The organism is Micromonospora sp. MGP-C2 (genome assembly GCF_057766525.1).
Map to the genome: position 1 here is coordinate 2,107,316 of NZ_JBYMEN010000002.1, position 461,373 is coordinate 2,568,688.

General features: G+C 71.9%; 396 protein-coding genes, 1 tRNA gene and 16 pseudogenes (2 of these 413 only partly in view). 166 read left to right on the top strand and 247 right to left on the bottom strand.

Going from position 1 to position 461,373, the window contains the following annotated elements:
* The 4 genes in view from AC3CF1_RS09190 to AC3CF1_RS09205 are tightly spaced (at most 26 nt apart) and all read right to left on the bottom strand, a layout consistent with a single transcriptional unit that may run on beyond the window.
* A protein-coding gene (locus tag AC3CF1_RS09190) for a carbohydrate ABC transporter permease (protein WP_099855633.1) crosses the window boundary here: on the bottom strand, positions 1-477 show its 5' portion. The gene continues 432 nt to the left of window position 1, outside the view; the window shows 477 of its 909 coding nt (coding positions 1-477); the start codon lies at positions 475-477; the stop codon falls past the left edge of the window.
* A gap of 18 nt (positions 478-495) precedes the next feature.
* On the bottom strand, positions 496-1,932 hold the full coding sequence (ngcE, locus tag AC3CF1_RS09195) for an N-acetylglucosamine/diacetylchitobiose ABC transporter substrate-binding protein (protein WP_354983783.1): 1,437 nt from the start codon (positions 1,930-1,932) through the stop codon (positions 496-498).
* Between the two features lie 26 nt (positions 1,933-1,958).
* Positions 1,959-2,708, bottom strand: a complete 750-nt coding sequence (locus AC3CF1_RS09200; protein ID WP_099855637.1) for a sugar isomerase domain-containing protein — start codon at positions 2,706-2,708, stop codon at positions 1,959-1,961.
* Positions 2,705-3,667 (bottom strand): MurR/RpiR family transcriptional regulator, encoded by a 963-nt coding sequence (locus AC3CF1_RS09205; protein WP_088949152.1) that lies wholly within the window; start codon positions 3,665-3,667, stop codon positions 2,705-2,707. Before AC3CF1_RS09205 ends, AC3CF1_RS09200 begins: the two co-directional genes overlap by 4 nt.
* 198 nt (positions 3,668-3,865) lie before the next feature.
* On the opposite strand from AC3CF1_RS09205, the gene AC3CF1_RS09210 reads away from it, so the two are divergent.
* A complete protein-coding gene (locus AC3CF1_RS09210) occupies positions 3,866-4,858 on the top strand; it encodes an N-acetylglucosamine kinase (RefSeq protein ID WP_488450101.1) in 993 nt (330 codons plus the stop codon).
* Between the two features lie 242 nt (positions 4,859-5,100).
* Here the strand turns inward: AC3CF1_RS09210 and AC3CF1_RS09215 are convergent, their stop codons facing one another.
* From AC3CF1_RS09215 to ngcE (AC3CF1_RS09225), 3 genes are all read right to left on the bottom strand, one after another.
* Complete coding sequence (locus AC3CF1_RS09215; RefSeq protein ID WP_210925151.1) at positions 5,101-6,000, bottom strand: carbohydrate ABC transporter permease; 900 nt, start codon at positions 5,998-6,000, stop codon at positions 5,101-5,103.
* Positions 5,997-6,905, bottom strand: coding sequence for a carbohydrate ABC transporter permease (locus tag AC3CF1_RS09220; protein WP_088949155.1), 909 nt, complete (start codon positions 6,903-6,905; stop codon positions 5,997-5,999). The genes AC3CF1_RS09215 and AC3CF1_RS09220 overlap by 4 nt, the downstream gene beginning before the upstream one ends.
* A 64-nt stretch (positions 6,906-6,969) precedes the next feature.
* Positions 6,970-8,385 (bottom strand): N-acetylglucosamine/diacetylchitobiose ABC transporter substrate-binding protein, encoded by a 1,416-nt coding sequence (gene ngcE, locus AC3CF1_RS09225; RefSeq protein WP_488450102.1) that lies wholly within the window; start codon positions 8,383-8,385, stop codon positions 6,970-6,972.
* Positions 8,386-8,578: 193 nt separating this feature from the next.
* On the opposite strand from ngcE (AC3CF1_RS09225), the gene AC3CF1_RS09230 reads away from it, so the two are divergent.
* Together AC3CF1_RS09230 and AC3CF1_RS09235 are read left to right on the top strand one after the other, a co-directional pair.
* Positions 8,579-9,985 carry an acyltransferase family protein gene (locus AC3CF1_RS09230; RefSeq protein WP_488450103.1) on the top strand — a complete coding sequence of 469 codons (1,407 nt, stop codon included), beginning with the start codon at positions 8,579-8,581 and terminating at the stop codon, positions 9,983-9,985.
* A 77-nt stretch (positions 9,986-10,062) separates the two neighbouring features.
* The gene (locus AC3CF1_RS09235; protein ID WP_354983787.1) at positions 10,063-10,959 is read left to right on the top strand and encodes a glutamate cyclase domain-containing protein; all 897 of its coding nucleotides are present in this window, start codon (positions 10,063-10,065) and stop codon (positions 10,957-10,959) included.
* 84 nt (positions 10,960-11,043) lie between these two features.
* Here AC3CF1_RS09235 and AC3CF1_RS09240 read toward each other — a convergent pair whose 3' ends face one another.
* Positions 11,044-12,018 (bottom strand): hypothetical protein, encoded by a 975-nt coding sequence (locus AC3CF1_RS09240; protein WP_488450104.1) that lies wholly within the window; start codon positions 12,016-12,018, stop codon positions 11,044-11,046.
* A 30-nt stretch (positions 12,019-12,048) separates the two neighbouring features.
* Positions 12,049-12,924 carry a hypothetical protein gene (locus AC3CF1_RS09245; RefSeq protein WP_488450105.1) on the bottom strand — a complete coding sequence of 292 codons (876 nt, stop codon included), beginning with the start codon at positions 12,922-12,924 and terminating at the stop codon, positions 12,049-12,051.
* Positions 12,925-13,011: 87 nt separating this feature from the next.
* Here AC3CF1_RS09245 and AC3CF1_RS09250 point away from each other — a divergent pair, with 87 nt between their 5' ends.
* Positions 13,012-13,980, top strand: a complete 969-nt coding sequence (locus AC3CF1_RS09250) for a hypothetical protein (RefSeq protein ID WP_488450106.1) — start codon at positions 13,012-13,014, stop codon at positions 13,978-13,980.
* Positions 13,981-14,037: 57 nt separating this feature from the next.
* On the opposite strand, the gene AC3CF1_RS09255 is transcribed toward AC3CF1_RS09250, so the two are convergent.
* Positions 14,038-14,721: a Tat pathway signal sequence domain protein gene (locus AC3CF1_RS09255; RefSeq protein ID WP_210794315.1), complete on the bottom strand. Its 684-nt coding sequence runs from the start codon at positions 14,719-14,721 to the stop codon at positions 14,038-14,040.
* A gap of 434 nt (positions 14,722-15,155) precedes the next feature.
* On the opposite strand from AC3CF1_RS09255, the gene AC3CF1_RS09260 reads away from it, so the two are divergent.
* From AC3CF1_RS09260 to AC3CF1_RS09270, 3 genes are all read left to right on the top strand, one after another.
* On the top strand, positions 15,156-15,920 hold the full coding sequence (locus AC3CF1_RS09260) for a TetR/AcrR family transcriptional regulator (protein ID WP_488450107.1): 765 nt from the start codon (positions 15,156-15,158) through the stop codon (positions 15,918-15,920).
* Positions 15,921-16,108: 188 nt separating this feature from the next.
* Complete coding sequence (locus AC3CF1_RS09265; RefSeq protein ID WP_141910373.1) at positions 16,109-16,738, top strand: DUF6230 family protein; 630 nt, start codon at positions 16,109-16,111, stop codon at positions 16,736-16,738.
* Between the two features lies 1 nt (position 16,739).
* Entirely contained in the window at positions 16,740-17,246 is a 507-nt protein-coding gene (locus AC3CF1_RS09270) for a DUF6114 domain-containing protein (protein WP_488450108.1), read from the top strand.
* Between the two features lies 1 nt (position 17,247).
* On the opposite strand, the gene murD is transcribed toward AC3CF1_RS09270, so the two are convergent.
* Positions 17,248-18,594 carry a UDP-N-acetylmuramoyl-L-alanine--D-glutamate ligase gene (murD, locus tag AC3CF1_RS09275; protein ID WP_488450109.1) on the bottom strand — a complete coding sequence of 449 codons (1,347 nt, stop codon included), beginning with the start codon at positions 18,592-18,594 and terminating at the stop codon, positions 17,248-17,250.
* An 82-nt stretch (positions 18,595-18,676) separates the two neighbouring features.
* Here murD and AC3CF1_RS09280 point away from each other — a divergent pair, with 82 nt between their 5' ends.
* Complete coding sequence (locus AC3CF1_RS09280; RefSeq protein ID WP_354983793.1) at positions 18,677-20,026, top strand: MurL-like N-terminal domain-containing; 1,350 nt, start codon at positions 18,677-18,679, stop codon at positions 20,024-20,026.
* Positions 20,027-20,164: 138 nt separating this feature from the next.
* Here the strand turns inward: AC3CF1_RS09280 and AC3CF1_RS09285 are convergent, their stop codons facing one another.
* The 3 genes from AC3CF1_RS09285 to AC3CF1_RS09295 form a co-directional block, all read right to left on the bottom strand.
* Positions 20,165-21,934 carry a PucR family transcriptional regulator gene (locus AC3CF1_RS09285; RefSeq protein ID WP_488450110.1) on the bottom strand — a complete coding sequence of 590 codons (1,770 nt, stop codon included), beginning with the start codon at positions 21,932-21,934 and terminating at the stop codon, positions 20,165-20,167.
* Positions 21,935-22,023: 89 nt separating this feature from the next.
* Positions 22,024-23,475, bottom strand: a complete 1,452-nt coding sequence (argG, locus tag AC3CF1_RS09290; RefSeq protein ID WP_088949165.1) for an argininosuccinate synthase — start codon at positions 23,473-23,475, stop codon at positions 22,024-22,026.
* 47 nt (positions 23,476-23,522) lie between these two features.
* On the bottom strand, positions 23,523-24,368 hold the full coding sequence (locus tag AC3CF1_RS09295) for a TrmH family RNA methyltransferase (protein ID WP_488452057.1): 846 nt from the start codon (positions 24,366-24,368) through the stop codon (positions 23,523-23,525).
* Between the two features lie 95 nt (positions 24,369-24,463).
* On the opposite strand from AC3CF1_RS09295, the gene AC3CF1_RS09300 reads away from it, so the two are divergent.
* A complete protein-coding gene (locus AC3CF1_RS09300) occupies positions 24,464-26,311 on the top strand; it encodes a thiamine pyrophosphate-requiring protein (RefSeq protein WP_354983797.1) in 1,848 nt (615 codons plus the stop codon).
* A gap of 5 nt (positions 26,312-26,316) precedes the next feature.
* Here the strand turns inward: AC3CF1_RS09300 and AC3CF1_RS09305 are convergent, their stop codons facing one another.
* From AC3CF1_RS09305 to AC3CF1_RS09320, 4 genes are all read right to left on the bottom strand, one after another.
* On the bottom strand, positions 26,317-28,515 hold the full coding sequence (locus AC3CF1_RS09305; protein ID WP_354983798.1) for a transglycosylase domain-containing protein: 2,199 nt from the start codon (positions 28,513-28,515) through the stop codon (positions 26,317-26,319).
* Between the two features lie 196 nt (positions 28,516-28,711).
* The gene (locus AC3CF1_RS09310; RefSeq protein WP_488450111.1) at positions 28,712-29,479 is read right to left on the bottom strand and encodes a hypothetical protein; all 768 of its coding nucleotides are present in this window, start codon (positions 29,477-29,479) and stop codon (positions 28,712-28,714) included.
* 132 nt (positions 29,480-29,611) lie between these two features.
* A complete protein-coding gene (locus AC3CF1_RS09315) occupies positions 29,612-30,718 on the bottom strand; it encodes an SPFH domain-containing protein (RefSeq protein ID WP_488450112.1) in 1,107 nt (368 codons plus the stop codon).
* A 5-nt stretch (positions 30,719-30,723) separates the two neighbouring features.
* Positions 30,724-31,197: an NfeD family protein gene (locus AC3CF1_RS09320; protein ID WP_088949171.1), complete on the bottom strand. Its 474-nt coding sequence runs from the start codon at positions 31,195-31,197 to the stop codon at positions 30,724-30,726.
* A gap of 129 nt (positions 31,198-31,326) precedes the next feature.
* Between AC3CF1_RS09320 and AC3CF1_RS09325 the strand changes: the two genes are divergently transcribed.
* A complete protein-coding gene (locus tag AC3CF1_RS09325) occupies positions 31,327-32,628 on the top strand; it encodes a serine hydrolase domain-containing protein (protein ID WP_488450113.1) in 1,302 nt (433 codons plus the stop codon).
* Positions 32,629-32,650: 22 nt separating this feature from the next.
* Here the strand turns inward: AC3CF1_RS09325 and AC3CF1_RS09330 are convergent, their stop codons facing one another.
* A complete protein-coding gene (locus AC3CF1_RS09330; RefSeq protein ID WP_355160605.1) occupies positions 32,651-33,463 on the bottom strand; it encodes a DUF3097 domain-containing protein in 813 nt (270 codons plus the stop codon).
* Positions 33,464-33,538: 75 nt separating this feature from the next.
* Positions 33,539-34,441 carry an alpha/beta hydrolase family protein gene (locus AC3CF1_RS09335; RefSeq protein ID WP_354983800.1) on the bottom strand — a complete coding sequence of 301 codons (903 nt, stop codon included), beginning with the start codon at positions 34,439-34,441 and terminating at the stop codon, positions 33,539-33,541.
* A 122-nt stretch (positions 34,442-34,563) separates the two neighbouring features.
* Here AC3CF1_RS09335 and AC3CF1_RS09340 point away from each other — a divergent pair, with 122 nt between their 5' ends.
* Entirely contained in the window at positions 34,564-35,139 is a 576-nt protein-coding gene (locus AC3CF1_RS09340; RefSeq protein ID WP_231927094.1) for a TetR/AcrR family transcriptional regulator, read from the top strand.
* 128 nt (positions 35,140-35,267) lie between these two features.
* Positions 35,268-36,062 (top strand): hypothetical protein, encoded by a 795-nt coding sequence (locus tag AC3CF1_RS09345; RefSeq protein WP_088949176.1) that lies wholly within the window; start codon positions 35,268-35,270, stop codon positions 36,060-36,062.
* A gap of 30 nt (positions 36,063-36,092) precedes the next feature.
* Here the strand turns inward: AC3CF1_RS09345 and AC3CF1_RS09350 are convergent, their stop codons facing one another.
* The 4 genes from AC3CF1_RS09350 to fabG all read right to left on the bottom strand — a co-directional run bounded on the left by AC3CF1_RS09350 (position 36,093) and on the right by fabG (position 39,537).
* Positions 36,093-36,872, bottom strand: a complete 780-nt coding sequence (locus AC3CF1_RS09350; RefSeq protein ID WP_088949177.1) for an HAD-IIA family hydrolase — start codon at positions 36,870-36,872, stop codon at positions 36,093-36,095.
* A 15-nt stretch (positions 36,873-36,887) separates the two neighbouring features.
* A complete protein-coding gene (locus AC3CF1_RS09355) occupies positions 36,888-37,916 on the bottom strand; it encodes a ferrochelatase (RefSeq protein WP_210794325.1) in 1,029 nt (342 codons plus the stop codon).
* Between the two features lie 112 nt (positions 37,917-38,028).
* Positions 38,029-38,796: an enoyl-ACP reductase FabI gene (gene fabI / locus AC3CF1_RS09360; protein WP_088949179.1), complete on the bottom strand. Its 768-nt coding sequence runs from the start codon at positions 38,794-38,796 to the stop codon at positions 38,029-38,031.
* 36 nt (positions 38,797-38,832) lie between these two features.
* Complete coding sequence (gene fabG / locus AC3CF1_RS09365) at positions 38,833-39,537, bottom strand: 3-oxoacyl-ACP reductase FabG (RefSeq protein WP_355163401.1); 705 nt, start codon at positions 39,535-39,537, stop codon at positions 38,833-38,835.
* A gap of 154 nt (positions 39,538-39,691) precedes the next feature.
* Between fabG and AC3CF1_RS09370 the strand changes: the two genes are divergently transcribed.
* The 4 genes from AC3CF1_RS09370 to AC3CF1_RS09385 all read left to right on the top strand — a co-directional run bounded on the left by AC3CF1_RS09370 (position 39,692) and on the right by AC3CF1_RS09385 (position 43,805).
* On the top strand, positions 39,692-40,921 hold the full coding sequence (locus AC3CF1_RS09370) for a sensor histidine kinase (RefSeq protein WP_488450114.1): 1,230 nt from the start codon (positions 39,692-39,694) through the stop codon (positions 40,919-40,921).
* Positions 40,918-41,580 (top strand): response regulator, encoded by a 663-nt coding sequence (locus AC3CF1_RS09375; protein ID WP_088949182.1) that lies wholly within the window; start codon positions 40,918-40,920, stop codon positions 41,578-41,580. Before AC3CF1_RS09370 ends, AC3CF1_RS09375 begins: the two co-directional genes overlap by 4 nt.
* 99 nt (positions 41,581-41,679) lie before the next feature.
* Positions 41,680-42,576 (top strand): alpha/beta hydrolase, encoded by an 897-nt coding sequence (locus AC3CF1_RS09380; protein ID WP_488450115.1) that lies wholly within the window; start codon positions 41,680-41,682, stop codon positions 42,574-42,576.
* On the top strand, positions 42,573-43,805 hold the full coding sequence (locus tag AC3CF1_RS09385) for an acyltransferase family protein (RefSeq protein ID WP_357966009.1): 1,233 nt from the start codon (positions 42,573-42,575) through the stop codon (positions 43,803-43,805). The genes AC3CF1_RS09380 and AC3CF1_RS09385 overlap by 4 nt, the downstream gene beginning before the upstream one ends.
* A gap of 358 nt (positions 43,806-44,163) precedes the next feature.
* Here AC3CF1_RS09385 and AC3CF1_RS09390 read toward each other — a convergent pair whose 3' ends face one another.
* From AC3CF1_RS09390 to AC3CF1_RS09400, 3 genes are read right to left on the bottom strand one after another with little or no spacing between them, the layout of a single operon-like run.
* Positions 44,164-45,114, bottom strand: coding sequence for a VWA domain-containing protein (locus AC3CF1_RS09390; RefSeq protein WP_088949185.1), 951 nt, complete (start codon positions 45,112-45,114; stop codon positions 44,164-44,166).
* The gene (locus AC3CF1_RS09395) at positions 45,111-46,112 is read right to left on the bottom strand and encodes a DUF58 domain-containing protein (protein WP_354983818.1); all 1,002 of its coding nucleotides are present in this window, start codon (positions 46,110-46,112) and stop codon (positions 45,111-45,113) included. Before AC3CF1_RS09395 ends, AC3CF1_RS09390 begins: the two co-directional genes overlap by 4 nt.
* Positions 46,091-47,197 (bottom strand): AAA family ATPase, encoded by a 1,107-nt coding sequence (locus AC3CF1_RS09400; RefSeq protein WP_141910392.1) that lies wholly within the window; start codon positions 47,195-47,197, stop codon positions 46,091-46,093. Before AC3CF1_RS09400 ends, AC3CF1_RS09395 begins: the two co-directional genes overlap by 22 nt.
* A 240-nt stretch (positions 47,198-47,437) precedes the next feature.
* Between AC3CF1_RS09400 and AC3CF1_RS09405 the strand changes: the two genes are divergently transcribed.
* The 3 genes from AC3CF1_RS09405 to AC3CF1_RS09415 all read left to right on the top strand — a co-directional run bounded on the left by AC3CF1_RS09405 (position 47,438) and on the right by AC3CF1_RS09415 (position 50,032).
* Positions 47,438-47,668 carry a hypothetical protein gene (locus AC3CF1_RS09405; protein ID WP_354983804.1) on the top strand — a complete coding sequence of 77 codons (231 nt, stop codon included), beginning with the start codon at positions 47,438-47,440 and terminating at the stop codon, positions 47,666-47,668.
* Between the two features lie 224 nt (positions 47,669-47,892).
* The gene (locus tag AC3CF1_RS09410; RefSeq protein WP_488452058.1) at positions 47,893-48,447 is read left to right on the top strand and encodes a PH domain-containing protein; all 555 of its coding nucleotides are present in this window, start codon (positions 47,893-47,895) and stop codon (positions 48,445-48,447) included.
* 103 nt (positions 48,448-48,550) lie between these two features.
* Positions 48,551-50,032 (top strand): PH domain-containing protein, encoded by a 1,482-nt coding sequence (locus tag AC3CF1_RS09415; protein WP_435794884.1) that lies wholly within the window; start codon positions 48,551-48,553, stop codon positions 50,030-50,032.
* A gap of 140 nt (positions 50,033-50,172) precedes the next feature.
* Here AC3CF1_RS09415 and AC3CF1_RS09420 read toward each other — a convergent pair whose 3' ends face one another.
* On the bottom strand, positions 50,173-51,252 hold the full coding sequence (locus AC3CF1_RS09420; protein ID WP_231927095.1) for a phosphatase PAP2 family protein: 1,080 nt from the start codon (positions 51,250-51,252) through the stop codon (positions 50,173-50,175).
* Positions 51,253-51,413: 161 nt separating this feature from the next.
* Between AC3CF1_RS09420 and AC3CF1_RS09425 the strand changes: the two genes are divergently transcribed.
* Together AC3CF1_RS09425 and AC3CF1_RS09430 are read left to right on the top strand one after the other, a co-directional pair.
* Complete coding sequence (locus AC3CF1_RS09425) at positions 51,414-51,818, top strand: thioesterase family protein (RefSeq protein WP_088949190.1); 405 nt, start codon at positions 51,414-51,416, stop codon at positions 51,816-51,818.
* Positions 51,815-52,645, top strand: coding sequence for an MBL fold metallo-hydrolase (locus AC3CF1_RS09430; protein WP_088949191.1), 831 nt, complete (start codon positions 51,815-51,817; stop codon positions 52,643-52,645). The genes AC3CF1_RS09425 and AC3CF1_RS09430 overlap by 4 nt, the downstream gene beginning before the upstream one ends.
* A 1-nt stretch (position 52,646) precedes the next feature.
* On the opposite strand, the pseudogene AC3CF1_RS09435 reads toward AC3CF1_RS09430, so the two are convergent.
* Positions 52,647-53,602 (bottom strand): annotated as a pseudogene (locus tag AC3CF1_RS09435) (PfkB family carbohydrate kinase).
* 113 nt (positions 53,603-53,715) lie between these two features.
* Positions 53,716-54,954, bottom strand: coding sequence for an XdhC family protein (locus AC3CF1_RS09440; protein WP_488450116.1), 1,239 nt, complete (start codon positions 54,952-54,954; stop codon positions 53,716-53,718).
* Positions 54,955-55,287: 333 nt separating this feature from the next.
* Here AC3CF1_RS09440 and AC3CF1_RS09445 point away from each other — a divergent pair, with 333 nt between their 5' ends.
* Entirely contained in the window at positions 55,288-56,382 is a 1,095-nt protein-coding gene (locus tag AC3CF1_RS09445) for a lytic polysaccharide monooxygenase (RefSeq protein ID WP_488450118.1), read from the top strand.
* Positions 56,383-56,480: 98 nt separating this feature from the next.
* Here the strand turns inward: AC3CF1_RS09445 and asnB are convergent, their stop codons facing one another.
* Positions 56,481-58,442, bottom strand: a complete 1,962-nt coding sequence (asnB, locus tag AC3CF1_RS09450) for an asparagine synthase (glutamine-hydrolyzing) (protein WP_088951893.1) — start codon at positions 58,440-58,442, stop codon at positions 56,481-56,483.
* A gap of 128 nt (positions 58,443-58,570) precedes the next feature.
* On the opposite strand from asnB, the pseudogene AC3CF1_RS09455 reads away from it, so the two are divergent.
* A pseudogene (locus AC3CF1_RS09455) lies at positions 58,571-60,052 on the top strand (aminopeptidase P family protein).
* 30 nt (positions 60,053-60,082) lie between these two features.
* Here the strand turns inward: AC3CF1_RS09455 and AC3CF1_RS09460 are convergent.
* On the bottom strand, positions 60,083-60,322 hold the full coding sequence (locus AC3CF1_RS09460) for a hypothetical protein (RefSeq protein WP_488450120.1): 240 nt from the start codon (positions 60,320-60,322) through the stop codon (positions 60,083-60,085).
* A gap of 339 nt (positions 60,323-60,661) precedes the next feature.
* Here AC3CF1_RS09460 and AC3CF1_RS09465 point away from each other — a divergent pair, with 339 nt between their 5' ends.
* Both AC3CF1_RS09465 and AC3CF1_RS09470 read left to right on the top strand, forming a co-directional pair.
* Complete coding sequence (locus AC3CF1_RS09465; protein ID WP_488450121.1) at positions 60,662-62,449, top strand: right-handed parallel beta-helix repeat-containing protein; 1,788 nt, start codon at positions 60,662-60,664, stop codon at positions 62,447-62,449.
* 302 nt (positions 62,450-62,751) lie between these two features.
* Positions 62,752-64,386: a hypothetical protein gene (locus tag AC3CF1_RS09470; protein ID WP_488450123.1), complete on the top strand. Its 1,635-nt coding sequence runs from the start codon at positions 62,752-62,754 to the stop codon at positions 64,384-64,386.
* 99 nt (positions 64,387-64,485) lie between these two features.
* On the opposite strand, the gene pulA is transcribed toward AC3CF1_RS09470, so the two are convergent.
* The 5 genes from pulA to AC3CF1_RS09495 all read right to left on the bottom strand — a co-directional run bounded on the left by pulA (position 64,486) and on the right by AC3CF1_RS09495 (position 72,846).
* The gene (gene pulA / locus AC3CF1_RS09475) at positions 64,486-69,981 is read right to left on the bottom strand and encodes a pullulanase-type alpha-1,6-glucosidase (protein WP_488450125.1); all 5,496 of its coding nucleotides are present in this window, start codon (positions 69,979-69,981) and stop codon (positions 64,486-64,488) included.
* Positions 69,982-70,091: 110 nt separating this feature from the next.
* Entirely contained in the window at positions 70,092-70,781 is a 690-nt protein-coding gene (locus tag AC3CF1_RS09480; RefSeq protein ID WP_488450127.1) for a cellulose binding domain-containing protein, read from the bottom strand.
* 89 nt (positions 70,782-70,870) lie between these two features.
* Positions 70,871-71,551, bottom strand: coding sequence for a hypothetical protein (locus tag AC3CF1_RS09485; RefSeq protein ID WP_488450129.1), 681 nt, complete (start codon positions 71,549-71,551; stop codon positions 70,871-70,873).
* A 136-nt stretch (positions 71,552-71,687) separates the two neighbouring features.
* Positions 71,688-72,077 carry a DUF6841 family protein gene (locus tag AC3CF1_RS09490; RefSeq protein ID WP_328372352.1) on the bottom strand — a complete coding sequence of 130 codons (390 nt, stop codon included), beginning with the start codon at positions 72,075-72,077 and terminating at the stop codon, positions 71,688-71,690.
* Positions 72,078-72,114: 37 nt separating this feature from the next.
* Positions 72,115-72,846, bottom strand: coding sequence for a hypothetical protein (locus AC3CF1_RS09495; protein WP_355160609.1), 732 nt, complete (start codon positions 72,844-72,846; stop codon positions 72,115-72,117).
* A 19-nt stretch (positions 72,847-72,865) separates the two neighbouring features.
* On the opposite strand from AC3CF1_RS09495, the gene AC3CF1_RS09500 reads away from it, so the two are divergent.
* The 3 genes from AC3CF1_RS09500 to AC3CF1_RS09510 all read left to right on the top strand — a co-directional run bounded on the left by AC3CF1_RS09500 (position 72,866) and on the right by AC3CF1_RS09510 (position 75,320).
* Positions 72,866-73,054, top strand: a complete 189-nt coding sequence (locus AC3CF1_RS09500; protein ID WP_088949202.1) for a hypothetical protein — start codon at positions 72,866-72,868, stop codon at positions 73,052-73,054.
* Between the two features lie 64 nt (positions 73,055-73,118).
* Positions 73,119-73,841 carry a dienelactone hydrolase family protein gene (locus AC3CF1_RS09505; protein WP_088949203.1) on the top strand — a complete coding sequence of 241 codons (723 nt, stop codon included), beginning with the start codon at positions 73,119-73,121 and terminating at the stop codon, positions 73,839-73,841.
* Positions 73,842-74,663: 822 nt separating this feature from the next.
* Positions 74,664-75,320: a C39 family peptidase gene (locus tag AC3CF1_RS09510; protein ID WP_488450132.1), complete on the top strand. Its 657-nt coding sequence runs from the start codon at positions 74,664-74,666 to the stop codon at positions 75,318-75,320.
* Positions 75,321-75,385: 65 nt separating this feature from the next.
* Here AC3CF1_RS09510 and AC3CF1_RS09515 read toward each other — a convergent pair whose 3' ends face one another.
* Entirely contained in the window at positions 75,386-76,066 is a 681-nt protein-coding gene (locus tag AC3CF1_RS09515) for a DedA family protein (RefSeq protein ID WP_488450134.1), read from the bottom strand.
* A 279-nt stretch (positions 76,067-76,345) separates the two neighbouring features.
* Between AC3CF1_RS09515 and AC3CF1_RS09520 the strand changes: the two genes are divergently transcribed.
* Positions 76,346-79,198, top strand: a complete 2,853-nt coding sequence (locus AC3CF1_RS09520; RefSeq protein ID WP_210794342.1) for an aconitate hydratase — start codon at positions 76,346-76,348, stop codon at positions 79,196-79,198.
* Between the two features lie 115 nt (positions 79,199-79,313).
* Here AC3CF1_RS09520 and AC3CF1_RS09525 read toward each other — a convergent pair whose 3' ends face one another.
* Positions 79,314-79,508, bottom strand: coding sequence for a hypothetical protein (locus AC3CF1_RS09525; RefSeq protein WP_231927096.1), 195 nt, complete (start codon positions 79,506-79,508; stop codon positions 79,314-79,316).
* 349 nt (positions 79,509-79,857) lie between these two features.
* Between AC3CF1_RS09525 and AC3CF1_RS09530 the strand changes: the two genes are divergently transcribed.
* Positions 79,858-80,625 (top strand): DUF5753 domain-containing protein, encoded by a 768-nt coding sequence (locus tag AC3CF1_RS09530; RefSeq protein ID WP_088949208.1) that lies wholly within the window; start codon positions 79,858-79,860, stop codon positions 80,623-80,625.
* Complete coding sequence (locus AC3CF1_RS09535; protein WP_099855741.1) at positions 80,616-80,804, top strand: DUF397 domain-containing protein; 189 nt, start codon at positions 80,616-80,618, stop codon at positions 80,802-80,804. The genes AC3CF1_RS09530 and AC3CF1_RS09535 overlap by 10 nt, the downstream gene beginning before the upstream one ends.
* Positions 80,805-80,814: 10 nt before the next feature.
* Here AC3CF1_RS09535 and AC3CF1_RS09540 read toward each other — a convergent pair whose 3' ends face one another.
* From AC3CF1_RS09540 to AC3CF1_RS09580, 9 genes and pseudogenes are all read right to left on the bottom strand, one after another.
* The gene (locus tag AC3CF1_RS09540) at positions 80,815-81,975 is read right to left on the bottom strand and encodes an RNA polymerase sigma factor (RefSeq protein ID WP_488452059.1); all 1,161 of its coding nucleotides are present in this window, start codon (positions 81,973-81,975) and stop codon (positions 80,815-80,817) included.
* 184 nt (positions 81,976-82,159) lie between these two features.
* Positions 82,160-82,417 carry a YciI family protein gene (locus AC3CF1_RS09545; RefSeq protein ID WP_488450136.1) on the bottom strand — a complete coding sequence of 86 codons (258 nt, stop codon included), beginning with the start codon at positions 82,415-82,417 and terminating at the stop codon, positions 82,160-82,162.
* A 162-nt stretch (positions 82,418-82,579) separates the two neighbouring features.
* Positions 82,580-83,190 (bottom strand): annotated as a pseudogene (locus AC3CF1_RS09550) (GTP-binding protein).
* Entirely contained in the window at positions 83,171-83,557 is a 387-nt protein-coding gene (locus AC3CF1_RS09555; RefSeq protein WP_179780069.1) for a DUF742 domain-containing protein, read from the bottom strand. The pseudogene AC3CF1_RS09550 and the gene AC3CF1_RS09555 overlap by 20 nt, the downstream one beginning before the upstream one ends.
* A gap of 4 nt (positions 83,558-83,561) precedes the next feature.
* The gene (locus tag AC3CF1_RS09560; RefSeq protein WP_328372323.1) at positions 83,562-83,984 is read right to left on the bottom strand and encodes a roadblock/LC7 domain-containing protein; all 423 of its coding nucleotides are present in this window, start codon (positions 83,982-83,984) and stop codon (positions 83,562-83,564) included.
* A gap of 89 nt (positions 83,985-84,073) precedes the next feature.
* Positions 84,074-86,626, bottom strand: a complete 2,553-nt coding sequence (locus tag AC3CF1_RS09565) for a sensor histidine kinase (RefSeq protein WP_488450139.1) — start codon at positions 86,624-86,626, stop codon at positions 84,074-84,076.
* Between the two features lie 99 nt (positions 86,627-86,725).
* Entirely contained in the window at positions 86,726-88,339 is a 1,614-nt protein-coding gene (locus AC3CF1_RS09570) for a prenyltransferase/squalene oxidase repeat-containing protein (RefSeq protein WP_488450141.1), read from the bottom strand.
* Positions 88,336-89,238, bottom strand: coding sequence for a terpene synthase family protein (locus tag AC3CF1_RS09575; protein ID WP_488450143.1), 903 nt, complete (start codon positions 89,236-89,238; stop codon positions 88,336-88,338). The genes AC3CF1_RS09570 and AC3CF1_RS09575 overlap by 4 nt, the downstream gene beginning before the upstream one ends.
* Before the next feature lie 3 nt (positions 89,239-89,241).
* Positions 89,242-90,624, bottom strand: coding sequence for a cytochrome P450 (locus AC3CF1_RS09580; RefSeq protein WP_354983109.1), 1,383 nt, complete (start codon positions 90,622-90,624; stop codon positions 89,242-89,244).
* 370 nt (positions 90,625-90,994) lie between these two features.
* Here AC3CF1_RS09580 and AC3CF1_RS09585 point away from each other — a divergent pair, with 370 nt between their 5' ends.
* On the top strand, positions 90,995-91,243 hold the full coding sequence (locus AC3CF1_RS09585; protein WP_088949218.1) for a DUF2630 family protein: 249 nt from the start codon (positions 90,995-90,997) through the stop codon (positions 91,241-91,243).
* 44 nt (positions 91,244-91,287) lie between these two features.
* Here the strand turns inward: AC3CF1_RS09585 and AC3CF1_RS09590 are convergent, their stop codons facing one another.
* From AC3CF1_RS09590 to AC3CF1_RS09600, 3 genes are all read right to left on the bottom strand, one after another.
* On the bottom strand, positions 91,288-92,220 hold the full coding sequence (locus tag AC3CF1_RS09590; RefSeq protein WP_488450146.1) for a serine protein kinase RIO: 933 nt from the start codon (positions 92,218-92,220) through the stop codon (positions 91,288-91,290).
* Positions 92,221-92,533: 313 nt separating this feature from the next.
* Positions 92,534-93,178: an HAD family hydrolase gene (locus AC3CF1_RS09595; RefSeq protein ID WP_088949220.1), complete on the bottom strand. Its 645-nt coding sequence runs from the start codon at positions 93,176-93,178 to the stop codon at positions 92,534-92,536.
* A gap of 65 nt (positions 93,179-93,243) precedes the next feature.
* The gene (locus tag AC3CF1_RS09600; protein WP_488450148.1) at positions 93,244-94,104 is read right to left on the bottom strand and encodes a carbon-nitrogen hydrolase family protein; all 861 of its coding nucleotides are present in this window, start codon (positions 94,102-94,104) and stop codon (positions 93,244-93,246) included.
* 77 nt (positions 94,105-94,181) lie between these two features.
* On the opposite strand from AC3CF1_RS09600, the gene AC3CF1_RS09605 reads away from it, so the two are divergent.
* The 5 genes from AC3CF1_RS09605 to AC3CF1_RS09625 all read left to right on the top strand — a co-directional run bounded on the left by AC3CF1_RS09605 (position 94,182) and on the right by AC3CF1_RS09625 (position 97,871).
* A complete protein-coding gene (locus AC3CF1_RS09605; RefSeq protein WP_088949222.1) occupies positions 94,182-94,754 on the top strand; it encodes a TetR/AcrR family transcriptional regulator in 573 nt (190 codons plus the stop codon).
* An 81-nt stretch (positions 94,755-94,835) separates the two neighbouring features.
* On the top strand, positions 94,836-95,762 hold the full coding sequence (locus AC3CF1_RS09610) for a TIGR04222 domain-containing membrane protein (protein WP_488450150.1): 927 nt from the start codon (positions 94,836-94,838) through the stop codon (positions 95,760-95,762).
* Positions 95,759-96,577 carry an MbnB/TglH/ChrH family RiPP precursor modification enzyme gene (locus AC3CF1_RS09615; protein WP_488450152.1) on the top strand — a complete coding sequence of 273 codons (819 nt, stop codon included), beginning with the start codon at positions 95,759-95,761 and terminating at the stop codon, positions 96,575-96,577. Before AC3CF1_RS09610 ends, AC3CF1_RS09615 begins: the two co-directional genes overlap by 4 nt.
* Complete coding sequence (locus AC3CF1_RS09620; RefSeq protein WP_488450154.1) at positions 96,574-97,119, top strand: SCO6045 C-terminal-like domain-containing protein; 546 nt, start codon at positions 96,574-96,576, stop codon at positions 97,117-97,119. Before AC3CF1_RS09615 ends, AC3CF1_RS09620 begins: the two co-directional genes overlap by 4 nt.
* Positions 97,110-97,871, top strand: coding sequence for an SDR family oxidoreductase (locus AC3CF1_RS09625; protein ID WP_141910422.1), 762 nt, complete (start codon positions 97,110-97,112; stop codon positions 97,869-97,871). Before AC3CF1_RS09620 ends, AC3CF1_RS09625 begins: the two co-directional genes overlap by 10 nt.
* Before the next feature lie 196 nt (positions 97,872-98,067).
* Here the strand turns inward: AC3CF1_RS09625 and AC3CF1_RS09630 are convergent, their stop codons facing one another.
* Positions 98,068-98,217, bottom strand: coding sequence for a hypothetical protein (locus AC3CF1_RS09630; protein ID WP_488452159.1), 150 nt, complete (start codon positions 98,215-98,217; stop codon positions 98,068-98,070).
* 28 nt (positions 98,218-98,245) lie between these two features.
* Between AC3CF1_RS09630 and AC3CF1_RS09635 the strand changes: the two genes are divergently transcribed.
* Complete coding sequence (locus AC3CF1_RS09635) at positions 98,246-98,452, top strand: uracil-DNA glycosylase family protein (RefSeq protein ID WP_488452060.1); 207 nt, start codon at positions 98,246-98,248, stop codon at positions 98,450-98,452.
* Positions 98,416-98,724, top strand: a complete 309-nt coding sequence (locus tag AC3CF1_RS09640) for a uracil-DNA glycosylase family protein (protein ID WP_488450156.1) — start codon at positions 98,416-98,418, stop codon at positions 98,722-98,724. The genes AC3CF1_RS09635 and AC3CF1_RS09640 overlap by 37 nt, the downstream gene beginning before the upstream one ends.
* 34 nt (positions 98,725-98,758) lie before the next feature.
* On the opposite strand, the gene AC3CF1_RS09645 is transcribed toward AC3CF1_RS09640, so the two are convergent.
* The 3 genes from AC3CF1_RS09645 to AC3CF1_RS09655 all read right to left on the bottom strand — a co-directional run bounded on the left by AC3CF1_RS09645 (position 98,759) and on the right by AC3CF1_RS09655 (position 101,891).
* Entirely contained in the window at positions 98,759-100,735 is a 1,977-nt protein-coding gene (locus AC3CF1_RS09645) for an ABC transporter ATP-binding protein (RefSeq protein WP_172862217.1), read from the bottom strand.
* A 114-nt stretch (positions 100,736-100,849) separates the two neighbouring features.
* Positions 100,850-101,617, bottom strand: a complete 768-nt coding sequence (locus AC3CF1_RS09650) for an enoyl-CoA hydratase/isomerase family protein (protein ID WP_488450158.1) — start codon at positions 101,615-101,617, stop codon at positions 100,850-100,852.
* Between the two features lie 46 nt (positions 101,618-101,663).
* On the bottom strand, positions 101,664-101,891 hold the full coding sequence (locus AC3CF1_RS09655; RefSeq protein WP_007462679.1) for a helix-turn-helix domain-containing protein: 228 nt from the start codon (positions 101,889-101,891) through the stop codon (positions 101,664-101,666).
* 216 nt (positions 101,892-102,107) lie between these two features.
* Between AC3CF1_RS09655 and AC3CF1_RS09660 the strand changes: the two genes are divergently transcribed.
* Positions 102,108-102,707: a cadmium resistance transporter gene (locus AC3CF1_RS09660; protein WP_210794355.1), complete on the top strand. Its 600-nt coding sequence runs from the start codon at positions 102,108-102,110 to the stop codon at positions 102,705-102,707.
* Positions 102,708-102,767: 60 nt separating this feature from the next.
* On the opposite strand, the gene AC3CF1_RS09665 is transcribed toward AC3CF1_RS09660, so the two are convergent.
* Positions 102,768-104,372 carry an ABC-F family ATP-binding cassette domain-containing protein gene (locus tag AC3CF1_RS09665; protein ID WP_088949228.1) on the bottom strand — a complete coding sequence of 535 codons (1,605 nt, stop codon included), beginning with the start codon at positions 104,370-104,372 and terminating at the stop codon, positions 102,768-102,770.
* Positions 104,373-104,635: 263 nt separating this feature from the next.
* Here AC3CF1_RS09665 and ypfJ point away from each other — a divergent pair, with 263 nt between their 5' ends.
* Positions 104,636-105,556, top strand: a complete 921-nt coding sequence (gene ypfJ, locus AC3CF1_RS09670) for a KPN_02809 family neutral zinc metallopeptidase (RefSeq protein ID WP_141910425.1) — start codon at positions 104,636-104,638, stop codon at positions 105,554-105,556.
* Between the two features lie 125 nt (positions 105,557-105,681).
* Here ypfJ and AC3CF1_RS09675 read toward each other — a convergent pair whose 3' ends face one another.
* From AC3CF1_RS09675 to AC3CF1_RS09725, 11 genes are all read right to left on the bottom strand, one after another.
* A complete protein-coding gene (locus AC3CF1_RS09675; RefSeq protein WP_354983101.1) occupies positions 105,682-106,041 on the bottom strand; it encodes a YybH family protein in 360 nt (119 codons plus the stop codon).
* A gap of 114 nt (positions 106,042-106,155) precedes the next feature.
* A complete protein-coding gene (locus tag AC3CF1_RS09680; protein ID WP_210925092.1) occupies positions 106,156-106,809 on the bottom strand; it encodes an acVLRF1 family peptidyl-tRNA hydrolase in 654 nt (217 codons plus the stop codon).
* Between the two features lie 50 nt (positions 106,810-106,859).
* Positions 106,860-107,492: a LysE family transporter gene (locus AC3CF1_RS09685; protein WP_354983100.1), complete on the bottom strand. Its 633-nt coding sequence runs from the start codon at positions 107,490-107,492 to the stop codon at positions 106,860-106,862.
* Between the two features lie 543 nt (positions 107,493-108,035).
* Positions 108,036-108,491: a metal-sulfur cluster assembly factor gene (locus AC3CF1_RS09690; RefSeq protein WP_088949232.1), complete on the bottom strand. Its 456-nt coding sequence runs from the start codon at positions 108,489-108,491 to the stop codon at positions 108,036-108,038.
* Between the two features lie 76 nt (positions 108,492-108,567).
* Positions 108,568-109,041 (bottom strand): Fe-S cluster assembly sulfur transfer protein SufU, encoded by a 474-nt coding sequence (sufU, locus tag AC3CF1_RS09695; protein ID WP_088949233.1) that lies wholly within the window; start codon positions 109,039-109,041, stop codon positions 108,568-108,570.
* Entirely contained in the window at positions 109,041-110,345 is a 1,305-nt protein-coding gene (locus AC3CF1_RS09700) for a cysteine desulfurase (RefSeq protein ID WP_210794360.1), read from the bottom strand. Before AC3CF1_RS09700 ends, sufU begins: the two co-directional genes overlap by 1 nt.
* A gap of 20 nt (positions 110,346-110,365) precedes the next feature.
* Entirely contained in the window at positions 110,366-111,139 is a 774-nt protein-coding gene (gene sufC / locus AC3CF1_RS09705) for a Fe-S cluster assembly ATPase SufC (RefSeq protein ID WP_210794361.1), read from the bottom strand.
* A complete protein-coding gene (locus tag AC3CF1_RS09710) occupies positions 111,139-111,465 on the bottom strand; it encodes a non-heme iron oxygenase ferredoxin subunit (protein ID WP_099855780.1) in 327 nt (108 codons plus the stop codon). Before AC3CF1_RS09710 ends, sufC begins: the two co-directional genes overlap by 1 nt.
* On the bottom strand, positions 111,465-112,613 hold the full coding sequence (gene sufD / locus AC3CF1_RS09715; RefSeq protein WP_354983099.1) for a Fe-S cluster assembly protein SufD: 1,149 nt from the start codon (positions 112,611-112,613) through the stop codon (positions 111,465-111,467). Before sufD ends, AC3CF1_RS09710 begins: the two co-directional genes overlap by 1 nt.
* 91 nt (positions 112,614-112,704) lie before the next feature.
* Positions 112,705-114,135, bottom strand: coding sequence for a Fe-S cluster assembly protein SufB (gene sufB, locus AC3CF1_RS09720; RefSeq protein ID WP_088949238.1), 1,431 nt, complete (start codon positions 114,133-114,135; stop codon positions 112,705-112,707).
* Positions 114,132-114,812 carry a helix-turn-helix transcriptional regulator gene (locus tag AC3CF1_RS09725; RefSeq protein WP_435794528.1) on the bottom strand — a complete coding sequence of 227 codons (681 nt, stop codon included), beginning with the start codon at positions 114,810-114,812 and terminating at the stop codon, positions 114,132-114,134. The genes sufB and AC3CF1_RS09725 overlap by 4 nt, the downstream gene beginning before the upstream one ends.
* 218 nt (positions 114,813-115,030) lie before the next feature.
* Here AC3CF1_RS09725 and AC3CF1_RS09730 point away from each other — a divergent pair, with 218 nt between their 5' ends.
* Complete coding sequence (locus AC3CF1_RS09730; RefSeq protein ID WP_374223679.1) at positions 115,031-115,996, top strand: COX15/CtaA family protein; 966 nt, start codon at positions 115,031-115,033, stop codon at positions 115,994-115,996.
* Between the two features lie 265 nt (positions 115,997-116,261).
* Here AC3CF1_RS09730 and AC3CF1_RS09735 read toward each other — a convergent pair whose 3' ends face one another.
* From AC3CF1_RS09735 to AC3CF1_RS09745, 3 genes are all read right to left on the bottom strand, one after another.
* The gene (locus tag AC3CF1_RS09735; RefSeq protein ID WP_488450169.1) at positions 116,262-117,182 is read right to left on the bottom strand and encodes an ATP-grasp domain-containing protein; all 921 of its coding nucleotides are present in this window, start codon (positions 117,180-117,182) and stop codon (positions 116,262-116,264) included.
* 13 nt (positions 117,183-117,195) lie between these two features.
* Complete coding sequence (locus AC3CF1_RS09740; RefSeq protein WP_355161298.1) at positions 117,196-117,531, bottom strand: hypothetical protein; 336 nt, start codon at positions 117,529-117,531, stop codon at positions 117,196-117,198.
* 328 nt (positions 117,532-117,859) lie between these two features.
* Entirely contained in the window at positions 117,860-118,813 is a 954-nt protein-coding gene (locus AC3CF1_RS09745) for a heme o synthase (protein WP_088949243.1), read from the bottom strand.
* A gap of 266 nt (positions 118,814-119,079) precedes the next feature.
* On the opposite strand from AC3CF1_RS09745, the pseudogene tkt reads away from it, so the two are divergent.
* The 6 genes and pseudogenes from tkt to pgl all read left to right on the top strand — a co-directional run bounded on the left by tkt (position 119,080) and on the right by pgl (position 127,674).
* Positions 119,080-121,217, top strand: a pseudogene (tkt, locus tag AC3CF1_RS09750) (transketolase).
* 15 nt (positions 121,218-121,232) lie between these two features.
* Positions 121,233-122,408, top strand: a complete 1,176-nt coding sequence (gene tal / locus AC3CF1_RS09755) for a transaldolase (RefSeq protein WP_488450172.1) — start codon at positions 121,233-121,235, stop codon at positions 122,406-122,408.
* Between the two features lie 123 nt (positions 122,409-122,531).
* Positions 122,532-124,180, top strand: a pseudogene (locus tag AC3CF1_RS09760) (glucose-6-phosphate isomerase).
* Between the two features lie 2 nt (positions 124,181-124,182).
* Positions 124,183-125,736 carry a glucose-6-phosphate dehydrogenase gene (gene zwf / locus AC3CF1_RS09765; RefSeq protein WP_354983094.1) on the top strand — a complete coding sequence of 518 codons (1,554 nt, stop codon included), beginning with the start codon at positions 124,183-124,185 and terminating at the stop codon, positions 125,734-125,736.
* On the top strand, positions 125,733-126,749 hold the full coding sequence (locus AC3CF1_RS09770; protein WP_088949248.1) for a glucose-6-phosphate dehydrogenase assembly protein OpcA: 1,017 nt from the start codon (positions 125,733-125,735) through the stop codon (positions 126,747-126,749). The genes zwf and AC3CF1_RS09770 overlap by 4 nt, the downstream gene beginning before the upstream one ends.
* A 154-nt stretch (positions 126,750-126,903) precedes the next feature.
* A complete protein-coding gene (pgl, locus tag AC3CF1_RS09775; protein WP_354983093.1) occupies positions 126,904-127,674 on the top strand; it encodes a 6-phosphogluconolactonase in 771 nt (256 codons plus the stop codon).
* Positions 127,675-127,711: 37 nt separating this feature from the next.
* On the opposite strand, the gene AC3CF1_RS09780 is transcribed toward pgl, so the two are convergent.
* From AC3CF1_RS09780 to rapZ, 8 genes are all read right to left on the bottom strand, one after another.
* The gene (locus AC3CF1_RS09780) at positions 127,712-128,053 is read right to left on the bottom strand and encodes an RNA polymerase-binding protein RbpA (RefSeq protein ID WP_088949250.1); all 342 of its coding nucleotides are present in this window, start codon (positions 128,051-128,053) and stop codon (positions 127,712-127,714) included.
* Positions 128,054-128,196: 143 nt separating this feature from the next.
* On the bottom strand, positions 128,197-128,457 hold the full coding sequence (gene secG, locus AC3CF1_RS09785; RefSeq protein WP_121653040.1) for a preprotein translocase subunit SecG: 261 nt from the start codon (positions 128,455-128,457) through the stop codon (positions 128,197-128,199).
* Between the two features lie 96 nt (positions 128,458-128,553).
* Positions 128,554-129,345 carry a triose-phosphate isomerase gene (gene tpiA, locus AC3CF1_RS09790; RefSeq protein ID WP_141910436.1) on the bottom strand — a complete coding sequence of 264 codons (792 nt, stop codon included), beginning with the start codon at positions 129,343-129,345 and terminating at the stop codon, positions 128,554-128,556.
* Complete coding sequence (locus AC3CF1_RS09795; protein ID WP_488450176.1) at positions 129,346-130,602, bottom strand: phosphoglycerate kinase; 1,257 nt, start codon at positions 130,600-130,602, stop codon at positions 129,346-129,348.
* The gene (gene gap, locus AC3CF1_RS09800) at positions 130,599-131,603 is read right to left on the bottom strand and encodes a type I glyceraldehyde-3-phosphate dehydrogenase (RefSeq protein ID WP_088949253.1); all 1,005 of its coding nucleotides are present in this window, start codon (positions 131,601-131,603) and stop codon (positions 130,599-130,601) included. The genes AC3CF1_RS09795 and gap overlap by 4 nt, the downstream gene beginning before the upstream one ends.
* Positions 131,604-131,865: 262 nt before the next feature.
* Positions 131,866-132,846 (bottom strand): DNA-binding protein WhiA, encoded by a 981-nt coding sequence (gene whiA / locus AC3CF1_RS09805; protein ID WP_030337350.1) that lies wholly within the window; start codon positions 132,844-132,846, stop codon positions 131,866-131,868.
* 54 nt (positions 132,847-132,900) lie between these two features.
* Positions 132,901-133,986: a gluconeogenesis factor YvcK family protein gene (locus AC3CF1_RS09810; RefSeq protein WP_354983091.1), complete on the bottom strand. Its 1,086-nt coding sequence runs from the start codon at positions 133,984-133,986 to the stop codon at positions 132,901-132,903.
* The gene (gene rapZ / locus AC3CF1_RS09815) at positions 133,983-134,915 is read right to left on the bottom strand and encodes an RNase adapter RapZ (RefSeq protein WP_435794546.1); all 933 of its coding nucleotides are present in this window, start codon (positions 134,913-134,915) and stop codon (positions 133,983-133,985) included. Before rapZ ends, AC3CF1_RS09810 begins: the two co-directional genes overlap by 4 nt.
* A gap of 171 nt (positions 134,916-135,086) precedes the next feature.
* Here rapZ and recQ point away from each other — a divergent pair, with 171 nt between their 5' ends.
* The gene (gene recQ / locus AC3CF1_RS09820; protein ID WP_488450180.1) at positions 135,087-136,928 is read left to right on the top strand and encodes a DNA helicase RecQ; all 1,842 of its coding nucleotides are present in this window, start codon (positions 135,087-135,089) and stop codon (positions 136,926-136,928) included.
* Between the two features lie 62 nt (positions 136,929-136,990).
* Here recQ and AC3CF1_RS09825 read toward each other — a convergent pair whose 3' ends face one another.
* From AC3CF1_RS09825 to rsgA, 5 genes are all read right to left on the bottom strand, one after another.
* On the bottom strand, positions 136,991-137,650 hold the full coding sequence (locus AC3CF1_RS09825) for a C39 family peptidase (RefSeq protein WP_488450182.1): 660 nt from the start codon (positions 137,648-137,650) through the stop codon (positions 136,991-136,993).
* Positions 137,651-138,411: 761 nt separating this feature from the next.
* Positions 138,412-140,400 (bottom strand): excinuclease ABC subunit UvrC, encoded by a 1,989-nt coding sequence (gene uvrC, locus AC3CF1_RS09830; RefSeq protein ID WP_354983088.1) that lies wholly within the window; start codon positions 140,398-140,400, stop codon positions 138,412-138,414.
* 169 nt (positions 140,401-140,569) lie between these two features.
* Entirely contained in the window at positions 140,570-141,061 is a 492-nt protein-coding gene (locus AC3CF1_RS09835; RefSeq protein ID WP_354983087.1) for a Rieske (2Fe-2S) protein, read from the bottom strand.
* Positions 141,062-141,289: 228 nt separating this feature from the next.
* Entirely contained in the window at positions 141,290-144,235 is a 2,946-nt protein-coding gene (uvrA, locus tag AC3CF1_RS09840; RefSeq protein ID WP_088949259.1) for an excinuclease ABC subunit UvrA, read from the bottom strand.
* Positions 144,236-144,505: 270 nt separating this feature from the next.
* Complete coding sequence (gene rsgA, locus AC3CF1_RS09845) at positions 144,506-145,576, bottom strand: ribosome small subunit-dependent GTPase A (RefSeq protein ID WP_210794377.1); 1,071 nt, start codon at positions 145,574-145,576, stop codon at positions 144,506-144,508.
* 179 nt (positions 145,577-145,755) lie between these two features.
* Here rsgA and AC3CF1_RS09850 point away from each other — a divergent pair, with 179 nt between their 5' ends.
* Together AC3CF1_RS09850 and AC3CF1_RS09855 are read left to right on the top strand one after the other, a co-directional pair.
* Complete coding sequence (locus AC3CF1_RS09850; RefSeq protein WP_099855816.1) at positions 145,756-146,472, top strand: maleylpyruvate isomerase family mycothiol-dependent enzyme; 717 nt, start codon at positions 145,756-145,758, stop codon at positions 146,470-146,472.
* A gap of 7 nt (positions 146,473-146,479) precedes the next feature.
* Positions 146,480-147,133: an MBL fold metallo-hydrolase gene (locus tag AC3CF1_RS09855; protein WP_488450186.1), complete on the top strand. Its 654-nt coding sequence runs from the start codon at positions 146,480-146,482 to the stop codon at positions 147,131-147,133.
* A 205-nt stretch (positions 147,134-147,338) separates the two neighbouring features.
* Here AC3CF1_RS09855 and AC3CF1_RS09860 read toward each other — a convergent pair whose 3' ends face one another.
* On the bottom strand, positions 147,339-147,947 hold the full coding sequence (locus AC3CF1_RS09860) for a DedA family protein (protein WP_099855820.1): 609 nt from the start codon (positions 147,945-147,947) through the stop codon (positions 147,339-147,341).
* Positions 147,948-148,049: 102 nt separating this feature from the next.
* Positions 148,050-148,733, bottom strand: coding sequence for a class I SAM-dependent methyltransferase (locus tag AC3CF1_RS09865; RefSeq protein WP_435794574.1), 684 nt, complete (start codon positions 148,731-148,733; stop codon positions 148,050-148,052).
* Between the two features lie 193 nt (positions 148,734-148,926).
* On the opposite strand from AC3CF1_RS09865, the gene AC3CF1_RS09870 reads away from it, so the two are divergent.
* Complete coding sequence (locus tag AC3CF1_RS09870; protein ID WP_007462771.1) at positions 148,927-149,130, top strand: cold-shock protein; 204 nt, start codon at positions 148,927-148,929, stop codon at positions 149,128-149,130.
* 48 nt (positions 149,131-149,178) lie between these two features.
* Here the strand turns inward: AC3CF1_RS09870 and AC3CF1_RS09875 are convergent, their stop codons facing one another.
* The 5 genes from AC3CF1_RS09875 to AC3CF1_RS09895 form a co-directional block, all read right to left on the bottom strand.
* Entirely contained in the window at positions 149,179-150,459 is a 1,281-nt protein-coding gene (locus AC3CF1_RS09875; RefSeq protein ID WP_088949265.1) for an MFS transporter, read from the bottom strand.
* The gene (locus tag AC3CF1_RS09880) at positions 150,456-151,031 is read right to left on the bottom strand and encodes an ArsR/SmtB family transcription factor (protein WP_141910446.1); all 576 of its coding nucleotides are present in this window, start codon (positions 151,029-151,031) and stop codon (positions 150,456-150,458) included. Before AC3CF1_RS09880 ends, AC3CF1_RS09875 begins: the two co-directional genes overlap by 4 nt.
* 111 nt (positions 151,032-151,142) lie before the next feature.
* Complete coding sequence (locus AC3CF1_RS09885) at positions 151,143-152,015, bottom strand: hypothetical protein (protein WP_435794573.1); 873 nt, start codon at positions 152,013-152,015, stop codon at positions 151,143-151,145.
* A gap of 159 nt (positions 152,016-152,174) precedes the next feature.
* The gene (locus tag AC3CF1_RS09890; protein ID WP_488450190.1) at positions 152,175-153,851 is read right to left on the bottom strand and encodes a CocE/NonD family hydrolase; all 1,677 of its coding nucleotides are present in this window, start codon (positions 153,849-153,851) and stop codon (positions 152,175-152,177) included.
* Between the two features lie 2 nt (positions 153,852-153,853).
* Complete coding sequence (locus AC3CF1_RS09895; protein ID WP_355163592.1) at positions 153,854-154,369, bottom strand: MarR family winged helix-turn-helix transcriptional regulator; 516 nt, start codon at positions 154,367-154,369, stop codon at positions 153,854-153,856.
* 122 nt (positions 154,370-154,491) lie between these two features.
* Here AC3CF1_RS09895 and AC3CF1_RS09900 point away from each other — a divergent pair, with 122 nt between their 5' ends.
* Positions 154,492-156,615 carry an MMPL family transporter gene (locus AC3CF1_RS09900; RefSeq protein WP_488450192.1) on the top strand — a complete coding sequence of 708 codons (2,124 nt, stop codon included), beginning with the start codon at positions 154,492-154,494 and terminating at the stop codon, positions 156,613-156,615.
* 52 nt (positions 156,616-156,667) lie between these two features.
* Here the strand turns inward: AC3CF1_RS09900 and AC3CF1_RS09905 are convergent, their stop codons facing one another.
* Entirely contained in the window at positions 156,668-157,549 is an 882-nt protein-coding gene (locus AC3CF1_RS09905) for a transglycosylase SLT domain-containing protein (protein ID WP_354983082.1), read from the bottom strand.
* Between the two features lie 35 nt (positions 157,550-157,584).
* Positions 157,585-159,003, bottom strand: a complete 1,419-nt coding sequence (locus AC3CF1_RS09910; protein ID WP_141910452.1) for a DedA family protein — start codon at positions 159,001-159,003, stop codon at positions 157,585-157,587.
* Between the two features lie 133 nt (positions 159,004-159,136).
* Here AC3CF1_RS09910 and typA point away from each other — a divergent pair, with 133 nt between their 5' ends.
* The 3 genes from typA (at position 159,137) to AC3CF1_RS09925 (ending at position 162,730) form a co-directional block, all read left to right on the top strand.
* On the top strand, positions 159,137-161,005 hold the full coding sequence (gene typA / locus AC3CF1_RS09915; protein WP_088949273.1) for a translational GTPase TypA: 1,869 nt from the start codon (positions 159,137-159,139) through the stop codon (positions 161,003-161,005).
* A 118-nt stretch (positions 161,006-161,123) separates the two neighbouring features.
* Positions 161,124-161,975, top strand: coding sequence for a serine hydrolase (locus tag AC3CF1_RS09920; protein ID WP_355162381.1), 852 nt, complete (start codon positions 161,124-161,126; stop codon positions 161,973-161,975).
* Between the two features lie 53 nt (positions 161,976-162,028).
* Positions 162,029-162,730: a lysoplasmalogenase gene (locus tag AC3CF1_RS09925; RefSeq protein ID WP_488450195.1), complete on the top strand. Its 702-nt coding sequence runs from the start codon at positions 162,029-162,031 to the stop codon at positions 162,728-162,730.
* Here the strand turns inward: AC3CF1_RS09925 and AC3CF1_RS09930 are convergent.
* The gene (locus AC3CF1_RS09930; protein WP_099855847.1) at positions 162,699-163,496 is read right to left on the bottom strand and encodes a tyrosine-protein phosphatase; all 798 of its coding nucleotides are present in this window, start codon (positions 163,494-163,496) and stop codon (positions 162,699-162,701) included. The genes AC3CF1_RS09925 and AC3CF1_RS09930 overlap by 32 nt on opposite strands.
* A 44-nt stretch (positions 163,497-163,540) precedes the next feature.
* Here AC3CF1_RS09930 and AC3CF1_RS09935 point away from each other — a divergent pair, with 44 nt between their 5' ends.
* Both AC3CF1_RS09935 and AC3CF1_RS09940 read left to right on the top strand, forming a co-directional pair.
* Positions 163,541-164,638, top strand: a complete 1,098-nt coding sequence (locus AC3CF1_RS09935; protein WP_099855849.1) for a mandelate racemase/muconate lactonizing enzyme family protein — start codon at positions 163,541-163,543, stop codon at positions 164,636-164,638.
* A gap of 58 nt (positions 164,639-164,696) precedes the next feature.
* Entirely contained in the window at positions 164,697-165,623 is a 927-nt protein-coding gene (locus tag AC3CF1_RS09940) for a C40 family peptidase (RefSeq protein WP_488450198.1), read from the top strand.
* A 38-nt stretch (positions 165,624-165,661) separates the two neighbouring features.
* Here AC3CF1_RS09940 and AC3CF1_RS09945 read toward each other — a convergent pair whose 3' ends face one another.
* A complete protein-coding gene (locus tag AC3CF1_RS09945) occupies positions 165,662-166,660 on the bottom strand; it encodes a TerC family protein (RefSeq protein WP_210793940.1) in 999 nt (332 codons plus the stop codon).
* A gap of 488 nt (positions 166,661-167,148) precedes the next feature.
* On the opposite strand from AC3CF1_RS09945, the gene AC3CF1_RS09950 reads away from it, so the two are divergent.
* Entirely contained in the window at positions 167,149-167,442 is a 294-nt protein-coding gene (locus AC3CF1_RS09950) for an antibiotic biosynthesis monooxygenase family protein (protein ID WP_088949279.1), read from the top strand.
* Between the two features lie 101 nt (positions 167,443-167,543).
* Here the strand turns inward: AC3CF1_RS09950 and AC3CF1_RS09955 are convergent, their stop codons facing one another.
* The 4 genes from AC3CF1_RS09955 to uvrB form a co-directional block, all read right to left on the bottom strand.
* Complete coding sequence (locus tag AC3CF1_RS09955; RefSeq protein WP_354983074.1) at positions 167,544-168,401, bottom strand: helix-turn-helix domain-containing protein; 858 nt, start codon at positions 168,399-168,401, stop codon at positions 167,544-167,546.
* A gap of 284 nt (positions 168,402-168,685) precedes the next feature.
* Positions 168,686-169,054, bottom strand: a complete 369-nt coding sequence (locus AC3CF1_RS09960) for a VOC family protein (protein ID WP_327644899.1) — start codon at positions 169,052-169,054, stop codon at positions 168,686-168,688.
* A 79-nt stretch (positions 169,055-169,133) separates the two neighbouring features.
* Positions 169,134-169,988, bottom strand: a complete 855-nt coding sequence (locus AC3CF1_RS09965) for a helix-turn-helix domain-containing protein (protein ID WP_354983073.1) — start codon at positions 169,986-169,988, stop codon at positions 169,134-169,136.
* 84 nt (positions 169,989-170,072) lie between these two features.
* Positions 170,073-172,181, bottom strand: coding sequence for an excinuclease ABC subunit UvrB (gene uvrB, locus AC3CF1_RS09970; RefSeq protein WP_488450202.1), 2,109 nt, complete (start codon positions 172,179-172,181; stop codon positions 170,073-170,075).
* A gap of 208 nt (positions 172,182-172,389) precedes the next feature.
* Between uvrB and AC3CF1_RS09975 the strand changes: the two genes are divergently transcribed.
* Positions 172,390-174,501: a hypothetical protein gene (locus AC3CF1_RS09975; protein WP_488450204.1), complete on the top strand. Its 2,112-nt coding sequence runs from the start codon at positions 172,390-172,392 to the stop codon at positions 174,499-174,501.
* Between the two features lie 10 nt (positions 174,502-174,511).
* Here AC3CF1_RS09975 and coaE read toward each other — a convergent pair whose 3' ends face one another.
* Positions 174,512-175,693, bottom strand: coding sequence for a dephospho-CoA kinase (coaE, locus tag AC3CF1_RS09980; protein WP_488450206.1), 1,182 nt, complete (start codon positions 175,691-175,693; stop codon positions 174,512-174,514).
* A gap of 245 nt (positions 175,694-175,938) precedes the next feature.
* Positions 175,939-177,447 carry a 30S ribosomal protein S1 gene (gene rpsA / locus AC3CF1_RS09985; RefSeq protein ID WP_030337999.1) on the bottom strand — a complete coding sequence of 503 codons (1,509 nt, stop codon included), beginning with the start codon at positions 177,445-177,447 and terminating at the stop codon, positions 175,939-175,941.
* A gap of 490 nt (positions 177,448-177,937) precedes the next feature.
* On the opposite strand from rpsA, the gene AC3CF1_RS09990 reads away from it, so the two are divergent.
* The 4 genes and pseudogenes from AC3CF1_RS09990 to AC3CF1_RS10005 all read left to right on the top strand — a co-directional run.
* A complete protein-coding gene (locus AC3CF1_RS09990; RefSeq protein WP_488450208.1) occupies positions 177,938-178,744 on the top strand; it encodes a class I SAM-dependent methyltransferase in 807 nt (268 codons plus the stop codon).
* A gap of 56 nt (positions 178,745-178,800) precedes the next feature.
* Complete coding sequence (locus AC3CF1_RS09995; protein ID WP_488450210.1) at positions 178,801-179,403, top strand: Uma2 family endonuclease; 603 nt, start codon at positions 178,801-178,803, stop codon at positions 179,401-179,403.
* Positions 179,404-179,455: 52 nt separating this feature from the next.
* Positions 179,456-179,674, top strand: a complete 219-nt coding sequence (locus AC3CF1_RS10000) for a hypervirulence associated TUDOR domain-containing protein (protein ID WP_396679641.1) — start codon at positions 179,456-179,458, stop codon at positions 179,672-179,674.
* Positions 179,661-180,008: pseudogene (locus AC3CF1_RS10005) on the top strand (DUF3140 domain-containing protein); the annotation flags it as partial. The gene AC3CF1_RS10000 and the pseudogene AC3CF1_RS10005, both read left to right, overlap by 14 nt.
* Positions 180,009-180,377: 369 nt before the next feature.
* On the opposite strand, the gene polA reads toward AC3CF1_RS10005, so the two are convergent.
* The 8 genes from polA to AC3CF1_RS10045 all read right to left on the bottom strand — a co-directional run bounded on the left by polA (position 180,378) and on the right by AC3CF1_RS10045 (position 190,464).
* Entirely contained in the window at positions 180,378-183,077 is a 2,700-nt protein-coding gene (gene polA, locus AC3CF1_RS10010) for a DNA polymerase I (RefSeq protein WP_488450212.1), read from the bottom strand.
* 134 nt (positions 183,078-183,211) lie between these two features.
* Positions 183,212-183,925, bottom strand: a complete 714-nt coding sequence (locus AC3CF1_RS10015) for an ABC transporter ATP-binding protein (protein ID WP_141910468.1) — start codon at positions 183,923-183,925, stop codon at positions 183,212-183,214.
* Positions 183,912-184,853, bottom strand: coding sequence for an ABC transporter ATP-binding protein (locus AC3CF1_RS10020; protein ID WP_088949292.1), 942 nt, complete (start codon positions 184,851-184,853; stop codon positions 183,912-183,914). The genes AC3CF1_RS10015 and AC3CF1_RS10020 overlap by 14 nt, the downstream gene beginning before the upstream one ends.
* Complete coding sequence (locus AC3CF1_RS10025; RefSeq protein WP_088949293.1) at positions 184,846-186,024, bottom strand: branched-chain amino acid ABC transporter permease; 1,179 nt, start codon at positions 186,022-186,024, stop codon at positions 184,846-184,848. Before AC3CF1_RS10025 ends, AC3CF1_RS10020 begins: the two co-directional genes overlap by 8 nt.
* Positions 186,021-187,004: a branched-chain amino acid ABC transporter permease gene (locus AC3CF1_RS10030; RefSeq protein WP_354983068.1), complete on the bottom strand. Its 984-nt coding sequence runs from the start codon at positions 187,002-187,004 to the stop codon at positions 186,021-186,023. The genes AC3CF1_RS10025 and AC3CF1_RS10030 overlap by 4 nt, the downstream gene beginning before the upstream one ends.
* Positions 187,005-187,071: 67 nt before the next feature.
* Entirely contained in the window at positions 187,072-188,223 is a 1,152-nt protein-coding gene (locus AC3CF1_RS10035; RefSeq protein WP_354983067.1) for a branched-chain amino acid ABC transporter substrate-binding protein, read from the bottom strand.
* A 364-nt stretch (positions 188,224-188,587) separates the two neighbouring features.
* A complete protein-coding gene (locus tag AC3CF1_RS10040) occupies positions 188,588-189,775 on the bottom strand; it encodes a hypothetical protein (RefSeq protein ID WP_354983066.1) in 1,188 nt (395 codons plus the stop codon).
* Between the two features lie 65 nt (positions 189,776-189,840).
* Positions 189,841-190,464: an ANTAR domain-containing response regulator gene (locus tag AC3CF1_RS10045; RefSeq protein ID WP_088951901.1), complete on the bottom strand. Its 624-nt coding sequence runs from the start codon at positions 190,462-190,464 to the stop codon at positions 189,841-189,843.
* 81 nt (positions 190,465-190,545) lie between these two features.
* On the opposite strand from AC3CF1_RS10045, the gene AC3CF1_RS10050 reads away from it, so the two are divergent.
* The 3 genes from AC3CF1_RS10050 to AC3CF1_RS10060 all read left to right on the top strand — a co-directional run bounded on the left by AC3CF1_RS10050 (position 190,546) and on the right by AC3CF1_RS10060 (position 192,140).
* A tRNA-Leu gene (locus AC3CF1_RS10050) sits at positions 190,546-190,628 on the top strand.
* 299 nt (positions 190,629-190,927) lie between these two features.
* The gene (locus tag AC3CF1_RS10055; protein WP_488450217.1) at positions 190,928-191,410 is read left to right on the top strand and encodes a hypothetical protein; all 483 of its coding nucleotides are present in this window, start codon (positions 190,928-190,930) and stop codon (positions 191,408-191,410) included.
* A 79-nt stretch (positions 191,411-191,489) separates the two neighbouring features.
* Positions 191,490-192,140 carry an NAD-dependent epimerase/dehydratase family protein gene (locus tag AC3CF1_RS10060; protein WP_354983063.1) on the top strand — a complete coding sequence of 217 codons (651 nt, stop codon included), beginning with the start codon at positions 191,490-191,492 and terminating at the stop codon, positions 192,138-192,140.
* Between the two features lie 9 nt (positions 192,141-192,149).
* Here the strand turns inward: AC3CF1_RS10060 and AC3CF1_RS10065 are convergent, their stop codons facing one another.
* On the bottom strand, positions 192,150-193,328 hold the full coding sequence (locus tag AC3CF1_RS10065) for a trans-sulfuration enzyme family protein (protein WP_488450219.1): 1,179 nt from the start codon (positions 193,326-193,328) through the stop codon (positions 192,150-192,152).
* Between the two features lie 83 nt (positions 193,329-193,411).
* Between AC3CF1_RS10065 and AC3CF1_RS10070 the strand changes: the two genes are divergently transcribed.
* On the top strand, positions 193,412-193,891 hold the full coding sequence (locus AC3CF1_RS10070; RefSeq protein ID WP_088949299.1) for an Lrp/AsnC family transcriptional regulator: 480 nt from the start codon (positions 193,412-193,414) through the stop codon (positions 193,889-193,891).
* Positions 193,892-193,963: 72 nt separating this feature from the next.
* Positions 193,964-194,974 (top strand): LLM class flavin-dependent oxidoreductase, encoded by a 1,011-nt coding sequence (locus tag AC3CF1_RS10075; protein WP_172862072.1) that lies wholly within the window; start codon positions 193,964-193,966, stop codon positions 194,972-194,974.
* 200 nt (positions 194,975-195,174) lie between these two features.
* On the opposite strand, the gene AC3CF1_RS10080 is transcribed toward AC3CF1_RS10075, so the two are convergent.
* Positions 195,175-197,421, bottom strand: a complete 2,247-nt coding sequence (locus tag AC3CF1_RS10080; protein ID WP_488450222.1) for a rhamnogalacturonan lyase family protein — start codon at positions 197,419-197,421, stop codon at positions 195,175-195,177.
* 242 nt (positions 197,422-197,663) lie between these two features.
* On the opposite strand from AC3CF1_RS10080, the gene AC3CF1_RS10085 reads away from it, so the two are divergent.
* Positions 197,664-199,103 (top strand): pyridoxal-dependent decarboxylase, encoded by a 1,440-nt coding sequence (locus tag AC3CF1_RS10085; RefSeq protein ID WP_488450224.1) that lies wholly within the window; start codon positions 197,664-197,666, stop codon positions 199,101-199,103.
* A gap of 230 nt (positions 199,104-199,333) precedes the next feature.
* Here AC3CF1_RS10085 and AC3CF1_RS10090 read toward each other — a convergent pair whose 3' ends face one another.
* Entirely contained in the window at positions 199,334-200,311 is a 978-nt protein-coding gene (locus AC3CF1_RS10090) for a sulfite exporter TauE/SafE family protein (RefSeq protein ID WP_488450226.1), read from the bottom strand.
* A gap of 285 nt (positions 200,312-200,596) precedes the next feature.
* The gene (locus tag AC3CF1_RS10095) at positions 200,597-201,061 is read right to left on the bottom strand and encodes an RrF2 family transcriptional regulator (RefSeq protein WP_088949303.1); all 465 of its coding nucleotides are present in this window, start codon (positions 201,059-201,061) and stop codon (positions 200,597-200,599) included.
* 267 nt (positions 201,062-201,328) lie between these two features.
* Here AC3CF1_RS10095 and AC3CF1_RS10100 point away from each other — a divergent pair, with 267 nt between their 5' ends.
* Positions 201,329-201,997, top strand: coding sequence for a YceI family protein (locus AC3CF1_RS10100; RefSeq protein WP_210793923.1), 669 nt, complete (start codon positions 201,329-201,331; stop codon positions 201,995-201,997).
* 65 nt (positions 201,998-202,062) lie between these two features.
* Here the strand turns inward: AC3CF1_RS10100 and AC3CF1_RS10105 are convergent, their stop codons facing one another.
* The 4 genes from AC3CF1_RS10105 to AC3CF1_RS10120 all read right to left on the bottom strand — a co-directional run bounded on the left by AC3CF1_RS10105 (position 202,063) and on the right by AC3CF1_RS10120 (position 206,474).
* On the bottom strand, positions 202,063-202,947 hold the full coding sequence (locus tag AC3CF1_RS10105; RefSeq protein WP_488450228.1) for an acyl-CoA thioesterase: 885 nt from the start codon (positions 202,945-202,947) through the stop codon (positions 202,063-202,065).
* The gene (gene pyk, locus AC3CF1_RS10110; protein WP_088949305.1) at positions 202,944-204,392 is read right to left on the bottom strand and encodes a pyruvate kinase; all 1,449 of its coding nucleotides are present in this window, start codon (positions 204,390-204,392) and stop codon (positions 202,944-202,946) included. The genes AC3CF1_RS10105 and pyk overlap by 4 nt, the downstream gene beginning before the upstream one ends.
* A 205-nt stretch (positions 204,393-204,597) precedes the next feature.
* A complete protein-coding gene (locus AC3CF1_RS10115) occupies positions 204,598-205,974 on the bottom strand; it encodes an FAD-binding oxidoreductase (protein ID WP_488450231.1) in 1,377 nt (458 codons plus the stop codon).
* Between the two features lie 134 nt (positions 205,975-206,108).
* Positions 206,109-206,474 carry a YciI family protein gene (locus tag AC3CF1_RS10120; RefSeq protein ID WP_088949307.1) on the bottom strand — a complete coding sequence of 122 codons (366 nt, stop codon included), beginning with the start codon at positions 206,472-206,474 and terminating at the stop codon, positions 206,109-206,111.
* A 276-nt stretch (positions 206,475-206,750) separates the two neighbouring features.
* Here AC3CF1_RS10120 and AC3CF1_RS10125 point away from each other — a divergent pair, with 276 nt between their 5' ends.
* The gene (locus tag AC3CF1_RS10125) at positions 206,751-207,623 is read left to right on the top strand and encodes an aldo/keto reductase (RefSeq protein ID WP_088949308.1); all 873 of its coding nucleotides are present in this window, start codon (positions 206,751-206,753) and stop codon (positions 207,621-207,623) included.
* Between the two features lie 135 nt (positions 207,624-207,758).
* Here the strand turns inward: AC3CF1_RS10125 and AC3CF1_RS10130 are convergent, their stop codons facing one another.
* The gene (locus AC3CF1_RS10130; protein ID WP_355162542.1) at positions 207,759-208,553 is read right to left on the bottom strand and encodes an esterase/lipase family protein; all 795 of its coding nucleotides are present in this window, start codon (positions 208,551-208,553) and stop codon (positions 207,759-207,761) included.
* Positions 208,554-208,784: 231 nt separating this feature from the next.
* Here AC3CF1_RS10130 and AC3CF1_RS10135 point away from each other — a divergent pair, with 231 nt between their 5' ends.
* Positions 208,785-210,143: a pentapeptide repeat-containing protein gene (locus AC3CF1_RS10135; RefSeq protein ID WP_355162540.1), complete on the top strand. Its 1,359-nt coding sequence runs from the start codon at positions 208,785-208,787 to the stop codon at positions 210,141-210,143.
* Positions 210,144-210,161: 18 nt separating this feature from the next.
* On the opposite strand, the gene AC3CF1_RS10140 is transcribed toward AC3CF1_RS10135, so the two are convergent.
* Positions 210,162-210,737: a TetR/AcrR family transcriptional regulator gene (locus AC3CF1_RS10140; protein ID WP_354983053.1), complete on the bottom strand. Its 576-nt coding sequence runs from the start codon at positions 210,735-210,737 to the stop codon at positions 210,162-210,164.
* Between the two features lie 215 nt (positions 210,738-210,952).
* Here AC3CF1_RS10140 and AC3CF1_RS10145 point away from each other — a divergent pair, with 215 nt between their 5' ends.
* The 4 genes from AC3CF1_RS10145 to AC3CF1_RS10160 all read left to right on the top strand — a co-directional run bounded on the left by AC3CF1_RS10145 (position 210,953) and on the right by AC3CF1_RS10160 (position 214,584).
* Entirely contained in the window at positions 210,953-212,419 is a 1,467-nt protein-coding gene (locus tag AC3CF1_RS10145; RefSeq protein ID WP_488450235.1) for an MFS transporter, read from the top strand.
* A gap of 105 nt (positions 212,420-212,524) precedes the next feature.
* On the top strand, positions 212,525-213,511 hold the full coding sequence (locus tag AC3CF1_RS10150; protein WP_488450237.1) for an SEC-C domain-containing protein: 987 nt from the start codon (positions 212,525-212,527) through the stop codon (positions 213,509-213,511).
* Positions 213,512-213,640: 129 nt separating this feature from the next.
* Positions 213,641-214,108, top strand: a complete 468-nt coding sequence (locus AC3CF1_RS10155; RefSeq protein WP_488450239.1) for a nitroreductase family deazaflavin-dependent oxidoreductase — start codon at positions 213,641-213,643, stop codon at positions 214,106-214,108.
* A gap of 68 nt (positions 214,109-214,176) precedes the next feature.
* Entirely contained in the window at positions 214,177-214,584 is a 408-nt protein-coding gene (locus tag AC3CF1_RS10160; protein WP_488450240.1) for a hypothetical protein, read from the top strand.
* 26 nt (positions 214,585-214,610) lie between these two features.
* Here AC3CF1_RS10160 and AC3CF1_RS10165 read toward each other — a convergent pair whose 3' ends face one another.
* The gene (locus AC3CF1_RS10165) at positions 214,611-214,874 is read right to left on the bottom strand and encodes a DUF6244 family protein (RefSeq protein WP_088949318.1); all 264 of its coding nucleotides are present in this window, start codon (positions 214,872-214,874) and stop codon (positions 214,611-214,613) included.
* Between the two features lie 210 nt (positions 214,875-215,084).
* Here AC3CF1_RS10165 and AC3CF1_RS10170 point away from each other — a divergent pair, with 210 nt between their 5' ends.
* On the top strand, positions 215,085-215,642 hold the full coding sequence (locus tag AC3CF1_RS10170) for a hypothetical protein (protein WP_488450242.1): 558 nt from the start codon (positions 215,085-215,087) through the stop codon (positions 215,640-215,642).
* 43 nt (positions 215,643-215,685) lie between these two features.
* On the opposite strand, the gene AC3CF1_RS10175 is transcribed toward AC3CF1_RS10170, so the two are convergent.
* The 3 genes from AC3CF1_RS10175 to AC3CF1_RS10185 form a co-directional block, all read right to left on the bottom strand.
* Positions 215,686-216,594, bottom strand: a complete 909-nt coding sequence (locus tag AC3CF1_RS10175) for a hypothetical protein (RefSeq protein WP_488450243.1) — start codon at positions 216,592-216,594, stop codon at positions 215,686-215,688.
* 2 nt (positions 216,595-216,596) lie between these two features.
* Entirely contained in the window at positions 216,597-219,128 is a 2,532-nt protein-coding gene (locus AC3CF1_RS10180) for an FtsK/SpoIIIE domain-containing protein (RefSeq protein WP_488450245.1), read from the bottom strand.
* 98 nt (positions 219,129-219,226) lie between these two features.
* The gene (locus AC3CF1_RS10185; RefSeq protein ID WP_488450247.1) at positions 219,227-221,923 is read right to left on the bottom strand and encodes a type 1 periplasmic-binding domain-containing protein; all 2,697 of its coding nucleotides are present in this window, start codon (positions 221,921-221,923) and stop codon (positions 219,227-219,229) included.
* A gap of 142 nt (positions 221,924-222,065) precedes the next feature.
* On the opposite strand from AC3CF1_RS10185, the gene AC3CF1_RS10190 reads away from it, so the two are divergent.
* On the top strand, positions 222,066-223,616 hold the full coding sequence (locus AC3CF1_RS10190; protein ID WP_488450249.1) for a M1 family metallopeptidase: 1,551 nt from the start codon (positions 222,066-222,068) through the stop codon (positions 223,614-223,616).
* A gap of 277 nt (positions 223,617-223,893) precedes the next feature.
* Here the strand turns inward: AC3CF1_RS10190 and AC3CF1_RS10195 are convergent, their stop codons facing one another.
* The 3 genes from AC3CF1_RS10195 to gltB form a co-directional block, all read right to left on the bottom strand.
* Positions 223,894-224,409, bottom strand: a complete 516-nt coding sequence (locus AC3CF1_RS10195; protein ID WP_330466025.1) for a hypothetical protein — start codon at positions 224,407-224,409, stop codon at positions 223,894-223,896.
* A gap of 179 nt (positions 224,410-224,588) precedes the next feature.
* On the bottom strand, positions 224,589-226,124 hold the full coding sequence (locus AC3CF1_RS10200; protein WP_488450251.1) for a glutamate synthase subunit beta: 1,536 nt from the start codon (positions 226,122-226,124) through the stop codon (positions 224,589-224,591).
* Positions 226,117-230,763, bottom strand: a complete 4,647-nt coding sequence (gene gltB, locus AC3CF1_RS10205; RefSeq protein ID WP_488452061.1) for a glutamate synthase large subunit — start codon at positions 230,761-230,763, stop codon at positions 226,117-226,119. The genes AC3CF1_RS10200 and gltB overlap by 8 nt, the downstream gene beginning before the upstream one ends.
* A 203-nt stretch (positions 230,764-230,966) precedes the next feature.
* Between gltB and AC3CF1_RS10210 the strand changes: the two genes are divergently transcribed.
* Positions 230,967-231,812, top strand: coding sequence for a GNAT family N-acetyltransferase (locus tag AC3CF1_RS10210; RefSeq protein WP_328372089.1), 846 nt, complete (start codon positions 230,967-230,969; stop codon positions 231,810-231,812).
* A 19-nt stretch (positions 231,813-231,831) separates the two neighbouring features.
* Here the strand turns inward: AC3CF1_RS10210 and AC3CF1_RS10215 are convergent.
* Positions 231,832-233,010: pseudogene (locus AC3CF1_RS10215) on the bottom strand (FAD-dependent monooxygenase); the annotation flags it as partial.
* A 15-nt stretch (positions 233,011-233,025) separates the two neighbouring features.
* Positions 233,026-234,228 carry a prolipoprotein diacylglyceryl transferase gene (gene lgt, locus AC3CF1_RS10220; protein ID WP_354983041.1) on the bottom strand — a complete coding sequence of 401 codons (1,203 nt, stop codon included), beginning with the start codon at positions 234,226-234,228 and terminating at the stop codon, positions 233,026-233,028.
* Between the two features lie 102 nt (positions 234,229-234,330).
* On the opposite strand from lgt, the gene AC3CF1_RS10225 reads away from it, so the two are divergent.
* Complete coding sequence (locus tag AC3CF1_RS10225; RefSeq protein ID WP_488450254.1) at positions 234,331-234,909, top strand: NUDIX hydrolase; 579 nt, start codon at positions 234,331-234,333, stop codon at positions 234,907-234,909.
* A 110-nt stretch (positions 234,910-235,019) separates the two neighbouring features.
* Here AC3CF1_RS10225 and trpA read toward each other — a convergent pair whose 3' ends face one another.
* From trpA to trpC, 3 genes are read right to left on the bottom strand one after another with little or no spacing between them, the layout of a single operon-like run.
* Complete coding sequence (trpA, locus tag AC3CF1_RS10230; RefSeq protein ID WP_488450256.1) at positions 235,020-235,823, bottom strand: tryptophan synthase subunit alpha; 804 nt, start codon at positions 235,821-235,823, stop codon at positions 235,020-235,022.
* A 1-nt stretch (position 235,824) separates the two neighbouring features.
* Entirely contained in the window at positions 235,825-237,063 is a 1,239-nt protein-coding gene (trpB, locus tag AC3CF1_RS10235) for a tryptophan synthase subunit beta (RefSeq protein ID WP_357970104.1), read from the bottom strand.
* Between the two features lie 35 nt (positions 237,064-237,098).
* On the bottom strand, positions 237,099-237,902 hold the full coding sequence (gene trpC, locus AC3CF1_RS10240) for an indole-3-glycerol phosphate synthase TrpC (RefSeq protein WP_172862221.1): 804 nt from the start codon (positions 237,900-237,902) through the stop codon (positions 237,099-237,101).
* Positions 237,903-238,387: 485 nt separating this feature from the next.
* On the opposite strand from trpC, the gene AC3CF1_RS10245 reads away from it, so the two are divergent.
* Positions 238,388-238,657 (top strand): hypothetical protein, encoded by a 270-nt coding sequence (locus AC3CF1_RS10245; protein WP_088951908.1) that lies wholly within the window; start codon positions 238,388-238,390, stop codon positions 238,655-238,657.
* 27 nt (positions 238,658-238,684) lie between these two features.
* Here AC3CF1_RS10245 and AC3CF1_RS10250 read toward each other — a convergent pair whose 3' ends face one another.
* From AC3CF1_RS10250 to AC3CF1_RS10265, 4 genes and pseudogenes are all read right to left on the bottom strand, one after another.
* Positions 238,685-239,275 carry a Trp biosynthesis-associated membrane protein gene (locus AC3CF1_RS10250; protein ID WP_308159659.1) on the bottom strand — a complete coding sequence of 197 codons (591 nt, stop codon included), beginning with the start codon at positions 239,273-239,275 and terminating at the stop codon, positions 238,685-238,687.
* Positions 239,272-240,825, bottom strand: a complete 1,554-nt coding sequence (locus tag AC3CF1_RS10255) for an anthranilate synthase component I (RefSeq protein ID WP_488450259.1) — start codon at positions 240,823-240,825, stop codon at positions 239,272-239,274. Before AC3CF1_RS10255 ends, AC3CF1_RS10250 begins: the two co-directional genes overlap by 4 nt.
* Before the next feature lie 49 nt (positions 240,826-240,874).
* Positions 240,875-241,306: a phosphoribosyl-AMP cyclohydrolase gene (gene hisI / locus AC3CF1_RS10260; RefSeq protein WP_328383975.1), complete on the bottom strand. Its 432-nt coding sequence runs from the start codon at positions 241,304-241,306 to the stop codon at positions 240,875-240,877.
* A gap of 186 nt (positions 241,307-241,492) precedes the next feature.
* A pseudogene (locus AC3CF1_RS10265) lies at positions 241,493-242,173 on the bottom strand (phosphoribosyl-AMP cyclohydrolase); the annotation flags it as partial.
* 195 nt (positions 242,174-242,368) lie between these two features.
* Between AC3CF1_RS10265 and AC3CF1_RS10270 the strand changes: the two are divergent.
* The 4 genes from AC3CF1_RS10270 (at position 242,369) to AC3CF1_RS10285 (ending at position 245,045) form a co-directional block, all read left to right on the top strand.
* Complete coding sequence (locus AC3CF1_RS10270; RefSeq protein WP_354983040.1) at positions 242,369-243,124, top strand: ABC transporter ATP-binding protein; 756 nt, start codon at positions 242,369-242,371, stop codon at positions 243,122-243,124.
* Positions 243,121-243,876 carry an ABC transporter permease gene (locus tag AC3CF1_RS10275; RefSeq protein ID WP_354983039.1) on the top strand — a complete coding sequence of 252 codons (756 nt, stop codon included), beginning with the start codon at positions 243,121-243,123 and terminating at the stop codon, positions 243,874-243,876. The genes AC3CF1_RS10270 and AC3CF1_RS10275 overlap by 4 nt, the downstream gene beginning before the upstream one ends.
* Positions 243,877-243,937: 61 nt before the next feature.
* A complete protein-coding gene (locus AC3CF1_RS10280) occupies positions 243,938-244,534 on the top strand; it encodes a TetR/AcrR family transcriptional regulator (protein ID WP_210793896.1) in 597 nt (198 codons plus the stop codon).
* Between the two features lie 103 nt (positions 244,535-244,637).
* Positions 244,638-245,045 (top strand): DoxX family protein, encoded by a 408-nt coding sequence (locus tag AC3CF1_RS10285; protein ID WP_088949342.1) that lies wholly within the window; start codon positions 244,638-244,640, stop codon positions 245,043-245,045.
* 45 nt (positions 245,046-245,090) lie between these two features.
* Here the strand turns inward: AC3CF1_RS10285 and AC3CF1_RS10290 are convergent, their stop codons facing one another.
* From AC3CF1_RS10290 to AC3CF1_RS10300, 3 genes are all read right to left on the bottom strand, one after another.
* Positions 245,091-245,840, bottom strand: a complete 750-nt coding sequence (locus tag AC3CF1_RS10290; RefSeq protein WP_354983038.1) for a DUF2470 domain-containing protein — start codon at positions 245,838-245,840, stop codon at positions 245,091-245,093.
* Between the two features lie 87 nt (positions 245,841-245,927).
* Positions 245,928-247,697: an ABC transporter ATP-binding protein gene (locus AC3CF1_RS10295; RefSeq protein ID WP_488452062.1), complete on the bottom strand. Its 1,770-nt coding sequence runs from the start codon at positions 247,695-247,697 to the stop codon at positions 245,928-245,930.
* Between the two features lie 126 nt (positions 247,698-247,823).
* Positions 247,824-249,707 (bottom strand): ABC transporter ATP-binding protein, encoded by a 1,884-nt coding sequence (locus AC3CF1_RS10300; RefSeq protein WP_099855980.1) that lies wholly within the window; start codon positions 249,705-249,707, stop codon positions 247,824-247,826.
* 173 nt (positions 249,708-249,880) lie between these two features.
* On the opposite strand from AC3CF1_RS10300, the gene AC3CF1_RS10305 reads away from it, so the two are divergent.
* The 3 genes from AC3CF1_RS10305 to AC3CF1_RS10315 all read left to right on the top strand — a co-directional run bounded on the left by AC3CF1_RS10305 (position 249,881) and on the right by AC3CF1_RS10315 (position 253,553).
* Positions 249,881-250,510, top strand: coding sequence for a TIGR03085 family metal-binding protein (locus AC3CF1_RS10305; RefSeq protein WP_354983037.1), 630 nt, complete (start codon positions 249,881-249,883; stop codon positions 250,508-250,510).
* A gap of 127 nt (positions 250,511-250,637) precedes the next feature.
* Positions 250,638-251,588 (top strand): terpene synthase family protein, encoded by a 951-nt coding sequence (locus AC3CF1_RS10310; protein ID WP_488450263.1) that lies wholly within the window; start codon positions 250,638-250,640, stop codon positions 251,586-251,588.
* Between the two features lie 138 nt (positions 251,589-251,726).
* A complete protein-coding gene (locus AC3CF1_RS10315; RefSeq protein WP_488450265.1) occupies positions 251,727-253,553 on the top strand; it encodes an AMP-dependent synthetase/ligase in 1,827 nt (608 codons plus the stop codon).
* 45 nt (positions 253,554-253,598) lie between these two features.
* Here AC3CF1_RS10315 and AC3CF1_RS10320 read toward each other — a convergent pair whose 3' ends face one another.
* Together AC3CF1_RS10320 and yczR are read right to left on the bottom strand one after the other, a co-directional pair.
* The gene (locus AC3CF1_RS10320; protein ID WP_488450267.1) at positions 253,599-254,903 is read right to left on the bottom strand and encodes a low temperature requirement protein A; all 1,305 of its coding nucleotides are present in this window, start codon (positions 254,901-254,903) and stop codon (positions 253,599-253,601) included.
* 122 nt (positions 254,904-255,025) lie between these two features.
* The gene (gene yczR / locus AC3CF1_RS10325) at positions 255,026-256,477 is read right to left on the bottom strand and encodes a MocR-like transcription factor YczR (protein ID WP_099855988.1); all 1,452 of its coding nucleotides are present in this window, start codon (positions 256,475-256,477) and stop codon (positions 255,026-255,028) included.
* Positions 256,478-256,536: 59 nt separating this feature from the next.
* Between yczR and yczE the strand changes: the two are divergent.
* Both yczE and AC3CF1_RS10335 read left to right on the top strand, forming a co-directional pair.
* Positions 256,537-257,185 (top strand): annotated as a pseudogene (gene yczE, locus AC3CF1_RS10330) (membrane protein YczE); the annotation flags it as partial.
* A gap of 193 nt (positions 257,186-257,378) precedes the next feature.
* On the top strand, positions 257,379-257,840 hold the full coding sequence (locus tag AC3CF1_RS10335; RefSeq protein WP_488450270.1) for a hypothetical protein: 462 nt from the start codon (positions 257,379-257,381) through the stop codon (positions 257,838-257,840).
* Positions 257,841-257,845: 5 nt separating this feature from the next.
* Here the strand turns inward: AC3CF1_RS10335 and hisF are convergent, their stop codons facing one another.
* The 12 genes from hisF to hisD all read right to left on the bottom strand — a co-directional run bounded on the left by hisF (position 257,846) and on the right by hisD (position 266,136).
* A complete protein-coding gene (hisF, locus tag AC3CF1_RS10340; RefSeq protein WP_088949351.1) occupies positions 257,846-258,613 on the bottom strand; it encodes an imidazole glycerol phosphate synthase subunit HisF in 768 nt (255 codons plus the stop codon).
* A 73-nt stretch (positions 258,614-258,686) separates the two neighbouring features.
* Positions 258,687-259,685 carry an NADP-dependent oxidoreductase gene (locus AC3CF1_RS10345; protein ID WP_488450272.1) on the bottom strand — a complete coding sequence of 333 codons (999 nt, stop codon included), beginning with the start codon at positions 259,683-259,685 and terminating at the stop codon, positions 258,687-258,689.
* Between the two features lie 46 nt (positions 259,686-259,731).
* On the bottom strand, positions 259,732-260,163 hold the full coding sequence (locus AC3CF1_RS10350) for an organic hydroperoxide resistance protein (RefSeq protein WP_088949353.1): 432 nt from the start codon (positions 260,161-260,163) through the stop codon (positions 259,732-259,734).
* 5 nt (positions 260,164-260,168) lie between these two features.
* Positions 260,169-260,615, bottom strand: a complete 447-nt coding sequence (locus tag AC3CF1_RS10355) for a MarR family winged helix-turn-helix transcriptional regulator (protein ID WP_088951911.1) — start codon at positions 260,613-260,615, stop codon at positions 260,169-260,171.
* A gap of 79 nt (positions 260,616-260,694) precedes the next feature.
* A complete protein-coding gene (locus AC3CF1_RS10360) occupies positions 260,695-261,084 on the bottom strand; it encodes a RidA family protein (RefSeq protein WP_088949354.1) in 390 nt (129 codons plus the stop codon).
* Entirely contained in the window at positions 261,081-261,806 is a 726-nt protein-coding gene (gene priA / locus AC3CF1_RS10365; protein ID WP_088949355.1) for a bifunctional 1-(5-phosphoribosyl)-5-((5-phosphoribosylamino)methylideneamino)imidazole-4-carboxamide isomerase/phosphoribosylanthranilate isomerase PriA, read from the bottom strand. Before priA ends, AC3CF1_RS10360 begins: the two co-directional genes overlap by 4 nt.
* A 14-nt stretch (positions 261,807-261,820) precedes the next feature.
* Complete coding sequence (locus tag AC3CF1_RS10370) at positions 261,821-262,144, bottom strand: hypothetical protein (protein ID WP_088949356.1); 324 nt, start codon at positions 262,142-262,144, stop codon at positions 261,821-261,823.
* A 36-nt stretch (positions 262,145-262,180) separates the two neighbouring features.
* On the bottom strand, positions 262,181-262,813 hold the full coding sequence (gene hisH, locus AC3CF1_RS10375; RefSeq protein ID WP_088949357.1) for an imidazole glycerol phosphate synthase subunit HisH: 633 nt from the start codon (positions 262,811-262,813) through the stop codon (positions 262,181-262,183).
* Positions 262,814-262,826: 13 nt separating this feature from the next.
* Complete coding sequence (locus AC3CF1_RS10380; RefSeq protein WP_165435803.1) at positions 262,827-262,997, bottom strand: hypothetical protein; 171 nt, start codon at positions 262,995-262,997, stop codon at positions 262,827-262,829.
* Between the two features lie 58 nt (positions 262,998-263,055).
* Positions 263,056-263,667: an imidazoleglycerol-phosphate dehydratase HisB gene (gene hisB / locus AC3CF1_RS10385; protein ID WP_088949358.1), complete on the bottom strand. Its 612-nt coding sequence runs from the start codon at positions 263,665-263,667 to the stop codon at positions 263,056-263,058.
* Entirely contained in the window at positions 263,667-264,737 is a 1,071-nt protein-coding gene (locus tag AC3CF1_RS10390; RefSeq protein ID WP_488450276.1) for a histidinol-phosphate transaminase, read from the bottom strand. The genes hisB and AC3CF1_RS10390 overlap by 1 nt, the downstream gene beginning before the upstream one ends.
* Before the next feature lie 76 nt (positions 264,738-264,813).
* On the bottom strand, positions 264,814-266,136 hold the full coding sequence (hisD, locus tag AC3CF1_RS10395) for a histidinol dehydrogenase (protein ID WP_088949360.1): 1,323 nt from the start codon (positions 266,134-266,136) through the stop codon (positions 264,814-264,816).
* Positions 266,137-266,242: 106 nt separating this feature from the next.
* On the opposite strand from hisD, the gene AC3CF1_RS10400 reads away from it, so the two are divergent.
* Positions 266,243-266,950 (top strand): LON peptidase substrate-binding domain-containing protein, encoded by a 708-nt coding sequence (locus AC3CF1_RS10400; protein WP_088949361.1) that lies wholly within the window; start codon positions 266,243-266,245, stop codon positions 266,948-266,950.
* Here AC3CF1_RS10400 and AC3CF1_RS10405 read toward each other — a convergent pair.
* The 25 genes and pseudogenes from AC3CF1_RS10405 to mraZ form a co-directional block, all read right to left on the bottom strand.
* A complete protein-coding gene (locus AC3CF1_RS10405; RefSeq protein ID WP_488450279.1) occupies positions 266,862-267,689 on the bottom strand; it encodes a DUF2567 domain-containing protein in 828 nt (275 codons plus the stop codon). The genes AC3CF1_RS10400 and AC3CF1_RS10405 overlap by 89 nt on opposite strands.
* A gap of 56 nt (positions 267,690-267,745) precedes the next feature.
* Positions 267,746-269,453: pseudogene (locus AC3CF1_RS10410) on the bottom strand (MinD/ParA family ATP-binding protein).
* Positions 269,454-269,548: 95 nt separating this feature from the next.
* Complete coding sequence (locus AC3CF1_RS10415) at positions 269,549-270,577, bottom strand: hypothetical protein (RefSeq protein ID WP_488450281.1); 1,029 nt, start codon at positions 270,575-270,577, stop codon at positions 269,549-269,551.
* A gap of 42 nt (positions 270,578-270,619) precedes the next feature.
* Positions 270,620-271,564, bottom strand: coding sequence for an RluA family pseudouridine synthase (locus AC3CF1_RS10420; protein WP_088949365.1), 945 nt, complete (start codon positions 271,562-271,564; stop codon positions 270,620-270,622).
* On the bottom strand, positions 271,561-272,175 hold the full coding sequence (gene lspA, locus AC3CF1_RS10425; protein WP_088949366.1) for a signal peptidase II: 615 nt from the start codon (positions 272,173-272,175) through the stop codon (positions 271,561-271,563). Before lspA ends, AC3CF1_RS10420 begins: the two co-directional genes overlap by 4 nt.
* Before the next feature lie 64 nt (positions 272,176-272,239).
* A complete protein-coding gene (locus AC3CF1_RS10430) occupies positions 272,240-272,659 on the bottom strand; it encodes a TraR/DksA family transcriptional regulator (RefSeq protein WP_355162655.1) in 420 nt (139 codons plus the stop codon).
* Positions 272,660-272,886: 227 nt separating this feature from the next.
* The gene (locus AC3CF1_RS10435) at positions 272,887-274,386 is read right to left on the bottom strand and encodes a potassium/proton antiporter (RefSeq protein ID WP_488450284.1); all 1,500 of its coding nucleotides are present in this window, start codon (positions 274,384-274,386) and stop codon (positions 272,887-272,889) included.
* 22 nt (positions 274,387-274,408) lie between these two features.
* A complete protein-coding gene (locus AC3CF1_RS10440; protein WP_210793882.1) occupies positions 274,409-274,714 on the bottom strand; it encodes a DUF167 domain-containing protein in 306 nt (101 codons plus the stop codon).
* A 10-nt stretch (positions 274,715-274,724) separates the two neighbouring features.
* Entirely contained in the window at positions 274,725-275,516 is a 792-nt protein-coding gene (locus tag AC3CF1_RS10445; protein ID WP_488450286.1) for a hypothetical protein, read from the bottom strand.
* An 80-nt stretch (positions 275,517-275,596) separates the two neighbouring features.
* Positions 275,597-276,409: a DivIVA domain-containing protein gene (locus AC3CF1_RS10450; RefSeq protein WP_088949371.1), complete on the bottom strand. Its 813-nt coding sequence runs from the start codon at positions 276,407-276,409 to the stop codon at positions 275,597-275,599.
* 44 nt (positions 276,410-276,453) lie between these two features.
* The gene (locus AC3CF1_RS10455; protein WP_088949372.1) at positions 276,454-276,759 is read right to left on the bottom strand and encodes a YggT family protein; all 306 of its coding nucleotides are present in this window, start codon (positions 276,757-276,759) and stop codon (positions 276,454-276,456) included.
* A 30-nt stretch (positions 276,760-276,789) separates the two neighbouring features.
* Complete coding sequence (locus tag AC3CF1_RS10460; protein ID WP_141910526.1) at positions 276,790-277,482, bottom strand: cell division protein SepF; 693 nt, start codon at positions 277,480-277,482, stop codon at positions 276,790-276,792.
* 190 nt (positions 277,483-277,672) lie between these two features.
* The gene (locus tag AC3CF1_RS10465) at positions 277,673-278,416 is read right to left on the bottom strand and encodes a YggS family pyridoxal phosphate-dependent enzyme (RefSeq protein ID WP_488450289.1); all 744 of its coding nucleotides are present in this window, start codon (positions 278,414-278,416) and stop codon (positions 277,673-277,675) included.
* 9 nt (positions 278,417-278,425) lie between these two features.
* On the bottom strand, positions 278,426-279,541 hold the full coding sequence (ftsZ, locus tag AC3CF1_RS10470; protein ID WP_088949375.1) for a cell division protein FtsZ: 1,116 nt from the start codon (positions 279,539-279,541) through the stop codon (positions 278,426-278,428).
* Positions 279,542-279,787: 246 nt separating this feature from the next.
* The gene (locus AC3CF1_RS10475; RefSeq protein ID WP_488450291.1) at positions 279,788-280,606 is read right to left on the bottom strand and encodes a cell division protein FtsQ/DivIB; all 819 of its coding nucleotides are present in this window, start codon (positions 280,604-280,606) and stop codon (positions 279,788-279,790) included.
* A complete protein-coding gene (murC, locus tag AC3CF1_RS10480) occupies positions 280,603-282,168 on the bottom strand; it encodes a UDP-N-acetylmuramate--L-alanine ligase (protein ID WP_488450293.1) in 1,566 nt (521 codons plus the stop codon). Before murC ends, AC3CF1_RS10475 begins: the two co-directional genes overlap by 4 nt.
* Complete coding sequence (gene murG, locus AC3CF1_RS10485; protein ID WP_099856017.1) at positions 282,165-283,271, bottom strand: undecaprenyldiphospho-muramoylpentapeptide beta-N-acetylglucosaminyltransferase; 1,107 nt, start codon at positions 283,269-283,271, stop codon at positions 282,165-282,167. The genes murC and murG overlap by 4 nt, the downstream gene beginning before the upstream one ends.
* Positions 283,271-284,716 (bottom strand): FtsW/RodA/SpoVE family cell cycle protein, encoded by a 1,446-nt coding sequence (locus AC3CF1_RS10490; RefSeq protein ID WP_488452063.1) that lies wholly within the window; start codon positions 284,714-284,716, stop codon positions 283,271-283,273. Before AC3CF1_RS10490 ends, murG begins: the two co-directional genes overlap by 1 nt.
* Before the next feature lie 312 nt (positions 284,717-285,028).
* A complete protein-coding gene (gene mraY, locus AC3CF1_RS10495; protein WP_088949380.1) occupies positions 285,029-286,153 on the bottom strand; it encodes a phospho-N-acetylmuramoyl-pentapeptide-transferase in 1,125 nt (374 codons plus the stop codon).
* Positions 286,150-287,547, bottom strand: coding sequence for a UDP-N-acetylmuramoyl-tripeptide--D-alanyl-D-alanine ligase (locus AC3CF1_RS10500; RefSeq protein ID WP_488450296.1), 1,398 nt, complete (start codon positions 287,545-287,547; stop codon positions 286,150-286,152). The genes mraY and AC3CF1_RS10500 overlap by 4 nt, the downstream gene beginning before the upstream one ends.
* Positions 287,544-289,106, bottom strand: a complete 1,563-nt coding sequence (locus AC3CF1_RS10505) for a UDP-N-acetylmuramoyl-L-alanyl-D-glutamate--2,6-diaminopimelate ligase (RefSeq protein ID WP_488450297.1) — start codon at positions 289,104-289,106, stop codon at positions 287,544-287,546. Before AC3CF1_RS10505 ends, AC3CF1_RS10500 begins: the two co-directional genes overlap by 4 nt.
* A gap of 52 nt (positions 289,107-289,158) precedes the next feature.
* Positions 289,159-291,365: pseudogene (locus AC3CF1_RS10510) on the bottom strand (peptidoglycan D,D-transpeptidase FtsI family protein).
* Positions 291,366-291,368: 3 nt separating this feature from the next.
* Positions 291,369-291,974 (bottom strand): cell division protein FtsL, encoded by a 606-nt coding sequence (ftsL, locus tag AC3CF1_RS10515; RefSeq protein ID WP_141910533.1) that lies wholly within the window; start codon positions 291,972-291,974, stop codon positions 291,369-291,371.
* Positions 291,964-293,073, bottom strand: a pseudogene (rsmH, locus tag AC3CF1_RS10520) (16S rRNA (cytosine(1402)-N(4))-methyltransferase RsmH). The gene ftsL and the pseudogene rsmH overlap by 11 nt, the downstream one beginning before the upstream one ends.
* 205 nt (positions 293,074-293,278) lie before the next feature.
* Positions 293,279-293,710, bottom strand: coding sequence for a division/cell wall cluster transcriptional repressor MraZ (gene mraZ, locus AC3CF1_RS10525; RefSeq protein WP_088949385.1), 432 nt, complete (start codon positions 293,708-293,710; stop codon positions 293,279-293,281).
* 355 nt (positions 293,711-294,065) lie between these two features.
* Here mraZ and AC3CF1_RS10530 point away from each other — a divergent pair, with 355 nt between their 5' ends.
* The 4 genes from AC3CF1_RS10530 to AC3CF1_RS10545 are packed head-to-tail and all read left to right on the top strand — an operon-like array spanning position 294,066 to position 297,490.
* Positions 294,066-295,313: a MurT ligase domain-containing protein gene (locus AC3CF1_RS10530; RefSeq protein WP_488452065.1), complete on the top strand. Its 1,248-nt coding sequence runs from the start codon at positions 294,066-294,068 to the stop codon at positions 295,311-295,313.
* On the top strand, positions 295,303-296,022 hold the full coding sequence (locus tag AC3CF1_RS10535; RefSeq protein ID WP_088949387.1) for a type 1 glutamine amidotransferase: 720 nt from the start codon (positions 295,303-295,305) through the stop codon (positions 296,020-296,022). The genes AC3CF1_RS10530 and AC3CF1_RS10535 overlap by 11 nt, the downstream gene beginning before the upstream one ends.
* The gene (locus AC3CF1_RS10540) at positions 296,019-296,702 is read left to right on the top strand and encodes a TVP38/TMEM64 family protein (protein WP_488450300.1); all 684 of its coding nucleotides are present in this window, start codon (positions 296,019-296,021) and stop codon (positions 296,700-296,702) included. The genes AC3CF1_RS10535 and AC3CF1_RS10540 overlap by 4 nt, the downstream gene beginning before the upstream one ends.
* Positions 296,703-296,704: 2 nt before the next feature.
* Complete coding sequence (locus AC3CF1_RS10545; protein ID WP_488450302.1) at positions 296,705-297,490, top strand: aminoglycoside phosphotransferase family protein; 786 nt, start codon at positions 296,705-296,707, stop codon at positions 297,488-297,490.
* A gap of 109 nt (positions 297,491-297,599) precedes the next feature.
* Here AC3CF1_RS10545 and leuS read toward each other — a convergent pair whose 3' ends face one another.
* Positions 297,600-300,440 (bottom strand): leucine--tRNA ligase, encoded by a 2,841-nt coding sequence (gene leuS, locus AC3CF1_RS10550; RefSeq protein WP_354983513.1) that lies wholly within the window; start codon positions 300,438-300,440, stop codon positions 297,600-297,602.
* A 404-nt stretch (positions 300,441-300,844) separates the two neighbouring features.
* Between leuS and AC3CF1_RS10555 the strand changes: the two are divergent.
* From AC3CF1_RS10555 to AC3CF1_RS10565, 3 genes and pseudogenes are all read left to right on the top strand, one after another.
* A pseudogene (locus AC3CF1_RS10555) lies at positions 300,845-301,902 on the top strand (AAA family ATPase).
* A 1-nt stretch (position 301,903) separates the two neighbouring features.
* The gene (locus tag AC3CF1_RS10560; RefSeq protein ID WP_088949392.1) at positions 301,904-303,202 is read left to right on the top strand and encodes a DUF58 domain-containing protein; all 1,299 of its coding nucleotides are present in this window, start codon (positions 301,904-301,906) and stop codon (positions 303,200-303,202) included.
* 16 nt (positions 303,203-303,218) lie between these two features.
* On the top strand, positions 303,219-305,693 hold the full coding sequence (locus tag AC3CF1_RS10565) for a transglutaminase TgpA family protein (RefSeq protein ID WP_488450304.1): 2,475 nt from the start codon (positions 303,219-303,221) through the stop codon (positions 305,691-305,693).
* A 546-nt stretch (positions 305,694-306,239) separates the two neighbouring features.
* Here AC3CF1_RS10565 and AC3CF1_RS10570 read toward each other — a convergent pair.
* From AC3CF1_RS10570 to AC3CF1_RS10625, 12 genes are all read right to left on the bottom strand, one after another.
* Positions 306,240-306,638, bottom strand: coding sequence for a DUF3040 domain-containing protein (locus tag AC3CF1_RS10570; RefSeq protein ID WP_088949394.1), 399 nt, complete (start codon positions 306,636-306,638; stop codon positions 306,240-306,242).
* A 116-nt stretch (positions 306,639-306,754) separates the two neighbouring features.
* On the bottom strand, positions 306,755-308,017 hold the full coding sequence (locus AC3CF1_RS10575) for a DNA polymerase IV (RefSeq protein ID WP_088949395.1): 1,263 nt from the start codon (positions 308,015-308,017) through the stop codon (positions 306,755-306,757).
* A gap of 63 nt (positions 308,018-308,080) precedes the next feature.
* Complete coding sequence (locus AC3CF1_RS10580) at positions 308,081-309,247, bottom strand: alkaline phosphatase family protein (protein WP_488450306.1); 1,167 nt, start codon at positions 309,245-309,247, stop codon at positions 308,081-308,083.
* A complete protein-coding gene (locus AC3CF1_RS10585; RefSeq protein ID WP_088951912.1) occupies positions 309,244-310,011 on the bottom strand; it encodes a methyltransferase domain-containing protein in 768 nt (255 codons plus the stop codon). The genes AC3CF1_RS10580 and AC3CF1_RS10585 overlap by 4 nt, the downstream gene beginning before the upstream one ends.
* Before the next feature lie 9 nt (positions 310,012-310,020).
* A complete protein-coding gene (locus AC3CF1_RS10590) occupies positions 310,021-310,830 on the bottom strand; it encodes a carbohydrate ABC transporter permease (protein WP_488450308.1) in 810 nt (269 codons plus the stop codon).
* A 109-nt stretch (positions 310,831-310,939) separates the two neighbouring features.
* Complete coding sequence (locus tag AC3CF1_RS10595; RefSeq protein WP_158240969.1) at positions 310,940-311,113, bottom strand: hypothetical protein; 174 nt, start codon at positions 311,111-311,113, stop codon at positions 310,940-310,942.
* Positions 311,110-312,057, bottom strand: coding sequence for a carbohydrate ABC transporter permease (locus tag AC3CF1_RS10600; RefSeq protein ID WP_141910541.1), 948 nt, complete (start codon positions 312,055-312,057; stop codon positions 311,110-311,112). The genes AC3CF1_RS10595 and AC3CF1_RS10600 overlap by 4 nt, the downstream gene beginning before the upstream one ends.
* 7 nt (positions 312,058-312,064) lie before the next feature.
* Complete coding sequence (locus AC3CF1_RS10605) at positions 312,065-313,414, bottom strand: ABC transporter substrate-binding protein (RefSeq protein ID WP_488450310.1); 1,350 nt, start codon at positions 313,412-313,414, stop codon at positions 312,065-312,067.
* 97 nt (positions 313,415-313,511) lie between these two features.
* Positions 313,512-316,919, bottom strand: a complete 3,408-nt coding sequence (locus AC3CF1_RS10610) for an error-prone DNA polymerase (RefSeq protein ID WP_488450311.1) — start codon at positions 316,917-316,919, stop codon at positions 313,512-313,514.
* Positions 316,920-317,027: 108 nt separating this feature from the next.
* Positions 317,028-318,794, bottom strand: coding sequence for a DNA polymerase Y family protein (locus AC3CF1_RS10615; RefSeq protein WP_488450313.1), 1,767 nt, complete (start codon positions 318,792-318,794; stop codon positions 317,028-317,030).
* On the bottom strand, positions 318,791-319,516 hold the full coding sequence (locus AC3CF1_RS10620) for a hypothetical protein (protein ID WP_099856054.1): 726 nt from the start codon (positions 319,514-319,516) through the stop codon (positions 318,791-318,793). The genes AC3CF1_RS10615 and AC3CF1_RS10620 overlap by 4 nt, the downstream gene beginning before the upstream one ends.
* Before the next feature lie 102 nt (positions 319,517-319,618).
* A complete protein-coding gene (locus tag AC3CF1_RS10625; protein ID WP_088949400.1) occupies positions 319,619-320,068 on the bottom strand; it encodes an SAV_6107 family HEPN domain-containing protein in 450 nt (149 codons plus the stop codon).
* Positions 320,069-320,793: 725 nt separating this feature from the next.
* Here AC3CF1_RS10625 and AC3CF1_RS10630 point away from each other — a divergent pair.
* From AC3CF1_RS10630 to AC3CF1_RS10655, 6 genes are read left to right on the top strand one after another with little or no spacing between them, the layout of a single operon-like run.
* Entirely contained in the window at positions 320,794-321,282 is a 489-nt protein-coding gene (locus AC3CF1_RS10630) for a YbaK/EbsC family protein (protein WP_088949401.1), read from the top strand.
* Positions 321,279-322,016 carry a monooxygenase gene (locus tag AC3CF1_RS10635; RefSeq protein WP_354983518.1) on the top strand — a complete coding sequence of 246 codons (738 nt, stop codon included), beginning with the start codon at positions 321,279-321,281 and terminating at the stop codon, positions 322,014-322,016. The genes AC3CF1_RS10630 and AC3CF1_RS10635 overlap by 4 nt, the downstream gene beginning before the upstream one ends.
* Positions 322,013-322,564, top strand: a complete 552-nt coding sequence (locus AC3CF1_RS10640; RefSeq protein ID WP_088949403.1) for a GNAT family N-acetyltransferase — start codon at positions 322,013-322,015, stop codon at positions 322,562-322,564. Before AC3CF1_RS10635 ends, AC3CF1_RS10640 begins: the two co-directional genes overlap by 4 nt.
* Entirely contained in the window at positions 322,561-323,460 is a 900-nt protein-coding gene (locus AC3CF1_RS10645) for a carotenoid biosynthesis protein (protein WP_488450317.1), read from the top strand. The genes AC3CF1_RS10640 and AC3CF1_RS10645 overlap by 4 nt, the downstream gene beginning before the upstream one ends.
* A complete protein-coding gene (locus tag AC3CF1_RS10650; RefSeq protein ID WP_488450319.1) occupies positions 323,457-324,584 on the top strand; it encodes a glycosyltransferase family 2 protein in 1,128 nt (375 codons plus the stop codon). The genes AC3CF1_RS10645 and AC3CF1_RS10650 overlap by 4 nt, the downstream gene beginning before the upstream one ends.
* An 11-nt stretch (positions 324,585-324,595) precedes the next feature.
* Positions 324,596-326,083, top strand: a complete 1,488-nt coding sequence (locus AC3CF1_RS10655) for a phytoene desaturase family protein (RefSeq protein ID WP_488450320.1) — start codon at positions 324,596-324,598, stop codon at positions 326,081-326,083.
* Positions 326,084-326,107: 24 nt separating this feature from the next.
* On the opposite strand, the gene AC3CF1_RS10660 is transcribed toward AC3CF1_RS10655, so the two are convergent.
* Both AC3CF1_RS10660 and metF read right to left on the bottom strand, forming a co-directional pair.
* A complete protein-coding gene (locus AC3CF1_RS10660) occupies positions 326,108-326,797 on the bottom strand; it encodes a CDP-alcohol phosphatidyltransferase family protein (protein ID WP_088949407.1) in 690 nt (229 codons plus the stop codon).
* Positions 326,798-326,841: 44 nt separating this feature from the next.
* Positions 326,842-327,759: a methylenetetrahydrofolate reductase [NAD(P)H] gene (gene metF / locus AC3CF1_RS10665; RefSeq protein ID WP_088949408.1), complete on the bottom strand. Its 918-nt coding sequence runs from the start codon at positions 327,757-327,759 to the stop codon at positions 326,842-326,844.
* A gap of 248 nt (positions 327,760-328,007) precedes the next feature.
* On the opposite strand from metF, the gene AC3CF1_RS10670 reads away from it, so the two are divergent.
* Both AC3CF1_RS10670 and AC3CF1_RS10675 read left to right on the top strand, forming a co-directional pair.
* The gene (locus tag AC3CF1_RS10670) at positions 328,008-328,397 is read left to right on the top strand and encodes a helix-turn-helix domain-containing protein (protein WP_488450323.1); all 390 of its coding nucleotides are present in this window, start codon (positions 328,008-328,010) and stop codon (positions 328,395-328,397) included.
* Positions 328,398-328,406: 9 nt separating this feature from the next.
* Positions 328,407-329,489 carry a polyprenyl synthetase family protein gene (locus AC3CF1_RS10675; protein ID WP_088949410.1) on the top strand — a complete coding sequence of 361 codons (1,083 nt, stop codon included), beginning with the start codon at positions 328,407-328,409 and terminating at the stop codon, positions 329,487-329,489.
* A gap of 148 nt (positions 329,490-329,637) precedes the next feature.
* Here AC3CF1_RS10675 and AC3CF1_RS10680 read toward each other — a convergent pair whose 3' ends face one another.
* Positions 329,638-330,027: an Rv2175c family DNA-binding protein gene (locus AC3CF1_RS10680; RefSeq protein WP_355160892.1), complete on the bottom strand. Its 390-nt coding sequence runs from the start codon at positions 330,025-330,027 to the stop codon at positions 329,638-329,640.
* Positions 330,024-330,173, bottom strand: coding sequence for a hypothetical protein (locus tag AC3CF1_RS10685; RefSeq protein WP_355160893.1), 150 nt, complete (start codon positions 330,171-330,173; stop codon positions 330,024-330,026). The genes AC3CF1_RS10680 and AC3CF1_RS10685 overlap by 4 nt, the downstream gene beginning before the upstream one ends.
* Before the next feature lie 42 nt (positions 330,174-330,215).
* Between AC3CF1_RS10685 and pknB the strand changes: the two genes are divergently transcribed.
* Together pknB and AC3CF1_RS10695 are read left to right on the top strand one after the other, a co-directional pair.
* Positions 330,216-332,201 carry a Stk1 family PASTA domain-containing Ser/Thr kinase gene (gene pknB, locus AC3CF1_RS10690; RefSeq protein WP_488450326.1) on the top strand — a complete coding sequence of 662 codons (1,986 nt, stop codon included), beginning with the start codon at positions 330,216-330,218 and terminating at the stop codon, positions 332,199-332,201.
* On the top strand, positions 332,201-333,073 hold the full coding sequence (locus tag AC3CF1_RS10695) for a deoxyribonuclease IV (protein WP_354983523.1): 873 nt from the start codon (positions 332,201-332,203) through the stop codon (positions 333,071-333,073). Before pknB ends, AC3CF1_RS10695 begins: the two co-directional genes overlap by 1 nt.
* Before the next feature lie 150 nt (positions 333,074-333,223).
* On the opposite strand, the gene AC3CF1_RS10700 is transcribed toward AC3CF1_RS10695, so the two are convergent.
* The 4 genes from AC3CF1_RS10700 to AC3CF1_RS10715 all read right to left on the bottom strand — a co-directional run bounded on the left by AC3CF1_RS10700 (position 333,224) and on the right by AC3CF1_RS10715 (position 338,182).
* Positions 333,224-334,258, bottom strand: coding sequence for a threonine aldolase family protein (locus tag AC3CF1_RS10700; RefSeq protein ID WP_210928768.1), 1,035 nt, complete (start codon positions 334,256-334,258; stop codon positions 333,224-333,226).
* A gap of 108 nt (positions 334,259-334,366) precedes the next feature.
* Positions 334,367-335,773: a class II 3-deoxy-7-phosphoheptulonate synthase gene (locus AC3CF1_RS10705; protein WP_088949414.1), complete on the bottom strand. Its 1,407-nt coding sequence runs from the start codon at positions 335,771-335,773 to the stop codon at positions 334,367-334,369.
* 87 nt (positions 335,774-335,860) lie between these two features.
* The gene (locus AC3CF1_RS10710) at positions 335,861-336,376 is read right to left on the bottom strand and encodes a nuclear transport factor 2 family protein (protein ID WP_210794921.1); all 516 of its coding nucleotides are present in this window, start codon (positions 336,374-336,376) and stop codon (positions 335,861-335,863) included.
* Positions 336,377-336,562: 186 nt separating this feature from the next.
* The gene (locus AC3CF1_RS10715; RefSeq protein WP_141910558.1) at positions 336,563-338,182 is read right to left on the bottom strand and encodes a glycosyl hydrolase family 18 protein; all 1,620 of its coding nucleotides are present in this window, start codon (positions 338,180-338,182) and stop codon (positions 336,563-336,565) included.
* A 168-nt stretch (positions 338,183-338,350) separates the two neighbouring features.
* Between AC3CF1_RS10715 and AC3CF1_RS10720 the strand changes: the two genes are divergently transcribed.
* Positions 338,351-338,839 carry a glutathione peroxidase gene (locus tag AC3CF1_RS10720; RefSeq protein WP_179780240.1) on the top strand — a complete coding sequence of 163 codons (489 nt, stop codon included), beginning with the start codon at positions 338,351-338,353 and terminating at the stop codon, positions 338,837-338,839.
* 302 nt (positions 338,840-339,141) lie between these two features.
* The gene (locus tag AC3CF1_RS10725; protein WP_210794927.1) at positions 339,142-339,816 is read left to right on the top strand and encodes an NADPH-dependent F420 reductase; all 675 of its coding nucleotides are present in this window, start codon (positions 339,142-339,144) and stop codon (positions 339,814-339,816) included.
* Between the two features lie 26 nt (positions 339,817-339,842).
* Here AC3CF1_RS10725 and AC3CF1_RS10730 read toward each other — a convergent pair whose 3' ends face one another.
* On the bottom strand, positions 339,843-341,444 hold the full coding sequence (locus AC3CF1_RS10730) for a glycosyltransferase 87 family protein (RefSeq protein WP_488450330.1): 1,602 nt from the start codon (positions 341,442-341,444) through the stop codon (positions 339,843-339,845).
* Between the two features lie 116 nt (positions 341,445-341,560).
* Between AC3CF1_RS10730 and AC3CF1_RS10735 the strand changes: the two genes are divergently transcribed.
* The 3 genes from AC3CF1_RS10735 (at position 341,561) to AC3CF1_RS10745 (ending at position 344,036) form a co-directional block, all read left to right on the top strand.
* Complete coding sequence (locus AC3CF1_RS10735) at positions 341,561-342,232, top strand: class I SAM-dependent methyltransferase (protein ID WP_488450332.1); 672 nt, start codon at positions 341,561-341,563, stop codon at positions 342,230-342,232.
* A 294-nt stretch (positions 342,233-342,526) separates the two neighbouring features.
* Positions 342,527-343,396 carry a DUF4397 domain-containing protein gene (locus tag AC3CF1_RS10740; protein ID WP_210794932.1) on the top strand — a complete coding sequence of 290 codons (870 nt, stop codon included), beginning with the start codon at positions 342,527-342,529 and terminating at the stop codon, positions 343,394-343,396.
* Between the two features lie 178 nt (positions 343,397-343,574).
* Entirely contained in the window at positions 343,575-344,036 is a 462-nt protein-coding gene (locus AC3CF1_RS10745; protein WP_488450334.1) for a class F sortase, read from the top strand.
* A 110-nt stretch (positions 344,037-344,146) separates the two neighbouring features.
* Here the strand turns inward: AC3CF1_RS10745 and AC3CF1_RS10750 are convergent, their stop codons facing one another.
* The 5 genes from AC3CF1_RS10750 to AC3CF1_RS10770 form a co-directional block, all read right to left on the bottom strand.
* A complete protein-coding gene (locus AC3CF1_RS10750) occupies positions 344,147-344,497 on the bottom strand; it encodes a DUF2203 domain-containing protein (RefSeq protein ID WP_088949422.1) in 351 nt (116 codons plus the stop codon).
* A gap of 46 nt (positions 344,498-344,543) precedes the next feature.
* Positions 344,544-345,362: a pyrroline-5-carboxylate reductase gene (gene proC / locus AC3CF1_RS10755; RefSeq protein WP_088949423.1), complete on the bottom strand. Its 819-nt coding sequence runs from the start codon at positions 345,360-345,362 to the stop codon at positions 344,544-344,546.
* 113 nt (positions 345,363-345,475) lie between these two features.
* Positions 345,476-346,504, bottom strand: a complete 1,029-nt coding sequence (locus AC3CF1_RS10760) for a 6-phosphofructokinase (RefSeq protein ID WP_088949424.1) — start codon at positions 346,502-346,504, stop codon at positions 345,476-345,478.
* Positions 346,505-346,662: 158 nt separating this feature from the next.
* Positions 346,663-347,166, bottom strand: coding sequence for a pyridoxamine 5'-phosphate oxidase family protein (locus tag AC3CF1_RS10765; RefSeq protein ID WP_355160903.1), 504 nt, complete (start codon positions 347,164-347,166; stop codon positions 346,663-346,665).
* Positions 347,167-347,244: 78 nt separating this feature from the next.
* On the bottom strand, positions 347,245-347,742 hold the full coding sequence (locus AC3CF1_RS10770; RefSeq protein ID WP_088949426.1) for a polyadenylate-specific 3'-exoribonuclease AS: 498 nt from the start codon (positions 347,740-347,742) through the stop codon (positions 347,245-347,247).
* A 285-nt stretch (positions 347,743-348,027) separates the two neighbouring features.
* Between AC3CF1_RS10770 and AC3CF1_RS10775 the strand changes: the two genes are divergently transcribed.
* Positions 348,028-348,720 (top strand): Crp/Fnr family transcriptional regulator, encoded by a 693-nt coding sequence (locus AC3CF1_RS10775; protein ID WP_007463121.1) that lies wholly within the window; start codon positions 348,028-348,030, stop codon positions 348,718-348,720.
* A gap of 72 nt (positions 348,721-348,792) precedes the next feature.
* Here AC3CF1_RS10775 and AC3CF1_RS10780 read toward each other — a convergent pair whose 3' ends face one another.
* Positions 348,793-348,990: a hypothetical protein gene (locus AC3CF1_RS10780; RefSeq protein ID WP_088949427.1), complete on the bottom strand. Its 198-nt coding sequence runs from the start codon at positions 348,988-348,990 to the stop codon at positions 348,793-348,795.
* Between the two features lie 176 nt (positions 348,991-349,166).
* Here AC3CF1_RS10780 and AC3CF1_RS10785 point away from each other — a divergent pair, with 176 nt between their 5' ends.
* From AC3CF1_RS10785 to AC3CF1_RS10795, 3 genes are all read left to right on the top strand, one after another.
* On the top strand, positions 349,167-352,679 hold the full coding sequence (locus tag AC3CF1_RS10785; protein ID WP_488452066.1) for an adenylate/guanylate cyclase domain-containing protein: 3,513 nt from the start codon (positions 349,167-349,169) through the stop codon (positions 352,677-352,679).
* A 262-nt stretch (positions 352,680-352,941) separates the two neighbouring features.
* Complete coding sequence (locus AC3CF1_RS10790; protein ID WP_355163408.1) at positions 352,942-353,796, top strand: DUF308 domain-containing protein; 855 nt, start codon at positions 352,942-352,944, stop codon at positions 353,794-353,796.
* Between the two features lie 158 nt (positions 353,797-353,954).
* Entirely contained in the window at positions 353,955-355,454 is a 1,500-nt protein-coding gene (locus AC3CF1_RS10795; RefSeq protein WP_488450339.1) for an alpha,alpha-trehalose-phosphate synthase (UDP-forming), read from the top strand.
* 31 nt (positions 355,455-355,485) lie between these two features.
* Here AC3CF1_RS10795 and AC3CF1_RS10800 read toward each other — a convergent pair whose 3' ends face one another.
* From AC3CF1_RS10800 to AC3CF1_RS10825, 6 genes are all read right to left on the bottom strand, one after another.
* On the bottom strand, positions 355,486-356,283 hold the full coding sequence (locus tag AC3CF1_RS10800) for an alpha/beta hydrolase (RefSeq protein ID WP_355161549.1): 798 nt from the start codon (positions 356,281-356,283) through the stop codon (positions 355,486-355,488).
* A 48-nt stretch (positions 356,284-356,331) separates the two neighbouring features.
* Positions 356,332-357,738, bottom strand: coding sequence for a flavin-containing monooxygenase (locus AC3CF1_RS10805; RefSeq protein ID WP_328381715.1), 1,407 nt, complete (start codon positions 357,736-357,738; stop codon positions 356,332-356,334).
* Positions 357,739-357,854: 116 nt separating this feature from the next.
* On the bottom strand, positions 357,855-358,547 hold the full coding sequence (locus AC3CF1_RS10810) for an endonuclease/exonuclease/phosphatase family protein (protein ID WP_354983529.1): 693 nt from the start codon (positions 358,545-358,547) through the stop codon (positions 357,855-357,857).
* A gap of 12 nt (positions 358,548-358,559) precedes the next feature.
* Complete coding sequence (locus AC3CF1_RS10815; protein ID WP_328381712.1) at positions 358,560-359,507, bottom strand: ROK family glucokinase; 948 nt, start codon at positions 359,505-359,507, stop codon at positions 358,560-358,562.
* A gap of 78 nt (positions 359,508-359,585) precedes the next feature.
* Positions 359,586-360,290, bottom strand: coding sequence for a hypothetical protein (locus AC3CF1_RS10820; RefSeq protein ID WP_488450342.1), 705 nt, complete (start codon positions 360,288-360,290; stop codon positions 359,586-359,588).
* Between the two features lie 31 nt (positions 360,291-360,321).
* Positions 360,322-360,777: an SRPBCC family protein gene (locus AC3CF1_RS10825; protein ID WP_088949435.1), complete on the bottom strand. Its 456-nt coding sequence runs from the start codon at positions 360,775-360,777 to the stop codon at positions 360,322-360,324.
* 188 nt (positions 360,778-360,965) lie between these two features.
* Between AC3CF1_RS10825 and AC3CF1_RS10830 the strand changes: the two genes are divergently transcribed.
* From AC3CF1_RS10830 to AC3CF1_RS10860, 7 genes are all read left to right on the top strand, one after another.
* Complete coding sequence (locus tag AC3CF1_RS10830; protein WP_488450344.1) at positions 360,966-362,780, top strand: AMP-dependent synthetase/ligase; 1,815 nt, start codon at positions 360,966-360,968, stop codon at positions 362,778-362,780.
* Positions 362,781-362,794: 14 nt separating this feature from the next.
* Complete coding sequence (locus tag AC3CF1_RS10835; protein WP_488450346.1) at positions 362,795-364,489, top strand: sensor histidine kinase; 1,695 nt, start codon at positions 362,795-362,797, stop codon at positions 364,487-364,489.
* Between the two features lie 7 nt (positions 364,490-364,496).
* A complete protein-coding gene (locus tag AC3CF1_RS10840) occupies positions 364,497-365,165 on the top strand; it encodes a response regulator transcription factor (RefSeq protein ID WP_007072219.1) in 669 nt (222 codons plus the stop codon).
* 188 nt (positions 365,166-365,353) lie between these two features.
* The gene (locus tag AC3CF1_RS10845; protein WP_088949437.1) at positions 365,354-366,163 is read left to right on the top strand and encodes an SAM-dependent methyltransferase; all 810 of its coding nucleotides are present in this window, start codon (positions 365,354-365,356) and stop codon (positions 366,161-366,163) included.
* A 79-nt stretch (positions 366,164-366,242) separates the two neighbouring features.
* On the top strand, positions 366,243-367,901 hold the full coding sequence (locus AC3CF1_RS10850) for a putative bifunctional diguanylate cyclase/phosphodiesterase (RefSeq protein WP_355161551.1): 1,659 nt from the start codon (positions 366,243-366,245) through the stop codon (positions 367,899-367,901).
* A gap of 337 nt (positions 367,902-368,238) precedes the next feature.
* Positions 368,239-368,823 (top strand): TetR/AcrR family transcriptional regulator, encoded by a 585-nt coding sequence (locus tag AC3CF1_RS10855; protein ID WP_141910572.1) that lies wholly within the window; start codon positions 368,239-368,241, stop codon positions 368,821-368,823.
* Positions 368,824-368,842: 19 nt separating this feature from the next.
* Positions 368,843-369,505: a lysophospholipid acyltransferase family protein gene (locus AC3CF1_RS10860; protein WP_088949439.1), complete on the top strand. Its 663-nt coding sequence runs from the start codon at positions 368,843-368,845 to the stop codon at positions 369,503-369,505.
* Between the two features lie 14 nt (positions 369,506-369,519).
* Here AC3CF1_RS10860 and AC3CF1_RS10865 read toward each other — a convergent pair whose 3' ends face one another.
* The 3 genes from AC3CF1_RS10865 to AC3CF1_RS10875 all read right to left on the bottom strand — a co-directional run bounded on the left by AC3CF1_RS10865 (position 369,520) and on the right by AC3CF1_RS10875 (position 372,221).
* Positions 369,520-370,644, bottom strand: coding sequence for a glycosyltransferase family 4 protein (locus AC3CF1_RS10865; RefSeq protein ID WP_210926928.1), 1,125 nt, complete (start codon positions 370,642-370,644; stop codon positions 369,520-369,522).
* Positions 370,641-371,900, bottom strand: a complete 1,260-nt coding sequence (locus AC3CF1_RS10870) for a M48 family metallopeptidase (protein ID WP_488450352.1) — start codon at positions 371,898-371,900, stop codon at positions 370,641-370,643. The genes AC3CF1_RS10865 and AC3CF1_RS10870 overlap by 4 nt, the downstream gene beginning before the upstream one ends.
* A gap of 102 nt (positions 371,901-372,002) precedes the next feature.
* Entirely contained in the window at positions 372,003-372,221 is a 219-nt protein-coding gene (locus AC3CF1_RS10875; RefSeq protein WP_099856110.1) for a hypothetical protein, read from the bottom strand.
* Positions 372,222-372,476: 255 nt separating this feature from the next.
* Here AC3CF1_RS10875 and AC3CF1_RS10880 point away from each other — a divergent pair, with 255 nt between their 5' ends.
* Complete coding sequence (locus AC3CF1_RS10880) at positions 372,477-372,977, top strand: hypothetical protein (protein WP_355162626.1); 501 nt, start codon at positions 372,477-372,479, stop codon at positions 372,975-372,977.
* A 25-nt stretch (positions 372,978-373,002) separates the two neighbouring features.
* Here the strand turns inward: AC3CF1_RS10880 and AC3CF1_RS10885 are convergent, their stop codons facing one another.
* A complete protein-coding gene (locus AC3CF1_RS10885; RefSeq protein ID WP_406083348.1) occupies positions 373,003-374,514 on the bottom strand; it encodes an NYN domain-containing protein in 1,512 nt (503 codons plus the stop codon).
* A 127-nt stretch (positions 374,515-374,641) separates the two neighbouring features.
* Between AC3CF1_RS10885 and AC3CF1_RS10890 the strand changes: the two genes are divergently transcribed.
* The 5 genes from AC3CF1_RS10890 (at position 374,642) to AC3CF1_RS10910 (ending at position 380,147) form a co-directional block, all read left to right on the top strand.
* Positions 374,642-376,396 (top strand): DEDD exonuclease domain-containing protein, encoded by a 1,755-nt coding sequence (locus tag AC3CF1_RS10890; RefSeq protein ID WP_210926920.1) that lies wholly within the window; start codon positions 374,642-374,644, stop codon positions 376,394-376,396.
* A 128-nt stretch (positions 376,397-376,524) separates the two neighbouring features.
* Positions 376,525-378,318: a RelA/SpoT family protein gene (locus tag AC3CF1_RS10895; protein ID WP_330468321.1), complete on the top strand. Its 1,794-nt coding sequence runs from the start codon at positions 376,525-376,527 to the stop codon at positions 378,316-378,318.
* Positions 378,319-378,371: 53 nt separating this feature from the next.
* Positions 378,372-378,914 carry an NUDIX hydrolase gene (locus AC3CF1_RS10900; protein ID WP_088949447.1) on the top strand — a complete coding sequence of 181 codons (543 nt, stop codon included), beginning with the start codon at positions 378,372-378,374 and terminating at the stop codon, positions 378,912-378,914.
* Positions 378,911-379,780 carry a nucleotidyltransferase family protein gene (locus tag AC3CF1_RS10905; RefSeq protein ID WP_358003576.1) on the top strand — a complete coding sequence of 290 codons (870 nt, stop codon included), beginning with the start codon at positions 378,911-378,913 and terminating at the stop codon, positions 379,778-379,780. The genes AC3CF1_RS10900 and AC3CF1_RS10905 overlap by 4 nt, the downstream gene beginning before the upstream one ends.
* A 79-nt stretch (positions 379,781-379,859) precedes the next feature.
* Entirely contained in the window at positions 379,860-380,147 is a 288-nt protein-coding gene (locus AC3CF1_RS10910) for an Lrp/AsnC family transcriptional regulator (RefSeq protein ID WP_088949449.1), read from the top strand.
* A 59-nt stretch (positions 380,148-380,206) separates the two neighbouring features.
* Here the strand turns inward: AC3CF1_RS10910 and AC3CF1_RS10915 are convergent, their stop codons facing one another.
* The 5 genes from AC3CF1_RS10915 to ctaE form a co-directional block, all read right to left on the bottom strand.
* A complete protein-coding gene (locus AC3CF1_RS10915) occupies positions 380,207-380,896 on the bottom strand; it encodes a DUF4142 domain-containing protein (protein WP_088949450.1) in 690 nt (229 codons plus the stop codon).
* A 191-nt stretch (positions 380,897-381,087) separates the two neighbouring features.
* Complete coding sequence (gene qcrB / locus AC3CF1_RS10920; RefSeq protein WP_354983534.1) at positions 381,088-382,719, bottom strand: cytochrome bc1 complex cytochrome b subunit; 1,632 nt, start codon at positions 382,717-382,719, stop codon at positions 381,088-381,090.
* Positions 382,716-383,804 carry a cytochrome bc1 complex Rieske iron-sulfur subunit gene (qcrA, locus tag AC3CF1_RS10925; protein ID WP_354983535.1) on the bottom strand — a complete coding sequence of 363 codons (1,089 nt, stop codon included), beginning with the start codon at positions 383,802-383,804 and terminating at the stop codon, positions 382,716-382,718. Before qcrA ends, qcrB begins: the two co-directional genes overlap by 4 nt.
* Positions 383,805-383,868: 64 nt before the next feature.
* Entirely contained in the window at positions 383,869-384,705 is an 837-nt protein-coding gene (gene qcrC, locus AC3CF1_RS10930; RefSeq protein ID WP_088949453.1) for a cytochrome bc1 complex diheme cytochrome c subunit, read from the bottom strand.
* 70 nt (positions 384,706-384,775) lie between these two features.
* The gene (gene ctaE / locus AC3CF1_RS10935; RefSeq protein WP_088949454.1) at positions 384,776-385,375 is read right to left on the bottom strand and encodes an aa3-type cytochrome oxidase subunit III; all 600 of its coding nucleotides are present in this window, start codon (positions 385,373-385,375) and stop codon (positions 384,776-384,778) included.
* 108 nt (positions 385,376-385,483) lie between these two features.
* Here ctaE and AC3CF1_RS10940 point away from each other — a divergent pair, with 108 nt between their 5' ends.
* The 4 genes from AC3CF1_RS10940 to AC3CF1_RS10955 all read left to right on the top strand — a co-directional run bounded on the left by AC3CF1_RS10940 (position 385,484) and on the right by AC3CF1_RS10955 (position 388,681).
* On the top strand, positions 385,484-386,404 hold the full coding sequence (locus tag AC3CF1_RS10940) for a cytochrome c oxidase assembly protein (protein WP_371409485.1): 921 nt from the start codon (positions 385,484-385,486) through the stop codon (positions 386,402-386,404).
* Positions 386,405-386,666: 262 nt separating this feature from the next.
* Entirely contained in the window at positions 386,667-387,062 is a 396-nt protein-coding gene (locus AC3CF1_RS10945) for a hypothetical protein (protein ID WP_088949455.1), read from the top strand.
* Between the two features lie 89 nt (positions 387,063-387,151).
* Complete coding sequence (gene trpD / locus AC3CF1_RS10950) at positions 387,152-388,210, top strand: anthranilate phosphoribosyltransferase (protein WP_099856130.1); 1,059 nt, start codon at positions 387,152-387,154, stop codon at positions 388,208-388,210.
* A gap of 261 nt (positions 388,211-388,471) precedes the next feature.
* A complete protein-coding gene (locus AC3CF1_RS10955) occupies positions 388,472-388,681 on the top strand; it encodes a hypothetical protein (RefSeq protein WP_354983536.1) in 210 nt (69 codons plus the stop codon).
* Positions 388,682-388,796: 115 nt separating this feature from the next.
* Here AC3CF1_RS10955 and AC3CF1_RS10960 read toward each other — a convergent pair whose 3' ends face one another.
* Together AC3CF1_RS10960 and ctaC are read right to left on the bottom strand one after the other, a co-directional pair.
* A complete protein-coding gene (locus AC3CF1_RS10960; RefSeq protein WP_088949458.1) occupies positions 388,797-389,222 on the bottom strand; it encodes a cytochrome c oxidase subunit 4 in 426 nt (141 codons plus the stop codon).
* A gap of 9 nt (positions 389,223-389,231) precedes the next feature.
* A complete protein-coding gene (ctaC, locus tag AC3CF1_RS10965; RefSeq protein WP_328381682.1) occupies positions 389,232-390,203 on the bottom strand; it encodes an aa3-type cytochrome oxidase subunit II in 972 nt (323 codons plus the stop codon).
* 231 nt (positions 390,204-390,434) lie between these two features.
* On the opposite strand from ctaC, the gene AC3CF1_RS10970 reads away from it, so the two are divergent.
* Complete coding sequence (locus tag AC3CF1_RS10970; RefSeq protein ID WP_488450360.1) at positions 390,435-391,586, top strand: cysteine desulfurase family protein; 1,152 nt, start codon at positions 390,435-390,437, stop codon at positions 391,584-391,586.
* A complete protein-coding gene (locus AC3CF1_RS10975) occupies positions 391,583-391,816 on the top strand; it encodes a sulfurtransferase TusA family protein (protein ID WP_088949461.1) in 234 nt (77 codons plus the stop codon). The genes AC3CF1_RS10970 and AC3CF1_RS10975 overlap by 4 nt, the downstream gene beginning before the upstream one ends.
* Positions 391,817-391,970: 154 nt before the next feature.
* Here AC3CF1_RS10975 and AC3CF1_RS10980 read toward each other — a convergent pair whose 3' ends face one another.
* The 3 genes from AC3CF1_RS10980 to AC3CF1_RS10990 form a co-directional block, all read right to left on the bottom strand.
* Entirely contained in the window at positions 391,971-392,948 is a 978-nt protein-coding gene (locus AC3CF1_RS10980; protein ID WP_088949462.1) for a carbohydrate kinase family protein, read from the bottom strand.
* 199 nt (positions 392,949-393,147) lie between these two features.
* The gene (erpA, locus tag AC3CF1_RS10985; protein ID WP_088949463.1) at positions 393,148-393,540 is read right to left on the bottom strand and encodes an iron-sulfur cluster insertion protein ErpA; all 393 of its coding nucleotides are present in this window, start codon (positions 393,538-393,540) and stop codon (positions 393,148-393,150) included.
* Between the two features lie 170 nt (positions 393,541-393,710).
* On the bottom strand, positions 393,711-394,850 hold the full coding sequence (locus AC3CF1_RS10990) for a glycerate kinase family protein (protein WP_354983561.1): 1,140 nt from the start codon (positions 394,848-394,850) through the stop codon (positions 393,711-393,713).
* A gap of 67 nt (positions 394,851-394,917) precedes the next feature.
* Between AC3CF1_RS10990 and nadA the strand changes: the two genes are divergently transcribed.
* The 6 genes from nadA to AC3CF1_RS11020 all read left to right on the top strand — a co-directional run bounded on the left by nadA (position 394,918) and on the right by AC3CF1_RS11020 (position 405,582).
* On the top strand, positions 394,918-396,117 hold the full coding sequence (gene nadA, locus AC3CF1_RS10995) for a quinolinate synthase NadA (RefSeq protein ID WP_099857817.1): 1,200 nt from the start codon (positions 394,918-394,920) through the stop codon (positions 396,115-396,117).
* 213 nt (positions 396,118-396,330) lie between these two features.
* Entirely contained in the window at positions 396,331-397,686 is a 1,356-nt protein-coding gene (murA, locus tag AC3CF1_RS11000; RefSeq protein ID WP_088949465.1) for a UDP-N-acetylglucosamine 1-carboxyvinyltransferase, read from the top strand.
* Between the two features lie 112 nt (positions 397,687-397,798).
* A complete protein-coding gene (locus tag AC3CF1_RS11005) occupies positions 397,799-398,392 on the top strand; it encodes a DUF3043 domain-containing protein (RefSeq protein WP_488450364.1) in 594 nt (197 codons plus the stop codon).
* Between the two features lie 193 nt (positions 398,393-398,585).
* The gene (locus AC3CF1_RS11010; RefSeq protein ID WP_488450366.1) at positions 398,586-399,146 is read left to right on the top strand and encodes a helix-turn-helix domain-containing protein; all 561 of its coding nucleotides are present in this window, start codon (positions 398,586-398,588) and stop codon (positions 399,144-399,146) included.
* A gap of 386 nt (positions 399,147-399,532) precedes the next feature.
* Positions 399,533-404,539, top strand: coding sequence for a WG repeat-containing protein (locus AC3CF1_RS11015; protein WP_488450368.1), 5,007 nt, complete (start codon positions 399,533-399,535; stop codon positions 404,537-404,539).
* Between the two features lie 44 nt (positions 404,540-404,583).
* A complete protein-coding gene (locus tag AC3CF1_RS11020; RefSeq protein ID WP_210794971.1) occupies positions 404,584-405,582 on the top strand; it encodes an aldo/keto reductase family protein in 999 nt (332 codons plus the stop codon).
* Positions 405,583-405,698: 116 nt separating this feature from the next.
* On the opposite strand, the gene AC3CF1_RS11025 is transcribed toward AC3CF1_RS11020, so the two are convergent.
* Both AC3CF1_RS11025 and AC3CF1_RS11030 read right to left on the bottom strand, forming a co-directional pair.
* Entirely contained in the window at positions 405,699-406,499 is an 801-nt protein-coding gene (locus AC3CF1_RS11025) for a site-2 protease family protein (RefSeq protein WP_354983541.1), read from the bottom strand.
* Positions 406,499-406,699: a hypothetical protein gene (locus AC3CF1_RS11030; protein ID WP_088949470.1), complete on the bottom strand. Its 201-nt coding sequence runs from the start codon at positions 406,697-406,699 to the stop codon at positions 406,499-406,501. Before AC3CF1_RS11030 ends, AC3CF1_RS11025 begins: the two co-directional genes overlap by 1 nt.
* Positions 406,700-406,911: 212 nt before the next feature.
* Between AC3CF1_RS11030 and AC3CF1_RS11035 the strand changes: the two genes are divergently transcribed.
* From AC3CF1_RS11035 to AC3CF1_RS11045, 3 genes are all read left to right on the top strand, one after another.
* Positions 406,912-408,846 (top strand): bifunctional adenosylcobinamide kinase/adenosylcobinamide-phosphate guanylyltransferase, encoded by a 1,935-nt coding sequence (locus tag AC3CF1_RS11035; protein ID WP_488450371.1) that lies wholly within the window; start codon positions 406,912-406,914, stop codon positions 408,844-408,846.
* Positions 408,836-409,609, top strand: a complete 774-nt coding sequence (locus tag AC3CF1_RS11040; RefSeq protein ID WP_488450373.1) for an adenosylcobinamide-GDP ribazoletransferase — start codon at positions 408,836-408,838, stop codon at positions 409,607-409,609. The genes AC3CF1_RS11035 and AC3CF1_RS11040 overlap by 11 nt, the downstream gene beginning before the upstream one ends.
* A 67-nt stretch (positions 409,610-409,676) precedes the next feature.
* Entirely contained in the window at positions 409,677-410,972 is a 1,296-nt protein-coding gene (locus AC3CF1_RS11045) for a DUF2314 domain-containing protein (protein ID WP_088949474.1), read from the top strand.
* 97 nt (positions 410,973-411,069) lie between these two features.
* On the opposite strand, the gene gcvT is transcribed toward AC3CF1_RS11045, so the two are convergent.
* Positions 411,070-412,200, bottom strand: coding sequence for a glycine cleavage system aminomethyltransferase GcvT (gene gcvT, locus AC3CF1_RS11050; RefSeq protein ID WP_354983544.1), 1,131 nt, complete (start codon positions 412,198-412,200; stop codon positions 411,070-411,072).
* A gap of 162 nt (positions 412,201-412,362) precedes the next feature.
* Here gcvT and AC3CF1_RS11055 point away from each other — a divergent pair, with 162 nt between their 5' ends.
* Positions 412,363-413,937 (top strand): leucyl aminopeptidase, encoded by a 1,575-nt coding sequence (locus AC3CF1_RS11055; protein ID WP_099856160.1) that lies wholly within the window; start codon positions 412,363-412,365, stop codon positions 413,935-413,937.
* A gap of 49 nt (positions 413,938-413,986) precedes the next feature.
* Here AC3CF1_RS11055 and AC3CF1_RS11060 read toward each other — a convergent pair whose 3' ends face one another.
* Positions 413,987-414,316: a hypothetical protein gene (locus AC3CF1_RS11060; protein ID WP_088949477.1), complete on the bottom strand. Its 330-nt coding sequence runs from the start codon at positions 414,314-414,316 to the stop codon at positions 413,987-413,989.
* 178 nt (positions 414,317-414,494) lie between these two features.
* On the opposite strand from AC3CF1_RS11060, the gene lpdA reads away from it, so the two are divergent.
* Positions 414,495-415,886, top strand: coding sequence for a dihydrolipoyl dehydrogenase (gene lpdA, locus AC3CF1_RS11065; protein WP_210794981.1), 1,392 nt, complete (start codon positions 414,495-414,497; stop codon positions 415,884-415,886).
* A 67-nt stretch (positions 415,887-415,953) separates the two neighbouring features.
* Complete coding sequence (gene sucB, locus AC3CF1_RS11070; RefSeq protein ID WP_488450376.1) at positions 415,954-417,810, top strand: 2-oxoglutarate dehydrogenase, E2 component, dihydrolipoamide succinyltransferase; 1,857 nt, start codon at positions 415,954-415,956, stop codon at positions 417,808-417,810.
* 61 nt (positions 417,811-417,871) lie between these two features.
* Here the strand turns inward: sucB and AC3CF1_RS11075 are convergent, their stop codons facing one another.
* Positions 417,872-418,807, bottom strand: a complete 936-nt coding sequence (locus AC3CF1_RS11075; protein WP_488450378.1) for an SDR family NAD(P)-dependent oxidoreductase — start codon at positions 418,805-418,807, stop codon at positions 417,872-417,874.
* A gap of 155 nt (positions 418,808-418,962) precedes the next feature.
* On the opposite strand from AC3CF1_RS11075, the gene AC3CF1_RS11080 reads away from it, so the two are divergent.
* Positions 418,963-420,300 carry a low temperature requirement protein A gene (locus AC3CF1_RS11080; RefSeq protein ID WP_354983547.1) on the top strand — a complete coding sequence of 446 codons (1,338 nt, stop codon included), beginning with the start codon at positions 418,963-418,965 and terminating at the stop codon, positions 420,298-420,300.
* Between the two features lie 142 nt (positions 420,301-420,442).
* Complete coding sequence (locus AC3CF1_RS11085; protein ID WP_247668331.1) at positions 420,443-420,880, top strand: hemerythrin domain-containing protein; 438 nt, start codon at positions 420,443-420,445, stop codon at positions 420,878-420,880.
* On the opposite strand, the gene AC3CF1_RS11090 is transcribed toward AC3CF1_RS11085, so the two are convergent.
* Positions 420,870-421,289, bottom strand: a complete 420-nt coding sequence (locus tag AC3CF1_RS11090) for a MerR family transcriptional regulator (protein WP_354983548.1) — start codon at positions 421,287-421,289, stop codon at positions 420,870-420,872. The genes AC3CF1_RS11085 and AC3CF1_RS11090 overlap by 11 nt on opposite strands.
* Before the next feature lie 54 nt (positions 421,290-421,343).
* Here AC3CF1_RS11090 and AC3CF1_RS11095 point away from each other — a divergent pair, with 54 nt between their 5' ends.
* A complete protein-coding gene (locus tag AC3CF1_RS11095) occupies positions 421,344-422,345 on the top strand; it encodes an aldo/keto reductase (protein WP_354983549.1) in 1,002 nt (333 codons plus the stop codon).
* 27 nt (positions 422,346-422,372) lie between these two features.
* Here the strand turns inward: AC3CF1_RS11095 and AC3CF1_RS11100 are convergent, their stop codons facing one another.
* Positions 422,373-422,747: an SDR family oxidoreductase gene (locus AC3CF1_RS11100; RefSeq protein ID WP_354983550.1), complete on the bottom strand. Its 375-nt coding sequence runs from the start codon at positions 422,745-422,747 to the stop codon at positions 422,373-422,375.
* 534 nt (positions 422,748-423,281) lie between these two features.
* Here AC3CF1_RS11100 and AC3CF1_RS11105 point away from each other — a divergent pair.
* The 4 genes from AC3CF1_RS11105 to AC3CF1_RS11120 all read left to right on the top strand — a co-directional run bounded on the left by AC3CF1_RS11105 (position 423,282) and on the right by AC3CF1_RS11120 (position 429,346).
* Complete coding sequence (locus tag AC3CF1_RS11105; RefSeq protein WP_354983551.1) at positions 423,282-427,493, top strand: polymorphic toxin-type HINT domain-containing protein; 4,212 nt, start codon at positions 423,282-423,284, stop codon at positions 427,491-427,493.
* Positions 427,490-427,852, top strand: coding sequence for a DUF6086 family protein (locus AC3CF1_RS11110; protein WP_354983552.1), 363 nt, complete (start codon positions 427,490-427,492; stop codon positions 427,850-427,852). The genes AC3CF1_RS11105 and AC3CF1_RS11110 overlap by 4 nt, the downstream gene beginning before the upstream one ends.
* 197 nt (positions 427,853-428,049) lie before the next feature.
* Entirely contained in the window at positions 428,050-428,289 is a 240-nt protein-coding gene (locus tag AC3CF1_RS11115; RefSeq protein WP_354983553.1) for a hypothetical protein, read from the top strand.
* 157 nt (positions 428,290-428,446) lie between these two features.
* On the top strand, positions 428,447-429,346 hold the full coding sequence (locus AC3CF1_RS11120) for a TIGR01777 family oxidoreductase (RefSeq protein ID WP_328381663.1): 900 nt from the start codon (positions 428,447-428,449) through the stop codon (positions 429,344-429,346).
* 96 nt (positions 429,347-429,442) lie between these two features.
* Here AC3CF1_RS11120 and AC3CF1_RS11125 read toward each other — a convergent pair whose 3' ends face one another.
* A complete protein-coding gene (locus tag AC3CF1_RS11125) occupies positions 429,443-430,684 on the bottom strand; it encodes an extracellular catalytic domain type 1 short-chain-length polyhydroxyalkanoate depolymerase (protein ID WP_354983554.1) in 1,242 nt (413 codons plus the stop codon).
* Positions 430,685-430,902: 218 nt separating this feature from the next.
* Between AC3CF1_RS11125 and AC3CF1_RS11130 the strand changes: the two genes are divergently transcribed.
* From AC3CF1_RS11130 to lipB, 3 genes are all read left to right on the top strand, one after another.
* The gene (locus AC3CF1_RS11130) at positions 430,903-432,735 is read left to right on the top strand and encodes a DUF6311 domain-containing protein (protein ID WP_488450383.1); all 1,833 of its coding nucleotides are present in this window, start codon (positions 430,903-430,905) and stop codon (positions 432,733-432,735) included.
* Between the two features lie 57 nt (positions 432,736-432,792).
* Positions 432,793-434,034, top strand: a complete 1,242-nt coding sequence (locus AC3CF1_RS11135) for a hypothetical protein (protein ID WP_488450385.1) — start codon at positions 432,793-432,795, stop codon at positions 434,032-434,034.
* An 81-nt stretch (positions 434,035-434,115) separates the two neighbouring features.
* Entirely contained in the window at positions 434,116-434,757 is a 642-nt protein-coding gene (gene lipB / locus AC3CF1_RS11140; RefSeq protein WP_088949487.1) for a lipoyl(octanoyl) transferase LipB, read from the top strand.
* 21 nt (positions 434,758-434,778) lie between these two features.
* Here lipB and aspS read toward each other — a convergent pair whose 3' ends face one another.
* The gene (aspS, locus tag AC3CF1_RS11145) at positions 434,779-436,065 is read right to left on the bottom strand and encodes an aspartate--tRNA(Asn) ligase (RefSeq protein WP_488450388.1); all 1,287 of its coding nucleotides are present in this window, start codon (positions 436,063-436,065) and stop codon (positions 434,779-434,781) included.
* A 454-nt stretch (positions 436,066-436,519) separates the two neighbouring features.
* Here aspS and lipA point away from each other — a divergent pair, with 454 nt between their 5' ends.
* Together lipA and AC3CF1_RS11155 are read left to right on the top strand one after the other, a co-directional pair.
* A complete protein-coding gene (gene lipA / locus AC3CF1_RS11150) occupies positions 436,520-437,515 on the top strand; it encodes a lipoyl synthase (protein ID WP_099856184.1) in 996 nt (331 codons plus the stop codon).
* A gap of 53 nt (positions 437,516-437,568) precedes the next feature.
* Positions 437,569-439,317 carry a hypothetical protein gene (locus tag AC3CF1_RS11155; protein WP_488450390.1) on the top strand — a complete coding sequence of 583 codons (1,749 nt, stop codon included), beginning with the start codon at positions 437,569-437,571 and terminating at the stop codon, positions 439,315-439,317.
* Positions 439,318-439,356: 39 nt separating this feature from the next.
* On the opposite strand, the gene AC3CF1_RS11160 is transcribed toward AC3CF1_RS11155, so the two are convergent.
* Both AC3CF1_RS11160 and AC3CF1_RS11165 read right to left on the bottom strand, forming a co-directional pair.
* Entirely contained in the window at positions 439,357-442,266 is a 2,910-nt protein-coding gene (locus AC3CF1_RS11160) for a helix-turn-helix transcriptional regulator (protein WP_354983559.1), read from the bottom strand.
* A 113-nt stretch (positions 442,267-442,379) separates the two neighbouring features.
* The gene (locus AC3CF1_RS11165; RefSeq protein WP_172862077.1) at positions 442,380-442,550 is read right to left on the bottom strand and encodes a hypothetical protein; all 171 of its coding nucleotides are present in this window, start codon (positions 442,548-442,550) and stop codon (positions 442,380-442,382) included.
* 207 nt (positions 442,551-442,757) lie between these two features.
* Here AC3CF1_RS11165 and AC3CF1_RS11170 point away from each other — a divergent pair, with 207 nt between their 5' ends.
* A complete protein-coding gene (locus AC3CF1_RS11170; RefSeq protein WP_088949492.1) occupies positions 442,758-443,444 on the top strand; it encodes a DUF4191 domain-containing protein in 687 nt (228 codons plus the stop codon).
* A 69-nt stretch (positions 443,445-443,513) separates the two neighbouring features.
* Here the strand turns inward: AC3CF1_RS11170 and AC3CF1_RS11175 are convergent, their stop codons facing one another.
* Positions 443,514-443,912 carry an RDD family protein gene (locus AC3CF1_RS11175; RefSeq protein WP_088949493.1) on the bottom strand — a complete coding sequence of 133 codons (399 nt, stop codon included), beginning with the start codon at positions 443,910-443,912 and terminating at the stop codon, positions 443,514-443,516.
* Positions 443,913-444,175: 263 nt separating this feature from the next.
* Between AC3CF1_RS11175 and glnA (AC3CF1_RS11180) the strand changes: the two genes are divergently transcribed.
* Positions 444,176-445,600: a type I glutamate--ammonia ligase gene (gene glnA, locus AC3CF1_RS11180; protein WP_088949494.1), complete on the top strand. Its 1,425-nt coding sequence runs from the start codon at positions 444,176-444,178 to the stop codon at positions 445,598-445,600.
* A 464-nt stretch (positions 445,601-446,064) separates the two neighbouring features.
* Here the strand turns inward: glnA (AC3CF1_RS11180) and mptB (AC3CF1_RS11185) are convergent, their stop codons facing one another.
* From mptB (AC3CF1_RS11185) to AC3CF1_RS11210, 6 genes and pseudogenes are all read right to left on the bottom strand, one after another.
* Positions 446,065-447,624, bottom strand: a complete 1,560-nt coding sequence (gene mptB / locus AC3CF1_RS11185; RefSeq protein ID WP_488452067.1) for a polyprenol phosphomannose-dependent alpha 1,6 mannosyltransferase MptB — start codon at positions 447,622-447,624, stop codon at positions 446,065-446,067.
* A gap of 56 nt (positions 447,625-447,680) precedes the next feature.
* Positions 447,681-448,085, bottom strand: coding sequence for a hypothetical protein (locus AC3CF1_RS11190; RefSeq protein WP_488452068.1), 405 nt, complete (start codon positions 448,083-448,085; stop codon positions 447,681-447,683).
* Between the two features lie 112 nt (positions 448,086-448,197).
* Positions 448,198-449,088: pseudogene (gene mptB, locus AC3CF1_RS11195) on the bottom strand (polyprenol phosphomannose-dependent alpha 1,6 mannosyltransferase MptB); the annotation flags it as partial.
* Between the two features lie 38 nt (positions 449,089-449,126).
* Entirely contained in the window at positions 449,127-450,785 is a 1,659-nt protein-coding gene (locus AC3CF1_RS11200) for a hypothetical protein (RefSeq protein ID WP_488450393.1), read from the bottom strand.
* Positions 450,778-453,797: pseudogene (locus tag AC3CF1_RS11205) on the bottom strand (bifunctional [glutamine synthetase] adenylyltransferase/[glutamine synthetase]-adenylyl-L-tyrosine phosphorylase). The gene AC3CF1_RS11200 and the pseudogene AC3CF1_RS11205 overlap by 8 nt, the downstream one beginning before the upstream one ends.
* Positions 453,797-454,563, bottom strand: a pseudogene (locus AC3CF1_RS11210) (type 1 glutamine amidotransferase). The pseudogenes AC3CF1_RS11205 and AC3CF1_RS11210 overlap by 1 nt, the downstream one beginning before the upstream one ends.
* A 114-nt stretch (positions 454,564-454,677) precedes the next feature.
* Between AC3CF1_RS11210 and AC3CF1_RS11215 the strand changes: the two are divergent.
* Positions 454,678-455,613: a S66 peptidase family protein gene (locus tag AC3CF1_RS11215; RefSeq protein WP_354983126.1), complete on the top strand. Its 936-nt coding sequence runs from the start codon at positions 454,678-454,680 to the stop codon at positions 455,611-455,613.
* A gap of 142 nt (positions 455,614-455,755) precedes the next feature.
* Here the strand turns inward: AC3CF1_RS11215 and AC3CF1_RS11220 are convergent, their stop codons facing one another.
* Positions 455,756-456,637 (bottom strand): Vgb family protein, encoded by an 882-nt coding sequence (locus tag AC3CF1_RS11220; protein WP_488450395.1) that lies wholly within the window; start codon positions 456,635-456,637, stop codon positions 455,756-455,758.
* Between the two features lie 184 nt (positions 456,638-456,821).
* Between AC3CF1_RS11220 and AC3CF1_RS11225 the strand changes: the two genes are divergently transcribed.
* Positions 456,822-457,322 carry a hypothetical protein gene (locus AC3CF1_RS11225; protein WP_488450396.1) on the top strand — a complete coding sequence of 167 codons (501 nt, stop codon included), beginning with the start codon at positions 456,822-456,824 and terminating at the stop codon, positions 457,320-457,322.
* 277 nt (positions 457,323-457,599) lie between these two features.
* Here AC3CF1_RS11225 and AC3CF1_RS11230 read toward each other — a convergent pair whose 3' ends face one another.
* The 4 genes from AC3CF1_RS11230 to glnA (AC3CF1_RS11245) all read right to left on the bottom strand — a co-directional run bounded on the left by AC3CF1_RS11230 (position 457,600) and on the right by glnA (AC3CF1_RS11245) (position 460,775).
* Positions 457,600-457,977: a VOC family protein gene (locus AC3CF1_RS11230; RefSeq protein ID WP_088949501.1), complete on the bottom strand. Its 378-nt coding sequence runs from the start codon at positions 457,975-457,977 to the stop codon at positions 457,600-457,602.
* Positions 457,978-458,105: 128 nt separating this feature from the next.
* Positions 458,106-458,798: a helix-turn-helix transcriptional regulator gene (locus AC3CF1_RS11235; protein WP_088949502.1), complete on the bottom strand. Its 693-nt coding sequence runs from the start codon at positions 458,796-458,798 to the stop codon at positions 458,106-458,108.
* Positions 458,799-458,911: 113 nt separating this feature from the next.
* Positions 458,912-459,337, bottom strand: coding sequence for a DUF350 domain-containing protein (locus AC3CF1_RS11240; protein ID WP_210794768.1), 426 nt, complete (start codon positions 459,335-459,337; stop codon positions 458,912-458,914).
* A gap of 88 nt (positions 459,338-459,425) precedes the next feature.
* Positions 459,426-460,775 (bottom strand): type I glutamate--ammonia ligase, encoded by a 1,350-nt coding sequence (gene glnA, locus AC3CF1_RS11245; protein ID WP_088949504.1) that lies wholly within the window; start codon positions 460,773-460,775, stop codon positions 459,426-459,428.
* Positions 460,776-461,036: 261 nt separating this feature from the next.
* Here glnA (AC3CF1_RS11245) and AC3CF1_RS11250 point away from each other — a divergent pair, with 261 nt between their 5' ends.
* Positions 461,037-461,373: the start of an NAD+ synthase gene (locus AC3CF1_RS11250; RefSeq protein WP_488450399.1), read on the top strand. It continues 1,421 nt past the right edge of the window; 337 of the gene's 1,758 nt are visible here — the first part of the coding sequence; the start codon lies at positions 461,037-461,039; its stop codon lies off the right edge, out of view.

The window sequence follows — 461,373 nt, forward strand, 5'->3', positions numbered from 1 at the left end:
CTTGACCAGGAAGAGGATCGGCTCCAGGCCGAACTCCATCAGCACGCCGTTGATCAGGCCGGACTCGTTGGGTCGGTACACCATCTGGAACAGCACCGCGATGATGGCCACCGCGAGGACCTGGGGGAAGAAGAACACCACCCGGTAGAACTTCGCCCCCCAGACCCCCTGGCGTTGCCCGCCGCTGCTCTTGCCGCCCACGTTCAGCAGGAAGGCGAAGAACAGGGCGATGGCAACGGTGATCAGCGGCAGGGCAAGCAGCAGTACGCCGTGGTGCTGGACCGCCTTCCAGAAGGCCCCGTCGTCAAGCAGCCTCCGGTAGTTGTCGAACCCCACCCACTGCGGGGCGGACAGCCCTCGCCAGTTGGTCATCGAGATCTGGAACGCCTGCGCGTATGGCCAGATCACGAATGTCACGTACAGCGCGACCGGGGCGAACAGGAACCCGATCACGAATGGATACTTGCCGTGCCGCATGACCCTAGCTCCGATCGATCAGCGCTTGAACTTGGCTACGGAGCTGTCCTTCTTGATCGCGTCGGCGCGCTTCTGGATTCGCTCCACGAAGGCGTCCGCGTTGATCCGGCCGAACATCAGCTCGTTGGTGGCGGTCCGCGCCTCCGTGTCGAGCTCCTTGTACCAGCCGTCGAAGTACAGGTTGAACACGTCCTGGCCGGCCGCCTTGAGCGCGGCCTGCGAGCTGGCCACACCGGGCGGGAAGGCGAAGCCCTCCGAGCCGGCGGTGACCACGGTCGGGGCCTTGACCACCTCGGTGAAGCCCTTGGCGCCCGCCTTGGACAGCATCTGGCGCATGTACTCCAGGCCGCCCTTGGGGTTCTTGCTCTTCGCCGAGACGAAGTAGCCCTCGCCCGCGGTGGCGCGCAGCGCCGTGGCCGGCATCTTGTCCGACGCGGTCAGGCTCGGCACCGGCATGAGCTGGTAGTCGAAGCCGGGCGGGGTGTCCTGCTTCTGCTCGCCCTCCAGCCAGTCACCGCTGGGGTAGAGGGCCACCTTGTACTGGTTCTGCCGCAGCTGCACGTCGGTGTGCTTGAGCCCCTCGAAGCTCTTGTCGCTGAACTTCGCGCCGACCTCGGCCCACGCCGTGGCCGCCTGCTTGATCGCGTCCTGCTTCCAGGCGCCATCCTCCAGGTTGTCGATGTTCTTGAGAACGTCGACGCCACCGATCTTGGCGGCCTGGGTGAGGATCACGTTCCACTGGTAGTAGGCCGCGTTCGCCCCGGCGTAGCCGTACGGGGTGATGCCCTTGGCCTTGATGGCGGTGAGCAGGGTGATGAAGTCGTCCCACGTCTTCGCCGGCGCCCAGCCGTTGTCCTTGAACAGCTTGGCCGAGTACCAGATGCCGAAGACGGTGGAGACGTAGTACAGGACGTACGGCTTGCCGTTGAACGAGCCCGCCTCGATGGTGCCCGGCACCACGGTGTCGCGGACCTTCTTGGATGCGTCGTCGACCGACGGGGCGTCCCACAGCTCGGTGAGGTCCTGGAGCTGACCGTCGGCGACCAGCGCGCCGAAGTCCATCAGCTTCTCGCCCGAGTTGTTCACGAACTCCGGCGGGTTGCCGGAGGCGAACCGCGGCTGGAGCACTGTGGAGACGGCCTGGGTGGCCTGGTGCTTGACCTCCGCCTTGGGGAACGCCTTCTTGTACAGCGGCTCGTGCACGTCGGTGGCGTACTTCTCGCCGTAGCCGCCGTTGAAGATGATCACCTCGATCGGCGCGTCCTCCTTGACGCCCAGCGGGTTGGCGGCGCTCTTGGTGCCGCCGGCGACCTGCTCGTTGTCGTTGTCGCTGCCGCTGGTGGCGCAGGCGCCAAGCAGGCCGATGGCCGGAGTGGCGAGCATGCCCACGGCGGCGGCGCGACGCAGAACCGTGCGACGGTCGAGTGCGGCCGGGTGTTCGGGGGTAAACGACATCGTCGTGTCTCCTTGTGAAATTCGGGTCATGCCGTGCGCCGGAGGCGCCCGGCGTACCGCGACTCGAGGGCGAGGTTGTGCTCGTCCCCGCCGGGGACGTTGGCGGAGAGGTAGATAGGGGGTACCTCCCCTGCCTGGTGGAACCGTCGTACGACCTCCGCGGTCAGCAGCTGCGCCAGCAGCGCCGTGGTGACCGAGGAGACCGCACAGACCGCGCCGCCGCCCTCGAGCGGCAGCAGTGCATCGCCGTACGGCGCGCCGTTGTCCAGCACGACGTCGGCGAGGTCGGCGAGCCGATGCCCGGACGGGTGCCGTGGGGCGACCCGCGCGGTGTGCTCGACCGAGGTGACCGCGATCAACGGGTGACCGCGCTCGGTGACCAGCGCCGCCAGCTCGACCACCGAGCCGTTGATGCCGGATTGGGACGCCACCACGAACACGTCGCGCGGCTGTGGTGCCGCGAGCGCGTAGATCTGGTGGGCGATGGAGGGGTCGCGTTCCAGTTTGGGGTCGGCGAGCACGTCGCGCGGGGCGTCGCCGTGCATCACCAGGTCCCGTACCGAGAGCCGGTTGGTGGGGACCAGCCCACCGGCGCGGGCCACCAGCTCGGCGGCGAACGCCTCGGAGTGCCCTGCGCCGAACGCCTGGAGCACCCCGCCGCCGCGCAGGCTCTCGGCGATCAGATCGGCAGCCCGGGTGATTCCGTCGGCCTCCGAGTCGAGCAGCCGGTCGAGCACGGGGCGGACGGCGTCGGCGTACCCCTGGGCGCTGATCATGAGACGGATCCCTTCGCCGACTTGTGCCCGTCGACGGCCTGCGCGGTGCGCCGGAAGGCCGCGTGCGCGCGGTCGTGCGTGCGTTGGGCGACGGCGATGTAGAGCAGGTCGAGCACCACGAGCTGGGGGTGCCGCGCGGAGAGCGCATCCGGTCGGAAGGTGGTCGCCTGGCTGGCCGTGAGCAGCACGATGTCGGCCAGCTCGGCCAACGGGGAACGGGGGAAGCCGGTGAGCGCGACGGTGGTGGCACCCCGGCTGCCCGCCTCGGCGAGCATCTCGATCGTCTCGCGGGTCTGCCCGGTGTGCGAGATGCCCAGTGCCACGTCCCCGGCGCGCAGCAGCGCAGCGCTGGCCAATCCCTCGTGCACGTCGTTCCACGCCCACGCGGCCACCCCGATGCGGTGCAGGCTGAACTGCATCTCCTCACCGACCAGGGCGCTGCCGCTGGCGCCGAAGATGTTCACCCGGTTGGCGCCGGCGATCGCCACCGCGGCCCGCTCGACCTCGGCGAGATCGAGAAGGGTGGCCGTGTCGTGCATGGCCCGGGTGTCGGCGGCCATGATCTGGTCGAGCACCCGGGCCAACGGGTCGCCCGGCTGGATCTCGCGTCCGATGTCGATGGTCCAGCCGGCCGAGCGTGCCCGGCCGGTCTCGGAGGCGATGCCCAGCCGCAGGTCGGCGTATCCCTCGAAGCCCATCACCCGGCAGAAGCGGGTGATGGTCGCGGGTGAGGTGCCGCTCCGCTCGGCCAGCTCGACGATTGTCGAGCGGGCGGCGGCCTCCGGGTCGCTCAGCACGTGCTCGGCGACGCGGCGCAGGGCGCCGGTCAGTTCGGCGAGCCCGTTGCGGACCCGGGCCAGCACCCCGTCGGAGGTCGATCCGAGGGCGTTGCGCCGGTCGATCGCATCGGCGTCGACCACCGCGGTCCCCGCAGCGGTGTCCACCTCTTGATCAACCATCGACGCCTCGCATTTTCGAAGGACTGTTAACTGTTAGTGGTAAAATTTCTTACTAAACGACTGTCTATGTCAAGACCGTGGGCGAAGTTTTCAAACTGTTACCTGGCGCACAGGCCGCCGCGCCCGCCAGGATTTGCCCTCCACGACGTCGCCGACCAGCATGAACAGTCCCGATCGTCGTTCAGCGCAAGGAGACCCGTGCCGAAGCTCGACACCGCCGTGGTCGGTCTCGACATCGGCGGTACGTCCACCCGGGCGACCGTCCTGACCCTCACCGGACAACGCCTCGGCACCGGTCGCGCCGGCGGCGGCAACCCCACCAGTCACGGCGCGGAACGTGCCGCCGTCGAGCTGCTGACCGCGCTCCGCGAGGCGCTCAGCGACGTCGACCCGGCGCGGGTCGTCGCCGGCACCATCGGTCTGGCCGGCGCCGGCCGACTGCTCGCCGACCCGGCCGGACGGGCCGCCTTCGACCAGGCCTGGCAGGACGCGGGCCTGCGCTGCCCGTACGCGGTGCACGGCGACGCCCTGGTCGCGTACGCCTCCGGCACCTCCGCCCCGGACGGCACCGTGCTCATCGCCGGCACCGGTGCGATCACCGCGCAGGTCCACGACCTGCGGCTCGACCGGATCGCCGACGGCCACGGCTGGCTCCTCGGCGATGCCGGCTCGGGCTTCTGGCTCGGTCGCGAAGCGGTCCGCCGGCTGCTCGCCGACCTGGACGCCGGGCGTACACCCGGCACGCTGGCCACAGCGGTGCTCACCGAGCTGGTGGGCAGCGCCGAGATCGCCCCCCGCCCACGGGCCACCGTGGACGCCACCATCCAGGCCGTGACCCGACGAGCCCCCGTCGAGCTGGCCCGGCTCGCGCCGCTGGTCGTCGACGCCGCCACCCACGGCGAGCCGGTCGCCACCGCGCTGATCACCGAGGCAGCCGCCCACCTGGCCGAGAGCGTGGGCCGCATCCGCGCGGCCGGCGCGGTGACACCGGTCGTCCTCGGCGGCGGGCTGCTCACCGCCGACACCCCGCTCGCCACCGCCGTCCGGGTGGAGATCGCCCGCCAGTGGCCGGACGCGCCGCTACGGACCGCCGGTGACGGCGCCGCAGCCGCAGCCTGGCTCGCCGCCCGCGACCTCCCCGAGGTCACCGACCCGGCCGCCCTACACGCCCGCCTCTTCCCCGCCCCCTGACCCCCCGCCCCCGCGCCCCGCCCGCCCCCCGCGCCCGGCCCGCCCCGGCGCGTGCGCCCCACCCGCCCTCGCACGCGCAATATCCGCGCACTTTCGGTGAAGTTGCTGCCTCACGGCGCGCTGAGGCAGCAGTTTCACCGAAGTTGCGCGGATCTTGGGCTGGGCGGGTGGGGCGGGCGGGTGGGGCGGGCGGGGACGGGGCGGGCGGGGACGGGACGGGCGGCGTCGGGCGGGTGTCGGCTCTACTTGAGCTGGCCTGCGGTTAGGCCGGCCTGCACCTGTCGTTGGAACGCCACGTAGATCGCGAGGACCGGCAGCACCGCGATGCTCAGCCCGGCGAACAGCCGCGCGTAGTCGCCGGCATACCCCTGGCTGACCGAGAGTGCGAACAACCCCTGCGCCAGCATCCACTTGGAGTCGTCGCCCTGCATCAGCACCTGCGGCAACAGGAACTGATTCCAGTGGCTCAGGAAATTGAAGATCGCCACACTGATCATTCCCGGACGCGCCATCGGCAGCATCACCCGGAAGAAGAGCCGGAAGTGACCGCAGCCGTCGACCATCGCGGCCTCCGCCACAGTGGTCGGCAGGGTCCGGAAGAACGCGGTCAGGAAGAACACAGTGAACGGCAGCGAGTAGGCCGCGTACACCAGGATCAGGCCTTTCCAGGTGCCGAAGAGGCCGGCGTTGCGGACCACGAAGAAGAGCGGCACCAGGGCGAGGAACACCGGGAACATCAGGCCGCCGACGAACAGGTAGTAGACGACCTGACGGCCGCGGAACTCGTACCGCGCGAAGACGTACGCGGCGGTCGCTCCCATCAGCATGGTGAGGCTGACCGAGCCGGCCACCACCACCAGGCTGTTGAGGAAGTACCGGCCGATGTGCGCGCCCGTCCAGGCCCGCGCCCAGTTGTCCCAGTGCAGCGCGCCGGGGAGACCCCAGGGGTCGGACAGGATCTCACCGTTCGTCTTGAACGAGCTGATGAACATCCACAGCAGCGGCAGTACGGTGAGCAGGCCCCAGAAGACCAGGAAGCCGTGCGAGAGGACGTTGGCCAGGCCGAGTTCCCGCCGCACCGGGCGGTCCCGTGTGGCAACCGGGGTCGGGGCGTTCACGGTGGGCTGATCCAGAGTGGTCACGAGTACTCGATCCGTTCGCGCCGGCCGACCCGCAGCGACAGCACCGCCACCGTGAGGGTCAGGAAGAACATCACCACGCCGATCGCCGAGGCGTAGCCGAACTTGGTCTCGCTGCCGAAGGCGGTGTCGTACATCCGTACGCCGATCACGTCGGTGGAGAAGTTCGGCCCGCCGTTGGTCATCAGCTGCACGAGGATGAACCCGTCCAGGGCGAAGATGGCGAGGTAGACCCAGGCGACCTGGATGGTGTCCCAGAGCAGCGGCAGCGTGACCCGGCGCAGGGTGGTGAACCGGGACGCGCCGTCGAGCAGCACGGCCTCGTAGATCTCCTTCGGCACTGCCGACATGGCGGCCCCGAACAGCACGACGTAGAAGCCGACGTTGCTCCAGACCATCACCGCCAGCACGCACCAGAACGCGGTGGCCGGGTCGCCGAGCCAGGTCGGCGCGGGCAGGCCGACCGCGCGCACGGCGCCACTGAGCAGACCCTGGTTGGGGTGGTACACCTCTTTCCAGAGCAGCGCGATGATCACCACGGAGAGCACCTGCGGGAAGAAGTACACAGTGCGGTAGAGCGCCCCTCCGCGTACCCCGGTCACCCCGGCGCGGCCCTTGCGCCCGCCGAGGGCGAGCATGCTGGCGAAGAAGAGCCCGAGCACGATGGTCAGCACCGGCACCAGGCCCAGCAGGATCGCGTTGTTCTTCAGCGCGTTCCAGACGTAGTCGTCGTGCCAGAGGGTCCTGAAGTTCGCCAGGCCGACCTGGTTGGCGTCGGCGGAGTAGCCGAGCCAGTCGGTGGTGGAGATCTGGAACGCCTGCAGGTACGGCGAGACGACGAAGAACACGTACAGCAGCACCGGCGGCACGAGGAACGTGACGATCAGCGGCCACTTGCCATGTCTCACGAGGGGACCTTTCCGAAGGTGGTGCGGCCGGTGGGGGTGGAGAGCTCCCCCACCGGCCGGGCGGTCAGGCCGCTCGCTTGTACTTCTTGATCGAGCTGTCCTGGGCGATCGAGTCGGCGCCCTTCTGACACTGGTCGAGGAACTCCGCCGGGCCGATCCGGCCGCTGAAGAACTCGCCGCAGGCCGCGTCGACGAGGTTGCGCTCCAACTTGCGGTAGTAGTTGTTGTAGACCCAGTTGAAGCCGTTGGCGCCGGACGCGTCGAGTGCCTTGACCACGGTGGTCAGCCCGTACGGCAGCTCGACGCCCTCGGTGGCGCCGGCGATCACGGTGAGGCTGGCGACCTTCTTCGTGAAGTCCTGGGCGCCCTTCTTGGAGAGCATGGTGCGGAAGTACTCCAAGCCTCCGGCGAGGTTGCGGGCTTTGGCGGGCACCATGAACGGCTCACCGGCGGTGCCCCGGATCGCCTCGAACGGCAGTTTGTCGCCGCTGCCCAGGCTCGGCGTCGGCGCGATGGTCATGTTGAACCCGGCCGGGGTGACGTCCTTCTGCTCGCTCTCCAGCCAGGAGCCGCAGGAGATGAAGGCGGCCTTGCCCTGGCACCAGGCGGTCTGCGACTGCTTGTGATCCAGACCGGACGAGCCGTCCAGGATGTACTTGTCCTTGACGATCTGGTGCCAGGCGTCCGCGGCGGTCCGCATCGACTCGGACTTCCACGCGTTCGGTTCCAGGTTGTCGATGGCGGTCGCCACCGAGGGGCCACCAAGCTTGATCGCGGTGGCGATCACCGGCCAGCTCATGTAGCGCGGGTGCAGACCGGCGTACGTCCACGGGGCGATCCCGGCGGCCTTGATCTCCTTGCAGAGCGCGATGTGCTGGTCCCAGGTCTTCGCGTACTCCCAGGAGCGCTCGGTGAACAGCTTGCTGGAGTGCCAGATGCCGTACGCGGTGTACGTGTAGTTGAGCACCAGGAACTTGCCGTCGTACGAGCCGACCTCGACCGCACCGGGCAGCAGGGTGTCCCGGACCGTCTTGCCGGGGACGTCGAGGCTCGGCGCGGCGAGCAGCTCGCCGAGGTCGGCGATGGCGTTCTGGCTGACCAGGCCGTTGAAGTCGATCTGGCCCGCACCGGAGTTGTTGACCACGTCCGGCGGGGTGCCGTCGACGAAACGCGGCTGGAGGGTCTTGCTGATCTCCTGCGTGACGGAGTGCTTGACCTTGGCCTTCGGGTATTTCTCGGTGTACATGGCCTCGTGGGCCTTTGCGTACTCCTCGCCGAACCCGCCGCCGAAGATCACCACCTCGAGTGGGGCGTCCTCCTTCACGCCGAGCGGGTTCTGGGCGCTCTTGGTGCCCTGGTAGGTGCTGGTGTCCTTCTTGTCACCACCGCCTCCGGTGGCGCAGCCGGTCAGCAGACCGGCGGCGGGGGTGGCCAGCAGGCCGGCGGCAGCGGTGCGCCGCAGAATGTCACGCCTGTTCATCGAGTCTCCTCGGGTCGGGTCGGGCGGACCGCCGATGTCAGGGGGACGGCGGCCGCCGCGCGAGGCACGTTGATTCTCTTCAGTTCATGCTCTGTTACTGAAGAATTTCTACGACAGCCGGCCCCGGACTTCAAGTCCTGACGGTCGAACCGTTATCGCCACCGGCGGCGGTCGGGTCGCCTAGCCTGGGGCGATGCGCCGTCTGCGCGAGCTGGCCGAGCGCACCCCGGCCGGGCGGGAACGGTACGTCGACCTGCTTCGCGCGCTCGCCATCACCCTGGTCATTATCGGACACTGGGTTGTCACGGTCATCGAGCGCGACGCCGACGGACAGGCCACCGGGCACTCCGCGCTCGGCGATCTGCGGTGGGCGTACCCGTTGACCTGGCTGGCCCAGGTGATGCCCGTCTTCTTCCTGGTCGGTGGCTATGCCAACGCGGCCTCACTGACCAGACTGCGGGCCCGCGGCGGCGACGCCGCCGGCTGGCTGCTCGACCGCAGCGCCCGGCTGGTCCGCCCCACCAGCGTGCTGCTGCTGGTCCTCACCGCCGCGGCGGCCGTCGCCTGGCTGGTCGGCACCGACCCGACCCGGATCCGCGAGGTGTTCTGGTTCGCCACCATCCCGCTGTGGTTCCTGGTCGCCTACCTGGCGGTGGTCGCGCTCACCCCACCGATGTACGCGCTGCACCGCCGCTTCGGCCTGGTCATCCCGCTGGTGCTGGTCGCCCTGGTCGGCCTCGGCGACCTCGGCCGGCTGACCGGGCCGGAGGAGTCGAGCTACGGCAACTACCTCTTCGGATGGCTGGCCGTCCACCAACTCGGCTTCGCCTGGCACGACACCCGCGCCGCACCGCCGGCCGCCGGTCAGACCGGGCCGCCGTCCACCGACGCAGCCGGGCCGTCGACGCACGAGCATCCGCGGGTACGCCGAACACTGCCCATCTCCCGCCGGGCCGGCCTGATGTCCCTCGTCGGCGGGCTGGGCGCGCTGGTGCTGCTCACCGTGCTCGGCCCGTGGCCGGTGGCCATGCTCAAGGTGCCCGGCGAACGGCTCGACAACGCCTCGCCACCCAGCCTCGCGCTGCTGGCCGTCGCCGCCGGCCAGCTGGGCCTGATCCTGCTGCTCCGAAACCCGGCGGAACGACTGCTGCACCGGACCCGCCCCTGGCAGGTGGTGATCGGGGTCAACCTGGTGGTGCTGACCATCTTCCTCTGGCACCTCACCGCCGTGATCCTGCTGATCGGGGTGCTCGACGCGACCGGGACGCTGCCCACCCCGGCGGTCGACTCCGCCGGTTGGTGGGCGTGGCGGCTGCCCTGGCTGCTGCTGCTCACCGTCGTCCTGTCGGTGCTGGTCGTCATCTTCGGGCCGGTGGAGGCGCGCAGTGGCCGGCACCGCACCGCTGGGCGGGCTGGCCGGTTCCGGGCCGCGTTGACCGTCGCCGGATACGCCGCAGTGGTGGCCGGACTGCTGATCAACAGCACGACGGCGGCCCGCGCCCCGGAGCCGCTCGGCACGCCCGTCCCGGCGCTCCTGGCGTACGCGGCCGGGGCGGGCGTGCTGCGACTGCTCAGGTCGGGGTGGGGAACCCGAGGTTGACCCGTCCGCCGCTCGACCGGCGGCCTCGCCTGGCACCGCTACCCTGGGTCGGTCCACTGTCGCCGGGGAGGCACACGGTGCGCACCGAACAGACGATCGCCGAGCTGGAGCGCGTCGCCGCGCGCGAGGTGGGCCGGGGCAGCGAGGCGTTGGCCGAGCCCGCGGCAGGCGGGCTGCTGGCCGCCGCCCGGTCGCTCGCCGCGTCCGGCACGCCGGACGCGGCGGTGTTCACCGGCTTCTTCATTCCGGGTGCCGAGCCACCGGCAGCGGAGACCGACGGCCCGCTCGGCGCGGTCCAGATCGCCGCCGCGCTGCGCCTTCTCGGCGGCGGGTGCCGGCTCGTCACCGACGAGCCCTGCGCCCCGGTGGTCGAGGCGGCCGTCGCCGCGGCCGCGCCGGGTCTACCGGTGGACGTCGCGCCACTGCGGGGGTACGAGGAGTGGGAAGCCGCCCTCCTGCCCGAGTACGGCCGACTGACGCACCTCATCGCCTGCGAACGGGTCGGGCCGGGGGTGGACGGTCGGCCCCGCAACATGCGCGGAGAGGACATCGGCGCGCACACGGCGCCGCTGGACCGGCTCTACACCTCCGGGTCGGCCTTCCGCGTCGGCATCGGCGATGGCGGCAACGAACTGGGCATGGGCCGGTTGCCGGCGGAACTCATCGGACGGGTGGTCGCCTCGGGCGAGCGGATCCGGTGCGTGGTGGGCGCGGACGCGCTGCTGGTCGGCGGCACCTCCAACTGGGCCGCCGCCGCCCTCGTCGGCGCACTGTCGCTGCTGCGCCCCGACGTGCCGGCGCTTCGAACGCTGCTGGAGCCCGCGTGGTCGTACGACCTGCTGGCCGCGATCGTGCGCGCGGGCGCGGTGGACGGCGTGCGTCGCCGACCCACGCTCAGCGTCGACGGCCTCGACTGGCCCGCGTACGCCGAACCCCTCACACGCATCGCCGAGCTGGTCCGGACCGGCCGTTAGGGCGTGTTTCGGAAATGTCGGTTGAGCCGAGCCGGAGTCCAGGCGTCGTCCGGCCAGCATTCCCGAAACACGCCCTAACTGTCCTCATCGCACGGAGGGTGGCTCGGCCGCCGGCCGGAGTGGCCTCGGCGGGCGTACCTGCGCGGCTCTGCGGACCACCGCCGCGCCGCCGCGGGTCGACGTGGCGGGATCGCGGCGGCGTGCGGCATCGCCGGGGGTCGCATCGCCGGCGGGTGGCGTGGCCGGTCGCCGGTCGGGCGAGGGCTGGTCGTGCGGCGACCCGATGGTCGGGGCCGCCGTCGTCGGGTCCGGCGCTGCCGGGCGGGGGCGTAACGGCAGGTGCAGGGCAGCCGCGACAGCCGCGAAGGCGGCCCAACCGGCACCCAGCGCCAGGGCCGACGAGACGTCCTGAAGGTAGTGGTACGCGGTGAGGAAGCCGACCAGCGCGAGGCTGTTGCGGGCGAAGTGTCGACTGAACTCGCGCAACTGGTGGCGGGCCTCGACAGCGACAAGCACCCCCGAGTAGGGGAATGTCACCACCATGCCCCGCAGCACGGCACCGAGCAGCGCGGTGAGGATCGCCCCGACGAAGATCACCACCAGCTTGAGCAACGGCGGCAGCCCGTCCGGACGACCTCCGTTCGAGGTCTCCACGGCGGCGGCCGGGTCGTCAGCGACGGTGTTCAGGCGCGCGCGACGGCGCAGCAGCAGCATGGCCGCCAGCCAGAGCACGAGCGTGATGGCGAGCGCCACCTCGAACGGGATGACGACGGCCAACAGACCGGCGCTGAGCGCCACGTAGACAGCGATCCCCGCAGCGTCGGCGAGCAGGATCGGCCAGCGCAGCCGATGGTGGGTGACCGCCACCGTGACGAAGAAGAGGTTGAGCCCGAGCACGCCGAGCAACTGCGCGCCCTCCACCCGGTTGTTGTCGGTGCTGACCAGCACGAGCGTCATCGGCAACGGCAGGCTGTAGACCAGCGCTCGGAGCCGGACGGAGCGGATCACGCTGACCGCCCAGACGACGGCAGTCACCAGCAGGACCGCGCTCCACGTCATGACTCACCCGTCTCCGCCCCGGTGGGGCCGTCAGTCCTGGAAGGTCGCGGCATTCGCGCAGAGGTCGAACACGCGGGTGAGCCGGTTGACGTCCGTCCGGTTGACCGAGAACTGGTTCTCGCCGATCTCGCCGTGTGCGGTCATGTGGGCCTCCCAACAGCTCGACCCGTCCCAGAGTGCCAGATTGACGTGGAGCTGCGGACTGACCACACCGTAGGGCAGCAACCCCACCCGTGCTCCCGCCGCACGCTGCTTCTCCACCAGGGAGGACAGCTCGTCGCTCAGTCTGGCGTAGACGAAGATCCGGGTGATCTGGACGCCCCGTTGCAGGGCTTCGACGTTGGCGTCCCAGTAGCGCCGGCCGATCTCGCTGCGCCACCAGCTCAGCTCCCCGCTCGCCCGGGGCATCACGTTGGTGAGGGCGTCCAGCCGTCGTAGGCAGGTGCGGGTCGCGCCGATCAGGTCCTCGTCCTCGTCGCCGCGCCGGATGATCCGGCCCTCCGCGAGCTGCTCGGCCTCCAGCCGGAACTGCTCGTACCGCCGTTGCGCCTCCACCGCGACCCGGGTGCCCGCGTGCTGCTCGGCGGCGTCCCGCATGGCCCCGGCGAGTTCCGTGGTGGTGCGGACGAGCCAGGGCGGACCGTCCAGCAGGGTGCGCAGGTGAAACCGGCGCTCCGCGCGGGCCAGCGAGTCCACCAGAAGCGAGATGGTGATGCCCATCAGGCCGGCCAGCAACGACTCCACACCGGAGGCGGCGTTGCTGAGGTCGAGCGCGATGCTGAGGGTGATCGACAGCGTGATGCCGACCAACGCCACCGGGTCGGTGTGCGCCACCACACGGACGAAGCCGCCCTCGGAGGTGCCACCCCGCTCCCCTGACCGCCGACGGGCCACGTCACGGGCCATCGAAGTCCCCCAATCCGCTGCTGACGCCAGGGTAGCCACCAGCCACAACCGTCGGTACCGCCGCAGCGGGCCGGTAGCATCCGGCAGGTGCGGAGAGCGGACGAGGCACCGTCGACCGGCTCGGTCGTCGAGCGGATCACAGCCGAGGTTGGCGCCTGGGTCTGCTCCGCCCCGCTCCGCGGGCTGGTTGCCCGCTTCGGCGGCACCTGGCCCGAGGGTGATCTCACCGAGTTGCTCCGGTTCCTCGACGACTTCTCCGCCGAACACTGGGACTTCCGGGGTGGCCGGGAGAGGCCCGACGCCCGGGAGCCGGATCTCGATTCGGGCACCGTCGAGCTGGTGCACGCCGCCGCCGCCGCGCTCGGGCTCGTCCGACCCGTGCCACCAGCCCGGCCCGCGTACGCCCACCTGGTGGTGCTGGGCGGTCTGGCGCACGCCTGCCTGCGCCGCGTCGCGTACGCTGCGCGCCTGCTGGACGGTGGTCTGGGGGTGACCGGCGAAGTGGCGGTGCTGGGCAGCTTCCGACCGCTCTCCGACCGGGAACACCGAATGTTGGCCGAGGCGGGGGTGCCCGGCTGTGTGACCGAGGTGGACGCCCTGGACGCGGCGGTCCGGCTGGCGTTCGGGGTGAGCACCCCGGCAGTCGAGGACGGGGTCGACGCGGATCACCCGCACCATTCCTGGTCGTCGCGCACCTATCTCCCGGCGGGTCTGCCACCGGTGCGGGTGCTGGCCGCGCCCTCCAGCGAACCGCACCGACGGCGCGCCCACACCGCGGACACCCAGCGGTTCTGGGCCGGGCACGTCCAACTCGCCCCCGACGACGCGGTGCTGTTGGTGACCGCGCCGATCTACGTGCCGTTCCAGCACTGCGACGCGCTGCGCACCCTGGCCGTGCCGTACGGCTGCGGTATCGACACGGTCGGGGTGGACCCCGGTCTGGTCGACCTTGATCGGCTGCCGGAGCCGACGCTCAGCCCCGGCCGCTACCTTCAGGAGATCCGCTCGGCGATCCGCTCGATGCGCGCCCTGCACCAGGAGCTGACCGCCGGCTGACCGCCGTGGAGGGCCGGCGCACGGCGGGTCGCCGCGCACCGGCCCCGTGGACCGTGGTCAGTTCACGTAGACAGCGGCGTTGCCCTTGGTGCTGTCGCGCACCGGCGAGTAGGTCGCCGAGAAGTACGCGGTGCCGAAGCAGAGGGACGGACCGGAGAACTTGGTGAACGGCTGGTTGGTGAAGGTGATCGAGTTGGTCGTGTTGACCGCCGCGCCGGTGAGGCTGTTGGTGCTGGTCCGGTAGACGCAGGTGATCGTGCCGAGCAGCGAGTTCAGCACGACGGTGCTCTGGACCGGCGCCGCCGTGGTGCCGGTGATCTTGACGACGCCGGCGCTGGTGACGGAGGTGGCGTACGGCAGGTTGTTGAGAGCAATGCTCTGCACCCCGGTGGTGCCGAACACGTTGGTGGTGCAGCTGCCGAAGCTCTGGGCGGTGAGGCTCTCGGTGGCGGTGCCCGGGGCGGTCGGGTTGGTCAGCACCTTCGCGCTGAAGCTGGACGCGGCGCACCTGATCCCGGTGGTGCCGGAGGTGGAGTTGTAGAAGGTGGCGTTGGTGCCGGTCTTGAGGCTGGCCTGGATGACGTCGTTGACGGCGACGGCGGTGCCGCCGGCCGTGGGGTAGGTCAGCACGTTGCCGGCGAGCGCGGCCGACGGGTCGGCGGAGGCTGGCGTGGCGGCGACGAGACCGGTCAGCAGCGCGAGGGCCACGAGGCCCCCGCCGATTCTTCCGTACCTGAGCATGGTTTTTCCTTCCGCGGTGGGACGGGAATGAGCGGACCGCACGGGCGGTCACCGCCGGGCGGGGACGCCCGGGCGGGGATCGGGGCCGTCCGTAACGGACGGCGGTGGTGGAGGGTGCCGGGCGGCCGTCGGGACCGGCCGGCGGTGGTGGCGGAGGCCGGGCGGCGGTCAGGGCCGGCCGACGGTGGTGGAGGTGCCGCCGTTCAGGTGGCGGGCCAGCGTGGCGCACTGCGACGGAATCGCTTCACCTGCGCCTTTTCGGCCTTGGGAGGGCGCTCGTGTTCGGCGATAATGACAGCCATCGAGCCCTCCTTCGACGAGTCAGGGCGATCATCCGGGGAGATCACCATAGGTGACGGGACAACAACTGAGCGTGGAGAAAGTTATAAACCCCGGAGGGTCGTAAAGTCAACGCATCAAAGGCGGTCAATGAGTTGACCACGCAGAGCCACCCGCATCCGGCGCCGGTGCCCCTCCCGGGCGCGCGTCCCGGCCGCGACCCCGACCGCGCGATCAAGCGCGGCCCGCGCCGGGTCTCCGCCGAGGCAGTGGCCGCGACCCAGCGCGACCGCCTCTTCGACGGGCTCGTGCACGAGGTGGCGACGAAGGGCTACGACAACGCTCGGGTCAGCGACATCTGCCACGCCGCCGGGGTGACGCGGCCCGCCTTCTACGCTCTCTTCACCGGCAAGGAGGACGCCTTCCTCGCCGCGTACCGACACGGCATCGCCGTGGTGTCACAGCTGATGGACAGCGCCTACCACGAGGCGGGCCCGGCCTGGCCGGACGCCGCCCGCGGCGCACTGCGCACCCTGCTGGAGGTGCTGGCGAGCGTGCCCGCGTTCGCCCGGATGGCGCTCGTCGAGGTGGACGCCGCCGGCCCGGACGCCCGCCAGGAACGGGACGCGCTGCTCGGCAGCTTCCGCCGGTTCTTCGCCGACGCCGGCCCGGGACCGGCGGTCACCGGCGTGGACCGCGACGCGCTGGTGTCCACAGTGGTCGGCGGTGTCTACGCCACCATCCGCAGCCGCGTGGCTCAGGGTCGGGCGAATGAACTGCCGCAGTTGTTGCCGGTGCTCACCTACGCCTCCATCGCGCCGTTCCTTGGCACCGAAGGTGCGGCTCGGGCGACCCGGCCAATCCGCCCGGACGACGGCCCGAGCACGGCCGCGCCCTGCGTGCCGACCCTCCAGCCCTGATCACACGGTCGGAAACCGCAGCGGTTTTTCACTTTAGACGCATTTCACAGATACCGCGTAACCGGCTGCCGCTACACGCTGTTGACCCGCCCTTTACTCGGCGGTAACTTCGGCTCTGCGCCTCGATACGCAGCAACCCGGGTCGCAATTCCCATTGTCGCCAATGAATGATCTCTAAGGAGAGCCCCATGTCGGAGGAGACCGCACACATCGAACCTGGTCCGCCGCGCAGCGGTGTGCGCTGGCGCCGGTTCGCCGCCGCGTTCGGCACCGTCGCGGCGGGCGCCGCCGGCATGATCGTGCTCACCGCCCAGGGCGTGCTGGCCGCGCAGTTCGCCATCTCGGGCATGCCGTTCACCGTCACCGCCGACAAGCTCACCGGCACCGGGTTCGAGCAGTTCGCCACCCTCGACCAGATGATCCCGGACAGCCCCAACCAGGGCGACACCGGCGGGCAGGTCCTGGTGATGGTCTCGGCGATCGACAAGGCAGAGCTGACGAACCTCTGCCAGAGCATCAACCTGGGCGGCGTCTTCCTGAAGATCACTGCCGGCAACGGCGACAAGCCGGTCAGCGCCCGCACCCTGGTGGTCGACGGTGACGAGATCGCCGGCAACGCCTCCTTCAAGAACATCGACATCGGCCAGGATGCCAGCACCCTGGACAAAGTGCCCGGCGTGAAGGGCAACCCCGGCGTCTTCTCCCAGCAGGCGGACTCGATCGTCATCGAAAACCTGCGGCAGAACAACTACGCCACCACGGCCGCCGTCTTCAACCTGCCCAACCTGCGCATGGCGTTCACCCAAGACGGGTGCTGACGTGAGCGCAAAACGACACCAGGCTGCGCCGGCCGCCCGCGGATCCCGCGGGCGGTGGCGCCGCTGGCGGCGGGGCCGCCCCTTCACCGCCGCGGTGCTGATCGCCCTTGGCGGCGCGGAGATGCTGGTGACCCTGCGCGCGCCGCTCGGGGTGCTGCTGCACGTCGGGCCGCAAGGGCTCGCCGCGTACCTGGTGCCCGCCGTCCTGGTGCTCTGCGGGGTGCTGCTGATCGCCAACCCGCAGCAGAGGGTCTTCTACTCACTTGTCACGCTGGTGCTCGGGCTGGTCTCCTGGTTGACCTCGAACCTGGGCGGCTTCGTCATCGGGATGCTGCTGGCCCTGCTCGGCGGAGCGCTCGCATTCGCCTGGACCCCGGACAAGAATCGCCCGCCGGTCGTCGCGGCGGAGCCCGAGGCACCGGAGCCGAGGGAGCCCGACAACGACGCCGACACCGTGCTGCTGCCCGGCATGCAGACGCCGGACCCGACCCCGGCCGACCGGGGCTGACTCAGCGGGCGGTGTCGGCGACCGCCTGCGCGAAAACCTCGGAGCGGTGCTCGAAGTTGCGGAACCGGCCGTAGCTCGGCGCCGCCGGGGACAGCAGCACGACCCCGCCGGCCGGCGTCACCTCGCGGGACAGCCGGACCGCGTCCACCAGGTCGTCGACCAGTTCGGTACGCACCTTGGGCAGGCCGGCGAGCGCCTCGACGATGCGGGCGCCGCTGTCCGGGATGCCGATCACCGTCAGCTCCCGCTCGGCCAGGTGCTCGGCCAGCGGCGTGTAGTCCAGACCCCGGTCGGTGCCCCCGACGATCACCGTCAGTGGCCGTCCGTCGTACGCGTCGATCGCGTGCATCGCCGCGTACGGGCTGGTGGCAAGGGTGTCATCGACGAAGGTCAGCCCGGACGGGTCGGTGATCTCGGTGAGCCGGTGGGCCAGCCCCTGGAACTCGGCGACCGCGACGGCGAGGTGGTCCTTGCCGGCCACCACGTCCATGCCGAGCGCGTCGAGCACGGCGAGAGCGACGCACAGGTTGCCCTCGTTGTGCCGTCCGACCAGCGGCAGTACGGCGCGCGGGAACAGCGCCTGGTCCCCGAGATGGAACCAGGGCGTGCCGTCGAGGCCGGGGGCGACGTGGGTGGTGGCGGGGTGACCGGCCCGGACCGCCGGCAGCTCACCCAGCTCGGCGGCGAGCCGGGGATCGCCGCCGTTGACCACGATCGTCTGCGGGTTGTGGGCCAGCAGATTGAGCTTGTCGCGGTAGTACTCCCGCTCACCACCGTGCGCGTCCAGGTGCTCGGGGAAGAGCGCGGTGACCACCGCCACCCGGGGCGAGTCGGTGAGATCGCTGCACTGGTAGCTGGACAGCTCCAGCACGTACAGCTCCGCGTCCGGCAGGTCCAGCGTCGGCACCCCGATGTTGCCGCCGAAGACGTTCGGCCGGCCCATCGCGGTGAGCAGGTGGCTGATCAGGCTGGAGGTGGTGCTCTTGCCCTTGCTGCCGGTGACCCCGACGGTGCGCGCGGCGTGGTCGGCCATCCACAGCGCGGTGCCCTGGGTGACCATGACCCCGCGTCGGCGCAGCTCGACCAGCCACGGGTGGGTCTGGGGCACGCCCGGGGAGCGGACCACCACGTCCGCGGCGGCCAGCCGTTCAAAGCCCGCTTCACCGGTGACCAGCGGCGCCGCCTCGGCCAGGGGGCCGTCCCAGGGCAGCGACAGGAAGTTCGCGCTGTCGTCGACGGCGACCAGCTCGGCCGGGCCATGCGCCGCGATGGCGGTCACAGCGGCCCGGCCCTCCCGACCGGTGCCCCAGACGGCGACGGTACGTCCGCGCAGGTCAGACAGGCGCACAGGGCTCTCCTCGGGGGTCGCGGCGGCGGCAGGGCGGGCCCGGTCCGGACACGGCCGGACGAACCAGGGCCTAGTATGGCGTGTGCCCAACGAGCAGCTCCGGCGGATGGACGCCTTCACCTTTCCGTCCTACTCGATCGACTTCGCCACCGGCGAGGTGTTGTTCGACTACGCCCTGACCGGCCCGACCGGCGAGCAGCGATTCACCGAGGTGATCACTCTCCCGCTGCCGGCCGAGCCACCCTCGGACGAGACGGTGGCGACCCTCGGTCGGGTGCTGGAGGTGCTGCACCTCGTCGCCGGCGTCAGTTACTACAAGGCTGCCGCGCCGCCCCGACTCGTGCTGCCGGCGCCGCTGGGCGCGGCCACCGTCGACTACGTCACGGCCGTCTACACCAAGGGCCTCGCGGAGTACGCGTACCGCAACCAGCTGCCGCACGTGCTCCAGCTGCGCCCGGAGGTGCCGGCCGGCTCACCGGAGCCCCCGCGCGTGTACGACGACTCCGACCGTCGCCCCCTCTCGGCGGTGGGTGGCGGCAAGGACTCGATCGTCAGCCTGGAGGCGCTGCGCCGCGCCGAGCTGGACCCGGTGCCGTTCTCGGTCAACCCGAACCACGTGATCGTCGCGGTGAACGAGGCGTCCGGGTTGACCCCGCTGGCCGCCCGACGGCGGCTCGACCCGGTGCTCTTCGACCTGAACGCGGCCGGCGCGCTGAACGGACACATCCCGGTCACCGCCATCAACTCGCTGATCGCGGTCGCCACCGCGGTGCTGCACGGGCTGGGCCCGGTGGTGATGTCCAACGAGCGCTCGGCGTCCGACCCGAACCTGGTCTGGGACGGCCACGAGATCAACCACCAGTGGTCCAAGGGCGTCGAGGCGGAGGGGCTGCTGCGGGCGGCGCTGGCCGAGCACGCCGGCCTGACCGAACCGTACTTCTCGCTGCTGCGTTCACTGTCGGAGCTGCACATCGCCCGGCTGTTCGCCGAGATCACCCGGTACGACGACGTGGTGACCAGCTGCAACGCCGCGTTCAAGCTGCACGACGCGAGCGAGCGCTGGTGCCGTAACTGCCCGAAGTGCCGGTTTGTCTTCCTCGCCATGGCTCCGTTCATGTCCCGCGAGCGGGTCACCCACATCTTCGGCGGCGACCTGCTGGCCGACCCGGAGCAGATCCCCGGCTACCGCGAGTTGCTGGGCGTGGACGGGCACAAGCCGTTCGAGTGCGTGGGCGAGGTCGAGGAGTCGGTGGTGGCTCTCGGCCTGCTCGCCGAGCAGGACCAGTGGCGCGACGCCCCGGTGATCCGAGCCCTGGTCGACGCCGTCCCGGCGACCGCCTGGTCGGCGGTGGCCCACTCGGACGTCTTCACCCCCGGTGGCCCCAACCACATTCCCCCAACCTACGCAAAAACCCTGATCCCCCTCCCCTAACACCCACCCTCACCCCTCCGTGTGCCGGACCGGGCCGTCGATCATGAAGTTGTTGCCACCCCGTCCGGCGTGTCGGGGCAATAACTTCATGATCAACGCGGTGGGCGCGGGGCGCGGGGGCGATTTGGGGGGCGGGTTTTAGGGGGTTCGGACTGCTTCCAGGGCCAGTAGGGCCACGTGGAGGGACAGGCTGGCCTCCACCGAATCCAGGTCGACGTCGAGGATGCGGGCGATGCGGGCCAGGCGCTCGTAGAACGCCGGCCGGGACAGGTGGGCGGCGGCTGCCCCCGCGGTCTTGTTGCGGCCCTGCTCCAGGTACACGCGCAGGGTGTCGAGCAACTGGTCCCGCGGGTGGCGGGCGTCGTACTCCAGCAGGGCGCCCAGTTCACGTTCCACGAAGGTCTGCAACCGGGGCTCGTCGCGGAGCAGGTGCAGCAGCCCGGCCAGCCCGACGTGCGGCAGCCGGAAGATCGGCAGGTCCCGCCGGTCCTGCCGAGCCGCCTCGGCGATCTGCCGCGCCTCGACCAACGACCGTCGGGCCTCGCGCAGGCTCCCCACCCCCGACCCGGCGGCCACGATCACGGCACCCGGGCCAGCACCGCGGTGCACATCGACAGCGAACGGCGCAGCTGACGATTCGGTGCCGGCAGTCGACCGGGGCACGTCGCCACCGGAGGTCGCCCGGCTGGCGGCGGAGTCGAGGCGTACCCGACGGAGTGCGCCGGCGAACGCGGACAGCGCGCGGTCCTCGGCGGCCGGGTCGGTCAAAGCCAGCAGCACGCCCACCGAGTTGTCGTCGACCGCGCTGGTCAGCGCGGTCAGCTTCGCCTCCCGCAGTGCCTGGCCGACGGCCTCGGACAGGTCCCGCAGCCGGGCCTGACCCGCCTCCGGGCCGCTCTCCCCGACCGGGTCCTCGACCCGGTGTCGGACCATCACGCCGACCAGGTGCCGGCGGTCGAGCACCACACCGAGCGCCTTGGCCCGCAGCGCGACCTCGTCCACCGGCCGGGAGTGGTCGAGCAGCGCGGTGAGCAGGGTGCGGTGGATCTGCCGTTCCAGCCCTTCGGCGTCGCGGCGGATCAGCCGGCCCAGCGCGAGGGTGGACGCGGCCCGCTCGATCAGGATGGTGAGTCGGGTGGGTGGGCCGACGGCCGGCTCGCTGGACCGAGCACCGGGAACGTCGCCGCTGGCCGGCCAGCGCAGCAGCAGGCGACCCCAGTCCTGCCCCCGCGCGCCGACGGCCGTGACCAGCCAGCCGTTGTCCGGGTCGTACGCGGTGCGCCCGGTCGGCCGGATCCGCCGGGAATGCTGCTCCCAACTGTCCAGCAGCAGCTCGGCGCTCTCGCCCGCCGGGTCGTACCCGAGCACCTGCCGGGACAGGTTCTCCAGGACCACGGGGCAACCGGACAGCTCGGCGGCCTGCCGGATGACCTCGGCGGCGTCGGCGCCCTCGACGGACAGGTCGTTGAAGCGCTGGTGGATCTCCTCGGTGGCGCGCAACTCGGTGAGCTGCGCGTCGACGATCAGCGCGTGCACCGCCTCGGTGATCCGCACGAACGGGGTGGCCCGGCGCAGCTCCACCAGGGGCAGCCCGCGCCGCTCGGCGGCGGCGACCATCACCCGGGGAACCCCGCTGACGTAGCGGCGGCCCAGCTCGACGACGAGCCCGGAGACTCCGACGTCGGCGAGGTCGCCGATGAACGCGCGCAGCCCCGCGTCGTCCCCGGGCAGGCCGATGCCGGTGGTGAGCACCAGCTCACCACCACCGAGCAGGGTGGCGATGTCCGGCACCTCGGCGACGTGCACCCAGCGGACTGGTCGGTCCAGCCCCGCGTCTCCGGCCACCACGCGCGGCGCGAAGTGGCGGACGGGGTCCAGGGCCAGGACCTCACGGACGGTAGGGAACACGGCCGACACGCTACCGTCCGTGACGCCGGATCTCGACTCGCCGCAGCCGAGGCCGGTCCGCGGCTCAGCCGCTGAAGCCGGTCAGCGGCTCAGTCGACGCCGAACTCCATCGCGGCGCGGTCGAGCGCCTCGTCCTCGGGGGAGGCGACGCCCCGGGAGGCGATGGCTTCCGCGCCGCCCTCCGGCATGGCACCGATCAGCCCGGTGGAGGCTGCCTGCGCGGCGCCGATCATCCGCTGCGGGGCCCCACCACCGACCATACCGAGGGAGGCGTACTGCTCCAGCTTCGCCCGCGAGTCGGCGATGTCCAGGTTGCGCATGGTGAGCTGGCCGATCCGGTCCGACGGGCCGAACGCCGAGTCCTCGGTACGCTCCATCGACAGCTTGTCCGGGTGGTAGCTGAACGCGGGGCCGGTGGTGTCCAGGATCGAGTAGTCCTCGCCCCGGCGCAGCCGCAACGTCACCTCGCCGGTGACCGCCGTGCCGACCCAGCGCTGCAACGACTCGCGCAGCATCAGCGCCTGCGGGTCCAGCCAGCGGCCCTCGTACATCAGTCGGCCGAGGCGGCGGCCCTCGTTGTGGTAGTTCGCCAGGGTGTCCTCGTTGTGGATGGCGTTGACCAGCCGCTCGTACGCGGCGAAGAGCAGCGCCATGCCGGGTGCCTCGTAGATGCCCCGGCTCTTGGCCTCGATGATCCGGTTCTCGATCTGGTCGGACATGCCCAGGCCGTGCCGGCCGCCGATGGCGTTGGCCTCCAGCACCAGGTCGACGGGGCTGCCGAACTCCTTGCCGTTGATCGTCACCGGGCGGCCCTGGTCGAAGCCGATGGTGACGTCCTCGGTCGGGATCTCCACCGACGGGTCCCAGAACCGGACGCCCATGATCGGGTTGACCGTCTCGATGCCGGTGTCGAGGTGTTCGAGGGTCTTCGCCTCGTGCGTGGCGCCCCAGATGTTGGCGTCGGTGGAGTATGCCTTCTCGGTGCTGTCCCGGTACGGCAGGTCGCGTTCGAGCAGCCACTCCGACATCTCCTTACGCCCACCCAACTCGGTGACGAAGGCGGTGTCGAGCCACGGCTTGTAGATGCGCAGCTGCGGGTTGGCCAACAGGCCGTACCGGTAGAAGCGCTCGATGTCGTTGCCCTTGAACGTCGAGCCGTCGCCCCAGATCTGGACGTCGTCGGAAATCATCGCCCGCACCAGCAGGGTCCCGGTCACGGCCCGGCCGAGCGGCGTGGTGTTGAAGTACGCCCGCCCGCCCGAGCGGATGTGGAAGGCGCCGCAGGTCAGCGCGGCCAGGCCCTCCTCGACCAGGGCGGCGCGGCAGTCGACGAGTCGGGCGACCTCGGCGCCGTAGCTGAGCGCACGACCGGGCACCGAACCGATGTCGGGCTCGTCGTACTGGCCGATGTCGGCGGTGTAGGCGCAGGGGATCGCGCCCTTGTCGCGCATCCACGCGACCGCGACCGAGGTGTCGAGGCCGCCGGAGAAGGCGATGCCGACACGTTCGCCGGTGGGCAGGGAGGTGAGAACCTTGGACACAGGGAAGATTATGCGTCAAGACGCATGGCCATGCAAATAGAAGCGAGTTACGCGCCGCCGAAAGGTGGGTCGTCGCGGCCCAACTCCCAGAACGCCACCGCTGCGGCGGCTGCCACGTTGAGCGAGTCCACCCCGCGCCGCATCGGGATGACCACCCGTACGTCGCTGGCCGACTGGGCCGCCGCGGTGAGGCCGGGACCCTCCGCTCCGAGCAGCAGCGCCGCCCGCTCCCGCTGCGCCGGGGTCAACCGCTGGATGGGTACGGCGTCCGGGGCCGGCGTCATGGCGAGCACCGTGAAGCCCGCGTCCCGCACCTGATCCAGGCCCGTGGGCCAGGGATCAAGCTTCGCGTACGGCATCGCGAACACCTCGCCCATGCTGACCCGCACGCTGCGCCGGTAGAGCGGATCGGCGCAGGACGGCGACAGCAGCACCGCGTCGATGCCGAGCGCGGCGGCTCCCCGGAAGATCGCCCCGAGGTTGGTGTGGTTATTGACGTCCTCCAGGATCAGGACCCGGCGCGCGGCGACGAGCACCTCGGCCGCAGTTGGCAGCGGCCGGCGGTGGAACGACGCCAGCACCCCCCGGTGTACGTGGAACCCGGTGGCCTGTTGCAGCACGTCCTGCGTCGCGGCGTACACCGGCGCGTCGCCGGTGTCCAGGTCGGCGAGTTGGTCGACCCGCTTGGCGTCGACCAGGTACGACCGAGCCGGGTAGCCCGCGCGCAGCGCCCGGCGCAGCACCAGCTCCCCCTCGGCGATGAACAGGCCGTGCGGCGGCTCCCAGCGGGTGCGCAGTTCGACGTCGGTGAGCGCGCGGTAGTCGGCGATCCGGTCGTCGTCGGGGTCGGTGATCTGGTGGACGGGCACCCGACGATTCTGCCGGACGGCCAGCCCCGCCCTCCGACGCCCGCCCGGCGGGGTGGTTTGTCCCTGGAAGAAGAGAAATGACCGGCGGAGTATCGGACCGGACGGGAAGGATCAGCCAGGTGAGCGCAGACCACACCGCCCCGGGCGAGGCCGGTGCCCTGCCCCGGCGCCCGACAGTCGCGGACCACATCGTGTCCCGGCTGGCCAGCTGGGGTGTGCACCGCTACTTCGGCTATCCCGGTGACGGCATCAACGGCATGACCTCCGCGCTGCAACGCACCAACGAGCGGGCCCAGTTCATCCAGGTACGGCACGAGGAGACCGCCGGTTTCGCCGCCTCCGCCCACGTCAAGTACGGCGGCGGACCGCTGGGGTGCGCCCTCGTCACCAGCGGGCCGGGCGCCATCCACCTGCTCAACGGCCTGTACGACGCCAAGCTCGATCACCAACCGGTGGTCGCCCTGGTCGGGCACACCGCGACCACCGCCGAGGGCGGCGGCTACTACCAGGAGGTCGACCTGCTCGCCCTCTACAAGGACGTGGCGGCGGCGTTCCTGGCCCAGCTCGACCACCCCGCGCAGGTGCGCCACCTTGTCGACAGGGCATGTCGTACGGCGTTGGCCCGGCGTACCGTCACCGCCCTGATCCTCCCCCTGGATCTCCAGGACGAGCCGGCCGTCCCGGACCCGCCGCACGCGCACGGCTACTACCAGACCAGCAACGCGCCGAGCAGCACGCCGACCGTGCCTCCGACGGCGGACGTGCGCCGGGCGGCCGAGGTGCTGCGTGGCGGGCAGCGGGTGGCCATGCTGGTCGGACAGGGCGCTCTGGGCGCGCGCGACGAGGTCCGCGAGATCGCCAACCGACTCGGGGCCGGTGTGGCCACGGCACTGCTCGGCTTCACCGCCGTCGACCACCGCGAGTCGTGGGTGACCGGCGCGATCGGGCTGCTCGGCACCCGACCGAGCTGGCAGTTGATGACCGGCTGCGACCGGCTGCTGATCGTGGGCAGCAACATGCCGTACTCGGAGTTCTACCCGCCGCCCGGGCAGGCCCGCGCGGTGCAGATCGACCTGGACGGCACCCAGCTCGGGTTGCGGTACCCGACCGAGGTGAACCTGACCGGCGACGCCCGCCCCACAGTGCGGGCCCTGCTGGACGAGCTGGGCCCCGGCCCCGGGCCGACCGCCTGGCGGGCGGAGATTGCCGACAACACCTCGGCGTGGCGGCGGGTGCAACGCGACCTGGCCGAGCAGACCGCCGACCCGGTCAACCCGCAGTTGCTCTTCCACACCCTCAATGAACGCCTGCCCGACGACGTGATGCTCGCCGTCGACTGCGGCACCACCACCGCCTGGTACGCCCGGCACATCCAGGTCCGCCCCGGGATGCTGGCCAGCCTGTCCGGAACGCTGCTGTCCATGGGCGGCGCCATGCCGTACTCGCTGAGTGCCAAGTTCGCCCACCCGGACCGGCCGCTCGTCGCGCTGATCGGCGACGGCGCCATGCAGATGAACGGCGTCAACGAGCTGATCACCGTGGCCAAGTACTGGCGGAGCTGGGCCGACCCACGGTTCGTGGTGCTGGTGCTCAACAACCGGGACCTGGCGTTCGTCAGCTGGGAACAGCGCTCCAGCGAGGGGACGCCGATGTTCCCGGACAGTCAGCAGTTGCCGGACATCGCCTACCACCAGTGGGCGGAGGTGCTCGGGCTGCGCGGCGAGCTGATCGACTCGCCGGAGCAGATCCCCGGCGTCTGGGACCGGGCGCTGTCCGCCGACCGGCCGGTGGTCATCAACGCCCTGGTCGACCCGGCCGAGCTGATGCTCCCGCCGCACTTCACCGCCGAGCAGGCCCGCAAGACCGCGGCGGCGGTGCTGCGCGGCGACACCGACTGGGCCGGGATCGTCCGACGCGGCCTACCGGCCACCCTCGCCAGCTACCGCCCCCGCCGCCGCAAGGGCTGAGAGCATCAGCCGCGACGATCGAGCCAGCGTTGCAGGGCCGAGCGGGGGTCCTGGGTCGGCTGCTGCTGACGCTCCGGGACCACGGGGCGCTGCACGGGGCGGCGCGCGTCGCCGGCCAGCTCGCGGCTGGGTGCGGCGAACGCCTTCTCCGGCTGACCCTTCACGGCGGTGGCGATGACCCGGGCGACCGCGTCGATCACCTTGCTCTGCACCGCAGAGCCCACCGAGTCGGCCGGATCGTCCGGGTTGGCAGCGATGCCGGCCACCGCAACCTGCGGGGTGAAACCGACGAAGGTCTCGGTCGAGTTCTGCTCCGAGCTGCCCGTCTTACCGGCCACCGGCCGGCCGTCGAGGATGTCGTTCACACCGGTCGCGGTGCCGCCGTTGCACTGCCCGAACGCCGACTGCTGACCCACCGGGCAGCGAGCGGCATCGGTCGCGGCACGCGCGACGTCGACGTCGAGGACCCGCTTGCAGGACGGCTGACCGACCGGCACCTTCGCACCGTCCGCGTCGGTCACCGAGACCACCGGCACCGGTGTGCAGTAGGTGCCCTCGGCGGCCACCGTGGCGTACGCGTTGGCCAGGTCAAGCGGGGTGGTGGCGGCGACGCCGAGGGTGAACGACCCCCAGTTCGCGGCGTTGTCCTTGGCGAAGGCGGCGTCCGTGTCGGCGCGGAAGGTGATGCCGAGGCGCTGCGCCATCTCGACCACCTTGTCCTGGCCGACCTGCTCGGCCAACCACACGAAGTAGGTGTTCACCGAGCGGCCGAAGCCGTCCCACATCATCCGGTACCCGTCCATCCAGTCCGGGTTGGCGTTCGCCGGGCACCAGCGGCCCTCACAGCTGCCCGGCCCCTCGGCCGCGTACCGGGTGGGCAGCTTGGCGGGCGCATCGAAGCCGGTGGAGAGGGTACGGCCCGACTCCAGCGCGGCGAGCATGGTGAACAGCTTGAACGTCGAGCCCGCCTGGTACCCGTCGACGCTGGCCCCGCCGGAGATCAACGGGTTGACGGTGTTCGGGTGGTTCGCCTGCCCGGCCGGGTTGTCGGCCAGGCTGTAGTGCCGGTTGACCGCCATGGCCAGCACCTGCCCGGTGCCCGGCTGGACCGCCGCGATCGGCAGGGCGCGCTTGTTGTCGTATCCGTAGACCTTGGTGGCCTGCTGCTGCGCGGTGGCCTGGATCTTCGGGTCCAGCGAGGTGACCACGGTGTAGCCCCCCGACCGCAGGGCCTGCTCGCGCTCGGCGACGGTGGCGCCGAACGCCGGCTGGGTCAGCCACCACTGCCGCAGGTAGTCGCAGAAGTAGCCCCAGTCGTCGTGGCCCTGGGAGACCGCCGTGCAGCCGTTGGGCTGGGCGGTGGGGTGCAGGGTCAGCGGCTCGGCCTTGGCCTGGGTGGCCTGCGCGGCGGTGATCGCGTTAGTGGCGACCATCGAGTCCAGCACGTACGACCGGCGGGCCAGCGCCGCGTCCTTGTCGCCGCTGATCGGGCTGTACGCGTCCGGGGACTGCACCAGGCCGGCGAGCAGGGCCGACTCGGCGAGGGTCAACCGCGCCGGCGGTTTGCCGAAGTAACGCTGGCTGGCCGCCGCGATCCCGTACGCGCCGGAGCCGAAGTAGGCGATGTTCAGGTACCGGTCGAGGATCTCGTCCTTGCCGAGGCTCTTGTCCAGCGCACTCGCGTACCGGATCTCCTGGATCTTGCGCCCGAAGGTGGGGTCGGTGGCGGCGGCGCGCTCCTCGGCGGTGCGGGTGGGGTCGGTCTTGAGGACGTTACGGACGTACTGCATGGTCAGCGTCGAGCCGCCCTGCTCGGTGCCGCCGCCCTTGACGTTGGCCACCAGTGCCCGGGCGAGGCCGCGCAGGTCCGCGCCGCCGTGGTCGTAGAAGCGCCGGTCCTCGGCCGCCACGATCGCCTGCCGCATCACCGGGGCGATCTCCGACAACGGCACGTCGGTGCGGTTCACGTCGTAGAACGTGGTGATCAGCGTCTTGCCGTCGTTGGCGTACAGGTACGAGCGCTGCGGCGTGGCGGGGGTCTTCAGCGAGGCGGGCAACGCGGCGTACGACCCGAGCGCGGCGCGGGCGCCGAGCCCGAGCAGCAGGTTGCCGGGCAGCGCGGCGACTGCCAGGACAAGCCCGGCCAACACGCCAGCGAGCAGCACGGTGAACAGCCGCGACAGCGGCGAGCGGGGGGCGGCCATGCTCCCCAGGATTGCCACGAAAGCCGCTAACCGACCACCCCCACCCCGCGATTGTCACCAACTTCACGGCCCCCAACCAGCCAACCCCCAACCCTCTGCCCGGTGATCAAGAGGTTTGCGTCAGCCGAGGCACCATTTCTGACGCAAACCTCTTGATCACCGGAGCTGGGCGAGGGCCGAGGGCCCGGTGGGTGCGTTAGGGGTTTGGAGTGCTCAGGCTGGCGCTGGCGGCATCTCTCGCGGTTTCACGGGGCATCAGGCGGCCGGAGCGGTAGCCGATGCCGATGCCGGCGATCAGCACGAAGATCGCGCCGAACGTCTGCAGGGAACCGATCAGGGCGCCACCGAGGCCGAGCAGCGGCGCAGCGATGATCAACATGACGCCGTCGCCGAGGCTGAAGCTGCCCGAGCGGGCCACCGCCCATCCGGTGAGGAACCAGCCGACGCTGTAGAACGTCGCGCCGAGCAGGACCAGCGACCGCGCGGTGGTGCCGAAGACCGGCGTCTGCTCGGCGAGCCCGGCGAACGGCAGCATCAGCACGGTGCCGGCGATGCTGACCAGCAGCCCGGCGGCGGCCACCCGGCGGCTGCGGGTCGCGGCCAGCAGACCGGTGAGGGCCAGCAGCGCGAGCAGGCCGAGCCAGACCGCGGCCACCCAACCGATCAGGTACACCGCCTGGCCGTCGGCCGGATAGGGGTCGTTGCCCACCCCTCCGTCACTGGCCATCGCCACCGCGCCGTAGAGGATGGCGTACGCGGGCAGCAGCCACACCGCGGCCCGCGCGAACCGACGTATCGACCAGGCCCAGGTGGCGTTCGTGGCCGGGGCGCCCGGGCTGGGCTCGCCCACGAACGGCAGTACGCCGAACCCGCCTCCGCTGCGCCGGGAGCCCAGCGGCGCGACCGGGTCGTGCGCGCCGGGCACCGGGGCCGAGGACCACATCCGATTCGCCGGATCCTTCATGCGTCACCTCGCTCGTCCACGAGCGGTGCGAGACGCGCCGGGCGCCCCGATTGCCTGGTCACCACCCGTCCTAGGACCGATCGTGGCAGGCGTCGGAGCGCCCCATGAGACTTTCTCGTATTAAGGCCGTGATCAGCCGCGTTCCCGCTGGTCGGCCGAGTCCTCGGTCAGGCTGGCCGGGGACACCGGCTCCGGGGCGGGCAGCCCCTGCGGCTTGTTGCCGCCGGTGGCCTGCGCCTCGGCGACGCGTACCTCGTCGTGGATCTGCTGGGCGGCATCCGCAGCGGCCTGCGCCGCCTCCGCCGCCTCGCGCTGGACCTGGCTCGCGTGTTCGGCCGCCTCCGGTGCGGGCAGGTCCCCCACCATCTGGCTCAACCCGCCGAGCGCGCCACCCATGCCCTCCAGGGCCTTGGTCAGCTCGGCCGGGACGATCCAGACCTTGTTGGCGCTGCCCTGGGCGATCTGCGGCAGGGCCTGCAGGTACTGGTAGGCGAGCACCTTCTGGCTCGGGTTCGCCTGGTGGATCGCGTCGAAGACCGTCCGAATCGCCTTCGCCTGACCCTCGGCCTTCAGGATCTGGGCCTGCCGGTCACCGTCGGCCCGCAGCACCGCCGACTGCTTGTCACCCTCGGCGGTGAGGATCACCGACTGCTTGTGGCCCTCGGCGGTGAGGATCGCCGCGCGACGGTCACGCTCGGCGCGCATCTGCTTCTCCATGGAGTCGCGGATGCTGGCCGGCGGCTCGATCGCCTTGATCTCGACCCGGGTCACCTTGATGCCCCAGCGGCCGGTGGTCTCGTCCAGCACGCCGGAGAGGTGCCGGTTGATCTCGTCCCGGCTGGTCAGCGCGCGCTCCAGGTCCAGCGAGCCGATCACGTTACGCAGCGTGGTGACGGTCAGCTGCTCGATGGCCTGGAGGAAGCTGGAGATCTCATAGGTCGCCCGGACCGAGTCGACCACCTTGAAGTAGAGAACGGTGTCGATCGAGACCACCAGGTTGTCCGAGGTGATCACCGGCTGCGGCGGAAAGCTGACCACCTGCTCCCGCATGTCGACCTTGGTGCGCACCGCGTCGACGAACGGCACCAGCAGGTTGAGGCCGGGGCTGAGGGTGCGCTTGTACTTGCCGAGCCGTTCCACCACGTCCTGGCGCTGCTGCGGCACGATCCGCACCGCCTTCGCCAGCGTTATCACGGCGATCAGCGCCACCGCGATCACCAGCACCCCGATTATGGTCATTCAGTTCACCCTCTCGCTTCCGGCAGCTCGCCGGCGGAAGAAACATCGTCCTGCCAGACCAGGGCGGTCGCGCCCCGAACCTTGATCACCCGAACCCGTTGACCAGGTTCGTAAAATTGCGTCGTGTCATATGAGCGGGCGGTCCACAGCTCGCCGTCGATCTTGACGAGGCCGTGCTCAGCGTCGACCCGTTCCAGCACCAGCGCCGTGGAGCCCTCGATCGCCTCCACGCCGAACGGCTGCTCGCCGCTGTCGAGCGCGGAACGGCTGTGCCGCCGGATGACCGGCCGGACCACCACCACGCTCAACGCCGACACCACAGCGAAGACCAGCGCCTGCACCGCAACCGGCGCACCCAGGGCGGCGGCACCGGCGGCGGCGAACGCCCCGGCCCCGAACATGATGAGAAAGAGCGTCGTCGTGAAGATCTCGGCGACTGCCAGCACCACACCTAATACGATCCACACCACCGCGTCCACCCCCTGATCGTGACACGCGAATGCACGAACAGCCCACCTCTCATGATCAGCAGGCTCGCCGAAATGGACTGGCCGGCCGAAACACCCCCGGCTAGGGTCCGGTCCGAGCCACCGATCGAGGAGATTCCCTTGACCCTGCTGCCCGCGACCGCCCGGCAGATCGACACCCAGGTCACCCAGGCGCAGATCGACGGTCGCACCCCGTCACTGGTGCTGGGCGTGGTCCGTGACGGCGCGCTCGCCCACCTGGCCGCCGCAGGCGAGCAGCCCCGCCCGGACGCCAACCTGCAGTACCGGGTCGGCTCGATCAGCAAGACGATGACCGCGTCCCTGATCATGCAGCTGCGCGACGCCGGCCGGCTCAGCGTCGACGACGAGCTGGAGAAGCACCTGCCGGGCACCGTTGTCGGCTCGCTCACCCTGCGTCAGCTGCTCGGGCACGCGAGCGGCATGCAACGCGAACCCGAGGGCGAATGGTGGGAACGGGCAGCGGGCACCGACCTGGCCACGCTGCTCGCCGGCCTGACCGCCGACAAGATCGCCTATCCGCCGCACACCGCGTACCACTACTCCAACCTGGCGTACGCGCTGCTCGGCGGGGTGCTCGAACGGCTCACCGAAACGCCCTGGGCCGACCTGCTCAACGACCGGCTGCTCGGCCCGCTCGGAATGCGCCGCACCACGTACGCGGCCACCGAGCCGTACGCCCGCGGCTACGTCGTACACCCCTGGCACGGCACGCTGCGAGAAGAGCCCCGCACCGACACCGGCGCGATGGCCCCCGCCGGGCAGCTCTGGTCGACGATCGAGGACCTGGGCCGCTGGGCCGCCTTCCTCGCCGACCCCGACCCGTCGGTGCTGGCCGCCGGGACGCTCACCGAGATGTGCGCGCCCGTGGTGATCAGCGATCTCGACTCCTGGACCGGCGGGCACGGCCTGGGGCTGGAGCTCTACCGGGACGGCGAGCGCGTGTACGTCGGGCACGGCGGCTCGATGCCCGGGTACGTGGCCGCCCTCGTGGTGCACCGGCCGACCCGTACCGCCGTGGTCGGCTTCGCCAACTCGTACGGCTTCCCGATCACCGGGCTCGGCCGCCGGCTGCTGACCACAGTGCTGGACGCCGAGCCGGCGTTCCCGCAGCCGTGGCGGCCGGCCACCGCCACGCCCACGGCCGAGCTGGCAGAGCTGACCGGCCGCTGGTGGTGGATGGGCACCTCGCTGGACCTGAGCTGGGACGCGGGTGACCTGGTGGCCCACGTCCGCGGTGAGCGGGTGAGCCGGTTCACCGCCGAGGGAACGGACCGCTGGCGGGGACGCTCCGGCCCGGAGAACGGCGAGATCCTGACGGTGCGGCGCGACGACAGCGGGCGGGCGGTGGCCGTCGACATCGCCACGTTCGTCTTCACGCGCAGCCCCGACGAGATCCCCTGACCCACCGGACGGGTCAGCCGGCTCAGGGGGCTTCGGTGACGAAATCGATGAGGCGTTCCATGGCGTTGATCAGGGGAGTCTCCACGTCGGCGAAGCTGTTCACCCGGGACAGGATGTGCCGCCACATGTCCGCCGGCTCGGCCACGCCGAGGGCCGTGCAGACCCCCTCCTTCCACGGCCGCCCCGGCGGCACGACCGGCCACGCCGCGATACCCAACGCCGCTGGTTTGACCGCCTGCCAGACGTCCACGTACGGGTGGCCGGTCACCAGCACGTAGGGCGAGTTCACTCGGGCCACGATCCGGCTCTCCTTGCTGCCCGGCACGAGGTGGTCGACGAGCACGCCGAGTCGTCGGGTCGGGCCGGGGCCGAAGTCGCGTACGTCGGCGTCGAGGGCGTCGATGCCATCCAGCGGCTCCACGACGACACCCTCGATCCGCAGGTCGTCGCCCCAGATCCGCTCGACCAGCGCGGCGTCGTGGATGCCCTCCACCCAGATCCGGCTCGCCTTGGCCACCTGGGCGCGGACGTTGTCCACCGCCACCGAACCGGACGCGGTGCGTCGACGGGCCGCCGGCACCGGCGCGCGGGTGGGGCGGCGCAACGTCACCGGGCGGCCGTCGAGCAGGAACGCCGCCGGCAGCAGCGGGAAGTTGCGCCGTCGGCCATGCCGGTCCTCCAGCACGACCGCGCCGGCCTCGAAGCCCACCACCGCTCCGCAGAACCCGGAGTCGGCGTCCTCGACCACGAGATCCGGTTCGGCGTCCACCTCGGGGGTGACCTTCCGCCGCCGCCAGTCCCCCGCCAACACGTCCTCGCCGTATCGCCCCGCCATGTCGATCACGCTAACTCCCCCACCAGCACCCCGCGCCCCGACACACCGCCTCACCCCACCTCACCACTCAGTCGATCATGGAGTGGATTCGAGGCGGCCCAGGGTGCTCTCGACCGGTGCCGGCCAGACGGAGTCCTTGAGGCCGAGGGCGTCGCGGAGGTAGGCCCACGTGAGCCGCTGGATCAGAGCAACCCTCTCGGGGTTCTCGTCAGTCGTCTCCCTGGCCTCGTAGTCGGAGATGCCGCCGAGCGAGTGCTCCGCTCCGAACAGCGTGAGCAGGCTCTTGCTCCCCGGGCTCAGGTGGTACGCGTCGGTGAACCAGCCCGGCCCACGGACCGACAACGGGGAGTCGTCCCGATCGCCCGCGACGACGAGGGTCGGGGTGTTCATGTCCGCGAAGCTCGGGCTCATGAAGGGAAAGTGCTCGGCAGCGAACGGGGAAAGATCGCCTCCGCCCCGGCCGGTCACGGCCAGGAGGACGCCTGCCCCGATCCGTTGGTCGGACATGTCCTCTCCGGGGTTCCCGTCGGCGTCGAGGACTCGGGCACCCAGCAGGGTGCTCGCCGTCTGGGCGCCCCAGGAGTGGCCGGCCACGGCGATTCGGGTGCGGTCGAGACGTCCAGCGAGGCTGGGAACGGACGACTCCAGCAGGTCGAGCTGGTCGAGGGTGCGCTTCAGGTCGTCCACCCGGATTCGCCAGATCCGCGGTGTGCGGGTGTCGTCGGGCGGAGGGTTCAGGCGCCGTGAGTCGAGGTGGGTGGGCTGGATGACGACGAAACCGTGCGAGGCCCAGAAGTCAACCAGCGGACCGTAGTTGGTGGCCGCAGAGCCGAAGCCGTGCGAGAAGACGATGACGGGCAGCTCATGGCCGGTCGTGGGTGCGGAGACCCGTACGTGCAGATCGTTACCGCGATCCGGGGTCGGCAACGTGATGGGGTGGACCGTGACGACTGGCGTGGGCTCTGGCATCGCGTACATGGTCGTTCCTCCGTGACTTGGGATTGGCCTGCCGTTCTGGCATGCTGCATATGCGGAACTTGGTTCCGCTAAACCATACGGAACACGGTTCCGTTTTTTCAAGGGATGTGACGGGGGTAACGGTGGCCGGCACGGAGTCGGGTGCCCCGCGCAAGCAGCGGGCTGATTCGCGGCGCAACGAGACGGCGCTGCTGGAGGCGGCCGCTGCGGCATTCGTCGTCTCCGGAGTCAATGCGCCGGTGCGCGACATCGCCGCCAGGGCGGGCGTCGGCGTCGGGACGATCTACCGCCACTTTCCGACCCGGGCCGATCTGATCGTCGCGGTGTACCGACACCAGGTCGAGGCATGCGCCGAGGCGGGCCCGGTGCTCCTGGCCGAGAGCGCCACACCGCACGCCGCACTGGCGAGCTGGATCCACCTCTTCGTCGACTTCCTGGTCACCAAGCACGGCCTGGCCGAGGCGATGCGGTCCGACGACGCCGCCTTCCAGACGCTGCACGCCTACTTCCTCGACCGGCTCGTCCCGGTCTGCGCCGAACTGCTCGACGCCGCCAGCACGGCGGACGAGATCATTCCCGGCATGGACGCCCTCGTCCTGATGCACGGCATCGGCAACCTCTGCATCGGCGCCGACAGCCCTGCCTACGACGCGCGCCTCATGGTCGGACTGGTCATCGAGGGTCTGCGGCTGCGTTAGCGGTACGCGGGCCGGGTCGCAGCGCCGCGCCACGGCCGGGGATCGGGCGAAGGGGGCAGTTCGGGGCAGGCCGGGCGGCGGGAGCGGCAGCCGAGACAGAGCAGGTCGTGACCACGTACCCTTTCGGCATGTCCACCCCCGCAACGGGCGCGGCCACAGTCGCGCCGCGCCGGTCGAGCCGGTTCGTTGCCTGGGTGCGCGCGTGGCGCGCCGGGCTGGTGCCGTACGACGAGGTCGCCGACGCCATCGCCGGCAACGAGGAACATCTCGTTGCGGACGCCCCGGGCACCTGGACCGACGTCCCGCTGGGCGCCGCGCTTCCCACTCTGGCCAAGCTCTCACCGGACGAGATCCGCCTGGTGCTGCCCGCGCCGGGCGACCCCCGAGGGCTGCCCGGCCCCGGTGACTTCGCCGGCGCGGCCCTGGTCACGGGTGAGGCGGTGGTGGCCGGCGGGCTCGGGTTGATCCCGGAGGTCCGCTCGCACACCTCCGGCTCCGGGGACTGCTTCGAGACGGTGCTGTGGCGGGTCTACCCGCTGCCGGCCAACGCGCCCGCCGCGTCACTCTCATTGCCCGGCGCCGCCGAGGCGGAGGCCGAGCTGGCCGCCGCACTGGCCGAGACGACCGCCGCGCTGACCCGCCTCGACGTGGCCCAGTGGCGGCCCGAGCTGGCCGGTGCGCTGGCCGCGCTGCGCCGGCCCGACGGCGCCACCGACCTGCCACCGGGCTTCGACCCGCGGGCCCGTCGGCTCTTCGCCCGGGCCGCGGTGCTCGACCGGGTGCTCGCGCTGGCCGGGCATGCCGCCCCGGGCGGGGCCATCAACAACTACGAGGCGCAGCAACGGGACGCGGCTCTTCGCCCGTTGACCGCGGCCTGCCGGCAGGCGCTGGTGGCCGCCTGCAACGCCCCCCTGCGCCCCTGACCGGAGCCCCGCAACACCGGTTGGGTTTGGTCAGACCTCGTCGAGCAGGTCCGCGACCGAGTTGATGATCCGGGACGGGCGGTACGGGTAGCGCTCCGCCTCGGTGCGGCTGCTGATGCCGGTGAGCACCAGGATGGTCTCCAGTCCGGCCTCCAGGCCGCACAGGATGTCGGTGTCCATCCGGTCACCGATCATCGCGGTGCTCTCCGAGTGAGCGTTGATCGTGTTGAGCGCCGAGCGCATCATCATCGGGTTCGGCTTGCCGACGAAGTACGGCTCCACCCCCGTCGCCTTGGAGATCATGGCGGCGACCGAACCGGCGGCGGGCAGGGCGCCCTCCACGGAAGGGCCGGTCACGTCGGGGTTGGTGCAGATGAACCGGGCTCCGTCGTTGATCAGTCGGACGGCCTTGGTGATCGCCTCGAAGCTGTAGGTCCGGGTCTCGCCGAGCACCACGTAGTCGGGGGCGAAGTCGGTGAGCACGTAGCCGACCGCGTGCAGTGCCGTGGTCAGCCCGGCCTCACCGATGACGTACGCGGTGCCGCCCGGCCGCTGGTCGGCGAGGAACTGCCCGGTGGCCAGCGCCGACGACCAGATCGACTCCTCCGGCACGTCCAGTCCCATCCGGCTCAGCCGGGCAGTCAGGTCGCGCGGGGTGTAGATCGAGTTGTTGGTCAGCACCAGGAACGGCTTGCCGGAGGTGCGCAGCCGGTTGATGAACTCCGGTGCGCCGGGCACCGGCTGGCCCTCGTGCACCAGCACGCCGTCCATGTCGGTCAGCCAACTCTGCACGGGCTTGCGGTCATGCATGATGATCCTCAGAGGTCAGGGGCGGCGGGTCGGCACGCAACAGACGGTGGCGCAGGTGTCCCACATCGGCAGCTCGCCCAGGCGGCGGCGCAGCTGCGCACCGTCCGGGTCCGTCCGTTCGGTGACCAGCTCACGCACCATGGTCACGAAACGCGGGTCGGTGCCGGGGGTGTCGGCCCGGACGAAGTCCAGGCCGAGCTGCTTGGCCGTCTCCAGTGCCTCGGTGTCCAGGTCCCACACGACCTCCAGGTGATCGGAGACGAACCCGATCGGGCTGACCACCACGCTGGTGGTGCCGCTCTGGGCGAGGGTGGCCAGGTGGTCGTTGATGTCCGGTTCCAGCCACGGCACCTGCGGGGGGCCGGAGCGGCTCTGCCAGACCAGGTCGTACTCCAGCTCGGGCGCGGCGGCAGCGGCGACGAGCCGGGCGGTCTCGCGCAGCTGCGCCTCGTACCGGCCGCCGTGCGGGCCGGCGTTGGCCGCCATCGAGCTGGGGATGGAGTGGGCGGTGAAGACCAGCCGAGTGGTGTCCCGCTTCGCCGGGTCGAGCTGGCCCACGGCCGCCCGGACCGCGTCGGTGTGCGGCTCGACGAAGCCGGGGTGGTCCCAGAACTGGCGCAGCTTCTCGATCACCGGCGCGTCCGCGCCGACTGCGGCCCGGGCGGCGGCGATGTCCTCCTGGTACTGCCGGCAGGAGGAGTACCCGCCGTACGCGCTGGTGACGAAGGCCAGCGCCCGGGTGACCCCGTCGTCGCGCATCTGGGTCACCGTGTCGGCGAGCATCGGGTCCCAGTTGCGGTTGCCCCAGTAGACGGGCAGGTCGAGACCGTGCGCGGCGAAGTCGGCGCGGACGGCGGCCAGCAGGTCACGGCACTGCTGGTTGATCGGCGACACCCCACCGAAGTGCTGGTAGTGCTCGGCGACCTCGGCCAGGCGCTCGGGCGGCACGCCTCGGCCGCGGGTCACGTTCTGCAGGAACGGCATCACGTCCTCGGGCCGCTCCGGCCCACCGAAGGACACCAGCACCACCGCGTCGTAGGACATGGGGTCATTCTCGCCCCTCGACCTGGACCGCCCGGCGACGCCCCCTGGTCCGGCCGCGCAGATCACGCGAACGGCTGTCGGGAGCGTCGCCGGGGAGAAGCGCGAGGGATCGTCAGGAGCCGATGGCGTGGTAGCCGCCGTCGACGTGGACGATCTCGCCGGTGGTGGCCGGGAACCAGTCGGAGAGCAGCGCCAGGCAGGCCTTGGCGGCGGGCTCCTGGTCGGTGAGGCTCCAGCCCAGCGGGGCCCGCTCGGCCCAGGCGTCCTCGAACTGGTCGAAGCCGGGGATCGACTTGGCGGCGATGGTCCGCAGCGGTCCGGCGGCGACCAGGTTGCTGCGGATGCCCTGCTTGCCCAGGTGCATGGCCAGGTAGCGCGACGCCGACTCCAGGCCGGCCTTGGCCACGCCCATCCAGTCGTAGACCGGCCACGCCTTCGTCGCGTCGAAGGTCAGACCGACCACCGCGCCGCCGGGCGACATCAGCGGCAGCGCGGCCATGGCCAGCGACTTGTACGAGAAGGTGGAGACGTGCAGGGCGGTCGCCACGTCCTCCCACGGAGCGTCGAGGAAGCCGCCGCCGAGGCAGCTCTGCGGGGCGAAGCCGATCGAGTGCACCACACCGTCGAGGCCGTCGACGTGCTCGCGTACCCGGTCGGCGAGGCCGGCCAGGTGCTCGGTGTTGGTGACGTCCACCTCGATGACCGGGGCGGGCTCGGGCAGCCGCTTGGCGATCCGCTCGACCAGGGAAAGCCGGCCGTAGCCGGTGAGCACGACCTGCGCGCCGTTCTCCTGGGCGAGCTTCGCCACCGAGAAGGCGATCGAGGCGTCGGTGATGACACCGGTGACGAGCAGCCGCTTACCGGCGAGCAGTCCGGACATGCAGGGTTTCCTCCGTACGTTGTCGAGAAGCGCTGATCAGTGGCCCATGCCGAGGCCGCCGTCGACCGGGATGACGGCGCCGGAGACGTACCCGGCGCTGTCCGAGGCCAGCCAGGTGACCACCCCGGCGACCTCGTCCGGGCTGGCCATCCGGCCGGCCGGGATCGACTTGCGGATCTCCGCCTTGCGGTCGTCGGACAGACCCGCGGTCATGTCCGTGTCGATGAAGCCGGGCGCCACCACGTTCGCGGTGATGTTGCGGCTGCCCAGCTCCCGGGTGATCGAGCGGGCCACGCCGACCAGACCGGCCTTGCTGGCGGCGTAGTTGACCTGCCCGGCGCCGCCGGCAAGGCCGACCACCGAGGAGATGAAGATCATGCGGCCCCACTTGGCGCGGAGCATCTTGCCGGAGGCCCGCTTGGCGACCCGGAACGCGCCAGTGAGGTTGGTGTCCACCACGTCGGTGAACTGCTCCTCGGTCATCCGCAGCAGCAGCGTGTCGGCGGTCATGCCGGCGTTGGCGACCAGCACCTCAACCGGCCCCAGCTCGGCCTCGACGGCGGTGAACGCGGCGTCGATGGAGGCGGCGTCGGTGACGTCGGCGCGTACGCCGAACAGCCCGTCGGGGGCGTCGCCGCTGCGGTGGGTGACCGCCACCCGGTCGCCCTGCTTGGCGAAGGCCTGCGCGATGGCCAGGCCGATTCCCCGGTTGCCCCCGGTCACCAGCACGGTACGGGCCACTGTTCCCCCTTGCGAATGGTCAGCACGGACGCGTCGGAGCCTAGGCGTTACCGGCAGGTAAGCGCTAACGGGAGTCGCGTCACACCGGGGTACGACACCGGGATCAACCCCTGGTGGCACGCCCTGGAGGCAGCCGAACCGTAGCCTTCCGGTGGTGAACCGGCATCCGATCGCCGTGGCCCTGCGGGCCCTGCGGCAGACCCTGCTGGGCCCGGACGCCCCGGCCGAACGGCCGCTGCTGGCCCGCTGGCCGCTGGTGGCCCCGTACGCCACCCCGGTCGGGTTGCTCGCCGTGCTCGGCCTCTTCCTGATCACGCTGACGGTGGAGAGCGAGTGGGGCCTGTCGACGCCGATCGCGCTGCTGTTCGCGGCGATGACCGTGGCGCCGCTGCTGGCGTTGCCCCGGCGTCCGCTGCTGGCCTGGCGACTGACCGTGCTGGCCCTGTCGATCTGCACGTTCAACGCGCCGGCCGACCAGGCCTGGCCGTGGACCCCGCCGCTGGCGCTCGGGTCGATCGCGGTGCTGGCGGTGGTCGTCGCACGGGTCGACCGGCCGGTGCTGGTCTGGGTGGTGGCGATCAGCACGGTGCCGGTGCTCGGCCTGGTCGACCCGGACAACCGGGTGCCCGTCCTGCTCCTGCTCGGCGCCCTGGCGATCGTCGGCGACCTGATCCGACGCAACCGGTTGTCCCGGCACGCCCTGGCGGCGCAGACCGAGCAGAGCGAGCGGGAGCAGGAGCGCCGCGCGGTGCTGGAGGAACGCACCCGGATCGCCCGGGAGATGCACGACGTGGTGGCCCACCACATGTCGCTGATCGCGGTGCAGGCGGAGACCGCTCCGTACCGGCTGACGGACGTGCCCGCGCCGGCCGCCGCGGAGTTCGTCGCCATCGCCGCCTCGGCCCGCGACGCGCTGACCGACATGCGACGGTTGCTGGGTGTGTTGCGCAGCGAGTCGTCCGGGCCGCAGACCGCACCGCAGCCGGACCTGGCCGACCTGGACGCCATGGTGGACGCGGCACGCCGGGCCGGGCTGCCGGTGACACTGGACGCCGGGCAGGTGCACGACGGGCAGGTGCCCGCGCCGGTCGGGCTGGCCGCGTACCGCATCGTGCAGGAAGGCCTCGCCAACGCGGCCCGGCACGCAAGCGGCGCCGCGGTGCGGGTCACCGTCCGCGCCGGTCGCTCCGGTCTGGAGGTACGCGTCGAGAACTCCCCGGCCGACGCCCGACCGACCGCCGACGGCGGCCCCGGGCACGGGCTGACCGGCATGCGGGAACGGGCCACCTCGCTGGGCGGTACGTTCACCGCCGGGCCGCTGCCCGACGGGGGTTACGCGGTGGCGGCCGAGCTGCCGTACGACGCGGAGGGCGGGGACGCGTGATCAAGGTGCTGATCGCCGACGACCAGGCGATGGTCCGGCAGGGCTTCGGCGCGCTGCTCGCCGCCCAACCGGACCTGCTGGTGGTGGGTGACGCCGCCGACGGCGCGCAGGCCGTGGCCGCCGCCCGCCGGCTCGACCCGGACGTGGTGCTGATGGACGTGCGGATGCCGGTCATGGACGGGCTGGAGGCCACCCGCAAGCTGCTCGGTGACCGTTCGGCGCAACGGCCCCGGGTGCTCATCCTCACCACCTTCGACCTGGACGACTATGTGTACGAGGCGCTGCGCGCCGGGGCCAGCGGCTTCCTGCTCAAGGACGCGCCGGCGGCCGATCTGGTGCAGGCGGTGCGGGTCGTGGCGGCCGGGGACGCGCTGCTCGCCCCCGCGGTGACCCGCCGGCTGATCGCCGAGTTCGCCGCCCGCCCGGACCGCCACCGTCCGCGCCCCACCGACCTGGCCGGGCTCACCCCACGGGAGACCGAGGTGCTGCGGTTGATCGCGCGGGGTCGCAACAACGCGGAGATCGCCGCTGACCTGGTGGTGGCCGAGCAGACAGTGAAGACGCACATCGGGCGGATCCTGGCCAAGCTGGGGCTGCGCGACCGTGCCCAGGCCGTGGTGCTGGCGTACGAGACGGGTCTGGTAGCCGCCGGCGAGTAGCCCCGCGGAGCCAGCCCGCAGACGGCTCCCCGGGACGACGACCGAGCCCCACCCACCCGCGCACTCTCCCTCCGTACGACATTCCGGAGGGAGAACGTGATGCGACGACGACGTGCCAGTCGGGTGGCGGTGGCCGCGCTGCTCGGCGTGAACCTGGTCCTGCCGACCCGACCCGAGCCGGTTGCTACGGCGGGGTTCGTCGAGGCGTACCCGGTCATGGCGGCGGCGATGCGCGCGGCCGGGCCGCCGTACGCGGACTGGGCGGCCGACGGACGCCGGTTCCTGACGTTCGACCCACGCGGCGACGGCCGTGCGGTCGAGGTGCTCGGCGACCTGGCCGGCGCGGACCGGATCGCGGTGCTGGTGCCGGGGGTGGGGAGCACCCTGGCCGACTTCGACAGGGGGTTGGGCGGGGTAGCCCGTCGGGCGCCAGCGGTGCAGGCCGGGCAGCTCTACCAGGAGCTGCGGGCGACCGAGCCGGCGGCGCGGGTCGCGGTGCTGGCCTGGCTCGGCTACGACCCGCCCGACGGGGTGCTGACCGCAGCCGGTGGCGTCAGCGCCCGGCGCGGCGCGGACGGGCTGGCCACGCTGCTGCGGGAGCTGGCCGCACGGCGTCCGGCGGCGACGATCACGCTCGTCGGGCACAGCTACGGGGCGTTGGTGGTGTCGCTGGCAGCGGCGGACGCTCCGGCCCAGATCACCGACGTGGTCAGCCTCGGTGGCGTGGGCGCCGGGGTGCAGCGCGCCGACGACCTGCCTGGCGGGCGGCGGTTCTGGGCGGCCGAGGCGCCCAGCGACTGGGTTCGTCGGGTGCCGTCGGTGCGACTGCTCGGCCTGGGCTTCGGCCGTCGCCCCGGCGACCCGGCGTTCGGTGCCCGCCCCCTACCGGCGGGTGGGGTGGACGGGCACGACGGCTACCTGGTGCCGGGCAGCGCCGCGCTGGTCGCGGTGGCGGCGGTGGTGCTGGGCGGCGTCGGCGTCGGGGACGCCCGATGAGCCGGGACCGAGCCGTCGACGCGTTGCGGGCGTACGCCATCGGCGGGGTGGTGCTGGGGCACTGGCTGGTCACCGGGCTGGTGCTGACCGGCGACGGTGGGCTGCACCAGGCCAGCCCGCTGACCGCCCTGCCCGGTCTGGCACCGCTGACCTGGGCGTTGCAGACGCTCGGATTGTTCTTCTTCACCGCCGGGTTCGGCTCGACCCGGTCGCTCGCGCACCACCGGGGAGGCGCGGGCGGTTGGCTGGCCCGTCGGCTGCGTCGGCTGCTCCTGCCCACTGTGGCGCTGCTGGGGGTGGGCGCCGCCGTGCTGCTCGCCGCCACCGTCGCCGGCACCCCGGACGACACGCTCACCGTGGCGTTGCGGCTGGCGATCAGTCCACTGTGGTTCCTGGTGCCGTTGGTGTTCCTGGTCGCGGTGACCAGCCCACTGCGCGCCGCCGTACGCCGCTGGGGTGTGGCCCGGTGCGTCGCGCCGGCGGTGGCCGCGGTCGCGGCTGTCGACCTCGCCGTCCGCCTGCTTCCGGCCGGCACCGACGTGCCACCGGTCACCGTGCTGGCGGCCTGGGCGGTGCCGTACCTGCTGGGCGTGGCGCACGCCGACGGGCAGCTGGACGGGCGGCGGGCCGCGGGCATGGTGGCGGGCGGCGGAGCCGTCGCGCTGGGGGCGCTGCTGGCGCTGGGCTACCCGGTGAGCGCGGTCGGCGTGCCCGGGGCCGGTGTGTCCAACCTGAACCCGCCGTCGCTGCTGGCAGTGGCGCTGGCGGTCACCCAGGTCGGGCTGGGGCTGCTCGCCCGGCCGGCGCTGGAACGGCTGCTGGACCGGCCACTTCCTGGCCGGGCGGCGACCGAGGTGAACCGGCAGGCGGTCCGGATCTATCTGTGGCATCAGCCGGTGCTGGTGGCGGTGACCGCGCTCACCGCCCGCAGCGGGCTGACCCTGCCGGGTCTGCACACCCCTCCGGACGGCCCGGGCTGGGTGCTGGCGCGGCTCTGCTGGCTGCCGCTGCTGGCTGCGGTGCTGGTCACGGTGGTGCGGACCGGCCAGCCGCGGGCGCGGCGCCACCCGGGCGGTGGAGGGGTCGCCGGCCGGTCGGCCGAGTGCGTCCGGCCGACACCGCGGGTGTACGATCATCGACGTTCCGGCCCGCCCGACCTGCAGGAGGTGATCGCTGTGCGAGATAGCGATCCTCCCAGTCGTGGCCGGGCCGATGGTCAGCCCCGCTGAGCCACGACTCAGTCTGGTGAGCTGACCCAGCTCCGCTCCCCCACCGCTTCGGCCGACGCCGAGGCGCGTGTGCCGCGCCGTCCGATTCGCCGACGGTCGCCGGGAGCCGCCCGGTCACGACTTCGTGTGCGCGTCCCCACCCCCTGCGGTCCGCCCCCGCACGCGGACCGTCCAGCCGCCACCCGGAGCCGTCCATGAGCCGCTACGTCGCCCCACTGGGCTTCACCCTCGCCGCCGTCTGGGTGGCCATCGTCTTCGTGCTCGCCGGTGGCGGTCACTGACCGCTCCGGATCGGCGACGGCTGGAGCTGCCCCGTGCTGGTGCCGGCGGCGGTCGCTGACCACCGCCGGCCCGTCGTTCAGAGCATCCGGGACGACCACAGCAGGCTGAGCGCGCCCGCGCAGAGCGCCAACAGCAGCGCGAACCCCGCGTACCACTGGGTCACCTCACGCGGCTCGGTGCGGAACCCGATCGAGCTGCCCATGTCCTGATAGACCTGCTTCAGCTCGCTCACCGAGGCCGCCTCGTAGAAGTAGCCCTCGGTGGTCTCGGCAAGCTCGGCGAGCGCCATCCGGTCCACCGGCACCCGCTGCAACTGCCCGCCGATGTCGACCTGGCCCGTGTCGGTGCCGAAGGCGATGGTGGAGACCGGGACGTTGGCCGCCTGGGCGGCGGCCGCTGCCTCCTCCACCGCGCGACCGGAGGTGCGGAAACCGTCGGAGAGCAGCACGATCCGTGCCGGTGGGATGCCCGCCGCGCCGTCGGCCGGCACCGACCGGATCGCCTCCAGGCAGGTGAACACCGCCTCGCCGGTCGCGGTCGCCTCGGCCAGCACCAGCCCGTCGATGGCACTGGTCACCGCGTCCCGGTCCTTGCCCGGGGGCACCAGCACGTTGGCCGCCTTGGCGAACGACACGAGGCCCAGGTTGTAGCTCTCCGGCAGCTCACCGACGAACTGCTTGGCCGCCTCCTGGGCCGCCTCCAACCGGTTCGGCGCCACGTCGTCGGCCTGCATCGACAACGACACGTCGATGGCGAGCATCACCGTGGCCCGCTCCAGCGGCTCCTTGGTGTCCACCGCCGGCCGGGCCAGCGCGGTGGCCAGCACCAGCAGGCAGAGCAGGAACGCGGTCGCCGGGACGTGCCGTCGCCAGCCGAGCCCCTTCGGTGCCACCGTACGCAGCAGGTCCACGTTGGTGAACCGCATCGCGTACGCCCGGCGGTGCAGCTGCCGCCAGATGTAGAACGCGGCGAGCGCGAACACCGGCAGCACAGCCAGCAGCCACCACGGTTGCATGAAACGGATCATCGTGTCGTCCCCCGGGTGCGGGCGTGCCGCTGCGCGGCCACGAATCGCACCATGTCCAGCAGCCAGTCTCGGTCGGTACGCAGACGCAGGTGGGCCGCGCCAGCGCCGCGCAGTGCGGCGGCGATCGTGGCCCGTTGGGCGGCGGCGGCATCAGCGTAGCGCTGCCGCAGTCGAGGGTCGGCGGTCTGCACCTCGTGCAGCTCGCCGGTCTCCGGGTCGACCACCGGCAGCACGCCCACGTCGGGCAACTCCAGCTCCCGAGGGTCGATCACCTCGATCGCCAGCACGTCGTGGCGGACCCGGAGCTTGCGCAACGGACGGGCCCACTGCTCGGCCGGTGAGAGGAAGTCCGACACCACCACGGCCACCCCGCGTCGACGGGGCGGACGGTTGAGCATCTCGATCAGGGCGCCCAGATCACCACGACCGGGCTGGATGGTGGTGCCGGCGACCGTACGCAACAGGCCCTGTGCCTCCTTGCGACCGGAACGGGCCGGCAGGCGGGTGAGCACTCCGGGCCCGGCCGGTGGCGTCGTGCCCCGCCAGCGTCGGGCCGGGGCGGACGCGCCGCCGCCGGTGCCGATGACGGCGCCGATCCGGTTGCCGCCGCGCACCGTCAGGTGGGTGATGGCGGCCGCGGCGGCGACCACCACCTCGCGCTTGAGCCACTGCCCTGTGCCGAAGTCCAGGCTGGCGGACAGGTCGAGGGCCAGCCAGGTCTCCAGCTCCCGGTCGGCGACCGTACGCCGGACGTGCGGAGTCGTGGTGCGTGCGGTGACCGGCCAGTCCATCCGGCGCACGTCGTCGCCGGGGCGGTACTCCCGTGACTCCCCCGCCTCGCTGCCCGGTCCGGGCAGCAGGCCGGCGTAGTCGCCCTGGAGCAGACCGTCGAGCTTGCGGGTGACGAGCAGTTGCAGCCGGGACAGCACGGCCTCGCTGCGGTCGGCGAGGGGGGCGGGACGAGGGGTGGGTGAGGTCACGGCCGCTGCCCGGGCCAGCCAGCGCCCGGCGGCGGCGCGGTCGACGACGGGGTGGCCTGCTGGCGGGGAGCGACGGCCGGGAGAGGGATCGTCGACATCACCCGGTGCACGATGTGGTCGGCGGGCACGTCGTCGGCGAGCGCGTCGTAGCTGAGCACCAACCTGTGCCGCAGGATGTCCGGGGCGATGTCCTGCACGTCCTGGGGCAGGGCGTAGTCGCGTCCCCGCAGCAGCGCCAGGGCGCGGGTGGCCCGGACCAGGCCCAGTGAGGCGCGCGGGCTGGCCCCGTACTGGATCAGTTGCGCGACGTCGGGCATCCCGTGCTCGGCCGGGGCGCGGGTGGCCAACACCAACCGGACCGCGTAGTCGACCAGGGCGTTGTGCACGAAGACCTGGTCCGCCTTGCGTTGCAGGGCGATCAGCTCGGGGGTGTCGAACACCGCGGTCGGCTCCGGCGGGGACACGCCCATCCGGTAGACGATCTCCCGTTCCTCCGCGTCAGTCGGATAGCCCACCACGATCTTCATGAGGAACCGGTCCCGCTGCGCCTCCGGCAGCGGATAGACGCCCTCCTGCTCGATCGGGTTCTGGGTGGCCATCACCAGGAACGGGTCGGGCACCCGGTGGGTCTCCCCGCCGATGGACACCTGCCGCTCGCTCATCACCTCCAGCAGCGCCGACTGCACCTTCGCCGGAGCGCGGTTGATCTCGTCGGCGAGCAGGAAGTTGACGAAGACCGGGCCCAGCTCGACGTCGAACTTCTCACTCGACTGCCGGTAGATCCGGGTGCCCATGATGTCGGCCGGCACCAGGTCCGGGGTGAACTGCACCCGGGCGAAGGACCCGCCGACGACCTTGGCGAGAGTCTCCACGGCGAGCGTCTTGGCGACCCCGGGCACCCCTTCGATCAGGCAGTGACCCCGGGCGAGCAGCGCGACGAACATCCGCTCCACCATGCGGTCCTGCCCGACGATCACGCGTTTGATCTCGAACAGCGCCTTCTCCAACAGGGTGGCGTCCTGCGCGGGCGTGGTCACCGGCGCAGGCGGCTGCGGTGCCGCCCCGTTCGGCGTCGGGGCGTCGGGCATGGTCGGCTGGGCCACCGGTCCTCCACAGCGTTGGTCGTCGTCGCGGCTCGTGCGGTATCAAGACTCGCACGCCTTGCTGAGTGTCGAGGTGGGGAGAAGCCGATTTCTGCCGCGCCGTCCCCGGCGGCCGAATCGTGCGTCGCGGGTGTGCACGGACCGGCCCGCCGCGTGTACGATTCACCCCGTCGCCGGGCGGCTCCCCCCGTGGTCGCCCGGCGCTCAAACTTTCTCTCCCGCCGCCCTAGACTGGCCGGGATGAGCATCCCCTCCCCCGCCGACGAGGCCCTGGTCTGCTCGGCCCGGGGCTGCCGCGCCGCTGCCGTCTGGGCCCTTGAGTGGAACAATCCGCGGCTGCACGACGCCGATCGGCGCAAGACCTGGCTGGCCTGCGACGAGCACCGGAGCACTCTCAAGGGCTTCCTTGAGGCTCGCGGCTTCCTGCGTGCCGTCACTCCGGTGCCCGGATCCCCTACGCTCGACGTGTGAGCGGCGACCCACCGGCTTCCCCCGGCCCCACCTCCCCGTCCTGGCCGCCCACCCCGGCCCCCGCACCCGGCGTCGAGCCGCCGCCCGGTGCGTTCCCCGCACCCGGCACGCTCGGCCCGGAGCCCGCCGCGCCCGACGTCTCCTGGCCCGCCCCACTGCCACCGGAGGCGCTGCCACCACCCGACCACCGGCCGGCGCCCGCCGCCGACCAGCGCGCGCCGGACCTGCCGGCGCCCGGCCTCCTACCACCCGCCCTCTCCGGCCCGCTGTCCACTGGCGCGCCGGTGGGGCGAGGGCCGCTGGAGCCCTGGCCGGACACGGTCAACTGGCAGCCGATCTGCACCGACCTGATCTGGGTGGAGCTGATCCGGCTGGGGGTCGTGGTCGCCATCGGGCTGGCGGTGACGGCGGTGGGCTGGGCGTTGAGCGGCCACTGGCTGTTCGGGCTCGCCGTCGCCGTCGTCGTGCTGCTCGGCGTGTGGCGGGCCATCGCGATCGTCCGGGCGGTGCGAGCCTGGGGGTACGCCGAGCGGGAGAACGACCTGCTGGTCCGGCACGGGCTGCTGGTCCGGCGGCTCTCCATCGTCCCGTACTCGCGGATGCAGTTCGTCGACGTCAGCGCCGGGCCGTTGGAACGCGCCTTCGACATGGCCACCGTGCAACTGCACACCGCTGCGGCGGCGAGCGACGCCCGGGTGCCCGGGCTGCGCCCGGCGGAGGCGTCCCGGCTGCGCGACCGGCTCACCGCGCTCGGCGAGGACCGGGCCGAGGGCCTGTGAGCGCGAGGAGTGAGCCGGGGTTGCGAGCCCCGCAGTCGCGAACGAAAGGCGACCCTGTGAGCGCGCGCGCCCGCAGCCGCCGACCGCGCCGAGGGCCGCTCCGATGAGTGACGGGCCCGCCGAGCCGAGCACCGTGCCACCCACCGGCCCGACGCCACCGGGCCCGGTGCTGCCCGCTGGCGCGCCAACTACTGGCGCGGCACCGCCCGGGTCGATGCCGCCGGGGGCGCCCGCGCCGTGGCCGGCACCGGCCGGCGGTGCCGAGGGTGAGCCCCGGCAGCGACTGCACCCGCTCAGCCCGGTCCTGCACGGTGCCAAGTCACTGGTCGTGGTGATCGCCGGGCTGTCCTGGTCGACGCTGTCCCGGGTGGGCTTCGGCTGGTTCGCCGCCATGGTGGCGGTGCTGGCTCTCGGCGCGACAGTGCTGTCGGTGGTGAGCTGGTACAACACCGGCTACCACGTGGTCGGCCGCGAACTAAGGGTGTACGAGGGGCTGCTCTGGCGGCGTACCCGGGCCATCCCGTTGGAGCGACTGCAGGCCGTGGAGGTGGTCCGACCGCTGCTCGCCCAGCTCACCGGTCTGGCCGAGCTGCGCCTGGAGGTGGTCGGCGGGGGCAAGACCGAGGCGCCGCTGGCGTACCTCGGGGTGGCCGACGCGGCCCGGCTGCGCGAGCGGCTGCTGGCACTGGCCGGGAGGGTCGCGCAGGCACCCGCCCCGGAGCACGCGGGCGCCGCGGTGCTCCCGGGGGCGGCGCCGACGACGGCGGCCGCGCCGGGCCGGCCACTGCACGCGGTACGCAACCAGAGTCTGCTGATCAGCCAACTGCTCACCCCGCAGGCGTTCCTGCTCCCGTTCGGTGTGGCCTTCGTCGTGGTGCAGTTCCTCACCGCGGGGTCGTGGTCGTTCGTCGCGGTGGCGAGCACGCTGACCGCGATGGCCGGCGTGCTGCTGCAACCGGTGCGGCGGGTGCTCGACGACTGGAACTTCCGGCTGGCCCGCGACGGCGGCACGCTGCGGGTGCACAACGGCCTGCTGGAGACGCGGGCGCAGACCGTGCCGCTGGCGCGGGTGCAGACCGTGCGGGCCACCTGGCCGCTGCTCTGGCGGATGAAGGGCTGGCTGCGGCTGCGCCTGGAGGTGGCCGGCTACTCCGTCGCGGAGGCCGACGACCGCAACCGGCCCGACCGGCTGCTGCCGGTCGGTGACCTGCCGACCGCGACGATGATCGTCGCCGAGGTGCTTCCGGGGGTACGCCTCGACGCGCTGGCGCTGAGCCCTCCCCCGACCCGGACCCGGTGGCTGCACCCGCTGGGCCGTCGCGCGTTCGGCGCGGGGCTCTTCGAAGAGGTCTTCGTCACCCGTTCCGGGCGGCTGACCCGGCAGGTGGTGATCGTGCCGTACGCCCGCATCCAGAGCGTGCGGGTGGTCCAGGGGCCGATCCAACGCCGACTCGGGTTGGCCTCCGTGCACGCCGACACCGCGGGCGGTTCCGGTGCCACCGCCCAGGACCGTGACCTGGCAGAGGCCTGGGCCCTGGCCGCAGACCTGACCACAAGAGCCCACCAGGCCCGCAACCCCACCTAACCCCCCCGCACTCCACCCCCCGCCCCACCTCGGTTGATCATGAAGTTATAGCCGCGACACGCCGTGGCGGCGGGCGCTAACTTCATGATCGACGGGAGCTGGCGGGGCCGTGCGCCGACCCCGGGGCGGGCCGGGGTGGGTCAGTGGTCGGTCTTTGTGGGTTCGCGTGGGGGGCGCTGGGTGGTGGGTGGGTGTTCGGCGTCGTCGTCGGGGGCGGTGGCCTGCCTTGGTGGTTCCGTGCGGGGCGGTGGGGGTCCGGCCTTCGGGTGGCGGATGCGCCACGCGGCCCAGCCGCGCTCGGCCAGACCGACCACCAGGAAGGTCAGCCCCACGTACGCCCAGCCGACCAGCACGTCGATCACGTAGTGCTCACCCGAGTAGACCAGGGTGAAGGTCATCGCCAGCGGGTACGCGAGGAGCAGCGGCCACCAGCGACGGCGGGTGCTGGTCAGGAAGAACAGCACCACGAACAGCGCCCAGGCGGTGTGCAGCGACGGCATCGCGGCGACCGGGTTGGAGGCGATCTGACCGGCGTTGAGGACGTTGCCGGCGCCGTGCATGCCGAACGCCTTCCAGCCCCGGGTGGAGATCCGGGCGACCTCGGTGAGCAGCCCGTTCTGTGCTGCCCACCACGGCGGGGCGGCCGGGTAGATGAAGTAGGTGACCAGGCCGGCGGCGCAGAGAAAGCCCCAACGCCGCATGTACGCGGCCCAGCGGTGCCGGTCGCGTAGCCAGAGCACCGCGGCGGCGGCCAACGCCACCACGAAGTGCGAGAAGTACACCCAGCTCGCCGCGACGTCCCACCAGTGCACCTGCGGGTGGTAGAGGTGCTGCTGCAACCAGACGGTCGGCACCTCGCCGCCGGTGGCCCAGCCGAACATGAACCGGTCGGCGACGATCAGCTCCATCGCGTGCGGGGTGGCGCCGTTGTCGGCGAACCCGCGTGACAGGTTGTACACGACGAACAGCAGCACCACCGGCACCCAGTCCCGGGCGAAGCGCAGGTGACTGCGCCACGGCCGGTCGCTGTTCCAGGCGATGGTCGCGAGCCAGATCCAGACGAAGGCGTACGCGGGGTCGGTGGGCAGCCCGATGGCCAGCCACGCGGCCACGAAGGTGACCGCCCAGACGGTCATCGCGACGACACGACGACGGCCCCCGTCCGGGGACGCGGGCGGGTCGGTCCGGGCGGGGGGCTGGGGGTCAGTCACGACGGCCATCGTCGTCAAGGTTAACGACGGTCGCGGCATCGACCGACGGGGACCACCCGGCGAAGCCGTGCACAGGTGGGTGGCGGTCGACGCCGGATGCCCGGGCAGGGGCCCGGCGGGATCCCCGGGCGGGTGCTCGGCGGGCTCGGCGAGCACCTAGGCTGACGACCATGCAGGAGCAGCCCGAGCCGGCCTTCGCGCCGGGTCTGACCGCCCAGGTCGAGTTGACCGTCACCGACGCGGACACCGCCCAGGCGGTCGGTTCCGGGGACGTACCGGTGCTGGGCACTCCCCGGGTGCTCGCGCTGGCCGAGGCGGCCACCGTCGCGGCGACAGCTGTCGAGATGCCGCCCGGGTCGACGACAGTGGGCACCCGGGTCGAGCTGGAGCACCTGGCGCCGACCGTGGTCGGCCGGACGGTCCGGGCGCAGGCGCTGTTGGCGACCGTCGACGGTCGCCGGCTGTCGTTCGAGGTCACGGTCAGCGACGGCGACCAGACGGTGGCCCGGGGCCGGGTGGACCGGATCATGGTGGACCGGCAACGTTTCGTCGAGCGCGCCGGGCGTGCGTCGTGAACGCCGGTTTCGTCGAGGTCGCCGACCGGGTGCACGTGCTGGCCGAGCCGCTGCTGCGGGTCAACGTCACCCTGGTCGTGGGCGATGACGAGGCCCTCCTGGTGGACACTTTGTCGTCGGCCGCCCAGGCCACCGACCTGGCCGCCGCCGTCCGGGCGGTCACCGACCGCCCGTTGACGCTGGTCAACACCCACCACCACTACGACCACTGCTTCGGCAACGCCGTCCTGGCCGGCGACCCACCCCGTCCGGTTTACGCGCACGAGTTGGCCGCCGCGGCCCTGCGCCAGGACCCGGAGCGGCTGCGCCGGGAGGCGTACGAAGAGGTGCGCACGGAGCACCCGGCGCTCGCCGCCGAGCTGGCCGACACCCCGCTGCTCGCCCCGACGCACACCGTGCAGACGGAGACGGCACTCGACCTGGGTGGCCGGCGGGTGCTGCTGCGGCACCCGGGGCGGGGGCACACCGAGGCCGACCTGGTGGTGCACGTGCCGGACGCCGATGTGTTGATCGCCGGGGATCTGGTGGAGCAGAGTGGCCCGCCCGCCTTCGAGGACTCGTACCCTCTGCGGTGGCCGGACGCGGTCGCGGACCTGCTGCGGCTGACGACCGCGCGCACGGTGGTGGTGCCGGGCCACGGCGACCCGGTGGACGTCGATTTCGTCCGCGCCCAGCACGCCGAGCTGGCGAAGCTGGCCTGGCTGATCCGGGCCGCGCACACCGGCAGCGCGCCTCCGGAGCGGGTGGCCGCCGAGGCTCCCTTCGGTGCGCGCGCCGCCCTGATCGCCGCCCGGCGCGGCTACCGCGAGCTCGACGGCGAGGCCTAGCTCAAAAAACCGACGGCGAGGCCTGGCTCGGGAAGCGGCGTTCGACGTCGGCGCGGGTGGGCATGGCGGTGGCGCCGCCGGGTGATTCGCAGACCAGGCCCGCCACCCGCAGCGCGAACGCGACCCGCTCGACCCAGCCTGCCGGGAGTCCGGTTCGCCGCCGACGAGCAGGTCGGCGATCAGCGCGGCCATGACCGAGTCACCGGCACCGGTGGCGTCGATCGCGTCGACCTTGGGGGCCGGCACCCTCACCGGGTCGGCGTCGGCGGCGGCCAGCACCGCACCGGCCGCGCCGAGGGTCACCACCACCGTGGCGGCACCCAACTCACGCAGGTACGCCGCCACCCCCTCGACCGGTTCACCCGGGTAGAGCAGCCCGGCGTCGGCGGCGCTCAGCTTGACCAGGTGCGCGCCGGCGGCGAACTCGGCCACCACCTCGCGCAACCCTTCCAGCGCGGCCGGCCCGTCCAACAGCCGGGGACGCACGTTCGGGTCGAGGACCCGCAGACCGGTGGCGAGTGACCAGGCGTGTCGGGCGGCGGCGAGCGTGCGGGGTTGCAGCAGCACGATGGAGCCGCAGTAGAGCACGTCCGCGCCCTCCAACTGCGCGAGATCCAGGTCGTCGGGGCCGAGCAGACCGTAGGAGACCGGCTCGCCGTAGAAGCGGAAGTCGGGTTCCGGTCCGGCGTACGTGACCACCGCGAGAGTGGTCGGCGCCGCCACCGTGACCGCGCCGGCCACCCCGACGTCGACAGCGCTCAGGAAGGTGCGGATCCGACCGCCCAGCACGTCGTCGCCGAGCGAGCCGACGAACTGCGCCGCGCCACCGAGGCGGGCCACGCCCACTGCGACGTTGAGCGGCCCACCGCCGATCGCCTGCCGGTAGACGCGCTCCCCGTCATACTCGCTGTCGAGCAGGTCGACGAGCGCCTCGCCGAGCACCACCGCGTATCCCATGCCGATCCTCTCGTCGTCGCCAACCGCCACCGGGCGTCGTCGGCCGGGCCGACCGCCGTGGCATCAGGCTGGCACAGCGGGCCACCCGGCGGGCGGCGAAGGCGACGCAACGGCTACCCCGGCCGGTGGATCGGCCCGTCGAGCGCCGCCAGTGGGCGGCCGGTGCCGCCCCACCGGGCCGCGACGATCTGCGCGGCCACACTCACCGCGGTCTCCTCGGGTGTACGACCACCGAGGTCCAACCCGATCGGCGAGGCGAGCCGGGCGAGCTGCGCCTCGGTGAGCCCTGCCTCGCCCAGCAGCTTGAGCCGGTCGTCGTGGGTGCGCCGCGAACCCATCGCGCCGACGTACGCCAGCGGGTGGCGCAGCGCCAACTCCAGCAGCGGCACGTCGAACCTCGGGTCGTGGGTGAGCACGCACACCACCGTCCGTTCATCGACCCGACCGGCGTCCATCTCGGTACGCAGGTAGCGGTGCGGCCACTGCACCACCACCTCGTCCGCCTCGGGGAAGCGTCGCACGGTGGTGAAGACCGGCCGGGCGTCGCAGACGGTGACCCGGTAGCCGAGGAACGCGCCGATCCGGGCGACGGCGGCGGCGAAGTCGATGGCCCCGAAGACGATCATCCGAGGCGGGGTGGCGTACGCGGTCACGAAGAGGCTGACGCCGGAGCCCCGGCGCTGCCCGGAGTATCCGTACCGGAGCATCCCGCTGTGCCCGGCGGCGAGCAGTCCGAGGGCGTCCGCGCTGGCGGCGTCGTCGAGCCGATCGTCGCCGAGCGAACCGATCGGGCGCTGGCCGCCGGTCAGCACCAGCCGCCGGCCAAGTCGCCGGGCCGGATCGGTCGGCGGCGTGCCCGGCGAGTTGTCGGCATCGGCCGGTGAGTTGCCGGCATCGGGCGGTGAGTTGCCGGCATCGTTTGGTGCGTCGTCGGCATCGGCCGCCACGCAGGTGACCACCGCCGCCGGTTGGGCGGCCCGGCGGGCGGCGGCGACCGCGTCCAGCCCGGGCAGGGCACCGGGGTCGACGCGCTCCACGAACACGTCGAGGACACCGCCGCAGGTCAGGCCCACCGCGTACGCGTCGTCGTCGCTGATTCCGTACCGGATCAGCTCGGGTGCTCCGGTGGCGAGCACCCGGCGGGCCCGTTCGTAGAGATCCGCCTCGACGCAGCCGCCGGACACGCTGCCGGTGACAGTGCCGTCGGCCGCGACCAGCATGGTCGCGCCGGGCGGCTGCGGCGCGGAGTGCCAGGTGGCCACGACGGTGGCCAGGGCGAACAGCTCGCCGGCGTGGCAACGGCGGTGTGCCTCGTCGAACACGTCCGGCACCTGCTGCCGCCTCTCCGTCACGTCGTTTCCGTACGCAGGATATGGCGTGCACCGACCGCCGACGGGTCTTTTGATGCATCGAGGAACGACTATTGCATTGTGGCGGCGGGGCGTGATGGGATGACGCGTACCGGGCGGTGCGAGGGCTGCGGCACCACCGGTTGCCGGGTTCGTCAGACGCGAGGGCAACGGTCCAGGACAGGACCGTCGACGGCGCACGTCCACCGGCCGATTCCCGCCGGGGCAGGTCGCCGTGACCGTCGCACCGCGCGCGACAGCGGTGCGATCACGCCACATCCCACCCGATTTCGGCGGGGCGGCCTGGGCTGCGCGCCTCGCGAGTCAGGAGAACCCGTGAACCGTTCCCGTACGGCCGCACTGCTCACCGCGGCCCTGACCCTCGCGCTGGGCGCCGTCGCCCTGGCGTCCAGTCCACAACCGGCCGCCGCGCACGGCACGGCGATGACCCCGGGCAGCCGGACCTACCTGTGCTGGCAGGACGGCCTCAGCTCGACCGGTCAGATCACGCCGACCAACCCCGCGTGTTCCGCTGCCGTGGCGCAGAGCGGGGCGAACTCGCTCTACAACTGGTTCAGCGTGCTGCGCTCCGACGCCGGTGGCCGGACCACCGGCTTCATCCCGGACGGGCAGCTCTGCAGCGGCGGCAACTCCGGTTACCGCGGCTTCGACCTGGCCCGCACCGACTGGCCGCTGACCCACCTGACCTCCGGGGCACGGTTGGACTTCCGCTACAGCAACTGGGCACACCACCCGGGCACGTTCTACTTCTACGTGACCAAGAACAGCTGGAGTCCGACCCGGGCGCTGGCCTGGAGTGACCTGGAGGAGCCGTTCCTCACGGTGACCAATCCGCCGCAGCGCGGGTCGGTCGGCACCAACGAGGGGCACTACTACTTCAGCGGCAACCTGCCGTCGGGCAAGAGCGGCCAGCACATCATCTACTCCCGCTGGGTCCGCTCGGACTCGCAGGAGAACTTCTTCGGTTGCTCCGACGTCGTCTTCGACGGCGGCAACGGCCAGGTGACCGGCGTGAAGGGCGGCGGCTCGACGCCGACCCCGACGCCGACCACCCCGACGCCCGGGCCGACCGACCCGCCGCCGACGACCACCCCGCCGCCGGCGGGTGGCGACTGCATGGCCGTCTACAAGGTGAGCAGCGCCTGGCAGGGTGGCTTCCAGGGTGAAGTCACGATCATGAACCACGGCAGTACGCCGTTCAACGGCTGGACCGCGAGCTGGACCTGGCCCAACGGGCAGTCGATCAGCCAGATCTGGGGCGCGACACAAACGTCGTCCGGCTCGTCGGTGACGGCGACAAATGTGGCCTACAACGGCACTGTCGCACCGGAAGGCACCACGACGTTCGGCTTCCTGGGCAGCACCACAGGAACGAACGGCCTCCCCACAGTCACCTGCGCCCGCCGCTAACCACTACCACCACCACCCCCTGAAATGATCAAGAGGTTTGCGTCACCGGAACCGCTCCGGATGACGCAAACCTCTTGATCAACAGGGTCGGGCCAGGGTCAGCGGACCATGGAGCCCACCACCGGCTTCGTGAGCAGGGCGGACTGGTTTCGCTGGATGCCCGGGTCGAGGGTCTTCGCCACGAAGATCGCGTGCCAGATGCAGAAGATCAGCACCGTCCACACCTTGCGGGAGTGGTCGGCCTCCTCCCGCTTGTGCTCGTCGAGCAACCGCAGCGCGTACGACAGGTCGAGCAGGTCGCCCGCGCCCGAGGTGCTCAGCACGTGCCGGGCCCACTCGTACATCTCGCCGCGCAGCCAGACCCGGGTCGGGGTCGGGAAGCCCAGCTTCTTGCGGTTGACGATGGCCGGCGGCACGACACCCTGCAACGCCTGGCGCATCGCGTACTTCGTCGCGTCGGAGCGCGGCGGCAGCTTCAGGTCCACCGGGATCTTCGCCGCGACGTCGAACACCTCGCGGTCGAGGAACGGCACCCGCACCTCCAGCGAGTGCGACATCGAGATCCGGTCGGCCTTGACCAGGATGTCGCCGCGCAGCCAGGTGTAGAGGTCGACGTACTGCATCTTGGTGACGTCGTCCAGCTCGGTGCACTCGGCGTAGATCGGGGCGGTGACGTCGGTGTAGCGCACCGAGGGGTCGTAGCGGCGCATCAGGTGCTGCTTCTCCTCCTCGGTGAACATCCGGGCGTTGCCGTAGTAGCGCTCCTCGATCGGGGTGGTGCCACGCTCCAGGAAGCTCTTGCCCTTGACGCCCTGCGGGATCGCCTTGGAGACCGCGCGCAGGCCCTTCTGCACCCCGCCGGGCAGGCCGTTGACGGTCCCCAGCGACAGCGGCTCGCGGTAGATCGTGTAGCCGCCGAAGAACTCGTCGGCGCCCTCACCGGAGAGCACCACAGTGACGTGCTCGGCGGCCTTCTTCGCCACGAAGTAGAGCGGCACCAACGCCGGGTCGGCCACCGGGTCGTCCAGGTGCCAGACGATCTTCGGCAGCGCGTCGATCATGTCCTGCGGACCGATCTTGGTGGGGATGGTGGTGACGTCCAGGTGCCGCGCCGACTCCTGGGCGACGTCGATCTCCGAATATCCCGGTACGTCGTAGCCGACGGTGAACGTGAGGATGTTCGGGTTGAACTCCCGGGCCAGCGCCACCACCGCTGTCGAGTCGATGCCACTGGACAGGAACGAGCCGACCGGCACGTCGGAGCGCATGTGCATGCGCACGCTCTCCCGCAGCGTCTCCCGGATCTCGTGGTAGAGCTTCTGCTCGTCGTCGACCGGCGCCGGCCGGAACACCGGCCTGTACCACCTACGCACGTCGATGCGCCCACCCGGCGTCCAGTTCAGGTATTCCCCCGAGCCGATCCGGCTGATGCCCTTGTGCAGGGTGCCGGGCTCCGGGACGTACTGCAGCGTCAGGTAGTGGCTCAGGTTGGCCGTGTCGACGCCCGCGTCGCCCTGGTAGTTGCTGTGCGCGAACGGCAGCAGCGCCTTCTTCTCCGACGCCAGGTAGAGGCCGTCGGCGGTCTCCAGGTAGTGCATGGGCTTGATGCCGAAGTAGTCGCGGGCACCGAACGCGCGCCGCTCCTGCCGGTCCCAGATGACGAAGGCGAACATCCCCCGCAGCCGGGTGAGCACCTGCTCGCCCCAGAAGTGGTAGCCCGCCACGATCACCTCGCCGTCGCCGGCGGTGGCGAACTGCGCGCCGAAGTTCCTGATCAACTCCTCGCGCAGCTCGATGTAGTTGTAGATCTCACCGTTGAAGGTGAGCAGGTAACGGCCGTTCGCGTAGGGCAGCGGCTCGTGACTCGACGCGACGTCGATGATGGCCAGCCGCTTGTGGGCGAACACGCCGTCCGCGTACCGGCCGGAAGCGTCGCCGACCACCTCGACCCCGGTCTCGTCGGGGCCGCGGTGGTGCAGGCATTCCAACGCTCCGGCGATGTGGTCGCGATGCGCGGCGGCGTTACCGTTCGCGCTGAAGAAGGCCAGAAGTCCGCACATGGTGGTCATCTTTCCACGCGCGCTGTCGGCCCGTCGCAGCCGTCCGTCGATCCGCCCGCCGGGGGCGTCGCCACGAACCGGGCGCGCGGTACCGTCGGGATCAGCAACGAAGCGGAGGGAGCGGCGCAATGACCGAGGGACAAACCGACGGTACGCCGACGGACGGCACGGAATCGCACGATCCGGACTTCCCGGAGGCCTTCCTGTCCTTCATGCGGCAGGGCTGGAGCGACACCGCGCTCCCCGTGGCGCCCGGCCGGAGACGCCCAACTACGCCAAGAGGCGTGCCGCGCTCTCCGCGGCCTTCCCCGGCGAGACACTGGTCATCCCCACCGGCACCGAGAAGGTCCGGGCCAACGACACCGACCACCCGTTCCGGCCGGGCAGTGACTTCGCCTACCTGACCGGCGACCACGACGCCGACAGCGTGCTGGTGCTGCGCCCGAACGGCTCAGGGCACGACGCGACGCTGTACATGCGGCCCCGGTCGTCCCGGGAGACCGACGAGTTCTTCCGCAGCCGCAACGGCGAGCTGTGGGTGGGCCGGCGGCACACGCTGCAGCGAGAAGTCGACCGAGCTGGGCCTGCCCACCGCCGACCTGACCGGCCTGGAGGCGACTCTCGCCGACCTGGCGCCGGGGCGTACCCGGGTGTTGCGCGGCTACGACGCCCAGGTGGACGCGGCCGTCCGTGCCTACGACGGCCCACGCGCCCAGGGGCAGCCGGCCCGCGACCGGGAGCTGGCGATCGCCATCTCGGAGATGAAGCTGGTCAAGGACGAGTGGGAGATCAGCCAACTCCAGGACGCGATCGACGCCACCGTACGCGGCTTCGAGGACGTCGCTCGGATCCTCCCGGCGGACCGCGCGGTCTCCGAGCGGCTCCTGGAAGGTGTCTTCGCGCTGCGGGCCCGGCACGACGGCAACGACGTCGGGTACAGCTCGATCGTCGGCGCCGGCGAGCACGCCACGATCCTGCACTGGGTGCACAACCACGGCGCCACCCGACCGGGTGACCTGCTGCTGATGGACATGGGCGTCGAAGGCCGAAACCTCTACACCGCCGACGTGACCCGGGTGCTGCCGGTGAACGGGCGGTTCACCGCCCTGCAACGCCAGGTCTACGACATCGTGTACGCCTCGCAGCAGGCCGGCATCGAGGCCATCCGCCCCGGGGTGAAGTTCAAGGACGTCCACCTGACCTGCATGCGGGTGCTCGCCGAGGGCCTGTCCGAGCTGGGTCTGCTGCCGGTGAGCGTGGACGAGGCGATGGACGAGAAGTCGACGGTCTACCGGCGGTGGACGCTGCACGGCTTCGGCCACATGCTCGGCATCGACGTGCACGACTGCTCGAACGCCCGCAAGGAGACATACCGCGACGGCGCGCTCGGCGAGGGCTACGTCCTCACCGTCGAGCCGGGGCTGTACTTCCAGCCGGAGGACGAGCTGGTCCCCGCCGAGCTGCGCGGCGTGGGCATCCGGATCGAGGACGACGTTCTGGTCACGGCGACCGGCGCGGTGAACCTCTCCGCCGGGCTGCCGCGCACCTCCGACGAGGTGGAGACCTGGCTGGCCGAGCAGCGCGAGGCGGGCCCCCGCCTGCCCGGCTGACCGCCGCACCAGCCCTCACCGCACCAGCCCTCACGCACCGGCGTCGCCGCCAGCCGACCAACGGCCCGGCGGCGCCGGTGTGCCGTTGTCGACCAGGCCCGGCCGCGCCGGTGTGCCGTTGCCGACCAGGCCCGGCGGCGCCGGTGTGCCGTTGTCGACCAGGCCCTCCGGCCCGGGCCGTGCGCCGGTCCCGGCGCCGCCCGACCCAGACTCACCTCTCGTGATCGACTCGCCTTCACGGAAACCGGGCTGTCCAGGGCGCACGGACACCGCGTCTTCCGTGAACCCGAGTGGATCAACCCCTCGGCGCGCCTGCCGTATGGACGGCGGGCGGCACGTAGGCCAGGTCAGCAACGTCCCTTCCCGCGACGGCGGTGACATTCACCCGCCCGAGTCGGCGTTTGCGCTGCTCACACCCTTTTCACCAACCCGGACCGCTTGCCCGCCGTCATCCGACCTGCGCCGAATGCGGGGTTATCTCGGATACGTCCGCATCGCGAAGATGGTTCTCATACGGTGGGGATCAGAGGCTGCAACCGATTTGTAGCTGGTCGTGGCGCCTCAGGCGGTGCGACCCCGTCTGGTAGCAGGAAAGGGCGGAAGGCTCTGATGTCCAACGACGTAACGAGTACCGACGGCGGGGCCTCGACAGCTCCGCCGACACGACGACGGCGGGCGCTGTGGGTCGCCGGCGTGGCCGGGCTGACCGGTGTGGTCGGTCTGGCGGCCCTCGGCGGCGTGGCCGCCAGGGATGACAAGCCCAAATCCGACCAGGTCTCCGACGCGCAGCCGTCGACCAACCGGCAGAACGTCAGTGACGCTGGTGGCGCGGACGAAGGCGGCGCCAAGGAAGCCGACGCTCGGGACGACGAGTGGAGCGGCGACGACTGGAGCGGCTTCGACGACCGGTCCGGCAAGGACGACAAGCGCCAGGACGACAAGCGCGACGAGAAGGACCGCACCAAGCAGGTCCCGTGCGACACGGACAAGCTGATCCAGGCCATCACGTTCGCGAACAACGAAGATGGCGGTGTACTGGAGCTGGCCAAGGGCTGCACCTACACCCTGACCCGCAACCAGGACGGCAACGGCCTGCCGGTGATCACCCAGCCCATCACCCTGAAGGGCGAGCACACCACCATCGGCCGTGAGGCCACGGCTGATTACTTCCGGATCCTCAACGTCGGCCCCGGGGGGCACCTCACCCTCAAGGGTCTGAGCATCAGGGGTGGTCAGACCCTTCAGTCCTCGATGGCCGCCGACCCCGCGACGGTCTGGGCGCCGTACTCGACCCTGGACCGGTCCACCGTGTCCGACCCGGCAGCGAAGCCGGCAGCCACAACGGCGGCGAAGCCGGCAGCCACAACGGCGGCCAAGGCCGGAGCCAAGCCCGCAGCGACAGCGGTAGCGAAGCCGGCAGCGGCCAAGCCCGCAGCGAAAGCGACGGCGAAGGCGACGGCCGCCAAGCCGATCGCCGCGGAGGCGAAGCCGGCGGGTGCCGGGACCGCGGTGCCGCTGGTCGAGCAGCCCGGGTTCACCGACGGAGCCGGGGTGCTGGTGCAGCCCGGTGGCCGCGCGGAGATCCTGGACAGCGAGTTGCTCTACAACCAGTCCGGCGGCAACGGCGGCGGCCTGGCCAACTTCGGCAGCACCAGGCTCAGCAAGACGACAGTGGCGCACAACACCGCCTTCTTCTTCGGCGGCGGCATCTTCAACGTCGGGGTGCTCCAGGTCGACGAGTCGAAGGTCAACGACAACACCGGGATCATCGGCGGCGGCGGTATCGCCAACGGCGCGGCCGGGATCTTCACCGACAGCGTCGACGGTGGCTCGGTCTGGGTCTACAAGAGCGAGATCACCGACAACGAGACGCTCGGCTTCGGCGGCGGCGTGCTGGATGTCGGGGGCACCACGACGCTGCACCAGACGACGGTCAGTGACAACACCGCAGTGCTCGACGGTGGTGGCGTCGCGGTGGCGGACAGCCAGCTCACCCTCAAGGACGCCACGGTGGCCAAGAACACCGCCGCTCGCGACGGTGGCGGCCTGGCGGTGACCTCCGACAGCGTCGCGACAGTCGAGAACAGCAGGATCAAGGACAACACTGCGGGCTTCTCCGGCGGCGGCCTCTTCAACGACGACAGCGTCACCACGCTGCGCGACAGCGAGGTGGTGGGCAACCGGGCCGTCGGTCCGTTCGCCCGCGGCGGCGGCATCTTCAACACCGAGGGGGGCGAGGTGACGCTCCGCCGGACGAAGGTGGCGCACAACTTCTCCACCCTCCCGCCGGGGGGAATCTTCAACAGCCTCGGCGGCACGGTGACGCTGGACGACGAGTCGGCGGTCACTGCCAACCGCCCGACCAACTGCTTCAACGTTGCGGACTGCTTCGCCTGATCGGGTGGGGCTGAACCACATAGAAGAGGTACGCCTCTCCGCGCCGTCACCGGCTCGGAGGGGCGTACCCGTTTGGCAGGTCAAGAGGGGTCTACGGCCGTCCTGGGCGGCAGTGGGCACGGCGGGGTGTCCCGGCCTTTCCGGATGCAACATGAACCGAATGTGGGCTTCTTTCGGATAAGCCCGCGAGGCGAGGAACCTTCTCATACGGTGGTTTTGGGAGCTACAACCGATTTGTAGCAGGGGACGCCCGTCTGACGGCGGCGACCCTGTCTGGTACGAGGAGAGGGCAGAGAGCTCCGATGTCCAACTACCTAACGAACAACGAAGCCTCCGGGCGGGCGACGGCCAAGCGCCGCCGCAAGCTCTGGCTCGCCAGTGGCGTAGCCGGTTTGACGGGCGTGATCAGTCTCGCGGCGGTTGGCGTCGCGGGCAGCGCCGGAGCCGTCGGCCTCGACTGGAACACCGCGCAGGTCAGCAAGGACGGCGACCAGCGGGGTGACGAGGGACGCGACTGGGACAAGGACAAGGGCGAGGACCGGAACAAGGACAAGGACAAGGACCACGAGCGCGGGAGGGAGGTGCCCTGCGACACCGACAAGCTGATCCAGGCGATCGTGTTCGCCAACAGCAAGAACGGCGGTGTGCTGGAGCTGGCCAAGGGCTGCACCTACAACCTGTCCCGCAACGACTACGAGGGCAACGGCCTTCCGGTGATCACCGAGCACATCACGCTCAAGGGTGAGCACACGACGATCTCCCGGGAAGCCACCGCGGACTACTTCCGCATCCTGAACGTCGGCGCTGGTGGTCACCTCACGGTCAAGGGCCTGACCATCAAGGGTGGCCAGACCCTCGAACTGGAGAACGGCGTCGAGGCGGCTGCGGTCTGGGCGGCCTACTCGGACTCCGAGGCGCTTGCCGCCCAGGTGAAGGCCGGCACCCCGCTGGCCCAGGCGCTCACCGCGCGGCAGGCCAACCCGAAGGCGGGCCTGAAGGCCGCGCCGAAGGTCACCCCGAAGGCTCAGGCGGGCGTCGTGACGCCGCTCGTCCAGCAGCCGGAGGAGAACGACGGCGCCGGCATCCTGGTCCAGCCGGGCGGCACCGCCGAGATCCTGGAGTCCGAGGTCGTCCTCAACCAGTCGGGCGGCAACGGCGGTGGCGTGGCCAACTTCGGCACCACGAAGATCTGGCACAGCACCGTCGCCCGTAACACCGCCTTCTTCTTCGGTGGTGGTGTCTTCAACGCCGGCCTGCTCAAGGTCGAGGAGTCGAAGATCAAGGACAACACCGCCGTCATCGGTGGTGGCGGTATCTCGAACGGCGCCGCGCGGATCTTCACCGACGATGTCAGCGGCGGGACCGTCGAGATCAAGAAGGGTGAGATCAGCGACAACGAGACGCTCGGCTTCGGCGGTGGCCTCCTCGACATCGAGGGCAACACCACGGCGTACGAGACCAAGTTCGTCTCGAACACCGCAGTCCTCGCCGGTGGCGGTCTCGTTGCGGCGGACAGCCAGCTGAACCTGCACCACGTCGCGATCGAGAAGAACAGCACCGCTGGTGTCGGTGGCGGTGTGGCCATCGTCTTCGACAGCGCGGTCACGTTCGAGAAGAGCAGCATCAAGGACAACACCGCCGGGTTCTTCGGCGGCGGGCTCTTCAACGTCGGCAGCGTCACCACGCTGCGCGACAGCGAGGTCGTCGGCAACCGGGCCGTGGGCCCGATCGGGGTCGGCGGCGGCATCTTCAACATCTTCGGCGAGGTCAACCTGTCGAAGACGACGGTCGCCCACAACTTCTCCACCTTCGAGCCGGGCGGTGTCTTCAGCTTCTTCGGAGAGGTGAACGTGGACGAGAAGTCCGCCATCACCGCCAACCGTCCGACCAACTGCCTGGCCATCCCGGGCGGCACCATCGAGAACTGCTTCGCCTGATCACCCTTGGGTGACGATGGCACAGCAGCAGGGGTGACAGCACAACGGACCGGCCCCCTTCCGCACCACGCGGAAGGGGGCCGGTTCACGTTCACGTCACTACCTCTGGACGAACACCGCCACGCTGCGCGCCGGGACGCTGAACGTGCCGGCCGCCCGGTCGAACGAGGCGGTACGCAGCGCCGGATCGGCCGAGTCGACCAGCACCGGGTGCAGTGCCACGTCCGCACCGCGCAGGTCGGTCACCGTCTGCTTCGCCGTCTCCGGGGTGCTGTTGAAGACGACGGTCAGCGACTTCCACGACCCGCCCAGCCCTCGGGCGTCGAGCGTCATGGTCAGCACGCCGGGCGTCTCCTGCTCCCCCGACAACGGGAACGCCACCCGCCGCTGCACCTGCTCGGCGGTGGCCAGCCCGAACACCGGCGACGACGCCCGGATGCGCAGCAGCTCGGCGTACCGGGCGTCGGTGGTGTTGATGGCCACGCAGTCCGGCACCAGCGCCGGGTCCGCCAGCAGGGGCTTGGCGTACGACCACTTGTCCTCGTTGTCCTGCGCGGGCGGCAGACCGGCGCCGAACCCGTTGCCCCGCTCGCAGCCCCACCGGATCTGGTTGAACCAGTCTCCGGAGTTGAACGAGTTGCGGTCCAGGGACTTCGACCGCAGTCGTTCGGTGCCCGCGGTGACGAACCCGGTGCCCTGCCCCAGCACCACGGTGCCCAGCGCCAGCACCTGCATGCGGGAGCGGTCGGTCGCCGAGGTGGCCTGCGGCAGTTTGTATGCCAGCGCGTCGTACAGGATCTCGTTGTCGTGCGCGTCGACGTAGGTGACCGCCTCCCCCGGAGCGGCGGTGTAGCCGGCCGGGGAGCCGTTGTAGTCCACCTGCGCGCCGGTGATCTGCCGTCCGGCGGTATCGGTGAACCGGTACCCGCGCAGGTTGCCGGTGAGCCCCACCTTGATCAGGTCGTGGGCGTGCAGCAGGCGCGCCTTCTGCTCGGCCGCCGATCCGTTGACCGCGTCGCCGTTGGGGTCGGTGTAGAGCCCGGACGCGAAGCCCTGCACGCGCGGGTTGGTGTCGAACGGTCCGCCGCCGCGTACCGCGTCGCGCAGCCGGTCGTTGAAGGTGCCGATGCCGGTGCCGGCCATGTTGGCCTGGGTGGCCTGGACGAAACGGGCGTCGCCCGCGACCTCGCCGAAGTTCCAGCCCTCGCCGTAGAGCATGATCGCCTTGCCGTCGATGCCGTCGCGGGCGACGGTCAGCCGGTCCAGGGCGCTGCGGACGGCGAGGATGTTCGCCTTCGGGTGGTGACCCATCAGGTCGAACCGGAAACCGTCCACCTTGTACTGCTTTGCCCAGGTGACCAGTGAGTCGACAACCAGCTTGCCCATCATGGCGTGCTCGGGCGCGGTGTTGGCGCAGCAGGTCGAGTTGGCTACCGTGCCGTCCTCCAACAACCGGTGGTAGTAGCCGGGCACGACCTGGTCGAGCACCGACTTGTCGTCGACACCGGCGGCCGAGGTGTGGTTGTAGACCACGTCCATCACCACCCGCAGTCCGGCGCCGTTCACCCCGGCGACCATCCGCCGGAACTCGGTGGTCCGCGCCGCACCGGCCGGGTCGACGGCGTAGCCGCCCTCCGGGACGGTGTAGTGCAGCGGGTCGTACCCCCAGTTGTAACCGTCGGTTTCGGCGACCGCCGCCACGCACTTCTGCTGTTCCGCGGAGTCCGGTGGGAGCGCCGCCAGGTCGCAGGCGGGCTGCCGCTGGTCGGCCCGCTTCTCCGGGATCGTCGCGAAGTCGAACGCCGGCAGCAGGTGCAGGTGGGTGACACCGGCGTCACCGAGCGCCTTCAGGTGGGTCATGCCGGCGGTCTTCGGGTCGGTGAAGGCGAGGAACGTTCCCCGCCGCTCGGCCGGCACGGTCTCGTCGGCGATGGAGAAGTCGCGTACCGACAGTTCGGAGATCTGCGCCTTCGCCGGGGGCACCGGCGCCGGTTTGCGCAGCGTCCGCCAACCCGCCGGGGCCAGCGCCGCGTCGTTCAGGTCGACCAGCAGGCTGTGCGTGGAGTCCGCGGCGAGAGCCACCGAGTACGGGTCGGTCACCGACGCGGTGACCATCTTCTGCGCCGCTGGCTGCCACGCCCGCACCTGGTACCGGTAGTACTTGCCGACCCAACTCTGGTTGCCGCGCGCCGACCAGACACCGGTGCGGTCGTCGCGGCGCATCGGCACGGTCCTCGGCGCGGCGGTGGGCGAGTCGAACAGCTGCAACGCCACGGTGCGCGCGGTCGGCGCCCACAGCGCGACGCTCGGCGTCCGGCCCGCGAACGTCGGCCCGAGGGTGGCGTCGGTGGCCCGCGCGTACACGTCGTCGAGCACGCCGGGGATCTGCACGCCGGTCGCCGCGAGCAGGGCACCCTCCGCGTCGCGTTCGGTCACCAGCACCTGCCCCCGCAGCGCCGCCGGGACCTTGGCCAGGTCGCCCCGGTCCAGCGCGAAGCTACGGTACGACCACAGGTGCGGGAACGTCGTGCGCTGGGCCTCGGTGAGCCCGTTGCGCTGCGCCCGCAACGGCAACGTGGTGTACGTCCCGGTCAGTTCCCCGTCGACCACGCCGACCCCGCCCTCGGGCGCGACGACGAGCGCGTACGTCCTGCCGTCGGTCGGCGGGGTCTGCCACGCCACCGTGGACCGGTCGATCCAGTGCGCCTTCTGCTTGCTGATGTCGGTGTCCGCGTTGACGCTGGTCGCCGTGGACGGCAGCAACCGGCCCGGCGTGGCGGCGAGCAGCCACACCTCCCGGCCCGCGCTGGCGAAGTCGAGCCGCTGGTCGTCGGGCAGATCCTTGGTGTCGCCCTGGTGGATGACGTAGTTCAGCCCGGTCGCGCCGGCGGCCAGCGGCACCCGGAACACCGCCCCGAACGCGTCAGTCCTTGTGGGCTTCAGCGGCGCGGACCACTCGGTCGGGTTGGCCGCGCCGTCCCACAGGTGCAGGCCCCAGCCGTCGTAGTTGCCGTCGGCCCTCCGATAGTGGATCACCGCGGTGCCCTCCTCGACCGCCGGATCCGGTTCACCGGTGGCCGCCTGCCTGCTCGGGTAGACCACCGGGTCACCCTGTTTGAGCCAGACCTCGCCGGTTGCCGTGACGTCGACGCTGCGGTCCTGGGCGACGTCCTTGTTGCCGTCGGAGTCGACCACCACGAAACCCACGGACTTCGCGCCCGGCTTGAGTTTCACCCAGGCGAACCGGCCGTAGGAGTCCTCCCCGGCGAACGGCTGCCCCTTGGGCCACTCGGTGACGTACGCCGGGTCGATGTCCCCCCAGGCGTACAAACTCCAGTCGTCGTACCCACCGGCGGCGCGTTGGTAGTGCACCACCGCCCACTCCCGGGACTTGCCCTGTGCCGGCGTACCCACGATCGCCGTGGACCGGGCGGTCGCGGTGCGGCCCCGACCGTCGCGGACCACCGCCTTGTACTCGACGCGGGTGCCGCCGGCCAGGCCGGTCAGGTCGTGCTGCACGGTGTACGGCGCGTGGTCGGCCCTGCCCAGCAACGTCCACCGGCCACCCGCGACCCGGGCGGCGACGGTGACGGTGGCGAGCGGGTCACCGGTCACCTGGGCGGTGACGGCGGCCCGGGTGGCGACCAGCGCGTCCGGAGCCGGGCTGGTGATGGTGATGCGCGGCGCGGCGACCGGGCGCGCGACGGGCGTGCCGGCCCGGCGCACCACCGCCGACAGCGGGGGCACGGTCAGGCTCAGCTTGCCGTCGGCGCCGGCAGTGGCGGTCTGGCTGCCGCCGTAGATGCCGGTGAAGGTGGCGCCGGCCGACCAGGTGTCCACTGTGACAGTCTGCGCGGTGTCGGCGTTGTTCACCGCCACGACGTACTCGGTCCGGTCGGCGGGGGCGATCCGGGAGGCGGCGAAGACGCCGGGGCCGTCGGCGGCGTACCGGGTGACCTGCACACCGTCGCGCAGCGCGGGGTGCGCCTGGCGCAGCCGGCCCAGCTCGGCGATCGTCCGGTACAACGGGTGGCTGGTGTCGAACTGGTCGCTGGCGTGGGTGCGGTCGGTGCCGAGCAGGTCGTCGTCGAGATAGTCGGGGGTCGTCGAGGCGAACATGTCCTGCCGGGCGTCCTTGTCCCCACCGGGGCCGGTGAAGCCCTGCTCGTCGCCGGAGTAGACGACCGGTTGTCCACGGGTCAGGAACATCAGCTGGTGCGCGAGCTGGTCGCGGCGCAGGTGACTGGCCGGGTCGGTGCCACCACCGGCGACGAACGACCCGATCCGGCCCATGTCGTGGTTGCCGAGGAAGGTGGTGAGCCGGCTGGCGTCGGTGTCCCGGGCGGCGTAGAGGTCGTCGCGGGCGTACACGTCGGCGAGCGCCTTCGCCGAGCCGGCACCGGCGGTGTAACCGCGCGCGGCCTCCTGGAAGGCGAAGTCGAGGGTCGCCGGCAGGCCACCCTGCCGCACGTAGCTGGAGCTGATCTCCGGGTCGGCGCTGTAGACCTCGCCGAACATGAAGAAGTCCTTCTTGCCGGCCTTCTCGGCGGCCCGCTCGATGCCCTGGCTGAACTGCGGCCAGAAGTCCATGTTGACGTGCTTCACGGTGTCCAGCCGGAACCCGTCGACGCCGGTCGCGCCGATCCAGTCCCCATACGCCTTGGTCAGCCCTCGCACCACCTCGGGGCGCTCGGTCCACAGGTCGTCGAGGCCGAAGAAGTCGCCGTACTCGCTGTTCTCGCCGGCGAAGGTGGAGTCGCCCCGGTTGTGGTACATGGTGGCGTCGTTCAGCCAGGCCGGGACCTTGACTGTCGCGTCCCTCGGCTCGGCGAACGTCGGGGTGTACGGGAACGACTCCTGGTCGACCGGCGGGAACGCGCGGCTGCCGTCGGCGTAGTTGCGGTCCTCGAACGCCCGCCCCTGCGCGTCGGTGTACGGCGAGGTCGCCTTGTCCACGTACGCGTACTTGTCCTCGGCGTACTTGATGACGTCGGCGGTGTGGTTGACGATCACGTCGAGGTAGATCTTGATGCCGCGCTGGTGGGCGAGCTTGACCAGGCGCTTCATCTCCTCGTTGGTGCCGAAGTGCGGGTCCACCTGCGTGAAGTCGGTGATCCAGTAGCCGTGGTAACCGGCCGAGACGTCGTCGCCGGAGCCCTGCACCGGCCGGTTCTTGAAGATCGGGGCCAGCCAGATGGCGGTGGTGCCCATCCCCTGGATGTAGTCCAACTTGTCGATGACGCCCTTGAGGTCACCGCCGTGGTAGAAGCCCTTGTCGGCCGGGTCGAGCCCGGTCCGCAGCCGGTCACCGGTGAGGCCGCCCCGGTCGTTGCGGGGGTCGCCGTTGGCGAACCGGTCCGGCAGGACGAAGTAGAACTGCTCGGCCCGGGCGGAGTTGTCGCCGGCCTTCAGCAATGCCTCGGCGGAGGGTTCGTTGCTCCACTGGGCGGCGCCGCCGACGGCGACGGGGACACCGGCGGACGTCCGAGGGGCCGCGGCGGCGGCCGGGGGCACGGCGACCGAGGTGCCGACGAGCGTCAAGGTGAGCAGGGAGACGAGGGCCAGGGTGGTGCGCGGTTTCGGCGGGGGTGTCATCGACGCCTTCCTCTGGTCGCTGATTGGGCGCACGCTAACCCTTGCCGAAACATTCTGCAATACCTTGCAAACACTGTCGCAACACAGCAGAGTCCTTGCGGAAACGCGGCTCAGAGCCCGCCGCAGCGCACCCCGTCGACAGTGCACAGCCGTGGCGTACCCGACGTCCGCTCCATGTGGAACCGCAACGACACCGACCCACCGGGCCGCACGTCCACCCCACTGACGTACGTGAAGCCGTCGCCGGACTGCCGCACCGTCCCCTGCGGAACGCCCTCCACCCAGGCGGTCACGAACCGTCCACCGGAGAACTCCAGCCGCACCGTCCAACCACGGCGCTGGGGCGACGCGTTGACCATCGACACCTCGCCGATGAATCCCCCGTCGAAGCTCTGCACCACCCGGTACCGGCCAGTCACCGCCGGCTGCACCTGCGCCGCCCGACTCGGCGACCGCGTCACCGTCGGCCGACCCGTCGACCCGACAGACGGGGCGACCGACGGCGACGGCGTCGCGGCTCTCGGGGGCAACCCGCTCGCACGCGCGGACAACCCCGGCAACGCACCTGCCGGCGACGACGCCGGTGCGGGTTCGCTCGGCGCGGCCTCCGCCGACGGCAGCGGCAACGCCGGCGGCGCCGACGCGCCGTCCGGCGCCGGATCAGGCCCCCGGTACGTGCCCAAGGCCACGAAGAGCAGGACCACCATCACGACGACACCAGCGCCCACCACGATCCAGGGCGACGACACGATGGCGACCGGACCGGGCGACAGTCGCCGGAAGCGACGCATGCCGGACATGTACCTCCCTCAGCGGAGCGTCCGGGCAGCGTAGCGACCGGCGGGCGGGCCGGGAAGCGCCGCCGCCGCACCCACGGTCCGAAACCAGCTCAGCCGAGCCGGCAGTCGATCCCGTTGATCGTGCACCGGCGCGGCCGCTCCGCGGACTCACCCCACCCGAGGCGCAGCCGCAGCGTCCGCGAACCACCCGGGTCCAGCGAACGGGTCCCCCGCAACACGAACTCGCCGTTGCCGCGCCCCCGCACCGAGATCCCTTCGTCGTCAGCGATGCGCAGTGCCCACAGGTCGTCGTCGAACGTCAACTCCACCACCCAGTCCACCGACCGACTCGACTCGTTCGCGATCGACAGCACCGCCGCGTCCCCGTCCCTGCCGTTCGTGCCGACCTCGTACCGGGCGCTGACCGTCTTCGCCACCAGGGGCGTCGACACCGCCGGGTCGCTCGACCGCCCCGGCGTCGGGGAGCCGGTCACGCTGGCGCGTGGCGACGGCGTCCGACTGCTGCGCGACGGCCGAGGCGACACCGAACGCCGCTCCACACCAGCCGGACTCGGCCCACCCGTCGCCGACGCCGCAGCCGGCACGGTCGGCAGGAACACCGGAGGCGCGGCCTGCGGTTTGGCGTCCCGCTCCCTGGTCCGGAACGACAGCAACGCGATCACCAGGAGCACCACCAGCGCACACACACCGAGCAGCACCACGATCCACGGCACCGATGCCAACACCCGAGCCGCCCGCGTCCCCGTCGCACCGTCCGGCCGCACCGCCATCAGGTCTCCCCTCGTCCCCCACCGACGCGACAGCGTAGCCAGCACCAGCCAGACCGGAAACCAGGCGGGTACGGATCGGGCCGACCGGCCGACGCGCCACGGAAAACGGCCCGCCCCGGCCGACGTTCCCGCTCGGTCAGGCCGTCCGGACGACAGTGCAGATGAGCGGCCCCTCGTCCGCGGTCCGCAGCAGATAGCGATACCGCTCCCCCGGCACCGACTGCCCCCGGCTGTCCAGGAACTCCCACTCCACCGCCACCATCGTCAACAGCGCAGACAGCGGCTGCACGTCCTCGATCCGCGCATGCGCCGCGATCAGCTCCCGCTCCTGGTAGTCGGGTGCGGCGCCCACGAAGGACAACGCCACCGCCGCCGGTGACGTGAACGAGAAGCTGTAGGTGTCGGCCACGACCAACCCCGGCAGGGCATAACAGCCGGCGAGAGCCGGCAGGTCGCCGGAGGTCAGCGCCACGCCGTACCGGTCGAAGAAGTCGGCCAACGTGTCGAGATTCGTGGGAGCGTTCACGGCAAGGGCAATTGCCGGTCACCGGCCAGGTCAAACCTCAACGAGGCGGTACACGTACCTCGATCTCCGAACCCAGCCTGGCATCGTTGGCCAGACCCAGGTCGTCCCCACTCCAGAACCGCCCCGGGTCGTACCAGTTCGGACGCCGCCCCGCCGACAGCAACCCCATCGCCTCGTAGGTCACCGCGACCACCTCGGCGCAGTACGCCGTCTCCAGTGCCCGATCCCGCTCCGCCGGGGTGGACGGGGTCGATCCGGTCGACGGCGACTGTGGTGCCGGCCGGCCAAGGTGCGACAGGGCCAGGCGGCCGAGCCGCGGCAGCGCAAGCTTGCCGGGGTGCGGCAGAGCCGGCACCCGACCACGCACCCACCGCCACGCCAACTGGGCCGTCGACGGGAACGGTGTGCCGTCCAACCGCGCGATCGTCCGCAGCACCGCCCGCTCCATCTCCCCGTCGGCCGGCGGGTCGAGCTGCCGCAGCCAGGCCCGTTGGCCGTACCGGTTGGCCCACACGCCGACCGCGTCCCGCAGGTCGTGCAACTGAACCCCCCGCTGGTGGGTGCCCGACCACAGATCGGGCAACGACCTGCCCAGCTCCGCGTGCCACATCAACGGCGGCATGTCGTCGAGCACCACCGCCATCCCGACGTGGTTGACCGGGCTGTTGGTGGTGAACTGGATCGCCCGGTCCGGCACGCTGCGACCCCGGAACACCCACACGTCACCGGTGCGGGTCAACTCGACGGCCTCATCCAGGCTGATGCTCATGAGGGTCTAGCCTAGGCCGATGCGGCAACGAATGCGGTGGTGGAAGGTTCTCGGGCTCGCCGGCCTCGCCGGCGTCGCGGCTTCCGGCGTGGTCATCGCGCGCGCTGAACGGCGCCGACGCGCGTACACCCCGGAGGAGATCCGGCAGCGGCTGCTGGAACGACACGCCCAGGCCGGCGACGCCACGAAGCCCAGCGACCCCGCCTGACCACCCACCCCTGTGGATCGTCGACGGGGCACCTGAGCAGGCGCATGATCGATATCATCGGGGCATGACGACGCCTGTCGCACAACGGCCCTTCGTCCTGTCACCCCCTGCCGCGCCCGTCGAACGGCACGGCAACGTCGACCTGCACCTGCCCACCCGCACCGACCCCGCCCCCGCCGTCGTGGTGGTGCACGGCGCCCCGCTGCCGCCCGACGCAGCCGACCCGCGCGACTGGCTTCTCTACCGCGGCTACGGCGCGCTGCTCGCCGACAGCGGCGTGGTCACCGCAGTGATCAGCTACCAGGTAACCGACCTGTCAGCCCTCCCCGCCGCGGCCGACGACATCGCCGCGATGGTCGAGCAGGTCCGCGCCGACCCGCGCGTCGACCCCGAGCGGGTAGTGCTGTGGTTCTTCTCCGGCGGAGGCCTCTTCGCAGCGGACTGGCTGCGCGCGGCGCCACCATGGCTACGCGGGATCGCGCTCACCTACCCGCTGCTCGTCCCCTTCCCCGGCTGGGAGGTCGACCCCCGGTTCCTGCCCGTCGACGCACTCGACTCCGGTGCGCACGTTCCTCTGGTGCTGACCCGGGCCGGACGGGACATCCCACCGGTCCTGGCCGGGATCGAAGCGTTCCTGCCGGCGGCGACCGCGCACGGTTGGCCGATACAGGTGATCGAAATACCGGACGGTCAGCACAGCTTCGACATCCTCGACCACAACCCACAGTCGGAGGCCGCCGTCGTGACCGCCCGAGACGCAGTCCTCGACCTGCTGAAGGCGACCTGACCCGCTCTGTCGCTCTGTCGCTCTGTCGCTCTGTCGCTCTGTCGGTCTGTCGGTCTGTCGCTCTGTCGGTCTGTCGGTCTGTCGGTCGGCGGTCGCGGTCGGCGGTCGGCGGTCGGCGGTCGGCGGTCGGCGGTCGTCCAGATCTCCCATGATCGTGCCCGATCCAGGTTGTAGTGGCCTCGTCGGCGCCGGATGGGCCTGTTTCCTGGATCGAGCGCGACCTTGGCGTGATGCGTCGCGTTTGACGTCCCCGGCGTGACTGTCCGGATCACCACCCCGGTCAAGATCCGCGCAACATCAGGGAACTTGCTGCCTCGCCGCAGCGTGAGGCAGCAGTTTCCCCGAAAGTGCGCGGATCTTGGATTGTCGACGCCCGGGGTTGGCGGCTGTGGTGTCCGCTTCGGCGGATCCGTCCGTGGGGCGGGTGTCCGGTTTCGCCGTGGGTGTCGCGTGGTCGTGGCCACCCTGGCGGCGGAATCGTGGGCCGGGCGGGGTCGTTATACCTGGCATGCCACCGCGACTTCGAGTCGTGGGGCGCGGCAGCCGCCGGGAACACCCGACCGGCCGCCCCGGTTGCATCCCCCGGAGCACGCAGGCCGGGAGCCCGGCGGAATGACTCGCCGGCCCGGCCGGTTACACACCCCGAGCCACACAAGCCGGAAGCCCGGTGGAATGACTCGCCGGCCCGCACCGTTCCACCCTTCCCGACGCCGGCCTCTGTGGCCGCCGGGCAAGAACTTCGAAACTTTCCCCCCTTGCACGTGCGGCACGCCCACCCCCCGGGCGTGCCGTGCACCCCCCATCGCAGAGGAGCACGCCATCATGCGTACCGATCTGATTCGTAAGACCGCTCTGACCGCTGCTGGTCTGGCCTTCACCGGCGGCGCGATCGTCGGACCGATCACCGCCGCGTACGCCGCGGACGCGAAGCCCGCCAGCCAGACGCAGTCTGATCGCAAGCCGTCGGGTGAGCGTCAGCTGGGCGTGCGCTACGAGGCCCAGCCGAACTTCTACTACTGCGGCCCCGCCGCCGCCCGCAACGCCCTGAGCGTGCAGGGCAAGGACATCAGCGTCGACGCGATGGCCAAGGAGATGGGCACCACCGAGGCCGGCACCAACTCCATCAACGACATCACCCCCGTACTGAACAAGGAGACCGGCAAGAACGACGCCTACCACTCGGTGGAGATCAGCAAGCCCGACGCCGACGCCAAGCAGACCGACAAGCTGCGCGCCGACATCGTCAAGACCGTCGACGACGGCCGGGCCGTGGTCGCCAACATCGCCGGCACCACGACTGACACCGACGGTGCTATCCACTCCTTCGAGGGCGGGCACTACATCAGCGTCGTCGGCTACCGCGACAACGGCGAGACGGTGAAGATCGCCGACTCCGCCGACCCGAACACCGCCTCCTACGAGGTCACCGTCGAGCACCTCGCCGACTGGATCGCCACCCGCGGCTACGCCACCAGCTGACCCCCACTGACACACCACGAAGGGCCGGACCCCACCACGGGGCCCGGCCCTTCGGCACGTCCAGGTCAGGTGTCGCTGTGGGCGCGCGCCGGCTCGGTGTCGGGCGCCGAGGGCTCGGTGTCAGGCGCCGAGGGCTCGGCGGCCTCCAGCCGATGGGCTCGTCGGCGCAGCCACCAGGTGCTGGCGAGGCCGGCGAGCACGGCGAGGACCAGCCCGGCCCAGGAGATGTCCTTGAGCCAGTGCTCGGCCGCCCGGCCCACGGTGAACAGCAGGTAGGTGGTGCCGAACGCCCAGACCAGCCCTCCGGCGGCGTTGGCCAGCAGGAACCGCCGGTACGGCACGTGCAGCGCCCCGGCGAGCGGCCCGGCCAGGATTCGCAGGAGTGCCACGAAGCGACCGAAGAACACGGCCCAGACTCCGTACCGGGCGAAGCTCTGTTCCGCGCGGGCAAGTTGTGCGGGGCCAAGGTGGCGGGGGAAGCGGCGACCCAGTCGGGCGAGCAGTGGACGGCCACCCCGGCGGCCCACGGCGTACCCGATGGAGTCACCGACGATCGCGCCGGTGGCCGCGGCGGTGGCCACCCACTCCGGTTCCACCACGCCGGTGGCGGCGAGCAGGGCGGAGCTGACCAGGACGATCTCGCCCGGCAGGGGCACGCCCATGCTTTCCACGCCGATCACCCCGCCGACGAGCAGGTAGACCGCGATCGGCGGCAGCGACTCGAGCCAGTGCTGGACATCGAACACGGTGACCCCTTCCGGCCGGCCTCGAACCCTACCTGTGGCGGTCCGATCGCAGGGTGCACCGTGGCGGCGGTCCGCTTCAGGTGGCACGACCCACGCCCCGTGGGGCGTCCTAGGAGGCTAGGGGTGGTGGTGGACCATGGAAGGCGCCAGCCGGGTTGCAGAACTAGCAAGACGGACGTACGGTTTTGTTGAGAGCGGAATCGGCGGTAAGTGTCACCTAACCTCGGCGGCCCCCCGACCGGTGCGACAGACTGCTCAGGACTACTCACGGTCGCTGGTGTGAAGGAGTACGACGTGGCGAGCCTCGACACCTTCGGTGCGAAGACCCAGCTACGCGTCGGAGACGCGAGCTACGAGATTTTCAAGATCGACAAGGTGGACGGCCACGCCCGGCTGCCGTACAGCTTGAAGGTCCTGCTGGAAAACCTGCTGCGGACCGAGGACGGCGCGAACATCACCGCCGACCACATCCGTCAGCTCGGCGCGTGGGACTCCACCGCCGCCCCGAGCGTGGAGATCCAGTTCACCCCGGCGCGGGTGCTCATGCAGGACTTCACCGGCGTGCCCTGCGTGGTCGACCTGGCCACCATGCGCGAGGCGGTGCGAGACCTGGGCGGCGACGCCAGCAAGGTCAACCCCCTCGCCCCGGCCGAGCTGGTCATCGACCACTCGGTGATCGCCGACCTGTTCGGCCGCGAGGACGCGTTCGCCCGCAACGTCGAGCTGGAGTACGAGCGCAACAAGGAGCGTTACCAGTTCCTGCGCTGGGGCCAGACCGCGTTCAACGAGTTCAAGGTCGTCCCGCCGGGCACCGGCATCGTGCACCAGGTCAACATCGAGTACCTGGCCCGCACCATCATGGAGCGCAACGGCCAGGCCTACCCGGACACCGTGGTCGGCACCGACTCGCACACCACGATGGTCAACGGCCTGGGTGTGCTGGGCTGGGGCGTCGGCGGCATCGAGGCCGAGGCCGCGATGCTCGGCCAGCCGGTCAGCATGCTGATCCCCCGGGTGGTGGGCTTCAAGCTGTCCGGCGAGATGCCGGCCGGCACCACCGCCACCGACCTGGTGCTGACCATCACCGAGATGCTGCGCAAGCACGGTGTGGTCGGCAAGTTCGTGGAGTTCTACGGCCCCGGCGTGGGCGCCGTGCCGCTGGCCAACCGGGCCACCATCGGCAACATGTCCCCGGAGTACGGCTCCACCGTGGCGATCTTCCCGATCGACGCGGAGACGATCCGCTACCTGGAGCTGACCGGCCGCGACGCCGCTCAGGTCGCGCTCGTCGAGGCGTACGCCAAGGAGCAGGGCCTCTGGCACGACCCGGACGCCGAGCCGGACTACTCCGAGCGCCTGGAGCTGGACCTGGGCTCCATCGAGCCGTCGCTCGCCGGCCCGAAGCGCCCGCAGGACCGGGTGCCGCTGGGCGCCGCGAAGACGCTGTTCCGCTCCGCGCTGACCGACTACGTCGCGGACGACTCCGTCGGTGAGCGTGACCTCAAGCCGGGCGTACCCCGCGAGGAGCTTCCGCGCGGCGCGAATGGCCCGGCCGACGAGGCCAGCGCCGAGTCGTTCCCGGCCAGCGACCCGCCGGCCAACGAGTTCAGCGACCCGGCCGACGAGCCGCGCGACCTGGAGACCGCCGCGGTCGGTGCCGGCGGTCGCGCCAGCAACCCGGTCCGGGTCACCGGTGCCGACGGTGTCGAGTACGAGCTGGACCACGGCGCCGTGGTGATCGCCGCGATCACCTCGTGTACCAACACGTCCAACCCGCAGGTGATGATCGGTGCCGCGCTGCTGGCCCGTAACGCCGTCGACAAGGGCCTGACCAGCAAGCCGTGGGTGAAGACCACCCTGGCGCCCGGCTCGAAGGTCGTCATGGACTACTACGAGCGGGCCGGCCTCACGCCGTACCTGAACAAGCTCGGCTTCAACCTGGTCGGCTACGGCTGCACCACGTGCATCGGCAACTCGGGCCCGCTGCCCGAGGAGGTGTCCGCCGCGGTCAACGAGCACGACCTGTCGGTGGTTTCGGTGCTCTCCGGCAACCGGAACTTCGAGGGCCGGATCAACCCGGACGTCAAGATGAACTACCTGGCGTCCCCGCCGCTGGTGGTCGCCTACGCCCTCGCCGGCACGATGGACATCGACCTGGCCAACGAGCCGATCGGTGAGGACACCGAGGGCAACCCGGTCTACCTGCGTGAGATCTGGCCGAACAGCGCCGAGATCCAGGACGTCATCGCCCAGGCGATCGGCGCCACCGGGTTCAGCGCCGCGTACGCCGACGTCTTCGCCGGCGACGAGCGGTGGCAGTCGCTGCCCACCCCGACCGGTGACACCTTCGCCTGGGAGAACGACTCCACCTACGTGCGCAAGCCCCCGTACTTCGAGGGCATGCAACAGGAGCCGAGCCCGGTCGTCGACATCGCCGGTGCCCGGGTGCTGGCCAAGCTGGGTGACTCGGTGACCACCGACCACATCTCGCCGGCCGGCTCGATCAAGGCCGACTCCCCTGCTGGCACGTACCTCGCCGAGCACGGCGTGCCGCGCCACGAGTTCAACTCGTACGGCTCCCGCCGGGGCAACCACGAGGTGATGATCCGGGGCACCTTCGCCAACATCCGGCTGCGCAACCAGCTGGTGCCCGGGGTGGAGGGCGGCTTCACCGTCAACCACCTCACCGGCGAGCAAACCTCGATCTACGACGCCTCCGTGGCCTACCAGGAGGCCGGCATCCCGCTGGTCGTGCTGGCCGGCAAGGAGTACGGCTCGGGCTCGTCGCGGGACTGGGCGGCCAAGGGCACGATGCTGCTGGGCGTCCGGGCGGTCATCGCCGAGTCGTACGAGCGGATCCACCGCTCCAACCTCATCGGCATGGGCGTGCTGCCGCTGCAGTTCCCGGTGGACGTCACCGCCGAGTCGCTCGGCCTCACCGGCACCGAGACGTTCACCATCACCGGGGTGACCGCGCTCAACGACGGCGAGACCCCGAGCACCGTGCAGGTCAGCACCGACACCGGCGTGGAGTTCGACGCCGTGGTGCGGATCGACACCCCCGGTGAGGCGGACTACTACCGGCACGGCGGCATCCTGCAGTACGTGCTGCGCCGCATGATCGCCAACTGATCGCGTACGGCTGGTCGAAGGCCGCTCCCGCTCCGGCGGGGGCGGCCTTCGCCGTCCATGCCGAGGAAGGCTTGCGGTCAGAGCGGGAGCGCTAGGGCAGCCAGCCGTTGAACGCTCAGCGCAGCCGTAGCGCGACCGCACGGGCCTCCTCGTCGGTGAGGGGCAGGAACCAGAGGAAACGACGGACGATGGCGACCGGATCGGGGCCGCCCGGCTGGCCGCGCAGGTCGCGGATCGCCCGGCGGGTGATCCGCGAGAACTCGGGGATCAGGGTCGCTCGGCGGGCGAAGTCCGTCGGGGTCGCTCGCATCGTGGGGCAGGGCCAGTCCTGACCGCAGGCGTCGCACGTCCAGAGTGGGCCGTCGGCGGTGTGCGCGACCGGCGGGCCGCACCGGGAGCGCCAGCGTGATTCGGGTACGACGTTCGGCGCGCGACCCGGGCCACGGTACGGAGGGTGCCGTGGCCCGGTCGGGCGGGGCAGGCTCGACCTGACCGGTGGGGGGCCGCCCGTCGGCTTCGGGTGGTTCCGGGGCCTGTCCTCGGGCATTCGTGCTCCCTCCTCGACGCTGTCTCAACACACCCTGCCGAGAGTTGCCAGGCAATCACACCGCGTAGAACTATTTCCTTCCGACGTCTGGAACGTTCTGAAGGGCCTGGGAATGAATCGAGTCGTACAGGCGGCAATGGTCGAGAGGGGCCACACAGCGGACAGTCTTGCTGCTGAGATTGGTGTCGATCCGAAGACGGCCGCGAAGTGGGCGAGCACGGGACGAGTTCCCCAGACGCGTCATCGCGCCCGGGTTGCCGAGGTGCTCGGTAGGAACGTTGAAGAGCTGTGGCCGGACGTGTTGAAGCGCCGAACGCCGGCCTGGTTCCGGCCCTGGGCCGAGATCGAGCGTGAGGCGGTGTCGCTGCGGTGGTTCGAGTTCGCGTGGATACCGGGTCTCTTTCAGACCAAGGCGTACGCGCTGGCGACGCTTGTCGGCGAGGCGTTGACGCCGGCCGAGGCCGATGATCTCGCCGAGGCTCGGCTGAGCCGGCAGGCCATCCTGCGGCGGGAACGCCCACTGCGAATCGTCGCGGTCCTCGACGAGGGAATTCTCCGGCGCACCCTCGACGGTGACCGGGCCATGATGCGCGAGCAGTGCGAGCGGCTGGCCGAACAGGCAGCCCTGCCGAACGTGTCGCTGTTCGTCGTGCCCACCGACGTCGGCATGTACCCGGGCCTCGGTGGGCCGTTCACGGTGGCGGAGATGCCGGACGGAGGGCGGGTCGCGCACGTCGACAGCCAGGCGCAGGCGCAGCTCATCGACAAGACCGCCGATCTTGCTAGCCTGGATCGACGGTGGGAGCGCATTCGCGACGGAGCCCTGTCGCGTGCGCAGTCCCTCAATTTCATCAGAGAAGCGGCGGCATCATGGACCTGACCGGCGCTCGGTGGCGCAAGAGCACCAGGAGTGGCAACAACGGCGGAAACTGTGTCGAGGTGGCCGACAACCTCGCGGGCGTCATCGGCGTACGTGACTCCAAAGACCCGGCCGGTCCGACGCTCGCCTTCGACCCGACGGCCTGGGCCCGATTCCTGGCTATGGCCAAGCGGGGCTGACCCCACTGTCCTACCCGGCGAGTTCGTTGGCCCGGTCGAGCAGCGCACCGCGTTCGGCGTCCGAGCCGACCATCGCCGCGGCCTCCCTGAACAGCGCGGCGGCCCGCAGCCGGTCACCCTGCCGGGCGACCAGATCGGCCCGCACCGCCACGGCGAGCGGGTTGCCGTCCAACCCTCCCCCGGCCTGCGCCGCGTCGAGCAGGCCCAACCCGGCGTACGGCCCGTACGCGTAGCCGTGGGCGACCGCGCGGTTGAGCGCGATCACGGGTGAGGGCCGGATGCCGATCAGCGCGTCGTAGGCCCGTGCGATCGCCGGCCAGTCGGTGGCGTCGGCGGACGGTGCGGTGGCGTGGCAGGCGGCGATCCGGGCCTGCCAGGCGTACGGCCCGTCGTGGCGTACCCGAGAAAGGGCGTCCAGGCCCTCGGCGATGGCCGCACGGTCCCACCGCGCCCGGTCCTGCCGTTCCAGGGTGAGCAGGTTGCCTGCGGCGTCCCGGCGGGCGTCGCGGCGGGAGTGCTGGAACAGGAACAGCGCCAGCAGGGCGGCCACCTCGGACTGCTTCGGCATCAACCGGTCGAGCAGCCGGGCCAGCCGGACCGCCTCGTCGGCGAAGGCCGGCTCGCCGTCGACGACGTAGCCCCGGGTGAACAACAGGTACAACACGGCGAGGACGCCGGGCAGCCGCTCGGTCAGCGCCGGCCCGCTGGGCACCCGGTATGGAATGCCGGCCTGCGCTATGCGGGTCCTGGCCCGGGTCAGCCGTCGGGTCATTGTCGACTCGTTGACCAGCAGGAGTCGAGCGATGTCGCCGGTCGGCACACCGCAGACGGTTCGCAGCGTCAGCGCCACCCGGGCGTCGATCGCCAGCGCCGGGTGGCAGCAGGTGAAGATCAGGCGCAGTCGGTCGTCCACCACGTCCTCCGGGACCTCCGGGTCGGGCTGCCCCTCGGGCGGCGTGAGCAGCGCCAGGTCGTGCAGCTTGCGGCGCTCCACGGTGGCCCGCCGCAGCACGTCGAGCGCCCGGTTGCGAGCCACCGTCATGAGCCAGCCGCCCGGGTTGCCCGGCACACCGTCGGCGGGCCAGCGCTCCAGGGCGACGGCCAGCGCCTCCTGGGCGCAGTCCTCGGCCAGCGCCCAGTCCCCGGTAACCCGGATCAGGGTCGCGACGATCCGGGGGTACGCCTCGACGCTGGCGTCGCCGACGGCCTGCGCCGCCGCAGCCGCTACCGCGCCGGCCGGTGCGGGCGCTACCGCGCCGGCCGGTGCGGGCGCTACCGCGCCGGCCGGTGCGGGCGCTACCGCGCCGGCCGGTGCGGGCGGGCGTACCGGCCGGCGCTGCGGTGTGGACAACTCGTCAGGCGGACAGGTCCGCGAACGGGCGCAGTTCCAGCCGCCCTTCGCGGGCCATCGGGTGCGTCCGCGCCACCTCGATCGCCTCGTCCAGGTCCGCGCAGTCGAGCAGGTCGAAGCCCACGATCACCTCCATGGTCTCCGCGAACGGCCCCTCGGAGACGAGCAGTTCACCGCCGCGTACCCGGACCGTGGTGGCCGCGGTGGTCGGAGCCAGCACGTTGCCGGTGAGGCGGCGACCACGGGCGTCGTTCTCCGCCACCCACTTGTGGATGTCGGGAGTTCCGTCGGGTCGTTGTCCGGCTCGGTGTCGCTGCAAACGAACATCATGTACTTCATCTGGTCGCTCCCTGGTTTCTCGGGGTGTCGCCAGCATGACGATCGGGCGGGAGCGTTCCGGACACCCTTCCGCAAAAAATCTCGGTCAGTTTCCTCCGGCGGCGCGGCGGCGGGCCTCGCGGGTCTTCATGGCGTGCTCCATCAGCGTGACGAGCACCTCCTTGCTGGACTCCCGTTGCCGGGCGTCGCAGAGCAGCACCGGCACACCCGGGTCCAGGTTCAGCGCGGTCTGCACCTCGTCGAGCTGGTACGTCCGGGAGCCCTCGAAGCAGTTCACCGCGACCACGAACGGCGTGCCCCGACCCTCGAAGTAGTCGATCGACGGGAAGCAGTCGGCGAGCCGACGGGTGTCGGCCAGCACCACAGCGCCGATCGCCCCCAGTGCCAACTCGTCCCAGACGAACCAGAACCGGTCCTGGCCGGGCGTGCCGAACAGGTACAGCACCAGGTCGTCGCTGATGGTGATGCGGCCGAAGTCCATGGCCACCGTGGTGGTGGTCTTGCCTTCCACCCCGGACAGGTCGTCGATGCCGACCCCCGACTCCGTCAGCACCTCCTCGGTGCGCAACGGTCGGGTCTCGCTCACCGCGCCGACCATCGTGGTCTTGCCCACGCCGAATCCACCTGCCACCAGGATCTTGATCGCGGTGGGCAGTGGGGGGCTCCCGCCGGCCGGTCAGAGTGCCCGTAGTCCATTGATTACCGCCTCGAAGATGCTGTTGTCGGGAAGACCGGCCGTGGTCTGCGGCTCGCGGACCTGGACCAGGCTGCGGGCCGCCAGATCACCGAGGAGCACCCGAATGGTGCCCACCGGCAGGTCGAGATGGGCGGCTATCTCGGCGACGGACTGTATGCGCTGGCACAGCCCGACGATCGCCAGATGTTCCGGGCCGATACCGACCTCCGGCGTGACCTCGGCTCGGGTCGCGGTGACCAGGGAGATCAGGTCGAACGTGCCGGTGACGGGGCGGGCCCGACCGCGCGTCATGGCGTACGGGCGCACGACCGGACCCGCATGGTCGTCCACCCACTGATGGTCCGCTGCCTCACCCTGCACCGTCATGCCGCTACCTCTCGCTGGCCGGCTGCTCAGCTCCCCGGGACGGGGATGCGACGTACTTGCCGACGCGGGTGACGAGCATCGCCATCTCGTAGGCGATGAGGCCGACGTCGGCCTCATCGCTGGCCAGCACCGCCAGACAGGCGTTGCGGCCGGCCGCGGTGACGAACAGGAACGACGACTGCATCTCGATGATGGTCTGCTGCACCTGCCCGCCACCGAAGCGCTTACCGGCGCCCCGGGCCAGGCTCTGGATCCCCGCCGCCATCGCTGCGAGGTGCTCGCCGTCGTCCCGGCTCAACCCTCGGGAGGCGGCCATCAACAGGCCGTCGCTGGAGAGGGCGACCGCGTGCTCCGCCTGTTTCACCCGGCCCACCAGGTCATCCAGCAACCACGTCAGGTCGGCACTCGAAGCCGTCTTCTGGGCCACTTCGTCGTCCTCTTCTCGCCCGGCGTTGTCGCCGTACTCGTCTGGGGTTGACCGTCACGCTGCGCGGAGACCGCATCACCGGCAGCCGGTCAGGTCACGTCCGGATCCTCGGCCGGCTCCGGCGTCGCCGCCGGTTGGGCGTCGGAGGCGCCTCCCAGCAGCCGCGCCGCGTCGGTCCGACCACGCCGCGTGCCGGTCTGGTAGGAACTCATCATCTTGCGCACCTGCTCCGGCTGGCGTACCACGTCGTCGTGGTCGCTCTCCGTCGCGGGCTCGTCGCGCAACTCCGGCGCAATGCTCGCCTGCCGGACCCGGACCGGCAGGCCCGCGTTCGTCCGGTCCGCCTCGGCACGCTCCGGTCCGGGCCTGTCGTCACCGTTAACGTCCGACTCCGTGGGGTCCGTGCCGGCCGTCGGCCGCGCGCCGTTGACCGCGGGCAGGCCGGTGGGCAACGTCGGGCCCTCCAGTGCCGGCTGCCCCTGGGTGCGCCGGACCCGCGTGGGCAGCTCCGGCGTCCCGGTGGCCGGCGTCCCGGTGGCCAGCGTCGTCCGTCGCCGGGTGGGCAACGCGTCCGCCTCGGCACCGTCGGCCTGATCCGTCCCGGTGGCGATCCGCGCCTCGGTCGTGACCTGCGGTGTGTCCGAGTCGGGCGTTCCCGGTGCCGTCGGCCGCGCGGCCAGCGCCAGGGTGGCCGGGCGGACACTGTCGGAGGGGGCGGTCGGCCGCGCGGGCAGCGGGATCGCCGGCGAACCGGTCCGGATCCCGCCGGAGGTCTCCGCGTCCGCGGCCTCCGGGATCAGCTCCGCCGGGATCAGCACGACGGCCGTGGTGCCGCCGTACGCCGACTCCTTGAGCCGGACCCGCACGCCGTGCCGCTCGGTCAGCCGGCTCACCACGTAGAGCCCGAGCCGCGCGGCGTTGGCGAGGTTCAGCTCCGACTGGTCGACGATGCGGTCGTTCGCGGCGGCCAGGTCGTCCTCGCTCATGCCGAGGCCCCGGTCCTCGATCTCGATGGCGAAACCGTTGGCCACCAGCTGGCCACGAACCTCCACCGTGGTGTGCGGCGGGGAGAACGAGAGACCGTTCTCGATCAACTCGGCGAGCAGGTGGATGACGTCACCGACGGCACGGCCGGCCAGCGAGACCGGGCCGAGCGGCAGCACGTTGACCCGGGTGTAGTCCTCGACCTCGGCCACCGCGCCGCGCACCACGTCGACCATCGGCACGTTGCGCCGCCAGGCCCGGCCCGGGGTCGAGCCGGAGAGGACGATCAGGTTCTCCGCGTTACGCCGCATCCGGGTGGCCAGGTGGTCGACCCGGAACAGATCCTCCAGCTCCTCCGCGTCGTGCTCGCGCCGTTCCATCGCGTCCAGCAGGGTGAGCTGGCGGTGCACCAACGCCTGGGTACGCCGGGCCAGGCTGAGGAAGACCTCGCGGACGTTGCGCCGCAGCTCGGCCTGCTCGACGGCGGTACGCAGGGCGGTCTCCTGCACAGCGTTGAACGCCTTGCCGACCTGGCCGACCTCGTCGTTGCCGAAATCGAGGGGAGGCGCCTCGGTGGCCACGTCGACCTCCTCGCCGCGACCCAGGCGCTCCACCACCCGGGGCAGCCGCTCGTCGGCGAGCTGCCAGGCGGCCTGGCGCAACCGTTCCAGCTGACGCAGCAGGGCCCGGGCCGTGGTGATCGAGACGACGATGGAGGCGATGACGGCGAGCAGACCGAGGCCGGCGGCGAGCACCAGCCGGATGACGACCCAGATCGCGACCGGGGTGGCCCGCTGGACCAGCTCGTCCCCACCGACCAGCACGACGGCCTCCTGCTCCTCCAGAGCGGGAGCGAGGGCTGCCTGCCAGTCGTCGGCGGCGACCGGCAGAGGGGCGTTGGGTCGAGCGCTGGCGACCAGGCGGTCCTCAAGCGCTTGGAGCTTGGTGAAGGCCGGCCCTTCGGTCATCTGGAGGTACCGCTGGCGGTCGGCCTCGGGCAGTTCGGCCAGGGCCTCGGAGACGAGGAACCGCTGCGCGCCCACCAGGTGCGCGAACTGGGCTGCCTCCTTGTCGCTGATTCGACCCGCCGCCGCGACGCCGGCGAAGAGGGCGTCCTCCTGCGACATCAGCTCACGCACGCGGAACAGCTGAGTAAGGGTGACGGTGTCCTTGGCGATCTGCTCGTCGTCGAGCTGACCCATGGCCCCGTAGACCCGGAAGAGCCCATCGAGGACCCCGGTGTACGCCGCCGCCGCGCCAGCCCGGTCCACCGTGCCGGCGACAACGGCCTCCCGCATCTGGCCGAGCCCATCCAGCCGGGTGATCACCGCGTCGATCCGCGTGATCAGCTCGTCGCTCGACGCGAATCGGGCGCGCCAGTTGCGGGACGCCTCGGCAAAGGCGGCGGACTCCTTCTCGCTGCGCTCGTGCTGGGCCTGCAACTGCTGCACCATGCCCGGGTCGCGGCGTCCAAGGTAGGCCACCGACAACCGGCGCTCCCGCTGGAGCTCAGTGAACAGCGATTCACTGGGTTGGGCGACCTGCGCGTCAAGCGTCTGCACACCGAGCACGTTGAACCCGTCGCGCAGGGTCACCCACGCCGCGAACGCCCAGAGCGCGGCGAGTGAGACCAGCAGGGCCACAATCTTGGTGCGCAAACTTGCACTGCGGGAAGCCATCCCACCCGTCCCTCGACCGTTTCGATTGGCTGAATGAGCCAGCCCCCGGCCCGGCGCACGCTAGCAGTGTCCGGAATTTCACTCAAGCGATGCAGTCCAGCGGCTTGCTGGCATATGGGCGGAACCGTTCACCCGTACCGCAGCCGCCGCCCGGGCAGCCACCACCGCCGCTCGTACGATCAGTACCGGATGGTAGAGGTCCTTGTCATGCCACAGTGGACTCTCAATGGCCTCGTCTTGCATTGTGGACAGACGGTGAGCAGCGGCGACCGTTGCGTCACGAGTCGTGGATGACGGTGGCACTGCCAGCAACACCAGCAGGCCGTAGGCGGTCTCCTCCGCCGTGCCCTGCCATCGTCCCCACGACCCGTCGGCCCGCTGATTCTCGAGCACCCACGAGACGGCCCGCCGCAGCGCCGCGTCGGCCGACGGACCGCCGTACTCCCGCAGTGCGAGCACCACGCAGTAGGTGGCGTAGTAGGGCGAGGCGTGCCAACGGTCCGTCCATCGACCGTCGGTGTGCTGGTGGTCGATCAGCCAGCCGGTGAGCCGGCGCAGCACCGGTGCCGCGGCCGGGTCGTCGCCGCCGAGGCATCGCCCGAACGCCTCCAACACGTGCGCGTTCGTGGTCACCGACGCGCCGTCCTCGCCCTGCCAGGTGCCGAAGTGCTCCCCGGTGTCGAACCGCCGCAGGCACGTCGGATCGGTCGGGTGGCCCAGGAGGGCCAGTGTGTAGAGCGTCACCGCCGTCGTGTCGGCGTCGGTGGGCAGCCCCGGCCCGGTGGCCGCGCCGTCCGGCCCAAGGGCGTCGCGCAGCCCGGTAACCAGTTGCGCCGGCGCCGTCGGGAGCACACCCGCCCGTGCCAGGGTGCTCAGCACCCACGACCGTTCGAACACGGTGATCGGTGTGGCACACGGAACCGCTCCGCCGTGCTCGCCGAGCGCCCGGGTCAGGTAGTCCAGCGCGGCGGATTGAGTACCGTCGGGGTCACCGAGCCACGCGGCGGTGGCGGCCGGCGAGGCTCCGACCGGGCCGGCGGCGGTGGCGGTGACACCTGCCGCTTGCCGGGCGGCCGGCCCGAGGATCTCCAGCGCGTGCAGCAGCTTCGGCGGAATCGGCCGACCGGATCCGACCAGCAGGCGTACCCGGTCGAGTCGCTGCCGATCCATGCCCGCGGGCATCGGCGGCGGGCCGACGCCTCGCCAGTGGGCCAACCACGTCGGCGGATCGGCGAGGTGGTCGGCGATCCGGTCGACCATTGCCGGGACGATCAGGTCGGCGGCCGGCAGGTCCGGCACGGGACAGGTCGAGGGGCCGGCCAGCCGGTCGAACAGCAGGCGTAGCGCCCTGTCGATCGCGTCGTGCGCCGCCGCCGGGGACCAGCCCACCGGCTCGTCGTTCAGCGAGGCCGCGAGCAGCCCCTCCACGGCGCTCAGGGTGGGTACCAGGGCGTACCCTTCCGGCCCGCCCCAACCTCCGTCCGGGCGCTGCCCGGCGAGCAGGTACTGGATCCGGTCGGCGTGTCGGGGCAGCCAGGGTGCCAGGGAGACCAGACGGGCAGTCTCGTACGGCGACGCGGATGTGCGACCGGACGGGTGCCGGCTCAGCTCGGCAATCAGCTCGTCGACGGCGCGCGTCGACCCGGAATCCTTCGCACCGCCGGGGTCCCGGGTCAGTGCCTCAGTGCTCACGACACACCCCAGAAGTCGGTGCTCCGGTAGAAGCCTGTGGTGTAGCCGAGCTGTCGGGTCAGGTATGCCGCCTCCCTCGGGGAGTCGGCCCGCAACTCGCCGAGCAGGTCGGTCGCCTCAGTGACCAGGCGCGCCAACTCCTGCTCCACCACTGCCCGGTCCTCCACCAGCATGATCGCGTTCAGGTCGTCCCAGCGGAGGTCCCGCTCGTAGGTGCTCAGGTCGTTGACCAGCCGAAGAGCGCGTTGCACCGCGTCACTGGCGAGGACCAGCCGGTCGAGCCCCGCCTCCGTGTCGGCCCCGCCGGTGCGAATCCAGTGCACGACGTTCACGACGGTGCAGGCCAGGTTGTCCGCGTTGTTCAGGTACTCGGTGAGGGTGGGCCGCGGCTGGAGGTTGTCCCGCATCGCCGTCTTCCACTGCCACTCCTGCCGCATCGCGTGCAGGGTCCGCCGGGCCGCCGCCCGCCACACCCCGCCCAGTTCGGCGAAGGCCGGCTCGGCGGCCAGGTCGGCGAGAAGATCGGCGAGGAGGTGACCCAGCGGGTCGTCCGTCGTCGCGGCCGCGCCGTCCGCGACGAGAAGCTGCTGGCGCACCAGTCGGTCAAGCTCGACGGCAGAGGTGGCCAGCCGGTCCACCTGCCAGTCCAGCGCGAACCCCCAGAGCACCGCCCGGTTGGTCAGACGCAGCTCGGCTGCCTCGCACCAGGGCGCGCTGAACGCGATGGCCAACGCGATGCTGCTGGTCAGAGCGCCATCGAAGGGCCCCTCGGCGAAGAGGTCCGGATGGGCGGCCAGGCACCGTTGCAGGTCACGTTGGCCCTGAGCGGCCAGGGCACAGACGCGCCCGTGCTCGGCGGCCTGCTGAAGTGCGTCCTCGACCACTTGTCGTTGTGCCACCCGCTAGGCCAGGGCCGGTTGCCGATGGGGGGTGAGCAGCAGAGGCACCCGTTCCCCTGGTCGGAGCGTCGCGGCGAGCCGCGGCGATGGCAGCCCGGGCGTGCAGAGCCGGAACCGGAAGCGGCTGAGCAGCGTCGCCACGATCAGTGGCGCCTCGACCTGGAAGAAGTACTGGCCGATGCACTGGTGGGCGCCGCCCCCGAACGGGTAGTAGGCGTACCGGTGGGCGCGTCGGGGGGCGTCGGGGGCGAAGCGCTCCGGGTCGAAGACCGTCGGCCGATCCCAGAAGCGGGCCAGCCGCTGGGTCACGTACGGACTCAGGATGATCGTGTCACCGGCCCTGACCCGGGTGCCGCCGATGAGGTCGTCGGCGATCGCGGTCCGCGGCACCAACCAGCCGGATGGGTAGGCACGGACGAGTTCGTCCAGCACCATCCGGGTGTAGCGCAGCTCGCCAAGCTGTTCGCGGCTGATCACGTCTCCGGGGCCGACCACACGATCAATCTCCGCGTAGAGCCGCGCGGCGACGTCGGGCAGTTGCTCCAGCAGCGGGAAGATCCAGGTGAGCGCCGTGTAGGTGGTCTCGGTGGCGGTCACGAAGATCGACACCAGATCGTCGCGTACCTGCTGGTCGTCGACCTTGTGGCCGTGCGCGTCACGGCCCCGGGCCAGCGACGCGACGAAGTCGTCGCCTCCGTCGTCGCGGGATCGCTCGGCACGGACCAACGGCAGCATAATGCTGTCGATGTTCCGGACCGCCCGCCGCAGTGCGCGGTCGCCGGGCACCGGCACGGCGTCCGGCAGGAACGGGATGAGCAGCCGGAAGCGCAGTGCGGTCGCCACGGTGTTCTGTTCCGCGACGATCCGCACACCGTCGGCGACGGAGATCTTGTCGCCGAAGAAGACCCGGATGACGGCCTGGCAGATGATCCTCGAGATCTCGCTGGCCGCGTCGACCGGTTCGCCGTTTCGCGCCGGGACGTTCAACTCGTCGACCGCATCGCTGATCGCCCGGCTCAGACCGTCCGCCACCGAGTCGATCCGCTTCGCGGTGAAGTGCGGCTGGAGCCGTCGGCGACTCGCCTCCCAGTCCGGGCCTTCGGCGAGGATGCCGTCACCGGCGATCTTCTTGACCGACTTCCACAACATGCCATCGCCGGCCCGCGTGTAGTTGGCGGCGTTGTCGCGCAGCACGTGCTGGACGTGTGCGGGCTCGACGACCAGGTACGGCCGGATCGTGCCCAGGTTGAGTTTGACGACCTGCCCGGGCGACGCGTCGGCAAGCCCGACCAACGTGCCCAGTGGGTCCCGGAGCAGCTTGGGAAAGGTGCGTCGCAGGGTGGCGACGTGCGGCTGGCGGTACGCGGGGGCGGTCGACTCAGCCATCTTTCACCTGCACGGATCCGTCCTTTCCGGCGGCACAGCGGGTTGCGCTCCGTGCTGCCTTGTTGATGGCGCGTGACCATCCGGGCGAGCATCCCATCCATGAAACTGCTTTGCCATGGGACGGATCTGGAGTATTTCTCGCATTGAGGGGACGACGGCCGTGCCGGATCCGGGCCGCGTGGCCGACTCAAAAGATTGCGCAGGTGAAGCCCCACGTCGGGCGACATGCGGGCCGACCTGGGGATGGGCGTGAAAAAGGCCACATTGACATGTTGCTGCCAGTATGGGCGGACTCACCGATCGTGGTCTGACCCCACTGTCGGCACACGAAGCCAGGCGCGTCGTGGGGCGCTGTGCCAGGCTCAGGAGCATGGACGACAAGACCATCCTGAACCGGATCTCCGAACTGGTCGACGAGGAACACAAGCTGCGCGCGGACGCCCAGGCCCACGAGGCCGGCACCGAGGGCGAGGCAAGCGAGCGACTGCGCGCCCTCGAGGAATCCCTCGACCAGTGCTGGGACCTGCTGCGCCGTCGGCGGGCCGCCCGGGAGACCCACGGCGACCCGGACGCACAGGGCGAACGCCCCAAGCCCGAGGTGGAGCGCTACCTGCAATGACCGACGCGGCGGGTCGGGCGGTCCGACCGCCCGACCCGCACTGATCAGCGGATGCCCGCCTCACGCAGCAACTCCCCGGTCAACGTGCCCGGGTCGACCTGCTCGGCGGGCAGACCCCGGGCCGCGAACCAGGTGCCGACCACCCGCACATCGCGGGCCAGGAACTCCGGCCCCTGCGGGTTTGCCACCACGTCGACCACCTGCGGCAGGTCGATCACGACCAGCCGCCCCTGGTGCACGAGCAGGTTGTACGGCGACAGGTCGCCGTGCGCGTAACCGGCCCGGGCCAGCACCCGCAGCGCCTCCACCAGCTGGGCCCACAGGTCGCGCAGCTCGGTCGGGCCGGGTCGCAGCTGGGCCAGCCGGGGCGCCGCCTCCCCCGACTCGGCGTCGCCGACGAACTCCAACATCAGCTCGGTGCCCCGCAGCTGCACCGGGTACGGCACGGCGATCCGGTCGTGCCCGGCACCGATCTCCCAGAGCCGGGCCAGGGCGTCGAACTCGGCCGCGGCCCACTGCCCGGCGATCATCTGTCGGCCGAACGCCGTCCGGCCGGCCATCGCCCGGTTCTCCCGGGACCGGCGCACACGACGGCCCTCCAGGTAGCCGGCGTCCCGGTGGAACAGCCGGTGCTCGGGGTCGCGATAGCGTTTGGCCGCCAGCAGGCAGGACCGGTCGGTGTCGGGCACCGCCCGGCGCACGAGGTGGACGTCCGCCTCCTTGCCGGTCTTCAGCACACCCAGCTCGGTGTCCCGGGCGGCCAGCTCGGTGACCAGCCATTCCGGGTGCGGCTCGGGCCCGTGCACGGCGTCGTCCCAGGACGACCAGCGCTCGCCGGTGTCCGGGTCAGGCTCGGTGTCGGGGTCCGCGGGCGGCTCGGTGGGCCGCCCGCGCTTCAGAAACTGTGATTCGTCGTCGTCAAAGCGGCTCTTGCCGCGGCTCCGGCGCTCAAGCGCCGGAAAGTCGTGATCGCGCACTGTGGTGAGGTTCCCTTGGTCGAGGCTGAGATAGGCAGCTGGAAGCGACCTGCGAAGACGGCCATGACCGACCTCCTCTCCACGACCGGGCCCACGCCCGGGATGCACGATGCGCTGACAATGCTCGCGGCCCCACGGCAGCCGGTCAACCGAATTACCGAGCCGCCGTCACGCGGTCGGATCAAGATCCACGCAACATCCCTGATGGTGCTGCCTCCAAGCGCGCGGAGGCAGCACCATCAGGGAAACTGTGCGGATCTTGACGCGACGCAAGGCGGCGCGGACGGCGTGACGCGGCGCCGCGCCGCGGGCGTCAGCGGGCCAGGACTGTGGCGACCGCGGCGATCAACCCGTCCACTGTGTGGCTCGGGGCGAACCGGCCGTCGGTCCAGGTGCGCCCCCGGTGCAGCCAGACGCTGGGCAGACCGACGGCAGCAGCACCGCCGATGTCCGCCTCCGGGCTGTCGCCGACCACCCAGGCGCCCCGCAGCGGCATCCGGACCCGCTGGGCGGCGAGCGCGAAGATCCGCGGGTTGGGCTTGCTGACGCCGGCTTCCTCGGAGATCACCCAGTCCGCGACGTACTGGTCCAGGCCGGTCCGGCGAATCTTGGCGTCCTCGACGCGTACCGTGCCGTTGCAGACCACCACCGGCACCCAACCGGCGTCGTCGGCGATCCGCAGCGCGCAGGCGGTCAGCGGGTCGAGCCGGGTCTGCGCCACCACCCCGTCGTGCAGCTCCTCCACCAGGTCGATCGAGGGGATGCGTAGCTCGTAGCGGTCCCGGATGGCGTCGGCGAGATCCCAGCGGTCGGTCAGACCGTCGGCGTCGATCGAGAGCAGCCAGTCGATGTCGGTGTGGGGCGCGCCGATGCCGTCCAGGAAGCGCTCACCCCAGCGGCGGAACGGCCCGGCCCGATCCAGCAGGGTGTTGTCCAGGTCCAGCAGGAGCAGTGGCACTCGGGCACCCTACGGGACCGACGTGTTCGCCAACAGGTCCGGCGGGTATCCACCTGACGACGGGTTCAGCCGGACATCGACACCCGGGTGCCGCCCTGGTTCGGCAGGCGATCGGCGAGCATCGAATGGGCCGCCCGGGTGGCCGCGAGCACGGCGGGATCCAGGGTCGCCACCAGCACCTCCGTGCCGTCGTCGGCGCCCCGGGCCAGCACCCGGCCCTGCGGGTCGTAGATCGCCGCGCCGCCGTTGAACCGCCACGGGTCGACGCCGCCGACCGCGTTGGCGAAGACCACGAACATCGTGTTGTCCAGGGCTCGGGCGGCGTAGTAGAGGTCCCGGCGGTGCTCGGAGCCGGCCAGGTATCCGCTGGGGCACAGGTAGCCGTGCGCGCCGTCGAGGGCAGCGGCCCGGCCGTGTTCCGGGAAACAGCCGTCGTAGCAGATGCCCAGCCCGAGCCGCCAGTCGTCGACGAGCAGCGTGGCACCCCGGTCGCCCGCGCTGAACAGCTCGCGTTCGTCGCCCCAGAGCTGCTGCTTGTCGTACCCGACCCGCACCGCGCCGGTCCGGTCGATGACCAGCGCGGCAATGGTCCGCCGGCCGTCCGGGTGTCGGGCGGCGGCGCCGACCAGCGCGGTGACACCGGCCTCGCGCGCCGCGGCGCGCAGCGGGTCGAGCCGGGGATCCGCGACCGCACCGGCCGGGTCGGCCGCGACGTCCGTGCCGACCGGGTCGGCGGCAAGGCTCGGCGGGTGGTACGCGCAGAGGAACAGCTCCGGCAGGACGGCCACCCGGGCGCCCTGGTCACCGGCTCGGCGGACCAGGTCGGCGGCGGTGACCGCGTTGCCGGCGACGTCACCCGGCGTCGGGGTGGCCTGAACGGTGGCCACGGTCAGCGGGGCGGTGGGCACGGTCTGCGGCGGGGTCACCAGGCGAGGGTAGTCGGCGATATCCCAAGCCGTACGTACGGTTTGCATGCCCTGGGTTGACCTGCGACGATCGACGCGTGCCCAGAGTAAGCCAGGACCAGCTCGACGCGCGTCGGCGGGAGATCCTCGCCGCTGCCCGGGCGTGTTTCGCCCGGCTCGGCTACGAGGGGGCGACCGTACGCCGCCTCGAGGAGGCCACCGGCCTGTCCCGCGGCGCCATCTTCCACCACTTCCGGGACAAGGACTCGCTCTTCCTGGCCGTCGCCGAGGACGACGCCGCGGCCATGGTCGAGACAGTGGCCCGCAACGGTCTGGTGCAGGTGATGCGCGACCTGCTCGCCCGCGCCGTCTCACCGGACACCACCGGTTGGCTGGGCAGCCAACTGGAGGTCTCCCGCCGCCTGCGCACCGACCCGGCGTTCGCCCGTCGATGGGCCGAGCGGTCCGCCGCTATCGCCGAGGCGACCCGGGACCGACTGGCCCGCCAGCGCGACGCCGGGGTGCTGCGCGAAGACGTCCCCATCGACGTGCTGGCCCAGTTCCTGGAGCTGGCCTACGACGGCCTGGTGCTGCACCTGGCCATGGGCCGACCGGCCGGTGACCTGGGCCCGGTGCTCGACCTGGTCGAGGAGGCGGTCCGCCGCCACTGACCGCCCGTACACCCGAGGGCCGACCGTGGCGAGGCTGCTCCACAATGGGGCCGCGCATCCCTCCGGTGACAGGAGCAGTCGATGATCGTCCACGCCGCGTCCGGCGACACCTGGGGCATCTCCGGCCCGACCTTTCTCCGGTACTACCTGGTGGCAGCCGCTCTGGTGGTGGCCGTCGCGGTGTACCACCGGGTCCGTCTGGCGGCCGCGTCGACCGCTGCCATGACCGCCGATCCACTCGGGCCGCAGCAGGTCGCGTACCTCAACGGTGGACCCCGACTCGCCGTACACGCCGCGTTGGGCGGACTGCGCGGCAGCGGCGCGATCGGCGTGCGGCCGGACCGTCGACTGACCACCAGCGGGGTCGCGCCGACCGGGCTCACCCCACTGGACCAGGCCATCCACTGGGCCGCGCATCAGCACGCCCGGGTCGGGGACCTGCCGCAGGACGAGCGCGTACGTGTCGCGCTGCACCAGATCCGCAACGGCCTGGAGCAGCGGGGTCTGCTGACCGACGACGCGCAACGCGCGCGTGCCCGCTTCTGGACCACGATCCTGATCGCTCTGCTGGGCCTCGGCGTGCTCCGGTTGGTCTCCGGTCTGTTCAGCGGTCGCCCGGTCGGTTACCTGCTGCTGGCCCTTGTTGCGCTCCTGATCGTCACCTTGGTGCTGCGCCGGGCGCCCGTGCTCACCCGGGCCGGTCGGTCCACGCTGCGCGGTGTACGCCGCGAGCACACCCACCTCGCTCCGGCCTCCGCGCCGTCCTACGCCACCTACGGAGCTGCCGGCGCGGCGATGGGCGTGGCCCTGTACGGCACCGCCTCGCTCTGGGCGCTCGACCCCGGCTTCGCCGAGCAGGCCGAGATCCAGCGCCAGGCCGCTTCCGGCAGCGGCTGGACGGGCGGCTCCGACGGTTCGTCCGGAGGCGACAGCTCCGGTGGAGACGGCGGCAGCTCCTGCGGCGGTGGTGGTGGCGGCTGCGGCGGTGGCGGGGGGTGCGGCGGATGACCGGCCCGTCCGGAGTCGGCATCGGCTGGCGTCCGGAGATCGCCGGCTTCGTGGCCGAGCTCCCCGGCCTGCGCTTCGTGGAGGTGGTGGCCGAGGGGGTGCCCTCGTCCGGGCCGCTCCCGCCGGGTCTTGCGCAGCTGCGGGAGCGCGGCGTGACTGTCGTACCCCATGGGGTGCGGCTTTCCCTCGGCGGCGCCGAGCCTGTCGATCCGGCCCGGGTCGCCCACCTGGCCGCTGTGGCGCAGCAGGTCGGCGCACCGCTGGTCAGCGAGCACATCGCGTTCGTCCGAGCCGGCGGCCTGGAGGCCGGGCACCTGCTCCCGTTGCCGCGCAGCCGGGAGGCGGTCGACGCGGTCTGCGCCAACGTGGCGCGGGCGCAGGCCGAACTGCCGGTGCCGATCGCGTTGGAACCGATCGCCGCGTTGGTCGAGTGGCCCGACGACGAGCTGGACGAGGCGGACTTCCTCACCGAGATCCTCGACCGGACCGGCGCACTGTTGCTGCTGGACGTGGCGAACGTGCACGCCAACGCCTGCAACCGGGGCACCGACCCGCTCGCGTTGCTGGACCGTCTGCCGCTGGAGCGGGTCGCGTACGTCCACGTGGCCGGCGGCGCCGAGCACGGCGGTTTCTACCACGACACCCACACCGATCCGGTGCCAGCGGCGGTGCTGGAGCTGGTCGGCGCGCTCTGCGCTCGACAACGTCCGCCGGCGCTGCTGCTGGAACGGGACGGCCACTATCCACCGGCAGCCGAGCTGCGCGCCGAACTGGACGCCCTGGCCGCCGCCGCGGGCTTCCCGGCCGTGACATGACCGAGCCACGCGACGACCGCGGCAGGCGGTCGTCCGGCGATGTCGGTGGGCTCGCCCAGCGACAGGCGGAACTGGTCGCGACGCTGGTCGCCGGAGGGCCGCCGCCGCCAGGGTTCGCACCGGCCCAACTGGCCGCCACCCGGGCGGCCCTGAGACGCAAACGTGCCGGCGAGGTGGCCCGACACTGGCCGCTGCTCGCCGCCGGCCTCGGCGCCACCTGGTCGACGACCTTCGCAGGCTGGGCAGCCGGGCGACCAACCGCCGGGTCGTTGCGCGACGGTTGGGACCTGGCCCGTGCGATGCGCGAACAGGGTGCGCTGCCCCCGGCCGCCGCCGAGGAACTGGCCGTCCGGGAGGCGCGCCTGCGCTACGACGGGCTCGGGGCGCCACGTCCGCGCCGGCTGCCGGCCGTGGGCCGCGCCGCCGGCGCCGTGGCGGTGCAGATCGCCGGCCGGGTACGTCTGCTGCGCCCCGCCTCGCGTCCACCCGCAGTTGGTGGCGACGGTGTGTCGGATGCGGCAGGATCGACCTTATGGATCTAGGCCTGACCGACCATGTGTACGTCCTCACCGGCGCCTCTCGCGGCCTGGGCTTCGCGACCGCGCAGTGCCTGGTCGCCGACGGGGCACGGGTGGTCCTCTCGGCACGGGACCCGGATGCCGTGGCCGCCGCCGCGCAGCAGCTCGGCGGTCCCGAGCATGCCGTCGGGCTGACCGCCGACCTGGCCGACCCGGAGACCCCGGAGCAGCTCGTCGCCGCCGCCCGGGAGCACTTCGGCCGGCTCGACGGCGCGCTGATCTCGGTCGGCGGGCCACCGGCGGGCAACGCCGCCGCGATCAGCGACGAGCAGTGGCGGCAGTCCTTCGAGACCGTCTTCCTGGGCACGATCCGCGCGGTGCGTACGGTTGCCGCCGCGCTGCCCGAGGGCGGTGCGATCGGGCTGGTGCTCTCCACCTCGGCCCGAGGCCCGGTGCCCGGCCTCGGCATCTCCAACGGTCTGCGGCCCGGCCTGGTCGGGGCGGCGAAGGACATCGCCGACGACTACGGCCCGCGTGGCGTACGAGTGGTCGGGCTGCTGCCGGGCCGGATCCTTACCGACCGCAACCGGGAGCTCTTCGCCGCGACCGGGGACCCGGAACGCGCCCGCACCGAGGCGGAGGCCGCCATCCCGCTGCGTCGCCTTGGCGACCCCGCCGAGTTCGGCCGGGTGGCCGCGTTCGTGCTCTCCCCCGCCGCGAGCTACCTCACCGGGATCACCCTCCCGGTCGACGGCGGCGCGCTGCGCGGGCTGTGACCCCCGCCGGGGGCCGACCTGGCCGTGCCGTGACGCCGCCCGAGCGGGCCCAGCCAGACGACCCGGCCGTTGATCGACTCGGCCTTCAGGAAACCGGGCGGTCGATGCGGCCAGGACACCCCGACTTCCAGGAACCCGAGTCGATCAACGCGCGGCACACCGGACGGCCGCCGGAACCCGGGGACCTGGCCGATCGTCACCCGACGGCGACGCCCGGCACGGCCCAGCCGACCCAGGCAGAGCTGACGGCGGCCGGGACAGCCCAGCCGATCCGGGCGGAGCTGGCGGCGGCCCGGACGACTCGTCCGACCCGGGCGGAGCTGGCGGCGGCCGCTGACCGGACCATCCCCGACGTCCTCGCGCCGGGGTTGGCGGTGCTCTTCGTCGGCATCAACCCCGGCCTCTGGTCGGCCGCGACCGGCTGGCACTTCGCCAGACCCGGCAACCGGTTCTGGCCCGCGCTGCACCGGGGCGGGTTCGCCCCCGGCTGCTGCACCCCAGCGAACAGGACGAGCTGCCCGCACTCGGGCTTGGCATCACCAACATGGCCGCCCGGGCCAGCGCCCGCGCGGACGAGCTGAGCAGCGAGGAACTCCTCGACGGTGCCGCGATCCTGACCGACAAGGTGGGCCGCTACCAGCCGCGTTGGGTGGCGGTGGTGGGGGTGACCGCGTACCGGATCGGTTTTCAGCGGCCGAAAGCCACCTTCGGGCCGCAGCCGGAGTCACTGGCCGGCGCCCGGCTGTGGGTGCTGCCCAACCCGAGCGGCCTGAACGCGCACTTCACCCCGGTCACGCTGGGTGTGGCGTTCGCCGAGCTGCGAGTGGCGACCGGCCTGCCCGAACGGCGCTGACCGCGACGGACCTCGGCCCGGTGCCGGCGGGACGTCAGTTGGCCGCGGCGGGCGGCAGCACCTCGTCGGCGCGGTAGGTGCCCAGCGGCATGACCACCGGCTCGGGCCCGGTCGCGTCGACGAACGGGGTGGGCGAGTCGGCGACCGCGAACTGGGTGCGGTACAGCTCGGCGTAGAGCCCGCCGACGGCAACCAACTCGTCGTGCCGCCCTCGCTCGACGATCCGGCCGCCGTCGAGGACGAGGATCTGGTCGGCGTCGCGCACGGTGGAGAGCCGGTGTGCGATCACCAGGGCGGTCCGCCCGGTCAACGCCACCGACAACGCCCGTTGCACCGCCGCCTCGCTCTCCGAGTCCAGGTGGGCGGTCGCCTCGTCGAGGATCACGATCGACGGCGCCTTGAGCAGCAGCCGGGCAATCGCGATGCGCTGCTTCTCGCCGCCGGAGAACCGGTAGCCGCGTTCCCCGACGGTGGTGTCCAGCCCGTCGGGCAGCGCCCGGACCAGGTCGGCCACCTGCGCGCCGGCCAACGCGGCCCAGATCTCGTCGTCGGTGGCGTCGGGCTTGGCGTAGCGCAGGTTCTCGGCGATCGTCTCGTGGAACAGGTGCGAATCCTGGGTGACGACACCGATCTCGTCCCGCAGGGAGGCGAGCGTCGCGTCGCGTACGTCCACCCCACCGACCAGCACCTGGCCGTCGGTGACGTCGTAGATCCGGGAGATCAGCATCGACAGGGTCGACTTGCCGGCGCCGGACGGGCCGACCAGCGCGACCATCTGCCCCGGCTCCACGCTGAACGAGACTCCCTTGAGCACCGGCTCGTTGACCGTCCGGTCCAGTGTGGCGACCTCCTCCAGGGAGGCGAGGGAGACCTCGGCGGCGCTCGGGTAGCGGAACCGCACGTCGCGGAAGTCGACCCGGCCGGTGCCCCGGGGCACCGGCACCGCGTCGGGCTTCTCCACGATGCCCGGTTTGAGGTCGAGCACCTCGAAGACCCGGTCGAAGGAGACCAGGGCGCTCATCACGTCGACCCGGACGTTGGACAGCGCGGTGAGCGGGCCGTACAGGCGGGTGAGCAGCAACGCGAGCGTCACGACCGTGCCCGCGCTGACGCCGCCGGTCACCGCCAACCAGCCACCGAGACCGTAGGTGAGCGCCTGCGCCAGCGAGGCGACCAGCAGCATCGCCACGAAGAACGTGCGGGAGTACATCGCGGACTGGATGCCGATGTCGCGGACCCGCTCGGCCCGGCCGGCGAACCGGCCGGCCTCGATCTCAGGCTGACCGAAGAGCTTCACCAGCAGCGCACCGGCCACCCCGAACCGCTCGGTCATGGTCGCGTTCATCTTGGCGTCGAGGTTGTATGCCTCCCGGGTGATGTCGGCCAGCCGCCGACCGACCCGGCGGGCCGGAATGATGAAGATGGGCAGCAGCACCAGTGACAGCGCGGTGATCTGCCAGGAGAGGGTGAACATCACCGCCGCGGTGAGCACCAGTTGGATGACGTTGCTGACCACACCGGACAGGGTGGAGGTGAACGCCCGCTGGGCGCCGAGCACGTCGTTGTTGAGCCTGCTGACCAGGGCGCCGGTCTGGGTACGGGTGAAGAACTGCAACGGCATCCGCTGCACGTGGTCGTAGACCCGGGTGCGGAGGTTGAAGATGATGCCCTCGCCGATGCGCGCCGAATACCACCGCTGGGCCAGGGAGAGCAGCGCGTCGGCGACAGCCAGCGCGGCGATGAACAGGGCTAGCCGCACCACGAGCCGGCCGGCCTCGGTGCCACCCCGGTTGATCGCGTTGATCACGTCACCGGCCAGCACGGGGGTGGCCACGCCGATGATGGCGGCCAGCACCACGGTGGCCAGGAAGACGATGATGTCGCGCCGGTAGGGCTGGGCGAAGGCGACGATGCGGCGGGCCACCCCGTGCTTCAGGCGGTGGGTGGAGACCTCGTCCCGGTTGCGCATCGACCGGAGCATGCTCCACCCGGCCATGCCACCTCCGGACATCGGGTTGGACATCGCTCACCTCCGGGTCGTCGGGCAGACCGCGCCGTCAGGTCAATTCTCCCGACGACTGTGACAACCTCGGTCGTAACCCGGATCTTCCCGCGCGGTCCTTACCTATTCTCCCCGGCCGGCCAGGTCGCGCAGCCGACGGGTCTGCGCCTCGCGCTCGGCGCGCTGCTGGTCGGCGTGCGACCGGCCGGCCGCACCGGCGAGCAACGCCTTGATCTCCACCACCGCGTCGCGGGCCCCGGAGAGCAGGCCAGCGGTCAGGTCCTGGACCGCGCCGTCCAGCTCGGCTGGTGGCACCACCAGATTGGCCAGCCCGATCCGGTCCGCCTCGGCGGCATCCAACCGGCGGCCGGTGGCGCAGATCTCCAGCGCCCGCGCGTAACCGACCAGCTCGACGAGCCGTTTGGTGCCGGCCAGGTCGGGCACGAGGCCGAGGGTCACCTCGGCCATCGACAGTTTCGCGTCGGCGGCGAGGACACGCAGGTCACAGGCGAGGGCGAGCTGGAAGCCCGCACCGATCGCGTGACCCTGCACTGCCGCCACGGAGATGACGTCCGGCCGGTGCAGCCAGGTGAAGCCGCCCTGGAACTCCGCGATGCGCTCGGCGCACTCCTGCTCGGGCAGCGTGGCCAGCTCCGCGAACGAGCCCGGGCCGGACGCGCCAGCAACCGCGAGGTCGAGGCCGGCGGAGAACGCACGCCCCTCGCCCCGGACCACCACCACCCGCACGTCGCCGGGCAGGTCGCGGGAGAAGTCGCTCATCGCCCGCCACATGGCCGGCGTCTGAGCATTGAGCACGTCGGGCCGGCACAACGTCACCGTGGCGACCGGCCCGTCGCAAGTCAGCCGGACCCCGGTCGCCTCGGCGGTCACCGGACGGCCCGGGGAGCGGCGCTGCTGGACGACGCTGAGTGGCGGGTCACGCCTTCTTGCGGCGCCGGGCACCACCGCGCTGACGCAGCTGCACCCCGGACTCGGTGAGTACTCGGTGGATGAACCCGTAGGAACGGCCGGTCGAGGCCGCCAACGCGCGGATGCTCTCCCCCGAGGTGTACCGCTTTACCAGGTCCTTGGCGAGCGTCTGACGCTCGGCTCCGACGATCCGGCGACCCTTCTCAGTGCTGGTGGCTGTGCCAGTGGCTGCCATGCTGTGTCCTCACGTCCCAGACTGTGCGGTTCGGATACGGTCCCACCTATTAGACCGCCTCGAACGATCATGCGCCAGATATCAACTCTTCGCCAACCGACACGCTATGCAATGTCAGCTTCCCGATAGAGTGATCCTGGCGATCGGCCCCCGCGCTGCCTCCGGGCGTACCACCGCGGCACGGTGACGCCTGCCGACGACCCGTAGCCTTCGGTCGTGATCGACCTGTTGAGCACCGCGGGCGGAGCAGCAGTGGTCTTCGCCGCGACCGACATCGACGACATCGTCATCCTGACCCTGTTCTTCGTCGCGGCGCGCACCACCGGTCGACCCCGCCCTTGGCAGATTGTCGCTGGTCAATACCTTGGAATCGGTGCGCTCGCGCTGGCCAGCGCGGTGGTCGCGGCGGGGCTGCTGGTCGTGCCGGACCCGTGGACGGGGCTGCTCGGCCTGCTGCCGATCGCGCTGGGCGTACGCGCGCTGCGCGCCTCTGACGACGACGTCACCCCCGCGGTCGTCACCGGAACGCTCGGTGTGGCCGGGGTGACGATCGCGAACGGCGCCGACAACGTGGCCGTCTACGTACCCGTCTTCCGGGCCCTCGGCGCGGCCGACAGCGCGGTGTTCCTCCTGGTCTTCGTGCTGCTCATCGCGCTGTGGTGTGCCGCCGGCGCCTGGCTGGGCGGGCACCCCCGGGTGGTCCGGCTGGTCGAACGCGCCGGCCACTGGCTGGTGCCGACCATCTTCATCGGCATCGGCGTGCTGATCCTGGTCAGCTCCGGTGTGCTCGGCCGGCTGGTCGACCTGCTCGGCTGAGGACGGCCCGGTCGACCGCCCGCAGGACGCGACGGCCGGGCCGGCGGCAGGCCGGGCCGGTCAGGCCAGCTCGACCAACTCGAGCAGGTCGTCGCTCCAGGCGTCCTCGTCACCGTCGGGCAGCAGGATCGCGCGGTCCGGCTTGAGCGCGAGCACCGCGCCCGGGTCGTGGGTGACCAGGACGATCGCACCCGGGTAGTTGGCGATCGCGTCGAGCACCTGCTCCCGGCTGACCGGGTCGAGGTTGTTCGTCGGCTCGTCGAGCAGCAGCACGTTGGCGCCGGAACAGACCAGGGTGGACAGCGCCAGCCGGGTCTTCTCGCCACCGGACAGCACCCCGGCCGGCTTGTTCACGTCGTCACCGGAGAAGAGGAACGCACCGAGGATCTTGCGCAGGTCGGTGTCGGACTGCTCGACGGCGGCGGCACGCATGTTCTCCAGGACCGTCCGCTCCACGTCCAGCGTCTCGTGCTCCTGGGCGTAGTAGCCAAGCCGCAGGCCGTGACCCGCGTGCACCTCGCCGGTGTCCGGGCTGAGCAGACCGCCGAGCATCCGCAGCAGGGTCGTCTTGCCGGCGCCGTTGAGCCCCAGGATGGCCACCCGGGAGCCGCGGTCGACCGCGACGTTGACGTCGGTGAAGATCTCCAGCGAGCCGTACGACTTGGACAGGCCGGTCGCGGTGAGCGGGGTCTTGCCGCACGGCGCGGGGCTGGGGAATCGCACCTTGGCCACCCGGTCGGAGACCCGCACCTCCTCCAGGCCGGAGATCAGCTTCTCGGCACGGCGGGCCATGTTCTGCGCGGCCACGGTCTTGGTGGCCTTCGCCCGCATCTTGTCGGCCTGCGCCATCAGGGCGCCGGCCTTCTTCTCCGCGTTGGCCCGCTCCCGGCGTCGGCGACGCTCGTCGGTCTCGCGTGCCTCCAGGTACGCCTTCCAGCCCAGGTTGTAGACGTCGATGACCGACCGGGTGGCGTCGAGGAACCAGACCTTGTTGACCACCGACTCCAGCAGGGCGCCGTCGTGGGAGATCACGATCAGGCCGCCCTTGTGGTTGGCGAGGAAGCCGCGCAGCCAGGTGATCGAGTCGGCGTCGAGGTGGTTGGTCGGCTCGTCGAGCAGCAGGATGCCGCCGCCGTTCTCGCCCGCGTCGCGGAACAGGATCCGGGCCAGCTCGATGCGGCGGCGCTGACCACCGGAGAGGGTGCCGATGGTCTGCGCGAGTGCCCGGTCCGGCAGGCCGAGGTTGGCGCAGATCCGGGCGGCTTCGGCCTCGGCCGCGTACCCACCCAGGGCGGCGAACTGGTCCTCCAGCGCGCCGTAGCGACGGACCAACTTGTCGCTGGCGTCCTCGGCGAGGCGGGCCTCGACCTCCTGCATCTGCGACATCAGGACGTCCAGGCCGCGGGCGGAGAGCACCCGGTCGCGACCGGTCGCCTCCAGGTCGCCGGTGCGCGGGTCCTGTGGGAGGTAGCCGATGGCGCTGCGCTGGTCGATCTGGCCGCCGTACGGCTGGCCCTCGCCGGCGAGCACCTTCAGCGTGGTGGTCTTGCCGGCGCCGTTGCGACCGACCAGGCCGATCCGGTCACCGGGCTGTACGCGCAGCGTGGTGTCGGACAGCAGGATCCGGGAACCGGCACGCAGTTCCAGGCCGGTGGCAGTGATCATGTTTTCGGGCTCGCTCTCGGGGTCTGGAAGGCTGACTCGGGGCACGCGAAACGGCCGGCGGGCTCAAGGGGCCCGACGGCGCGGGGCGGTTCAGCCTTCGCAGCGCAGCACCCGACAAGTGTACCGGGCGTCGCTGGGCGGACCGCCCGGATTACCGATCAAGATCATCGGGTACCGGAAGCGCTGTCCGGACCCCGTCCGGCATTTACAGGACAGAACGACATTCAGACGACATTCACCGGCATACGGCGATCGGGGTCAGCATGGAACTCAACGAGCGGGCCGAGCTCGACACCTCCCAGGTCAACGACCGGGGTCGGGGCGGTGGAGGGGGCGGTGGCCTCGGCATTCCACTTCCCGGCGGCGGTGGTCGCGGCGGGCTGATCGGCATCGTGGTGGCTGTGCTGGTCGCACTGCTCGGCGGCGGGTTCGGCCTGAACGCGATGACAAACGGCGACGAGGGCGGGCAGGCCGGCGGCACCGACCTGGAGCAGCTGTGCTCCACCAAGAACCCCGACCGCTTCGACGACCTGCGCTGCCGCAACCTGGCCTACGTCAACAGCATCCAGGGCTACTGGCAGGAGGCATACCCGGAGCTGGGCAAGGGCAAGTACGAGCCGACCGACACCAACTACTTCCAGGCCGCCGTGAACACCGGCTGCGGTCAGGCCGACTCGGGCGTCGGCCCGTTCTACTGCCCCGCCGACCGGCAGGTCTACATCGACCTGGCCTTCTACGAGGAGCTGGCCTCCCGGTTCGGCGCCAAGGGCGAGTTCGCCCAGCCGTACGTGCTCGCCCACGAGTACGGCCACCACGTCCAGAACCTGCTCGGCACCAACGAGAAGGCCGGGCAGGGCGACCAGAGCGGCCCCCGCTCCGCGTCCGTGCGGCTGGAGTTGCAGGCCGACTGCTACGCCGGCGCCTGGGCCAAGCACGCCACCGAGACCAAGGACAAGACCGGCCAGGAACCGCTGTTCAAGTCGATCACCCCGGGCGACATCACCGAGGCGCTGAAGGCCGCCGAGGCGATCGGCGACGACAGCATCCAGGAACGCTCCGGTGGGAAGGTCAACCCGGACTCGTTCACCCACGGCACCTCGCAGCAGCGGCAGCGCTGGTTCCAGCAGGGCCACGACAGCGGCGACCCGAAGACCTGCGACACCTTCGGCACCGACCAGCTCTGAGACTGGCACCGGTCGCCGTTCGCGTCGATCATGGAGTTGTGGTGCCCGATATGGGCGGACGAGCGACCTTCGTCCACCACCACAACTCCATGATCGACGCGCGGGGGGCGCGGCGCGGGGCTGGGTCAGTTCAGCCTTGAGACCTGGTAGTGAGCGATGAGCCAGTCGTTTCCGGCTCGGCTCAGCAGCACGCCCAGGTGGACCGTCAGCGCCGGACGGTCGGTGAAGCCGAACTCCACCTCCAGGTAGCCGAGGACCAGGTCGTCGGCGAGACGCCGGATCTCCCGGATCTCATAGGCGGCGGTCAGGCCGAGCGGCTGGGCGGCGTAGTACGCGGCAACCCCGGCACGGCCGACGGCGTACGGGTGCAGCCCCTGGAAGATCGCGTCTTCGGTGAAGTACGACGCGACCCGGTCCGGTTCGTGGGCGTCGACCGCCGACTTCCACCGGTCGAGGACGGTACGCAGGATCTGCGCGTCGGACATGATGCTCTCCCTGGAGTGTTGCGGCCACGGGTTACCGGGGCGATGCGCCCATCCTCGGACCGTCAGCACGGCAGCAGACCAGGAACGCCGGTTTCCCTCCGTCGAGCGCCGAGGTCAGTCGGGTGCCGGGTCGCGCAACCGGATCCGCACCGCACGAGCCGCGGCGACCGCGGCGACGAGCACCGCGTGCCGAGGCTCCGGCACGTCGAGCAACCGCTCGGCCCGCAGCGGCACGAGCGGGGCCAACCGTCGATCGGCCAGCACCGTGTCCACCGCTTTCCGGTCGCCGCCGCAGACCATCGCCGTCAGCGCCGCCGCCTCCGGCAACAGCAGGCGTACGGCCAGGTCCGCCGCATCACCCAGCGCCGCCTTGGCCTGGTTGTCGCGACGCCGGGCGAACCGGTGCTGGGACCATCCCCCAGCCGCGGTGCGCCCCTGCACGTAGCGGGTGTCCACCTTGGAGACGACAAGGTCGGCGCCCTCGGCCACGCCGACGGCCACCGCGCCCTTGCGGGCCAGCAGCAGGCCGATCCGGCGGGGCGTCACGGCGGCGGCCACGAACCCGGGAACGTCACCGCTGACCGGCGCGCCGGGTGGGGCGTACAGCTCGGCGGTGGCCCCGTCCGCGGCGGTGAGCAGCAGGCCGTACTCCCGCTCGGTCGTGGTGTGCGGGCCGTGCCGGTCGGCGAAGCCCTCGACCCAGCGCCCGACGCGGGCCGGGTCGACCTCCACCCACCGGCCTCCCCCGGCTGCGGGTCGACTGGTCACCGCCCGACCGTACGGCACGACAACGCGGATCGGGCGGTCGGGCGCGGCGCTCAGCCCGGCAGCAGCGCGACCACCGCCAGCGCGGCGATGAGCCCGCTGGAGACCAGGCCGGTGACCAGCCGCCCACGCGGCCCGGTCAGCGCCCGCCCGACCATCGTGCCGCCGCCCGCGACGAGCAGCTGCCAGCTCGCCGACGCCAGGAACACACCGGCCACGAAGAGCGCCGCCGCGCCCGGGTCCGCGTGGGCGGTGTCCCGACGACCGAGCACCAGCGCGCTGAAGTAGAGCACCGTCATCGGGTTCAGCAGGGTCAACCCGAGCAGCGCCGCGTAGGCCCGCCCAGGCGTGCTCAGACCCCGCCCGACGGGTGCCGTCGGCGTCCGCCGCGACCGGTGGGCGGACCAGGTCCGCCACAGACCGTGCGCGGCGAGACCGAGCAGGACGACGGCGGCGACCACCCGCAACGGCCCGGCGACCGGCGCGATGATGCCGGCCAGGCTGGCACCCCCGAGCGTTGCGGCCGCCGCGTAGAGCCCGTCGGCCGTCGCCACCGCGAGCGCCGCGGACGCACCGACCCGAAACGAGGTACGCGCACTCAGGCCCAGAATCAGGATCGCAATCGCGCCGACGGGGATGGCGACGCCGTAGCCGGCCACCAGACCGGCCAGGAACGCCCCGCTCACGGACGTCGGTGTCGGGTCGAGGCCCGTCCCCGGGCCGGCCGCTGTCGACGCACGGCGGTGGCCGCACGGACAGGGACCTGCATCGGGTACGCCTCAATCACACGCGCATCCTGCGCGCCGAACCCACGCCCGCGCCACCGGATTTCCCGCGCACGGCGCCCTTCGCCCCCGCGCCCGCGCCCTGCCGCCCCACGTCCCCGCGCCGTGCACCCCGCGCCCCGCCCCGTGCCGGCGCTGTCCCAAGCCCTCCTCGCGGGGGCTGCGACCAAGATTCGTGCAACTTCGGGGATGTTGCTGCCTCCGAGACGCCGGAGGCAGCAACATCGCTGATGTTGCGCGGATCTTCGACCTGGCGTGGGCCCGAGAGATCGTGCTCGATCCTGGTTTTAGTGGCCTCACCGCGTGCCGACACCACTACAACCGGGATATTGCGCGATCTTGCCGGGTGGACCGATGCGGCGCACGCACGGCAGGGGCGGAACGCGTCGAGCGCGACGCCCCTGGGGGCATCGCGCTCGACGGGCAGAGCCGACCGGAGTCGGCTCAGACGTTGAAGCCGAGGGAACGGAGCTGGTCCCGACCCTCGTCAGTGATCTTGTCCGGGCCCCACGGCGGGAGCCACACCCAGTTGATCCGGATGTCGTTGACCAGGCCGCCACCCGGGCCGGTGGTCAGCGCCTGCCGGGTCTGGTCCTCGATCACGTCGGTCAACGGGCAGGCCGCCGAGGTGAGCGTCATGTCCAGGGTGGCGACGTTCTCGTCGTCGACGTGCACGCCGTACACCAGACCCAGGTCGACGACGTTGATCCCGAGTTCCGGGTCGACGACGTCCTTCATGGCCTCTTCGATGTCGGCGATCATGGCCTTGCTGACGCCGGCCGTGGGTGCGTCGCCGGCCTCCGGCGTCGCGGTGGCGTCGGTCGTCACGGAGTCGACCTGCGACGCCGCGACAGCGTCACCGGCCTCCGGCGTCGCTTCGGTAGCCGTGTTCTCGCTCATGCCGTCCCTCCGCTTCGCTCCGTGACGCCGACAGGCGCCACGGTGCTGCAACAATGATTGGCTCGCTGACGCTCGATCACGCCTTCACCTCCGGGCTCGCGCCCACACCCGCGCGTGCCGCGGCGTCCTTGAACGCCATCCACGGCAGCAGTGCGCACTTGACCCGGGCGGGATAACGGGCCACACCCGCGAAGGCCACCCCGTCACCCAGCACGTCCTCGTCCGGCGTGACCTGGCCACGTCCGGACATCAACTCCACGAACGCCTCGTGCACCTCGAATGCTTCCCGGGCACCCCGACCGCGCAGCAACTCGTGCAGGACGCTCGCCGAGGCCTGGCTGATCGAGCAACCCATGCCGTCGTACGAGATGTCGTGCAGCACAGTGCCGTCGGTGGCCACCCGGACGGTGACCTCGTCGCCGCAGGTCGGGTTGACGTGGTGCGCCTCCTCGACCCGGTCGCCCGAGTCTTCGGCGTCGCGCAGACCACGCCCGTGTGGGCGCTTGTAGTGGTCCAGGATGATCTCCTGGTAGAGCTGGTCGAGCTGCATCAGTCGAACACCTTCCGCACCTGCTCCAGACCGGCCACCAGAGCGTCGATCTCCTCGGTGGTGGTGTAGAGGTAGAACGAGGCCCGGGTCATGGCCGGGACGCCGAACCGGCTGCACACCGGCTTGGCACAGTGGTGACCCACCCGCACCTGCACGCCGAGCGAGTCGAGCACCTGACCCACGTCGTGCGGGTGCACGTCGCCGAGCGCGAACGAGATGGTGCCGCCCCGACCGACCGGCACGGTCGGGCCGAAGATCCGAAGGTCCCGCACCGAGCCGAAGGCGTCCAGCGCGTACGCCGTCAGCTCCTTCTCGTGCCACTGGATGGCCCGCATCCCGACACCGGTGAGGTAGTCGACGGCAGCGCCGAGCGCGACCGCCTCGGCGATCGGCGGGGTGCCGGCCTCGAACCGGGCCGGCGGGGCGGCGAACGTCGAGCGGGCCATGGTGACCGTCTCGATCATCGAGCCGCCGCCGAAGACCGGTGGCATGGCCGCGAGCAGCTCACCCCGGCCCCAGAGCACCCCGATGCCGGTCGGGCCGCACATCTTGTGGCCGGTGAACACGATGTAGTCGGCGTCCAGGTCGACCACGTCGATGGGCAGGTGCGGCACCGACTGCGAGCAGTCCAGCAACAGCAGCGCGCCCACCTCGCGGACCCGCGCGGTGATGCGGGAGGTCGCGTTGACAGTGCCGAGGATGTTCGACACGTGCACCAGCGAGACGATCTTCGTCCGTTCGGTGACCAGGTCCTCCAGGCCCGACTCGTCCAGTCGGCCCTGGTCGGTGACGGGGAACCAGCGCAGGGTCGCGCCGGTCCGTTCGCAGAGCAACTGCCACGGGACGATGTTCGAGTGGTGCTCCATCTCGGAGATCACCACCTCGTCGCCGGGGCCCAGGCGGAACCGCGGGTCCGCGTCCGGGCGCAGCGAGGCGTTCGAGAAGGCGTACGCCACGATGTTGATCGCCTCGGTGGAGTTCTTGGTGAACACCACCTCGTCGACGCTGGGCGCGTTGATGAACGCGGCGACCTTCGCCCGCGCCCCCTCGTACGCCTCGGTGGCCTCGGTGCCCAGGGTGTGCACCGACCGCGAGACGTTGGCGTTGTGCCGCGCGTAGTGCTCGTCGAGAACGTCGAGCACCTGACGGGGTTTGTGCGAGGTGTTGGCGCTGTCGAGGTAGACCAGCGGGTGCCCGTTGACCTCGCGATCCAGGATCGGGAAGTCGGCGCGTACCCGGGCCACGTCGAAACGCGGCACGTCGTCGTACTGCGGCATCCCCTCGGGGATCGCGATGCTGGTCATCTCGGCAGCGCCTCTCCCGCTCAGGCCTTGGCCGTGCCGGCCCCGGCGGCGTACCGCTCGTAGCCCTCGGCCTCGAGCTTGTCGGCCAGCTCCGGGCCGCCCTGCTCGACGATCCGGCCGGCGATGAACACGTGCACGAAGTCCGGCTTGATGTAGCGCAGGATCCGCGTGTAGTGGGTGATCAGCAGCACGCCGGTGTCGCCGTCGTCGCGGACCCGGTTGACGCCCTCGCTGACCACGCGCAGCGCGTCCACGTCGAGGCCCGAGTCGGTCTCGTCGAGGATGGCGATCTTCGGCTTGAGCAGCTCCAGCTGGACAATCTCGTGCCGCTTCTTCTCACCACCGGAGAAGCCCTCGTTGACGTTGCGCTGGGCGAACGCCGGGTCCATCTGGAGGCGCTCCATCGCGCCGCGCAGCTCGCCACCCCAGGTGCGCAGCTTCGGCGCCTCGCCGTCGATGGCGGTCTTCGCGGTGCGCAGGAAGTTGGCCACCGAGACGCCGGGCACCTCGACCGGGTACTGCATGGCCAGGAAGAGGCCGGCGCGGGCCCGCTCGTCGACAGTCATGGCGAGCACGTCCTCGCCGTCGAGGGTCACCGTGCCGCCGGTGATCTCGTACTTGGGGTGACCGGCGATCGAGTAAGCCAGGGTGGACTTGCCGGAGCCGTTCGGGCCCATGATCGCGTGGGTCTCGCCGGACTTCACGGTCAGGTCGACGCCGGCCAGGATCGGCTTGAGCTCACCCTCGGGCAGCTTGACCGACACCTTCAGGTCGCGGATCTCCAGGGTGCTCATTATCGGGTCACTCCATTACTCGGCGTCAGGCTGAGGTAGATGTCGCCGTCGCGGACTTCGACGGGGTAGACGGGGACGGGTTCGGTGGCGGGCAGCCCGGTCGGCTCACCGGTGCGCAGGTCGAAACGCGAACCGTGCAACCAGCACTCCAGCGTGCAGCCGTCGACCTCACCCTCGGAGAGGGCGACCGCGGCGTGCGAGCACTCGTCGTACACGGCGTAGAAGTTGCCGTCCTCGCCGTGCACCAGGGCGATCGACGTGCCGTCGACGTCCGCGCTGATGGCGGTGCCCTTCGGTACGTCCTCGGTGGAGCAGATCCGGATCATCAGGCGCCCGCCTTGGTCAGCCGGGCCTCGATCGCGTCGCCCAGGCGCTCGCGCAGGGACTCCACCGGGATCTTGTTGATCAGCTCGGCGAAGAAGCCGCGGACCACCAGGCGGCGGGCCTCGCTCTCCGGGATGCCCCGGGCCATCAGGTAGAAGAGCTGCTCGTCGTCGAAGCGGCCGGTCGCGCTGGCGTGGCCGGCGCCGGCGATCTCGCCGGTCTCGATCTCCAGATTGGGTACGGAGTCCGCCCGAGCGCCCTCGGTGAGCAGCAGGTTCCGGTTGATCTCGTACGTGTCGGTGCCGGTCGCCTCGGCCCGGATCAGCACATCGCCCACCCAGACGGTGTGCGCGCTCTCGCCCTGCAGGGCGCCCCGGTAGCCGACGTAGCTGCGGCAGTCCGGCACGGAGTGGTCGACCAGCTGCCGGTGCTCCAGGTGCTGACCGGAGTCGGCGAAGTAGACGCCGTACAGCTCGGCCTCGCCACCCCGACCGGTGTATTCCACGCTGGTGAACTGCCGGACGAGGTCACCACCGAGGGAGACCTGGATGTGCACGACCCGGGCGTCGCGGCCCAGCTTCACCCTGAGGTGCTGGACCTGGACGGCATCAGGGGCCCAGTCGGCGATGGTGACCAGGGTCAGCTTCGCTCCGTCGCCCACCGCGACCTCGACGTTATCGGCCAGGGTGCCGGTGCCGACGTGCTGGAACACGATGACCGACTCGGAGAGCGCCGCAACGTCGACGAACGTGTGCCCGAAGGCCAACACGTCCGACGGCCCCCCCTCCACGGTGACGATGACCGGCTCGGCGACGACCGCCTCCCGGGCCACCTCCACCAGCAGGCCAAGGTCCGACTCGCCGTAGGCGCGCGCGCTGATCCGGTCGACCGGGGTCAGGACACTGCCCCGGCGTGGATCGTCCTTCGCCAGGCTCCCGATCCGGACGCCCTCGGGCAGTGGCCCGTAACCGTGGGCGGGCCAGTGGGCCGACTGGTTCGAGGCGGCACCCTCGAGCAGGCCGCGGAGGCGCTTGAGCGGGGTGAAACGCCACTCCTCCTCCAGGCCGGTGAGGGCCGGGAAGTCGGCGACGTCGTACGAGCGCAGCGCCTGCGACTTGGTGCTGGGCGGCGCGGAAGCCTGGGTAGTCATTTCTTCCTTGGTCTGTCTGTTCCGTGGCGACGAGGTGGGGTCCTGGTGTGGCGGGCCGAGGTTCCCGGCCCGCCACGCGGGAGCGGCGGCGTCAGCCGACCGCGCCCTCCATCTGAAGCTCGATCAGGCGGTTGAGCTCCAGGGCGTACTCCATCGGAAGCTCCTTGGCGATCGGCTCGATGAAGCCACGCACGATCATGGCCATCGCCTCGTCCTCGCTCAGGCCCCGGCTCATCAGGTAGAAGAGCTGGTCGTCGCTGATCTTGGACACGGTCGCCTCGTGACCCATCGACACGTCGTCCTCACGGATGTCGACGTACGGGTAGGTGTCCGAGCGGGAGATGGTGTCGACCAGCAGCGCGTCGCACTTGACCGTGCTCCGGCTGTGGTGCGAACCCTCCAGCACCTGCACCAGACCCCGGTACGAGGTGCGGCCGCCGCCCCGGGCGATCGACTTGGAGATGATGGTCGAGGAGGTGTGCGGCGCGGCGTGCACCATCTTGGCGCCGGCGTCCTGGTGCTGGCCCTCGCCAGCCATCGCCACCGAGAGCACCTCGCCCTTGGCGTGCTCGCCGGTCATGTAGACCGCCGGGTACTTCATCGTCACCTTGGAGCCGATGTTGCCGTCGACCCACTCCATGGTCGCGCCCTCGTGGCACACGGCGCGCTTGGTGACCAGGTTGTAGACGTTGTTCGACCAGTTCTGGATGGTCGTGTAACGGCAGCGCGCGTTCTTCTTGACGATGATCTCCACGACCGCGCTGTGCAGCGAGTCGGAGGAGTAGAGCGGCGCGGTGCAGCCCTCGACGTAGTGCACGTACGCACCCTCGTCGACGATGATCAGCGTCCGCTCGAACTGGCCCATGTTCTCCGTGTTGATCCGGAAGTAGGCCTGCAGCGGGATCTCCACCTGCACACCCTTCGGCACGTAGATGAACGAGCCACCGGACCACACGGAGGTGTTCAGGGCGGCGAACTTGTTGTCGCCGACCGGGATCACCGTGCCGAAGTACTCCTTGAAGACGTCCTCGTGCTCGCGCAGCGCCGTGTCCGTGTCCAGGAAGAGAACTCCCTGCTCCTCAAGGTCCTCACGGATCTTGTGGTAGACGACCTCGGACTCGTACTGCGCCGCGACACCCGCGACCAGCCGCTGCTTCTCCGCCTCCGGGATGCCCAGCCGGTCGTACGTGTTCTTGATGTCCTCCGGCAGGTCCTCCCAGCTGGTGGCCTGCTTCTCGGTGGACCGCACGAAGTACTTGATGTTGTCGAAGTCGATCCCGCTGAGGTCCGCGCCCCAGGCCGGCATCGGCTTGCGGCCGAACAGCCGCAGGCCCTTCAGCCGCAGGTCGAGCATCCACGCCGGCTCGCTCTTCTTGGCCGAGATGTCCCGCACCACCGCCTCGTTGATGCCGCGCTGGGCAACCGCCCCGGCGGCGTCCGGGTCGGACCAGCCGTACTCGTACCGACCCAGGGCCGCGAGCTGCTCTTCCTGGGTCAGGGGCTGGACGATCTGCTCGGTCATCTATCTGTCCTCACAGTGGTGACGGGATTACCGGATTGAACACGGCCCGGCTGGGTCGGAATGTGCGTGGTGCACACCCCGTCGCCGTGCGCGATGGTGGCCAGGCGCTGCACGTGGGTGCCGACCAGACGGGAAATCACCGCGGTCTCGGCCTCGCACAGCTGGGGAAACTCGGCGGCCACGTGCGCCACCGGGCAGTGGTGCTGGCAGAGCTGACCGCCGGAGGCGATCGTGGTCGCATTGGCAGCGTAACCCTCGGCGGTGAGCGCCGAGGCGAGTGCCTCGGCACGCGCCAGAGGGTCCTCGCCGGCGTCTTCCATGGCCGCTCGACAGCGGGATTCCAGGGCCGACACCTGCTCGGTGGCGAACGCCTCGACCGCGTCCGAACCGCCGCTGCGGGCGATCCAGCGCAACGCGGCGGTGGCCATGTTGTCGTAGTGGTGTGTGCCACAGCGCACCCGGGCGGCCTCGGTCAGCATGAACACCTTGGCCGGACGCCCACGCCCGCGGCTGCCCTGCACGGTCTGCTCGCGGGCATAGACGTCACCCTCGGCGAGCATCGCGTCCAGGTGCCGGCGAATCGCCGCCGGGCTGAGCCCGAGGGCCGCGCCAAGCTGAGCGGCGGTGGTCGCACCCCGCTCCAGCAGCAACTGGGTGACCCGGTCCCGGGTGGAGATCTCGGTCGCCGTGCCGGCGCCGAGGGCGGTCGAGGTGGTCGTGACGAGCGCGGACGCGGACGCGCCGACGGCCGGAACAGCCGCCGACTGGTGCCCGGAGAGCGCCGCCGCGTTTTTCACAACGCCAACGTTACGTAATTACCCGGAGGGTCGCAAACCCGGGCCCCGGTGATCCGAACCACCGAGCCGACGGAGTCGGACGAACCTCGATCACTACAGTGCGTAGGATTTGCGGCGTGAACCGAATCGTCCGTCCGGTCTCCGGCATCCTGCTGCGCCGCCTCGCGCTCGCCTCGATCATCGCGAACGTGGGCATCGTCGTCACCGGCGGGGCCGTCCGGTTGACCGCCTCGGGCCTCGGTTGCCCCACCTGGCCCCGGTGCACCGACGATTCCTACGTCACCACGCCCGAGATGGGCGTGTACGGGGTGATCGAGTTCGGTAACCGGATGCTGACCTTCGCGGTGGGCCTCATCGCGCTGGCCACCGTGCTGGCCGTACTCCTGCACCGACCCCGCCGACCCGGGCTCCTCGCCCTGGCCGTGGCGGTCTTCCTGGGCATCCCCGCCCAGGCGGTGATCGGTGGCATCACCGTGCTGACCAACCTCAACCCGTGGGTGGTCGGGCTGCACTTCCTCGCCTCGATGGCGGTGATCGCCGCCGCGTACGCCCTCTGGCGGCGCATCGGCGACCCCGACGGCCCGCCCGTGGCCGTGGTGCCCGCACCGCTGCGCGCGCTGGCCCGGGTCACCACCGGCGTCACCGTCGCCGTGCTGGTCGTCGGCACCTGGGTCACCGGCAGCGGCCCGCACGCCGGCGACCACGGCGCCGCCCGCAACGGGCTCGACCCGGAGACGATCTCGCAGGTGCACGCGGACGGCGTCTTCCTCCTGATCGGGCTGTCGGTGGCACTGATCTTCGCGTTCCGCGCCGTCGGCGCCCAGCGGGCCACCCGCGCCGCGATCGTGCTGGTCGCCGTGGAGCTGGGTCAGGGCCTGATCGGCTTCGTGCAGTACTTCACCCACGTGCCGGCGATCCTGGTCGGCGCACACATGCTCGGCTCGTGCCTGGTGCTGCTGGCCGCGTTGTCGGTGCAGTGGTCGACCCGCGAACGCCGCCCGGTCACCCCGGCAGCAGATGTCGCAGCGACCCACGCCGAGGAATCCGTCCCGGTCACCGCCTGACCCCAGGGCGCGGCCCCGCGCCCCGCGCCACCGGTCCGAGCCCTTCCGCGTCGGGCGTCCGGTTCTGCGCTTCCGCAAGGAGCGGCCGGACGACGCCTGACGCCTGACGCCTGCCGCCCCGCGCCCCGCGCCCCGCGCACCAGGCCAAGATCCGCGCAACTTCGGTGAAGTTGGTGCCTCAGGGCCTCGGGACACAGCACTTTCCCCGAAGTTGCGCGGATCTTGGCGGTGCGCGGTGGCACGGCGGGCGGTGCGTCGGGGGCGGTCAGGCGCGGCGGGCCAGGTGAGTGGCGATCGCGGCGGCGAGGCGGTCGGGGGCCCCGTCGGCGTACCCGATGAAGAGCGACGGCTCGGTCAGCTCCAGCTCGACCAGGACCGGCTCGCCGTCGGGGCCGGGGATCAGGTCGACCCGGGCGTAGAGCAGCTGCCGCGTGCCGCCGGGCACCGTGGCGAGGGTCTTCTCGGCCACCGCGAGCTGTTCGGGTTGGGCGGTACGGGAGGTGATCTCCTCGGCCTTGTAGAGCCCGTCCGGGCCGAGGTCCGGGCCGGTCAGCATCGGCCCCTTGCGGATCGCGTGGCTGAACGTGAGCCCGTCCGGCCCTGCCAGGAAGAGCAGTGCCGTCTCGCCCTCGGTGTCGACGGCGCGCAGGTACGGCTGGACCATGGTCACCCGGCCGGCGTCGGAGAGCCGGCGGACATGTGCGGCGGCCAGGTCCCGGTGCTCCGGGTCGGCCAGGTCGTAGCGGCCGGTGTCCTGGCTGCCGGCGCTGACCGAGGGCTTGAGCACGTACTCGCCGGTCTCGGCGGGCGGTTGCCAGCTCTCCCCCGGCTCGACCCAGGAGGTCGGAACGGTCGGCACCCCGGCGGCGGTCAGCTCGGCCAGGTAACGCTTGTCGGTGTTCCAGCGGACCACGTCGGCCGGGTTGACCAGCGTTGGGACGGTTGCCGCCCAGGCGACGAACTCGTCGCGGCGCAGCGCGTAGTCCCAGGGCGAGCGGAGCACGACCAGGTCGTACGAGGACCAGTCGACATCGGGGTCGTCCCACACCACGGTGTCGACGGCGATGCCATGGGCGCTGAGCGGGGCCAGGACCAGCCGGTCGTCCGGGTCGAGGTCGGCGAGGTCGGCGCAGGTGACGAGAGCGACCCGGGGTTCCCCCCGGGTCGACTGGTGATCGGTGGTCAATTCAGGTGTCTATTCAGCGGGCCATCGTGCGCCGGGCCATCGACCGCCACAGGTCGTTGCTCGGACGCATCTGGTCCATCAGTTCACGCTCCCAGGCGTTCTCGACGGTGACTCCCGCCTTGGCGCACGCCTCCCGGGCGGTGACGGTGTCGTCGGCGAACTGGTCGCCCCACTCACCGTCGGACCCGACCAGGACGATTCGCGCGCCACGCTTGCCGACGTACTCGATGACCGCCTTCGCGCCGCCGTGCCCGGCGGCGAACGCCTTGAGGCCCGCAATCAGGCCCTGGGGCGTCTGCTCGCCGGCGGTCTGCTCGGCCGTCAGCGTCGTATCGGAACCATCTGCCATGACGCGAAGCCTAAGCAGACCCGCACCCTCTCGGGCGAGAACCATGAACCTTTTGTGATGCCAATTACCTACAGGTTTAAGGCTGACCATAGGCAAGCTGTCCGGTTATATACGGACTTTCCATCGCAAAACTTCGCGGCAAACCCTTGCGCATCCACCACAGGTTGAGCCCATCCGGCTCATGGCGAAAGTTACCCTGATGTGACGTTAAGCCGGACAACTCATCCATGGGCATGATTAGTCGGACGTCGAGCGCCACCCGATACGGCGGGGCAGAAACGCGAGGCGGGCCTCAGACGCGAGGCGGGCCTCAGACGTGACGCGGGCGTCAGATCAGCGCGTCGAGCGCGACGGCCACGAACACGATCGTCAGGTACGTGGTCGACCAGTGGAACAGCCGCATCGGCTTGACCGCCTCGCCCCGCGTCGCGCGCCGGCAGAGTCGGTGTGCCTCGACGATGAAGATGGCGCCCACCACCAGGGTCGGCACGCCGTAGATCGCGCTGAGCCCCAGCGGCCAGACAGCCAGGGAGGTGAGCACGGTGAGCCACGCGAAGATCAGGATCTCGGCGTTCACCCGTCGGGTCGACGCCACCACCGGCAGCATCGGGATGCCGGCCCGCGCGTAGTCGTCCTTGTATTTCATGGCGAGCGGGTAGAAGTGCGGCATCTGCCAGAAGAAGACCACCGCGAAGAGCCCCCAGGCGGCCGGGGCCAGCCCGCCGGTGACCGCTGCCCATCCGATGAGCACCGGAGCGGCCCCGCAGGCGCCTCCCCAGAACGTGTTCGTCGGGGTGGAGCGCTTGAGCCACAGCGTGTAGACGACGTCGTAGTAGACGATCGCGGCAAGGGTCAGCCCGGCGGCCAGCAGGTTGGTGAACGCCGCCATCAGGACGATCGAGATCGCCGCCAGCACCAGACCGAAGACCAGCGCGCTGCGGGGCGACACGGTGTGCGCCGGCAGTGGCCGACGCTTGGTACGCCGCATCAACTGGTCGATGTCCCGGTCGATGTAGCAGTTGAGCACGCTGGCCGCGCCGGCGGCGAGCGAGCCACCGATCAGCACGATGGCCATCAACCACAGCGACGGGAGCCCGCCCTCGGCGAGCATCATCGCCGGGATGGTGGTGACCAACAGGAGCTCGACGATCCGCGGCTTGGTGAGCGCCACGTACGCCGAGAGGACCGCGCGTACGTCCCGCCGGGCCACCGGGCCCTCGGCCGCCCGCGCCGGGTGCTGCCCGGCCGGGTTGCTCGCGGGGCGCTCGGTGATCATGCTCACGGATTGCCACCTTCCGGCATCGGGCACGGGGAGATCGGATTGGTCGGGACCGCCCGGGTCCGCATACCGACCCACACACTACGCGTTGTCGTTTTGGCTGCCCGGCCGACCCGACAACGGTGCGGACGGTCACACCACCGGGTTGACCGGCGCGACGGGTTCGTCACGTACCGCACACCATGCGGAGATCCCCGGGCGCGCGTTTAGGGACGCTCGATAGGGTCATCAGTGAGGGTTCCGCCCATCTGCCGAGGAGCACAACCATCGTGGCTGCCAAACGACCCGAGCACTCCGCACTGAACTGGTCCGACCTCGATCGCCGGGCCGTCGATACCGTCCGCGTGCTGGCCATGGATGCCGTGGAGAAATCCGGCAACGGCCACCCGGGCACCGCGATGAGCCTTGCGCCCGCGGCGTACCTCCTCTTCAACCGGGTCATGCGGCACAACCCGGCCGACCCGAACTGGCCCGGCCGTGACCGGTTCGTCCTCTCCGCCGGGCACTCCAGCCTGACCCTCTACATCCAGCTGTTCCTGTCCGGCTACCCGCTGAGCCTGGCCGACCTGCAGTCGCTGCGGCAGTGGGGCTCACTCACCCCGGGTCACCCCGAGCACGGGCACACCCCGGGCGTCGAGACCACCACCGGCCCCCTCGGGCAGGGTCTGGGCAACGCGGTCGGCATGGCCATGGCGGCCCGCCGCGAGCGCGGCCTGTTCGACCCCGAGGCCGAGCCGGGCGCGTCGGTCTTCGACCACAACATCTGGTGCATCGTCTCCGACGGCGACATCGAGGAGGGCATCAGCCACGAGGCCAGTGCCCTCGCCGGGCACCAGCAGCTGGGCAACCTCACGGTGATCTACGACGACAACGAGATCTCGATCGAGGACGACACCCGCATCGCCAAGAGCGAGGACGTGGCAGCCCGCTACGAGGCGTACGGCTGGCACGTGCAGACCGTCGACTGGCGTAGCGGCGACGCCGACCAGGGCGACTACCACGAGGACGTCGAGGCCCTGCACGCCGCGCTGCTGGCCGCCAAGGCGGAGACCGGCCGTCCCTCCTTCATCGCCCTGCGCACCATCATCGGCTGGCCCGCTCCCAACAAGCAGAACACCGGCAAGATCCACGGCTCGGCGCTCGGCGCCGACGAGGTGAAGGCCACCAAGCGGATCCTCGGCTTCGACCCGGAGCAGACCTTCCAGGTCGACGAGGAGGTGCTCGCCCACGCCCGCACGGTGATGGGTCGCGGCTCCGACGCCGAGCAGGCATGGACCGGCGAGTTCGACGCCTGGAAGAAGGCCAACCCGGAGCGCACCGCGCTCTACGAGCGGATGGCCGGCCGGGTGCTCCCCGACGGCTGGGCCGACGCGCTGCCGGTCTTCCCCGCCGACGCCAAGGGCGTGGCCACCCGTGCCGCGTCCGGCAAGGTGCTGGAGGCGCTCGCGCCGGTGCTGCCGGAGCTGTGGGGTGGCTCGGCCGACCTGGCGGAGAGCAACAACACCACCATGAAGGGCGAGCCGTCGTTCATCCCGGCCTCGCACGCCACCAAGGACTTCCCCGGCCACGAGTACGGCCGCACGCTGCACTTCGGCATCCGTGAGCACGCCATGGGAGCGATCCTCAACGGCATCGCCCTGCACGGCGGCACCCGCCCGTACGGCGGCACGTTCCTGGTGTTCAGCGACTACATGCGCCCGTCGGTGCGGCTGGCCGCGCTGATGAAGCTGCCGGTGACCTACGTCTGGACGCACGACTCGATCGGCCTGGGCGAGGACGGCCCGACCCACCAGCCGGTGGAGCACCTGACCGCGCTGCGCGCCATCCCCGGTCTGGACGTGGTCCGCCCGGCGGACGCCAACGGACGGCCTGGGCCTGGCGGATGGCGCTGGAGCACACCGACCGGCCGACCGCCATGGCGCTGAGCCGCCAGCCGCTGCCAACCCTGGACCGGGACGTCCTGGGCAGCGCGGAGGGGGTCGCCAAGGGCGGCTACGTGCTGGCCGAGGCGTCCAACGGCAAGCCTCAGGTGATCATCGTCGGCACCGGTTCCGAGGTGCAGCTCTGCCTGACCGCGCGGGAGCGCCTGGAGGCCGACGGCACCCCCACCCGGGTGGTTTCGATGCCCTGCCAGGAGTGGTTCTACGAGCAGGATGAGGCGTACCGGGAGTCGGTGCTCCCACGCGGGGTAAAGGCACGGGTGAGCGTGGAAGCGGGCATCGCGATGTCCTGGCGCGGCGTCGTCGGCGACCTCGGCGAAAGCGTCAGCCTGGAGCACTACGGAGCGAGCGCCCCGCACACCGTGCTCTTCGAGCAGTTCGGCTTCACCGGCGACCGGATCGTGGCGGCGGCGCACGCCTCGCTGGCCCGGGTGGGCGACATCACCGGTTTCACGACCGGCAACTGAGGGAGCGTGGACGGCATGACGGACAAGCTGAATGAGCTCACCGCCGCGGGCGTGGCGGTGTGGCTCGACGATCTTTCCCGGGTACGACTGAGCTCCGGCGGGCTGGACCAGCTCCGCCGTGAGAAGCACGTGGCCGGTGTCACCACCAACCCGACGATCTTCGCAAAGGCGCTGAGCGACGCCGACGAATACAACTGGCAGCTGCGCGACCTCGCCATTCGTGGCATCGAGGTCGAGGAGTCGGTGCGGATGCTCACCACGTACGACGTGCGGTGGGCCTGCGACGTGATGCGCCCGTCCTACGACGGCAGTGCGGGTGTCGACGGCCGGGTCTCCATCGAGGTGGACCCCCGGGTGGCGCACGACAGTGACCGGACGGTTGCCGAGGCCAAGGCCCTGTGGTGGCTGGTCGACCGTCCCAACCTCTTCATCAAGATCCCGGCCACCGAGGAGGGCCTGTCGGCGATCACCGACACGCTGGCCGAGGGGATCAGCGTCAACGTGACGCTGATCTTCGGCCTGGACCGCTACTCGGCGGTGATGGAGGCGTTCCTCGCCGGCCTGGAGAAGGCCAAGGCCAACGGCCACGACCTGTCCACCATCGGCTCGGTCGCGTCGTTCTTCGTCTCCCGGGTGGATGCCGAGGTGGACAAGAGGCTGGAAAAGATCGGCTCCGAGCAGGCCAAGTCGCTCCGGGGCAAGGCCGCCGTCGCGAACGCCCAGCTGGCGTACGAGCGCTACACCGAGGTGTTCTCCTCCGACCGCTGGAAGGCGCTCGCCGACGCGGGGGCGCACCCGCAGCGGCCGCTGTGGGCGTCCACCTCGACGAAGAACCCGGACTACCGCGACGTCATCTACGTCGAGGAGCTGATCGCCCCCGGCACTGTCAACACCATGCCGGAGTCGGTCATCCACGCGTACGCCGATCACGGCGAGACCCGCGGCGACACCATCACCGGCGCCTACGACGCGGCCCGCAAGGTCTTCGCGGACCTGGAGTCGGTTGGGGTGGACATGGCCGACGTGATCGCCACCCTGGAGCGCGAGGGCGTGGAGAAGTTCGAGGCCAGCTGGCAGGAGCTGCTCGACGGCGTCCGCAAGTCGCTGGAGGCGGCGGCGAAGGGTAAGGGTTCTCCGAACAAGGCCGCCAAGGGCAACGCCAAGGGCGCCGAGAAGGCCGGTGGCGCATGAGCGAGAGCAGCGAGCGAATCAGCAAGCTCAGTGCGCTGGTGCCTCATGACGGCACGCAGCGAAGCGGAGTGACGGCATGAGCGAGAGCAGCGAGCGAATCAGCAAGGCCAGTGAGGTGGCGGCATGAGTGACCTGTTGGCAGGGAAGGTGGAGGCCGCCGCCGGGCTGGCCGTGTACGGCGCGGACGCGGTCGACAAGTCCGCTCCCGCCTCGACCCGGGACGCGCTGGTCAAGGCCGGCGTCCCGGGCAAGCTGGCCGGCAAGGACGCGAGCCTGTGGGGTCCGGACGCCGAGGCCGAGGCGAAGCTCCGGCTCGGCTGGGTGGACACCCACCAGCGCAGCCGGGAGCTGCTGGCGCAGCTGGCCGAGCTGACCGCGGAGCTGGCCGACCTGGACCACGTGGTGCTCGCCGGGATGGGTGGCTCGTCACTGGCCCCCGAGGTGATCACGCGGACCCTGGGCCGCCCGCTGACCGTGCTGGACACCACCGACCCGGGCCAGGTCCGGGCGGCGCTCGGTGACCGGCTGGAGCGCACCGTCGTCGTGGTGGCGAGCAAGTCCGGTTCGACGGTGGAGACCGACAGCCACCGGCGCGCCTACTGGCAGGCGTTCCTGGACGCCGGGATGACGGAGGCGGAGGCCGGCCGGCACTTCGTCATCGTCACCGACCCGGGCTCGCCGCTGGAGGCCACCGCGACCGAGATGGGCGCGTTCACCGTGCTCGCTGACCCGAACGTGGGCGGCCGGTACTCGGCGCTGACCGCGTTCGGCCTGGTGCCCTCGGCGCTGGCCGGGGTCGAGGTCGCGGAACTGCTCGACCAGGCCGACGCGCTGGCTGCGTCGCTCGGCGCGGACCGGGACAACCCGGCGCTCGCCCTGGGTGCCGCCCTGGGCGCGGCGGCGACGCTGGCCCGGGACAAGATCGCGCTGGTCTCCGACGGCACCGGCATCGACGGGCTCGGCGACTGGGCCGAGCAGCTGATCGCCGAGTCGACCGGCAAGGCCGGGGTGGGCATCCTGCCGGTGGTCGTGGAGTCTCCGCAGAGCCCTGGCGCCAGCGGTGCGGACGTGCTGACCGTCAGCTACGGCGGCGCGCTGGCACCCGGTGACATGCCGGGCGGCGGCGCGGCCCCGGACGTGGCCGTCAACGGCCCGCTGGGCGCGCAGTTCCTGGCCTGGGAGTACGCGACCGCGGTGGCCGGTGTGGTGCTCGGCATCGACCCGTTCAACCAGCCGAACGTCACCGAGTCCAAGGAGAACACCAACAAGATCCTGGCCTCGGGCCTGCCGGCGGAGACGCCGTCGTTCACCGAGGGCGCGATCGAGGTGTACGCCCCGCAGGGCGCCCCCGGGGACCTGGCCGGGGTGCTGCGCTGGCTGCTCGACGGGCTGGGCGACGACGGTTACCTCGCGGTGATGGCGTACCTCGACCGGTTCGCCGACGCCGACATGGCCAAGCTGCGGCCGCTGCTGGCCCAGGCGGGCGGCCGGCCGGTCACCTTCGGTTGGGGACCGCGGTTCCTGCACTCGACGGGTCAGTACCACAAGGGCGGCCCGCAGGTGGGCAGCTACCTCCAGGTGACCGGCGCGGTCGCGGAGGACCTGGCGGTGCCGGGCAAGCCGTACACCTTCGGTGAGTTGCAGGCGGCGCAGGCTGCCGGGGACCGGCAGGCGCTCGCCGGCCGGGGCGCCCGGTGCTGCGGCTGCATCTGACCGACCGTGCCGCCGGTGTCGCCCAACTGCTCGACGCGGCCGGTGATCTGCGGGCGTGAGGATGGACGAGGTGACTGAGGCGGAGCGAGGAGGTGGCTCGGTGAACCCGCTGCGCGATCCGCAGGACCGCCGGTTGCCCCGGATCCCGGAGCCCTGCGCTCTGGTGATCTTCGGGGTGACCGGCGACCTGGCCCGCAAGAAGCTGCTCCCTGCCGTCTACGACCTGGCCAACCGAGGGCTGCTGCCGCCGGGTTTCGTGGTGCTCGGTTTCGCGCGCCGCGACTGGGGAGACGGCGACTTCGAGACGCTGGCCTGCGAGGCTGCCCGCAAGCACGCTCGTACTCCGTGGCGGGACGAGGTGTGGGCACGGCTGGCCGGCAACATCAAGTTCGTCGGCGGGTCGTTCGACGACGACGCGGCCTTCGACCAGCTCGCCTCGACGCTGGACGACCTGCGCCAGACCCACGGCATCACCGGCAACGCGGCGTTCTACTTCTCCATCCCCCCGGCCGCGTTTCCCGTCGTACTCAAGCAGCTGGCCCGCACCGGGATGGCCGACAACGAGAAGTCCGGCGGTTGGCGTCGGGTCGTCGTGGAGAAGCCGTTCGGCAACGACCTGCCGTCGGCGAAGTCGCTCAACGACCTCGTCGACGACGTGTTCACCCGGGAGGACGTCTTCCGGATCGACCACTACCTGGGCAAGGAGACGGTCCAGAACATCCTGGCCCTGCGGTTCGCCAACAACCTGTTCGAGCCGCTGTGGAACTCCAAGTACGTCGACTCGGTGCAGATCACCATGGCCGAGGATGTCGGGATCGGCACCCGCGCCGGCTTCTACGACACCGTCGGCACCGCCCGTGACGTGCTCCAGAACCACCTCCTGCAACTGCTCGCCCTGGTGGCGATGGAGGAGCCGACCAGCTTCGACGCCGACGAGATCCGGGCCGAGAAGCTGAAGGTGCTCAAGGCCATCACCCTGCCCAAGGACGTCGCCCGGGACACCGTTCGCGGTCAGTACCTGCCCGGCTGGGTGGGCGGCGAGCGCGCTGTCGGTTACCTGGAGGAGCAGGACGTTCCGAGCGACTCCACCACGGAGACGTACGTGGCGGTGCGGCTGGGCATCCAGAACCGCCGCTGGGCCGAGGTGCCGTTCTACATCCGGGCCGGCAAGCGGCTGCCCCGACGGGTCACCGAGGTCGCCATCATGTTCAAGAAGGCGCCGCACCTGCCGTTCAACGACGCCGACATGGAGTCGCTGGGCAACAACCAGCTCGTGATCCGGGTCCAGCCGGACGAGGGTGTGGTGCTCAAGTTCGGCTCGAAGGTGCCGGGCACCACGATGGAGGTCCGCGACATCGCGATGGACTTCCAGTACGGCGAGGCGTTCACCGAGTCCAGCCCAGAGGCGTACGAGCGGCTGGTCCTGGACGTGCTGATCGGCGACCGCACCCTGTTCCCGGACGCGTCAGAGGTCGAGCAGAGCTGGCAGGTGATCGACCCGCTGGAGCACGCCTGGGCTGGCACCACGCCGGAGCCGTACCGGGCCGGCGAGTGGGGTCCACGCGCCTCCGACGAGATGCTGGCCCGCGAGGGCCGCGCTTGGAGACGAGCATGATCGGGCTGTGGGACACCACCGGCAACGAGGTGGTCAAGGCGCTCGCCGCCGAGCGGCGCAGTGCCGGCGGGGTGGCCAGCGGCATGGCGCTCACCCTCATCGTGGTGGTGGACGAGAAGCGGGTCCGGGAGGCGGAGGCGGCGGCGACGATCGCCGCCGCCGCCCACCCGTGCCGGCTGGTGGTGGTGGTTCGCTCCGAGATCGAGCGGGACCGCAACCGGCTGGACGCGGAGATCGTCGTCGGTGGCCGGCTCGGCCCGTGCGAGGCGGTGGTCACCCGGATGTACGGGCGGCTGGCCCTGCACGCCGAGTCGGTCGTGATGCCGCTGCTCGTCCCCGACGTGCCGGTGGTCACCTGGTGGCACGGCGAGCCACCGGCGGAGATCGCCACCGACTTCCTCGGGGTGGTCGCCGACCGGCGGATCACCGACTCGGCGCAGGCCGCCGATCCGGTGGAGGCGCTGCACCAGCGTGCCCGGGACTACGCCCCGGGTGACACCGACCTGGCGTGGACCCGGATCACCCCGTGGCGGACCCTGGTCGCCGGGGCGTTCGACACCACCAGCGAGCGGGTCACCGAGGCGACCGTCGTCGCGCCGCCCAGCGACCCGACGGCGGCGCTGATGGTCGGTTGGCTGTCCAGCCGGCTCGGCATCACCCCGCGCCGGGTGGACACCAACGAGTTCCCCCGGATGCGGGAGGTGCAGTTGAGCTGCGCCAACGGTGATCAGCTCACGCTGACCCGCGAGGAGAGCATGGCCGTGTTCCGGCGGACCGGCCAGGACGACCGGGCTCTGCCGTTGGTCCGCCGCCCGCTTGGTGACGAGCTTGCCGAGGAGCTGCGCCGACTGGACGCCGACCAGGTGTACGCGGAGGCGCTGGGTGCGACGGTCGGTCTGCGGGGGTTGGAGCAGCGTCCCCCGCAGCGGGTGCACGTCTGGAAGGATCCGGCCACCGCCCGGCGCGCCGAGGCCGGGGTCACCGCACACGCCGGCACCAGCGGCGAGGGCTGAGCCCGACCGGGGCACGACAACGTCGGGGCAGGGCCGGGTCACCCACCGGGCCCTGCCCCGGAACCTCCGGGGCACTCGCCCCGCCACCTCGGGCCTCCAGCCCGGGTACGACGCGACAGCGACCGCACGCGGTCGGGAAACGAAGGCGCAACCCATGAGTGAGGCGAGTGTCGCGGTCCACGCCGACGCCGATCTGCTGGCGCAGGCCGTGGCCGCCCGGTTGCTGGTGAAGATGCTCGACGCCCAGGCCGACCGGGGTGAGGCGTCGGTGGTCCTCACCGGCGGTCGGATCGCCGCCGCCGTGTACCGGGCGGTGGCGACGCTGCCCGCCCGGGACGCGGTGGACTGGTCCCGGGTCGACGTGTGGTGGGGTGACGAGCGGTTCCTGCCCGCCGGCGACCCGGACCGCAACGAGACCCAGGCCCGGGCCGCCCTGTTGGACGTGGTGCCGCTCGACCCGGCCCGGGTGCACCCGATGCCGGCCTCCGACGGCCCCGCCGGCAACGACCCCGAGGCCGCTGCGGCCTGGTACGGGGAGGAATTGGCCCGCGCCGCCGGACCCGGGCACGGCACGCTGCCGCACTTCGACGTGCTGATGCTGGGCGTCGGCGAGGACGGGCACGTGGCGTCGATCTTCCCCGAGCACCCGGTGCACTACGAAACCCGCCCGTGCAGCGCCGTGCGGGGCAGCCCCAAGCCGCCGGCCGTGCGGACCACCCTCACCCTGCCGGCGATCAACACCGCCGAGGAGGTCTGGCTGGTGGCCGGCGGCGCCGACAAGGCCCGCGCGGTGGGTATGGCGCTGGCCGGGGCCGGGCCGGTGCAGTTGCCGGCCGCCGGGGTGCATGGTGTGGGTCGCACCCGCTGGCTGCTGGATCGGGCCGCCGCAGCCGACGTACCCGCCCGGCTGCGCAGCCTCCGCTGACCGACAGGAAGGGCCCCTCGACGGGGGCCCTTCCTTCTTATTCGCCGCGGCGGCGGCGGAGCGCTGCGAGCGCCTCGGCCAGCAGCGCCTCGCCTTCCTCGGCGGTACGCCGCTCCTTCACATACGCCAGATGGCTCTTGTACGGCTCGGCGCGGACCCGGCCGGGCGGGTTCTGCGCGTCCCGCCCGGCGGGCAGGCCGCAGCGGGGGCAGTCCCACAGGGCCGGCGCCTCGGCGTCCGCGGCGATCCGGATGTCGATCCGGTGGTCGTTGCGGCACCAGTAGGTGACGTCCTGTCGGGGGGCGGGTTGGTGCCGCTCGTCGGGCCGCATGGGTGCGGACCCGACTCGGGCGCCGCGGATGACGTTGCCACTCGGCACGGCTGCTCGCTCCTGTCGTCGGAGGGGACCCGCCGTCCTTTTCTCAGGATGGGCGGCGGGCGACGCGGTGCAGCGGAGAAAAGCCTGCGCGCGGCCCGTCGAGTGACGGACCGCGCGCAGATTGTACGACTTGACGAGCCTGCTCAGGCGCCGCTGTTCATCTGGAGGCGGAGCCAGAGCCCGAGCCCGATGATGGCGGCGAACCAGACGACGCTCACCAGGACGGTGTAACGGTCCAGGTTTTTCTCCGCGACCGAAGAGCCGGCGAGGCTGGAGCTGACGCCACCGCCGAACATGCTCGACAGACCGCCGCCCTTGCCGCGGTGCAGCAGGATCAGCAGGGTGAGCAGAATGCTCGTGATGACCAGCAACACGATCAACGTGTATGCGAACCAGATCGGCATGGCTGGGGTCAGTTCCTCTCGTAGCGATCCTCGCCCGGTCTGATCGGGCACGGTGGCACCGACCGGTGGACGGGCGGTGTCAAGGATACCGAGCGATCAGCGAGCGAGGTGCTCCGGGAAGCGGCAGATCTGAGCGAATTCCTCCGCGTCCAGGCTGGCACCCCCCACCAGGCCCCCGTCCACGTCCGGCTGGGCCATGATCGAGGCGACGTTTGACGCCTTGACCGAGCCGCCGTAGAGGACCCGGACCTGGTTCGCGGTGTCCTGGTCGAAGCGCTCCGCCAGTCGCTGGCGGACCGCCCCGCAGACCTCCTGGGCGTCCTCCGGCGTCGCGGTCTTGCCCGTGCCGATCGCCCAGACCGGCTCGTACGCGATCACGACCTGGCGCACCTGCTCGGGGGTGAGCCCGGCGAGGCCCCCGTCGAGCTGGTCGGAGCAGTGCGCCACGTGGGTGCCCTGCTCGCGCACGTCCAGCCCCTCCCCCACGCAGAGGATCGGGGTCAGGCCGTGCGTCAGCGCCGCCTTCACCTTGGCGTTGACCAGCGTGTCGTCCTCGTGGTGGTAGGCCCGCCGCTCGGAGTGCCCGACCACCACGTACGTGCAGCCGAGCTTGGCCAGCAGCGGCCCGGAGATGTCCCCGGTGTACGCGCCGGACGCGTGCGGCGACAGGTCCTGCCCGCCGTAGCCGATCAGCAGCTTGTCGCCGTCCACCGCGGTCTGCACCGTACGCAGGTCGGTGAAGGGCGGCAGCACGACCGTCTCGACGGCGGTGAGCTGCTTCTCGGTGAGGCTGGCCGCCAGCTTCTGCACCAGCAGGTTGGCCTCGAGGTGGTTGAGGTTCATCTTCCAGTTGCCGGCCATCAACGGCCGGCGGGTGGTGCTCGACATTCAGTTCTCCAGGGCCGCGATGCCGGGGAGGGTCTTGCCCTCGAGGTATTCCAGGGAGGCGCCGCCACCCGTGGAGATGTGCCCGAAGGACGACTCGTCCAGCCCCAGGGCACGGACCGCCGCCGCCGAGTCACCGCCACCGACGACGCTGAACGCGTCGGCCTTGGTGATCGCCTCGGCGATGCCCCGGGTGCCCGCCGCGAAGGCCGGCATCTCGAACACGCCCATCGGGCCGTTCCAGAAGATCGTCTTCGCCTGGGACAGTGCGGCGCTGAAACCGGCGACCGTCTCCGGGCCGACGTCCAGCCCGAGCCGGTGGCTCGGGATGCCGTCGACACGGACCGTGTCGTGCGCGGCATCCGGGGCGAACGCGTCCGCCACCACCACGTCGACCGGCAGCATGATCTTGCCGCCGGACCGCTCCAGCAGGTTGCGGCAGGTGTCGACCATGTCCTTCTCCAGCAGCGAGGTGCCCACCTCCAGGCCCTGGGCCTTGAGGAAGGTGAAGCACATCCCGCCGCCGATGAGCAGCCGGTCGACGGTGGGCAGCAGCGCCTCGATCACGGCGAGCTTGTCGGACACCTTCGACCCACCGAGCACCACCACGTACGGCCGCTCGGGGTCACCGGTGAGCTTGGAGAGCACCTCGACCTCACGCAGCACCAGTCGGCCCGCGACGTGCGGCAGACGGGCCGGCACGTCGAAGACGCTGGCGTGCTTGCGGTGCACCGCGCCGAACGCGTCGTCCACGTACGCGTCGCCGAACGCGGCGAGCTGGTCGGCGAACGCGCCCCGCTCGGCCTCGTCCTTGCTGGTCTCACCCGCGTTGAACCGCAGGTTCTCCAGGAGGGCGACCTGACCGTCGGCCAGGTCGGCGACGGTGGAGCGGGCGGAATCGCCGACGGTGTCGGTGGCGAAGTGCACCGGGGCGCCGAGCAGCTCACCGAGCCGCCCGGCGACCGGGCCCAGGCTGAACTGCGGGTCCGGCGCGCCCTTCGGGCGGCCCAGGTGCGAGCAGACGACCACCTTCGCGCCGGCCTCGACCAGCGCGCCGAGGGTCGGCAGCACCGCGCGGATCCGGCCGTCGTCGGCGATCCTCACTCCGTCCGGAGTGCCGCCTTGCGGCGCGGAGGCGGAGTTATGATCGTTAATGGCACCGGTCTGCTTGTCGAGCGGGACGTTCAGGTCGGCGCGCACCAGCACGCGCCGACCCGAAACCCCCTCGGCGAGCAGGTCGTCGAGGGTCCGGATGCTCACAGCGAGCTACCGACCAGCTTGACCAGGTCGACGAGCCGGTTGGAGTAACCCCACTCGTTGTCGTACCAGCCGACGACCTTCACCTGGTTGCCGACGACCTTGGTCAGCGGCGCGTCGAAGATGCACGACGCCGGGTCGGTGACGATGTCGCTGGAGACGATCGGGTCCTCGTTGTAGACCAGGATGCCCTTGAGCGGGCCATCCGCGGCGGCCTTCAGCGCGGCGTTGACCTCGTCCACGGTGGTCTCGCGACCCACGTTGACGGTGAGGTCGGTGACCGAGCCGGTCGGGATCGGCACCCGCAGGGCGTACCCGTCGAGCTTGCCCTTGAGGTCCGGCAGGACCAGACCGATCGCCTTGGCGGCGCCGGTGGAGGTCGGGACGATGTTCAGCGCGGCGGCCCGGGCACGACGCAGATCCGAGTGCGGCGCGTCCTGGAGGTTCTGGTCCTGGGTGTACGCGTGGATCGTCGTCATCAGACCGTGCTGGATGCCGAACGTGTCGTGCAGGACCTTCGCCATCGGGGCGAGGCAGTTGGTGGTGCACGAAGCGTTGGAGATGATGGTGTGCTTCGCCGGGTCGTAGGTGTCGTGGTTGACACCCATGACGACGGTGACGTCCTCGTTCTTCGCCGGGGCGGAGATGATGACCTTCTTGGCCCCGCCGTCGACGTGCGCCTTGGCCTTGGTGGCGTCGGTGAAGAAGCCGGTCGACTCGATGACGACGTCGACGTTCAGATCGCCCCACGGCAGCTTCGACGGGTCCTTCTCGGCGTACGCCTTGATGGTCTTGCCACCGACGGTGATCTCGTCGGCGGTGGCCTTGACCTCGTAGGGAAGGCGACCCAGAATGCTGTCGTACTTGAGCAGGTGGGCAAGCGTCGCGTTGTCGGTAAGGTCGTTCACCGCCACGACCTCGATGTCGGCGTCAGACGCCAGCACTGCCCGGAAGAAGTTACGGCCGATTCGGCCAAAGCCGTTGATGCCAACCCGGATGGTCACAGGTTCCAGCTCCTCGCGTTCTGGTCCGCCGGCTTCAGACAACGGGCCGGCGGAGTGGTGTGCGCCGACCGTTGGAGCCGGCCGTTGACGGTTCTTCTCGGCCACCCCGCCGCGGTCTGAGGACCTGACCGCCCGAGGCGGTGCGCACGACGAGGAGTGCCTGTGTCGGCCCCCTTGCCGTACGCAGCGACCCTATCCGAGCGTGCGAGACCACGCTGCGCCGGGTAGTGCCCCGGGCGCACCGTGCGGCCCCACCGTCCTATCAGACCACGAGCATGTCGGGCGTGACGGCTGCTTCCGTATCCGGGATGCCGAGGTCCCGGGCCCGCTTGTCGGCCAGCGCCAGGAGCCGGCGGATCCGCCCGGCGATGGCGTCCTTGGTCAGCGGAGGGTCGGCCAGCGCGCCCAACTCCTCCAGCGAGGCCTGCCGGTGCTCCAGGCGCAGCCGCCCGGCGTCGGTCAGGTGGTTGGGCGCCTCGTCGGCGAGGATCTCCAGCGCACGGGTGACCCGGGCGGCGGCGGCGACCGCCGCGCGCGCCGAGCGACGCAGGTTGGCGTCGTCGAAGTTGGCCAGCCGGTTGGCGGTGGCCCGCACCTCGCGGCGCACCCGACGTTCCTCCCAGGCCAGCACGCTGGAGTGCGCGCCGATCCGGGTGAGCAGCGCGGCGATGGCGTCGCCGTCCTTGACCACCACCCGGTCCACCCCGCGTACCTCACGGTTCTTGGCGGTGATGCCGATCCGGCGGGCCGCGCCGACCAGCGCGAGCGCCGACTCCGGCCCCGGGCAGGTGATCTCCAGTGCGCTGGAGCGGCCGGGCTCGGTGAGCGAGCCGTGGGCCATGAACGCGCCCCGCCAGGCGGAGACCGCACAGCAGACGTTCGCCGCCACCACGTGCGGGGGCAGCCCGCGCACCGGACGACCCCGCACGTCGAGCAGGCCGGTCTGCCGGGCGAGAGCCTCGCCGTCCTTGACCACGCGCACGATGAAGTGGCTGCCCTTGCGCAGCCCACCGGAGGCCAGCACGTGGATCTCGCTCGGGTACCCGTAGACCTCCGCGATCTCCCGGCGCAGCCGTCGGGCCACCGCCCCGGTGTCCAGTTCAGCCTCCACCACCACGCGGCCGGAGACGATGTGCAGCCCGCCAGCGAAGCGCAGCAGTGCGGCCATCTCCGCCCGCCGACAGCAGGGCTTGGGCACGTCGACCCGACTCAGCTCGTCCTTGACCGCGGCCGTCATCGCCATTGTGCGTCCCCTCACGGACCGGTTCCGGCGTGTCGCCGGAGATTACGTACGTGTCTAACGATCGGCACCCAGGACAGGCACCAGTGCGGCGCCCAGGGCAGCCGGATCATGGCGGGGAGTGCCACCGGTGACGGCGACAGGGGCGAGGACCAGGCGGGCACCCAGCGATTCTGCCGCACGTTCGACCGGTTCGGGGTCACCCACCGCCTTGGCGTCGGCGAGCACGAGATCCACCTTGAGCTCGGGCAGGTACCAGTGCAGCGCCGCGAGATGATCGGCGACGGAGAGCCCGAGGGTTTCCTTCTCGGCCGCGAGGTTCAACGTGACCAACCGCCGGGCCGAGGTGGAAACGATAGCGTCGGCCAACTGCGGCACCAGCAGGTGCGGGAGAACGCTGGTGTACCAGCTGCCCGGCCCGAAGATCAACCAGTCCGCCGCCCTGATCGCCTCGATCACCTCGGCGCAGGCCGGCGGGGCGGACGGGGTGAGGCGCAGCGACTCGACCCGCCCGGTGGTGACCGCCACCTGGTGCTGGCCGCGCACGGTGCGTACCTCGTCGGGGGCGGCCGGGTCGACACCTCGGACCTGCGCCTCGATGCCGACCGGCTGACGGGACATCGGCAGCACCCGGCCGACAGTGCCCAGCATCGCGCCGGCGTGCTCCAGCGCGGCCACCGGGTCGCCCAGCATCTCCATGAGGCCGCAGAGCACGAGGTTGCCCACCGCGTGCCCGGCCAGCCCGTCGGCGCGGGTGCTCGCCCGCTCAGCGCCAGAGGCGGTCGCGCCGGCGCCCTGGTCGCGCGGGTCGGGGTTGCTGCCGTCGGTCGCCGCCGGGGCCGGGTCGGCTTCGCCGAGCGGGGGTACGACGGCCGGCACGGCGGCGAAGCGGTGCTGGAACAGCCCGGCGCTGCGCCGGGTCGCCGGGTGGTCCCCGGCCAGCGCCACCAGCGCCTGACGCAGATCACCCGGGGGAAGACCGCCGCGTTCGGCCCGCAACCGGCCGCTGGAACCCCCGTCGTCACCCACGGTGACCACAGCGGTGATGTCGAGGTCGAGTTCGGGGGCGCAGTGACGCAGCGCGCGCAGCGAGGCGGACAGCCCGTGCCCGCCGCCGAACGCCACCACCCGCCGGGCCGTCATTCCCGCCCCAGATCGCGGTGCTGGGCGTTGGCCGCCAACCCGGAGTGGCGCAACCGCCCGGCCAACTCCTCGGCGATGGCCACGCTGCGGTGCTTGCCGCCGGTACAGCCCACGGCGACCGTGAGGTAGCGCTTACCCTCCCGCTCGAAGCCGGCGGTGGTGGCGTTGACCAGGTCGGCGTACGAGGCGACGAAGGCGTCCGCACCCTCCTGACCCAGCACGTACGCGCTCACCGCCTCCTCCCGACCGGTGTGCTCGCGCAGCTCCGGCACCCAGTACGGATTGGGCAGGAAGCGGGCGTCCAGCACGAAGTCGGCGTCCGGCGGCAGACCGTACTTGAAGCCGAACGACAGCACGGTGACCCGCAGCCGGCGGGCGTCCTCGCCGCCGAACAGCTCCTCGATGCGCCGACGGAGCTGGTTGACGTTCAGGTGGCTGGTGTCGACGATCACGTCGGCCTGGTCGCGCGCCTCCTCCAGCAGACCGCGCTCCACGGCGATGCCGTCGGCCAGCCGTCCGTCGCCCTGAAGCGGATGCGACCGGCGCACGCTCTCGAACCGTCGGATCAACACCTCGTCGTCGGCGTCGACGAAGACCACCCGGGGCGAGAACCCACGGTCCTTGAGCTCACGGATCGCCCCGGCCAGGTCCGTGGAGAAGGCCCGGGACCGCACGTCCAGCACCATCGCGGTGCGCCGAGCGGCCCCGCCCGCCTTGAACGCCAGCTCGGCCATGTCCAGCATCAGTGCCTGCGGCAGGTTGTCGACCACGTAGTAGCCGACGTTCTCCAACGCCCTGGCAACCGTGCTGCGGCCACCACCGGAGAGGCCGGTGACGACCACGAGTGTGGTCTCCGACTCGGCCGCCACCTGCCCGTCAGCCGCCGCCGGGTCGTCGATCCGGTCACCGGTTGTGCGCGCCTCGCTCACCCGTACCCCCAAGCCGTGGCGCCGCGGCCCCCGTTGGCCGCGATTGGTCAATCAGCGACTCTATCCCGCCACCGGCGCAAGCCCGCGCACCCGCCACGGGTCGTGGGGTGAACACCCTTCGCTCGGGTGCGCCGGGTCGGCGGTGTCGGGGTGGGCTCGTAGACTCCGCGAATGGCTTCCCCCACCGACCTGCGTACCGAGGACGCGCTGCCGGTGCTGCGCCGGGTGTTCGGCTACGACGCCTTCCGCGGTTTCCAGCAGGACGTGATCGACCACGTGGTCGCCGGCGGCGACGCGCTGGTGCTGATGCCCACCGGTGGTGGCAAGTCGCTGTGCTACCAGATCCCGGCCCTGGTCCGCGACGGCGTCGCGGTCGTCGTCTCCCCGCTGATCGCCCTCATGCAGGACCAGGTGGACGCGCTCACCGCCGTCGGCGTCCGCGCCGGGTTCCTCAATTCGACCCAGACGCTCGACGCCCGACGTCGGGTCGAGGCGGCCTTCGTCGCCGGCGAGCTGGACCTGCTCTACCTCGCCCCGGAGGCGCTCGGCGTCCGGTCCACCCTCGCCCTGCTGGACCGAGGGCGCATCTCCCTGTTCGCGATCGACGAGGCGCACTGCGTGTCCCAGTGGGGGCACGACTTCCGCCCCGACTACCTGGCGCTGTCGATGCTGCACGAGCGGTGGCCAGAGGTGCCGCGGATCGCGTTGACCGCCACCGCGACCAGCGCCACCCGCACCGAGATCGCCACCCGGCTCAACCTCGACGATGCCCGGCACTTCGTGGCGAGCTTCGACCGGCCCAACATCCAGTACCGGGTCGTGCCCAAGCGGGAGCCGCGCAAGCAACTGCTGACGCTGCTGCGCGACGAGCACCCCGGCGACGCCGGGATCGTCTACTGCCTGTCCCGTGCCTCGGTCGACAAGACCGCCGAGTTCCTCGTCGCCAACGGGGTCGCCGCACTGCCGTACCACGCGGGTCTGGACGCGGCCACCCGCGCCGCCAATCAGCAACGCTTCCTGCGGGAGGACGGTCTGGTGATGGTGGCCACGATCGCCTTCGGCATGGGCATCGACAAGCCCGACGTGCGGTTCGTCGCCCACCTCGACCTGCCCAAGTCCGTCGAGGGCTACTACCAGGAGACCGGCCGCGCCGGGCGGGACGGCCTGCCGTCCACCGCCTGGCTCGCGTACGGGCTGCAGGACGTCGTCCAGCAACGCAAGATGATCGAGACGTCCGACGGCGACCTCGCCCACCGCCGCAACCTCGCCGCGCACCTGGACGCGATGCTCGCCCTCTGCGAGACGGTGCGCTGCCGGCGGGTCCAGCTGCTCGAATACTTCGGCGAGACGTCCACGGCCGCCTGCGGCAACTGCGACACCTGCCTCACCCCACCGGAGACCTGGGACGGCACTGTCGCCGCCCAGAAGTTGCTCTCCGCGGTCTTTCGTCTCGACCGTGAGCGCAACCAGCGGTTCGGCGCGGGGCACTGCATCGACATCCTGCTCGGCAAGCAGAACGACAAGATCAGCCAGCACGGTCACGACTCGCTGACCGTCTTCGGCATCGGCTCCGAGCTGAGCGAGGCGGAGTGGCGGGGCGTCGTCCGGCAACTGCTCGCCGAAGGGCTGCTCGCCGTCGAGGGTGACTACGGCACGCTCGCGCTGACCGAGGCCAGTGCCGACGTCCTGGGTCGCCGCCGCACGGTCACGATGCGCCGCGAACCGGAGAAGCCAGCTTCGAGCCGCTCGTCGAAGCCGCGCGGCTCGGCCACCGTCGTGGCCGAGCTGACCCCGGCCGCCGCGTCGCTCTTCGAGCGGCTGCGTGGCTGGCGGGCGACCACCGCCAAAGAGCAGGGCGTTCCGGCGTACGTCATCTTCCACGACGCCACTCTCCGACAGATCGCCACTGACGCGCCGGGCTCGCTTGCCGAGCTGTCGGGCGTCAGCGGGGTCGGCGAGAACAAGCTCGCCAAGTACGGCGAGCAGATCCTGGCCGTCCTCGCCCAGGACTGAGGACAAGACGAAGGGCCGGGCCCCGTGGTGGGGTCCGGCCCTTCGTGGTGTGTCAGTCGCGGTCAGCTGGTGGCGTAGCCGCGGGTGGCGATCCAGTCGGCGAGGTGCTCGACGGTGATGTCGTAGGAGGCGGTGTTCGGGTCGGCGGAGTCGGCGATCTTGACGATGGTGCCGTTGTCGCGGTAGCCGACGACGCTGATGTAGTGCCCGCCCTCGAAGGAGTGGATAGCACCGTCGGTGTCGGTGGTGGTGCCGGCGATGTTGGCGACCACGGCCCGGCCGTCGTCGACGGTCTTGACGATGTCGGTGCGCAGCTTGTCGGTCTGCTTGGCGTCGGCATCCGGGGTGCTGATCTCCACCGAGTGGTAGGCGTCGTTCTTGCCGGTCTCCTTGTTCAGTACGGGGGTGATGTCGTTGATGGAGTTGGTGCCGGCCTCGGTGGTGCCCATCTCCTTGGCCATCGCGTCGACGCTGATGTCCTTGCCCTGCACGGACAGGGCGTTGCGGGCGGCGGCGGGGCCGCAGTAGTAGAAGTTCGGCTGGGCCTCGTAGCGCACGCCCAGCTGACGCTCACCCGACGGCTTGCGATCAGACTGCGTCTGCGACGCCGGCTTGGCATCCGTGGCGGCGTACGCGGCGGTGATCGGTCCGACGATCGCGCCGCCGGTGAAGGCCAGGCCAGCAGCGGTCAGAGCGGTCTTACGAATCAGATCGGTACGCATGATGGCGTGCTCCTCTGCGATGGGGGGTGCACGGCACGCCCGGGGGGTGGGCGTGCCGCACGTGCAAGGGGGGAAAGTTTCGAAGTTCTTGCCCGGCGGCCATGGGGGCCGGCGTCGGGAAGGGTGTAACGGTGCGGGCCGGCGAGTCATTCCACCGGGCTCCCGGCTTGTGTGGCTCGGGGTGTGTAACCGGCCGGGCCGGCGAGTCATTCCGCCGGGCTCCCGGCCTGCGTGCTCCGGGGGATGCAACCGGGGCGGCCGGTCCGGTGTTCCCGGCGGCTGCCGCGCCCCACGACCCGAAGTCGCGGTGACATGCCAGGTATAACGACCCCGCCCGGCCCACGATTCCGCCGCCAGGGTGGCCCCGACCACGCGACAGCCACGGCGAAACCGGACACCCGCCCCACGGACGGATCCGCCGAACCGGACACCACACCCCGCAACCCCAGGCGCCGACAATCCAAGATCCGCGCACTTTCGGGGAAACTGCTGCCTCACGTCGCGGCGAGGCAACAACTTCCCTGATGTTGCGCGGATCTTGACCCGGGTGCCGGGCGGGCAGCCGGCACCCCGATGTGTTGCGCGGATCTTGATCGACCTGGCGATACCGGACGCTGGCACCCCCCGGGGACGCCCAACGCGACGCATCACCCCAAGATCGTGCTCGATCCACGTAACAGGCCCCATTTGGCGCCGACGAGGCCACTACGAGCGCCATCATGCGTGCCGTGCGACTGACTCCGAGGCCGCGCGGCGCGGCGTCAGGTGGTGGGGGTCGCCTCCGCGCTGTCGTCGGCCTTCGTGTCCTTGTCGAGGGCGGCCAGGATCGCCTCGGCGGTGCGTCGACCCACCCCGGGCACCTCGGTGATCTCCTCGACCGTTGCGGCAGAGAGCCGCTTGAGTGAGCCGAAGTGCCGCAACAACGCCTTGCGTCGCACCTCGCCGAGGCCGGGGACGTGGTCGAGAGCCGACTCGGTCATCCGCTTCGAGCGGCGCTGCCGGTGGAAGGTAATGGCGAACCGGTGGGCCTCGTCGCGGATGCGTTGCAGCAGGTAGAGACCCTCCGAGGTGCGCGGCAGGATGACCGGGAACTCGTCGTCCGGGAGCCAGACCTCCTCCAGCCGCTTGGCCAGGCCGCACAACGCCACGTCGTCGATGCCCAGGTCGGCAAGGGCCTGTGCGGCCGCAGCGACCTGCGGAGCACCGCCGTCGACGACCACCAACTGCGGCGGGTACGCGAACTTCCGCGGCCGGCCGGTGGTCGGATCGATCAGCACACCGATCTGCGGCTCGGCCGCGTCTTCCGGGGTGATCGGGTCGTCGGCCGACTCGACGCCCACCTCGCCCGTCTCCGCCCGCGCGTCCAGGTAGCGGGCGAAGCGACGGCGCAGCACCTCGGACATCGCGGAGAGGTCGTCGGTGGCGCCACGGACGATGAACCGCCGGTATTCGCTCTTGCGGGGCAACCCGTCCTCGAAGACCACCATGCTGGCCACCACGTCGGTGCCCTGGATCTGGGAGATGTCGAAGCACTCGATGCGCAACGGCGAGGTGCGCATGTCCAGTGCTTCGCTGATCTCGTCCAGTGCCTTGCCCCGGGTGGTGAGGTCACCGGATCGCTTCAGCTTGTGCCGGGCCAGCGCGTCCTTGGCGTTGCGCTCGACCGTTTCCATCAGTGAGCGCTTGTCGCCGCGCTGCGGCACCCGCAGCGACACCCGGCTGCCCCGGTGGTTGGAGAGCCATTCCGCCAGCGCGTCGGCGTCGGCGGGCAGCTCGGGCACCAGCAACTCCCGGGGCACGTCGGTTTCGCCGTGCTCGCCGCCGTAGACCTGGGTGCAGAAGTGGTGCACCAGGTCCCCGGTGGTCAGGTCCTCGGTCTTCTCCACCACCCAGCCGCGCTGCCCCCGGACCCGGCCGTCGCGGACGTGGAAGACCTGCACGGCCGCCTCGAGCGGGTCATCGGCGAACGCGACCACGTCGGCGTCGGTGCCGTCGCCCAACACCACGGTCTGCTTCTCCATGGCGCGGCGCAGCGCGGCCACGTCGTCGCGCAGTTTGGCGGCCCGCTCGAACTCAAGCTGCTCGCTCGCCTCGGTCATCTCGCGCTCGATCTTGCGGACCATGGTGTCGGTGCGCCCGGCCATGAAGTCGCAGAACCCGTCCACGATCGCGCGGTGTTCGTCGGCGGAGACGGTGCCGACGCACGGCGCCGAGCATTTGCCGATGTAGCCGAGCAGGCAGGGACGACCGACCTGGCCGGCGCGTTTGAACACGCCGGCGGAGCACGTCCGGGCGGGGAACACCCGCAGCAGCAGGTCGAGGGTCTCCCGGATGGCCCAGGCGTGCGAGTACGGACCGAAGTAGCGCACCCCCTTGCGCTTGGCACCGCGCATCACCTGGAGCCGTGGGTATTCCTCGTTGAGGGTCACGGCCAGATAGGGGTACGACTTGTCGTCGCGGTAGCGGACGTTGAACCGGGGGTCGTACTGCTTGATCCAGGTGAACTCCTGCTGGAGCGCCTCGACCTCGGTGCCGACGGTGATCCAGTCCACCGACTCGGCGGTGGTGACCATCTGCCGCGTGCGCTCGTGCAGGTTCCAGACATCGCCAAAATAGGAGTTGAGCCGGCTGCGCAGGTTTCTCGCCTTGCCGACGTAGATCACCCGGCCGGTGCCGTCGCGAAAGCGGTAGACCCCTGGTAGCTCCGGGATGGTGCCGGGTGCGGGGCGGTAGGTCGAGGGGTCAGCCACGTCAGCAAGCCTAGTCCGCAGCACCGACAGCCCAACTCAAGCTCTAGATCGACTCGGCTTCCGGGAAGTCGGGGTGTCGAGGGATCGCGGACACCCCGACTTTCCGAAACGCGAGTCGATCAGGCTGGCTGGACACGCCTGGCCGGGGCGGTCGCCGGCCCCTGGACGGTCAGGCGAGCGAGATCTGGTCGCCGGTGACCTTGATGTTCTTCGGCGGCAGCGGCTTGGTGGCCGGGCCGGCCTTCACCGAGCCGTCCTCGATCGAGAACTTGCTGCCGTGGCAGGTGCAGTTGATGGTGCCGCCGTCGACGTTCGTCACCGGGCAGTTCTGGTGCGTACAGATCGGGCTGAAGCCCTTGAACTGACCGGCCGTGGGCTGGGTGATGACCACGCCTTCGGCGGCGAGGACCTTGCCGCCTCCGACCGGGATGTCGGCGGTGGTGGCCAACGATTGGGCGTTCTGCCGGTCGCCGCCGCCGGCGTCGCCGGTGCTGGGGACGGCGGGGCCGCCACTGGTGGGTGCGTCACTGCCGTTGCCGTTGCTGCCGTCGTCGCTGCCGCAGGCAGCCAGGACGACGGCCGCGCCGACCGCCCCGACACCGGTGAGCAGGGTACGACGTGTCTGCGTACCCGGACCGGTCAGCGCCTGATCGTCACTCATGCCTCGCCTCTCTCTAGCCCGCCGCGCCGGTCCGAAAGCCGGTCACACTTCTCCACACGGGCAACTGTGCCGGATGGTTCACCGCAGCATCTGTCCGACCCAGGAAATGGGACGGGGCGGGCTCCGGACCGGCTCGCCCGCGCCGCAATGGACGCGCACGAACCCGATCGGACCCGCCCCGCAACCGCCACACCAAACCCAGCCGGACCTGCCCTCGGGAAGTCGAGGTCAGCGGGCGCTGGCCGCCACCTTGCGGCTGGTCCGCGCCTTGGTCACACCGTTGGCCTTGGCCGCCCGCGTGGTGGCGGCGGCCGCGCCCTTGGCCTTGCCGTCGAGCTTGAGCACCTGGCGCAGGAACTCGCCGGTGTGGCTCTCGGCCACCTCGGCGACCTCCTCGGGGGTGCCGGTGGCGAGCACGGTGCCGCCCCGGTGGCCGCCCTCCGGACCCATGTCGATCAGCCAGTCGGCCGTCTTGATCACGTCGAGGTTGTGCTCGATGGTGATCACCGTGTTGCCCTTGTCGACCAGACCCTCCAGCACCATCAGCAGCTTGCGGATGTCCTCGAAGTGCAGACCGGTGGTCGGCTCGTCGAGCACGTAGACCGTCCGCCCGGTGGAGCGCTTCTGCAGCTCGGACGCGAGCTTGACCCGCTGCGCCTCACCGCCGGAAAGGGTGGGCGCGGGCTGACCGAGGCGTACGTAGCCCAGGCCCACGTCGACCAGGGTCTTGAGGTGCCGGTGGATGGCCGGGATGGCGGAGAAGAACTCGGCGGCCTCCTCGATCGGCATCTCCAGCACGTCCGAGACGGTCTTGCCCTTGTAGTGCACCTCCAGGGTCTCCCGGTTGTACCGGGCGCCCTTGCAGACCTCGCAGGGGACGTACACGTCAGGCAGGAAGTTCATCTCGATCTTGATGGTGCCGTCACCGGAGCACGCCTCGCAGCGCCCACCCTTGACGTTGAAGGAGAACCGACCCGGGCCGTACCCCCGAACCTTCGCCTCGGTGGTCTCGGCGAAGAGCTTGCGGACGTGGTCCCAGACCCCGGTGTAGGTGGCCGGGTTGGAGCGCGGCGTACGGCCGATCGGCGACTGGTCCACGCCGACGACCTTGTCCACGTGCTCCAGACCGGAGACCCGGGTGTGCCGGCCGGGCACCAGGCGGGCGCCGTTGATCTGGTTGGCCAGCACGGCATACAGGATGTCGTTGACCAGCGTCGACTTGCCCGAGCCACTGACCCCGGTGACCGCGATGAGCTGGCCCAGCGGGAACGAGACGGTCAGGTTGCGCAGGTTGTGCTCGCGCGCGCCGTGCACCACCAGCTCCCGTGCCGCATCCTGCGGGCGGCGCGTCGACGGCGTCGGGATGGAGCGACGCCCGGACAGGTATGCCCCGGTGATCGACTCCTTGTTCTTCAGCAGTGCCGGCACCGAGCCGCTGTGCACGATCTTGCCGCCGTGCTCACCGGCGCCGGGCCCGATGTCGACGATCCAGTCGGCGGTGCGGATGGTGTCCTCGTCGTGCTCCACCACGATCAGCGTGTTGCCCAGCCCGCGCAGCCGGATCAGGGTCTCGATCAGGCGGTGGTTGTCACGCTGGTGCAGCCCGATCGACGGCTCGTCGAGCACGTAGAGCACGCCCACCAGGCCGGAGCCGATCTGGGTGGCCAGCCGGATGCGCTGTGCCTCGCCGCCGGACAGCGTGCCGGCCGGCCGGTCCAGGGAGAGGTAGTCCAGACCGACGTCGAGCAGGAACCGCAGCCGGGCGTTGATCTCCTTGAGGACCCGCTCGGCGATCATCTTCTGCCGGTCGGTCAGCTCGATGCCGGCGAGCAGGTCGGCGCACTCCCCCACGGACAGGTTGCAGACCTCGGCGATGCTCTTGCCGGCCAGGGTGACCGCGAGCACCTCGGGCTTGAGCCGGGCGCCGCCGCACGCCGCACACGGCACGTCGCGCATGTAGCCCTCGTACTTGTCGCGGGACCACTCGGACTCCGTGTCGGAGTGCCGGCGCTCGATCCACTGCACCACGCCCTCGAAGCCGGTGTAGTAGGAGCGCTCGCGGCCGTACTTGTTGCGGTAGCGCACGTGCACCTGGTCGTCGGAGCCATGCAGGATCGTCTTCTGCGCCCGCGCCGGCAGCGCCCGCCACGGGGTGTCGACGTCGAAGTGCTGGGCCTCGCCGAGGGCCTCCAGCAGGCGCAGGAAGTATTCCAGGTTGTGCCCGGTGGACCAGGGCTGGATGGCGCCCTCGCGCAGGCTGCGCTCCGGGTCGGGGACCAGCAGCTCCGGGTCGACCTCCTTCTTGGTGCCCAGGCCGGTGCACTCCGGGCAGGCGCCGTAGGGCGCGTTGAAGGAGAAGACCCGGGGCTCGAGATCCTCGATGGCCAGCGGGTGGTCGTTGGGGCAGGCCAGGTGCTCGGAGTAGCGGCGCTCCCGGTCCGGGTCGTCCTCGGGGAGGTCGACGAAGTCGAGCAGCACCAGGCCACTGGACAGGCCCAGGGCGGCCTCGACCGAGTCGGTCAGCCGCTGCTTGGCGCTGGGCTTCACGGTGAGCCGGTCGATCACCACCTCGATGGTGTGCTTCTCCTGCTTCTTGAGCTTCGGCGGCTCGGTCAGCGGGTGCACCACGCCGTCGACGCGGGCCCGGGCGTAGCCCTTGGCCTGCAGCTCGGCGAAGAGGTCGACGTACTCGCCCTTGCGGCCGCGGATGACCGGCGCGAGCACCATGAACTTGGTGCCCTCGGCCATCGCGAGGACCCGGTCGACGATCTGCTGAGGGCTCTGCCGGGAGATCCGCTCACCGCAGACCGGGCAGTGCGGCTCACCGATGCGGGCGTAGAGCAGCCGCAGGTAGTCGTAGACCTCGGTGATGGTGCCGACGGTCGAGCGCGGGTTGCGCGAGGTCGACTTCTGGTCGATCGAGACGGCGGGGCTCAGACCCTCGATGAAGTCGACGTCTGGCTTGTCCATCTGGCCGAGGAACTGCCGGGCGTACGACGAGAGCGACTCGACGTAGCGGCGCTGCCCCTCGGCGAAGATCGTGTCGAAGGCCAGGCTCGACTTGCCCGACCCGGACAGCCCGGTGAACACGATGAGTGCGTCCCGGGGCAGGTCGAGACTGACGTCACGCAGGTTGTGCTCGCGCGCGCCACGGATGATCAGTCGGTCGGCCACAGTGCGTGTACTCCCGGGAGAAGACGAAGCGAAGGATCTGTCCCGCTCTGGGTGATTGTGAGCGGTCGTGCGGGCGCGGAAAACACGCCTCGGCAACTCTAGCCCCGAGGTATGACACTTTCCCTCGCCCGCACATTCCCCCAGCTCAGCCCGGTCGGCCGCACCGCGTCAAGGCCCACGATCGCGCCGGGTGGAAGGTCCGCCAGCGCAGAGCCACAAGCTCGCCCGCCCGGAGCCACAAGCCTCGACCGCGCAGAACGCCGGCCGATGTCAGTAGCCCCCGGGCGACGGCGGCCGGGCCGTCCGTCGTCGAGCCGACCGCCACCCGCCGCGCCGCTCCGCCGCCACCCGCGCCTCCCGCCGTCGGCTCTCGTGGGCAACCTCGCCCTGGAGCCGCCGCCAGCTCTCCCACCGACGGGTGGAGAGCTCCCCGGTGTGCAGCGCGTCGCGTACCGCGCAGGCGGGCTCGCCGTCGTGCCCGCAGTCGGCGTACCGGCAGCCCTCGGCCAGCCCGGCGATGTCGGCGAACGCCCGGTCGAGCCCGGCCGCGCCGTCCAGCAGGCCGACCGCCCGCACACCGGGGGTGTCGATCACCGCGCCCCCGCCGGGGATGGGTACGAGGGCCCGCCAGGTGGTGGTGTGCCGACCCTTGCCGTCGACCCGGCGGATCGCCTGTGTCGGCATCACCACAGTGCCGGCGAGGGCGTTGACCAGGCTGGACTTGCCGGCACCGGAGGGCCCGAGCAGGCCGAGCGTGCGGCCGGGCGTCACCTCGGCGCGCAGCGGGTCAAGCCCGATGCCACGCTCGGCGCTGACCGGCAGCACCGGCACCCCGGGCGCGATCGCGGCGAGTTGGCGGGCCAGCGCGGCCGGGTCGGCCGCGAGGTCGGCCTTCGTCAGCACCACCAGCGGTCGGGCGCCGGACTCGTGGGCCAGGGCGAGCAGCCGTTCGATCCGGCCCACGTCCGGCTCGGGGTGCACGGGCTCCACCACGGCGGCCGCGTCGAGGTTGGCGGCCAGCACCTGGCCGCTTGCGTCCTTGCCGGCGGTACGCCGGATCAGCGCGCCCCGGCGGGGCAGCACGGCCTCCACTGTGACGCGGCGGTCCGGCCAGTGGTTGAGCAGGACCCAGTCCCCGGCGCAGGGCAGCGCGGACGGGTCCCGGGCGGCGGCGGCGAGCACCGCCCCGCCCAGGCTGGCCCGGAGCGGGCCGGTCGCGGTGAGCACCGTGCAGACACCCCGGTCCACCCGGGCCACCCGACCCGGGTGGTGCTCGCCGCGTCGTTCGGCGTACGCCGCCCGCTCGGCGTCCCAGCCGAGGGCGGTCAGATCGATCGTCATGGCATCCTCATCGGTGTCGAAGCTGGTGATGGCGGAACACGCGTGCCACGTCCGGCATGATCAACCACCTCCGTCCGATGTCCCGGTGCCGCGTCTGCCGCTGACGGTAGGTCGCGCGCCGACGCGCCGAAAGCGATTTCCCCGGCGACGTCTTGACGGCGGACCGCTAGGGTCGACGGGTGACCACGGACCCGCTGCTGCTGATGGGCGAGGTGGACGCGGCCACCAGCCGACTTCTGCGTACCGCCGCTTCTTTCGACGCCGCCGACCTGGCGGCCCCGTCGCTGCTCCCGGGCTGGACGCGCGGCCATGTGCTGGCGCACGTGGCCCGCAACGCCGATGGTTTCGTCAACCTGCTCACCGCGGCCCGCACCGGGCAGGCGCTGCCGATGTACTCGTCGTTGGCGGCCCGCACCGCGGACATCGACGCCGGCTCGGGCCGCCCGCCCGCCGAGCACCTGGACGACCTTCGCCGCACCGCCGACCTGTTCGCCGAGGCGGTCGAGGCGATGCCCGCCGAGGCGTGGGCGGCGACGGTGCAGGCGCGTAAGGGCCCGTGGCCGGCCGCGCTGCTCGTCTGGGGCCGGCTGCGGGAGATCGAGGTGCACCACCTCGACCTGGCCGCCGACTACCGACCCGCCGACTGGTCGGAGACGTTCGCACACCGACTGCTGCGCGAGGCTGCCAGCCATCACGCCACGGGGCCGACACCGCCGTCGATGGTGCTACGCCTGGACGGGAGCGAGCACGACGTGGTGCTCGGCGACCGCGACGGCGCCCCGATCGTCACCGGTCCTGTTTTCGACCTCGCCGCATGGCTGATCGGCCGCGCCGACGGCGAACCGCTCTCCGTCACGCCCGACGGTCCCCTGCCTACTCCACCGGAATGGATCTAGAAACGTCATGACATACAGCGGAGACGTCACGCACGGCGGAGCGCCGGCGGTACGGGAGCTGGACGGGCTCACCATCAGCAAGTTGTCGGTGGGCCCGATGGACAACAACGCCTACCTGCTGCGCTGCACGGGCACCGGTGACCAGGTGCTGATCGACGCCGCCAACGAGGCGCCCCGGCTGCTGGAGCTGATCGGCGACGGTGGCCTCGCCGCCGTGGTGACGACCCACCAGCACATGGATCACTGGGTGGCGCTGGAGGAGGTGGTCGCCAAGACCGGCGCCCGGGCGCTGGTGCACGCCGACGACGCCGCCGGGCTGCCGATCGAGGCGGAGCGTCTGGCCGAGGGCGACACCGTGTCGGTGGGTGACTGCGCGCTGGAGGTCATCCACATCAAGGGGCACACCCCGGGGTCGATCGCGCTGCTCTATCGCGACCCGGCCGGCACCCCGCACCTCTTCACCGGGGACAGCCTTTTCCCAGGTGGCGTGGGCAACACCGACAAGGACCCGGAGCGCTTCGCCGCGCTGATCGACGACGTCGAGCACAAGCTGTTCGACCAACTGCCGGACGACACGTGGTTCTACCCCGGCCACGGCAGCGACAGCACCCTGGGAGCCGAACGCCCAGCCCTCCCCCAGTGGAAAGCAAGAGGCTGGTAACAGCCAACCCAAAAACCAAACGTCGACCAGGAACCACCAAGATCATTCAACTCCCGGCGGGCAAGGCACGGACGCACGAGCCGAAGCCACGACGGGGGCGGGGCCTGCCGTGCCCGGCGCAGGGATCAAGCCTGACCGCCCGGAGCCGGGCACGGCAGGCCCCGCCCTCACACCGCAACCACCGACCCACACAGCAACCGCAACCTCAACCAGTCACAGCGAACAACCGCCGCCGCGCCCCCAGCAGCACGACGGAAGCCAACACCACCCCGACCCCCATGGTGACCAGCAGCGGGCTGGGGTCCCCCGGGAGCAGCCCGGCAAGCGACCGCGACGCGGTGCCCAGCGCGAGGTAGAGACCGGCCCAGGCGGTCGCGCCGATCGCGGCGCAACCGAGGAATCGACCGTACGACATGCGCAGCCCACCGGCGGCCAGCGGAAGCAGCGCGTTGAACACGGGCAGGAACGGCGCGACGACCATCATCCGACCGCCACCGCGACGCAGGATGCCCTCGGCCGCCGTCCAGCGCGCCTCGCCGATCCAGCCGCCGATCCGGCTGTGCCGCAGTTGCTCGGCGTAGCGGCGGCCGACGAGGAAGCTCAGCGACCAGCCGGCCAGGCAGCCGACCAGGACCGCGGCGAACGTGGCCAGCCCGGTGGTCGGGCGGCCCACCCCGACGGCGGCCAGGATCGCCACGTCGCCGGGGATCAGGACACCCAGCAGGGGTACGGCGTCGAAGAGCATGACGAGCCCGAGCGCACCCATCAGCAGCAGAACGGGCAGTTCACCGATCTGTGCCAGCCATTGCGTCATGCCTCGTACGCTATGGCCGCGGCACCACTTCGGACATCCGGTTACAGCCCCCAGGCACCCCTGGTATCGGTCTCGGGGTCGCCCCTGAGCCGGCGTCCGCACTCAGGCGGGTCGCAGCACCTGCACCCGACGTAGCGACGAGTCGACCGACGGTTCGGTGGTGGGCACCGGATAGTCGGCCAGCACGGTCAGGCGGTCCGTCGGCAGGTGGCCCCGACCCGGGTCTCCGACCAGCACGTCGGCACCTGCGGCGGCAGCTCGCTGGAGGAACGGCAGCATCCGGTCGGCCATCTCGCGGTCGTAGAAGACGTCGCCGGCGACCACCAGGTCGGCTTCCGCGTCGGCGCTGTCGAGCAGGTCGTCCCCGACGGCGTCGACGGCGACCCGGTTGACGCGCGCGTTGAGCGTGACGGCGGCGACGGCGTACGGGTCGATGTCGTTGGCGGTCACCTGCTTGGCGCCGGCCAGCGCGGCGGCGATGGCGACCAGTCCCGACCCGGCGGCGAGGTCGAGCACCCGGCGGCCAGCGGCCAGCTCAGGGTGGTCCAGGAGGTGACGGGCCAGTGCCTGGCCTCCAGCCCAGGCGGACGCCCAGTACGGCGCGGGCAGGGCGTGGCCGGCGGCGGCTTCCATCCGGGCCCACCAGACGATCGCGTCCTCGGCCAGGTGCAACCGCACCTCGGGCACGAACGGGGTGGGGACCAACCGGAGCCGGTCCAGGCCGGCGCCCGGCGCGTCGATTTCGCGTTCCAGCTCGGTCAGCGCGTCGGCTGCGGCACCTGTCATCGGCGCAAGCATGCCCCAGCGGCGGGTGTTCGGGGCGGGTTTCACATGCCGCCGCGCAGAGTTCACCCGACTTCGCACAAAGACCTACGGCACTTCGGCCAGCGGATCGGGGTTTTGCCCGTTACTGTCGAACAGGTACGGGCGATCATCGGCCAGAGGCCGAGGGTCAGCCGCTTTGAACAGGGAGAGATGCATGGCAACCGGCACGGTTAAGTGGTTCAACTCGGAAAAGGGCTTTGGCTTCATCGAGCAGGATGGCGGAGGGCCGGACGTGTTCGTCCACTACTCCGCGATCGCTTCGAGCGGCTACCGGGAGCTCAACGAGGGCCAGAAGGTCGAGTTCGAGGTGACCCAGGGGCAGAAGGGTCCGCAGGCGGACAACGTCCGCCCGATGTAGCTCCGTGCCGGTGACGGCGGCCGGTCTCCGGCCGCCGTCGCAGCGCACTCAAGACGCCGCCGGGGCGGCGGGCAGGTCCCGCCGCCTCCGGATTGGCCCGATCAACAGAATCAACGGGGTGAGCGCCAACCAGGCGGTCATCACGAATATTGCTGTCGCGACGCCATAGCGCGCACCGATCGCACCGGCCAGCAGGGCCGCCAGCGGGATCGTTCCGTAGTTGAGCAGATGCATGCTCACCGTCACCCTGCCCAGCAGGTGGTGCGGCGTGTAGGTCTGCCGGAACGCGCCCTTGACGACGTTGCCGATGGCCACGCCGAGGCCGATCAGCAGACCTCCGAGGGCTGGCCAGGCCAGCCCGATGCCGGGTGCGCCGAGCGGGATGAGCAGAGCCGGCGGGCCGGTGAACGCCGCCCCGATCAGCAGCGCCCGCGCGGTGCCGCAGCGCCGGCCCAGCGTGGTGGCGAGCAACGCCCCGATGATCCCTCCGGCGCTCATCACGGCGATCAGGACTCCCACCAGGCCCGGTTCGAGACGCAACTCACGGACCAGGAAGACCACCAGGACGGCCTGGTAGCCGGTCAGCCCGATGTTGCTGGCCGCGCCGAAGACCGTCAGCACCCGCAGGTAAGGGTCTCGGGCGACGAAGCGCAGCCCCTCGGCGATGTCGCGGCGCAGCGACCGGGACTGGTCCACTCGGCGAACGCGCGGTTCGACGGTGCGGATCCGCAGCAGGCACACCGCGGAGACCAGGAAGCTGATCGCGTCCAGCAGCAGAGCGGTGACCGCACCGATGAGCTGGGCGATCAGACCTGCGACGCCGGGGCCGACGACATAACTCGCAGTCTGGGCGGCGTGCAGCTTCGCGTTGCCCTCCGGCAGCTGCTCGGGTCGCAGCAGCACCGGCAGGTACACCTGGTCGGCTGTTTCGAAGAAGACCCGGGCGACGCCGGCGCTGAGCGCCACCAGGAGCAGGTGCCAGACGGTGAGCCGGTCGAGTGCGGCGGCGAGCGGCACGCTGAGGAAGAGCAGCGCGCGGAACAGGTCGCACGCCACCATCACGGGTCGGCGGGGCAGCCGGTCCACCCACGCGCCGGCCGGCAGGCCGATCAGCAGCCAGGGCAGCCAGGCCGCGGCGGTGAGCACCGCCACCTGGAAGGTGCCGGCGTCCAGGACGGCGACCGCGACCAGCGGAAGCGCGACAGTGGTGACGTTGCTGCCGATGCTGCTGACCGTCTGGCCGGTCCAGAGCAGCCGGAAGTCGCGGTGCCGCAGCAGCCCGCCGGCCTGGCGGACGGGGGTCGGGTCGCTGCGGGTGGCGGCGGTCACGGTCGCGCCGGCACGCCGTGGACGAACACGAAGACCGGTCGGCGCTCGGCGTCGTCGTCGGGCAGGTCCCGGTTGGCCCAGCGCGAGAGGATGCCGATCATCTCGCGGCTCAGCTCGGCCAGTTCCTCGGGCGTGAGGCGCAGCCAGTGGTCCGTGGAGAACGCGGCGTCCTGCCAGGATGCCTGCTCGGCCTCGTCGGCGGCGTGCCAGGCCCGGGCCAGTGCGACGTGCCGGTCCAGGTTGAGCGAGGTGGCGGCGTCGGCGACCGCTCGGGCGGCCGGGTCGGCGTCGAAGTCGGTGTTGGACCAGCGCAACCCTCGGGTGACCAGCCGCCACCACCGTTCGCGCCGGTCGCGGGCCAGCTCGGGGGCCTCGGTGACCAGGTCCGCGGCGGCGAGGACCTTGAGGTGGTGGCTGACGTTCGCCGGTGCCTGGTCGGTGCGTTCGGCGAGCAGACCGACTGTCGAGGGCCCGTGCACCTTGAGCACGTCCATCAGGCGGCGTCGCAGCGGGTGGGCCATGGCGGCCAGCACCCGCGAGTCGGTGATCTGGCGTACGGCGGGGGTCTCCATACCGCCACGATGCCATCCGCAACAGCTGTTGCGCAACACTTATTGCCCAACAGCTGTTGCGGACTGGAACTGCGAAGAGGGGCGGCCCGGCGGCTACGGGCCGCCCCCCGCTCAGGCGACCAGCCGGCGGGACAGCTCGTCGGCGACCTGCTTGGCGATGGTGGGCGGAATGGCCGCGGCGATCTTCTCCGGCGTCAGCGAGGCCAGCACGCCCTGCACGATCGCCGCCTCGTCGGTGAAGTCCTGGCTGGACAGCGCGGACAGCGCCGACTGCAACGCGGTCAGCTGCGCGCCGAGACTCTTCAGGTTCGGGTGGCTGGTCACCTCCACACCGGTGTCGTCCCGACCCTCGGCCAGCCGCAGGTAGATCTGCCCGATCGGGTTGCGACCGTCCAGCACGGTGAGGTTCTTATGGACGGTGGCCAGCCAGTTGTGCTCTTCGGGGGTCATGTCGTCGTCCTCCAGGAGTCCGATGGAGCTGAGATAGCGGCGGAACAACGGCCGCTGGTCGCGGCCGGCCTTGATGGCGTCACGAAAGAAGCTGAAGTGGGTGTGCCAGCGGTGCGAGCTGTCGCCGCTGCTGCGTTTGCCGAGGCGGTCCCACCGCTTCACCGTGCTGCCGTTGAGGCTGTAGATGATCTCGCGGATGTCCCGGGTGTCGGCGGCGTTCGCGGCGCACTGGGCCACGCACCAGGCCGAGAAGCTGGCCAGGGTGTGCGTACGGCCACCGGAGCGGACCTCGAACTGGCCGACGTCCAGCGCCGCCGCGTCGAGGGTCAGTCCGGCCCGGTCCCGGGATGACTCGACCACCGAGTAGTCGTTCTTGACCACCCGGTCGGATCCGCAGTGGTAACCGCCGCGGTGGGCCGGGTCGCCGACGATGCCGACCTCCGCCGGATCCAGGTCGTCCGGGCCGGGGGCGTTGTCGAGGTGAGTGAGGAGCAGGCTTCGAAGGGCCAACAGATTAGCCGGGGCCCGGGTCATGGGGTCCCCCTCTCAAATCGGGCGGGGACCGGGCACGACGTCACACCGCGTACGCGGTGCTGGGCTTTGGACGAGCCCGGTCTGCTGATGCACGGCGCCGGGCGTTGACACAACCATAGCCCGCATTTCCGGTAAATGCCCAGCTCAGAGGGGCTCTGTTCAGATTGGAGGCTGCACCGGGGCAGAGTGGACGATCGGCAACAGCACCGCTGAGGGGTGAGTCGGGTCATGCAGAACCTGCCGCCAGCCGGCACGCAGCGTAACCGCCGTGCCGAGGGGTTCCCCGGTGCCGGGGTTGCGCGCCCAGCGCGGATGGGCTCCACCGCTGACCTGCACCCGCAGCCGGTGCCCGGCGGCGAACCGGTACGCGGTCGGCCAGAGCGGCACCGGGACCCGCAGCGCCCCGCAGGGGTCGGCCGGGAAGCGGTCGGGCGTCACCCGCACCAGACCGTCGCACACGTTCCACGAGCGGCCCCGGCGGTCCACGTCGCACAGTCGCACGAAGACGTCCAGGTAGGGCAGTTCACTGCGGACGTGGATCTCGGCGCGTACCGGGCCGATCACCTCGACCGGCCCGGTCAGCGGGGCACTGGTGTAGGTCAGCACGTCGGGGCGGGCCTCGACGGGCCGGTTGTCCACCGGGCCGGCCCGCTGGGCGACGAGCAGTGGCCCGCCCAGCGACGGGGTGGGGTCGGCCGGGTCGTAGCGGAACTCGTCGGGCGCCGAGGTCACCGGCGGGCGCACCGCCAGCTCACCATCCGGATGCAGGTGCCAGTGGGTCTCGACCGCCGGTGGTGGCCAGGCCGGCAGGTCCCGCCAGCCGCCGCCGGGACCGCTCACGTGCAGCCGTACCGGGGGTTTCCGGAGCGGGTGTTCGTCCGCCGGTGGCGTGGCCGTGAGGTGCTCGTCGAGCCAGGCCAGCCCCTCGCTCAGGGCGGCCCCGAACAGGCCGGGGCTGCCGTGCGTCCAGGGGCCGATCACCAGTCGCGGCTGGGCGCCGGCGGCGCGCAGGGTGGCGTGGTCGTCGAGCTGGGCGGGCAGGAAGATGTCGTGCCAACCGGTGACCATGACCACCGGCGCGCGCACCCGGGCCACCCGGTCGGCGAAGACCCGGGTCCGCCAGTAGACGGCGTCCGGGCTGTGGTGACGCAGCCACTCCTGGAAGAAGGGGATGGTCACGCCGGTGGCGACCCGGTCGGCGTCCACGAGCGGCAGGTGCCGCAGCGCGGCGGCCAGCCGGGGCTGACCGCGCTTGAGCTCCCACTGCCGGGCCAGCCACGGCACGGTCTGCGCGTGCAGCAGCTCCGCCCAGGTCAGCACGGTGTCCAGGGCGAAGGACTCCCCCGCGTACGTCGAGTCGCGGGTGGCCGAGGCGGTCACCACCGCGACCATCGCGCGCAGCTCCTCGCCGGCGTCGGCGGCCAGCGCCCACTGCGCGAAGCCCTGGTAGCTGACCCCGAACATGCCGAGCCGGCCGGCCCACCAGGGCTGGCGGCGCAGCCAGTCCAGGGTGTCCAACCCGTCGTCGCGCTCGTGCACGAGCGGGGCGAAGGTCCCACCGGAGCCGTCGGTGCCCCGGCAGGATTGGATCACCGCGTGCCGGCCCCGCGCGGCGAGCAGCCGGCCGAGCAGCCGCAGTGGGCCGCCCCGCCCGTACGGGGTGCGGATCAGCACGGTCGGCGCGTCCCGGACTGCCGGGGCGTAGTGGTCGGTGCGCAGCACCACGCCGTCGCGGGCCCGGACCGGGATGTCGCGGGTGACCCGCACCGAACCGGGCCGGATCGGTGGCAGCCGCAGCGCTGCGGCGGCGAGGCGGGCGGCGAGCCGGTCCGGCACGGTCAGCCCGTCGGGCGACGGGGCGACTCGGGCCGGGCGGCGCGGACCGAGTCGCGGTGGCCGCGCAGAGATTCGCTCATCTCCGCCATGAACCGCTGCACGATCTCCAGCTCGTCCTCGCCGAAGCGGGCCATCACCTCGTCGGTACGGGCGCCCAGCGGCCGGAAGAACTGCATGGCCAGGGCGGCGCCCTGGTCGGCGTAGTGCAGCAGCACCTTGCGCCGGTCGACGGTGTCGCGGTCGCGGCGGATGTGGCCGGCCCGCTCAAGTCGGTCGATCAGGGCGGTGACCGAGCCGGAGGAGAGGTTGAGGTGCTCACCGAGACGGCCGGGGGTGATCGGATCACCGAGCCGCTCGGCGTCCATCACGGCGATCAAGGCCTGCAGGTCGGTCGGGTTGAGGCCGTGCAGGTTGGCGAAGGCGTGGCCGACCTGCTGGGCGTCGGCCGCGTACCGCCGGAGGTTGTTGGTGATCTCCGCGGCCAGCTGCTCGCGGCGCGTGTCGCGCCGTCGGTACATGCCGTGAGTCGCCACCTCGCGCCGCTTCTTCCGTCGTCGGTCTCTCGGGTTGCAGCATAGAACAACCGTCGATAATCTCGAAAGACAAGATACTCGCCTTTCGAAGGACCCTGAGGTCACTGATGTCTGTGTTCACCAGAGTCGCCCGCGGCCGGCTGGCCGCCTGGCTCACCGTGGCTGCGGCGATCGTCGTCGCCGCGGCCGTCTTCGGGACACCCCAGCCGGACAACCCGGCACCGGTCTCTGCCACCGGCCTGTCGGTGGAGTGGCAGTCGACCCAGGTGCAGCGCCTACAGGACCAGCTGCCATCCAGCGACGTGCAACCGGCGATCGTGGTGGTCAGCCGAGGCGACCGGGGCGCGCTGAGCGACGCCGACCGGGCCAGCGTCGACGCCCGCGCCGGCGATCTGCGCCGCTTCGCGGTGGGCGGGCAGGTCAGCCCCGCACAGGTCTCCCCGGACGGCACGGTGGCCCTCATCGCCATCCCGATCGACACCGCCGGCGGGCAGGAGGCCGTCACCGAGACGGTGACCCAGCTGCGCACCGCCCTGGCGGACCTGCCCGGGCTGACGGCCGAGGTGACCGGCTCCCCCGCCTTCACCGCCGACCTCTCCTCGGTGTTCGACGGCGCCGACATCACCCTGCTCGCGGTGACCGCGGCCGTCGTGGCGCTGCTGCTGCTGGTCACCTACCGCAGCCCGTTCCTGTGGATCGTGCCGCTGGCCGTGGTCGCGGCGACCGAGCAGCTCACCCTGCGCGCGGTGGACACCATCGTCCCGGCCGTCGGCATCAACCTCCAGCAGGGCCAGGTCACCGGCATCGCCAGTGTGCTGGTCTTCGGCGCCGCCACCGACTACGCCCTGCTGCTCATCGCCCGCTACCGGGAGGAACTGCGGCGCGAGGAAGACCGGTTCGCGGCGATGCGCGCCGCGCTGCGCCGCACCGCCGAGCCCATCCTCGCCAGCGGCGGCACCGTGATCCTCGGTGTCCTCACCCTGCTGCTCAGCGAGCAGGAGACCAACCGGGCGCTGGCGGTGGCCTGCGCCACCGGTGTGGTCTTCGCCATGCTCTCGGCCCTGTTCGTGCTCCCCGCCGTCCTGGTGCTCTTCGGTCGGGGTCTGTTCTGGCCGTTCGTGCCCCGTGTCGGTGGCCCGGTCCGTGAGGGACGGCTCTGGGGCCGGCTCGGCGCCGCCGTGGAACGCCGCCCGGTGGTGGTCGCGGTGCTGGCCACCCTGCTGCTCGGCGGTTTGGCGCTGGGTGGGCTCGGGATCCGCACCGGCCTGTCCGAGACCGAGCAGTTCCGGGCCGAGCCCGAGGCGGTGACCGGGGCGCAGACCCTCGCGAGGGCCTTCCCCGCCGGCAGCACCCAGCCGGTGGCCGTGCTCACCACCCCGGCGGCGGTGCGGGCCGTCACCGACGCCGCCACCGCCGTGCCCGGTGTGGCCTCGGCACGCCCCGGTGACGCCGGTGACGCCGTGGCCCAGGTCGACGTGATCCTGGAAGCCGAGCCCGGCACCACCGCCTCGGACCGCGCGATCGAGGCGCTGCGCGAGACCGTCGCCGCCGTTCCCGGCTCCGCTCCCCCGGCCGCCGCCGGCGCGGACGCGCCGTCCGGGGCGATCGTCGGTGGCTCCGTGGCCGCCACGTACGACTCCGACGAGGCCAACGACCGCGACCTGCGACTGATCCTGCCGATCATCCTGTTGCTGGTCGGCGCCGTGCTCGTGCTGCTGCTGCGCGGCCTGCTCGCACCGCTGCTGCTGGTGCTCACCGTGATCGCGTCGTTCTTCGCGAGCCTCGGCGCGGCGTGGCTGCTCTTCGACCACGTGCTGGGTTTCCCCGCCCTCGATAGCGGCGTGCTGCTGCTCGCCTTCGTGTTCCTGGTGGCGCTGGGGGTGGACTACAACATCTTCCTGGTCACCCGGGCCCGGGAGGACGCCCGCAGTGCGGGCACCCGCGACGGCATGCTCTCCGCCCTGCGGGTCACCGGCGGAGTGATCACCAGCGCCGGGGTGCTGCTCGCCGCGGTCTTCGCGGTGCTCGGCGTGCTGCCGCTGATCACACTGACCCAGATCGGCATCATCGTCTGCATCGGCGTCCTGCTGGACACCCTGCTGGTGCGCACCGTCCTGGTGCCGGCGCTGGCGTTCATGCTGGGTGAGCGCTTCTGGTGGCCCGGGCGGATCACCCGCGACCGCCCGGAGGACACCCCGGCGTCGCCGGAGCTGGTCGCCGCCCGCGACTGACCGACAGGTAGCGACGGGGGCCGCGACGACACCGTCACGGCCCCCGTCGAGGTCAGTAGTCCAGGCAGACGCACTCGCTCATCAGCGCCCGCACGTTGCGCACGTACGACGGGTTGGGGATGGCCAGGGGCTTGCCCTCCTGCGCCACCGCACCGTGCCCGAAGTTGTACGAGGCGATCACCGCGTTGAGCAGGCAGGAGTTCAGCTCGGCGGTGCACAGGGCCGGATCGAGGCGGTAGTCGGCTTCGAAGTACATGTCGCCGATGTACTTCGTCGCCCAGGCCAGGTAGGTGGCGCCGAGGTAGGCGTTGTCCCGGTAGTCGTCGATCTCGTAGCTCTTCTCGAACCGCTGGTTCATCCAGGTCGCGGTGCCCGGCATCACCTGCATCAGCCCGACACCGCCGTCGCAGGCGTAGATGTTGGACTGCCAGCCGCTCTCCTGCCAGGCGGTGGCCTTGAGCAGGGTGAGCGGGACCTTGATGTCCGGCGCGGAGGTCGGCCAGTAGGTGCGCCCGGCCGCGTCGGTCAGCGCCGCCTTCGCCTCGGCCCGGGTCGCCTGGGTGCCCTTGTACGTCGGTTTGCAGGAACTCGGTGCGGGCTTCGGCGGGGCCGGCGGGACCTGCGTCTCGGTGGGCGGCTTCGCCACGGCGAGTGGCTTCGGCGCCGTGCGGGTCGGCTTCTTCGTCGGCTTCTTCGTCGGCGTCGGGGTCGCGCTGAGGCTCGGCGCGGCGCCCATCGACTCCAGGGCGCTCACCGACGGGCTCGGCTCCCCGGTGGGCTCGTCGGCGGGGGCGTCCGTCGGCGCGTCGGTGACCGCCACCGGGGCGGCCAGGTCCTGCGGGCTCTCCCCCTTGGTGGCGCAGCCGACCAGCGTGCTCGCCAACAGGAACCCGGCGAGCACCGCGGTGCCCAGCCGTCTCGTCCGTCGAACCATGCCCTTGCCTCCCCCGATGTGATTCTCGCCGCACCCTAGCAAGGTTCAACTGGGCGGCGGTGCCCCTGCGACGGCGGCCGGGCCTGTTCCACCGGCTGCTCCAGATCCCCCACCGCCCGGTCCCGGGTGGCCCACGCCACCACGAAGACCACCGTCCAGAGCACCCCGAGCAGCACCGCCGCGGCGGTGCTGCTCGCCGTGTCCAGACCGAGGTAGAGCCGTGCGCCGCTGATCCCGAGCACCCCCGCGGCGGCGGCTGTCCAGGCGGCCACCGCCACCGGCCAGCGGGAACTGCGGGACACCAGCCAGGCCAGGGTGCACAGGCTCGCCGCGACCACGGCGTTCTGGGTCGGCAGCGGGGCCGAGTCGCCGCCGCCCGGCGCGCTGCCGTGCGGCCCGGTCAGCTCGGCGACCACGGCCAGCACCACCAGCGGCACGAACGCGCCCACCGTGCCGACGACGCTGAGCAGGTCCGCCCGCCAGGGTCGGTTACGCCACGCCAGCACCGCGGCCACCAGCGCCACCAGCACGATCAGCACCGACCCTCGTACCACCGACACCACGACCATCGTGGCGTCGGCCGCGCCGGGGGTGCGCCGGGAGGCGAACCAGCCCGCGATGGCGCCGTCCAGGGCGGCCAACCCGCTGTTGCGGACCGCCACGCCGAGCAGACCCGCGATGGCGAGCCCGGCGACGAAGAGCAGCAGGAGCCCGGCGGCCAGATTGAGCAGCAGCGTCCACCCCGGCCCGATCCGCATGGCCACCAGGAAGAACAGCACCCCGTAGCGGGCCGTGAGCCAGCGCACCGGGGGCAGCGCGCCCGCCCGGGACAGCAGCGCGCGGACCGGGTCGGGGTTGCGACCCAGCCACCGGCCGGCCAGCACCACACCCAGCAGGCCGGCCAGCAGCACCAGCGCCGCGCCGGTGGCCCGGCCGAGCAGTCGGGAGACCGTGTCATACGACTCACCGGCGAGGTGACCGAGCAGGATCGAGCCGCCCACCCAGGTCACCACCCCGGCCAGGTTCCACAGGGCGAAACGCCGGTACGGCATGCCGGCCGCACCGGCCAACCGGGGCACCAACGTGCGGGCGAAGGCCACCCAACGGGCCGCGAACACGCCCCGACCACCCAGCCGGGCGAGCATGGCGTCGGCCCGACCCCACCGCTGCGGCCCGACCCGGTGGCCCAGCCCGGCGCGCAGGCGGGGGCCGTAGCGCCGTCCGGCGCGGAAGGCCAGCCCGTCACCGAGGACCGCCGCGGCGATCATCGCGAGCAACGCCGGCGCGAGCCGCAAGGTACCGTTGTAGGTGAGGAAGCCGACGAGCAGCAGGGTAGCCTCACCCGGCACGAGCAGGCCGAAGATCACCGCGGTCTCGCCCGCCACGATCAGCGCGGCGACCAGGTAGATCCACAGGGTGGGCAGACCCTGCACCCAGGTCAGCAGGTCGTGCACTCAGGCCCCCGGGACACGGGAGCCAGCATGCCAGCCGGGGGAACCACCGGCACAGCAGTTTCACCATAGATCAGGGGCACCTGGGGGTGACCCCGACGCAGCCTGCGCGAGCGCAGGCGGAAGGATAGAGGGTATGCAGCTTCGCACCGACCTCCGCAACGTCGCCATCATCGCTCACGTCGACCACGGCAAGACCACCCTGGTCGACGCCATGTTGCGGCAGGCCGGGGCGTACGGCGCCCGGGGCGAGAACACCGAGCGGGTGATGGACTCGGGTGACCTGGAGCGCGAAAAGGGCATCACGATCCTGGCCAAGAACACCGGTGTGCGCTACCTGCCCGCGGACGGCTCCGACCCGGTCACCATCAACATCATCGACACCCCCGGCCACGCCGACTTCGGTGGCGAGGTGGAGCGCGGCCTCACCATGGTCGACGGCGTGGTGCTGCTCGTCGACGCCAGCGAGGGCCCGCTGCCGCAGACCCGCTTCGTGCTGCGCAAGGCGCTGCGGGCCCGGATGCCGATCATCCTGGTGATCAACAAGGTGGACCGGCCGGACGCCCGGATCAAGGAGGTCGTGGACGACACCTACGAGCTCTTCCTCGACCTGGACGCCGACGAGGAGCAGATCGACTTCCCGATCGTCTACGCGTGCGCCCGCGACGGCATCGCCTCGCTGACCCAGCCCGCCGACGGCTCGGTGCCCGACGACAGCACCTCCCTGGAGCCGCTGTTCCGCACCCTGCTGGACACCATCCCGCCGCCCTCGTACGACGAGGGCGCGCCGTTGCAGGCGCACGTCACCAACCTCGACGCCTCGCCGTTCCTCGGCCGGCTGGCGCTGTGCCGGGTCCGCCAGGGCACCATCAACAAGGGTCAGACGGTGACCTGGTGCCGCACCGACGGCAGCACCCAGCGGGTCCGCATCTCCGAGATGCTGATGACCGAGGGCCTGGAGCGCACGTCGGCCGAGACCGCCGGCCCGGGCGACATCATCGCCGTCGCCGGCATCCCGGAGATCATGATCGGTGAGACCCTCGCCGACCTCGAGAACCCGGTCGCGCTGCCGCTGATCACCGTCGACGAGCCGGCCATCTCGATGACCATCGGCACCAACACCTCGCCGCTGGTCGGCCGGGTCAAGGGCGCCAAGGTCACCGCCCGGATGGTCAAGGACCGGCTCGACAAGGAGCTGATCGGCAACGTGTCGCTGCGGGTGCTGCCCACCGAGCGGCCGGACGCCTGGGAGGTGCAGGGCCGCGGTGAGCTGGCGTTGGCCATCCTGGTCGAGCAGATGCGCCGGGAGAACTACGAGCTGACCGTCGGCAAGCCGCAGGTGGTCACCAAGGAGATCGACGGCAAGACCTGCGAGCCGGTCGAGCGGCTGACCATCGACGCCCCGGAGGAATACCTGGGCGCGATCACCCAGCTCCTCGCCACCCGTAAGGGCCGGATGGAGCAGCTGGTCAACCACGGCACCGGCTGGATCCGGATGGAGTGGCTGGTTCCGGCGCGCGGCCTGATCGGCTTCCGCACCGAGTTCCTCACCGACACGCGGGGCACCGGCATCCTGCACCACGTCTTCGAGTCCTACGAGCCGTGGTTCGGCGAGCTGCGCACCCGCAACAACGGCTCCCTGGTCGCCGACCGGGCCGGCGCGGTCACCGCCTTCGCGATGACCAACCTGCAGGAGCGCGGTCAGCTCTTCGTCGACCCGACAACCGAGGTGTACGAGGGCATGATCGTCGGGGAGAACTCCCGCTCCGACGACATGGACGTCAACATCACCAAGGAGAAGAAGCTCACCAACATGCGGCAGTCGACCTCCGACGAGACCGAGAAGCTGGTCCCGCCGCGCAAGCTCTCGCTGGAGCAGGCACTGGAGTTCTGCCGCGAGGACGAGTGCGTCGAGGTCACCCCGGCCACGGTCCGGATCCGCAAGGTGGTGCTCGACCAGCAGCTGCGGGGCCGGGCCACCGCCCGCCGCAAGCACGCCGGCTGAGCACACCAGCACCCGACACCGGGCGCGTCGGCCGCTTGCGGCCGGCGCGCCCGTCCGTTTTCCCAGGGGTACGCGGGCCAACCCGACCGGCTGCCGCCGATCGGCTACGGTCACCGGCATGACCTGGGATGATCTCGACGCCCACCTGGACAAGGTGCCCGGCACCGTCTCGGCGTACGTGGGCCGACCCGACGCGCCGCCGACCTGGACCCGTCACCCGGACGCCGCCCACTACGCGGCGAGCACCATGAAGGTGGCGGTGCTCGCCGCCCTGCACCGCGCCGCCGAGGCCGGCACGCTGGACCTGGACGCCCCGGTCCCCGTGGTCAACGAGTTCGACTCCGCCCAGCCCGGCGCGCCCCGGTTCTCCTGCGCCCAGCACTACGACAACGACGACGCGGTCTGGGACCGGCTGGGCGGCGCGGCGTCGCTGCGCTGGCTGGCCGACCGGATGATCGTGCGATCCAGCAACCTGGCCACCAACCTGGTCATCGGGCACGTCGGGCTGCCCGCGGTGGCCGAGGTGTGGGCGCGCACCGGCGCCCGCACCAGCGTCACGGGCCGCGGCATCGAGGACTTCGCCGCCCGCGAGGCCGGCATCACCAACACGGTCACCGCCGCCGACCTGGCCGCCCTGCTCGGCGCACTGGCCACCGGGGCCGACACCCCGGGCCCGCTCGCCTCGCCCGCCGGCTGCACGGCCATGCTGGACGTCCTCCTCGCCCAGGAGCACCGCGAGGACCTGGCCGCCGGCCTGCCCGAGGGCACCCGCATCGCGCACAAGAGCGGTTGGGTACGCGGGGTCCGACACGGTGCCGGCCTGGTCCTGCCCGACGACGCCCCGCCCTACCTGATCACCGTCTGCACCACCACGGACCTGGCCGGCGGCGACGACGAGGTCGAGGACGACGCCTGCCGGCTGCTCGCACACATCTCCGCGCAGGTCTGGGCCGCCCGTCACCAGCTCTGACCACGACCCGCCGTTGCGGCTAGGCTGCTCGCACCCCCACCCCGGAGCCGCCGATGCCCCGCAGTCGCACCATCCTCATCGCCTTCCTCGTCGTGACGGCGGCGAACCTCCTGGCCAACGCCACCGATGGCCGGGTGGCCGAGGCACTCACCAAGCCGCTGCTGATGCCGCTGCTGGCCGCGTACCTCTGGCGGGCCGCCGCCGAGCGCGGCGCCCGCCCGGACCGGCTGGTGCTCGTCGGGCTGGCCTTCTCCACCGGCGGCGACGTGTTCCTGCTCGGCGACGGCACCGGTTGGTTCATCGCCGGCATGGCCTGCTTCCTCGGCACGCACCTCTGCTACATCGCGGCGTTCACCCGACACGGCGCCGCGACCGCGCTGCGGCGTGCGCCGCTGCTCGCGGTCCCACTGACGTACGCGGTGCTGACCGTCGTCGCGCTGTGGTGGATGTGGGCGGGACTGACCGACGCCGGGCTCGCCGTGCCGGTGGCCGGCTACGCGCTCGCGCTGGCCGCGATGGCCACCACCGCCACCACCAAGGGCTGGCGGGTCGGTGTCGGCGCAGCGCTGTTCCTCGGCTCCGACCTGCTGATCGCCGCCGGGGTGGCCGAGGTGGCCCAACCACCCGGCGCACCCGTGCTGGTCATGGCGACCTACGCCGCCGGCCAGGCGCTGATCGTCCTCGGCCTGGCCGCCCGCGTCGGCACACCCCCGGGCGCGCCGGTCACTCCAGCAGTTGCGCCCGCAACGCGCTGAGGGTCTCGTCGGTCAACCCCAACCCGTCCCGCAGGTACGCGTCGAACGAGCCGTGCACGCGGCGTACCTCGTCGTAGCCGGCGTCGAGGTACTCGGCGCGGACCTCCAACACCGGCAGCACCGCGTCGACGTCCAACTCCGGCTGCCGTCGTCGCATCGCCTCGATGATCACCGCCCGCAGGCTGTCGGTCAGCTCGTTGTTGCGCAGGTAGTCGGCGCGGATCGCCGCCTCGTCCACGCCGAGCGCCGTCAACAGGATGACGGTCAGCCAACCGGTGCGGTCCTTGCCGGCGGAGCAGTGGTAGACCATCGGCAGGTTCTCCGGCTGGGCGGCCAGCCGCACCGCCTCCGCGAAGCCGACCCGAGCCGACTCGCCGGTCACGAACCACCGGTAGATGGCGGCCATCGCCCCCGTCGTGCCCTGCCGGGCCAGCTCCGCGTACGCGTTCAGGTCGTGGCCGAGCAGCACCGCCGACACGTACGTGAAGACCGGGTGCTCCGGGTCGTGCACCGGCAGGCACACCACCCGTGGCTCACCGGCCAGTCGATCCGCCGGGGCGACCTCGATCTCCGCGGGGGCGCGCAGGTCGAGCACGCACGCCGGCCCCAGCTTCGCGAGCACCGGCAGATCCTCGTCGGTCAGCCGACCCAACGCGGGAGTGCGGAGCAACTGCCCCGCCCGGACCCGCCTCCCGTCGGCACCGACGAGCCCACCCAGATCGCGTGCGTTCGGTGCACCTACCAGCTCCCAGCCCTGCCCGGTCATCCGGTCTCCCATCCCGACGTGCGCCTGCGTATAGGGTGCCTGACATGACGATCTCGGAGGTACGCACCCACCGGGTTTCGGCCCCCTTACACACCCCGTTCGTCACCGCGTTGCGTCGTACCACCACAGTGGACACCCTCGTCGTCGAACTGGTCGACTCCGACGGCCGTTCCGGCTTCGGCGAGGCCCCCCAGGTGTGGCAGGTCACCGGCGCGTCGGTCGCCGGCGCACGGGCGTGCGTACGCGAACTGCTCGGCCCGCAGCTGATCGGCCGTGACCCGGACGACCTGGTGGCCCGGTGCTCCGAGGTGCAGCGCGCCGTGGTCGGCAACGAGGCGGCGAAGGCCGCGGTGGACGTCGCCCTGCACGACCTCGCCGCCCGGCGGTTGGGCGTACCCCTGGTGCGGTTGCTCGGGGGCACCAGGCTGCGGGTGCCGACGGACGTCACGCTCGCGGCGGGCGACGCGGTGGACCTTGCGGCGGCGGCGCGGCAGCGGCAGGCGGACGGCTTCGGCGTGCTGAAGTTGAAGGTCGGCACCGACGCGAGCACCGACCTGGACCGGGTCCGGGCCGTTCGCGCGGCCGTCGGCCCGGGGGTGCGGATCCGGCTCGACGCCAACCAGGGCTGGACGCCCCGGGAGGCGGTCCGGGTGATTCGGGGCATCGAGGACGCCGGCCTCGACGTGGAGCTGGTCGAGCAGCCGGTGGCCCGCTGGGACCTCGACGGCCTGGCCTGGGTGAGCGACCGGGTGTCCGTGCCGATCCTGGCCGACGAGGCGGTCTTCGGGGTCCGTGACCTGGTGGAGGTGATCCGTCGTCGGGCCGCCGACCTGGTCAACGTCAAGCTGGCCAAGTGCGGTGGGCTGCACCCGGCGCGTACCCTCCTCGAACTCGCCACCGCCCACGGGCTCGGCACGGTGGTCGGCTCCATGATGGAGAGCCAGGTCGGCATCGGTGCGGCGGCGAGCCTGGTCGCCGCGTACGGCACCACCGCGGTGCCCGACCTGGACGCCGCCTGGTGGCTGGCCTGGTCACCGGTGCAGGGCGGAATACGCTACGAGGGGGCGACCGTGGTGTTGCCCGACGCGCCTGGCCTGGGCATCTCCGGCCTTGCTGAAGCAAAGGTGCAGGCGCGTGGTTGATGAGCGTTGGTTTCTTTCATAGGGTTCCCTGGACAGCCGACTCGATCTGGGGGTTGACGTGAAGCTGCAACCGGGCCGCGAGGCCGTCGTCCGGGTCGCGGTGGCGACGCTGTGGACCTCCCCCGAGGCGGTCCGCGAGGTCGACCGTCCGGCGCTGACCGCCGGCGCCGACATCCTGACCTGGGTTTCCGGCCTGGACACCGACCAGCAGGTCGGCGACTGCGTGCTGAGCCAGCTCCTGCTCGGCGAGCGGGTCCTCGTCAGCGAGCTGCGCCCGGACGGCTGGGCCCGGGTCGTCGCCGTCGAGCAGCCCGCCGCCAAGCTGGACCCGCGCGGCTACCCGGGCTGGCTCCCCACCGAGCAACTGACCCCCGTCGACCCGTCCACCGACACCGGCACCGCCGCGCCGCTGGTGGTCGACTCCACAGTCACCGGGCTGCACGCCGCTCCGAACGGTCCGGTGGTGCTGCCCGGCGTCGTCGTCGGCACCCGCCTCGTCCCGGCCGGCCCCGCGCGCGACGACTGGCGGCCGGTGCACGTCCCCGGTCACGCCGCGCCGCTCTGGCTGCCCGACGACCACCTCGTCGCCACGTCGGCCGAGGCACCGGCCGCAGCGCAGGCGCTCGCGGTGGCGCAGCGACTGCTGGACGTGGCCTACATCTGGGGCGGTCTCTCCGCGCACGGCATCGACTGCTCCGGGCTGGTGCACCTGGCCTGGCGGCGGTTCGGGGTGCTGCTGCCCCGCGACGCCGATGACCAGGCCGTCGCCACCACCCCGCTGGCGTTGGGGGCGGAACGCCCCGGTGATCTCTACTTCTTCGCCCGACCCGGCCGCAAGATCCACCACATCGGCATCGTCACCGCCCCGCCCGGTAACGGTGGCGAGCGGCGGATGCTGCACGCCTGCTACCGGCGGCGGCGGGTCATCGAGGAGCCCCTGCCGGCCGACCGGACCGCGACGCTGGTGGGCGCACACCGCGTCTGACCGGCCGGGCGCGTTTCCCGCACCCGGCCGGCGACACGTCAGCGTCGGGCGTCGGCCAGCTCGCGGCGCCGGTCCCGGGAGGACTTGATCAGGCTGGCGGCGGTGGCGATGCCCAGGGTGCCGAGGATGACCAGCAGCGACAGCCAGATCGGGATGTGCGGCGCCCAGCCGACGTGCTCACCACCGTTGATGAACGGCAGGGTGTTGTCGGCCAACGCCTCCAGCACCAGCTTGACCCCGATGAAGCCGAGCACGACGGCCAGGCCGTAGCTCAGGTAGATCAATCGGTCGAGCAGGCCACCGAGCAGGAAGTAGAGCTGACGAAGGCCCATCAGCGCGAAGACGTTCGCGGTGAAGACCAGGTACGGCTCCTGGGTGATACCGAAGATCGCCGGGATCGAGTCCAGGGCGAAGATCAGGTCGGTGGTGCCGATCGCGATCATCACGATCAGCATCGGGGTGAACAGCCGCTTGCCGTTCTCGTGGGTGATCAGCTTCGCGTCGTCGTAGCCCTTGGAGATCGGCAGCGCCTTACGGCTCCACCGGATCAGCAGGTTCTCGGAGAACTCGTCCTCGTCCGGCTCACCCTGCCGGGCCAGGTTGACCGCGGTGTAGATCAGGAACGCGCCGAAGATGTAGAAGACCCAGGAGAACTGGGAGATCAGTGCGGCGCCGGCGGCGATGAACCCACCGCGCATCACCAGCGCCAGCACGATGCCGACGAGCAGGACCTTCTGCTGGTACTGCCGGGGCACCCCGAAGCGCGCCATGATGATCACGAAGACGAAGAGGTTGTCCACCGACAGGCTGTATTCGGTGAGCCAACCGGTGTAGAACTGCCCCGCGGAGCTGGCGCCCGAGGTCAACCAGACACCGACGCCGAAGATCAGGGCGAGACCGACGTAGAAGGCGACCCAGAGGCTCGACTCGCGCACACTCGGCTCGTGCGGGCGTCGACCGATGATCAACAGGTCGACGAGCAGGACCGCAGTCAGTGCGACAAGCGTTCCCGCCCACACCAATCCGGACACGTCCAACGTTCATTCCTCCGGCAGACACGCGGCGTCGGGCACACCGTACGCCCCCGGAGAGGCCGGTGTGCCGCTGTCGCTCACTCTGGTGACTGTCGGAGGTCTCTTCCGCCGCCGCCCGCGAACGGAACGGCGACCTACGGGGCCGGGTCGGGTCGCCGTGGTTCCGACGATCGACCGTGCTGACGACTCCGTCGCGAAGGAATACTCCCCTCCTCGGTGACCATTGTTGCCCACCACGCGCCGTGATCACACCCCGGGCAGCCGGTGGCGCCAACCACCCGTCGCCGGGGAATACCGGGGGCAGCGCCCGCCGCGTCATATCGCCGCGTCACACCCGCTGTGGTGTCCTAGGAGGCTAGTGCAGGTCGGGTGCGGTTATCGGGTCGCTGAGCGACCGGCAGTCAGTCGGCACATGCAGCGGCGGACACCGTCGACACCGGAACAGACCCCGCGACACCGCCGACGCGGCCCGCCATGCGAGGCTGTCCGACATGGTGCTTGAGGTCGCGCTCATCGACGTACTGCCCGGACACGAGGACGCGTTCGCCGCCGCGTACGCCGAGGGTCACCCGGTGCTCGCCGGGGCAACCGGCTGCCGGTCCGTGCGGATGACCCGGGGCATCGAGTCCCCGACCCGCTTCGTGCTGCTCGTCGAATGGGACTCGGTCGAGGCGCACGAGGAGAACTTCCGGGCCACCGAACGGTTCGAGCAGTGGCGGGCGTTGATCGGACCACACTTCGCCGGGCCGCCCGTGGTCGAGCACTTCCTCGACGTGCCGGCCTGAGCCTGCTGTCGTACCCCGCGGTTATCGTGCCCTGCGCACGCGCCGGCCGCCGGTCCCGACGGGCTCGGGGCGCCGGGCCCGGTGGCCGCGCGGCGCGGGTCCTACTCGCCGACGCGGCGGGCCAGCACGGTGACCGTCTCCTCCGGTGACAGCGCGGCCGCCAGCAACGCCTCGGTCATCCGCTGGTAGCGGTCGACGTCGAGCACGGTGGCCAACCGCACGTCGGTGGTCAACGCCTCCAACATCACCGTCCGCGGGTCCGCCGGGTCGGGAAAGGCATAGCAGGAGTACGGGGTCAGCGGGTGCAGCCCACCACCGGCCGCCCCACGGGGCAGCAGCCGCACCGTGACATGGGACAGCCCGGTCACGGCGACCAGATGCCGCAACTGTTCACGCCAGACCTCGTCCGGCAGGTCGCCCCTGTCACAGACGGCCTCGGCGAGCACCGCCGTGTAGTGCGGCGGATAGGCCCGCCGCAACACCTCCTGCCGCAGCGCCCGGGCGCGCACCTCGGCCTCCACGTCGACCTCGGGCGTGAGCTGGGCGCCGGCCGCGACCAGCACCCGGGCGTACGCGGGCGTCTGGAGCAACCCCGGCACGATCGCCGGTTGGTATTCGACGATGTCGGCGGCACCCGCCTCCAGCTCGGCGTAGGTGCGCTGCCGTTCGCTCATCTCGCCCAGCGTCTTCCACCAGCCGCGGCTGGTCGCCGCGTCCCGGGCGATCACGATCAGCTCGTCCCGGGCGGGCGAGGGCACCTTGTAGATGTCCAGCAGATCGAGCACATCGGCGAGGTCAGGGCGGCTCTGACCCAGCTCGATGCGGGACAACTTCGACGTCGAGGCCCAGCCAAGCCGGTCGCAGACCTGTTCCAGGGTCAGCGCCTCGCGCCGGCGTAACTGGCGCAACTCTGCGCCGAGACGTGCACGTCGAATGACAGGACTTGTTGGCAGCGGCATCCCGGCCTCCCCACCGAGGGAGAGTACGCAGGACGATCACCCAGTGCAATAGCTCGCTCGCGCACCGCAATCAGTGGTCATGGCACCGTCCGACGGTCGGACCGGCCATCGTCCGGCGTTTCCGCACGTCAGGCGGGGCGTCGAGCCGTGCTGTCCAGTCCCGTGCACCGGAGTCCCGCGCACCTGGAGTCCCGCGTGCGGTGCGGCCCTGCGGTGCGGTGCGGCCCTGCGGTGCTGTGCCGGCCCGGGAGTGCGCACGGCTCCCGGCGTGCCGCGCGGTTGGCTCAGGGCCGGTAGGTGCCGAAGGACCAGACGGTGCCGGCCAGGTCGCGGGCGGCGTAGTCACGGGAGCCGTAGTCGGTGTCGAACGGCTCGCGCGTGATCTCGGCACCGGCGGCGCGTGCCCGGGCGCAGTGGGCGTCGACGTCCGGCACCGCCACGTAGACCGACCAGTCGTCGTCGGCCGGTCGAGGTGCCGCGTCGGCCCGACCACCCAACATGATCATGCCGGTGTCGAGGACGAGTTCGGCGTGCGCGACAGTGCCGTCCGGCGCCTCGTGCACCGAATGCACCTGGAAGCCGAAGGCGGAGCAGAGCCAGTCGATGGCGGCCCGGGGATCGGGGTAACGGAAGATCGGGTAGACGGTTCGCATGACCTGATTCTGCTGCCGACGGCCCCGATCCGGATTGGACGAATGTGACCTCGGCGCGTCCCCTGTCGACTGGGTGGTGTCAGCCGGCCGGAGCGCGGGCGGCGAGCAGGGCGGCCGGAGTGGCCCCCGCGAACTGGCGGAAGTCCCGAATGAGGTGGGACTGGTCGTAGTAGCCGTAGCGCGTCGCCACCGTGGCCCAGTCGACGGCGCCCACCTCGGGCTGATCGGCGCCGACCGGCGCCCCGGCGGTCGGTCCGACGTCGGTGAGCACCGCGTACGCCCGCTGGAAACGCAGCAACCGGGCGGCCATCTTGGGTGGCAGACCAACCTCCTGCCGGAACCGGGACGCGAGGTGTCGCCGGCTCCAGCCCAGCTCGTCGGCCAACACACCGACACTCCCCTGCCCACCGCTGGAGACGAGCCACCGCCACGCCCAGTCGAGCCGGGCGTCGACCGGAGGGGACGCCGCCAGCCGGGCCGCGAGGACCCCGTCGAGCAGGGCGAACCGCTCCGGCCAGCCGGGCGTCTCCGCGAGCCGGCCACGCAGCCGATGCAGCCAACGGCCCGGGAGTTGCCCGACGTCGACGGCCCGGTTGGTCAGCTCACTCAGCGGCAGGCCGAGCAGCCGCCGGGCGGTCAGTGGGGCGAGCAGCAGCTCGACGCCCTCCCCCACACCCACAGTGCGCGTGGTGCACCAGCCGTCGAAGGTGCCGGCCACGAACGAGTCGACCATCGTGACGCCGCGCTGCGCGCTGCGCGGGTCGGTCACGTCCAGCGGAGCGCCCCAGCCAAGGATCAGCACCACGAAGACGCCCGCCGACTCGCGGCGCACCAGCGGGATGTCCGCCCGTTGCCGGTAGCCGACGTACCGGTCGACGAACGGACGCAGGCTGACCTCGGGCAGGCCGAGGACGAACTCGTCGACCGGTGCCACCGCAGTCAACCCCGCCCGCCCTTCGCACGGTCGCGATCCGGCCGGCCGCGCCCCGGGGAGCGCTGATGGCCGGCCGGATGGCTGTCACTTCACGCCGGCGGCGTCCATGCCGCGCAGCTCCTTCTTCAGGTCGGAAACCTCGTCGCGGATCCGAGCCGCCAGCTCGAACTGCAACTCGCGGGCGGCGGCCAGCATCTGGTCGTTGAGCTCCTGGATGAGCTGGGCCAGGTCGGCGCGGGCCATCCCCTCCCGTGACGGGGTGGTGGTGGCGGACCGGCTCCGGCTGCGGGTCTCCTTGACCGGCGCCTTGCCTCGGGACAGCTGACGCACCGCGCCCCCGACGCGGGAGTTTTCGGTGTCCTCCGCCTCGCGGTAGATGTCGTCCAGGATGTCGTGGATCTTCTTACGCAACGGCTCCGGGCTGATCCCGTGCGCCTCGTTGTGCGCGATCTGCTTGGCCCGACGCCGGTCGGTCTCGTCGATCGCCGCCGCCATCGACGGGGTGATCTTGTCGGCGTACATGTGCACCTGACCGGACACGTTACGGGCGGCCCGGCCGATGGTCTGGATCAACGACCGGCCGCTGCGCAGGAAGCCCTCCTTGTCGGCGTCGAGGATCGCCACCAGCGACACCTCGGGAAGGTCCAGACCCTCCCTGAGGAGGTTGATGCCGACCAGCACGTCGTAGTCGCCCTTGCGCAGCTCACGCAGCAGCTCCACCCGGCGCAACGTGTCGACCTCCGAGTGCAGGTAGCGCACCCGGATGCCGTTCTCCAGGAGATAGTCGGACAGGTCCTCGGCCATCTTCTTGGTCAGCGTGGTGACCAGCACCCGCTCGTCGCGGTCGGTCCGAAGCTTGATCTCGTGCATCAGGTCGTCGATCTGGCCCCTGGTCGGCTTGATCACGACCTGCGGGTCGACCAGACCGGTCGGCCGGATGACCTGCTCGACGAACTCGCCCTGGGCCTGCTCCATCTCCCAGGTGCCGGGGGTCGCGGACAGGTAGACCATCTGGCCGACCCGCTCCAGGAACTCGTCGAAGCGCAGCGGCCGGTTGTCGGCGGCGCTGGGCAGCCGGAAGCCGTGGTCGATGAGCATCCGCTTGCGGGACGCGTCGCCCTCGTACATGCCGCCGATCTGCGGGATGGTCACGTGCGACTCGTCGACCACAGTGAGGAAGTCGTCGGGGAAGTAGTCGAGCAGGGCGTGCGGCGGGCTGCCGGGCAGCCGCCCGTCCATGTGCATCGAGTAGTTCTCGATGCCGGAGCAGAAGCCCACCTGCCGCATCATCTCGATGTCGTAGGTGGTGCGCATCCGCAGCCGCTGCGCCTCCAGCAGCTTGCCCTGGCGCTCCAGCTCGGCGAGGCGCTCGGCCAGCTCCACCTCGATGTCACGGATCGCCCGCTCCATCCGCTCCGGACCGGCCGCGTAGTGGGTGGCCGGGAAGATCACCAGCTGGTCGACCTCGCGGACCACGTCACCGGTCAACGGGTTGAGGTAGTAGAGCTTCTCCACCTCGTCACCGAACAGCTCGATGCGGACCGCCAGCTCCTCGTACGCCGGGATGATCTCCAGCGTGTCGCCGCGGACCCGGAAGGTGCCCCGCTGGAAGGCCATGTCGTTGCGGGTGTACTGGATGTCGACCAGCCGGCGCAGCAACTGGTCGCGGTCGAGCTCCTGCCCGATCTGCACCTTCACCGCACGGTTGAGGTATTCCTCCGGGGTGCCCAGACCGTAGATCGCCGAGACGGTCGCCACCACGATCACGTCGCGCCGGGTGAGCAGCGACATCGTCGCCGAGTGCCGCAGACGCTCGACCTCCTCGTTGATCGAGGAGTCCTTCTCGATGTAGGTGTCGGTCTGCGGGATGTAGGCCTCAGGCTGGTAGTAGTCGTAGTACGAGACGAAGTATTCGACAGCGTTGTGCGGCAGCAGCTCGCTGAACTCCTTGGCCAACTGCGCACAGAGCGTCTTGTTCGGGGCGAGCACCAGGGTGGGGCGTTGCAGTCGCTCGATCAGCCACGCCGTGGTGGCGCTCTTGCCGGTGCCGGTCGCGCCGAGCAGCACGGTGTTGCGGTCGCCGCGCCGAACCCGACGCTCAAGATCGTCGATGGCCGCCGGTTGGTCGCCGGCCGGCTGAAAGTCACTGACGACCTGGAAGCGGCTGTCCAGCCGAGGAATGTCGAGCGCCATACCGTCAACGGTACGCCGGAGGTCCGACAGGAACGGCCGTCACGCCAGGTACGTGATCAGCTTCAATATTCCCATTGTGTGTCCCATGTCACCGGGACTACCCTCTTCCTGTAGGCCGCTCGCGGCGGCCGACCGGGCAGGTGGCCAGGCCGTCACATCACGGCCGGTCGCCCCCGGCACTGCGGTCGCAGCACCCGGCTCGCCCGGCGTGCGCACCCGTGTGGTCGCGCTCGAGGCGCAGACCGGCCGCCGCGAGCGCCCCTGCTCGTCACCCCGACGCCTCCCCGCCCGTTTCATCTCCGTGGACACCTCTCCGACCCCGGCACCCGACACCACTCCCCGCGGCACGCCCCGGCCGGACGTCACCGCCGCCGAGCGGCCCAACTCCCCCAAGGTCGGGCGGTCAGGCAGCGGGCGGCACCGCTCCGGCACCGCCTCAGAGACCACCCGGAGCACGGACACCGGAGTCGGTTCCACCACCGGCCGGCCTACCGACGCCCGCCGAGCCGCCACCGACCGCCCGACCGACGCCGCAGCCAGGGCCAGCCGACCTGCAAACGCCCGCTCGACCAGCCCAGGGCTGCCCACCGCCGCTCAGCGAACCGGCAGTGGGAGCAGGCCCGAGAAGGACCGGACCACCGGCGGCCAGGTGCCCACGGAGATCCGGGCCACCACCGGCGACGGGCCCACGGAGATCCGGGCCACCACCGGCCAGGGCCCCACGCAGAACCGGACCACCACCGGCCAGGGCCCCACGCAGAGCCGAACCGCCACCGGGCGAGGTCCCGGGACAGCCGGGACGACCACCCGCCGCGAGGTCGCTGCCGAACCCCCCACCGACACGGCGGACGCCACCGGTCCGGCCCCGGTCAGCCGGCGCAGACGTACCCTGCTGCTGTTGCTCGCCCTGACCGCCGCGACGTCCGCGACGGCGCTGGTGCTCGGGTTGTTGAGCTGGGCGCCCGACCCGCCCGAGCCGACCCGGCCGCTGACCCTCGCGGAGGGCGAGCGGCTGGCCGCCGTGCGGGTCACCAACCTCCGGGACCTGCGCGCCGGAGTCCGCATCACCGCCGGCACCGACGCCGCCCGGATCGAACTGGTGGGCTGGGTGGACTGGTCGCGGTCACTGCTCTACCTCGATGTGGGTGGGCCGGGCGCGGGCGCCGAACGCGGGCTGGTGCAGCGGGTCGGCCCGGTCCTGGTCATCCGGCCCGACCCGGCAGCAGTGCCCACCCCGGCCGCGCCGCCCCTGCTGCCTCCGGCGGACCGTTGGCGGCTGCACCGACTGGCCCCCGGGACGAACCTGGCACCCGTGCTCGACCTGCTCCTCGACCTCGCCGCGGACCGCCCGGACCAGACCCAGGCGGTGCCCGGCAGCGGTGCGCGTTGGATCGCTCAGGACACCGTGGCGGCCGGTCCGGTGGACGTCCTTGAGGCGTCGCTGCCGGCCGGACCGCCACACCGCAGCCCGGCTTTCGGCAGCACGGTGGCACCCACGCCGAGCGCCGCGCCGGCGAGCACCGACGCGAACGGGCAGACCCGGTTCTGGCTCGACCAGGACGCCCGATTGCACAAGCTGGTGACCCGGTTGCCCGGCGTCGGCCCGGTCACGATGATCCTCAACCGGGCGGACCGGCCGACGCTGCGTCCGGTGGACGCACTCGGCGGCCGGCCCGGCCTGCCCCGCGCGCTGACCGACGCCGAGCGGCGTCGACTGGACCGGTTGCCGGCCCGGCTCCGGGCCCAGCGCGGTGCGACGATGACGCTGACCGCGCCCGTTGGCACGGACACGAACCTGCGGGGCGCTGGCTGGGTGAGCTGGACCACGGGTACCGCGTACCTCGCGGTCGCCGACCTGGGCGTGCCGGACCGCCGGACCCTGCTGCGGCGCGACACCGCCGGTCTGACCCGGGCGGATCTGCCGGCGGCCGCCGCCGGTGGCGGCACCGCGGAAGCGCCCGACCGACCACCGCTGCCGCCCCCGGCTGGGCCCTGGCGAGCCCAGCGGTCGGGCGGCGACGACCTGAACGCGCTGGTCGAGGCCGCAGTGGCCGCCGGGTCGGTCGGGCCACCAGGAACGGCCCTGCGGGTACGCGAGGACGTCACCGCCGGACGGACCGTGGACGTCGTCGAGGTGGGCCCGGCCGACGCCCGACTGCGTTATTGGATCGACCGCGACGGGTCGCTACGCCGGCTGGAGCTGCACACCCACGCCAACGCGTGGGCCCAACTGGACCTCCAGCCCGCCGTGGTGCCCCGACTGACTCCAGTGCCCCGCCCGGCCGCCAAGCCTCGACCCACGACACCTCGGCCCCGCTGAGCGGTGACGTTCAGGGCCGCCAGCCGGTCTGCTCGGCCCACTGCTCCGCCCGCAGGTACTCCTCGTCGAACCACGGGTCGCGGGCCGTGCCCGAATCGCCAGCCTCCGGTGCGGCGTCGACCAGATCCCTCTTGAGCAGCAGGTACGCGGCCCGCTGATCCGGGTCGGCCCGCAGGTGGTCGCGCATCAGGAGCGCGTACCGCCAACCCGGCGAATCGGCCACCCGCACGTGCAGGCGAACCGGGCGGGCCGGGTCCGCGCTGCCGTGCAACCTCTTCTCCCACCGACCGCTGCCGGCCGGGCGTGGGTCGTCCCACCAGTGCCCCGGCACCCGGGGGAACCCGGCGTGCGCCAGCCGGTCGACCAGCGCACCGTCGGCGTCGGCGAGGCTGCGCACGGCCACCTGCACGTCGATGACGTCCTGGGCGGCGAGGCCGGGCAACGCGGTCGAGCCGATGTGGTCGATCCGCAGGGCATCCGAGCCGAGCGTGTGCCGGATCCGGGCGGCCAGCCGCTCGTACTGCTCCGGCCAGCTCGCGTCGGTCCCCGCCGGGTCGACCCGGCCCGGCAGGACCACCCGCCGCTCGCGCAGATTGTCCTCGTAGGGCAGCAGCCGCTGCCGCCAGAGGTCGTCGACGGCGTCGTGCAGATCCGCCAGGCTGCCGTCGTTGGTCAGCACCACGTCCGCGGCGGCCCGTCGACGGGCGTCGTCGGCCTGGGCGGCGATCCGCCGCTCCGCCTCCGCGCGGTCCATCCCCCGGTCACGCGCCAGCCGCTCCAGTCGGGTCGTCACGGCCGTCTGCACCACGATCACCAGGTGGTACGTGGGCGCGAGCCCCACCTCGACCAGCAGCGGCACGTCGTTGACGACGATCGCGCCCGGTGCCGCCGCGGCGGCCAGCTCTGCGGTGCGAGCCCGAACCCGGGGGTGGGTGATCGACTCCAGCCGACGGCGGGCCCTCTCGTCGGCGAACACCACAGCGCCCAGCGCGACACGGTCCAGCGCACCATCGTCGTCCAACACCGCGTCGGAGAAGGCCGCAACGATCTCGGCCAGTCCCTCAGTGCCCGGCGCCACGACCTCCCGGGCCACCTGGTCGGCGTCGATGAGCACCGCGCCCCGCTCGACCAGCCTCGCGGCCACCGCGCTCTTTCCCGACCCGATCCCGCCGGTCAACCCCACTCTCAGCACCCGACCAGTCAACCGGATCCCCGAGCCCGTCGCCAAACCCGCCGCCATCGTCCCGACCGACCCGGCCCGAACGGCCGAGGCCCGCGCAGCCTGTCCGGGCCGACCCGGCCCTGCCCGCCTCGTCCCGGCCCGGGCTCGTCGAGAGGCCCGGGCTGCTCCCACAACGAGCGGGCCTCGCCCACGGCGAGGGCCCCGCCCCAGCGATCCGAAGATCGCGGGGACGGGGCCCGTCGTCGTTCAGCGGGTCACTTACCGCCGGCGAGCTTCTCCCGCAGTGCGGCGAGCGCCTCGTCGGTGGCCAGCGTGCCGGCCGGCTCCTCGGCCTGCCGGCTCGGGGCCGGGCTGGACGAGGAGGTGGTGCCACCGCCGCCACCGGCAGCGGCCGGGACGACCGGAGTCGGGTTGGCAGCGGCCTCGGCGTCGGCAGCCCGAGAGGTCTGCACCTGCTTGGTGTGGGCCTCCCAGCGCAGACGAGCCTCGGCGTACTGGTTCTCCCAGGTCTCGCGCTGCTTGTCGTACCCCTCGAGCCACTCGCCCGTCTCCGGGTCGAAGCCCTCCGGGTAGATGTAGTTGCCCTCGGTGTCGTACGTCGCGGCCATGCCGTAGAGGGTCGGGTCGAAGTGCTCCTCGCCCTCGACGAAGCCCTCGTTGGCCTGCTTGAGCGACAGCGAGATCCGGCGGCGCTCCAGGTCGATGTCGATGACCTTGACCATGACCTCGGAGCCAACCTGGACGACCTGCTCCGGGATCTCCACGTGGCGCTCGGCCAGCTCGGAGATGTGGACCAGGCCCTCGATGCCGTCGTCCACGCGGACGAACGCACCGAACGGAACCAGCTTGGTGACCTTACCCGGCACGATCTGCTGGATCGCGTGGGTGCGGGCGAACTGCCGCCACGGGTCTTCCTGGGTCGCCTTCAGCGACAGCGAGACCCGCTCGCGGTCCAGGTCGACGTCCAGGACCTCGACCTCGACCTCCTGGCCGACCTCGACAACCTCGGACGGGTGGTCGATGTGCTTCCAGGACAGCTCGGAGACGTGCACCAGACCGTCGACGCCGCCAAGGTCCACGAAGGCGCCGAAGTTGACGATCGAGGACACGACGCCCTTGCGGACCTGGCCCTTCTGCAGCTTGTTGAGGAACTCGGTGCGCACCTCGGACTGCGTCTGCTCCAGCCAGGCCCGGCGGGACAGGACCACGTTGTTGCGGTTCTTGTCCAGCTCGATGATCTTGGCCTCGAGCTCACGCCCGACGTACGGCTGCAGGTCGCGCACACGACGCATCTCGACCAGGGACGCGGGCAGGAAGCCCCGCAGCCCGATGTCGAGGATGAGGCCGCCCTTGACCACCTCGATGACCGAACCGCGGACGACGCCGTCCTCGTCCTTGATCTTCTCGATCGTGCCCCAGGCCCGCTCGTACTGTGCCCGCTTCTTGGAGAGGATCAGACGACCCTCCTTGTCCTCCTTCTGGAGGACCAGGGCCTCGATGTGGTCGCCAACCGTCACAACCTCGGCGGGGTCCACGTCGTGCTTGATCGACAACTCCCGAGAGGGGATGACACCCTCGGTCTTGTAGCCGATGTCGAGCAGGACCTCGTCCCGATCGACCTTGACGACGGTTCCTTCGACAATGTCGCCGTCGTTGAAGTACTTGATGGTCTCGTCGATCGCGGCGAGGAATGCCTCCTCGGAACCGAGATCGTCGTGGGTGACCCGGGTGGCGCTCGAGGGGGCCTCGATGCTGCTCGTCATGTGGGCGGTTGCTCCGGTCGGTGGGTTGTCACAGCAGGCTGGTGTCGCAGTGACCTGTTCGCGCCAGCGGATCCGCCGCCGGGCACACCGAACGATCGCCTAGTGAGATCATGATGTGGCTCCGACGACCGCGTACCTGCTCCCTGCCGAGGCAACGCGATCCGCGAGCGCATCGTCTAGCCTACCGTGCGCATTACCACAGCGTGCAAGCCCTCCCGGCTTCTCTCCGTGCGGTGACCTGCGAAAGGCGAACAATCGCCCGTAAACAGCCTCTGCTGTCTCGTGCGTCACAGCAGCCCCAGCCGTCGCATCACCCAGCGGACATGTGCTCCGCGTGATCGACCCGGTTTCCTGAACATCGGCGTGTCCCACCGGCCCGGACGCCGCGACTTCACAAAACCGAGTCGATCAGGCGTCACCGCGCGAGGAGTCGCAGGATCTCGGACGCGCCGCCGTACCGAACGGGGCGAGGGGGCCTAGCGTGAGCGCCGTGGATGACGACAGCCGGGTCACCCGGCGCCGGGTGGGTGACGCCGAGGCCCGGCGGGCCAACCGCGGCTGGTGGGACACCGACGCCGACGACTACCAGGCCGAGCACGGCGCGTTCCTCGGCGACGTGGACTTCGTCTGGTGTCCGGAAGGGCTGCGCGAGGCCGACGCCCGGCTGCTGGGTGACCTGTCCGGGCGGCGGGTGCTGGAGGTTGGTTGCGGCGCGGCGGCCGCTGCCCGCTGGCTCGCCACCCAGGGTGCCCGGCCGGTCGCCTTCGACCTGTCCGCCGGAATGTTGCGGCACGCCGCCAAGGCCGCCGACGACACCGGGGTACGCGTACCACTGGTGCAGGCCGACGCCCTCGCCCTGCCGTTCGCGGACCGGTCGTTCGACCTCGCCTGCACCGCGTTCGGGGCGATCCCGTTCGTGGACGACTCGGCGGCCCTGCACGCCGAGGTGCACCGGGTGCTGCGCCCCGGGGGGCGGTGGGTGTTCTCGGTGACCCACCCGATGCGCTGGATCTTCCTCGACGACCCGGGTGAGGGCGGGTTGACGGCCGTCCACTCGTACTTCGACCGCTCCCCCTACGTGGAGCAGGACGAGTCCGGCGTGGCCACCTACGTCGAGCAGCACCGCACCCTCGGCGACCGGATCCGTGAGCTGGTCGGCGCCGGGTTCCGACTGCTGGACCTGGTGGAGCCGGAGTGGCCGGAGGGGCACGAGGGGATCTGGGGGCAGTGGAGCCCGCTGCGCGGTCGGCTCTTCCCCGGTACCGCCATCTTCGTCGCCGAGAAGCCCGCCGACTGAACGCGCCGCACCCGCAGTCCGATCTGCATCCCGTCGATCGCCGGTAGGCTCGTCACATGCGCGCGGAGCCCATCCCGACATCACCTGGCCCCTGGTGTCCGGACCCGGTGCGGCAGCAGCGTGCCGACTACACGCTGGAGGACCTGCTCACCCTGCCGGACGACGCCCCCCGTGTCGAACTCGTCGACGGAGTCATCCAGGTGACGCCCTCCCCCACCCTGGGCCATCAAGACATCTCGTTACTGCTTGCGCACTGGCTGCTGCAACATGTACCGGCCGACCTCCGGGTCGTGCAGGCCGTCGGAGTCGGGCTGAGTTCGAACACCAGCCGACAGCCCGACGTTCTGCTGCGGCGGGCCGGCGGGTCTTCCTCCCGATCCTCGCTGCGTCCGGCGGACGTGGTCCTCGCCGTGGAGATCGTCTCGCCCGGTACGCGACGGATCGACAGGTTCGCTAAGCCCGGCGAGTACGCCGCCGCCGGCATTCCGTTCTACTGGCGCATCGAGCAGGACCCGGTGCACGTCTACGCGTATCGGATCGGCGACCGGGTGGGTCCCGGCGGTGAGCGGCAGTACGAGCTGGTCGCCGACGGCGCCGACGTGATCGAGCTGGCCGAGCCGTTCGACATCAAGCTGCCGATCGCCGAGATCACCCCGTAGCGCGTCGCCGGAACGGCCGTTTCGCCGTCCCGGTGTCGGGTAGCCGAGGAGCATGGCCGAGCAGCGATTCCGCAGAGGCGACCAGGTTTCCTGGTCGGCCCACGGCAGCCGCGCGTACGGCGTGGTGCAGGGCACGATCACCGAGCGGACACGGATCCGCGGGCGAGCCGTGAACGCGGCCCCCGATGACCCGCAGTACCGGGTCCGCAGCGACGGCACGGGCCGCGACGTGGCCCACCGACCCGAGGCGCTGCGTCATGAGCAGAGCTGACGACCAGGGCCGGGACACCTTTCGGGAGTTCACCGAGGCGGTGAACATGAAGCCCCGTGAGCTGTCCACATGGCTCGAGACCGACGAGTCGAAGCAGGTGGGCTGGCACAAGGGCGGCCGCTCCGGTGGCGGCGAGTCCGTCGGCCACGAATCCGGCCGGAAGATCATCAACCTGCTCCGTCGCAAACGGGGCGACCTGTCCGAGGGCGACTACAAGCACATGCGCAAGGTGGTCGGCTACGTCCGCCGACACATGGCGCAACGCCCGTCCGGCAACGTCCGCGACACCAAGTGGCGCTGGTCCCTGATGAACTGGGGCCACGACCCCCTGAAGTAGCCCGTGAGCACGCCTGAACCACGTCACTCCACGGCAAGATCCGCACAACTTCGGCGAAGTTGGTGCCTCAGAACCCCGCGACCCAGCACTTTCCCCGAAGTTGCGCGGATCTTGCGCCGGCGTCGGCGCACGGAAGCGGACGCGGCGCGGCACGACGCGGACCTGGCGACCCGGCGTCAGCAGACGGCGACGAAAGCAGCGCGGACCTGGAGATCAAGGGCGCTCTCCACCACGCCGAGCAGGACCGACCGCAGAGACCTCGTCGGGGTTCCGGGGCAGCCCGACCCGCGCAGGGATCAAGCCTGACCGCCCGGAGCGGGTCGGGCGCGACGAAACCCGGAACCCGGACCGCGACCGCCAAAAGACTCAGTGGTCAGCGCTGTTCCAGTCCCGCCCCTCGCCCACGGACACCTCCAACGGCACCGACAGCGGGTACGCCCCGCCCATCTCGTGCCGGACCAGTGCCTCCAGAGCCTCCCGCTCACCGGGGGCCACCTCGAAGACCAGCTCGTCGTGCACCTGCAGCAGCATCCGCGAGCGCAGCCCGGCCTCGCGCAGCGCGGTGTCGACGTGCAGCATCGCCACCTTGATGATGTCGGCCGCGGAACCCTGGATCGGGGCGTTGAGCGCCATCCGCTCGGCGATGTCGCGGCGCTGCCGGTTGTCGCTGACGAGGTCGGGCAGGTAGCGGCGGCGACCCAGGATGGTGGAGGTGTAGCCGTCCTGGCGAGCCCGGGCGACCACCTGGTGCAGGTAGTCGCGCACCCCACCGAACCCGGCGAAGTAGTTTTCCATCAGCCCGCGCGCTTCTTCGGTGTTGATCCCGAGCTGCTGGGACAGGCCGAAGGCGCTCAGCCCGTACGCCAGGCCGTAGTTCATGGCCTTGATCTTGCGGCGTTGGTCGGGGGTGACCTGGTCGAGCGGCACCCCGAAGACCGACGAGGCGGTGGCGGCGTGGAAGTCGGCGCCGGAGTTGAAGGCGTCGATCAGCGCGTCGTCCGACGAAAGGTGCGCCATGATGCGCATCTCGATCTGGCTGTAGTCGGCGGTGAGCAGGCACTCGTAGCCCTCTCCCACCACGAAGGCCCGGCGGATCCGCCGGCCCTCCTCGGTGCGGATCGGGATGTTCTGCAGGTTGGGCTCGGTGGACGAGAGTCGACCGGTGGCCGCCACCGTCTGGTTGAAGGTGGTGTGGATCCGGCCGTCGTCGGAGACCGACTTGAGCAGACCGTCCACTGTCGACTTGAGCTTGGCGACGTCGCGGTGGCGCAGCAGGTGGGCCAGCACGGGGTGCGGCTGTTGCGCGTAGAGCCACTGCAGGGCGTCGGCGTCGGTGGTGTAACCCGTCTTGATCTTCTTGGTCTTCGGCAGGCCCAGCTCGGTGAAGAGGATCTCCTGCAGCTGCTTGGGCGAGCCGAGGTTGAACTCCCGGCCCACCGCCTCGTAGGCGCCCTGAGCGGCGGCCTTCACCTCGGCGGCGAAGTGCGCCTCCAACTCGGACAGATAATGCGTGTCGGCGGCGATGCCGGTGCTCTCCATTGTGGCCAGCACCCGCATCAGCGGCAGCTCGACCCCGGCCATCAGGCGGGCGGACTGCTCGCCGTCGCGGGACAGCTCAGCGTCGATCGCGTCGGCCAGGTCGAGGGTGGCCCGGGCCTGGAGCATCAGGTTCTGCTCGACCACACCCTCGTCGCCCAGCCCGTCGAGGGTGAGCTGGCCGGACTCCGGGACGTCGACGCGCAGCTCCCGGTGCAGGTAGCGCAGCGCAAGGTCGGTCAGGTCGTAGGACCGCTGGTCGGGGCGGGCCAGGTACGCGGCGATCTGGGTGTCCCGGACGATGCCGGCGAGCTGCCAGCCGTGCGCGGCGCAGGCCAGCACGGCCGGCTTGCTGTCGTGCAGCACCTTGGGGCGCTGCTCGTCGGCCAACCAGCTGGCCAGGGCGCCCTCGTCGGTCGGGTCGAGCGTTGCCGGGTCGACCCAGGCCGCCGCACCGCCGGCGGTGGCCAGCGCGAGACCGGTGATCGAGGCGGTGTGCCGGCGGTTGGGGCCGGTGTCGAGCTTGACCGCCAAACCGACGGGGGTGCCGGTCGGCGCGTGCGTGGTCAGCCAGCCGGCCAGCGTGCCGGGCTCGGTGAGCACCTCGCCGGTGAGGTCGAACCCGGACTCGGCCTCCGGCTCGACCGCCTCCAGGTACTGGTAGAGGCGGTCACGCAGGATGCGGAACTCCAGGGTGTCGAAGACCTGGTGCACCGCCTCCCGGTCCCAACCGGTCCACCGGGCGTCCTCCGGGCGCAGCGGCAGCTCCAGGTCGGAGACCAGGCAGTTGATCTCGTAGTTGCGGATCACGTCGGCAAGCCGCTCGCGAAGGCTGTCGCCGGCCTTGCCCTTGATCTCGTCGGCACGGGCGATAACGCCCTCCACGCCGCCGTACGTGATGATCCACTTGGCCGCGGTCTTCGGGCCGACGCCGGGGATGCCGGGCAGGTTGTCGCTGGTCTCGCCGACGAGCGCGGCGAGGTCCCGGTACTGCTGTGGCGGAACGCCGTACTTCGCCTCGATCGCCGCCGGGTCCATCCGGGCCAGGTCGGAGACGCCCTTGCGCGGGTAGAGGACGGTGATCTGGTCGTCGACCAACTGGAACGCGTCCCGGTCGCCGCTGCTGATCAGCACCGTCATGCCCTGGTCGCGGGCCTGGCAGGCGAGCGTGGCGATCACGTCGTCGGCCTCGAAGCCCTCCTTCTCCACCACTGGGATCTGCAGCGCGGCCAGGACCTCCTTGACGAGGCTGACCTGCCCCTTGAAGTCGGTCGGGGTCTCGCTGCGGCCGGCCTTGTACTCCGCGTACTTGTCGGTGCGGAAGGAATGGCGGGAGACGTCGAAGGCGACGACGATGTGGGTGGGCTGCTCGTCGCGCAGGACGTTGATCAGCATCGAGGTGAAGCCGTAGACCGCGTTGGTCGGCTGACCCGTCGTGGTGGAGAAGCTTTCCACAGGCAGGGCGAAGAAAGCCCTGTATGCCATGGAATGTCCGTCGACGAGGAGCAGGCGCGGCGTCGTAGCTGTCACGGCAGCGACTCTAGCCCGTCGCACCGACATCCCTGGCCGGCGGCACCGGGTGACACGACGCCGAAACGGCGTCCGGCCCGAACGCCGACGGCCGGCCACCCCATGCAGGGGTGACCGGCCGTCGCTCGGGTGGCTCAGGCCACGCCGAGGTACGCCTCCTTGACCGACGGATCGTGCAGCAGGTCCTGACCGGACCCCTCCTTGACGATCCGACCGGTCTCCAGCACGTAGCCGCGGTGTGCCCGCGACAACGCCTGCTGGGCGTTCTGCTCCACCAGCAGAATGGTGGTGCCCTGCTGGTTGATCTCCGTGATGATGTCGAAGATCTGCCGGATCACCAACGGGGCAAGACCCATCGACGGCTCGTCGAGCAGCAGCAGCTTCGGACGGCTCATCAACGCCCGGCCGACCGCGAGCATCTGCTGCTCGCCGCCGGAGAGCGTGCCGCCGGCCTGCTTGCGCCGCTCGGCCAGCCGCGGGAAGAGGGTCAGCACCCGCTCCAGGTCGGCGGCGATGCCGGCGGAGTCCCGCCGGGTGTACGCCCCCATGTCCAGGTTCTCCATCACCGTCATACCCGGGAAGATCTGCCGCCCCTCCGGCGACTGACACAGCCCCCGGACCACCCGCAGGTCGGCCCGGAGCTTGCTGATGTCCTCACCGTTGAAGGTGATCTTCCCGTTGGCGAGCGACCGGGTCCCGGAGATGGCCCGCATCGTGGTGGTCTTACCAGCGCCGTTCGCGCCGATCAGGGCCACCACCTCACCCTCGTTCACGGTGAGGCTGATGCCGTGCAGCGCCTCGATCCGGCCGTACGCGACGGCGACGTTCTCGAGCTCAAGCAGCGTCATCGGCTGGCTCCCCCAGGTATGCGGCGATCACCTTCGGATCGCGGCTGACCTCCGCGGGCGCACCCTCGGCGATCTTGCGGCCGAACTCCAGCACCACGATCCGGTCGGTGACACCCATGACCAGCCGCATGTCGTGCTCGATGAGCAGCACGGTCAGGCCCATGTCACGGATGTTGCGGATCAGGGTGAGGAGCTCCTCCTTCTCCGCCGGGTTGAAGCCGGCAGCCGGCTCGTCCAGGCAGATCAGCTTCGGCTCGGTGGCCAGCGCGCGGGCGATCTCCAACCGGCGCTGGTAGCCGTACGGCAGGTTGCGTGCCTCGTCGTTGGCCCGGTCGGCGATGCCGACGAAGCGCAACAGCTCGAGCGCCTTGGCCTCGGCGGCCCGCTCCTCGAGGATGTGCCGGGACAACCCGAACGTCTTGGCGAACGTCCGGCGAATCTCCTGCCACGACCGCTGGATGCCCGACTCGGCGGTGACCTGCGGCAGCTCGTGCTGCTTCGGCCTGCGCCGAGGCAACCGGAAGAGCGCCCCGGGCACGCTGGTCTTGTGCCGGGAGTCGGTGCCGACCATGACGTTCTCCAGCGCCGTCATCTCCGGGAAGAGACGGATGTTCTGGAACGTCCGGGAGATGCCCAGCTGGCTGATCTGGTGCGGCTTGCGGCCGGTCACCTGCTGGCCCTGGAACCGGACCGCTCCGGAGGTCGGCTTGTAGACCCCCGTCATCACGTTGAAGCTGGTGGTCTTGCCGGCGCCGTTGGGCCCGATGAGACCGAGGATCTCTCCCTCGTAGATCTTGAAATTGATCTTGTCGAGGGCGACCACGCCGCCGAAGCGGAGCGTGACGTCATCGACTTCGAGCAGTACCGACCGGGGCCCCGGCTGGGCCGGGATCTTCGGCGCGGACGTGCTGGTGGTCTGGTCAGACATGAGCAGGCGCCTCCTCTGCCTCGGCCGCGCGGTCCTTCAACTCACGGGCCCGCCGCCGGCTGGGGATCAGGCCCTGCGGACGCAGGATCATCACCAGCACCATGGCCAACCCGAAGACCAACCACCGGTAGTCGGCGAAGTCGCGGAACCGCTCCGGCAGGTACGCCAGCAGGACCGCGCCGAGCGAGACGCCGATCATGTTGCCGGAACCGCCGACCACGACCATGGCGACGAAGAGGATCGAGAGGTTCGCGTTGAACTGGGTCGGGTCGATGAACGCGTTACGGCTGCCGAAGAGGAAGCCCGACAGGCCACCGAGCGCAGCGCCCATGGCGAACGCCCACAGCTTGAACTTGAACGGATACACGCCCATCACCGCGGCGGCGTCCTCGTCCTCGCGGACCGCGAGCCAGGCGCGACCGACCCGGCTGTGCTCCAGCCGGCGAACCAGGATCACCATCAGCAGGACGAAGGTGATCGCCAGCCAGTACCAGGGCTTCGCGTCGATCAGACCGAAGACCTTGTTGTCCGCCGACGGCGGACCCTCCGGACCCGGAATGGCCGAAATACCGACCGGACCGTTGGTGACGCCGGTGGCGTTGCGGGCGACGATGCGGATGATCTCACCGAAGCCGAGCGTCACGATGGCCAGGTAGTCACCGCGCAACCGAAGCGTCGGCCAACCCAGCAGCACACCGGAGATCATCGTCAGCACGATCGCGAGCAGGAGACAGATCCCCCAGGTCACCGCCCAGGTCGGCGGCAGGTTGAACTCCTGCTGGATCCACTTGACGACCGGCGAGTTCACCGAGCCGAAGAGCGCCACGCTGTACGCGCCGATGGCGAAGAAGCCGATGTAGCCGAGGTCGAGCAGGCCGGCGAGGCCGACCACCACGTTCAGACCGATCGCGACAAGCACATAGATGGCGCAGATGAAGAGCACACCCGCCCAGTTGTTGCCGCCCTCGATCGAGTCGGTACGCAGGTTGTTCAGACCGGGGATCATGAGACCGCCGGGCAGCTTGCCCAGGTACGGCAGGTGGTAGACGAAGACGAGCAGAGCCACCACACCGATGGCCTTCTGCCACTTCGGCAGGGCCTGCCAACGGTCGCTGACCGAGGTCAACAAACCGACCCGGCGGCGGTCTGCGGAGCGAATCTTGTCGATCATGCGCGGGCCCTCCCGAGCGACTCACCCAACAGGCCGGTGGGCCGGAACATCAGCACCACGATCAGCACCACGAAGGCGATGACGTCCTCCCAGTTGGACGCGAAGAGCGTCGCGCCGTAGACCTCGACGATGCCGAGGAAGAGGCCACCCAGCAGCGCACCGCGCAGGTTGCCGATGCCGCCGAGGACCGCTGCGGTGAACGCCTTCAGGCCGAGCACGAAGCCGATGCTGTTCTGCGTGAAGCCGAACCGCATGCTCCACAACAGCGCGGCGGCGCCGGCCATGATGCCTCCGAGCACGAAGATCAGCATGATCACGCGCTCCTGGTTGACGCCCATCAGCGCGGCGGTTTCCGGGTTCTGGGCCACGGCCCGCACACCCCGGCCGTACCGGGTGCGGTTGATGAACCAGTCCAGCACCGCCATCATGGCCACGGCCGCGACGAAGACGATGAGCTGGATGTTCGTGATCGCCGTGTTGCCGATGGTGAAGAGGGTCTCCTGCTGGATGATCGTCGGCATACCGACGATCTGCCGCGGCCGGCCGAACACATCCGGCAGGGCGCCACCAAGCAGCTTGGGCAGGACCTGCCCGAACAGCTCCACGAAGACCAGCGACAGACCGATCGCGGTGATCAGGAAGATCAGCGGCGGCGCGTTCTTGCGTCGCAACGGCCGGTACGCGATCCGTTCGAGCGCCAGGGCTGTGCCGCCGGAGGCGACCGCCGCGACGATCAGACCGAGCACCAGGAACAGGATCGCCTGGCCGATGGGCGGGTTATTTTGCACCCCGAGCTGGTTCCAGAGGATCAGTACCGCGAAGGTACCGACCATGAACACCTCGGAGTGCGCAAAGTTGATCAGGCGAAGGACGCCGTAGACGAGGGTGTAGCCGAGGGCGATCAGGGCGTAGATCGCACCCTTGGACAGGCCGTCGACCGTGTGCTGGCCGAGATGGCCGATCAGTTCATCGAAATGCACCGGGGGTCTCCTTGAATCGAGTGCGGCCGGGGTGAAACACCCCGGCCGCACTCCATTGCGTGGGGCGTCAGCTGAGCTTGAGCTCCTGCAGCGCTTCGATGGCCTCGCCCTTGATCTGGTAGGCCCAGATGACGACCTTCGACGGGTCGACGTCACCCTTGGAGTCGAACTTGATGTACTTCGACACACCCTGCTTGTCGTACGACTTCACGAACGCCAGGATGTCCGCCCGGGTCTTCTTGCCAGCCTTGAAGGCGTCCAGGTAGATGGTGGCGCCGTCGAAGCCTTCCGCACCGTAGGAGCCCGGCGGGATGCCGAACTTCTTCTGGTAGTCGGCAGAGAAGGTGCCGCCGGCCTTGTCGGCCGGGAGGCACGGGCAGGTGATGATCGCGCCCTCGGCACCGCCGGAGGCACCCTTCGGGAACGCCGTGTCGTAGAGACCGTCCGGACCGACGAACTTGGCGTTGACGCCAGCGGCACGCATCTGCTTCACCAGCGGGGCGGCCTCACGGGTGTAGCCGCCGTAGAAGACGAAGTCAGCCTGCGAAGACTTGATCTTCGAGACGGTGGCGTCGAACTGCGTCTGCCGCTCCTGGATCTTGTCCTTGTTCACGACCAGCGGGCCGAGCTGCTTGCCCAGCTCGTCGGTGATACCGGCGCCGTAGGCGCTGGCGTCATCGACCATGAAGACCTTCTGCGCGTTCTGGGTCTTCAGGTAGCTCGCCACCGCACCGGCCTGCGTGCCGTCGTTGCCGACCACGCGGTAGAAGGACGTGTTGCCCTTCTGGGTCAGGTCGGTCCGGGTCGCCGACGGGCTGACCATCGCCAGGCCAGCGGCCTGGTAGATCGGCATCGTCGCGTCCGACTCACCGGAGAAGTGACCACCGATGACACCGAGGAACGAGTTGTCCCCCGCGATCTGGTTCGCGAACGGGGTCGCCACCGCGGGGTCACCCTGGGTGTCGAACTCCTGCATGGTGACCTTGCAGTCCGCGTTCGCCGCGTTGAACTGCTCCACGGCGAGCTTCGCGCCGTTCAGCGACGGGATCACCAGACCCGCGTTGTCACCAGTGAACGCGCCGAAGATCGCGATCTTGCCACCGCAGTCACCGGACGCGTTCCCACCCTCGCTGCCACCCGAATCCTGGCAACCAGCCGCGACCACCAGGGTCGCGGCGAGCGCAACGGTGCCCAGCGCCCGTACATAGCTTCGCCTCACGGCTTCAGACCTCCTCCAGATGCGGACGCGGCTGACCCGTTGCGACGGCGACAGCAGCAGACCGCAATTCCACCCACCCCGCAGGGACTGCCCCTGCGTTACGGCTCGTGATGGCGGAGCGTACCGACACCGCATACCGTCCCGGAAGACCTGAACGCTGGGTCTGCGAAACCGTTACGAAGACGTGGGCAATCATGTCGATGTCCGTAACAGGTGAATCCGCCGGACGGTCCTTAAACCCACGCCCGGTCGCAGTCCGCCCGCACCCGCCCGGACCGGGCACTGCTGCCGAAAAAGCCGATTGACCTGCGGAAACGTCTCAGCGGACCGCAACCGGACCCGTGCACCACGTGAACGTCGGCGTTCAGACGCCCACACCGGCCGCCCACCACAGCCCGGCCCGCGTCCCATCGTCGGCCGCCAACCACCACCGGTCACCCACCGCCACCAGCGTCACGTCCCGATCAACACCGGCCGGCACATCGAGCGGCGCCGTGACCTCCCGCCACGACCCACCCCGGTCCGACGACACCCACACCGAGTGCCGCGCCCCGTCCGTCACCGCGGCGAACAACCGATCCCCGGACGACACCAGCGACGTCACACTCTGCACCCCGGCCCCGGCCCGCCGCCCGAACGTCCCGGCGGACACCCAACTCGCCGCCTCCTGCCGCCAGGCGCCGAACACCGCCCCACGCAGACCGACCGCCACCGGCACCCCGCCGACCAGCACCACCCGCTGCAACTCCTCGTACTCCGAACCGCCCGGCAGCACGGTGCGCCGCCACGACCGCCCGTCCGGCGACGACCAGACCGCCGGGTCACGGTCGATCCGGCCGGCCGGCAGAAGGCCTCCCACCGCCAACCAACCCGACGACGTCGCCACCGAGTCGAACGCCCAGGTCACCCCCACCGCGTCACTCGCCAGCTCCGGCGCACCCTCGACCAGCGCGAACTCCGCCGCGTCCGGCGACGACACCCAGGAGGCCGCGCCCGCCGAACGGTTACCGACGATCAACCAGCCCTGCGCACCCGCCGTCAGTCGGGACACGTTCACCGCCGTCGGCCCGCCGTACGTCTCGAACGACGCCTGCACCTCGACCAGCGCACCGTCAGCCACCTGCCGCCAGGTGCTCACCCGCGGGTAGCCGTGCGCGCCACCGACCTTCGCGCCGATCAGCGCCGCCTTCCCGTCCCGGCAGGCCACCGACAGGAACACGTTCTGCCGACCGTAGAAGGACTCCGCGCGAATCGGCAGCAGCGTCCAGGTCGTACCGTCCACACTGGTCCAGGCCGCCGGACGCGTGCCGCCCTCGGCATCGACGACGCCACCGACCACGAACCACCGATCCGCGCACGACGCCGCGTCACGTATCAGTGGACGCCCCGCACCACCCGGCGGCGCCGGCAGCGTCAGCGGCTGCCAAGCCGGCCGCAACGCCGGCGCGGCGGGCGTCGCCGACCCCGCGCCGTCGGGCGCGGCCGACCCGTCGCACCCGGCAAGCACCAGCGTAAAGAGGCCGAACACCGCGATCACCCGTCGGACGGACATCCGCCGATGCTAACCACCGGAGGCCGCTCACGGCGGCCCACACGGCCCGTTGTCGCGCGGAGCGCTCAGACGGTCGGCTGCTGCGACACCTCGCCGCCGGCGGTCTCCGCGAGGATCCGCTCGGCGACCTCCTTCATGGTCATCCGGTGGTCCATCGCCGTGCGCTGGATCCACTTGAACGCCTGCGGCTCGGTCATGCCGTACGTGGTCATCAGCGCGCCCTTGGCGCGCTCCACCGCCTTGCGGATCTCCAGACGGTCGGTCAGGCTCGCGACCTCGGCCTCCAGGGCCGCGACCTCCGAGTAGCGCGACAGCGCGATCTCCACCGCCGGGACCAGGTCACTCTTCTGGAAGGGCTTCACGAGGTACGCCATCGCGCCCGCCGCCCGCGCCCGCTCCACCAGATCACGCTGGCTGAACGCGGTCAGGATGATCACCGGGGCGATCCGGGCACCGGCGATGCGCTCGGCGGCGGCCAGCCCATCCATGATCGGCATCTTGATGTCGAGGATGACCAGGTCGGGCTTCAACTCCTCGGCGAGGCGGACGGCGGTCTCACCGTCGCCGGCCTCCCCCACCACCTCGTAACCCTCTTCGACCAGCATCTCGGCGAGGTCCAGCCGGATCAGCGCCTCGTCCTCGGCGATCAGTACGCGCCTGCGCTCGGTATCCGTCGGCATCTCAGCCACCAGCCACTCCCACCATCGATCACTGCACGGCTACCACCCATGCTCCCGCATGAGAGTAGTCGGGTACAGTAAGCGCCACCCGCCGGGATGGTGGAACGGCATACACGGAAGTCTCAAACACTTCTGCCCGAAAGGGCTTGCGGGTTCGAATCCCGCTCCCGGCACTCTGTCATACACCTGTTCGATGATGCGGGTGTGCACCCACCGCAGATGCGGGCGCAGGCCCGCGCTCTCCGCGCTCGCGGAGACACCATCCACGCAGTAGCCCGTACCCTCTCCCTGCCCTACACGACGGTCTGGCACTGGTGCGTCGATCGACCCGAACGGGCGAAGCTCGGCACCGGATTGCGCTGCTTCCGCTGCCTGCCGGGTGTCGAGAATCCGACCGACCCTGCCGCCTATGCCTACCTGCTCGGCCTCTATCTCGGCGACGGTCATCTGGCCGTCTCGACCGAAGGTGCCGGTGTTGCGCATCTACTGCTCCGACGCATGGCCAGGGCTGATCGAGGCGTGCGACGTCGCCATGCGGGCCGTGCTCGCGGCAAAGGTGCAGCGTGTCCAGAAACAGGGTTGCGTGGGAGTACAGAGTTACGGTGTGCACTGGCCGTGCCTGTTGCCGCAGCACGGCCCCGGCAAGAAGCACGAGCGCCCGATCGTCCTGGCCGACTGGCAGCGACCGATTCTCCAGAGCCACCCTGGTGACTTCCTGCGTGGCCTGTTCCACTCCGACGGCTGCCGCGTCGCCAACCGGGTCACCGTGCGCGGCAGGGCGTACGTCTACCCGCGTTACATGTTCGTCAACGAGTCGACCGACATCATGCGGCTGTGCCAGTGGGGCCTCGACCTGCTGGGCATCGACTGGCGGATGAACCGGCGCAACTCGCTCTCGGTGGCGCGGCGGGGTGCGGTCGCCGTGTTGGACCGGCACGTGGGCCCGAAGTCCTGACCGGTACCGCGCGGATCACACCGACCGTGGGAGCCTGGCCGCCAGGCGGCAGCGGGATCGACGACAGGGGTGGGAACTGATGCGGGTGGTCATCTTCGGTGCGACCGGCATGGTCGGCCAGGGCGTGTTGCGGGAGTGCCTGCTCGCCGACGACGTGCGGGAGGTGCTGACTGTCGGTCGCCGGCCGACCGGTCGGCAGGACCCGAAGCTGCGGGAGCTCACCGTCGCGGACGTGGGTGAGTTGGCTGCGGTGCGCGCCGAGTTGACCGGTGTGGACGCGTGTTTCTACTGCCTGGGCGTGTCCTCGCTGGGTCTGGACGAGGCGGCGTACACGCGGGTGAGCTACGACTACCCGCTCGCGGCGGCGCGGTTGTTGGCGGAGGTGAGCCCGCAGGTCACGTTCGTCTACGTGTCGGGCCAGGGCACCGATTCGTCGGGTCGGGGTCGGGTGATGTGGGCGCGGGTCAAGGGTCGGGCCGAGAACGCGATCATCGAGTTGCTGCCCAACGGCTACGCGGCGCGTCCCGGTTTCATCCAGCCGACCTACGGGGCGGTGTCGAAGACCCGGTTGTACCGGTTCGGGTACGCAGTCGCGCGGCCGCTCTTTCCGGTGTTGCGTCGGTTGCTGCCAAACCAGGTCACCACCACCGACGGGATCGGTCGGGCGATGCTGCGGGTGGCTCGGCAGGGCTCGCCGCGTCGGGTGTTGGGCAACCGCGAGCTGCGCTGACCGGGCCCGTCAGGCGATCGTGTCGAGGGCCTGGGCGAGGTCGGCGCGCAGGTCTTCGGGGTCTTCGAGACCGACCGAGAGCCGCAGCAGGGCGGCGACGGGTTTCGCGTCGCCCTCGACGGGTCGGTGGGTGAGCGAGGCGGGGTGCTGGATGAGGGTGTCGACGCCGCCGAGGGAGACGGCGTGGGTGATGAGGCGGCAGGCGCTGGTGACGGCGGCCGCGGCGGGTGCGCCGCCGCGTACCTCGAAGGCGAGCAGGCTGCCGGGTCCGGCCATCTGCCGGCCGACCAGCGCCGCCGGGTCGTACACCGAGGGGTGGTGCACCCGGTGTACGGCCGGGTGGTCGGCGAGCCAGCCCGCGAGTTTCTCGGCGCTGGCCTGTTGGGCGCGGACCCGCAGCGGCAGGGTCTGCAGGCCGCGGTGCAGCAGGTAGCCGCCGAGTGGGTGCAGGATCGCGCCGGTGACCGCGCGGACCTGGCGTAGTCGCGCGGCCCAGTCGGCGTCGCAGGCGACGACGCCGGCGAGCACGTCGCCGTGCCCGCCGATGCTCTTGGTGGCGCTGTGCAGGACGAGGGTGGCGCCGTGTCGGGCGGGTTGTTGCAGTACGGGGGTGGCGACGGTGTTGTCGACCAGCAGCGGGACGTCGCTGGCCGCAGCGGCGAGGGCGGCGATGTCGACCAGGTCGAGGGTGGGGTTGGCGGGTGTCTCGACGATGATCAGCGCGGTGTCGGGGCGAACGGCGCTGGCGACCTCGTCGGGGCGTGCCCAGGTGACTGTGGTGCCGAGCAGGCCGGTGGCGAGGACGTGGTCGGTTCCGCCGTAGAGGGGCCGGACGGCGACGACGTGCCGGCGGTCGTCGCGGGCGGCGGCGAGCAGGGTGGCGGTGAGGGCGGCCATGCCGCTGGCGAAGGCGACGGCCTGGGCGGTGCCCTCCAGTTCGGCGAGGGCGGTTTCGAAGCGGGCGACGGTGGGGTTCCAGAGCCGTTGGTAGACGGCGCCGCCCTCGGCGGGGAGGGTGCCGCCGGTGGCGAGCTGCTCGTACGCGGCGCCGCCGTCGTCGACCGAGGGCAGTGGATTGGTGGTCGACAGGTCGATGGGTGGCACGTGCACGCCGAGGGCGCGTAGGTCGTCGCGGCCGGCGTGTACGGCCCGGGTGTCCACCGTCGTCATGCCGGTAGCGTCGAACATCTACCGTCTGATGGGCAATGGTTCGGCAGATCATTCTGTCGATCGGCTTGGTTTTGGTGGCGGATTCGGGTGATGATGGCGGGATGCCTCCTGAGCCGAACGATGTGCGGCCGTATCCGGCCCTGGACGAGGTGGACCGCGCGATCCTGAGCGAGCTGGCCGCTGATGGCCGTCTGCCGAACAACGCCCTCGCCGAGCGGGTGGGGGTGGCGCCGTCGACGTGTCTGACGCGTACGCGGGCGCTGCGCGAGCGTGGCGCGATCCGTGGTTTCCACGCCGAGGTGGATCCGGCCGCGCTCGGCCTGCCGTTGCAGGCGTTGGTGTCGGTGCGGCTGACGGCGCACGAGCGGGCGGCGGTGGACGCGTTCCGGGCCCGGTCGGTGCGGCTGCCGGGGGTGGTGTCGGTGTTCCACGTGGCCGGCGCGGAGGATTACGTGCTGCACGTGCGGGCGGCGTCCGGTGACGCGTTGCGGGACTTCGTGCTGGACCATCTGGCGGTCGACCCGGTGGTGCAGCACACCCAGACCAGTCTGATCTTCGAGCAGGCGCGCGGGATGGGCTGAGCAGCGGGTGAGCTGGCCGACGAAAACCCGCGTGGCGGAACAAAGCCGCCCGTTGACGGGTTGGTTGACCTTGTGATCACCGTACCGTTGTCTGTTCTTGATCTTGCCCCGGTCGCCAAGGGCACCTCCGCTGGCGCGGCGTTGCAGGCCACCACCGAGCTGGCCCGACGCACCGAGGAGCTGGGCTACCACCGGTTCTGGGTGGCCGAGCACCACAACATGCCGGCGATCGCCAGCTCCGCGCCCGCGGTGCTGCTGGCGCACCTGGCCGCGAACACCTCGACGATCCGCCTCGGGTCGGGTGGGGTGATGCTGCCCAACCACGCGCCGCTGGTGGTGGCCGAGCAGTTCGGCACACTGGAGGCGCTGCACCCCGGTCGCATCGACCTCGGTATCGGCCGGGCGCCGGGCACCGACCAGGTGACCGCGCTGGCGTTGCGGCGCACCATGGAGGGCCTGTCGGCGGAGGGCTTCCCCCGCGAGCTGGCGGACCTGATGAACTACTTCAGCGGGGAGAAGCCTGGGCAGATCATCGCCACCCCGGGTCACGGTGAGCAGCCGGCCGTGTGGCTGCTGGGTTCCAGCGGTTTCAGCGCCCAGCTCGCCGGTCTGCTCGGCCTGCCGTTCTCGTTCGCGCACCACTTCAGCTCGGCGAACACCCTGCCGGCGCTGGCCCTGTACCGGCAGAACTTCCGGCCGTCGCAGTGGTTGGACAAGCCGTACGCGATGGTGGCGGTCAACGCGGTGTGCGCGGAGACCGACGAGCGGGCCGAGTGGCTGACGGGGCCCAGCGCGTTGTCGTTCCTGAAGTTGCGCTCGGGCCGGCCGGAGCCGCTGTCGACGCCGGACGAGGCGGCGGCGTACCCGTACTCGGAGTTCGAGAGGGAGTTCGTCCTGCAACGCCGCGACGGTCAGGCGATGGGTTCGCCGGAGACGGTGCGCCGGCAGCTGACCGAGCTGATCGAGCGCACCGGCGCGGACGAGCTGATGCTGACCACGCTCGTGTACGACGTCGAGGACCGGGTGCGGTCGTACGAGTTGATTGCCGAGCAGGTGGCGGGCGGTCTGCACCGGGCGGCGTGAAACACGATCTTCACGTCAGCGTCACCCGGCCGACCCGGACGGTGCCTAATGTTGGTGCCGGTGGTGGTACGGCATTCTCGGTCGGGACGGGTCGAGAATGCCGCGGTGTGGCGCACCGGGCCGGAGCTGAGCGGATTCCGCGGCTGCGGCCCGGTGCCTGCCACCCTAGGCGGCCCCGTTCGGGACCACCAGGGGTCAGATCAGCGTAGGTAGATGTTCGGGGTGGGCGGGTCGGCCATCCCGTTGCCGATGAAGAACCCCGGGTGTGGCGGTTGGTTGTAGGCGGTGTTCTGCCACGCGATCGCCACCCGATACTGCGGGTCGTGCATCAGGGTGTGGATCCGGGTGCTGGTCGGTGTGGGCGTGCTGTAGACGCGCAACGCCCGGCTGTCGGTGGTTCGCCAGATCACCTCCTCACGCCAGTCGCCCAGGATGTCGCCGGAGAGCGCCGGGGTGGACTTGGTGCCGTTGTTGGACGCCACCCCGCTGCCGGTGAGCAGCCGGGTGTCGCCACCGGTGCCGTACTTGTCGATCTTCGTGGCGTCGACCAGTTCCCGCACCGGGTCACCGTCCCACCAGGCGAGGAAGTTCGCCGACGACGGCTTGCGGCCGATGTTCTGCCCCCGGGTGTTGGCCAGCCCGGTGGCCGCCGACGACCAGGACTCGGCGCCGGGGCTGCCGGCCCAGATGTCCGCGGAGACTCCCCGGCCGTTGTCGCCGGAGGCCGGCGTGGACCAGAGGACCTGACCGGTACGGGCGTCGGCGAAGTAGGAGCTGGGCTTGCTGGCGTCCTCGTCGACTTTGAAGACCTCCAGGCCGGCACGGCCCGGGTCGAGGTCCCCGACGTGCATGGCGTCGCCGTGCCCGTTGCCGGTGGAGTGCAGCAGCCGGCCGTTGTCGTCGATGGTGGCGGCCCCGTAGACGATCTCCTGCCGGCCGTCGGCGTCGACGTCGGCGACCGAGAGCTGGTGGTTGCCCTGCCCGGCGGCGGCGCCGTTGCCGGAGGCGTTCGAGTCGAACGTCCAGCGCTTGCGCAGCGTGCCGTCGCGGAAGTCCCAGGCCGCGATCACCGCTCGGGTGTAGTAACCCCTGGCCATGATCAGGGAGGGACGCTGCCCGTCGAGGTAGGCGGTGCCGGCGAGGAACCGGTCCACCCGGTTGCCGTACGAGTCACCCCAGGAGGAGACGGTGCCGCGCGGCGGGTCGTAGTTGACGGTGGAGAGCACCGCGCCGGTCTGCCCGTTGAACATGGTCAGGTACTCCGGACCGGACAGCACGTAGCCGCTGGAGTTGCGGTGGTCCGCCGACGACGAGCCGATGACCTGGCCGGTGCCGGAACGGGTGCCGTCGGCGGTCTTCATGGCCACCTCGGCGCGGCCGTCGCCGTCGTAGTCGTACACCTGGAACTGGGTGTAGTGGGCGCCGGCGCGGATGTTGCGGCCCAGGTCGACGCGCCACAACCGGGTGCCGCCGAGGGTGTACGCGTCGACGAGGACGTTGCCGGTGTAGCCGGACTGGGAGTTGTCCTTGGCGTTGGACGGCTCCCACCTGAGCACGATCTCGTAGCTGCCGTCGCCGTTGAGGTCACCCACCGAGGCGTCGCTGGCGCTATAGCTGTAACTCTCGCCGCTGGGGGTGCTGCCGCCGGCCGGGACCTGCAACGGCACGTCCAGGTAGCCCGCGCCGAACTGCAACGCCGGTGCCGACGCCGCCTGCTCGGCGCCGCCCACCACGGCCCGCACGGTGTACGCCGAGCCGGCCGCCGCGCCGCTGTCGAGGTAGTTGGTGGCGCCGGTGATCGGGCTGGCGTTGACCTTTGTCGCCCCCCGGTAGAGGTTGAACGCGACCCCGGAGGTCTCGGTGCCGAGCAGCCGCCAGGAGACCAGGTTGCCGCTGCCGGAGCGGACACTGATCAACCCGCGGTCCAGGTTCTCCATCTGCAACACGCCAGCCGACGGCGGCGGAGTGGTCGGCGGTGGGGTGGTGGGTGGTGGCGTGGTCGGGGGTGGCGTGGTCGGTTCGCCGGTGGGAGGGGCGCCGGTGCAGGTGGTGCCGTTGAGCGCGAAGCTGCCCGGCACCGGGTTGCTGCCGGTCCAGGAGCCGTTGAAGCCGAACGTGGCGGTGCCGTTGCTCGCGATGGCGGCGTTGTGGTCGACGTTGCGGGCGGTGACCTGGGCACCGGACTGGGTGACGGTGGCGTTCCACGCCTGGGTGACCTGTTGCCCGGCGGCGTACGACCAGGTGAGGGCCCACCCGTTGACCGGGTCGCCGAGGTTGGTGACGGTGACGTTGGCGCCGAAACCGCCCTGCCACTGGTTGGTGATCTGGTAGTCGACCCGGCAGCCGACGGCGGCGGCCGAAGCGGTGACCGTGCCGAGGGTGCCGGCCACGACGGCGGCGGCCGTCGTGCCGGCGAGCAGGATCAGCCGATGTCTGGACGGGTGCATGGACTGCCTCCGGGGATCCGGTGGTGATCGCTGCGGCCCACTGACCCTGCCCGGGAAGCACAGTGGACCGGCCCGGCCGCGACTGCGGCGGACGGCGATCTGATCGGGGTTGAACGCCCTGGAACTCACGGATCCGGCTCACCGCGCATCGTAAGGCAAGCGCTTTCCGGTACGCAATATCGACGACCGTCGTTCATTTGCAGGTCTTGCCCCGACAAGCGCCACCTGATCGACTCGTGGGTGTGAGCGCCCCACACATGAGCCCCGACGAGTTCCGCCGAGCCGGCCACGCCGTCGTCGACTGGATCGCCGACTACTGGGCGACTGTCGAACAGCGACCGGTCGCCCCGTCCGACCCGCCGGGCACCGTCGCCGCCGCCCTCCCCGCCACGCCACCGACCACCGGCGGCGAACCGGTCGAGGCGGTCCTCGCCGACCTGGACTCCATCGTCGTACCGGGGCTGACCCACTGGCAGCACCCCGGCTTCTTCGGCTACTTCCCGGCCAACACCTCCGGCCCGAGCGTGCTCGGTGACCTGGTCAGCTCCGGGCTCGGTGTGCAGGGCATGCTCTGGGCCTCCAGCCCCGCCTGCACCGAGCTGGAGACGGTGATGATGGACTGGCTGGCCCACCTGCTGGACCTGCCGCAGCGGTTCCGCTCGACCGGCAGCGGCGGCGGGGTCATCCAGGACTCCGCCTCCTCGGCGACGCTGGTGGCCACCCTGACCGCACTGCACCGGGCCAGCGGAGGGCGCTGGCGCGACACCGGCATCGACCGGCGCTACCGCGCCTACACCTCCACCCACGGCCACTCCTCTATCGAGAAGGCCGTACGCATCGCCGGGCTGGGCAGCGACGGCGTCCGGTCCATCGCTGTGGACCCGGACACCCAGGCGCTGCTGCCCGACGCGCTGCGTACGGCGATCGAGGCCGACCTGGCCGCCGGTGACGTTCCCGCCATCGTGGTGGCGACCATCGGCACCACCTCCACCACCGCCATCGACCCACTGCCAGAGATCGGGGCGATCTGCGCCGAATACGGGATCTGGCTGCACGTCGACGCCGCGTACGCGGGCTCCGCCGCCGTCTGCCCCGAGCTGCGGTGGTCGCACGCCGGCCTGGAGTACGCCGATTCGTACTGCTTCGACCCGCACAAGTGGCTGCTCACCGGCTTCGACTGCGACGCGTTCTGGGTGGCCGACCGCGCCGAACTGATCGAGGCGCTGACCGTGCTGCCGGAGTTCCTGCGCAACGCCGCCTCCGACTCCGGCGCGGTCATCGACTACCGGGACTGGCAGGTGCCGCTGGGCCGGCGCTTCCGGGCCCTGAAGCTGTGGTTCGTGCTGCGCTGGTACGGCGCCGAAGGGCTACGGGCCCACATCCGCTCGGGGGTGGCGCTCGCCGCCCAGTTCGCCGATCGGGTGCGCGCCGACGACCGCTTCGAGCTGGCGGCGGCACACCCGTTCTCACTGGTCTGCTTCCGACTGCGCGCCGACGACGACGTCAACGCCGCACTGCTGGCCCGGGTGAACGACACCGGGCGGGTGCACCTGACACACACCCGGGTCGACGGCCGCTACACGCTGCGCATGGCCATTGGCTCCCCGCAGACCACCGAAGCGCACGTCGACGAGGCCTGGACGCTGCTCGCCCACGCGGCCAAAGACCTGCTCACCCTCTGACGCCCTCTCCCCCGCCGCCGCCCCGCGCCCCGCGCCCGCACCGCCCCGCACCCCGCACCCCGCACCCCGCACCCCGCACCCCGCACCCCGCACCAAGATCCGCGCAACTTCCCTGATGTTGCTGTCTCCGGCGCGCGGGAGGCAGCAACATCCCTGATGTTGCGCGGATCTTCCCGTGCGATCTCCCCACGCGATCTGCACGGCGCGGCATGATCACGCGGGTGTGGCGTTCAGCGCGGGTTGGGCGGACCCGTCGCGGCCAACTCGCCCGCGACCACCGCGGCCGGAGTGGCGGGAGCAGCAGGAAGGGCGTCGGGGGCGGCCTCGGCGGTCGCTGCTTCGGCGCGGGCCAGGCGGGTCCGGCGCAGGGCCCGCACGGCCAGCACCAGGGCGGCCAGCCAGCCGGCGGCCAGCAGGGCGTACGTGATGGGGCGGATCGGGCCGTCCAGCTCGGCGGAGCGGAGCAGGGCGCGGGCGTTGGTCAGCACGATCACGCCGCCGACGGCCGCGCCGAGGAGTTGGGCGGGGACGATGCGCACCAGCCAGGCGGCCAGCGGGGCGGCGATGAGCCCGCCGATCAGCAGTGCCGCGACTGTGGGCAGCAGGAACCCCTCGGTGCCCAGCCCGATCAGGAAACCGACGCTGGCGGCGGCGGAGACGACGAACTCGGAGGTGTCCACCGAGCCGATGACCTTCCGGGGTTCCATGCGGCCGGAGACCAGCAGTGCCGGGGTGGCCACCGGGCCCCAACCACCGCCGCCGGTCGCGTCGACGAAGCCGGCGACCAGGCCGAGGGGGCCGAGGAAACGACCGCGAAGACGCCCGCCGACCCGATCGGTGCGCAGCGGTCGGGCGAAGCGGATCAGCAGGTAGGCGCCAAGGGTGAAGAGGATGGCAGCCATCCACGGCGCTGCCGCCTCGGTGGAGATCGAGCTGAGCACTGTGGCGCCGGCGAAGGCGCCGATCGCGCCGGGTAGGGCGATGCGGGTCACCACCCGCCAGTCGACGTTGCCGAACCGCCAGTGTGCGACGCCTGCGGCGAGGGTGGTGCCAATCTCGGCCAGGTGCACCGAGGCCGAGGCGGCGGCCGGGGCTACCCCGGCGACCAGCAGCAGGGTGGACGAGGTCAACCCGTACGCCATGCCGAGCGAGCCGTCGATCAACTGCGCGACGAGTCCGACCAGAGCGAGGACCAGCAGCTTGCGCACGAGCGCCCCCTGACTTTTCGGCATCTCCTATCGACTTGGTCGACAATGCGGCACGGGGCTGCCAGGGTCAAGCCCTCGATCGGTGGATGGGACGCCTCCATGCGGAGCGCGGCACGAGAGACGACATCACGCCGCGCCGCACCACGGATGACGTAACCAGTGGCCGCACTGCGAGGACAACAGACGCGGCGCGCCGCCGAGGACGACGTCAAGGGCGCGCATCGCGGCAGAGGCCGCCGGGCGGTGCGGGGCGGCGGGTGACGCCGGGTCTGAGCGGGACGGCGCTCAGATCCAGGCGCGCGGGTCGGCGACCAGCTCGGTGACCCGTGCGGGCAGGGTGCCCGCGGCCACGTCGGCGATGCTGACCAGATCCAGGATTTCCCGCTCGCTCGCCCGCAGCGCGATCCAGACCTCCTGGAGCGCCCGGGCCGGACCGTGGTAGCCGAGCTGCTCGGGACGCTGCCCGCGTACGTGGGCGAGCGGCCCGTCGATCACCCGGATCACCTCGGCGAGGGAGATCTCCTCGGCGGGGCGGGCCAGCCAGTAGCCGCCCTCCGGGCCACGCTGGGCGTGCACGATGCCGCCGCGACGCAGCTGGAGCAGGATGCTCTCCAGGAATTTCGGCGGGATCTCCTGGGCACGGGCGATCTGGTCGGCCGTGACCGGCCGGCCGCGCCCAGGACCACTGGCCGTCGCGGCAAGCTCGGCGGCCGCGCGGAGGGCATAGTCGACCCGGGCGGATAGGCGCATGCCGGCAAGGTTAGTCGTTGGTCAGCCAGCTGGGCGGGCGACCCTCGGCCGATCGGGTACGCATCGATGGAAACCTGTGCCGCTCACGCCCGTTCCCGCCACCGATGCGCAGCGGTGAAGCGCGTCATGATCCACCGCGCGGTGGGGGCCGAAATGCTGTTCTGGAGCGTCCTTATGCTGGGCGGGAGTACGAATGTCTGGCCGTTTACGTGGCCGCCGACAAGATATAGATAAACACCCGGGTGTGCTCGGGGGGAAGGCAATACGATGACCGATGTCGCCACACGCACCTGGGATGGCATGACCATCCCGGTCGCCGGCACCTATCTTCTCGATCAGGCGCACAAGCGGATCGGTTTCCTGTCCCGGCACATGATGGTGAGCCCGGTGCGCGGCGAGTTCGCCGAGGCCACCGCCGAGATCATCGTGGCGGAGGACCCGCTGCTCTCCTCTGTGACGGCCACCATAATGTCGGCCAGCATCACCACCGGGAGTGTCGACCGGGACACGCATCTGAAGAGTGCCGACTTCCTCGATGTGGAGCGCTATCCCACTCTCGAATATCGAAGCACCGGAATCAAATGGCAGGGCACCGAGGACCCCATATTCCAGTGGGCCCGTCTGCGCAACCATCGGTTGGGCGGACGAGGCCGGAGTCACATTGTTCCGCCGCAGTCCGACAGCACACCCGGACGATTCGTCCTCACCGGTGAGTTGACGGCGAAGGGGGTCACCCGGGCTGTCGACCTGGAGGTGAATTTTGGTGGCACCCGTCGTGATCCGTACGGGCAGAACATCTTCGGATTCAGCGCGACGGCCGAGATCAACCGTGAGGACTACGGCCTGCTCTGGAATGTCATCCTGGAGAGCGGCGGAGTGCTGGTCGGCAAGACGGTGCAGATCGAGATCGCCGGCGAGGCCATCTACCAGGCCTGACCCGCCTCATCCCCGCCACGACGCGGCCGTTGCGGACGCGCGCCTGGCGGGGATGGTCGAGAAGGTCAGGCGCCGACGCGGCGGAGCAGGCCCTCCTGGACGGCGCTGGCGATCTGCTTGCCGTCAGTGGTGAACATCCGGCCGGTGGCCAGCCCACGCGCGCCGGACGCCGACGGGCTCAGGCAGTCGTAGAGGAACCACTCGTCGGCCCGGAACGGCCGGTGGAACCACAGCGCGTGGTCCAGGCTGGCGCCGACCAGCCCGCCCGGCCCCCACACCTCACCGTGCGCGGAGAGCACCGAGTCGAGCAGGGTGAGGTCCGAGGCGTAGGTGAGCGCGCAGGCGTGCAGCAGCGGATCGTCCGGCAGTTTGCCGTCGATGCGCATCCAGACTCGCTGGTGCGGGTCGGCGGGCCGGTCACCGGGACGGACCCAGCCGGGCTCACCCACGTAGCGCACGTCGATCGGACGCGGGATCTGGCCCCAGATGCCCAGCCGCTCCGGGTAGCGGGAGAGCCGGTCGGTCATCGTCGGCACGTCCTGCGGCATGGGAACGTCCAGCGGGGCGATGACCTGGTGGTCCAGACCCTCCTCGGCCCGCTGGAACGACGCCGACATGAAGAAGATCGGCTTGTCGTGCTGGAGGGCGACCGCGCGGCGAACCGAGAAGGACCGGCCGTCGCGGATGTTCTCCACCTGATACTCGATCGGCTCGACCGGGTCGCCGGGGCGGACGAAGTATCCGTGCAGCGAGTGCACGAAGCGCTCCGGGTCGACAGTGCGGCCGGCGGCGACCAGTGCCTGACCTGCGACCTGGCCGCCGTACACCCGTTGTGGGCCGACCGGAGGGCTCATCCCCCGGAAGGTCATGTCCCCGGTCGGGTCGAGGTCCAGCACTTCCAGGAGCTGGTCCACCGCGGCCTGGCCGACCGCGACCCGACCGTCGCTCACTGCAGCGCCCGCGCCGACGCGGCGTCGACCAGCGACCCGAGCTGGTGTACGCGCAGCGTGTTGGTCGAGCCGGGGGTGCCGGGCGGGCTACCGGCCACGATCACCACGTAGTCACCCGGGTTGGCCCGGTTGAGGCCCAGCAGCGCCTGGTCGACCTGACGGAACATGTCATCAGTGTGCTGCACGAACGGCATCAGGAAGGTCTCCACGCCCCAGGAGAGGGCGAGTTGGTCGCGCACCTCGGGCACCGGGGTGAAGGCCAGCAGCGGCAGGTCGCAGTGCAGGCGGGACAGCCGTCGGACGGTGTCGCCGGTCTGCGAGAAGGCGACGAGCGCCTTGGCGTTGATGGCCCGGGCGATCGACGAGGCGGCGACGGTGAGCGCGCCGCCGTGGGTACGCGGGTCGTGCTGCAACCGGGGCACGCCGATCGAGCCGGACTCCGTGGTCGTCACGATCTTGGCCATGGTGCTGACGGTCAGCACCGGGTACTTGCCGACGCTGGTCTCGCCGGAGAGCATCACCGCGTCCGCGCCGTCGAGCACCGCGTTGGCGACGTCGGAGGCCTCCGCCCGGGTGGGGCGGGAATTCTCGATCATGGAGTCGAGCATCTGGGTGGCCACGATGACGGGCTTGGCGTTCTCCCGGCACAGCTGCACGGCGCGCTTCTGCACCAGGGGCACCTGGTCCAGTGGCATCTCGACACCGAGGTCACCGCGGGCGACCATGACACCGTCGAAGGCCAGCACGATGGCCTCCAGGTGCTCCACCGCCTCCGGCTTCTCGACCTTGGCCAGGACCGGGCGGAACACGCCCTCCTCGGCCATGATGCCGTGCACGAGCTTGATGTCCTCGGCCGAGCGGACGAAGGACAGCGCGACCAGGTCGACACCGAGGCCCAGGGAGAAGCGAAGGTCCTCGGCGTCCTTGTCCGACATGGCGGGCACGCTGACAGCCACGTTGGGCAGCGAGACGCCCTTGTTGTTGGAGACCGGGCCGCCCTCGGTGACCAGGCAGCGGATGTCGTTGCCGGTGACGTCGGTGACCTCGACGGCGACGCGACCGTCGTCGATCAGCAGCCGGTCGCCGGGCTTCACCTCGTGCGGCAGCTTCTGGTAGGTGCAGGAGACCCGCTCCTTGGTGCCGATGATGTCGTCACCGGTGATCACGACCGAGTCGCCGGTGCGCCACTCGTGCGGGCCGTCGGCGAACTTGCCGAGCCGGATCTTGGGGCCCTGGAGGTCGGCGAGAACGGCCACCGGCTTACCTGCCGCCTCGGACGCCTCCCGGACCAGTCGATAGACCGCCTCGTGGTCGGCGTGGCTGCCGTGACTGAAGTTGAGCCTCGCCACGTTCATGCCGGCCTCGACAAGACCCCGGATGCGCTCCGGGGACGAGGTGGCGGGACCCAGAGTGCAGACGATCTTTACGCGGCGTGTCACGCCCATCAGGCTAGTCTCTCCTTCAGGTCGGACTCGGGGCCGACCCATTGCAGGCAGCGGAACATGTGTCCAACGACGCGCGGTGCGCATCGGGCCGGCGGGTGGAACCGCACCGGGAACGTTGTGGCGACGGGCAACGGCGACCGCGCGCCGGGAATCGTACGCCTCCGGTGGCGTGCGCTGTCGGGGTGCTCCCGGCGGCAGCCCACCATCAGCGCCGCGACCGGGGCAGGGTGGGCACCGCGGTGAGCAGCTCACGCGGGTCGTAGCGGTGCTTGGCCCGGCGCAGCCGCGGCCAGTTCGCGCCGTAGGCGAGCCGGACCCGCTCGGTCTCCTCGGGGGCGAGCAGGTTGGGATAGCCACCGGGCAGGGCGTGCGGTGCGAGCGCCGCCGAGGTGTGCTCGGCCCACTCCCGGTGTGGCCTGGCCCGGTCGCCGGGTGCCCAGACCGCGATGATCTCGGTCAGCAGGTGGTCGGTGCGCAGGCCGAACGCCGTGTCGGCGAGACGGACCCGGGTGGCCGCGCCGTGGAAGTGGTGCACGGCCAGCGCGGAGAACGGGGAGCTGACCTGCCGGGCCGCGTCGACGAGCACGTCCACCGTGCTGTCGGTGAGCGCGGGCAGCCAGCGGGTACGCAGCAGGTAGTGGTTGCCGTCGACCATCCCGCCGTCGAACATCCGCAGCGCGTCCGCGTACGGCATCGGGGCGATCTGGTCGACCAGCGGGGTGCCCAGCGCGCGCAGCCGATCCATCCACGGCAGCCCGGCGTCCAGGTCCGGGCCGCTGTAGAACGGGCAGACGAAGACGACCGGTTCGCCGGCCGGGCCGGGCAGGAAGCCGGTCATCACGGTCAGCTCGTCCGGTGCGTCGGCGATGAGCGCGCCGTAGCCGCGCAGCACGGCCGGCGCCTCCGCCAGAGCGAACATGATCATGCCGGCCAGCACGCCGGGCAGCCGGTGCGCGCGGAAACGCAGCTCGGTGACCACGCCGACGTTCCCACCGCCGCCGCGCAGCGCCCAGTACAGCTCGGCGTCGTGTCGAGGGTCGGCGGTGACCCGGCGGCCGTCGGCGAGGACCACCTCCGCGCCGAGCAGGCTGTCCAGCGTCAGCCCGAACCGGCCGCACAGCGGGCCGTAGCCGCCGGCCAGACCCAGCCCGGCCATGCCCACGTCGCCAACGGTGCCGGTGGGCACCACCAGGTCGTACGGGCGGGCGGCGGCCAGCAGACCGGCGGCCGTGACGCCGCCGCCGATGGTGACCGTGGCCGCGTCCACATCGATGTCGACAGCGCGCAGACCGGTCAGGTCGAGCACCACACCGCCGTCGCGCAACGCCCGGCCGGCCCAGTCGTGCCCTCCGGAGCGGACCGACAGCGGCAGGTGGCACTGGGCGGCGACGCGGACCGCGTCGGCCACCTCGTCGGCGTCCAGGCACTGGGCCACCAGGAGCGGCGTGCGCTGAACCGCACCGTTCCAGAGCGTCGTGGTGGTGACGTACGCCGGATCGCCCGGCTCGTGCAGCCGGTCGCCGAGCAGGGCGCGCAGCCGGGTGGTGGCCGTCGCGACATCGGGGGTGGCGGCGGAGATCATGGCGACTCCTCGACCGGGGCCTACCCAAGGCTTTCCGGGTACGCCCCGGCGGCGGCCCTCGCTGGGCGCGACCGTAACACCGGCAGGCCGCCGAGCGCCGTCGCCATCACGACAGCCGTCGATTGGCCGGGTGGTCAGCTTTCCGTCTTCACCAGCGGAAACTCCAGGGATCCGGCCGGGCAGAGGAAGGTCAGCACGTCCACCCGGTAGAGCCCGGCCTGCACCGCCGGGTCGGCCTCCAGCACGCTGCGGACGTCGTCGACGCTGCCGGTGCGGGCCAGACCGAAGCCGATCGGCGGTTCCGGCTCGCGGGCCGGCCCGTCCACCGAACCGGCGACCAGGATGATGCCGCTTCGCTGTAGCGCCTGCATGTGCTCGGCGTGCTCGGCCTGCAACCGCTGCACGGTCTCGGCGGGCAGGACCCGTCCGGCCGCGCCGGGATAGATCACGATGCACTCGTACGTGTCGAGCGCGAAGTTGACCTGCGGCACTCCCGCCATGGGTGCTCCCTCTGCCGTCGCGCCGGAAGGCACCGGCTCCGGCCAGCGTCGCACGGACGCCCCGGTCGTACCGGCTGCTTCCGGGCAATGCCCGGGGCGGACTCCAGGCGACCGCCCGCCGCGGCTCGCGAGCGACCGCCCGACGGCTTGCGGGTGAGGTGTCCACGCACACAGTCGACCGACGAGCGGAATACCGGCCGGCTGCCGGGGGATGATCTATCTGGTGGCGGGTGGGCCTTTCCACGCCCCCACGACACGACGATTGGGGATCGGCCAATGGCGACCAACATCAGTGAGCAGCCCGCGAAGGCGTCCGGCACCTACCGCATCGGTGGCGACGTCACCGTCAACCGGCTCGGCTACGGGGCGATGCAGATCACCGGCCCGGGTGTCTGGGGAGACCCGAAGGACCCGGCCGAGGCGGTCCGGGTGCTGCGCCGCGCGGTCGAGATGGGCGTGACGTTCATCGACACCGCCGACTCGTACGGCCCGTTCGTCTCGGAGTTGCTGATCCGGGAGGCCCTGCACCCGTACGCCGATGACCTGGTCATCGCGACCAAGGCCGGGTTGAGCCGCTCCGGCCCCGGCGACTGGCGTGCGCTGGGCCGCCCGGAGTACCTGCGCCAGCAGTGTGAGCTGAGCCTGCGGCACCTCGGCCTGGACAGCATCCCGCTGTACCAGCTGCACCGGATCGACCCGAAGGTGCCGCTCGCGGACCAGTTGGGTGAGCTGGCGCTGCTGCGCGAGGAGGGCAAGATCCAGCACATCGGTCTGTCCGAGGTGAGCGTCGCGCAGATCGAGGAGTCCCGGGCGATCACCACGATCGCGTCGGTGCAGAACCTGTACAACCTCGCGAACCGCAGCGCCGAGGACGTGCTGGAGTACTGCGAGCGCAACGACCTCGCGTTCATCCCGTGGTTCCCGATCGCGACCGGTGAACTGGCCCGCCCGGGCGGCCCGCTGGACGCCATCTCCACCGCGCACGGCGCGTCGCCCGCGCAGCTCGCGCTGGCCTGGCTGCTGCGCCGCTCGCCGGTGATGCTGCCGATCCCCGGTACGTCCTCGGTGGCGCACCTGGAGGAGAACGTGGGCGCTGCCGACGTGCGGCTCACCGACGACGAGTTCGAGGCGCTCGCCAAGGCGAGCTGACCCACCGGTGCGGACGCCGTCGGTGTCAGTCGGCGGCGTCCGCGCCATCCCGTTTCGGCGTACCGTCGCCGACCCGACACTCACCGTCGCGCGCCCGTGGGGGTGCTCCCGTCGGGACCACCCCCGTGGACCGTGTCAGAGCGCGAGGCAGTTGGGTCGCACCGGGCCGTCGACCAGGGCGCCACGCACGATGGTGTACGCCGTGCCGTCGAGCACCAGGCCGAGGTGCCCCACCACCCGCAGCGGGCAGTACGTCTGGATCAGCACGTTGGTCGCACCATCGTTGACCACGGCGTTCCCGGTCGGCCGGACCAGCTCGTCCTGAAGCGTTCGGATGGTGGTGTAGCGGACCGCGCCGGGGGTGTCGTCGCCGGCGTTGAGGTCGGCGAGGAAGGCCGAGCCGATGGTCATCTGCTGGCAGGCCACGACGCCGGCGCAGCTGCCCAGCCCGAGGAACGCCACGATGTTGGCGACGTAGGTGCCGTACTGCGGTGTGCCGAGGCTGACGTAGCGCCCGATGGTGGCGGTGCCGCCGAGCCGCTTGAGGTAGTAGCGGCTGACCAGGCCGCCTTCGGAGTGGGCCACGACGTCCACCGTCGCGGCACCGGTGCTGGCGCGCACCTGGTCGACGTAGGTGGCGAACGCGCGGGCGGACGTGGGGATGTCGCCGAGGCCCAGCCCGGGCAACTGGTAGATGAAGGTGCGGTAGCCGTCGGCGCGCAGCCGGGCGGCCATCGGCTCGTACGCGACGGCGATGCCGCTGAGCCCGCCGACCACGATCACCGGGTTGGCCGCGGCGGCGGCGGCGAAGGCTTCGGGGGTGACGGGAGCCGGGGTGGGATCGGCGGGGGCGGCGGTCGCCGTGCCGGCGGACGCGAACAGGGCGGCGGCGACGAGGGACACGACGAGGGCGGTCTTTCGGAGCAGCATGGCTGCACCTCCGGGGGGAGGCACCCGGCGTACCGGGCAGGTGGGTGGGGGTGTCCGGTCGACCGTGCGACGATCATCCCCGCAACAATTCAGAAACGTCAATGACTTGTTACGCGCCGGTAACCCGTTGTCCCGGCGAGGGCGCAAACGCGCAAATCGCGGCGCTCCACATCGGACCGCCGGCACGGCGCGCGCACCCCGGGTCGGGTCGGCGGATGGCATGCTGTGGCCGTGGCCGCCGACGAACCCACCGAGCGCCAACTACGCGTGATGCCCTGGTGGCTGGTCCTGGTCGGCCTGCTGCTCGCCGCCGCCCTGGGCTGGCTGGTGCTGGACCTGCTGCTCACCGAGGCCGACCGGGCCAGCCAGCCGGACACCCGCGCCACGCTGCGCATCGACGCGATCCGCACGGGCCTGACCGTGGTCGCCGGCACCGGCGGAGGGCTCGCCCTGCTCCTGGCCGCTCGCCGCCAGTGGATCACCGAACGCGCGCAGCGGCACCAGGAGAGCGTCGCCGCCCGGGACCAGGCTCACCGTGACCGCGTGCAGGCGCACGCCGAGTCGGTGGCCGAGGCCGCGCAACGCCAGCAGGACCGGCAGTCCACCGCCGCCGAGCACGACGCCGCCGAACGTCGACTGACCGAGCTCTACACCCGGGCCGTCGAGCTGCTCGGCAACGACAGCGCGGCGGTACGCCTCGGCGGGCTGCACGCGCTGGAACGCCTCGGTCAGGACCACCCGGGGCAGCGCCCGACGATCGGGGCGGTGCTCTGCGCGTACCTGCGGATGCCGGCACCCGACGACGAGCCGCGCGAGACGGAGGTCCGGCGCACCGCGCAGCGTGTGCTGACCCGCCACCTGCGGGCGGACGACGCGGCCCACTGGCCGGAGGTGGCGCTGGACCTGACCGGTGCCACGCTGGTCGACTTCGACGCCACGGGCTGCACGCTGGTCGACGCGAACTTCACGGCGACGGCGTTCACCGGCACGACCACCTTCGCGGGCGCGACGGTGCGGGGGCGTCTCCAGCTCGGGGCGGCGACCTTCGGCGACGTGGTCTTCGAGGGCGTCGCGGCCGACGGTGAGGTCCTGCTGGACGGCGTCCGCGTCAGCGGTCAGGCCACCTTCGACGGGGCCACGTTCAGCGACGGCCTGTCCTGTCGACGGTCCACCTTCGCCGGTCACACCTCGTTTCGCCAGGTGACCTTCGGGCAGCCGACCAGCTTCGACGCGACCCGCTTCGAGGACTCCACCACGTTCCGGCAGGCCGTCTTCGAGGGCGCCCTGTCGATGGAGCACACCGAGTTCGGCCGGTCGGCCAACTTCCACGCTGCCCGTTTCACGAACATGGCGCTGTTCCGCTGGACGGTGTTCGGGGCGGAGGCGTTGTTCGACCAGGCCCGCTTCACCGACGCCGCGAACTTCGGCCGGGCCCGGTTTCACAGCATGGCCAGCTTCCGCGACACGCAGTTCAGCCGGCCACCGCAGGTCGATCAGGCCCGGGCGGTGGTCGATCCCGGTCACCGCTGGCCGGCGGGCGCGGTGGTCCAACAGCTCGATGACGAGTGGCTGTTGCTGGTCGACTGTTGACCGGTCGGCGGGCGAGCGTCAGCGGGTGGAGGCGCGCAGCCCGTCCAGGGCCACGCCGAGCACCCGGTCGCGCTGCTCGGGTGACGGGAACTGGGCCATGGTGAGGCCGCTGATCAGCCGCACCACGTCGTCGAACCCGATGTCGTCACGGACCACGCCGGCGGCCTGGCCGCGACGCATCAGCGGCTCGCCGGCGGAGTAGATCTCCGTCCGGCAGCTCCGGAAGATCTCCGAGTCCTGCAGCAGATGCTCGGCGAGCGCCCGCTTGGTGGCTACGTACGCGACGAAGCGGTGCAACCAGGCGACGAGCGCGTCCCACGGTGGCAGCTCGGCCAGGTCCTCGGCGGAGCGGCTCAGCGCCCGGACCTCCTCGACGTACACGGCCTCGAAGAGGTGCCGCCGGCTGGGGAAGTTGCGGTAGAGCGTGCCGATGCCCACCCCGGCCCGCCGGGCCACGTCCTCCAGGGAGGCGGCGGCGCCGTTCTCGGCGAACGCGTCGCGCGCAGCGGCGACCAGAGCGTCGTAGTTACGCCGTGCGTCGGCCCGCTTCGGGCGTTGCGCGAACACCTCGGGCACCTGCCCCGCGCTGGTCATGACGTGCGTCACCTCGTCCTGGTTGCAACCGGAGGCAACCCTCCGCTAGCTTAGTGGAGGCACCCCTCCGGAATCCCGGAGGCCTGCCTCCGCTTAGCTTACCTCGGGACCCGCCCGATCTGCCTGGCCACCCGATCGCCCGGACCCGACAGCCAGCCCGCCACAGACGACGGGTGACAAACCTCCTTCCGTACCTTTATCAGGAGTCTTCTCTCGTGGCAGTGACCTCCCGACGCAGCTCGCGTCGGCTCACCTTCACCGTGCTCGCCGCCGGTGCCGGGTTCTTCGCGATGCTCCAGTCGCTGATCACCCCGGTGCTGCCGACCATCCAGCACGATCTGCACACCTCCCAGAACACCGTGACGTGGGTCCTGACCGCCTACCTGCTCTCCGCGTCGATCTTCACGCCGATCCTCGGACGGGTCGGCGACATGGTCGGCAAGGAGCGGATGCTGGTCGTCGCGCTCGCCGCGCTCGCCCTCGGCTGCCTGCTGGCCGCAATCGCGCCGAACATCGGCGTCCTCATCATCGCCCGGGTCGTGCAGGGCATCGGCGGAGCGGTCTTCCCCCTGTCGTTCGGCATCATCCGCGACGAGTTCCCCGCCGCGCGGGTCTCCACGGCCGTGGCCGCCATCTCGGCGATCGTCGCCGTCGGCGGTGGCCTGGGCATCGTGCTGGCCGGCCCGATCGTCAGCACGCTCGACTACCGCTGGCTGTTCTGGATCCCGATGGTCGTGGTCGGGCTGACCGCCGTGGCCGCCCACCTCTTCGTCCCCGAGTCCCCGGTCCGCACACCCGGTCGCATCGACTGGCGAGCGACACTGCTGCTCTCCGGCTGGCTGGTCGCGTTGCTGCTGCCGATCAGCCAGGGCGCGGCGTGGGGCTGGACCAGCCCCCGGGTGCTCGGCCTGCTGGCTCTCGCCGTGGTGCTGCTGGTCGGCTGGCTGGTCGCCGAGGTGCGGTCGCCCAACCCGCTGATCGACATGCGGATGATGCGCCTGCCCGGCGTCTGGACCACCAACCTGGTCGCCCTGCTCTACGGCGCGTCGATGTTCTCCGTGTACGCCTTCCTCCCCCAGTTCCTGCAGACCCCGACCGCCGCCGGTTACGGCTTCGGCGCGAGCATCAGCCAGGCTGGTCTGCTCATGCTGCCGATGGTCAGCGCGATGTTCGTCGCCGGCATCGTCGCCGGCCGGCTCCAGGCCGTCTTCAGCGCCAAGGCGCAGCTCGCCACCGGTGCCACGTTCAACGTGGCCGCCTCCGCGATGCTCGCCGTCGCGCACGACACCCGCTGGGAGGTCGCCATCGCCGGTGGCCTGGTCGGCCTCGGCATCGGCCTGGCCTTCGCGTCGATGGCCAACCTGATCGTCGCCAGCGTGCCCGCCAGCCAGACCGGCGTGGCCACCGGCATGAACGCCAACATCCGCACCATCGGAGGCGCGATCGGCGCCGCCGTGGTCAGCGGTGTGATCACCGCGAACCCGCAGGCCAACGGCCTGCCCCGGGAGGCCGGCTTCACGATGGGGTTTCTGGTCCTCACGGCCATCGCGCTGGCCGCCGCGCTCGCGGCCCTCGCCGTCCCGTCCGCCCGGCGGAAGGCGGCCGGTCCCCGGCCGTCCGCCACGACGATCGTCGAGTCCGAGCTAGCCGGCGAGTTCGCCACCATGCCCGCGACCCGCTGAGGCAACGTGTCGGAGCCCGGGCGGTTCGCCGCCCGGGCTCCACCATGTCCGGGAGTACGCTGGCCGCTTCCCCGTCCACCACTCGCCGTTCTTCAGGATGCCCACATGCCCGAGTTGCTGACCACCGACCGCATCGAGGAGATCGGCTCCCTGGGTCCGGAGAGCCCGGACCCGGCCGCGCTGGTCGCCGAGCTGGTGGGCGCCGTCGACGAGGGGCGGGTCGCCGACCCCGACGACACCGCGTACGCCCTGCTGGTCGCCGCGGACATCCTGGAGCAGGCGGGTGACCTGGCCGACGCGCTCGCGCTGGCCACCCGCGCCATCGCCGAACAGCCCGACGAGGACGCGTACGCCCGCTCGGTGCGCGGTGGTCTGCTGCTGCGCCTCGGCCGCTCCGACGAGGGCATGGCCGAGCTGACCGCCCTGCGCCCGCTGCTGGAGACCAACCCCAACGCCACGTACCTGGTCGACGAGCTGGCCGAAGCCGGCCAACCCGAGCTGGCGCTGGAATGGCTGACCGGGGCGCTCGACGCGATCCTGGAACGGACCCGCAACCAGCAGCACGAATCCGAGGACGCCCAGGACGAGGCCGCGGCCATGATCTACGGCCTGACCCAGCGGCGGCACGACCTGCGCGAGGAGATGGGCCTCCCGCACGATGAGTACGACAACCTCGCCGACCGGCTGCGCGCCGCGAGCGACCACGCGCTCGACGCACTGGACGAGGGCCCCGCGACGCTGCTGTTCTGGCCGCAGGCGGAGTTCGACGCGCTGCTGCTGCGCTGGCCCGCCCTCGCCGACAGCTACCCCGCGAGCTGGGACGAGCACCGCGCCCAGACCGAACGCGCCCTCGTCGACGCCTCCGGGCTGGGCGGCGCCGACCTGGGCGTGGTCGTCGGTTCCGTCGCCGGGTTGTCGGCCTTCGCCGAACGCGAGGGCAGCAACCCCACCGACGAGGAAACCCAGGACGAGTACGCCGACTCGCTCACCGGCCCCGACCTCAGGGCCTGGCCGCCCGGGCGCAACGACGCCTGCTGGTGCGGGTCCGGGGCGAAGTACAAGAAGTGCTGCCTGCCGCGCTCGCGCGGATGACCCCCTCGGTCCTGGCCCCACGCAACTGGTGGCCATGTCCCGTGAAAGCCTGATGCCGGTGAGTCCTCTTGATGACTCAGCGGCCTGCCCTCCCCCCCAGCGGACAGGCCCGATGAAGGAGGCGAAGCGATGACCGCGCAGGAGCAGCACGAGACGATCGAGGACAGCCCGGTCGGCTGGGTGGCCAAGCACATCCAGCGGTACGTCGAGACCGACGGCGCCGACGGCGGCACCTACCACGGCGTACCGTCGCTGCTGCTCACCACCCGCGGACGCCGCACGGGCGCCCTGCGCCGCACCGCGCTGATGTACGGCCGCGACGGTGACAACCACCTGCTGGTGGCGTCCAACGGGGGCGCGGACAGGCACCCCGCCTGGTACCTGAACCTGAGCGCCGACCCGGCGGTGGAGATCCAGGTCGGCGCGGAGCGCATCGCCGGTCGGGCCCGCACGGCGACGGGCGAGGAGCGGGCCCGGCTGTGGCCGGTGATGACGAAGGTCTTCCCGACGTACGAGCGCTACCAGAAGGGCACCGACCGCGAGATCCCCCTCGTCGTCATCGAACGCGCACCTCGGAAAGAATCAACAGGCAATTGATCTCCGTGAATGCCGCAGAGGGCTAGGGTGACCGTAGGTAAGCACCCACTCCGGCAAGGAGAACCGTCGTGCGCCGCATCATCGCCACCATCGCACTACTCGGGATGTCACTCTTCGTGATGCTGGCGCCGACGCCGGCAAGCGCGGCGAGCGACGTTGAGGTCACGTCCGCGACCCTGGTCGCGCAAGGCGTCGCCCTGGACGTGTCCCTCACCCTGACCTGCCAGGCCGGCCTGTCCGGCGGCACTGAGCTGATCATCCGACAGCGGTCGGGCAACAGGGTCGCGTACGCGTCCGGCTGGGGCCCCGCCTACTGCACCGGCGAGCCGCAGATCGTCACCGGGCGGGCGTGGGTGGAGGGTGGCGGCCTCATCCTCAAGCCGGGCCTGGCACTGATCAGCGGAGGCTTCGAACTGTGCGGCGAAGCAGGCTGTGCCTACCCGCGGTTCGAGCAGACATTCCGCCTAACACGCTGAACCGGTCGTGCTCCCCCCACCCGTGATCAGTTTCCCAGCGCTCGGACCTTGGCGATCGTCTCCTGGACGTGCTGCTTGGCCGGGTCGCCGCCCTGGGACGCCTGGGCCAGCGCCTGACGGTACGCATCGATCATGCCGACCAGTGGGCCGGCTGCCACGCCTTCCAGCGCACCGGCCACAAGTGCCCGCGCCTCGGCTGCGTCCTGGGCTGCCGCTGCGGTCTTGGCCTTCGCCTCGTCCAGCTTCTGCGACGCCGCCGCCAGCCTCGCGATGATCTGTGCTGCGCTCACGCGCGCCTCCCCCGTGGTCGACCATCGCCTCCACCACCGCACCGGCGGAGACCACATGGGAGCGTACGAGATCGACGCACTCAGCGCGACCGACCAGCGGTAGACGCGGCACGGACCGCCTTTGCGGGACAGTGCCGGGGCGGGGAGCGCCATAGACTCTGCTGCCGGCAGGCAAGTGAACGGTCCGTGCCGCTGGAGGAGTGACGCGACGTGGCATCTCAAGGGAACCCCGCCGCCGCTACCGGCCGTCGTCGCCGGACCAGGGCCGTCGCGCTGTCGGGCGGGCTCGCGGCAGTTCTGGCCCTCTTGCTCGTCGCTGCCCACTCCACCGGTGACAGGTGGGGCATCCTCAACAGTTCCCGGTCGTCTTCCTCGACACCGCCCGCGTCCACGGCGACCTCGGAATCTGGGGCACAACTCGCCCGGGCCTGCATCGCGCAGACCAAGGGCGAGGAAGCCGTGGCGTACTTCCACCGGGACATCCCCGCCGACCGGTGGGGCGACCCGGTCCGCGGCACCGCCTCGGCGAGCAGCGAGCCGTTCGTGCTGTGGCTCTTCGACGAAGATTGCGAGCCACACAAGGCGCTCGACGTGCCACCGCGGACCAGTCGTACGTTCAAGGCGCAGGTGGGTCAGGTCTGGTCCTACACGGAGGCGTCAGCTGGCCAACCGGCCGACGGCCGCACCTGTCGCGTCTTTGGCCTCTCGAACAGCGGCACCGAGCAGAGATTCAGCGACAGCGGGCTCCTCACCTACCACGCGGAGTAGGCCGGCGACCTCAAGGTCGAGCCGGGTGGGATCGCGGCGGGGATCAGCGCAGGCCGCGGACCAGCAGCAGGTAGGCGCAGTAGGCCATCGGCACCAGCAGGAAACAGATCAGGAACCCGAGCGGCAGATAACGCGGCGGGGTGCCGGTGACCATCGCGGGCCGCCCCCACCTGCCCAGCACCAGGTACCCACCGAAGAACGCCACCGCCGGCAGCCCCGCGCAGATCCACGCTCCGAGCGTGAACCCGTCGACCATGCCGACGCCGGACGCCAGCACCAGGGCCAGCACGAGCACCCCGGCGGCAGCGCCGCACGCGGCGTAGACAGCGACCGCCCGCGCCAGCGGCGACCACGTCGGCAGGAGCGCCGGCCGCTGGGCCAGCAGCTCCGCCTGCTGTCCGTGCCGGTCGGCCTCGTCGGCCATCCGCCGGGCCAACTCCAGCTCCACCGCCGGGTCGACCGCCGCCGCGCGTTGCGCCGGCACCCCGACGCCCGCCGGGCTCACCGCAGTCGGCAGCGCCAGCCGCGCCTCCCCCGCCGGCAGCTGGGGGTACGCCCCGACCCCCGCCGGCCCCGGCACGCCGGCTGCGCCGTCGGATCCCCCGTCCCCGGTTCCGGGTGGGGTGGAAGGGCCGGACCCGGCAGCGGACGAAAGGCCGGATCCGGCAGCAGTGACCGGATCAGCGCGGAACCCGGAGCCGGACGGTGGGCCCGGCCAGCCGGCGGCTTCGGCCGGACCCCCCGGGGCAGAGCCGGCGGGTGGCTGGTCGACTCGGATCGATCGGCCGAGCTGGTCGAGGCGGTGCCCCTGTGCGGTCAGCCTCTGTTGGAGGTAGTCGACGGCGGCGTGCAGGTCACGGCGACGTGCGGATTCGGTGGCGGCGTGCTGCTCACCGGCCCGGCGCTGCTCGGCGAGTTGTCGGGCCAGCGCCGCGTACTCCTCGAAGGACACTGTCACCGCTCCCCGTCCGGGTCGTGCCCGTCGCCGACGAACGGGACGATCAGCCGGGTGCGCTGGTCGTGCCGGTCGATCAGCAGCGCCCGGTCGGCGCGGGGCGTGTAGGTCAGGTCGTGCGTCCCGAGGTGCAGGGCCAGCTCGGCCCCGGGCACGTTGAGGGCGACCAGACAGGCGACGTCGTCGCGGTTCTGGGTGCCGCCGAGGTCGTCGGCGAGCCGGCGCAGCCCTCGCCACCAGCCGAGCAGGTGCACGCCCTGACCGGGGCCCTGGCGCAGCAGTGTGCGCAGGTCGTCCAGGCCGGAGCGGAACGTGCCCGGGTCGGCCGCCCCGAACACCGGCGCGGCGGCGTCCATGCCGAAGACCACCAGGTATTCGCGGCCGGTGGGCTCGGCGGCCAACGTGGTGACCCGGTCGCGCAGTCCGGCGGCGTCGAGGCGGTGCACCGGGTGGCCGGCGGCGCGCAGGACCGCTTCGGTGTCGTCGGCGACCGGGTCGGCGACGGTGACGAGGGAGACCAACTGGAACCGGGCGTCGCCGGGGGCGTGCTGACGGGCCAGGCTCAGCGTCGCGGCGCGCAGCACGTCCGCGCCGGTCGGTGCGGTGCCCACCACGGCGAGGTGCCGGCCGGGGGTGGTGTCCATCAGGAACAGGGCGGTGGTGCCGTGCACGTCGACGGTCCGGCCGACCAGGGCCATCGGGCGCCGACCACCGGGACGCAACCCGGCGAAGGTGGGGTCGTCCTCGATCCGCGCGACCTCGTACCCCTTGAAGACCGCCGGTGCCCGCAAGCCCGGCGGGCGGGCCTGCCACAGCTCGTGGCGCAACGCGGCGAGGTCCGCGGCGGCGGCGTGCGCGTCGGGGAAACGCAGCACGGTGTCGGCGCCGACCGCGCCGGCGGCGGTGTTGACCACGGCGGAGCCGACCGGCAGGGCCGCGGCGGCGTCGTTGAGCTGATCGAGCACCCCGCCGCCGCCGGGCAGCGCCACCCGCAACGCGAACTGGCCGAAGATCGCCTCGGCCCGCCCGTAGAGGGCCTCGATGCCGGTCATGCTCTGGCTCGCCAGCACCAGGTGGATGCCGTACGAGCGGCCCTTGCGGGCCAACTCCTCCAGCAGGTCCACGGATTCGCGGGCCAGCGCGTCGTTGCCCGCGAGCAGCACGTGGAACTCGTCGATGACCGCCACGATGCGGGGCAGCGGGCTGTCCCGTGGCAGGTCGGCGAGCTTCGTGACGCCGTGGCGCTTCAGCGCACCGGCCCGGCGTTGCGCCTCCCGGCGCAGCTCCCGCAGGACGGCGAGGCCGTACTCACGGTCGGATTCGATGCCGACGGCACGGGCGTGCGGCAGCCAGGACGGGTCCCGACCGGTGGGCACGAACTCGGTGAAGCTCACGCCCTCCTTGAAGTCGAGCAGGTAGAGCTGCAACTCCGCCGGGGAGTAGCGGGCGGCCAGCCCGTAGAGGACGTCGAGGAGGAAGACGGTCTTGCCCGCGCCGGTGCGCCCCCCGACCAGCCAGTGCGGGGTGGCGTCGTCGAAGGCGAGCGTCAGGGGTGCGGTGCCGGCCCGGCCGATCACCGTCCGCAGACCGTTGCCGGCCGACTCGGCCCAGCGCCGCTCCGGCAGCAGGTCGGTGAAGGGCAGCGCGTCGGCGCGACGGGTGGCGGCGCCGAGGTGCTCGGCGAGCGCGCGTACCGAGGCGGCCGGCGGGTCACCGTCGAGCACCACGGGTGCGGCGAGCCCGCTGCCGTCGGCGCTGAACGGGATGCCGGGCGAGTCGCCGACCTGCGCGTACCCCTGGTGGAACCGGATCGCGGTGGTGCCACCCAGCGGCGGCGCGGTTTCGCCGGGCACCCGGGACGGGTGGCCGGTGAGCAGCACGCAGACGGCGGCGGCCGGGCCGGCGTGGGTGAGCGCGGCGAGCCGGGCCAGCTCACGCGGCGGTGGCGCGGCGGTGGCGACCACCACCAGGAGGTGCCGGCCGGCGGGCTGACCGTGCTGGGCGGCGCGGGCATGCTGCTCGGCGGCATCGAGCAGCGCGGCCACCTCGGCCTCGCTGGTGGCCGGCGGGTCGAGCACCCCCGCGTCGAGCAGGGGACGCAACGGGCCGAAGGTGGCGCCGAGCGCCGCGGTATCGATGCCGGCGACCCGGACCTGACCGGGCGGCGCGGTGGCGACCAGCCGCAGCACCAGTGCCCGCAGCAGCCCGGCGACCCGCGGGTCGCGGGCGTCGGTGTCCAGGGCCAGGTGGTGCCCACCGCCGAGGGGAACCAGCACCGGGAAGCCAACGTCCGAGATGGACGCCTCGCCGATCCGGACGGCCGCCGGCTCGTCGGTCAACGGCGTGGCGCCCGGAGCGGGGGTGGCCAGGGCGCCGCCGAGGCGGGCGAGGCGGGTCACCAGCGCGTCGACGCCGACCAGGGCGGCGGCAGCCGGTGCGGTGCCGAGCGCGTTGCGGGCGGCGTCGAGGTGCGCTCGGGCCGCCCGGTGGGAGTTGATCGCCTGCCCGTACGCCGACGCGAGCCTGCCCACCCTCTGCCCCCAACGCCGACGGCCGCCTGGTCCCAGGAACCCTAACGGACAGCGGTAGCACCCGGACAGTCCTGCGAGGACGTGTCACGCCGGACCCGTCAGGCAGGGCCGCACGGCACGGGGTCGGGCGCGTCGGCCAGCCCACAGCGGAACACCTCCACCGGCGCCGTCGCCACCTGCGGCACCTGCTCCACCCGCAGCAGGGCCAGCCGTTTGTCGACCGGCTCGCCCGACTCGGGCGTGAACCGGATCAGCCCGGCAACCCCCCGGTAGCCCTGGCCGGCATTCTGCCGGAGCACCTCCGCGTGCACGGCGACCGGGTTGACCGACGTCGGCTCCCACCGTTGTCGCGGGTCGGCGTGGTGCAGCCGGGCGGCGAGGCTCTCCACCGCCCGGATCATCATCATCGCCGCGTCGTAGGCGAGGCTGACCCGCTCGCCGACCTGGTGCCCGGAGTCCGGCCGGCAGCGCGGCGGGTCCAGCAGGTCGTCGGCCTGGATCCAGGACAGGAAACTGGCCCGGGCGTCGTCGCGGCGCTCCTCGGCGACCCGCAGCGCCGCGCAGGTGGCCAGGGAGGCCTTGGAGACGTACGTGACCGGCAGGTTGCCGGGGGCGGCAGCGCGCAGCCCGGGGTTGGCCATGTAGCGGTTGACCGAGTCGTCGGCGACGAGGTGCCGGGGCGGGTTGCCGCCGCACTCGCGCAGCGCTCGCAGGAAACCGTCGAACTCCGTCCAGCGGCCCGCGTAGAAGAGCAGGCCGGGGTAGCCGCACTCGTCGGTCAGCCGCTCACCGGTGCGCCACTCGTCGAGGCGCGTCATGCGGGCGCCGAACCGCTGCCGCAGCCCGTCGACGAGGGTGCCCACGTAGAGGTCCTCGGTGAGTGAGCTGCCCTCCAACGTCGTGTAGTAGACGTGCGCCTCGTCGACCTTCAGCACCTGCTGGGCGTACGCGTCGACCATCTCCACCTGGTCGGTGTTGGGCGCGGAGATCTGCAGGTAGAGGCGGGAGTTGGCGTCCATCCGGTCGGCGGAGAGCGTGGGTGCCAGCACCGGCAGCCCGACCTTGTTGAGCTCGCGCAGCGCTCGGGCGGTGCTCGTCCGGCTCTCCACCAGGCCGACGACCCCGAGCACCGTGGGATCGTCCGAGGCCAGCTCGGCCAGCATCGACACGGCCCGGTCGGCGTAGATCATCTGCCGGCCGCCGTTGGCCACCACGATCCGCAGCAGCGCGGCACCGTCGGCGCCGGCCGACTCCTTCAGCAACGCGTACTGGGCGGTGGCCATGCCTTCGAGCTCCTCGCGCTCGGAGACGTAGGACTCCTCGTCGGCGCGGGTCCGGTTGCCGGTCAGGGTGCCCAGGTAGACCAGAGTCAGGAAGGGCCGGCGCCGGTCGCTGCGCTGCCAGACCTCCTCGGCGGCGCGGTTCTGCGCGAAGATGCGCTGCTGGATCTTTCGCAGCCCCTCCTGACCGGGGTCGTTGTTGAACACCTGCGCGGCGCTGTCGCTGTACCCGACACACTCGCCGCTGGCGACCACCTCGACCGAGACCCGACCGCCGGTCAGCGACGGGTGACACCCCGGCGCCCACCGGCTGCCCGCCCACACACCTAGCGCCACCACCAGCACCAGGCACAGCGCCGCCGGCAGGAAGCGCCGCGACCACCAGGGCGGGTCGGGCGCCGAGAACGGTCGCATGCCGCCACGGGACGGCGGGCCGGTGTCGGAGTCGTCGGGACGCAACGCTACCAGCCAGGCCGCCGGGCGGCGCAGCCGCCGCATCTCCGGCAGCGCCTCGGCCCACTCGTCGTACGCCTCGTCGGCCTCGGTCAGCGGGTGCGGCTCGGGAAGTTCCGGCGGTGGTTGCCCGCCGGACACCACGATGAGCAGCGGGTCGTTGCGGCCCGTCTCGGTGCGGACGTCGCCGATCAGGCGGACCAGTTCGCCACCGACGTTGCCGGGGGCGACGTGATCGATCAGCAGCGCCGGGTACGCGGTGCGCCGCCAGTCCGACGGGCGCCACGGTCGACGCCGGTACGCCTGCCGCAGGTCCTCCAGGAACGCGTGCAGCAGCAGCTTGTTGACCTGGTCGGGTTGCTCGCCGTCGCGCCACCCGGCGGTGAGGCGTTCGGCGAAGCCGAGGAAGGTGACCGACTGCCGGGGCGCCAGGTACTGCTGGCGCATGAACCAGTTGTAGTGCCGCCCGAGCACCGGCACCCGGCCGGAGACGGCGGCCCGGAAGACCACCCCCGGCACGGCGCGGCGGACCACCCACAGCAGCACCTGCGAGACGATGCTGACCGCGTCACCGCCGCTGGGCAACGCCTCGGGCGTACGCGGGCCCCGGCGGTCGCGCAACCGGCGGACCAGGGCCGCGCGGCTGTCGTCGGCGTCGGTGCCGAAGCTGAGGCTCTGGTGCATCAGCCAGTCGGCGAGCGGGTAGTGCCGGAAGCGCAGCCGGGCGGCGCCGAACGCCTCCAGGGAGAGCTGCCGGTGCAGTTCGCGCAGCAGCGCCGGCACGTCCCCGGCGCCCGGTGGCGCGTCGGCGTCCAACACGGCGTGCGGCACCCGCCGCCGGGCGCCCTGACCGAGGAAGCGGCGCAGCTGCACCATCAGATCCGCCGTGTCGGAGCGGACCAGCCAGAGCAGCGGCAGCCGACGGTCGCCGCGACGGGGTCGCCGCAGCAGCCGTGCGAGCAGCGCGAAGAACTCCAGCCCGCCAGCCGGCAGCCGGTCGCGCCCGGTGGCCGCCTGCCGCTGGCCGATCAACTCCTGCTTGGGCACCTCGGACCGCCGCACGCGTCACCTCCGATCCACACAGTGTGACCTTGCGGCGCAAGCCGTGCCAGAGCCCGACAGACGAAATCCACGGACCGGTCGCGCCGCGCGGCGGGCCTGCGACGTTCACTTCTGTCGATTAGGTTTGCGTGGCGAACACCCGATGGAGGGAGTCCACCTCGTGCGACGAGCACTCACGGCGGCCACCGCCGCCCTGACCCTCACCACCGCCGGCACCATGCTCGCCGGCACCCCCGGCCAGGCCGCCCCGACGGGCTGGGGTCGGCCGATCGTCACGGCCGCTCCGCAACCCGGCGCGGCCGGCCTGGGCGACACCTACTTCCCCGACTACGGCAACGGCGGCTACGACGTCGAGCACTACGACGTCCGGCTGCGCTACGAACCAGCCACCGACCTGCTCACCGGCACCACCACCATCCTCGCCACCGCCACCCAGGACCTGTCGGCGTTCAATCTCGACTTCCTGCTCGACGTCGAGTCGGTGCGGGTCAACGGTTGGGCGGCGACGACCAGCACCGCGGGCGCACACGAGCTGGTGGTCACGCCGGCCCGCACGGTGACCCGGGGCCAGCAGCTCACCATCGTGGTGCGCTACAACGGCATCCCGTCGGAAACCCTGGTCGGCGGCTACACCGGCTGGACGCGCACCGACGACGGCGCCCTCGCCGTCAACGAGCCCGAGTCGGCCTGGTGGTGGTTCCCGAGCAACGACCACCCCCTGGACAAGGCCACCTTCGACATCTCGGTGTCGGTGCCCACCGGCGTCGAGGTGATCAGCAACGGCGTGCAGCCGAGGCCACCGGTGGCCGAGGCCGGCAACCGCACCCGGTGGATCTGGCGGACCACCTCACCCACCGCCACCTACCTGGCCTTCATGGCCATCGGCCAGTACGACATCGTCACCGACACCACGCCGGGCGGCCAGCCGGTGGTCAACGCGTACAGCACCTCGCTGGGCGCGCTCGGGCCGGCCGCGAGGGCCAGCATCGAGCGGACCGCCGAGATCGTCGACTGGGAGAGCGGGATCTTCGGGCCGTACCCGTTCGAGGCGCAGGGCGGCGTGGCCGGGCCAGTCGACGGCATCGGCTTCGCACTGGAGACCCAGACCCGACCGGTGTACGGGCCGGGCTTCTGGCGGCGCGGCGCCAACACGTACGTGGTGGCGCACGAGAACGCCCACCAGTGGTTCGGTGACTCGGTCTCGGTGGCCGAGTGGCGCAACATCTGGCTCAACGAGGGCTTCGCCTCGTACGCCGAGTGGCTCTGGTCGGAGGAGCAGGGTGAGGGCACCGCGCAGGAGGTGTTCGACTTCACCTACGCCAGCTACCCGGCTGACGACGAGTTCTGGCAGGTGCTGCCCGGTGACCCTGGTGCCGCCCGGGTCTTCGACAACGCCGTCTACGACCGCGGCGCGATGACGTTGCACCAGTTGCGGCTGGCCGTCGGCGACGACGCGTTCTTCGAGATCCTGCCGACCTGGACCAGCGAGCACCGATACGGCAACGGCACCATCGAGCAGTTCCAGGCACTGGCGGAACGGATCTCCGGGCTGGACCTGGACGACCTGTTCACCACCTGGCTGTTCACCGCCGGCCGGCCCGACGTGGCCACCGCCGCACGCAAGGCGGCCCCGCCGACGGAGCCGAAGTCCTGGGCCAAGATCCGCGAGTCGCACCACCTGCTGTCGCACTAGGCCTCCGGTGTGGACTGGAAGGGCCCGCCGTCCTGCGGCGGGCCCTTCCGGCGCCCCGGCGGCCCGCGTTCTCCCCGGGGGCGCGGGCCGACGACCGACCACTTCGGTGCTTGCCTGTCGAGCTGCCCCAAAAATGGGGCGATGATCGCGTCCCACATCTGGGGCAGCTCGGCAGGGACCGTCGGGGCTCTCAGGGACCGTCGGGGGTTCTGTTGCCCTCCCGCAGGTCGTGCCCGGCTGGCTTCACCCACCCGGCCAAGGGCCTGGATAGGCCCGGTCAGGCAGTCGCTGGCACGCCTGTCGCCGCGGCCGTGCTCGCTTCTACGGCACGGATGTGCCGGTAGGCGAACCAGAGCGGAGGGAACGCCCCAACCGCGAAGGACAGGTCGATGAGCGTCCAGAACCAGGGGATGTCCCGGATCGGCCCGCAGATCAGCGCCAGCGGCACGATTCCCGCGCAGGCGATCATGCCGACCTGCACGACCCACACGTTGCGCACCGGGTCCCGCAGCGGCCCCCAGAAAGCCACCGCCAGCACCAGATGGGCGAACGCCAGCCAGTCGGTGCCGTATAGCAGGAACGGGTAGTCCTCACCGGCCGTCACGAGGCCGGTGTGCACCCGCTCGATCCAGGCGACCAGGGCGGGCAGTTGGTCGGAGAGCGGGTCCAGTGCGCGCAGCAGCCAGCGCACCTCGATCTCCAGCGGAAATGCGGTGGCACCGCTCAGGAAGAGCCCGATCAGCACGATCCACAGCCACCGACGGGTCCGTCGTAGCCGCTCCTCGATGTCCATGATCGCAGCGTAACGATGATCTTCGTATCGTCCTGTCCCGTGCGCGGGCCACCGGGGGTGACCGCTGTCTCAGCGACGCGCCACCGCCCGGCCGTGCCCACATTTGTGAGCGTCTTCACCAGCAGGAATGTCCGGTCGGTGCGGCAGCAGACCTGCCCCACCGACCGGACGCCCGCAACTCAGCGAGCGGCGAGAGCCTGCGCGGCCGGGCCGACCGGGGCCGGCAACGCACCGACACCACCGAGGTGCTCATGGATGGCGGCAGCCGCCGCACGCCCCTCGGCGATGGCCCAGACGATCAGCGAGGCACCCCGGTGCATGTCACCGGCCACGAACACCCCGTCGGCGTCGGTCTGCCAGTCGTCGCGGGCGTCGACCGCGCCCCGGGGATTACGGGTCACGCCGAACTGGGCCAGCAACGGCTGCTGTTCGGTGCCCTCGAAGCCGATCGCCAACAGCACCAGATCTGCCGGCAGCTCCCGCTCGGAACCCGGCACCACCGTCACGACCCGTCGGCCGTCGCGCTTCTCCACTGTCACCTCGGCGATCCGCACCGCCCGCACCTGCCCGGTGCCGTCGTCCACGAACTCCTGCACCGCAACGGCGAAGACCCGCTCGCCACCCTCCTCGTGCGCCGGGTAGCTGCGCAGGATCCACGGCCATGTCGGCCACGGGTCCCGCGCCTCGTCGCGCTCCTGGGGCGGCTGCGGGTACAGGTCGAGCTGGTGCACGCCCGCGGCGCCCTGCCGGTGCGCGACGCCGAGGCAGTCAGCCGCGGTGTCACCACCACCGATGATCACCACGTGCTTGCCGGCCGCGTCGATCGGGCTGCCGTCCGGCAGCAGCGCACGCGCCGGCCGGGCCTCACCCGTGACCGCGACGCCAGGCTGGTCGGTGGCCGCGGTGGCGACCGCGCGATTCGCCGCGACCAGGTGCGCCATCGCCTGGTGTACGCCCCGAAGCGCCCGCCCCGGGGTCTCCGGAGTGTCCCGCCCCTGCAACGCGCCGCAGGCCAGCAGCACCGCGTCGTGTTCGGCGCGCAACTGCTCGGCGGTGACGTCCACCCCGACGTTCACCCCGGTGCGGAAGCGCACCCCCTCGGCGACGAGCTGGGCCAGGCGGGCATCGATGTGCCGCTTCTCCAGCTTGAAGTCGGGGATGCCGTACCGGAGCAGGCCACCGATCGCGTCGTCACGCTCGTACACCGTCACCGCGTGACCGGCGCGGGCCAGTTGCTGGGCGGCGGCGAGGCCGGCGGGCCCGGAGCCGACGACGGCGACCGACCGACCGGACGGCGCCGGCACCGCGCGAGGGGTGAACCCGCGTGCGGCGGCGGCGTCGGCGATCTCCACCTCGACCTGCTTGATGGTCACCGGCTTGCCGCCGGAGATGCCCAGGACGCAGGCCGCCTCGCAGGGCGCCGGGCAGAGCCGGCCGGTGAACTCCGGGAAGTTGTTGGTGGCGTGCAGCGACTCGACTGCGGCGTCCCAGTTGCCGGTCCGCACCAGGTCGTTCCAGTCCGGGATGCGGTTGCCCAGCGGGCAGCCGTCGTGGCAGAACGGGATGCCGCAGTCCATGCACCGGGTGGCCTGCTCGCGGACCAGTTCCTCGCCGGCCGGTGGGTAGACCTCGCGCCAGTCGCTGATCCGCACCGGCACCGGGCGGCGGGCCGGCAGTCGCCGGTCGTAGCGCAGGAAACCGTTCGGGTCAGGCACGAGCCACCTCCTGGGCAGCCACCCGCGGGGCGGGCGGCACCGGCGCGGCGGACGGCGCGCTGAGTGCGCTCATCACCGCGTCGTCGACGTTGCGGCCGGCGGCTTCGGCGGCCTTCATGATCTCCAGCACCCGGCGGTAGTCGCGGGGCACCACGGCGGTGAACTCGGCCACCGCCTCCGGCCAGCGCTTCAGCAGCTCCTCGGCGACCGCCGACCCGGTCTCGGCCACGTGCCGCTGGACCAGCTCGTGCAGCAACGACTGCTCCTGCTCGCCCAGTTGCGCCAGGTCGACCAGCTCCGTGTTGACCCGTGCGCGGTCCAGGTGGTGCACGAACGCCGTGCCGCCGGACATACCGGCCGCGAAGTTACGACCGGTCGCGCCGAGCACCACGACAGTGCCGCCGGTCATGTACTCGCAGCCGTGGTCGCCAACCCCCTCGACCACGGCGACCGCACCGGAGTTGCGCACCGCGAACCGCTCCCCCACCCGGCCACGCAGGAAGACCTCACCCGCCGTGGCCCCGTACAGGATGGTGTTGCCGGCGATGATCTGATCCTCGGCCCGCTGCCCCGGCTCGGCGTCCGGGTCGAGGAACGGCGCTGCGGCGTCCGGACGGACGATGATCCGCCCACCGGAGAGGCCCTTGGCCACGTAGTCGTTGGCGTCGCCGTGCAGCCGCAGGGTCACCCCGCGCGGCAGGAACGCGCCGAACGACTGCCCGGCCGTGCCGTGCAGCACGAACTCGATGGTGTCGTCCGGAAGGCCGGCACCGCCGAAGCGGCGCGTCACCTCACCGCCGAGCATCGCGCCGACGCTGCGGTGCTCGTTGCGGACCGCCACCTCGACCCGTACCGGCGCACCGGTGGACAGGGCGGGCTGCGCGAGCGCGATCAGCTCGTTGTCCAGGGAGAGCTCCAGGCCGTGATCCTGTGCGCGAATCCCCCGTCGGGCCGCGCCGGCGGGCAGCTCCGGCAGGTGCAGGACAGGCGCCAGGTCCAACCCGTGCGCCTTCCAGTGCGTCAGCGCCGGGGCCACGTCGAGCAGCTCGGACTGCCCGATCGCCTCCTCGATGGACCGGAAACCCAGCTCGGCCAGGTATCCCCGGACCTCCTCGGCGAGGAAGAGGAAGAAGTTCTCCACGAACTCCGGGGTGCCGGTGAAGCGCTCGCGCAGCACCGGGTTCTGCGTGGCGATGCCGACCGGGCAGGTGTCCAGGTGGCAGACCCGCATCATCACGCAACCGGCGACGATCAGCGGCGCGGTCGCGAAGCCGAACTCCTCCGCGCCGAGCAGCGCCGCGATCAGCACGTCGCGGCCGGTCTTGAGCTGACCGTCGACCTGCACGGTGACCCGGTCGCGCAGCTTGTTGAGCAGCAGCGTCTGTTGGGCCTCGGCAAGGCCCAGCTCCCACGGGGTGCCTGCGTGCTTGAGCGAGTTCATCGGGGAGGCGCCAGTGCCCCCGTCGTGGCCGGAGATCAGGATGACGTCGGCCTTGAGCTTCGCCACCCCGGCGGCGACGGTGCCGACGCCGACCTCGCTGACCAGCTTGACGTGCACCCGCGCGGTCGGGTTGACGCACTTCAGGTCGTGCACGAGCTGGGCGAGGTCCTCGATGGAGTAGATGTCGTGGTGCGGCGGTGGGGAGATCAGACCGACGCCCGGAGTCGCGTGCCGGGTACGGGCGATCCACGGCCAGACCTTGTTGCCGGGCAGTTGACCGCCCTCGCCCGGCTTGGCGCCCTGGGCCATCTTGATCTGGAGGTCGTCCGCGTTGACCAGATATTCGCTGGTCACACCGAACCGGCCGCTGGCGATCTGCTTGACCGCCGAACGGCGGGCCGGGTCGTGCAGGCGATCGACGTCCTCGCCGCCCTCACCGGTGTTGGACTTGCCGCCGAGACGGTTCATCGCGATGGCGAGCGTCTCGTGCGCCTCCGCGGAGATCGACCCGTACGACATGGCACCGGTGGCGAACCGCTTGACGATCTCGCTGGCCGGCTCGACCTCCTCGATCGGCACCGCCGGGCGGAGCCCGGTCCGCAGGGTGAACAGTCCACGCAGCGACCCGGCCTGCGCGGCGAGCGCATCGACCTTCGCGGTGTACTCCCGGAAGACGTCGTACTGCCGGCTGCGGGTGGCGTGCTGCAACAGGAAGACCGTCTCCGGGTTGAACAGGTGCAGCTCACCCTCGCGGCGCCACTGGTATTCGCCACCGACCTCCAACCGGTCGGAGGCGGCGGAACCCGCCGGGGGCCAGGCCAGAGCGTGCCGGGCGGCCACCTCGGCATGCACGCCCGCGAGGTTCACCCCGCCGATCCGGCTGGGGGTGCCCCGGAAGTAGCGCTCGACCAGCCGGGTGTCCAGGCCGACCGCCTCGAAGACCTGCGCCCCGCAGTACGAGGAGACCGTGGAGATGCCCATCTTCGACATGATCTTCAGGACGCCCTTGCCGAGCGCCTTGGCGTAGTTGCGGACCGCGGCTGCCGGCTCGACGCCGGCCAGGGCGCCGGTCGCGATCATGTCCTCGACGGACTCGAACGCCAGGTACGGGTTGACCGCCGCGGCGCCGTAGCCGATCAGGACCGCCGCGTGGTGCACCTCCCGGCAGTCGCCGGACTCCACGATCAACGCCGCCTGGGTGCGGGTCTGCTCCCGCACCAGGTGCTGGTGCACGGCGGCGGTGAGCAGCAGCGACGGGATCGGCGCCAGGTCGGCGTTGGAGTCCCGGTCGGAGAGCACCAGGATGCGGACGCCGTCCTCGATGGCCTCGGAGACGTGCCGGCAGATCTCGGTCAGCCGTGCCTTGATCCCGGCCGCGCCCTCCCGGATGCGGTACAGCCCGGACACCCGGACCGCCTTGAAGCCGGGCAGGTCGCCGTCCTCGTCGATGGAGAGGATCTTCGCCAACTCATCGTTGTCGATGATCGGGTGCGGCAGCACGATCTGCCGGCAGCTCGCCGCGCCCGGGTCGAGCAGGTTGCCCTCCGGCCCGATCGTCGACGCCAGACTGGTCACCAACTCCTCGCGGATGGCGTCCAGTGGCGGGTTGGTGACCTGGGCGAAGAGCTGGTGGAAGTAGTCGTAGAGCAGCCGCGGCCGGGTCGACAACGGCGAGATCGGGGTGTCCGTACCCATCGAACCGAGCGGCTCGGCGCCGGTGCGGGCCATCGGCCCGAGCAGGATCTTCAGCTCCTCCTCGGTGTAACCGAAGGTCTGCTGCCGGCGGCGCACCGAGTCGTGGGTGTAGACGGTGTGCTCGCGGGCCGGCAGGTCGCCCAGCTCGATCAGCCCGGCGTGCAGCCACTCGCCGTACGGCTGGGCGGCGGCCAACTCGGACTTGATCTCCTCGTCGTGCACGATGCGACCCGCGACGGTGTCGACCAGGAACATCTTGCCCGGCTGGAGTCGCCCCTTCGCGACCACGTGGGCCGGGTCGAGGTCGAGCACGCCCGCCTCGGAACCGAGCACCACGAGCCCGTCGTCGGTCTGCCACCAGCGCCCCGGGCGCAACCCGTTGCGGTCCAGGACCGCGCCGACGATCTCGCCGTCGGTGAACGCCACCGACGCGGGACCGTCCCACGGCTCCATCAGGCTCGCGTGGAAGCGGTAGAAGGCCCGCTTGGCCGGCTCCATGCCGGGGTCGTTCTCCCACGCCTCGGGGATCATCATGAGCACCGCGTGCGGCAGGCTCCGTCCGGCCAGGTGCAGCAGCTCCAGGACCTCGTCGAAGTTCGCCGAGTCGGAGGCGCCGGGCGTGCACACCGGGAAGACCCGCCGGATGTTGCCCGGCACGTTCGGCGAGCGCAGCAGCGCCTCGCGGGCCTGCATCCAGTTGCGGTTGCCACGGATCGTGTTGATCTCGCCGTTGTGGGCGATGAACCGGTACGGGTGCGCCAACGGCCAGGACGGGAAGGTGTTCGTGGAGAAGCGGGAGTGCACCAGCGCGATCGCGCTGTCGATCCGCTCGTCGCGCAGGTCCGGGTAGAACGCCGGCAACTGGTCGGGCGTCAGCATTCCCTTGTAGACCATGGTGCGGCTGGACAGCGACGGGAAGTATGCCGGCACGGCCCGCTCGGCGGTCTCCCGCTCGGCCTGTTTGCGCAGGCTGAACGCCACCCGGTCCAGGTCGATGCCGCGCAGTGGTGAACCGGCGGGCCCCTCTGGCGAGTCGGTGAGCCGGCGTGCGGCCAGGAAGAGCTGCCGGACCCGGGGCATCGCCGCCAGGGCCGTCTCACCAAGCTCACTCGGGTCGATCGGCACGTCGCGCCAGCCGAGCAGGTCGGCTCCCTCGACCAGTGCGTACTTTTCGACCACCCGCCGGGCACGCGCCTCGGCGGCGTCGTCGTCGGGGAGGAAGACCAGCCCGGTGGCGTACTCGCCCGCCGGGGGAAGCGCGACGTCCGCCACCGCGCGCAGGAAGGTGTCGGGGACCTGGATCATGATGCCGGCGCCGTCGCCGGTGTTCGGCTCGGCGCCACGAGCGCCGCGATGGTCCAGTCGACAGAGGGCACCGAGCCCGTTGGCGACGACCGCGTGCGAACGCCGGCCGTGCAGGTCCGCCACGAAGGCCACCCCGCAGGCATCGTGCTCCTGCGCCGGGTCGTAGAGGCCCTGCGCGGGCGGGCGGGAGCCGGGCATCGGGGACGCCTGCGGGCTGTGCGGATACGGCTGAATCTTGTCCGCGTACGGCTGAGCCACCGGGCCTCCTGTCGTCACTCAGGTTGGATCATGGTGGGGACGACGTCGGCCCGGGGTCTATTGAGTCTACGTTAGGGCCGGGGTCGCAGGGCCACCTGAGATTGATCACACCGTCCACAGGCTGGGACGTGTAGTCTCGCGCGGTGGATCAGCTACACAAGGACGTCTTCGACCGGTTGGAACGCTTCTACGACGCGGTGCCCCGCGACGTCGCCGGTGCGGAGGAGCACGGCGGGTTGGTGCTGTTCGTCCGCGATGGTGCCGGCTGGCCGTTCTACGCCCGCCCCCGGATCGACGCCACCGAGCCGCCGTCGCTGGCCGACGTGACCTCGGTCCGCGAGCGGCAGCGCAAGCTGGGCCTGCCGGAAGCCTTCGAGTGGGTGCACGAGACGAGCCCCGAGCTGCTGGCGGTGGCCCGCTCGGCGGGGCTGCACGTGCTGGAGGCGCCGCTGATGGTGCTCGACCCGGCCGCGCTGCCCGACCCGGCGACGTTGTCCGACGTGGCGGTGCGGGTGCTGGCCGCCGACTCCCCCGGTTTCGCCGCCGATGTCGCCGCGCGGCGTGCGGTGGCAGCGGTGTCGTTCGCCGCCGCCGGCACCGCGCCCGGCGAGGCCGGCCCGGCCGAGCGGGACGCCGCCGTCACCGAACTCGAACTGGCCGCGCTCGACGAGGAGCGTTCCCGGATCGCCGACGGTCGACGGATTTCCGCGCTGGCCGGCACGCCCACCGACGGTGCGCTGGCCAGCGGCATGGCCATGCGCGTCGGCGACGTCGCCGAGATCGCCGGGGTGGCCACCCTGCCCGCCGCCCGCCGACGCGGGCTGGGCGCCGCGCTCACCGCGACCCTGGCCCGGGAGCTCGTCGCCGCCGGCACCGACCTGGTCTTCCTCTCCGCTGGCAGCGACGAGATCGCCCGGGTCTACCTGCGGGTCGGCTTCCGCCGCATCGGCACAGCCTGCATCGCCGAGCCGGTCGCCCTGATCCCCTGACCCGGGGTGGGTCAGGTCGGGGGCGCCACTGGGCCGCCGAGGCAGCGGCGCTGGAGAGCAGTCGCGAGTTGATCGTGCCCAGTGCGGCGTCCCGGGCTCGCAACGCCAACCGGCCCCGAGCCTGGAGCACCGCCGACATCCGTCGGGTCTGCCGAACCACTGTCGCGGCCCGCGGGCGGCGAATCCGGTCGTACGCCTGAACGGCGTCGGGCAGCCGGGCTTCCCGCAGCAGAGAGGCCAGGGTGGCGGCGTCCTCGAACGCGAGGCAGGCGCCCTGCCCGAGGTGCGGCGGCATGGCGTGCGCCGCGTCGCCGAGCAGCACGACGCCGCCCGGCCCGGACGGAAAGCCGTACGCGCGGGGCAGCGGTCGCAGCTCGCGGACCTCCTGCTGGACCAGGTCGGCCGGGTCGGTGGCGTCGAGCAGTGCCCCGATCGGGTCGGGCCAGCCCGCGTACCAGCGGCGCAACAGGGCGAGCTGGGTCTCCGGTGGTTCCGGGCGGGGTGCGCCGGCGGCGGTGGCCACCCAGTAGACGCCGCCCCGGGTGGACCCGCCGGACGAGCCGCGCTCGCCCAGCGACGCGGCCACGAACCGGTAGCCGGCGCCCAGGATCTCGCCGGCGAGTGGCTGGTCGTCGGGTAGCCGAGGGGCCTGGTACCAGGGAATGACGGCCCGCCAGGCGGCGCATCCGGAGCTGACCACCCGGGATTCGGGGGCGAGTTGGCGGCGGATGCCGCTGTCCGTGCCGTCGGCGGCGACCACCAGGTCGACCTCGATGGTCTGCCGTCCGTCGCTGACCGCCGGCCGCTCACCGGGCTCGACCCGGACGTGGCGCACTGTCACACCGGTCCGCAGTTCGACCCGCTCACCGAGGCCGGCGATCAGCGCGTCGTGCAGGTCCTCGCGGTGCACCACCACCGGCATCCGGTCGGCGGGAATGGGCCGGGGCTGCACGAGCCAGTGCCCGTCGGGGCGACGGACCCCACCGTCGGGCAGCGGCGTGGCGATGGCAGCCAGGCCCGCGCCGAGACCGAGGGCCTGCAGCGCGCGGACGCCGTTGGGCCAGAGCACCACGGCGGTCGGCTCGGGACGGACCCGTTCGGCTCGCTCCAGCAGGGTCACCTGCCAGCCGGAGCGGGCCAGCGCGCCGGCCACCGCGAGGCCACCGACCCCTGCGCCGACCACCACCGCGCTTCGCATCGGTGCCGCCCCCGCTCAGCTGTCCCGGTCGGCGGGCCGTGCGCCAGTGGCGTCGGCCCGGTCGGTACGGGTGGCCGACGGGTCGTCCGCCGGGTCCTCGTCGGTCGACGGGCTGTCGACGGTTGCCTCGTCGACACGCGACTCGTCACCCAGCGGCTCGGCGCCACCGGGCCGGACGTCCCCGTCGGCGGTCGGCTCGGGCGGCACGACGCCGGTGTCCTGCCAGGCGGCGTACTGCTCCTCGCTGACCACCCGGTAGCCCTCCGGGGCGGCGGCCTGCGCTGGGGTCTCCCGCTCGGAGAGGTCCACCTGGGACAGGTCGGACGTGGGGGGCGTGGTCGGCGTCGCCGCCGCACCGAGCGGGATCAGGAATTCCTGGGGGCCGCGCACCCGGACGAAGTAGATCAACCCGCCGAGGAAGACCAGCGCGGCGGTCCAGACGTTGAGCCGTACGCCGAGGATCTGGTTGGCCTCGTCGGTGCGCATCAGCTCGATCCAGAAGCGGCCGGCGGTGTAGCCCATCACGTAGAGGGCGAACGCCCGGCCCCGGCCCAGCTTGAGCCGGCGGTCGAGGAGGAGGACCAACGCGACCACGCCGAGGTTCCACAGCGCCTCGTAGAGGAAGGTCGGCTGGTAGAGGCCCGGTTCGAGGATCGGCTGCCCGGCGTCGTCGCGCAGCGCGTGCCCCGGATTGTCCGGGTCCATCCGGTGGATCTCCAGACCCCACGGCAGGGTGGTCCGGCCACCGAACAGCTCGTTGTTGAACCAGTTGCCGAGCCGGCCGACCGCCTGGGCCAGCGGCAGCCCGGGTGCCAACGCGTCGGCCACCACCCCGAACGGGATGCCGAGCTGTCGGGCCGCGATGAAGGCGCCGAGCGCGCCACCGGCGACGGCGCCCCAGATGCCGAGACCACCCTCCCAGATGGCGAAGGCCTTCATCGGCTCACCACCGGCGCCGAAGTATTTCTCCGGCGAGGTGATCACGTGGTAGATGCGGGCGCCGATGATGCCCGCCGGCACCGCCCAGACGGCGATGTCGAGCACGGCACCGGGCGCGACGCCGCGCTGCCGCAGCCGGCGCTCCGTCACCCAGCAGGCCAGCACGATGCCGGCGATGATGCAGAGCGCGTAGGCCCGGATCGGCACCGGCCCGAGCTGCCAGACCGCGGTGCTGGGGCTGGGCAGGGCCGCCTGGGGGGACAGCGAGGCGAGGGTCACGGGTGCACACGCTACCGCTGCACACCCCCGCAGCGGCACCCCGGGCCGCTGGAGTGCGCATCCCGGTGACTTCTGGTTTGCACCCCCGTACGCTCTTTGTCCATGAGCGCGCTCACCTGGGCGGTCGCCGCGGTCGTCAGTGACGACACCGGCCGGGTGCTGCTCTGCCGGCAGGGCCGGGGGGAGCGCCGATACGCGCTGCCCGGCGGGCGGCTACGCCCGGCCGAGAGCCCGGTGCAGGCGGCCCTGCGGGACATCCGCGCGGAGACCGGCTGGGAGATCGAGCTGGTCGACCTGGTCGGCGTCTACCACCTGACCGGCCCCACCGGGCGGACGTCCCCCGGGCGCGCCGGGCCGCTGCCGGACGTCCTCGTGCACGTGTTCCGGGCCCGCGCCGCCAGGGTCCGACCCGCCGCCGACCCGCTGCCGGGCTGCCGGTTGTCCTGGCACTCCCCGGACGCGCTGCCCGAGTCGGTCACGCCGCTCACCCACGCCGCCGTCACCGATGCTCGCGCCGGCCGCTCCGGCGTGCTCCGCGACGCTTCGTGGGCACCGCCCGAGCCCATTGGAGAGCCGGTGAACGGGCCTGACGGGCACGGGGTCGTGGCGCAGCCGCCGGAACAACGTGGTGAGACGGCGGCGGACGCCCCACTTCGCCCCGGACCGCGCCGACACGACTGAGCGGCCCGACGCCGACCGGACGGGCAACACCCGTTCGAGCGTGATGCCGGTGAGTCATCAGGATGACTCACCGGCATCACGTGCCTAAGACAGACAGGCCCGCCGCGCCGTCAGCGGGTGGGGTTGCGGACGCCTTCCGCGAGTTCGGCACTGAGGGTACGCAGGGCGGCCAGCCCCTCCGCCTCGCTGGACGCGTCGAGCACGCACCGGACCAGGGCACTGCCGACGATCACCCCGTCGGCGTACCCGGCGACGGTGCCGGCCTGCACACCGGTGCCCACGCCCAGACCGACACCGACCGGCAGGTCGGTGACCGCCCGGACCCGGGAGACCAGCGTCGGCGCGGCGTCGGACGTGCTGGCCCGGGCACCGGTCACCCCCATCACCGCTGTCGCGTAGACGAAACCGCGGCAGTGCTCCACAGTCATCGCCAGCCGGGCGTCGGTGGACGACGGCGACACCAGGAACGTGCGGTCCAGCCCGTGCGCATCCGAGGCGGCCAGCCACTCGTCGGCCTCGTCGGGAATGAGGTCGGGGGTGATCAGCCCGGTGCCGCCGGCGGAGGCGAGATCACGGGCGAACACGTCCACGCCGTACCGCTCGACCGGGTTCCAGTAGGTCATGGTGACCACCGGAGCGCCGGTGGCCGCCACCGCCTCGATGATGCGCATGGTGTCCGCGGTGCGTACGCCACCGGCCAGGGCGATGTCACTGGCCTTCTGGATCACCGGCCCGTCCATCACCGGGTCGGAGTAGGGGATCTCCACCTCGATGACGTCGACGCCGGCCTCGACCATGGCGGTCATCGCGGCGATGCTGCCCTCGACGGTCGGGAAACCAGCCGGCATGCAGCCGACCAGCAGTGCCCGCCCGTCGGCGCGGGCCTTGTCGAAGGCCACCCCGATCCGGCTCATCTCACCGCTCCTTGTCGAGGATGCCGAAGTAGTCACCGGCGGTGTGCACGTCCTTGTCGCCCCGCCCGGAGAGGTTCACCACGATGGTGGGCTCGCGGCCCAGCTCGGCGGCGAGCTTCGGGGCCAGCGTGAGGGTGCCGGCGAGCGCGTGCGCGCTCTCGATCGCCGGGATGATCCCCTCGGTGCGGCAGAGCAGCTCGAACGCGGCCATCGCCTCGTCGTCGGTGACCGGCAGGTAGGTCGCCCGGCCGGTGTCGTGCAACCAGGCGTGCTCGGGCCCGACGCCCGGGTAGTCCAGGCCGGCGGAGATCGAGTGCGACTCCAGCGTCTGCCCGTCGGCGTCCTGCAACACGTAGGTGCGGGCACCGTGCAGCACGCCGGCCGACCCGCCGGTGATGCTGGCCGCGTGCCGGCTGGTGGTCACGCCGTCACCGCCGGCCTCGAAGCCGAACAGCCGCACGTCCGTGTCGCCGACGAAGGCGTGGAAGATGCCCAACGCGTTGGACCCGCCACCGACGCAGGCGGTGACCGCGTCCGGCAGCGCGCCGGTGAGGTCGAGGCACTGCTGGCGGGCCTCGTCGCCGATGCCCCGGACGAAGTCGCGGACCATCGCCGGGAACGGGTGCGGGCCGGCGGCGGTGCCGATCAGGTAGTGCGTCTCGTCGACGTTGGCCACCCAGTCACGCATCGCCTCGTTCATCGCGTCCTTGAGCGTGCGCGAGCCGTTGGTGACCGGGACGACGGTGGCGCCGAGCATCCGCATCCGGGCCACGTTGAGGGCCTGCCGCTCGGTGTCGACCTCGCCCATGTAGACCACGCATTCGAGGTCGAACAGGGCGGCGGCGGTCGCGGTGGCCACGCCGTGCTGCCCGGCACCGGTCTCGGCGATCACCCGGGTCTTGCCCATCCGCTTGGTGAGCAGCGCCTGGCCGAGCACGTTGCGCACCTTGTGCGCGCCGGTGTGGTTGAGGTCCTCCCGCTTGAGCAGCACCCGTGCGCCGAGTTTCGCGGAGAACCGCCGGGCCTCGTAGAGCAGCGACGGGGTGCCGGCATAGTCACGCAGCAACGCGGCGAACTCGGCCCGGAAGGACTCGTCCGCCGTCGCCGTGCGCCACGCCCCGTCGAGCTCGTCCAGCGCGGCCACCAGGGCCTCGGGAACGAACCGACCGCCGAAGCGGCCGAAGTGGCCGGCGGAGTCGGGCTGCGAGCCGGCCACCGGGGCCAGCGCGTCGGCGCTCATCGGAAAATCCTCTCGGTGGGGCGTCCGGTGCGAGGTCAGCGCACCGGCCTGGGCGTTGCCGGGTGGTTGCCCGCGTTGACCAGTTCGGCGACGGCCTCGCGGGGGCTCTTCTGGGTGACCAGGCCCTCGCCCACGAGCACCGCGTCGGCGCCCGCCGAGGCGTACCGGATCAGGTCGTGCGGGCCACGGACGCCGGACTCGGCGATCTTGACGACACTGCTGGGCAGGCCGGGCGCGATCCGCTCGAACACGGACCGGTCGACCTCCAGGGTACGCAGGTCACGGGCGTTGACCCCGATCACCTGCGCGCCGGCCTCCAGAGCGCGGTCGGCCTCTTCCTCGTCGTGCACCTCGACCAGCGCGGTCATGCCCAGCGACTCGATGCGCTCCAGCAGACCCATCAGCACGTTCTGTTCGAGCGCGGCGACGATCAGCAGAACCAGGTCGGCGCCGTGCGCGCGCGCCTCGTGCACCTGGTAACTGGAGACCACGAAGTCCTTACGAAGCACCGGAACCGTGACCGCGGCCCGGACGGCCGCCAGGTCGTCCAGTGAACCACCGAACCAGCGACCCTCGGTCAGCACGCTGATCGCCCGAGCCCCACCGGCCGCGTAGTCGACGGCGAGGTCGGCCGGATCGGCGATCTCGGCCAGCCGGCCCTTGGACGGCGAGGAACGCTTCACCTCGGCGATCACGGCGACGCCGGGCTTGCGCAGCGCCGCGTACGCGTCCAGCGGCGGCGGCGCAGCCGCTGCCAGTTCACGGATCCGCTCGAGCGGAACCTGCTCCTGGCGTCGGGCGACGTCCTCACGTACGCCAGCCAGAATCTCGTCGAGCACGCTTACGGACGCTGCCTGACCGGCGTCGTCCCCCTCCGCGTGCGCATGCTCAGCAGTCACCAACGGACTCCCCTCTCCGGGCGTCATGGGCCGATGCTAGGGGCAGCCGACCTACGCCGGACGCCGGGGGTATGGCGCTGCTCACGAAAAGGGCTGCGGCATAATGGCCGACTTGCCGTGAACGGTGTGTCACGCAGCGCCACCTCCGATATCGACCACCGTCACGGGTACGGGGCCTGGCGACCACGGCCGAACCGGGCCGATCCATCGATCATGCCACCAGTAGGCGGACGGCGCTCGGCGACAACGACGCCGGTCGATGTTGTGAGCAAGCTCAAGGTTTGACAGCCGGACCTGGTCAGGGCCAGGGCGGGACAGTTGACCGGGCGTTCACGGCGGCGAAACGTCAGCCGGCGAGCATCGTCCTCGGGCAGACTCAATGGCGCGCCTACCCCGACCGTCGCAACTCCTCGTGCGAGGTGACCATGAGCATTTCCGAGCCGCAGCCGACCATCGGCCTGACCACCATCTCGCGCACTGTGGCGTCGCTCGCCGTCGGCGTGGTGCACAGCGTGGAGCGGGCCGTGGTGGGCGAAGGACGGATGCGGACCGCCCGCGGCAACGCCTGGGAGGCCGTCTGCGCCGACCGCGCCCGCGCCGATCAGCGTGCCGAGCTGAACCGCCTGGTAGCCGAACTGACCGCCGCCCGCGCCGCCGGTCGCCGAGCCCAGCGGGAGCACCAGCCGGTCGGCTGACCCCCGCCCACCGCGCCGGCCGCCGCGTCAGTCGGCCGTCGGGTCCTCGCCCCGATCCAGGGCGTCCCACGCCTCGGTGGTCCGCCGCCCCGCCAGCGGAGCCGGCGGACCCTCCGAACCAGCCGGCACCGACGTGGTCGCAGGGGCCGAACGCACCGGCCGCTCGTACCGGGCGCCCATCGCCGGCCAACCGCCACCACGCCACGCCGTCCACCACCCGCCGACGGCAACCAGCAGACCGCCGAGCAGACAGAGCGCCGGCCACTGCCGGCTCACCGAACCGCCGATGTCGGCGACCAGCCCGTACCCGCCGCCAGCCGCCACGGCCAGCCCCAGCGCGCCGAGCAGCCCACCGAGCACCTGCCGCAGTCGACCCCGGGTGGCCAGCACCGCTCCACCACCCGCCAACGCCACCAGCGCCAACGCCGGCAGCCAGGGCAGCAGCCCGCCGCCGCTGCGGGTGTCCCGCACCGGCGGCAGCGGCGCCGGGCGCACCGTCAGCTCCACCGACCAGCTCCGCGTCGCCGCCCACAACGCCAGGCCCGCGCCGGCCAGACAGAGCAACACCGCGTACGTCAACTCGCGCCGACCCACGGCCGACCGCTCCTCGGCGCTCACCGGGCAGGCCGCAGGGTTTCGGCGGCCGCGATCGCCGCCAGCACGGCGGCGGCCTTGTTCCGCGTCTCCTGGTCCTCGGCGGCCGGGTCCGAGTCGGCGACCACCCCCGCCCCGGCCTGCACGTACGCGCGGCCGTCGCGGATGAGCGCGGTCCGGATGGCGATCGCCATGTCCAGGTCGCCGCCGAAGCCGAAGTAACCGACAGTGCCCCCGTAGACCCCCCGGCGGACGGGCTCCAACTCTTCGATGATCTCCATGGCCCGCACCTTGGGCGCGCCGGAGAGCGTGCCGGCCGGGAAGGTCGCGGCGAGCGCGTCGAAGGCGGTCTGATCGTCCCGCAACGTGCCGGTGACAGTGGAGACGATGTGCATGACGTGGCTGTACCGCTCGATGGTGGCGAACTCGGGCACCTCCACGCTGCCCGGCTGACAGACCCGACCCAGGTCGTTGCGGCCCAGGTCGACCAGCATCACGTGCTCGGCTCGCTCCTTCGGGTCGGCGAGCAACTCCTGGGCGAGCGCCGCGTCGGCGGCGGGGGTGGCGCCGCGCGGCCGGGTGCCGGCGATCGGGTGCAGCAGCGCCCGCCGTCGCCCGTCCACGCCACCGGTGACCTTCAGGTGTGCCTCCGGCGACGAGCCGACGATGTCGAACCCGTCGAAGCGCAGCAGGTACATGTACGGGCTGGGGTTGCTGGTGCGCAGCACCCGGTAGACGTCCAGCGGGTCGGCGTGGATCGACCGCTCGAAGCGCTGGGAGAGCACGATCTGGAAGCACTCACCGGCCCGGATCGCCTCCTTGGCCGCCTCCACCGCCTTCGGGTACCCGTCGTCGGGCGTACGACAGAGCACCTCCCCGGCCGGCGGACGCTCGACGGTGGAGATCATCGGCGGGATGGGCCGCGACAGCGCGGTGGTCATGGCGTCCAGTCGGCCGACCGCGTGGTGGTACGCGGCGGTCACCTGCGGGGCGCGGTCCGGGGCGTCCGGCGGTGGCAGCACCGCGTTGGCGACCAGGATCGCCGAACCGTCGTAGTGGTCGAGCACCACCAGGTCGGTGGCGAGCATCATGCCCAGCTCCGGCACGCCCAGGTCGTTCTCGGTCAGCTCCGGCAACCGCTCGAAACGGCGGACCAGGTCGTAACCCAGGTAGCCGACCATGCCCCCGGTCAACGGCGGCAGACCGTCGGACGGGTCCCCCACCGGGCCGGCCAGCGCCGCCACCGTCTCCCGCAGCACCCGCATCGGGTCACCCTCGGTGGGCAGCCCGGCCGGCGGCTGGCCGAGCCAGGTCGCGACGCCGTCCCGCTCGACGAGGGTGGCGCTGCTGCGTACGCCGATGAACGAATACCGCGACCAGGCCATGCCGGCGGACCCGACGCCCTGCTCGGCCGATTCCAACAGGAACGTGCCCGGCCCGCCGGCCAGCTTCCGGTAGACCCCGACCGGGGTCTCCGCGTCGGCCAGCAACCGCCGGGTGACCGGCACCACCCGCCAGCCGGTGGCCAGCTCGGTGAAGGCGGCCAGGTCGGGGCTGACGATGCCGTCGGTCATGGCTGGGTCTGCCTTTCGTTCACGGCCGTGGGGCTCGGCCACGCCGCGCTCACCGTGCCTCCGGCGTGGTGACGGGCAGCTCGGTGAAGAAGCAGGTCCGGTGGCCGGTGTGGCAGGCCGCTCCGACCTGGTCCACGCTCACCAGCAGCGCGTCCCCGTCGCAGTCCAGCGCGACCGAGCGGACGTACTGGTGGTGCCCGGAGGTGGCGCCCTTGACCCAGTATTCGCGTCGGCTGCGTGACCAGTAGGTGGCGCGGCCGGTGGTGAGGGTGCGGTGCAGCGCCTCGTCGTCCATCCAGGCGACCATCAGCACCTCACCGGAGTCGTGCGCGCGGACCACGGCGGCCACCAGGCCGTCGGCGGAGCGGCGCAGCTGGGCCGCGATGGCCGGGTCGAGCCGGGACGGGCGAGCCGGCTCGGACACCACCGGGTCGCTCGGATCGCTGGGAACGCCGGTCACCGGCGGGTCAGGTACGGGCACAGTGATGAATTGTCCCGCACGCGGCGCGGGTACCGGCGACCGCTCCCGCCCGGGCTGCGACGCAGACCCGGCGGGCCGGGCCAGCTGGGCCACGTAGCGGTCCAGCCGACCGTCGACCAGGGCGGCGGCCAGGTCCGCGCCGGCCGTGTCCGCGATCTCCTCGGCGTACGGCCGGATGAGCGGCAGGGTGCCGGCGACCAGCCGCACGGCGGCGGCCCACAGCTGGCTGGTGGCGCCCGGACGCAGCCCGAGGCAGAGCAGCATGTCCGACCGGTAGCCGGGTGGGGCGACCGGCAGTTCCAGGGCCGCCGCGAAGGCCGCCCGACGGGAGTGGACCCGCACCGACGGGTTGGCCGGGCGCAGCACCGACGGGCAGAGGCGGGCCAGGTCTGCGACGGCGAGCCGGACCCCCACGCGGTCGTTGGCGACGCGGGCGGCGGCGGCCTTACCGAGCGTGGCGATCAGCTCCTCCAGCCGGGGCGGCTCGGCGGGCTGACAGAGCACCGGCAGATCGATCCGGGGCCGCCAGTGCGGGTCGGCCCAGAGCAGTCGCGCCGGTGTGGTGACCGGCAGCCCGAACGCCCAGTCGGCCGGTTCGCCGAGTCGGTGCACCCAGGAGCGGACGTCACGGGCGGCCACCGAGACGTGGGTGACCCGGCCTGCGGACTCGGCCAGGTACGCCTGTCGGGCGGCGTACGGGGCACCGCCGACCAGCACGTCGAGGTCGACGTCGCTGTGTGCGGTGGCGGCGCGGCGGGCGTGACTGCCGCGCAGCAGGATGCCGACGACCGGCCGCTCGGCGCCCTGTCGCAACCGCGCGGCCCAGTCCTCAAGAAAACCGCTGTCCGGTAACGGAGCGTGACCCACCGCGCCATCGTGCCGTACGTCCGATCAGCGCGCAATGCCCGTTGGCGGACTCGGTGTCCGGTCCGGAGCCTACTGCCCGTTCTCACGCTGTACGCGACGGCGGGCAGTCGGACACCGGCCTCGACCGTTGCGCCCGGATCGGTATTTCATCTAGCGTTGAGTTCAACAGATGATGAGTTTCTTTGGAGGTGCGCGATGGACGACGCGATAGCCGTCCGCGACCTGGTCGTCGACCGAGGCGGGCGGCGGGTGCTGGACGGCATCAGTTGCCGCGTCCCGCGCGGGGCGGTCACCGGCCTGCTCGGCCCCAGCGGCAGCGGCAAGACCACGTTCATGCGGGCGGTGGTTGGCGTGCAGGTGGTCGGCGGCGGGGAGATCACCGTCCTGGGCCAACCGGCGGGCACCCCGGCGCTGCGCCACCGGGTGGGCTACCTGACCCAGGCGCCGAGCGTCTACGCCGACCTGACCGTTCGGGAGAACGCCCGCTACTTCGCCGCCCTGTACGGGCGAGGGCGGGTCGAGGCCGACCGCGCGGTCAGCGATGTCGGGCTGGCCGATGCGGTGGGCCAACTGGTCGCCACCCTCTCCGGCGGTCAACGCAGCCGGGCCTCCCTGGCCTGTGCGCTGGTCGGCGAGCCGGAACTGGTCATCCTCGACGAGCCGACCGTCGGTCAGGACCCGGTGCTGCGGGCCGACCTCTGGGCCCGGTTCCACGCGATGGCCGCCGCCGGCACCACCCTGCTGGTGTCCAGTCACGTCATGGACGAGGCGGCCCGCTGCGACCGGCTCCTGCTGATCCGCCAGGGGCGGCTGATCGCCGACGACAGCCCCTCCGCCATCCGCACCGCCGCCGGTGTCGACGACCTCGACGAGGCGTTCCTGCGCCTGATCCGGGCCGGCGAGGCGGGCCCGACCACCACCGCCACGACAGCCGGACAGGAGCAGTCATGAACCCGCGGATCCTGGCGGCCACCACCGGCCGCATCCTGCGCCAGCTCCGGCACGACCGGCGGACCATCGCGCTGCTCGTGGTGGTGCCGGCCGTCCTGCTCACCCTGGTCTACTTCATGTACGCCGACCAGCCCACCCCGCCCGGCCAGCCGACGACGTTCGACCGGGTCGCGCTGGTGATGCTGGGCATCTTCCCCTTCGTGATCATGTTCCTGGTGACCAGCATCGCCATGCTGCGCGAACGCACCTCCGGCACCCTGGAGCGGCTGCTCACCACACCGCTGGGCAAGCTCGACCTGCTCTTCGGGTACGGCATCGCGTTCGGGCTGGCCGCCGCCGTGCAGGCCGCGGTCGCCGCCGGTGTGGCGTACTGGATCTTCGGCCTGGAGACCGCCGGCAGCATCGGTCTGGTGATCGGGATCGCCGTCGTCGACGCCGTGCTCGGTGTCGCCCTCGGGCTGCTGTGCAGCGCCTTCGCGCGCACCGAGTTCCAGGCAGTACAGTTCCTGCCAGTCGTGGTGATCCCCCAACTGCTGCTCTGCGGGCTGTTCGTGGCCCGCGACCAGATGGCCGGCTGGCTCCAGGCGCTCAGTGACGCCTTCCCCCTGTCGTACGCCATCGAGGCGTTGCAGGAGGTCGGTGCCCACGCCGAGCCGACCGGCACAATGTGGCGGGACGTGGCGGTGGTGCTCGGGGCGGTGGTGCTCGCGCTCGTGCTCGCGGCGGCCACCCTGCGTCGACGCAGCGGGTGAGGCTGCGGCAGCCGTGGGCGCACGGCCCACGGCTGCCCAGGTGGACGAACGAAGGGCGGCGATGACGCGGCGGACCGGCCGGCGACCCGGCAACCCGGACACCCGGGAGGCGATCCTCGACGCGGCGCGCACGGCGTTCGCCGAGCGTGGCTTCGACTCCGCCTCGATCCGCGCCATCGCCGGCACGGCAGGCGTCGACCCGGCGTTGGTGCACCACTACTTCGGCAGCAAGGACCAGCTCTTCCTCACCGCGATGAACTTCCCGGTCGACCCTGGTGAGCTGGTGCCGAAGGTGATCGCCGGCGACCCGGACGGGGCCGGTGAGCGACTGGTACGCACCTTCCTCGGCGTCTGGGACTCACCGGCCGGCAGCGCCGCCCAGGCACTGCTGCGCTCCGCGGTGAGCAACGAGTGGACCGCTCGACTGCTGCGCGAGTTCGTCACCACCCAGGTCCTGCGGCGGGTGCTCGAACAGCTCGACGTCGATCCGGCCCAACTGCCACTGCGCGGTTCCCTGGTGGCCACCCAGATGATCGGCCTGGCCATGATGCGGCACGTGGTGCGTCTGGAGCCGGTCGCCTCGGCGGACCCGGAAACCCTGGTCGCCGCGATCGGCCCGACGATCCAGCGCTACCTCACCGGCCCCCTGCCGACCTAGGGGCGGTCGCGGCGGGCCGGCTCTCGAGTTCGCAGGGTTGAACGGTGCGGAATCGGAGATGGTAGGGGAAGTCCGTCTTCGACAGAGCCCCAGGAACAGGATCATGAGCCAACCGACGAAACCCGTTCTGCAGGCCATCGGTCAGGCCTCCCTCGGCGCTGTCCTGCTGAGCACCGGCGTTGGTCACCTGACGACGAAGCGGCAGGAGTTCCGGGCACAGGTGCCGTCCTGGCTGCCGGTCGACGTCGACAAGGTCGTGGTCGTGTCCGGTCTCGCTGAGGTCGCGCTGGGATCGGCGTTGCTGGCGACGTGGCGTCAACCCGCCCGCCGGTTGCTCGGCCGGGCCGTCGCCGGCTTCTTCGTCGGGGTCTTCCCCGGCAACATCGCCCAGTTCGTCGAACGCCGAAACGGCTTCGGGCTGGACACCGACCGCAAGCGGGCGCTACGCCTGCTCGGTCAGCCGGCGCTGGTGGCGTGGGCGCTGGCCGCGACCCGCGATCGGTCCCGCTGACGGCGTGCAGCCGGGCAGGTGGCACCGGCGGCGTGCCTGCCGGGCTCAGTACGGCGGATGGGCCTCGGCCGGGCGGCGCAGCGTCGGGAGCAGCCAGCCCAGTTCGTCGGCGTCGGCCAGCGGATCCGGGAAGGCCAGCCGGATCCTACGCCGCGCGCCCGGTCGACCGAGGGCGACCACCAGCCCGTAGCGGTCGATGCGCACCACCCGGGGTGGCCCGTCCGGGGTCTGCTCGGTCAACCCGAGCTGCCGGCGCAGATACTCGGTGACCTGCGCGCCGTCGCGCTCCGCGAGGTCGGCCAGCAGACGCGCCTCGATCGGGTGCACCGGGTCCGGCTCGGCCTCGGCGTACTCCACCGGGTCGACCCGGTGCACGGCGCCGGCCCGCTCCCAGCGGACCTCGACCACCTCGAAGCGGAACAGTCGGAACCGCGTGCCCAGGTCGAGCAGGTCGCCGGTCGGCTCCACCGCGGCGAAGTCGACAGCCGCGTGGCGGGCCTCGTCGCCGTGCAGCTCGGCGGCCCACCCGGAGACCCAGGCGCGACCCAGACCGGGCGCTCCGGCGGCGGGCGGCAGATCGAGCACGTCGAGCACCACCGCCACGTCGCTGCCCCCGGCCACCGGTTGCAGCGCGGCGGCCAGGTGGCTGGCCACCGGCACCAGCAGCAGCACCCGCCCGTCCGGGTCGGTCACGTGCCGGGCGTGGTGCGGGCCGGGCCGGTGGGCCAGGTGGACGAGACCGGGCAGGCGCCCGGCGACGAGGGTACGAACGATCTCGGCGGGGTTGGGCCGCATGGGCGCGACCTCCTTCGAAGGTTAGGCTTACCTAAGCCGGAGCCTAGAGCACCTGACCTTCGACGTCCACCACACCGGCGCATCGCGTCACCGGGTCTGCTCCAGCCAGGACGCGTAGAGCAGGCCGTAGACCGAGTCCGCGTCGCGGACCAGCTCGTCGTGCGGACCCCGCTGCACCACCCGACCCCGGTCCACCACGATCACCTCGTCGGCCGCCTGCGCCGTGGAGAGCCGGTGGGCGATCGCGAGGGTCGTCCGGCCCCTGGTGACCGCGTCCAGGGTGCGTTGCAACCGCACCTCGGTCGCCGGGTCCACCGCGCTGGTCGCCTCGTCCAGCACCAGCAGGTCCGGATCCGCCACGTACGCGCGGGCCAACGCGACCAACTGCCGCTCACCGACGCTGAGCGCCTCGCCGCGCTCGCCGACCGGAGTGTCCAGCCCCGCCGGCAGGCCATCCAACCAGTCCGACAGACCCAGCTCGGTGAAGGCGGCACTCAACTGCTCGTCGGTCAGCTCCGGCCGGGCGAACCGGACGTTGTCCCCCACCGTCGCGTCGAAGAGGAACCCGTCCTGCGGCACCATCACCACCCGGGAGCGCAGCGAGTCGAACCGGACGTCCGCCAACGGCACCCCGGACAGCAGCACCGCCCCCGCCGACGGGTCCATCAGACGGGTCAGCAGCTTCGCGAAGGTCGTCTTGCCACTGCCGGTCTCGCCGACCACCGCCACCCGGCTCTTCGCCGGAATCTCCAGGTCGATGTCGTGCAACACCGGCGGACCGCCCGGGTACGCGAACCGCACCCCCGCGAACCGGATGTCCAACGGCCCGCTCGGCAGGTCCCGTCCCTGCTCCCCCGGGTCAGCCACGTCCGGGGCGACGTCCAGCACGTCCAGCACCCGACGCCAACCCGCGATCGCGTTCTGCGCCTCGTTGAGCACCTCGGTGGCGATCTGCACCGGCTGGATGAAGAGCGTCACCAGGAACAGGAACGCGGTCAGCTGGCCGATCGACAGCGTGCCGTCCACGCCCAGCGTCACCCCCAGCACCACCACGCCGGCCAGCGCCAGCCCCGCGGCCAACTCACCGACCGAGCTGCCCACGATGCTGATCCGGATCGCCCGCTGCTGCGCCAGCCGCTGCCCGTCGATGGCCTCGTCCAGCCGCCGCTCGGTGCGCCCCGCGATGCCGTACGCCCGGATCACCGGCGCGCCCACCACGCTCTCGCCGATCGCGCCGAGCAACGTGCCGGTGCGCTGCCGCACCGTCGCGTACGCCGAGCCCAGGCGCTGCTGCAACTGCCGGATGACGAACACGGCCGGCAGGAACGCGGCCAGCACCACCAGGGTCAACTGCCAGGAGTACGCCAGCATGACGGCGGTGGTGACCACCAGCTGACCGAGGTTGACCAGCAGGATCACCCCGCCCCACTGGAGGAACTGGGTGATCTGGTCGACGTCGCTGGTCACCCGCGAGACCAACGAGCCGCGCCGCTCCGACTGCTGGTGCAGCATCGACAGGTCGTGCACGTGCCGGAACGCCCGCGTCCGCACGTTGGCCAACGCCGTCTCGCTGACCGTGAACAGCCGGCGCATCATCAGATAACCGCAGACCGTCGTGATCACCAGGATCGCCGTGGTGATCGCCACCACCGTCCAGACCACGTCGAGGTTCAGACCACCGACGAGGCCGCGGTCGATGCCCTGCTGCACGGCGACCGGCACGGCCACCCGACCGACCATGTAGACCAACGCCAGGGCAAGCGTGCCGGCCAGACCGGTCCGCAGCTCCGGCGACAGCGCCAGACCTCGGCGCAGTGTCTGCCAGGTCGTCTCCTCCCGCTTGTCAGCCGTCCCCATGGGAGTCGTCACCGGGCCCGCCTTTCGTTCGCGACTGCGGGGCTCCGCTTCGCTGCACTCCTCGCGCTCACCGGGCTGGCCTTTCGTTCGCGACTGCGGGGCTCCGCTTCGCTGCACTCCTCGCGCTCACCGGTCCACCTCGATTTCCAGGCCCGAGGGCAGCGGCGCGACATCGTCGCCGTACGAACTTTCCTGCGCGCGGTCGACCTCGGCCTGCTCGTAGGCGGTGACGAGGTCGACGTAGCCGGGCACGGTGGCCAGCAGCTCGGTGTGGGTGCCCCGGGCAATCACCCGCCCCTGCTCCACGTAGATGACCTCGTCGGCGAGCGCGATGGTGGCCCGCCGGTATGCCACCACCAGGATCGACGCGACCGGCACCCCCGGCTCGGCCGTCGACGACCGCAGCCCGGCCAGGATGGCCGCCTCCACGCGGGGGTCCACCGCGCTGGTCGCGTCGTCGAGCACCAGCAGGCGCGGCCGGCCGGCCAACGCGCGGGCCAGGGTGAGCCGCTGCCGCTGCCCGCCGGAGAGGGAGGTGCCCCGCTCACCGACCATGGTGTCCAGGCCGTCGGGGAGCGCGGCGACGAACCCGTCCGCCTCGGCGAGCCGAAGCGCCGCCCAGACGGCCTCGTCGTCGATGCCCTGCCGGTCGAGGGCGATGTTGGCGCGAACCGTGTCGTCGAAGACGAACGGCACCTGCGCGACCAGCGCCACAGTGCCGGCCAGCGACGCGGCAGTCAGCTCGCGCACGTCCACCCCGTCCAGGCTGACGGTGCCGGAGTCCGGGTCGACGAGGCGCACCGCCAGCGAGGCGATGGTGGACTTACCGGCGCCGGTCGGCCCGACCAGGGCCACCGTCCGACCGGCCGGCACGGTGAAGCCGACCTCGCCGAGGACCTGCGCCCCGGTCTGGTGCGCCTCGGCCGGTGGGTAGGAGAAGTGCACGTCACTGAAGGTGAGGGTGGCCGGGCCGGCGCCGGCCGCGTCGAGCACGCGCTGCCCGTACGGCATCTCGCCGGTGGCGTCGAGCACCCGGCGGACCCGGTCCCAGCCGGCGACGCTGCGCGGCAGCTCGGCCAGGACCCAACCGATGGCCCGCACCGGGAAGGCCAGCACGGTGAAGAGGAAGGCCACGCTGACCAGCTCGGTCACGCTGATCGCGCCCTGGCGCAGCCGGAACGCCCCGACCACCAGCACGGCCAGGGTGCCGAGACTGGGCAGGGTCTCCAACAGCGGGTCGAAGATGCCGCGGAGCCGACCGACCGCGATCAACGAGTCGCGCAGCTCACCGGCGCGGCCCGCGAACCGGGCGGTCTCCTGGGCCTCGCGGCCCATCGTCTTGACCACCAGAGCGCCGTCGAAGCTCTCGTGGGCGATGCCGCTGACCTCGGCGCGCAGCCGCTGCGCCCGAGCCTGCCGGGGCGCCATCCGGCGGGAGTAGACGACGTTGAGCGCGAACAGCGCGGGGAAGACCGCCAGGCCGACCAGGGCGAGCGCCCAGTCGGTGGCGAAGAGCGACACGATCGCGCCGACCAGCATCACCAGCGTGCCGACGGCGAAGGGCAGCGGCGCGATCGGGTACCAGGCCGCCTCCACGTCGGAGTTGGCGTTGGACAGCAGGGTGCCGGTGGAGTTGCGGTGGTGCCAGGACAGCGGCAGCTCCAGGTACCGGCGGGTGACCCGGCGGCGGTAGGAGGCCTGGAGGCGGTACTGCATGTAGCCGGCACCGAGCCGACGGCCGAAGATGCCCGCCACCCGCAGCACGCTGATCCCGAACAACGCGGTCGCCGCCAGCGCCAGGGTGCCCGCGCCCACCTCGCCGCGTTCGATGGCCGGAAGCGCCACCTCGCCGATGACCGACCCGACGACCCGCGCGCTGACGATGATCATCCCGCCGAAGAGCACGCTGCCCACGACCGCGACGGTGAAGATCCGTGGCTGCTCGCGGATCGCCTGCCGCAGGACCCCCAGCCCTCGGCTGAGCACGTCCCGACTTGTCCTGCTCGCCACACTCTCCCCCGCCGTAAGCCGCAATTATCTCCCTCATCCTTACCGGTCCAGGCCAGCACCGCCGACCCCGACGGGATATGTCGACCATCACGTACCGGACGGGGCGAACCGCGGACATCGAACCGGCGGACGGTAGCCGCGCGCCAACGGGCCGCCGGGCCTACGATCAGGCCATGCCGCGGTACGCCCGAGCCGAGCGCGATGCGCTGGCCGATCTCTTCCTGGCCCTCGGGCCGGACGCCCCGACGATCAACGAGGGGTGGGCGACCCGTGACCTCGCCGCGCACCTGGTGCTGCGGGACCGCCGCCCGGACGCGGCCGGGGGCATCATGCTGCCGCCGCTGCGCGGCTACGCCGAGCGGGTCCGTCTCCGACTCGCCGCACAGCCCTACCCGGACCTGGTCGACCAGGTGCGCAACCCGCCGTTCTGGAGCCCGGTCAGCAACCGGGTGACCGACGAGCTGGCCAACATGATGGAGTTCTTCATCCATCACGAGGACGTACGGCGGGCCGGCTCCGGGTGGCAGCCGCGGGACCTGCCGGTGGGCCTCCAGGCTGCTCTCTGGAAGCGCGCCTCCCCGATGGCCCGGTTGACACTTCGCCGTTTTCCGGCGGACCTCTACGTGCAGGCACCCGGCCACGGCGAACTCTCCGTCGGCCGGGGCGGCGAGCCGCTACGGGTGGTCGGCGCCCCGGCCGAGCTGGTCTTGTTCCTTTCCGGTCGGCAACGGGTGGCCCGGGTCCAACTGGACGGTCCTCCAGAGGCCGTCCGACGCCTGCGGACCGCCAGCCTGGGAATGTGACGCTATGTCTGGAAACGGTCACAGGTCCACTGTGGAATGCCCCACACCCAGCGACGAAGGCTGATACCTCCTCCCGTACGCTTTACCGCGTCACTCTTCGCCGAGCGGCAACGAGTGGGGGCAGACTGTGCGAAGTTTCGCGATTTCGGCGCTGCGGGAGCCCCCGTTTCCCGTAGGTCGCCACGAGGCCACCGAACGGGTGGCGGACGAGAGCATCGAGTGGGCGCAGACCTTCGGGCTGATCGATTCCAGCCAGCGGGTTCGTCGGCTGCAACGGGCCGACGCCGCCGGCCTGGCCGGCCGCGCCTGCCCGGCGGGTTCGGTGGACGGGTTGCGACTGCTCACCGACCTGATCAGCTGGCTCTTCGTGATGGACGACGCCTGCGACGAGGACGGCCTCGGCGCCGACCCCGTCCGGCTGGGACCGGCCATCAGCACCCTGCTCGACGTGCTGGACCGGTACGGCGACCCGGACGTCCCACCGCCCGCCGTCGGACCCCTGGGTGACGCGTTGCACGATCTGTGCCGCCGGACCCGGCTGCACGACGACCATGCGGCGCTGCTGCTGCGGTTCATCAGCCAGATGCGGGAGTACCTGCTGGCACTGCTCTGGGAGGCGACCAACCGGGAGCGTCGGCGCGTGCCGGAGATGGCGGAGTACCTCCAACTGCGCCGGCACATCGGCGGCGTGCACCCCTGCCTCACCCTGACCGACCTGGCATCGGCGCGGCCCCTCGGGGCGATCCAGCGCGCCAACCCGGCGCTGCTCGCACTGGATCTGCTGGCGGTGGACCTGGTCTGCTGGTGCAACGACCTCTTCTCCTACGGCAAGGAGAGCCAGGCTGATCCGGAGGCACACAACCTGGTCACGGTGATCGCCCAGGGCGCCGCCGGGGACGAGGCGACCGCGCTGCGGGCCGTGGCGAACCGGTTCAACCAGAGCCTGGGGGCGTACCTGGAAGCGGAGGAGGCGCTGCTGTCCAGCGGGAACGACGAGATGACCCACGCGGCGGCCACCCGGCGCAACTGGGTCCGGGCCACCTACGACTGGTCAGTCGTGGCTGCCCGATACGCCTGATTCCGCCGGACCGGTCGGCGGGTTGGGCCGGCCGGACGATCACCAGGGCTAGCCGATGCACGGTGCCACGCAATACTCTTCGGTAACCATCATGACGTGACGACGGTCACGCCACCACCCCCGAAGGCGGCTCCAGCGATGGCTCTCGATGTACCGTACCGTTCCATCCCGGACATGTTCCTCAAGCGCGTGGCGGCCACCCCCGACCGGAACGCGTTCGCCTCCCCCGCCCCCGACGACTCGGGGCCCGTCTGGCTGACCTGGGAGCAGGTCGGCCAGCGTGCCAAGGCGGTCGCCGCCGGCCTGCACGGCCTGGGCGTCGGCCAGGAGGACCCGGTCGCGATCCTCGCCAACACCCGACTGGACTGGGTGATCGCCGATCTCGGCATCATGTGCGCCGGCGGGGCGACCACCACCGTCTACCCGACCACCGAGCCGGCGGACGCGACGTACATCATCGCCGACTCCGGCTCGAAGGTGCTCTTCGCGGAAAATCCGGCCCAGGCGGCGAAGATCGCTGGCGCCAACCTGCCCGCGCTGACCCACGTGGTGCTCCTCGACGGCGACACCGACCAGGCCGCGGCGATCCCCCAGTTGACCCTCGCCGAGCTGGAGGAGCGGGGCACCCGCGCGCTGGCAGCCGAGCCGGATCTGATCGACATGCTGGTGGCCGGCATCGGCCCCGACCACCTGGCCACCCTGATCTACACCTCCGGCACCACCGGTCGACCCAAGGGCGTCGAGCTGCTGCACGGCGGCTGGTGCTGGGAGGCCGTGGCGCAGGCGGAGGTCGGGCTGCTGCGCGACGACGACCTGCAGTACCTGTGGCTGCCGCTGGCCCACTCGTTCGGCAAGACGCTGCTCTGCGGTGCCATCCATGTCGGCCTGCCCACCTATGTCGACGGGCGGGTGGAGAAGCTGGTCGACCTGCTGTCGGTGATCCGCCCGACGTTGATGTGCGGCGCTCCCCGGGTGTTCGAGAAGGTCTACAACCGGGCGGTGACCACCGCGCAGGACGGCGGCGGCGCGAAGGCGAAGATCTTCGCCTGGGCCGTCGGCGTCGGCAAGGAGAAGGTGACCCTGGAGCAGGCCGGCAAGCCGGTGTCGGCCGGGTTGAAGCTGCGCTACGGCGTGGCCGAGAAGCTGGTGTTCAGCAAGCTCCAGGCCCGCCTCGGCGGCCGGATGCGGGTGCTGGTGTCCGGTGCGGCTCCGCTCAGCCCGGAGATCGCCACCTTCTTCGCCGCGGCGAACCTGCCGATCTCGGAGGGCTACGGCCTGACTGAGACCAGCGCCGGCAACTTCGTCAACCCGCCGTCCGGGCTCCAGATCGGCACTGTGGGCCGGGCGATGGGTGACCTGGAGTGCCGGATCGACACCGACGGGGAGATCCTGGTGCGTGGCCGGCCGGTGATGCGCGGCTACCACAACCTGCCGGAGGAGACCGCCGCCGCGTTCACCGAGGACGGCTTCTTCCGCACCGGTGACATCGGCACCCTGGACGAGCAGGGCTACCTGCGGATCACGGACCGCAAGAAGGACCTGGTCAAGACCTCGGGCGGCAAGTACATCGCGCCGTCGCACATCGAGGGGATGTTCAAGGCGATCTGCCCGTACACCTCGCAGGCGGTCGTCGTCGGTCAGGCCCGCAACTTCTGCACGATGCTGGTCACGCTGGACCCGGACGCGATCCGGGGCTGGGTCGCCGGTGGTCCGCTGGAGGGGCGCAGCTACACCGAGATCGTCGCCTCGCCGGAGGCCCAGACGATGGTCGAGGAGTACGTCGCCCAGCTCAACGCGAAGCTCAACCGCTGGGAGACGATCAAGAAGGTGGCCATCCTGCCGCGCGACCTGACGATCGAGGACGGCGAGATCACCCCGTCGCTGAAGATCAAGCGACGTGGTGTGGAGAGCAACTTCGCGGCCCAGATCGACAAGATGTACGCGGGCACGCTCGCCGAGCTGTAAGCCGGCCGAGGGTCCCGTGTCGGCGAGAGGGCCGGCACGGGGCCCTCACAGGTGGTGGCCCCGCCACCTCGTGTGTCCCTCTTCCGCGGCGAGCTGCTCCTCGAACGCCTTCTGCCGGACCCCGGCCCGGCGCCGCGAGTCGACGACCGTCTGCGCGGCCACGGCCAGCGTCGTGGCCAGGGCCAACATGCCCAACGCGATCAGCTCGGGCAGCGACACGGCAACCGGCACCAGCGCGACCAGCAGCAGGATCCCGCCGATCGTGGGCCAGCGGGGGGCGCCGAGCATCAGCCGGCCGAGCACGATGAGCGCGAGCAGGTAGAGCGCGACCCCACCGTAGAGCGCCAGCAGGTCGAGGCCCGGCAGCGGGATGCCCCAGCTCGGTGTGTTGGGGTCGGCGCCCTCGTGGATCAGCCCCTTGAGCCCGAGCGCGAACAGGATGACGCCGGCGATGACCGGCAGGTGCAGGTAGCTGTAGGCGTTCCGGGCCAGGATGGCACGGGCGTCCGGGTCGCGGGTGCGGTGCAGGGTCTGTTCCATGCCGAGCGCCAGGGTGTCGAAGTACGCCCACCACATCGCGGCGACCACCGCGACGCCGAGGAGCGCGGCGAACAGCACCGGCCAGGTCAGCGGCAGCCCAACAGTTTCGTTGGGACTGAACCCGAGCGCGATGATGGTCTCGCCGAGGGCGACCAGGACGATCTGACCGTGCCGCTCCGCCCAGTGCCCGGCGGACAGCACCGTCCACCCGCTGCCCCGCAGCGTGAGGCCGGCTCCGTACTCCACGCCGAGGGCCGCGAGCCAGCACAGCAGGCGGGCCACCGACTCGGCTGTTCCGTCGAAGAGCCGCTGCGGCAGCAGCCCGGCGACCACGATGAGGGCCGTGGCCAGCAGCAGCGGCAGAACGAGCAGCCGCCAGCGTCGCCGCACGTCGCGGTTCCGGCGGCCGATCCACAGGAAGATCACCGTCTCGCTCACCCGCACCAGGAAGTAGCAGGTCGCGAAGACCAGCGGACCGAACAGCCCACCGGGCCGGTCGACGAACGCCTTCGGCAGACTCAGCGCCAGCACGAAGGCGGCGGCGATGGCGACGAAGCCGATCGCCGGGACGATGCCCTGGTCGGTGCGGATCAGGTTGCCCAGAACGGCGAACCCGGACCAGCACCACCAGAGCAGGGCCAGCAGAACCAGGCACTGCACCAGGCCCCGGGCGGTCGGATTGCCGGCGGTGGCCGTGGTGACGTGCAGAAACGCGAAGACGAAGACCAGGTCGTAGAAGAGTTCGAGCGGGGTCGCCCGTGAGCCCGGCGCGCTCCGGCGGACCCCGCGCATCCCCCCGCCCTCGCCCATCAGGAGATTGTGGCAGCCAAGGTAGGGCGAAAGGTACGTTCCCGTCATACCGTCGAGATACCTGGTGCCGGCGGACAGGCGACGATCGTGGGTCGAGGGCCGGTGGTCGGTGGTCGGTTGGCTCAGGCGATGACGGCGGGCTCCCGCCATCGCTGCCGGCCGGTGCGGTCCAGGTCGTAACGCACCGCCGCGATCCGCCCCACGGCCTCCACGAGGTCTGCGGCCGGCAGGGTGAACGGCAGCCGCAGGAACCGCTCCATGGTGCCGTCCAGGCCGAACCGGGGGCCGGGAGCCAGTCGTACGCCGACCTCCTCGGCGGCCCGGGCCAGCGCGCTGGAGACCGGGCCGTCCAACTCGGCCCACAGCGTCACGCCACCCCGGGGCACTGTCACCCGCCAGTCCGGCAACCGCTGCGCCAGCGCGCCGAGCAGAGCGTCGCGCTGGACGGCCAACTGGACGCGGCGCTCGGCCACGATGGCGTCGGCGTCGGCGAGCAGGTGCACAGCGACCAGCTGGTCCAGCACCGGGCTGGCCATGTCCACCCCGACCCGGACGGCGGCCAGCCGCTGCACCTGCGGCGCGGAGGCGCGCACCCAGCCGATCCGCAGGCCGCCCCAGTAGGGCTTGCTCATCCCGCCGATGCTGATCACCCGGCTGTGCCGGTCGTAGACGCCGACCGGGGGTGGCAGCTCGGTGCCGTCCAGCGGAAGGTCCACGAAGGACTCGTCGATGACCAGATCGGTGCCGACCGCGTGCGCGGCGGCCACCACCCGCTCGCGCAGCGAGGCGGGCATCAGGTGCCCGGTCGGGTTCTGGAACTCCGGAATCAGGTAGGCCAACTTGGGCCGGGTCTGCCGGAGGCTGCCCAGCAGCAGGTCCGGCTCCCACCCGTCGGCGGCCAGGCCGTGGGTGGTGATCCGGGCCCGTCGCCCGGCCAGCGCGGCGAGCGCGTTGGGGTAGGTCGGTGACTCGACCAGCACACTGCCGCCAGGGGCCAGGGCGAGCCGCAACACCAGGTCCAGTGCGTGCTGGGTGCCGCTGGTGACCATGATCTGGTCGGCCGAGGTGGGCAGGCCCCGGGCGGCGTACGCGTCGGCCACCGCCTCGCGCAGCTCGATGATGCCGGTCGGGTGGTAGCCGGCGCCACCCAGATAGCGGGGCAGGTCCTCGGTGGCGGCACGGGCGGCCGTCAGGAGCTGCGGTGGGGCCGCCAGCGCGGCGACACCGAGGTCGAGCATCTCCCGGTCGTCCAGCGGGGTCCACAGGCCGGTGCTGGCCACCCGGTGGTTGCCGGGCAGCATCGTCCAGCTGCCGGCGCCGCGGCGGCTTGCCAGGTGCCCGGTCTCGCGCAGTTGCCGGTACGCGGCGGTGACAGTGGTCCGGCTGATCCGCAACGCCTCGGCCAGCTCCCGTTCGGCGGGAAGGCGGACGCCCAGCGGCAGCCGGCCATCGGCGAGCAGACCGCGCACCGTGCCGGCCAGCGCGGCGTAGTCGGGGCTGCGTCGGCGGCCCGGCAGGGCGTGCCACTGACCGAGCAGACGCGCCAATTGGACGCCGCGCACCTGACCCGTCATGGCCACTCCCCGGATATTGGCTTCTTCCTCGACGTGGATTGGCACCTAGGGTGGCATGCATGGCATTGCTTGGCAATCTGCGGCACCGGCCGGTTCGACGGTTGGTCCAGCTCTACCTGGGGCTCGTCCTCTACGGCGTCAGCATGGCCCTGATGGTCCGCTCCGACCTGGGCCTCGACCCGTGGGACGTGTTCCACCAGGGCCTCTCCGAGTTGACCGGGCTCTCGTTCGGCACCGTCACCATCGGCGTCGGCGCGCTGGTGCTGCTGCTCTGGATCCCGCTGCGGCAGCGGCCGGGTCTCGGCACGATCAGCAACGTCGTGGTGATCGGTCTGGTCGTGGACGCCACACTGGCCCTAATGCCCGCCGGTGGACCCCTCGGCGTCCGGATCGCGCTGCTCGTCACCGGGATCGTCGCCAACGGCGCCGCCACCGGCATGTATCTCGGTGCCCGGCTGGGCCCGGGCCCACGTGATGGGCTGATGACCGGATTCGTGGCCCGTCGGCCGGGCTGGTCGGTTCGGCTGGTGCGCACCGTCATCGAGGTCACCGTCCTGGCGCTGGGCTGGCTGCTCGGCGGCACTGTCGGCCTGGGCACTGTCGCGTACGCGCTGGCCATCGGTCCGTTGGCCCAGCTCTTCATCCCGCCGTTCGCCGTACCCGAGGAAAGTGTGTCCGACGCCACCGCGCACGATGCCACCGTCCCCGACGGTGCCGTGTCCGACGACGCCGACACTCACCCGGCGGAGGCCGACGTGCCGCGACCAGGCAGCACCGCCCCGGCCGCTCCCACCGGCTGAGCCCTCACCGACCGTTCGCGAACCGGCACGCGGTGGTGGTCCGGTGTGCCGGATGGAGGGTGGGTGTTCCCTTCCGCGACGCGCGCCGTCATCATCTCTGCATGGGGGAGAACGGTTGGCGCTGGACGGACGCCTGGATCTTCGTGTCGCTGGTCATCGCGAGCGGAGCCGGACGGCACCACCGGTCGGCCACGAGTCGACGGCCGGAGGGCGTCCGCCTGACCGACGTGCTCTCCACCGCCGACCACCTCAACCACACGATCCCGCAGCGGCACGAGGTGGAGGCCGCGATCCGGCGGCTGGTCGGCGCCGGGCTGGTGAGCGTCGCCGACGGCTGGTTCCGGATCACCGCCGAGGGTGAGCAGCTCTGGCGCACCCGCCCTCGGGCGGGGGTGGCGACCATGGTGGACACCGTGCAGGGGGTGCTGACCCGCCGGCACGCACCCGGCAGCGCCGAATGGATCCTGGAAGAGGCCGACCACGCGGCGGCCGTCCAGGAATACGCGGTCCGTTCGATCCCCACGCCCCGGCGGTCACCGGAGGGGCACTCCGGCGTGCACTGACCGGCTCAGCGCACCGGGTGGCCGCTGTGGCGCAGCGCGTCCTTGACCTCGGCCACGGTCAGCTCACCGAAGTGGAAGACGCTGGCGGCGAGCACCGCGTCCGCTCCGGCACCGATCGCGGGCGGAAAGTGAGCCACCTCACCGGCGCCGCCACTGGCGACCACCGGCACGTCCACGACCGCCCGCACCGCGGCGATCAGCTCCAGATCGAAGCCGGCCTTGGTGCCGTCGGCGTCCATCGAGTTGAGCAGGATCTCCCCCGCGCCCAGCTCGGCGCTCCGCTGCGCCCACCGCACCGCGTCCATTCCGGTGCCGCGCCGACCACCGTGGGTGGTGACCTCGAAGCCGCTGGGCGTGCCGCCGTCGGGCGACCGACGCACGTCGAGGGAGAGCACGAGCACCTGCCGGCCGAACCGGTCGGCGATCTCGGCGATCAGCTCGGGGCGGGCGATGGCGGCGGTGTTCACACCGACCTTGTCCGCCCCGGCGCGCAGCAGTGTGTCGACGTCGGCGACCTGCCGGACCCCGCCACCGACGGTGAGGGGGATGAACACCGACTCGGCGGTGCGGCGCACCACGTCGAGCATGGTGCCCCGGTCACTCGAGGACGCCGTGACGTCGAGGAAGGTCAGCTCGTCCGCGCCCGCCCGGTCGTACGCGGCGGCCAACTCCACCGGGTCGCCGGCGTCGCGAAGGTCGAGGAAGTTGACCCCCTTGACCACCCGCCCGGCGTCCACGTCCAGGCAGGGGATCACGCGCACCGCCACCGTCATGCCGCGAGCCTATCCTCCGTCAACGACACGGCGGTCGACCCGATCGGGTCGACCGCCGTGAACGAGGCCTGGGTCACACCTTGACGAGCATCTTGCCGAGGTTGTCGCCACGCAGCAGGCCGATGAACGCGTCCGGAGCGTTCTCGATGCCGTCCACGATCGTCTCGTCGTAGGACAGCGTGCCCTCGCGCAGCCAGCCGGCGACGTCGCGGACGAACGCCGCCCGCATGTCGTTGTGGTCGTTGACCAAAAAGCCGCGCAGGGTGAGCCGCTTGCCGATGACCAACGCCAGGTTGCGCGGCGCGGCCGACGGCTCGGTCTCGTTGTACTGCGAGATCATGCCGCAGATCGCGGCCCGGCCGTGCAGGTTCATGGCCGAGATGGCGGCCTCCAGGTGATCGCCGCCGACGTTGTCGAAGTAGACGTCGACGCCGTCCGGCGCGGCTGCCCGCAGCGACTCGCGGACCGGCCCGTCGTGGTAGTCGAACGCGGCGTCGAAGCCCAGCGCCCGCAGCCGCTCGACCTTGGCCGGCGAGCCGGCGCTGCCGACCACCCGGCCGGCACCCTTGAGCTTTGCTATCTGGCCGACCAGGCTGCCGACCGCGCCGGCTGCGGCGGAGACGAAGACCGTCTCGCCGGGCTTCATCGCGGCGACCTCCAGCAGCCCGGCGTACGCGGTCAGCCCGGTCATGCCCAGCACGCTGAGGTACGCGCTGACCGGCGCGACGCTCGGGTCGACCGGCCGGGCGGCGGTGGCGTCGAGCAGCGCGTACTCCCGCCAGCCCAGCCCGTGCAGGACGGTGGTCCCGACGGCGACGTCCGGTGCCTCGCTGGCCATCACCTCGCCGATCGAGGCACCGTCGAGCGGCGCGTCGAGGGCGAACGGCGGCACGTACGACTTGACGTCGTTCATCCGTCCGCGCATGTACGGGTCGACCGACATGTACTGGTTGCGGACCACGATCTGGCCCGGGCCCGGCGTCGGGACGTCGGTCTCGACGAGTCGGAAGGTGTCCTCGGTGGGCCAGCCCTGAGGGCGGCTGGCCAGGTGGATCTCGCGGTTTCTGGTCACGGGGTGGTCGTCCTCTCGTCCGCGGTGGGGGTCTCGGTCCGCGAGGTCACGCGGCCAGGGTCTCCCGGACGGTCAGCGTGACGTCGATGTTGCCGCGGGTCGCGTTCGAGTACGGGCAGACCTGGTGGGCCTGCTCGACGATCTGCTCGGCGGTCTCGCGGGAGACGGCGGGCAGGTCGACGACGAGCTCGACGGTGAGCCCGAAACCGCCGCTGCCGTTCGGGCCGATGCCCACCTCGGCCGCGACGACGGAGTCGCTCACGTCGGCCTTGGCCCGGCGGCCCACCAGTCGCAGCGCGCTGTGGAAGCAGGCCGCGTAGCCGGCGGCGAAGAGCTGCTCGGGGTTGGCGGCGCCGCCGGCGCCACCCATCTCCTTCGGCACGGCCAGGTCGAGCGCGAGGGTGCCGTCGGAGGTCTCGACGTGGCCGTCGCGGCCATCACCCTTGGCGGTCGCGGATGCGGTGTAGATGACCTGCATGAGAGTCACTGCTCCTTCTGTCGATGGATGGTGTCGGTGACCCGGGTGAGCGTGTCGCGCAACGCGACAAGCTCATCGATGCCCAGCCCGGTGGCCAGGGCGATCCGCAGCGGGACGTCGCAGAGCTGCTCCCGCAGCGCCCGCCCCTGCTCGGTGAGGCCCACCTCGACCCGCCGCTCGTCGCGCGCCGACCGCCGCCGAACCACCAGGCCCGCTCCTTCCAGCCGCTTGAGCAGCGGGGAGAGCGTGCCGGAGTCCAGTCGCAGCTCGGCGCCGAGCTCGGACACCGTGGGGGCGTCGTCGGGGCGTTCCCAGAGCACCAGCAGCACCAGGTACTGCGGGTAGGTCAGCCCGAACTCGTCGAGGATCGGCCGGTAGACGTCGGTGAGGGCGCGCGACGCGGCGTAGAGCGCGAAGCACACCTGTCGGCGCAACAGCAGATCATCGGTCACCGCTGAACCGTAGCCCACAATTAAGTTGTGCACAACTTATCTGGCCGGGAAGCGGCCGGCACCACGCCGACCGCCGACCTCAGCGACCGCCGAGGTACGCCTCCAACTCCACCTCGACCAGGTGCTCCGGATCCAGCAGACCGGCCACCACCACCAGGGTCGCCGCCGGCCGGACCGCGCCGAAGACCGCGTTGTGCGCCCGGCCCACCTCGTCGGCGTGCAGCCGGTCGATCACATACATCCTGGTCCGGACCACGTCGCCGGGCTCCGCACCCACCTCGGCCAGCGCGTCCAGCCCGATCCGCAACGCCTGCGCGGTCTGGGCGGCGGCGTCACCGACGTGCACCACCCGACCGTCCACCGTCGCCGTGCAACCGGCCGTGAACGCCAGGTCACCGGCCCGGACCACCCGGGAATAGCCGTACCGCTGCTCCCACGGGCCACCCGAGGAGAGCCGGGTGACCGTCACGCCTCGGCCAGGGTCCGCAGCGCCTCGGCCACCGTGAAGGCACCCGCATAGAGCGCCTTACCGGCGATCACACCCTCCACCCCGAGCGGCTCCAGGGTCGCCAACGCCCGCAGGTCGTCCAACGTGGACACCCCACCGGAGGCGATCACCGGCCGGTCCGTGCGGGCGCACACCTCGCGCAGCAGGTCCAGGTTCGGCCCGCGCATCGTGCCGTCCTTGGTGATGTCGGTGACCACGTACCGGCTCGCGCCCGCCTTGTCCAGCCGCTCCAGCACCTCGTACAGGTCACCACCGTCGCGGGTCCAACCGCGCGCCGAGAGGGTGTGGCCGCGCACGTCCAGCCCGATGGCCACCCGGTCGCCGTACTCCCCCACCACGCGGTCACACCAGACCGGGTCCTCCAGGGCGGCGGTGCCGATGTTCACCCTGGTCGCCCCGGTGCCCAGCGCCGCCCGCAGCGACTCGTCGTCCCGGATGCCGCCGGAGAGCTCCACCTTCACGTCCAACTGACGCACCACCTCGGCGAGCAGGTGCGCGTTGGTGCCCCGACCGAACGCCGCGTCCAGGTCGACCAGGTGGATCCACTCGGCGCCGTCCTGCTGCCAGGCCAGCGCCGCGTCCAACGGCTCGCCATAGATGCTCTCGCTTCCGACGGCGCCCTGCACGAGCCGGACGGCCCGGCCGTCGGCGACATCCACAGCGGGTAACAGGGTGAGGCTCAACGTCTTCTCCTCGATCAGGTACGACGGTCCAGGGCGATCACGACGATCGCCGGCAGTACGAGCAGCAAGAGCACCATCAGCGCGACACGCAGCGCCAGGTTGTCGACGAACGTCCAGATCAGAATCAGCGCGGCACCGGTCAGCAGCACAATCGCGGCCCGCTCACCCCGGCTGTGCCGGGGCAACCGTCCGGAGCGGCCCCGCCGCACCTGCGGCGTCAACCGGCGGACCACCGCGCGACGGCGCTGACGGCGCGCCACCTGCCGCTGCCGCACCGCCCGCTCCCGGGCCTGCTCGGCCTCACGCACCGCCCGACGACGGGCCCGTTCCCGGCTCACCGCGACACCCTCGCGCCGGGCACCGGGCGACGACGGTCAGTCACCGCTGGGCAGCGTGACGAGCCAGTTGCGCAGCAGCGCGGCACCGGTGTCGGCGGACTTCTCCGGGTGGAACTGGGCCGCCGACAGCGGACCACGCTCCACCGCGGCGACGAAATCAGTGTCGTGATGGGCGGTGGTCACCGTGGCACCGGCAGCAGCCAGCGCTGCCGGGTCCCCCATCGCGTACGAGTGGACGAAGTAGAACCGGCTCTGCTCCGACAACCCGGCGAAGAGCACCGACCCCTCGGGTGCCCGGACCGTGTTCCAACCCATGTGCGGCAACCGGGTGGCGGCCAACCGGGTCACCCCGCCGGGCAGCAACCCGAGCCCCTTGGTCACCACACCATGCTCCTCGCCGTACTCGAAGAGCACCTGCATGCCCACACAGATGCCGAGCACCGGCCGACCCGCCGCCACCCGCTCGGCGATCACCGGGCCGGCACCGAGCGCCTCGATCCCGGCCATGCACGCCGCATACGCGCCCACCCCCGGGACCACCAGGCCGTCGGCGGCGGCCGCAGCGGCCAGGTCGTCGGTCACCCGCACGTCAGCGCCGGCGGCGGCCAGCGCCCGCTCCGCCGAGCGCAGGTTGCCCGAGCCGTAGTCGAGCACCACCACATCACTCATGTCGTCACCCCGATCACCCGTTCTCCGGCAGCAGCCGCAGAACCCCGGCGACAGTGGCGAGCACCGCGAGCGCCGCGGTGACCAGGACAGCCGCCTTCGGCGCACCCTGCCGGTAGAGCGACCAGGTGCCACCCACCAGCACCCCGGCCAGGATCAGCAACAACGTCGGCAACGCGGCACCCATCAGAGCCACCCTCGAATCGCGACTGCGGGGCTCCGCTGCGCTGCACTCCTCGCGCTCATCAGAGAGCACCCTTCGTGCTGGGAATCGCGCCCGCCGAGCGTGGGTCGATCGCGGTCGCCTCCCGCAGCGCCCGGGAGACCGCCTTGAACTGCGCCTCCACCACGTGGTGCGCGTCCGGGTGACCGCCCGGCCGGGCCGCCCGCAGCACGTCGACGTGCAGCGTGACCCGGGCCGCCTGACCGAAGGACTCCCAGATGTGCCGGGTCATGCTCGTCGCGTACACCGGCCCGATGTACGGGGCCAGCGCCGGCTCGTCGTGCACCACGTACGGCCGACCCGAGAGGTCCACCGCGGCCCGGACCAGCACCTCGTCCATGGGCACGGTCGCCGAGCCGTACCGCCGGATGCCGGCCTTGTCGCCCAGCGCCTGGTCGAACGCGGCACCCAGGGCGAGCGCCGTGTCCTCGATCGTGTGGTGCGCGTCGATCTCCAGGTCACCCACGGTGCGCACGGTCAGGTCGAAGCCGCCGTGCCGGGCGATCTGGTGCAGCATGTGGTCGTAGAAGCCGACGCCGGTGCTGATCTCGGCGGCGCCGGTGCCGTCGAGGTCGATCTCGACGAGGACCTTGGTCTCCTTGGTGATCCGCTCCACCCGGGCGGTCCGGCTCATCACACAGTCTCCATTGCAGAAAGGAAGGCGTCGGTCTCGGTCGGGGTGCCCGCGGTCACCCGCAGCCAGCCGGGCAGGCCGACGTCACGGACCAGCACCCCCTGTGCCAGCAGCGCCTTCCAGACGGTGGTCTGGTCCCCGCCCGCCTCGAAGAGCACGAAGTTGGCGTCGCTGTCGGCGACCCGCAACCCACGCTCGCGCAGCGTCGCCACGATCCGGTCCCGCTGCGCCATGATCGCGCTGACCGTGCCGAGGAGTGCGTCGCGGTGGGTCACCGCCGCCCGTGCGGCGGCCTGGGTCAGTGCGGAGAGATGGTACGGCAAACGGACGAGCTGCACCGCCTGCACCACCGCCGGGTCGGCGGCCAGGTAGCCCAACCGCCCGCCGGCGAAGCCGAACGCCTTGCTCATCGTGCGGCTCACCACCAGCCGCGGGTGGCCGGGCAGCACCGCGAGGGCGCTGACCGTGCCCGGTCGGGCGAACTCGGCGTACGCCTCGTCCACGACCACCATGCCCGGCGCGACGTCGAGCACCGCGGCGATCACCGCCGGGTCCAGTGCCGTGCCGGTGGGGTTGTTCGGCGAGCAGAGGAAGACCACGTCGGGCCGGTGCTCACGGACCTGGGCGACCGCCTCCTCGGCGGTCAACCCGAAGTCGACGCCGCGCTCGGCGGGCACCCACCGGGTGCCGGTGCCGAGGGCCAGCAGCGGATGCATCGAGTACGCCGGAACGAAGCCGAGCGCGCTGCGCCCCGGCCCACCGAACGCCTGCAAAAGCTGCTGCTGGATCTCGTTGGAGCCGTTGGCCGCCCACACCTGCTCGACGGTGAGCCCGTGCCCGAGATATTCGGCCAGGTCGGCCCGGAGCGCCAGCGCGTCCCGGTCCGGGTAGCGGTTCAAGTCGCGCAGCTCGGCCGCGAGCGCCTTGCCGATCGCCTCGACCACCGGCTCCGGCACCGCGTACGAGTTCTCGTTGGTGTTGAGCCGCACCGGCACGTCGAGCTGCGGCGCCCCGTACGGCGAGAGCCCGCGCAGGTCGTCGCGGATCGGCAGCTCGTCCAGGCTGCTCATGTCGCCTCCCCGCTTCGCGAGGAGGCGACCTGAGGCACCGGGCGACTGAGCCAGCTGGTTCGCTCGCTGCGCTCGCTCATGCCGCTCCACCCGGGAAACGGGCCTGGACCGCCTGGCCGTGCGCCGGCAGGTCCTCCACGTTGGCCAGGGTCACCACGTGCGGGGCCACCTCACGCAGAGCCGTCTCGGTGTATTCGATCAGGTGCACGCCGCGCAGGAACGACTGCACGGACAGCCCCGAGGAGTGCCGGGCGCAGCCGCCGGTGGGCAGCACGTGGTTGGACCCGGCGCAGTAGTCGCCGAGCGACACCGGCGACCAGGCGCCCACGAAGATCGCCCCGGCGTTGCGGACCCGCAGCGCCCACTGCCGGGCGTCGACCGTCTGGATCTCCAGGTGCTCGGCCGCGTACGCGTCGACCACCCGCAACCCCGCCTCAAGATCGTCGACCAGGACGACGCCGCTCTGCTCACCGGTCAGCGCCGTGGTCACCCGCTCGGTGTGCTTGGTCGCCGGCACCTGCCGGGCCAACTCCCGCTCGACCGACTCGACCAGCGCCAGCGACGGGGTGACCAGCACGCTCGCGGCGAGCGGGTCGTGCTCGGCCTGACTGATCAGGTCGGCGGCCACGTGCGCCGGATCGGCCGTGTCGTCGGCGAGGATGGCGATCTCGGTCGGCCCGGCCTCGGCGTCGATGCCGACCACGCCGCGCAGCAGCCGCTTGGCGGCGGTCACCCAGATGTTGCCGGGGCCGGTGATCAGGTCGACAGGGTCGCACCGCAGCTCACCCAACGGGTCGACCGCCGCGCCGTACGCCAGCATCGCCACCGCCTGGGCCCCGCCCACGGCGTACACCTCGTCGACGCCGAGCAGCGCGCACGCGGCGAGCACCCGGGGGTCGGGCAGACCGCCATTGTCCTTCTGCGGCGGGCTGACCACCACCAGCGACCGCACGCCGGCCGCCTGCGCGGGCACGACGTTCATCACCACCGTCGACGGGTACATCGCCAGGCCACCGGGCACGTAGAGGCCGACCCGGTCGACCGGCAGCCAGCGCTCGGTGACCGTGCCGCCGGGCACCACCTGCGTGGTGTGGTCGGTGCGCCGCTGGTCGTCGTGAACCCGACGGGCCCGGCTGATCGACTCCAGCAGCGCGGCGCGCACAGCCGGGTCGAGCACCCCCTCGGCCTCGGTGATCGCCTCGACCGGCACCCGCAGCACCTCGGGGGAGATGCCGTCGAATCGCTCGCTGGCCTCCCGGATCGCCGGGTAGCCATGCTCGCGAACCGCCTCCACCAGCGGGCGGATCCGCTCGACGGCAACCGACACGTCGAGCTGGGCACGGGGCAGCAGGCGGCGCGGGTCTCCGAGACCCTTGCGCAGGTCGATCCGATTCAGCACCCTTGCGAGTCTAGGCGGCCGGCCCGGCGTACACCCGAGCCGCCCGTCCGCCGGGACGGTGAGCCGGGCCACGCCCACGCGGGCGAGATTGGTTAGGCTCGACCATGTGACCGCACGGCTGCCGGTGTTTCCGCTCGCAACGGTGCTCTTTCCCGGGTTGGTGCTGCCGCTGCACATCTTCGAGGAGCGCTACCGGGCGCTGGTCCGACACCTCGTCGACCTGCCCGAGGGCGCTCCCCGCGAGTTCGGTGTGGTGGCCATCCAGGCTGGCTGGGAGGTCGCGCCCGCCGGTCCCGGCGCCCGCGCGACGCCCGGCGTCGGCGACGTCACCCTGCACGAGGTGGGCTGCACCGCCGAGCTGCGTCAGGTGACCGAGCTGACCGATGGCGGCTTCGACATCGTCACGGTCGGCCGACGCCGTTTCCGGATCGCCGAGGTCGACGACAGCGCGGCCCCCTATCTGACCGCCGACGTCGAGTGGCTGCCCGACCCGGCCGGGTCGGACGAGGTGGCCGATCTGCTGGCCGCCCGGGTGATCGCGGTGTTCCGGCAGTACCTCGGCCTGATCCGCTCCGACCCGGAGGAGATCTCCGAGCAACTGCCGGAGGATCCGACGGTGCTCTCCCACCTGGTGGCGGCGACCGCGGCGCTCACCGTCGACGACCGGCAGCGCCTGCTGGCGATCGACGACACCGCCGCGCGGCTGCGCGCCGAACTGCGGCTGCTCAACCGCGAGGCGGCTCTGCTGCGCCAGGTACGGGCGGTTCCGGTGCCGCTGGCGGAGCTGGCGTCGTCCCCACCGACACCCAACTGAGGTCGGCCGGCTCGGGTTCCGGGCGCAGGCCCGGCCACCGCGACCAGCCGGCCAGGAGGGTGTACGTGATCGCGGCCCCGAAGGCCGGCAGCAGCAGGTTGCCGTGCGGCACCGGCAGGACGCCGAGCAGCCAGTCGACCCCGCCGGCCCGCAGGTCCGGGGGCTTGGTGAAGGACTGCCCCGCCGGGGCGGTGTCCAGCAGCCGGTCGAAGGTGGCCAGACCGACCCGCCGCCCCACCTGCCAGGCCACCGGCGCGGCGGCCAACGCGCCGAGAACCGCGGCGAGCAACCCGACCGGGCCACGCCGCCGGCGCAGCACGAACCACAGGACGAGCGCCACCAGCAGCCCGAAGCCGAGCCCCAGCAGACTGAACCACCCGTCCGCCGCGATCGGCTGCTCCGGTTGCGGGTCGGCGTAGATCGCCCCCTCGGCGGTCTTGAGCACCGGCGTGGCCGGCGCGAGCACGGCCCACAGCAGCCCGAACGGCACACCCAGCACGGCCAGCGCGAGCACGGCGCCCAGCACCGTCGCCGCGGTGCGCAGCGGACGACGCGGCTCGTCGGAGGTCAACTCGAACCAGCTCCGGGACGCGGTCGAGGGTGCGGCGCCCGGCGGTTCGGCGTACGCCGGCGGTTGGGCAGCGGGCTGCGTCTGCGACGTGGTCCCCGACGGGTCGGGCGGAGCGGCCCGGTCGGGATCGTCGACGGGCCGCTCGGGTTCGGGGTTGTCCGGGCTCACCCGATGATCCTCTCAGGCCCGGTGCAGGGCCGGGGCTCCGGTGGCGGCAGACCAGCTCACCGGGCGAACGGCTCCACCATCATCGCCGCCGCCTGCAACCAGGCCTGCCGGGTCTCCGGCTGGAGTTGGTGGTACTCGATCGACGACCCGGTCTCCAGCGCCGGGTCGTAGGGCACCACGGCCACCCCACGCGTACGGGTGGCGAAATGCCGCTCCAGGTCGTCCTGCAACGACGAGCGGCCCGGGGTCGGGCAGGAGATGAGGGTGATGGCGTTGTCCGCCAACTCGCCCATGCCCTCCTCGTGCAGCAGGTCGAGCATCCAGTCGGCGCTGAACGCCGCGTCCTCCCGGGGCACGGTGGTCACCACGAGCTGGTCGGCGGCCTGCATCACGGTGCGCCAGTTGGGGCTCTCCACGTTGTTGCCGGTGTCGACGCAGACCACGTCGTGGGTGCGCCGCAGCAGCTCCAGCACACGTCGGACGGTGAACTGGTCCAGTCGTTGGGCGAAGCGCGGGCTCTCCTCGCCGGCCAGCACGTCGTACGAGCCGTCGGACGCGTGCCGCAGGTAGTCGTCCAGCCGAGCCAGCAGGGTCTCGCCCTCGAGGATCTCGATCTGCGCCAGGTCGGTGATCAGGTGACGGATCGTCCGGGCGTGCCGGGCACTGCCGGCGCGCAGCCCGAGGGTGCCGCGCAGCTCGTTGTCGTCCCAGGCCAGCACGCCCTGCCCGCGCACACTGCCGACAGTGGCCGCGGCGAGCACTGTGGCGGTGGTCTTGTGCACCCCGCCCTTGGGGTTGGCGAAGGCGAACACCCGGGGCGTGCCCAGGTCACGCCGGAGCACCCCGTTGGCGCGTTCCTGCTCCTGGTCGACGCCCTGCGGGCGCCGACTCGATCCGGGGCGGGTAGGCGCGCTCGGCGACCGCCGAGCCGACCGACGGGGCGGGTGGCGGTGCCACCGGCGCGACGGGTGGCGGGGCCACCGGCGGTGCGACCGGTGCGGCGAGTGGCGGTGCGACCGACGGGGTCGCGGGCGCCGGGTAACCGGTCTCCGGTTGGTAGCCGGTCTCCAGCAGGGCGTACCGGGACTGCACCGGCGGGTCGCCCGGCCGGTATCCGTTGTCCAGCAACGCGTACCGCGACTGGGCCGGGTCGGGGACGGCCGGCGGTGGCTCGGGCTCGGCCCGGTACGTCGGCTCGGCCCGATAGCCCGGCTCGGCCCGGTATTCCGGCTCGACGCGATAGCCAGGCTCGGCCCGGTACGTCGGCTCGGCCCGATAGCCCGGCTCGGCCCGGTATTCCGGCTCGACGCGATAGCCAGGCTCGGCCCGGTACGTCGGCTCGGCGCGGTACGCCGGCTCGGCGCGGTACGCCGGCTCGGACCGGTACGCCGGCTCGGACCGGTACGCCGGCTCCGACCGGTAGTCCGGCTCAGAGCGGTACACCGACTCGGCCCGATAGTCCGGCTCGGCGCGGTAACCCGGGTCGGCCCGGTAGGCGGGGTCGACACGGTAGGTCGCCTCGGCCCGGTAGTCGGGCTCCGCGCCGTACGACAGCTCGGCCGGATGCCCGATGGCGGACGCCCGCCCGGCGTTGCCGTTCGGTGCCGCGCGCCGTGGCAGCGGATCCGGTGACGGGTCGTCGGCATGCCGGTCCGGCTCGGTCTGCTCCGCGCCGCGACCGCCCAGCCGGGCACGATCCAACAACGCGCGCCACCGCGGCGCTGGTTCGGCCGGCCGGCCCCAGCCGGTCTCACTGCCCTCCACGGCCCGCCCTCCCAGCACCATCGATCTCCGTCTGACAGGCTACGAACCAAACCCTATTCGGACCACACCTCAGAGCGCACACCAGCCGACGCAGATCACGACGACGCGGGCGTCGGCAGCTCGGCACCGATGGCGTCCGGGGAGGTGGTGACGGTCGGCGGGGGTGGCGCGGTCGACGTGGCCGGCGACGGCGCGGGTGACGGAGTCGTGACGACCGGTGCGGGTTCCGACGATTCGCCCATCGACGCAATCGGCGCGGGTGCGGGTGGTGTCGACGGCGCGTCCCCGTCGGGTGTGGGCGCCGGACTCGCCCCGATGTCGACGGGCGGACGCACCACGTCGCGCTGCTCGGGCAGCGGAGGTGTGAAGACCGTGCGGTCCAGGCGGTACACCTCGGGAGCGGGGTCGACCGCACGTACGTCCGGCCGGGCCGCCACACCGCGCAGCGCCCCCGGCGTCGCTCGCACCACAGCGGCATAGACGCAGGCGCAGCCGGTCCGGTACGCGGCCGCCTCGGCGGCGGCCACCTCGGCGCCGCTGGCGTAGCGCTCCCGCAACTCCCGCTCGTCCGGCCCGTCACCGTCGACCGTGGCGGCCAGCGCCCGGTAGTCGGCGGCTTCGACGTCCTTGCGGACCGCCACCTGGTCCATCCCGGCCACGACGTCGTCCGGCACCCGCAGCGCGGGAATCTTGACGATCTCGGTCTGCCGCCCGGGTAGCGGCACCCGCCCGAAGACGGTGGAGACCCCCACGTCGCCGAGGACCGTCGCCAGACGCTGCGGCGGCAGGTACGCGGAAAGCGTGACCAGCGCGTAGGTCCCGTCCCCCGCGGACTGCGCCGACGCGGGCAGCGCGGCCAGGTCGGCGGCGGCGGACCGCAGGTAGCCGGGGACGGAATCGCCGTCGGTCACACCGACGCGGGTCACCTCACCCACCGTCTGGTCGCCGACCGGGGTGTCGTCGACGGCCCAGACCGCGGTGCCCAGGACCGCCGCCGCGGAGAGCACGGCGGCCCAGGTGAGCACCCCGGACCGCGCCGACCGCTCGCCGAGCCGGGTCACGGCCCGGGTCAGCGGCGGCAGCAGCCGTTGGTCCAGCTGCCGCAGCAGGTTGCCGGCGCGCACGGGCGGGATCCCCTCGTCGGAGCGGTGTCGGGCGGTCGCCGCTCAGTCACGCAGGATCTGAAGCGCACGGTCCAGGTCGTCAGGGTAGTCGCTGACGAACCGGACCTCGTCCCCCGTTCGGGGGTGCAGGAAGCTCAGTTCGCGGGCGTGCAGCCACTGTCGGGCCAGGCCGAGACGGGCCGAGAGGGTGGGGTCGGCACCATAGGTGAGGTCACCCACGCAGGGGTGCCGCAGGGTGGAGAAGTGCACCCGGATCTGGTGGGTCCGGCCGGTCTCCAGTCGAACGTCGACCAGGCTGGCCGCCGGGAACGCCTCAATGGTGTCGTAGTGGGTGATGCTCGGCTTGCCGCCGGACACCACCGCCCAGCGGTAGTCGTGGGTGGGGTGACGGTCGATCGGCGCGTCCACGGTCCCGCGCAGCGGGTCCAGGTGACCCTGCACCACCGCGTGGTAGCCCTTGTCCACCTCGCGGTACTTGAAGGCCCGCTTCAACGCCGTGTACGCCTGCTCGCTCTTGGCGACCGCCATGATCCCGGTGGTGCCCACGTCGAGCCGGTGCACCACGCCCTGTCGCTCGGCGGCGCCACTGGTGGAGATGCGGTGCCCGATCGCGGCGAGGGCGCCGATCACGGTCGGGCCGGTCCACCCTGGGCTGGGGTGCGCGGCCACGCCCACCGGCTTGTCGACCACCACGATGTCGTCGTCGGCGTAGACCACCCGCAGGCCGGGCACCGCCTGCGGCACCACTGTCGGCGGTGCGACCGGGGCCGGCAGCGTGACGTCCAGCCATGAGCCGGCCTTGACCTTGTGCGAGTTGGGTCGGGCGGCGCCGTCGACGAGCGCGTCCCCGGCATCCACCAGGGCCGCGGCGGCGGTGCGGGAGAGCCCGAACAGGCGGGACACCGCCTGGTCCAGTCGCATGCCGTCGAGGCCGTCCGGCACCGGGAGGGAACGGTGGTCGCCGCCAGCGGCGAAGGCGGAGGTCATGCCCGCTCCTTCTGGTCGGCGCCCTGGGTGGCGTCCGTTTCGGCCGGGGCGTCGTCGCGTCCGGCCCGCCGGCCGTCCCGCTGGCGGCCGGTCAGTTCCAACAGCACCGCCAGCAGCACACCGCAGACCAGCGAGCTGTCCGCCAGGTTGAACACCGGCCAGACCTGGCCGTACGGGTCGAAGAGGCTGATCATGTCGACCACGTGCCCGTGGAAGGGCGAGGGCGCCCGGAAGATCCGGTCGACGAGGTTGCCCAGCGCGCCACCCAGCACCAGGCCCAGGGAGATCGCCCAGGGCAGCGAGCGGAGTCGCAGCGCCATCCAGACGATCCAGCCGACCACACCGATCGTGATCAGCGGGAAGATCCAGGTGTGGTCCGCGCCGATGCTCCAGGCCGCACCGCTGTTGCGGGTCAGGCTCAGGTAGACGAACCCGCCGAGCAGCCGGACCGGCTCCCGGTCGGTCAGCGCGGCCAGCGCGAGGTGCTTCGTGACCAGGTCGGCCAGCAGGGCCACGAGGGCGACTCCGGCAAGGATCGCGACGGCCCGGGGCCGGCGTGTGCCGCCTCCCGGGTCGGTGCGGCCGGGCTCGGCGGACGGTACTGCGGTCATGCGCTCCCCATCGACAGTCTCGGCGGTGATCGCTCACCGTCTCATCGCCGCCGGGGAACGGACCTCAGCGCCGCTCCTCCAGCTGCTTGCACGTCACACACTGGGTGGCCGACGGGAAGGCGGCGAGGCGCTCGACCGGGATCGGGTTGCCGCACCGCTCGCACCAGCCGTAACCACCCTCGTCGAGGCGCTCCAGAGCGCGCTCGACCTGCGTGATCCGTTCCAGAATGCTGTTGGCGAGAGAGATCTCCTGCTCCCGCTCGAGCGTCTTGGTGCCCGTGTCGGCCTGGTCGTCCCCGGCCGAGTCGGTCAGCCGGTCGCGCTGCAGCTCGGTGATCTCACTCAGCGTCTGATCGTACTCGGCGCGAAGCTCGTCCCGCCGCGCCGCCAGCGCCGCCCGGATCTTCTCGGTCTCCGCCGTGCTCCGGGTGGGCTTGGTCACCGGCTTGCGCCCGGCGGTCCTGGTGTTGGCTGGCTTCGCCATGGGTCGCTCCCTCGGCCGGGGAGCCGCGTGGTCCGCGGCATCCTGGTTCGGGGGCGCCGACCAAGGCGTCCCCTAATGTACGAAAAGGGGCGCACGGCGATGATGGCCGCGCACTCCGGAGGTTGGCAAGAATACGGAACGTACAGGCGTCCGACAACGTGCCGCACCGTCGCTCCGCTAAACAGCCCCTAGCCCTGCCTAACTGGGGCAAAGGGAACGCTAGCAGATCAATCGACTGCCTCATCCCCGTACTCACCAAACCACCGGGCCAGGCGACCCCGCCGGCTGACCGCCCGCAGCCGGCGCTCCGCGGCGTCCCGCACCCCCGCGGTCGCCACGATCAACAAGCTGTCGCCGGTCTTCAGTCGGGTGTCCGGTGCGGGCACGAAACCCACCCCGTCGCGCAGCACCAGCGTGACCGATGCGCCCAACGGGAGCCGCAGCTCGTCGACGTGCACACCGGCCAGCCGCGAGCCCGGCGGCACCTCCAACTGGAGCAGGTCCGCCCGCATCCGCTCCAGCGGCGCCGTCTCCACGTGGATCTCGGTCGCCTCGGCCGGCGCTGTCACCCGCAACCACCGCGCGAACGGCCCGAGCGCCCCGGCCTGCACCAGCGTGAAGATCACCACCAGCACGAAGACCACGTCGAAGAGACGCTCCGCACCGGGCACCCGCTCGGAGAGCGGAATGGTGGCCAGCACGATCGGCACCGCCCCCCGCAGCCCCGCCCAGGACAGGAACGCCTGTTCGCGGAGGCTGACACGGAACGGCAGCGCCGAGACGGCCACCGACAACGGCCGGGCCAGCAGCACCAGGGCCAGTCCCGCGACCACCGCGGGCAGCACGGCCGCGTCCAGCCGACCCGGCGAGGCCAGCAACCCGAGCAGCACGAACAGCCCGATCTGGGCGAGCCACGCGAGCCCGTCCGCGAAACCGAGGATCGCCTGCCGGTGAGACAACCGGGCGTTGCCCAGCAGCACCCCGGCCACGTAGACGGCGAGGAACCCCGAGGCGTGCAGCACCGCCCCGGCGGCGTACGCCAGCACGGTGATGCCCACCGCGGCGATCGGGTAGAGCCCGGCCGAGGGCAACGCGGCCCGGCGCAGCGCCCAGGTGCCGGCGACGCCCGCGCCCACACCCACCGCCACACCCACGCCCAGCTCGTAACAGACCAGCCCGACCTCGTACCACCACGGGTGCGCCCAGCCCTCGTGGGACAGCAGCACCACCAGCAGCACCACCGGGGCGTCGTTCATGCCCGACTCGGCCTCCAGCGTCGCCACCAGCCGGGGCGGCAGCCGCAGCCGACGCAGGGTGGCGAAGACAGCCGCCGCGTCGGTGGACGAGAGCACCGCGCCATAGAGCAGCGCCAACCGCCAGTCCAACCCCAACAGCAGGTGTACGGCGACACCGACCACCACGATGCTGACGATCACGCCGACAGTGGAGAGCGCGGAGGCCAGCCCGAGCACCGGACGCAGGGTGGTCCACCGGGCGGTGAGGCCGCCCTCCGCGATGATCACGATGAGGGCGCAGAAGCCGAGGGCCCGGGTCAGCTCGACGTCCTCGAAGCCGATGCCCAGCCCGCCCTCGCCGATCGCCACGCCCAGCGCCAGGTAGACGAGGAGGCTGGGCACGCCGAGCCGGGTGGAGAGCCGCACCGCGCCGACGGCGACCAGCAGCACGGCCGCACCGAGCAGCAGCGCGATGTCCAATCCGGGCGTCACAGCAGCCTGGCCTGGGCGTTCCTCACTCGGCGGATCCGTCGCGCAGTCGGCGCAGCAGCTCGGACAGCTCCGGGCCGGGCCGATCGACGAGGAAGAGTTTGTCGCGGCTGGCCGCGCCGACCCGCAGTGACACCGCGGCCGGCCGGAGGCCCAGTGCGGCGGCCAACGCCTTGCGGGCCGCCTCGGTCGCCCGACCGTCGACGGCCGGGTCGTGCACCGCGATCACGAGGGCGGGCCCGTGTGGACCATCGAAGCGGCCACCCACCCGTGTACGGGAGGCGCCCGGCTTCACCCGTACCGCCACGGTGAGCGTCTCCTGCGCGGGCACCGGCGCCGCTTCAGATCGGCCGGGCGTCGGCGAGCAGGGCGGTGGCTGGCGCGCAGTGCGCGCAGGGCGTGAAACCGAGCTCGACGGCCTCGGCGACCGGCAGCGCCTCGGGCGCCCGGCCAACGAGGTGCGGGCAGCTGGCGAGGTGGTAGCGGGGGTGACCGTCGACCACCTGGACGTCATCGGGAAGTCGCGCCACCCGGGCCGCCTCGGCGGGAGTGACCGGCTGCTCGGCCGGCTCGTCGGCCGTCGGGGCACCGTCGAGGAAGGCGTCGTCGGTGGACGCCGCGAACGGCGACGCCGGGCTGACGGGCCGGGCGAGAGCGGACGCGTCGTCGGCCGGGGTCACGAACGGCGAGCCCGGATCGAACGGCGGCACATCGTCGAGCGGCGGCACATCGTCGACGCGCGGATCGAACGGCGGCGCATCATCGACGCGCCTGTCGAACGGCGGCGCATGGTCGGCCGGCGGCTCGGGTGGTTGCCGCCACCCGGTGCCGCCGGTACCAACCGTCGTGGGCACGTGCTGGACCGGCACCTCTGGCTCGACCAGCGGCGGCCCGTACGCGACACCCGTGGCCTGGCGGGCCGTGCGGGGTGCGTCGGGGGGCCGCCGGCCGGGCCGACCGGGATCCGCCATAGCGCGGTTGGCGGCTGCCTGGCGGGCGCCCACCACCAACGCCACGGCGGCCAGCAGACTGGCCGCGATGGAGATGATCAACATGAAGCTGGAGCCACTGGCCAGACCGAGCACCAGTAGGACCACCGCGACGAGGATGAGCAGGAGACTTGCGACTATCACGGCTCACCCCCGCCGCGTCGTACCGTCCAGGCTGGGCCGGCGATCGTCACCATTGGCGGGAAACGATCGCCGGCCGGTGCTCAGCGTCCGGCTTCGAGGGCGCCGGAGCGCCCGCCGCCGCCGTACGAACCGGCGAGGCCCGCAGCGGCCAGCCCGTTGCCGCCGGCAACCCGGCCTGCCTCGGAGCGGGTCATCTCGGCTTCGAGGCCCTGGCCGCGACCGTCGAGGTCACGCAGCTGGCTCTCCAGGTAGGCCTTGAGCCGGGTGCGGTACTCGCGCTCGAACTGCTTGAGCTCCTCGATGTGCTTCTGCAGCGCCGTGCGCTTGGCGTCCAGGCCGCCCATGGCCTCCTGGTGCCGCTGGCGGGCGTCCCGCTCAAGGGCGTCAGCCTTCGCGCGCGCCTCCCGGGTCACCTCCTCGGCCTTGCCACGGGCCTCGGACAGCAGCTGGTCGGCCTCGCGACGAGCGTCGGACACGTGGTCGTCGGCGGTGCGCTGGGCCATCATCAGCACGCGCAGGGCCTGCTGCTCACCGTCACCGGTGACGCCGCCGCCGGCCGGGCCGCCGGTCGCGCGGACCTGCTCGAGCTCGGCCTGCATCGCGCGGGCGGCCTGCTCGGCCGCCGACTTGTCGCGCTGCACCCGGTCCAGTTGGGCCTTGACGTCGTTGAGCTCCGCCGCCAGTCGGGCGTCGCCGCCGGGGCCGGCGGGGGCACCGCCACGGCCGCCGCGCTCCACCTGGGCGCGCAGCTCGTTGTTTTCCTCGATGAGACGGGCGAGCTCGCGCTCGACCTCGTCAAGGAAGGCGTCGACCTCCTCCTCGTCATACCCCCGTTTGCCGATCGGCGGCTTTTTGAAGGCGACGTTGTGGACGTCGGCCGGGGTCAGCGGCATCGAAACTCCTCGGGTCAGTTGCGGCCGCGAAAGCGCGTCGGTCATCAGGCAGATGCCCTGATCGACGGCCCTAACACGAACTCCATCAGCACGAACAGGATAACCAGGAGCACAAGGGAGGCCAGGTCGATGCTCACGGTACCAATTCGCAGCGGAGGGATCACACGCCTCAACGCGTTGAGAGGGGGATCAGTGACGCTCCACACGGATTCCAATCCTGCCGATGCTCCACGCCCCGGTTGCCAGCGACGGCCGTACTGCAGGACGGCGCTCAACACGAACCGGGACAAGAGGAGGAGCAGGAAGACATAAAGGACCAGGTACAACACTTGCAGTAAGATCGACAACACGGTCAGCGACGTCCCTCGGGTCGGGCGGGGTCAACTCAGACTGAAAAAACCGCCCTCAGCGATCTTGGCCTTGTCCTCAGCGGTGACCTGGACATTAGCCGGTGAGAGCAGGAACACCCGATTGGTCACGCGCTCGATCGTACCGCGCAGGCCGAACGCCAGACCGGCGGCGAAGTCCACCAGACGGCGGGCATCGGCCTCATCCATCTCGGTGAGATTGATGATCACCGGAACCCCGTCGCGGAAGTGCTCACCGATCGTGCGCGCCTCGCGGTAGGTGGTCGGGTGCAGCGTGGTGATCTGGTAGCGCTGCTCCTCCTCGGGCAACGCCCGCTCACGCGACGCGACCTGCGGCGCGAGCGCCAGATTGTCGCGGGTGTGGTAGGTCAGCGCGCCGGAGGTCTCACCAGCCGACGACCGGGTGATCGACCGTACGCTGGCCCGCTCGACCCGCTCCGGACGCTCGTTGTCACCACGCTCGGACTCGCTCAACCGCCCGCTCGCCCGCTCGGAGAGTCGACCCCGCTCACTGACCCGCGGCCGGGGAGCCGGTGGCTCCTCGGTGTCGTCCTCGTCCTCGTCGGCGAACTCCTCGGCGTACCGGCTCTGCCGGTAACGCGAGTCGCGGTAGCCACCCTTGTCGTAGCCACCGTCGTCGTAGGCCCGCTCGTCGTCTTCTTCGACCAGACCGAGCCAGACCCCCGCCTTGCGCAGTGCACCCATCCCGCGCCCTTCCGTCCGCCGTGCGGCACGCGCCCCCGTGCCATGTCGCCCGTCGCGAATGGACAACAATGCCCATCGGACCGGGGCGGCAATCCCCTGGCGCGCGATTCGCGTCGCGCGCCACGACCCCCGACTAGGGGACGCCACCCCTGAAACAACACTGATGTAATTTCCATGTCTCGCGGTCAGGCTACCGCAGCGTGGGACGCATTCCGAGCAACGCGCTGCCGACGCGGACATGTGTCGCGCCGTATCGGATCGCGATGTCGAAATCTCCGCTCATTCCCGCGGACAGCTCGGTCGCTCCCGGATGGACCGTCCGAAACACGCCGGCAACCTCCGCGAGTTCTGCGAAGGCCCGGTCCGGCTCCCAACCCAGCGGAGCCACCGCCATGAGACCGACCAGACGCAGCCCGGGCGCGTCGGCCACCGCCTCGGCCACCGGTTCCAGCCCGGCGCCCGGGTCGGCCGAACCAGGCAATGCGCCACCCCGGGCCGCGTCGCCGTCGATGCTCACCTGGACCATGACGTCCAGCGGCACCTCCCGGTCGGCGGTGGCGTTGGCCAACGCCCGGGCCAGCCGGACACTGTCGACGGACTGCACCACGTCGGCGTACCGGACCACCGAGCGGGCCTTGTTGCGCTGGAGTTGACCGATGAAGTGCCAGCGGGGGCGCACCCCGGCCGCGGCCACCTCGGCGGCCTTACCGGCTGCCTCCTGGTCGCGGTTCTCCCCCATGTCGGTGACCCCGAGCCCGGCCAGCGCCAACACGTCGCTGGCCGGGTAGGTCTTCGTCACCGCGATCATCGTGACGTCGGCGCGGTCCCGGCCGGCCTGCACGCAGGCGTCGGCGATCCGGGACCTGACCTGAGCCAGACCGGCCGCGATCTCGGCGTGCCGGTCCGGCCCCACCGTGGCTGAGCTGTCGGTCATCGGCGGTGCTCAGGACCCGTTCTTGAGGAAATCGGGAACGTCCACGTCGTCGAAGAGCACTCGGCGCGGCGACTGGGCCGGAGCCGGGTTGGTCGCCGGCGCCGGCACCGGGGTGCTCTGCGCCGCCGGCTGGTTGGTGTTGGTCTTACGGGTCGGCTCGGCCGCCTTGTACGCGGGTGTGCCACCGTCGAAGCCCGCCGCGATGACCGTCACCCGCACCTCGTCACCGAGCGCGTCGTCGATGACCGCGCCGAAGATGATGTTGGCGTCCGGGTGGGCGGCATCGGTGACCAGCTGGGCCGCGTCGTTGATCTCAAACAGGCCCAGGTCGGAACCGCCGGCGATGGAGAGCAGCACGCCGCGCGCGCCGTCCATGCTCTGCTCCAGCAGCGGGCTGGAGATGGCCGCCTCGGCCGCCTCGACCGCGCGGTTCTCGCCGCGGGCGCTGCCGATGCCCATCAACGCGCTGCCGGCGCCGCTCATCACGCTCTTGACGTCGGCGAAGTCCAGGTTGATCAGACCCGGGGTCGTGATCAGATCGGTGATGCCCTGCACACCGGAGAGCAGCACCTGGTCGGCAGTGCGGAAGGCGTCCATCATGCTGATGTTGCGGTCACCCAGGGCCAGCAGCCGGTCGTTCGGAATCACGATCAGCGTGTCGCACTGGTTGCGGAGTTCGTCTATTCCGGTTTCGGCCTGCACCTGACGGCGCTTGCCCTCGAAGGAGAACGGCCGGGTCACCACGCCGATGGTCAGCGCACCGAGCTTGCGGGCGATGTTGGCCACCACGGGCGCGCCACCGGTGCCGGTGCCGCCGCCCTCACCACAGGTCACGAAGACCATGTCGGCGCCCTTGAGCACCTCCTCGATCTCGTCGCGGTGGTCCTCGGCGGCGTTCTTGCCGACGTCCGGGTTGGCCCCGGCCCCCAGGCCACGGGTCAGCTCCCGGCCGACGTCGAGCTTGACGTCGGCGTCACTCATCAGCAGCGCCTGGGCATCGGTGTTGATCGCGATGAACTCGACGCCCTTGAGCCCAACCTCGATCATCCGGTTGACGGCGTTGACGCCGCCTCCCCCGATGCCGACGACCTTGATGACCGCCAGGTAGTTGTGCGGAGGTGTCATCTCCGGTCCTTTCCTTCGAGATTGGCTTCGGCCGACCGGGTACGGCGTGGCCAGACCAGCGGCCGACGACAGCTGTCACCAGCGAGAGTCAGGAGTGAACCCTCACCCTCTACTAGAGGCTTACAGTTATGTCAACCACTGAACCTCTTCGGGGCAACGTAAGCGCCACCACGCGATGAGCCAAGGACCCGCCCGGCGTGTCGCCGGCCGGAGCGCGACAGGTCACGCCTTGACGCGCTCGCCGGGTCAGCGGAAGGTCACCACGTCCGGGGCACTCACGTCGATCCGATCGGTGTCCTCGTCGAGCAGCGCGGTGGCCACCCGGGCCTTGTCCGCGCCCCGGGTCGCGTCGCCCCAGACCACCGTCCGGTCTCCGCGCAGCCGCAGGGTGATCCGGGCCAACCCCTCCACGCTCACGTCCACCACCTCGGCGCGCAACTGCGGGGTCAGGGCGACGAGCACCTCCAGCCCGGCCCGCGTGCCCGGGTCGTCGGCGGCCGGTCGGGCCACCGTCACCTGCGGCATCCCGGCGGGGCGTTGGTCCACCGTCCGGAACGCCACCCCACTGCGGTCGATCAGGGCGTACGCCTCCCCCTGCGGCACCGCCGCCACCGGAGTCCGCTCGGTCACCCGCACCACCAGTGTGCCGGGCCAGTCGCGGGACACTGTGGCCCGCTCCACCGGCGCCAGCGCGCCGACCCGGCGGGCGGCGGCTGCCAGGTCCACCCGGGCCAGCGGCACCCCGTCCGGTACGGCGACCGCGTCGTGCACCTGCACCGGGGTGACCAGGTCGGCCCCCTCCACGCGCACCTCCCGCACACCGAACAGCCCGGTGCCCAGCACCGTCCAGGCGACCAGTCCGGCCAGCGCGAGCACCCCGGCGGCCACCGCCCAGGGCAGCGCCGCGCGCATGCGGCGCTGCCGGGCACGGGCCATGAACCGGCGGGTCGAGGGTGGTACCGCGTCGCGGTTCGCCCGGACCAGCTGCCAACGCCGCGCCGGACCGCGACGCGGGGCGCCGCCGTCGGCGGCGCGGGTCCGCCCTCGGGCCGGGCCGGGACTCATCCGGCCGTGGGCGCCGTGCCGCCGGGCGCGACCGTGCCACCGAGGGCCGCTCCGTCGCCCCCGGCCGTGGCGCCGCCCGGCACCGGATCACCGATCACCGGGGCGGTGGCCACCGGGTCGACGGTCGCGGTCGGCGCGGAGCCGTTCGCACGCGCCCCCAGAGCGGCCAGCAGCTCGTCGCCCATCAGCGAGATCGGCGGGGCGCCCATGGTCACCACGACGTCCCCTGGGCGGGCCCGGCGGACCACCTCGACCGGCGCAGCCTCCCACGAGTCGACGAAGACCTTGCGGTCGGCGGGCAGCCCCACCGCCGCGATCAGCGCCGCCGAGCCCTCACCGGGCTGGCGCAGCTCGCCCGGCCCGAAGACCTCCAACAGCACCACCTCGTCGGCGATGGCCAGCGCCTCGGCGATCTCCGCCTGGTTGTCCCGGGTGCGGTACAGCCGGTACGGCTGGAAGACGACGATCAGCCGCCCGTCGCCGGCCACCTCGCGCAGCGTCTGCATCGCCAACGTGATCGAGGTCGGGTGGTAGGCGTACTCGTCGTAGACCAGCACGCCGTCCGCGACGCCCTTGCGCTCGAAGCGCCGCCGCACTCCGGGGAAGACCGCCAGCGCGGCCTCGGCCGCCTCCATCGGCAGTTTCAGCAGGTACGCGGCCAGCACCGCGGAGGCACTGTTCAGCCCCATGTGCCGCCCCGGCACCGGCAACCGGAACTCGCCGAGTGACCGGCCGTCGATCGCGGCCAGATAGCGCACCCCACGCGCCGAGGAGACGATCTCGGTCAGCCGCAGGTCGGCGTCGGCCGCCTCGCCGTAGGTGAACACCTGCCGGCCCTCGGCTCGCAGGCTCTCGGCCAGCCGCCGACCGCCCGGGTCGTCGGCGCAGGTGATGATGAACCCGTCCGGGTCGGTGAGGCGGGCGAACTCCACGAACGCCGCCTCCAGCGTCGCGTAGTCGCCGTAGGTGTTGAGGTGGTCCGCCTCGACGTTCGTGATGATCGAGACGTACGGGCGGTAGATGAGGAACGAGCGGTCGCTCTCGTCGGCCTCGACCACGAAGTGCTCGCCGGTGCCGTGGTGGGCGCCCGAGCCGACCTCGGAGATCTCGCCGCCGATCACGAAGGACGGGTCCACACCGGCCTGCTGGAGCACCATCGTCACCATCGAGGTGGTGGTGGTCTTGCCGTGCGTGCCGGCGACCGCCACCGCCCGGCGGCCGGTCATCGCCGCGGCGAGGGCCTCCGAACGGTGCAGCACCCGCAGGCCGCGCCGACGCGCCTCGACCAACTCCAGGTGGTCCTGGGGGATGGCCGACGAGTAGACGACGGTGTCCACGCCGTCGAGGTTGGTCGCCTCGTGCCTGAGGTAGATGGTGCCGCCGAGCGCCCGCAGGCCCGCCAACGACGGCCACTCCCGCAGGTCGCTCCCGGAGACCCGGATGCCACGGGTGAGCAGCAGCCGGGCCACGCCGAGCATGCCCACCCCGCCCACCCCGATCAGGTGGACGGCGCCCAGGTCCTCCGCGGTGAGCGTGCCGGCCGGGGTGAACTGCGCGGTCATCGGGCAACCGCCTGGATGACGAAGGAGCGCAGGGCCTCGTCACCGTCGCGTCGGCCGTACGCCCCCGCGGCCGCGCCCATCGCGTACAACCGCTGCGGGTCGCGGATCAGGGGGATGACGGTGCGCTCCAGCCAGGCCGGGGTGAGCTCCGCGTCGTCGACCAGGAGCCCGCCGCCGGCCTCCACCACGGGCAGCGCGTTGCGCCGCTGCTCCTGGTTGCTGTGCGGGTACGGCACGTAGATCGTCGGCAGCCCGATCGCGGCAACCTCGGCGACGGTCATCGCCCCTCCCCGGGCCAGCATCAGGTCGGCGGCTGCGTAGCCCAGCTCCATCTCGGACAGGTACGGCAGCGTCACGTACGGCACCGGCAGGTCGGTGGGGATCGGCACCGGCTCGTTGCGGGCGCCCATCACGTGCAGCACCTGCACGCCGTTGCGGGCCAGCTCCTTGGCCGCCCCGGAGACCGCCAGGTTGATCGACCGGGCGCCGGACGAGCCGCCGGAGACGAAGAGCACCGGCAGGTCCGGGCGGAGCCCGAAGTGGGCGCGGGCGGCGTCGCGAAGCGCGTACCGGTCCAGTGCGGCGATGGTGCGGCGCAGCGGCACCCCGACCACTGTGGCGTCGCGCAGCGACTCGGCCTGGCTCGGCTGGTGCGGGAAGCCGACGGCGACGTTCTTGGTGAACTTCATGCCCAGCTTGTTGGCCACACCCGGTGGCACGTTCACCTCGTGGATCACCATGGGCATCTCGCGACGCCAGGCGGCCAGGTAGGCCGGCACCGAGACGTACCCGCCGAAGCCGACGACCACGTCGGCCTGCACCTCGTCGATCACCTTGCCCGCGGCGCGCGCCGCGGTCCACATCCGGCCCGGGGTACGGACCAGGTTCATGTTGACCGACCGGGGCAGTTGGTATGCCGGGATCTGCCGCAGGTCGTAGCCCTGCGGCGGGATCAGGTCGTTCTCCATGCCGCGTGGTGTGCCGAGGCAGGTGATCCGGACGCCCGGGTCGTGTCGGCGCAGGCAGTCGGCGAAGGCGAGCAGCGGGTAGACGTGCCCCCCGGTGCCACCTCCCGCGAGCACCACCGAACGCAGCGGACCCATCAGCGTCTCCTTTCGCTCGCCGTACCCCCGCGGTTGCGGTCCTGGCGGACCCCGCGCGGCGCGGCCTGGTCGTCATGGCGCCGCTCGCGGGACCGGGGTATGGACCCTCGGCCAGCGGGCGGCGTCGCCGGTCGGCGACGCCTGCCGGGAAGCGGCGGCAACGGGGCCCAGAGTAGTCGGACCCACCGGGCCGGCGGACGGGCATGCAGTGCTCGGGCCGCATCGGGTTCGGCGCGGGCGAAGGACGCCAGCATGCCGATGCCCGCCAACGTCACCACCAGGGCACTTCCGCCGTCGGAGATGAACGGCAGCGGCAGGCCGGTGATCGGCAGCAGCCCGACCACCCCACCAATGTTGATCACGGCCTGGCTGACCAGCCAGGTGGTCACGGCGGCTGCGGCGAAGCGGCGGAACGGGTCGTCGACCCGACGGGCGATCCGCAAGCCGGTGTACGCGAGGACCGCGAACAGGGCGAGCACCACCGCGCAGCCGATCACGCCCAACTCCTCGGCGATGATCGCGAAGATGAAGTCGTTGTGCGCCTCGGGCAGCCAGTCCCACTTCAGGCTGCCCTTGCCCAGCCCGACACCGAACCAGCCGCCGTGCTCGATGGCCAGTCGACCCTGGTAGAACTGGAGGCAGTCGCCGAGCTTGCAGGTCTCCGGGTCGGGCGGGTTGAAGAACATGGCCAGCCGGGCGAAGCGGTAGTTGTCCTCGCCCTTCTCGCCGGAGCCGGCGCCCAGCGAGGCCACCGCGATGAGCAGGCCGACGCCGAGCAGGCCGACCACGGTCAGCGCGCCGAAGACCCGCATGCGGACGCCGGCGGCCCAGAGCAGACCCACCACCAGGGCGAGCAGGCAGAGCATCGTGCCCACGTCGTTGTAGCCGACCAGGACGAAGAGCAGGCCCATCACCGGGAAGAGCGGGGTGGCCAGCTCGCGCCACCAGCCCAGCGCGGCACCCTTGCGGGCGATCAGGTGCGCGCCCCACAACACCAGCGCGAACTTGGCCAGCTCGGAGGGCTGGACCTGGATTCCGCCGATGAACAGCCAGAGCAGCCGGGCCTCGATCGGGCCGATCCGGGCCGAGTCCTGCTTGGTGAGCCGGGCGTACGCGAGCAGCAGGTTGAGCACCAGCAGCAGCCCGATCGAGGTGAACAGCAGCGGTCGGCCGAGCGAGCGGTACGTGCTGGCAGGTAGGCGCTGGCAGACCCAGAACGCCCCGATGCCGATCACCGCGAAGATCGCCTGCTTGGTCACCGAGGCCGAGGCGTTGCCGTCCTCGGCGTAGTCCTTCACGCTGGTCGCCGAGAAGACCATGGTCAGCCCGATCAGCAGCAGCAGACCGGCGCTGGACAGCAGCAGGTAGTAGGAGGCCAGCGGTCGCGCCAGCAGACCGCGCAGCGCGGCGAGCCCGCCGGCCCCGTCCAACCCGCGCAGTGGCATGGGTGGTGGCGGGTCCGCTGCCCGCGGTGCCGCACCCGGTTCCGGGCCGCGCGCGTCGTCGGGCGGCGCGCCCGCCGCAGCGGTACGCGTCGCGCCCGGTGACCGTCGCGGCCGACCGGCTGTCCTGTCGTCGGTGCCTGAGTCCTCCCCCACCCCGACATCATCACCGCTGGACGCGCCGGGCACGCCCACAACGACGCACCGGGCGTGTCGAACTCCCGCGCCGGCCTTGAAAGCACCAACCGCCCGGACGGAACCCGCGCGCAGCGGGCCGTCCGGGCGGCCGGGGAGTGCGGGGATCGCGAGGGCCGATCAGGTCATGTTGGCGAGGAACTCGCTGTAGAACAGGCCCAGGGCGATGGCCACGCCGATGCCCGCGATGATCCAGAAGCGCACCACGATGTTTACCTCACTCCAGCCGGCCAACTCGAAGTGGTGCTGCAGGGGAGACATCCGGAACACCCGTTTACCGGTGGTCTTGAAGGAGATGATCTGGATCACCACGGACATCGTGATGATCACGAAGAGCCCGCCGATGATCGGCAGCAGCAGGATGGTGCGGGTGGACATCGCCATGCCGGCGATCAGACCGCCCAGCCCCAGCGCCCCGGTGTCGCCCATGAAGATCCGTGCCGGGGACGTGTTCCACCAGAGGAAGCCCACACAGGCCCCGGCCGCCGCCCCGGCTATCAGCGCGATCTCCAACGGGTCGCGGACCTCGTAGCAGTACGGCTGGGTGTAGTTCGGGTCCGCGCACCAGTGCCGGTACTGCCAGAACGCGATCAACGCGTACGCGGCGAGCACCATCACCGAGGCGCCGGTGGCCAGACCGTCGAGGCCGTCGGTGAGGTTGACGCCGTTCGTCGCGCCCATCACCACGAAGATGAAGATGATCACCGCGCCGACCTTGCTGACCTCCAGGGCGTCGATGTCCCGGATGAAGCTCAGCGTGGTGCTGCCGACCGTCTCGGTGTTGGTCGCCAGGCCCGAACCGTCGGTCATCGTGCTCGGGAACCACAGCGCGATCACCCCGAAGACCGCGCCGACCAGGATCTGGCCGAGCAGCTTGCCGCGCTTGTTCAGCCCGGCGCTGTTGCGCTTGCGCACCTTGAGGAAGTCGTCGAGGAAACCCACAGCGCCGGAGAAGACCATCAGCCCCAGCAGCACCAATGCCGTGATGGTCGGCTCCACCTGGGCGATCTGCTGGTCCGGCAGGCTGGTCAGGGCCAGGTGCCCGGCCACGTACGCGATCACCGTGGCCAGGATGAAGACCACGCCGCCCATCGTGGGCGTGCCCTTCTTGCCCTGGTGCATGGCCGGGCCGTCGGACCGGATCGGCTGACCGGCCTTGAGCCGGGTGAACAACTTGATCGCGATCGGGGTGCCGAACAGCGAGACGAGGAAGGCGACCCCGACGGCGACGATGACGGCCCTCATCGGGTTGGCTCCCCAGCGGCGTCGGCGCGCAGGGCGTCGGCCACCTCCCAGGTCCGGTACCGGGAACCCTTGACCAGGACGACATCACCCGGTCGTAGCTCGCTCCGCAGCACCTCGACGGCCGCCGCCTGATCGGTGAGCAGCACCGACTCTCCTCCCCAGTTCGCTACCGCTGTCGCGCCTTCGTGGATCGGCGCTGCCGGCTCACCCACCACGAGCAGCCGGTCGACGCCCAGCTCGGCCACGAGTTGGCCGACCTCGGCGTGGCCGTCGCGCTCGAACGGGCCCAGCTCGGCCATGTAACCGAGCACCGCGACGGTACGCCGCCCCTGGCCGATACTGGCCAGCGCCCGTACCGCCACCGCCATCGAGGCCGGGTTGGCGTTGTACGAGTCGTCGATGACGGTCACCCCGTCGGGGCGGTCGAAGACGTCCATCCGACGGGTCGAGACCAGCCCCAGCTCGCCGAGGGCCGTGGCCAGCTCGGCCAGCGGCATGCCCAGCTCCCGGGCGACCGCCGCCGCGGCGAGCGTGTTGCCGACCTGGTGACGGCCGGTCAGCCCGAGCCGCACCGACGCGCGGCCCTCCGGGGTGACCAACGTGTACGACGGGTGCCCCCGCTCGTCCAGCGTGACGTCCTCGGCGCGCACGTCGGCGTCCGGCGCCTCGCCGTAGCGGACCACCCGGGCCCCGGTGCGACCCGCCATCGCGTCCACCCGCGGGTCGTCGGCGTTCAGCACCGCCAGCCCGTCCGCCGGCAGAGCCTCGACCAGCTCTCCCTTGGCCTGGGCGATGGCGTCCTGCGAGCCGAACTCGCCGATGTGCGACGTGCCGACGTTGAGCACCACGGAGATCCGGGGCGGCACCAGCTCGCACAGGTACCGCACGTGCCCGATCCCCCGCGCGCCCTTCTCCATCACCAGGTAGCGGGTGTCCGGCCCGGCCTGCAGCGCGGTGTACGGGTGGCCCAGCTCGTTGTTGAACGAGCCGGGCGGCGCCACGGTGGCCCCGAGCCGGGCGGTGAGCTGACCGATCAGGTCCTTCGTGGTGGTCTTGCCGGAGGAGCCGGTCACCCCGATCACGGTCAGCTCCGGCAGCCGGTCCACCGCGGCACGGGCCAGCCGGCCCATCGCGGTCAGGGCGTCGTCCACCAGCACCATCGGCACCCCGGGCACCGCACGGCTGCCGAGCACCGCCACCGCGCCGGCCTGGATCGCCGTCGCCGCGTAGTCGTGCCCGTCGACCTTCTCACCGGGGAAGGCCACGAAGAGCGAACCGGGCCCCACCTTTCGGGAGTCGAACTCCACCGAACCGGTCACTGTGGCGGCGGGATCGGCGGCCTCCAGCCGCCCGTCGACCGCCGCGGCCACCTCGGCCAGGCTCAGCGCGATCACCGCTGGACCGCCAGGTCCCCGAAGCGGGCCCGCAGCGCGTCGGCCAGCTCGATGCTGTCGTCGAACGGAAACACTTCGCCCGCCACCTCCTGGCCGCGCTCGTGCCCCTTGCCGAGCAGCGCGATGACGTCGCCCGGCTCGGACAGCCGGACCGCCTCGTCGATCGCTGCGCGGCGGCCGGCCACCTCGATGATCCGGGCGGCCGTTCCAGCCCGGTACGCGCCCGCGAGCACCTCGGCGCGGATCTCCGCCGGCTCCTCGGTACGCGGGTTGTCGTCGGTCACCAGCACCAGGTCGGCTCCCTCCGCCGCGGCCGCGCCCATCACCGGCCGCTTGCCCCGGTCCCGGTCACCGCCGGCGCCGATCACACAGATCAGCCGTCCGGCGCTCAACTCGCGCAGCGCGGCCAGCGCCGCCACGATCGCGTCCGACTTGTGCGCGTAGTCGACAACGCCGCGCACCGGCGCGGCGACGTCGACCAACTCCAGCCGGCCCGGCACGCCACCGCAGGCGGCCACCCCGGCCGCCGCGGTCGTCGGGTCCACCCCGGCACCGACCAGCGCGGCGATGGCCAGCAGCGCGTTCGCCACGTTGTGCCGGCCGGGCAGTGCCACCCCGGCGTCCAGGACCACGCCGTCCGGGCCGTGCGCGGTGAACCGCTGCGCGTACCCCTCGCCGCCCACGCCGTCGGCCCACCAGCTCGCGCCCTGGTCGCCGGCCGCCGAGTAGGTGACGGTGGCCGGCTTGTACAGCGGCTTCAGCGCCGGGTCGTCGTGGTTGAGCACCTCGACCGCGCACCGCCCGTCGAAGAGCTGGGCCTTGGCGGCGAAGTAGTCGTCGCTGTCGGCGTGGAAGTCCAGGTGGTCGGAGCCGAAGTTGGTGTAGCCGCCGACGGCGAACCGGACGCCGCCCACGCGACCCATGGCCAGCGCGTGGCTGGAGACCTCCATGACCACCGCGGTGACCCCCCGCTCGCGCGCGGTGGCCAGCATGGCGTGCAGGTCGGTCGCCTCCGGCGTGGTGCGCACGCTGTCGATCACCAGGTCACCGAGCCGCGTCTCGACCGTGCCGATCAACCCGGTGGTGTGGCCGGCCGCCCGCAGCCCCGACTCGATCAGGTACGCGGTGGAGGTCTTTCCGGCGGTGCCGGTCACCCCGATCACTGTGAGACCGGCGGTCGGGTCGCCGTACACGGCCGAGGCCAGCTCGCCGAGCACGGCGCGCGGGTCGGGCACCACCAGGACGGGCAGCCCGCTGCCCGCGGCCAGCTCCGCACCCGCCGGGTCGGTCAGCAGGGCCACGGCACCCGCCTCGGCGGCGCCGGCGGCGAACTCCGCGCCGTGCCGGCGAGCGCCGGGCAACGCCGCGTACAGGTCGCCGGGATGGACCTCCTGGCTGGCGTGGGTGGCCCCGGTGACGACCACCTCGGCGGCGTCCGCCGGAAGGTCGACGGCGAGTCGGACGGCGAGATCGCCGAGCCGGACTCCGGTCACGGTACGTGGACGTGGATTGCCGGGCACGGCGTCAGACCCTACCCCGTCGTCCGGTTCCGGCCGCACAGCCGCCCCGGTGGTTCGTCGGCACTCACCGATGATGTCCCGCCATTGCTGCTCAGCGCGGATAGACCACGAACTTGGGTGCGGAACCACCGGTTGACGGTGGTACGCGGTAGTGACGCAGCGTGAACTGCATCATGTCGCGGAACGCCGGGCCGGCGATCGCGGCGCCCCACCACCGGGCGCGTACGCGAAGACCGCGATCACGTACCGGGGGTTCTCGGCGGGGGCCATGCCGATGAACGAGGACACCTCGCCGGGCTGCTTCCTGCCGTCCACCAGTCGCCACCCGGTGCCGGTCTTGCCGGCGACCCGGTAGCCGGGGACGGCGGCGGTCAGCCCGGTGGCGCGGTCGACGGTGGTGACCGCCTCCAGCATGGTGCGCAGGGCCGCCGCGTTCTGCGGGCTGAGCACCGACCGGGTCACCGGCGCCGGCGCGGGGGTGCGCTTGCCGTCCGGGCCGATCACCTCCTTGACCAGGTGCGGCTGCACGTACGTGCCGTTGTTGGCGATGGCGGCGTACGCGGCGGCCATCTGCAGCGGGGTGGCGTCGACGCTGTGCCCGATCGGCACCGAACCCTCCGACGAGTCGCTCCACTCGTCGGCCGGGAGCAGACGTCCGCTGGCCTCCCCCGGCATTCCCTCGCCGGTGGGCTTACCCAGCCCGAACCGCTTCTGGTAGTCGATCAACCGGTCCTTGCCGAGCTGGCCGGCGATCGTGATGGTGCCGACGTTCGACGAGTAGGCGAGCATCCCCGGCACGCTCATCTTCTTGCCGTCGGCGGGATGGGTGTCGGAGAACCAGGTGTCGCCCTTCTTGATGCTGTTGGCGATGGGCAGCGCCGTGTCCGGCGTGATCACACCCTCCTGCAACGCCGCACCGAAGGTGATCGCCTTGTGGATCGAGCCGGGGTCGACGACGAAACTGGTCGCCGCGTCCTCCCGGGCGACCGGGTCGCTCGGGAACGGCTTCGCCGCGCTGTAGGTGGGATTGCTGGCCTGGGCCAGCACCGCACCGGAGGGGATTTCGATGATCACGGCCACGCCGGTGCCGCCGCGCTGCTGGGCCATGCCCGCGCTGAGGATCTGCTGCGTACGGAACTGCAGGTCACGGTCGATGGTGAGGGCCAGCGAGCTGCCCGGCTTGGCGGGAGTGGTCTGGCTGTAGCCGCCCGGGATCGGCGCCGCGAGGTCACCGAGGCCGGCCTCGTACACCCGCTTGCCGTCCTGCCCGGCGAGCACGTCGTCGTAGCGGGCCTCCAACCCCTCCAGGCCGGCCATGTCCTGACTGGTGAAGCCGATCAGGTTGGCCGCCAGGTCACCGCCGGGCACGTCACGGCTCTCGTCGCGGTGCACCCCGATGCCGGGAAGCTCCAGCGCCTGCACCCGCTTGGCCGTCGGGATCTCCACACCCCGGGCCAGGTAGGCGAACGTGGACAACTTGCCGTTCTCCAGCCTGCGGGGCTTCATCAGCTCGACCAGCTTCGACGCCGGGATGCCGAGCAGCGGGGAGAGCGCCTTCGCGGTGCCGGGCGGGTCCTTCACCTCGGTCGGGTCGGCGAAGACATAGCGGGCCTCGACACTGCGGGCCAGGGGCGCGCCGGTGCTGTCGTAGATCGCGCCCCGCGGCGCCGGCAGCTCGACAGTGCGGAGGCGGTCGGCGATGCCGCCCCCGGCGTACGCCGGAGCGTCGACCGCCTGAAGGAAGATCAGCCGGATCCCGATGACGGCGAACAGCGTCAGGGCGAGCGCGGTGCCCAGCCGCAGGCGCAGTCGCGACTCGGCCAGCTTCGGAGGGCGCGGTGGCTTGCGGGACGGTCGGCGGGACGCCGGTCGGTCGGTGCGCCGCGGCGCGCGTGGCGTGGTCCGGCGGCGTGGCGGCGGCTCGTCGACGCCCGGGGCACGCGGGGTGCGCGGCGAGACGGTGCGCACGACGCCGCCGCGCCCAGCGGCCGGAGCGTCGCGCCGGCCGGCGCGGGCGGCGGCCCGGCCGCCGTCGAGCACCTGCAACGCCGGCCGGAACGGGTCGCCGGACCGGGTGCTGCGCGGCGTACGCCTCTGCTCGGCGCCCCCGCTGCGCGCCGGCGTGCCGCGCTCCTCGCGCACGGTTCGACCCCTCGGGGTGTACGCGCGAGCCCCGGAGATGCCCCCGATGCCTGGTTCGCCGGAGCGGGACTCCCCGTCGACGGGGCCGGCGTCACGCGAAGAACCGCGCCGGGCCCCCGTGGGGTCCCGGCGCGGCTCGTCCGACCTTGGTGGCACTGGTCAGCCTCCCGCACCCTGGCTGGTCACCGACGGCTTGCCGGTCGCCGGCTGCGGCACGCCGATGGTCTTGCCGTCCGGCAGCCGGATGTAGCCCGGCTCGCCGGCGTCCACCAGGCCCAGCCGCCGCGCCTCGGCGGTCAGGTTGCCCGGCGCCTCGGCCTCGGCGATCTGCTTGTCCAGTTGCTGCTTCTCCAGGTCCAGTCGAGCCTGCTGCTGCTGCAACCGCTCCAACCGGAACGCGTTCTCATTGATCTTGGTGTTGACCGCCAGGATGCCCAGCACCCCGCCGACCACCAGCAGCACGATCAGCGCCGCGAACGGCGCGCGCGGCACCGACACCGGCGGTGGCGGCGCCACCCGCAGCCGAGGCGGGCGGGCAACGGTGGCGCTGGCGGCCTTCTCGACCGGTCGCAGCGCGGCGGTGCCCTGAGTCGGGAACTCGCGCGCCCCCCGGGCGCGAGTCTCCCCCTGCCGATTCGTTCGATCGATGCGTGGCGTACCGTTTCCGAGGCGCGGAGCCCGCTCCGCCGCGGTCCGGCCCCCCGACCGCGGTGCGCGCTGCTCGCCGCCGGTGACGTCCCGGCGGCCGCGCTTGTCAATGTTCATGTCCCTCCCCCTCAACGTCCGTCCCTCTGCCGTCCCGGTGCCCCTGACCCCCCACGGATCAGGCGGACCCCGTGCCCGGTTGGTGCATTCCCTTCACCCGTCGGCGAGACCGTTCGCGGTCGGTCCGCCCAAGCTCTGTCGCGTTCGGGTCGAGTCGCTCCGCAGCCCGCAGCCGCACCGAGGCGGCGCGCGGGTTGGCGGCGACCTCCGCCTCCCCGGGCAGTTCGGCGCCCCGGCTGAGCAGCCGGAACGTCGGACCGGACCCGGGAAGTTCGACCGGGAGGTCGACCGGGCCCGTGTTGCGGACCCGGTCCGCGAGGGCCGCCTTGGTGAGCCTGTCCTCCAGCGAGTGGTAGGACAGGACCACCATGCGACCGCCCACGGTCAGTGCGTCGAGCGCGGATGGCAACGCTGTCTCCAGCGCTGCCAGCTCTTTGTTTACCTCGATCCGTAAAGCCTGAAACGTTCTCTTTGCCGGGTGTCCGCCCGTTCGTCGGGCCGGCGCCGGGATGGAGTCCCGGACCAGCTCCGCCAGCAGCGCGGACGAGGTGATCCGGGCGCGTTCCCGCTCCCGGATGATCGCCGAGGCGATCCGGCCGGCGAACTTCTCCTCGCCGTAGACCCGCAGCACCCGGGCCAGGTCCGGATGCCCGTAGGTGTTGACCACCTCCTCGGCGGTCACCCCCCGGGTCTGGTCCATCCGCATGTCCAGTGGCGCGTCCTGGGCGTACGCGAACCCGCGGTCGGGCGCGTCCAACTGCAACGACGAGACACCCAGGTCGAACAGGATCCCGTCGATGCCCGGATAGCCCAGCCGGTCGAGCACGTCCGGCAGCTCGTCGTAGACGGCGTGCTCCAGGTGCACCCGATCGGCGAACCGGGCCAGTCGGACCCGCGCGTGGGCGAGCGCCTCGGTGTCCCGGTCGAGCCCGATCAGGACCGTCTCCGGGTGCGCCTCCAGCACCGCCTCCGCGTGCCCGGCCAGGCCGAGCGTCGCGTCGACGTAGATCGTCCGGCCGCCTCGACCCAGCGCGGGGGCCAGCAGCTCGAGACACCGCTCGAGCAGCACCGGCACGTGCGTGCCGCGCAACTCCCCCATGATGACCCCCACTGGTTGAAACGTCCGTTCTCTTCGTGCGCCTGTCGTCGGACGGCGCTGCCGTCGTACCGCCAGATCCCCATCCGCTCCCGCCGGACACCGGACCGTCGCCCGATGACTGGATCGTGCGCCTGGCACCGGGGAAGGGGTGCCAGGAACTCGAAAGCGGCTGGAGATCTCGCAGTACGTCGGGCGCCGTTCCGCCCTACAGACCGCCTGGCAGCACCCCCTCCTCGATGTCGGCGAAGTCGTCTTCGCTCTCGGCGAGGTAGGTCTCCCAGGCGACCTTGTCCCAGATCTCCACCCGCGTGCTCGCGCCGATGACCACCAATTCGCGGTCGAGCGCGGCATACTCCCGCAGATGGGCTGGAATGGTCACCCGACCCTGCTTGTCGGGAACCTCGTCGTGCGCGCTCGCGAAGAAGACCCGGCTGTAGGCCCGGGCCGCCTTGTGCGTCATCGGCTGCGCGCGCAACTGCTCCGCGATCCGCTGGAACTCAGGAGTCGGGAAGACGTAGAGGCAACGATCCTGCCCTTTGGTGACCACGACACCCCCCGCCAGCTCATCCCGGAACTTGGCCGGAAGGATCAACCGGCCCTTTTCGTCCAGGCGCGGAGTGTGGGTGCCGAGGAACATCGGCCCAACCCCCTCGCCCTTGAGCGGCGTTCGCGGCGCCGCTGACCCCCCGGGCCGGTGAGCCCTCCCGGCCTCACCATTGGTCCCCACTCTACTCCACTTCCCTCCACTCGCAACCAGATTCGCCCGCGTGGCGCGCCCGATCCCCGCCTAAAACAGCACGTCACAAGGGGTGGAGCGGAGTGGAGGGCCGCGACCGCCCTCCGGCGTGGTCCGCTTTCCGACATAGATCGACTCCGTCCGGCGGAGGTCCACCCGGCCGCCCGCGCAGCCACCACGGCCGAACGGTTCACCGTCGGCGGCGATCTGGCGGGGCGGGCGGTCCGGTAACCTCGCTCGCGTGACCGACGCGAAAATGCCCCTACGGGCCAAGGTGGCCAGCTCCGTGTCACGGACCGCCGCAGCGCTCTCTCGGGCGGCCGGCCGCGGCGACGGTTCGGTGATCGGCGGTTGGATCGGCCTGAAGATCGACCCGGACCTGCTGGCCCATCTGTCGGCCGGGCGGGCGATCGCGCTCGTCTCCGGCACCAACGGCAAGACCACCACCACCCGGCTGACCTCCGCCGCGGTCGGCGTGCTCGGCCGGGTCGCCACCAACTCGTTCGGCGCCAACATGCCCAGTGGGCACACCTCGGCGCTGGCCAAGGCCGGCAGCACCCCGTACGCGGTGCTGGAGGTGGACGAGCACTATCTCGCCCAGGTGCTGGAGGCGACCGAGCCGCACGTGGTCGCGCTGCTCAACCTCTCCCGCGACCAGCTCGACCGCGCCAAGGAGGTCGCCATGATGGCGCAGCTCTGGCGCGCGGCCCTGGTCCGGCACACCAACGTGCGGGTGGTGGCCAACGCCGACGACCCGCTGGTGGTGTGGGCCGCCACCCCGCCGGGCGACCCCGCCCGGGGCATCAACCCGCCGCACGTGACCTGGTTCAGTGCGGGCCAGCGCTGGCACGACGACTCCTGGGTCTGCCCGGAGTGCGGCTCCACCATCCAGCGCTCCGGTGACCAGTGGTGGTGCACCGGCTGCCCGCTGCGCCGACCGGAGCCGAACTGGGTCGTCGAGGACGAGGGGGTGCTCGACCCCACCGGGGCCTGGCACAAGGTCTCGCTCCAGCTGCCCGGCAAGGTCAATCTCGGCAACGCCGCGACCGCGCTGGCCGTGGCCGCCGAGTTCGGCGTCCGTCCGGTCGACGCGGTGTCCCGCCTTGGCATCGTCACATCGGTGGCCGGCCGTTACGCGCAGGTCGACAAGGACGGGCGCAACATCCGGCTGCTGCTGGCCAAGAACCCGGCCAGCTGGCTGGAGGCCTTCGACATGGCCGACGACGCCCCGACCCTGCTCTCCATCAACGCGCGCGACCCCGACGGTCTCGACACGTCGTGGCTCTACGACGTCGACTTCGCCCCGCTCCGTGGCCGGCAGGTGTTGATCACCGGCGACCGGGCATACGACCTGGCAGTCCGTCTGGACGTCAACGACGTGCCGTTCCAGCACGTCCGCACGTTCGACGACGCGATCCGGTCGGTCCCGTCCGGGCGGCTGGAGGTCATCGCGAACTACACCGCGTTCCAGGACATCCGAGCGGAGTTGGACCGTGTCATCTGAGAGCCTGCGCATCGTCTGGATCTACCCCGACCTGCTGTCCACCTACGGCGACCGGGGCAACGCCCTGATCCTCGCCCGCCGGGCCCGCCAACGCGGCATGCCCGTCGAGGTGCTGGAGGTCCGCTCCGACCAGCAGCTGCCAGCGACCGCCGACATCTACCTGGTCGGCGGCGGCGAGGACGGCCCTCAGGCACTGGGCGCGCAGCGCCTGCTCGCCGACGGCGGTCTGCACCGGGCGGTCGCCCAGGGTTCGGTGGTGTTCGGTGTCTGCGCCGGCTACCAACTGCTCGGCACCTCGTTCTTCGCCAAGGGCGTGCAGTGCCGCGGCCTGGAGCTGCTCGACCTCCAGTCCGACCGGGGCCCGAGCCGGGCCGTGGGTGAGCTGGCCGGTGAGATCGACCCGCGGCTGGGCCTGCCACCGCTGACCGGTTTCGAGAACCACGGCGGCCGCACCCACCTCGGCCCGGAGGTCTCCCCGCTGGCCCGGGTCACCGCCGGGGTGGGCAACGACGGTGCCACCGAGGGCGCGTGGCGCGGCAAGCTGCTGGGCACCTATTCGCACGGCCCGGCGCTGGCCCGCAACCCCGCCCTGGCCGACCTGCTGCTGCGCTGGGCCACCGGGGCACACCAGCTTCCTCCGCTGGACGACACCTGGCCCGACCGGCTCCGCAACGAGCGCCGCTCCGCGGTGGCCGCCGCCCGGCAATGATCCGAGCCGTCCGTCGGCTGCTCCGGCAACCGTCGGCCGCCCGGTTCGCCCTGCTCGTGCTGCTGATCGGCGGGTGCGGGCTGCTGCTGCTCCTGGTGCCCCGTCCGGATCCGGAGCAGTTGCCGCTGCTGGCCGACCGGCTGGGCGACCTCGCCCCGGTGGCGGCGATCCTCGGCGGCGCTCTGCTGCTGGTCGCGCTGGTCCCCCGTACCTTCATCACGCTCGCCGCGGGCGCGATCTTCGGCCCCCTGGAGGGCGCCGCGTACGCCCTGGGCGCCGCGTTGGTGGCCGCGGCGATCGGGTTCAGTGTCGGCCGGCTGCTCGGCCGGGAGTTCGTAGCCGAACGGGTCCGTGGTCGCCTGGCCCGCCTCGATGGCTGGTTCGCCCGGCAGAGCGTGTTCGGTGTGGTCACCGTGCGGCTGCTGCCCATCGCCGGCTTCGGGCTGGTCAGCTACGGCTACGGCACGACCGGCGCGCGCGTGCTGCCGTTCCTGGCCGGCAGCGTGATCGCCTCCGCGCCGACCGCCGTCGGCTACGCGGCGATCGGCTCCGCGGTCAGCTCCCCCGGGCACATCAACTGGTATGCCGCCGCACCGGCCAGCCTCGGCCTGATCGCCAGCGTGGTGATCATCCACCAGTGGTGGCGTGCCGAGCGCCGACGCCGTCGAATGCCGGTCTGACAGTGGCCGAGCCAACCGCCGGCCCGGCCGGGGAGCCACTGTCCGGTGGTTTCGTCGCCGACGTGGTCCGGATCGGGGAAACGGTACGACGTACCCCGCCCGCCAACCTCGACTTCGTCGGCGCGCTGCTGCGCCACCTGGCCGGGGTGGGCGCGGACCTCGCGCCGCGCCACCTGGGCGTCGACGCCCACGGTCGGCAGATGCTCAGCTACGTCGCGGGCCGGGTGCCGTGGCGGGACCGGGAGGATCCGGCGTTCTTCGCCGACGCGGCGCTGGTGCGGCTGGCCGAGCTGATCCGGCGGCTGCACGACGCGTGTGCGGGCACCGGGCTGGCGGGCGACGCCGAGACGGTGTGCCACCGCGACCTGTCGCCGAAGAACACCGTGTACCGGGAGTCCTCCGTCGGGCCACTGCCGGTGGCCTTCCTCGACTGGGACCTGGCCGGCCCGGGCCGGCGGATCGAGGACGTCGCGTTCGCCGGCTGGCACTGGGCCGCGTTGGGAGAGGGCGCCGACCCGGTCGAGCTGGGTCGGCGCTGCCGACTCCTCTGCGACGCCTACGACGCGGCGTCGACCGCGACCGCACCGGCCATGCTGGCGCGGGCCGAGCTGGTGGGCGTGATGCTCGACCAGATCGAGAGCACCTGGCGGGGCATCGACGCCGGCGCCGACCGCGACGAGCCGGGCATGCGCCAGCTGCGCGACCAGGGCACGGTCGAAGGAATACGAAGCTGGCAGGACTGGCTGAGCTCCCACCGCGGAATCGTGGCGGCCGCGCTGAAGGCCTGACCACCCGCGCCCGGGTCGATCATGGAGTTGTGGTGGGGGATCAAACCCCTGCCACGGGGCGAACCAGGCACCACAACTCCATGATCGACGCCAGCAAGTGCCTGCGGCGTCAGGCGACGACGGAGACCATCCGGCCCTTTACCACGATGACCTTGCGGGGTTCCTTACCGGCCAGCGCTGCGGCCACCGCCTCCAGGGCAGCCGCGCGGACGGCCTCCTCGGCGGTGTCGGCGGGGACCTCGATGCGGCCACGGACCTTGCCGTTGACCTGCACCGGATAGGTCACCGTGTCCGCCACCAGCAGCGCCGGGTCGGCGGTCGGGAAATCCGCGTACGTCAGTGAGGTGTCGTGGCCCAGCTTGCGCCACAGCTCCTCCGCCAGGTGCGGGGCGAACGGCGCCACCATCAGCACCAGCGGCTCGGCCACCTCGCGGGGCGTCGCCGACAGCCCGGTCAGCCCGTTGGTCAACTGGATCAGCTTGGCGATCGCGGTGTTGAACCGGATGCCGTCCATGTCGCCACGGACCCCGTCGATCACCGTGTGCAGCAACCGGCGGGTCGCCCCGTCGGCCGGGTCCTCGGTGACCCGCAGCGCTCCGGTCTGCTCGTCGACGACGGCCCGCCAGACCCGCTGCAGGAACCGGTACGAGCCGACCACCGCCCGGGTCTCCCAGGGGCGGGACACCTCCAGCGGGCCCATCGACATCTCGTACACCCGGAAGGTGTCCGCGCCGTACGCGGCGCACATGTCGTCGGGGGTCACCACGTTCTTCAGCGACTTGCCCATCTTGCCGTACTCGCGGTTGACCGTCAGGTCACCCAGGTAGTAGGCGCCGTCGCGCTCCATGACCTCCTCGGCCTGCACGTAGCTGCCGCGCGAGTCGGTGTACGCGTACGCCTGGATCATGCCCTGGTTGAACAGCTTGCGGAACGGCTCGAACGACGACACGTGACCCAGGTCGTACAGCACCTTGTGCCAGAACCGCGCGTACAGCAGGTGCAGCACGGCGTGCTCGGCACCGCCGACGTACAGGTCGGTGCCCCCGCAGTCGCCGTCGCCGCGCGGGCCCATCCAGTACTGCTCGTTCTCCGCGTCGACGAACCGGTCGCTGTTGGTCGGGTCCAGGTAGCGCAGCTCGTACCAGCAGGAGCCGGCCCACTGCGGCATCACGTTGGTCTCCCGGGTGTAGCGCTGCGGCCCGTCACCCAGATCCAGCTCCACCTCGACCCAGTCGCGCCGCCGCGACAGCGGGGTCTCCGGGTTGCTGTCGGCGTCGTCGGGGGCGAACGTCTTCGGCGAGAAGTCGTCCACCTCCGGCAGCTCGACAGGCAGCATCTCCTCCGGCAGGGCGATGGCCGCGCCGGTGGAGTCGTAGACGATCGGGAACGGCTCGCCCCAGTAACGCTGGCGGGAGAACAGCCAGTCGCGCAGCCGGTAGGTGACCGCGCCGGTGCCGTGCCCGTTCGCCTCCAGCCAGGAGATGATGGCCGCCTTGGCGTCGGCGACCCCCAGGCCGTTCAGGTCCAGGCCGCGCTCGGGCGCGGCGCTGTTGATCGCCGGGCCGTCCCCGGTGTACGCCTTGCCGTCGAAGCCCTCCGCCGGCTGCACGGTGCGCACGATGGGCAGCTCGAAGACCTCGGCGAACGCCCAGTCCCGCTCGTCCTGAGCCGGCACCGCCATGATCGCGCCGGTGCCGTAGCCCGCCAGCACGTAGTCGGCGATGAAGATCGGGATCTGCCCGCCGGTGACCGGGTTGGTGGCGTACGCGCCGATGAAGACGCCGGTCTTCTCCTTGGTGTCGGACTGCCGCTCGACGTCGGTCTTGGCCGCCGCCGTCTTGCGGTACGCCTCGACGGCCACCCGGGGGCTGGCGTGCCCGCCGGTCCAGGCGTCCCTCGTCCCGTCCGGCCAGGCGGCCGGCACCAGCGCGTCGACCAGCTCGTGCTCGGGTGCCAGCACCATGTAGGTGGCACCGAAGACGGTGTCCGGTCGGGTCGTGAACACCCGCACCGGCGCCTGCCCGGTGGGGAAGTCGATGTGCGCACCGGTGGAACGGCCGATCCAGTTGCGCTGCATCAGCTTGATCGGCTCGGGCCAGTCCAGGGTGTCCAGGTCGTCGATCAGGCGGTCGCCGTACGCGGTGATCCGCATCATCCACTGCTTCAGGTTGCGCTTGAAGACCGGGAAGTTGCCCCGCTCCGAGCGGCCGTCGGCGGTGACCTCCTCGTTGGCCAGCACGGTGCCCAGCCCCGGGCACCAGTTCACCGGGGCCTGCGAAACGTACGCCAGGCGGTGGTCGTCGACGACCTGGCGGCGCTCGGCGACGCTCAGCTCGGCCCACGCCCGGCCGTCCGGGGTGGACCGGTTGCCACCCTCGAACTCCGCGATCAGCTCCGCGATCGGGCGGGCCCGGCCGGCGTCACTGTCGTACCAGGAGTTGAAGATCTGCAGGAAGATCCACTGGGTCCAGCGGTAGAAGTCGGTGTCGATGGTGGCCACCGAGCGACGCTCGTCGTGCGCCAGCCCCAGCCGGCGCAGCTGCGCCTTGTACCGCTCGATGTTCGCGACCGTCGTGGTCCTCGGGTGGGTGCCGGTCTGCACCGCGTACTGCTCGGCGGGCAGGCCGAACGCGTCGAAGCCCATCGCGTGCAGCACGTTGCGGCCGGCCATCCGCTGGTAGCGGGCGTAGCAGTCGGTGCCGATGTAGCCCAACGGGTGGCCGACGTGCAGGCCGGCGCCGGACGGGTACGGGAACATGTCCAGCACGTACAGCTTCTCCGCGCCGGCGCGGGGGTGGGTCGGGTCGGCCAGCGGGCCGGTCGGGTTCGGTGCGTGGAAGGTGCCCTCGCGCGCCCAGATGTCCTGCCAACGAATCTCGATCTCGTCGGCCAGGGCCGCGTTGTACCGGAACGGGGGAATGTCGCCCGCCGGTGCGGCTGCCTCACTCATCGTCTCTCCTCGCTTCGCTTCGCTTCGTCTCGGCACCACCGGGCCGGGCCGGCGGCGGGCACAAAAAAGCCCCTCGCGCAGGAGGGGCCGCCGTGCTGTCGCTGCGTTCAGCGCATCAGCACGGCCCGGTAAGAAGCAGGAAGACTCCGGCCATGTCCGGCAGTGTACCCCGCGCGCCGTTGCCCATGCCGGCCCCCGGGGTGAGGTCGGATCCGGTCCCCCGACATGGCGAATATCGGTGCGTAACCGACGGACTACCTGCGGGGGTCGGCGATAACGACAAACATGGTTAGCCTGAGAGACCAGTGAGATTCCTGCGGCAGACGAGGCTCGACGTCGCGAACCCAACGGCGGGTCCAGGTGCTCTATACAGAGCTGCCGTCATGGCGACGAGGAGGAGGCCCGTGACACAACAGACCTGGGACGAGGTGGGCGGCCTACTGCCGCACGACGAGTTCCGCGCCGCCAGCGAGGCCATCGTGGCCAACATCGAGCAGGTCATCGAGGGTAAGACCGCCACCGTGCGGCTCGCCCTGGCCGTCCTGCTCGCCGAGGGTCACCTCCTGATCGAAGACGTGCCGGGTGTCGGCAAGACCAAGCTGGCCAAGGCCCTGGCGCGGTCCATCGACTGCACGGTGCGACGGATCCAGTTCACCCCCGACCTGCTGCCCAGCGACGTCACCGGCGTCAGCGTCTACAACCAGGAGACGCACGACTTCGAGTTCCGTCCCGGTGCCGTGTTCGCCAACCTGGTGGTCGGCGACGAGATCAACCGGGCCTCGCCGAAGACCCAGTCGGCGTTGCTGGAGTGCATGGAGGAACGGCAGGTCACCGTCGACGGTGTCACCTACCAGCTCCAGACCCCCTTCATGGTCATCGCCACCCAGAACCCGATCGAGATGGAGGGGACCTACCCGCTGCCCGAGGCGCAGCGCGACAGGTTCACCGCCCGTATCGCGATGGGCTACCCGGACTCCAACGCCGAGCTGGCCATGCTCGACGGGCACGGGGCCACCGACCCCCTGAACGAGCTGCGCTCGGTCTCCGATGCGGCCATCGTCCGACAGCTCATCGCCACCGTCCGACAGGTGCACGTCGCGGACGCGGTCAAGCAGTACGCGATCGACCTGGTCACCGCCACCCGCGAGGCACCTGACCTGCGGCTCGGCGCCTCCCCCGGGCGACCCTGCAACTGCTGCGCACCGCCCGGGCGGTCGCCGCCCTGGAGGGTCGCGACTACGTGCTCCCCGACGACCTGCAGGCCCTGGCGGTGCCGGTGCTCGCGCACCGGATCATCCCGACGGCCGACGCGCAGCTCGCCCGACGCACCACCGACGCGATCGTCTCCGAGCTGGTGCACCGCCTGCCGTTGCCACACGACCGGCAGCGCAACCCGTACGACACCCGCCCCGGCACCGGCAACGGCAACGGCCGCGCGCCCTACGAGCCGCGGAGGCCATGACGTGCGTGCCGGGCTACGCGGGCTGACCACCCGCGGGCGCTCCTTCCTCGCCGCCGCCATCGCGGCGGCGATCTCGGCCGCCATCCTGGGCGAGAAGGACCTGCTCCGGGTGGCTGTGCTGTTGGCCATCCTGCCGTTGCTGGCCGCGGCCTACGTCGGGCGCAGCCGCTACAAGCTGGCCTGCAACCGTTCACTGGACCCGCACCGGGTTCCGGTCGGCGCCAACTCCCGGGTGGTGCTGCGCCTGCAGAACCTCTCCCGGCTGCCGACCGGCACCCTGCTCCTGGAGGACCGGCTGCCCTACGCGCTGGGCAGCCGGCCCCGGGTGGTGTTGGAGCGGCTCGGCGCGCACCAGGCCACCTCCGTGGCGTACACCGTCCGTGCCGACGTTCGGGGTCGCTACGACGTGGGCCCGCTGGTGGTCCGGATGACCGACCCGTTCGGTCTCTGCGAACTCACCAGGTCCTTCCCCAGCACCGACCACCTGACGGTCATCCCGCAGGTCACCGCACTGCCGTCGGTCCGGCTCCCCGGGGAGTACGCGGGCAGCGGCGACAGTCGGGCCCGCTCGGTGGCGGTGCACGGCGAGGACGACGCGGCGACCCGGGAATACCGGCGCGGCGACGACCTGCGCCGGGTGCACTGGAAGTCCACGGCACGCACCGGCGAGCTGATGGTGCGTCGCGAGGAGCAGCCGTGGGAGAGCCGGGCCACTGTCGTCCTGGACACCCGCGCGTACGGCCACCGCGGCGAGGGGCCGACGGCCAGTTTCGAGTGGTCCGTCTCCGCCGCCGCGAGCATCGCCGTCCACCTGCGCCAGGCCGGCTACAAGTTGCGCCTGGTCACCGGCTCGGGGGCGGATGTCGACGCCTCGGAGGCCGGCGGTGACGGGGCGCTGCTCGATCACCTGGCGGAGGTCCGACTGGATCAGCGCGCGGAGCTGACCGACCTCGTGCAACGGGTCCGCCAACGCGCCGACGGTGGTCTGATCATCGGGCTTTTCGGCACGGTGAGCGTGGCCGAGGCCGAGCTGCTGGCCGGCCTGCGGGGCAACGGCGCCACCTGCGTCGGCTTCCTACTGAACAGCTCCACCTGGCTCAGCCTGCCGGAGAAGGCCCGGGCCGAGGCGGAACGCGCGCACGCCGCCGCCGTCCTCGCCATGCTGCAGAGCGGTTGGCGGGTGGTCGGTGTCGACCACGGCGGCCGACTGCCCGCGCTGTGGCCGCAGGCCGGCCGGGGCTCCCAGGGCTTCGCGCTTCGCGCCGCACTGGCCGAGACGGTGGCCGGCGGCGTGCGATGAACGGAAGGTTCCCCTCATGATCGCCAGTCGGAACATCGGCCTGGTGGCGGCCACGGCCACCCTGCTGGCCGCCGCGCCGCTGTCGGCCATCTTCCAGAGCTGGACCTGGCTCATCCAGTCCGTCATCGCGGTCGCCGTGGTGGCCGGGGTGGCCGCGTTGACCCGGCTCGCCCGGGCTCCCCTGTGGGGTCAGGTGCTGGGCATGCTGGCCGGCCTGCTCCTTGCCCTGACCTGGTTGTTCCCCAGCGGCGCGGAGCTGCTCGCCGTCCTGCCCACGCCGGGCACGCTCGCGCACTTCAACGATCTGCTCGCCGGTTCCATGCAGGACATGCGCTCGTACGGCGTCGAGGTCCCCGACACCGACCCGCTGTTGTTCATCACCGTGCTCGGCGTCGGTGGGGTCGCCGTCCTTGTCGACGTACTGGCCGTCGGACTGCGCCGGCCCGCGCTGGCGGGGCTGCCGATGCTCGCCATCTACTCGGTGCCGGTCGCCGTCTACGTGGACAGCGTCCCCGCGGTGCCGTTCGTGGTGGGCGCCGCCGGTTACCTCTGGCTGCTGGTCACCGACAACGTGGACCGCGTACGCCGCTTCGGGCGCCGCTTCACCGGTGACGGCCGTGACGTCGACGTGTGGGAGGCCTCGCCGCTGGCGTCCGCCGGCCGCCGGCTCGCGGCGGTCGGGGTGGCCCTGGCGGTGATGCTGCCGCTGGCGGTGCCCGGCATGACCGGCGGGCTGCTCGACTCCCTCAGCCGGAGTTCGGGCAACGGCAACGGCAACGGCACCGGCTCGGGCGGCACATCGGGTCGGATCGACCTGTTCGCCTCGCTCGCCGGCCAGCTCAACCAGTCCCAGGTGGCCGATCTGGTCAAGGTCACCACGTCCGAACAGAGCCCGTTCTACCTGCGTTACGCGGTCGCCGACGAGCTGCGCCCGGGCGGTTTCCAGGCGCGCAGCCCGAGCGGTCGGCCCGCCAACCGGGACCTGCCGGACCCGGCCGAACGGGCCGGTCGGGGCGTGCAGCAGACCACCTACCGGGCGACCGTCGAGGTCACCAAGAGCCTGAGCATGTCGCTGATGCCGGTGTACGCCGAGCCGGTGCGCACCGAGGACCTCAACGGCAACTGGCTCTACGACCCCAACCAACAGGTCGTCTTCTCCAACCGGGAAAACTCCCGGGGCCGCAAGTACTCCTTCGACTACGTCCGCTCGACATACACGCCGGCGGCGCTGCGGGCCGCGCAGCCGCTCCCGGCCGACCACCCGGTACGCCGGCAGCTGACCGCCACCCCCGAGCGGGTGCCGGAGGTCGACGAGCTGGTCAAGGGGCTGGTCCAGGGCAAGCGCACCGACTACGACCGGGTGCTGGCCATCTACCAGCACTTCTCGGCGGACAACGGGTTCAGCTACCGGTTGAGCACCGAGAGCGGCAGCAGCGGGCAGGACATCGTCAACTTCCTGACCAACAAGGTCGGCTACTGCCAGCAGTACGCCGCCGGGATGGCCTGGCTGGTCCGCGCGGCCGGGATCCCAGCCCGTGTGGCCTTCGGCTTCACCAACGGCAGCAAGCGCGACGGTGACACCTTCACGCTGACCAACCTCAACCTGCACGCCTGGACCGAGGTCTTCTTCGACGGCCTCGGTTGGGTGCCGTTCGACGCCACCCCGGCGTCCGGGGTTCCCGGTTCCACCCGGTCGGCCTGGGCGCCGGACACCGACGCGCCAGAGCCGACCACCCCGGGCACGGGTGTCACGGACGCCCCGACGGGCCCCGAGGCCTCAGCTGGGCCGGCCGGCCCGGACAACGCCGACCGGGACACCGACGAAGGGCTTGCCCTCGGCGGAACGACGCCCGACGAACAGCCGCCGACCTGGCCCTGGTGGGCGGCCGGCGTGCTGGCCCTGCTGCTGCTCCTGGCGGTGCCTGCTCTGCGCCGGGTCGCGCTGCGGCGCCGACGCGGTGGCCGGGCGGCGAGCGCCACGGTGGCCGCCACCACCGTCGCCGACGGCCCCGAGCCGGGGACCCGCCTGATCACGGTCGCCGCCGACGCCAACCGCGCCCGCGCGGACGCGCACGCCGCCTGGGCGGAACTGCTCGACACCCTGGTGGACTTCCGGGTTCCGGTCGACCTCACCGAGACGCCGAGGGCGACCGCGGACCGGCTCATCCGGGACACTCTCAGCGACGACACCGCCGCCGTGGAGTCGGCGCGGCTGCTCGGCAAAGCCGAGGAACGGGCCCGCTACGCGCGGGATCCGCTGACCGGTGAGCGGTTGCTGCCAGCGCTGCGCACGGTCCGCGGGGCGCTCGCCGCACGGGCGGACCGACGGACCCGCATCCTCGCCGCCGTGTTGCCGCCGTCGGTGCTGCTGCGGTGGAGGACCGGCATGGCGGACACGTCCGGTCGAATGGCGGCGCTGACCGGGCGGACCCGGTACCGGCTGCTGCGCTGGAACCCGCGACGGCTGATGGCCGACCGGGCGGCGCGCTGAACAACACAGGTCCAGGTGTGGGGCGGCGGTCGCTGGACCGCCGCCCCACGCTGCGTCAGGCGCCACCGCCCAGCGCCCCCGGCGCGGGTCACCCCGCCCCGCCACCCGCGCCAGTCCCCCGTCGCCCGGCGACCCGTGGGCCAGCGAGCCAGCGAGCCAGCGAGCCAGCGAGCCAGCGAGCCATGATCAGTTGATGCTCAGTAGTTGCAGACGGCTTCCCGCAACTACTGAGCATCAAGTGATCACGGAATGCGGAGCACGATCATGCGGAACGGGGGGCCGCAAGGCTGCCGTGGGCTGGGTCAGCGTTTCCGGGAGAGCCGGCGCTCGCGCCCGGGGAGACACGAGAGAGACCGGCGGAAAGGGGACCGCCAGAAGGAAGACCATGGGAAGAAGATCACCGGCAAGGAAGCCGCCGGATAGGAGGCGGCATGCAGAGGGCGCGCGGGTGCCACCGAGGTCGCCGGCGGGAATGCCCGGCGACCGACTCGTCGCGACGTACGGCCGTCTCAGCGGCGTACGTCCCGCCTCAGGGGCGGGACCGCCCTACCGGTGTCCCTCCGGGCGCTGCCGCCACCTGTCCTCCATGCGGTCGAGGAGTGACGACTTGCGACCGGATCGGCCACCGCGGGGGCGACGACGACTCGTCGTGCCGCCCACCACGTGCAGGTCAGGTGATTGTGCCCGCCGGTGCGACTGGTATGCGAACGCGGCCGACGCCAGCATGACGACGAAGCCCGCCACCGCCAGCGGTGGAGTCTTGATCACCGCGCCATAGACCAGTAGAGCCAAGCCAGCGATGATGACGCCGGCGGCGACGAGCAGGCGACGCCGCGCATGGAAGCGCGGATCGCTGGCGCGCACGGCCGAGGCGAATTTGGGGTCCTCGGCAAGCGACTGCTCGATCTGCTCGAACAGCCGCTGCTCGTGCTCCGAGAGCGGCACGGCACTCCTCCCCGGTCACGTTGGTCGGGCCCATTCGGGCCGACAGACCGTGGCAGCCATCCGGCTGCTTACCCGCAAGTCTACGAGGGGGCTCGCGCGTCGGAAAGCGGGACGACCTACGGGTGGGGTGGATTTTCGTTTCGACGGCTGTCACGGTCGCCCATCAGACTGGCTGGACCTATGACGGACCGCCCGAAACGGGCAGCAGCGGCGTCCACGGCAGCTTCCGCTTCCCGCCAACCATGCTCGGGCGCGCCGAGGGTGAGCTGCCGGGGAGCGCCCTGCGCGGGGGCGAGCCCTTCGACCCGGACACCGACGAGTCGGATCCGCTCGCCCGGGTCCAAAACAGTGTAGAGCGCCCAAACCGTGTCGAACATCTCGCGGGCGGTGTCGGTGGGCACGTCGAGGGTGCGGGAGCGGCTCACGGTGCGGAAGTCGGCCAGCCGGACCTTGAGGGCGACGGTGCGCCCAACCTGCCCGGAGCCTCGCAGCCGGACGCCGACCTTCGCGCTGAGCGCGAGCAGCGCGCGGCGGATCTCCAGTGGGTCGGCCACGTCGACGTCGAAGGTCACCTCGGCGCCGATCGACTTGTCGACGTGCTCCGGGCTGACCCCGCGCGGGTCCCGTCCCCAGGCCAGCTCGTGCAGGTGTGCCGCCGAGGCGGCGCCGACCGCACGGCGGATCATGCCCACCGGCGCCTCGGCGAGATCGCCGACGGTGGTCAGGCCGAGCCGGCGAAGCGACTCCGCGGCGCGCTCCCCCACCCCCCACAGCGCGTCCACCGGCAACGGGTGCAGGAAGTCGAGCACCTGCCCCGGGGGCACCACCAGCAACCCGTCCGGCTTGGCCCGGGTGGAACCCAGCTTGGCCACGAACTTGCTCGGCGCCACCCCGACCGAGCAGGTCAGCGCCTGCTCGGTCGCGACCCGACGGCGGATCAGCCGGGCAATGGTGGCCGGGGAGCCGAAGAGCCGGCGGGCGCCGGTCACGTCGAGGAACGCCTCGTCGAGGGACAGCGGCTCGACCAGCGGGGTGACGTCGCGGAAGATCTGCATGACCGCCCGGGAGGCCTCGGTGTAGGCGGTGAAGTCAGGTGGCAGGTAGACCGCGTGCGGGCACCGGGCTCGGGCCTGACTGGTCGGCATCGCGCTGCGCACGCCGTACCGGCGGGCCTCGTAGCTGGCCGAGCTGACCACCCCGCGTGGCCCGACGCCGCCGACGACCACCGGCCGGCCGCGCAGCTCGGGTCGGCGGCGCACCTCGACGGCGGCGAAGAACGCATCCATGTCGACGTGCAGGATCGGGCTGCCGGAGTCGTCGGCGTCCGGCCCGAAGCGCGGATCGTCGTCGCCCCGGGGCAACGACTGGCTGCGGCCCATCCCGGCAGGTTAACCCGAAGGTACGACACCACCAGCCACCGGCGGGCCGGACCGGTACGCCGGTCAGCCGCGGACGACCAGCAGGGGCACGGTCAGCTCGGCCGCGGTGTCCGACCCGTGGTACGCCACCAGCTTCGACGCCATCGGCCGCTCGGTGCGGCTGGCCATGACCGCGTACGTGTCGTTGCAGGTCACCACCACGTCGCCGATCCGCCCCAGGTGTTCCTCGGGCACCGGACCGAACCAGCCGGTGGCCACCACCTCGTCGCGGGTGCGTACCCGCGCCGCGTCGCCCAGCACCTCGGACCAGGCGGCCCGCACGTCGTCGACCGCGCCCTCCTCGACGTGCAGGTAGCGCACCCGGGCCTCACCGGCCACCACCCGCACCCCGGCGCGCAGCCGTGGGTCGGTGTCCAGGTCGAAGCGGTGGTCGGCGGGAATGTCGAGCTGGCCGTGATCGGCGGTCACCAGCAGTGCCCCGTCCGGCGGCAGGCCGTCGACCAACCGGGCGATCAGGGCGTCCACCTCGGTGGCGGCGACCCGCCAGGGTGCTGAGTCGACGCCGCTGAGGTGGCCGTGCCGGTCCAGGTCGGCGTGGTAGCCGGAGACCAGGGTCGGGCCCGGGCCGGCGGCCAGCGCGGCCAGCATGGCGGCGGCCACCGCGTCCCCACCGGCGGCGCCCCGGAAGTCGCCGCCCCGGTTGGCGGCGAGGGTCAGACCACTGCCGCCGAACTCCGGCCGGCTCACCACTGTCACCGTCACACCGGCGGCGCGGGCCCGTTCCAGCTGGGTGGGCACCGGCTGCCAGTGCAGCGGCGACGGGTCCGCGGCCCAGTCGGTGTGGGTGAGCACCCGGTCGGTGCCGGGCACCCGCACGGTGAAGCCGAGCACCCCGTGCGCGCCCGGCGCGACGCCGGTGCCGAGCGTCACCAGGCTGGTCGGTGTGGTGGACGGGAAACCGGCGATGATCGGTCGGGCCACCGTCGCGGCGAGCCCGGCGAGGGTCGGCGCGTACGGGGCCGCGGTCGGCAGCTGGTACCAGCCGAGCCCGTCGACCAGCAGCACGGCGATCCGGCGTACCCCGGCCAACGCGGGGACGAGCCCGAGCGGGTCGGCCGAGCCGGGAACGCCCAGCACGGCGAGCGCGCTGGGCAGCACGTCGGCGAGACGGCCGCCGCCGTGGTGCGGTCCGAGGACCGTCAGCGGCGCCTCAGGTGGCGTGTCGCTCATGCCGGCCGGCGGGCGAAGAGGTGCAGTTGGGCGGCCAGGTCCCGGTAGGGAGGTTGGGCGGCCAGCGCGCGTTCCAACTCGACCAGGGCGGCGGACTGCCCGTCAGCGACCGCGGCCGGCAGCAGGTCGGCGAGCACGCGTACCCCGTGGATCTCCTCGACCACGAGACCGGCGGCGCCGAGCAGCGCGGCGGCGCCCGGGGCGTCGTAGCGTCGGCGCAGCGTGTCCCGTGGTCCGGCGGTGCCGGCCGGGTCGGCGGCCAGCGCGGTCGCGACGTCGAGGTGGCCGTTCATCGCGCGGCCCAGCACGGCGGCGGCCCGCCCGGCCACGAGCACACTGGCCGCGCCGCCCGGGCGCAGCGCGGTGGCCAACGCGGTCACCACCGGTGCCGGGTCGTCGACCACCTCCAGCACGGAGTGGCAGAGGACGAGGTCGACGCCGGCCGGCTCGACCAGCCCGGCGAGGGCGTCACCGTCGCCCTGCACGGCGGCGATCCGGTCGGCCACGCCGGCCTCCGCGGCCCGGCGGGTGAGCGCGGCGAGCGCGTCGGGGCTGGCGTCGACCACTGTGACGCGGTGCCCGGCGCGGGCCAGCGGAACGGCGAAACCGCCGGTGCCACCGCCCACGTCCAGCACGGTCAGCTCGGCGTCGCCGCGCCGGTCCAGCTCGGCGCGGAGCACCGACCAGATCACGGCGGTACGGGGGGTCAGCGGCGGCCCGGCGAACCGGCCTCGGGTCTGCTCCACCCGGTCGAGCCTAGTCACCTGGTCCAGTCAGCCCTTGCGGCCGGTGGTGGCGATGCCCTCGACGAAGTGCCGCTGGGCCAGGAAGAACAGAATGATCATCGGAACGGTGGCCAGCACACTTCCGGCAAGCACGATCTCCCACTGCTGCTCGCCGCCGTAGCCGAACCGGTCCAGCACGACCTTGAGCCCGCGTGGCAGGGTGTAGAGCTGCTCGTTGCGCAGGTAGATCAGCGGCTTGAGCAGGTCCGTCCAGCTGGCCTTGAACTCGAAGACGAAGGCGACAAGCAGCGCCGGTCGGATCAGCGGAAAGGCCATCTTCCAGAACAGCTGCGGGTAACTGGCGCCGTCCACCCGGGCGGCCTCGAAGTATTCCCGGGGCAGGGCGAGCAGGAACTGTCGCAGCAGGAAGATGTAGAACGCCGAGCCGAACAGGTTGCCCGCCCAGAGCGGCACCTGGGTGTCAGTCAGCCCGAGGTCCGACCAGATGAGGTACGTCGGGATCATGGTGACCGCGAACGGCAGCATCATGGTCGCCAGGACCAGCCCGAAGAGCAGGTTGCGGCCGGGGAAGCGGAAGTAGGCGAAGCCGAAGGCCACCCAGGCGCTGGAGAGGGTCGCCGCGGCGGCGGCGGCCACACCGACCACCACGCTGTTGAAGAACCAGGTCACCAGTGGCACGGCCCGCCAGGCCTCGGCGTAGTTCTCCGGAGCGAACGGGACCGGCAGGAAGCCGGGGGCGAAGACGTACTCCCGGGGGCGAAGCGAGGCGCTGACCAGCCAGACGAACGGCAGCATGAAGATCACCGCGGCGCCCACCAGCGCCACCACGAAGAGCACCCGCTGCCAGGGTGACCGACGGCCCTCACCGGCCGCCGACCGGGCGCCGCCGGCCGGGCCGGCGAGATGCCGGACACCGGCGACGCGGCGCCCCGCTCGACGGCGGTGGTCACGACTCGGCCCCAGCTGCCGGATCCTCCTCCGCCCGGGACCGCCGAACGTTGGCGACGGGACCGTCGGTGAGCTGGTACTCGCGCGGCTCAAGCTGCTCGGGCACCCAGCCAGCGGTCAGCCGGGTGCGTCGCGCGTTGGCCACGCCGTTGTGGCCGATCATCGAAGTCACTTGTCTTCTCCCTCGTAGTACACGAACCGGTTGCTGAGTTTCACCTGTATCAAGGTGATGATCAAGATGATCACGAAAAGCAGCCACGCCATCGCTGACGCGAAGCCCATGTGCAGGAACTGGAACGCCTCCTGGAACAGGTGGATGACGTAGAAGGTGGCGGCGTCGCTGTTGAACGAGTTCTGCGTCTCCCGGTTGCCGAAGTACATCGTGTAGACCTCGGTGAACATCTGCAGCGACGCGATCGTGTTGACGATCAGCGTGAAGAACAGCGCACCCGAGATCATCGGCAGGGTGACCGACCGGAACCGGGCCCACGGGCCGGCGCCGTCGATGGCAGCCGCCTCGTACAGGTCACGGGGCACGTTCTGCAACGCGGCCAGATAGATGATCACCGTGGAGCCGAGGCTCCACAGGCTCATCAGGACGATGCCGGGCATCACCCAGCCCGGGTCGGTGGTCCAGCTCGGACCGTCGATCCCGACCAGGCCGAGCGCCCGGTTGATCAGGCCGTCCTGGGTGTTGAGCAGCAGCAGGAACAGGATGCCGACCGCCACCGCCGGGGTCATCACCGGCAGGTAGAAGACGGTACGGAAGAAGCCCTGCAACCGGCCGACCCGCTTGAGCAGCAGCGCCAGGCCCAGCGAGATGAGCATAACCAGCGGCACGTGCAGCGCCGTGTAGTAGACGGTGTTGCCCAGGCTGCGGGCCACTGCCGGGTCACTCATCAGCTGCCGGTAGTTGTCCAGCCCGGTGTACTCCGGCGGGTTGATCACGTCGTACTCGGTGAAGCTCAACCACAGGCTGGCGATCATCGGCCCCGCCGAGAAGACCAGGAACCCGACGATCCACGGCGCCAGGAAGAGGTACGCCCAGCGCGCCTCCCGCCGGGCCAGCGGCGTGCGACGGCGCCGGCCCGGAGCGGGAGTGGTGACGGTGGTCATCGCGGGGCTACTTCGCGGCCTTGTCCAGGGCTGCGGCGGCCTCCTGCTGGGCCCGCTGCAACGCCTGCGCGGGCTGCGCCTGGCCGGCGAGCACCCGGTTGACCGCGTCGTAGTACGCCTTGTCGAACTCCGCGCCGGCCGGAGAGGCGGGCATCGCGAACGCGGCGTCCTGCACCGAGCGGATGGTGGCCACGGCGTCATCGAAGCGCTTGTTGCCGGTCGGCTGGTACAGCTCGTCGAAGATCTTCTTGTCGGCCGTGGCATTGGCCGTGTAGAGGCCCGTGAACGGCTGGCCGGCGGCCTTGCGGGCGTCCACCCGGGCCTTCGCGGCGGCCACCCAGGTGTCGGTGGCGGTCATCTGCTTGACGAACGCGCACGCCGCGTCCGGGTTCTTCGCGCCCTTGGTGACGACCCAGGCCTGCCCGCCGGACTGGGTCAGCGGCTTGCCTTGCCGGTCCACGAACGGCTTGACCACCAACTCGGCGTTCGGGCTGTTCTTGGCGGCCTGGTTGAGGAACCACTCCTCCATCGGCCACGCCACGATCTGGTTCTTGGACAGCGGGTTCTGCGCACCAAAGAAGTCGAAGGTGTCCCGGAACGACTTGAATTTGCCCCAGCCGCCCTGCTGCTGGATCAGGTTGACCCCGGTGGTCAGCGCCTCGACCACCCTGGGGTCGTCCAGCTTGGCCGTGCGGCCGTCGGCGGAGAGCATGTCGGCGCCGTTGGCCTTGGCCCACATCGGCAGGAACTCGGGAACCTTCGGGTCGATGCCGATCCGGGAGAGTCGACCGCCGGAGACGGCGGCCAGCTTGGCGTTGAGCTGGGGCAGCGCGGCCCAGTCGGCCAGGTTGACCTGGTCGGCGGTCAGCCCGGCCTGCTTGAGCAGCCCCTCGTTGAGGTAGACCACCCGGACGGTGGAGAACTCGGGGATGCCATAGACGGTGTCGTCGAGCGTGACCTGGGCGCGGGCAGCCGGCCGATATTGCTCCAGGTCGATGTCCTGCTTCTTGACGCAGTCGGTCAGCGGCTGGATCGACCCGCGCTTGGCGTACGTGCCGATCAGCTTGCGGTCCATGTAGACCAGGTCCGGTGGGTTGCCCGAGGCGACCGCGGAGAGGAACTGCTGCTCGTCGAAGGCCCCCTCGGTGACCTTCAGCTCGACGCCGGGGTGGTCTCGCTTGAAGGTGTCCACGCGGGTAGTGGCGATCTCGTCGGAGAAACCGAAGCCCATGGTGCTGAGCGTGCCCTTGGCGGCGGTGCCGCCGCCCGCGTCGCTGTCGCCGCCGACACCCCCGCAGCCACTGAGTACCAGAGTGAGCGCCCCGGCGAACACCGTCGCCCGCAGCATCCGTGACATGTGTCCCTCCCCGAGTCCACGCGGACCACACCGTTCGCGTGACCTGCACTTCTCCTCAGACGCGCGCCTCAAACGTGGAATTTGGGTAGCCGAACGGTCACCGGAAGTCACGGGAAGCGGGGCTGACCGGCGGCTCGATGGCGTCCAGTCGATCGGCGACCAGGTTGGTCACCCCCTCGTGCCGCTGCAACCGCCCCCGGACCACCAGCGCGGCGCTGGTGCGGGCCACCCGCCGGTAGCGCTGCCACAACCCCGGCGAACAGGTGACGTTGAGCATCCCGGTCTCGTCCTCCAGGTTGAGGAAGGTGACCCCGCCCGCAGTAGCCGGACGTTGCCGGTGGGTGACGATGCCACCGACCCGGATCCGCTGGCCGGGCTCCACCCGGCCGAGCCGGGCGATCGGCACCGCGCCGAGCACGTCGAGCTGACCCCGGATGAACCGGGCGGGATGGCTCTCCGGCGACAGCCCGGTGGCCCACACGTCGGCGACCAGCCGGTCCACCGCCTCCATCCCGGGCAGCGTGGGCGCCGCCGCGCCGGTCACCGTGCCGGGCAGCCGTCCCGGCCGGTCCTGGGCGGCCGCGCCGGCGGCCCACAGCGCCTGCCGCCGGGTCAGCCCGAAACAGGCGAAGGCGTCCGCGGTGGCCAACGCCTCCAGCTGCGCGGCGGTGAGACCGACCCGCCGGGCCAGGTCAGGCATGTCCCGGTACGGCCCACCGACGGCCCGTTCGGCCTCGATCCGCTCGGCCACGTCGGCGCCGAGGGTCCGTACGCTGGACAGGCCGAGCCGGACCGCCGGGCCGCCCAACCCCCAGGCGTGCGGCGGCTCCCCCGGCCCGCTGCCCCACCGGGTGTCCGGGGTGGACTCCAGCACCGCCTTCGACCCGCTGGCGTTGATGTCCGGGCGACGGACCTCCACCCCGTGCCGACGGGCGTCGTCGACCAGGGTCTGTGGGGAGTAGAAACCCATCGGCTGGGCGTTGAGCAGCGCGGCCAGGAACGGCGCCGGGTGGTAACGCTTGAGCCAGGAACTGGCGTAGACCAGGTAGGCGAAGCTCATCGCGTGGCTCTCCGGGAAGCCGTAACTGGCGAACGCGGTGAGCTTGCGGTAGACGTCGTCGGCCAACTCACCGGTGATGCCCCGCTCGGCCATCCCGGCGTAGAGCCGGTCGGCGATACGGGTCATCCGCTCGACCGACCGTTTGGCGCCCATCGCCCGGCGCAACTGGTCGGCCTCTGCCGCGTCGAAGCCGGCCAGGTCGATGGCGAGCTGCATCAACTGCTCCTGAAACAGCGGCACACCCAGGGTCTTCTCCAGGGCGTTGCGCATCAGCGGGTGCGCGAAGGTCACCGGCTCCTGGCCGTTCTTGCGCCGGATGAACGGGTGCACCGAACCGCCCTGGATCGGGCCGGGCCGGATCAACGCCACCTCGACCACCAGGTCGTAGAACTCGCGGGGCTTGAGCCGGGGCAGGGTGGCCATCTGGGCGCGGCTCTCCACCTGGAACACCCCGACCGAGTCGGCCCGGCAGAGCATGTCGTAGACCTCCGGGTCGTCCAGCGTCATGTCACCCAGGTCGAGGCTCTGGCCGATCATGTCGTAGCCGTAGTGCAGGGCGGAGAGCATGCCCAGCCCGAGCAGGTCGAACTTGACCAGGCCGACCGCCGCACAGTCGTCCTTGTCCCACTGCAGGACGCTGCGCCCGGGCATCCGCCCCCACTCCACCGGGCAGACCTCGATCACCGGCCGGTCGCAGATCACCATGCCGCCGGAGTGGATGCCCAGGTGCCGTGGGAACGTCTGCAACTCGTTGGCGTACTCCACCACCTGCTCGGGGATGTTCTCCACGTCGACAGTGGCGACCGAGCCCCATCTGTCGATCTGCTTGCTCCAGGCGTCCTGCTGCCCCGGCGAGTAGCCGAACGCCTTGGCCACATCGCGCACCGCCGACCGGGGCCGGTAGGAGATGACGTTGGCGACCTGGGCGGCGTGCTCCCGGCCGTAGCGGGTGTAGACGTGCTGGATCACCTCCTCCCGACGGTCGGACTCGATGTCCACGTCGATGTCCGGTGGGCCGTCGCGTTCCGGGGCGAGGAACCGCTCGAAGAGCAACCGGTGCCGGACCGCGTCCACATTGGTGATCCGCAATGCGTAGCAGACCGCCGAGTTGGCCGCCGAACCCCGACCCTGGCAGTAGATGTCCTGCTCACGGCAGAACGTGACGATGTCGTAGACCACCAGGAAGTAGCCGGGGAAGCCCAACTCCTCGATCATGTTCAACTCGTGGTCGAGTTGCGCGTACGCCGTCGGGTGCGCCTGCGGCGGCCCGTAGCGCTCCCGCGCCCCGTCGGCGGTCAGCTTCCGCAGCCAGCTCATCTCCGTGTGCCCCGGTGGTACCGGGTACGCCGGCAACTGCGGCGCGACGAGCTGGAGGTCGAAGGCCAACTCGGCGCCGAACTCGGCGGCCCGCGCCACCGCACCCGGGTACGCGGCGAACCGGGCCGCCATCTCCGCGCCGCTGCGCAGGTGGGCGGTGGCCGCCGCGGGCAGCCAGCCGTCGATCTCGTCCAGGCTGCGTCGGGCCCGGACGGCGGCGACGGTGGTGGCCAGCCGACGCCGGCCGGGCGTGGCGTAGTGCACGTTGTTGCTGGCCACCGTCGGCAGCCCGGCCGCGGTGGCCAGGTCGGCGAGCGCGTCGTTGCGGTCGGCGTCGACAGGATGGCCGTGGTCGGTCAGCTCCACCGCCACCGTCTCCGCACCGAAGAGCGCGGTCAGCCGGTCCAGCTCGCGGGCCGCCGCGTCCACCCCCTCGGTGAGCAGCGCGCCCGGCACGTGCCCCTTGCGGCAACCGGTCAGCACCAGCACGTGATCGCGTAGCTCGGCGGCGACCTCCTCCAACTCTCCGTAGACCGGGCGGCCCTTCTCCCCGCCGCGCAGTTGGGCGCGGGCGATGGTGGTGGCCAGCCGGGCGTACCCCTCATGGCCGTGCGCGAGCACCAGCAGGTGCGCGCCGTGCGGGTCGGGTTCGCCGTTCTGCGGGCCGGGCAGCCCGAGGGACAGCTCCGCGCCGAAGATGGTCGGCAGGCCCAGCGTGCGGGCCGCCTCGGCGAAGCGGACCACCCCGTAGAAGCCGTCGTGGTCGGTGACAGCGAGCGCGGTGAGCCCCAGCCGGGCCGCCTCCTCGGCCAGCTCCTCGGGATGGCTGGCACCGTCGAGGAAGCTGAAGTTGGTGTGCGCGTGCAGCTCCGCGTAGGGCACCACCCCGTCGGGGCGGGTCAGCTCCGGTGGCTGGTACCGCTCACGGTGGCGGCTCCAGGCCGGGGAGTCTCCCCCGTCGGCGTCCACGGCGAGCGGGTCCACCACGTGCAGGTGCCGCTCGTCGCGCGACCGCCCGCCGCCGGAACCGCCCGACCCGCCGTCGCCCCGACCGGAGCTGCCACTGCCCCGCCCGGAGAGCACCCGTTCCAACTCCGACCAGGGCATCTTCGGGTTGTGGAAGCTCATTCCCGCACCCTCGCCCTGATCGACTCGACCTCCGGGAAGTCGGGCTGTCCGGGTCGGCGGGACACCCCGACTTTCGGAATATCGAGTCGATCAAGCCCGGCTGGACGCTCAGTCATAGATCGCCTCCACCAACCACTGCCCGCCCTCGACGGCGAGCAGCAGGGCGGTGCCGTCGGCCAGGCAGACCTGGAACCGTGCCCGCCGCCGAGCCTCGGCCGGAGCCCACCACCGCTCGTCCACCGGCCACGGGCCGACCCAGCCGACGATCTCCGCCGGCCGGCCGGTGCCGACCACCAGCCGGGCGGGCGGAGCGCTCACCGCCAGCCGCGCGCTGATCACCACCGCCTCACCAGCGGCGTCGTGCACGGTCGCGGCGAGCGGGCTGGGCAGCACCACAGCCGGCGCGGGCGCCGGCAGCCGGCCGGGCCACGGTGGAACCCCGCCGGCACTGTGGTCGGCAGGCCGACCGGCACTGACGGCCCGGCCGCCGCCACTGGCGATCGACTCGCCGGACAGCGGTGCCCGGCCGGGACGCGCGATCGGCGCACCGGACAACGGCGCCGGACCGGGACGCGCGATCGGCTCGCCGGACAGCAGTGCCGGGCCGGGACGCGCGATCGGCTCGCCGGGCAACGGTGCCGGACCGGGACGCGTGGGGAGGCGTTCGTCGCCCCACGGCACCAGTCGCACCTGGTCGGCCGGGGAGCGACCACCGCCGAGCACCGCGGTGACCACCGCTTCCGGGCCGAGGATGCCCTGCACCCGGCTCAGCGCCCGGTGCGCCCGTTCCCGCTCCTCGCCGGTCTCCCCCCACAGGCCGGCCTGCAGACCGGCCTGGGCGATCACCCCGTCCGGGATCAGTCGCAGCCGGATGATGCCGGCCGTCGGTCGGGCCGGTCGGGCGCCGGTGCGGCCACTGCTGCCGGAGAGCCACCCGTCGAGCTGCCAGCGCACCCGGTCGGCGATGGCCGCGGCGGTGAGCAGGCCGTCGTGCCGCCACACCCGGTGCAGCTCCTGCCCGTGCTCGGTGACCGCCTCGATGCCGAGCCGGGTGCAGGCCAGCCCGTGCCCGGCCAGTCGCTCATGCAACTGCTCAGCCAACGCCCGGGCCACGAACGCGGCCACGTCGACCCGGTCGATCGGCTCGTCCTGCTCGGCGGTCACCGTCAGGTCGGCCGGCGGCTGCCGGACGGCGAGTGGGCGGTGGTCCCGCCCGGCGGCCAGCCGATGGACCAGCGCACCGTCGAACCCGAACCGGGCCAGCACGTCGCCAGCCGGCAGCGCGGCGAAGTCGCCGAGACTGCGCACACCGAGCCGCCGCAACAGGTCGGCCAGCGCCGAGCGGCCGAGCGCCTCGACCGGCAACCCGGCCAGGAACTCCGGTGTCCCACCCGGTGGCACCACCCGACCGGAGCGAGCGGCCAACCCGGCCGCGAACACCCCGTCGGCGATGCCGACCTGGCTCTCCACCAGGCACGACTGGGCGACGTGCTCGATGATCCGCTCGGCGGCCGCCTCCTCGCCACCGAGGTAACGGCTCGGCCCGCGGGCGGCCACCGCGCAGGCGCCCGGACGGACCACCTCGACGCCGGCGACCAGCTCCTCCACCGCGGCGACCACCGGCTCGAATGCCCGGGCGTCCCGACCCGGGTCGTAATCCACGACGGTGAGCTGCGGGCAGCGACCCTGCGCCTCCCGTTTGCGCAGCCCTCGGCGCACCCCCTCGGCGCGGGCCCGCTCGGAGCAGGCGACCACCCGGTTGGCGTGCAGCACGGCGACCGGGCCGGTGGCCAGCACCCCGTCGACGATCTCGGCGGCGAGCACCGGCCAGTCCGGGCACCACAGCAGCAGGGTCCGTGCCGGCGTGCCGGTCACTCCCGACCGACCAGGGCGAGCGGCGCGGCCGGACGGCCCACTGTCGACGGCATCACACGCGGGATCACCCTGGTCAGCTCGTCGCCCGGCAGCCAGACCTTGATCTCCTTTGGTCGGGCAGCCGCCCCGCGCCCGCGCGCCGAGACGGTGACCTCCCGGCGGCGCAACCGCCCCCGGCCATGCCCGAGCCCTTCCCAGACTCCACGGACCACCTGCAACGTCACGTCCGCGCCGTCCCACCGGCCGTACGGGACGAGCACACTGCCGCGCTGCCGCGCCCGGGCGGCCAACCGGGTGGCGACCGAGGCGGAGACAGCGGCCGGCACGGTGGTGACCACGACGTCCACCCCGTCGATCAGCGCGGCGACCACTGTGGCCCACTCGGGGCCGGGATTCGGCACCAGGGCCAGCCGGTCCAGGGCGATGCCCAGCTCGGCGGCCGCGCCCGCGCCGAACGTCGGCACACCGACCACGGCGCACCACGAGCCGGCCCGGGAGGCCTCGGCGAGCAGAGCCAACATCAGCGAGGTGCCACCGCTGCGCCGGGGCTGGCCGGCGGCAACCGCGATGGTGCTGCCCCGGCGCAGGCCTCGGTTGGGCAGCAGACCGGTCAGCTCGGGCACCACCGGCAGCACCCGGTGCCCGCCGGCCTGGTCGGGCGCGCTCGCCGGGCGCACCAGATCGGCCAGTGCGGCGGAACCGACCACCATGCGGCCCGCCATTGGACCAACTCCCCCGTCGTTGCTGTGGATCAGATCAGGACCGGCACGCCGTGCCACCGGCCGCCCGGCTCCCCCCGCGGGGCGGTCGGTGGCACGGCGGGATCAGGCGGCGAGGCCGTCCAGGGCCGGTTGGTGGGCAACGCCGAGTGCGGTCTCCACCACCGTGACGAACTGTTCGGCGGCACGGAGCAGATCGTCGGCCTCCCGGGCGCTGACCACCCGGGGGATGCCGGCCTCGGCGGCGGCGCGCTTGCTGGCGCCGGCGGCGAAGAACCGGGACCACTCGTCGAGCTCCGGAGCGACGGCGCAGAGGAGGACCCAGACGCTGGTGATCCGGTTGCGTCGGCTCGGCGCGGGTCGGGCACGCGCGGCGAGCAGGGCGGCCGCCGCGCGCAGCGCCGCCAGGTGGGCAGCCGCATAACGCAGACCGTCAGGTCGGGTCTGGCCGGCCTCGACCAGCCCACGCCGGGCCAACGTGAGCAGCTGGGCGGGGGTGCGGTGCGGCAGCACGTGCGCCGGCACCGTCGGTGCCTGAGCCGAGTTGGTCGGCATGGATGTCTCCTCCACATGGCCGAGGCGTCGCCCCGGCACGCTGATGCCGCCGACGAGACGCCGAGGTCGAGTGGTGCGGAGGAAGACGCACCGGGTGTGGCCGGCCGGGTGTGGATGCTTCCCCACACCACACCCGGCCGGCGTACCGGCGGGTTCGTCGCCCGCCGCCCGGGGGTCGTGGGCGGCGAGCGACGATCCTGCCTGTCGGGACCAGGCTCACGACTGCCCGGAAACCCAGGTGCGGCCCGCGGAGCCACACCGCCCGGAGCTGGCGCCGCGAAACGCCGCGCTCCGGCTGGTTGGAACGGGCGTTCGAGGCAATCGAACACTCGTTCTAACTGCTCCTGACAGTACACCTCCCCTCCGACGAAAATGCAACGTGTGACGCGCCAGGCGTGCGTACCGAGCGCGGCGGCTCAGCTCGGCGTCGGATAGTCGGGCGGGTCGGCGGCCGGGACGAGGAACGGGCCGGAGTCGCCCCACGCTGCCAGCGCATCACGTAGTCGCGCAGCCGCTCCGGCGAGATCGACGAGGAAGATCCGTACAACATTAGAGATGTTGCTGCCTCCCGCGCGCCGGAGACAGCAACACCAGGGAAGTTGCGCGGATCTTGGCGCGAAGGTCGGTCACTCACCACGAACGGGACCCGTCGGGCTGGGTCCGATGGGACGGGATGGAACGTGGTCGGCTGAACCCGTCGCCGACTGACCGGGAAGAATGGCGACATGCAGCCACACCCGAACGTACGAGCGGTGCAGGACGCGCTCACCGCCGTCGGCGCGCTCGACGGCACCGGTGAGCCCAGCACGGTCCGCCTGCTTCCCGACGCGGTGCACACCGCCTCGGCGGCCGCCGAGGCGCTCGGCGTCGAGGTAGGCCAGATCGCCAACTCACTGATCTTCGACGCGGACGACGCGCCGCTGCTCGTGCTCACCTCCGGCGCGCACCGGGTCGACACCGCCAGCCTGGCGGCGTCGCTCGGCGTCACCCGGCTGCGCCGCGCCACCCCAGAGTTCGTCCGGACACACACCGGGCAGCCGATCGGCGGTGTCGCCCCACTCGGGCACCCGCACCCGCTGCGCACCCTGGTGGACACGGCGCTGACGGCGTACCCCGAGATCTGGGCCGCGGGTGGCGTACCGCAGGCGGTCTTCCCGACCACCTACACCGAGCTGCTGCGGGTCACCGCCGGCAGCCCGGCCGAGGTGGCGTGAACGCCGCACCGGAGCTCGTCACGCTGCACGTGTGGCGGACCTCCCGCGCCGCGCTGCCCCGGGCGCTGACCCGGATGGCGGTGGACCCACGCCGGTTGCGCTCCCTCCCGGGCGTTCGGTTCGGCAAGCTGCTGGGCACCGGGACCGGCACCGGATTCGGGCCGGGGGACGCCGACCTGACCCGGTGGGCGGCGCTGACCGTCTGGGACTCCCCCGCAGCGGCGGCCGGCTTCGACGACTCGGCGGTCGGGCGTGCCTGGGCGCGCATCGCCCACGCCTCCGCCCGGGTGGACCTGCGCCCACTGACCAGCCGAGGCGAGTGGTCCGGTCAGCAGCCGTTCGGTGACCCGCCGGGTGGCCGGGTCACCGGCCCGGTGCTGGCGCTGACCCGGGCTCGGCTGCGGGTCCACCGGGCAGCCACCTTCTGGCGGGCGATCCCCCCGGTGGCCGCCGCCCTGCGCGACGCGCCCGGGCTGTTGGCCCGGTTCGGGGTCGGTGAGGCGCCCTTGGGTTGGCAGGGCACGGTGAGCGTGTGGCGCGACCCGACGGACCTGGTGGCGTTCGCGTACCGTCACCCGGAGCACCGGGCGGCGATCATGCGAACCCCCACCGAGGGCTGGTACGCCGAGGAGTTGTTCGCCCGGTTCGAGGTGCGCGACGTGGTCGGCGACCGGTCGGTGCTCGGATGGGTCGCCGACGGTGGCCCGGAAACAGTGAAGGGTGGACGGGCATGAGGTTGGTGCGCTGGACGCCGGACGATCTCGTCCGGCGGCTGGACGACGTGGTGACCGTCTACGGCGAGGCGATGGGATACCGCACCGACCTGCTGGAGGCCCGGCGCGGTTACATCGCCACCCACGTCCGCCGGCCGGGTTTCCGGGCGGTCGCCAGCCTGACCAGCGAGGGTCACCTCGCCGGCTTCGGTTACGGCTACCTGGGTGCCTCCGGTCAGTGGTGGCACGACCAGGTGCACCGGGCACTGGACGCCCCGACCCGCCAGCGCTGGCTCACCCACTGCTTCGAGGTGGTCGAGCTGCACGTCCGGCCACCGGCGCAGGGGCACGGTCTGGGCGCCGGCCAACTGCGCGCGCTGCTCGGCATGGCCGAGGGTGACACCACGCTGCTGTCCACCCCGGAGGCCGACGAGCAGACCTCACGGGCCTGGCGGTTGTACCGGCGCTTCGGTTTCGTCGACGTGCTGCGCAACTTCCACTTCCCCGGCGACGAGCGGCCGTTCGGCGTACTCGGTCGGGACCTGCCCCTCGAACCACCGGCGTCATGACCCGACGGATCTCCTGGGCGCTGCTCGCCATCCTGGTGCTCGCCCAGATCTGCTACCCGCTCACCACCGGCGCCACCAGGGCCGGGCTCACCATGGCCACCGTCGTGCTCGGGTGGCTGCTCTCGGTCGGCCACGCGCTGCTCAGCCGGGGCCCTCGGGTGGCGGCGGCGCTGGTCACGGTGGCCACCGGCGGCGGGTTCGCGATCGAGGCGATCGGGGTGGCCACCGGGGTGCCGTTCGGCAGCTACGACTACTCCGGCGAGCTGGGCCCCAAACTGGCCGGAGTGCCGCTGATCATTCCGCTGGCCTGGACCTGGATGGCCTGGCCGGCCTGGCTGGCAGCGGTCCGGCTGACTGGCGGCAGCGCGTCGCGGGCCGGCGGCAGCGGCGCGACGGCCGGCGGCGGCACATCGGGGACCGGCCGCGGTGGGTCGGCGGCCGGGCTGTGGGTACGACGGATCGCGCTGGCCACCGTGGGGCTGGCCGCCTGGGACCTCTTCCTCGATCCGCAGATGGTGGCCGAAGGCTACTGGGTCTGGCGGGACGCCACCCCGGCGTTGCCCGGCCTGCCCGGCATCCCGGTCAGCAACTACCTGGGCTGGCTGCTCTTCGCGGTGCTGATGATGAGCGCGCTGCGCCCGCTGGCCGGGCCGGCCGCCGAGCACACCGATCGGCGGGACCACCCGATGGTCGCGCTCTACCTGTGGACGTACTTCTCCAGCATCCTGGCCCACGCCGTCTTCCTCGACCTGCCCGCCTCGGCGCTCTGGGGCGCCGCCGGCATGTCGGTGACAGCCGTACCGCTGGCGGTGACCCTGCTGCGTGCCCGGCGGGCCCGCGACACCCGCCGGGAGGACCACCAGCCGCACCGGCCCGGCGTCGACGCGACCCGATGACCGTCCTGCTCGCCCTGGTCATCGCCATCGCCGCGTTGACCGGGCACACCTGGCTCAACGCCACCCGCTGGCTGCGCAGGCCCACCGACCGGCCCGACGAGGTCGACGAGCGGGTCGCCGTGCTGCTGCCGCTGCGCGACGAGGCCAACCGGGTCACGCCCTGCCTGCGCGCCCTGCTCGCCCAACGCGGCGTACCCGGGCTGCGCGTCGTGGTCCTCGACGACGGGTCCACCGACGGCACCGCCGACGTGGTCCGCGCGGTGGCCGGCGACGACCCCCGGGTGACGCTTCTCACCGGGGTCGCCCCACCGCCGGGCTGGCTGGGCAAGCCGCACGCCTGCTGGCAACTGGCCACCCGGGCCGACCCGGACGCCACCGCGCTGGTCTTCGTCGACGCCGACGTGGTGCTCGCCCCGCACGCCGTGGCCGCGGCCGTCACCGAGCTGCGTGCCGCCCGCGCGACGCTGCTGTCGCCGTACCCCCGGATCGTGGTGGCGACGGCGGCCGACCGGCTGGTGCAGCCGCTGCTGCAGTGGCTCTGGCTGACCTTCCTGCCGCTGCGCGCGATGGAGCGCTCGTCACGGCCGTCGCTGGCCGCGGCGGGCGGCCAGTTCCTGGTGCTGGACCGGGCCGGCTACACGGCCGCCGGCGGGCACGTCGCGGTCGCCGACAAGATCCTGGAGGACGTCGAGCTGGCCCGGGCGGTCAAGCGGTCCGGTGGGCGGATCGCCCTGGCCGACGGCTCCCGGCTGGCCACCTGCCGGATGTACGACGACTGGCCGCAGCTACGCGACGGATACTCGAAGTCGCTCTGGGCGTCGTTCGGGCACCCGGGAGCGGCGGCGGCCGTGGTGGCGTCGCTGCTGCTGCTCTACACCGCACCGCCGCTGATCGCGCTGGCCGGTGTGGCAACCGGCGCGCCGGGGATGGTCACCGCGGGCCTGGCCGGCTATCTGCTCGGGGTGGCCGGGCGGGTGTTCACCGCCCGGGCGACGGGGGGCCGGTGGTGGCCCGACGCGCTCGCACACCCCGTGTCGGTCGTGGTCCTCGGTTGGCTGACCCTGCGGTCGTACCATCTGCGAAAGCGACGCCGCCTGACCTGGCGGGGTCGCCCGGTCAGCTAGGAGGACGCGGAATGGCGCGGATCGTGGTCGTCGGCGCCGGGGTGGGTGGCCTCGCCACCGCCGCCCGGCTGGCCGCCATCGGGCACCAGGTGACCGTCTTCGAACGGGCCGGCACGGTCGGCGGCAAGCTCGGCCGGTACACGCACGACACCCCGGCAGGGTCGTTCCACTTCGACACCGGGCCGAGCCTGCTCACCCTGCCCGAGGTCTTCCACGACCTGTTCGAGGCGACCGGGGCGAAGCTCGACGAATACCTGGACCTGGTTCCGCTGGACCCGATCGTCCGGCACGTCTTCCCCGGCGGCGGCCCGGCACTGGACTCGTGCGCCGACCCGATGGAGTTCGCCACCCGGATCGGTGCCGCCTTCGGCGACCGGGCGGCAGCCGACTGGCAGCGGCTGTGGCGTCGGGCCGCGCGAGTGTGGAACGCCTCCTCGCGGGACATCCTGCGTCGTACCGTCGACTCCCCCCGCGACCTCGCGTCGCTGGCCTGGCGGGTCGGTGACCTGGCCGCCATCGCCCCGGGCCGCACCCTGCGTGGCCTGGGCCGCCGGCACCTGTCCGACCCGCGGCTGCGGATGATGCTGGACCGGTACGCCACCTACACCGGTGCCGACCCGCGGCGGGCGCCGGCGGCGCTGGTCGCGGTCCCGTACGCCGAGCTGGCCTTCGGTGGCTGGTACCTGCGCGGTGGGCTGGGCACGCTCGCCGACGCGCTGCTCACCCGCTGCCTGGACCTCGGCGTGGTCGTGCAGACCGACGCCACGGTCACCCGGATCGACGCCACCGGTGGCCGGGTGCACGGGGTACGCCTCGCCGGTGTCACCGCGCCGGTGCCCGCCGACGTGGTGGTGGCCAACGTGGACGCTCTCACCGTCTACCGTGACCTGCTGCCGCACCCGCGTCGGCTGGCCGGGCTGACCGACCGCAGCCTCGCCGGCTTCGTGCTGCTGCTCGGCGTCTCCGGCAGCACCGGGCTGGCCCACCACAATGTCTTCTTCCCGCGCGACTATGACGCGGAGTTCAACGCGATCTTCGGCGACCCCGGGCGCGGTATACGGGCCCGGCCGGCGGCCGACCCGACGGTGTTCGTCACAGTGGCCGACGACCCGATGGTCCGCCCGGCCGGACATGAGGCGTGGTTCGTGCTGGTCAACGCCCCTCGGCAGGGCACCGCGGCGGGCGCTGTCGACTGGCGACGGCCGGGACTGGCCGACGCGTACGCCGATCGGGTCCTGGAGGTGCTGGCGCGGCGCGGCATGGACGTGCGCGACCGGCTGCTGTTCCGCGAGGTCCGCACCCCGGCCGACCTGGACGCGGCGACCGGAGCGCCGGGTGGCTCGATCTACGGCACCGCCGGCGGGCTGCTCCGCCCCGCCAACCGGGGCCCGGCCAACGGATTGTGGCTGGTGGGCGGCTCCACCCACCCGGGCGGCGGGTTGCCGATGGTGACCCTCTCCGCGCAGATCGTCGCCGACGAGATCGGCCCCGCCTGGTAGGCGCGGGGCCGCACGCTCCGGGGCTCAGCCGGCGTCGAGCAGCGCGCGGCGGATGGTGGAGAGCAGCTGCCCGAGGCCGAACCCGGCCAACAGCACCCACACCGCGGTCGCCATGGTGATGGTGCCGGCGGCCAGCTCCGGCTCGATCAGCCCGGCCAGCCCCGCGACCAGCAGCCCGGCCAGCGCCACCGAGACCCGGGTGGGACGCTCGCCCACGGTGACCGCGCCGATGTCGCGCATGCCGGCGGCGACCGCCCGGGCTCGGACGTACTCGTGCAGCCAGGACAGCGCGCCACCCGCGACGACCAGCGCGCCCGGCGCGCCGAGCAGCCAGAACGCCAGCAACCACGCCACCTCACCGAGCCGGTCGGCAACCGAGTCGTAGACGTAGCCGAGCCGGGTGGTGCGGCTGGTGGCGACCGCCACCGCACCGTCCACGCTGTCCGCCACGGCGGCGAACAGCACGAACAACGCGCCCAGGAAGGGCCCGTTGCCCGGGCGGGTCACCAGCAACGGTACGCAGAAGCAGAGCAGCACCCCGGCCACTGTGACCGCGGTCGGGCTGACCCGCAGCCGGCCCAGCACATAGCCGACGTGGTACGCGAATCGCAGCCAGGCGCGGACCACCGGGGCCGCGACCCGAGGGTCGAACCCGCCGTGCAACCGCGCCCACGCCGTGGCGTACTGATCCCAGTTCAGCTGTGTGCCCACCACGGATCAACCGTCGTGCCGGGCATCAGGTGTCGCAGAAGCAACGTTCACACCCGCGCGCCAGCCTTCAGGTTCTGCCAGACCTCGCGCGTGGCCGTGGACCGGTTGAGGGTGATGAAGTGGATCCCGGGCACACCCTCGTCCAGCAGTCGACGGCACATCTCGCTGGCCTGCTCGACGCCGAGCCGGCGGACGGCCTCCGGGTCGTCGGCGACACGCTCGAAGCGGGCCGCCAGCGCCGGCGGGAAGGGTGCGCCGGACAACTGCACGGACCGCTCGATGGTGCCGATCTGGGTCACCGGCATCACCCCGGCCAGGATCGGGGTGTCGCAGCCGGCGGCGGCCACCCGGTCACGCAGCCGCAGGTAGTCGTCGGCGTCGAAGAACATCTGCGTGATCGCGAACTCCGCGCCGGCACGGCACTTGCGGACGAACTGCGCGGTGTCGCTGGCCACGTCGGGCGAGCGGGGATGCTTGTACGGGAAGGCGGCCACGCCGACGCTGAAGTCGCCGGCATCGCGCACCAGGCGGACCAGGTCCTCGGCGTAGTCCACGCCCTCCGGGTGGCGGATCCACTCACCGCCCGGGTTGCCCGGCGGGTCCCCGCGGACCGCCAGCACGTTGCGCACTCCCACCCCGGCTAGCCGGCCGATCACGTGCCGCAGTTCGGCGACGGAGTGGTCGACAGCGGTCAGGTGGGCCATCGGCAGCAGTGTGGTGTCGGTGGCGATCCGTTCGGTCACCGCCACCGTGGTGTCCCGGGTCGACCCGCCCGCGCCGTACGTGATCGACACGAACGACGGGCGCAGTGACTCCAGCTCGCGGATGGCCTGCCAGAGCAGCCGCTCCCCGGCGTCGGTCTTGGGTGGGAAGAACTCGAACGAGAAGGTCGGCTGGCGCTCACGGATGAGCTCCCCGATCGCCGGTTGCGGATTGGGGAGGACCGAAGGAAGACCGAGCGCCACGACCCGACTCTAGCTGGCGACGCCACCACGACCCAGGCGCTTCCCACCCGGTGACCCGTGCCGCCCCGCGCGTCCCGGCGCGGTGGGCGCACGGGTGTCGTACCCCCGGGGTAGGAATGGGTGGCGTGGGAGGGGCGGCGGGGGCGGCTCCGGGGTTCCGCGCGGGGGTCAGCAACCGAGCGGTGACGCCGGTCCCGGCCGGTCGGCCGGGCGGGTCGTCACCACACCGACGCCCGCCAGGAGGACCCGTGACCCCACCCGCAGTGCCGCGCCCCGCGCAGCTCGGGCCACTGCTGGCCCGCTGCCGGCTGGCCCGCGGCTGGAGCCAGCAGCGCGCCGCCGCCGAGTTGTGTGCCGCTTCCGGAGTGCCGACGCTGAGCCGGCATGAGGTGTCCCGCTGGGAACGACAGCGCCGCGTGCCCGGCGGTTTCTGGCTCGGCTGGCTCGCCGTCGTCCTGGACGTGCCGCTGGTGACGCTCGCCGAGGCCGCCGCAGCCACCCGTCGGGCCGGCTCGACAGGAGCCGCCGGTCCGGGCCGCACCGCACGGGCCGGCGCGCCACCGGCGGGCCGCACCGGTCCGGGCCGCACCGGCGGGACTACGCGTGGCGGGAGAGCGCGGGTCAGGACGACCCGCTAGCGTCGGGGAGTGACCCAAGCTGCTCCCGTGTCTCCCGTCGACCGCGCCGGCCTGCGCCAGCGCGTCGACAAGGCCCTCACCGAATTCCTCGCTGGTCAACGGGGCCGGCTCGCCGCCGTGGATGACGCCCTCGCCCCGGTGGCCGAGGCGATCGAGGCTTTCGTGCTTGGCGGCGGCAAGCGGCTGCGTCCGGCATTCGCATACTGGGGGTTCCGGGGCGCTGGCGGGGTGGACGGCGACCAGGTGGTCACCGCCCTGGCCGCGCTGGAGTTCGTCCAGGCCAGCGCCCTGATCCACGACGACCTGATGGACCGCTCCGACACTCGCCGCGGCGAGCCCGCGGTGCACCGGCGGTTCGCCGCGCGGCACCGGCAGTCCGGCTGGGGCGGCGACCCGGACGGCTTCGGCGACGCCGCGGCCCTCCTGCTCGGCGATCTCTGCCTGGTCTGGTCCGACGAGCTGCTGCACTCCTCGGGCCTGGATCTCCAGGCGTTGGCCCGGGCTCGGCCGGTCTTCGACGAGATGCGCACCGAGGTCACCGTCGGTCAGTACCTCGACGTGTTGACGCAGGCCACCGGGGACACCTCGGTGGAACGCGCCAGCAAGGTCGCCCGCTACAAGTCCGCGAAATACACGGTCGAGCGTCCGCTGCTGCTCGGCGCCGCGCTGGCCGACGCGACGGCCGACGTGCGGACGGCCTACTCGGCGTACGGGCTGCCGCTGGGCGAGGCGTTCCAGCTCCGCGACGACGTGCTGGGGGTCTTCGGTGACCCGGCGCTGACCGGTAAGCCGGCCGGGGACGACCTGCGGGAGGGCAAGCGCACCTTCCTCGTGGCGGCGGCCGGGGAGGCAACCGACGACGCGGGCCGCGAGCTGCTGTTCAGCCGGCTCGGCGACCCGGAGCTGGACGAGCAGGGGGTGGCCCGGCTCCACGAGCTGATCACGGCGAGCGGAGCTCTCGCCCGCACCGAGCAGCGGATCGTCACGCTCACCGACGCCGCGCTGGCCGCCCTGACCGCCGTCGACCTCGACACCGAGGCCCGCCAAGCCCTGGTGGACCTGGCCATAGCCGCAACCCGCCGAGCCGACTAACCCACCCCCCCCCCGCTCCTCTCCCCCGGCCCCCGGGCCCACTCTCCCCCCGGTCGATCATGAAGTTAGCGGCGTCCACGACGGCGTGTCGCGCCGCTAACTTCATGATCGACGGGGTGGGTGGGGGCCCTGGGGGGTGGGGGTGGGGTTAGAAGGCTTGGGCTTGGGCTCTGCGCTTCACCTCGCGGGCCTGGTCGCCCGACAGGGCGGCTGCGGCGGTGGCGCCGGGGAGCGTGTCGTCCGGCTCGTAGAGCCAGCGCAGGGCGGCCTCGTCGTCGTAGCCGTTGTCGGAGAGCAGGTTGAGCACGCCGGGCAGGTGCTTGAGCACTGTCTCGTTGGCCACCAGGTCCACCGGGATCCGGCGGACGCCGTCGCGGCGGACCGCCAGCAACTCCCGGTCACGGATCATCTGGTGCACCTTGCTGATCGACACGTCGAGGCGCTCGGCGACGTCGGGCAGGGTCAGCCAACCGGCCGGGTCGGTGGGTCCGGCGAGCTCCGGGCCGGGGACGGCCTGGTCGGGTACGGGTTCGGTCACCCGACCACCCTGCCACGTCGTCGCCGCGACGAGCCACCGGCACCCCGGACGACCGATCGGCGCCCGGTCCCGTCCGCGTCGCTGACCAGCGGGTGAGTGGCGGCGAGCGCGGCGGGACGTTCCAGTTCGGCGTACGGCTGTAGCATCCTGTTCATCCTTCACCCCCTGGACACATAGACTCCCTGCCGATGGACACTCAGGTCGCCGACACGTTGCTGGGCTCGCTGATCGACGGGCGCTACCGCATTCGCGGTCGCGTGGCCCGTGGTGGCATGGCGACCGTGTACACCGCCACCGACGAGCGCCTCGAGCGCACCGTCGCAGTCAAGATCATTCATCCGACCCAGGCGCCGGAGGCCCGAGCCCGGATCGCCAACTTCGTGGCCCGGTTCACCGACGAGGCGAAGACCATCGCCCGGTTGACCCACCCGAACGTGGTGGCGGTCTACGACCAGGGCACCCACGCCGGTCTGCCGTACCTGGTGATGGAGTACGTCCGCGGTCGCACGCTGCGCGACGTGCTGGCCGAGCGTCGCCGGCTCAACTCGGACGAGGCGCTGGCCATCGTCGAGCAGATGCTCGCCGCGATCGCCGCCGCGCACCGGTCCGGTCTGGTGCACCGCGACGTCAAGCCGGAGAACGTGCTGGTCGCCGAGGCACCCACCGGCGGCGTGGCCAACCTGGTCGACAGCGTCGTCAAGGTGGCCGACTTCGGGCTGGCCCGGGCGGTCGAGGCGAGCGCCGACGAGGAGCAGGGCAACCAGCTGATGGCCACCGTGGCGTACGTCGCCCCGGAGCTGGTCACCGAGGGCCGTGCCGATCCACGTACCGACGTCTACTCGGCCGGCATCGTGCTGTTCGAGATGCTCACCGGCCGCGTGCCCTACGACGGGGACCGCCCGGTGGACGTCGCCTGGCAGCACGTCGACCGGGACGTGCCGGCACCCTCGACGCTGGTGCCCGGCCTGCCGTCGGTCCTCGACGACCTGGTGCAGCGGGCGACTCGGCGCGATCCCGACGCCCGGCCCGCCGACGCCGGCGCGCTGCTGACCGAGGTGCAGGCCGCCCGGGATCGCCTGGGCGACGCCAACAGCCACACCGCCGTGCTCCGCCCGGTGAGCGGCGAGCCACTCTCTCAACCGACCATGGTGGTCGCGACGGTCCGCCCTCCTGCCCGCCCGTCCTGGGCGCGGCTGCCCGAGGGTGCCAGCAGCCAGGGGCCGGGTCGACGTCGGGCCGCTCCGGAGCCCGCGGACAGCCTGGGGTCCCGACTCGCAGCGCTGCGCAACACCCTGATGGCGAGCCAACGCGGCCGGCTGGCCGTCGCGGCCGTGGTGGTGACGCTGGGCCTGGTGGCCGCGATCGGTGGCTGGTGGTTCGGTGTCGGTCGTTACACGGATGCCCCGCAGCTGGTGAGCTTGAGCAAGGCCGAGGCGCAGGCGCAGGCCGACCGTGCCGGGCTCACCCTGAAGTACGGTGAGCCGCGCTTCGACGAGCAGGCCCCGAAGGACAGCGTGCTGGCGCAGAGCCCGGCGTCCGCCACCAGGATCGTCAAGGGTGACGCGATCACCCTGACCCTCTCCCTCGGCCCGGAGCGTTTCGCCGTGCCGGACGTGATCGGCAAGGAGTTCGAGCTTGCCGAGGCGGACCTGGTCAACGTGAAGCTGGTGGTGGCCAAGGGAGCCTCCCGCTACGACGACAGCCTGCCGTCCGGGGTTGTGCTGGACACCTCCCCCAAGGTGGGCAGCGAGGTCAAACCCGGCGCGAAGATCACCCTCATTGTGAGCCGGGGCAGGGCGCCGGTGTCGGTGCCGAACCTGGTCGGAAAGAGCCTGACCGAGGCCCGGACCATTCTGGCCCAGCTCAACCTGGTGCTGGTGCCGACCTACAAGGACTCCGACAAGCCCAGGGACGAGATCCTCGGCCAGAGCCCAGCCGATGGCGCCGGCGTGGAAAAGGGCACCCAGGTCAAGCTGGACGTCAGCAAGGGCCCGCCGGCGATCGTCGTGCCCCGGGTGATCGACCTGCCGTGTCAGCAGGCCAAGCAGGCGTTGGAGAGCCAGGGCTTCCCGGTGACCGTCGTGGTCAACCCGAACGCCGTGGTCCGGATCCAGGTCCCGGGCGAGAATTCGCAGGTGCCGCCGGGCACCCCGGTCACCCTCACGTGCTTCTGATGCCGGCGGTCACCTCGCGTCCGGTGGGCGCGCACACTCCGACCTCCGGTGGGCTGGCCAAGGCCGCCCTGCCGTACGCCGACGCGACGGGCGCCCAGGTGGTGCAGGTCTACGTCTCCAACTCGCGGGGTTGGGCGCTGCCCAACGGTGACCCCGTGCAGGACGCCCTGTTCCGCGACGGCTGCGCCGAGCGGGGCATTCCGGCGTTCATCCACGCCTCGCTGCTGGTCAACCTCGGCTCGCCCACCCCGGCCACTGTCGAGAAGTCGGCACAGACGCTGGCGCACGCGTTGCGTCGGGGCGTGGCGATCGGTGCTCAGGCGGTGGTGTTCCACGCCGGCAGTTCGGTGGACGAGGGGTACGCCGAGGCGGCGATGCGACAGGTCCGCGAGGAGTTGCTGCCGCTGCTCGACTGGGCCGCCGAAGCCGGCGGGCCGATGCTGCTGGTCGAGCCGAGCGCGGGCGGTGGTCGGTCACTGGCCTCCCGGGTGGAGCAGCTCGGGCCCTACCTCGACGCGGTGGACCGGCACCCCATGCTCGGGGTCTGCTTCGACACCTGCCACGCCTGGGCGGCCGGTCACGACCTGGCGGCCGAGGGCGGCATGACGGCGACCCTGGACACGCTGGTGGCCACGGTCGGTGCGGACCGGCTGCGGCTGGTCCACGCCAACGACTCGAAGGATCTGTGCGGCTCCACCCGGGACCGGCACGAGAACATCGGCAAGGGCACCATCGGCGAGCCCGCCTTCGCCGAGCTGATGACCCACCCCGCCACCGCCGGCGTCCCCTTCGTCGTGGAGACCCCGAGCGAGAAGCAGATCGGCCACGCCGCCGACATAACAACGCTAACCCGCCTAACCCCTGCCCTCTGATCCCGCCCACCCCTGGCCCCACCCCTGACCTCACCTCGGTGATCAAGAGGTTTGCGTCATCCGGAGGCCGGAATCTGACGCGAACCTCTTGATCACCAGGTCGTGGGAGGGCACCGGATCACCGGGTCGTGCGAGGGCGCCGGCCGGAGGTCAGGACGCGGCGAGGATGCGGGGCAGGGCCGCGACCGCGCGGTCGATGGCCGCGTCGTCGAGGCCCAGGTGGGTGACCAGGCGGGCGGTGCGGGGGCCGAGCACCGAGATGAGTACGCCCTCGGCCCGCGCCGCGGCGGCCAGGGCCCGCGCGTCCAGGGTGTGCTTGGTGAGATCCAACGCGACCAGGTTGGTGCGCACCGTGGTCGCCAGCACGCCGAACGGCGCGACCGCCTCGGCGAGCCGGGCCGCCTTCGCGTGGTCGTCGGCCAGCCGGTCGACGTGGTGCGCGAGCGCGTACCGGCCGGCCGCGGCGAGGATGCCGGCCTGACGCATGCCGCCGCCCATCCGCTTACGGATCATCCGAGCTCGCTCGATCTTGTCCGCGCTGCCCACCACCAGCGAGCCGACCGGCGCGCCGAGGCCCTTGGAGAGGCACACCGACAGCGTGTCGAACAGCCGGCCGTACTCGATCAGGGGCACCCCGTCCGCGACGTGCGCGTGCCAGATCCGAGCACCGTCGCAGTGCAACGCGACACCCGCGTCGTCGGCGACCCCCCGCAGATCCCGCAGGGTGGCCAGCGGAATCACGCCGCCACCGCCCCGGTTGTGGGTCTGCTCGACGGCGATCGCGCGGGTCGGAACGGCGAAGTAGCCGTCCGGCCGGATCATCCCGGCCACCACCTCCGGGTCGATGTCCGCGCCCACCGCAGGCCAGGTCCGCGAAGAGATCCCGCCGTACGCGGCCGCCGCGCCGATCTCGTACGTGACCACGTGCGCGTCCGCGTCGCAGAGCAGCTCGTCGCCGGGCGACACCAGCAGTTGCAGGGCGATCTGGTTGGCCATCGACCCGCTCGGGGCGAACAGCGCCGCCTCGTGCCCGAACAACGCGGCGACCTCGGCCTCCAGCGCGTTGACGCTCGGGTCCTCGCCGTAGACGTCGTCACCGACCTCGGCGGTGGCCATCGCCTCCCGCATCCCGGCGGTGGGCCGGGTCACCGTGTCGGAACGCAGGTCCACGAACAGATCAGCCATGATCATCCCTTCGGCTGCCGACTGCGGGGCTCGCAAGCTCACTCCTCGCGTCAGCCACTGTTGTCCTTTCGGCTGCCGACTGCGGGGCTCGCAAGCTCACTCCTCGCGTCAGCCACGGAGCATCTCCGCTACGAGGAACGCCAACTCCAACGACTGCTGGGTGTTCAGTCGCGGGTCGCAGGCGGTCTCGTACCGGTCGGGCAGGTCAAGGTCCTCGATGCCCTGGGCGCCGCCCAGGCACTCGGTGACGTCCTCACCGGTCAGCTCGACGTGCAGCCCACCGGGGTGGGTGTCCAGCCCCCGGTGCACCTCGAAGTAGCCGAGCACCTCGTCGACGATGCGGTCGAAGTGCCGGGTCTTGTAGCCGTTGGACGACTCGTGCGTGTTGCCGTGCATCGGGTCGCACTGCCAGACCACCTTGGCGCCGGCGGCGGTGACCTTGGCGACGATCGGCGGCAGCGCGTCGCGTACCCGGTGGTTGCCCATCCGGCTGATCAAGGTGAGCCGCCCGGGGATGTTGTCCGGGTTGAGCTTCTCGCACAGCTCGATCGCCTCGTCCGGGGACGTGGTCGGGCCGAGCTTGACGCCGATCGGGTTGGCGATGCGGGAGATGAAGTCGATGTGCGCACCACTGATCTGCCGGGTGCGCTCGCCGATCCAGAGGAAGTGCCCGGAGAGCCCGTACGCCCGACGGTCGGAGACCCGGGTGAGCGCCCGGTCGTACTCCAGGGCCAGAGCCTCGTGGGAGCAGTAGAGCGTGACCGTACGCAGGGCCTCGTCGTCGGTCATCCCGCAGGCCCGGATGAACGCCAGCGCCCGGTCGATCTCCCGAGCGATCGCCTCGTAGCGCTCCCCCGCCGGGGAGTTCTTCACGAAGCCCTTGTTCCAGTCGTGCACCGCGTGCAGGTCGGCGAGCCCACCGGCGAGGTACGCCCGGAGCATGTTCATCGCCGCCGCCGAGTTGGCGTACGCCCGGATCATGCGCTGCGGGTCGGCGACCCGCGCGGCCGGGTCGGCCTCCAGCGAATTGATCATGTCGCCGCGGTACGCGGGCAGGCCCCGCGCGTCGGTGGGCAGCGAGCGGGGCTTGGTGTACTGCCCGGCCACCCGGGCGACCTTGACCACCGGCAGGGACGCGCCGTAGGTGAGCACGATCGCCATCTGGAGCAGTGTGCGGGCGTTGGCCAGCAGGTGGCTCTCGGTGTTGTCGACGAACGTCTCGGCGCAGTCACCGCCCTGGAGCAGGAACGCCTTGCCCTCGCAGACCAGGGCGAGCTTCTGCCGGAGCTGGTCCACCTCGTAGGGCGCGACGACCGACGGCACGGTGTCGAGGACCTTGCAGACCGCCGCGACGGCGGCCGGGTCGGACCACGGTGGGACCTGCTCGCGGGGCAGATCCCGCCATCGGTCCAGCCCGAGCGCGGCGTCCTCGGCGGAGTCGACTGTCGGTCGGCTGGTCTGCAGGCCCGGGCTGCTCACCGCGGGATGGCTCAGCTGATGCCACTCATGGCGCATGACAGAAAGCGTACGGCGACCGTCGGGGTGACCGGGCGGCGAGGGGGACGGTTCCGGCAGATGGGAGATCAACCCGCCCGGCGCCGGTCAGGACGCGGGGGTGGGGGCGACGCCGGTCGGGGGCGCTTTGGCACCCGGCGGGCCGGTGGGCGCCTCTCCGGCGATGCACCAGTCGCTGCCGTCGCGGGTCACGGTGAACACCAGCGGACGGGTGACGGTGCGCTTGCCGGCGGTGACCGAGACCGAGACGCTGACCTCCTGCCCGAGCGGACCGGACCGGATGTCCGTGATGGCCGCCTCCGGCACCTGGAAGTGGTCGGCGAAGTCACCGTTGGGCCCGGTGGCACCCAGGTCGAAGCCGTCGTGCAGGAGAGCGCAGAGCTGGCTGCGGCCGGCGGCGACGTCCTTCGCAGTCATCGCGTCGAGGTACGCCTGCACGCGCTCGCGGGAGCGGGCGGCGGCCTCCTCGGCGGGGGCCCGCGCGGGCTTGGGCGTGGGCTCGGCCTTGGTGTCGTCGCCGCCGATCCCGCAGCCGACCAGGGCGACCGGCAGCAGCACCAGCCCGGCGGCGGTTGCCGCCAGCCTGCGGTGGGTCGGGCGCATGACCACCTCCGTCGCCGGTGCCATCGAGATCGAGACGTGCCGAGCCGCGAGTCTGCCACATCGAGCTGGGCCAGCCCAATGACGGCGGCCCGGCCGACGCTGGGCGCCGGCCGGGCCGTGGTGTCACGGGCGGGGAGGGACGGTGCGGGCCCCTCCCCGCCGTGTGGGTGTTGCGCCGGCATCGGCTCAGCCGAGACCGCCCTTGATGGCGCCGATGAGCTCGCCGTTGCTGGTGTCACCGGAGAGCTCCCAGAAGAACGCGCCACCGAGGCCCTGGTTGTTCGCGTACGTCATCTTGCCGTTGATGGTCGACGGGGTGTCGTAGCTCCACCAGTTGCTGCCGCACTTGGCGTATGCGGTGCCGGCGATGGTGCCGGTGGTCGGGCAGGTGTTCTTGAGGACCTTGTAGTCCTCGATGCCCGCCTCGTAGGTGCCCGGTGCCGCTCCGGTGGCACTGCCACCCGGTGCGGCCTGGGTGACGCCGGTCCAGCCGCGACCGTAGAAGCCGATGCCGAGCAGCAGCTTGTTGGCCGGGACGCCCTTGCTCTTGAGCTTCTGGATCGCCGCGTCGGAGTTGAAGCCCTGCTGCGGGATGCCGGTGTACGAGGTGAGCGGGGAGTGCGGTGCCGTCGGACCCTGCGCGGCGAAGGCCCCGAAGTAGTCGTAGGTCATCGGCATCAGCCAGTTGAGGTTGCCGATGGCGCCGGCGTAGTCGGTGGCGTCGATCTTGCCGCCGTTGCTGCCGTCCGCGGTGATGGCGGCGGTGACCAGAGCGCTGGACCCGAACTTCGACCGCAGCGCGCTGATCACGTTCTTGAACGCGTTCGGGCCGCTGGTGTCACAGGTCAGACCGCAGGCGTTCGGGTACTCCCAGTCGACGTCGATGCCGTCGAAGACGTCCGCCCAGCGCGGGTCCTCGACCAGGTTGTGGCAGCTCTCGGCGAACGCGGCCGGGTTCTGCGCGGCCTGGGTGAAGCCGCCGGACCAGGTCCAGCCGCCGAACGACCAGATCACCTTGAGGTGCGGGTTCATCTGCTTGAGCTTGCGCAGCTGGTTGAAGCTGCCCCGCAACGGCTGGTCCCAGGTGTCGGCGACGCCGTCCACGCTCTCCGCCGCCGTGTACGCCTTCTCGTAGTCGGCGTAGGTGTCGCCGATGGAACAGCGGCCACCGGTGGTGTTGCCGAAGGCGTACAGGATGTGGGTCAGCTTGGCGGCCGAGCCGCTGGTCTGGATGTTCTTGACGTGGTAGCCGCGGTTGTAGACGCCCCACTCGGCGAAGTAGCCGACGACCTTCTTGCCACCGGGAGGCGGCGTGGTCGGCGGCGGCGTGGTGGGCGGGGGCGTGGTGGGTGGCGTCGTGGTCGGCGGCGTGGTCGTGGGTGGCGTGGTGGTCGGCGGCGGCGTTCCGCCGCCGCACGCGGCACCGTTGATGGTGCAGTTCAGCGGCGCCTTGTAGGCGCCGGTGCCGTTGTAGCCCCAGCTGAACGAGGCACCGGGCGCGATGCCGCCGGCCCAGCTCTTCTTGACCGCGACGTAGTGGTTGCCGCTGCTGGTGACGTCGGCGTCCCAGGCGCTGCTGATGGTGGTGCCCGACGGTAGGTCGAACTCGATGCGCCAGGTGCTGATGGCGGCACTTGATCCGTTGGTGACGGTCACCCTCGTCTCGTGACCGGTCCCCCAGTCCTGTGCCCTGGTGAACGTGGTGGTGACCGTGCCGGCGCCGAAGGCAGTCGTCACCGGTACCGCAGCGACGGTCACGGCGACCACGGCACCGGCCCAGAGGGCCCGGCGGAGCGATCTTTTCATGAGGCGTCTCCCGAACTGTTAGGAAACTTTCCAAAAGCGATGGTGAGACGGTACTCACGGCGTCATCACTTCGTCAAGATGTGCATGTTTCGATTTCCTCTGGTGCATGGAGTGCACCCGTCGGGCCCGTCCCCCGGCCGCTCGGCGCCCGGCGCGTAACCTCGGCCCATGACCGTCTTCGACATCCCGATCGACGCCCTCAACGGTGGACCCGCCGACCTGGCCCGCTACCGCGGCAAGGCGTTGCTGGTCGTCAACGTGGCCTCCCGCTGCGGCCTCACCCCGCAGTACGCCGGCCTCCAGACGCTCGCGGACACCTACGCCGACCGTGGCCTGGTGGTGCTCGGCGTGCCGTGCAACCAGTTCGCCGGGCAGGAGCCGGGCAGCGCCGCCGAGATCAGCGACTTCTGCCAGGTCAATTACGGGGTGACCTTCCCGCTGACCGAGAAGGTCGACGTCAACGGGCCCGACCGGCACCCGCTCTACGCCGCGCTGGTGGACACCCCGGACGCCGACGGGCACACCGGTGACGTCCGGTGGAACTTCGAGAAGTTCCTGGTGGCCCCGGACGGCACGGTCGCCGCCCGCTTCGCCCCCACGGTCACCCCCGAGTCCACCGACCTCCAGGCAGCAGTCGACAAGGTCCTCCCCGCCTGAGAGCGGTGATCAAGAGGTTTGCGTCAGCCCGGGGTCGGTTTCCGACGCAAACCTCTTGATCAACACCTCTGAGGGCGGCGCGACGGTCCGGGTCACCGGAGAGTGGCACGTCACCGGAGAGCCGGTCAGCGACGAGCGTGAGCAGTACGTTGTGCAGGACGGGCTCGCGGCTCAGCCAGGCACCCGCCGTGACGGCGAAGGTCGCGAGGTCCTCGACGAGACAGCGCATGCCCGGCAGTCTGCGCAGCCGATCGACACCGGGCAACCGGAATGCCTCGCGGGTGGACGGAGTTGGATCAAACATGACAACTGTGGGACTGATCGGCAGTGGCAACATCGGCGGCACCCTGGCCCGGCTGGCGGTGGACGCCGGCTACGACGTGGTGCTGAGCAACTCGCGGGGCCCGGAGACGCTGAAGGACCTCGTCGACGAGCTGGGCGAGCACGCCAGCGCCGGCACGGCACAGGATGCGGCGCAGGTCGGCGACCTGGTGGTGGTCACCGTGCCGCTGAAGGCGTACCGCGCCGTGCCCGTCGAGCCGCTGGCTGGCAAGGTCGTCATCGACACCAACAACTACTACCCGCAGCGCGACGGGGCCTTCCCGGAGCTGGACTCGGGCGAGACCACCAGCAGCGAACTGCTCCAGCGGCACCTGCCGGACTCGCGGGTCGTCAAGGTCTTCAACAACATCTACTACAAGGGCCTGGCCGAGCTTCCCCGCCCGTCCGGTGCGGCCGACCGCAGCGCCATCGCCATCGCCGGCGACGACGCCGCCGCGAAGGCCGAGGTGACAGCCTTCCTGGACCGGATCGGCTACGACGCGGTGGATGTGGGCCCGCTGGCCGAGGGGTGGCGCTACCAGCCGGACACCCCGGCGTACGGCACGATCTACGCCGCCACGCCGACCGACTGGGAGCACCCGGCACCGGGTGACGCCGAGAAGTTGCGCGCCGCCCTGGCCGCCGCGACCCGCTGAGCTCCGCCGCCGCCCTCCCCGATCACCTACCGGGTGGTCGTACGGAGGGCGGCTGCGAGTTCCTCGTCGTAGCTGGCGATCGGCTGACCGTCCGAGGCGTACGCGACGAGCCGCCCCTGCGCCATGTTCGCCGAGCGGAACGAGAACGTCCGGCTACCCGGGTACGCGTCGAGCAGCGGGATGGCCCGGGGCGCCCCGCCGGGCGCGGAGAAGTATTCCAGGCGGGTCACCTGCGGGGAGACCACGCCGTTGACCCGTACCTTGGTCTTCTCGGCGCGGGTGCCGAAGGTGACCGGCGCGTCGGTGCCGTAGGCGGCGCACTCGACCGGGCCACGGCACACGAAGAAGTATCGCGGGTTGACCACGTCGTCGAGGGCGTACGCCTTGAAGGTGGGGTCCGCCCCGGCGGGCAGCGGCTGCACGGCGAAGAACGCGACCGCCACCGTTGCCGTGACACCCACCCGCAACCAACCCCGCCCGCCGGCAGGCCGGCGAGCCGTTCGGGTGGCGGCGACCGCGACGCCGCCGAAGCCGACCAGGCACAGCAGGCACACCCCGATCGCGCGGGCGTTCTCGAAGAGGAACTGCACGCCCGGCCGTGCCGACACCGGGCTGAGGACCGCACCCAACGAGACGACCATCGCGGCGAGCAGCGCCACGCCGGCGGCGCGCTGGGCGACGCCGGACGCGCCGATCAGCAGCATCGCGGCGAGCACCGGCCACACCTGGTGGTGGGTCCAGGACACCGGGGACGCGGCGACGGTCGCGCAGCCGACCAGCACGGCCGCGTGCCCCGGACGGCCCTCCACCGTCAACTGTCGGGCCCGCAGCAGCGCCGCCGCGCACACGAGCGCCACCAGACCGGCCCAGAGCAGGGGCAGTGTCGCCTCGTCGACGCCGACGCGCAGCAACATCCCGTGCACTGACTGATTGCCCAGCGAGGCGAGGTTGCCGATCCGCGAGGTCTGCCGCACGGCCTCGGTCCAGTATGTCCAACTCTCCGCCGGCAACACCACCGCGGCGAGAGCCGCGCAGGCCAGGAAGGTCGCCACCGCGCGCCCGGCGTCGCGATAGCGGCCCGTGGCGAGGAAGTAGACCACGAACAGCAGCGGCGTCAGCTTGATCGCCGCGGCGACCCCCACCAACATCCCGCGCAGCCGGGGCGGGACGACGCCCATCCCGTCGAGCAGGGCCATCAGCACGATGAAGATGCTGACCTGACCGAAGCGCAGATTGCTCTGCACCGGCGCGGACAGCATCAGCACCGTGGCGGCCACCGCCACCACGAGCGGTCGCCGGGACTGCCGGGTCGTCAACGCGACACCGACCGCACCGGCGACGGCGACGACCGCCGCGCACGTCGCCACCAGCCAGATCCCCTGGAGTACGCCCTCACTCACGGCGGTGATCGGACCCAGCACGAGTGCCGCGAACGGCGGGTACGTGAATGGCCCACCGTTGGCCGCCTTGAACTCGTACAGCGGGCGACCGGCGTGCAGATCGGACAGTGCGCCGTAGTAGATGTGCAGGTCCGAGAGGCGGTCATCGCGGCGCAGCACGAGCACGCAGGACACCAGCGCGACGACGACGAAGGCCGTCCACACCAGCGCCACCCGGCGATCCCGCATCGATCGAGGATAAGCGAGCACGACCGTCCGCGGCGGCCCGTAGTGGCAGACGCCGGCACGTCTGCCCTCGGAAGAACGGGCATGGCGTGGGCGGCTCCGATTCCTAGCATCGACGGATGGGAACGACGAGCACACCGGCGTACGACGCCCACGCGGACTGGTACGAGGGCTTCATCTCGGGCGGGGGTGACTATCTCCGCCGGGTGCACGCCACCGTGGAGGACCTGCTCGGCCCAGGCGAGGGTGTCTGCCTAGACATCTGCTGCGGCACCGGTGCGCACGCGACCGTACCCGGCGGTCTGGGTTGGACGCCGATGGGCGTGGACCTGTCCGGAGGGCAGTTGCGGCACGCGAGCGGGCGGTTGCCGGTGACGCGGGGCGACGCGACCGCCCTGCCGTTCGTCGACGCGTCGCTGCCAGCCGCGATGTGCGTGCTGGCCAGCACCGACATGCCCGACTACCCGGCCATGCTGCGCGAGGTCGCCCGCGTGCTGCGCCCCGGGGGTCGCTTCGTGCACGTGGGCGTGCACCCGTGCTTCGTGGGCGCGTTCGCCGACTGGGGTCGGCATCCGAGCGTCGTCGTCGATGAGCGATACGCCGACCGGTCGCGCAGCTTCGACAGTTGGAACACCAGCGGCGTCCGGGTACGGCTCGGCGCCTGGCACCTCCCTCTCGCCGACCTGGTCAACGCGACAGTGGCGGCCGGTCTCCGGCTGCTCCGGGTCGCCGAGGCAGGCCCAGGAGGAGTTCCCGACCTGTTGGGCCTCCTCGCCGTCCGAGAGGGGTGACGACAGGTCGCCCCTCTCGCGCCCACGTCGAAGAGCCAAGATCCGCGCAGGTTCGGGGAAGTTGCTGCCTCAACACGGAACGAGGCAGCAACTTCGCCGAAGTTGCGCGGATCTTGGGAGGGGGTGCGGGGCGAGGGCGACGGGCGGAGCGGGGCGGCGGCGGGGGCGGTGGCGGCCGGACAGCGGCGGGGACACGGCGAGAAACATCTCGTCGCAACTTGCGTTGCAGTCCCGCGCACGGGACCCTGTTCTCTGGGTTGCCGCCCGCTCACCGAAAGTGCTTCCGGAGGCGACATGTACACGCTCCGTACCCTTCCCCGCCGGCTGTTGGCCGGCTCCGGCGCGCTCCTGATCACCACCGCTCTCGCTGCCACCGGCGTCCCGGTTCCGGCCGGTGCCGCGACCGGCACGGACACGGTCGGCTACGTCCGGCTGGCCCACCTCTCCCCCGACACCCCCGCCGTCGACGTCTACCTGGCCGCGCCGGACTCCACGAAACCCCGGGTCTTCCCCGGGGTCGGCTACGGCGTGGTCTCCGACTACCTGGAACTCGCACCCGGGCGGTACGCGGTGGCGATGCGCGAGGCCGGCGCCCCCGCTAGCGATCCCCCGGTGCTCACCACCGAGGTCGCGGTGGCCAGCGGCGACGCGTACACGGTGGCCGGTGTCGGCCGACACGCGGACCTGGGGCTGCGGGTGCTCAACGACGACCTCAGCGCCCCCACGCAGGGCCGCGCCAAGGTGCGCGTCGTGCAGGCTTCCGTGCGTACCCCGGTGCTGGACGTGGCCGCCGCCGACGGCCCGATGATCGCCGACGGTGTGCAGTTCGCGACCACGACCGCATACCAGCAGGTCGACCCGGGCAGTTGGCGCCTGCGGCTGACGGGTGCCGGTGGGCCGAGCACCGACGCCGAGGTGCGGCTCGTCGGCGGGGCGGTCTACTCACTGCTGGTGCTCGACGCGAAGCAGGGCGGGCTGACCGCCGAGCTGCGCCGCGACGCCGAGGGCGGCACCGTCGTTCCCGCCGGCGGGGTGGACACCGGCGCTGGCGGCACCGCCAGGACCGGCCTCGGGGCGTACCCCCTGGTGGCCGGCGGGTTGGCCGCGGCGGCCGTCGCGGTGGTCCTGCTGATGTGGCGCCGGCGGCGGCGCACCACCTGGTGACCACCGGGCCCGACCCGTCGATCCGGCGGCACCGCGACCGCCGGGTGCCGCTGGTCGGGCTGGTCGCGGCCGGCGCGGCGGTCTGCCTGGCCGCCGGCACCGGGGTCGGGCTGGCCACCACCGGCCCGGCGCCCCGACCGCGACCTGGCACCCCGGCTGCACCGACGACTGCCCGTCGGTGGCCGCCGCGCCCACGGCACAGGGTCCACCCACGCGGGTACGCGTACCGCGCATCGGCGTCGACTCCACGCTGACGGTGCTGGGCCTCGACCGCAGCGGTGCCCTGGTCCCGCCAACCGACTTCGACACCGCCGGCTGGTACGGCGGTGGCCCGGCCCCCGGCGACACGGGCCCCGCCGTGCTCGCCGGCCACCTGGACTCGCGGCGCGGCCCGGCGGTCTTCGCCCGGCTCGACGAACTGCGGCCCGGCGACCGGGTCGACGTGTGGCGCGGCGGGCAACGGCTGTCGTTCCGGGTGACCGGGTCGATCCGTGCGCGCAAGGACCAGTTCCCGACCGCCGCGGTCTACGGGCCGACGCCCGGCGCGGAGCTGCGGCTGGTCACCTGCGGAGGTGACTTCGACCGGCGCAGCAGGCACTACCGGGACAACATCGTGGTTTTCGCGGTGACCGAAGCTTGATCGACTCGGGTTCAAGGAAATCGGGGTGTCCACCCCACCCGGACACCCCGACTTTCAGGATCCCGAGTCGATCAAGCGCGTGGCTGGGCGGGGCGGGCTGGTGGGGTGGGTCAGAGGGGGCGGCGGCCGGCGAAGCCGCACTCGGCCCGGTGGTACCAGCGCACGTCGGAGTCGCCCTCCAGCCAGCACCAGAGCACGGCGCGGCCGGCGCGCTCGCCGGGAAAGTCGAGCAGCACCGGAGCGATGCCCTTGACCTGGATGTCGTGCTGGTGCAGCTCGTCGACGACGGCGTGCAGCCGGGCCTCCAGCCCCTTGACCTCGGCCAGCCCGCCGAGCGCGCTGACGCCGTGGTCGGCCAGGTCGGCGCGCAGCTCGGCCAGGTCGGCCCGGACCCGGATCAGCTCGTTGACGCGCGGCTGGAGGGTGGCCACCAGGTGCCGGGCCTGGGCAAGTGTGAACACCAGGCCAGTATGCGGCACGCTCGGCTCCCGGACGGGCCCGGAATGCTCAGTCGGCCTGTGCCGCCAGCTCGCGGGCGCGATCGCGGGCAGCTTCCAGTGCGGCGAGCATCGCGGCGCGTACGCCGTGCTTCTCCAACTCGCGGATCGCGGAGATGGTGGTGCCGGCCGGTGAGGTGACCGCCTCGCGCAGCTTGACCGGGTGCTCGCCCGAGTCGCGCAGCATCACCGCGGAACCGATCGCGGTCTGCACGATCAGCTCGTGGGCGACCTGCCGCGGCAGGCCGAGCAGGATGCCGGCGTCGATCATGGCCTCGACCAGCAGGTAGAAGTAGGCCGGGCCGGAGCCGGAGAGCGCGGTGACCGCGTCCTGCTGCGACTCGGGCACCCGGATCGTCTGGCCCAGGGGCTTGAACATCTCCTCGGCCAACGCCAGGTGCGCCCCGGTCGCGTACGCGCCGGCCGAGATCGCGGTCATCGCCTCGTCCACCAGGGCCGGGGTGTTGGTCATCACCCGGACCACGGGGGTGCCGTCGGGCAGCCTGCGGTTGAAGAAGCTGGTGGGCAGGCCGGCGCAGAGCGAGATGACGAGCTTGTCGGCCGGCACCTTGGGGCCGATCTCGTCGAGCAGCGCGGCGGCGTCCTGTGGCTTCACCGAGACCGCGAGCACCGCTGCCTCGTCCACCGCCGTGAGGTTGTCGACGACCCGTACGCCGTAGCGGGCGGTCAGCTCCTCGGCGCGGGCCGGTCTGCGGGCGGTTGCCAGCAGCCGGTCCACCGGCCAACCCGAGCGCAGCAGCCCGGAGAGCATCAGCTCACCGATCTTGCCCGCGCCGATCACCGCGACCGTGTGCACCCCGGCTGACATCTCGGCCGTACCCCTCTCGCATCGGGCGCGGCACGGCGGACCCGCAGGTCTGCCGCGCCGCATCGGGTCGCGGCGCGACGGACCCGCAGGCCCGCCGCGCCGCCTACCGTCGATCAGCTGCCGAAGAACACCTCAGCCTCGGCGTACCGCTCCAGCGGCACGGTCTTCAGCTCGCGGGTGGCCTCCGCGAGGGGCACCCGGACGATGTCGGTGCTCTGCATCGCGACCATCTTGCCCCAGTCGCCGTCGTTGACCGCGTCGATGGCCTGCAGGCCCAGGCGGGTGGCGAGCACCCGGTCGAAGGCGGTCGGGGTGCCACCGCGCTGGATGTGGCCCAGCACCACGGTGCGGGCCTCCTTGCCGGTCTTGGCCTCCAGCTGCTCGGCGAGCCACTGGCCGATGCCGCCGAGGCGGACGTGACCGAACGAGTCCAGTTCCTGGTTGGCGAGGACCATCTGGCCGTCCAGCGGCTGGGCGCCCTCGGCGACGACCACGATGGGGGCGTACTGGTGCTGGAAGCGCTTCTCGACGTAGCCGGCGACCTGCTCCACGTCGAACTGCCGCTCGGGCAGCAGGATCACGTTGGCGCCGCCGGCCAGACCGGCGTGCAGGGCGATCCAGCCGGCGTGCCGACCCATCACCTCGACGACCAGGGTGCGGTGGTGGCTCTCCGCGGTGGTGTGCAGGCGGTCGATGGCCTCCATCGCGATGTTGACAGCGGTGTCGAAGCCGAAGGTGTAGTCGGTGGCGCCGAGGTCGTTGTCGATCGTCTTCGGCACGCCGACCACGTGCACGCCCAGCTCGTAGAGCTTGGTGGCCACGCCGAGGGTGTCCTCGCCGCCGATCGCGATGAGCGCGTCCACGCCCTGGGCGGCGAGGTTGTCCTTGATCCGCTCGACGCCGTTTTCGATCTTGAACGGGTTGGTCCGGGACGAGCCGAGGATGGTGCCGCCGCGGGGCAGGATGCCGCGGACGTCAGCGATGTCCAGGGGGCGGGACAGACCCTCCAGGGGGCCCTTCCAGCCGTCCCGGAAGCCCACGAACTCGTGACCGTACGTGGCGACACCCTTGCGGACCACCGCCCGGATGACCGCGTTGAGACCTGGGCAGTCGCCGCCGCCGGTGAGCACGCCGATACGCATGATCCGTCATCCTCCTGGAGCATCAGGTAAAGCCCGATATGCCCCAGGGTATGTGTCAGGTCAGACCATCGGCGCCGTTGCCGGCCCGGGGCGGGCCGTCACTGCGAACTGTAGTCGGCGTGCCGGTGCGACGACAGCGCGCCCCGGGGCGACGCGGCTCAGAAGGTCACCTCGTGGTTCTCCCCGGCGTTCGGCGGCTGACCGGTGACCGCCGCCTTCGCGTAGCCGAAGAGATTGACCACGGTGCTGCTCGGCGAGTCCCAGTACTCGGCCGAGCTGGCGTGCACCTTGATCAACGTGAGACCGGGGGTCTCCAGCCCGTCGGGAAACCACGCCTTGAGCAGCGGGTTCCACAGCTGCTCGGCCCGGGCCCGGTCGAACCCCTCGGTGGCGGTCCCGGAGATCGACACCCAGGCGTTGTGCTTCTGGTCGGAGAAGGCGACGTTGACCTCCGGGTTCACCCGGATCTGACGGATCTTGGCCGAGTCGGCGTCGGCGAAGAACCAGAGTTCGCCGTCGAACTCGGCCTCCTGGAGCCCCATCGGCCGGCTCACCTGTCGCCCGTCCAGGGCGATCGTGGTGAGCATGCAGATCCGTGCGGCCCGGGCCAGCTCGGTGACCCGGGCGCGGGCCTCGACGGCGTTGGTCGGCTCGTTGCTCATGGCACTCTCCTCCGCTTCGGTTCGTCGAACCGATGCCCGGGACAGAACCGGTCAAACCTACGACGGTACGACCGGCGTTCAGCGGGTCGTCATCGCCCGCCAGCGGGCCAGATTGTGCCGGGCGTCGACGAGAGCGTCATGCCGGGCCGCGTCCGCCTCGGGCAGAGCCGGCCGGCCACGGTCGTCCCAGAGCTGCCGCAGCTCCTTGGTGTAGCGGGGGATCTCCCGGGGCAGCGCCGGCATCGCACCCCAGAGCTGCGCGAGCACCACGTGGTCGTACGCGGCGAACCAGGCCCACAGCTCCAACTGCTCGCCCGGCCGGTCCCGAATCGGTTCGACCAGGAAGTCGTACAGGTCGTCGCGGATGCGCTCGCGCGACCGCCAGGCCCGGTCCGCCGGGGAGGGCAGCTTGTCCAGCACGTTGCGCCGGACCCAGGGCACGGCGCGGGAGTCGTCGAACTCGGTGGAGACCGCGTAGAACTCGCGGCCGTACTCGTCGACGACACCGATCGAGACGAGGTCGACGGTGGTGCCGTCCTCGATGAACTCGCAGTCGTAGAAGTAGCGGTAGACCATTCCGGCCATCCTCGCCCACCGCCGCGGGGCCGCTCCCGGCGGGGGTCCGCCCCGGCACTGGCGGTCACGCGGGCGCCGAGGCCGGACCGGCAGCTCCAAAACGGGTACGCCGCAGCTCGCGACGGTCACGGAAGTGCTTCGAGGGGTGTACAGCAAGCGACGGGACCGTCATGATCTGATGTGTACCGCTACCGGACGCCGAATCGGTGTCAGTTCACCTTGTCAGGGCCATCAGGTTCACCCGGTGAGCGAGTTTGTGGTCCATGACCGGGGAGGGGTTGGGCCGTGGAGATGCGCCTGCCGGAGCCGGGTGACGCGCTCACGGGTGTCGAGATGTTCGCCGGGTTGGAGCCTGAGGTACGACAGCGTGTCATCGCCGCCGCCGTCCCACGCACCTACCGCAAAGGCCAACTGCTCTTCGTGGAGAACGACCCCGGCGAATCACTGATCGTGCTGCGCCGCGGCGCGGTGGCCGTCTTTCGGACCGCGCCCACCGGCGAGCGGGCCGTGTTGTCGGTCATCCGACCACCGGACGTGCTCGGCGAGGTTTCCCTGCTCGACGCGTCCACCCGGTCCGCCTCGGCGGAGGCCATTGAGGACTGCGCCGCGCTGGCGCTCTCCCGGGGCGCGTTCATGGAGCTGGTGCACTCCAACCCTCGCATCCTCGACGCGGTGATGCGCTCGCTCGGCGGGCTGATCCGCCGGCTCACCGAGCAGAACGCCGACCACGTCTTCCTCGACCTGCCCGGTCGGGTGGCCAAGACGCTGGTCCGGTTGGCCGGCGAGAGCCAGGCACCGATGATCACGATCGAGCTCAACCAGAGTCAGCTGGCCGAGATGGCCGGCGGTTCCCGGCAGAGCGTCAACCAGGCGATCGGCTCGTTCGCCAGCCGCGGCTGGCTGCGTACGGAGGGCCGCCGGATCGTGGTGACGGATGTGGCCGCGTTGCGCCGCCGCGCCGGCATGAACGACCGCTGACACCTCACGAGCAGCACGAAACGGCCGGGTCACCCGTGGGAGACCCGGCCGTTCGGCGTCATCGGCGTGGGGTCACACCCCGGAGCTGCCCGGCCCGGCCCACTTGTCCGGGCCCTTGCCGTCGCCACCCGGGCCGTGGGACTGCTCGCTGACGATCCCCTCGGCCTGCAGCGTGGCGAGCGTGGCGGCGTCGACGTCCACCGAGTCGCCTGCGGAGTGGCTGACCCCGTTGCCGTCGGTCCAGTCGCTCTCCAGCTTGACGTACACCATTGACCTGTCCCCCTCTGGTCCCTGATCGATATCTGGCCGCCTGAATCTAGTCGGTCAGCACCCTCGGTGACTGTCCACAAGCCAACAGGCCGGTACCTGACAGCGGCCGACGGGGGCGATAATCCCGGTCAGGGGACGCGCCATCGGCGTCGACCCGTTGACCTCTGGGGGATGTCATCGCCACGCAGTGTGGACGCTGTGGACGCACGGCCGCCGACGGGGACCGCTTCTGCGGCGGCTGCGGCGCCGAGCTGGGCGCGGTGTGCCCGCACTGCCTGCGCCCCCTCGCCTCGGACGTCACGTTCTGCACGTCCTGCGGGTCGCCCCGACCGGGCGCGGACCGACCGGCCGTGGTCACCCCGCAGGAGGACCGCCGCCGGGTGAGCGTGCTCTTCGTGGACCTGATCGACTTCACGCCGTACGTCGAGCGCGCCGACCCGGAGCAGGTCCGTGGGATGCAGACCGGGTTCTTCTCCGCCGCCCGTCGGGTGGTCGGTCAGTACGGCGGGGTGGTGGAGAAGTACATCGGGGACGCGGTGATGGCGCTCTTCGGTGCTCCGATCGCCACCGAGACCGACGCGCTGCGCTGCGTGCGGGCCGGTCTGGAGCTGCAACGGGTGCTCACCCGGTTCGCGCCGACCGGCAGCACCGAGTTGCGGTTCCGGGTCGGGGTGGCCACCGGCGAGGCGCTTGTCGACGTGGCCGCCGCGCGCGACGGCGGGCAGGCCATCGTGGCCGGCGACGTGGTCAACACCGCCTCCCGGATGCAGTCGGTCGCGCCGCCCGGAGGGGTGCTGGTCTGCGGCACTACCCACGCGCTCACCAAGGACGCGATCCGCTACGAGGAGCAGCCCCCCGTCACCCTGCGCGGGAGGTCGTCACCGACCGAGGTGTGGCTCGCGCTGTCCCCGCTGCGTCGCCAGCCCACCGACCGGGAGCCGGACACCACACCGCTGGTCGACCGGGAACACGAGCTGGGGATGCTCGTCAACGCCCTGCACCGGTCGCTGCGCGACCGGCGACCGCAGGTGGTCACCATCTTCGGCCGGGCCGGCATCGGCAAGAGCCGCCTGCTGCGGGAGCTCTACCGGCACACCGGCCGGCTGGTCGACGAGCCGCTGACCTGGCGCACCGGGCGCTGCCCGCCGTTCGGGGAGAACGTCACCTTCGCGGCGCTCGCCGACATCGTGAAGTCCGAGGCCGGCATCCTCGACACCGACCCGGCGGCCAGCGCCGCGCAGCGGTTGGCCGCCGCCGTGGGCGAGCTGATCGGCCCGGGCGAACGGGACCGGGTGGTGGACGCGCTGCGCCCGCTGGTCGGGCTGCCCGGCACACCGCTGCCGGCCGAGGAGGCGGAGTCGGCGTGGCGTCGCTTCCTGCTGGCGCTGGCCACCCGGCGTCCCACGGTGCTGGTCTTCGAGGACCTGCACTGGGCCGACGACGCGATGCTGCGTTTCGTGGAGCTGCTCGGGGCCGCGGCCCGCGACGTGCCGCTGCTGCTGCTCTGCACCGCCCGTCCGGAGCTGGTCGACCGGGACCCGAGCTGGGCCGGGACGATCACCGGCTCGGTGACCATCACCCTGCCGCCACTGCGCGACACCGGCATCGCCGCCCTGTACGCGCACCTGTTCGGCCAGGCGGCCTTCTCCGCCGACATGCTGACCCCGCTGATCGAGGTGGCCGGCGGCAACCCGCTCTACGCGCACGAGTACGTCCGGATGCTGATCGAGCAGGGGGCGCTGCGTCAGTCGGGGCGGGGATGGTCGTTGGACAAGCAGCTTGAGCTGACCATGCCGGAGAGCGTGCACGCGGTGATCGCCAACCGGGTGGACCTGCTGGACGCCAACGACCGCGCGGTGCTGCTGGCCGCATCGGTGGTCGGGGTGCAGTTCTGGCCCGGCGCGGTCGCCGCCGCGCTCGGGCAACAGGTCGAGTCGGTCGAGCGTTCGCTGCGCCGACTCGAACAGCGCGACTTCGTGCACGAGCAGGCCGCGTCGACGATGGCCGGGCAGGCGGAGTTCCGGTTCCGCCACGTGCTGGTCCGCGACGTCTGCTACCAGCGGTTGCCGCGCACCGAGCGGGTGGCCCGACACGAGCGGGCCGCCGACTGGCTCGACGCGCTGTCGCACTCCCGCGACACCGACCTGGCCGAGGTGCTCGCCCACCACCGCTGGGCGGCGCACGAGATCGCCCGCTCGCTGGGCATGCAGGTGCGGCGTTACGCCGGCCCGGCGCGGCAGGCGCTGCACCGGGCGGCCCGACGGGCGTACGCGCTGCACGGGTTGGACGCGGCGGCCAGCCACGCCGGCCGGGCACTCGGCCTGGCCGACGACAGCGACCCGGTGGGCCGACTCCAGTTGGAGCTGCTGAGCACGGAGATCTCGTTCTACCGGGACGGCAACGCGTTCCTCTCCGGCGGCGGCGCGGAGCAGGTGCACACCCTCGCCGACCGGCTGCTGTCGCACGGCGACAACGCCTGTGCCGCCCGGGCGTGGACGCTGCTCGGCCAGGCCGCCTGGCTGCGGGCCGACCGCGGCGACGCGTTGGCCTGCCTGGACCGCGCGGTGCAGTTGTTCGAGCCACTACCGGACACCCCGCAGAAGGCGGACGCGTACGCCGAGGTGGGCCGGCTGCACATGCTCAACTACGAGCGGGACCCGGCCGTCGCGGCGGCGGACACGGCGGCGGAGATCGCCGAGCGGTTGGGCCTGACCGAGACCCGCACCAACGCCCGGATCACCGCGGCCACCGCCCGCTACCAGTCCGGGGACCGGGTCGGGCTGGACGAGCTGCACGCGATCGTCGAGTTCGCCCGCGCCGGTCAACTGCTGGCGCTGCCCCGGGCCACCCAGAACCTCGCCTGGGCGATCCGGGAGGAGGGCGACTGGCTGCGGTCCGACGCCCTGCTCTCGGCCGCACCGGCGCGGACCGCCAGCGGTCAGACCCTGACGACCAGTTATTCGGCGGAGGCGATGCGCGCCTGGTTCGACGGCGACTTCGGCCGGCTCCTCGCGGCGGCGGAGGCATTCGTGGACACGCCCACCGGGAGTTGGGACATGCAGGTGCGCGGGTTGCGCTGCTGTCTGCTGGTGCTGCGCGACGACGAGGATCCGGACGACCTGACCGACGCGTTGGACACCGCGCGGCGCAGCGGGTTCCACCGGCTGCTCTGGACGATGCTGAGCATGGCCGCGTTGTGTCGGGCGTTGCAGGGGCGCGACGACGAGGCGGCGGAGCTGATCGAGGAGCTGGACGGGTGTTGGTCGGCGGTGCCGGCCCTGGCCAGTGGCGAGTGGATCGCCGCGGCCGCGTACGCCGCAGCCCTGAGCGGTCGGGACGCGGCGGTGCGGGTCCGCACGATGCTGGGCCGGGTCGGGCACCGCACGCCCTGGTCGGAGGCGGCCCTGCGGACCGTGACGGCGGCCCTGGCCGCGGCGGACGGTGACCACCGACGCTCCGCCGAGCTGCACCTGGCCGCCGCCGAGACCTACGGGCGGATCCCCGACGTCAGCGACCGGGTGTTGGCGCTCGCGCTCGCGGCGGCGGAGCTGACCCGCGCCGGCGATCCGGCGGGCGCACGGACGATCCGTGCGGAGGTACGCACCTTCGCGTTGCGCAACGACGCCCCCGGCCTGCTCGCCCTGGCCGGTCGGCCGATCAGCCCGACCGGGCCGGCTGTGGCGTGCTGAGCCACGGACAGAGGATCAGTACGTCACCGTCGACCACCGCACGCACCACCCGAATCGCCATCAGAACAGATCGCACTTGTCGCGCAAGAACGGACAAAGGAGCCCTGCTGTGACCTGCGGCAGCAGCCGTGACTTTGGAAGACGCGACACAACGCACTCCCGGAACCATGCCCTGACGTGTCACGATTCAGAGCACGGCGTGCGGACGGGCGTCGAGGGGCAGAGTGGCCGCGCCGGAAGGCGCGTTAAGGGGGATGTCCGGGTGTCAGCGGGTGGGGCCCGCCGGGGACGGCGGGACAACGGGCTCGACGCGAACGAGTACGCCGTCGTCGGCGACGTCGATCCGCGCGTCGGTGAGCACCTGCTCGACGTGCTGGCCGCTGGCGGGATCGCCGCCTACCTGCAACCCTCCGCCGACCTCAACCCGGTCACCCGCACGACCACCGTTCCGGCCCGGCCGGTCGACCGGCTCTACGTCGACCGTTCGCACCTGACCACCGCACGGGACTACCTGACCCAGCTCGCCGACGAGACCACTCCGGAGCAGCCGCCAGCCCGCGACGAACCGGACATCGACGCCGAGTGGGCGCGCATCGTCGCCGGCTTCCACACCACCCCGACGACCGACGAGCACCCGTGGCCGGCCTCGGAAAACGTGGACGAACGGGACGCCCGCGACGAGTCGACCGCCGGCCCGCTGGCCCGCTCCGGAGCCGACGAGCCCGGTCCGACCGCCACCGACGTGCGCCGGCTGCCGTCCGCGACCGACATCTCGGGGATCTCGGTGGGGCGCGGCACCCGGCCGGACGAGCCGTCACTCCTGGACGGGCTGGACACCTTCGGCGCCGACCTGCCCGACGACGAGGACGACGACGAGGGTTACCACCCGCCCCCGCCGCCACCGCTCCCCCGGTTCAGCAAGTACGCGGTGATCGGCGTGCTCGGGGTGGTCGTCGGGTTCATGCTCTTCCTCTTCCCCTGGCTGCTTCCGATCGACAGGTCGGCGGTCACCCTGTTCGGGTTCACCGGCATCCTGGCCGGTTTCGTCACGCTGATCTGGCGGCTTCGCCCCGGCGACGAGGACGAGGACGACCCGGACAACGGCGCCGTCGTCTGACCTCCGGCCCGCATCCCGGGACAGCACCGGCCCGCTGACGCCGTAACAGTGGTGTAACTTACTGTCAGTAGGAATACCGCTCTACGTCACTTCCCCCGCTGACTGACCGGTTTTCCCTTGCTCGCGGCGGTCAGTCTCTGCTGATCGGAATGCCCGAGATGCGACAGAGTTCCCTCGTGGTGGTGGCCAACCGCCTCCCCATCGACGACAGTCAGGCCCCGGACGGGGCCTGCGAGTGGCGACGCAGTCCCGGTGGGCTGGTCAGCGCGCTGCACCCACTTCTGCGGCACACCCCGGCGACCTGGGTCGGCTGGGCCGGCGGCACCGGCCCGGCCCCCGCGCTGCCGGACGTGGACGGCGTCCGGATGCACACCGTCGAGCTCACCCCGGAGGACCTGCGCGACCACTACGAAGGGTTCGCCAACGCCACCCTCTGGCCGCTCTACCACGACGCCGTGGAGCAGCCACAGCATCACCGTCGCTGGTGGGAGGCTTACCAGCGGGTCAACCAACGCTTCGCCGAGGCGACCGCCGAGGTGGCGGAGCCGGGCGGGGTGGTCTGGGTGCAGGATTACCACCTGCAGCTGGTCCCCGGCATGCTCCGCGCGCTCCGCCCCGACCTGCGCATCGGGTTCTTCCTGCACGTGCCGTTCCCACCGCCGGAGCTGTTCATGCAGCTGCCCCGCCGAGCCGAGTTGCTGCGCGGCATGCTCGGCGCCGACCTGGTCGGCTTTCAGCGCGTGCAGGCGGCGCACAACTTCGCCCAGCTCGTGACCAGGGTGCTGGAGTTGCCGGCCACCGACCGCCGGATCGGCATCGACGACCGGGTCGTCCGCATCGGCGCGTTCCCGGTCTCCATCGACACCGCCGAGATGGGTGCGCTCGCCGCCCGCCCCGACGTGGCCGCCCGGGCCTGCCGGCTCCGGCAGGATCTCGGCGACCCACGGCAGGTCATCCTCAGCGTGGACCGGATGGACTACACCAAGGGCATCGAGCAGCGCCTCAAGGCGTACAGCGAACTGCTCGCCACCGGCGACGTCAAGGTCCGCGACACGGTGCTGGTGCAGGTCGCGATGCCGAGCCGGGAACGCGTCGGCCAATACCAGATCCTGCGTGAGCGCATCGAGCGCGAGGTGGGCCGGATCAACGGCGAGTTCGGCCGGGTCGGCGAGCCGGCGATCCACTACCTCACCCAGCCCTTCGACCGGGCCGAGCTGGCCGCGCTCTACCGGGTCGCCGACGTGATGGCGGTGACCCCGCTGCGCGACGGGATGAACCTGGTCGCCAAGGAGTACGTGGCCGCCCGTGTGGACGACACCGGCGCCCTGCTGCTCAGCGAGTTCGCCGGCACCGCCGCGGAGCTTTCCCAGGCGTACCTGGTCAACCCGCACGACCTGGAAGGGCTCAAGCAGGGCCTCCGCGCGGCGCTGCGGGCCAGCCCGGCCGACGTCACCCAACGGATGCGGGCCATGCGCGCCCACCTGCACGAGCACGACATCCGGGCGTGGGCCCGCTCCTACCTCCGGGCCCTGGACGAGGGCGGCGCACTGGTCGGTCGCCTGTCCGGCACCGACACCAACCCCGACGGCGTGGCTCCGGTGCCGCGACCCGCCACCGCCCCGACCGCCAGCCCGGCCACCCACCAGGCCGGCGGCTGACCGACGGGGCCGCAGCGGCGCGCCCGAAGGCTCAGTGTGCCGCCGCGGGCTCCTTCTCCAGCCAGTCCAGGATCGCGTCGATCGGCTCCGCCCACCGCGCGTCCAGCATCAGGTCGTGGCCCATCGCGGGGAAGAGCAGCGGGGCCGAACCGTACCGGCGGGCCACCCGGGTCAACGTCGACGCCGGCACCACCCGGTCGTCCGGGCTGCCCAGCACCAGCACCGGAGGCGAGCCCACGGCCGGCTCGGCCTCCGGCTCGCCCAGCAGCGCCCACTGCGCCCGGCGGCCCGCCCGACCGAGACGTCCGACGTGCCGTCGGGCCTCCTCGTCGGGCAACTCACGGCTGAACAACTGAGCGCGGTTGAGCCGCAGCGGTCCGCCGAACACCGCCGGCAGCGTGCCCGCCGGGTTCCGGCGCAGCGCCGCACCCAGCACTCCCCAACCGCCGAAGACGGGTGCCACCAGCACCGCGCCCCGCGCCGGGTAGCGGGCCAACGCGTGCGCCACCACCAGGGCCCCGGCGCCGTGCCCGACCAGCACCGCCTGCCGCGGCAGGCTCGCGGCCACCTGGACCACATCATGGGCGTACGCCCGCAGCGTCGCGTCCGGCGCCGGCTCGCTGCCACCGTGCCCCCGCAGGCTCACCGCGTACGCCGGGAAGCCCCGCGACGCGGCGTGACCCAACCAGTGCTCGGCGAACGCCCACGCGCCGTGCCCGAACCCGGGTACGAAGAGCAGCGGCGGCCGCCCCTGCTCCAGCTCGGGAAGGGCGCTGAGCACCTCCCGCCGCGCCGGCCGGACCGGACGCGACCACTCCCGGCCTCGCATGATCCGCAGCTCAGTCACTGGTCTGCCTTTCGTCCGCGACCGGGGATCTCACTTGGCCTCCAGGTCGTGCAGGGCGCGCTGGATGGCGCGCAGGTAGTCGGCGTGACCGACCTCGAACCAGTGCCGGCTGCTCTCCTTGACCTGCCCGGAGTAGCGCTCACCGGCACGGTCACGCACCCGGGACGCGAACGCGGCGGCCCGCTCCGGCCGGTCACGGCGAGCCCGCAGCAGGCGGGCGAAGAGCACCGTCTGCCAGTGCGACAGGGTGAACAACCCGGAGTCCGGCTGCAACAGGCCGGCGACCGCCAGCGTCGGGTGCCCCGGGGTGAACGCGTTGAGCCACAGCGTGGGCCGACCCGCGCCGGCGCTGTCACCGAACACCGAGGCGTCGAGAAACTCGAAGCGCGGCAGGTAGCCGGTGGCGAAGATGACCACCTCGGGGTCGATCTGGCGGCCGTCGGCCAGCTCCACCGCGTACGGGTGGAACCGGGCGATGTCCGGCACCGGGCCGATCGCGCCGTGGCCCACGTAGTAGACGAGCTGGCTGTTCGCGATGGGGTGCGTCTCGTACACCCGGTGGTCGGGTTTGGGCAGGCCGAAGCGGGTCAGGTCGCCGACGGTCAGGCGCAGCGTCCAGTGGTAGAGCCACTGCCGCACCCGCAGCGGCACGCGCAGCGCCAGCAGGGTGTCGTTCACCTGGTCGGCGGGGCGGCCGAGCACGTACTTCGGCGCGTACCAGTAGCCGCGCCGGGTGGAGTGCCAGCAGCGCGATGCCTGCTGGGCGGCCTCGACGGCGATGTCGCAGCCAGTGTTGCCGGCACCGACCACCAGCACCCGCTTGCCGCGCAGCTGCGCCGGGTCCTTGTAGGACGAGGCGTGCATGATCTCGCCGCGGAACTCCTCCAGCCCCTCGTAGCGGGGCAGCTTCGGCGACCAGTTGTGACCGTTGGCGATCACCACGGCGGCGTACCGGGCGGTGCGCTCCGGGCCGTACCCGCCGGTGGAGCGGGTGGTGACGTCCCACCGGTCCCCCTCGGCGGGTTCGACCCGGATCACCTCGGTGCCGAACCAGATGTGCGAGCGCAGGTCGAAGTGGTCGGCGTAGCGCTCGAAGTACGACAGCAGCTGACTGTGGTGCGGGTAGTCCGGCCAGGAGTCCGGCATCGGGAAGTCGGGGAACTGGGTGAACGGCTTCGACGACAGCAGGTGGGTGCTGGCGTACACCGGGCTGCGGTCGTGTCGCCAGTTCCAGGCGCCGCCGACACCGGTCTCCCGCTCGTAGCAGTCGACGCCGAAGTCGTGCTCGCGCAGGTTCTTGATGGCCGTCAGGCCGCTGGCCCCGGCCCCGATGACGCAGACCGTGTCGCCCCGGTCGGAGACCGGGCGACCGTCGCTGCTCAGCGCGGACGGGATCGCTTCGGGGTCGGGCCGGCCGTGGTCGGTGGAGGTGGACACCGAAACATCTCCTTTTGGTACGGCAGGCGTGCCGGTCGCCGCGAAATCCTCTCCACAACGGAGCCGGATGTCCAGCCCTGACGCGGAAGCGTCGACTGTCGAACCGGCCTCGGGGGTCAGTCGGCGTCGGGCAGCAGCAGGTCGACCAGGACCGGAAAGTGGTCGCTGGCCCGGCGGGTCTGCGGGGTGTCCACCACGTCGTAGTCGACCACGGTGATCCGCGGGTCGACGAAGAGCGCGTCGATGCGTCGGCGCGGCTCGGCGCAGGAGTAGGTGAGCCGGTCCGCCCGGTCGGCCGCCACCGCGGCGTCGGTCAACCCGCGCGACACGGTCGCCCACGCCGGCCCGTCCGGGCCCTCGTTGAGGTCCGCCCCGGCCAGCACCGGGCTGGTCGCCTCGTCCAGCCCACGCTTGAACTCGGCGGCCTGGGTCGGACGCTCACCCGGGTCGGTGGACAGGTGCGAGCCGGCGAGGGTGAAGCGGGCGCCGCCGACCCGGCATTCGGCGTACGCGGCGCCGCGCAGGTGCCGGCCGGGGGTCAGCGGGAAGCGCTGGCACCGGGTGGCCCGCACCTGGACCCGCAGACTGGTCAACAGCAGGTTGCCCAGCGCAGGCAGGCCGCCGGCGGCCACCACCAGGCCGAACGACTCGGCCAGCGTGGCGGACTTCTGCCGCCACCGGAACCGGCGCGGTCCCTCCTGCACGATGACCACGTCCGGCCGCGCGGCCCGGACCACGGCCGCCAGCGCGGCGGTGTCGTCGCGCTGGCTGTGGATGTTGTACGACACGACCCGCAGCGGTACGCCCATCGGTGGACCGCCTCAGATCCGGCGGGCCAGGTCGGCGGCACCGATCACGCCGGCGCTGTTGCCCAGCTCCGCCGGGAGCACCTCGGCCACCGCCAGGCGACCACGCTGGGCGAGCGCGTCGAGGTACGAGCGGCGGGTCGGGCCGAGCAGCAGGTCACCGGCGTCGATCACACCGCCGCCCACTACCAGGGTCTGCGGGTCGAGGATCTGCGCCATGTCGGCGAGGCTGGTGCCCAGCCACCGGCCGATCTGGGCGAACGCCTCGGCGGAGATCAGGTCACCGCCCTGCGCGGCGGCGGTCACCATCGGGCCGGTGATCGCCTCGACCTCGCCGCCGGCCAGGTCGAGCAGCGCGGTGGCCCGGTTGGGCTCCTGGCGGGCGCCGGCCCGGGCGAAGCGTACGAGGGCGCTGCCGCTGGCGTACTGCTCGATGCAGCCCAGCCGGCCGCAGCCGCACTGGTGCCCGTCCGGAACGGCCAGCATGTGGCCCAGCTCCGCGGCGATGCCGTGCGCGCCGCGCATCAGCTCGCCGCCGAGGACGATGCCGCCGCCGACGCCGGTGCCGATGGTGAACATGATCATGGAGTCGTCGGCGTCGCGGGCGGCGCCGTACCGGAACTCGGCCCAGGCGGCCACGTTTCCGTCGTTCTCCACGATCACCGGCAGACCGATGGCCTTGCTGACGTACTCGCGCAGCGGTTCGTCGCGCCAGGCCAGGTTGGGGGCGAAGAGCACTGTCGAGCGGCTGGCGTCGATCCAGCCGGCCGCGCCGATGCCCACGGCCTCGATCGTCCGCCCGGCTGCCAGCTCGCCGACCAGCTCGATGATGACGTCTCGGGTCTTGCCGACGTCATCGGCGGGAGTGTCCCGTCGGGTCTGCACGAGGACCGTGCCGGTGTCGTCCACGACACCGCCGGCCACCTTCGTGCCACCGACGTCGACTCCGATGGTCAGCGTCACCGCTGCCGCCCCCCTCTGCTGTGCCCGTCCGGCCCGTGTCCCGGCGGCATGCCGGTCCGGGTCGGAAATGTCCCGCGCTCAGGCGCCGTCGCCCGATGCTTCCGCGTCGGTGTCGTCGGGCACCCGCGAGGCGGGCACCACGGGACGGGTGGTCGGTGCCGGTACGGTCGCCGACCCGGCCTCGTCGACGGGTGGTGCGGCGGCCGGGGCGAGTGGGTCCGCCGTCCGGGTGGCGACCGACCAGACATCCCGCTCCGGCGCCGGCTGAGAATCATGCCCGGTGCGGGTGGCATCGCGCCACACGTGGTTGTCACCGGCCGTGGCGGGCGGCTCGTCCGGTGCCGGCTGCGGGAGCACGTCGTCGGTGCTCGCGGCCGGTGCCGGCGCGGTCCGGGTGGGTTGCTCGAGTGGTGGCTCGGAGGGGTTCGTCGAGGGCGGCTCCGCCGGGGAGAACGCGCGGAGCAGGCTGGCGACGCCCGCCGCCAGGTCTCCGGCGCCGGTCGCGAGACGTTCGGCGAATTCCGGACTCGGGTCACGCAACGCGGCGATGCCCCGACAGACCGGGCAGACGCAGCATTCGGGCGATCCGGTGGCGAAAGCACCTCCGGGGCCGGGACGCCCGTCCGGGTCGGCACTGTGACCGAGGACACCGGCCAGCACCCCGCCCAGCGAGCCGAACGCGCCGCCCGCCGAGCCTGCGGAGGCCAGTCGCGCCCCCGCCAGCAGTGTGGCGACCAGCCGCTCCGCCTCTTCCCGGGCCGAACCCGGATCCGTTCCGCCCACCCTCGGCTCCTCTACCGTGCCACCGGACACGTCACTGCGCCGCACCGGTTGCTTCTACCCGGCGCTTGAGCTGCTTCAACGCGGTGTCCATGATCATCTTCTCGGCTTTGCGGCGAAACATCCCGAGCATTCCCACCGACAGGTCGACCTCCAGCGTGTAGGTCACCGTGGTGCTGCCGTCCGGGTTGCCCACCAGGTCGTACGACCCGCGCTGGCTCTTCTGCATCTTCGAGGGCGCGACGAGGTGCCACTCGATGCGGGACAGGTCCTCGGCGTACTCGTAGGCGAGCACGTACTCGTCGGCCATCACCCCGGCGTCGATGGTGAAGCGCACCTGGCTGGCGTAGCCGTCCTCGTACTCCTCGACGACCTCGGCGCGGCGCAACGCGTCGGTCCACTCCGGGTAGCGCCCGAAGTCGCAGATGACCGCCGCCACCCGGTCCGGTGCGGCGCCGATGATGATCGACTGGGTGGAGGAGTCCGCCATGGGGCGAGGCTACCCGGCGGGTACCGCCGGTGTGCCGCGCCGCCCCCGTCGGCACGTCCCGAGGCCCGCAGGCGGCCGGAACAGCCCCGGGCGTTGGCGGTGTGCCGGTGCTCACCAGGTAGGTTTCGACACAGCCGACACCCACGGGTGACGGCTGGCCCGACCAGTGCGAGCACGAAGGAGTGCAGGTGCGCGAGTTCTCCGTCCCGCCGATCGTCACCGTTGGCGACGCGGCCAACCTCACCGATCCGGTCTGGGACAACGCCGAGGTCGCGCCCGACGCCGTCCAGTTCGCCCGCCCCACCGCGAGCGCTGAGGGCGCCGTCACCGCCTGGACCGAGGTGACGTGCCTCCAGTTCCGGGACGAGGTGGCCGCCGTCGCCCGCGGGCTCATCGCCGCCGGCATCGAGCCCGGTGTACGGGTCGGCCTGATGAGCCGCACCCGCTACGAGTGGACGCTGCTGGACTACGCCATCTGGACCGTCGGCGCGGTCACCGTGCCGATCTACGAGACCTCCAGCGCCGAGCAGGCCGCGTGGATCCTCGAGGATTCCAACGCGACCGCCGTGGTGGTGGAGACCGAGGCGCACGCCGCCCTGGTCGCCGGCGTCCGGCACCGGCTGCCCGAGCTGAACCACGTCTGGCAGATCGACCGGGGCGGGGTCGACGAGCTGGTCACCAGCGGTGCCGGCGTCGAACTGGCCGAGGTCGAGCGGCGGCGCAAGGCCGTCCACGCCGGCGACCTCGCCACGATCATCTACACCAGCGGCACCACCGGCCGGCCCAAGGGTTGTGTGCTCACCCACCGCAACATGTACGCCGACATCGCCAACGCGGTGCCGGTGTTGCCGAACCTGTTCAACCCCGGCGCGAGCACCCTGCTCTTCCTGCCGCTGGCGCACGCCTTCGCCCGGCTGATCCAGATCGGCGTCGTGCAGGCCAGGGTCACCATGGGTCACTGCGCGGACACCAAGAACCTGGTCGCCGAGCTGCAGGGGTTCAAGCCGACCTTCGTGCTCTCCGTACCCCGGGTGTTCGAGAAGGTCTACAACGCGGCCAAGCAGAAGGCCGAATCGGACGGCAAGGGGCGAATCTTCGCCCGAGCCGAGCAGGTCGCCATCGCGTACAGCGAGGCTCTGGAGACCCCGGGCGGACCTGGCCTGGCGCTGCGCGCCCAGCACGTGGTCTTCGACCGGCTGGTCTACCGCAAGCTGCGCGCCGCGCTCGGCGGCCGGTGCCGCGATGCCATCTCCGGGGGCGCACCGCTCGGCGCCCGACTCGGTCACTTCTTCCGGGGCATCGGCGTGACGATCCTGGAGGGCTACGGCCTGACCGAGACCTCACCCGCCGCCGCATCGAACCTGCCGGACGGCACCCGGATCGGCACCGTCGGCCGCCCGTTCCCCGGCGTGACCGTACGGATCGAGGACGACGGCGAGATCCTGATCTCCGGCGAGTTGATCTTCCAGGGCTACTGGGGCAACGAGACGGCGACCGCCGAGGCGATCAGCGCCGACGGATGGTTCCGCACCGGCGACCTGGGTCACCTCGACACCGATGGTTACCTCACCATCACCGGCCGCAAGAAGGAGCTGATCGTCACCGCTGGCGGCAAGAACGTCGCCCCGGCGGTGCTGGAGGACCTGGTCCGGGCGCACCCGTTGATCAGCCAGTGTGTCGTGGTCGGTGACAGCAAGCCGTTCATCGCGGCACTGGTCACCGTCGACGAGGAGGCGCTGCCGGCCTGGCTGCAGAGCGCCGGGATGCCCGCCGACACCACCGTCGAGCAGCTGCGCGAGCACGAGGGCCTGCGTCAGGAGATCCAGACCGCGATCGACACGGCGAACCAGGCCGTCTCCAAGGCCGAGGCGATCAAGGTGTTCCGGGTCCTGCCCCGCGACTTCACGGAGGCGACCGGCGAACTGACCCCGTCGCTCAAGGTCAAACGCCAGGTTGTCCACAAGACGTACGCGGCGGAGATCGCCGATATCTACCGAGGCTGACTACCATCCGTCACGTGCCCGCATCCACAGCAACCGCACCGCACCCGCATCCCCTCGCCGCGGCCGCCCGCCTGGTGATGCTGGCGCTGATCGCCGTCCTGACCCTTTTCGCCACCCGTGACGTCGGCCAGCTGTGGTGGATCGCGTTGCTGGCGGTGGCCGGGCTGCCGTCCCTGCTCGCCCCGCAACACCGGCTGATCGCGCCGCTGAGCCGGGTGGCGGAGGTGGTGGTGCTGGGCCTCGCCGCGAGTCACGTGGCGGCGGTCGCGTCGATCGGCGGCACCGTCGACGGCCTCGGCGCCTCGGCGGTGCTCCCCTACCTGGCGGTCCCGGTGACCGTCACCGCGCTGCGCCGCCGCTTCTCCGAGGGCACCGCCCTACTCGCGGTCACCGCCGCCACCCTGCTGGTCAGCGGCGCGCTGACCCAGGTCGGCGGAGGGCCCCAGCTCGGCCAGCTCGGATACCTCGCGGTCTGCGCGCAGTGGCTCATCCTGGCGGCGCTGGGGCTCTACGCCGCCGGCACCCTGCACCGGGTGATGGCCGTCCGCAACGAGGGCAAACCCCAGCCGTACGCCGAGGCCACCCGACTGCTCACCCAGCTGCGGACGGTCGCCCGGCAGCTGCCCGGGGCCACCCTGGATCCGGGCGGCATCTCCGAGCACCTGCTGGAGGAGTTGCGCACGGTGGCCCAGGCCGACCGGGGCGCGGTGCTGTCGGCCAGTGGCGGCGGCCGGCTCGTGGTGCTCGCCCAGGCCGGCGTCGACCGGGTGGACTGGGAGACGACACTCGACGCGGACTCGGCCATCGCCGACGCCTGGGCCAGCCAGCAGGCCACGACGGCCGCGCGCTCGCAGTCCCGCTCGCACCGTGGCGGCGACGTGTCCGCGCTGATCGTTCCGCTGGTCGCCGGGGTACGCACGGTGGGGCTGGTGGCCCTGGAGGCGGACGCCGCGCACGCATACCCGCCGCCGGTGGTGTCCCGGGTGACCGCGCTGACCCGCCCGGCCGCGCTGCGGCTGGAGGCGGCGCTGCTCTTCGACGAGGTGCGTTCGCTGGCCACCAACGAGGAGCGGCAGCGGCTGGCCCGGGAGATCCACGACGGGGTGGCGCAGGAGCTGGTGATGGTCGGCTACGGCATCGACAACGCCCTGGCCACCGTCTTCGACGACGCCGATGAGACCGCCGAGGCCCTGCGTACGCTGCGCGCCGAGGTGACCCGGGTGATCCAGGAGCTGCGGCTGAGCCTCTTCGAGCTGCGCAGCGAGGTGGACCGGCAGGGCGGGCTGGCCGCGGCGATCGCCGAGTACGCGCGCACCGTCGGCGCGTCCGGAGGGTTGCGGGTGCACCTCTCGCTGGACGAGTCCACCGCGCGGCTGCCGGCCGCCACCGAGGCCGAGTTGCTGCGCATCGCCCAGGAGGCGGTGACCAACGCCCGCAAGCACGCCGGAGCCTCGAATCTGTGGGTCACGTGTGAGATCGACCCGCCGTATGCACAAATAGAAGTGTCGGATGACGGTCAGGGGATGGCTGACCAGCGCCCCGACGGACGGTACGGTCTTGCGATCATGGCCGAGAGGGCGGAACGTATCCGGGGCCGGTTGGAGATCAGGCCGCGGCAACCCAGCGGCACGACCGTGGCGGTGGTTCTCGGCACCTCGGCCCGGCGAGACAACGTGCGCGACAGCGCAGCACCATCAGAAGGGGAGTAACCCGAGGATGACCACAAGTCCGACACCGGCCACCCGCACCAAGGTCCTCCTTGTTGACGATCATGACCTGATTCGCAAGGGCCTGCGGCACGCCTTCGAGCGCGACCGCCAGTTCGAGGTCGTCGGTGAGGCGGCCACGGCGGCGGAGGGCGTACGCCAGGCCGGCGCCCTGCAGCCGGACGTGGTGATCATGGATCTGCGGCTGCCCGACGGCAGCGGCCTGGAGGCCACCCGCGCGCTGCGAAAGTCCAGCGCGTCGATGGGCATCGTGGTGCTGACCATGTACGCGGGCGACGACCAGCTCTTCGGCGCCCTGGAGGCCGGAGCGAGCGCCTTCGTGCCGAAGACCGCCCCGGCCGACGAGGTGGTGGCCGCCGCACGGCACGCCGCCTCCTCCCCCAGCGCGTTCACCGCCGCCGACCTGGCTGAGGCCATGAAGCGTCGGCTCGCCCCGTCCGGCCCGCAGTTGTCACCGCGGGAGGGACAGGTGCTGCGGCTGCTCGCCGACGGAATGAGCGTGGCGGGCATCGCGAAGCAGCTGTTCGTCAGCGAGTCCACGGCCAAGACGCACATTTCCAAGCTCTACGAGAAGCTCGGCGCGGCCAACCGGGCTCAGGCCCTGATGACCGCACTCCGGCTCGGCCTGCTCGAGGCACCGGACGCTCCCAAGTTCTGACCTTTCCCCGCTCGTCGAGCGGGACGTCGCGACCGACGGTCCGCGCCAGCTTCGGCCAGGCGCGGACCGTCGCGTATCGACCGACGTCGGCGGGCAACCTCCGGCGCGCTATGGTCTGGCGTGCGTGGCGGGTGCACAATACCCGCGCGGGCGACGACGCTCGCGTCGCGGATTCGAGGGGTTGACGCATGCAGCGGCCGGACTGGGCACCCGACACCATCGACATCGAGCGCCCGAGCGTCGCGCGGATGTACGACTACTACCTCGGCGGCTCCCACAACTTCGCCGCTGACCGAGCCGCGGCGCAGGCGATGGTCGCGGCGGTGCCGGAGGCGCCGCTGATGGCCCAGGCCAACCGGGCGTTCCTGCGCCGGGCCGTGCATCACCTCGCCGAGGCGGGGATCCGGCAGTTCCTGGACATCGGCTCGGGCATCCCGACCGTCGGCAACGTGCACGAGATCGCCCAGCGGCTCGACCCGCAGTCACGGGTGGTCTATGTGGACGTCGACCCGGTGGCCGTGGCGCACAGCCGCGAGATCCTCGCCGGCAACGAGCGGGCGGTGGTCGTCCAGGAGGACCTGCGGCGCCCGGAGGCGATCCTGGCCCACCCCGACGTCCGCAAGCTGCTCGACCTGAGCCAGCCGGTCGCCGTGATGGTGGTGGCCGTCCTGCACTTCGTCTCCGACGACGACCGACCGGCGGAGCTGCTGCGGACGCTGCGCGACGCGTTGGCCCCTGGCAGCTACCTCGTGCTGTCGCAGGCCAGCGACGACGGGCGCAGCGACGACGAACGCGCCGAGGCCGAGCGGGTCTACCGGCGTACCGACAACCCGCTGTGGGTGCGCAGCCGCGCCGAGTTGACCGAGTTGTTCGACGGGTTCGAGCTGCTCGACCCCGGCGTGGTCTGGGTGCCCGAGTGGCGACCGGACACCCCGGAGAGCGCGGAGGACGCCGAGCGCGCGGTCTTCATGGGCGGCGTCGGGCGACTCGGTGACTGAGCTGCCCGAGGTGGCCACCCACCCGGGCACGTTCGCGCGCGCCTGGGCCAAGGCGGTCTCCGGCACCAGCTATCTGCCGATGACCCAGGCCCAGCTGGAAACCCTGCTACACCGGCTCACCGGGCAACTGGCCGGCGCGTTGCTCACCGAGCCGTTCGACCTGCGTGCCGGGCACCGGGTCGGCGCCGAACTGGTCGCCGCGCACATCGCCTCCGCGGAGGGCCTCGGTCGTACAGTCGAGGTCATCCAGCTCCGCCTTGTGCGCGACCTGGGGTTGGTGGCCGAGGACGTCGAGGACCGGATGGCCCGGCTGCTCGCGGCGGTGGCGACCGGCTACGCCCGCGCGTTGCGGGACCGGACGCTCGACGAGCAGGAGTCGATCCGCCGGGCCGCGATGAGGGCCCGCACCCAGGCCGAACGGGCGCTGCGGGCCAGCGAGGCCCGGTTCCGGCACCAGGCCACCCACGACCCCCTCACCGGCCTACCCAACCGGACGCTGTTCACCGAGCGGCTCACCGCCGCGCTGAACGAGCCGGGCCGGGGCGCGGAGCGGGTCGGGGTGTGCTTCCTGGACCTGGACCGCTTCAAGGTCGTGAACGACACCCTGGGGCACCAGGTTGGCGACCATCTGCTGGTCACCGTGGCCGAGCGGTTGTGCAAGGCCATGGGTGAGCACCTGCTGGCCCGCCTGGGCGGGGACGAGTTCGTCATCCTGGTGGAGCGCAGCGGCGGCACCGACGACATGCTGGAGGTGGCCGAGACCGCCCTGGCCGCGGTGCGGGCACCGGCGCTGGTCGACGGGCACGAGCTGCAGATCTCGGCGAGCATCGGCATCGTCGAGCGCCAGGTGGCCGGTGCCAACCCCAGCGACCTGATGCGGGCCGCCGACAGCACGCTGCACTGGGCGAAGGCAGCTGGCGGGGCCCGCTGGGCTCTCTACGACGCCGAGCGCAACCAACGTGAACTGGCCCGGTACGCGCTCTCCGCCGCCATCCCGGCCGCCCTGGAACGCGGCGAGTTCTACCTCGACTACCAGCCGCTGACCTCACTGCGCGACGGCAGCCTGGTCGGCGTCGAGGCGCTGGTCCGTTGGCGGCACCCGGAGCTGGGGGTGCTTCGACCGGACAGCTTCATCGGGTTGGCCGAGGAGACCGGCCTGATCGTGCAGCTGGGTGGGTGGGTGCTGGCCGAGGCGTGCCGCGAGGCGGAGGCCTGGTCGGCCGGTGGCGCCGCCGCACCGTTCGTCAGCGTCAACCTGGCGGTACGCCAGGTGCACCGGCCCGGGCTGGTGCAGGAGGTCCGCGCGTTGCTGCGGCAGACCGGCCTACCGCCGGAGCGGCTGCAACTGGAGATCACCGAGAGCACGATGATGAGCACCGCCGAGGAGCCGGTACGCGCCCTGCGGGTCCTGGCCGACCTCGGGGTGCGGATCGCCATCGACGACTTCGGCACCGGCTACAGCAACCTGGCGTACCTGCGGGACCTGCCGGTGACCGAACTGAAGGTGGCCGGGGAGTTCGTGGCCGGCCTGCGGTCGCCGTCGGTCGGCCGCACCGACGAGCGGATCCTCGCCTCGCTGGTCTCGCTGGCGCACGCGCTGGACCTGACCGTCACTGCCGAGGGCGTGGAAACCGCCGGGCAGGCTGAGCGACTGCGGGCGATCGGCTGCGACGCCGCCCAGGGCTGGCACTTCGGCCGCCCGGCCCCCGCCGATCGCATCCTGGCCCGCATCCGCTGACCTCGGGCCGCGGCGGCCGGGCATGATCCACTCGTCTTCCATGATGGCGGGGTATCCCTGGCATCAGGACGCCCCGACTTTGTGAAACCGGAGTGGATCACGTGAGGGAGTGATCGAGGATCCCCGTCCGGTATCTCCGTTGAGCCTGATGCCTGTGCGTCATCTTGATGACTCACAGGCATCACGCTGACTCCCACGTCCCCGGCAGCCCACGACACGCCCGATGATGGCTGAGCAGGCCCCACCGATGAGCCCAGCGAACAGCGCGTCCCACCGACGCGCCCCGCGCCCCGCGCCCGGAGTAGACAGCGTCTACGGATGCTGGTAGACACTGTCTATGGACGGGGACGAGAAGGGGCTGCGGGCGCGGCTGGTTGCCGTCGGGGTGGACCTGGTGCTCAGCGAGGGCCAGTCGGCGGTGTCACTGCGGGAGATCGCCCGCCGCGCCGGGGTTTCACACGGCGCCCCGCGCCGCTACTTCCCCACCCACGTCGACCTGCTCTCCGCCATCGCCCGGGAGGGCTTCGCCGACCTCACCGCCCGCGTCGAGGAGACGATGCGCGACGTCGACCCGGACCCGCGTACCCGATTGACCGCGCTGGCCCGGACGTACCTGGACTTCGCGGCGGCCCATCGCGGCATGTTCGAGCTGATGTTCCGTCATGACCTGCTGGACAGCGGCCGGTTGCGGCTGCGCGAGACGAGCCTGCCGCTGTTCGACGTGCTCGCCGACCTGGTGGCCCAGGTACGCCGGCCGACCGACGCCCCCGCCCCGGTGCTCGCCGGTGCGCTCTGGGCAAACCTGCACGGCATCGCCCAGCTCTGGGCCTGGGGCAGCCTGCCGCTGGCCACCGGCGCCACCGGGGACGACACCCTGCTGCGCGCCGCGCTCGACGCCCATCTCGGCCCGAACCCCACCTGAACCCGAACCCGGAGAACACGTGCCCCTGCTGTACGACCTCACCAAGCTGACCGTCGGCACCACGCTGCGGCTGGGCTGGCGGCCCCGCGTGGAAGGGCTGGAGCATCTGCCCCGGCACGGCGGCGCGATCCTCGCCGGCAACCACCTGTCCGTCGCCGACGAGTTGTTCCTCGTCACCGCGGCGCCCCGACACGTGACCTTCTGGGCCAAGGCCGAGTATTTCACCGGCCGAGGTCCGGGTGGCTGGCTCAACCGGCGCATCGTCGCCGGCATGGGTGCCATCCGGGTCGACCGCGCCGACGGCCGAGCCGCCCTACGCGCCCTCGACGCCGCCGTACCGGTGCTGCGCGCCGGCGGCCTGGTCGCCGTCTACCCGGAGGGCACCCGCTCGCCGGACGGACGGCTCTACCGGGGCCGCGTCGGGATGACCCGCCTGGCCCGCGACGCCGAGGTGCCGATCATCCCGGTCGGCGTGACCGGCACCGCCGAGGTGCTGCCGGTCGACGCGCGGCTGCCCCGCCGGCACCCCGTCACCCTGCGGTTCGGCCCGCCGATCCCGGTCGCCGAACGGATCAACGGGCCACGCGACATCCGGACGGTCACCGACGAGGTCATGGCGGCGATCCAGAAGCTCACCGGCCAGGAGTACGTGCCTCGCTACGCACCGACCCGGGAGAGCTGAGCACGGCGCTGCGGTCAGCCGGCGAGCAACGCCGCCATCCGGTCCGCCTGCGCCTCCCAGCGCCACTCCCGCTCCACCCACGCCCGGCCGGCAGCACCCAGCTGGCGAGCCAGGTCCCGGTCGGCGAGAAGCCGGGCGACCCGGTCGGCGAGCTGCGCGACGTCCCGACCGCGGACGACGTAGCCGGTCTCCCCCTCACGGACCGCATCCGGTGCGCCGCCGGAGTCACCGGCCACCACCGGCAGGCCGGTCGCGGAGGCCTCCAGGTAGACGATGCCCAACCCCTCCACGTCGAGACCGCGGTTGCGGGTGCGGCAGGGCATCGCGTAGACGTCGCCCGCCGCGTAGTGCGCCGGCAACTCGGCCGACGGCACCGAGCCGGTGAACACGACGTCCCGTTCCACACCGATCTGCCGGGCCAGCTTCTCCAGGGTGGCCCGGTATGGCCCGCCGCCGACGATCAGCAGCGCCGCCTCGGGCACCCGGCGACGGATCTCCGGCAGTGCCCGGATCAGCATGTCCTGACCCTTGCGCGGCACCAGCCGGGACACGCAGACCACCACCGGCCGGTCGGTCAGCCCGAGCCGGGCCCGGACCTGCTCACCGTCCACTGTCGGGTGGTAGGTGTCCACGTCGACCCCGGGCGCCAAGCGGCGGAGGTCGGTCACCCCGTCCAGCACACGGGCCAACCGGCTGCGGGTGTACTCGCCGAGGTAGGTGGTGACGTCGACGCCCCGGCCGATGCGCCGCAGCGCCGGCCGGGCCGCCGGCAGCGCCGCCCAACCGACCTCGTGGCCGTGGGTCTGCGCCACCACCCGGCGTACGCCGGCCCGCCGCCGCAGACCGGCGGCGAGCAACCCCAACGGCGCTGCCGCACCGAACCACACCGTGTCGCAGTCGTACGCGCGAGCCAGCCGCGCCGCCCTGCGGGCGATCAACGGGGTGGGCAACAGCACCCGGGTGCGCTCCCGGATCACCTCGAACGGCTGGTCGGCGTCGAACTTCGCGGCACCGCGCCAGCTCGACGCGTACACGACCACCGAGCCGGCCGGTTGACGCACCGCGAGGTTGTGCACGAAGGACTGGATCCCGCCCGGGCGGGGCGGGAAGTCGTTGGTGATCAGCAGTGTGCGGCTCATCGGCCAGACTCCCGGGCGTACGCGCGGGCGGCGGCGATCCGCTCCACGGTGGACGGATGCGAGGCCGAGTAGAGGTATTCCCAGCGCGGCGGATCGGGGTCGCCGAGGTTGACCGAGCCGAGCCGGCGCTGCATCGACTCGAAGGCCTCCGGGTCGCGGGTGAGCGCGAGCGCATGGGCGTCGGCTCGTGCCTCCACCCGCCGCGACATCAGTGCCTGGACCGGCGCGGCGACCAGCCCGGCCACCGTGACGAGGGCCAGCAGCAGCGGGAACGCGCTCGGTTGGGCGACCGAGTCGACACCGGCCAGCCGTAGCAGCGGCCCCCACGAGCCGAGCAGGTAGAGCGCCACCACTGCCGCGGCGGCACCCAACGCCCCGGTCAGCGTGCCGGCCGCGACGTCGGAGTCCTTGGCGTGCCCCAACTCGTGCGCCACCACGGCTGTCACCTCGGCCGGGGTCGCCTCGGTCAGCAACGTGTCGTAGACGACGACCCGCCGCGTCGGGCCGAGACCGGAGACGTACGCGTTGACCGCCTTGGTGCGCCGGGAGGCATCGGCGACCAGCACGTCGCGCACCGGCACCCCGTCGCGGGCCGCCATGCTCATCAACTCGGTGCGCAACTGGCCCTGCTCCATCGGGGTGAACCGGTTGAACACCGGCTCGACCAGCACCGGCAACACGAACGACAGCAGCACCACCAGCAGCGCCGCACCACCCGCGCCGAACGCCCACCACCAGCGCGGCGCGAGCCGGATGACCGCGTAGAAGCCGAAGAGCGCCACCGCGCCGATCACCGCACTGACCGCGTACGACTTGAGCAGGTCGACCGCCCAGCCGCTCCAACCGTTGGTGCTCAACCCGTAGCGGGTGAGCACGCTCTGACGCCAGACGGCGAACGGGAGCGTGACGAGGTCGGCGACGAGGACCACGGCCAGCCCACCGAGCACGGCCTGCGCGGCCCAGTGCCCGCCGAAGGGCCGAGCCACCAGCTCGATCAGGCGGCTGCCCAGCGGGGTGAGCCCGAGCGCCAGGGCGACCAACAGCCCGACGGCGAGCGCGGTGTAGCCGCCGGGGCGCAGCGCGGCCCGGAACTCCCGCCCCTTGGCCACCTGCTCCGCCGGCAGGTCACCCAGCGCGGCGAGCTGGTCGGCGCGGGGTGCCGGAGGTCGGTGCCACGGAATGAGCAGCGCGGCGAGCACGACCAACGCGACGGTCAAGCCGGCCAGGGTCAGCACCGCCCACCCGCGCGGGGTCACCGCGTCACCACCCGTCGTACCCCGCTCATCGCGCCGCTCCTCCCGCCGTGACCGCTCATCCTATGGCCCGCGGAAAGCGCGCTCCCGGGCGCGGTCTCGCGCTCAGGCGACCCGGCGGGTGGCGCGGCGGTGAGCGATCCCGGGCCGTGCGGGCGCGGCCAGCACCTCCACGTCGAAGCCAGCTCGGGCGAGCACCTCGATGGCCTCGACCTCGGCGGCGACCAGCCCGGCCGCCGGGGACGTCTCGTCGAACAGGGCGGTCAGCGGGCAGCCGGAGCAGCCGTCGGCCCGCTTCGCGCACCCGTCGCAGTCGATGAGCATCACACCTCCTGATCGGCTCGCGGCGCAGGGCCGGCGCCCTGTCGTCGCCGACCGAGCACCGTCGGTCACATCGACGCTAACCACCGGGTACGACAGAAACCAGTTCCGACCGACCGTTTGGGGGTGAGATCGACTCCAGCTCCGCGAAACCGGGCCATCCCGACCGCCGGAACACCCGACCTCAGGAAACTCGTGTCGACCGCCCGACGGGAGGGACATCGTTTGGCCGACCGGCCACTCGGGCACAGAACGGTGGTGACCAGCCTCGATGCCTCGTCCGTGGTGGAATTCCACTACTCGTCGCGCCGACATCGCATCGCCAAGCTCCTCGCTGTGCTGGGCGCCGCTGCTCTCCTCGCCGTGTACGCGGCGCTGTTCGATGAGCCGTGGTGGCAGGTGCTGCTGCGGTTCGGCATGATCGGCGTCGCCATCGCGTTGACCACCGCCTGGCAGCTGCGCCGTCAGCCTCGGCTGCCGCTGCGGTTGACCGACGAAGCGCTGGAACTGACCGGACCGCACGGCAGCAAGCTCCGCATCGACTGGGCCAACCTGGCGCGCGCTCAGGTCCGAGGCCGCCTGGAACCGCGACTGGTGGTCACGCCATTCGATCCGCAGCAGACCCGGCCGCCGATGCGGCCCGGCCAGTGGTCGACCCCCGGACGCGGCCCGTACGAGTTGGTCGCCCGGCTCGCCTGGATGACCCCCGGCCCCGACGTGCTGCGCCGTGAGCTGGCCCGGCGCCTACCGACCACCTGACCGACGTCGCGACGACATGCAGCTCTCAGGAGCGGGCGAGCCGCCGCAGCAGCGAGTCGGCGCCCAGCGGGTAGGCGCCGTGCCGGCGTACCCCGTCGGCGACCTCGCGGTCGGAGGAGACCACCACCACGGGGCGACCCGCCGGCTCGGCACGGACCAGCCGCCGGATCAGCTCGTCGGCGGTCTCGCCCTTGCGGGAGAAGAGCACCCGGACGCCGCGCGGCGCGGGCGGCAACCCGTGCATCCGCTCGGCGCCGTCGAAGACGACGGTGATCTCGTCGCCGGTCTGCGCGGCGATCCCGCCGAGCCCGGTGATGAGACGTTTGCGCTGCTGCTCCAGGGACATGTCACCGAAGCCGCGCTTGGTGACGTTGTAGCCGTCCACCACGAGGTGCGCCCGGGGCAGGGCGAGAAGCTGGTCGAGCCGGGCCGGGTCGTCGGTGTCGCGGGCGCGTGCGGCGGGGCTGGCCGGGGCGGTGCCCGGTTGCTCGGCGAACGCGTCGGCCACGAAGTCGGCGGGGAGTTTGTCCACCGGGTCGAGGGCCAGCTCCCGGCGTAGGCCGACGGCGGCCTGACCGATGGTCTCCAGCAGCAGCCAGAGCCGGGCGTCGTCGACCGAGCGGGACTCCTTGGCGCTCGCGCGGGCCACTCCGGCGGCGGCCTCCGCCTCGGCCAGCCGGGCCCGGGCGCGGCGCAGCTCGGCGTCCACGTCGGCGCTGGCCCGCGCGGCCCGGCCGCGTTCGGTGGCCAGCAGTTCGGTGGCCTTGCGCTCGCGGGCCTGGGTCTCCCGCAGGGTACGGGCGACCTGCCGGGACTCCTCGCGGAGCTGACCCAGCTCCTCACGGACGCGGGCCAGCTCGTCGCGCAGCTTCTCCGCCTCGACCCGGGCCACCGCCCGGTCGTGCTCGGCGCGGGTGGCCCGTTGCTCGGCCTCCCGGACCAGCTCGGCGACGACAGCGCTGTCCGCCTCGGCGCGAACGGCGGCGCCGCTGGCGTCGATCAGCTCCCGCCAGCCGCGCGGCCTGGCCAGGTAGGCCAGCGCGGCGACCTCGACCGGGTCGGCGGCGGCGGGCGCGGTGCCCTCGACGACGGCGGCCCCGAGGTCACCGGCGTCGGCCAGGACGCGGGCGGTGACCCGCTGCCGGAACAGCGGGTCGGCGGTGAGCTGGGCGGCGATGACCGGCGCGCCGAGCCGGGCCCGCCGGTTGGGGGCGAACTTGGCCACCCGGCGCAGCGGCACGGGCACCTCGTCGGCGGGCAGCGTGGGCAGGACGGCGGCGGTCAGCGTGACGATCCGCTGCCGGACCGGCTCGGGCAGGGTCGGCTCCGGCTCCGGCAGGGCCGGCTCCGACTCGGACACGGCCGACTCCGACTCGGCCGGCTCCGGCTCGGTGCCCGGGCCGTCGCCTGCCACTGTGGGGTCGGATGCCCCGGATGTCTCGCTGACTACGTTGTCGTCCGGGTTGCTGACGGCCCCGTCGAGCGCGACCAGATCCTCCTGTGGGAGGTGGTCGTCGTGCGGCTCGGCGAGGGGCATGTGGCAAGTCTCCCACCGCGACCGGGCCCACCGCCCGGTGAGTGAGCCGATCTCTCATCCTAGCCCCATGGTGACTGGTGGGACGGCTGCGACGGGAGTGTCGGACCGAGGCGCTAGCGTGCCGCCGATGGCACAGGCGGAGTACGTCCAGGAGTCGCTGGCCGGTCTCGACCCGGCGGTGGGTGGGGTGGACCCGGCGCTGCCGCTCTACGCGACCACCTTCGTGGTGGTCGACCTGGAGACGACCGGCGGCGCGCCGGACGGCGGCGGCATCACCGAGATCGGCGCGGTCAAGGTGCGCGGTGGTGAGCAGTTGGGTGTGCTCGCCACCCTGGTCAACCCGGGGCAGCCGATCCCGCCCTTCATCACCGTGCTCACCGGCATCACCCAGGCGATGCTGCTGCCGGCGCCGCCGATCGAGCAGGTGCTGCCGAGCTTCCTGGAGTTCATCGCCGACGCGGTGCTGGTGGCCCACAACGCCCCGTACGACGTGGGCTTCCTCAAGGCCGCCTGCGCGAAGCACGGCTACCGCTGGCCCAATCCCCGAGTGCTGGACACGGCGGCGCTCGCCCGCCGGGTGCTGACCCGCGACGAGGTGCCCAACCGCAAGCTCGGCACCCTGGCCGCCTACTTCCGCACCACCACCCAGCCCACCCACCGGGCGCTCGATGACGCGAAGGCGACAGTCGACGTGCTGCACGGGCTGATCGGTCGGCTCGGCGGGCACCGGGTGGACACGGTCGGCGACGCCATCGAGTTCGCCCGGGCGGTCACGCCGACCCAGCGCCGCAAACGGCACCTGGCCGAAGGGCTGCCCAAGGTCCCCGGGGTCTACATCTTCCGGGCCGCCGACAACCGCCCGCTCTACGTGGGCACCTCCGTCGACATCGCCACCCGGGTGCGCAGCTACTTCACCGCCGGGGAGAAGCGCGCCCGGATCTCCGAGATGCTGGCGGCGGCCGAGCGGGTCGAGGCGGTGGAGTGCGCCCACTCGCTGGAGGCCGAGGTCCGCGAGCTGCGGTTGATCGCCGCGCACGCCCCGCCGTACAACCGACGGTCGAAATACCCGGAGCGCATGCTCTGGCTCAAGCTGACCGACGGTCCGTACCCTCGGCTGTCGATCGTGCGCGACCTCTCCCCCACCGACACCGCGTACCTCGGGCCGTTCACCTCCCGGCGGGCCGCGGAGCTGGCCGCCGCCGGTTTCCACGACGCGGTGCCGCTGCGTCAGTGCACGCACCGGCTCTCGCTGCGCACCATCACGCCGGCCTGCGCGCTGGCCGAGCTGGGTCGCTGCCCGGCACCCTGCGAGCACAAGATCACCCCCGAGGAGTACGACCACCAGGCCGCCGCACCCTTCCGCACCGCCACCGCCAGCGACCCGCAGCCGGTGGTGGACGCGCTGCTCGCCCGGATCGACGTGCTCTCCCGCGACCAGCGCTACGAGGAGGCGGCGGTAATGCGGTCCCGGCTGGCCGCGGTGCTGCGGGCCACAGTGCGGATGCAGCGGCTGGCCGCGCTGACCGGCATCGTCGAGCTGGCCGCGGCACGGCCGGCCGCCCGGGGCGGTTGGGAGTTGGCGCTGGTGCGGCACGGCCGGCTGGCCGGGGCGGGGGTGTCCCCGCCGGGTGTGCACCCACGGCCCACCCTGACCACCATCCGGGCGACCGCCGAGACGGTCTCGGGCGGGCACGGCCCGGTGCCTGCGGCCACCGCCGAGGAGTCCGAGCGGATTCTGTCCTGGTTGGAACGACCGGAGACCCGGCTGGTGGAGATGTCCTCCGGTTGGTCCTCCCCGGCCGGTGGTGCGGGGCGGTTCCGTGACCTGCTGGCGAAGGCCGAGAACGGCGCGTCCCATCAACTCTCGACCGAACGCTCATGACCAACTGACCGATCGGACTACGTCGACTCGCTTAGGCTGTTAGAGAAGTGCAGTCCTGCCCGATTCGTGGGCCTGCTCCCCGCCGCCGGGTTTCGGCGATGCGGAGCCGGGGTGAGGAGGTGTCCCTCGTGGACGTCGACGCCGGACACGGCGCCGCCCTGGGGGGCGCCCTGCCGACACAGCCGGGTGAGCTGCCGCTCGCCCGCCGGCTGCGGTCGTTGCTCAGTTGGCCGACCACCGACTCCGACCCGGTCACCCAGTTGGTGCGCACCCACCGGGGCATCCACGCCGGCACCGACCCCGCGGTGCTGCGACGGGCATACACGATCGCGGAGAACATGCACCGCGGGCAGTTCCGCAAGAGCGGGGAACCGTACATCACCCATCCCCTCGCGGTGGCGCAGATCTGCGCCGAGCTGGGGATGGACACCACCACCCTGGTCGCGGCGCTGCTGCACGACACCGTGGAGGACACCCGCTACACCCTCCAGGCGCTCTCCGAGGATTTCGGCGGCGAGGTGGCCCACCTGGTCGACGGGGTGACCAAGTTCGACAAGGCGTTCTACGGCAAGGACGCCGAGGCGGAGACGATCCGCAAGATGATCGTCGCGGCCGCCAAGGACGTCCGGGTGCTGATCATCAAGCTGGCCGACCGGCTGCACAACATGCGCACCCTCGGGGTGCGCTCGGCCTCCTCCCGGGAACGGATCGCCCGCAAGACCCAGGAGGTGCTGGTCCCGCTCTGTGACCGGCTGGGCATCCAGACCCTCAAGCGCGAGCTGGACGACGTGGTGCTGCTGCACCTGGAGCCCGACGAGCACGCCCGGCTGGCCCGGCACGTGCACGACCGGCCGGGGTGGGACGCATACCTCGACTCGGTGGTCACCCGGGCCAAGGTGGCGCTCAAGCGCAGCCGGGTCGACGCCGAGGTGAGCCCTCGTCCCCGGCACCTCTACTCGATCTGGAAAGACACAATCGCCGGCGAGCACACCGCCCCGTACGATCTGCCCCGCATCGTGGTGGTGGTCGACGGCCCGGCCACCGACTGTTACGCCGCGCTGGGCGCGATCCACGGCACCTGGCGGCCGATCCCCGGCCGTTTCAAGGACTTCATCGCCTCCCCCAAGAACAACCTCTACCGCTCGCTGCACACCAGCGTCTGCGGCCCGCAGGACCGCACTGTGGAGGTGCTGATCCGCACGGAGGAGATGCACCGCTCGGCCGAGTACGGCATCGCCGCCGACTTCCGCTTCCCCCGCTCGGGGGCCAGCAGCGCCGCGGCGCGCGCCGAGCAGTTGGACTGGCTGCGCCGGGTGCTCGACTGGGAGCCGGGTGCGGCCGACCCGGCGCAGTTCCTCGAGTCGCTGCGGTGCGACCTCGCCGAGGGCCAGATCCAGGTCTTCGCCGAGGGGCGGCAGATCGTGCTGCCGGCCAGCGCGACGCCCGTCGACCTCGCGTACGAGCTGGGCAACGAGCGGGGCGACCACTGCCTCGCCGCACGGATCAACGGTCGGCTCGCCCCGCTGAGTTCGGAACTGGACGAGGGCGACGTGGTGGAGATCTTCACCGAGAACGACGGCGACAACGGTTTCGAGGCCGGTGTCGCGCCGCGCGGCCCCCGCCGGGAGTGGCTGAGCTTCGTCAAGTCACCGCACGCGCAGATGCAGATCAACCGGTGGTTCGCCGAGCACACCGAGCCGGGCATCACGATCAGCGACAAGGTCCGGCTCGGGCGGGCCACCATCGGGCTGACCCTGCGTCAGCACAATCGTGGCCTCGCCAGCGACCTGCCACTGCTGCGCCTCTCCGAGGAGCTGGGCTATCCCGACCTGGAGACCCTGCTGGTCGCGGTCTTCGACCGGGTGATCGAACCAGACACCGTCGTACGCCAGCTCATCGACCTGGTCGACCACCGGCAGTGACCGGGCCGGCCCCGGCGCGTCCGAAGGACATTCGCGACCACTAGCCTGGAGTCATGATCCCCCGCTCCCGCGCCACCGGTCGGGCCATCTTCTACCAGGCCTTCTACCGGCTGCCGCTGCCGGTGCGTCGGCGCCTGGTCCGGCTGGCCGTGCCCAAGTACATCGTCGGCGCGGTCACCCTGGTCCGCGACAGCGAGGCGACGGGCGCGGGCCGTCTGCTGATGCTGCGCCAGCCGCCCGGCCGGGGCTGGTCGCTCCCCGCCGGCCTGCTGGACCGTGGCGAGCCCCCGGTGGTGGGAGCGGCCCGCGAGCTGTTCGAGGAGTCCGGCATCCGGCTCCCCCCGTCCCGGTTGCGCCCGGCGGTGCCGAACGCGATCGTGCACGCCAAGGGCTGGGTGGACATGGTCTTCGAGACGGAGGTCCCGGCCTCCACCACCGAGCTGGCGGTCGACGGCGCGGAGGTCTTCGAGGCCGCCTGGCACCCGCTGGACGACCTGCCCAAGCTGAGCTGGGCCACGGCCCGGCTGCTCGCCTACTACGACATCGGGCCGCTGGCCGGGCAGTTCCCGCCACCGGTTCCCGACAACCTGCCATGACCGGCGCGGCTGGCGTGCCGGCGGAGCTGTGCGCGGTGGTGCTCGCCGCCGGCGAGGGCACCCGGCTGCGCCCGCTCACCGAACGGGTCCCCAAGGCGCTCTGCCCGGTGGGCAACGTGCCACTGCTGGACCTCGCGCTGGCCCGGCTGGCCGGGCTCGGCCTGACCGGTCCCGCCCGGGTCGCGGTGAACGCCTGCTACCTCGGTGACCAGGTGGTCGCCCACGTCGGCGAGCGCGCGCACCTGTCCGTCGAGCCGGGTGACCCGCTGGGCACCGCGGGCGGGGTGGCCCGTCTGCGGGACTGGATCGACGGGCGGCCGGTGCTGGTCGGCAACGCCGACGCGTACCTCGCCGATCCGGCGGCTGCGCCCGGCCCGGACGTGGCGGCCCTGCTCGACGGGTGGGACGGGCACACCGTACGTCTGCTGGGTCAGCCCGCAGCGGACCCGGCGGCGCCGGGCACCTTCGCCGGGCACTGCTTCACCGGGTTCTCGCTGCTGCCCTGGCGACTGGTCCGAGACCTGCCGGTCGTCGTCTCCGACCTGGTCCGAGCGGTGTGGCGCCCCGCCGAGGCGGCGGGCGCCCTGGAGGTGGTGCCCTTCCCGGGCACGTTCTACGACACCGGCACCCCGGCCGACTACCTGGCGGCCAACCTGCACGCCGCGGCCGGTGGCGTCCTCGTCGACCCGTCGGCCACGGTGACCGGTCACTGCGTGGAGTCGGTGGTCGGCGCGGGCGCCCGGGTCGGCGGCGACGTCCGCCGGGCAGTGGTCTGGCCGGGCGCGACAGTGCGCGACGGCGAGCGGCTGCACGACGCGATCCGGGTCGGGGACGACCTGACCGTGCCCTGCGCCGCACACGGCTGAGGCACGACGGCTCCCGCCTCCAGTTCCCGACCGAAACATCTAGCATGGGCGACGACGCCGACGAACGGAGAGATGTCCCGTGATCACCGCGATCGTGCTGATCGACTGCGCCACCGATGCGATTCCCGAGGTGGCGGAGACCCTGGCCAACCTCCCCGGCGTCAGCGAGGTCTACTCGGTCGCCGGGCACGTCGACCTCATCGCCATCGTCCGCGTCCGCGAGTTCGACCAGATCGCCCAGGTCATCGCGGGCAGCATCTCCAAGGTGCCGGGTGTGCTCAACACCGAGTCGCACATCGCGTTCCGGGCATACTCGCAGACCGACCTGGAAGAAGCGTTCGCGATCGGGCTGGCCAGCGCCGACTGACCCACACGCACGGCGGCCGGTCCACCGCGCGGGTGGACCGGCCGTCTGCTGTCGCTACGTCAGCTCTCGCTGGGAGCCGGCGTTTCGGTGGTGCCGCCGCCCGGAACCGGGGACTCGGTGTTGCCACCCGGAGCCGGCGACTCGGTGCCGGTGCCGCCCGGAGCCGGCGACTCAGTGCCGGTGCCGCCCGGGCTGGGCGTACCGCTGGCGCTGGTCTGCGGAACCGGGATGCCCAACTTGTTGGCGAGCTGCACCAGCTCGTCGTAGTGCGCCTGCAACGTCGGCAGAGCCGTCTGCGCCAACTGGACCACCGACTGCTCGGAGCCCTGCGAGATCTCCGTCTGGGTGGCCTGGATGGCCTGGACGTGACCGGCCAGCTCACTGGTCACCCAGAGCCGGTCGAACTCCGCACCGCTGGCGTTGTTCAGCTTGTCGATGACCGCCTGCTGATCGGCGCTGGGCTCGTTCGGCAGTTCCACCCCGAGCTGGGACGCGGTCTGCTGCACCGTCTGGTCCAGCTGGGTGTGGTCGGTCTTCAGCATCGCACCCAGGTCCTTGACCCCCTGGTCCTGACCCTTCTGCTGGGCCAGGTCACCGGCGGTGATCTCGAACAGGTTGACCTGGTGAACCGCCTGCAGGTACTGGGTGTCCTGCGTTGACGGCTGTGCCGCGGCCTGCGCGGCCGCAGCCGGCGCGACACCGACGAGTACAAGCGCGGCCAACAGGCCGAGGCGTTTGATACCCAACATGCTTCCCCCCTTGAGACGTTGGACCGCACGGATACCCGGCTCACCGGGGTTATTCCTGCGATCGCCCGTCGCGCGGGGTCTACCGGTCCCGTCGTGGCCGTCCGACTCCGCCTCACCTGGGCGGCGGGTGCGGATACGACGTGGCGCCCGCCGGAATCCGGCGGGCGCCACGTAACGGTGCGATCGGGCGATCAGCGGCGGCTCTCTCCGCTGCCGATCTCCTCGCGCTCGGGCCGCGCCTCGACCGGCGGGTGCCCCGGCGAGACCGGCGCCTCGACCGGCTTCTCGATCGGGTAGAAGAAGCCCCGGATGGCCGGCCCGAGAGCGCCCAGCCGGTTCATCTTCTTCGGCACGACCCAGCCGACGTACTCCAGCTGACCGTGACCGTCCGCGTGGCCGTTCGACGCGCTGAGCGGCTGGTGCACCTCGACGAACCGGCCGTCCGGCAGGCGCCGGATGATGCCGGTCTCGACGCCGTGCGCGAGGACCTCCCGGTCGTGCTGCTGCAGACCGAGGCAGAGCCGGTAGGTGATGTAGTACGCGATCGGCGGGAGCACCAGCAGACCGATCCGGCCAGCCCAGGTCATCGCGTTCAGGCTGATCTGGAACTTGTCGGCGATGACGTCGTTGGCGCCGGAGAGCGTCAGAACGATGTAGAACGCGACGGCCATGGCGCCGACGGCGGTCCGGGCCGGAACGTCACGGGGACGCTGGAGCAGGTTGTGGCTCTTGCGGTCCTTGAGGTGCCGTGCCTCCAGGAACGGGTACATCGTCGACAGGCCCACCAGGATGCCGGGCAGCACGACAGTCGGCCAGAACAGCGGCGGGATGACGTACCCGTCGCCGAGCGGGATGTTGATTTCCCAGGCCGGCATGAGTCGGGTCGACCCGTCGAGGAACATGACGTACCAGTCGGGCTGGCTGGCGGCCGAGACCACCCACGCCTCGTACGGGCCGAACAGCCAGATCGGGTTGATCTGGAACAGACCGCCCATCAGCGCGATGACGCCGAAGACGACCATGAAGAAGCCGCCCTGCTTCAGCGCGTACCGCGGGAACATCCGCTCGCCGACCACGTTGTTGTTGGTCCGGCCGGGGCCGGGCCACTGGGTGTGCTTCTGCTTGAAGACCAGGCCCAGGTGGACGCTGATCAGCGCGACCAGCAGACCCGGGATGAGCAGCACGTGGGCGATGAAGAACCGGCTGATGATGATCGTTCCCGGGAACTCACCGCCGAAGATCGACGAGGTGAGCCAGGAGCCGATCACCGGGATGGACAGCATGATCGCCGAGGCGATCCGCAGGCCGGTGCCGGACAGGCCGTCGTCCGGCAGCGAGTAGCCGGTGAAGCCGGCCAGGAAGCCGACCCAGAACAGCAGCGAACCGATGATCCAGTTGGTCTCGCGCGGCTTGCGGAAGGCGCCGGTGAAGAACACCCGCAGCATGTGCACGACGATCGCGGCCATGAACAGCAGCGCCGCCCAGTGGTGCATCTGCCGCATCACCAGGCCACCGCGGACGTCGAACGAGATGTCCAGGCTGGAGGCGTACGCGGCGGACATCGGCGTGCCCTGCAACGGCGCGTAGCTGCCGTCGTAGACCACCTCGGTCATCGCCGGCTCGAAGAAGAAGGTGAGGAATACACCGGTCAGCAGCAGCACGACGAACGAGAACAGCGCGATCTCGCCGAGCAGGAAGGACCAGTGGTCCGGGAAGACCTTGTTCAGCAGTTTGCGCAGCGGGGTGGCCACCGCGAAGCGGTCGTCAACTCCCACCGCGGCCTTACCCGGCGTCGCCGCTAGGTCAATCTTTCGACGCTTCATGGCCGCTCCCAGAAGTCAGGCCCGACGGTCTCGGTGTAGTCGGACTTCGCCACGAAGAAGCCCTCGGAGTCCACCTCGATCGGCAACTGCGGCAGCCGCCGGCTGGCAGGGCCGAAGATGGGCTTGGCGTTGTCGGTGATCAGGAACTGGGACTGGTGGCACGGGCAGAGCAGCCGGTTGGTCTGCTGCTCGTAGAGGCTGGCCGGGCAGCCGGCGTGCGTGCAGATCTTGGAGAACGCCGCGTAGTTGCCCCACATGTAGTCGCCGTGGCCGATCTTCTCGTTGGCCCGACGCGACTCCTGCGCGTCGGAGTCCCGGAGGTGGATCAGCAGCGTCGGCGAGTCGGCGTGTCGGTTGCTCACGCCGTGGTCGATGCCGGGGAAGACGGTCAGCTGGCCACCGGCGCTGATGTCCGCCGGGCGGACCGGACGGCCGTCCTCGCGGACCAGGCGGATCCGCTCGCCGCCCTCGGCGGCGGCGAACCCGGTGGTGAACATCTGGTTGTTCTTGTGCGGCTGTGAGATCAGACCACCGACCAGCGGCGCGGCGATGACCGCGCCGACCGGCGCGAGACCGGCCAGCAGCGAGATGCCGAGCAGGGGGCGACGCTTCACGCCCAGCTCGTCCGCCATGTAGAGCATGGTCTGGCCGGTGATGGTGCGGCCTTCGGAGTCCACCTGGCCCTCGTGCCGGTCCTGGATCGAGACCTCCTTGGGCAGCAACTTCTTGCCCCAGGTAAGGATGCCGAAGCCGACGGCGAGCAGCGCGATGCCGAGGGTGAAGCCGAGCAGCGGGGTGTAGAACTTGTCGCCGCCCCGGCCCGGCTCGTACTGCCACGGCCACGCGATGTAGATGACCATGAAGGCGGTCGCGGCCAGACCGGTGAGCAGGAAGAAGCCGGCGACCACCCGGGTCAGCCGACGCTCCGCCTTGGTGCCGGGCAGCACCTGCGGCTCGTAGTGGACGATCTCGATGTCGTCCCGACGCGCGCCCTCACGAACGATGTCGAACCGGGTCAGCCTGGGGTCGTTGACGTCGAGCGGCTCCCGGCCCTGGGGGGTCGAGTGCTCGGTGGGGGTGCTCATGCCGTCACCTCGCTACGGGTGGCGCCGAGCGGCACCACTGCGCTGATGGGGAGTATCCGCTCGGTCACGACTTGCCCGCAATCCACAGGCTGGCGAAGACGAGCGCCACGATGCCGACCAGGAAGATCGCCAGGCCCTCGGTCGAGGGGCCGTACCGCCCGAGGTTGAAGCCGCCCGGGTCCTGGTCGTGCTTCAGCGTCTCCTGGATGTAGGCGATGATGTCGGCCTTCTGCTCCGGCCGAAGCTGGTTGTCGCCGAACACCGGCATGTTCTGCGGACCGCTCAGCATCGCCGCGTAGATCTGGCGGTCGGTCGCGGGGTGCAGGCTCGGGGCGAACTTGCCCGACGAGAGCGCACCGCCGCCACCACCGAACGCGTGGCACTGCGAGCAGTTGATCCGGAACAGCTCACCGCCGGACGCGATGTTGCCGTCCTCGCCGAGGTCGTCGCCCTCGGGCACGACCGGGCCGCCGCCCAGCTCCTGGATGTACTGGGCCAGCTGACGGGTCTGCTCGTCGGTGAAGACCGGGGGCTTGCGGTGAGCCTGGGCCTCCTGGCGGGCCATCGGCATCCGCCCGGAGCTGACCTGGAACTCGACCGAGGCCTCGCCGACGCCGATCAGGCTCGGCCCGCGGCCCTCGACACCCTGGGCGTTGCGACCGTGGCAGGTCACACAGCTCACGTCGAACAGCGCCTTGCCCTCGGCGGCGGCGCCGGTCAGCTGCGGGTTGTCCTGCGCCTGGGCACCCGGGGCGAAGACGGTGTAGGCGCCGCCGGCGAGCATCAGCGCGGCGATCAGCCGGACCGCGGCGCCCAGCCGGCGGCGGCCCCTGCTGCGCGCGGCGGGCCGCTCGCGCAACCGCGCGAGCAGACCGCGTCGGCGGTCGTTGTCAGAAGTCATGAGCGGTGTCCTTAACCGGTTGGACCTGTCTCAGGGGACGGAGCAGCAGCGCGGAATGTGACGCGCAAGATCACTGAAGCCAGTAGATCATGGCGTACAGCCCGATCCACACGACGTCGACGAAGTGCCAGTAGTACGACACGACGATCGCCGAGGTCGCCTGCGCCGGGGTGAACCGGCCCATGGTCGTACGGACCATGAAGATGATGAAGGCGATCAGACCGCCGGTCACGTGCAGGCCGTGGAAGCCGGTGGTCAGGTAGAACACCGACCCGTAACCGTCTCCGTTGATCTTGATGCCGTCGGCGACCAGGTGCCGGTACTCGTTCAGCTGGCCGAGCACGAAGATCAGGCCCATCACGAAGGTGATGGTGAACCAGCGCCGAAGCGCGTGCACGTCACCCTTCTCCGCCGCGAAGACGCCGAGCTGGCACGTCACGGAGGACAGCACCAGGATCACCGTGAAGGTGGTCGCGTACGGGATGTTCAGCGCTTCGGTGTGCTTCTCCCACTGCTCCGGCGCAGCTGCGCGGATGGAGAAGTACATCGCGAACAACGCCGCGAAGAACATGAGTTCGCTGGAGAGCCACACGATCGTCCCGACGCTGACCATGTTCGGTCGGGTCAGAGAGTGGATCCGGCTCTTGTCAATGGCTGGGGCCGCAGTCACGCCGTCATTATTGCCCCTGACCGGGGGCGGCGATCAGCGGGGTGGCAAACCTGCGCCTTCCGTGGCCCCACCGTCAGGGTCCGGTTCGCCTGGCCTAGCCTGAAAAGCGTGCTGCACGTCGATCCGATCCTCGCCGCCACCTCGGCCCCGCCGCCGTTCACCGTCGGCACGGTGCTGACCGAGACCCGGCTGGACAGCTGGCTGGCCCTCGGCCTGGTGCTCGCCGCCGGCCTGTACCTCTACGGGGTGTACCGGCTGCGCCTGCGGGGCGACCGCTGGCCGATCGCCCGTACCGTGTTCTTTATCGGCCCCGGCCTGGGCGGCATCGCGCTGGTCACGGTCAGCGGACTGCACGCGTACGACACCGCGCTGCTGTCCGTGCACATGATCCAGCACATGGTGCTGTCCATGGTGGCGCCGATCTTCCTGGCGCTGGGCGCGCCGATGACCCTGGCCCTGCGCACCCTGCCGGTCGGGCCGCGCAAGCGCCTGCTGGCGATCGTGCACAGCCGTGTCGCCCGGGTCTACAGCTTCCCGCTGGTGGCGTTCGCCATCTTCGTGGTCAACCCGTTCGTGCTGTACTTCAGTGATCTGTACCGCTTCACCCTCGAACACGCCTGGGCGCACGAGCTGGTGCACGCTCACTTCATCATGACCGGCTGCGTGTTCTTCTGGCCGCTGCTCGGGCTCGACCCGCTGCCCGGCCGCTGGCCGTACCCGGCGCGCGCGCTGCTGATGCTGCTCTCCGTGCCGTTCCACACCGTGCTCGGCCTCACCATCATGCAGAGCACCACGCTCTTCGGCGGCGACTGGTACCCGTCGCTCAACCTCGCCTGGTCGGACCCCTGGGACGACCAGGTGGTCGCCGGCGGCATCCTCTGGGCCGGTGGTGAGTTCGTCAGTGTGACCATGCTCGCGGTGCTCGTCGTCCAGTGGGTCAAGCAGTCCGAACGCGAGGCCCGCCGGGTCGACCGCGAGCTGGACCGCCAGGAGGCCCGCGAGCGCGCCGCCGACGCCGCGGCCACCTGAGCTGCCCGGACGGTACGGCCCGACGATCGGTGGCGGGCGGGATGTCGGCTACGTCACCCCGACCGGTACGATCGGCGGGCAGCTACGAGGTGGGAGTCAGTGCCGCAATGAGTGAGCGCAGCGAACGAATCATCAAGCGCAGTGCGATGGTGCCTCATGACGGCACTGCTCACAGTCCGGCTCCCGGCCGAGGCCGTATCGAGGCTATGGGATATCACGAAACGGCCGGTACCCGGACCGTTCGGCGAAGCGGAGTGCCGGCATGAGCGATCGTCTTTGCACCGTCCTGCTCTACAGCGACGACCCGAAGGTCCGTGATCGGATGCGGATGGCCGTCGGCACCCGGCCCGCGCCCGGTCTGCAGATCGAGTTCGTCGACGCGTCGACCTACGCGGAGACCATCCGACTGGTCGACGACTACGAGATCGACCTTCTGGTGCTCGACGGTGAGGCGAGCCCGGGTGGCGGCATCGGCATCGCCCGGCAGATCAAGGACGACCGGGACGACGCCCCCCCGACCTGCCTGGTGATCGCCCGCGCCGCCGACCGATGGCTGGCCGCGTACGCCGAGGTCGACGCGACGCTGGTGCACCCGCTCGACCCGGTGACCACCGGCGGCACGGTGGCCGAGCTGCTGCGGACGCACGCACCCGCCTGACGTCCCACGCTCCTCCGGCACCGCCACGGCGCCGGACACTCGGCGCTGGCTCCAGCCCACCCGCACTTCGCACGCTCGGGAGGCCCGTCATGGGCGATCGGACCTGGCCGCACCTGCTCAACTCGCTGCTGCGCGGCGACGAGCTGTCCACCGCCGACACCGCCTGGGCGATGGGCGAGATCATGGCCGGCTCGGCGGGTGCCGCGCAGGTCGCCGGCTTCGCGGTGGCGTTGCGGGCCAAGGGTGAGACGTCCGCCGAGTTGGCCGGGCTGGTGGAGACGATGCTGAGCCGGGCGGTCCCGGTGGACCTCCCCGACGAGCTGCGTTCCACCGCGCTGGACGTGGTGGGCACCGGCGGTGACCTCGCCCACACGGTCAACATCTCCACGATGGCCGCCCTCGTGGTGGCGGGTGCCGGCGTCCGGGTGGTCAAGCACGGCAACCGGGCCGCGTCGTCCTCCTGCGGCACCGCCGACCTGTTGGAGTTCATGGGCGTCCCACTCGACCTCGATCCGGACGCGATCGTCCGCTGCGTCACCGAGGCCGGCATCGGGTTCTGCTTCGCGGCCCGGTTCCACCCGGGGATGCGGCACACCGGCCCGGTTCGACGGGAGCTGGGCGTGCCGACCGTCTTCAACTTCCTCGGCCCGCTTACCAACCCGGCCCGGCCCCGCGCGGGCGCCGTGGGCTGCTTCGACCTGCGGATGGCCCCGGTGATGGCCGGTGTGTTCGCCGACCGTGGTGACTCCGTCCTGGTGATGCGCGGCGAGGACGGGCTGGACGAGTTCACCACCGCCGCGCCGACCCGCGTCTGGGCGGCCCAGGGAGGCACCGTACGCGAGGCCGTACTGGACGCGACGGACCTGGGTGTACCCAGGTCCACCCTCGCGGACCTGCGGGGCGGTGACGCCGCGTACAACGCGGATGTGGCCCGTCGCCTGCTGGCTGGCGAGACGGGCCCGGTCCGGGACGCGGTGCTGGTCAACGCGGCGGCGGCGCTGGCCACCCAGGGCCCGCTCGACGGCGACCTGACCGAGGCGTTGCGCGCCGGCCTGGACCGCGCGGCCGAGTCGATCGACTCCGGTGCGGCCGCCGTGACCCTCGACCGCTGGATCGCCACCGCGACCGCCACTGCCACCGTGGCCTGACTTCGGCGTCGCCGCTCGGCGGCGAGGGCCTTGATCGACTCGGGTTCCTTGACCCTGCGGCGTCCGAGCCGCCCGGACACCCCGATGTAAATGATGTCGAGTGGATCACCCTGGCGGCACCAGCGGCCGGGGGTCCCAGCGACGGGCCACGGGAGATTTGTCGGACCCGCGTGGGAAACTACAGGCGAGTAGTTATCCGATTCCGTCCGTGCGCCGCTGTCGCGTTCGGGGGCGGGTCGCCTGGTTCGAGAGGAGACGCCCGTGTCGCACCGCGAGCTGTACTGCGACGTCTGTGAGGGCGTGGCACCGTTCGAGGTGCCGCCCTGCGTCGACGGTCACGACGCCGACTGTCCTGAGCTCATCTGCACCGGCTGCGGTGCCGCCGTGGTGCTGGTCACCGCGATCGCCGTTCCGGTCACCCAGTTGGCCGGCCATCGACGCCGCCAGCCCACCCGCCGCCACGCCGCCTGACCCACAGCGCCGCCTGACACGCAGCGCCATCCGGCCTCCCGCACGACGAAAGGCCCGCTCCCACTCGGGGAACGGGCCTTTCGTCACGCAGGTCGGTCGCGAGCGACCGGGTGGATCAGTGCTCGGCGGTGCGCCGGGTGCCGCTGTAGTACTCGAACAGCAGCCCACAGGCGGAGAAGACGACAGCCACCAGACCGGCGCCGATCAGCCAGTACTGCCAGAACACCATGCCGAGCGCGGCGATCGCGGCGGCCAGCGCCAGGCCGAACGGCCAGTAGCTGCCCGGGCTGAAGAAGCCGACCTCGCCGGCGCCGTCAGCGATCTCGGCGTCCGGGCGGTCCTCCGGGCGCAGGTCGATACGCCGGGAGACGAACCAGAAGAAGCCACCGCACATCGTGCAGAGCAGGAACGACAGCAGCAGGGCCACGGTGCCGACCCACTCGATGCCACCGGACGCGCCGTTGGTCCAGGCGCCGTAGAGGATGGTGGCGCCGAGCAGGAACGCGGCAATGATCAGGAAGATACGCCACTCGGTCTTCATATGGCTGCCTCAGCTTCCCGTGCGGGCCGGAACGTCGTCCGGGTTGAAGTTGCCCTGCGTCCGGCGGGTGTCGAACGGCCGCGTGGTCTCCGCGTACGGGTCCTCACCGATCTCGGTCAGCGCGTCCTGCGTGGACTTGCCGCCCTGCTTGGCCGCCAGGAACTGGTCGTACTTCTCCGGCGACACCACCCGCAGCTCGAAGTTCATGAACGCGTGGTAGCTGCCGCACAGCTCGGCGCAGCGCCCGACGTAGGCACCCTCGGCGTCCAGGCTCGAGACCTCGAACACGTTGCGGATCTTGCCCGGCATGACGTCCCGCTTGAACAGCAGCTCCGGCACCCAGAACGAGTGGATGACGTCGCGGCTGGTCTCCTCGAACCGGATCGACCGGTTGGTCGGCAGCACCAGCACCGGGATGACCTCACTGGTGCCGAGCGTCGACGCGGTGGTGCGGGCCTCCGGGCCCTGGCCGTCGCGGTAGTTGAACTGCCAGTTCCACTTGAAGGCGACAACCTCGACCGTGACGTCCGGGTTCTTCGACAACTTGTCGACGTCGGTCTGCACGATCGCCGTGTAGTAGAAGAGCACGGAGACGATCAGGATCGGCGCGATGGTGTAGAGGAACTCCATCGGCAGGTTGTAGCGGGTCTGCACCGGCAGCGTGTTGCCACGCTTGCGGTAGCGCACGACGCACCAGAAGATCAAACCCCACACGAAGACACCGACCGCGAGCGCGGCGATGCAGGAGGCGATCCACAGGTCGTACATCCGCTTCGACTCCGGCGAGATGCCGCCCTGCGGCCAGCCGAAGCCGTCAAACGCCTGCCCTACGTCACAGCCCGTGAGCAGGACCAGCAGCGCCACGCCACCGAGACCGAGCCCGGTCAACCGACCAGCACCACGCCCCCGGCGGCCACCGACCCCTGGGGAAGCGCTGTGCCGTACGGCCGACGGCCGTACCTCCGAACTCCTTGCGACCACCTGGTCCTGCCTCCCTAGCGCGCCGCGGTGGGTCTTTCCTCAGCACCGACGGCAAAGGCGTCACCGACGGTCGCAGATTACTCGACCATGACGGAGTCGGCCGTGGTGGGGTCACTGTCCACCCCCCATTGGGGGGATGATGGGCATACCGCCGCGATAGCGTGTCGATCTGTGAGCGCGAGGAGTGAGCCGGGGTTGCGAGCCCCGCAATCGCGAACAAAAGGCGGATCTGTGAGCGCATCCCCGGTCTACCTGGACGCGGCGACCGCCGCGCCGATGCATCCGGTCGCGCGGCAGGCGCTGCTGGCCGCCTTCGACGACGGCTGGGCCGACCCGGGCAAGCTCTACAGCCAGGCCCGCCGGGCACGGCAGCTGCTCGACGCCGCCCGCGAGGCCACCGCGCTGACGCTCGGCGTCCGCGCGGACGAGGTGTCCTTCACCCCCAGCGGTACGACCGCAGCTCACGGCGCGGTGCTCGGTGGCCTGGCGGGGCGCCACCGGGTCGGGGCGACGCTGGTGCACTCGGCGATCGAGCACTCGGCGGTGCTGCACGCGGCGGAGCGGCACGTGGCGGCGGGTGGGACCGCGACCAGTGTGCCGGTCGACCGGGTGGGTCGGCTGGACGTGACCGCGTGGTCGGCCGCCGTTCGCGCACCCGGTGTCGCGCTGGCCGCCCTGATCACAGCCAGTCACGAGGTGGGGACAGTGCAACCGGTCGCCGAGGCGGCCGCGATCTGCGCCGAGGCGGGGGTGCCGCTGTACGTCGACGCCGCCCAGTCGGTCGGCCGGGTGCCCCTGCCGGCCGGCTGGTCGGTGCTCAGCGCGAGCGCCCACAAGTGGGGCGGTCCACCCGGGGTGGGGGTGCTGGCGGTCCGTAAGGGCACCCGCTGGGAGTCACCCTGGCCGGCCGACGAGCGGGAGGGTGGTCGTACCCCCGGGGTGGTGAACCTGCCCGCAGTGGTGGCGGCGGCGGCGAGCCTGCGGGCCGCGGCGGCCGACGCGGCGGCGGAGGCCGCCCGGCTGGACCCGCTGGTGGACCGGATCCGGACGCGGGTCGCGGCGGACGTGCCCGACGTGGAGGTGGTCGGCGACCCGGTGCTCCGGCTCCCCCACCTGGTCACCTTCTCGTGCCTGTACGTCGACGGTGAGGCTCTGCTGCACGCACTGGACCGGCGGGGCTTCGCCGTGTCGTCCGGCTCGTCGTGCACCTCGTCCACGTTGCGTCCCTCGCACGTGCTGGAGGCGATGGGGGTGCTCTCGCACGGCAACGTGCGGGTCAGCCTGCACCGGGAGACGACCGAGGCGGACGTTGAGCGGTTCCTCGACGAGCTGCCCGGGATCGTCGCCGAGCTGCGCGCCGACGCCGGGGTGGTGGGGCTGTGACGATGCCGGACGAGGTCATCGACTGCCGGGGGCAGCGCTGTCCGCTGCCCGTGATCGCGGCGGCCCGGCGGTTGCCACAGCTGCCGGTGGGCACTGTGGTCCGGGTGCTCGCCGATGACCCGGCGGCGGCGGTCGACCTCCCCGCCTGGTGCCGGATGCGCGGCCAGGAGTTCCTCGGGTCGGTCAAGGGCCCGGACGGCCCGGCCTACGACATCCGCCGCCGCCACTGACCCCGCTTGATTCGTCGATCCAGGTCAGCCTCAGTCGACGGCCCTTTGCCCGGCCGGGCAAAGGGCCGCCCCGTTCGTGATCGTTGGCTGCTGAGCAGCAGTTCGCTCGGCCTGTCGTGCTGCCCAGCTGCCAACGATCACGGGAGGCAACCAGCTATGGCAGGAGGTGAGGGCGGACCTCGTCCGCCGCGGTGTCACCGTAGGACTCGGCGAGCCGCTTGACGAACAGGTCGCGGCGGACGTCGTACTCCTGGGTGCCGACCGTCTCCAGAACCAGCGTGGCCAGCAACGAGCCGACCTGGGCGGCCCGCTCCAGGCCGACCCCCCAGGAGAGCGCCGTGAAGAAGCCGGCCCGGAAGCCGTCCCCCACCCCGGTCGGGTCGACCGCCCGGATCTCCCGCGCGATCGGCACGTGGATCGGGTCGATGCCCCGCCCGGCGATCTCCACACCGTGCTTGCCCAGCGTGGTGACCCGCACCTTGACCAGGTCGAGCAGTTGGTCGTCGCTCAGCTTCGCCTTGCTCTGCAGCAGCGACTTCTCGTAGTCGTTGGTCATCAGGAACTCGGCGCCCTCGATCAGCGCCACCACGTCCTCGCCGCCCATCCGGGCGAGCTGCTGCGACGGGTCGGCGGCGAACGCGTACCCGCGGGTGCGGCACTCGGCCGAGTGCCGGAGCATCGCCTCGGGGTCGTTGGCGCTGACCAGCACCAGGTCCAGTCCGCCGAGCCGGTCGGCGACCGGGGCGAGCTCGATGTTGCGCGCCTCACTCATCGCACCGGCGTAGAACGACGCGATCTGGCACATGTCCGTGTCGGTGGTGCAGACGAACCGGGCGGTGTGCGCCACCTCGCTGATGTGCACGGAGTCGCAGTCCACGCCGTGGCGCTCCAGCCAGGAGCGGTAGTCGGCGAAGTCCGCCCCCACAGCGCCGAGCAGCACCGGGCTCAAACCGAGCTGCCCCATGCCGAAGCAGATGTTCGCCGCCACGCCACCTCGGCGGAGCACCAGGTCGTCCACCAGGAAGGAGAGGGACACCTTGTGCAGCTGATCGGCGATGAGCTGGTCGGCGAAGCGGCCGGGGAAGCTCATCAGGTGATCGGTGGCGATCGAGCCGGTGACGGCGATCTTCATGTCAACCCTCGGGGTCGGGAGCAGGGCGCGGTCAGACTACCGGCCCGGCAACCCGGCGGTGACCGGTCGGTCGGACAACGGCAACCGGCCCGTCACGAAAGCGTCGGGACCGCTCCCAGGCGGCATCACGCCCGGGCCGGTACGACGACGGGGCCGTCCCGAAGGACGGCCCCGTCGTCGTTGGTGCGTGGTGCGTGACTCAGTTGAACGAGTCACCGCAGGCGCAGGAGCTGCCCGCGTTGGGGTTGTCGATGGTGAAGCCCTGGGCGTCGATCCGGTCGGCGAAGTCGATCGTCGCGCCGGAGAGGTATGGGGCGCTCATCCGGTCGACGACGACCTCGACACCACCGAAGTCGGTGACGACATCACCGTCGAGCGAGCGCTCGTCGAAGAAGAGCTGGTACCGCAGGCCGGAGCAGCCGCCCGGCTGCACGGCGACGCGGAGCCGCAGGTCGTCGCGGCCCTCCTGCTCGATCAGGGCCTTGACCTTCTGCGCCGCGACGTCGGTGAGGACGACGGAAGTAGGGGCCTGGGCCTCGACGGAAGTAGGGGCCTGGGCCTCGGTCGACTCGGTCTGCGCTGGCGTGGTCACGTGGAAGTCTCCCTGCGCGGTTTTGGGTCCGGACGCACTGGCCAACGCCGCGCGCCGTCCAGTGATTCCCGGTTGTGGTCCTCCGCCGATCGTACGCCGCCTCGGCCGGGCGCACCCGCGTGGCGTGACGCCCGCCCCAGGTGGACCCGGTCGTCAGGCGGCCGGAACGCTCAGCGGCTCCACTGCCGGGCCAGTCGGGCGCCCAGCTCGCGCAGCCCCTCGGCGGGCCTGCTCAGCGCGGCGTCGAGCCCGCCGCCCGCTTCCCCACCGAAGTGCTCGACCAGGCTGTACGCGTCGGTGACCCCGGCCGAGGCGGCCTCTCGCCGGCCGGTGCTCACCTGCCCCGCCACCACCACGCAGGGCACACCCCGGTCGCGGGCGGCACCGGCCACCCCGGCGACCACCTTGCCGCGCAGTGACTGGTGGTCGAACGACCCCTCGCCGGTGATCACCAGGTCCGCGGTGTCCAGCGCCGCGTCCAGCCGGGTGGCCCGGGTGACCAGGCCGATCCCCGACTCGCAGCCGCCGCCGAGGGCGAGGAGCGCCGCGCCGATGCCGCCGGCGGCCCCGCCCCCGGGCATCGTGCCGAGCCCCGCCGGGCAGCCGGCCAGATCGCGTTCCAGCACCGCCGCGAAGCGCTCCAACGCGGCGTCGAGCAGCAGTACGTCGGCGCGGTCGGCACCCTTCTGCGGGCCGAACACGTTGCTCGCGCCGTGCAGACCGAGCAGCGGGTTGTCCACGTCGGTGGCCGCGACGAGCCGGACGCCACGCAGCCGGGGCACGCCGTCCACCGCGTCGACAGCGGCGAGCGCAGCCCCGCCGTACGGCAGCGCGGCACCACCGGCGTCGAGCGGTGTGACACCGAGCGCGGCGAGCATCCCCGCTCCGGCGTCGTTGGTGCCCGAACCACCCAGCCCGATCACCACCGTCCGGGCGCCGCTCTCCACAGCGGCGGCCACCAGCACCCCCAGCCCGTACGAGGTGGTGGTCTTCGGGTCGCGCTCGGCCGGAGAGAGCAGGTGCAGACCGCACGCCTGGGCGCTCTCCAGGTAGGCGGTCGCGCCGTCGGTGGTGAGCAGGATCTCACCGGCGGCCGGACGGCCCAGCGGGTCGACCGTCGGCACCGGCAACCGCCGGCCGCCGAGCGCTTCGGCGAGCACCTCCACGAAACCCGGACCCCCGTCGGCGAGCGGTCGGATCAGCAGGTCGTCACCGTCGGTGACGGTGCGCCAGCCGGCGGCCACCGCGGCGGCCACCTCCGGTGCGGGCAGGGTGCCGGCGAACTTGTCCGGGCAGAGCAGCACGCGCATGCCGAGCAGTGTGGCAGCCCACACCGACGGAAGCTGCGTCGCGCTCGCGCTGTGGGACCATGGCTACGTGACTTCGACCTGGGTGGAACCCTCCAACACGGCGACGGCTCTGCTGCTGCTCGGCCGGGGCAGCGACCCCGACACCGAGCGCGGCGTCGAGTGTCCGGGCGACCTTCCGGCGCCCAGTGACCCGGATCTGGTGGCCCGCGCCACGGCCGCGAAGGCGAAGCTGGGCAGCAAGGTCTTCGTGCTGGGGCACCACTACCAGCGCGACGAGGTGATCCAGTTCGCCGACGTGACCGGTGACTCGTTCAAGCTGGCCCGGGAGGCCGCGGCCCGTCCGGACGCGGAATACATCCTCTTCTGCGGCGTGCACTTCATGGCCGAGAGCGCCGACATCCTCACCACCGACGCGCAGCGGGTGATCCTGCCCGACCTGGCCGCGGGCTGCTCGATGGCGGACATGGCGGTTCTGGGTCAGGTCGAGGCCGCGTGGGACACGCTCACCGAGCTGGGCATCGCCGGCGAGACCGTCCCGGTGACGTACATGAACTCCTCGGCCGACATCAAGGGCTTCGTCGGTCGCAACGGCGGCGTGGTCTGCACCTCCTCCAACGCCAAGCGCGCCCTGGACTGGGCGTTCGAGCAGGGGTCGAAGGTGTTCTTCCTGCCGGACCAGCACCTGGGCCGCAACACGGCGGTGCTGGAGATGGGCCTGTCGTTGGACGACTGCGTGCTCTACGACCCGCACAAGCCCGGCGGCGGGCTCACCCCGGAGCAGCTGCGCGACGCCAAGATGATCCTCTGGCGGGGGCACTGCTCGGTGCACGGCCGGTTCACGCTGGAGAGCGTCAACGACGTCCGGGAGCGGGTGCCCGGTGTCAACGTCCTGGTCCACCCGGAGTGCCGGCACGAGGTGGTCACCGCCTCCGACCACGTGGGCTCGACCGAATACATCATCAAGACCATCGAGGCGGCTCCGGCCGGCTCGGCCTGGGCGCTCGGCACCGAGCTGAACCTGGTCCGCCGGCTCGCGCTGGCGCACCCGGACAAGCAGATCATGTTCCTGGACAAGGCCGTCTGCTACTGCTCGACGATGAACCGGATCGACCTGCCGCACCTGGTCTGGGCCCTTGAGGAGCTGGTCGCGGGCCGGGTCGTCAACCAGATCACGGTCGACCCCGACACCGCGCACCACGCCCGGGTCGCGCTGGACCAGATGCTCGCGCTGCCCGGCGCGGACACCCCGCCACCGACGGCGTCCTGATCACGATCTGTAGCGCTCTTGGTACGCAAAAGTGCCGGATCACCGATTAATGCCACACACGCCGATGTGACCGAGTCCTTTTTCGTCACGGAGGGCTATGCTGCCCGGAGCGAAGAGACAAGCGGGCCGTTTCGACATGGCCGCATCCGGGGTAGCGAGAAGGCTCAGGCGCCCCACCAATAACACTGCAGCACCGACGCGCTGGAGGTTGCGTTGACCGACGACGTCCTGGTCGTTCACGGAGGCACTCCGCTCGAAGGGCGGATCCGCGTGCGCGGCGCGAAGAACCTGGTTTCGAAGGCGATGGTCGCCGCGCTCCTCGGCGACAGCCCGAGCCGACTGTTCGACGTGCCGAAGATCCGCGACGTCGAGGTGGTCCGGGGTCTGCTCGGTCTGCACGGCGTCAAGGTCACCGACGGCGCCGAGGACGGCGAGCTCGTCTTCGACCCGGCGAACGTGGAGAGCGCCAGCACCGACCAGATCAACGTGCACGCCGGCTCCAGCCGGATCCCGATCCTGTTCTGCGGCCCGCTGCTGCACCGGCTCGGGCACGCGTTCATCCCGGACCTGGGCGGCTGCCACATCGGCCCGCGCCCGATCGACTTCCACCTCCAGGCGCTGCGCGAGTTCGGCGCCACTGTCGAGAAGCGGCCCGAGGGTCTGCACCTGTCCGCGCCGAACGGGCTGCACGGCACCAAGTTCGCCCTGCCGTACCCGAGCGTCGGCGCCACCGAGCAGGTGCTGCTGACCGCGGTGATGGCCGAGGGCGTCACGGAGCTGCGTAACGCCGCGGTGGAGCCGGAGATCATCGACCTGATCTGCATCCTGCAGAAGATGGGCGCGATCATCAAGGTCCACACCGACCGGGTGATCGAGATCCAGGGTGTGCCGAAGCTGCACGGCTACACCCACCGGCCGATCCCGGACCGGATCGAGGCGGCGAGCTGGGCGGCCGCCGCCCTGGCCACCCGTGGCCACGTCGAGGTGCTCGGCGCTCAGCAGGCCGACATGATGACCTTCCTGAACATCTTCCGGTCGGTCGGCGGCGAGTACGAGGTCACCGACGCGCGCGCGCCGAAACTGGGCGACCTCGGCCAGGAGGGCGGCATCCGCTTCTGGCACCCGGGTGGTGAGCTGAACGCGGTGGCGCTGGAGACCGACGTGCACCCCGGCTTCATGACCGACTGGCAGCAGCCACTGGTCGTGGCGCTCACCCAGGCCCGCGGCCTGTCGATCGTGCACGAGACGGTCTACGAGCAGCGGCTGGGCTACACCGAGGCGCTCAACTCGATGGGCGCCAACATTCAGGTCTACCGCGACTGCCTCGGCGGCACCCCGTGCCGCTTCGGCCGGCGCAACTTCAAGCACTCCGCGGTGATCGCCGGGCCGAGCAAGCTGCACGCCGCCGACCTGGTCATCCCGGACCTGCGCGCCGGGTTCAGCCACCTGATCGCGGCGCTCGCCGCCGAGGGCACCTCCCGGGTGTACGGCGTCGACCTGATCAACCGGGGCTACGAGGACTTCGAGGCGAAGCTCGCCGACCTGGGCGCGCACACCGAACGTCCGTAACCCCGCTCACCCTCGTTCGACCACGACGGCTCCAGGTCGCGCTGCGACCTGGAGCCGTCGGCCGCTGTACCGCGATGTGCACCGGGCGCGGACCGTTGGCTACCCTTGCCGCGTGCCGTCGCTCTTTCGCCGCAAGTCCACCGACCTCGTCGACGAGGCCGTCACCTCGGTGACCCCCGAGGAGACCGCCGAGCGGTCCCGGGGTTACACCCCGGCCAAGGGTCGGGAGACGCCCAAGCGGCCGACCGTCGGTCGCCGTCCGGCCGGCCCCAGCCGCCCCCTCACCAAGGAGGAGGAGCGAGAGCGTCGCCGCCAACTGCGCACCGAGGCCGCCTCGGAGTTCCGCCGTGAGGGCGGCCCCCGCGACCGCGGCCCGGAGCGGCTGTTGGCCCGCAACGTGGTCGACTCCCGGCGTACGGTCGGCACCTGGTTCTTCGGCGGCGCGCTGATCGTGTTGATCGGGTCGAACGCGGCCATGCCGCCCCTGGTCCGGTTGATCTCGAACGTGCTGTGGGGCGCGCTGGCGCTGGGCGTGGTCATCGACTCGATCCTGATCTGCCGCAAGATCAGCAAGCTGGTCCGCGAACGCTTCCCGAAGACCGACCAGCGCATGGGCTCGCTCTACCTCTACGCGGTCATGCGGTCGATCACCTTCCGGCGCATGCGCGCCCCGGCTCCCCAGGTCAAGCTCGGCGACAAGGTCTGACCGGGTCGGCCCGAGGGTCACCCACGCACTGGACAAGATCCGCACAACATCAGGGATGACGCTGCCTCCGGCACACAGGAGGGAGCACTTTCCCCGAAGTTGTGCGGTTCTTGCTTGAGGACGGGTCTGGTTCAGCATGCTGAACAGCTGATGCTGTTCGCCGAACCGAACGTTGATCCAGTGGAGCGACCGTATGCCTCCGGAACCCGCGGCCCCGCTGGCCACCATCGCCGCCGCCCTCCGCCGGGAGCGCGAACGCGTCGGCATCTCGCTCACCGAGCTGGCCCGGCGGGCGGGGGTCGCCGAGTCCACGCTCTCCCAACTGGAATCGGGCACCGGCAACCCGAGCGTGGAGACGCTCTGGGCTCTGGGCGTGGCACTCGGCGTGCCGTTCAGCCGGCTGGTGGAGCCGACCAACGACGGCGTACGGGTGGTCCGGGCAGGGGACGGTCCTCGGGTCCGCTCCGAGCGGGCCGACTTCACCGGCACGCTGCTCAGCGCGGGCGAGGCACACCTGCGCCGGGACGTCTACCTGATCGAGCTGGAGCCGGGGGCGATCCGCGCCGCGGACGGGCACACTCCCCACAGTGTCGAGCACGTGGTGCTCGCCGCCGGCCGCCTGCGGGTGGGCCCCGAGACGGCTCCGGTCGAACTCAACCCCGGCGACTACGCCACCTTCGCCGGTGACGCGCCGCACCGCTACGAGGCGCTCACGCCCGGTACGTTCGCCGTCCTCATCATGGAGCACCCCTGACCGAAGCCGGTGATCCCGCCCGATACGGGCGGTCGGCCAGTGCGGTAAGGTCGGAGACCAGATTCTGTTATAGGACCAAATGTCCGAAACCATTGGGATAACGTTTGCGCCCGTGGGCGGCGCCACAGTGGCGGTGAGCGAGCCCACGCCGTTACCCTCCATCGGCAGCCACGGGCTGCCGGAGCGGGCGATCTGACCGGCACGCGAGGCACCAGCGCGACAATTTGCAACGAGGTGACAAACGCCGTGAGCGAGCGGACGCGAGCTGGCCACCGGGGCGTGGCAGGCGGCGACCGGACGCCCGGAGGTCACCCCGCTGCGGCTGCGGACAGCTCGCCTCTGTCGAGGATCGGCCGAGTGGCCGGGTGTGGCGACGGGCTCGGCGGATGAACGGCCGTTACGACGACCGGTGGCCAGACCCGAACGAGCCGTCCTGGGTGGTCGAACCGACCACCGAGTGGCACCCCCAGTTCCCCGGGCAGCGCTACCCCGGCGACATCGGCGCCATCCACCAGCCGTCACCGCGTGGCCGCGCCACTGTGAGCGGCCGGGCCGAGGTGCCGCCGCTGGCACCGACCCGCCCGGACGGCACCTACCTCGGCCGTTCCTGGGCCGACGAACCGCCGGCGGAACAGGCACCCCCCAACCGCTCCTGGGTGGACGAGGAGCCGGACGAGACACCGACCTACGGCCGGGCCCGCAGCGAGGTCGACGCGTCCGCCTACGGGCGGTCCGACAGCGCCGACTCCCGTCACTACGACCACGAGCCGTACCGCAGGCCCCTGCCCGAGCCACCTCGGCGCGACGAGCGCCGCACCTCCGAGTCGGACCGCCGTACCGCCTGGTCCGACCGACGCCCCGCCGACGAGCGGGGGCCGGCGCGGGAGGCCGCCTGGCACCGCGACCAGCCCGCCTCCGAGCGGTACGACGGCCGCCGCCCGCAGCAGGACCCCAGCGAGCGGGATCGGGGGTACCCGGGCGGAACCCCGGTCTCCCCCGCGCCCCGGTCCGACTCCGGCTGGATGCCCGAGCCGGACGACTCACCGCGTCGACGCGGCACGCAGGAGCGACCGGCCGCCGGTTACGAACGGCACCCGGGCGACGGGTACGGCGAACGACCCACCCGTGACCACAACGGCCGCACTGCCGACGACCGCCTCCCCGACGCCGCCGACCCGTGGGCGTCCGCGGAAGCCCACCAGCGGTACCGCTCGGATGGATACCCGGACCGGGCGGCCGACGACGTTCGACGCCCGGAGCGGCGCTACCGCGCGGACGAGGGCGTCGAGGCGGCACAGGCACCCAACGGTGGACGACGGCGACGACCCGAGCCGGAGATGCCCGAGCAGCCCCGCCGCGACGACGACCGGCGTCGGCCCGACACCGAGCCGCAACGGCAGCAGCCTCGTGAGGCGGCAGCCCGCGCCGAGTCGTACCCGGATCGGCGGCCCCGCGAGGAGGCCCGACCGGACGCCTACCGCGAGGACGGGTATCGAGAGCACGGGCCGCGCGAGAACGGGTACCGCGAGAACGGGCCACGCGAGCACGCGCCACGCGAGCACGGGCCACGCGAGGACGGGTACCGCGAGGACGGGTACCGCGAGGACGGGCCACGCGAGAACGGGTACCGCCAGCCTCGGCCGCAGCCCAGCCAACCGCCGGACGGCAGCCTGCCCTGGCCGCCGCCGGGTCCGCTGCGTCCGGACCGCACCCGCGAGCAGAGCCACCGCACCGAGCCGCGCCGCGCCACGGAGCCGCATCGCGCCCCCGACCCACACCGCGCCCCCGACCCACACCGCAGCCCCGACCCGTATCGCGGCGCCGACCCGGGCGTCCCGTCGCGGCCGGCCGCGCGGCCGGAGCGGCCGCCGGTGCCGCCGTCGCGCCCGGACGAGCGCCCGGAGGCCACCCCCTCCCGGTACGACGAGCGCCCCGCACGGCCCGCCGCGACGGCTCCACCGGTCACGTCGGGTCGCGCCACACCGGTCTCCCCGGAACGACCGGTGTCGCCAGCGCCCGTTTCTCCGGCTGCGCCCGGTCGGGACCGCCCGGTGTCGCCTGCGCCCGTCTCCCCCGCCGCGCCCGGTCGGGACCGCCCGGTGTCGGCCGCCCCTGTCTCCCCCGGAGCCGACCTGCCCGTCTCGGGTCCACCTGCCGCACGCCTGCGGCTGGAGTACCTGCCCGCGCCGGTGGACCCACCCGTCTCCGACGAGCGGTCGGACGTCCCGCTGTCACCTGAGCGCCGAACGCCGGCCGCCCCGACGCCGGCTGCCGGGCCACACCCCGCCCCGCCGCCGCGTTACCCCGGTCCGGACGTCGGAGACCGCCCGGTGGACCAACGGCGCGGCGAGGACCTGGACCGTCGACGGGTCGACGACCCGGTGGACACCGGCGCGCCGACCGACCGCCGGCCGGTCCCGCCGGAGCGCCCGCTCCCATCGGACCACCCGCACTCGCCTGCCCAGACGGGCTCGCCGGAACGCCCCCACTCGCCGGCTCAAACGGGCCCGCGGGAGCAGCCGCACTCGCCGGAGCGCCCGCACCCGCCGCAGTGGCCTTCCTCGTCCGAGCGGCAGGCCCCCACGGCGGACGCCCGCCCGCCGGTCGCGCCGCCGCCCGCCTGGCAGGTGCAGGCACCGCCGGCCACCCGGCCGACCCCGACACCGCCCACCCCTGCCACCCCGATCCCTGCCACGCCGAGCCCAGCCACGCCGCCCCCTGCGGCCCCGGCGCCCTCCGTGGAGGACGTCGACCTGGCGCTCCCGCTGGCCCCCGGCACACCGCGCCGCTACGTGCCCCCGCCGCCCTCGGAAGAGCCGGTGGCGCCCGTTCGGCAGTCCGACGAGGTCTCGACCGCCCGTGGGCCGGACGCATGGTTCAGCCCCGCTCAGCAGGCCGAGCCCGAGCGCAGCGAGCCGCCCTCGGCGCCACCGTCGTCCGCCTCGGTCGACGAGGAGCCGGACGACAACCTCGACCTCTCGGCGTCGGCCACGACAGACCGGGACCCGTCGACACCCACATCCCTCGCTCACGACGCTCCGTCCCGCGAGCCCGCAGTCGGGTCGGCCTCGGCCGACCTCCCGGAGCCGATCTCCGCGCCACCCGCGGACCCGACCACCGGTGCCACCCACACCTGGGCGGACGACCCAGACGACACACCGTCGGCCGTCGAGCCGGGTTCGCTGGAGGGCGACCGGCCGGTCTCCGGCATCCCTGCCACGACGCTGCCGCACCACCAGCACGAGGACGTCGCCACTCGTCCCACCGAGGACACCGCCCCGACAGAGCACGACCCGACGGACGAGGCCGCGACACACGACCATTCGGGGTACGCGCCTGACGGTCCAAGCAGCACAGGACCGACGGACGTGTCGGCGGCCGACGACTGGTCGTTCCCCGTGGTGCCGCCGTCCCGACCCGAGACAGCTGACGACGGCGCGCACGAACCCGTCTCGGCACCGCCGGTTTCGGCCCCACCGGTCTCCGCACCGCCCGCAACCCGGGTCTCCGCACCACCGGCCTTCGCGCCACCTGTGTCCGGGCCACCTGTGTCCGCACCGCCGGTCCCCACGACACCCGTATCCGCACCCCCCGCGCCGGTCTCCGCACCGCCCGCACGCCCGGTCTCCGCGCCCCCGGTCTCGGCGCCCCCGGTCTCGGCGCCCCCGGTCTCGGCACCGCCCGCGTCACCGTTCGCTGCGGCGCCCGTGTCCGCACCGCCCGCGCCGGCAGAACCGACCTTCCTGGCGCCGGTGTCCGAACCGCCCGCGTCGATGCCACCGCCCGACGCGGCGCCCGTCTCCGAAGGGCCGACCTCCCCCGCGCCCATGCCGGCAGCGCCCGTCTCGGCGCCGCCCGCTTCGACAATGCCGACGTCCGCGCCACCCGCATTCGCACCACCCGTCTCCGCGCCACCCGCATTCGCACCACCCGTCTCCGCGCCACCCGTCTCCGCGCCACCCGTCTCCGCGCCACCCATGCCGATGTCCGCGCCACCCGCCTCGGCCGTCCCCGGCCCGAGGAACGGCTTCAGCGGGGACAGCGCGCCGGTGTCACCACCCGCCGACACCGCGCCGGCGGTGACCCGCCCGTCGCTGGCCGACCCGGGCGACCCGGAGCAGGTCCTGGCCGCGTACCGCTGGCGGTTGGACCCGGTGACGCTGCGCGAGGAGCTGACCGAACCGGACGACCTGCGGGCCATTCGGCGGCGACTCACCGAGAAGCTGGGCTCGGCGAACGACAACCGCGCCCGGGCCCGGTTGCTGAGCCTCCGGGCGGTGGCCTCGCGGATCCTCGGCGACCTGGACGACGCGCTGGCCGATGGTCGGCTCGCCCTCACCTATGCAGAGGCCACCGGCGAACTGCGCCGGACCGCGCTGGCCCAGGCCAGGTTGGCGCACGTCCTGCGCTGGCGCGGCAAGTTCGCCGAGGCCGATCAGCTCTTCGCCCAGGCCAACTCGGTCGAGCTTCCCGACCGGTTGCGGGCCGCGCTGCACGAGCACGCCGGGCGGTCGTGTTACGACCAGGGACGGCTCATGGAGGCCTGCGAGCACTTCGAGCAGGCGCTCAACCTGCGCGGCGCCGGCGACGCCGAACTGCTGCACCGGGTCCGGGTGGCCCTCGACGCGGTCAGCGTCCGGGCCACGGCGGACGGCTTCGGGCCGTACCCCCGGAGTCGGGACGAGGTGCTCGACCGTGACCGACCCCCGGTGCCGGATCGCGACGGACCGCTGTGGGGTTACACCGGCCAGGACGGCGAAATGGTCATCCCCGCCCGGTACGCCGAGGCGCAGCCGTTCCACGACGGGTTGGCCTGGGTCCGCCGGCCGGACACCGACCGGTGGTCGTTGATCAACCTGCTCGGTACGACGGTGATCCCGCCGTCCTACCGGGCGGCGCACCCGTTCAGCGACGGCCTGGCCTGGGTGGTCGGTGAGGGCGGATGGACGGCGATCGACGCGACCGGCACCGTGCAGGTGCCGCCCAACTTCGCCGAGGTACGACCGTTCCGCCGCGGGTTGGCCGCGGTACGCCGCGAGGGGTGGGGGGCGGTCGACCGGACCGGCCGGATCGTCGTGCCGACCCGCTACCACGGGTTCGTCACCGAGTTGGCCGACGGTCAGCAGGTCGACGGTTTCACCGACGAGGGCCTCGCCGTGGTCGACGTGGCGGGCCGGCGCGGTGTGGTGGATCGCACCAACGCGGTGCTGGTCCCCCCGACGCACCCGATGCTGGTCATCCACCCGGTTGCGTTCCTGTTCGGCAACGAGACCGGGCGGTGGGGTGCGCTGGACCGGCGCGGCCTGCCACTGATCGACCCGGTGCACCGCGATCGCGACGAGGTGCTGGAGGAGATCGACCGGCTACTCACCGACGCCAACCCGGTGCTCTGAGTGGCCGGTCGGCGGTCGTGATCCACCGGAGTTAGGGTCGGTACATGGAATTCCGACACCTGGGCCGTTCCGGCCTGATGGTCAGCGAGATCTCGTACGGCAACTGGATCACCCACGGTTCACAGGTCGAGGAGGACGCCGCCTTCGCCTGCGTCCAGGCCGCACTCGACGCGGGAATCACCACCTTCGACACGGCCGACGTGTACGCCGGCACCCGGGCCGAGGACGTGCTCGGTCGGGCGTTGCAGAACGAGCGCCGCGAAGGGCTGGAGATCTTCACCAAGGTCTACTGGCCGACCGGGCCGGGCCGTAACGACCGTGGCCTCTCCCGCAAGCACATCATGGAGTCGATCAACGGCTCGCTGCGGCGGCTGCGCACCGACTACGTGGATCTCTACCAGGCCCACCGGTACGACAGCAGCACGCCGTTGGAAGAGACGATGGAGGCGTTCGCCGACGTCGTGCACTCCGGCAAGGCGCACTACATCGGCGTCTCCGAGTGGAGCGCCGCGCAACTGCGCGCCGCGCACCCGCTCGCCCGGGAGCTGCACATCCCGCTGGTCTCCAACCAGCCGCAGTATTCGATGCTCTGGCGGGTCATCGAGGCCGAGGTCGTGCCGGCCAGCGAGGAGCTGGGCATCGGGCAGATCGTCTGGTCGCCGATGGCGCAGGGCGTGCTCTCCGGCAAGTACCTGCCGGGGCAGCCGCCGCCGGCCGGTTCCCGCGCGACCGACGAGAAGTCCGGCGCGGGCTTCATCTCCCGGTTCATGAACGACGACGTGCTGACCCGGGTGCAGCAGCTCAAGCCGATCGCCGAGCAGGCCGGGCTGAGCATGGCCCAGCTCGCGGTGGCGTGGGTCCTGCAGAACCCGAACGTCTCGTCGGCGATCATCGGCGCGTCGCGTCCGGAGCAGGTGTACGACAACGTGAAGGCAGCCGGGGTCAAGCTCGACTCCGCGCTGCTCAAGGCGATCGACGAGATCGTCGAGCCGGTCACCGAGCGGGACCCGTCGAAGACCGAGTCCCCCGCGCAGCGTCCCTGACGCCGCTCCGGGTCGGCCGACACGAGAGATTCGCGCCGGCCGGCCCGGTCAGCTCAGCCCGTTGCCAGGCCTTGGTCAGCTCAGCCCTGCCGGTCAGCTCAGCCCTGCCGGTCAGCTCAGCCCTGCCAGAAGCGGATCAGGTCCAGGCCGGTGGCGTAGAGCCAGGACGGCAGGCCCAGGGCGTCACCGACCGCGAAGACCCCGTCGAAGAACCAGCCGCCGATGCGCGGGTTCCACAGCAGCGCGAAGAGCAGGATGAAGCCGTACGGGGCGAACAGGTCGTACATCTTGCGCCACTGCGGGTTGAGCCACGGCTGGATCATGTTGCCGCCGTCCAGACCCGGCACCGGCAGCAGGTTGAGCACGCTCGCGGTGATCTGCAGGAAGGCGAGCAGCGCCACCCCGGCCCAGAACTCCACCGGGCCACCCGCCGACTGGGTGCCGATCCGCACCGCCGCCACCAGCACCAACGCGAACAACACGTTGGTCGCCGGGCCGGCGAGGCTGACCAGGGTGTGCCGCAGTCGACCCGGGATCGCGTGCCGGTCCACCCAGACCGCGCCGCCGGGCAGGCCGATGCCGCCGAGCAGCACCACCACCACCGGCAACACGATCGACAGCAGCGGGTGCGTGTATTTCAGCGGGTTGAGCGTCAGATAGCCCCGGTGGGCGATGTCCCGGTCGCCGGCCCGGTAGGCGACCACCGCGTGGGCGTACTCGTGCAGGCAGAGCGACACCAGCCAGCCGGACACCACGAAGAGGAACACGTTGAACCGGGCATTGCCGTACCCGTTCCAGGCCAGCACCCCGCCGGCCACGAAGAGAGCGACCAGGCCGAGGAAGACCGGGCTGGGTCGGAAGGCCGCCTTGGGCACGCCGAGGACCAGCCCGTCGCCACCCGGCCGGTCGTAGGCCATCACTCGGCCGTGGGCAGCAGGCTCATCCGGTAGTCCACCCGGTCGTCCTCCATCAGCGCGACCGAGGTGACGCCGGACGCCGCGAGCTCCCGCCAGGTCTGACCGATCCAGGATTCGGCGTCGGCCTGGCTGCCGAACGATTCCGCCGGCCCCTCGACCGTCTGACCGTCCGTGCCCTCGTACCGCCAGCTCCACGCCATGCCGCGTCTCCCCTCGCCGCTGAAGTCCCCGTGGGACGAACCCCCGCCAGCGTAGTCGGCCCGGCGCGCAACGGCCGCTCGCTAGCCCTCGCCGGGACCCGCAGGTGGATCAATCCGGTTGGCGGCCGGGCCCGCAGCACCGACGGCGGGTCCTTCGACCACCACGCCGGGCCGGCAGGCACCGCCACCCCCGGCGGCCTTAAGGTACGGGCATGTCCGTAGACGGGTGGAACACGGTCCTGGTGCTCGGCGGTACCCGGTCTGGCAAGTCCGAGTTCGCCGAGTCCCTGGTCACCGACGCGCCGGTGGTCCGCTACGTCGCCACCGCGCCCGAGGGCGACCCGGAGGACACCGAGTGGGCCACCCGGCTGGCGGCGCACCGCGCCCGGCGGCCGGGCAGCTGGACCACCGAGGAGACCACCGAGGACCCGCGCCGGTTGGCCGACGTGCTCGAGTCCGCCGAGCCGAACGAGACGCTGCTCGTCGACGACCTGGGCGGCTGGGTGACGGTGCTGCTCGACCCGGACCACCAGCCCGCCGACGACGTCGCAACGATCGCCGAGCTGGCCGAGGCGCTGCGCGGCTGCGCGGCGCGGGTGGTGCTGGTGAGCCCCGAGGTGGGGCTGTCGTTGGTGCCGACCACCCCGCTGGGCCGGGCGTTCACCGACGCGTTGGGCGCGGCCAACCGTGCGGTCGCCGACGCCTGCGACGCGGTGGCGCTGGTCGTCGCCGGTCAGCCGGTCTGGCTGAAGCCGGCCGCCACCACGATCGCCCAGTCGGCCCCTGCCGCCGCGCCGTCGGCTTCGGCCCGCGTGACCGCGCCGGTCGTCGCGACCCTGGCCGACGCCGAGCCCACCCCCGAGGTGCAGCTGCCCGACGTGTTGACGCACGCGCCGCCGGCCACCCCGAACCAGCAGCCCGGCAACCCCTGGGCCGCACCGACCATGGCACTGCCGATGGTGGCCACCGGGCTGGTCATCCAGCCCGGCATGGAGCTGCCGATGCCCGACGAGTACGCGGGCCCGCAGGCGGTGGACCGGCTGGCCACGCTGGACGTACCGGGCGCCGGGCTGGGCGTGCTCGACCGGGTGGTCGGCTTCGCCGCCGGCACCCAGGGCACCTCGACCCCCCGCGCCTGGAGCTCGGTGCGGGTGTTGCTGCTGCGCGGCGACCACGCTGGCGGCGGGTCGGCCGGCACCATCCCCGGTGAGTCGGCGCGACGAGCCGCGCAGGCCCGCGCGGGCAAGGGCGCGTTGGCGCGGCTGGCCGCCGAGAGTGGCGCCAGCCTCCAGGTGGTGGACGCCCCGGTTTCCGCCCCGATGGAAGACCAACCGGCGCTCTCACCCGATCAGGTGGAGTCGGCGCTGCGCTACGGCTGGCGGCTGGCCGAACAGGCGGCCGACGCCGGCGTACAACTGCTGGTCCTGGGGGCGTGCGGAGCCGGCACCGAGGCGGCGGCCGCAGCGGTGCTCGCGGCGACGGCCGGCGCGGAGCCGCCCGCCGTGCTGGGCCGGGTGATCACCGACTCCGGTGAGATCGACGACGCGGCGTGGATGGTCCGCTGCGCGGCGGTACGCGACGCCCTGCACCGCACCCGCCGCTCGTCGCGCGGCGCCAAGGACATCCTGGCCGAACTGGGCGGCGGCGACATCGCGGTCGCCACCGGTGTGCTGCTCGGTGCCACCGCGCGCCGGGTGCCGGTGCTGCTCGACGGGCCGGTCGGGGTGGCCGCCGGCATGGTCAGCCGGGACCTGGCCGGGCAGGCCCGGCACTGGTGCCTGCTCGCCGACCACGGTGGGCACCCGGCGGTGCGGCTCGCCGCCGACGTGCTCGGCCTCACCCCGCTGCTCGACCTGCGGATGGATCTCGGTGAGGGCGCGAACGCGCTGGTCGCGCTCCCGCTGCTGCGCTCGGTGCTGGCGCTGTCGGCCGCGCTGCCGGTCCACCCGTCGCTCGGCGGCGACGACGAAACGGACCCGGCCGTCGACGAGCCGCAGCCCAGCTACCCCGCCGTGAACGACCCGTACGTGAACGACAGCGACCCGGACCTCGCCGAGCCCGACTTCGCCGAACCGGAACCGGCCGGGCCGGGCCCGGCCAGCACCGGTGCGGACGAGCAGCCAGCGTCGGGCTGGCGTGCCGGCTGAGTCGCGGTTCCTCGCGGGCACCCGGCTCGCGCTCACCACGTTCACCACGCTGCCGGTGCGCGCCGGACGGATCGACCGCCCGGTGGCCGGCACCGCGATGGCGCTCGCCCCGGCGGTCGGCGCGCTGCTCGGCGCCCTGCTGGCCGGTGTGCTGCTGCTGACCGCCGCTGTCGCTCCCCCACTGGTGGCCGCCGGTGTGACGGTCGGCGCCGCCGCGCTGCTCACCCGAGGGCTGCACCTGGACGGGCTCGCCGACACCGTGGACGCGCTCGGCTCGTACCGGCGGGGCGCGGCCGCGCTGGAGATCATGAAGAAGCCGGACGTCGGCCCGTTCGGGGTGGTCGCCCTGGTGGTCGTACTCCTGGTGCAGGCGGCGGCGCTGGCCGACCTGGCGGGGCGGTCCTGGCCGGCGTGCGTCGCGGCGGTGGTCACGGCGACCGCCGCCGGGCGGCTCGGCGTCACGGTGGCCTGCCGGCGGGGAGTGCCGGCGGCCCGGCCGGACGGGCTCGGCGCGCTCGTGGCCGGCACCGTCGGCCCGGTGGCCCTGACCGCCGGCGCGGTCGCCGTCGCGCTGCTGGCGGTCGGCGCGGTGCCGGGCCGCCCGTGGCAGGGGCCGCTGGCCGTGGCGGTCGCGCTCGCCGTCGCGTTACTGCTGCTGAACCACGTGGTACGCCGGCTCGGCGGGATAACCGGGGATGTTCTCGGCGCGACAGTCGAGGTGGTCACCACGCTGGTCTACCTGGGTCTGGTGCTGTCCGGCTGAACCGGGCGCGGCGGGCCGGGTAGCGTTCGGCTCGACAGCACCGGCACGGCCACCGGGGGAACCAGAAATGCTCATCACGGACGACTTCCTGCCCGTACCGGTGCCGGAGTCGCTCAGCGCGACCTACCTGGTGCCGATGGCGGGGCTGCCGAAGGTCAGCGCGAAGACCGCTGTGGCGGCGCTGACCGGCCGGCTGGCCGAGCCGGTCCACGGGCTGGCCAGGCAGATGCTGGACAGCCCGCTGATGAGCGTCGACACCCGGCCGATCACCGAGTTCCCCGAGCTGCCACCGGACCTGCTCACCGCGTTCGGCGCCACCGAGGAGCAGCTGGCCCGGCTGGCCGCGGCGACCCACCTGGTGGTCGTGCAGGCCGAGTACCGGCCGGGTTGGCCGCCCGCGCACGAGTGGGCGGCCCGGGCGGTCGCGGCTGCCGTGGCGGAGTCCGTCGACGGCGACGTGGTGGACGTGTTCGGCCTGCAGTTCCTCGACCCGGCGACCGCGTTGCGCTCGCTCCCCGACGAGCAGGGCCGCATCCGGCTGGTCGACTGGGTCCTGGTGCCGTACTCGTCGGACACCGAGGGGCTCTGGTTCACCACCAAGGGGCTGCGCCGCTTCGGGCTGCTGGAGTTGCAGACCCAGGGGGTGCCCGACCACCTCACCCGCGCCTGGGGTGCGGTGATGACCGGGGCGGCACGCCGGCTGCTGCGGGACTGGACCGACGGGCTCACCGGCGAGGAGGTGCCGGCGTTCGTGCAGCTCCCGGTGCTCGCCACCGTCACCGGTCACGACATCGCGGTCGCGTACGGCAACCCGGAGCAGCACGGCGCGACCGCCCCGGTGCTGCTGCGCCTGGAGCTGGACCCGGCGACCGACCCGGAGGCCGACTCGTTCCTCAGCCTGCGCCCACCGGCCGGGCACCCGGGTCCGGACGGGCGCTACTACGCCGCCGCCTGCGCGACCCTGTTCTCCGGGATCCAGCCGGACGTGCGCTACGCCCGCTCGGGTGACGCGATGAGCCGGGCGGTCGCCACCGCGCGGGCCGCGCTGGGTGACGCGCGCGCCCGTTTCGTCGCCGGCCACCTTCCCGCCGAGTCGCAGCTCGTGGTCAAGTACGGCCTGCCCGGCGACGACGGCCCGGAGTACGTCTGGGCGGGCGTCACCTCGTGGGAGGCCCCGGAGCGGATCGTCGGCGTGAGCGCCAGCGACGCCAACACCGACCCGTCGGTTCGCATCGGCGCACCGGTCGTGGTGGAGGCGACCGACGTGGTCGACTGGGCGGTCCTGGACGCGACCGGCGTCATCGAAGGCGGATGGACCCAGGCCGTCCTGGATTCCGGCGAACCCCCAACCCCCACGCGCTGACCCCCCTCCCCCACTGATCACCGCGTTGATCATGAAGTTATTGCCATGACACGCCGGCGGCGGTGGCAATAACTTCATGATCAACGGCGTGAAGCGGCTACTTCACTGAGGGGGTTACGAAGGGAGGCTTCGTCAGCTTCAGGGGGGCTCGGCGGCCTCTGATGTCGATCTCCACCTCGTCGCCCTCGGCCAGGTTGGCGTCGGTGTTCAACAGGGCCAGCGCAATGCCCTGCTTGCGAGTCGGCGAGAAGGTGCCGCTGGTCACCTCGCCGACCTGGGTGTCTCCCACGTGCAGGGTCATCCCGGGCCGCGGGATCGCGCGGTCGACGGCCACCAGGCCGCGCAGCGTACGCCGGGGGCCGGCGGCCTTCTCGGCGAGCAGCGCGTCGCGGCCCCAGAAGGCCGGCTTGTCCCAACCGACCGCCCAGCCGGAACGGGCCTGCACCGGGCTGATTTCCAGGGACAGGTCCTGCCCGTGCAGCGGGTAACCCATCTCGGTACGCAGCGTGTCCCGGGCGGCCAGGCCGCAGGCCCGCAGCTCGAACGCCGCACCCGCGGCGAAGAGCGCGTCCCAGACGGCCACGGCGTGCTCCGCCGGCACCACCAGCTCGTAGCCCAGCTCGCCCGTGTAGCCGGTACGGCAGACGGTCAACTCCATCCCGGCCAGGCTCGCGGCGGAGAAGCTCATGTAGCCGTGCTCGACGGGCAGGTCGAGGGCGGCCAGCAGCTCGGCCGAGCGGGGGCCCTGGACGGCCAGCACGGCGTACGCCTCGTGCTCGTCGGTGACGGTGACCTGCGCGGGCGCGGCGGCGCGCAACCGGCGCACGACCTCGGCGGTGTTCGCGGCGTTCGGGATGAGGAAGACGTGGTCGTCGGCGTACAGGTAGGCGATGATGTCGTCCACCACACCACCGGTGGCGTCGTCGCAGCAGAGCGTGTACTGCGCCCGGCCGGGGCCGATCCGGCCCAGGTCGTTGCTGAGGCAGGCGTTGACGAAGTCGGCCGCGCCGGGGCCGCTCACCCGGGCCTTGCCCAGGTGCGACACGTCGAAGACCCCCACCGCGGTCCGCACCGCGGTGTGCTCCTTGAGCACACCGCCGCCGGCGTACTCCAGCGGCATCTCCCAACCCCCGAAGGGGGCGAACTTGGCGCCGGCGGCGGTGTGCCGCTCGTGCAGCGGGGAACGACGCAGCCGGGTCGCGGCGGCGTCGGAGGTCACGTCGGTCATGGGTGGCAACTTACCGGGGGCAACGTGGCTGGTTAGCATCGGCGGGAGCCCGCTGGCGCTGTCGGCGGGACAGCCATGACGTCCGGCGGGTAGGTTCCGCCGGAGACCTTCACCGCCGGTACGCGACGCCGCGACCGGCCCGGCCCGCCCGGAGTAGCTTCAGTGACATCACCCCGCACCACCAACCTGAGCCTGGTCGACACCGACCCGGCCGAGCTCGCCGTCGACGCGATCGTGATCGGCGTGCACAGCCAGACCGGAGAGCAGGACGCCACCAGCGGCCTCGCCGGCACCCTGCTGCTCGCCAGCGGCGCGGAGAGCATCGCCGTCGCCTTCGACGGCAAGCTGACCGAGACCCTCGCGCTGCTCGGTGCGACAGGTGGGCCGGGTGAGGTCGTCAAGCTGGCCACGCTGGGCACCGTGACCGCGCCGCTGGTCGTCGCGGTCGGGCTCGGCCCGGAGCCGTCGGGTGCCGCCCCGGCCCCGGAGACGCTTCGCCGGGCCGCCGGTACGGCGATCCGGGCCCTGGCCGGCGCTCCGAAGGTCGCCCTGTCCCTGCCGCTGCCGGACGACGCGGACGCGTCGGCGGAGCTGCGCGCGGTCGCCGAGGGTGCGCTGCTCGGCGGGTACCGGTTCGCCGGCTACAAGACCCGCCCGCAGCCGACCCGGCGGGAGCCGGTCGCCGAGGTGCTCATCGCGGTGCCGGACGCCGGTGACGCGGGCGCCCAGGCGGAGGTCACCCGGGCGCTGGCGGTGGCGGGCGCGGTCCGGACCAGCCGGGACTGGGTGAACACCGCGCCGAACGAGCTGCGTCCGCCGTCGTTCGCCGACGCGGTCGCCGACGCCGCCCGTGCCGCGGGCCTCGGTGTCGAGGTGCTGGACGAGGCGGCGCTGGCCGCCGGCGGGTACGGCGGCATCGTCGCGGTCGGGCAGGGCTCGGAGGCCCCGCCGCGGCTGGTGAAGCTCACCTACACCCCGCAGAGCGGTGGCAACGGCAAGCGGGTCGCGTTGGTCGGCAAGGGGATCACCTTCGACACCGGCGGCATCTCGATCAAGCCGGCGCAGGGCATGTGGGAGATGAAGTCCGACATGGCGGGCGCCGCCGCGGTCGGCGCGGCCATGCTGGCGATCGCCGCGCTGAAGCCGGCGGTGGCGGTCAGCGCGTACCTGCCGATGGCGGAGAACATGCCGTCGGGCACCAGCTACCGGCCGGGCGACGTGATCACCATGTTCAACGGCAAGCGGGTAGAGGTGCTCAACACCGACGCCGAGGGCCGGATGGTCCTGGGTGACGCCATGGCCCGCGCCTGCGCGGACGGCACCGACTACCTGTTCGAGACCTCCACCCTGACCGGCGGCCAGGTGATCGCGCTGGGCAAGCGGATGGCCGGCGTGATGGGCACCCCGGAGCTGTGCGACCGGGTCCAGGCGGTCGGCGACGCGGTCGGCGAGCCGGCGTGGCCGATGCCGCTGCCCGACGACGTGCGCAAGGGCATGGAGTCCGACGTGGCGGACATCTCGCAGGTCAACGCCGGCATGGACCGGGCCGGTCACATGCTGCAGGGCGGGGTGTTCCTGCGCGAGTTCGTGACCGACGACGTGGCCTGGGCGCACATCGACATCGCCGGGCCGGGCTACCACTCGGGCGAGCCGACCGGCTACTGGACCAAGGGCGGCACCGGCGTCCCGGTCCGCACCCTGGTGCAGCTTGTCGAGGACGTCGCCGCCAACGGCTGACGGATTTTCGGAAGGGCCACCTGCGTTGGCAGGTGGCCCTTCCGCACGTTCAGTACTGCTCGGGGCGACGTTTGCGGCGCTCGTTGAAGTCGCGCATCCGCTGCGGGTAGCCCATCAGCCGGACGTCGTACACGGGGATGCCCATCCGGTACGCGAAGCGCCGGGCGCCGTCCGGGCCGTCGATGCGCCGGCGGGTCCACTCCCCGTCGTCGGCGATCAGGATGACAGTGGTCTCCGTCACCGTCGTGCGGGGTTCGATGTACGCCTCGACGCCGCGCCGACTGCGGATGAAGTTCTCCAAATGGTCCAGATCGCCGCGACTGGCAGCGCGGTCATGGCTCGGCACAGCCGTCTGTTTGCGGCGCCGGAACAAGCCCACCGGATCTCTCCCCCATGTTGCGTCATCGACGACGGTGCCAAGGGTACGTGTCGATGACGTGTCGTTGGGCACCTCGGTACGCACCCTGTGCCCAGTGGTGACAAGATGACCGAGGTGGGGTGTGTCCGTGTTACACCTCTGTGACCCCCGATGCAGCGACGCGACCTGGGAGTTGGACGTGAGCGAGCCGAACGAAGCGACCTTCGACATTGTCATTCTCGGAGGTGGCAGCGGCGGCTACGCGACCGCGCTGCGCGCCGTCCAGCTGGGCCTGAAGGTCGCGCTGGTCGAGAAGGGCAAACTCGGCGGCACCTGCCTGCACAACGGCTGCATCCCGACGAAGGCCCTGCTGCACGCCGCGGAGATCGCCGACCAGGCCCGCGAGTCGGAGCAGTTCGGCGTCAAGGCCGAGCTGATCGGCATCGACATGGCCGGGGTCAACTCGTACAAGGACGGCGTGATCGCCCGCCTGTACAAGGGCCTGCAGGGCATGTTGAAGGGCAACAAGGGCATCACGATCGTCGAGGGCCACGGCAAGCTGGTCGGCAAGAACGTGGTCGAGGTGGACGGCAAGCGTTACACCGGCCGCAACATCGTCCTGGCCTCCGGCTCGTACGCGAAGAGCCTGCCCGGCCTGGAGGTCGACGGCGAGCGGATCATCACCAGCGACCACGCCCTCACGATGGACCGGGTGCCGTCGTCGGTGATCGTGCTCGGTGGCGGCGTGATCGGCGTCGAGTTCGCCAGCGTGTGGAAGTCCTTCGGTGTGGACGTGACGATCGTCGAGGCGCTGCCCCGGCTGGTCGCCGCCGAGGACGAGGAGTCGTCCAAGGCGTTGGAGCGGGCGTTCCGCAAGCGGAAGATCAACTTCAAGGTCGGCAAGCCGTTCGAGAAGGTCGAGAAGACCGAGAGCGGCGTCAAGCTGACGATCTCCGGCGGCGAGACCGTCGAGGCGGAGTTGCTGCTGGTCGCCGTGGGTCGCGGCCCGAACACCGCCAACCTCGGGTACGAGGAGCAGGGCGTCAAGATGGACCGCGGCTACGTGCTGACCGACGAGCGGCTGCGCACCAGCGTGCCGAACGTCTACGCGGTCGGCGACATCGTGCCCGGCCTCCAGCTCGCGCACCGCGGCTTCCAGCAGGGCATCTTCGTCGCCGAGGAGATCGCCGGGCAGACCCCGGCCGTGATCGACGAGGTCGGCATCCCGCGCGTCACCTACTGCGACCCGGAGCTGGCGTCGGTGGGCCTCACCGAGGCCAAGGCCAAGGAGCAGTACGGCGCCGACAAGATCCAGTCGTACAACTACCCGCTCGGTGGCAACGGCAAGAGCCAGATCCTCAAGACCACCGGCTTCGTGAAGCTGGTCCGGGTCGAGGACGGCCCGGTGGTCGGCGTGCACATGGTCGGCGCCCGGGTGGGTGAGCTGATCGGTGAGGCGCAGCTCATCTACAACTGGGAGGCCTACCCGGCGGAGGTCGCCCAGCTCGTGCACGCCCACCCGACCCAGAACGAGGCCCTGGGCGAGGCGCACCTGGCCCTCGCCGGCAAGCCGCTGCACGCGCACGCCTGATCATCCACAACCGCGGCGTCCGGCGACGGGCGAAGATCCCACCAGGGGAATGAAGGAGTCTCAGAAAATGCCGGTATCGGTCACCATGCCCCGGCTCGGCGAGAGCGTCACCGAGGGCACCGTCACTCGCTGGCTCAAGCAGGAGGGCGACACGGTCGAGGTCGACGAGCCCCTGCTCGAGGTCTCCACCGACAAGGTCGACACCGAGATCCCGTCGCCCGCTGCCGGCGTGCTGAGCCGGATCGTGGTCGGTGAGGACGAGACCGCCGAGGTGGGCAGCGAGCTGGCTGTCATCTCCGGTGAGGGCGAGTCGACCGGCGGTGGCGAGGCCGCCCCGCAGGAGCAGGCCCCGACCGAGGAGGTCGAGCCGGCCGCCGAGCCGACGGCCGCCGCCGAGGGCACCGCCGACGAGGTGGCCCAGGACGAGGCGCCGACCGAGGCCCCGACCCAGGCGCCGGCTCCGGCCGCCGCTTCCTCGGGCGAGGGCACCGCGGTGAAGATGCCGGCCCTGGGTGAGAGCGTCACCGAGGGCACTGTCACCCGCTGGCTGAAGCAGGTCGGCGAGACCATCGAGGTCGACGAGCCGCTGCTGGAGGTCTCCACCGACAAGGTGGACACCGAGATCCCGTCGCCGGTCGCCGGCACTGTGCTGGAGATCAAGGTCGCCGAGGACGAGACCGCCGACGTCGGCGCCGACCTGGCGATCATCGGCGTTGCCGGTGCGGCCCCCGCCGAGGCCAAGCCCGAGCCGAAGCCCGAGCCGAAGGCGGAGGCCAAGCCGGCGCCCAAGGCCGAGCCGAAGCCGGAGCCGAAGGTCGAGGAGCCGACCCCCGGCATGTCGTACAACGAGCCGGCCGCGGAGACCGAGAGCTCGGCGCAGCCAGCGAAGACCGAGCAGGCCTCACAGCCTGCCGCGCCGGCCTCGACGCCGCCGCGTCCGTCCGCCCCGGCGCAGGGTGGCGGCGAGGAGGCCGCCGGGTACGTGACCCCGCTGGTGCGCAAGCTGGCCGGCGAGCACGGCGTCGACCTGTCCTCGCTCAACGGCACCGGTGTGGGTGGCCGGATCCGCAAGCAGGACGTGCTGGAGGCCGCCGAGAAGGCGAAGGCCGCCAAGGCCGCCCCCGCTGCCGCACCCGCGCAGGCCGCCGCACCGTCGGCGGCCCCGGCCAAGCCGGCCGAGAAGCCGCAGCCGAGCAGCAAGCGGGGCACCACCGAGAAGCTGCCGCGCATCCGGGCGACCATCGCCAAGCGGATGCAGCAGTCGCTGCACGAGACGGCCCAACTCACCACCGTGGTCGAGGTGGACGTCACCCGGGTCGCCAGGTTGCGGACGCGGGCGAAGGAGTCGTTCCAGGCCAAGCACGGCGTGAAGCTGTCCTTCCTGCCGTTCTTCGCGCTCGCCGCCATCGAGGCGCTCCAGACGTACCCGATCGTCCAGGCCAGCATGGACCTGGAAGGCGGCACGATCACCTACCCGGCCGCCGAGCACCTGGGCATCGCCGTGGACACCGAGCGCGGGCTGCTCGTGCCGGTCATCCACAACGCCGGTGAGCTCAACATGGGCGGCATCGCCAAGCGGATCGCCGACCTGGCCGAGCGCACCCGGGCCAACAAGATCACCCCGGACGAGATGGCCGGGGCGACCTTCACGGTGACCAACACGGGCAGCCGGGGCGCGCTCTTCGACACCCCGATCGTGCCGTCGCCGCAGTCGGCGATGCTCGGCACGGGTGCCGTGGTCAAGCGGCCGGTCGTGGTCAACGACCCGGAGCTGGGCGAGGTCGTCGCGATCCGGTCGATGGTCTACCTGGCCATGTCCTACGACCACCGGCTGATCGACGGCGCCGACGCCGCTCGCTTCCTGACCGCGGTCAAGGAGCGGCTGGAGGCCGGCAACTTCGAGTCGGAGCTGGGCCTGGCCTGATCTGCCCGCAACGCCGAGAGGGCGCCCCGGTCGTCGACCGGGCGCCCTCTCGTGTGCGTCCTCAGGCCTTGAGCAGCGCGGTCGACACCTTCCAGAGTCGCTCGGCGGCCTCCGGGTCCAGCGCGTACGCGGCGACTCCCGTCCGCCCGCCGGGCTGGGCGGGGGCGGCCTCCTGACAGTCCTCGAAGTAGCGCCCGCCCACACCGTCGAGCAGTGGCGACGTGGCGACCAGCACCGAGGTGGCGGCGCCCTGTTCGACGGTCTTCCAGGCCGCCGCGTTGCCCGCGCGCAGCCGGTCCAGTTCCTCCTCGCTGACGTAGCGCTGGAGGTTGGTCCGGATCGCGCCGGGCATCAGCGAGTTGGCCGTGATGCCGTCGTCGGCCCAGAGCCGGGACGCCTCGACGGCGAACAGCACGTTGGCCGTCTTGGACTGCCCGTACGCCTGCCACGGCTCGTACTCCCGCTGGTCGTACTGGATGTCCTCGAAGACCACCGGTGAGCGCAGGTGGGCGGCGGAGCTGACCGAGACGATCCTGGCCCCGTCGCCGGACGCGAGTGCCGGACGCAGCCCGGTGGCGAGCGCGAAGTGGCCCAGGTGGTTCGTGGCGAACTGCATCTCCCAGCCCTGCGGGGTGCGGGACAGGGGCGCGGCCATGATGCCGGCGTTGTTGGCCAGGATGTGCAGCGGTCCGTCCCAGTTGGCGACGAAGTCGGCGATCGAACCCTGGTCGGCGAGGTCGAGCGGGGCGACCATGACGCGGTCGTTGCCGGTGGTGCCGGTGATGTCGTCGGCGGCCTTGTGGCCGGCGTCGGGGTTGCGGACGGCCAGGGTGACCTCCGCGCCGGCGCTGGCCAGGGCGCGGGCGGTTTCCACGCCGATGCCGGACGACCCGCCGGTGACGATCGCCCGCCGCCGGACGAGGTCCACACCCCGGATCACGTCCATGGCCGTGGAGGTATGGGCGAACGAGGTGGTGATCGGGTTGTTCGTCGTCATGGTCCATCCTTGTCCAGGGTGGGTCGGACCGACCGGCCCACTGCCGGAGGCGGTAGTCCCGGTGTTTTCCCGAGCCGGACCGGAGGTAACGCCCGGACACCGTCGCCATCGCTGTTCGGGCCTCCGAGCAGGCCGGACGCTGCCAGAGTGGGATCGTGGGCGGTTACCGGAGGGGTGGACAACTGGGACCGGCCGTCCCGATTGCTCCCGGTGCCCGGGTGGACAAGTTCGAGGTCTTCTTCGACCTGGTCTTCGTCTTCTCGTTCTTCATCATCACCCGGGCGACCGCCGCCAACATCTCCGGCCGGCAGCTGCTGCACGCCGCTCTGGTGCTCGCCGTGCTCTGGTGGATCTGGGTGGTGCACAGCCTGGTGGCCACCCGGGTCCGGCTCGGCGAGGGCTACGTCCCGGTGCTCATGGTGATCGCGATGGTCGCCCTGTTCGCGTTCGCGCTGGCGCTGCCGCAGGCGTTCAGCGACCCGAAGGGGAGCGCCGCCGGCCCGATGCTGGTGGCCACCAGCTACGTCGTGGTCCGCGGCATCCACTGGATCCTCTACCAGCATGTGGTGCGGGACAGCCCGCAGGAGCGGCGGCAACTGCGGCGCTTCGCCCCGGAGCTGGCGGTGAGCATCGTGCTGCTGCTGGCCGCCGCGCTGATTCCGCCGCAGATCACCAACCCCGACCAGGCCGCCATGGTCCGGGACGGGCTGTGGATCACCGTTGTGGTGGTGCAGTACGCCACCGGCTTCATCGTCGGCACCTGGGGCTGGGGGGTGACCAGCGCCGAGCACTGGACGGAGCGCTACGACCTCATCCTGATCATCGCGCTGGGCGAGTCCATCATCTCCACCGGGGTGGGCGGCAATCTGCTCGGCAAGCCGGTGACCTGGCCGGCGGTGGCTGCCGCGGCGCTCGGCATCGTGGTCACCGCCGCCCTGTGGTGGGCCCACTTCGACTTCATCGGGCCGGCCGCCCGGATCGCCCTGCACGCGGCGGAGGGCGCCCCCCGGGTGGCCATGGCCCGCGACGCGTACGCGTACCTCTACCTGCCGATGATCGCCGGGGTGATCCTCTTTTCCATCGGCAACGAGGAGGTTCTGCACAAGATCACCGACCCGGCCGGCGGGATCGCCGAGAAGGTCGAGGGACCAGCCGTGCCGATGCTCTTCGGCGGGTTGATCTGCTACTTCGCCGTCAACCTGTTGTTCCAGCTTCGCACCCTGCACACCGTCAGCTGGACCCGCGTCGGCGTCATCGTGGTGCTCACCGCGGCACTCCCGGTCGGTCAGCACCTGCCGGCGCTGGGCGCGCTCACCCTCGCGACATTGATCTGCGTGGCGCTGGTGGCCGTGGAGGTGATGGTGATGTCGGATTCCCGGCACGCGTTGCGCTCCGCCGTCTTCCAGGAGCGAACCAGCCACGAGGCCCACGAGGCCGCCTGGCGGGCGCGCTGGCACGACGTCCGGGAGACCGACGAGCCAACCACGCCGTGATCGGTCGGGATAGACTCCGGCGCAGCGTCGCGGTGTACCCGGCACGAAGGCCGCCGTGGGCATGGAGGCGCGGGGACAGCATGGGACAAACGTGCACCCGACCGGTTCACCGGCCGACCGGCTCGCCGCCGTCGGCAATCAAATGATCGAGATCCACCTCTGGCTCAGGGCGGAACTGACCCGTCTCCGGGCAAACCTCGACGCCCCGTCCCGGGACCTACGGGCGCACTGCCTGACCTTCTGCGCCGCACTGGGCCGACACCACACCGGCGAGGACGCGGGCGCGTTCCGGCTGCTGGCCGAGCAGGTCCCCGAACTACGCCCGGTCATCGCGAACCTGATCACCGATCACGAGGTGGTGGCGGGGATCCTGGAGCGGGTCGAGGCGCTGCTCGCCGGCGACACGGCGGTGCCCCTCGCCCAGGTGCGCGGCGAGCTGGACGGGTTGGCCGCCCTGCTGGAGTCGCACTTCCGTTACGAGGAGAAGCGGTTGGTCTCCGCGCTGAACGCGCTCACCGGCCGACCCGGGACGGCCGAGGAACTCCTCGGTCTGACCGTGCCTCCGCAGGTCACCGACTGACGGCTGGGCCGGGCCGGGTGGCGGTGGGCCGCTCGGCCTCCGGCGCCAGCCCGGGCAGCCGCTCGTAGAAGCGGATCTTCTCCCGCAGGTGCTCGTACTGGCGGCTCAGCAGGAGCATCTGCTCCTCGACCCGAACAGCGTGCTGTTTGAGCAGCTCCCGCCGCTCGTCGACGGTGTGGTCGCCTTCGCGGGCCAGCTCCGCGTAGCGGCACATCTGGGCGATCGGCATCCCGGTGTCGCGCAGGCAGCGGAACAGCACCAGCCAGCCGAGGTCGTCGTCGGTGAAGACCCGCTGACCGCCCGTCGTCCGGCCCACGTCTGCGAGCAGGCCGATCTTCTCGTAGTAGCGCAGGGTGTCGAGGCTGAAGCCGCTGCGGCGGGCAGCCTCCGCGGGGGCGTAACCGCTCATGTCGAGATCGTAGTGCTTGACCTGGAGCGCACTCCAGGTTGGAGGCTGGTGACCATGACGACGACGACACGAACGCTGGGACGCAGCGGCATCGAGGTGAGCGCGATCGGGATGGGGTGCTGGGCGATCGGTGGCCCGCTCTGGGGTGACGGTGGGCAGCCGTTCGGCTGGGGCGAGGTCGACGACGACGAGTCGATCCGCACCATCCACAGGGCAATTGAGCTTGGAGTGACCCTGTTCGACACGGCCAGCAACTACGGCGCCGGGCACAGCGAGCGGATCCTCGGCCGGGCCTTGGCCGGCCGGCGCGACAGCGCGGTTATCGCCACCAAGTTCGGCAACGTCAGTGAGGAGGCCACCCGGCGGGCGCTCGGCACCGACGCCAGCCCGGCCTTCGCGGTACGCAGCCTGGAGGACTCGCTGCGCCGCCTCGGCACCGACCACGTCGACCTCTACCAACTGCACCTCAACGATCTGCCGGTGCCCGCCGCGCTCGATCTGGTCGACACCCTGGAGGCCCTGGTCGACCAGGGCAAGATCCGGGCGTACGGGTGGAGCACCGACGACCCCGCCTCGGCGGAGGCGTTCGCGGCGGCCGGCCCGCACTGCGCCGCCATCCAGCACGACGAGTCGGTGCTGCGCGACAACGCTGCGGTGCTGGCGGTCTGCGACAGCCATGACCTGGCCAGCCTCAACCGTGGGCCGCTGGCGATGGGGCTGCTCACCGGGTCGACCCGGGCCGTCGGGGCGGACGACGTGCGCGGGCGGGCGCCGGAGTGGCTGGAGTGGTTCACCGACGGCCGGCCGACACCGCGCTGGGCGGCCCGGGTGGAGCAGGTCCGCGCGGCGCTCACCGCCGACGGGCGGACCCTCGCACAGGGCGCGCTGGGCTGGCTGCTGGCGCGCAGTCCGCGTACCGTGCCGATCCCCGGCCTGCGCACGGTGGCCCAGGCCGAGGAGAACCTGGCGACCCTGACGCTCGGCCCGCTGAGCGCCGAGACGTACGCCGAGGTGGAGCGACTGCTCGCCGACCTGCGCCCGGCCCACGCGGCCTGACCGCCGCGGCCCTCGCCCCGGGCGCCGTCACCGGAAGTCGTCCGCGTGCTCGGCGGCCCACTGCCGGAACGTGCGCCCGGGGCTGCCGGTCACCTGCTCGACGTCCGGGGCGACCCAGCCGCTGCCGTCGTGGTGGGTGACCCGGCGGACGCCGGCCTGTCGGGCCAGCTCCAGGGTCTCCCCTCCAGTGGTCAGCACGGCCCGTACCCGTCCATCGCGACCAGGGTGCATCCGCGTCACGCCGCGCAGCGCCGCAACCAACGTGTGGGGCCTGGCGAAGTCGCCCGCCACCACCTCCACCCGGTCGGGCAGAGCGGTGGCCGCTGGCGGCGCGGGATCGCGGGTCAGTGCGCGTACGGAAACGCGCTGGCCGTCGAATGTGCGCGGCGGCGTTTTCGGCACCCGCGACGCCCGTTCACCTGCGTCTTCCCGCTTGGTCCGGGCGATCCGCGCACTTCTTTGCCTGCCGGTGCTGTGCAGTCGGTGACGTCAGCCGAGGCCGACGGCATCGATCGTCTTCCACGAGGGCGGATAGCACCGGGCTCCGGCCTCGGCCGCCGCCGACTGCCGCCCCCAGCGCCAGCCATCGATGTGACGCCGGACACATTTGGCGGGACAGCGCCGTCAAACCCGCACTTGTAGCGTGGCGTCAGTCCACATCGTACGCAGCGTGTTCGGCGTACGGCTGACGACGATGTTGGCCCAGGAGGCGGCAATTACTCGTGACCACACGTCGACGCGGCGGCGCCGGCGTGGAGCCGGGATCTGCCATCCCGTCGGTCCATCGGGTCCGTCCTCCGTTCGATGTTCATTGCCGCGCCGCCCTCCATAAGGTGGCGGCGCGCGTCTTCACGGGGAGCAGACATGGTTCTGAGAATGTCCGCGGCTGTCGCGCCACCTGCGCGGCGCCACCGAACGGGGTGGCGACGAGCCGCCGTGGCTCAGGTCACGGCGCTGGCCCTGCTGGCCGGCCTTCTTCCGGCGCATCCGGCACGGGCGGCCGAACCGCCGCCCGCGGCCGCAGAGCGAACGCCGGTGGTGCAGGCATGGCTGAACGGCGGCACGAAGGTGCGGGCCGCCGCCGAACTGGCCCTGGTCGGCTCGGACGACGACATCCGGGCGTTCGTGAGCGACGGCTGGGCGAAGGCGCAGCGGCTCGACGAGCGGGACGCGGTCGTGTCGGTGATCGCCGAGTCCGGGCCGGCGGTACGGGCTGCGGCGCAGGCGGCGTTGAACGCGGCCGATGCCGGTGACGCGGACGCGCTCTCGACCTTCCTGACCAGCGGCTGGCAGCCGCCGTCGAACACCGACACCCGCGTACGGGTCAACCAGTTGATGGCGGCTGGCGGGGATCAGGTCAAGGCAGCCGCGCAGCAGGCTTTGGATTCGGAAGACCCGGCGGTGTGGCGGCAGTTCACGGACTCGGGTTGGCAGTCGCGGTGGTTGACGGATCAGCGCGTGCGGGTCAACCGGGCGATGGCCACCGGCGGGCCACAGGTGAGGGCAGCCGGGCAGAAGGCGCTGGACGCGGGGACGCCGGAGGCGTTGGAGTCGTTCCTGGACGGCGGGTGGTCGGTGGCGGCGGCTCGTGACCAGGAGACCGAGACCCTTACCGCGTTGCAGGCGCAGGCGCAGGCGCAGGGCGACCTGGCGAAGCAGGAGACCGAGCGCGCGGTATCGGAGGCAGCACGGGCGAAGGAGGCCGCAGCGGCGGCCAAGCGTTCGGCGGAGTTGGCGGCTGCGGCGACGGAGGCGGCCCGCAACGACACGGCCGAGGCTGCGGCGCAGGCGAAGCGGGCCGCGGTGGCGGCACAGAAGGCGGCGTCGGCGGCGAAGGTGGCAGTGCAGGCGGCTGCGTCGGCGAACCGGGCGGCGCGGGCAGCCGCGGCGGCGGCGCAGCGAGCGGCGTCGGCGGCATCGCAGGCGGAGAGAGCGGCGACGCGGGCGTACAACGCGGCGGCGGGCGCGGCGACGGATGCGACGAAGGCGGACACGGCCCGGGTGCGGGCGCAGGAGGCGCGAGACAACGCGCGCCTGTCGCGGGACTTCGCCACCACCGCGCACCTGGCGGGGCAGGCGATTCAGGCCGGTCTGGACTCCCTGGACGCGGCTCGGTCGGCGGCGTACAACGCAAAGCTGGCCTCGAACGCCAACGACGACGCGACCCGGTGGGCGAATGCGGCCGGCGCGGACGCCAAGGATTCGATCGCGGCGGCGAAGCAGGCACGGGCGGACGCGGACCGGGCTCTGCGGGCGGCCGACACGGCGGAGAGATACCTCCGGGTGGCGGCCACGGCGGCCTCCCGCGCGCGGGACGCGGCGAACCGGGCCGCGCAGCACGCGGAGGAGGCCGCCGACGCCGCGATCGACGCGGCGAACCACGCCGGTGACGCGGCGACTGCGGCGGCACGGGCGACTGCGGCGGCGACCGCGGCGACCATCGCGGCCCAGGCCGCGGTGGAGACGGCCGGCCAAGCGATCGAGATCTACGACGCGGCGCGCGCGGCGGACGCCGAGCGGCTTGCGGTCACCCAGGACGAGGGCACGGAGACGGCCCGCCAGGCCGCCGCACAGTACGACCAGGCGCAGGCCGCTGCCAAGTGGGACGCGGTGCAGGCCACTCAGCGCAGCGCGGAGACCAACCAGCTCATCGCCGAGGTCCTCAATCCCGCTACCGACCCGGCCGTCGCGGTGACGAAGGCCCGCAAGGTGGCGTTGAACCTCAGCCAGGCGTCCGGCACGTGGACCCGGGAAGCAGCCATGACCGCGCTCGCCGGCGTCGACGCGCAGGTGATGGAGTTCGTCCGCACCGGTATCGCCGAGGCGGCTGGGCAGGACGACCGGGTGGCGGTACGGGAACTGGCTGTCACGGACAACTCCGGGTTGCGGGACGCGGCCCTCGCCGCGTTGCAGGGCAGCGACGCTCAGGTGTCGCAGTTCCTGCAGACTCAGAACTACACCGGTCGGTACGCGCAGGATCGGTTGAAGGTCAACCAGATCGCGTCCGCGGCACGGACGGCTGGCGACACCTACCTGGTGCAGAAGGCGCAGGAAGCCCTGGACTCCGGGGACGGGCAGAAGCTGCGCGAGTTCATCGCCTCCGGCCAGCACACGGCGGCCGCCATCGGCCAGCGGATCCAGGTCAACACGATCCTGGCCAGTTCGGACAGTGGTCCGGAGGTGAAGGCCGCCGCGCAGATCGCGTTGGACGGGCCCCCGGCGGGGCTACGGCAGTTCCTCGACGAGGGCCGCTACGCCGCGGCCGAGCGCGACCAGGACGGCTCGGCGCACCTGGCCGTGGTCGCCGGCCTGGTGCAGCGGATCAACCAGATCGCGCAGACGGCGGTGCAGGACGCCATGACGGCGCAGTCCGTCGCTGCCCAGGCACGTAAGGACGCCGCCGCCGCCACGGCGTACGCCAACCAGGCGGCGGCGTCGGCGCAGAAGGCCGCCGGGTACGCGACGCAGGCCGCGCAGTACGCCAACCAGGCCAGCCAGTCGGCCGAGAAGGCCGCCGCCGCGGTCCGGACCGCCAAGGCGGCAGCGACCCGGGCGTCCGCGTCGGCGCGCAGCGCGATCCGTTCCGCGTCCTGGGCCGTCCTGTCACACGAGCAGGCCGTCCAGTCCGCCACCGAGGCCCACGCCTCGGCCACGCGCGCGTACAACTCGGCCGTCGCCGCCGGGAAGAGCGCTGAGGAGGCGGTCGCCGCCGCCAAGGACGCCTACCAGCAGTACGAGTCGGCCAAGGGCCTGGAGATCCAGAAATGCACGGTGAGCTTCACCGCCGAGGGGCCTTTGGGCGGCTGGGAGAAGCTACTCACCGGCGAGCGGGGTGACTACGCCGAGAAGTGTGTGCGCAACGTCATCGCCGACCCCGCCGAACTGGCCAACCGCGCCTACACCAACTCCGCCTACTGCAGCGTCTACCCCGACGGCAGCCAACTCGCCAAGAACTGCCTCGCCACCGTCCTGGCCCCCGATTTCCGGGGCGGGCAGACACTGGTCATGCTGACCGCGGTGCTGCAAGGCGTCACCGCGATCCTGGCCCCCGTCGCCATCGCTCTCGGCATCGGCTGCGTCCTGAGCGTGGTCTGCGGCATCGTCGCCGGCACCCTGGTCACGATCGGCGACATCGGCCTCAGCATCTACAAGTACATCAACGGGGACCAGTCGCTCGCGGACACCCTGTTGCACCTCGGCACCCTCGCGCTGGAAGCACTCGCGTTCGCCGGCATCGCCAAACTCGTCAGCGCCGGCTTCAAGGCCGCCAAGCACCTCTACGAACTCAGCCGCGCCGCCAAACAGGCCGAGGCGGACCTCAAGGGGGTGAACAAGGCGCGGCGTGAGCTGCGGCTCAACTCGTGCCTGACCCCCAACAGCTTCTCCGCCGACACACCGGTTCTGCTCGCCGACGGCAGTAGCAAACCCATCGCGGACGTACGGGTCGGCGATCGGGTCCTGGCCACGGACCCCACGACGGGTGTATCTGCCGCCAAGCCCGTGATCCGCCTCATTCGGAGCACCGATCCGGCCCTCACCGACGTGACGGTTGCACCGGCCGACGGGGCGGCGGTAACCGTTCACACCACGCCGCATCACCCATTCTGGGACGCCGCTGTCCGACGCTGGGTCGACGCCGCGGACCTGACGGTAGGCAGCACCCTGCGCAATCCGGACGGCGAGGCGGTCCAGGTGGCCGGTGTCCGGACCTTCGACGGGCCGCGGGTGATGCACAACCTGACCGTTGCCGAAACCCACACCTACTACGTGGCCGCCGGCTCGACCGCGCTGCTGGTACACAATGTGGGTGGCTGCCTGGACGGTGAGATCGAGTACGACGTCATGGACCCTGTCACAAAGCGGATCGTCACCGACATCGACAGCATCGAAAACGGCGAGCTGTGGGAGCTGAAGGGCGGAATCCCGTGGTGGGGGGACGATGAATGGCTCGCCAAGGAGATTGACGGGAAGTTCGCCAAGTACCTGAAGGCGCGAACGATCCTCCCCGCTGACTACCGCGACGCAGTCATCGGCTTCCGTTTCACCAACAAAAAGATCGACGCGAAGACACGCACTGTCATCACGGAGAGGTTGACTAGTTTGGCCGAAGAGGCTGGCGTCCGAGTGAAGATTGAGTTCGCCTCATGAGCTATCCGTTCCAGACCGCCGAGACACCGGTGTGGGATCCCGCGCTCCGGGTCGGCCAGGTATACCTCGGCCAAGCCCAGTCGGTGGCGGAGGTCGTGGGGACGGCGTCAGGTCTGACGCCGCTCCGCAACGGCAGCTGCGATCTCGATCCAACGACGTTCGCGACCTTCGTGGACCGCCTTCTCCAGTTCTACAACGAGGGCCGCCACCCCACCCTCTCGCAGCTGCTACGCGGGGTCCTCCTGGTTTCCCTGGTGTTGCTGGAGCGGGCTGGCGCGCCCCGTCCGCCGGCCGGCAGCGAGGTGATCGACGCCTTGCTCGCCGAGGCTGCCGCGCTGGAGCCCACCATGCCTGTTTAGAAATCTCGCACCGGCCGTCGCTTCGTGGTCGGGCTGTAGGGGCCGGTCCTCCCAAGCGGAGGGCCGGCCCTATCGCTGCGGCCCGCGTTGCCCAATCCGGAGGTTGGACCCTCGACTGATCGGCGGCCGCCTGCGTGGCCGGCGGCTCGGGCGTGGGCCGATACTGGGTCGATGGCGCGGTTCCGAGGAGGGTGTGTGTGAACGACTCCCCACGGGTCGCCTGCACAGCGTGCGGGCAGGACTGGCAGACCTGGTACCGGGTTCGTGAGGACGGGCGCGTGTTCCTGCTGTGCCCGGAGTGCGACTCGATCTGGCTGCCCGGCGACGACCGCCATGCGCCTCCGACAAGAGGCCTGGACGACCTGTTCGGCCCTCAGCCGAAGTTCTTCAACGCCTGGGCCCTGATCGAGGAGTGCACGGCGCCGCCCGTCGACTGACGCGTCACCGGTGGATGCCGACCCGTTCACGGGCCGGCATCCACCTTCGCGGGGACATCACGTGCGAGATCGCGAAACGCGGGAGGCACGCTGTCGCGACGAGGGAGTGCACGGGCAGGAAGCATCCAAGTTGCCGTCCATACCCGAAGATATGAGCATGCGGATCCTTCTAGCCGGCGCGTCCGGCTTCCTCGGCACCCGGCTGGCCGACCGGCTCACGGCGGACGGGCACCAGATCACCCGGCTGGTCCGTCGGCCGCCGCGCGACCCGCAGGAGCGGCGGTGGGACCCCGCCGCCGGGCAGCTCGACCCGGCCGTGGTCGCCGACGCGGACGCGGTGATCAACCTGGCCGGCGCGGGCGTCGGCGACAAGCGCTGGAACGACGACTACCGGCGGTTGATCCGGACCAGCCGGGTGGACAGCACCACCACACTGGCGGTCACCATCGCCGGGCTCCCAGCCGCCGACCGACCACGCGTGTTGCTCAACTCCTCGGCCGTTGGGTGGTACGGCAACACCGGTGACCGGGCCGTCGAGGAGGACGCGCCGGCCGGCGAGGGCTTCCTGGCCGACGTCTGCCGGGTGTGGGAGGCCGCGACCCGGCCAGCCGAGGACGCCGGGGTACGCGTCATCCGGATGCGCACCGGCCTGCCACTGGACCGCGACGGCGGGCTGCTCAAGCCGCAGCTGTTGCCATTCAAGCTGGGCATCGCCGGTCGGCTGGGCAGCGGCCGGCAGTGGCTGCCGTGGATCTCGTTGGCCGACTGGCTGGGCGCGACCCTCTTCCTGCTGGACCACGACGAGGTCGCCGGCCCGGTCAACGTGGTGGGGCCGAACCCGGTGACGAACGCCGAGTTCACCCGCGAGCTGGCCCGACAGCTGCACCGTCCGGCGATCATCCCGATCCCCGCGCTGGCGCTCAAGGTGGCCCTCGGCGGCTTCTCCCACGAGGCCCTGACCAGCACCCGCGTCCTCCCCGGCGTCCTGACGAGAGCCGCCTACCGCTACCAGCATCCCACCCTCCCCGAAGCCCTCCAGGCGGCCCTGACCCCCTGAACACCCCTGCCGCCGTTCGCGTTGATCAAGAGGTTTGCCTCATCCAGAAGGCGGGAGATGACGCAAACCTCTTGATCAACAGGGCCTGGCGCGTGGTCAGCAGCCGATCACCCAGTAGTTGGGGCCGGTCTGCTTGAGGGCGCTGGTATAGAAGGTGTTGTAGAGGCCCATCCGCTGGTTGGAGCCGTTCGCGTAGGCGTAGCCACCGGACTGGTACGCCCGACCGGCCACCACGTGCGCGTAGTTGCTGGCGGTCACGCAGGTCGCCGGCGTGGTCGGGGTCGGCGTGGGAGTCGGGGTCGGCGTGGCCGTTGGGGTCGGGGTCGGCGTGGCCGTCGGGGTGGGGGTCGGGTTGGTGCCGCCGCCGTTCAGGCCGAAGAAGAGCGCGTCACGGTACGTCGAGCAGATGGTGTCCAGGAAGTACGCGCCGGCGGTGCCACACTGCTCGGCTGCGGAACCCGGGTCGACCGGAGTGCCGTGGCCCATCCCGGAGACCCGGTAGAGGCGTACGTCGTCGTTGCCGTACACCTCCAGGCTGGTGTTGGCGGGCAGCGACGAGGTGCTACTCGGGGTCTGCGAGACCCCCCGCACGTTGGTCCACTGGTCGCGGGACTCGGTGCCGTTGAGCGGGGTGACGGTGGTGTCCGAGGTGCCGTGCCAGATGGCCACCCGGGGCCGCGGGCCGGTGTAGCCGGAGTACGCCCCACGGACCAGGTCGCCCCAGGCTGCCGGGGTCTTGTCCGCGCCCGGGTTCATGCAGCTGAACGCGTTGACCATGCTGGTTGCGCAGCGGTAGGGAATCCCCGCGATGATCGATCCGGCGGCGAAGACGTCCGGGTAGGTGGCGAGCATGACCGCGCTCATCGCCCCGCCCGCGGAGAGTCCACTGACGAAGACCCGGGAGCCGTTCACCCCGAAGTTCGCCTTGGCGTGGTCGACCATCTGCTTGATCGACAGCGCCTCACCCTGACCGCGGGTGGTGTCGCCCGACTCGAAGAAGTTGAAGCAGGAGTTGGCGTTGTTGCCGGACGGCTGCTGGGCGACGATCAGCGAGAACTTCCACTGGTCGGCGTACTTCTGCCAACCGGAGTTGGCGAAGTAGCCGGACGCGTTCTGGGTGCACCCGTGCAGGAGGACGACCGCCGGGGAGTTGGCCGGCAGGTTGTCCGGCCGGTAGGCGTACATGGCGAGGTTGCCCGGGTTGGAGCCGAAGCCGGTGACCTGGGTGAGGGTGGCTGCCTGGGCGGGGGCGGCGATGGCGACCGCTCCGGCCAGGGCGAGGGCGAGCCCGGCGAGCCCGCCGATCAGGCGGGTGATGGTGGACGAGGAGCGGCGCACGGCGGCCTCCAGAGGGGGCGGACTGTGAACTGGGTCACGGTCGAATTGCCGTGACGTTACGACGATGTGTCGCCGCGATGACATAGGGCACGCTCACACATTCACGACGGACACTGTGTACGCCAGACCGTCGACGTGGCGGGCCGAATCCGTCCCCAACGGTCCTGTCCTTGCAGGTCTGACCGGCCCGTCCAGGTCCGGTTGGTAACGTCCGCTGCGTGCCGTCCTCCCCGTCGCTGGCCACCGGGCCCGCACCAGCGTCACCGCCTCGCGTCGTCCGGGACCGCCGGGCCGACCTGATCGTCGTGCTGGTGGCGCTCGCGCTCGCCGTCTGGGTGACCAGTGGGCTGTGGCGGGACCCGAACACCCGGACCATCACCGTCAACTCCAGCGACCAGGCGCTCTTCGAGTGGCTGCTGGCCTTCGGCGGGCACGCGGTCACCCACGGCGACAACCCGCTCTTCACGTACCTGATCAACGTCCCGGACGGTGTGAACCTCGCGGTCAACACCTCGATCACGGTGTACGCGGTGGTCTTCGCCCCCCTCACGTACCTGATCGGGCCACCGGCGACGTTCCTGGTGATCCTGACCCTGAACCTGCTCGCCACCGCGCTGGTCTGGTACTGGTTGCTCTCCCGGCACCTGGTCCGCAGCCGGCTGGCCGCCGCGATCGGCGCCCTGTTCATCGCCTACTCCCCCGGCATGGTCTCGCACGCCAACGCGCACCTGAACTGGACCGCCGGCTGGCTGGTGCCGTTGCTGATCTGGCGGCTGTTCGCGCTGCGCCGAGCCGGGCACTGGCTTCGCGACGGGGTGATCCTCGGCGTGCTGATCGCGGTGGCCTTCTCGATCGCCGCCGAGGGGCTGTTCTTCACCGCGCTGGCGCTCGGGGTGTTCGTCGCCGTGTGGGCGCTGCACCCGGCGAACCGGGCCGAGGCGCGCGCCGCGCTGCCCAATTTCCTGCGAGGGCTCGGGGTGACCGCCGTGGTCGCCGGCGTGCTCCTGTCGTACCCGCTGTGGCTGCACTTCGCCGGGCCGCAACGGTTCCATGGCACCGGCTTCGACCCGGTGATCCACTCCGAGGACATCGCGGCGTTCGCCGCCTTCCCACGCCGCTCGCTGGCCGGTGAGGCAGGGCTGGGCACCTCGCTGGCACCGAACCCGACCGAGGAGAACTCGTTCTTCGGCATCCCGCTGCTGGTGCTCACAGTGGTCTGCTTCGTCGCGCTCTGGCGGCGGGCCGACCCGAGCCGCCGGGCCACCCTCTGGGCGCTGGGCGTTCTCGCGCTGATCTTCTCGGTGCTCTCCTTCGGCCCGGTCGCCAAGGTCGACGGGCGACGCACCGACCTTCCCATGCCGTTCGACCTGCTCGGACAACTGCCGGTGGTGAACGCCGCGCTGCCCGCCCGGCTGGCGCTGGTGGTGGCACCGGTGATCGGACTGTTGCTGGCGTACACCGTCGACCAGTTGCGCGCCGCGCCACCCCGACACCGCTCCACCGAGCTGGCCTGGCTCGTCGGGTTCGCGGTGGCCCTGGTGCCGCTGCTGCCCACCCCGCTGCTGACCGACGAGCGGGAACCGATCCCGCGGTTCATCACCTCCGGCACGTGGCGCCAGTACGTCTCACCGGACGGCGTGCTCACCCCGGTGCCGCTGACCGTGGACATCTACCCCGACGGCCAGCGCTGGCAGGCGTACGCGTTGTCGCACCGGCAGGGCGAGTTCGAGATCCCGGGCGGGTTCTTCCTCGGCCCGGGCGGGCCGGACGGACGCGGCCGGATCGGCCCGGTGCCGCGCACCCTGAGCGCGTTGATGGACCAGGCCGGCCGTACCGGGCTGGTGCCGATCGTGACCGACGGGACCATCCGGGAGGTCCAGTCGGACCTGCGGCACTGGCGGATCGAGACGGTGGTGCTCGCCGACCAGGTGCACGGCGCGAAGTTCGAGGTCGACGAGGAGGCGCTGCTGCGTACCGGCACCGCCCTCTTCGGCGAGCCGCAGCGGGTCGACGACGTCTGGCTCTGGCGCATCCCGCCCGCCGACCGGTAGACCACGACGCGGCCAGCCGGGGCATCACGACCGGCCGCCATCGCGTCTAATGGGCCGATGGGATTGACCGGCGGGCGATTGCGGCGTGCTGCCGTGGTCGCGCTCGTGCTGGGGCTCGTCGCGCTCAACACACCAGCCGCAACGGCCGCCGGGAGCGCCGCCGGGGTGGTGCCGACCCGGGTGCACGATCCCTGGCTGTGGCAGGCCACCGTGGGGCAACGCCCGACCGGTCCGGCCGCGCTGCTGTTCTTCACCGACCGCACCCGCTATTTCGAGTCGACAGGTGTGCTGGTCGACCGGGACGGCGCGTACCGGCTGATCCCGATCCGCATCGGCGAGGGGCACGGACTGCTCTCCCCGGATGGACGGCACTACCTGCGGCCGGACTCCGGCGAGCTGCTGGACCTCACCACCGGACGGCAGCGCCGCACGATGAGCACCGGCGTCTACCCGATGGCCTGGTCTTCGGACGGGCAGCAGGTGCTGGGCACCCGCAGCAACGATGACAGTGTGATCAGTTACGGACCGGACAACCGGCAGCTCAACGATCCGGAGAAGCCCGACGACCTGCTCGTCGTCGACCCGTTCCGGGGCACCGAGCGGACGCTCGACGTGGGCACCTTCGCCGCGCACGCCGCAGCGGCCTGGTCACGCGGTGGCGACCTGGTGGCGGTCACCGGCTCGCCGGACGTGCCAGCCCAGCTCGCCGAGCGCCAGCAACTGGTGGTCGTGGACCCGGCCGGCGGCGGCACTCGTTGGCAGGTCGACCTCGGCGACCGGCGGATACTGGCCGGCCCCGCCGCCTGGCATCCCGACGGCCGGCAGCTTGCGCTGCTCGCCTTCGACGGCTGCGCCGGGCCCAGGTGCACGTCCGAGCAGGCGGCGGCGCGCACCTGGCGAATCGAGTTCCTGGACACTGCCACCGGCGAAGCCGTCGGCCAGGCCCTGCCGGCCGGCACCTCGGTCAGCGGGATCATCGGCTGGCGCGGAGACGACCCGATCCTGCGGTATGTCAGCGAAACGGAGGCGGACACAGACCGGCAAGCCTTCCTCGCCGCGCTGTCGCCCGACGGCGGTCGCGAGGTGCTGGTGACCACGCCGGTCGGGTCGACCGACCTGATGGTGCCGGGCGACCTGCTGACCCGGGCCGCGTTCGGTGGGCCAGAGCCCCGGCCGTCACCGTTCGCCGCCCCGCCCTGGCTCTACCTGGCGCTGGCCGTCCCACTGCTGCTCGCCGTCGCCCTCCTCACCCGCCGTCTGCGGCGCCGCCGCTCGGCCGCCCCGACACCCAGCGCCTGAGCCCGGCCGAGTCGCGGCAGGGGTGCCCGGTGAGACGGCTCACCAGGGAAGATCGCTCGTGGCGGGACTAGGCTGGACGCCGTGACGACGACGACCCCCGGCCTGACGGCCGTCCGCGGCGGCCTGCTCGACTACCAGGCCGCCTGGGACGAGCAGCGACGCCTGCACGAGTCGGTGGTGGCTGGCGAGCGCGGCGACACCGTGCTGCTGCTGGAGCACCCGAGCGTCTACACCGCGGGCAAGCGCACCGAGCCGTGGGACCGGCCCATGGACGGCACTCCGGTCGTCGACGTGGACCGCGGTGGCAAGATCACCTGGCATGGCCCGGGGCAGCTCGTCGGCTACCCGATCCTGCGCCTGCCCGACCCGGTGGACGTGGTCGCCTACGTGCGCCGGACCGAAGAGCTGCTCATCGACGTGTGCGCCGAGTTCGGGTTGACCGCCGGCCGGGTCGAGGGGCGCAGCGGGGTCTGGGTGCCCGAGGACGACCGGGGGCCGGCCCGCAAGGTGGCGGCCATCGGCATCCGGGTGGCCCGGGGCGTCACCCTGCACGGCTTCTCGATCAACTGCGACTGCGACCTGACGTACTTCGACCGGATCGTGCCGTGCGGCATCCGCGACGCCGGCGTCACCTCGCTCACCGCCGAGCTGGGCCGCCCGATCAGCGTCGCCGACGTGCTGCCGGTGGTCGAGCGCCGACTGTCCACCCTGACCGAGGTCTGAGCGGACAGCCGGCGCACGGCCCTACGGGGTCAGCCGGTGCAGGTCGCGCGGGAACGCGGTGACCTCCCGGATGTTTGCCGCGCCGACCAGCCGGGCCACGAACCGTTCCAGGCCGATGGCGAAACCACCGTGTGGCGGCATGCCGTGCCGGAACGCGTCCAGATAGCCGGCGTACGGCTCGACCGGCTCACCACGGGCCGCCAACGCCGCCAGGTAGTCGGTGTGCCGGTGCAGCCGCTGCCCGCCGGTGACCAGCTCCAGACCACGAAAGAGCAGGTCAAAACCGTTCGAGTACGCGGGCCGCTCCGGGTCCGGGTGGGTGTAGAACGGTCGCTTGGCCATCGGGTAGCCGGTGACGAAGAGGAAGTCGGAGCCGTGTTCGCGGCGGGCCCACTCGCCCAGCGCCCGTTCGTGGGCTGGCGCGAGGTCCGGCTCGTCGGCGGGCGCGCCGGCGATCGTCAGCGCCTCGGTGAAGTGCACCTCCGGGATCTCCGCGGGCACCTCCGGCGGCGTGACGCCGAGCGTCGCCAGGGCGCCACCGGCCCGCTCCCCCACATTGCCCAGCATCCCAGCCACCGTGTCCCGCAGCACCCGCATCACGTCGTGGTGGTCGGCGACGAAGCCCAGCTCCGCGTCGAGCGACGTGTACTGCGCGAGGTGCCGGACGGTGTCGTGCGGCTCGGCCCGGAAGACCGGCCCCACCTCGTAGACCCGTTCGAAGACGCCGACCATCAACTGCTTGTAGAACTGCGGCGACTGGGCCAGGTACGCGGGCCCACCGAACCAGTCCAGCGCGAACACGTTCGCCCCGCTCTCGGTGGAGGAGCTGACCACCTTCGGGGTGTGGATCTCCACGAAGTCCCGGGTGTCCAGGGCGCCCCGGAAGCCGGCCACCGCCGCCGCCGAGATCCGCAGCGCCGCCGACCGGGTGGGGTGCCGCAGCGCGGTGGGCGCGTTGTCGAGCTGGGTGGGCAGGCTCGCGGTCAGCGCCGGCCGGTACAGGTCGAACGGTGGCGGCACGGCGGGCGGCCCCAGTGGACGTACCGTCGGGTCGGTCAGCTCGACCCCGGCGGGCGCCGTTTCGTTCGCGGTGACCGTCGCGGTGACCTCGACGACCGTCTCCTCGGGGAGTTTCTCCAGCTCGGCGCGGACGGTCGGGTCGGTGACGACCACTTGGGCGAGGCCGGTGGCGTCGCGCACGATCAGGAAGGCCAGCGACTTGAGCAGGCGGCGGCGGTGCACCCAGCCGGCGATCCGCACTGTCGTGCCGATCCGGGTGGGCAGGTGGTGGGACAGGGTTCGTTGCATGGCGGGCTGCTCCTCGGTCGATCGCCACGCCTTCGCCGCCCTGGGGGAAGCGATGCGTCGCATCAGCCCCAGGGAGGTGTGGGCGAGCGGGAACCTCGCGGTGCCACCACACCTTCACCCCCGCCGAAGCGGAGGCCTCGTTCGTCGCCTGATGACCGGGGCCAGCCGGGCGGGCTCTACTGGGCACGGGTGACCCGTAACCGTTCTTCCCGCAGCTCGGGAGGGTCTTCGCACACCGGCGCCAGACCGCCTCTCAGCACCGGCGGCTCTCTGCGCTGGCGGGTCGGCGCGCTACTCGGCTCCGTCGTCGCTGTTGGCGGTGACCGTAGCACCCGAATCCCTCTCGTGTGACGCACATTTTCGACACTCCGGTGTCCGGCGTCACAACGTTCGGGGCGTGACGCCGGTCGCCCGACGCACATAGACACCCGCCGTCCGGCGTAGGCTCGTTTTCGTGACGATCGAGCACTCCGCGCCGACGACCGGCCAGGCAGCGCGCACCGCAACGGCGGCCCCCGAGGGGCGGCGTCTGCTGCGGATCGAGGCGCGCAACGCCGAGACGCCGATCGAGCGCAAACCGCCATGGATCAAGGTCAAGGCCAAGATGGGTCCGGAGTACACCCAGCTGCGCGGGCTCGTCTCGCGCGAAGGGCTGCACACCGTCTGCCAGGAGGCCGGCTGCCCCAACATCTACGAGTGTTGGGAAGACCGGGAGGCCACCTTCCTCATCGGTGGCGACCAGTGCACCCGGCGCTGCGACTTCTGCCAGATCGACACCGGCAAGCCGGCCGAGTTCGACGCCGACGAGCCGCGTCGTGTCGCCGAGTCGGTGGTCTCGATGGGGCTGCGGTACGCCACCATCACCGGCGTCGCCCGTGACGACCTGCCCGACGGCGGCGCCTGGCTCTACGCCGAGACCGTCCGACAGATCCACGCCCTTCAGCCGGGTTGCGGCGTCGAGCTGCTGATCCCCGACTTCAACGCTGTTCCCGAGCAGTTGGCCGAGGTCTTCGGCTCCCGTCCCGAGGTGCTGGCCCACAACGTGGAGACCGTGCCGCGCATCTTCAAGCGCATCCGGCCGGCGTTCCGCTACGACCGCTCACTGGACGTGATCCGGCAGGCCCGCGCCGACGGCCTGGTCACCAAGAGCAACCTCATCCTGGGCATGGGCGAGGAGCGGGCCGAGGTTTCGCAGGCGCTGCGCGACCTGCACGAGGCCGGCTGCGAGCTGATCACCATCACCCAGTACCTGCGCCCGACCCCCCGGCACCACCCGGTGACCCGCTGGGTCAAGCCGGAGGAGTTCGTGGAGCTGCGCGAGGAGGCCGAGGAGATCGGCTTCGCCGGCGTGATGAGCGGGCCGCTGGTGCGTTCGTCGTACCGGGCCGGCCGGCTCTACAAGCAGGCGCTCGACGCCCGCGCCGGGGTGGCCGTCACCACCGCCGGCTGACCCGCCGACAGCGCCGCACGGGCCGTGCGGCGTCCGAATGCCATGATCGTGCGATGACCGCCGGCGTACGCGAACAGCCGCGCGGCGCGGACTCCCCGCGCCCGCGGCCCGGTACGCGCCTGCGCCTGGTCGGCTGGCTCACCGCGGTGGCCGTGCTCGCCGGAGTGGGTTACCGGCTCTGGCTGCTGGTCAACGCGGCGCCGCCGACGAACAGCGACGAGGCCACCATGGGGTTGGCCGCGCTGCACATCGCCCGAGGCGAGGGTTTCCCGGTCTGGTTCTATGGCCAGCAGTACATGGGCACGCTGGAGGCGTACCTGGCCGCGCCGGTGTTCGCCCTGGCTGGCGGGCCGTCGCTGCTCGGCCTACGGCTGCCCACCCTGGCGCTGTACCTGCTGTTCCTGCTGCTGTCCTGGCGGTTGACGCTGCGGCTGACCGGGGACCGGTGGTTCGGGCTCCTGGTGGTGGCGTTGCTGGCGCTCGGCTCGGACCGGGTGGTCAAGAACCAGCTGATCGCCGGCGGTGGCTACCCCGAGATGAACGCCGCCGGGGTGGCGCTGGCCGTCCTCGCCGTGGATCTGGCCGCCGGCCGGCCGGGATGGCGGCTGGCGCGGTGGGCCGCGTGGGGGTTCCTGGCCGGCCTGATGCTCTGGGTCGACCCGCTCGTGCTGCCGTACGTGGTGACGACCGGGGCGGTGCTCGTCGGGTTCTGCCGCCGGGAGCTGTGGGGTGCCGCCGGGGCGCTGCTCGGGGCGGCCGCCGTGCTGGGGGCGGCCCCGCTGCTGCTGCACAGCCTGCTGAACGGGCGGAACCCGCTGCACGCGGTGCTCGCCGCCAGCGGCGCGAACGCCACCGCCGGCTGGGCGGACCGGCTGCACGGCGGCCTGCTGCTCGGCCCGTCGCTGGGCATGGGCTTCTGCGCTCCGGGGCGGTGCGACACCTGGCAACTCTGGTGGGCGCTCGCCCTGCCGCTGCTGCTGGCCCTCGGTGCCGCCACCGCCTGGCGGGCACTACGCCGACCGACCACCGAAGCCGGCCCCACCTCGCCAGCCGATGCCGCCTCGCCGGCGGACCTTGCGTCGCCAGCCGGCCCTGCCTTGCCAGCCGGTCCTGCCTCGCTGGTCGATCCCGCTGATGCTGGTCACCCGGTGCTCGTTGCACCCCGGGTGGCGGCGGCGATCCGGCTGGCGCTCGTGCTGGCCACCGTGGTCACCCTCGGGGCGTACACCGTGAGCAGTTCCGCCGGCCTCACCCCGGTGGAGAGTTCCCGCTACCTGTCCTGCCTGCTCATCTCCCTGCCGGCGCTGCTCTGGCCGGTGTGGACGGTGGCCCGGCGCGGCCCGCGCCCGTCGGCGACCGGCCGGCGGGGCCTCGGGCGGACGCTGGCCCGGCCGGTCGCCCTGGCGTTGCTCGCGGCCACGCTGGGCACCGCAGCCCAGGCCACCTGGCGGTCAGCGCAGACCGCGCCGGCCACCCGGGCCGCCGAGGCCCGGCACGCCGAGTTGGTCACCACCCTGCGGCAGCTCGGCGTACGGGAGGTGCGCGCCGGCTACTGGACCTGCAACCGACTCACTTTCGCCTCCGCGGAGCAGGTGGTCTGCGCGGTGGTCGACGACGCGCTGCGTCCCGGGTTCGACCGCTACCCCGCGTACCGACGGGAGGTGGACGGGGCGTCGGCGCCAGCCTGGGTCGCACCGGCCGGCTCACCGCTGGGGAACGCGCTCGACGAGCGGCAGCGCGCCAACCCGGGCGCCCTCGACCTGGTCACGATCGACGGCTGGCGGATCTACCTGCCGCGGTGACCTCGCCGGGTGAGCGTCAGTGCGACAAAGGGGTGCGCGTCAGTGCGACGCCGCCGGCTCGGTGAGCAGGCCGAGGCGGTGCGCCAGGGCGGCGGCCTCCACCCGGTTGGTCACGTCCAGCTTCGCGATGATCCGGGAAACGTGCACGCTGGCCGTCTTCGGGGAGATGAACAGCTGCTCGGCGATCCGGCTGTTGCTGTGCCCCTCGGCGACCAGTCGCAGCACCTCCCGTTCCCGCGCGGTGAGCAGGTCAGCGCCGGCACCGCCCTGGCCCGTGGTGCGCAGGCCGACCCGCCGCGCCAGGGTGGCAGCCGCCTCGACCAGCGGCACCGCACCCAGCCGTCGGCCGATCTCGGCGGCCTCGGTGACCGCCGCCGCCGTCTCGTCGCGCTCCCCGGCAGCGGCAGCCGACTCGGCGAGCGCCAGCAACGCGCGACCCAGCGGGTACGGCTGCCCGTCGACCCGCCACGCGTCGACCGCCTTCCGCCAGGCCGGCAGCGCCTGGTCGCCGACCGCGAGCAGGGCGGCGACCTGAGCGGCGTGTGCCCGCGCCGCCGGGTGCCGGACCGGCAGGTCGGCGGCGAGCGCCGCCACCGCGACCGACAGGTCCCGGTCGCCCACCCGGGCGGCGGTACGCGCGACGGCGCTGAGCACCGGCCAACCCTCGCGGGGCAGTTGCGGAAGGCTCTCGTCGACCGCCGCGACCCGCGCCGCCCGGACCGCCTCCACCTTGTCGTCGGCGGCCAACGCTGCCTCGATCGCCAACTCGTGCAGGGGCAGCCGGTGGCTCGGCCACAGATAGGGCCGGCCGAGGAAGGTGAGCGCCCGGTCGACCACTTCGTCGGCGGCCGGGTGGGCGCGGGCCAGCCGTAGCCCGGCACTCAGTTGGAGCCAGTGCAGGCCGGTGACGCCGGACAGGTCGATCCGCGCGGCCTCCGCGCACACCGCCTCGGCCTCGTCCCAGCGACCCAGCGCGATCAACGCCTCGGCCCGGTTGGACAACAGGTACGCCCCGGTGGAGCGACTGATCCCCACCCGACGCGCCTCGGCGACGCCGGCCTCGGCAGCCTGCGCGGACTCGGCGTAGCGGCCCAGCTCGCAGAGCACGTCCGACTGGTACACCCGGGCGAGTACCAGCCCCGACGCGTCCCCGGACGCACGGACGACGGCCTCGGCCTGGCTCAGCTCGGCCAGCCCTCGCTCCAGGTCCCGCTCGCCGTGGCAGAGCAGGGCGATCCGCGCGTGCAGCAGGGCGACGTCCTCGCCGAACGCCTCGGCGTCAACGGCGGCCTCGGCGGCCACCCGGGCCGCCTGCTTGGGGTCGATCTTGACCAGGTGCGCGGCGATGTCGGCGAGCAGCCGGACCCGCTCCGCTCCCCGGGGGCCGCCAGCGGCCAGCCGGTACGCCTCATCCAGCTCCCGGCGACCGTCACTCTTGCCGAGCAGGGCCATCAGCCGACCCCGCTGGTTGAGCAGGCGGGCGGCGCGCAGCGGTGCGGCGTCGGCGTCCACCTCGGCCAGGCCGGCCCGGGTCAGCGTGATGGCCCGGCTGAAGTCGCCGGCCGTGACCGCCGCGGCCAGCGTCTGCTCCAGCAACGCCAGGTGGTCCATGCCGAGCAGGTCGGCGGCGTCGGGCACCAGCTCCCACAACTCCAGCGCCCGCTCCAGCAGTCGGCGCTGCTCGGCGTACGCGTACCGGCCGCCGGCGGCGACCGCTGCGGCCCGTGCCGCGACGAGGGCCCGCGGGTGGTCGTGCGCGGCGTACCAGTGGTGGGCGATCTCCGCCGGGGCCCGGCCGGCGGCGACCAGGTGCGGCTGGGCCTCGATGGCGGCGGCGAAGCGGGCGTGCAGCCGGGCGTGCTCGCCGGGCAGCAACTCGTCGTGCACGGCCTCGCGGACCAGCGCGTGCCGGAACTCGTAGTCACCGTCGCGGTCGGCCACCACCAACTGGGCGGCGACGGCGACGCGTAGCGCGTCCTCCAGCTCGGCCTCGGGCAGCCCGGCGACCTCGGCGAGCAGGTCGTGGGCGAAGCGGGTGCCGCCGGCAGCCGCGATGCGCAGCACCCGCTGGGTCGGCTCGGGAAGCCGGTCCACCCGGGCCAGCAGCAGGTCGCGCAGCGTCTCGGGGAGCGCCGCGCAGCCGATCGGGTCACCGGCGACGGCCAGCTCCTCGATGAAGAAGGGGTTGCCCTGGGTGCGGCCGTGGACATCGTCGACGGCCCGGGCGGGTGGCTCGGCGCCGAGCAGGTCGGCGAGGATCGCGCCGGTGCCGTCGCGATCCAGTCGGCCCAACTCGACCCGCTCCACACCGCGGGCGCGGTCCAGTTCGGCGAGGAACGGGCGCAGCGGGTGCCCGCGCTGCAACTCGTCCGTGCGGTAGGTGCAGACCAGCAGCAGGCGACCCGGCCGCGCGGCCCGGACCAGGAAGCCGATCAGGTCCCGGGTGGAGCGGTCGGCCCAGTGCAGGTCCTCGATGAGCAGCACCAGCGGGCGGGCGTCGGCGAGTCGTTGGAACAGCTCGGCGACCAGGTCGAACAGGTAACCGCGCGGGGCGTCACTGAGCGGGACGGGACGAGGGCCGGCCAGCGCCGCGGACGCTCGTCCCAGCTCCGGCAGCAGCGGGGCGAACTCCGCCTCGTAGCCGGCGAAGACCTCGGGGCCGTCGGCGCGCAGCACCGCGCGCAGCGCGGCGGCGAACGGAGCGAACGGCAGGCCCGCCTCGCCCAACTCCAGGCACTGGCCGACCAGCACCCGCGCCCCGCCGCCGGTGGCCCAGGCACCGAACTCCTCCAGCAGCCGGGTCTTGCCCACGCCGGCCTCGCCACCGACCAGCACTGTGGTCGGCTCCCCCACCCGGGCGCGACCCAGGGCGTCGCGCAGCGCCGCGATCTCACGATGGCGGCCGACGAGGACGGAACTGGCGGCGCGTACGGTCACAGGTTCGAGCATGCCATGACGGCTCCCGCCGACAGCCCCGCCGATCGGCCGGTGGCCGGGCGGCGGGGCGGCGTCGAGTCGGCCGGCCGGCACGGCGGGCGCCGTGGCCGCCGAGGCTGGCGCGGTCACCGGCGGGCGTCGCCGGTGCGGCTGGCGTGCCTGCGCCGACCCAGCCAATCGCGGCCGGCCGGACGCGGCAGCGACCGGGCGAGCCGTTCCGCGGCCGCCTCGGCGCGCAGCTCGGCGGTGTGCGTACGGTGCAGGGAGAGCAGGAAGTCTGCGTCGTTGCCGAACATGTCGGGCTCCTTCGTGGCGTCGTCGTCTTCTGCTGATGACTCTTCGCGCGAAGGCCCCACCCGGGCATGGGCACACCGCCTCATCTTCCCGGCCGGCACCCTCCTTACCCGTCCGTTCCCGGGCGGTGAGGAGACGTAAGGTACTCAGCTGCCCCGGCACCCGGACGCGGATCAACGGGGCAGGCGGCGACCACTAGACTCTGCGGCATGGCAAAGCCCCAGGAGAAGGTCTCGTTCGGCCAGCGGCTGAAGCAGATCGGGATGGTGTTCAAGTTCACCGCCAAGCAGGACCGGTGGTTCGCGCCGTTGGTCGCCGCCGCGGTGCTCATCCCGCTCGCCCTCACCGTGGTCGCGGTCATCCTCTGGAGCTGGATCTGGCTGCCGATCGGCATCCTGTTCGTCCTGCTCGCGGTGCTGATCGTGCTCAACCTCCGGTCCAACAAGGCGATGATGAACGCCGCCGAGGGCCAACCCGGCGCGGCGGCGCAGATCATGGAGAACATGCGCGGCGACTGGCGGGTGACCCCGGCGGTCAGCTCGACGACCCAGATGGACATGGTCCACCTGGTGATCGGCCGCCCGGGCGTGATCCTGCTGGCCGAGGGCAACCCGCAGCGGGTGCGCGGCCTGCTCGGGCAGGAGAAGCGGCGGCTGTCCAAGGTGATCGGCTCCGCTCCCCTGCACGACTACGTGATCGGGCAGGAGGAGGGCGAGCTGCCGATCCGCAAGCTGCGGACGACGCTGCTGCGCCTGCCCCGCGCGCTCTCCGGCAAGGACGTCAACTCGCTGGACAAGCGACTCAAGGCGCTCACCGCCCGGCCGCAGATGCCCAAGGGCGCGATCCCGAAGAACATGCGGCCGCCGGGCGCCTTCCGCCAGTCGCGGGGCCGCTGACCCCTCTGGCGTACGCCTGAAAAGAGCCGGACCCGTGTGGGTCCGGCTCTTTCTCGTTGTTCGGCGGGCTCAGCCGCGGGGGGCGTCGACGATGACCGAGTCGGCGAGCCGGTCGTGCAGGCCGCGACGGTGCCCATCCATGATCAGCGCGGGGACGACGAGGGCCAGCAACAGGCCCCGGATCAGTCCTCGGAGCACCCCGATCCGACCGCCGTCGTGCCAGTTCACGCAGCGGATCTTCGTGACGTACATGCCCGGTGTCTGGGCGAACAGGCCGAGGAAGATGCCGTACACCAGGACCAGCACCAGCACCGGCGCCCAGCCGTCGCGTACCGGGTCGGCGAAGATGTTGGACACCAGCAGGCAGAGCACCCAGTCGATGATCAGCGCCCCGAAGCGGCGTCCGAGGGTCGGCGGGGTGAAGGTGGGGTCGGTGGCCGGCGCTGCCGGGACGTGCGGATTGGTCACAGCGATCAAGGGTATCCGCGTCGCGACGAGGGCTCGCCGGGTGCCGCCGCCACTGTGTGCCGATTCAGGCCAAAGGCATCAGATGTCACTACACTGGCACAGTCGGTACGACGTTCGCGGCGGGCCGAAGGCGTGGACAGGAGCGCCGCTGACGCTCCGCGAGGGACGTAACACGGCAGAAACAACGGAGACACGGCCGGGCAACCCCCCGGCCATAGCGTCGCCAGAAGCCTAGCCACCCCGTGGACGTGCCAGGAGGATGTGTGTTCGCCAACCCCGAGGAACTGCTGCGATACCTCAAGAACGAGGACGTGAAGTTCGTCGACGTTCGTTTCTGTGACCTGCCCGGCGTGATGCAGCACTTCAACCTGCCGGTCGAGTCCGTCAACGACGATCTCTTCACCGACGGCCTCGCGTTCGACGGTTCGTCGATCCGCGGTTTCCAGGCGATCCACGAGTCGGACATGCTCCTGCTCCCGGATGTCGCCACCGCGTTCATCGACCCGTTCCGCGCGCAGAAGACTCTCGCGCTGAACTTCTTCATCCACGACCCGTTCACCCGCGAGGCCTACAGCCGCGACCCGCGCAACGTGGCGAAGAAGGCCGAGGCGTACCTGGCGGCGAGCGGCATCGCCGACACCGCCTACTTCGGCGCCGAGGCGGAGTTCTACATCTTCGACTCGATCCGCCACGAGACCTCGGCGCACCAGTCGTTCTACTACATCGACTCGATCGAGGGCGCCTGGAACACCGGCCGCGAAGAGCCGGGCGGCAACCGTGGTTACAAGACCGCGTACAAGGGCGGCTACTTCCCGGTGCCGCCGGTCGACCACTACGCCGACCTGCGTGACTCGATCGTGCGCCGCCTCGTCGACACCGGCTTCAACGTGGAGCGCTCGCACCACGAGGTGGGCACGGCCGGCCAGTCCGAGATCAACTACCGGTTCTCCACCCTGCTGCACGCGGGTGACCAGCTCCAGCTCTTCAAGTACATCGTGAAGAACGAGGCCTGGGCCAACGGCAAGACCGCGACGTTCATGCCCAAGCCGCTCTTCGGCGACAACGGCTCCGGCATGCACACCCACCAGAGCCTCTGGCTCAACGGTGAGCCGCTGTTCTACGACGAGACCGGCTACGCCGGCCTGTCCGACATGGCCCGCTGGTACATCGGTGGCCTGCTGCACCACGCGCCGTCGCTGCTGGCCTTCACCAATCCGACGATCAACTCGTACCGTCGTCTGGTGCCGGGCTTCGAGGCGCCGGTCAACCTGGTCTACTCGCAGCGCAACCGCTCCGCCTGCACCCGCATCCCGGTGACCGGCAGCAACCCGAAGGCCAAGCGCGTCGAGTTCCGCGTCCCGGACCCGTCGGCCAACGTCTACCTGGCCTTCTCGGCCATGATGATGGCCGGCCTCGACGGCATCAAGAGCAAGATCGAGCCGCCGACGCCGATCGACAAGGACCTCTACGACCTCCCGCCGGAGGAGTGGGGCGACGTCAAGCAGGTGCCGGGCTCGCTGTCGGCCGTGCTCGACTCGCTCGAGGCCGACCACGACTACCTGCTCGACGGCGGCGTCTTCACGCCCGACCTGATCTCCACCTGGGTCGACTGGAAGCGCGCCAACGAGGTCGACCCGGTGCGCCTGCGCCCGACCCCGCACGAGTTCGCCATGTACTACGACTGCTGAGCAGTCTGGGCACGACGACTGCTGAGCAGTCACCGCACCACCGGCCGGGCCGGCTCCGCGATCGCGGAGCCGGCCCGGCCCCGTTACACGCCCACCCCCGCGCCCCGCAGGCCCCGCGCCCCACGTCCCACAGGCCCCGCCTCCCGCGCCCCGCGCCCCGCGCCCCGCGCCCCGCGCCCCGCGCCCCGCGCCCCGCGCCCCGCGCCCCGCGCCCCACGCCCCGCGCCCCGCGCCCCGCGCAACTTCAGGGATGTTGCTGCCTCCCAGGCACCGTAGGCAGCACTTTCCCTGAAGTTGCGCGGATCTTGGACTGGGGCGGGACGGGGATCGTGCTCGATCATGGTTTTGGTGGCCAACCAGGGCGGCTCGAAGCCCTTACATCCATGATCGAGCACGATCTTGGCGCCCAGACACGTCGATCATGATGTTGGCCGGGCGTTCCGTCCGAATTTTCCCCGCCAACCTCATGATCGACGGGTTGGACCCGGGCGGTGGGTGGTGCGCAGGACCAGTAGGACCACGGTCAGGAGCAGGGCGGTCATCGCCAGGGCGCCTGGGGCTTTCGTGAAGCGGGCCAGGTTCGTGCCGTCGGGCAGGGTCAGGAAGGCCGCCACCGCCACTGGCAGCACGAACCACGTCGTTCGGACGGCTGTGAGTGCGAGCAACGCTAACGGCCAGGTCGCGTACCAGGGGTGGAAGACCGGGGACAGGACGACGGTGGCGACCAGCGCCAACGCGGCGCCGTGCAGCACTACCCGAGGGCACGCAACCTCGACCCGCGCCCCGTCGACCCGCGCAACCTCGACCCACGCCCCGTCGACCCGCGCATCCTCGACCCGTGCCCCCTCGACCCCCACCGCCCGCGCCGCCCGCGCCACCCGCCGGGCATCGCTGAAGCCGCGCAGCGCCCGCCAGGCCCGCCACCAGAGCACCACCAGCACCCCGGCCAGCAGCAGCAGGGCGACTGCCCGGACCACCGGCACCGCCTGCGGGTCCCGGCCGACCAGCGCACCGGCGTAGTCCACCACGAACCCGACGGCGGTGGGTGGCGACGTCCACTGCTCGGAGTCGCCGCTGTGGGTCAGCCCGCCCACCCAGCCGAACCCGAGACCGGACACCGCCGAGGTGACCAGCACCGCTCCGAGCAGCCCACCGCCCAGCCAGCCGCCGTCGCGAAGCAATGCCCGTACGGTGTGACGACCACGGACTGCGGCCAGGGCGGCGAACGGCACCACCACGACCGCGCTGGCCTTCACGGTCACCGCCAGCCCGAGCAGCGCCCCGGCCAGGAGCAGTGCCGCAGGCCAACCCGGTCGCCGGATCGCCACCAGCATCCCGCCGAGCAGCAGACCCAGCATCACCGCGTCGTTGTGCGCGCCGGCGATGAGGTGCACCCCGACCAGTGGGGCGGCCAACGCCAGCCACCCGGCCCGCCGGGTCGGCACCCCGGCTGCCCGTGCCAGGCCGGGCAGGCAGATCGCGGCCAGCAGCAACCCCGCCACAGCGATCACCCGCAGCAGCACCACAGTGCCGGTGAGCCCGCCGCCGAGCGTGACCGCGAGTGCCGCGAGCAGGACGAACACCGGCCCGTACGGTGCCGGAGTGTCCCGCCAGATCGGTGCAACCGTGTCCAGCCACGGGCAGCCCGCCGCCGCCACGCCCACCGCGTACGGGTCGACGCCGTGCGCGTACGTCCAGCCCTGGCAGGCGTACGAGTAGACGTCCCGGCTGCCCAGTGGTGGCGCGACGAGCAGCGGCAGCGCCCACAGCCCGGCCGTGACGTACGCCCAACGGGTCGACGGTGTGCCCCCGCGCAGCGACCACCACGCACCGACCAGCAGCGCGGTGCCGGCCAGCCAGCAGATCAGCGTCGCCGGGCCGTCCGGGGTTCGCCAGATCGACACCGGTGTCGCGCCGAGCGGGGCGTCGGGCAGGGCCCCGCCGAGGTAGCCGGCCACGGTCAGCAGGACCGCGCCGGCCAGGCCCGCGAACCGGGCGAGGCGTGCCGACAAGGGACCAGGCAGCGGCGGAACAGGCGGCGGAACAGGCGGGCCGGGAGCGGTCACCGGCGCACCTTCCCTCAGTCGGCGGCGACCGGCTGACGGGCCGCCCGAGCCGACCGTACCAACCGGACGACCACCACGATCACCAACAGCGTCATCAGTGGCGCCCCGACCGTCTTGGTGTACCTGGGAAACCCGGTGCCGTCGGGCAGCACCAGGAAGGACGCGACCAGGGCGACCACTGTGAACCAGCCGGTACGCCGGGCGGTGGCGGCCAGCACGAACAACGGCCACGTCCAGTACCAGGGGTGCACCACGGGAGAGAGCGCGACGGTGACGGCGAGCGCGAGGCCGGCGTAGTAGAGGGGGTCGCGGGTGCGGGCCCGCCACCAGAGCCAGACGAGGAGGACGGCCAGGACCACCACGGCTATCCCGCGCGTCACCGGCAACGCGTCGATGTGAGCGCCGAACAGCGCGGCGATGTAACCGACGGTCTGACCGACGGCGGTCGGCGGGGACGTCCAGGCGACGGCGGCGCGCCCCGGACAGCCCGCCGACCCAGCCGAAGTCCAGTCCGCCGGCGATTGTCACTCCCAGCACGGCGGCGACAGTGCCGCCGACCACCCAGCCGCCGTCGCGGATCAGCGTCCGCAGCCGGTACGGACCGGCGGTGGCCGCCAGCGCGGCGAACGGGACCACCACCACGGCGGTGACCTTGATCGACACGGCGACTCCGAGGAGCAGCCCGCCGACCAGCAGCATGCCGCGTCGGCGCGGGTGTGCGGCCACCACGGCCAGGCCACCGACGAGCGCGGCGAGCATCAGTATGTCGTTGTGTGGGCCACCGATGAGGTGCGCGGCGACCAGCGGGGAGCCCAGCGCCAGCCAGACCGCCCGCTTGGCCGGCACCCCGGCCCGGCGTGCCAGCACCGGCAGCGCCCACGCGCTCACCACCACGCCGAGCAGTGCCAGCGCACGGAACAGCACGATGCTGGCGGTCAGCGAGCCGGCGACCTTGACCACAGCAGCCGCGACGAGCACGAAGAGCGGCCCGTACGGCGCGGGGGTGTCCCGCCAGATGTAGGAGACCGAGTCCAGCCAGGGGCAGGGCAGCGCGGAGACGCCCTGCTCGTACGGGCTGATGCCACCGGCGAAGCTGGCGCCCTGACACGCGTACGCGTACACGTCGCGGCTGCCGAAGGGCGGCGCGACCAGCAGCGGCAGCAGCCACAGCCCCACGGTGAGCAGCGCCCAGCGAGTCGACGGGCCGCCGTCGCGCAGCGCCCACCAGGCGTACGCCATCAAGCCGGTGCCGACCGCCCAGGCGGCCAGGATCAGCGGGCCGTTGGTGCCCTGCCAGATGCTGACCGGGGTGCTGCGCAGGGGGCCGCTGGGAAACGCGCCGCCGAGGAACGCGGACAGCGCGAGCAGCATCGAGCCGGCCAGGCCGGTCCAGCGCGCGAGGTGGGGAGGCACGCCCGACATGCTGCCAGCACGCCGGGGGGTGACCGACGGCAGGACCGTCAGCAGTGGTTGGCCGGTGCCAGGCTGCTGGAGATCGAGTAGTCGCCGGCCGCGCGTACCCGCACCTCGGTCCACCCGTCGGCGCCGGGTCGTAGGCAGCCGTCCGGGCCATCGAGCGACAGCCACCGTGACCACCGCACCTTGACCGGCACGTCGCCGGGCGTGGCCGTCAGCCGGACCGCGCCCCGGTCGGCGGTGACGAGCCGGCCGGGGGTGACGAGCCGGCCGGGGGTGACGAGCCGGCCGGGGGCCCCGACCAGCGGCGACGGATCGACCACCTCGTACAGGCGCCAGGTCGGATCGCGCCAGACCTCCCGCAGGTACGGCAGGTCGCCGCGGATCAACGCGGCCTCGTCGCGGCCCCACCGGTCGGCGGGAGCATCCGGGGCGACCACCACGTAGGTGACCGCCTGGTCGCGGAGCCACTGCTCGTAGGTCTGGGCGCTCAGGGTGCCGTCGTAGAACAGCGCGTTGCGGTCGCTGTCGACCTGGCGCTCCCAGCCACGGGCCAGCGGCACGGTCGGTGGCAGGTACGCGGATTCCCAGTGGTCGCGCAGCGGCACCACTTCGACCCGGCCGACGGGCTGCCGTCGGTCGAGTTCCGCGACGAGCGGGCGGTAGAACGCCGGGGCGCTCTCGGCGGCGCCGGCCCGGGTGACGTCACTCAGCATCACCGGGGACTGCCACCACACCGTCGCGGCGAGCAGCCCGGCAAGCCACGGGCCGGGCAGCGGCGCGTACCCGGCCAGCACGGGCAGCGCGAAGAGCAGCGGCAGGCGCAGCGCGTTGGAACCGATCGGGCTGGGCACGTAGTACGCGCCGACCAGGAGCAGCACGGTGAGCAGCGCGCCGACGCGCAGCACCCGGCGACGACGCGGCAGCACGACCGCCACCAGCACCGCGAGCGCGACGTTGATCCGCATCGACTCGGCCGAGTACGGCTGGGTGCCCCCGTTGCCGAAGAGCAACGCGATCGGCGCCAGGGTGACGGCGGGCGCCACGGCCAGCACGAACCCCTCCGCCAGTGGTCGCTCCGAGCGCCACCCACCGGGCAGTGCACGGCCGGGCCCGTCGCCTCGGCGCAGGGCGGCCAGCAGCAACGCCGCGCCGGCCAGACCGGTGAACAGGCCGGCGACCGGGCTCGCCGCCGTCGCCAGAGCGGCGCAACCGGCGGCGAGTGCCAGGCGAAGCGGGCGTGGTGGGCGTTCCGCGCTGACCGCGCAGAGCGCCAGCAGCCCGAACGCCAGCCCGACGGCGAAGGTGACCCGACCGCTCGCCAGGTTGCCGACGAGGACCACGGCACCGAGGACACCGGCCAGCAGCGGCCGGCGGGCCCGGCCCCGGACGAACAGCCAGCCCAGCGCCGCCGCGCCAAGCACGGCGGCGACGGCCCCCAGTGGACGCATTCCGATCAGCGCGCCCAACCTGGCCGTGAACAGGCTGTAGCCGTACTGGTTGACTCCGCCGTACCAGCCGAGGTCGATCGGCGCGGCACCGTACCGGTCGGCGAACTCGGCGCGGGCCACCTGGGCCGCGAGGTCCGTGCCCATCCGCGGCGCGAGCAGGAACGCGGCGGCGAGCACGACCGCGGCCCCGGTCGCCGCCGCCCAGACCACCTGCGGGGACCGCGTGGCCGGGCGGGTCGACGCGTCAGGCATTCAGGACCCGTTCCGTCGCGGCACGGGAGCGGCGGCCGACGCGCAGGTACTCGTCGAGGAACTCCCCCGGGTCGTCCCGGCCGAGGAGTCGGACCACGCCGGCCAGCTCCACCCCGTGCCGGGGCAACTGGTCGCCGGCCCGGCCCCGGACCAGCATCAACGCGTTGCGGACCTGCGCGGCCAGGGACCACCCGGCGGCCATCTCGGCGGCGTCCGTCGGGTCGATCAGGCCGGCCCGCTCGGCGGCCGCGAGGGCATCGAGGGTACGCGTGCCGCGCAGCGACGGGACCCTGCCCGCGTGCCGGAGCTGGACGAGTTGCACGGCCCACTCCACGTCGGCCAGCCCGCCGCGCCCCAGTTTGGTGTGGGTGGCCGGGTCGGCGCCCGGGGCAGCCGCTCGGTCTCCACCCGGGCCTTGATCCGCCGGATCTCGACGACCTGCTCGCGGGTCAGCCCTTCGGCCGGGTAACGCACCGGGTCGATCATCGCCTCGAACTCGGCGCCCAGCTCGGCGTCGCCGCAGACGAACCGGGCGCGCAGCAGGGCCTGTGCCTCCCACACCCGCGACCAGCGGGCGTAGTACGCCGCGTACGCGGCGAGGCTGCGGACCAGTGGACCCTGGCGGCCCTCCGGCCGCAGGTCGGCGTCGACGCCCAGCGGCGGGTCGGGGGCGGGTACGCCGAGCAGCCGGCGCAGCTCCTCGGCGACCGCGTGCGCAGCGGCGCTGGCGGCGCTCTCGCTGGTGCCCGGCGGCGGGTCGTAGACGAAGAGCACGTCGGCGTCGGAGAGGTAGTTCGACTCGTACCCGCCGAGCCGTCCCATGCCGATCACCGCGAACCGCAGCCCTTCCGGTGCCGGCTGGCTGGCCTGGGCGGCGCGCAGCGCGGCGGCCAGGGTGGCGTCGGTGACGTCGGCGAGGGCCGTGCCGACCTGGGTGATGTCGGCCAGCCCCGGTGCCGGGCGGTTCGCGCCGTCCGGCCGGGTGGGTGTGGGCGCGAGCGCGCCCGCCCGGCAGAGCACGTCGGCGCAGGCCACCCGGACCAGCTCCCGGCGCCGCAGTGCGCGTACGGCGCGGGTGGCCTCGACCGGGTCGGCGTGCCGGGCCGCTGCGGCGAGGAACCCCTCCCGGAGCACCTCGCGGGAGCGGGGCGCCAGCTCGTTCTCCTCGGCCAGCAGCCGCAGTGCCTCCGGGTCGCGGGCGAGCAGGTCGGCGACGTACCGGGACAGGGCCAGGACCCGGGCCAGCCGACGGGCGACCGGGCCACCGTCGCGCAGCAACCGTAGATACCAGGGCGTGCTGCCCAGCTTGTCGGACACCTTCCGGTAGTTGAGCAGCCCCCGGTCCGGTTCCGGCGCGTCGGCGAACTCGCTGAGCAGCACCGGCAGCAGGGTCCGCTGGATCGCCGCCGTGCGACTCACCCCGCCGGTGAGCGCCTGGAGGTGCCGCAGCGCCCCGGCCGGGTCGGCGAACCCGAGGATCTCCAGCCGGTGCCTGGCAGCCTCCGGGGTGAGGCGCAGCCCGTCGGCCGGCACCCGGGCCACCGACTCCAGCAGCGGCCGGTAGAGCAGCTTGGCGTGCAGCCGGCGTACCTCGGTGGCGTGGGTGACCCACTCGGCCCGGAAGCTCTCCACGGCGCTGCGCCCCGGCGCTGCCGTGAAACCCAGCGCGGCGGCGAGCCACCGCAGCGCGCCCGGCTCGGTGGGAACGGTGTGCGTACGACGCAGGCCCTGTAGTTGCAGCCGGTGCTCGACGCTGCGCAGGAAACGGTAACCGCGCAGCAGCGCCTCGCCGTCGGCCCGGCCGACGTAGCCACCGGCGACCAACGCGCGCAATGCCGGGATGGTGCCCGGCGCCCGCAGCGTCTCGTCCCCGCGACCGTGTACGAGTTGCAGCAACTGGACGGCGAACTCGATGTCGCGCAGCCCGCCGGGGCCGCGCTTGATCTCGCGCTCCAACTCCTTGGGCGGGATGTGGTCGATGATCCTGCGCCGCATGGCGCGGACGTCCTCGACCGCCTCGGGTCGCTCGGCCGCCCGCCAGACCAGCGGTGCGAGCTGGTCGATCCACTCCTGGGCCAGCGGGAGGTCACCGGCGGCCGGGCGGGCCTTGAGCAGCGCCTGGAACTCCCAGGTGCGCGCCCACCGCTGGTAGTAGGCCAGGTGGCTGGCGAGGGTCCGCACCAACGGGCCCCGGTTGCCCTCGGGGCGCAGGGCGGCGTCCACCGGCCAGGCGACCAGCCCGCAGATGTGGATCAGCCGGGTCGCCACCAGGGTTGCGGCGGCCAGGTCGGCGTCCTCGGCGGCCACGAAGATGACGTCCACGTCGGAGACGTAGTTCAGCTCGCCGCCGCCGCACTTGCCCATCGCCACCACCGCGAGCCGAGGCCGCTCGGTGCCCTCTGCCAGTTCCGCGACGGCCACCTCGTAGGCGGCGGCCAACGTCGCGTCGGCCAACGCGGAGAGCGCGGCCATCGTCTGCTCCAGGCCGCGCCCGCCGGTCAGGTCGGCCGCCGCGATCCGCAGCAGCGCCAACCGGTACGCGGTCCGCAGCACCGCCACCGGGTTGCCACCGGCAGCCGGTTCCAACCGACCCTCGGCGATCGGCGCGAGCCCGTCCGGGGCGGTCCGCAGCGCCGTGCAGTGGTCGGGATGGGCCACCAGGTGATCGCCGAGCGCCGACGAGGCACCCAGCACCGCGATCAGCCGCCGCCGCAGCCCCGGGTCGGCGTGCATCTCCGCGAGCAGCGGCGAGTCGGCGGCGCCGTCGGTCGTGCGACGTTCGGCCTCGACGATGCGGTGCAGTTGGCGCAGCGCCAGGTCCGGGTCGGCGGCCCGGGACATCGCGGCCAGCAGCTCACCGGCCGGCTCGTCGGCCGGCTCCTGCTCCTCCGGCCGCCACAGCCGCAGCCCGTCCGGGCCGAGCAGGTCGGCGGCACGGGCGCCGCCGTCGCCCTCGGCGGTGCCGAAGCCGTACCGGGCGAGCCGGCCCGTTGCCCTGGTCGGCCGGCTCATCAGTGCCCGAGCAGCGGCAGGCCACGCCGCATCGTGCTGTCGTCCAACTCACCGAGGGCCAGCGCGGCGAACCGGGCGGCGAACGGCTGCCAGACCTCCTCGATGTCGGGCAGCACCGAGGCGCAGGCCGCGACCACCAGCTCCGGGTCGTAGCCCAGCTCGGCGAGTTGGGCCGAGTCGGTGGCCCAGTCGGCGATCATCGCGGCGTCGCACTCAATGTGGAACTGCAGACCCCAGGCCCGGTCACCGAGCCGGAACGCCTGGTGCGGGTAGCGGGTGGACGCGGCCAGCAGGGTGGCGCCCGGGGCAGCTCGGTGATCTCGTCGGCGTGCCACTGGAGCACGTCCGGGATCAACGGCACGTACCGGAACAGCGGGTCGTTCTCGGCGGCGTCGCGCCGGCCGACCACGCCCGGGCCGATCTCCGGCCCCGATGGACTCCGCTCGACCAGGCCGGCATGCGCGGTGGCGAGCAGTTGCGCGCCCAGGCAGACGGCCAGGGTCGGCACCCGGTAGCGGACCGCCTTGCGCAGCAGTCCCTCCACCGCCGGAAACCACTGTGCGCCGGGCGAGCCGTCCGGCAGCGGGTACGCCTGCTGGTCGCCGCCGAGCACCACCAGCGCCGCGTACCCCTCCAGGTCGGCGGGGAGCTCGTCGCCGGCGTGCGGGCGAACCACCCACAGCTCCAGCCCAGCCTCGGTCAGCCACTCGCCCAGCCGGCGTGCGTCGTCGGTCGGGTCGTTCTCGATCACCAGCGCGGTTGCCACAGGTCGAGGCTAGCCGGTGCGCCGCGCGGCGCAGCGCCCCGCCACAGGCCCACGCTTCCGGTCGTGTCCCTCTGCGGCGGCCGGGATCTGGCGTGGTCGTTAGGCTCAGCGGTTGTGATCAGCGACGACACCGCAGCCGTCCGCCCGCCCGTGCTGCTCCCGGGCGACGCGGTGCTGCTGGTGTCGCCGTCCGGCCCGACCTCGCCGGAGCGGGTGGCCCGGGGCATGGAGCTGCTCACCGGGTGGGGCCTGCGCCCGGTGCCGGCGCCGAACGCGTACGCCCGCCACGGCTACCTCGCCGGCACCGACGACCTACGGGCCGCCGACCTGAACGCGGCCTTCACCGACCCGGAGATCCGCGGGGTGATCTGCACCCGGGGCGGGTACGGCGCCCAACGGATCGTGGACGCCATCGACATGGCCGCCGTCCGCCGCGACCCGAAGGTGGTGGCCGGCTTCTCGGACATCACGGCGTTGCAGTTCGCGCTGTGGCGGGGTGCCCGGCTGGCCGGGGTGCACGGTCCGGGGGCGGCCTGGCGCGACGAGCGGACCCCGCTGCGCTCCGCCGAGTCCCTGCACGCGGCGCTGATGACGACCGAACCGGTGTCGATCACCGCGGTGCCCACCGAGGAGACCTTCGGCGTACGCGTCCCGGGCCTCGCCACCGGCACCCTGCTCGGCGGCAACCTGTGCATGATCGCCGCCTCGATCGGCACACCGGACCTGCCCGACCTGACCGGGGCGGTGCTGTTGATCGAGGACGTGCAGGAGCCCCCGTACAAGGTCGACCGGATGCTCACCCAGCTGCGCCGGGCAGGCGTGCTGGACGGGCTGGCCGGGGTGGCGGTCGGGCAGTTCACCGACTGCGGTGACGGCTGGGACACCACGATCGTCGACGTGCTCAGCGAACGCCTCGGCGACCTGGGCGTACCGGTCCTCGGCGGCCTCCCCATCGGCCACGGCCCCAACCAGCTGACCGTCCCGGTGGGCACCCAAGCGACCCTGAATGCCGAAAACGGCACCCTGACCGCATCCCCCGCAGTCCAGTAACGCACCCCCACCCCCCTGCCCACCCCCTCCCCGCGCTCCCCGCCCCGGTGATCAAGAGGTTTGCGTCAACTTCGGGCGGGATTCTGACGCAAACCTCTTGATCAACCAGGCGGGGTGGGGGTCAGGGGTGGGGGGTCTGGGGTCAGGGGATCAGGTGGGCTACTGCTCCTATTTCCAGGGCGGCCCAGACGCCCTGGGGGGTCAGGGTGATGCCGTGGGGTTCGGCGTTGGGGGTGGGCAGGTCGTGGCCGTCGATCCGGCCCGTGCCGTCGATGTGGCCGATCCGGTTGGCACCCCACTCGGTGAACCAGGCGCCGCCGTCCGGGTCGACCACGATCGCGTGTGGGCGGGCCGCCCGGTCCGGCAGCGGGAACTCGGTCATCTCGCCATCCGGGGTGATCCGGCCGAGCTGACCGGCGGCGATCTCCACGAACCAGATCGCGCCGTCACCGCCGAGGGTGATGCCTACCGGGCCGGCGTTCGCGGTGGGCACCGGATGCAGCGTCACCCGGCCGTCGAGGTCGATCCGGCCGATCGCGTTCGCCTGGTTGAGGGTGAACCAGAGCGCCTGGTCCGGGCCAGCGGTGATCATCGAGGCGAACCCGCCGGTCACCGGCAGCGGGAAAATCTCGACCGTGCCGTCGGTGCCCACCCTGCCGATCGTGTCGGAGTTCATTCCGGCGTACCAGAGTGCGCCGTCGGGGCCGGCCGCGATGCCGCACGGCGCGGCGCCGGTTGGCAGGACGACCGCGCGCTGCTCGCCGTCGACGCTGATCCGGCCGATCCGGTCATCCTCGGAGCGGGTGAACCAGAGGGCGCCGTCCGGTCCGGTGGTGATGATCAGCGGCCGGCCACCGGCCGGGTCCAACGGGTAGGTCCGGATCGCGCCATCGGGGCCCAACCGGGCGATCGCACCGGCGTGGACCAGCGTCAGCCAGAGCGCGCCGTCCGGGCCGGCAGTGATGCCGTACGGGCCGGCGCCCGGCGCGGCGAGTGGGATCTCACGAATCTCGGCGGTCGTCACGAGGCGTGGTCCTTTCGTCGGGGTTTTCCCACCCTGATCGCAGGGACGTCGACGTTGCAACCGGTTTGTCCGGCCGCTGGTCGCAGATTGTCAGCCCGCTGACAGGTTCGCCATGGGCCGCGCCCAGACTTTCCAGTCACTGTCGGTGACGTCATCGCAGCATCAACGACAACCTGGAGGACTGATGTTCCGCACGATGTCGAAGAAGCACCTGCTGCCCAGCGTGGCCGCCGCCGGTGTGCTCGGCGTGGGGATCGCCGCCCCCACGATGGCGTTCGCCGCTGACGGCAGCACCCCGACGCCGAGCGCCAGCAGCAGTGAGCAGCCGCAGCAGCAGGACCGGCAGGGCGACAAGAAGGGCGAGCGGCAGGGCGAGTTCGCCGAGAAGCTCGCCACCGAGCTGGGCGTCCCCACCGACAAGGTGACCGCCGCGCTGGAGAAGCTGCGCGAGCAGCACAAGCCGGCCGACCGGCCGGAGCGCCCGTCAGCCGAGGACCGGCAGGCCGCGCTCAAGGAGCGGCTGGCCCAGGCGGTCAAGGACGGCAAGCTCACCCAGGAGCAGGCCGACGCCATCACCAAGGCCGTCGAGGCCGGCGTCTTCCCCGGCCCCGGCGGCCACCGCGGTCCGGGCGGTCACGGCGGTCCGGGCGGTCACGGCGGTCCCGCGGGTACGCCGGGCAAGTAACCCGGCAAACCCCGGGTACGCCGGGCAAGTAACCCTGGCAGACCCGCGCGTAGGCCGGGCAGGTAACCCCGGCAGCCCTCTGGTCGAACCGGGCCCACCCCGGCTTGATCCACTCGGGTTTCGTGAAGTGGCGGTGTCCGGCGCACCCGGACACCGCCATTTCCTTGAGCCGGAGTTGATCATCACTGCCGAGCCGCAGCGAGGCAGGTACGCCAGCCCCGAGCCGCACCGGCACCCGGCGCAAGGGGTCAACCCCGAGGCGCCGGCCGGGAGCGCATCAGCCCTGGGCGGGCGGAGGGCTGAACACACCCAGGTGGTTTCCGGCCGGGTCGAGCAGGTGGGCGAGGGTGAGGCCGCTCGGCGCCGTACGGGCCGCCACCAGCACCTTGCCGCCGGCCGCCTCCGCTCGCCGGCAGGTTTCCGACACGTCGGTGACCTCGGCGTAGAACACCGCGTAGTTCGGTGACGTCCCGTCGGTGGCCCGGATCGCCCCGCCGATCCCGGTGTCGCCACCGGCGCCGGTCACCCGGTAGGACCCGCCGCTGCCTGCGCCCTGCTCCTCGAAGGTCCAGCCGAACAGCTCTCCGTAGAAGCGCTCCGCCTCCTCCGGCCGGTCGGTGCCGATCTCGAACCAGGTGATGGGCGTCGTGGACATCTGCTGCCTCCAGAGTTTCCGTGCCGGCCGTTCGGCCGTCGTCTGGAGCAGTCTCTGGGTCGTCCGCGACACCGTCCTGTCGGTGTTTCCGGATCACCCGACGGAGACCCGCTCTCGGAAACCCCGGTTCAGACCAGGCTCAGCGAGCGGACCCGCTCGCGCGGAATGTCCAGGTCGGTCGGGCGCAGCTCGCGGGACACCACGTCGGGTAGCGCCTGGACGCTTTCGATCCGGTCGGTGCGGAAGCAGCGCAGCTCGTCGCGCAGTCGGCACCAGGCCAGCAGATACCAGTGTCGCGGGTTACCGAGGTAGCCCAGCGGCTCGACGTCACGGACCGAGCCGGCGCCGGCCCGGTCCGCGTACCTGATGCGCAGCACCCGCCGCGCGGCGACCGCGTCGGCGACGAGGGCCGGGACGGGCGTGGCCGGCCCGTCGCCGACCAGGTGCACGCGGCCGGCGAGGCGGTGCGCCTCGACGGCGTCGGCGGCCGGCAGCACCGCCATCAACTTGCGCAGCGCGGTGCCACCCGGCCCGGCGAACGGCGTGCCGGCGAGCCGGCGTAGCGCGACGGCCATCGCGACCGCCTCGGCCGCGGTCAGGTTGACCGGCGGCAGAGTGCGGGCGCGATCCACCACGTAACCGCCGGTGCGCCCGGGCTCGGCCCAGATCGGCACCCCGGCCTCCTGTAGCGCGCCGATGTCCCGTTCGATGGTGCGGCTGCTCACCTCGAAACGCGCGGCCAACCAGCGGGCGCTGCGCGGCCTCGGCGACACCGCCCGCAGCTCCTCGACCAGCGCGTAGAGACGGTCCGTACGGTTCATGCCCGGCACGGTACGGCCGGGGTACGACGCCCGTCGGCGACCGCCCGCACTGCGACGCGGACGGCCGCCACAGCAAGACGCGGACGGCCGCCACAGCGAAGCGGACAGCCGCCTCAGGCGATGCAGGCGCAGACGATCAGCGCGGCGCCGAAGTGGGTGGCGGCGCTGACCCGGGCCGCCGGGTGCGGCTCGTCCGAGCAGATGACCTCGCCGAGTTTGCCCGGGGTGAGCAGGTCGAGCACGAAGAAGGCCAACGCCATGATGGCCAGCCCGACGATGCCGAAGATCACCGTGGAGGCGAGCCCTCTGCCGAAGTCGCTGTAGCTGGTCAGGATCGCGGTGAACACGATCCCGGCGATGCCGAGCTGGTTGGCAGCCAGCAGCAACCCCGCGTTGGAGTTGCGCTGCACCCAGATCAGGTCGCGCAACCGACCGGGCGTGAGCAGGTCGACCAGCACGAAGCCAGCCGCCATGAGCCCCACGCCGACGATCCCGAACACGACGCTCTGCCAAGCACCGCTGAGCAGATCCTCCAGCACCGACTGCCTCCCGACTCTCCGCCCGGAGGGGGTACCGGCGCGGTGATCGAGACGATAGCGGCAGCGCGCAAGCGCGTCAGCCCCGCGGTTACAGCGCCAGGTAACGCTGCCGCTCGTACGGGGTGACCTCGCGCCGGTACTGCTCCCACTCGGCCCGCTTGTTGCGCAGGAAGAAGTCGAAGACGTGCTCGCCGAGCACCTCGGCGACCAGCTCGGAACCGGCCATCACGTCGATCGCCTCGGCGAGGTTCTCCGGCAGCGCCTCGTATCCCATGGCACGCCGCTCGGCGCTGGTCAGCGACCAGACGTCGTCCTCGGCGCCCGGCGGCAGCTCGTAGCCCTCCTCGATGCCCTTCAGGCCGGCGCCGAGCAGCACCGCGAAGGCCAGGTAGGGGTTGGCCGCCGAATCGGGTGAGCGGACCTCGACGCGGGCCGAGTTGGGCTTGCCGTACGCGGGAACGCGGACCAGCGCGGACCGGTTGAGGTGACCCCAGCAGACGTACGCGGGGCTCTCGGTGATCCGGTCCGGCAGGGCCTGCGGGAAGAGCCGCTTGTACGAGTTGACCCACTGGTTGGTGACCGCTGTGTATTCCCGGGCGTGCACCAGGAGGCCGGCGATGAACGACTTGGCCACCTTGGAGAGCTTCATCGGGTCACCGCTGTCGTGGAAGGCGTTGCGCTCCCCCTCGAACAGCGACAGGTGGGTGTGCATCCCGCTGCCCGGCTGGTCGGTGAACGGCTTCGGCATGAAGCTGGCCTGCACTCCGGTGGAGAGCGCCACCTCCTTGACGACGTGCCGGAAGGTCATGATGTTGTCGGCGGTGGTCAGCGCGTCGGCGTAGCGCAGGTCGATCTCCTGCTGGCCGGGCGCGACCTCGTGGTGGCTGAACTCCACCGAGATGCCGATGCGCTCCAGCGCCAGCACGCCCTGGCGGCGGAAGTCGCGAGCCACGGCGTGGGTGGTGTGCTCGAAGTAGCCGCCGGTGTCGACCGGGGTGGGCACCGAGCCGTCCTGCGGGCCGTTCTCCAGCAGGAAGAACTCGATCTCGGGGTGGGTGTAGAAGGTGAAGCCCTTCTCGGCGGCCTTGGACAGCGCCCGGCGCAGCACGTGCCGGGGGTCGGCCCAGGACGGACCGCCGTCGGGCAGCAGGATGTCGCAGAACATCCGGGCGCTCTCGCCGCTGACCCCGCCCTCGAACGGAAAGACCTGGAAGGTGGTCGGGTCGGGCATGGCCACCATGTCCGATTCGAAGACCCGGGCGAAGCCCTCGATCGCCGAACCGTCGAAGCCGATGCCCTCCTCGAAGGCCGCCTCCAACTCCGCCGGCGCCACCGAGACGCTCTTGAGCGTGCCCAGCACGTCGGTGAACCACAGCCGGACGAACCGGATGTCCCGCTCTTCCAGCGTGCGGAGGACGAACTCCTGCTGACGGTCCACTTCCCCAACCCCTCGCGACGCTCTGCTGTCCGCCTTGGTCGGGCTGCGCGCCCGACCTGATCGCCCAGTCTTACCGGGCCTGGTTACGCAGACGTTACGCGAACTGCCGCCCGTCGTCCCCTCGCCTCCCGCTCGGCGGGCGGGGGCCCGGCCGCCGACGGGCTCGTGCCCCGCCGGACGGCGGGGGCCGTCGCCGCAGCGTGGCGGCCATCTCGTCGGAGGGTGGGGATTGTCCCGTTGAGGCTGGGGCAAGATGAGGACATGCCCACCCTGCGTCTCGCCCTGTCCCAGGTCAACCCGAGCGTCGGCGACCTCGCCGGAAACGCCGACCTGGTCCGCAGCTGGACTCGCCAGGCCGCCGATGCCGGTGCCCAGCTGGTGCTCTTCCCGGAAATGATGCTCACCGGTTACCCGGTCGAGGACCTGGTCTTCCGGCGCTCCTTCGTGGCCGCGTCCCGGGCCGCCGTGGAACGGCTCGCGGCCGACCTCGCCACGGACGGCCTCGGCGAGGTCCCGGTGGTGGTCGGCTACCTGGACGCCGACGGGCCGCCGCAGGTCAGCGGCGACGCCGAGCCGGGCCGGGGTGCCCGCAACGCCG

What these genes read in the sequence shown, in the direction of transcription:
- ngcE (WP_354983783.1), bottom strand. Translation starts at nt 1,932, where the DNA reads ATGTCGTTTACCCCCGAACACCCGGCCGCACTCGACCGTCGCACGGTT.
- AC3CF1_RS09200 (WP_099855637.1), bottom strand. Translation starts at nt 2,708, where the DNA reads ATGATCAGCGCCCAGGGGTACGCCGACGCCGTCCGCCCCGTGCTCGAC.
- AC3CF1_RS09205 (WP_088949152.1), bottom strand. Translation starts at nt 3,667, where the DNA reads ATGGTTGATCAAGAGGTGGACACCGCTGCGGGGACCGCGGTGGTCGAC.
- ngcE (WP_488450102.1), bottom strand. Translation starts at nt 8,385, where the DNA reads ATGAACAGGCGTGACATTCTGCGGCGCACCGCTGCCGCCGGCCTGCTG.
- AC3CF1_RS09230 (WP_488450103.1), top strand. Translation starts at nt 8,579, where the DNA reads ATGCGCCGTCTGCGCGAGCTGGCCGAGCGCACCCCGGCCGGGCGGGAA.
- AC3CF1_RS09240 (WP_488450104.1), bottom strand. Translation starts at nt 12,018, where the DNA reads ATGACGTGGAGCGCGGTCCTGCTGGTGACTGCCGTCGTCTGGGCGGTC.
- AC3CF1_RS09245 (WP_488450105.1), bottom strand. Translation starts at nt 12,924, where the DNA reads ATGGCCCGTGACGTGGCCCGTCGGCGGTCAGGGGAGCGGGGTGGCACC.
- AC3CF1_RS09255 (WP_210794315.1), bottom strand. Translation starts at nt 14,721, where the DNA reads ATGCTCAGGTACGGAAGAATCGGCGGGGGCCTCGTGGCCCTCGCGCTG.
- AC3CF1_RS09265 (WP_141910373.1), top strand. Translation starts at nt 16,109, where the DNA reads ATGTCGGAGGAGACCGCACACATCGAACCTGGTCCGCCGCGCAGCGGT.
- AC3CF1_RS09305 (WP_354983798.1), bottom strand. Translation starts at nt 28,515, where the DNA reads ATGGCCGCCCCCCGCTCGCCGCTGTCGCGGCTGTTCACCGTGCTGCTC.
- AC3CF1_RS09310 (WP_488450111.1), bottom strand. Translation starts at nt 29,479, where the DNA reads ATGAAGGATCCGGCGAATCGGATGTGGTCCTCGGCCCCGGTGCCCGGC.
- AC3CF1_RS09315 (WP_488450112.1), bottom strand. Translation starts at nt 30,718, where the DNA reads ATGACCATAATCGGGGTGCTGGTGATCGCGGTGGCGCTGATCGCCGTG.
- AC3CF1_RS09330 (WP_355160605.1), bottom strand. Translation starts at nt 33,463, where the DNA reads ATGGCGGGGCGATACGGCGAGGACGTGTTGGCGGGGGACTGGCGGCGG.
- AC3CF1_RS09335 (WP_354983800.1), bottom strand. Translation starts at nt 34,441, where the DNA reads ATGTACGCGATGCCAGAGCCCACGCCAGTCGTCACGGTCCACCCCATC.
- AC3CF1_RS09345 (WP_088949176.1), top strand. Translation starts at nt 35,268, where the DNA reads ATGTCCACCCCCGCAACGGGCGCGGCCACAGTCGCGCCGCGCCGGTCG.
- AC3CF1_RS09350 (WP_088949177.1), bottom strand. Translation starts at nt 36,872, where the DNA reads ATGCATGACCGCAAGCCCGTGCAGAGTTGGCTGACCGACATGGACGGC.
- AC3CF1_RS09355 (WP_210794325.1), bottom strand. Translation starts at nt 37,916, where the DNA reads ATGTCCTACGACGCGGTGGTGCTGGTGTCCTTCGGTGGGCCGGAGCGG.
- fabI (WP_088949179.1), bottom strand. Translation starts at nt 38,796, where the DNA reads ATGTCCGGACTGCTCGCCGGTAAGCGGCTGCTCGTCACCGGTGTCATC.
- AC3CF1_RS09380 (WP_488450115.1), top strand. Translation starts at nt 41,680, where the DNA reads ATGCGACGACGACGTGCCAGTCGGGTGGCGGTGGCCGCGCTGCTCGGC.
- AC3CF1_RS09385 (WP_357966009.1), top strand. Translation starts at nt 42,573, where the DNA reads ATGAGCCGGGACCGAGCCGTCGACGCGTTGCGGGCGTACGCCATCGGC.
- AC3CF1_RS09390 (WP_088949185.1), bottom strand. Translation starts at nt 45,114, where the DNA reads ATGATCCGTTTCATGCAACCGTGGTGGCTGCTGGCTGTGCTGCCGGTG.
- AC3CF1_RS09405 (WP_354983804.1), top strand. Translation starts at nt 47,438, where the DNA reads ATGAGCATCCCCTCCCCCGCCGACGAGGCCCTGGTCTGCTCGGCCCGG.
- AC3CF1_RS09415 (WP_435794884.1), top strand. Translation starts at nt 48,551, where the DNA reads ATGAGTGACGGGCCCGCCGAGCCGAGCACCGTGCCACCCACCGGCCCG.
- AC3CF1_RS09420 (WP_231927095.1), bottom strand. Translation starts at nt 51,252, where the DNA reads ATGGCCGTCGTGACTGACCCCCAGCCCCCCGCCCGGACCGACCCGCCC.
- AC3CF1_RS09425 (WP_088949190.1), top strand. Translation starts at nt 51,414, where the DNA reads ATGCAGGAGCAGCCCGAGCCGGCCTTCGCGCCGGGTCTGACCGCCCAG.
- asnB (WP_088951893.1), bottom strand. Translation starts at nt 58,442, where the DNA reads ATGTGCGGACTTCTGGCCTTCTTCAGCGCGAACGGTAACGCCGCCGCG.
- AC3CF1_RS09465 (WP_488450121.1), top strand. Translation starts at nt 60,662, where the DNA reads ATGTCCAACGACGTAACGAGTACCGACGGCGGGGCCTCGACAGCTCCG.
- AC3CF1_RS09470 (WP_488450123.1), top strand. Translation starts at nt 62,752, where the DNA reads ATGTCCAACTACCTAACGAACAACGAAGCCTCCGGGCGGGCGACGGCC.
- pulA (WP_488450125.1), bottom strand. Translation starts at nt 69,981, where the DNA reads ATGACACCCCCGCCGAAACCGCGCACCACCCTGGCCCTCGTCTCCCTG.
- AC3CF1_RS09480 (WP_488450127.1), bottom strand. Translation starts at nt 70,781, where the DNA reads ATGTCCGGCATGCGTCGCTTCCGGCGACTGTCGCCCGGTCCGGTCGCC.
- AC3CF1_RS09485 (WP_488450129.1), bottom strand. Translation starts at nt 71,551, where the DNA reads ATGGCGGTGCGGCCGGACGGTGCGACGGGGACGCGGGCGGCTCGGGTG.
- AC3CF1_RS09495 (WP_355160609.1), bottom strand. Translation starts at nt 72,846, where the DNA reads ATGAGCATCAGCCTGGATGAGGCCGTCGAGTTGACCCGCACCGGTGAC.
- AC3CF1_RS09500 (WP_088949202.1), top strand. Translation starts at nt 72,866, where the DNA reads ATGCGGCAACGAATGCGGTGGTGGAAGGTTCTCGGGCTCGCCGGCCTC.
- AC3CF1_RS09505 (WP_088949203.1), top strand. Translation starts at nt 73,119, where the DNA reads ATGACGACGCCTGTCGCACAACGGCCCTTCGTCCTGTCACCCCCTGCC.
- AC3CF1_RS09510 (WP_488450132.1), top strand. Translation starts at nt 74,664, where the DNA reads ATGCGTACCGATCTGATTCGTAAGACCGCTCTGACCGCTGCTGGTCTG.
- AC3CF1_RS09525 (WP_231927096.1), bottom strand. Translation starts at nt 79,508, where the DNA reads ATGCGAGCGACCCCGACGGACTTCGCCCGCCGAGCGACCCTGATCCCC.
- AC3CF1_RS09530 (WP_088949208.1), top strand. Translation starts at nt 79,858, where the DNA reads ATGAATCGAGTCGTACAGGCGGCAATGGTCGAGAGGGGCCACACAGCG.
- AC3CF1_RS09535 (WP_099855741.1), top strand. Translation starts at nt 80,616, where the DNA reads ATGGACCTGACCGGCGCTCGGTGGCGCAAGAGCACCAGGAGTGGCAAC.
- AC3CF1_RS09555 (WP_179780069.1), bottom strand. Translation starts at nt 83,557, where the DNA reads ATGACGGTGCAGGGTGAGGCAGCGGACCATCAGTGGGTGGACGACCAT.
- AC3CF1_RS09580 (WP_354983109.1), bottom strand. Translation starts at nt 90,624, where the DNA reads ATGGCTGAGTCGACCGCCCCCGCGTACCGCCAGCCGCACGTCGCCACC.
- AC3CF1_RS09585 (WP_088949218.1), top strand. Translation starts at nt 90,995, where the DNA reads ATGGACGACAAGACCATCCTGAACCGGATCTCCGAACTGGTCGACGAG.
- AC3CF1_RS09610 (WP_488450150.1), top strand. Translation starts at nt 94,836, where the DNA reads ATGATCGTCCACGCCGCGTCCGGCGACACCTGGGGCATCTCCGGCCCG.
- AC3CF1_RS09615 (WP_488450152.1), top strand. Translation starts at nt 95,759, where the DNA reads ATGACCGGCCCGTCCGGAGTCGGCATCGGCTGGCGTCCGGAGATCGCC.
- AC3CF1_RS09620 (WP_488450154.1), top strand. Translation starts at nt 96,574, where the DNA reads ATGACCGAGCCACGCGACGACCGCGGCAGGCGGTCGTCCGGCGATGTC.
- AC3CF1_RS09625 (WP_141910422.1), top strand. Translation starts at nt 97,110, where the DNA reads ATGGATCTAGGCCTGACCGACCATGTGTACGTCCTCACCGGCGCCTCT.
- AC3CF1_RS09630 (WP_488452159.1), bottom strand. Translation starts at nt 98,217, where the DNA reads ATGGTCCGGTCAGCGGCCGCCGCCAGCTCCGCCCGGGTCGGACGAGTC.
- AC3CF1_RS09640 (WP_488450156.1), top strand. Translation starts at nt 98,416, where the DNA reads ATGGCCGCCCGGGCCAGCGCCCGCGCGGACGAGCTGAGCAGCGAGGAA.
- AC3CF1_RS09645 (WP_172862217.1), bottom strand. Translation starts at nt 100,735, where the DNA reads ATGTCCGGAGGTGGCATGGCCGGGTGGAGCATGCTCCGGTCGATGCGC.
- AC3CF1_RS09655 (WP_007462679.1), bottom strand. Translation starts at nt 101,891, where the DNA reads ATGGCAGCCACTGGCACAGCCACCAGCACTGAGAAGGGTCGCCGGATC.
- AC3CF1_RS09665 (WP_088949228.1), bottom strand. Translation starts at nt 104,372, where the DNA reads ATGATCACTGCCACCGGCCTGGAACTGCGTGCCGGTTCCCGGATCCTG.
- ypfJ (WP_141910425.1), top strand. Translation starts at nt 104,636, where the DNA reads ATGGAACTCAACGAGCGGGCCGAGCTCGACACCTCCCAGGTCAACGAC.
- AC3CF1_RS09675 (WP_354983101.1), bottom strand. Translation starts at nt 106,041, where the DNA reads ATGTCCGACGCGCAGATCCTGCGTACCGTCCTCGACCGGTGGAAGTCG.
- AC3CF1_RS09690 (WP_088949232.1), bottom strand. Translation starts at nt 108,491, where the DNA reads ATGAGCGAGAACACGGCTACCGAAGCGACGCCGGAGGCCGGTGACGCT.
- sufU (WP_088949233.1), bottom strand. Translation starts at nt 109,041, where the DNA reads ATGCAGCTCGACCAGCTCTACCAGGAGATCATCCTGGACCACTACAAG.
- AC3CF1_RS09700 (WP_210794360.1), bottom strand. Translation starts at nt 110,345, where the DNA reads ATGACCAGCATCGCGATCCCCGAGGGGATGCCGCAGTACGACGACGTG.
- sufC (WP_210794361.1), bottom strand. Translation starts at nt 111,139, where the DNA reads ATGAGCACCCTGGAGATCCGCGACCTGAAGGTGTCGGTCAAGCTGCCC.
- AC3CF1_RS09710 (WP_099855780.1), bottom strand. Translation starts at nt 111,465, where the DNA reads ATGATCCGGATCTGCTCCACCGAGGACGTACCGAAGGGCACCGCCATC.
- sufD (WP_354983099.1), bottom strand. Translation starts at nt 112,613, where the DNA reads ATGACTACCCAGGCTTCCGCGCCGCCCAGCACCAAGTCGCAGGCGCTG.
- sufB (WP_088949238.1), bottom strand. Translation starts at nt 114,135, where the DNA reads ATGACCGAGCAGATCGTCCAGCCCCTGACCCAGGAAGAGCAGCTCGCG.
- AC3CF1_RS09740 (WP_355161298.1), bottom strand. Translation starts at nt 117,531, where the DNA reads ATGGCAGATGGTTCCGATACGACGCTGACGGCCGAGCAGACCGCCGGC.
- tal (WP_488450172.1), top strand. Translation starts at nt 121,233, where the DNA reads ATGACGGACAAGCTGAATGAGCTCACCGCCGCGGGCGTGGCGGTGTGG.
- zwf (WP_354983094.1), top strand. Translation starts at nt 124,183, where the DNA reads ATGGACGAGGTGACTGAGGCGGAGCGAGGAGGTGGCTCGGTGAACCCG.
- AC3CF1_RS09770 (WP_088949248.1), top strand. Translation starts at nt 125,733, where the DNA reads ATGATCGGGCTGTGGGACACCACCGGCAACGAGGTGGTCAAGGCGCTC.
- pgl (WP_354983093.1), top strand. Translation starts at nt 126,904, where the DNA reads ATGAGTGAGGCGAGTGTCGCGGTCCACGCCGACGCCGATCTGCTGGCG.
- secG (WP_121653040.1), bottom strand. Translation starts at nt 128,457, where the DNA reads ATGCCGATCTGGTTCGCATACACGTTGATCGTGTTGCTGGTCATCACG.
- tpiA (WP_141910436.1), bottom strand. Translation starts at nt 129,345, where the DNA reads ATGTCGAGCACCACCCGCCGGCCGTTGATGGCCGGCAACTGGAAGATG.
- whiA (WP_030337350.1), bottom strand. Translation starts at nt 132,846, where the DNA reads ATGGCGATGACGGCCGCGGTCAAGGACGAGCTGAGTCGGGTCGACGTG.
- AC3CF1_RS09810 (WP_354983091.1), bottom strand. Translation starts at nt 133,986, where the DNA reads ATGACGGCCCGGCGGGTGGTGGCGTTCGGCGGCGGGCACGGGCTGTCC.
- recQ (WP_488450180.1), top strand. Translation starts at nt 135,087, where the DNA reads ATGGCTTCCCCCACCGACCTGCGTACCGAGGACGCGCTGCCGGTGCTG.
- AC3CF1_RS09825 (WP_488450182.1), bottom strand. Translation starts at nt 137,650, where the DNA reads ATGCGTACCGATCTGATTCGTAAGACCGCTCTGACCGCTGCTGGCCTG.
- AC3CF1_RS09835 (WP_354983087.1), bottom strand. Translation starts at nt 141,061, where the DNA reads ATGAGTGACGATCAGGCGCTGACCGGTCCGGGTACGCAGACACGTCGT.
- rsgA (WP_210794377.1), bottom strand. Translation starts at nt 145,576, where the DNA reads ATGACGATCGATCTGACCGCCCTCGGCTGGGACGCCGAGCGGGCGGCG.
- AC3CF1_RS09855 (WP_488450186.1), top strand. Translation starts at nt 146,480, where the DNA reads ATGACATACAGCGGAGACGTCACGCACGGCGGAGCGCCGGCGGTACGG.
- AC3CF1_RS09860 (WP_099855820.1), bottom strand. Translation starts at nt 147,947, where the DNA reads ATGACGCAATGGCTGGCACAGATCGGTGAACTGCCCGTTCTGCTGCTG.
- AC3CF1_RS09865 (WP_435794574.1), bottom strand. Translation starts at nt 148,733, where the DNA reads ATGACAGGTGCCGCAGCCGACGCGCTGACCGAGCTGGAACGCGAAATC.
- AC3CF1_RS09870 (WP_007462771.1), top strand. Translation starts at nt 148,927, where the DNA reads ATGGCAACCGGCACGGTTAAGTGGTTCAACTCGGAAAAGGGCTTTGGC.
- AC3CF1_RS09880 (WP_141910446.1), bottom strand. Translation starts at nt 151,031, where the DNA reads ATGGAGACCCCCGCCGTACGCCAGATCACCGACTCGCGGGTGCTGGCC.
- AC3CF1_RS09885 (WP_435794573.1), bottom strand. Translation starts at nt 152,015, where the DNA reads ATGACCCGGGCCCCGGCTAATCTGTTGGCCCTTCGAAGCCTGCTCCTC.
- AC3CF1_RS09895 (WP_355163592.1), bottom strand. Translation starts at nt 154,369, where the DNA reads ATGTACCGACGGCGCGACACGCGCCGCGAGCAGCTGGCCGCGGAGATC.
- AC3CF1_RS09900 (WP_488450192.1), top strand. Translation starts at nt 154,492, where the DNA reads ATGTCTGTGTTCACCAGAGTCGCCCGCGGCCGGCTGGCCGCCTGGCTC.
- AC3CF1_RS09905 (WP_354983082.1), bottom strand. Translation starts at nt 157,549, where the DNA reads ATGGTTCGACGGACGAGACGGCTGGGCACCGCGGTGCTCGCCGGGTTC.
- typA (WP_088949273.1), top strand. Translation starts at nt 159,137, where the DNA reads ATGCAGCTTCGCACCGACCTCCGCAACGTCGCCATCATCGCTCACGTC.
- AC3CF1_RS09920 (WP_355162381.1), top strand. Translation starts at nt 161,124, where the DNA reads ATGACCTGGGATGATCTCGACGCCCACCTGGACAAGGTGCCCGGCACC.
- AC3CF1_RS09925 (WP_488450195.1), top strand. Translation starts at nt 162,029, where the DNA reads ATGCCCCGCAGTCGCACCATCCTCATCGCCTTCCTCGTCGTGACGGCG.
- AC3CF1_RS09930 (WP_099855847.1), bottom strand. Translation starts at nt 163,496, where the DNA reads ATGACCGGGCAGGGCTGGGAGCTGGTAGGTGCACCGAACGCACGCGAT.
- AC3CF1_RS09935 (WP_099855849.1), top strand. Translation starts at nt 163,541, where the DNA reads ATGACGATCTCGGAGGTACGCACCCACCGGGTTTCGGCCCCCTTACAC.
- AC3CF1_RS09950 (WP_088949279.1), top strand. Translation starts at nt 167,149, where the DNA reads ATGGTGCTTGAGGTCGCGCTCATCGACGTACTGCCCGGACACGAGGAC.
- AC3CF1_RS09955 (WP_354983074.1), bottom strand. Translation starts at nt 168,401, where the DNA reads ATGCCGCTGCCAACAAGTCCTGTCATTCGACGTGCACGTCTCGGCGCA.
- AC3CF1_RS09960 (WP_327644899.1), bottom strand. Translation starts at nt 169,054, where the DNA reads ATGCGAACCGTCTACCCGATCTTCCGTTACCCCGATCCCCGGGCCGCC.
- uvrB (WP_488450202.1), bottom strand. Translation starts at nt 172,181, where the DNA reads ATGGCGCTCGACATTCCTCGGCTGGACAGCCGCTTCCAGGTCGTCAGT.
- rpsA (WP_030337999.1), bottom strand. Translation starts at nt 177,447, where the DNA reads ATGACGAGCAGCATCGAGGCCCCCTCGAGCGCCACCCGGGTCACCCAC.
- AC3CF1_RS09995 (WP_488450210.1), top strand. Translation starts at nt 178,801, where the DNA reads ATGCGCGCGGAGCCCATCCCGACATCACCTGGCCCCTGGTGTCCGGAC.
- AC3CF1_RS10000 (WP_396679641.1), top strand. Translation starts at nt 179,456, where the DNA reads ATGGCCGAGCAGCGATTCCGCAGAGGCGACCAGGTTTCCTGGTCGGCC.
- AC3CF1_RS10015 (WP_141910468.1), bottom strand. Translation starts at nt 183,925, where the DNA reads ATGACGCTGCTTGAGCTCGAGAACGTCGCCGTCGCGTACGGCCGGATC.
- AC3CF1_RS10020 (WP_088949292.1), bottom strand. Translation starts at nt 184,853, where the DNA reads ATGTCTGACCAGACCACCAGCACGTCCGCGCCGAAGATCCCGGCCCAG.
- AC3CF1_RS10025 (WP_088949293.1), bottom strand. Translation starts at nt 186,024, where the DNA reads ATGATCGACAAGATTCGCTCCGCAGACCGCCGCCGGGTCGGTTTGTTG.
- AC3CF1_RS10040 (WP_354983066.1), bottom strand. Translation starts at nt 189,775, where the DNA reads ATGTCCGTCCGACGGGTGATCGCGGTGTTCGGCCTCTTTACGCTGGTG.
- AC3CF1_RS10060 (WP_354983063.1), top strand. Translation starts at nt 191,490, where the DNA reads ATGCGGGTGGTCATCTTCGGTGCGACCGGCATGGTCGGCCAGGGCGTG.
- AC3CF1_RS10065 (WP_488450219.1), bottom strand. Translation starts at nt 193,328, where the DNA reads ATGTTCGACGCTACCGGCATGACGACGGTGGACACCCGGGCCGTACAC.
- AC3CF1_RS10070 (WP_088949299.1), top strand. Translation starts at nt 193,412, where the DNA reads ATGCCTCCTGAGCCGAACGATGTGCGGCCGTATCCGGCCCTGGACGAG.
- AC3CF1_RS10080 (WP_488450222.1), bottom strand. Translation starts at nt 197,421, where the DNA reads ATGCACCCGTCCAGACATCGGCTGATCCTGCTCGCCGGCACGACGGCC.
- AC3CF1_RS10095 (WP_088949303.1), bottom strand. Translation starts at nt 201,061, where the DNA reads ATGCGCCTATCCGCCCGGGTCGACTATGCCCTCCGCGCGGCCGCCGAG.
- AC3CF1_RS10100 (WP_210793923.1), top strand. Translation starts at nt 201,329, where the DNA reads ATGACCGATGTCGCCACACGCACCTGGGATGGCATGACCATCCCGGTC.
- pyk (WP_088949305.1), bottom strand. Translation starts at nt 204,392, where the DNA reads ATGGGCGTGACACGCCGCGTAAAGATCGTCTGCACTCTGGGTCCCGCC.
- AC3CF1_RS10115 (WP_488450231.1), bottom strand. Translation starts at nt 205,974, where the DNA reads ATGATCTCCGCCGCCACCCCCGATGTCGCGACGGCCACCACCCGGCTG.
- AC3CF1_RS10120 (WP_088949307.1), bottom strand. Translation starts at nt 206,474, where the DNA reads ATGGCGGGAGTGCCGCAGGTCAACTTCGCGCTCGACACGTACGAGTGC.
- AC3CF1_RS10125 (WP_088949308.1), top strand. Translation starts at nt 206,751, where the DNA reads ATGGCGACCAACATCAGTGAGCAGCCCGCGAAGGCGTCCGGCACCTAC.
- AC3CF1_RS10130 (WP_355162542.1), bottom strand. Translation starts at nt 208,553, where the DNA reads ATGCTGCTCCGAAAGACCGCCCTCGTCGTGTCCCTCGTCGCCGCCGCC.
- AC3CF1_RS10140 (WP_354983053.1), bottom strand. Translation starts at nt 210,737, where the DNA reads ATGACCAGCGCGGGGCAGGTGCCCGAGGTGTTCGCGCAACGCCCGAAG.
- AC3CF1_RS10150 (WP_488450237.1), top strand. Translation starts at nt 212,525, where the DNA reads ATGCCCGAGTTGCTGACCACCGACCGCATCGAGGAGATCGGCTCCCTG.
- AC3CF1_RS10155 (WP_488450239.1), top strand. Translation starts at nt 213,641, where the DNA reads ATGACCGCGCAGGAGCAGCACGAGACGATCGAGGACAGCCCGGTCGGC.
- AC3CF1_RS10190 (WP_488450249.1), top strand. Translation starts at nt 222,066, where the DNA reads ATGGAGGGAGTCCACCTCGTGCGACGAGCACTCACGGCGGCCACCGCC.
- AC3CF1_RS10195 (WP_330466025.1), bottom strand. Translation starts at nt 224,409, where the DNA reads ATGGACATCGAGGAGCGGCTACGACGGACCCGTCGGTGGCTGTGGATC.
- gltB (WP_488452061.1), bottom strand. Translation starts at nt 230,763, where the DNA reads ATGCCCGGCTCCCGCCCGCCCGCGCAGGGCCTCTACGACCCGGCGCAG.
- AC3CF1_RS10225 (WP_488450254.1), top strand. Translation starts at nt 234,331, where the DNA reads ATGAGCGCGCTCACCTGGGCGGTCGCCGCGGTCGTCAGTGACGACACC.
- trpA (WP_488450256.1), bottom strand. Translation starts at nt 235,823, where the DNA reads ATGAGCCGGATCGGGGTGGCCTTCGACAAGGCCCGCGCCGACGGGCGG.
- trpB (WP_357970104.1), bottom strand. Translation starts at nt 237,063, where the DNA reads ATGAGCGCCGACGCGCTGGCCCCGGTGGCCGGCTCGCAGCCCGACTCC.
- AC3CF1_RS10245 (WP_088951908.1), top strand. Translation starts at nt 238,388, where the DNA reads ATGAGCATTTCCGAGCCGCAGCCGACCATCGGCCTGACCACCATCTCG.
- AC3CF1_RS10255 (WP_488450259.1), bottom strand. Translation starts at nt 240,825, where the DNA reads ATGACCGACGGCATCGTCAGCCCCGACCTGGCCGCCTTCACCGAGCTG.
- AC3CF1_RS10270 (WP_354983040.1), top strand. Translation starts at nt 242,369, where the DNA reads ATGGACGACGCGATAGCCGTCCGCGACCTGGTCGTCGACCGAGGCGGG.
- AC3CF1_RS10275 (WP_354983039.1), top strand. Translation starts at nt 243,121, where the DNA reads ATGAACCCGCGGATCCTGGCGGCCACCACCGGCCGCATCCTGCGCCAG.
- AC3CF1_RS10280 (WP_210793896.1), top strand. Translation starts at nt 243,938, where the DNA reads ATGACGCGGCGGACCGGCCGGCGACCCGGCAACCCGGACACCCGGGAG.
- AC3CF1_RS10285 (WP_088949342.1), top strand. Translation starts at nt 244,638, where the DNA reads ATGAGCCAACCGACGAAACCCGTTCTGCAGGCCATCGGTCAGGCCTCC.
- AC3CF1_RS10290 (WP_354983038.1), bottom strand. Translation starts at nt 245,840, where the DNA reads ATGCGGCCCAACCCCGCCGAGATCGTTCGTACCCTCGTCGCCGGGCGC.
- AC3CF1_RS10295 (WP_488452062.1), bottom strand. Translation starts at nt 247,697, where the DNA reads ATGGGGACGGCTGACAAGCGGGAGGAGACGACCTGGCAGACACTGCGC.
- AC3CF1_RS10305 (WP_354983037.1), top strand. Translation starts at nt 249,881, where the DNA reads ATGCCGCGGTACGCCCGAGCCGAGCGCGATGCGCTGGCCGATCTCTTC.
- AC3CF1_RS10315 (WP_488450265.1), top strand. Translation starts at nt 251,727, where the DNA reads ATGGCTCTCGATGTACCGTACCGTTCCATCCCGGACATGTTCCTCAAG.
- AC3CF1_RS10320 (WP_488450267.1), bottom strand. Translation starts at nt 254,903, where the DNA reads ATGGGCGAGGGCGGGGGGATGCGCGGGGTCCGCCGGAGCGCGCCGGGC.
- yczR (WP_099855988.1), bottom strand. Translation starts at nt 256,477, where the DNA reads ATGACGGGTCAGGTGCGCGGCGTCCAATTGGCGCGTCTGCTCGGTCAG.
- AC3CF1_RS10335 (WP_488450270.1), top strand. Translation starts at nt 257,379, where the DNA reads ATGGGGGAGAACGGTTGGCGCTGGACGGACGCCTGGATCTTCGTGTCG.
- hisF (WP_088949351.1), bottom strand. Translation starts at nt 258,613, where the DNA reads ATGACGGTGGCGGTGCGCGTGATCCCCTGCCTGGACGTGGACGCCGGG.
- AC3CF1_RS10350 (WP_088949353.1), bottom strand. Translation starts at nt 260,163, where the DNA reads ATGCAGGTCATCTACACCGCATCCGCGACCGCCAAGGGTGATGGCCGC.
- hisH (WP_088949357.1), bottom strand. Translation starts at nt 262,813, where the DNA reads ATGAGTGATGTGGTGGTGCTCGACTACGGCTCGGGCAACCTGCGCTCG.
- AC3CF1_RS10380 (WP_165435803.1), bottom strand. Translation starts at nt 262,997, where the DNA reads ATGGGTGCCGCGTTGCCGACGTTGTTGCTGATCCTGGCCGGGGTGCTG.
- hisB (WP_088949358.1), bottom strand. Translation starts at nt 263,667, where the DNA reads ATGAGCCGGACCGCCCGGGTGGAGCGGATCACCAAGGAGACCAAGGTC.
- AC3CF1_RS10390 (WP_488450276.1), bottom strand. Translation starts at nt 264,737, where the DNA reads ATGAGCAGCCTGGACGAGCTGCCGATCCGCGACGACCTGCGCGGGCTC.
- AC3CF1_RS10420 (WP_088949365.1), bottom strand. Translation starts at nt 271,564, where the DNA reads ATGACCTCCGCCTTCGCCGCTGGCGGCGACCACCGTTCCCTCCCGGTG.
- lspA (WP_088949366.1), bottom strand. Translation starts at nt 272,175, where the DNA reads ATGACCGCAGTACCGTCCGCCGAGCCCGGCCGCACCGACCCGGGAGGC.
- AC3CF1_RS10430 (WP_355162655.1), bottom strand. Translation starts at nt 272,659, where the DNA reads ATGGCGAAGCCAGCCAACACCAGGACCGCCGGGCGCAAGCCGGTGACC.
- AC3CF1_RS10450 (WP_088949371.1), bottom strand. Translation starts at nt 276,409, where the DNA reads ATGCCGCTGACCCCGGCCGACGTCCACAACGTCGCCTTCAAAAAGCCG.
- AC3CF1_RS10460 (WP_141910526.1), bottom strand. Translation starts at nt 277,482, where the DNA reads ATGGGTGCACTGCGCAAGGCGGGGGTCTGGCTCGGTCTGGTCGAAGAA.
- AC3CF1_RS10465 (WP_488450289.1), bottom strand. Translation starts at nt 278,416, where the DNA reads ATGACCGACAGCTCAGCCACGGTGGGGCCGGACCGGCACGCCGAGATC.
- ftsZ (WP_088949375.1), bottom strand. Translation starts at nt 279,541, where the DNA reads ATGACACCTCCGCACAACTACCTGGCGGTCATCAAGGTCGTCGGCATC.
- AC3CF1_RS10475 (WP_488450291.1), bottom strand. Translation starts at nt 280,606, where the DNA reads ATGAGTCCCGGCCCGGCCCGAGGGCGGACCCGCGCCGCCGACGGCGGC.
- murC (WP_488450293.1), bottom strand. Translation starts at nt 282,168, where the DNA reads ATGACCGCGCAGTTCACCCCGGCCGGCACGCTCACCGCGGAGGACCTG.
- murG (WP_099856017.1), bottom strand. Translation starts at nt 283,271, where the DNA reads ATGGGTCCGCTGCGTTCGGTGGTGCTCGCGGGAGGTGGCACCGGGGGG.
- AC3CF1_RS10490 (WP_488452063.1), bottom strand. Translation starts at nt 284,716, where the DNA reads ATGCCACTGCGCGGGTTGGACGGGGCCGGCGGGCTCGCCGCGCTGCGC.
- mraY (WP_088949380.1), bottom strand. Translation starts at nt 286,153, where the DNA reads ATGAGGGCCGTCATCGTCGCCGTCGGGGTCGCCTTCCTCGTCTCGCTG.
- ftsL (WP_141910533.1), bottom strand. Translation starts at nt 291,974, where the DNA reads ATGAACATTGACAAGCGCGGCCGCCGGGACGTCACCGGCGGCGAGCAG.
- mraZ (WP_088949385.1), bottom strand. Translation starts at nt 293,710, where the DNA reads ATGTTCCTCGGCACCCACACTCCGCGCCTGGACGAAAAGGGCCGGTTG.
- AC3CF1_RS10530 (WP_488452065.1), top strand. Translation starts at nt 294,066, where the DNA reads ATGCCCCTACGGGCCAAGGTGGCCAGCTCCGTGTCACGGACCGCCGCA.
- AC3CF1_RS10540 (WP_488450300.1), top strand. Translation starts at nt 296,019, where the DNA reads ATGATCCGAGCCGTCCGTCGGCTGCTCCGGCAACCGTCGGCCGCCCGG.
- leuS (WP_354983513.1), bottom strand. Translation starts at nt 300,440, where the DNA reads ATGAGTGAGGCAGCCGCACCGGCGGGCGACATTCCCCCGTTCCGGTAC.
- AC3CF1_RS10565 (WP_488450304.1), top strand. Translation starts at nt 303,219, where the DNA reads ATGATCGCCAGTCGGAACATCGGCCTGGTGGCGGCCACGGCCACCCTG.
- AC3CF1_RS10575 (WP_088949395.1), bottom strand. Translation starts at nt 308,017, where the DNA reads ATGGGCCGCAGCCAGTCGTTGCCCCGGGGCGACGACGATCCGCGCTTC.
- AC3CF1_RS10580 (WP_488450306.1), bottom strand. Translation starts at nt 309,247, where the DNA reads ATGAGCGACACGCCACCTGAGGCGCCGCTGACGGTCCTCGGACCGCAC.
- AC3CF1_RS10600 (WP_141910541.1), bottom strand. Translation starts at nt 312,057, where the DNA reads ATGACCACCGTCACCACTCCCGCTCCGGGCCGGCGCCGTCGCACGCCG.
- AC3CF1_RS10605 (WP_488450310.1), bottom strand. Translation starts at nt 313,414, where the DNA reads ATGTCACGGATGCTGCGGGCGACGGTGTTCGCCGGGGCGCTCACTCTG.
- AC3CF1_RS10610 (WP_488450311.1), bottom strand. Translation starts at nt 316,919, where the DNA reads ATGAGCTTCCACAACCCGAAGATGCCCTGGTCGGAGTTGGAACGGGTG.
- AC3CF1_RS10620 (WP_099856054.1), bottom strand. Translation starts at nt 319,516, where the DNA reads ATGGCGGGCCGCATGGTGGTCGGTTCCGCCGCACTGGCCGATCTGGTG.
- AC3CF1_RS10625 (WP_088949400.1), bottom strand. Translation starts at nt 320,068, where the DNA reads ATGCCGACCAACTCGGCTCAGGCACCGACGGTGCCGGCGCACGTGCTG.
- AC3CF1_RS10630 (WP_088949401.1), top strand. Translation starts at nt 320,794, where the DNA reads ATGCAGCCACACCCGAACGTACGAGCGGTGCAGGACGCGCTCACCGCC.
- AC3CF1_RS10640 (WP_088949403.1), top strand. Translation starts at nt 322,013, where the DNA reads ATGAGGTTGGTGCGCTGGACGCCGGACGATCTCGTCCGGCGGCTGGAC.
- AC3CF1_RS10645 (WP_488450317.1), top strand. Translation starts at nt 322,561, where the DNA reads ATGACCCGACGGATCTCCTGGGCGCTGCTCGCCATCCTGGTGCTCGCC.
- AC3CF1_RS10650 (WP_488450319.1), top strand. Translation starts at nt 323,457, where the DNA reads ATGACCGTCCTGCTCGCCCTGGTCATCGCCATCGCCGCGTTGACCGGG.
- AC3CF1_RS10655 (WP_488450320.1), top strand. Translation starts at nt 324,596, where the DNA reads ATGGCGCGGATCGTGGTCGTCGGCGCCGGGGTGGGTGGCCTCGCCACC.
- AC3CF1_RS10685 (WP_355160893.1), bottom strand. Translation starts at nt 330,173, where the DNA reads ATGCTACAGCCGTACGCCGAACTGGAACGTCCCGCCGCGCTCGCCGCC.
- pknB (WP_488450326.1), top strand. Translation starts at nt 330,216, where the DNA reads ATGGACACTCAGGTCGCCGACACGTTGCTGGGCTCGCTGATCGACGGG.
- AC3CF1_RS10695 (WP_354983523.1), top strand. Translation starts at nt 332,201, where the DNA reads ATGCCGGCGGTCACCTCGCGTCCGGTGGGCGCGCACACTCCGACCTCC.
- AC3CF1_RS10700 (WP_210928768.1), bottom strand. Translation starts at nt 334,258, where the DNA reads ATGGCTGATCTGTTCGTGGACCTGCGTTCCGACACGGTGACCCGGCCC.
- AC3CF1_RS10705 (WP_088949414.1), bottom strand. Translation starts at nt 335,773, where the DNA reads ATGCGCCATGAGTGGCATCAGCTGAGCCATCCCGCGGTGAGCAGCCCG.
- AC3CF1_RS10710 (WP_210794921.1), bottom strand. Translation starts at nt 336,376, where the DNA reads ATGCGCCCGACCCACCGCAGGCTGGCGGCAACCGCCGCCGGGCTGGTG.
- AC3CF1_RS10715 (WP_141910558.1), bottom strand. Translation starts at nt 338,182, where the DNA reads ATGAAAAGATCGCTCCGCCGGGCCCTCTGGGCCGGTGCCGTGGTCGCC.
- AC3CF1_RS10720 (WP_179780240.1), top strand. Translation starts at nt 338,351, where the DNA reads ATGACCGTCTTCGACATCCCGATCGACGCCCTCAACGGTGGACCCGCC.
- AC3CF1_RS10725 (WP_210794927.1), top strand. Translation starts at nt 339,142, where the DNA reads ATGACAACTGTGGGACTGATCGGCAGTGGCAACATCGGCGGCACCCTG.
- AC3CF1_RS10730 (WP_488450330.1), bottom strand. Translation starts at nt 341,444, where the DNA reads ATGCGGGATCGCCGGGTGGCGCTGGTGTGGACGGCCTTCGTCGTCGTC.
- AC3CF1_RS10735 (WP_488450332.1), top strand. Translation starts at nt 341,561, where the DNA reads ATGGGAACGACGAGCACACCGGCGTACGACGCCCACGCGGACTGGTAC.
- AC3CF1_RS10740 (WP_210794932.1), top strand. Translation starts at nt 342,527, where the DNA reads ATGTACACGCTCCGTACCCTTCCCCGCCGGCTGTTGGCCGGCTCCGGC.
- proC (WP_088949423.1), bottom strand. Translation starts at nt 345,362, where the DNA reads ATGTCAGCCGGGGTGCACACGGTCGCGGTGATCGGCGCGGGCAAGATC.
- AC3CF1_RS10760 (WP_088949424.1), bottom strand. Translation starts at nt 346,504, where the DNA reads ATGCGTATCGGCGTGCTCACCGGCGGCGGCGACTGCCCAGGTCTCAAC.
- AC3CF1_RS10765 (WP_355160903.1), bottom strand. Translation starts at nt 347,166, where the DNA reads ATGAGCAACGAGCCGACCAACGCCGTCGAGGCCCGCGCCCGGGTCACC.
- AC3CF1_RS10770 (WP_088949426.1), bottom strand. Translation starts at nt 347,742, where the DNA reads ATGGTCTACCGCTACTTCTACGACTGCGAGTTCATCGAGGACGGCACC.
- AC3CF1_RS10780 (WP_088949427.1), bottom strand. Translation starts at nt 348,990, where the DNA reads ATGGTGTACGTCAAGCTGGAGAGCGACTGGACCGACGGCAACGGGGTC.
- AC3CF1_RS10795 (WP_488450339.1), top strand. Translation starts at nt 353,955, where the DNA reads ATGCGACAGAGTTCCCTCGTGGTGGTGGCCAACCGCCTCCCCATCGAC.
- AC3CF1_RS10800 (WP_355161549.1), bottom strand. Translation starts at nt 356,283, where the DNA reads ATGCGAGGCCGGGAGTGGTCGCGTCCGGTCCGGCCGGCGCGGCGGGAG.
- AC3CF1_RS10810 (WP_354983529.1), bottom strand. Translation starts at nt 358,547, where the DNA reads ATGGGCGTACCGCTGCGGGTCGTGTCGTACAACATCCACAGCCAGCGC.
- AC3CF1_RS10825 (WP_088949435.1), bottom strand. Translation starts at nt 360,777, where the DNA reads ATGGCGGACTCCTCCACCCAGTCGATCATCATCGGCGCCGCACCGGAC.
- AC3CF1_RS10840 (WP_007072219.1), top strand. Translation starts at nt 364,497, where the DNA reads ATGACCACAAGTCCGACACCGGCCACCCGCACCAAGGTCCTCCTTGTT.
- AC3CF1_RS10845 (WP_088949437.1), top strand. Translation starts at nt 365,354, where the DNA reads ATGCAGCGGCCGGACTGGGCACCCGACACCATCGACATCGAGCGCCCG.
- AC3CF1_RS10850 (WP_355161551.1), top strand. Translation starts at nt 366,243, where the DNA reads ATGACCCAGGCCCAGCTGGAAACCCTGCTACACCGGCTCACCGGGCAA.
- AC3CF1_RS10855 (WP_141910572.1), top strand. Translation starts at nt 368,239, where the DNA reads ATGGACGGGGACGAGAAGGGGCTGCGGGCGCGGCTGGTTGCCGTCGGG.
- AC3CF1_RS10865 (WP_210926928.1), bottom strand. Translation starts at nt 370,644, where the DNA reads ATGAGCCGCACACTGCTGATCACCAACGACTTCCCGCCCCGCCCGGGC.
- AC3CF1_RS10875 (WP_099856110.1), bottom strand. Translation starts at nt 372,221, where the DNA reads ATGCTCATCGACTGCGACGGGTGCGCGAAGCGGGCCGACGGCTGCTCC.
- AC3CF1_RS10885 (WP_406083348.1), bottom strand. Translation starts at nt 374,514, where the DNA reads ATGCCCCTCGCCGAGCCGCACGACGACCACCTCCCACAGGAGGATCTG.
- AC3CF1_RS10890 (WP_210926920.1), top strand. Translation starts at nt 374,642, where the DNA reads ATGGCACAGGCGGAGTACGTCCAGGAGTCGCTGGCCGGTCTCGACCCG.
- AC3CF1_RS10900 (WP_088949447.1), top strand. Translation starts at nt 378,372, where the DNA reads ATGATCCCCCGCTCCCGCGCCACCGGTCGGGCCATCTTCTACCAGGCC.
- AC3CF1_RS10905 (WP_358003576.1), top strand. Translation starts at nt 378,911, where the DNA reads ATGACCGGCGCGGCTGGCGTGCCGGCGGAGCTGTGCGCGGTGGTGCTC.
- AC3CF1_RS10915 (WP_088949450.1), bottom strand. Translation starts at nt 380,896, where the DNA reads ATGTTGGGTATCAAACGCCTCGGCCTGTTGGCCGCGCTTGTACTCGTC.
- qcrB (WP_354983534.1), bottom strand. Translation starts at nt 382,719, where the DNA reads ATGAAGCGTCGAAAGATTGACCTAGCGGCGACGCCGGGTAAGGCCGCG.
- qcrA (WP_354983535.1), bottom strand. Translation starts at nt 383,804, where the DNA reads ATGAGCACCCCCACCGAGCACTCGACCCCCCAGGGCCGGGAGCCGCTC.
- qcrC (WP_088949453.1), bottom strand. Translation starts at nt 384,705, where the DNA reads ATGACTTCTGACAACGACCGCCGACGCGGTCTGCTCGCGCGGTTGCGC.
- AC3CF1_RS10945 (WP_088949455.1), top strand. Translation starts at nt 386,667, where the DNA reads ATGAGCGATCGTCTTTGCACCGTCCTGCTCTACAGCGACGACCCGAAG.
- trpD (WP_099856130.1), top strand. Translation starts at nt 387,152, where the DNA reads ATGGGCGATCGGACCTGGCCGCACCTGCTCAACTCGCTGCTGCGCGGC.
- AC3CF1_RS10960 (WP_088949458.1), bottom strand. Translation starts at nt 389,222, where the DNA reads ATGAAGACCGAGTGGCGTATCTTCCTGATCATTGCCGCGTTCCTGCTC.
- AC3CF1_RS10980 (WP_088949462.1), bottom strand. Translation starts at nt 392,948, where the DNA reads ATGAAGATCGCCGTCACCGGCTCGATCGCCACCGATCACCTGATGAGC.
- AC3CF1_RS10990 (WP_354983561.1), bottom strand. Translation starts at nt 394,850, where the DNA reads ATGCGCGTGCTGCTCTGCCCGGACAAGTTCGCCGGCACCCTGCCCGCA.
- AC3CF1_RS11010 (WP_488450366.1), top strand. Translation starts at nt 398,586, where the DNA reads ATGCCTCCGGAACCCGCGGCCCCGCTGGCCACCATCGCCGCCGCCCTC.
- AC3CF1_RS11015 (WP_488450368.1), top strand. Translation starts at nt 399,533, where the DNA reads ATGAACGGCCGTTACGACGACCGGTGGCCAGACCCGAACGAGCCGTCC.
- AC3CF1_RS11020 (WP_210794971.1), top strand. Translation starts at nt 404,584, where the DNA reads ATGGAATTCCGACACCTGGGCCGTTCCGGCCTGATGGTCAGCGAGATC.
- AC3CF1_RS11025 (WP_354983541.1), bottom strand. Translation starts at nt 406,499, where the DNA reads ATGGCCTACGACCGGCCGGGTGGCGACGGGCTGGTCCTCGGCGTGCCC.
- AC3CF1_RS11030 (WP_088949470.1), bottom strand. Translation starts at nt 406,699, where the DNA reads ATGGCGTGGAGCTGGCGGTACGAGGGCACGGACGGTCAGACGGTCGAG.
- AC3CF1_RS11035 (WP_488450371.1), top strand. Translation starts at nt 406,912, where the DNA reads ATGTCCGTAGACGGGTGGAACACGGTCCTGGTGCTCGGCGGTACCCGG.
- AC3CF1_RS11045 (WP_088949474.1), top strand. Translation starts at nt 409,677, where the DNA reads ATGCTCATCACGGACGACTTCCTGCCCGTACCGGTGCCGGAGTCGCTC.
- gcvT (WP_354983544.1), bottom strand. Translation starts at nt 412,200, where the DNA reads ATGACCGACGTGACCTCCGACGCCGCCGCGACCCGGCTGCGTCGTTCC.
- sucB (WP_488450376.1), top strand. Translation starts at nt 415,954, where the DNA reads ATGCCGGTATCGGTCACCATGCCCCGGCTCGGCGAGAGCGTCACCGAG.
- AC3CF1_RS11075 (WP_488450378.1), bottom strand. Translation starts at nt 418,807, where the DNA reads ATGACGACGAACAACCCGATCACCACCTCGTTCGCCCATACCTCCACG.
- AC3CF1_RS11085 (WP_247668331.1), top strand. Translation starts at nt 420,443, where the DNA reads ATGATCGAGATCCACCTCTGGCTCAGGGCGGAACTGACCCGTCTCCGG.
- AC3CF1_RS11090 (WP_354983548.1), bottom strand. Translation starts at nt 421,289, where the DNA reads ATGAGCGGTTACGCCCCCGCGGAGGCTGCCCGCCGCAGCGGCTTCAGC.
- AC3CF1_RS11095 (WP_354983549.1), top strand. Translation starts at nt 421,344, where the DNA reads ATGACGACGACGACACGAACGCTGGGACGCAGCGGCATCGAGGTGAGC.
- AC3CF1_RS11110 (WP_354983552.1), top strand. Translation starts at nt 427,490, where the DNA reads ATGAGCTATCCGTTCCAGACCGCCGAGACACCGGTGTGGGATCCCGCG.
- AC3CF1_RS11120 (WP_328381663.1), top strand. Translation starts at nt 428,447, where the DNA reads ATGCGGATCCTTCTAGCCGGCGCGTCCGGCTTCCTCGGCACCCGGCTG.
- AC3CF1_RS11135 (WP_488450385.1), top strand. Translation starts at nt 432,793, where the DNA reads ATGGGATTGACCGGCGGGCGATTGCGGCGTGCTGCCGTGGTCGCGCTC.
- aspS (WP_488450388.1), bottom strand. Translation starts at nt 436,065, where the DNA reads ATGCAACGAACCCTGTCCCACCACCTGCCCACCCGGATCGGCACGACA.
- AC3CF1_RS11155 (WP_488450390.1), top strand. Translation starts at nt 437,569, where the DNA reads ATGACCGCCGGCGTACGCGAACAGCCGCGCGGCGCGGACTCCCCGCGC.
- AC3CF1_RS11160 (WP_354983559.1), bottom strand. Translation starts at nt 442,266, where the DNA reads ATGCTCGAACCTGTGACCGTACGCGCCGCCAGTTCCGTCCTCGTCGGC.
- AC3CF1_RS11165 (WP_172862077.1), bottom strand. Translation starts at nt 442,550, where the DNA reads ATGTTCGGCAACGACGCAGACTTCCTGCTCTCCCTGCACCGTACGCAC.
- AC3CF1_RS11170 (WP_088949492.1), top strand. Translation starts at nt 442,758, where the DNA reads ATGGCAAAGCCCCAGGAGAAGGTCTCGTTCGGCCAGCGGCTGAAGCAG.
- AC3CF1_RS11200 (WP_488450393.1), bottom strand. Translation starts at nt 450,785, where the DNA reads ATGCCTGACGCGTCGACCCGCCCGGCCACGCGGTCCCCGCAGGTGGTC.
- AC3CF1_RS11225 (WP_488450396.1), top strand. Translation starts at nt 456,822, where the DNA reads ATGTTCCGCACGATGTCGAAGAAGCACCTGCTGCCCAGCGTGGCCGCC.
- AC3CF1_RS11230 (WP_088949501.1), bottom strand. Translation starts at nt 457,977, where the DNA reads ATGTCCACGACGCCCATCACCTGGTTCGAGATCGGCACCGACCGGCCG.
- AC3CF1_RS11235 (WP_088949502.1), bottom strand. Translation starts at nt 458,798, where the DNA reads ATGAACCGTACGGACCGTCTCTACGCGCTGGTCGAGGAGCTGCGGGCG.